We start from the raw sequence: 461,373 nt of genomic DNA on the forward strand, positions 1-461,373 counted from the left end.
GTAATGTGATTGATATGTAATGAAGGAGATAAAAAACATTTAAAAAAGTGAGTTGCTTTATGAGTCTTTCCTATAATGATGTAATTAATTCTTTAACTAATTTAACACCAGATTCCAGCCTAGCTAAAATTCGCCATGAACGCGCAGTGGCGACTGAAAATACTCAAGCCGTATTTGACGCTATTTTTTCTACGCCATCGACACTTCTCACAAATGATGTGAAATATTATTTTGCCTATGAAGTTGCAAAAGTGACAGGGAGTCCCCGCCTCACTGAATTTTATTTTCAATTAATAGACTCAATGCCTGATGAACCGCTTAGCAAACCACTGGCTACAGCAAAAGAATATCTGCAAGTTTTAACACAATCACCTAAAGATACCCATTACCAATTAATGACTGCGTTAACTGAACAAGGTTGGCAACAAAGTGACATCATTCTACTTGCTCAATTAATAACTTATGTCACCTATCAAGCGCGTCTAATCGAAGGGGTTCTGTTACTGACGAATAATAGTCATCTTGCACATAACTCACCTAAAGTGGTGGCTGGCAAATGGAACCACCAACCATTAACCCGCAAAGGAGAACCTTCCCCAACGGCTTTTACACAAGATAATTTAGGATGGGAAGCTTGGATTTCAGCAAGGGATGCAAAAACGCTATCCGCTGAAGAAGCCCAAATCATGAAAAAATTTGGTCAATTAAACTCTGAGTATTTTTTACTACTCGCCCATCAAAGTAAGATTTTAGAGTTACGAACTTTAATTGACCGTGGCGTATTTTATACCTCAGAAGGGTTACCTCGCTGGGAACGTGAATTCGCTGCAGCCGTAACCAGCAAAGTTAATGGCTGTATATACTGCGCTTCTGTACATGCGAGAAAAGCCAGCCAGTATGCAAAAGAACGACGCGCTGATGTTGATAAACTACTAGCAACTGCGACGGGTTCAGTACTTGCTGAAGGTTTTGATGACAGACTCCTAGCCATTACAGATTTAGTCGCCTCTTTATCTGCAACCCCCATCCAAGCCACACCATCACAAATTAAAGAGTTAAAAAATTTGGGGTTATCTGAACTTGAATTACTTGATTTAGTTCAATCCACGGCCTTCTTTTCATGGGCGAACCGCTTAATGTTATCGCTGGGTGAGCCCTTTGAAATAGTAGAGGACAAGGAGTAATTCAATGGAACTGATTATGGGTTTAGAGGTATTAGAAGCGCAAATAAAACAAGATTTGCAGTATTTAAATTTACCGATAACGTCTTGGTCATTATCAAAAAATGACCCTGAAAACCAAACTATTGATGTCGCTATCATTGGTGCGGGTATGTCCGGGATCACAGCTGCGTTCGCTCTGAAGTTACGTGGTATCAATGCCGTTGTTTTCGACCAAGCCCCTGTAGGCAAAGAAGGCCCATGGCAAAGCCCTGCATTAATGGAAACATTACGTTCCCCAAAACATGTGGTTGGCCCTGCGCTTGCATCCCCCTCTTTAACTTTTCAAGCTTGGTTTAAAGCCCAGTTTGGCATTCAAAAATGGGATGAACTCGATAAGATTCCACGTTTGCAGTGGGGGGAATACCTGCAATGGTATAAAACCATGACAAAACCCTTTGTACTTAACCAATACCAATTAGTCGATGTGCAATTAAACGATAACTACCGTGAATTAATTTTTGATACTCCTAACGGTACTGTCAGGTATCAAGCACAACATGTTATTTTATCGACGGGTATGGAGTCTTTTAGTGAAGCTAATATCCCTAATTTTATGAATGATATCCCAACAACCTATTGGGAACATTCATATGCAGGTACTGACTATCGTCGTTTTAAAGGCTTAGACATTGGTGTTGTGGGTTATAGTGCCGGTGCGATGGATAGTTCAGCAACAGCATTAGAAAATGGCGCTAATTCAGTTGAGATTTTGATCCGCGCTAGCGACATGCCCCGCGTAAATCGAGGAAAAGTTGCCGGAAGTGCAGGTTTTACCAATGCATATGCCTATTTTACAGATGCTCAGAAATGGCATTACACCGATTATGTTGCCAAAGCCAAAACGCCAGCTCCCCATGGCAGTACGTTGAGAGTTTCTCGCCATAAAAATGCTTATTTCAATTTCAATACCCAAGTTAAATTTATTGAATTGAAAAATAAAAAATTGCATGTCACAACAACGACAGACAAATTCGTATTAGATTATTTAATCTTGGCAACTGGCTATCGGATTAATTGGGCCAAACACGGTGCCTTTCATCAATTATCTCCGCTAGTTAAAACGTGGGGAGATGCATACACGCCATCCATTCATGAAGAAAATACAGAGTTAGCTTCACATCCTTATTTAGGTAATCACTTTGAGTTTCAAGCTAAACACAAGCAAGACACATTAAAAATCAATCAGTTATATTGTTTTAACTTAAGTGCATCGCTCAGTATGGGCCCGGTCATAGGGTTAATCCCTGGAACGAATATTGGGGCAGAACGATTGGCTGACCATATTGCAGCTCAATTGTACTTGAGCCATCAAGAACAACACCTTGAGCAAGTCAAAAATAGCCAAGAGGCTGAATTATTAGGTGATGAGTGGCAACCCGCTGCACCACCTTCAGAACGCGTGCAATTAACTGATAATGTAGAGTAAATCATGATTACCTTTCAAAATATTCAAAAAGTCTATGAAAAAGATGGGCAGTCTTTAGTTGCATTGCAAGACATTAATTTGCATATCAATAAAGGTGATATCTTTGGATTTATTGGTTATAGCGGAGCGGGTAAAAGTTCACTTATCCGCTTGGTGAATCAATTAGAAAAACCAACCAGTGGTGCCGTTATTATCAATGGCCAGAATATTGCTGAACATACCCCTGCAGAAACTCGTTCACATAAAAAAAGCATCGGTATGATTTTCCAGCATTTCAATTTGCTAGAAACGAAAACTGTTGCTCAAAATATTGCGATGCCCTTATTACTTTCAGGTGTCGATAAACAAGAAATCACTCGGCGAGTTGATAGTATTCTTGAATATGTCGAGCTTAGCGATAAAAAAAACCAATACCCTGGGCAGTTATCTGGTGGGCAAAAGCAGCGTGTGGGGATTGCGCGTGCGTTGATCAACAACCCACAAATTTTACTATGTGATGAGGCCACTTCAGCACTCGACCCACAAACGACGCGCTCAATTTTGCAATTACTAAAAAAGATCAATCAAGAGCAACACATTACTATCTTGCTAGTTACTCACGAAATGGAAGTTATTGAACAAATTTGTAACCGTGTTGCTGTTATGGGGTCTGGCAAAATTGTCGAAGAAGGAACTGTACTTGATATTTTTGCCAACCCACGCCAAGACACAACCAAGAAATTTGTAGGAACCGTATTAAACGAAGAAATTCCAGAACGCGTTCTACATAACTTAGAACATCAACAAGATGTTTATCGTCTTGAATTTTTAGGGGCTTCCGCGCAACAACCTGTCGTTAATGAGTTAATACTCAAAGAAATTGTCAAAATAAATATCTTATTTGCCAATATGAAAGAGATCAGTGGTGTCGTGCTGGGCAGTATGTTTGTCCAATTTATTGGTGATAAAGAAAAAATTGATGAAGCCGTTGCTTTTCTTCGCCAACGTGGAGTTGCAGTCAATCAGGGGGCGCTATGACACAATTATTTGAAACCGCTTTAACGACGAAACAGTTTTTATTAGCGATGTCAGAAACCTTTACGATGGTCAGCATTGCCCTTGTATTAGGTTCTATATTTGGGATCCTATTAGGTATCGTACTTGTTGTAACGAGGCCAGAAGGTATCTGGGAAAATAAATGTATTTATCGCATTGTGAACCCGATTATTAATATTATTCGTTCATTGCCTTTTATCATCTTATTAGTTGCAATGATCCCCCTTACGCGCTTTATGGTAGGAACCTCAATAGGAACAACTGCAGCCATTGTGCCATTAGTCATTTTTATTGCTCCCTATACTGCACGCTTAGTTGAAAACTCATTACTTAGTGTACATTCAGGTATTATTGAAGCGGCTGATTCTATGGGAGCAACAAATTGGCAGATTGTTTGGCACTTCATTTTACCTGAAGCGAAGTCATCATTAATTCTCAGTTTAACCGCTGCCAGTATTACTTTAGTTGGTGCAACCGCGATGGCAGGAGCCGTTGGTGGTGGCGGTGTCGGTGACTTGGCCCTAAACTACGGCTACCAACGTTTTGATAATGTAGCAATGGCTATCACCGTTGTCACATTAGTGATTATCGTACAAGGCATGCAATTTATTGGTGACTATTTAGCGAAAAAAGCACGCTTCCATTAGTTTCGTGGTAAAGGTCGAAAATATATTCGGCCTTTTCTCTTTTACCTGACTTTATAAGTGTCGATTATCATCCTTAATACTTGCGGCAGCCCCAACACCATAATTATCGTTAATAGAAAAAATTAACAATAAAACTCACTCTCGCGCTTACTTATTCATATTTATCATTTTTTTACGTATTTTAGTGCTCTTTTATAGTGAAAAATGCGATAAATAATCAAATCATTTAAATTTATTTATATTATAATCATGTAGATATATATTTTAATGGATGTTATCTGCTTTTTGCTAAAATAATCTGTTCTCAATGTATATTTAATCATTTTGTTGTTTTTTGCTTTCTACGCGCGCTTTACGATGCATCGTCAGCGTTTTATTCACTTACAGATTAAACTGATTATGCCAACTATTGAACAACTTATTTTATTGATTTCTATACTTATTCTTTTGGGGATTTTCTCTAGTAAATTGTCTGCTAGACTCGGTTTACCCATGCTTGTCATGTTTTTATTTGTTGGCATGTTAGCGGGTGAAGATGGGATAGGTAAAATTACGTTTGATAACGTTAATGTTTCGTATGCCGTTGGCTCTCTCGCACTTGCTTTAATTTTATTTGATGGGGGTCTTCAAACATCAGTAAAATCTATTCGTCTAGTTTGGAAACCGTCTTTTACACTAGCAACACTAGGCGTTCTTGTAACCGCTGGGGTGACTGGCCTCGCGGCGGCTTATATCCTCGACGTTCCTCTTCTGGAAGGTCTATTGTTAGGCGCGATCGTCGGTTCTACGGATGCTGCCGCCGTTTTTTCCTTACTGCGCAACGCCGGGATCTATTTAAATGAACGCCTGCAATCGACTTTAGAAATAGAAAGTGCAACCAATGACCCCACTGCTATATTCTTAACGGTTGGCTTATTACAACTCTTAATGAATCCACAAGCTTCAGGTAGTGAGTTAATTCTGCTATTTTTTAGCCAGATGGGGATAGGTACAGTTGTTGGTTTGAGTGTAGGCTGGGTTTCAGTCAAAATTATCAATAAGATTAAACTAATAGCTACTGGGTTATATCCTGTGCTTGTCGCTGCCTGTGGGCTGCTTTCTTTCGGTCTCGCAAGTAATTTAGAAGGTAGTGGCTTCTTATCTATTTTTGTTACTGGTGTAGTAATTGGTAACCATCGGTTTGTTTTTCAACGCAATACATTTTTGTTCCATGATGGATTAGCATGGCTAAGCCAAATTATCATGTTTGTTATGTTAGGGTTACTTGTCAACCCAAGCTCTCTAATTGAAGTCTGGCTTGAAGGTTTGATTATTGCCCTTGTCTTAACGTTTATCGCAAGGCCATTGGCTGTAATACCGGTTCTAAAATTATTTGGTTTCCCTAAACCTGAAATTACATTAATTTCTTGGGTAGGATTACGTGGCTCTGTCCCTATTATTCTTGCTATTTTTCCGTTTATCTATGGTTTACCTAATGCTCATCTAATTTTTGACGTAGTTTTCTTTGTGGTATTAATTTCAGCGACCTTACAAGGTTCAACCTTGCCTTATGTTGCACGCAAATTAAATTTAATGCAGCCACCGCCATTGATCCCTGCGGCAACGTTAGATATTACCGCTGTAGACCAAATAGATGCAGATTTAGTGGAATATACATTAGGTGAGGATTGCTCTGCAGTAGGTCGTCGATTATCGCAACTTGCATTACCTGACCAAACTGTTATTGCAATGATCACGCGAGAAAAAAGTGTTTTACCTCCAAGAGGGTCAACTATCCTTCATGCCGATGACCATTTATTTGTTGTTCTTAAACCTGAGAATCGTATTTTTCTGGAGCATTTATTTTCAGAAAAAAACATCTCTGAAAACACGCCTATTGAACTACCCGAAACAGGATTAAGTTTAAAAGGAACGACCCGATTAAATGAGATCCACTCATCTTATGGTATCCAAATTGATAATGGCGATGAAAGAACGCTTAACCAATTTATTTATGCTTCTATATCAGAACCTTTACAAGATACCGTCTTGAAATTAGAACAACTGCAATTAAAAATTGGGGAAATGATAGGGACACGCATCATAACCGTAATATTAGAACCAATTAAAGAGATGGAAGGTTGACTATGTTCAAATGTGCCAGAGATAATGACTCCCATTTTAAGTAATAGTGAATTCAACGATAAAAAATAAAAGCCCTTTCGGGCTTTTATTTGTTCTTTTATGAAACATGGAATAATAATAGTTATTGTCTGATTTAAACTATAAACAGCAATTGTGTTTAATTTACGTTCCTAATTTAAACAATTAAGAATGAAAATCAATTATGTTTCATTCTGGGACAATATCGATATCTGGCTATATAAGGGTATATGCAGTACTTTCAAACCCTTTATTACCTGTGTCCTCATCTACTTGAGTATCCTCTTGTAGGACTTCACTAAAAAACTCACCCATGTTAACGTCTAAAACTTTTAGTACTCGAACAAGACAATCTATATCGATACGATTAACACCACGCTCGTAACGAAATAGCTGCTGTTCACTTATATCTATCTCTTTAGCTAACTGAAAAACAGTAAAGCCTTGAGCTCTTCTAAGGGCTTTTATTTTTTGTCCAACTGCACAAGCGACAGGATATTTCGTGTTCATAAACATTCTCGCTTCAATTTATTATTAAGGAAATAAAAATTAACAGATAATTATCTGCAGATTTTATTTTTATATTTATGTGTATAACAGTGATAATGCTATAGACGATTCAGCATATATCGGAAAGAATGATATACTACCCTTATAATTAGTTTCAACTAGTCCTAAATTGACATTGCAACTATGTAACAAAGTGTTTCATGCTATACATTTTGCATTTGAAAGCGAAATACCGCTTTAAAATCACTCAGTTACACTAAATGTGCGTAATTTTTTTAAATAGTCGCCCAAAAGATATATCTCTCCTTATGGAATATTAATCTAAAAAAGACCCACATTGCCGATGTATAACCTAAAAATAAAGGAAATAAACAGAATTATTTAACACTGTAACAATATTAATGTTATTGATACAATTTAACATAACCAGAAATGATAACCCCTGTATTCATGGCGCTTTAATGTAAAAAATAGTAAAAACAATCAATTTTATCTTTAAAAATCTCTAATTTGACAAATATTAGTACATTAAAAAAACAGCGAGGCTGTTACAATTAGCAAATTTTTAAAGTAGCGAGACAGCGATTTATTATGCTCAAGTACCAAACATAACAAAACCATAACGTTAAGAAAGCTTATTATTCATTTTACTAGATGAATATCACAAAATTATGAAAAATAAATTTCATCGATAATCCATTTTTGATTTAACTTTTTTTGTTTTTTACCGTGTGAAAATCAATACAAAAACTCAAAAGCAAACACAATCTTAGAGTTTTAAACTGAAATATAGCGCTTTCCATTTACTATGTGATAAGATTTGTTTATAAAAAATTATATTTACTTTTTCTATTCTACAAGTAACCACGAAACATTCATTTCCACCGTTTTATTTTGCCAGTTATGTATAATGAAAACATTCTATTCTATAACTAGCCAAATATATTCTGTTATTGCTAGATTGAAATATCGATATAAGTGCTAGGTGGTATTTATAAGGTGTATACTGGGTTATTATGCATATAAAGTGAGCCGCAAAATCATTAATTGTCAAATTCTTTACCATGCAACTCAGAAAATGTAATCAACAAAATAAGTATATATCCGTTAGATTTAATCTGTAATGAAGTTATGTTTGATTCACTTAGAAATGGCTTGAGATGGTGGGTCGTGCAGGATTTAAATCCTTCGGATTTACCCTACGGGCTGAACCTGCAACCAGCTTGTCAAGGCATGGCTTAGCGGCTGAGTGTTTATTTGGTTAGGGGTGTATTCGAATTTACAACTTTGAGATGGTGGGTCGTGCAGGATTTAAATCCTTCGGATTTAGCCTTCGGCCTGAACCTGCAACCAGCTTGTCGAGGTATGGCTTAGCGGCTGAGTGTTTATTTGATTAGGGGTGTATTCGAATTTACGACTTTGAGATGGTGGGTCGTGCAGGATTTAAATCCTTCGGATTTACCCTACGGGCTGAACCTGCAACCAGCTTATCGAGGCATGGCTTAGCGGCTGAATGTTTACTTGATTAGGGGTGTATTCGAATTTACCACTTTGGGATGGTGGGTCGTGCAGGATTCGAACCTGCGACCAATTGATTAAAAGTCAACTGCTCTACCGACTGAGCTAACGACCCATCTTGGAATTTTTTATTTTTTACTGCTTAGATGGTGGGTCGTGCAGGATTCGAACCTGCGACCAATTGATTAAAAGTCAACTGCTCTACCGACTGAGCTAACGACCCATCTTGGAATTTTTTATTTTTTACTGCTTAGATGGTGGGTCGTGCAGGATTCGAACCTGCGACCAATTGATTAAAAGTCAACTGCTCTACCGACTGAGCTAACGACCCATCTAAATTTGTATTTTAATGCGAGTAATGAATGAAGTGGTGGGCGATAGCGGGCTCGAACCACTGACCCCCTCCTTGTAAGGGAGGTGCTCTACCAACTGAGCTAATCGCCCACTTCATGACTTATACTACCACATTGTAATAAATAATTGGTGGGCGATAGCGGGCTCGAACCACTGACCCCCTCCTTGTAAGGGAGGTGCTCTACCAACTGAGCTAATCGCCCAATTATTTATTTTTCATCGTCAACGGTGGTGGGCGATAGCGGGCTCGAACCACTGACCCCCTCCTTGTAAGGGAGGTGCTCTACCAACTGAGCTAATCGCCCCGTCGTCGATGGAGGTGCATTATAGGGATACTGAGTTCTGAGTCAACGCTTTTTCAATAGATTTTTTTCGTTCGTTGCAAAAATAATCAAGATGTTTCAATATTCGCCAGAAAAGCCGCCTTTTTAATCAATTACCTATCATTTTCTCGTTATTCTTTTAAGAAAAAAACAGAAACTATTTTTAAAGCGCATTTATTTATGTCAAATTTGGCGAAACAAACTAATTTCTTGCCTTCTATTCTGATAACTTGATTGAGGAATCATTGTAGGATGATAGAATAGATATACATTTTAGCAATGCTTAGACATTTCACTGCTTAGAACATCAAACTCGCTATCAAGTTAATTGTGCCTGTTTTTAGTTTCCTAACCGTGAACAGATAAGCGCTTCAAAAACATGTTTTGCAATTAAGGCAATCTCGATGAGTAAAATCAAAACCCGTTTTGCGCCAAGTCCAACTGGCTATTTACACGTTGGTGGTGCACGTACCGCTCTGTATTCCTGGTTATTTAGTCGCCACAATCAGGGCGAGTTTGTCCTGCGTATTGAAGATACTGACTTAGAACGCTCAACTCAGGAAGCTATCGACGCCATTATGGACGGTATGAACTGGTTGAATTTAAATTGGGATGAAGGCCCTTACTATCAAACTAAACGTTTTGATCGTTATAATGATGTCATTGACCAAATGTTAGATGCGGGTACCGCTTATCGTTGTTATTGTTCAAAAGAGCGCTTAGAAGCGTTACGTGAAGAGCAAATGGCCAATAACGAAAAGCCTCGTTATGATGGTTGCTGCCGTGACCACGCCCACAATCATACACCTGATGAGCCACACGTTGTTCGTTTCCGTAACCCACAAGATGGTTCTGTTATTTTTGATGATAAAATACGTGGGCCAATTGAATTTAGTAACCAAGAGTTGGATGATTTAATCATTCGTCGTACTGATGGTTCCCCAACATATAACTTCTGCGTAGTCATTGATGACTGGGATATGGAAATCACTCACGTTATCCGTGGTGAAGACCATATCAACAACACACCTCGCCAAATCAATATTCTAAAAGCATTAGGGGCACCAGTGCCTGTGTATGCTCACGTTTCGATGATCCTAGGTGATGACGGTAAAAAACTGTCAAAACGCCACGGTGCTGTTAGCGTTATGCAATATCGTGATGATGGTTATTTGCCGCAAGCCCTTCTTAACTATTTAGTACGTTTAGGTTGGTCTCATGGTGACCAAGAAATTTTCACTGTTGAAGAAATGAAAGAGTATTTCAGCCTTGATGCTATCAGTAAGTCAGCAAGCGCGTTTAACACTGAAAAATTACAATGGTTAAACCATCATTATATCAATACCTTACCAGCCGAAGAAGTTGCAACTTATCTTGCATGGCATATTGAACAACAGAATATTGATACCAGCACAGGGCCTCAATTAGTTGAACTAATCAAGTTACTGGGTGAACGTTGCAAAACATTGAAAGAAATGGCGGAATCTTGCCACTATTTCTACCAAGATTTTGACGAGTTTGATGCAGATGCTGCGAAAAAACATTTGCGCCCAGTCGCTCGCCAACCATTGGAAGTGATAAAAGCTAAGTTAGCTGCGATAACTGATTGGACTGCTGAAAATGTTCACCAAGCCATCGAAGCAACCGCAGCAGAATTAGAAGTGGGTATGGGTAAAGTGGGTATGCCTTTACGTGTTGCTGTGACAGGTGCTGGCCAATCTCCAGGCCTGGATGTCACTGTCCACGCTATCGGCCAAGCACGTTCTATCGCTCGTATTGAAAAAGCCTTAGCGTTTATCGCTGAACGTGAAGCTTCTGCTCAATAAGTAAAATGATTGGCCTCCAATTTATTGGGGGCCAGTTCTCTACCTCAATCCCCCTTCTCCACTCAGCTGACTGCAAAATGTTCTATATTTCAGCAATTAAACCTAAAACCCGATTATTTTATTGACACTCTAACTTAGCTTGAATATGATGCATCCCGTCCAAAAGATTTTGTTTGGGGCTATAGCTCAGCTGGGAGAGCGCTTGCATGGCATGCAAGAGGTCAGCGGTTCGATCCCGCTTAGCTCCACCATCTAATTCCCTGTTAGGTGGCACAATGCAAAACATTTCGATTGGGGCTATAGCTCAGCTGGTAGAGCGCTTGCATGGCATGCAAGAGGTCAGCGGTTCGATCCCGCTTAGCTCCACCAATCATTTAAATACTAAACGTCACTACTCGTCTCTTCCATTTTAAATCAATATATACTCAATATTATGCAATCGTCACAAAGCCAAATTCTCTTGAAGATACGCTTTTCCTACTACAATGTATGTAAGCCGCATACAGAGTGAACTTTAGTCCAGATCAAATATTTGGGGATAATATGATGTGCTAGAACGATTGAGATTAAAAAGGGCTTAACACCAAGCCAGTCAACTAACCCCGTTTTAATGGCTTTACCAGCCCTTCTAGGCCCTCAATTTTAAGCCCTAGTGTCATTTCCATTAACTGTCCTAAACGTCCAGCAGGGAACTCCCCTTTCTTATAAAACCATAATAAATATTCTTCGGGTAAATCAATCAATACACAGCCTTTATATTTACCAAATGGCATATACGTGTTGGCCATATCAATGAGATCTTGTTTTTCCATTCTGAGTTCTCTTTCATATCAAGCACAAAAAACGGCGTTCATCTGAACGCCGTTTCGTAATCTAGCATGTTTTCGTGGATTACAAAACCAACCCAACGACCGCTGCAGATAAGAAGCTAACTAAAGTTGAACCGTACAGTAATTTCAAGCCAAAGCGAGCTACGGTATTACCTTGTTTCTCATCTAAGCCTTTAATTGCACCCGCAATGATACCAATAGATGAGAAGTTAGCGAAAGACACTAAGAATACGGATAAGATCCCAACAGAGCGCTCAGATAACCCACCAGCAATCGCTTGCAAGCCGTCCATCGCAACAAATTCATTCGTGACCATTTTCACTGCCATAATTCCGCCAACTTGTAAGGCTTCATCGGCGGGAATACCAAGCATCCATGCAAACGGATAGAACACGTAACCTAACATGGTTTGGAAGTCGATACCGAATACCGCGGAGAAAATACCGTTAATCATCGCTATGAGGGCAATAAAACCAATCAACATCGCTGAAACGATAATCGCTACTTTAAACCCAGCAAGAATATATTCACCTAACATTTCAAAGAAGCTTTGTCCTTCATGCAGGTTGCTCATTTGAATATCTTCTTCACCTTCAGGTGGATACGGGTTAATCAGTGATAGGACGACGAAAGTACCAAACATATTTAGAACCAATGCAGCGACCACAAAACGCGGCTCTAACATGGTCATGTATGCCCCAACGATAGACATAGATACTGTTGACATGGCAGTTGCCGCCATGGTGTACATTCTGCGGTCTGACATCCGGTTCAGTTGGTCTTTATACGCAATAAAGTTTTCTGACTGACCCAGTAACAATGAACTGACTGCGTTAAAAGACTCTAACTTACCCATACCATTCACTTTCGATAACACGGTACCGATGATACGGATCACGATAGGGAGAATTTTGACGTGCTGTAAGATCCCGATCAACGCAGAAATAAAGATGATTGGGCATAACACTTGTAAGAAGAAGAACGCTAAGTTGCCTTCAATCATGCCACCAAAAATAAATTTAGTCCCTTCTGCTGCATAGCCTAGCAAGTGGGTAAATACCCCTGCCACACCAAGAACAAAAGATTCGCCAATATTCGATTTTAAGAACAAATACGCTAATGCAATTTGAATAACGAGTAGTTGAACAACATAGCGAGGACGGATCCCTCTACGGTTACTACTGGCTAAAATGGCAAGTGCTGCAATTACAACTAAAGATAAAACGAAATGCAGGATCGAGGTCATATGCGACTCCAACAAATTTAAGAATCAGTCTATGTGCATATTCTATGTAATAGACAACATTTAAATGAGACGGGAGTCACATTAATATGAAAGCTTACTAGGTGTATTTTGCAAAAAGAAGAAGGTGATCACGTTTCAACGATAACAATTCCTACCATTCGCTTTTTTTGCACAGAAATTTTACTGAAAATTTAAGTTAAGACTTACAACAACCTGCGTATAAAATTGTTGCCTACAATGATTGTAGGCAACTAAGTCAAATTGAATATAGTTCACTATTGGATATTCAGCAAACGAATCAATTCATTTTCATCAATAACGCGTATGCCGAGTTCATTTGCTTTTGCTAATTTAGAACCTGCGGCCTCTCCTGCGATAACTAAATCTGTTTTTTTAGAGACGCTTCCTGAGACTTTCGCGCCCAAAGCGACCAATTTGTCTTTGGCTTCATCACGGGTTAATACACTCATCGAGCCAGTCAACACCACCGTTTTACCTGCAAATGGGCTATCGATTTCTGCACTATTCACCACTTTTACTTCAGGCCAATGAATATTAGCCTTTGTCAATAAATCTTCAATCACCGCCTGGTTATGAGGTTCACGGAAAAAATTGACCACATGTTTCGCAACTACATGACCAATATCTTGAACGGTTTTTAGTGACTCTTCATCCGCCGCCATCACAGCCTCAAGTGTGGTGTAATGCGCTGCTAAGTTTGCCGCCGTTGCTTCGCCAACCTCACGAATTCCAAGGGCATAAATAAAGCGAGCCAATGTTGTTTGCTTAGACTTATTGAGCGCATCAACCAGATTTTGTGCCGACTTCGGCCCCATTCTATCGAGGCCAGTTAAGATACCAGCACTTAACTGATAGAGGTCTGCGGGTGTTTTGACATACTCTTTTTCAACTAACTGGTCGATAATTTTATCGCCCATGCCATCCACATCCATTGCGCGGCGTGAGACAAAATGCTTCAGTGCTTCTTTGCGTTGTGCACCACAAATCAGCCCACCTGTACAGCGCGCTACCGCTTCACCTTCAACTCGTTCGATATCAGAGCCGCATACAGGGCAATGGGTTGGAAAAACAATTTCGCGGCTATCGGCAGGTCGCTTATCAACGACAACACTGACGATTTGTGGGATAACATCCCCTGCTCGGCGAATAATGACCGTATCACCGATATGCACGCCAAGGCGTTCAATTTCATCTGCATTATGTAACGTTGCATTGCTGACGACTACACCGGCAACTTGCACGGGTTCTAAACGCGCCACAGGCGTGATGGCACCGGTACGCCCAACTTGAAATTCTACATCTTTTAATAGTGTTACTTGCTCTTGAGCAGGAAATTTAAACGCCGTCGCCCAGCGAGGTGCTCGAGAAACAAAGCCTAACTCTTCTTGAATTGCAATCGAGTTAACTTTAATCACCACACCATCGATATCAAAGCCAAGATCAGGACGAACTTGCTCAATTTCACGATAGAAATCTAATACAGCCTGATGACCAACACGTAATTGAACATAATCACTAACCGGCAAACCCCATGCTTTGAATTGCATCAAACGCTCATAATGTGTATCTGGTAACGTGCCACCCTCTACTAACCCAACACCATAACAATAAAAAGTGAGAGGCCTTTTGGCGGTAATACGTGGATCCAATTGACGTAGAGAACCCGCAGCCGCATTACGAGGGTTCGCAAAGACTTTACCATCTGTTTTACGCGCTTGCTCATTCAGCGCTTCAAACCCTTTTTGAGGCATGAAAACTTCACCGCGGATCTCAACACGATCAGGCACATTGTTACCTGTTAAACGTAATGGAATAGCGCGTATGGTTCGAACATTCGCAGTAATATTTTCACCGACAGTCCCATCACCGCGAGTCGCAGCTTGTACTAACTCACCGTTTTCATACAACAAACTTACCGCTAGCCCATCAAGTTTGAGCTCACAACAGAAAGTCAGTTCTTGATGATTTTTCAAACGGTCTCTTACCCGTTTATCAAATGCAAGATAACTTTCCTCATCAAAAACATTATCTAGCGATAACATAGGAATTTCATGGCGTACGGTATCAAACGCAGCTAATGGCGCGGCACCAACACGTTGAGTCGGCGAATCACTCGTGACAAGTTCAGGATGTTGTGCCTCTATCTCTTTGAGACGTTGCATTAACTTGTCATATTCAACGTCTGGAATTTCAGGCGCATCTAATACATGGTATTGATATTCATGATGACGTAACTGTTTTTTTAATTCGTCTATTTCTTGTTTGGTTGTCATGATCCACTCATACAGATAAAAAACCCCCAATTAATGGGGGTTCTGTTCAATGTTTATTTAACTTAATGTATTTCTAATTCGAGCATGGTACACCTCTATTTTTTGAGGTGTCAGCATTTTACGTTCGTCATCAAGGACTACCCCTCCCGCATCTGATGCGATACGTTGAGCGGCTTGTAACATCAGTTTGAAATTTTGCCCTGCATCACCGTAAGACGGTACCATCATGAACATGGAAACCCCTGGCGTAGTAAAGTCAGCCATTGTCTCAGGGTCGAATGAGCCCGGTTTCACCATGTTAGCAAGGCTAAACAACACTGGTCCCGTACCCGATGGATTGACATGGCGGTGGAATATTTTCATTTCCCCGAATTGGAAACCGGCTTGTAAAATACTTTGCAGTAATAACTCACCTTGAAGTTCCTGCCCTTGCAAAGCGGCTACGTGAAGTACCAGGACTGTCTCCTTGCTACTTGTTGTAGCAGGATCTTCCTGCGGCTCAGCTTTCTTCTCAATATGCTGCGTCTCTTGTTCATAGGTACTCGACTGGGGGTCTTCTCTTAATTTAGTTGAATCAATATGTGGTTCAGTAGCGGCATTGGTAACCGGTTGAGTTTGAAGTTCAGGCTCAACGGCTACTTCCTCACTCATGTTAATGGTGAGTTGCTCAGGAACATGAACAGCTTCATTACGTTGATGCGGCGTAGGTTCGCTATCTACGGCTGATTTAGCCTCTGGCTCCCTATTCATAACAATATCAGGTTCAACCGACGCCTGTGCCTGTATATTAGGTTCAACTGGAGACTCATTTTTTACCGGATATACAGGCTCAGTGGCAGCTGGATGAAGAGGTGCCTGCTGAGTAGGTTGATTTTCAGTAAATAATGCAGAACTATCATATTCTGATGAGTTCTCTTGCATATCGTTCTTTCTACGTTTTACGGGTCTGTCGCGAAATAACTTCGAGCGCTCTTTACGGCTGGTCCATAAACCATGCAGTAATAAAGCGACAATCGCTATCGCACCTACGACCACTAATATCAGACGCAAATCCTGCATCGCTGCTATCTCTAGTTGATGAATGATAATGCCAACACGGCGGAAACTACCTTAAGATTATTTCTCAATTGCTCTAAGTGCAACCCCCAGAACGATTTTCTTACAAGAAAGAGAATATTCCGCTTTCATTTGCTGCTTTTTTAAGCGAATAATGGCTAGTCAGCCTAATTTCATATCTATATGATACATGGTCAACCGAAAAGGAGAGAACAAGAAGTATGACCCAATCGACATTTTCGACACAAAAAGACCATTCTGGTTTTTATTATTTTACACAAGGCTGGAGACTAATCACTCGGCCCGGTATTAAACGTTTTGTTATTTTGCCCCTATTAGCCAATATTTTATTCTTAGGCGGCGCATTTTGGTGGTTATATACCAAGCTTGGTGGCTGGATAGACCAAGTGATGGCTTACATTCCTGACTGGCTACAATGGCTCGATTATGTTATTTGGCCAATCGCTGTTATCTCTATTTTGCTCGTATTCACTTATTTTTTTAGTACGGTTGCTAATATTATCGCTGCACCTTTTAACGGTTGGTTATCAGAAAAACTCGAAGCGGAGCTAACAGGTAAACCGTCACCAGATACTGGCGTTGCTGAGTTATTAAAAGATGTACCTCGTATGATAAAACGCGAGTTTGTCCGAATCGGTTACTATTTACCTCGCGCTATTGGGTTATTGATCCTATTTTTCATACCTGGTATTGGCCAAACCGTCGCTCCGGTACTGTGGTTTTTATTTGGTGCTTGGATGATGTCAATCCAGTATTGTGATTACCCGTTTGATAACCACCGTGTTGGTTTTAGCGAAATGAAACAAGCGCTTGCCAAAGAACGGATGCGAAATATTCAATTTGGTGGCGTTATCAGCCTGTTAATGATGGTGCCTTTTGTCAACTTAGTGATCATGCCTGTTGCAGTTTGTGGTGCAACATTGATGTGGGTTGACCGGTATCGCGACCGCTACGCACGCTACTAATCTATTAAATCATTGCGCAGGTTTACCGCCTGCGCTCTTCTTTTATTAATTCTCTCACCTATTTTCTGCAAAATTTCTTAGAACTATTAGGTCTAAAATAGCATTTCGTTATAAGCTTATACTCAAATCGTATTTGCATTAATTTGTTCTTTCCGTATGTTGAATCCATCTCATTATTTTTTAATCAATACTGATTACATTACTGGCTAACCGATTTTTAAGGATATCCCATGAGCAAAATTTATGATGACAACTCGTTGACCATTGGCCACACCCCGCTTGTCCGATTAAAGCATTTTGGTAATGGCAATATTTTAGCAAAAGTGGAGTCTCGCAACCCAAGCTTCAGTGTTAAGTGCCGTATTGGTGCGAACATGATTTGGGATGCAGAGAAAAAAGGTATCCTAAATAAAGACAAAGAATTAGTTGAGCCAACCAGTGGTAATACAGGTATCGCTTTAGCCTATGTCGCTGCGGCGAGAGGTTATAAATTGACCTTAACCATGCCTGAAACGATGAGTATTGAACGCCGTAAACTGCTCAAAGCATTGGGTGCCAACCTCGTTTTAACTGAAGGGGCAAAAGGCATGAAAGGTGCGATAGCTAAAGCTGAAGAAATAGTGAATAGCAATCCTAAAAAATACCTATTACTTCAACAGTTTAACAACCCAGCAAACCCTGAGATTCATGAAAAAACCACAGGCCCTGAAATTTGGGAAGATACTGACGGCAATGTCGACGTTGTGGTTGCAGGTGTCGGTACAGGTGGAACCATTACAGGGATTGCAAGGTACCTGAAGAACACCAAAGGCAAAGATGTGACTATTGTAGCTGTTGAGCCAGAAACCTCCCCCGTTATCACACAAGCCTTAGCAGGTGAAGAAATTAAACCGGGACCACATAAAATCCAAGGGATCGGAGCTGGGTTTATTCCAGGTAACTTAGATTTGAAATTACTCGATAAAGTCATTCAAATCAGCGATGACGAAGCCATCAAAACTGCTCGTGAACTGATGGAAAAAGAAGGCATCCTAGCGGGTATTTCATCAGGCGCTGCTATTGCTGCTGCCACTCAAATTGCCGTAGATCCTGCCTATAAAGGTAAAAATATCGTCGTTATTTTACCTTCTTCGGGTGAGCGTTATTTGTCTACAGCCCTATTTGCTGACATCTCCGCTGAGTAACATAATTTCGTTACAATATCGTTAAAAAAGCACCTAAATGGTGCTTTTTTTGTGGTATGGATCAAACTTTAGCACGGATGGAGATGATTTATAATTCGGGGTTTAGTATTAAACATAGTAATTATTTTGCACCTCGAAATTAATCACTTTTTAGCCAACCTCAAGGGCAACTAAAATAATGTATCAATGAGAAAAGGTGGCGAGATAGCAAGAAAAATAGAAAAAGGGTTGATACCGCACAAAGTAGGAAACCTTTTTTCAAGTTAATAATCTAACTTATACGCAAACCTAGTCTATTTCATCTACAATTGGCTGGGTAATTAAAAAAACGAAAGTTATTGAGGAAATACTATGTTTCAGCAAGAAGTTACTATTACGGCACCAAATGGTCTACATACTCGTCCTGCAGCTCAATTTGTAAAAGAAGCAAAAGCATTCTCTTCTGACATTTCTTTAATTTCTGGCGGCAAATCCGCTAGCGCAAAAAGTTTGTTTAAATTACAAACGTTAGGCCTAACGCAAGGCACAGTTGTGACAATTTCTGCTGAAGGCGAAGACGAAAAAGAAGCCGTTGAGCATTTAGTTAAACTGATGGGCGAATTAGAATAATTTCGCACGAAAATAGCATTTACTGATTTCATTCAATGTCCCTGAGTGATGTCATTCGGGGACATTTGTATAATCGGCTATATTCATTGTCGTCTCTGCAACATCAGAACTCCCAGCACTAGCAGCAGTAAGGTAATATTATGATTTCAGGAATTTTAGTATCCCCGGGTTTTGCTTTTGGTCAAGCTTTAATCCTCAAAGAAGATCCTATCGTTGTTAGCACAAAGAAAATTGCTGACGATCAGGTTGATAAAGAAATCGCTCGCTTTATTGAGGGGCGAAACAAGTCAGCCGAACAACTCAATTTGATTAAAGAAAAAGCCGAAAAAAATCTTGGAGCTGAAAAAGCTGAGATTTTTGAAGGTCATATAATGCTGCTGGAAGATGAAGAACTAGAGCAAGAAATTGTCACTTTAATCAAAGGCGACAAAAAAACGGCGGATGCAGCTGCATACTCTGTTATTGAAGATCAAGCCCAAGCGCTTGAATCCCTTGATGATGAATACCTTAAAGAACGTGCCGCTGATGTGCGTGATATCGGTAAGCGTTTATTAAAAAATATCTTAAATATTCCTATCGTTGATTTAAGTGCAATCAGCGAAGAAGTTATTTTAGTCGCAGCTGATTTAACCCCTTCAGAAACCGCACAGCTGAATTTAGATAAAGTATTAGGGTTTATTACTGATTTAGGTGGCCGTACATCACATACCTCAATTATGGCGCGTTCCCTTGAATTGCCAGCCATTGTCGGTACGAGTGATGCCACCAGCAAAATTAAAAATGGCGATTTCATTGTATTAGACGGTGTTAACAACACTATCCACCTAAATCCATCTGAAGCCGAAATCGATAAACTGAAAGCCTTCCGTGATGAATATCTTCAAGAAAAAGAAGAGCTCGCAAAATTAAAAGATTTGCCAGCTATCACCCTTGATGGTCATCAAGTTGAAGTTTGTGCCAACATTGGTACCGTCCGTGATGTCGCTGGTGCAGAGCGCAATGGCGCAGAAGGTGTTGGGCTCTATCGAACTGAGTTTTTATTCATGGATAGAGACTCTCTTCCTACCGAAGAAGAACAGTTCCAAGCTTATAAAGCCGTTGCAGAAGCAATGGGCAGCCAAGCCGTTATTGTCCGCACTATGGATATCGGCGGTGATAAAGACCTGCCATACATGAATTTACCGAAAGAAGAGAACCCATTCCTCGGCTGGCGTGCAATTCGTATTTGTCTTGATCGCAAAGAAATCTTACACTCACAATTAAGGGCTATTTTAAGAGCCTCTAAATTTGGTAAACTGCGTATTATGTTCCCAATGGTTATTTCCGTTGAAGAAGTTCGTGAACTAAAATCAGAGCTAGAAATACTAAAAGCGCAGTTACGTGAAGAAGGTAAGGCATTTGACGAGTCAATTGAAGTCGGTGTGATGGTTGAAACCCCAGCCGCTGCGGTTATTGCTCGCCATTTGGCAAAAGAAGTTGATTTCTTTAGTATTGGGACGAACGATCTCACTCAATACACTTTAGCGGTCGACCGTGGTAATGAACTGATTTCTCATCTTTACAACCCGATGTCACCCGCTGTCCTAAACTTAATTAAGCAAGTGATCGATGCATCACACGCTGAAGGTAAATGGACTGGGATGTGTGGGGAGTTAGCTGGAGATGAGCGTGCAACCTTATTGCTACTTGGCATGGGTCTGGATGAATTTAGTATGAGCGCAATTTCAATTCCACGTATCAAAAAGTTAATTCGCAATGCGAGCTTTACTGATACTCAAGCTTTGGCTGAACAAGCACTTGCTCAACCAACAGCGGATGAATTGATGAAACTTGTAGATACCTTTATCCAAGAAAAAACGTTATGCTAAGAACAGCACATTAGTTCGGTCCCATATAAAACGATTAGGAGAAGGTCCATGGGTCTGTTTGATAAACTGAAATCACTCGTTTCGGAAGACAAAAGTAGCAGTGGCAGTATTGAAATTATCGCACCTTTATCGGGTGAAATTGTCAATATTGAAGATGTTCCAGACGTTGTGTTCGCAGAAAAAATTGTGGGTGACGGTATTGCGATTAAACCCGCAGGTAACAAAATCGTTGCTCCTGTAGACGGCACAATTGGTAAAATTTTTGAAACTAACCATGCATTTTCTATTGAGTCAGATGATGGCATAGAACTATTCGTTCACTTCGGTATTGATACCGTTGAGCTTAAAGGTGAGGGTTTTAAACGTATCGCTGAAGAAGGTCAAACGGTGAAAAAAGGTGATTTAATCATTGAATTTGATTTAGCACTGTTAGAAGAGAAAGCAAAATCAGTTCTAACGCCTGTTGTCATTTCTAATATGGACGAAATCAAAGAACTCAACAAACTGACTGGCTCAGTGACTGTCGGTGAAACTGTTGTCATGCGTATTAAGAAATAACTCAACAGCCAATATTTAGTTTAAACCATCAGGCCTTGCCTGATGGTTTTTCATTTCTGAGCTCTTTATTGAAAACAGCTGAATTCAATGGTCTTACTCATTAAATACACCCGTTGATAAATAACGGTCTCCTCGGTCGCAAATAACGGCCACGATAACCGCTCCAGGGTTAGCCTTCGCCACTTTTAACGCACCGGCAACCGCCCCTCCAGAGCTCACCCCACAAAAGATACCTTCAACTTTAGCTAAAGCTCTCATAGTCTCTTCCGCTTCTTGCTGGTTTATATCCAGTACGCTGTCGACTAATGAGTCATCGAAGATACCGGGCAAATAACCAGGGGACCAACGGCGAATACCGGGGATCTGACTCTTTTCCGCAGGCTGCAAACCTACAATATGTACATCTGAAGATTGGGATTTTAAATAACGGCTTACCCCTGTAATTGTTCCTGTAGTTCCCATACTGGATACAAAATGGGTAATGCTTCCGTTAGTTTGCTGCCATATTTCAGGGCCTGTGGTTTTAAAATGGGCCAACGGGTTATCAGGGTTATTAAATTGGTCTAAAACTTTCCCCTCACCTCTTTGTTCCATTTCCTTAGCCAAATCGCGGGCACCTTCCATACCCACAGCCGTACTCACTAAGATGAGTTCTGCACCATAGGCTTGCATTGAAGCTTGCCGCTCTTTACTCATGTTATCAGGCATGAGTAATTTCAGTTTGTAGCCTTTTACTGCGGCAATCATCGCAAGTGCGATACCTGTATTTCCACTCGTTGCTTCAATTAGCGTATCACCTGGTTTAATTTCACCCCGTAATTGCGCTTCATTAATCATTGAGAATGCCGCGCGATCTTTTACTGAACCCGCGGGGTTATTGCCTTCAAGTTTCACCCAAATTTCAGCGTCAATCCCTTGTGTTAAGCGCTGAAGTTTTACTAATGGGGTATTACCGATAAACTGTTCCAGAGCCGACACTTTACCATCCTTATAATTTTTATATATAAATAAGAAACAATAGAGATAAGATATTACCCCAATATTGACACGTGAAAGTTGAAATCTCTTCACATTAATATTAGAAAAATAGGTTATCTTAATAAGCATTTCTGATATAGCTAATTGATATATTATATTACAATAAGTTTATAGAATTGCCAGCAATATTTCACATAAAAATACAATGATTAATGCCGTAATATCAATTAGTTACATAAAATTAAGACGCAAAGGAAATTAGGCTAAATATCTACATATATAAAGCCTAACCATTGGTAATATATGGCGGGAATAATAGAAAATATAACACCAATAATATATTTATCAGTATTATAAATTATTGAATTTTATATTCATGCGCTTTTAGCTAATGGTGGAAAAATTAATTCCTGATCCCCTTGATAAATCTTTGCCTGTTGGCTGCCTAAAAAGTAACATTCACCTCGAGTGGGTATCGTTTTAGCAGACTGCCAAATCACTGACAACGGTTCTTTACCCCAGCCTAAAGGCTGAACAGTTAATTGCCAAAAATGCCCTCTTGGCCCCGATTCGGTAACCCTAACGGGTAAGCGGTGCTGCTCATCCACTTCCGCTTGTAATGAAATATCCCAAGGCCGTAAAAATACATCGACTTCACCTTGCTGAGCACCTGTATGCTTTAGTGGGAACTCATACCCATCGATATTTAATGTGGAACCTTTGATATGGGCAGAAATCTGGTTAATTTCCCCCATAAATTCAAGGACAAAACGTGTTTCTGGGCGCTGCCAAATATCGCTCGGCGTCCCTACTTGTTCAATATGACCTTGGCTCATCACCACCACTCTGTCTGCCACTTCCATGGCTTCTTCTTGGTCGTGGGTGACAAAAACACTGGTAAATTTTAACTCGTCATGTAATTGGCGTAGCCAACGGCGTAACTCAATACGCACTTGTGCATCGAGCGCACCAAAAGGCTCATCCAATAATAAAATTTGCGGATCAACCGCGAGAGCCCTTGCTAATGCCACTCGCTGTTTTTGTCCCCCTGATAACTGTGCGGGGTAACGTGAAGCCAAATGACCAAGTTGAACCATTTCTAGCAATTTGGTTACTTTATCTTTAATAATCTGAGCTGATGGCCGCTGTTTTCTAGGTAAAACAGTTAAACCAAATGCCACATTATCAAATACTGTCATGTGGCGAAATAGCGCATAATGTTGAAATACAAAACCAACATGCCTATCTTTGGCGTGGATTTTACTGACATCCTGACCATGAAAACGCAATAACCCCTGACTTTGCTGTTCAAGCCCTGCAATAATACGCAATAAGGTTGTTTTTCCTGAACCAGAAGGCCCTAACAGGGCAACCATTTCACCCGATGCAATATCCAGTGAAATATCGTTGAGTACTTGGGTTTTACCAAAGAACTTACCGATTTTTTCAATTTCAATACTCATGATTAATGGACTCCTGATTCAGATTGCTGGCGACTTAAATGCCACTGCAATGCACTTTTAAGAATTAAGGTGATAATGGCCATGACAGCTAGGATCCCCGCAGCCGTAAACGCCCCTACCGTATTATAATCTTGATGCAATAATTCAACCTGCAACGGTAAGGTGTATGTTTCTCCACGAATAGCCCCGGAAACCACTGAGACCGCACCAAATTCACCAATCGCCCGGGCGTTAGTTAAAACGACCCCATACAAAAGCGCCCAGCGGATATTCGGTAAGGTCACACGCCAAAACATCTTCCACCCTGAGGCTCCCAGTAACACTGCCGCTTCATCTTCTTGGCTACCTTGGCTTAGCATCAAAGGCACCAGTTCACGTACAACAAATGGGCAAGTCACAAAAATGGTCACCAATGCCATACCTGGCCATGAAAACATCAGTTGGATGTCAAAACCTTCAAGCCATCCACCAAACCAACTGTTTGAACCATAAAAAAGTAAGTACAGCAAACCCGCGACAACAGGCGAAACCGCAAACGGGATATCAACCAAGGTTAATAATAACTGGCGACCGGGAAACTGAAATCGCGTCACTAACCACGCCATCATGGTGCCAAACACTAAATTTACAGGAACGGTAATTAAAGCAATTAATACTGTTAAACCAATGGCATGTAACATATCAGGGTCTGCCAAATTCAGTAAAACGGCATCTAACCCTTTTTGAAAAGCCGTAATAAATATCCAAACAATTGGAATGACTAACAGTAAAAATGAAAATAATAAACCTATTGCAATAAGTAGCCATTTTCCCCAGTTAATTTGAGTACGGCTAGCGGTGTGAATTGGTGTAATTTGCGCCATTACTTGCCCCCTAACCGTTTACCAAAGCGGCTTTGTACTAAATTGACACTAAATAAGAGTAACAATGAAACCGCTAAAATAACTGAGGCGACAGCACTGGCTGCCGGATAATCAAATTGCTGTAGCTGACTAAAAATCATTAATGAGACCACCTCGGTTTGCCATGCAATATTACCTGCAATAAAGATAATGGCACCGAACTCACCTAAACTACGTGTAAAGGATAAAACCGTCCCGGCTAATAGTGCCGGCGAAACTTCCGGCAATATGACACGGCGGAAAGTCTGCCAGCGGTTAGCCCCCAGGGTTTGAGCCGCCTCTTCGTACTCAGGTCCGAGCTCTTCCAGTACTGGCTGAACCGTGCGTACAACAAACGGAATACTGGTAAACGCCATCGCAACCGCAATTCCCAGCCAAGTATTCACGACTTTAATATCAAACTGCTGAAGATATTGCCCATACCAGCCCGAGGTTGCAAACAGGGTTGCCAATGTCAGCCCCGCGACAGCGGTAGGTAAGGCAAAAGGTAAATCCACTAAACCATCTAAGAACAAACGCCCAGGAAAACGATAACGCGTTAGGATCCACGCTAATAGCATGCCAAACACCGCATTAAACAAGCTTGCGACTAGCGCTGACAACAACGTCACTTTATACGCGGCAACCACTTGCGGGTAACTAATGACCGCCCAATATTGCTGCCATGTCATTTCTGATAATTGAATTACCAATGCGCTCATGGGTAATAGCAATATCAAGCAGGTATAAAACAGGCTGCTACCTAGCGTTAGTCCGAATCCCGGCAAAAAGCGCTTTCCTGAACGATCCATTAACGGCGCCCTTCAGCCATTAATTGGTCAAACTCTCCACCCGTCGCAAAATGAACCTCCATCACTTTTGGCCAGCTCTCAAATTGTGATTCAACGGTAAAGAGCTGAGTTTCAGGAAATTTAGCCTTATTTGCATTCATCACAGCTTTGTCATTCACTCGATAATTGTACTGAGTGATGATTTCTTGAGCCTGTGGGCTATAGAGATAATTTAAGTAAGCTTTAGCAACGTCTTCAGTCCCATTTTTCTGTACATTTTTGTCGACCCAAGCGACAGGAAACTCCGCTAAGATATCTACGGGTGGCACAATAACTTCGTAGTCTGACTCACCGTACTGAGAGCGAATATTATTCACCTCTGATTCAAAACTAATAAGGACGTCACCGAGCCCTCGCTCAATAAATGATGTCGTCGCGCCACGCCCACCGGTATCGAATACCTCTACATTTTTCAAAAACTGTTTCATTTGCTCACGGGTTTTTGCTTTATCATCTTTATTTTCCTGATTAAAAGCGCCCCATGCCGCAAGGTAGGTATAACGGCCATTTCCTGATGTTTTTGGATTTGGGAAGATTAATTTGACATCTTCGCGGACTAAATCATCCCACGTTTTAATTCCTTTAGGGTTTCCTTTACGAACTAAAAATGCCATCGTTGAATAGTAAGGCGAGCTGTTATTTGGTAAGCGCGCTTGCCAATCTGCTGGGATCAGATTCCCTTTCTCATGCAAAATTTGCACGTCAGTGACTTGGTTGTAGGTCACGACATCTGCTTTCAAACCTTGTAAAATAGCTAAGGCCTGCTTAGATGAACCTGCGTGTGATTGCTTAATCGTGAGTTTGTCGTCAGGGTGAGCCTCATTCCATTGCTTTTCAAATGAAGGGTTCAACGCCACAAATAATTCACGGGCAATATCATAAGAGCTATTAAGTAGTTCAGCGGCAACTAATGGCGAGCTCCCAAGTAATGATACCGTTGCTAAACTCGCTAGTGCTGTTTTTTTCAAAAATGATTTTTTCATTCCACACCTGTTCGTAACTAAACCCAAATGGCTAACATTAAAACCACTGTATATGTTTTGGTTATAACTGTGTAGCTATCAATCACCTTTTTATATACCAAATTGGAATAACAAAGAAATGAACGTCATAAGCAGGAAAATTAACTGATTTTTTAATTAGTTAGTGATATGAATATTACTCAATGGAAGGGCATTCTATAAGTTAAATCATTACTAGGAAGTCAGTCGGCATTAATGACAATGGGTTAATAATAGAATAAATACAAATCATTATGTTTAAATTGCTAGTATAAATAGTGACTCTAAATAATTTGTGTTACAGCTAGGCGGCAAGGAAGATTAGCCCTAGGAGCATACAATAGTATGTGACTAGGGTAATCTTACGTAGCCAACAACGCTGTAACACAAAGAATGACGAGTAACTCTAAAGAGACGTCAATGTCTCAATCGACGGAGCATAGTAATAACTCCCCGAAACGGCTTTCGTCATACGCAGCAAATCATCGTATTTACCGTCTTTTTCACCGAACATGCTTAATAATTGCTGTTCAATATTGTGTAACCTTGCACAATAAGCGATAAAGAATAAACCATGTTTGCCGCTTGCTGTGCCATATGGCAAGCTGTGACGCATAACTGAAAGCTCTTCGCCCTCTTCTTCTATCACCACGCGTGAGACATGAGAGGTAACATTACGTACATCTTCATCTAATTCAACGCTATCTTTTTTCGTACGGCCAATCATTTTTTCTTGTTCATGTTCCGAAAAACGATCCCATTTTCTCAAATCGTGTTCATAGCGTTGGACTAAAACATAGCTTCCGCCTTTATCTTCACCATCTTCGATTAATGTGACTTCCGCGATTTCTTCACCTTGTGGATTTTCTGTTCCATCAATAAAACCGCTTAAATCCCTATCATCTACCCAACGAAAACCATGAATTTCTTCAACCACAGAGATGGATTTACCAAATGCTTTTAAAGCTGCCTGTGCTAATGAAAAATTAATATCATGACGCAGTGATTGAATGTGAATAAACATATCCCGCTGAGTGGCGGGAGCAAGCCCTTTCCCCAGAGTTTGAAATGGTTTCAATTCAGGGGCACTATTTGCCTTACCGAGCTGTTTCCAGATGTCAGAGCCAAACGCGATAACGGCACCAAGACGATCGTCTGGATATTGCGCTTGTAATTTGGTTAAAGCCTCGACAAAGCTTTTACATCCAGACTTAACTTCATCCAGAGATCCCTCTTGCACTTGCGCTTCAATAAAAATACCAAAACGGCTATGTTCTTTCAAAATACCACTTTGAGAATGAGACATACGGTAAACCTCGTAAAATGAATATGTTATATAACCTATTTCTTATATAAACGATTTTAATAGCTTATCTTATCGTCATGATGTTCACCTTGTTTTAACGCAAGGGAATATAGGTTTCCGGTCTATTATAAGAAAGAAAATTTAAGAAAGGGGAAATTTCTTTGAAAACAAGGAAAAAGAAATACTAACGGAAAAATATCGCCAGTATGAATAGTCCTGGCGATATCATTAACGAAATGAACCTATTTATGCCAAATAATCTGTGATATTTGCCATGTTTTCAGGTCATCATCTGAAGGCATTAGATCTTCTGGACCTTGCCATTTACCTGTAAACCGGTAAACCACTTTACTTGATTGCGGTGAATTACATTCAATTGTCGGAACGTCATTTACACGCTCACCTAAGCCGCAGATACCAAATGCTTTTTGATAAATTTCGCTAAATTCAGTACCAATCGTAGGCCCCCATTCAGTTATAATATCTGGGTCATTCACGGTAATTCGTGATACATAACCATGTTCAGGGCCAACGATTTCTAATTTTACTTCATTATCATCCATTCCTTGGAAAACTGTGACCACATCCCCACTTTCCATTTGCATACCGCTGCGTAATGTATAGCGGTCATTGAGTTGTTTCTTAATGATATCCGCTTGCATTGGTGTAAAATTTGTCACTTGGCCAAGCCCTGAGTCAGAAACCACCAGCGGGCCACTAAACCAAGTCGACGGTGAAAAAACCTTCACACCCGCACACCCTGATAACAGGGCTGCTCCACAGAGTAGAGAAGCCTTAAACAACGGCGATAATCCATTATTACTATTCAACTTTGCATGTTGGGACATATCATCCTCTTTTATGAGTCGCATAATGCATATTGTGACAATCTATTTATTAAAACATTCCCATGAATAGTTAAATAAATAGTCAATTAACTTAAAAATCCGTTTCGTGCGTTAATTTTTTCGAATAAATTAAACGTTCAGGTTGTTCTTCTTCATACAACATTTTTTCAAACATACAGATAGCCGCATCCGACTCTTCACTCACTAATAGCTCTATTCTTCCGCAACCTCTGGCGATCAGTTTCTTTTCTAGTCGGCTCACTAGTGCGTTAGCGATACCCCGTCCACGGTATTCAGGATGAACGGCAAGGTAAACAGCGGTGCCGCGAATGCCATCATACCCTCCCATAATGGTGCCAACGACTTCACCGGCAACTTCAGCCACTAAAAATAAGTCTGCCCCACACTGTAATTTGCGTTCGATATCGAGCTCAGGATCCCCTGAAAATTCATTGAGAGAACAGCGCTCCCAGAGTGTCAGGACATCTTCATAATCACTTTGCCGAAAGACTCGTATTTCCATATTATTTGCCTGCTTAACCTAATCTTTCTGCCATTATCTCTGCTTTTACGACACAATCAATATTCAATATGCCTTTCTTCGTACAAAAGGGTATACTTTAACCATTATTTTTTACCTATGGTTCTATTATAAAACAATGAATTACCCAGATATTGATCGCGTAAAAAGCTATTTGCAAAGCTTGCAAGAGACAATTTGCCAAAAAATCACTGAGCTAGATGGTAAAGAAACTTTTCTAGAACAAACATGGGAACGCTCTGAAGGTGGTGGAGGTCGCAGCCGGGTACTAACTAAAGGGGCACTATTTGAACAAGCTGGGGTGAATTTCTCGCATATTAAAGGAGAAAAATTACCTGCATCGGCTTCTGCACATCGCCCTGAACTTGCAGGTCGCAGCTACCAAGCAATGGGCGTCTCTCTCGTTATTCACCCGCTCAATCCTTATATTCCAACAACCCACGCTAATGTCCGTTTCTTTATTGCGGAAAAAGAAGGTTGTGAGCCCGTTTGGTGGTTTGGTGGCGGCTTTGATCTCACCCCTTTCTATGGTTTTCATGACGATGTCATCCACTGGCACACCGTTGCTCGTGATTTATGTCGTCCTTATGGGCATGATGTTTATCCTAAATATAAAAATTGGTGTGATGAATATTTCTTCCTGAAACATAGAAATGAACCTCGTGGTGTTGGCGGCCTATTTTATGACGACCTTAACCAAGGTGGGTTTGAATCTTGTTTTGACTTCACCCAAGCAGTTGGCAATGGCTTTTTAGATGCTTATGTGCCTATTGTTGAAAAACGCCGAGAGTATTCATGGGGTGAACGAGAACGCCAATTTCAATTATATCGCCGTGGCCGTTACGTAGAATTCAACTTAGTGTGGGACAGAGGTACATTATTTGGCTTACAAAGTGGAGGCCGAACAGAATCCATCTTAATGTCAATGCCACCGCTTGCTCGTTGGGAATATGACTATCACCCAGAACCGAATAGCAAAGAGGCCGCTCTCTATACTGAATTTTTAATCCTAAATAAAGAGTGGGTTTCGCCATAATTAATGACACTGGTTTATAAATTAAGGTAGAAAGATAACTGTTCTACCTTTCTAATATAAAATAACAGCAATTGACTTTAAAGCTTATATATCAACTAGTTACAAAATTATCACAACAGATTATGATTCCATTTCACCCAACTGAATGGAGTTATAATATGAATCAATTTTTAGGCCGTTCGTTACTCTCACCTTGTTTATTGGCCAACTTAGTAACTAAAGCAGGTCATAATGACTTAAAATCAACGCTCACACATATCAATGATATTATGAGCCGAACCTATTCACATGAAGATGCATTACTTCATCGCAATAATCTTTCATCTTGTCCTATAGATACAACAGGAAAGCGTTATAACCGCTTTATTCGTGACGCTCAAGTCCCCGTTCCATATAAGCACCACTGGCATTCCGACCTACCAATCTGTGAACGTTCAGGGCTTTCTCCTGATAGTCATATGCCACATGATGATTATGCTGTCATTATGTGCGAAGACGACACTCAAGCACCCTCAAGACCCGCGGGGCAAGTATTTAATTCAATTGGCGTTATTCGCACCTTTTTTAAGGAAAAATTAAATATTGATCAAATTTTTGGCTGTTCTGCTGATATTAATGCGGTTATTCATTATGGAACAAACTATGCTAACGCATTTTGGAATTCTCAAGCTATTTTCTTTGGTGACGGGGATGGAATCGTTTTTGGTCCATTCTATAACGACATTGATATAATCGCTCACGAACTTGCTCATGGTTTTATTAGTTCAAAAGCTGATTTTAGATACTCTTTCCAGTCTGGAGCACTGAATGAGTCCGTCGCGGACGTACTTGGGATTATGGTGAAGCAATATTTGAACAATGAAACCGCGGATACATCCAGCTGGTTGCTTGGTGAAAATTTATTTATTGACCAAATAAATGCGCCTGCACTGCGTTCGATGATAAATCCAGGCGACGCTTATTATCTTTCTGATGACATTAGAGATCCACAAGTTGGCCATATGGCTCAATATCAAGATTTACCTATTTTTATTGATAATGGTGGCGTACATATTAATTCAGGCATTCCAAATAAAGCCTTTTACCTATTAGCCAAAAGCCTTGGCGGCTATACATGGGATATTGCGGGTAAAATTTGGCTTGAGGCCGTATCTGACAAACGCGTAACCTCGAAGGCGACCTTCATCGAATTTGCAGATGCAACGATCCGTGCAGCTAAGAAATTGTTTGATGATAATATCGCACAAAAAACACAACAGAGTTGGCTAGATGTTGGGTTGAAAGTTAATCTGTAGTAATCAATATCACTAGACAACATTAAACTATTTAAGATCCATTTTCTGAAAAACTAAAGGCCGATATTAAAGAGCATTCGCTAACTCTTTCAATCAGCCTTATTAACCAAACCTGCACGTCAACGTTTTTTCTTTTTTCTACCTGGTTGTGTAAATTTTTTACGTGTCGGGTTTTCTGTTTTTGCTTTTGGTTTACTTGGCGATGCTTGCTTTGTATTCCCTTTAGTCGCAGAAGTGGATTTCTTTGGCTTTTTCAATTTCACGTCTGACTCAGATTTTTCCATCATATCAAATAATTCAATCAGTTCGTCATCCGTTAAATCTCGCCACTCACCGACAGGAATACCAGTCAACCTGACATTCATGATACGAACACGTTCAAGTTTAGTGACGTCAAAACCAAAATGCTCACACATACGACGAATTTGACGGTTTAACCTTTGCACAAGCGTAATTCTAAAAACAAAAGGCGCTTCTTTCTTAACCTTACATTTTTTAGTCATTGTACCGAGGATCGGGACACCAGCCCCCATGCCACGGATAAAATCATCTGTAATGGGTTTATTGACGGTAACTAAATACTCTTTCTCATGAGAGTTTCCAGCCCGTAAAATTTTATTCACCAAATCCCCATGATTAGTGAGAAAAATTAACCCTTGAGAGTCTTTATCTAAGCGGCCAATTGGGAAAATTCGGGTGCTGTGATTAACATAATCAACAATATTATCTTTTTCGCCACTCTCCGTCGTACTGACAATACCGACAGGCTTATTGAGTGCGATTAACACTAAATCTTCTTCATTACGCGGCTCAATTAATTGCCCATTAACTTTTACTACGTCACCCGAAAAAACTTGGTCGCCAATTCCTGCACGCTTACCATTAATAAATACATTACCTTGCTCAATATAACGGTCAGCTTCACGTCTTGAGCAAATACCACTTTCACTAATATATTTGTTTAAACGTGTAGAAGAACGAGTATCCATAATTTCCCTCAATTACTTATCCCCCTGCAGCCCTATTTTTATCTATTTTGGCAGCACAGGCACAATGTTAATTTTCCAAACCTTCGAAGTCAGTAATATAGTAAAAAGCCGTAACATCATAATTTTGTTACGGCTTTTTATAAGGTTAATAAACCTTAATTAACTAACGTTTTTTCATATGTTGCATTAAACGTTTACGCTTACGTAATTGCGTTGGCGTTAATTTATTTTTCTTATCTGCATAAGGGTTTTCACCCTCTTTAAACAGAATTCGAATTGGCGTTCCCATCACTTGTAATGAACGACGGAAGTAATTCATCAAATAACGCTTATAGCTGTCGGGTAAATCGGAGACTTGGTTACCGTGGATCACCACAATCGGTGGGTTGTGCCCACCTGCATGCGCATATTTCATTTTCACACGACGACCACGGATAAGCGGTGGCTGGTGCTCATCTTCAGCCATCTTCATGATGCGAGTTAACAGTGCCGTACCGACTCGACGAGTTGCTGACTCGTAAGCTTCTTGCACTGATTCAAATAGGTTCCCCACCCCACTACCATGCAGCGCAGAAATAAAGTGAATACGCGCGAAATCAATAAAACCAAGACGCAGTTCAAGCATGTCTTTTACGTGTTCGCGATCTTCTGGTTTCATACCGTCCCATTTATTGACCGCAATCACCAATGAACGTCCCGCATTGAGGATAAAACCAAGTAAAGACAAATCTTGGTCTGAGATACCTTCACGTGCATCAATAACTAATAATACGACGTTCGCATCTTCAATCGCTTGTAATGTTTTAATTACAGAAAATTTTTCGACTGTTTCTGTGACTTTACCGCGTTTACGTACACCTGCTGTGTCAATCAGGATATATTCACGCTCATCGCGTTCCATTGGAATATAAATGCTATCACGGGTTGTCCCAGGCATATCAAACACGATAACTCTATCTTCACCCAATATCCGGTTGGTTAATGTGGATTTACCTACGTTCGGACGACCAACAATGGCTAATTTAATCGGTAAAGTTGTTGGGTCAAAGTCATCTTCTTCATCTTCATCAAGCTCACCTTGTGCTTCTAATTCAGCCCAATAAGCCGCATTTTCTTCTTCTTCGGTCAGCTCAACGTCTTCTTCGACTTCACCAATAAACGGTTTCAACGATTGTTCTATTAACTGAGTAACACCACGGCCGTGTGATGCGGCGATAGGATGAATTTCCCCTAAGCCAAGAGAGTAAAAATCCCCAATTGCCGTTGTGACATCAATACCATCTGTTTTGTTTGCAACTAAATATGTTTTTTTCTTGCGACTACGAAGATGTTTGGCAATACCTTCGTCCGCAGGCATTAGCCCAGATCTTGCATCAACCATAAACAGAACAATATCGGCCTCTTCAATGGCTTGCAAGGACTGTGCGGCCATGTGCGTTTCTACGCCTTCCTCAGTCCCATCGATACCACCCGTGTCGATAATAATGAATTCATGCCCTTCAACTTCAGCACGACCATATTTGCGATCACGAGTCAGACCGGGAAAGTCCGCTACTAATGCGTCACGGGTACGGGTTAAACGGTTAAATAACGTGGATTTTCCTACGTTTGGACGCCCTACCAGCGCTACGACGGGTATCATTCTTAGATGCCTCACAACTTTTATTAACTAAAGGAATTCTGAGGCTTTAACTCAGAAAACAAAAAAACGAAACGGCTCCTGTCTTCAGGAACCGTTGATTTTATCGATAAATTGGCGGTTTGTCAGAAAATTAACGTGTTAACAGGTAAACTGTTCCGTTTTTTGTCTGAACCATTAGCTTATCACTCGCAACGACTGGGCGACTGTGAATACCGGAGCTGTTTAATTTGTTTTGCGCAACAAACCCACCCGTATTCATATCTAACCAATGCAGGTAGCCTTCTTTATCACCGACAACAAGGTAACCATTATACATTTCTGGCGCCGATAACCCACGATTTAACAGGTCTTCCTGTGTCCATAGCGTCACACCGTCGCTTTTACGAACAGATAATACGCGGTCATTTTGATCTACGAGATACAGGTTTTCACCAGACATCACCATGTTATTGATTGAGCCCAAATCACGTTTCCACAGAATTTGACCGGAACGCATATCCAGTGCCGCCAATGTGCCATTATAAGCAATCGCATACACTTTACCGTCATCAATAATTGGTGTCATATCGACATCATTTAAGCGGCCGATTTCTGTCGAGCTTGTCACTTGCGAAATACGTTGTTGCCAAATTAATTGACCTTGAGACAACAGCACTGCACTAACACGACCGTTATCCCCACCGACAATCGCAGCACCAAAAGCCACCGCAGGAGCAGATTCACCACGTAATGACAACGATGGAGTATCCATGTTAACGGTCCATTTGATTTCACCGCTATTGACATCTAAAGCTTGCAGTTGACCATTACTGGTGTGAATAATAACAAGATCGTTACTCACTACCGGTTTAGAGAGGGCTTCACCTGCAACTTCGACATCCCAAACAACTTGGCCATCTTCTTTGTTCAGAGCAATTACGGTTCCGCGCTCTGTACCCACAAAGATTTTGTCGCCATCAACAGTTAAACCGCCTGACAGTAACGCAGACAAGTTAGCAGAAAGAAAACCTGTTCGTTTAGATAAATCGACTGACCAGAGTTCTTTACCGCTATCGAGTTCAAAGGCTTTAACTAAACCTTTGCGGTCTGCTGCATAAACCGCTGAACCGTCCCAAGCAGGTGATAATTCAGAATAAAATTGTTCAACACCATTTCCGACAGATTTATCCCAAACAATTGATGGGCTGAATTGATTTTCAACCTGTGGAAGTGGCGCCATGATAATAGAATCAGTTTCGCTGGAACAACCGGCAAGTAAAGCTGAAGCGACTAGGCCAACTAAAAGTGTTTTGCGCAACTGCATGTTTGTCGTTTCCTTTCTTCTTATGAATTAGATACGTTGTTCAACTTCAGAGTCAAAATACCTCTAATAGATTGAGAGCCTTCACTTTCTAACCCCTGAGCGTAAGCCGCTTTCGCACCTGCTTTATCGCCCTTATGGAGTAAAGCATCACCACGGACATCCTGTGCCGTTGCTTGCCATGATTTACTTTTAATATTTGCAACTGAGGCTATCGCGCCATCAGCGTTACCTTGAGCCAATTGGACTCGCGCTAAACGCAGGTTAATTAAATCTTGCATATCTGCGGTTTTTGCCTTCGCTAGTGCATTGGTCAAAGCAGTTTGTGCGTTAGCTAAATCACCTTTATCTACAGCAATTTGCGCAAGCTCTAAACCCATCATCGCACTGTATACATCGTCAGTTTCAGCCGCGAATTTTTGTGCTGCAACAATACCTTGTTCTGAACCCGAACGTAGCTGAGTGTTTACTGCTTCAAACTTTTGAGCGCTTTCTTGCAGTACATTGATTTTATGTGATTGCCAGTAGTTCCAACCAAATACACCACCAACACCAATTACGAGGCCAACAACTAATGCCACGCCATTATTCGCAAAGAAGCGTTTAATCGCATCGACTTGATCATTTTCGTTTGTATAGACTTCCACTTGTCTCTCCTTAACCTAATAACTCGGCGATGCGTGACGCCATAAGTTGCTGCGAAATGGTTTCTTGTACGCCTGTGCGTAAATCTTTCAATGTGACTTGGTTATTTTGAATTTCATCTTCCCCCAAGATCAGAGCAATTTTAGCGCCTTGTTTATCCGCTCTTGCTAACTGTTTCTTGAAGTTACCACCACCATGGTTAGTCATTAACCGCAGTGTCGGGAGTGCATCTCGCACTTTTTCGGCCACTAATATCGCTGCTTGTTGGCTATTTTCGCCAAATGAAGCAAGATAAACATCAGCTACTGAAGCATCCGCTGTAAATTCAGGATTCACTTCTTGAACTAATAACACCATGCGTTCCATACCCATGGCAAAACCCACTGCAGGTGTTGCACGACCGCCTAATTGTTCAACTAAGCCATCATAACGGCCACCCGCGCAAACTGTACCCTGTGAGCCCAACGCCGTTGTTACCCATTCAAAAACAGTGCGGTTATAGTAGTCAAGACCACGAACTAAGCGCTGATTAACACGGTATTGAACACCAGCGGCTTCTAACAGCTTGCATAAGCCATCAAAATGCTCACGTGATTCGACATCAAGGTAATCAAACAGTTCAGGTGCATCATTCAATAAAGTCTGAACGCCTTGATTTTTGGAGTCCAAAACACGCAGAGGGTTCGTATACATCCGGCGTTTACAATCTTCATCCAGCTTGTCTTTATGCTGTTCTAAGAAAGCAACTAGAGCCTCACGGTAATTAGCACGCGCTTCTAATGAGCCAATCGAGTTCAGCTCTAATGTCACATGCTCACTAATACCTAACGCTTTCCACCAGCGTGCTGTCATTAAAATCACTTCGGCATCGATATCCGGGCCAGCAAGCCCAAAAACTTCAGCTCCTAACTGGTGAAATTGACGATAACGACCTTTTTGTGGACGCTCATAACGGAACATAGGGCCTAAATACCACAAACGCTGTTCCTGATTGTACAGCAAACCATGCTCAATACCGGCACGGACACAACCTGCGGTATTTTCAGGGCGTAATGTCAGACTTTCATCATTACGGTCATTGAAAGTGTACATTTCTTTTTCAACGACATCCGTCACTTCACCTATCGCTCTGCGAAATAGCGGGGTCTGCTCTACAATCGGGGTACGAATTTCACTAAAACCATAACCCTGTAAAATATTTTTTAATGTTGCTTCGATTTTCTGCCATACACGCGTGTCAGCTGGCAAGTAATCATTCATGCCGCGAATGGCTTGGATATTTTTTCCCACTTTATTTCTCTATTTTCAGAATTACATAAGTTTGATTATAAGAGCGAAATATCATCTGGTTCAATCAACAAACATCAATTACTGATACTAATCGGGATTTATCTGTCAATTTGTACGGTGAGCGACCGATTTTAGAAAAAAATGCGGATAATTGATATAGTGTTTGTTCTAAATACGCCAAACGACTCTGCAAGTCGCTTGGCATTAAACAGACAACATTAATCTTTTAAGTTGACTTCAATCCGTCTACTTTCATCCATCATCGCTGCTTTAGCTCGAATTTTAGCCTCTAACTGGTCGATAATATTGTCATTATCAAAGCGCTCTTTTTGACGTTTACCGTCTTCATAAAAACCGCTCTTGGTTTTTGCACCTGCAACACCTAAGGTCGACACCTCCGCTTCACCAGGGCCATTAACCACACAACCAATAATCGACACATCCATTGGTGTAATGATGTCTTCTAAACGCTGCTCTAATTCATTCACGGTACCTATCACGTCAAACTCTTGCCGTGAACACGTTGGACAAGCAATAAAATTAATGCCACGCGAACGAATACGCAGTGATTTTAAGATATCAAAACCGACTTTAACCTCTTCAACCGGGTCTGCTGCTAAAGAAATACGCAAGGTATCACCGATACCTTCAGACAGTAGCATTCCTAAACCAATTGCCGATTTTACTGAGCCTGCACGTGCACCACCGGCCTCGGTGATCCCTAAATGCAGTGGTTGATCGATTTTATTCGCTAATAAACGGTAGGAGCCGACAGCGAGAAACACATCTGATGCTTTTACACTGACTTTAAACTGGTCGAAATTTAGTCTATCTAAGATATCCACATGGCGCATTGCTGACTCAACTAAGGCTTCAGGTGTCGGTTCGCCATACTTCTCTTGAATATCTTTTTCAAGGGAACCACCATTGACCCCAATGCGAATAGGAATATTGTAATGGCGTGCACAATCAACCACTTGGCGAATTCTTTCTTCGCTACCAATATTACCTGGGTTAATACGCAAGCAATCAACACCGTATTCGGCCACTTTTAATGCAATACGATAGTCAAAATGGATATCAGCCACCAGAGGAACACTAACTTGCTGTTTAATCAACTTAAACGCTTCTGCCGCATCCATCGTAGGAACAGAAACGCGAACAATATCCACACCAACACGCTCAAGTGATTTAATTTGGCGGACAGTGGCTTCGACATCAGTTGTGCGGGTATTGGTCATTGACTGGACAGCGATAGGTGCGCCATCGCCTACTGGTACGCTGCCTACATTAATACGAGTGGATTTACGTCTTTTTATCGGTGATTCATTATGCATTTTTGTTTAATTCTCCGAACGTCCATGTGCTCTTTGTTACCGTGGTACTCTGTGCTACCGAGGTATAGTTTTAACGATTATTTTTATACGCTCAACTATACACAAGAAAACAAACCATAGCCTATCAAAAAAGATGTTTTCGGATATAGTTTGCTTCATTTTGTCTTTCTAATTTAGGCTTCAGGTAATTTCAATTTTGCCGGACGTTTCGCTTTAATGAAGCGGCTTAAGTCAACGTCATTACCTTGGAACTGTACCGTGACATTTGCTGGCGCACCGATGTTCAAACGATAAGGCTGCGGGCCATCAAGTTCCAGCTTATCACCATTATTTTTGGTGCCACTAAATAAGATTTTATTATTCGCATCACGAATTTCTAACCAGCACTGGCCAGTAAAGTTCAAGACCAAAGCTTGGCTGCTAACAGCAACAGAGTCAGTCGTTTCTGTATTTTGTGTTCTGTCTAATGCAACGGAAGATTGCGGTGCATTAGGTAATGGAATGGTTCTGACTGGCTCGGTAATAGTGTCTGTGGTTAAGACAGGCTCTTGGGCTTGTAATTCAAGCGTATTTTCCTGTACGACAGGGGCTGTGTCAGTTGAGACAATCTCTGTTGAAGTCGACAATTCAACCGGGGTTGCGCTGTTATCTTGCTGAGACAAAATCAAATCATTTTGATTTGCCATTGAAACTAGCTCATTTTTCTGTGCGTTATGATCTTGCCACCACCATACACCGACCATTGCAATCAGTACAATCACAATCAACCAAGTCAGTTTCATTAACCAACCTTCACGCTTTTTACGTTTTTTTCCTAAAGAATAGCTTTGCATAGGAGAAACTTTGGCTAATGTGATAGGTTCTTCCGTTTTCAGATACGCCTTTAATTCATTTTCTGGTATGCCGACCATTCGAGCATAAAGGCGAATATAACCACGTAAAAATGTCGGTTCGACACCAGCGGGTGCAATGTCTTGTTCTATCTCTTTTACCGTACTGATTTTAAGGCATAATCGTTCTGCAACAACATCTTGGGTTAGCCCCATGCGCTCACGTGCTTGCATCAATAATTGTCCGACTGTCGTCGTAGTCTGTTCGGTATTATTTTCGATAGTCATTTGCTGGCAACACTATTTCCAAGTTTAAAATATATAAAGCAAGCATTGAGCAGCTTTATTCGTCAATAATTTATCATCATGTTGAAACAACAATTAAATTTTTCTTATTGCTTCTACTATTGTAGGTGAACAAAGGCGTTTTGCCTAACTCTAAAACGCCCTAAATCATAACCTAATTCACTGATTCAAACATATTTATAAATCAGACTGTTTTTACCTGAATAGGTTCCCCTGCTAAACGTTTTTTCAACGTCCGCTTTGTTCTGTCGATCACGTCGCCAGCAAGTTGTCCACAGGCAGCATCGATATCATCACCGCGTGTTTTACGCACTATTGTGGTAAAACCATATCCCATCAACACTTTACAAAAACGGTCAATACGGCTATTCGAACTTCTACCGTATGGCGCTCCTGGGAACGGATTCCATGGGATCAAGTTGATTTTGCTCGGTGTGTTTTTTAAACATTCCGCTAATTGATGTGCTTGCTCAACACTGTCGTTAACGTGATCTAACATCACATATTCAACGGTTACTCGTCCTGCATTGGCATTCGATTTTGTTAAATAACGATTCACACTGTTGAGGAAGGTTTCAATATTGTATTTTTTATTAATTGGAACAATATCGTCGCGAATATCGTCTGTTGGCGCATGCAACGAAATCGCTAACGCAACATCAATCATATCGCCTAGCTTATCCAGTGCAGGTACAACACCCGATGTTGAAATCGTTACGCGACGCTTAGATAATCCAAAACCGAAGTCATCTAACATAATTTCCATGGCTGGAACCACATTATTCAAATTTAATAATGGCTCACCCATTCCCATCATTACGACGTTGGTAATTGGACGACGTCCACTGGATTTCAGTGAACCAATAATTTTGGCAGCACGCCAAACTTGCCCAATAATTTCTGAAACACGTAAGTTACGGTTGAAACCTTGTTGCGCCGTAGAGCAGAATTTACATTCCAATGCGCAACCAACCTGTGAAGAAACGCACAATGTTGCACGATCTGCTTCTGGGATATACACAGTTTCAACCAGTTGGTCACCCACTTTGATGGCCCACTTGATGGTACCATCTGATGAACGTTGTTCATCAGCGACTTCTGGCGCACGGATTTCTGCAACTTCTTTCAGTTTTGCTCTAAGGACTTTATTAATATCGGTCATTTGGTCAAAATCATCATAGCAATAATGATAAATCCATTTCATGACCTGATCCGCGCGGAACGGTTTTTCACCCATTTGCGCAAAAAATTCGCGCATTTGTTTGCGGTTTAAATCAAGTAAATTCGTTTTTTGGTTCGTTTTTTCTGGTGTGACAGAAATAGCGGAAGAAGTTGCACATTGTGCATCTGTCGTCATATCAGACATGGTGTATTGCCTCGTTGTTACACTTTCGGCAGTGCTAATGATGAATATAGCACGACGTAATTTTTGCGGTCTTAAAAATATAATCGCCCCGCTAATTATAGCAGGGCGTCGCATTGTACAAACTTTATAACAATAATGCTAATGCATTAGTTAAAGAAGTCTTAGCGCGGGCAGATTTCATCAGCAGTGAAGAAATAAGCGATTTCACGGGCAGCAGATTCTTCAGAGTCTGAACCGTGAGTTGCGTTTTCAGTGAAGCTGTCTGCGTAATCTGCGCGTAAAGTACCCGCTAATGCGTTATCTGGGTTCGTTGCGCCCATCAGGTCACGGTGACGTTGGATTGCATTTTCACCTTCTAACACTTGCAGCATAATAGGGCCTGAAGTCATGAATTCAACCAGACCTTCAAAGAAAGGACGGCCTTTGTGTTCAGCGTAGAAGCCTTCAGCTTGCTCACGAGTTAAATGCATCATTTTAGCCGCGATAATAGTGAAACCCGCGCTTTCAAAACGGTTGTAGATTGCACCAATAACGTTTTTCTTCACAGCGTTTGGTTTAATAATAGAAAATGTACGTTGAACAGTCATAAATAACCTCTTAGCGATTCATTAGGCCTTTATTCTTTATTCTTCCCTGTAACTTAGGATTCAAGAACTTAAAATAGGCATGTTGTAGTTTTTTATATTATTTCTAATTCTATTGTTAGGCTTTTAAACTTCAAAAGCAACCCTATCTAGGAAAAAGAAAAATAAGGCGATGATTATAGGGGCTCTGATTACAATTTCCTACAGTCACAACAACATTTTGTTAAACTTTTTATAGCAAAAAACACTATTTTTTCGGGTAAGTCACATTTTTCCTCTATTACTTCACTCTAAAGCTGATCGCCGTTACTTGGCCACTTAAATCTAATACCGAAATTTGGTAGTTTCCACTTTTATCCAGTGTTAGCAAAATAGAACCGTTTTGTTCGGTTGTATTCACTTGTTCTCCATTTAAAAACCACCATTTCTGCCCTTGTCCACCTTGTGTGATTAAACGTAAATCTAAGCTGGTTTTTCCAGGTAGACGCTGTAAAACTTCCCCATCACGGATACCAGAAATCAATAATGGCGGCATTTCTAACTTCATAGGAGGACAAGCTGGATCCACTTTTGGTAACCGATTCTCCCGTTTTTCACTGTTTGGCAACCATGACTCCACCGTAATTGGCCATAAATGCACTTCTTTTTCTTGGGCATTCGGGCAATCAGCGGCAACTTGGCGCCCTTTTTCATTGACCCAAATTTTTTGTCTTAATCCTAATAGTGACTCTTGGTCTCGCGCCATTAAAGTCGGTGGGATTGTATTATCTAAGATCCAGCTAAGACGCCTTTGGCGGCAATTATTGTCATCTTTCAGTAATGATGTGCCTCCCGGCCAGCAAATCACCGCTTGGCTTACACTTGCAGGCTTCACATCTTTTGGTAACGGCTCATGAGATTGGTAAATTTTGCTCAGTAACATGCCATTTATTTGATTCATGATAGGGATCGCTGTAGCAAAACCTAACTGCCCTGCAACAGGTGTGGCATCTGGCCGCCCAACCCAAACACCGATGGTATAACGTGGGTTAACACCAATTGCCCACGCATCACGGTAACCATAACTGGTCCCTGTTTTCCATGCCAAATTTACTTGCCCTGATAAGTTAGTATCCGGTACAGGACGCGCCTCTCCGCCCATAATGCGGCGCACAATCCACGCAGCTCCCGGTGACATCAATACCCTATCGCGAATTTCATCCGTTGGTTTAAAGCGCAGCGGTGACACATAACCTTTTCGCGCAAATGCGCTGTAAGCGGAAACCAAATCTTCCATCCGTGTGGCTGTGCCACCTAAAATTAGCGATAAATTTGGCTCGCTGCCTAACGGAAAGCGCAGTTCAGTCCCAACATTGCGAAGTTGAGCCGTAAATCGTTTACTGCCATACACGTCTAACAACTGCACTACGGGTAAATTCAATGAGCGAACTAATGCATCACTGGCACTCACAGGGCCATTAAAACCACTGTCAAAGTTACCGGGACGATAATCATTAAAGCGCCGCGGAACATCTTGTAATAACGATTCCGCGTGGATGAGGCCATCATCCATCGCTAATGCGTATAAAAATGGTTTTAACGTTGAGCCGGGGGAGCGCCAAGCGCTTATCATATCGACATGCCCAAAACGGCTATCATCTTGGAAATCAATGGAGCCAATATACGCTTTCACAGCCATATCCGTATGATCGACCACCAAAATCCCCAATGATGTTTGTTTTGGCAGTTGGTTTTTCCAATTCATTGCCATATCTTCCAGCTGCCTTTGTAAACTGGCATCGATAGTGGTTTCAATGATGGACTCTTGCGCACCTTTGGTCACCCGCCTTGCCAGCAAGGGAGCTGAATGTGGATTTTTTCGCGGTGCTAACCAAATTTGTTCTTGTTTAATATCCGTAACTTTTTCAGGGCTCCAGACTTGGTATTCTTCTAATCGGTCTAACACCTTATCTCGAGCAGCTTGTGCCCTTTCTGGATAACGATCTGGCCTTAAGCGACTAGGGGCTTGAGGTAGAACAGCAAAAAGCGCAGCTTCGCTTGCTGTTAATTTTGCCGGTGACTTATTCAAATATACCCAGCTAGCGGCCCCAATCCCTTCAATGGTTCCACCATAAGGCGCGCGGTTTAAATACATCTCCAATATTTCATCTTTTGAGTAGTGATACTCAAGCTGTGCTGTACGCCAAAGCTGTTTCAGCTTACCGCCCAATGTTCTTTCATGAGGGTCAATTAGCCTTGCGACTTGCATCGAAAGGGTACTACCACCTGACACAATACGCCCTGAGCTCACAAACTGCCCCGCAGCCCTAACTAACGAAAACGGGTTTACTCCCGGATGACGATAAAAATGGCGATCTTCATAGGTTAATAACGCTTCGATAAAATCAGGGGAAACCTCTTCGAGTGTAACCGGAAAACGCCAAATACCCTCTTTGTCTGCAAAGCGCCACAATGGTGTACCATCTGCTGCAACCACGGTTCGTGCCATTTCAATTTGCTTAAGCGGCAACGGCCAGATTTTATCAGCCGCTAGAAAAGCCAGTGGCAAAATAATGACCAACAGAACCAGTGTGATGCCTGTGCGACGTAACCATTTTTTCATTGCTGGGAGTACCAAAAATAAATTAAAAAGAGCCCTTATACTTTATATATAAGGGCTTTATATAAGGGCTCAATTTAGCGGTGATTAACGGACGATTTCTAATTGGCCATCAGAGTAGCCTGTCGCTCGCCAATCAGGGACATACATTGATTCCACTTGTGGGACAGGAATACTGTAAACACCTGGAGTGACCGCACGTGCCAAGTAAACTAATGTCGTTGGTCGATATTGCTGAACTTCAACAGCAGCTACAAAACGGTCATCACGGTATTCCATATGGCGAATTTGTGATTGCTGCATATCATCAATCAGTTCTTGCAAGTTTGGTGCCGAATCACTTAAGTTTGCACTGCTATTCGCTAAGTTTTGGTTTTCCAACTCTAAACCTGCTGGCAATAAGTCAACCACTAACGCATCTGGCACACTTTGGGATGCCTGAACTTCCAGCTTAACCACCACCATTTCACCGCTTCTTAGTCTATCTAATGAAATGCGATTGCCTTTCATATCATAGTAACTGCGAGTGATACCTAGTACGTTGGAACTTGGTTTCGGTGAATGTTGTGGATAACCCACTACGTTTAAGCGTGTATATAGGGTATTGGTTCCACTGTTTTCGATGCTATAGCCTGTTTCTAATTGACCTTTGCTCAAGAACTCACTCACAGGTTTATCTGAAACCATCGGAGGTTCTTGGCCATTAATCGTTGCTTTCCATGGGGCTTCACTTTCATTTAAGTAGAAACGGCCGGCTAAGTACAACGCGTTGCTCTCTTGTGTCGAGAAATAACGTTGAGAAGTCAAGTTATTAGACAAGGTTTGCAGTTTTTGATCGCGCGATTTTGGCATTAAATTATATTCATTTAACAGCGCAACAATCATCGCATCATCACGGATCACTGAGCCGTAGTCCCCGACATAACTGTAGCGATTACGTTGTTTTTTCAGTCCGTCAATCACCGCGCTCTCACCACGTGATTTATCCCCCATCAAGTTCAACGCAACGCCTAACTGTACAAGCGGCAAGCCACTCGCGGCATGATCTCTTTGGTTATAAAGTTGACGTAATGCTCCTAAAGGCGCTTTTTGCTGTGACGCCAACACTAAGCCTGCATAAGCTTGAGTTGCGAAACGTGCACCTGCCTGATTTTCCGTATAAGGATAATTGATTTGGTTGCCATCTTGTAAATAGCTCAATAAGCGCGTGTTCGCGTTACTGATAGCTTCTTGGGGAACCGTAAACCCACGCTGATTCGCTTTATTCAAGAAATCTGCTGCATATGCGGTTAGCCAATACTCTTCGCGGCCGTTTCTATCCCACAGCGAGAACCCGCCATCATTACGTTGCATACTTAACAAATGCGGAATACCAATTTCAATCGCTTTATGGCGGTCTGCATCCGTTTGCGTTTTAATCCCTATTTTATTCAGCTCAGCTTGAGTTGAGAATAATGATGGATATAACCCGCTGATAGTTTGCTCCAAGCAACCGTATGGATAAGCAAATAACTCTCTAATATAACGAGAAACATCTAACGGTGGACGGCTCGTTAACAGGACCTGTCCTTCAATGGTATCCGGCTGTAGGCCCGCAATTTGGTTAATTGGCAGCGCCCATGAAGTACCTGGCTCAATCGCGGTTGCAAACGAAACGGTTTCTGCCGGTTGTGCCGGACGAACACCCACTTTCCAACTGTTGCTGTAATCTTTATTGGCTTCGCCTTGAATGTTAATGCCATTAATGGTCATCGACACTTCGCCTTCACCAAAGCCGTAGTCTGCTTTGACTGGTAAGTTAATCGTGGTGCGTTTGCCTTTCGGTAACGCTAGTTCACGGCTACTGACACCATCAAGTTTCACCATTCCTGATGCCTTGAAATTAACAGTCACATTCTGCGTGTTATCCGTCATATTGGTCAAATCAAGTGCAAAATAAGACTTATCACCGCCAGCCATAAAGCGTGGCATTGACATTTGTGTCACTAATGGTGCCGCGACAATCACTTTGCTATCCGCATGGCCGAACTCTTTTTCATTCCATGCTTGCGCCATTACGCGGAGTTCGCCGTTAAAATCAGGGATAGCAAGGCTAATTTCACCTTCGCCGTCTTTATTTAATGTAACAGGCTTAGCCTGCTCAGCAATAATTTGCACTTCAGTGAGTGGCTTCATACCACCACGCTCTAATGCAGCCTCTTCACTGTCACCACCAAAGCGTAGGTTAGCAACCTTACCTTGGCCTTCGATTAAGTGACCATAAACGTCATATTGATCAACACCATAGCGTTTACGACCAAAGAAAGCGTCATAGGGGTCCGGTGTTTTGAAATCCGTGATATTCAATACACCTGTATCAACTGCGGATAACAACACATTCACTTTTTCAGGTAACGGTTTGCCGTCTTGTGCGGTCGCTTTAATTTTTACCGTCAAGTCTTGATTAGGACGCATTTTGTCTGGCGTCGTTAGTGCCAACGCTATTTTACGATTTTCATCTGCAATCGGTAAATGCAAGACACCCACAGCACGTTTCACCGTGGCTTCTTTAGAGTCATCTCCTGGGCGAACCACAACTGCTGAGACGTAGAGGTCATGACGAGCCCACTCTTTATTGACAGGGATCTCAACATCTAAGCCTTTTTCTGGCACATCAATTTCTTCCCACCACAATGGGCCATTACTCGATTCGAGCAAGATGTACCCTTTCCCTGCTTTTGGTGATTCAATACGAACTTTGGCTTTTTCACCCGGTAAGTACGCAGGCTTATTCAGACTAAGTTTCACTTGGTCAGGGCGAACTGAGCCACTTCCCCCCGTATTATCTTGCCATGAATACCCCGCCCAGAACTGGACGCTAGAAACGAGCTGATTCTCTGGGTTGACGACTTCTAAACGGAATGCGCCCCAATCCACAGGGAAGGAGACTTTCGCTGTACCGTCTTTGGCGATGGCAATATTTTCATTCGCCATAATGAGGTCTTTTTGGTCATAATTTGAAGACCAGCCACCACTTTCAGACCAACTCCAATAATAATCACGGCGTTCGTACACTAGACGCGCTGTTAAGTTTTCTGCCGCCAGTTTATTACCCGCTGCATCTGCCATGACTAATTCAAACTCAGCTAACGAGTTTTCATCCACATTATGACGTTTGACATAACGGTCTGTGCGGTAATCATAAATTTCTTTTTTGGCAAACAATGGGCGAATACCCACCAGTTTTTCCGCTGGCCAAATCGCTTGCTCTGCACGACGCGTCACCGGACGGCCACCCGCTTCAAGCAAACTTGCTTGTAAAACAGCTGAAATCGGTGAACGTGTTGAACTCCAATTACTGTTTGGAATTGAAATCACCGTTTCACCGTTGCTGTCCAGCGTCAGGTCAAACTCATCCAACTTACGTGGTAAGCCCTCTTCGTTGACAGCACCGAATTCAAAGCCCGGTAATTTTGCTACCGCTTCGCGATTGGCCTTTAACACAATTTGGCCTTGTAACTGGTTATCTGCCGCTGGCGCACCATATAAATAACGCCCTTGAATATCAAAATCCACGGATTGATCCGTTAAACGCGGCACATCGCTGCCAACGATTTCTAACGCCATACGTTCAGGCATGAAATCTTCAACATTAAATTTGTAATAACGCTGTGGCGAGCCATCACCTAAATCAAAGCGCAGTGACCAACCGCCTGTCTCTGCATTTTTAGGGATTTCAAATTGATATTGATATAGCCCATTTTGGTTTTCTTCCGGCTGCCAAACAAAGCTGCGGACTACTTGCCCATCCGTTTTTAATACATCAACTTTAACGGGCTGAGTTTTAACCGGATTACCATCACCATCACGCAATAAACCATTGACCAGTAGCAATTCCCCCGGTCGATATAAATCACGTGGCCCAAAGGTGAAAAATTGTTTTGCGTAGCCTTCGGGGCCTGAAATATCGAATTCAGATAAATCAAGTGCTGGCTGAGTTAAATCAATCATACTGGTTTGCCCTTCGTGGGTTGCCAGTAATAGTTTTCCGCCCGCTAATTTATCTAGCTGGGCATGACCATCGCCATCTGTCGTGCCTTTTGTCACTAACTGGCCTTTTTCATCCAAAATACGCAGCTCAACACCTTTAATTGCAGTGCCTTTCGCTAAGGATTGGGTGAAAATGTCGACACGGTCTTGGTAACTGTGCAGCGACACACCAATATCACTCAATGTGAAGACGGTCGCAGGGAATTGGTAACTATAGCTGCCTGCTTTTTGCATGATGGCCAAATATACGCCGTCTTGCTGCAACTCTTTGATATCTTTCAATGGCAGTAAAATCGTTTGGCGGGTATTTTTATCTGGATTTAAGTCAAAGCGGCCAGTATAAGCCAGCTCCACTTTGTCGAGGAATTCTTCTGAATACCAATATTCATAATTGCTGCGGTATTGCCATTGCGCTAAAAACTGCGGCAATTGTTTTTCATTCACACGGAAAAAATTGACGTCAACTTTATCAACGTTCAAGGCGATCACAGGTAAGCCTTGGGCAACCTTACTCGGTAATAAGGAGCCTTTGCTAGCAAAACCAACCGTTGGGATGATTTGCGCTGTGGTCAGTTTTTTCTCAAAACTGTCGGCCAGTGTACGCTCATTAACCGCTTTAATACCCGGGTTAATGGTTAGATTTAATTCTTTAGAGGGGGGAAGGTGGCGAAAACGTAGCTCCATTTGGTTATCAGACAGCTCCCAAGCGCCATCTAACTTACCCGCTTTAACATCAATAAGGTTAATAAACTGGCCGAAGTCTTGGTTGGCTTGTAATGGCACGGAAAATGTCACCACCATGGCACTCGCACCATCAAGCTGTAATTCAGATGCATCCAAAATAGTTAAATCTTTCCCTGCATATTTTTTTATCATTTCTTCAGTGGAAAGTTTCGGTGCTACTTTTTTCTGCTCTGCAACTGGCGCTGTTTTGGTTTGATTTTCTGGCGCTGTGGTTGAAACATTTGACTCATTTTTGGTTGTTTCTTCTGCATTATCACAACCAGTTAATGCCACTACCGATGCCAATGCCAGTGCTAAATAACGTTTTTTGGTTTTGAGACCCGCCAATGAAGCCCAACTTGATTGTTGTTTCATTACCGCCCGCCCTTTAATTAGTTAAATGTGTTCTCTTTTTAAGGTTTTAACAGAAGGTTAAAACCGTACTATATACCTTGAAATCGCTTAAAATACACACAGATAAATGCTGCTGATAGTGTTTCAATTATCGATATAATTTAACAGAATGTGATAAAAACACCTATCAGACAAAACGGAAAAATGATGGGAGAGAAAAACAGCAAAATGAAATGCTGTTTTTTAAATAGTAAGCAAAATATATATTTAATAAATGAGCAATATGGGTTTTAGGAGTGAGAAAAAACTCTCTCACTCTAATCACAGGGTCATTATGTATTCTTTACTGGGATCGTATCGCGTAAGAAGCTCCCAAGACGACGCTGATAAAAGGGTTGAACGTGTTGAGTAATAAAGTGGCTAACCCCTTGCTCATTTTCATTCACCACACAAAAATCAATAGATTCGTCATCAGCTAAGAACTCACACGCAAGTGTCCCTGCTTCATGAATTATGGTATCAATATTTTCCGCACCTACGGTAAACTCCAACGCTATCATTAAGATAGGCGTTTCTTCAGCAGCATCACTCTCTGTTGCGGAGACCATAAAACCGCGTCTGACCACTTTGTGTTGTTTAAAAAACTCAGTCAGCGCCTCAACAATCGCCTGCGGTTGTTCCTCTAACACACTTAATTTCAGTGATGAGCCTTTTGGCACGGTTAATTCCGTAAATTGGATCTCAGTTTCTTGGTTGGAACTGTTATTATTCGATTGCTGCGACATTGCCAATCCCCTGCTATGAAAAAGAATCGCTTATTATACTCGCAAATACGCCAAGGTAAAAAAATAGGCACGAAAAGTCACCTTCTCGTGCCTGTTATCAATCAAATATTTACTATTTTGATTTACTGATTAATAAGTTAGCCAGTGTTCTTACACCAGTACCTGTTGCGCCTTCAGCCCATAAGCTAACCGCGGATTTGCGGTAAGTCGCTGAGCAGTCAATATGCACCCAGTTTTGACGATAATTTTCAACAAAGTGCGATAAAAAGGCTGCCGCTGTACTTGCACCCGCGGTATGAGATGGTGCTGCAATGTTGTTTAAATCGGCAAAGCCTGACGGCAATTGTTGGCGATGGAACTCTGCTAATGGTAAGCGCCAAAATAACTCGAACTCTGCATCTGACGCGCTCATTAAGTCAGCAACTAATTTGTCATCGAAGCTTAATACTGAATGGTAGTCATTACCCACTGCCATTTTTGCTGCGCCTGTCAAGGTTGCTGCATCAATGATCAGTGTTGGTTTTTCTTTACTCGCATCAATCAAACCATCAGCCAATACTAAACGACCTTCAGCATCCGTATTCATAATTTCAACGGACTTGCCATTACGGTAACGAATAATATCACCTAGTTTGAATGCATTGCCGCTAACCATATTGTCAGCAATACACAGGAACATTTTCACGCGTTTTTGTAAGCCACGCGAAATCGCTAATGCCAATGAACCCGCTAATGTTGCCGCACCGCCCATATCCGCTTTCATTGAATTCATTGAAGCAGAAGGTTTGATGCTATAACCGCCTGAATCGAAGGTAATACCTTTACCCACTAACGCAGCAAATACGGGGGCGTTCGGGTTGGCACCCGGGTTGTAATCTAACGCTAAAAAGACAGGTGGACGACTTGAACCACGACCTACCGTATGAATACCGGTATAACCTTGTTCTAATAAATCATCACCTTTAATAATACGATAGCTAATATCTTGTGCGCCTACCGTGCAGAGTAAATCAATGGCGCGTTGTGCGAGTTGTTCTGGCCCCAATTCTTCTGCCGGTGCGTTAATCACATCACGTACCCAATCAATGGTACGAATGCGGTTTTCTAATTCTTTGCGGTCCGCTTCTGGTAATACAGGCCATTCAATCGTTCTAGCCCCTTTTGGCGCACGAAAACCTTGCCAAAATGCCCAGCTTTTTTCTAAATCCCAACCTTCGCCAGCCAAAGCAACATTACGGATCCCTTGGCCATCTAATTTACGGCCAGCGCTTTGTACTGCGCATAATTTACCTGCATGTTTCAGGTGGATTGTCATCCCTTTATCACTAGAGCTTAACAATGCGCCCTCACCCCAACAAGGTGCAGCTGGCTCACAAGAAATCATTACTGGCATAATTTGTTTTGTCATCGTTTTTCTCACTTTGTCTATTTTTGCAGACAGCAAAAGCCCATTTATTCTGTCTGCAGATGGCATTACCTTAACTGATAAATGCCAACAGGGATATCATTATAGTGCTGATATAAAATAAAAAACCGAGCACTATTTCTAATAGTCGCTCGGTCTTTAGAATAAATCCCTCGTTACTCGAATTCATCCAGCCAAACTAATAAAATAGCCTCTAGGATTTTCTCATTCGATTTTTGCGGATCATCATCAAATTCTTCTAAATCGCAAATCCACTGGTGCATATCGGTAAAGCGCACCGTTTTCGGATCAACATCTGGAAATGCATCATACAGGGCTTCACCGATTTCACGGCTATTTGACCATTTTAAACTCATGTTTTTCTCTCATTATATGAACAACTATTTTTCAAATTATAGTCCTTTGAATCATATCAACGGATCTTTTTCATCTATTCTTCATTATACTGTTTGTGAGAGGTAAATCGATAAGTGTTTCCAGACAAGCCAATGTAATGCCTTGCTCTTTTAATGCAGCAAACAAGCCACTTGATGATACATAAGGGCAACCCAATTTTTCTTTGATATTTTGAATTCGTCTATTTTCACTGGCTTCTGAACAACCTTGAATATAACTGATTTCTTTTACCTTACAGTGCGAAAGCAGTAGGCGTATGGTTATCATCTCTTTTCGTGTAAAACGAATATGGCCAAAACGCATATATTTTTGAGGATTTAATAGTTCCGGTGCAACATTCTTTGTTTGCCCCAATAATTGTGTTGTTATCGGAATATTCGCCCTCATAGGCAGTGTGACCTCGGGATTTTTTTTCCAAATTTGGTTGGCATACTCCGAAATGATAGGACGATGCTTATAAATAGATAACATCTCAGATAATGTGAGCTGCTTATTTGAATTTACCGTTGTAATTTCAAATGAATTTTCATATCTTGCGCATAGATCTATTTTAAATTTATTCTTCGTTGATTTTTCTAATGTTATATTATAAGCCTCAGAATAGTTACCCCAGTATTGGATGCTTGATTTCAATCTTTCCTCCATAAAAAGATCTAAATCATCATCCCAACATATTAACTGCCATTCATAATTATTTGAAACTATACTTATCTCTTTATTTTCCATATCAACACGGAAGTAAGTCAGGTCGATTTCATCCCAATCAAAATATATTGAGAATAAATCCGAAAATTCAGTGCATACATTTTCAAATAAACCATTTTCTATATTCATGATAATTACCTTTGATTATATTTATTGCAGCAAGGAATAAAAAACTATGCTTTTAGTTTAAAACAATTCATCTGATAGACTACAACTCCTGATAAACCACATAATGTCAAATAAATCCCAATATACATCAAGTTAAATTTAGTAAAATAAGAAAATAGCAAAGGAGTAATTCCACCCAGTATCGTTGCTGCTAAATTAAAGCCTAACGCTAACGAAGCTGTTTTTCCTTCAGAATATAGACATAACATGAATGAGAAATTACTTAAAATCATTGCAGCATAGATTGTTATTATAAATTGAATGCATATTACCCACTGAATAGATTGAGTGCCCATCAGCCAATAAGTAGGGAATGAAAATATAAACATCCCTAAGATGCCTAGTTTAAATACTTTCTCTGGCTTACTGTATTTATCTGTTAGCCATCCAACAGCAATCATAGAAACAAATAGTAGTGTAGATGATATAATTCCATATAATGTTTTAAATTCAACTAGTTTTAACTCTTCAAGAAACAACGGTGTTGAAATGTTTTGTGCAAAGAAAATCACTGTTCCCGGTATTGTTACAAGAAAAATAGGTACTAAATTTTTCCACTTAATCGAAAAATTATTTTTCTCTTTTGAGGGATGACTCGGTAACCTCACTCTAAACCAGAAACTGACAACTATATTTAATACTCCCAGTAATAAAGGTATCCTCCAACCAATATCTTGCATTACTTTAGGTTCAAGAATACGTTCAAGAACAAAAACAACAGAAAGTGAAATAATCACACCTAATACTGAACTTCCACAAATAATAGAAGAAACTCGTCCATATTCTGCTCGTTTAGCACTACTAATTAAATAAGTTACTAGCGATGGATATTCCCCTGCAAAACTAAACGATAGAGCCATTTGCAAAATTAAAATGATTATCGGTGTATATGAACCTAAAAGCTGGATGGGGAGCATTGCCATACAAAGTGTTGCTATACCAGTTATCAAGCTAGTTAAAACTAAAGCAGACTTCTTTCCCGCCTCTTCTGCATAACGCCCAATTATGTATCCACCAACAGGCCGAATAATAAAACGCAAAGCAAATATACCCCATACCATCTCTGTCGCTTGGTTATAGCCTAGCCGCTCTAATTCTGCGCTGAGATAACTCGATATTGCCGCAAAAACAGCAATATCATAATATTCAAGTGTATTACCAGCCACTGCGCCAAATCGATATTTCCATTTCATGATAAAATTCCTTTTTATCTCCAACTTTATTTAATTAGCATTTATATAATCATTAAATCATTATCTTTTAATCCAAAGACAACCGCTCAATATCGATATTATCTATAGCATAAAAAATAAAGTGTACAAAGTGAAAATTTAATTATTAACTTTAAATTAGCTGGTAAATAAAACTGAATAATTTCATAATATATAAACAATTCATTTATTAAAATGAAATATTATGAGTTGAATTTTAATTTCAAAAAAACAATAATAATGAAAATATTGAAATACAACAAAAAAATCGCCCTTATTACATATATAAATAGATATTAAGGACGATTTTCTGTTATTTTTTATAATAATTCACGTTGTCGCTAGGCGGCAAATGAGCTAATCCCTTGGAGCATACACCAGTATATGACTAAGGTTAGCGAAAGAAGCCCCCCTACAACGCGAAATATAACAAACTATTCAATGCTCTAAATAGTTCGTGTTGTAGGTAGGCGGCAATTGAGAGTATCTTGGGGAGCATATAAAAGTATGTGACCCAAATACTTGAAAGAAGCCAACACCCCTACAACGCGAAATATAACAAACTATTCAATGCTCTAAATAGTTCGTATTGTAGGTAGGCGGCAATTGAGAGTCTCTTGGGGAGCATACAAAAGTATGTGACCCAAATACTTGAAAGAAGCCAACACCCCTACAACACGAAATATAACAAACTATTCAATGCTCTAAATAGTTCGTGTTGTAGGTAGGCGGCAATTGAGAGTATCTTGGGGAGCATACAAAAGTATGTGACCCAAATACTTGAAAGAAGCCAACACCCCTACAACGCGAAATATAACGAGCATTAGTGTTCGCGGGCGTGATTAATAGTATATTTGGGTATCTCTACCACTAAATCCTCATCCGTCACTAACGCCTGACAACTTAAACGGCTTTCAGGCTCTAATCCCCACGCTTTGTCTAACATATCGTCTTCTAACTCACTACTCTCTTCCAGTGAATCAAAACCTTCACGAACGATACAATGACAAGTTGTGCAAGCACAGGATTTTTCACAGGCGTGCTCAAGCTCAATACCGCTGCGTAGTGCAACATTTAAAATAGACTCGCCTTCTTGTGCTTCAACAACAGCACCGTCTGGACATAAATCACTATGAGGTAAAAAAACTATTTTCGGCATAATTATATCTCATCCACAGAATGGCCTGACAACGCTTGTCGAATGGAGGTATCCATACGACGCGCTGCAAACTCCTGCGATTGCTTATCCAGTTGTTTAATGGCATTTTCAATTACGATTGGGTCAGTGCCCTCAACCGCTTTAATTAACTCATTGACCGCATTATCAATTTCTGACTCTTCTTCTGGCGTCAGTAAATTGCCATCTTGGGCTAATGCGCTCGTTAAACTTTCAAGCACTCTTGCAGCTTCAACTTTTTGCTCCGCTAAGCGGCGCGCATTTAAGTCATCTTGCGCGTTAGTCATTGAATCTTTAATCATGTTTGAAATTTCGTTATCTGTTAACCCATACGATGGCTTAACTTGAATAGAGGCTTCTATGCCAGTGGACTTTTCCATAGCGCTAACACTTAATAGCCCATCCGCATCCACTTGAAAAGTAACACGAATATGTGCGCCACCTGCAGCCATTGCAGGGATATCACGCAAGGTGAAGCGAGCTAATGAACGACAATCAGCTACCATTTCGCGTTCACCTTGCACCACATGAACGCTCATCGCCGTTTGCCCATCTTTAAAGGTGGTAAATTCTTGAGCGCGAGCAACTGGGATCGTCGTATTACGCGGGAGCACTTTTTCAACCAATCCCCCCATGGTTTCTAGGCCAAGGGATAACGGGATCACGTCCAATAACAACATTTCGCTGTCGGGTTTGTTCCCTACTAAGATATCCGCTTGAATGGCGGCACCAATCGCTACCACTTTATCTGGGTCGATAGATGTCAGTGGTGACTTACCGAAAAAATCGCCGACTTTCTGGCGTACTAGCGGTACACGGGTCGAACCACCAACCATGACAACGTTCAGCACCTCTTGCGCTTCAACACCTGCATCTTTTAACGCACGGCGACAAGCCATTAGTGTGCGTTTAACATGGGTTTCAATAAGCGCTTCAAACTGCTCGCGACGGATTTCCCCTTGCCAATTAGCAAGTTTGATTGTCGCAGCGTCCGCGTCACTGAGCATGACTTTGGTTTCTGTCGCCACATTAAGTAATTGACGATTTAACTGATGGTCACCTTGTAATGAAACCCCTGCCTGCTCTGCGATCCACTGTGCCAGTACTTGGTCAAAATCATCGCCTCCAAGTGCGGTATCGCCACCTGTCGCTAAGACCTCAAAAACACCGCGACTCAGGCGCAAAATAGAGACATCAAAAGTCCCACCCCCGAGATCATAAACCGCTATCACGCCTTCTTGTCCAGAATCTAATCCGTAGGCAATTGCAGCCGCAGTCGGCTCATTCAATAGGCGTAACACGTGTAAGCCTGCAAGACGAGCCGCATCTTTCGTGCCTTGGCGCTGGGCATCATCAAAATAGGCAGGAACCGTGATCACTACGCCATCCATTTCCCCACCCAATGTTTCTTCAGCGCGTTTTGCTAACGTTTTCAATATATCCGAAGAAACTTGAATAGGATCTACTTGGCCGGCAGCCGTTTGGATAAACGGCAAGCCATTTTCACTCACACTCAGCTGATACGGCAAATCAGGATAACGTTTTTGAATATCCGCCAATGAGCGCCCCATCATACGTTTAACTGAAATAATGGTATTCACTGGGTCTTGCTCCGCAAGTTGCTTCGCATCCCATCCCACTAATTTGCTTGCAGGCTGATAATTAACAACCGATGGTAATAAAAAGCGGCCTTGGTTATCTGGCAAAGCCGCAGCTTCACCACTACGCACTGTTGCAATCAAAGAGTGGGTGGTACCTAAATCAATGCCTGCCGCCAATTTGCGTTGATGCGGAGCTGCTGTCATACCGGGTTCGCTGATTTGTAGTAACGCCATAATCGTTTTCTCTTAAAATTCATCTAGTAACCGTTCTTCGAGTTGCTCAGCTTGCTGCTGAAGCTTATCGAGAAAACGTAGTTTACGTACGGTATCAGCGGCTTTTTCCCACTGCATGGCATCTAACTCTGTCACCATCAGTGCGCTTCGTGCTTGCTGCATTTTTTTGACGTTTTGCATAAATTTAGCCAATAAATCAAGTGCATCATCACTGTTTTCAATATTGTCTAACTCTTCACGTAGCTCAAGCTGCTCCATCAAGAATGCCGTATCATGCATAGTATGTTGTTCGTTATTAATGTCGAAACCATGCAATGAAAGCATATATTCCGCGCGTTTTAGCGGATGACGAAGGGCTTGGTAAGCAGCATTAATGGTTGCTGCTTTTTGCAGTGCTTGCATTTTTTCCTGTTCAGAACAGGTAGCAAAACGGTCAGGATGGTATTGACGCTGTAAATCTTGAAAACGTAGCGTCAGTTGTTCATTATCAATGGCATAAATGGGAGTTAACCCAAAAAGAGTAAAGTAATCCATAAGTGCTCAGTTTCTCGAACCGGTTACCAATACCACTAACATGTAAATCGCTTATATTAGTGAGATTGGCCGAAAATTAGGCTTAATTGAACGCATTATACGTGAAAACTTTCACCGCATCCGCATTCGCTATTGACGTTAGGGTTATTAAATTTAAACCCTTCGTTTAAGCCTTCTTTCACAAAATCCAGCTCAGTGCCATCAAGATAAACAATGCTCTTGCCATCGATAATGACTTTAACACCTTTATCTTCAAAAACTGTGTCTTCTTCATTGATTGTATCAGCAAACTCAAGAACATAAGCCATTCCTGAACAACCTGAAGTCCTTACACCTAAACGCAAACCTTCACCTTTTCCACGATTTTGCAGAAAAGATTGAATACGCAGCGCAGCACTTTCTGTAAGAGAAATAGACATTGCAAACCTCACTTTAGAAACAAACAAGGCAGATGCTACTCATGAGTCGCATCCGCCTTCAAATTATTTTATACCCATTTATTTCCAAGCTAAGAAACTCAGCGATGTTTAGCCTAGAGGCCATGGGTATTGTTCCAGTTATAGGACGATAACTTGTTGTTATTTATTAATATGGGTTGCCCTATAGACTGATTAAAAATTTATTTGCTTTGGCGTTTGCTTTTGTAATCAGCAATAGCAGCTTTAATTGCGTCTTCTGCTAGAATTGAACAGTGAATTTTCACTGGTGGTAATTCTAACTCTTCTGCAATTGCTGTATTTTTGATTGACTCAGCTTCATCCAAACTTTTGCCTTTCATCCACTCAGTCACCAGTGAACTTGATGCAATTGCTGAACCACAACCATAAGTTTTAAAGCGTGCATCTTCAATAATGCCGTCATCATTTACTTTAATCTGTAATTTCATGACGTCACCACAGGCAGGTGCACCTACCATACCACTACCGACGCTTGGGTCTCTGTTGTCAAACGAACCAACGTTGCGTGGATTTTCATAATGATCGATAACTTTTTCACTGTAAGCCATTTTTAAACTCCTGAAACCGTCTGATTAATGGTGAGACCATTCGATGCTGTTAAGATCTACGCCGTCTTTAAACATTTCCCATAAAGGAGACAGCTCGCGTAAGTGGCCAATTGCGCCATGAATCATTTTGATTGCATAGTCAATTTCTTCTTCTGTCGTGAAACGACCTAAAGAGAAACGGATTGAGCTATGTGCCAGCTCATCATTCATCCCTAAAGCGCGCAGTACATAAGAAGGTTCTAGGCTTGCAGAAGTACATGCCGAGCCTGAAGATACAGCCAAATCTTTTAATGACATCATCAGTGATTCACCTTCAACATAGTTGAAGCTGACGTTCAGAATGTGCGGCGCACCGTGTTCTAAATCACCATTGAGGTAAACTTCTTCGATATCTTTAATGCCGTTCCATAAACGCAGGCGTAAACCGCGTAAGCGCTCAGATTCCGCTGCCATTTCTTCTTTGGCAATACGATAAGCTTCGCCCATACCCACGATTTGGTGTACCGGTAATGTCCCAGAACGCATACCGCGTTCATGACCACCGCCGTGCTGTTGCGCTTCAAGGCGAATACGTGGTTTACGGCGAACATACAGTGCACCAATACCCATAGGCCCATAAAGTTTGTGCGCAGAGAACGACATTAAATCGACTTTTAACGTATTTAGGTCGATAGGCAATTTGCCCACGCTTTGAGTTGCGTCGACGTGGAAAATAATCCCTTTGCTACGGCATAATTCACCAATAGCTTCGATATCCTGCACTACACCAATTTCATTATTAACATGCATAATAGAAATTAAAATAGTGTCTTCACGGATAGCGTCTTGTAGGTCTTGCATAGCAATTAAACCGTTGCTTTGCGGTGACAGGTAAGTCACTTCAAAACCTTCACGCTCTAATTGGCGGCAGGTATCTAAAACGGCTTTGTGTTCCGTTTTACAAGTAATAATGTGGTTGCCTTTCTTTTTATAGAAATTAGCAGCGCCTTTAATCGCTAAGTTATCAGACTCAGTTGCGCCTGAAGTAAACACGATTTCACGTGGGTCAGCACCCACTAATTCAGCGATTTGATTACGAGCAATATCTACCGCTTCTTCCGCTTGCCAGCCGAAACGGTGAGAACGGGATGCTGGGTTACCAAAGTCCCCATCCATTGTTAAACATTGCATCATTTTTTCAGCCACACGCGGGTCAACCGGTGTTGTTGCTGAATAATCAAGATAAATTGGTAATTTCATTGCTCACTTACTCCAAAAGACAAGCTAACTTGACTTTAATTTTTAAAGATACAAATGGCGGAAACTAGATCTTCGTCTAACCACTCACCGAGATGTACCGACTGCAATTATTTTAATATTTTTTAAGCACGTACATTGATAATCGATTCAGGTGTGATCCCATTTGGCATGGTTTTACGCTGTTCGTTATCTTGTCTATCAGCAACAACCATGACTTCTTGGTTTTTAACCAGTTCATCAAGGCTAATGCTGCTTAGGAAACTTGTAATTCTGTCACTTAAATCACGCCACAGTGCATGAGTTAAGCAGCGGTCGCCATTTTGACAACCTTCTTTATTACCCTGACAACGTGTGGCGTCAACAGATTCATCTACCGCAGCGATTACTTCAGCAACAAAGATTTGGTCTGCGTCTCTACCAAGCAAATAACCGCCACCTGGGCCGCGAACACTCGAAACCAACTCGTTTTTACGTAAACGAGAAAAAAGTTGCTCAAGATAAGAGAGGGAAATCCCCTGACGTTCAGAAATGTCCGCTAAAGGCACGGGACCTGACTGAGAGTGTAATGCGACATCTAACATCGCAGTTACTGCGTAACGCCCTTTGGAAGTGAGTCTCATAACATATTACTCCATGGTAAATTATGGTCAGATTGTGACATTCCTGAGTAATTTAGTCAACTATTTACCTGACTAATTTACTCAAGTATTATTCACCTGTTTTTACCGTGGATTTCGCCTCACTTTTTCGCCCATTTTTCCATCGACGTTAAAATACCCCGCAGGATATGTAACTCTTGGGTTTCGATGTGTGCACGTGTGAATAAACGACGCAATTTATTCATAATTAAGCCAGGGTGCGCTTTACGAATAAAACCAGATTCATTCAATAAACTTTCAAGATGAACATAAAAACGCTCAACATCTTCTGATGGCGGGTATTCTACCTCATCATCTGTTGAAATTACCGTGTTTTTTTCATCCATTGAAAGATGCGCCATGCGTATCTCATAACTTACCAATTGAACCGCCATCGCTAAATTCAAAGAGCCGTATTCTGGGTTCGTGGGGATATACAAATGATACTGACATTTTTGTAGTTCTTCGTTGGTCAAACCCACTCGCTCACGGCCAAAAACGATAGCAACGGGGGATTCTTTGGATTGCTCAACAGATTTAACACCACACTCACGCGGCTCAACCATTGGCCAAGACAAGGTGCGAGAACGGGCACTGGTGCCGATCACTAACTTACAGCCTTCTAAGGCTTCATCGAGAGTTTTAACGATTGTCGCATTACCAATAACATCACTCGCCCCGGCAGAAAGTGCAATAGCGTGTGAATCAGGTTCAACAAGAGGATTAACGAGGTACAGATTAGAAAGCCCCATGGTTTTCATTGCACGGGCAGTTGAGCCCATATTACCAGTGTGTGAGGTTTCAACAAGAACAATACGGATATTATCTAGCATGGTTTATACGTTTAATGAAAAAATTATCGCAATAGCTTAACACAAAATTGCTTATTGTGACGAACATCTATATACTTCGGCACTCCAGTTTCTCGTTCTTTAACATTCCAGTGGAAAAAGCCCATGCATCCGATGCTTAACATCGCCATACGTGCAGCACGTAAGGCCGGTAATCACATAGCTAAAAACTATGAAATGCCTAGTAATATCAAAGTGACTCAGAAAGGCACTAACGATTTCGTGACTAACGTTGACCAAGAATCTGAGCAGCTGATTATTGAAATCATCCGCAAGTCATATCCAGAGCACACTATTATCACTGAAGAAAGTGGTGAGTTAATTGGTAAAGATGATGATATTCAATGGGTAATCGATCCACTGGATGGCACTACCAACTTCACAAAACGTCTCCCTCATTTTTCTGTTTCTATCGCTGTACGCGTTAAAGGCCGTACTGAAGTTGCTGTTGTTTACGACCCAATGCGTAATGAATTATTTAGCGCAGTACGTGGACAAGGCGCTCAACTTAACGGTTATCGTATTCGTATCGACGAAAAACGTGATCTTGATGGCGCTATCGTTGCGACAGGTTTTCCTTTTAAACAAAAACAACACGCTGCGGTATATATGAATATCATGACTGCAATGTTCGATAAGTGTGCTGATTTCCGTCGTACAGGTTCTGCAGCCCTGGATTTATGCTATGTTGCTTCTGGTCGTGTTGATGCATTCTTTGAGATCGGCTTAAAACCATGGGATTTCTTAGGCGGTGAACTAATCATGCGTGAAGCTGGCGGTATCATGACTGACTTTATTGGCGGCCATAATTATATCGCATCTGGTAACTTAGTCGCTGGTAGCCCACGCGTTGTTAGAGACATACTGTCCGTCATGAAAGATGAGTTATCGGAAGCATTAAAACGCTAATTCGACAACGTATTGAATTTTAACACCCACACAATTCGACTGTTTTGTGTGGGTGTTTTTTTACTGATTAAACCGTTTGATGCGTATTAAAATAAGATAACGCCTTTAATTAACTCACGGTTATTAATTACGTCTTGCTCATAACTATTACCAATAGAATTAAAATCAAATTGATGAGTTAGCATCATTTCACTCGCGAGCTTTCCTTCCGCCATCAACCTTGCCACTTTATTGAAATCTTCAAGCGTCGCATTGCGACTTCCCATCATTGTTGTTTCTTTCTTATGAAAATCAGGATCTGGAAACGATAAATTACCTTTAAATAGCCCAACAAAAACAATCAAACCACCATGGCGAATTAAATTCACCGCAGTGTTCATTGCGTGTTGATTCCCCGTTGCATCAATGACTTTCTCTGCAAGCATCCCTGAAAAATGGCTTTCAATACTTGATAAGTAATTTTCACTCGCTGGGTCACACGTTGTTAAACCTAATACCTTTTCAACATGTTGACGACGAGCCTCACTGGTGTCAGCAACTAATACGTTAGCACCGTCTGCTTTAGCAATCGCAGCAACACCAAGCCCTATCGGACCAGCCCCTACGACTAGAACAGTATCTTGAGGCTTAACTTGTGCGCGTCTCACTGCATGAGCACTAATCGAAAACGGTTCAATTAACGCCCCATCAATATCAGTAACGGTATCCGCAATGGCTAACACGTTGTTTTGTGGGACGTTTAAGAACTCACAAAAACCACCATCTTCATGAACCCCAATCACCGAAATTTTTTCACAACAATTTGTTTTACCACTTTTGCAAGCCCCGCACTCATAGCAAGCAACATAAGGCATCACGGCAACACGCTGCCCAACTTTCCATTGAGTAACATCAGAAGCAACCTCGCAAATAGTGCCAGAAATTTCATGGCCTAATACGCGTGGATACTGGAAAAATGGCTGATTTCCTCCCCATGCGTGAATATCTGTTCCACATATTCCAACGGCATGTATTTTTATTTTTACGTGCCCAACTTTAACTGTAGGTTCAGCAACGTCTTGATAGACTAATTTTTTAGGTTCCTGGCAAATCAATTGTTTCATATTTTCCTCCGTCAATTTATCTGTCTTTTTTAATTTAAAAAACATAGACTAGATACTTAGCAACCGAATTTTGTGATTAAATGTTTTTAAATCGGTTTTAAATCGGTCTTTAAAGAATAAAAAACAGCTTAAGGGGCAGTTAAATGGTGAGGAGTAAAAATATACGTTATGGGTCAATTAACGAATTTTTAGATGCAATTCATAAAAATTTATTAACGTCCCCCTTCCCATCACAATCTTCTTTAGCGGAAATGTTTAATATCAGCCGAACTACCGTTAGACATACCCTTGAATATTTATTAGAAAATAAAATCATTGAAAAACAAGGGAATGACTACCATGTCATTCGCTATCCCAATAAAACTGATTTTTTCCCAGTTGAGTCAAGCCTTCCAGATCAACAAATCGTCTTATTCGAAAAAGCGTTTTACCAAATGATTAAACGCAAAGAATTGATGCCCGGAGATACTTTTACTGAGTTACAATTGGCGAAAAAAAGCCATGTGAGCTCTAGCGTTGTCCGTGAATTTTTAGTGGAGTTTTCTCGTTATGGGTTAATTAAAAACACCCACCGAGGAAATTGGCACATGATGAAGTTTTCGCGCGAGTACGCAGAAAAACTCTTTGAGTTCAGAGAATTACTAGAAACCAATGCCCTTACGCACTTTTTAAATTTACCCGCAGATGACCACCGTTGGATTTTAGCAAAAGAGCTATTACTTAAGCATAGAACACTGCGCGAAACAGTGACTATCAATTACCGCGACTTTTCCCAACTCGATTATGAGCTACATAGCCTTATTTTATCGGGTGCCAACAACCCATTTTTCAGTCAGTCTCTTGAAATCATCACTGTAATATTCCACTTTCAATACCAGTGGGATGAATCTGACTTAAAAGAAAGAAATGTACTGGCAATTGAAGAACATATGACCATTTTAAGTGCTTTAATTAGCCGTAATGATATTGTTGCGATGAATGAACTTCGTCACCATTTAGATACCGCTAAACGAACGATGATCAACTCTATACAGCAAACTTATGAATAAGTAACACTAACCTCCCAAGGCCAATGGATGGCCAATAACAACCTTTCTTTTGATCGAACATTGTATGCATCAAACACAAACCTGAATTTTTCAGTAAAAAAACAACTTAATTATAAAGCCATTATTTACCATAAATAAGATACGGAATAAATATCTCTATTTTTCAATAACTTAAAACAACTTATCATAAAATGAATTTTACACATCAACAAACAACCTGTTTTTAACTGATAAAAAACACATTAAAAACATGAAAAAGCCATTCGTTCCACAAAATTGATTCAATTAATAGTCCATAGAAAAAAATACTTCTAGTCTGAGTCAACACCAGATGATTAATACACATAATAACTAGAGGAATGGTCATGGATTACTTAAATCGACAGTCAATGGCTAGCAAGCAATACCCAGAGAGAATTCTGCAATTCGGAGAAGGCAATTTTCTACGTGCTTTTATCGACTGGATGGTTGATCAACTGAATGAAGAAACAGACTTCAATAGTGGTATTACTATTGTTAGACCAATTGACTCATCACATCCCTCAATTAATCAACAAAATGGACTTTATACCGCCATCACTAGGGGAATTAATGAACAAAAACAAAGCGTTTCTAATATAAGAATAATTAATTCAGTTAATCGTGAAATACTTATTTACTCTGAATATGATAAATATTTAAAGTGTGCAGAAAATCCCGACTTACAATGGATATTCTCTAACACAACCGAAGCCGGGATCGTATATAAGCACGATGTACGTCTAGAAGACACACCAGCAAGTAGTTTCCCAGCTAAACTTACGCAATTCTTATTTCACCGCTTTCAATATTTTAATGGTGATACTAGCAAAGGATTGTTCATCATCCCTTGTGAGTTAATTGACTATAATGGCGATAAACTACAAGAGTTTGTAAATAAACATGCGCAAGACTGGAAACTTCCCGCAGATTTCATTACTTGGCTAAATGACAGTAATACATTTTGTTCTACATTAGTCGATAGAATTGTTACAGGTTACCCAAAAAATGAAATTGAAAAACTGGAAAAAGAATTAGGTTATAAAGACGATTTTCTCGTCACGGCTGAATATTTCTATTTGTTTGTCATTCAAGGGCCAAAAGTATTAGAGCAGAAACTAAAACTAAATGAATTACCATTAAATATCAAAGTGGTCGATGATATAAAACCCTATAAAGAGCGCAAAGTGGCAATCTTGAATGGTGCACACACTGCGATGGTTCCTGTTGCTTACTTAGCAGGCATTAGGACTGTCCGTGATGTCACTACCAATCCCGTTTTTTTATCTTTCATTAAAGATTTAATTGATAATGAAGTTATTCCTGTTTTATCTCAAAGCCCTTCAGAGCTCACGGCTTTTGCTTCCGCAGTGATTGACCGTTTTAATAACCCATATATAGAACATGAGTTAATGTCAATTTCGCTTAACTCACTCACTAAATTTAAAACTCGCTTATTGCCCCAATTAATCTCTTACGTTAATCAATACAATAAAATCCCTTATTGCATTTCATTTTCACTTGCTGCGTTGATTGTTTTCTATCGCGGAGAACAGGCTGGACAGCCCATTCCTTTAAATGATGATGATTATTTACTGGAACGCTTTAAAGCTTGGAACGAACTCTATGACTCAAATGTAAAACAACTTACTGAAAATGTGCTAGCGATGTCTGATTTATGGGGATTGAACCTCAACGAAATACCAAAATTACAGGATGATGTGAGCCAGAAAATTACTGAAATTCTGAGTCATGGTACAGAATCAATGCTACGCAAAAAATATGTTTGTTAGAAACAAATAATAAATACTTAAAACAATAAATCCCCCTACAGGAGATACATTTATGAAACTGAGCACATTAAACGGAAAAACACTTCTTAGCTTAACACTCAGCACAATGCTATTAATGGGCAGCATGACAGGAGCAGCATTTGCAGATGCTAAATATAAGCTAAAAGTTGCTTATGAAAATAACCCCGGTGAACCATTTGACTTAGCGATCCACGAATGGGCAAAAAAATTCAATGAAAAAACCAATGGCGAAGGTGAATTGATCCCTTATCCAAGTTCGCAATTAGGGTCCAAAAAGGATGTCATCGAACAAATGAAGTTAGGTAGCCCACTAATTACTTTAGCGGATGGCGCTTTCTTCTCTGATTATGTACCTGATTACGGCATTATGTTTGGACCCTATTTAGGACTATCTTATAAAGATATTTTTAAATTGAACGCCTCACCTTGGTATGGTTCTTTAGAACAACAGTTAGATAAAAAAGGCCTTCATGTCGTTTCTAAAGATTGGCTATATGGTTCACGCCATATCTTAGCCAATAAAATGATCCAAACCCCAGATGACCTAAAAGGTTTAAAAATTCGCGTTCCTAATAATAAAATTCAAATTAAAGGTTTAGAGGCAATGGGTGCCACCCCTACTCCATTACCTTTAGCTGAAGTTTATACTGCACTTAATCTTAAAATTATTGACGGTGCAGAAAACCCAATCCCAGTGCTATATGGGCAAAAACACCATGAAGCAGCTAAGTTCTTGATCCTAACGGGCCATGTAGAGAACGTGACCAACTTAGTCATGGGCAGTAAAACGTATGATAAATTACCCGAAAATATCCAACAGGCTTTAGTTGAATCAGGTAATGAAGCTGGGCAATTCTTAACAGATTTAGTCCTACAGCAAGAAAAAGAAATTATTGAGAAAATGAAAAATGAAGGCGTTACGGTTGTTGAAGTAGATAGAGCGCTCTTCAAAGAAAAATCTAAACCTTTCTATAATGAGTTCCCTGAATGGTCTGCGAACTTATATCAACAAACTCAAGATATTATTAATAATTAACCCTATGACTTGGCGGTGCTTACCGCCAATATTTTAACAACACAAATGGTTAACTATTGTTCTCGCAAGGATTTTTTATGTTTAAATTTCTGGGGAAATTAAGTGATATAGTGGCATCACTTGCCGTTGCCGCTATTGTCATTATTACTATTCTTGCTGTATTCATGCGCTGGCTTCTTAATGACCCTTTAATGTGGAGTGAGGAAGTTTTAATCATTTGCTACATTTGGTTGGTGATGATTGGTGCAGCATCCGCTGCGGGTAAAAGAATGCATGTCAGTATTGATGCGATTACCTCTTTATTTCCTGAAAAAGTACAATTAGCTATTGCGGTTATCACTCATATTATGGCCATTATTGCTTTATCTATTTTTGGGTATCTTGGATATGAACTCTCGATTATCGCAGAAGACAAAATAACACCGATTATTGGTGTGTCTTATTATTATATCGACCTTTCTGTACCCATTGGCGCATCCATCATGGTGTTATTTTCTATTCAACATTTACTGGAAGACATGAGTAAATTAATTAAAGGAGATAAACCATGTCAGTAGTTATCGCCTGTATCGTATTAATATTTTGTTTTTTAATTAATGTTCCTATTTTTTTAAGTGTGCTTATTGCATTGCTCACTTATTTCTTTTCTGTCGGCGATATCTCTCCGCTTATTGCCGTTCAGCGCATTATTGGGGCTGGAGAAAATGTCACATTACTCGCAATCCCTTTTTTCATTTTGCTAGGTAATCTTTTAAATTACACCGGTATCACTAGCCGAATGTTAAAATTTACTGGCACACTGTCTGGTCACTATCCAGGGGGACTTGCCCAGTCTAACGTATTATTAAGTACAATGATGGGTGGGCTTTCTGCATCTAACCTTGCTGACTGTGCAATGCTATCTAAAATGCTAGTGCCAGAGATGACCAAATTAGGTTATGGGAAAAGCTTCTCTGCTGCTGTTACTGCTGCAGGGTCATTAATAACACCTATTATTCCACCCGGTATTGCATTAATCATCTATGGATTTGTTGCTGATGTTTCTATTGGCAAGATGTTCATGGCTGCGATTATTCCCGGTTTAATGTGCTGCGTTGCTTTAATGTTTGCCATTTATCTTATTGCCAAAAAACGTGGATACAAACCGGCTAGAGACAAAGCTCCGACATTTGCTGAAGTTTACCAGACAGGTAAAGGAGCGATGTCTGCGTTCCTTTTAGTCCTCGTTATTATTGGTGGAATTCGTTTTGGTATCTTTACACCGACAGAAGCGGGCGCGATTGCAGTGCTTTACGTTATTGTAATTGGCACTTTCTTTTATCGTGAAATGAAGCTAAAAGACATTGCAGCCTCATTTTTAGAAACAGCTCGTTCAACAGCAAGTATTATGTTGATTATCATGACTTGCTCTGCATTAGCTTGGGTATTGACAAACGAGCAAGTGGCGCAAGATGTCGCCAGAATGATGACCAATTTCTCTGACAATCCATATGTTTTCTTAATGATTGTCAATGCTGTGCTCTTAGTTCTAGGTATGTTTATTGAGGGTAACGCCGCAATTATTGTCCTTGTTCCATTATTAATGCCTACAGTAAAACTTTTAGGAATTGACCCTATCCATTTTGGTATTGTCATGATCCTTAATTTAGCTATCGGCTGTTTAACACCACCAATGGGAACAGTCATGTTTGTGGCTACATCGATTACGGGCGTGCGTATTGCTGATTTTATTCGTGAAGTTATGCCATTATTCTTAACATTAATTATCGTATTACTCTTAGTCACTTTTATGCCTGTATTTACGACATTCCTACCAAGCTTATAAGTTATAATTCATATCTCAATGGCAAGTCATTATCTATGATTTGCCATTTTTATTATCAACTCTATTTATTGTGACAATCGCAAATACAGCAGGAAGCAATCGACATGGCGATTGTTCGAAAGAGGGATGGCGTTGCCAGCCTTGCAAAAAATTTGCGTTGATGACACTGGAAAACAAATTCAATACCAAACCAAGCTATAAAATAGCTTTAACACCTTTTATAGCTTGGCTGGTGATTTTAGGATTGAGCCACCACTTTAGGCCGAATAAATAAGGCAGGAACAGCAAGAAGCGCCATTAAATAAAAAACTACGCCATGATGTGCAGGTACTCGCTCATAAATGTACCCTACAATAATTGTCAGTACAGCTAACCCACCACCAGTCGCAAGTGCAGAGTAAATACCTTGTAATGGGATAATTTCATTTTCTTTTCTTGCGCTGATAAAACGCATTGCCGCTAAGTGGCAAACCGTAAAAGTACCACTGTGCAGAATTTGCACCACAATTAATACCGGTAATGCCGTAAATGCGCCCATCAAGCCCCAACGAATAATTCCACAAAAGGCTGATAACAGCAGTAAATTGCGAGCACTCCAACGTCTAAATAAACGGTGACTTAACATAAATACAATGACTTCAGCAACGACACCGAGCGACCATAAATTACCAATGACTAAATCTGAATAGCCGGCTTCTTTCCAAAATAGGGAAGCAAACCCATAATAAGCCGCATGAGCCCCTTGCAGTAACGTAACACAGATAAGAAACCTAACGACATTTTTGTCTGCAATCAATTGTTTAAATCTAACCTTATTACCACCATCCGCTTTCGCTGCCCCCATTGGCATAATTGCCGGCTTCAGCATTGCGCCTAATAATAACGCTAAACAGCTCACTATCAAGGCCATCATGATGGCTTTATTACCCCAAACACCCGCTAAATACCCCATCAGTGATGAGCCGATAATAAAAGCTATCGACCCCCAGACGCGGATCTTGCCATAGTCAAAGGTAAATTGTTTTTGCCATGTCCCTGCCAGTGAATCTCCCAGTGGAACCATTGGCGCAAAAAATAGGTTAAACCCAATCATTACAAATAGTAACCATGCCCAATGAGATCCCAGAGCGAAGCCAATAGAGAAAATGAGCGAAAGCCCTGCCAGTAAGCGTAAAGCCATGATCAACTTCGAGGGTTCTTTAACTAAAGGAGTAATAAACATCGCGCCAAGGAAACGAGCTGCAAGCCCTACCCCTAACAAAACACCTATCATTTCTGCATCAATTCCCTCACCTTGTAGCCAAACTGACCAAAATGGTAAGAAAATACTGTAGGCAAAAAAGTAGGTAAAATAATCAATAGCTAGCCAACGCGTTGATGGAATGACCATCACTCCTCCGTTTTTTCAATGCAAAAAACCCGCTCATACATACATGTAGAAGCGGGTTTAGGTAATTAATATTACGTTATGTTATGCGTAAACTGGGTGTTTTTTGCAAATTGCTAATACTTTTTGCTTCACGCTCTCAATGGTCGCTTCGTCATTGAGATTGTCTAGAATATCACACATCCAGCCAGCTAGCTCACCTGCTTCTGCTTCTTTGAAGCCACGACGCGTAATCGCAGGGGAACCAATACGTACACCAGACGTTACAAATGGGCTCTTAGGATCGTTCGGCACACTGTTTTTGTTAACAGTAATATTCGCACGGCCAAGCGCTGCATCTGCATCTTTACCGGTGATGTCTTTATCAACCAAATCAACTAAGAATAAGTGGTTTTCAGTTCCGCCAGATACCACTTTGTAGCCACGTTTTTGGAAAACATCGACCATTGCCTTCGCATTCTTAGCAACTTGTTGTTGATAAGCTTTAAACTCAGGTTCCATCGCTTCTTTCAGCGCAACCGCTTTACCTGCAATAACATGCATTAAAGGGCCACCTTGAGATCCAGGGAATACCGCTGAGTTGATTTTTTTATACAACTCTTCGTCACCACCTTTAGCTAAAATTAATCCACCACGTGGACCCGCTAAAGTTTTATGTGTTGTTGTCGTCACAACGTGTGCATGAGGAACGGGGTTTGGATAAACACCCGCAGCAATCAAACCTGCAACGTGAGCCATATCAACAAACAGGTAAGCACCAATACCGTCTGCGATTTCACGCATTTTTGCCCAATCAACCACACCTGAGTACGCAGAGAAACCACCGATAATCATTTTTGGTTTGTGTTTTTCCGCTTGCGCTTTGATATCGTCGTAGTCAATTTTACCGCTTTCATCAATACCATAAGGTACGATGTTATACAGTTTACCAGAGAAGTTAACTGGTGAACCGTGGGTTAAGTGGCCACCATGTGCAAGGTTCATCCCCAGAACGGTGTCGCCTGGTTGTAATAACGCCATGTAAACTGCGGCGTTAGCTTGTGAACCTGAGTGTGGTTGTACGTTTGCGTAGTCAGCACCAAATAGCGCTTTTGCACGGTCAATCGCTAATTGCTCGACCACATCAACATGCTCACAACCACCATAGTAGCGTTTACCTGGATAGCCTTCTGCATATTTATTGGTTAGCTGAGAACCTTGAGCCTCCATGACTCGTGGACTGGTATAGTTTTCAGAAGCAATTAATTCAATATGTTCTTCTTGACGTTGTACTTCTTGCTCCATTGCTTCCCATAATTTTGGATCGTAGTCAGCAATATTCATTTCACGCTTTAACATTCGCTTCTCCTGCCTCAGCAATTCAATAGGTTGAAAATCGATTCATCGCAATGACACACAGTGTAAACTCTTTTTCACTCTTGAGATAGCCCTAAAGAAAAAATATACGCAAACGATTGCATTAATTTTTTTCACTTCATTTGCTTCTGAAGGCTTCATTATAAAATAGCCCAAATTTTAATTTTTGACGGACAAACCTCCAGATTTGTAATCCCCTTCTCATTATGTGCCTAAATTCACCCTATTTTCCCGGTTTGAGTCTTTACATAAACCCTTAAATACTATAAGTTGTATTTAAAATGCATCTTTATAAATCGCCTTCATGGATCTCAAAAAATAGAGGTTAACTGAGATGAAATAATATTATCTCACTGATGTACAAAGAGATATTTTTGATATTACAAAAATAGCTCTTTACCTTAACGATAACGAGAACATGAAAATAATTCAGGAGCACCTGTATGCTAGATAGCCAAACTATCGCCATTGTTAAATCCACCATTCCTGCCATTGCTGAAACTGGGCCAAAACTGACCGCGCATTTTTATGATCGGATGTTTAAACAGCATCCTGAGTTAAAAGATATTTTTAACATGACTCACCAAATGAATGGGGACCAACGTGAAGCCCTTTTCAATGCTATCTGCGCATATGCTGTGCATATTGAAACACCTGAAGCGCTTATTTCAGCTGTCGAAAAAATCGCACAAAAACATGTCAGTTTGAATATAAAACCTGAGCACTACCCAATTGTCGGGGAAAACTTGCTTGCAGCCATTGATGAACTCCTTAATCCCGGCCAAGAAGTTCTTGATGCATGGGGAAAAGCTTACGGTGTTTTAGCTGATATTTTTATTGGTAGAGAGGCTGCAATTTACCAAGAAAATGCAAATAAAGATGGGGGTTGGGAAGGCTTACGTGAATTTAAATTAGCGCAAAAACAACCACAAAGTGATGTGATCACAAGTTTTGAATTTGTGCCTGTCGACGGGCAACCTGTCGCAGATTACCGACCAGGCCAATATATCACGATTTATGTCAACAACCCGGGATTTGAAAACCAAGAAATCCGCCAATACTCACTGACTACTGCCCCTAATGGTCGTAGCTACCGTATCGCGGTAAAACGTGAAGAGCAAGGCACCGTTTCTAATTTCTTACATCAACAATTAAATGAAGGTGACAGCGTGCATCTCGCACCTCCATGTGGGGATTTCTTTATCGATGTTGATAATACAACACCTGTTACGCTAATTTCCGCCGGGGTTGGCTTAACCCCAATGTTAAGTATGTTAAATCATCTAACAGAACAAGCTCACAGCGCACAAGTAAATTGGTTCCATGCCGCTGAGAATGGTGCAGTTCATGCCTTCAGACACGAAATTCAACAACTACTAGCAAAACAGAAAATTAGCCAATCTGCGATTTGGTTTAATCAACCAAGAGAGGATGATCGCCTCGGGTTTGATTACCAATATGAAGGTTTAATGAATTTAGAATTGGTACGTGAATGGATTGAGCAACCGAATATGCAGTTTTATTTCTGTGGCCCTGTTGGTTTTATGCAGCACATAGGTAAGCAGTTAATTGCGATGGGTGTCAATGCCGATGCGATTCACTATGAATGTTTTGGCCCACACAAAGTATTGCCACTCAACTAATCGATAAAAAATGCGCTTCTATTTAGAAGCGCATTCTATGAAACATATTAACTGAAGAAAATTGGTTAACTAGTTAAATGTTCGTGGTTTTCTAATTTAGCGGTAACGGGCTCGCATAATAAATACGCAATTCTAATCCCATTCCTGTGTATTTTCCGTTACCGCATTTTCATACAAACTTAATTTATTAAATTGCTTCTTCGTCTTGCTCACCGGTTCGAATACGGATCACTCGAGCGACATCATAAACAAAGATCTTCCCATCACCAATTTTGCCAGTTTGTGCAGTTTGCATAATGGTTTCAACGCAGTTTTCAACGATGTCATCAGGAACAACAATTTCAATTTTTACCTTAGGTAAAAAGTCGACCATATACTCTGCACCGCGGTAAAGTTCAGTATGCCCTTTTTGACGTCCAAAACCTTTTACTTCGGTTACAGTCATTCCTGTAATACCGACTTCAGCCAACGCTTCACGAACATCATCAAGTTTGAATGGCTTTATAATTGCATCAATTTTTTTCATAAGTAATTCCTGTTATGACCAGTTTTTACGGCCAAAACCTGAGGTGATCGGATAGCGGCGATCTTTGCCAAAATTACGCATCGTAATACGTGGCCCAACTGGTGCCTGACGACGTTTGTATTCATTAATATCAACAAGACGCACAACTTTGCGTACTACGTCTTTATCAAAACCCAGTTTGATTAGGTCATTCACTGACAAGTCCTTTTCCACATAACCTTCTAACAAGGCGTCTAGCACATCATAAGGCGGCAGGCTGTCTTGATCTAGCTGACCCGGAGCGAGTTCGGCTGACGGTGGCCTATCAATCACACGTTGTGGAATTGCGGGAGAGAGTGTATTACGGTATTTAGCTAGCTCAAAGACAAGGGTTTTAGGCACATCTTTTAGCACATCAAACCCACCGGCCATATCACCATACAGCGTTGAGTAACCGACTGCTGATTCACTTTTATTACTGGTTGTCAGTACCAAACGACGACGTTTATTCGACATCGCCATTAAAATAACGGCTCGGCACCGTGCTTGTAAGTTTTCTTCGGTTGTATCTACCGCAGTTCCTTCAAACATAGGCGTTAACTGTGCCATAAATGCATCAAACATCGGCTCGATAGATACGATATCAAACTCAACACCAAGCAAGTCAGCTTGTTCTTTGGCGTCGTGAATGCTTATTTCAGAAGTATAACGGAATGGCATCATCACGGCTTGCACATGCTCTTTGCCTATTGCATCAACGGCAATCGCTACTGTCAGCCCTGAGTCAATCCCCCCCGATAAGCCTAAAATAGCCCCATTAAAACCATTTTTATTGATGTAGTCGCGAGTTGACATGACTAAGGCTTGGTATACCTGTGCGACAGGGTCATTTTCAATAAATACACTACCTTCGCTCACCAGTGCAAGTTCATCAAATTGCACTGTAATAACCTGCTCTTTAAATTCTTCCAATTTAAAGGTTTGTTTGCCTTTGTTTGCAATGATTTTTGAGCCACCATCAAACACCAATTCATCTTGCCCACCCACTTGGTTAAGATACACAATTGGCATATGAGTGCGTTTACAATGTTCGACTAATAAATCGGTTCGAATATGTTCTTTATTAATGTCATAAGGGGATGCATTGATTGTCAATAATATTTCAGCACCAGCCCCTTTAGCTGCATCTACCGGCTCGTCATACCAAATGTCTTCACAAATCAATAAGCCAAGCTGATAGCCTTTAAATTCAACGACACAGGTTTTTTCATCTGCGGTAAAATAACGAGGCTCATCAAACACACCATAATTGGGTAGCTCTTGTTTAAAATAACGTGCGTGCAGTTTACCTTGGTAGAAAAATGATAATGCATTATAGATATCATCCCCTTCATACCATGGGTGGCCAACGATAATCGCTGTCTCAGAGCTTGCTTTTTGTAAACGTTCTAGCTGTGCGACGCAACGATCTTCAAAATCGCCACGAAAAATCAAATCTTCTGGTGGGTAGCCTGTCAAAGACAGCTCTGAAAACATGACAATATCTGTGTTTGGTGCTTGTTCACTCACAACTTGCAACATGCGTTCGCAGTTGCCTTCGATGTCACCGACTAACCAATTAAGTTGTGCTAGTGAAATATTAAGCTTACGGCTCATAAGGTGTTTTTTCTCCCGGAGCGTGAATATGAATTGCCTTATTCCACATAATGTAATCGATAACAACCATGTGGTAAATAATTCTTATTTATTCTTTGAAATCATTGGCTTCTAAATCATGGCGACCAAGTAATTTATAAAACTCTGTACGGTTTCGTCCTGCCATTCGAGCCGCTTGGGTGACATTTCCTTTTGTCATTTGTAATAACTTACGTAAATAATTCAGTTCAAATTGATTACGTGCTTCAACGAATGTCGGCAAAGCGGTATTTTCACCTTGCAGGGCTTGGCTAACCAACGCTTCACTGATCACCGGCGATGTTGTGAGTGCCACACATTGCTCAATCACGTTAACTAACTGGCGCACATTACCCGGCCAGCTCGCTGTGATTAAACACTTCATCGCATCGCTGGAAAAACTGCGTACAAAGGGTTTATGGCGTGATGCTGACTCGCGTAATAAATGATTAGCTAATAATGGTATATCTTCTGAACGCTCATTTAACGCAGGAATACGTAAATTAACTACATTTAAGCGATAGTAGAGGTCTTCACGAAACTCATTTTTTTCCATCGCTTTAGGAAGATTACGGTGAGTCGCAGACAAAATACGCACATCAATGTCTAAATCACGGTTACTACCTAATGGACGAACTTTGCGCTCTTGCAATACCCGCAGTAATTTAACCTGCAATGGCATTGGCATATCACCAATTTCATCTAAAAATAACGTACCACCACTAGCTGCAAAAAATAACCCTTCGCGATTACTGACTGCACCGGTAAAAGCCCCTTTCGCATGGCCAAATAATTCAGACTCTAATAGTTGTTCAGGTAATGCACCACAGTTAATAGCAATAAACGGCTTACGAGCCCTAGGACTAGCCTTATGAATCGCTTGAGCCAAAACCTCTTTACCTGTACCACTTTGCCCATTAATAAGCACGCTAACATCAGATTGTGCTACCATATGTGCTTGTTCTAACAGCCTTATCATCAAGGGGCTACGCGTGACAATCCCCGAGCTCCACTCTTCATCGCTAATGGGTGTCGAAGAGAGCGCGAGTGCTTCATCAATGGCTTTATATAATGCATCTTTATCGACAGGTTTAGTTAAAAAACTAAATACGCCTCGCTGCGTTGCTGCTACTGCATCAGGGATAGAGCCATGTGCCGTTAATATAATGACAGGCATATTTGGATGCGCTTTTTGTATCTCATCGAAAAGCGCCATACCATCCATTTCGTCCATCCGTAAATCGCTGATCACTAAATCTAATTTTTCTTTTTGTAAGATTTTTAGTGCTTCGGGACCACTTTCTGCTGTAGTGACTTTAAAACCTTCACTACTCAAGCGCATGCCTAACAGTTTAAGAAGGCTAGGGTCATCGTCAACTAACAATAAATTTGCTGACTTACGATTCGTCATTTTTGTTCATTCTCCGATGAATTTTGCTCTACTGGAGAAGATACGCTGCTATCAGGCTTTGGCGCTTCTGAGGAAATAGGTTTATCTCCTTCCACCCCATTTTCCACCTCTTTTTCGGTTTCGTTCGTGCTTTTTTTGCGAGAAGAAAGCTGACGTTCAATATCCGTTAAATTTTCAAGCTTACGGGAGGTCGTATTCAGCTCGAAAGCCAATTTAGCATTATCTTCCTTTAAACGGTCGAGTTTGCTATCCATTTCTTGCTGTAAGCGTTTATAACGAGCCCCAGCGTCTGACAAGTTGATAATTTGTACTTGTTGCTCACGCCACAGTTGTAATAATGGCCGCACCGCGGTTGGAAAACTCAAGCTATACGTGTTTATGCTATCAAGCATTTTACGACGCTCAGCAATGGATGGATCAGCAGAGTTCAACAAAATATTCTGTTGAAATGCACTTGACCAGTTTGTAACCTCTATTTTACCTGCATCCGCACGCGCTTGGCTGGTTTCAGTACGGTCTGCACAGTCCATCATGCGCAACCAAAATAGTGCATTTTCCCGTGCAGTTGGCTGGTCATTATTCCAAATCGTTTCACATGATGTATAACGGTAGTCTGTCACTTTAACTTCCGGCACAACAGCTTGAGCCAGTGTATCGAGAGGTGACTGACCATTTTTTGTTACACATCCACCTAAAATTAAGGAGAATAAAACGACACTAAAATTAAGCCCTTTACGTCTCATCACATAAGGTACTCTTTTATTATGTTTACTTAACGATGCCTTACGGTAAAGTACCGCCCAAACACCTGTAGACCGATTTACCATTATTCATTCTCTGCGGTTAGAGGCAGTTCAATTCTAAAACAGACATCTGCTGATTTATTGGGAACAAGAGATAGTTCTCCACCCATTTGTTTAATACAATCTTGCGCAATACTCAGCCCTAGGCCACTTCCTTTAACAGCACCTTTTCTTTGTAATGAACCTTGATAGAAGGGTTCAAAAATCATACTTTGCTCAGATTCAGGAATTGGCGTTCCCGTATTCGCAACTTCAATCAGAAGTTTATTGCCAGTTTGGCGACTAGAGATCCAAATATTACCTGATTCGCCACCATAGTGCACCGCATTGGAATAGATATTATCAATAACTCGCCCAAGAAGTGAGGGTTCAGCTAAACAGCTATCTACTTTTAAACGGACGTCTGTTTTGATGTTCTTAGCCCGTGCGGGTAAGTTATGTGCTTTGACGATATCTTCAATGAGCTTTTGTAAATCAACAATCTGTGCTTCTGGTGGGTCATCGACGAGCTTACGATTATAATCAAGTAATTGCTCAATAAGTTGCTGAAGATGCTTACTACTGTGATCAAGAATTTCTACAACTTCTTTTTGAGACAGCGTTAATGGCCCTGCAACCTCATCCGCAAGTAATTCTGTCCCTTCACGCATGCTTGCAAGAGGCGTTTTTAATTCATGTGAAATATGGCGGAGAAATTCGTGACGCTGTGATTCAAGCCAAGACAATCGTTCACTTAACCAAATAATGCGCTGGGCGATTGTCCGTAACTCCCTAGGGCCTTTAAAACGCTCAATATTACTGGCAAGTGTACGCCCAGTACCAAGACGATTAATCATTCGCTCGATAGCCTTGACGGGGCCAATAATCATTCGAGTGAATAATGCCACCAACAAGGCGCTTAATAAAAATAAAATTAAACTTTGCCAGCCAAATAGTTGACCTTTATTCGCAATCGCTTTTTGCAACTGTTCCCCACGGCTAAAAATGACATCCCGTGTTTCTTGCACTAATGAAGCATTCGCAGCAGAAAATTGTTCTAAAGCCTGTGTGATTTTTTCTGTTGGTTCATTGTTTTCACATGTGACGGCCTTAAGCGCATCCAACGTTTTAGTCAACGCGGAAGTGTCCGACGAGGCAGGTAAGATAGTGCTCTGGCGCTCAAACATTTGCTGGTAGTCAGCAAACTGTTTCTGATATTGGGTTTTCAATGTGGGATCTTGCAAAACACAATATTGACGATAGCTCCGCTCCATTTCTAAGGCGAGGCTACTCATCACTTCACTACGCCGTGCGTCAAGCAACGTGGTTTTATTGATATTGGCAGCTTGGTTACTAATTTGCTCAAGGCTTTGATATGCTTGATAAGCTAATACCAATAAAGGAAGTAGTACAAGCCAAAACGCCATCACAACTAGTTGACGCAAGGAGCGAGGGAAAAAACGCCATTTACTCAATACATTCATCTCATACCCATTAAACGTATTGCAATGGTAGCAGAACTCTTTGTCATGCGAAAAGTACAATCCAAATTCTGTGTCCCATAGCGTTAAAATCAGACTAAGTGTAATAATGAAATAGCAATGAACGTGCCAAGTTAATTGGTGAAAAGTGATATTTTTCAGGTAGCTATATTCTGCAAGCCAAATTACTTCATATCTGACTAGCCTAGAATATCTTCAGCTATGCCCTAAATCATTCGGATTGCAACTAGGCGCCAAGTGAAGATATCTCTAGGAGCATGACGAGAGCCGCTGAGCGCAGGTAACAATGCAGCAGTTAGAAGTATGGCGGATATTTTGGTGGGTATAAAACAGGAAGGCGGAGTAAAGGACTCACCTTTACCCCGCCAGCGATAACAACTGCTATGATATTGACTGCTTTATATAATTATGTCTTTACATTAAAGATAATTATATAGGTGGTGCCTCACTCCACGTGTCGCCCTGTGTTTGATAAGGCCCGAAGGCGAGTATCTATGCTGTTGGACGGTAGGCACCTTACTTTGGCGTCATTCTTGGTTTATGTGGTATGTACCCAACTAATTTTGGACCTACATAAGAAGTTGAATGAGCAACTGAATATTATTATGCACATGCCGTGCCAACTTTTCAATTTGTTTTTTAACGCATTAAAAAATAAAACAATTTATTTTTTAATGCGTTAAAAAATAAAACAATTTATTTTTTACAGCCTATTCAGAGATTCTGGATACACTGAAACGGTTTATCTCTTTCTCAATATTGTCGCTAATTTAAGACACCCTAAACACCAATTTTATAAGTCTATATTTATCAACAAGATAAATGTCTCCTTTTGGAGACACCCCTATGAGGGGTTTGTCGCTATTTTTATACACCTTGTTTTTTGGTTGTTTATTGTTCAACACAAATAAGTTTGCGTGAAAATTTTACCTCAATAAAAAAATTGCTCGTCATTATGGATGAACAGCAGAATTTTACATTCTGCTTCTAGCTTATCTTTTCCTATATTGATATAAGATTTCCCAATACCCTACTCATCAAATTGATAAAAATATGATAAAAATCGCGTTAGTTGATGACCACATCGTTGTGCGTTCTGGTTTTGCACAACTTTTGACACTTGAACCTGATATTTCGGTTATCGGGCAATATGCCAGTGCTCAAGACGCTTGGCCTAATTTGCTTAATTTAGACATTGATGTCGCCATCATGGATATTTCAATGCCAGATGAAAACGGTTTACAGCTTTTATCACGGTTACGCCAAAAAAAACCTGATTTTCGCACCATTATCTTGAGCATTTATGATACCCCAGCCTTTGTACAAAGCGCATTGGATGCAGGTGCAAGCGCTTATTTAACAAAACGTTGTGGCCCTGAAGAATTAGTCCAAGCCGTTCGCTCAGTGCACCAAGGCGGCTGCTACCTATGCGCCGATGCTATGCGAGCGCTACGCCATTCACCACAACAGCAAAAAAGCCTACAGGAATTGACGCCCCGAGAACGGGAAGTGTTTGATTTATTAGTCGCTGGCTTTAGTGTAAAGGTTATCGCAGAGCAACTTGAACTAAGCCATAAAACTGTGCATGTGCATCGCGCAAATATTTTAGGCAAATTACAATGCGAAAATACCATCGACCTTGTTCATTACGCGTTAGAGCATAACCTAATTTCAAGGTAATTCAGGCATGAATAAAAGCTTACGGTTAACGCTACAATCCATCTTTTTATTTTTTACCTACTCCCTGTTATGGATTGGGTTGTGGATCATCGGCTTTTATTTAAGTCAAAACAGTTTTCAAGCCACTTTGTTTCTACCACAAGGCTTGCGTCTAGCTTTGATGATTATCCTTTGGCGGCGCTACTGGCCAACACTGCTACTTAGCGAAGGAATATTAAATTTTTGGTTATCATCAGAGCAACTGCTCTTCCAGCCAGTTTTACTGTTATCCCCATTATTAAGTCTTGGTGTTGCTTTCGTCATTCAAAACATCTGGTGGCGCTATACGTTATATTGGCAACGATTATTATTATTACTCGCTGGTGTTGCCGCAAATAGCGTATTACATGCTTTATTATTCAGTGGATTATCATCTTATTCCATTAGTCAATTATTCCTAACAACATTCACTGGAGGAATACTCCTATCTCCTTTTGTTTATCTCATTTATGAGTATCTCCACGAGCAGCACTACCAAATGCTCCTTGATTATGGAACGCCAGATAAACAATTACGAACCTCTTTAATAGTTTGGTGTTTTCTATTCTGTGTCGTCGGGTTGAGTGCCCAAGTCTTTTTTGCCCCCGAAATTGAGCGGTTAATTGTCCTACTCGTCTTTATTCCTAATGTTTTTATGGCTTACCGCTATGGTTGGCAAGGGGGCGTACTTTCTGCATTATTAGGCAGTTTAATTATTACTTTTGCACGACAATTTCACGGTGCCTTTGTTGATTTAGAAGAGCTAGAAATGTTTCTCAGTTCCCAAGCCTTAATTGGCATTGGGCTTGGGATAGCAATTAGCCGACAAAAACAACTGGCGAGTAACCTACAGCGCTATCGACAACGCTTAGAGCAAGAGCTAAAAGCGCGACGCGACTTAATGTTACAACTCGTTCATACCGAGGAAGATATCAAAAAAGCGATTGCTCGCGAGTTGCATGATGAAATTGGGCAAAATATTACTGCCATCCAAATTCAGTCAATGCTAGTGAAAAAAACAGCGTCTGACGACATCAGCCACCAAGCAGCAAGTCAAATAAATGAACTGGCTCAGCAAATTCACCAATCTACGCGGCAATTATTGCGCCAATTGCGCCCTCCCGTATTGGATGAAATGTCCCTTGAAAATGCACTTAAGCACTTAATTACTGAATTTTCTTTTCCACAGAATAATATTCAATGTCACTTTCATTATGGCTTACAAGAAACGCCGATCAATGAAACGGTTTTATTTACACTTTATCGCCTCGTCCAAGAATTACTTAACAATATCAGTAAACATGCAAGAGCCACACAAATTCACATATCTCTCAAGCAAATAGGTGACTCGATCCAGCTAGTTGTTGATGACAATGGCGTTGGCATTCCATTTAGCAAACGCACGAGTGGCTTTGGTTTGCGCGGTATTGAGGAGCGAGTTCGAGCCTTAGGCGGTGACTGGACATTGACCACACAAAACGGAACACAAATAAGTGTTAACTTGCCCACATTTTGAGATAAAACATCGCAAAACTAGGAATAATTCCTAGTCCCCTAATACCTTCTCTCATCCTTTTTGTTAAAAACTTGATTACATTTCGCCTAACAAGAGAAACCGCCCTATGACAGGTAAAGACACCTTGAGTCTGGATAACACGTATCGTTTTTGGCGTCGCCGCTTAATGCTATCAATGATTATTGGTTATGCCACTTTTTACCTTACGCGAAAGAGTTTTAACTTCGTGATGCCTGTCATGCAAAACGAGCTGTTTCTCGATAAAAGCGATATTGGCTGGATTGCGACGGCATTTTATTTAACCTACGGTATTTCTAAGTTTTTATCGGGCATTTTCCACGATATCACCGGATACCGTTGGTTTATGGGTGTCGGCTTAGTGATGACAGGGCTACTCAATATTATTTTTGCCTATTGCTTATCGTTTCCGGCGTTATTGATCGTATGGACACTAAATGGCTTTTTTCAAGGCTGGGGCTGGCCACCTTGCGCACGCATTCTAACGCACTGGTATTCACGCAATGAGCGTGGTTTTTGGTGGGGGCTGTGGAATATTTCCATCAACCTAGGGGGGATGTCACTACCCTTGCTGACGGCGTTATTGGCAACCCAATACAGCTGGCAAATGGCATTAATTGTCCCTGGCGTTATTGGAGTCATCATTGGGTTATGGCTGTGCCGCCAATTACGTGGCACACCACAAGAAGAACAGCTTCCAAGCGTGGGGCAATGGCGACAAGATGTGTTGGAGTTGCGCCAAGAGCGTTTGTCCCCTCCCATGCCGATGTTAACGATTTTAAAAGAAGCCATTATTTTTAACCGTATGATTTGGTTGCTGGGTTTCTCCTATATTTTGGTTTATCTCATTCGCATGGCGATAAACGATTGGGGAAATTTATGGTTAACAGAAAGACATGGCACTAACTTACTCAGTGCCAATGCCACATTATCGTTATTTGAATTGGGGGGATTATTAGGTGCTCTCTGCTCGGGTTGGGGCTCTGATATCCTATTTCGTGGCCAACGAGCACCTATGATCCTGCTGTTTTCATTGGGCCTTTGTGTTTCAGTCAGTGCCTTATGGTTAACGCCAATTCATCACTACGCTTTATTGGCTGTATGTTTCTTTGCTATCGGATTTTTTGTTTTTGGCCCCCAAATGTTAATCGGTCTAGCTGCAACAGAATATTGTCATAAAAAAGCAGCTGGAGCGGTAACGGGCTATCTGGGTTTGTATGCCTATTTAGGCGCTGCAATCGCAGGATGGCCGCTCTCTCAAGTCATTGCACACTATGGTTGGTCAGGAATGTTTTCTTTACTAACGAGTGCCGCGGCTTTGATGGGATTACTGCTAATGCCACTTTTGATTGCCAATGTCAGCAAACGAGAGCATTTAGCAGGCACTGTTTCACCCTCTGATAATAAAACCTGAATAAAGGACTGACAATGAAACTGAAAACTCTCTCTACGCTTATCGCTGCGGGTTTATCCCTAGCGGCTATTTCTACCACTGCAAATGCGGCAGGCCGTTTAGTTGTCTACTGTAGCGCCACTAACGCCATGTGTGAAACGGAAACACAAGCTTTTGCTAAGAAATACGATGTTAAAACCACGTTTGTCCGTAACGGTTCTGGCAGTACTTTAGCCAAAATTGAAGCAGAAAAACGTAACCCACAGGCTGACGTGTGGTATGGCGGTACATTAGACCCACATTCACTAGCTGGGGAAATGGATTTACTTGAGCCATACAAGTCGCCAAATCTGTCTGAGATCATGCCGCAGTTCCAAGACCCTGCAAAACGTAAAGGCAACTACTCTTCCGCTGTTTACATCGGTATTTTAGGTTTCGGTGTCAATAAAGATCGCTTAAAAGAGAAAGGCTTACCCATTCCAACTTGCTGGAAAGATTTAACTAAGCCTGAATATAAAGGCGAAATTCAAATTGCAGACCCACAAAGTTCAGGAACTGCTTATACCGCATTAGCTACTTTCGACCAATTATGGGGAAATGAGCAAGCCTTTGATTATCTAAAGAAATTAAACTCAAACATCTCTCAATATACTAAGTCAGGTATTGCCCCGGCACGTAATGCGGCTCGTGGTGAGTCGGCAATTGGTATTGGCTTCTTACATGATTATTCATTAGAAGTGGAAAACGGTGCGCCATTAGAGCTTATCGCTCCATGCGAAGGTACTGGCTATGAAATCGGCGGGATCAGTATTCTGAAAAATGCACGAAATATGGATAACGCGAAACTGTTCGTTGATTTTGTCTTATCGAAAGAAGCTCAAGAGCTGAGCTGGAAAGAGGGTAAATCTTACCAAATCTTAACCAACACAACGGCGGAGTCCTCGCCTATTTCATTAAAACTCAATGAGTTGAACCTAATTAATTACGATATGGATAAGTACGGAGATGCTGACGTCCGTAAGGATCTTATCAATAAATGGGTTACCGAAGTCAAAATGAGCAAATAGCCATTAAGTGCGGCGTTCAGGCGCCGCACTGGGCACTTACTTAACTAAAATAAAAAATTAATTTAATTAAGCTTCGAGTTATGCGTATTGTTATGGTGTGGCAGAGTGAAACCCACTCCGTAACAATGCAAAATATGACGAGCTTAGGGGGAACTATGTCTCAAACCCTAACCTTATCGACCCCAACCAAAAAGGATAGTATCTTTTTTTGGCTGCTGATTGCTTGGCTAGGTTTCGCACTACTACCTTCTTGGAGCCTAGATTATGGCGTACTTGATTCAACACAAGACGAAATCATAGCGGCCTATGGTTGGAGTAGCCTAAACATTAGCTGGCTTTGGTATTTATTACCTTCCATTTTATTTATTCGCCCGTTAACACCAGCGGATCGTTATCACAAAACACGCCATTACTTTGATATTAGCGTAGCTGTTATCACCGCCGCACTGGTGATCTTAACCTCCTACTTTGAAGGAAAAGGGTTAGGTTACTCCGCTATTGTGCTATTTATCGCCTTGGGAATGGTGATGACATTGGCGTTAACTCGCCTTGAATGGCTCGGTGGAGACCAGTTTGTTATTGGCTCACTGATCACCGTCGTTGCGTTGATAACCCTGTTTATTGTGTTCCCAAGTGTCGCTATTTTCATTCCGATGTTTACGGATGGAAATGGCGACTTTGCGCCATTCGCCTTTGTGGCAATTTTGACACAATCTCATATTGTCCAAGTTATTATTAACTCAGTATTTTTATCGTTAGCGGTAGGGGCTGGCTGTACCTTCTTTGGCTTAATTTTAGCCATTTATACCACGCGTATTGCTAAACGCTCTGCGATTATTGGCCGTGTTTTTTCGATTTTGCCTATCGTCACTCCACCATTTGTCGTTGGTCTCGGAGTCACCTTAATGATGGGGCGCTCAGGGTATATTACTGAATTCCTTGCGGCCTATATGGGCCTTGAAAATACCAACTGGCTGTATGGCTTTACAGGCATTTGGTTAGCGCAAGTTCTCGCCTTCACACCAATGTCATTCATGATTTTAGATGGTGCGATTAAAACCATTCACCCATCTTTAGAAGAAGCGTCTTATACTTTACGAGCCAACCGCTACCAGACATTCTTCAATGTATTTATGCCATTACTGAAACCTGCTTTGGCAAACGCATTTTTAATCGTTATCGTGCAATCATTGGCTGACTTTAGTAATCCGCTGGTTTTAGGCGGTAACTTCGACGTACTCGCAACGCAAATTTACTTCTATATCACCGGTTCACAGCTGGACTATCAAGCCGCTAGTACCTTGGGTGCGTCACTATTAGTGTTCTCATTATTAGTATTCTGCGTTCAGTATATGTGGATAGGCAAACGCTCCTACGTCACCGTGTCAGGGAAATCTTACCGTGGTGATGTCCAGCCGTTACCAACGTCATTAATTGCCACTGTAACAACGTTTTTAGCCATTTGGGTTGCATTTAACGTCTTGTTATACGGCAGTATTTTCTACGGCAGTTTCACTGTTAACTGGGGCGTTGACTACACCTTAACCTTTGATAACTTTATTAAATTATTTGGTCAAGGCATGAGCGATGGGGCATGGCCGTCATTGTTGGATACCCTTCTGTACGCGGGTATTGCCGCACCTATTACTGCGATCCTTGGTTTACTGATTGCCTATATCGTGGTTCGCCAAGACTTCCGCGGTAAAAAGACCATCGAATTCACGACGATGCTGTGCTTTGCGGTTCCGGGTACCGTGGCAGGTGTGTCATACATTTTAGCCTTTAACGACTCACCGTTCTATTTAACGGGAACAGCCGCTATCGTTATTATTTCGATGACTATGCGAAATGTTCCTGTCGGGATCCGTGCGGGTATCGCAGGTTTAGGCCAAATTGATAAATCATTGGATGAAGCGTCACTCAGCTTACGAGCGGGTTCAATGCGTACCATCTTCTTTATCCTATTGCCATTGCTGCGCCCAGCTATTCTCTCGGCCCTGATTTATAGCTTTGTCCGTGCAATCACCACGGTCAGTGCGATTGTGTTCTTGGTTACACCAGATACTCGCGTCGCAACGGCCTATATCTTAAACCGTGTCGAAGACGGTGAATATGGCGTTGCCATTGCCTATGGCTCAATCCTGATTGTCGTAATGTTGGCAATTATTTTCTTATTTGACTATTTGATTGGCGAAGCCCGTGTTTCACGTTCCAAAGCCAAAAATGCAGAGTAATCACGGAGTAACTGACATGACACAACATCATTTTGTTGAACTAAAAAATGTGACTAAACGCTTTGGCAACAATACCGTCATCGATGATTTAAGTCTTTCCATTCCGCAAGGTAGCATGGTGACCCTACTCGGCCCATCAGGTTGCGGTAAAACCACCGTATTACGCTTAGTGGCTGGTTTAGAAAAACCCACGGAAGGCCGTATGTTTATTGACGGTGAAGATGTAACTGACCGTTCCATTCAACAACGCGATATCTGTATGGTTTTCCAATCCTATGCCCTGTTCCCCCATATGTCCTTGGGGGACAACGTGGGTTATGGCTTAAAAATGTTAGGATTACCCAAAGCCGAAATCAAAAAGCGAGTTGACGAGGCATTAGAATTAGTGGATTTAGCCGGTTTTGCTGACCGTTTCGTCGACCAAATTTCTGGGGGACAGCAACAACGTGTCGCTTTGGCTCGTGCATTGATCCTTAAACCCAAAGTCCTGTTATTTGATGAGCCATTGAGTAACTTAGATGCAAATTTACGTCGTAGCATGCGTGAAAAAATCCGTGAATTACAGCAACAGTTTAATATCACCTCTTTGTATGTTACCCATGACCAAAGCGAGGCCTTTGCGGTGTCGGATATGGTGTTGGTCATGAATAAAGGGAAAATCATGCAGCTAGGCTCACCGCAAGAGCTCTACCGCCAGCCAGCTTCAAAATTTATGGCGAGCTTTATGGGCGATGCGAATATTTTCCCTGCAACGCTCAGTACGGATTCTGTGGATATTTTCAATTATCGCTTACCACGCCCAGAACAATTTGTGACTGATAAAACCGCAGTGACTGTGGGGGTTCGCCCTGAAGCCATCACGCTGAGTTTACAAGGTGAAGACAGCCAACGCTGTACAGTGACTCATGTTGCTTATATGGGGCCTCAATATGAGGTTACTGTTGATTGGCATGATCAATCAATGTTGCTGCAAATCAATGCCACTCAATTACAACCTTCTGTTGGGGAAAACCTTTATTTGCAGATCCACCCATACGGCATGTTTATTCTTGAGTAAGATCCCACTCTTTGAATAATACTAAATGTCATTAGATAACAAGGAAGACTTAGCATTGTGAATAACACATTCCCCTATAAGGGTGGAGGGGGAATGTGCTTCATAAGAAAATAATCACTAGAAGCATATTATCGGTGACTTCAATATCAATTTTTATTTTTTTCTGAAAGTACAATTAACATACTTAACAAAATAAATAACATACCGATTATCATCGAAATTGTCATTGACTCATCTAAAAGATAGGATGAAATCATCACACTAATGATTGGTGAAATAAGAATTGAGTATGATGAAAGCTTTGCGCCACCATACCCTATCATATAATACCAAAGAACATAAACAATCACGCCATTAGCTATCCCTATATAGATAATTGGTATATATACACTCATAAAAAATTCAGAATGTATATTACTCAATATGTTTAAATCAACATTTAAAAATGGAATTAATAAAACAAGAAAAATAAATGAGACTATATTTTGATAAAATACTTTTGAAGTTAGATTTGTTTTTATGGTGATTTTTTCAGATAAAATAGTTCCTAGTGCCCACATAAATGCACTTAATAAAATTATCATTTCACCAATACTTATACCAACTGGTGATATAAAGATAAAAATACCACTAATGCATAACAAAGATACAAATACTGACTTAGCTTCAATATATTTATTCATTACACCCAATATAACTGTTGCCATTACTGGCATTGTATAAACAAGTACAGATGCCTTTACCGCTTCTGTATACTTTAACGCCAAACTATTTAATATAGGAACTAAAAAAACATTTAAAAAACCAAGTGGGATACTTTTTACAAAATCCCGAAAATTAAACCGACATCGACTAAAAAAGAAAAAAGCAAAACACAAAAAAATAACTGAAATAATTAGTGAGTAAATTCTAAAAGCCCAGACACCTACTTGGTCAATCGCTAATTTTGATATAGGAAATGCACTCCCCCATATGAATGATATTAAAATAGCACAAAGAAGTATTTTAATTTTCTTCATTATACCTCACAACTAATGCTATTCTCTTATTTGTTCTATTAGATGTCACTGTGGAAACGAAATGTGGGATTTTCCTTTTTTTTGTATCAAAAATTAAAATATTTAGATATGACGGGATAAAGTATCTAAAATTGTCTTTTTATCCTTATCTAAAATCATCGTTAACCCTCCATAATTTGCTTCCCATTCCTTTGTTAGATTAATTACAATACCTATCCATCATCGAAGTCGCAATGTGTAGTTAGAAAATCATCTTTATCAAACCTGCTTAAGTACATGTTTGATATAATATTTATTTTACTTCCCGTTAGGTTTCCTAAAAAGCTTTTAAATTTAACATCATTAACAACTGCAATTAAATCAGCTGGAATTATTTTTATTTCCTTAAAACATATTCTTCTAAATGAAAATGAAAACTCGCCATTATCTCTACCTTCAAGTGCACTTATTTTTTCAGCATTAATACTATTTATATCGGTATCAGAGAGATAAAAATCGCTTACTCCCTGTCTATTTTTTATAATAAAACTCCATTTATCTTCTTCAATACTATTGATTAAGTTCAAGTCAACATTAAAGTCAGGAAAAAAATCTTTTATTGTAAAACTAGTATACCCATTAATCAAAAACTCTTTTTTATGCCTATTTATCCCCATTAAACAGTTTCTCCTCTGTAAAACTAAAGTCCCTCAGGGATATTTTAATTTTTCTTCCCTCCAATGAGATAGTGTCATACTTAGTGATGACTTTAATTACTTGGTCAACCACTAACCCTGACATTGCAGCTAGTGACGGAGAGCTTTGCCAAGCATTAACTTTTCTTACTCCATTTAAAAACTGTTGCTTCATTCTAGCTTCTTGAAAATCTTTTACTGTCGGGTCATCGCTATAAAATGTTTTTTTAATTTGATGTTTAACATCAAAGTATGTTTTCCCTATTTTATTATTTAAATAAATAGGACCTATAGATATTTCATGAGGATCACCTCCTAGCTCAATGACAGGTATCGATTTATCAATAGCAACTTTATGTATTATATCCTCAACCGTATTTTTTTTGTAATAACCTAAACTTGCCCATGCGAGCAGAATCATATCAACACTATCAAGTAAATCATTAACTCTATCTTCATTTGGTGTTAAAAATTCAAAATATTTTTCTATTTTAGTATATTTATTATGTCTATATATTCCATTTTCTGCTGAATCAACTTTACTTTTTCCAATATCGTCTTCTGTATATAAGACTTGTCTATTTAGATTTGATAATTCAACAATATCACCATCAACAAATCTTAACGTTCCAACACCAACCAATGCAAGTTGCAATGAACACCATGTTCCCCATCCTCCCATGCCAAGCACAAGAACTCTACTTTTTTTTAAACGTTCCTGATACTTTATCGATGATAAATTATCATTATCGATTAAAGAAAATTGTAGCAATTGACGGTCGTAAAGTTCAATTTCTCTAGAAGTAAGTAGTTCAGATGAAATAATATTATCTTCAACTAAGCCACATGATATCATTTTCCTAATAAAATCTATTACTTCATGTTCTTCAACATTTAAGTTTGTATTTAACAGTTCCTTTATTATTCTCGGCAATGTATGTTCACCATCTAATTTAGACAATACAACTTTCACCCATTCAGGTGGAGACTTAATTATTTTAGCCTTACCTGGTATTTCACCAATACAAATATTTCCATTATCAGATTCAATAATATGATGAGAGCGTTTTATAATTGGCTTTGTTACTAAACTATACATATTAACTCCCCCCTTTATAATGCCGCTTACCGCGGCATTAATTTATTATTTATTCTTCTAATTCAATCTCTTCACCCTCATTATACATCGCAATTTCTTCGCTAATTGAAGAGATACGTTCAGTTAAGTCATGCAATATTATTTCATTCTTCATATTTCTACCTCTAATAAATTTAATTTAATCACATAAGTTATCTAAATTGATAACGCTATCATTAGAAAATATTAAATTAAGGTAGTCAACGCCAGTCGATTAATAAAAAATAACACCACATAGATAATAAACATATTGGTAATGCATATTATTTGAATGTATATTTCTAAATGCAATAAAAAAACAGCGCCTAAGTTTTCTTAAACGCTGCTTTTAATAGCAAGATTAATTATAAAAACGCTTTATAGGGCAATTCAGGTTCATTTTTGAAAATATCACTAAAGCCGCGGAAATGTTGATAATGCATACGGCCTTTATCCGTTGGATAAGTGTATTTTCCACCTACTTGCCAGAAGAACGGCGCAAATTTATATTGCAGACGCTCTTTTTTCATATTCCACAAGACTTCAATTTCACGTGGGTCGTTTTGGAAGTTCGCCCAAATATCATGGTGGAATGGAATAACACGTTCGCAATCCAATGACTCTGCTGCACGTAAAATATCGGATGACGTCATTTTATCCGTCACACCACGTGGGTTCTCACCATAAGAAAGCAATGCCACATCAATATTGTAACGGTTACCATGAGCTGCATAATAGTTTGAATAATGCGAGTCACCAGAGTGATACAGAGAACCACCAGTGGTTTCAATCAGGTAATTCACTGCACGTGAATCCATACCATCTAAAATTTGCTTATCATAAGAAGAAACGCCCTGTGGCAATGTCACTAACGCAGTACGATCGAATGAATCTAATACACGGATTTTCATATCACCGATATCAATCACATCCCCCACTTTGGCGACCACACAGCGCTCTGCGGGTACGCCCCACTTAGTCCATAAATCCACGCAAGCTTGTGGACCTATAAATTTAACGTGATCACCGCAGTTTTGCATAACCGCAGCAGCAACGTTGACATCAATATGGTCAGCATGGTCATGGGACGCTAAAATCGCATCAACTTCTTTAATGGCAAACGGGTCGAGAGGAAAAATCGCAGTACGTAAGTTAGGTTGTAGCGCTTCAACACCACCCATACGCATCATTTGGTGTTGCTTATTCATGAGTGGATTCTTTTGCGTTTTTTTCCCTGTTCCACACCAAAAATCGATACAAACATTGGTGTTTCCCTCACTTTTTAACCAAATTCCTGTGCACCCTAGCCACCACATTGAAAAGGTATTAGGTTCAACAATCGTTTTTTCAATTTCTTCATTTAGCCACGTTCCCCACTCAGGAAACGTACTTAAAATCCAAGATTCACGTGTGATTTCATTTACTTTGCTCATAGTAATAATACCTTTTTCCAGAATTTTAGACGTAGGGAGCCCGATGCCTTAATCGAGAAATTAAGGCATAGCGGCAGAATTTGTTTAAATTTAAAAAGTCATCTATTCGACGGAGTTACACCAGTATCACTCGCGTGCCCTGTGCGGCAATCGCTTTGATAACTTCAGCGTTGGCATTCTTCCCAGTGATAAGAACATCTATCTTATTCGCTGGGCAAAATAACATTCCGGTTCGATGACCCACTTTGGAACTGTCTACAACAACGACTAATTTATCAATTTGGTCAAGCATTTGCTGTTCTGCTACCGCGGTTAACATGTCAGCTTTGTATAAACCGGCCTCCGTTAATCCTTTACCTGAAGTAAACATCCAGTTACCGGCATAGCCCATTAACGTGTTCAAAGCAGGATTCAAAAAAATGTTTTGTGCTTTGTTATACTGCCCACCGATTAAAATGACGTCATCATGGTCTTGGTCAATCAAATAACTCGCTAATGGAAAATAATTCGTCACAATTTGCACGTTTTTCCCGCACAATTGTTGCCCTAACATAAACGCGGTTGAACCACAGTTAATAACAGCACTTTCCCCCGGAAGACAAAGTCCCGCGGCTTTAATCGCGATTTCTGATTTTTCTTCATAGTGCTCAGTACTGTTGATGTTTAATGGTGTCCACTTACGTTTTTTGTTTTCAATACGTTCAGCACCATTACGGACTTTTCGCAATTTACCTTGCTCATCTAACTTTGAAATATCACGACGAGCAGTTGCAGGCGACACACTAAATTTTTCAGTAATATGAGAAACATTGATCACTCGATGTGTTTCCAATAACGACAATATTTCATTGTGTCTTTGCACTTCATTCATAATCATCGCCTTATTTGTTAATAATCACCATCATGATGATAAATGATTCAAAATGATTATCGGTGATTAGTTTTGATTCTATTTATCTCATCTAATGTTGTCAACCTTTACACATGCAAAAACACAACATTTGACACAAATAAAACAAACCCATTGATATACATAGATAATTTAAATTTTACGTGATCAGGTCGCCATTTATTTATTTTTTTACTGGTAAAAAAACAGACAAATGCAAACAATCATAAAAGAGCAATTCGTGATTATGTATGATCACATTTGATTTTTGCGAGACTGTTTAAACGCTTTAAATGATTATATCGCAATAACACCAGATACGATCAATATGAATCATCTCTGACCCAGATAAATTACAAATACAATTTGATTAGAGGTAAAAATATGGATTTTTTATACGACGCTTTCTATATTTTTTACAGCCAAGTAATGACAAAAGCGCCTCTATTATTAGGCTTAGTCACATTTATTGGTTATTGGCTATTAAAGCGCGATGGCACGACCATTCTCAAGGGTACAATCAAAACAATTGTTGGTTTTATGCTAGTCGGCGTGGGGGCTAGTACCTTAGTTTCCAGCTTTAAACCCGTCATTGAAAAAATGTCTGAATACCACGGGCTGACAGGCTCAGTTATTGACCCATATACGTCAATGATGGCGACAATGGAAGCGATGGGTGATAACTACTCTTGGGTGGGCTATACCGTTTTATTAGCCCTCGCCCTTAACATTCTTTTAGTCCTTTTTCGCCGCGTGACGGGTATTCGTACCATAATGTTGACGGGGCATATTATGTTTCAACAAGCAGGCTTGATCGCGGTTTTCTATTTTGTTCTCGGTTCAAGCATGTGGGAAACTATTCTATATTCCTCAGTTTTAATGGCACTGTATTGGGGGATTTCCTCCAATATTATGTTCAAGCCAACACAAGAAGTCACGGGAGGAGCAGGTTTTTCTATCGGCCACCAGCAACAATTTGCCTCTTGGATAGCCACGAAAGTCGCACCTAAACTCGGCGATAAAAAAGATAGCGTTGATAACTTAAAACTGCCGAAATGGTTACATATCTTCCATGACAGCATTTCCGCCACCGCCATTGTAATGACCTTATTCTTTGGTGTGATCTTAATTTCCTTTGGTATCCCCAACCTACAAACCATGGCAGGGACTACCCACTGGACCATTTATATTATTGAAACCGGTCTAAAATTTGCTGTCGCTATCCAAATCATTGTCACTGGCGTGCGAATGTTTGTTGCCGAGCTTTCTGAGGCCTTTAAAGGAATTTCCGAGCGAGTCATTCCTAACGCAGTGCTCGCCATCGATTGTGCAGCAATCTATGCATTCTCCCCTAATGCCATGGTATTTGGCTTTATGTGGGGGGCGATTGGGCAATTTGTTGCCGTTCTGGGTATGTTGGCATTTAACTCGCCAATTATGATTATCCCCGGTTTTATCCCAATGTTTTTCTCCAATGCCACTATCGGTATCTTTGCAAACCACTTTGGCGGTTGGAAAGCGGTCATGAAAGTGTGTTTTGTGATGGGGGTCATCGAAGTATTGGGTTCTGCTTGGGCAATTAGCTTAATTAACAGCCAAGGCACTGACTTCAGTGGTTGGATGGGTATGGCCGACTGGGCACTCGCCTTCCCTGTCATTATGCAAGGGTTGTCGTTCTCTAAAATGTTCTTCTTTGTGGTTGTCGCCTTAGCCGTTGTCTATATGTATTTTGCAGCGAAGAAATTACGGGCCGAAGAAGATGCCCAGAGCACAAGCGAACCGGTCGTTAATACTAGCGAAGAAACCGAAACAGCCCCTATTGAGCATCATAGTGCTAAACCCGTACGTATTTTAGCTGTCTGCGGTAATGGGCAAGGCTCGTCCATGATGATGAAAATGAAAATTGGCCAGTATCTTGAGAAAAAAGGGATCCCACACATCATGGATTCTTGCGCAGTATCTGACTATAAATCGAAATTAACAGCGACTGATATTATTGTCTCTTCTAAGCATTTAAGCTCAGAAATGGATCCAGGTGAGGGTAAGTTTATTCTTGGCGTACAAAATATGCTCAACCCCAACTCCTTCGGTGATGAACTACTCGATATCATACATACCAATTTTATCGGAAATAAATAGCCTAAGTCATAGGGATCGATATCGCTCACGACGGTATCGACTTCCTTAACATTAAAAATAGGAACGCAATGATGGGATTTAAACAATCACTAATCGACAATCATTCAATACAGCTGCAAGCATCCGCTGATAACTGGCGTGATGCTATCAAAATAGGTACAGACCTGCTCATCGCTTCGGGTGCCATCAAACCCAGCTATCATGCGGCAATCATCAGCAGCGTCGAAAAGCTCGGCCCTTATATTTGCATCGCGCCTAACTTGGCCCTTCCCCACGCTAGGCCTGAAGATGGTGTACTAAAAACCGCCTTTGCTTTAGTCACACTAGAAAAACCGATTATTTTTGAGGGCGAAGATGAACCCGTTGATGTACTGATCACCTTAGCGGGTAGTTCATCAGATGAACATATGGAAGGCTTGATGGAAGTGACTCGCGTCCTCGATGATGAGGACAGTGAAACCGGTGTCGACCTTGATAAATTACGTCGCTGCCGCACCATTGATGATGTTTATCAGGTTATTGATCAAGCATTATGCTAATTTAATGATAATAAAAAGAATCATTAATTAGCGATAGAGGTAATCAACCATGTATAAAGTATTAGCGCTTGACTTAGATGGCACCGTTTTAACCCAAGAACACACTATCCATCCCGCAGTCAAACACGCGATCCATGAAGCAGCAAAGCAATGCCATATCATGATAGTCACAGGGCGCCACCACACCGCGGCCCGCCCCTATTATGATGAGCTTGGTTTAACCACGCCAATTATTTGTTGCAATGGTACTTATATCTATGATTACCAAAATGAAAAAGTTATCACGCACAATGCCCTTACCAAAGAGAATGCGCTTACTTTTATTGAACTGGCGCAACAGGACAAACTAAAAATGGTGATGTACATCACCGACGCCATGGTGTATTCAAAAATCGATCCTATCGATTACATGAGCGCGATGGAGCAATGGGCTAACAACCCAGCCATGGCACATCCGCCAAAAATTTATCGCATTGATTCATTTGAAGAACAAGTCCAGCACGCTGACTATATTTGGAAGTTTGTCGTCGAAGGTGAACCCGCTACATTAGAGCGCTTCTTAAACTTGCCTTGGATAAAACACACTTTTAATGCAGAAAAATCATGGTCAAACCGTTTCGACTTTGCTGCAAAAGGCAATAACAAAGGAACGCGTTTAGCTGAATATCTCAACACACTGGGTTATGACTCAAACCAAGTTATTGCTGTTGGTGATAATCACAACGATATCTCCATGATTGAGCTAGCAGGCTTAGGCGTTGCAATGAAAAATGCAGATGACACCGTGAAATCCCATGCGGATTTTGTTTGTGCGACAGATAACAATGGTGATGGCCTTGCGCGTCTAATACATGAAAATATTTTAGGACAATCACAATGACAAAGCCTTTGATCCAAATTGCTTTAGACCAAACCAACTTACCCGCAGCCCTCGAAGTGGCTGAAAATGTACACACTTTTGTCGATATCATTGAAGTGGGTACTATCTTAGCCTTTGCAGAAGGCATGAATGCGGTCGCGACTTTACGTCAAAAATACCCCAACCACATTCTGGTTTGTGATATGAAAACCACCGACGGTGGAGCCATTTTGTCGAAAATGGCATTTGAGGCAGGTGCAGATTGGATCACTGTTTCAGCCGCAGCGCATATTGCCACAATTGCTGCCTGTAAAAAGGTTGCCGATGAATTTAATCGTGAAATCCAAATTGAAATCTATGGTAATTGGACGTTTGAAGATGCCAAAAATTGGGTCGAACTTGGGATTTCACAAGCGATTTATCACCGTTCTCGCGATGCCGAACTTGCTGGTATTGGCTGGGCAAATGAAGATATCGAAAAAATGCGTAAACTGTCTGATTTAGGGTTAGCGCTCTCAATTACTGGCGGAATAGTCCCTGAAGACCTTCATCTATTTAGCGGTATCAAAGCGAAAGCCTTTATTGCAGGCCGTGCATTAGTCGGTGAGAAAGGCAAAAAAACGGCAGAAGCACTAAGAGAGCAGATTGACCGTTTTTGGAATTAATAAGCTTTAATTAAGTCACTATACTCACCCTAACCTAATAACATCAATAGGTTAGGGTTTCGTCTTGTCTTCGTTCTATCAGGTTAAAACGAGTCGATCATGCACTTAATATTCTTTTATACTTATCTTTTTGATAAAAAATTATTGACAAGTTGAGTCGGTTGCCAATGACTCTTTATTTTTTCAACATCATCAATTCCACCACTCATATATTCATCTTGCAACCGCATTTCTGCTAAAGTATTCACTAAATACTCAAGTTTTTGCGCTGTTGTGTACTTTCGGGCTCCTGGTAATACATTATGATGAATAATGACTGGCTCTTGACTATTTTTGTGTTGGATAAGTGTGAGCTTATAACCGGACTCAGAGCTATAAATATAGTGAACTGTTTCAGTTTGGTTATCAGGTTCTATTATTTCCGGTATTCTATTAAAGCTAATTAAGTGTATCCTATCTTTATCATTGTAGTGACGAATAACACTCGACCCGCTGAACTCCCCATTAACAATAAATATATTTTCCCCTTCTTGGTCACTCAACAGCCCACTATGGCCATTAGCGATAAGTACATCATTTCCAGCACCACCGTATAAATCAATATTGCCTTCCTCTGCATACAAGACATTATGGCCAGCTTTACTGTGCGTCATAGATAAACTTCCTGTGCCCATATTGGCTTTAAATACTCGTCCATGTTGGCTTTCATCTATAATTTTTTGTTGATGACCTGTGAATTGCATAACTAACTGAGAAGGTTTTGAATCCTTTTTAATATGGACCTCCGGTAAAGATAAATCCATTATTGCGTGCTTCGAGTTTTCGAAAAAGCCTTTAAAAGCAAACATCGGCTGCCATGGTAATAATGGCGATTCTCTTTGCCAATATTGCTTATGCTCCGCCAGATACCTGACCATGTGGCTCATACTTTCTTTGACATCATTTGGAATATTATCAGGGAGCCTATGATAATGGTGAATATGATTTTTATTTATTTCATCTGAAGATATTTTTTTTATTTTCACCTCGCGTAGTTTTGAAACTGACGTAAAAACTTGATACCGTACACCACTTTCTTCTATTTCTTTATATGTCTCATTAAAATGCATTAAATGAATATTATTAATCCCATTGTTATCATTAATAACTGTTATCCCACGGCCTTTAGAACCATCCACAATATAGTGGTCATTACCATCATTGCCATTTAAGGTATCATTGCCTAAGTCTGATAATAATAAATCCCCTTGTATACTACCCTCGACAAAATCATTCCCAGCACCACCATATAAAACATTCATTCCTTCATGAGCAGTGATTTTATCGTTACCATTTCCACCATTAGCAATCACACCCAAATAACTATAGTTATAGATTATATCATCGCCATCTAATGCATCAATAATCGCATTTTGATAAGTCTCTCCTCTTCTATGGTAAAGTTCATCAGATTGTTGAGTCAATAAATCGGGTCTTTTTTCAGTAACTATTTCATGCCCTTCTTTCTTTAGATTTATCTTAAATAGATTATCATTCGCATCCTTTACATATATATGTTGGAATTCTGTATTTTCATAGCCTATAAATTTGATATTCAATTTTTTATCATTAAACATATTGGAAAAATATATTGACTGACCACCTGTACGTAACTGTTTTCCATATTCATCAAATAATTTTATAAAAATACTATTATCGCGCCCATCTCTTCCTTTCATATTACTAAGGTCGATGGTCAATTCCGATTGTTCAAGCCCCCCCGGTTTTAATTGATAAATATCATCCCCTTTTGTTGCTATAATATAGCTATTTCTATTTACCATAGTTAAGTTATCATCACGATGACTACCTGTGTACGTTAAGTTTTTAATATTCCCATTAGGATTAAAATAACCCCATATTGGAGATGAATACCCCCATATTGGAGATGAATACCCCTGATTATTAATAATCATATTTTTCATTTCTTGATTGATTATGACTTTATCATTCTCAGTTCGCCTTTTAAGGTGATCTTTATCTTGAAAATAGCTAATCTCATAAATCTTATCAAAATTCGTCTTATTTCCATGATTCATTGGCGTAGGTATTAAACTGAAACCATCATGAGTATATAGTTGATAATGATGTTTTAATACTTTTCCATCTGGTGAGTTCTGATAAACATTTTTTAATGTTAAATTCAACTCTAAAACATCTGTGGTTTTATAAGGCGATTTTGTTTTAATTGTTAATACAAGGTCATTATCCACTACCCTTACATTAACGATCTCCTTTAGCGTATAACCTAAGTGAACGTCACTCTGGCTTTTTGTTGTTTCAACAATTCTTGCATTTAATTTAGTTATTTTTTTGTTTTTAATATTCGTCCATTGATAACGGCGCAGATAATAACTATCATCGCCATCTCCACCTCGCGCAACCCCCGACCGAAAAATAAGATGATCGTTTCCATCATATCCATTCATCGAGGCTTTCATCTCACCTGCATCTAATACATTATTTTCTTTATTCCCTTTTATAAATAAATTTGATTTTATACTCCCTGAAAAAACAACATTTTTAGTCTTCGCCAATTTAATTTCATGCCCTTTCACTTTACTTAAATGAAGATCATTTTTCATTAAATTAATATATATTGATTTTTTATCAATGTAATTTGAAGCATCAATTTCATTTTCGAAAGACATTCCCATCTTTAATTTATTTATAGCATCCATATTAACTCGCTTAAAATTGCCATGAATATAAATCACTAAGCCATTCACTGTCTTAGCACTATTTAACACTCAATAATTTAACATTTAATTTATTTTTTAATTAAAAAGTTAATCTGATATATCAAAAAATTCATTCACAAAATAAATTAAAAATTAATTAATATTTAAATAATAAAAAAGCACCCTATCATTTTGGCTTTATACCTCATGATAGGGTGCTTGTATTCAAATTAGCGTAAAGACTAATTTGCTTAGAGACTAATTGCTTAAATGCGAATTAGCCTAATTGCTTACGTGCATTACGGAAAATGCGCATCCACGGGCTGTCTTCTCCCCAATTTTCAGGGTGCCATGAATTGCTCACAGTACGGAAAACACGCTCAGGGTGCGGCATCATGATCGTTGCTCGGCCATCTGTTGAGGTCACCGACGTAATACCATTAACTGAGCCATTCGGATTCGCTGGGTATTGCTCGGTCACTTGGCCATAGTTATTTACGAAGCGCATTGCCACCAGCCCATTATCTTCTAGTTGCTGTAAATGCGCGGCTGCACGTGCTTCCACTTGACCTTCACCATGAGAAACCGCTATTGGCATACGAGAGCCCGCCATGTCTTGCAGTAACAGCGATGGGCTTTTTGCTATTTCAACTAAGCTAAAACGCGCTTCAAAACGTTCAGAACGGTTACGCACAAAACGCGGCCAGAACTCAGCACCTGGGATAAGCGAATGCAAGTTCGACATCATCTGGCAGCCATTACATACTCCCAATGATAAAGTGTCTGCACGGTTAAAGAACGCAGCAAATTCATCACGGACTTTATTATTGAACAAAATAGATTTTGCCCAACCCTCGCCTGCACCTAATACGTCCCCATAAGAGAAACCGCCACAAGCCACTAATGTTTGGAATTGCTCCAAAGACAAGTTACCCACAAGTAAATCACTCATATGCACATCAACCGCATCGAAACCAGCACGGTCGAAAGCGGCAGCCATTTCCACATGGGAGTTCACGCCTTGTTCACGTAAAACAGCCACTTTAGGACGCACACCTGACAAAATAAACGGCGCTGCAATGTCTTCTTCAATGTCATAAGTCAGTTTCACATTCAAGCCAGGGTCTTGATTATCCTGCTTCATCGCATGTTCTTCGTCTGCACACACTTCGTTATCGCGCAAGCGCTGCATTTGCCAAGTGGTTTCAGCCCACCATTGACGTAATAAGCTACGAGACTCACGATACACAACCGTGTCACGGCTATTGATGATCACGACATCATCCTGTATTGCAGCACCTAAATAATGAACACAGCCTGCAAGCCCTGCTTGCTCAAAGCATTCTGCCACATACGCTCTATCCGCTTCATTAACTTGAATGACCGCGCCTAACTCTTCGTTAAATAATGCCGCTAAGGTATCTTCATCGAATGAACTGATATCGACATTTATACCGCAGTGACCCGCAAAAGCCATTTCCACTAACGTGACGAATAAGCCACCATCTGAGCGGTCATGGTAGGCTAATAATTTTTGCTCTGATAATAACTTCTGAATGGTATTAAAGAAGCCAAGCAATACTTCTGGATTGCGTACATCCGGGGCTTTATTACCTAATTGACGATATACCTGTGCTAGCGCAGAACCGCCTAATGCGTTATTACCTTGCCCAAGGTCAATCAATAACAAGGCATTATCTTTAATTGTTTTTAATTCAGGTGTCACGGTTAAGCGAACATCTTCAACACGCCCGAATGCGCTGATCACCAAGGAAAGTGGCGATGTCATTTCACGCTCTTCACCATCCTGCTGCCAACGCGTTTTCATTGACATAGAGTCTTTACCAACAGGAATGGTTAACCCTAACGCAGGGCAAAGCTCTTCCCCTACCGCTTTAACCGCTTCATATAAACCGGCATCTTCCCCTGGGTGCCCGGCTGCTGCCATCCAGTTTGCAGAAAGTTTTACACGTTTAAGATCTTGCACATAAGAGCATGCTAAGTTAGTTAAGGCTTCACCTACCGCCATACGCGCCGACGCGGCGAAATCCACTAAAGCCACTGGCGTTCTTTCACCAATTGACATGGACTCCCCGTAGTAGCTATCTAAACTCGCAGCCGTGACCGCACAGTCAGCGACAGGGATCTGCCATGGGCCGACCATCTGATCACGGGCAACCATACCTGTAACGGTGCGATCCCCAATGGTAATTAAGAATGTTTTTTCAGCTACAGCGGGTAAATGCAGAACACGTTTTACCGCTTCATTTAAATTAATCGCCGTTCTGTCTAATGAATCTGGCTCTGCCTTTAATGTTTTCACATCACGCAACATTTTGGGTGTTTTGCCTAATAAAACATCCAGTGGCATATCAATCGGCTGGTTTGCAAAATGTTCATCATTCAGCGTTAAATGACGCTCTTCAGTGGCTTCCCCAATGACGGCGAACGGTGCCCGTTCACGTTCACAAATCGCAGTAAATACAGGAAGTTGCTCAGGTGAAACCGCCATGACATAACGTTCTTGTGACTCATTACACCAAACTTCTAGCGGGCTCATACCTGGCTCATCATTCAGGATCTTACGTAATTCAAAACGCCCACCACGGCCACCATCATTCACCAGCTCAGGCATGGCATTCGATAAACCACCCGCACCTACGTCATGGATAAATAAGATAGGGTTATCGTCGCCAAGCTGCCAGCAACGGTCGATCACTTCTTGGCAACGGCGTTCCATTTCAGCGTTATCACGCTGTACTGAAGCAAAATCGAGGTCCGCATCGGATTGGCCTGATGCCATGGATGAAGCGGCTCCACCACCTAACCCAATATTCATTGAAGGGCCACCCAGTACAATGAGCTTAGCACCGACCGTAATTTCACCTTTTTGTACGTGGTCTGCACGGATATTCCCTATGCCGCCTGCCAACATAATGGGTTTATGATAACCACGTAACTCTTCACCATTGTGGCTATTGACCTTTTCTTCATAAGTACGGAAATAGCCTAATAACGCAGGACGGCCAAACTCATTGTTAAATGCCGCCCCCCCTAATGGCCCTTCCATCATAATATCCAAAGCGGTCACAATGCGCTCTGGCTTACCAAAATCTTCTTCCCAAGGCTGTTCAAAACCAGGAATACGTAGGTTAGAAACCGAAAAACCGACTAAGCCCGCTTTTGGCTTCGCGCCGCGACCTGTTGCGCCTTCATCACGAATTTCACCACCAGAGCCTGTTGCTGCTCCTGGCCAAGGCGAAATCGCTGTTGGGTGGTTATGGGTTTCCACTTTCATTAAGATATGAGCATCTTCTTGGTGGTAGCGGTAAGTGCGCCCTTCGGGCTCAGGGAAGAAACGACCAACAGGCGAGCCTTCCATCACGGCTGCGTTATCTTTATATGCCGATAAAACGTGGTCAGGTGTTTTTTCAAACGTATTTTTAATCATTTTAAACAGCGACTTAGGCTGTTCTTCACCATCAATCACCCAATCCGCATTAAAGATTTTGTGGCGACAATGTTCTGAATTTGCTTGAGCAAACATGTATAGTTCAACATCCGTTGGGTTACGCTCTAACCCAATAAAGGCATCTAGCAGGTAATCAATTTCGTCATCAGCTAACGCTAGACCCATTTCCCTGTTTGCTGTATCCAATGCAAGACGGCCCCCCGTAATCACATCAATGGATTTCATTGGTGCCGGCTGCTGCTGCACAAATAATGCACTCGCTTGTTCAAAAGAAGAGAAAATGCTTTCCATCATGCGATCGTGCAAAGCCGCGATCACTTCATGCCACTGTTCTTGGGTCAGTTCACCACCTTGAACATAGTAAGCAACCCCACGCTCGATACGCTTTACTTGGCTAAGGCCACAGTTATGGGCAATATCCGTTGCTTTTGAAGACCATGGAGAGATAGTACCCGGACGAGGGGTGACTAAAATAAGCTTACCGAATGGGTCGTGCTCTGCCAGAGAAGGACCATACTTTAACAAACTGCTTAGTTTGCCTTGCTCGCTATCACTCAACGGCGCTGATAATTCAGCAAAGTGCATATATTCAGCATAGATATCCGTGACAGGAAGCTGTTTTTCTGCAAACAGCGCCAAAAGGCGGGTAATACGAAATGCTGATAGAGCAGGTGAACCACGCAAAATTTCCATCGTCTTAATTTCTCTCTTTTAAACGCCAGCCCTGAACATGAAAGCAGGGAAACCGGAACACATTATAGAGCAATGTTCATCAATACGAAACCGTTTGCGTGATTAAAAAGGAAGCGATTAGTTAAATATTATTCTGTGCTAAATACGATAATATAGGTTGCACCGTTCCTAAATGTTGAGCAAAATAGCCGACTACTGGAATTATAACCATATTTAGCCATACTCTTTATTGATGTATAGCACCAGTCAATGCACGAGAAACTATTATTTGAATAACTTAAAAGTTAACTATTTAATTGTCGTGGTTATCGCGCTACTGGCTACTATGGTCATCGGTTTTAACGTCCGTTGGCCCAATACGCAAAATTCACAAATTAATAAAATTATTTCTCAAGGTGAATTACGTATTAGTGCCGTTAGCTCACCACTTATCTATATTGATGAGCAAAAACAGCTGCGTGGGTTTGACTACGAGCTGGCTCAAGGCTTTGCCTCATACCTAGGTGTTAAGCTTAAAATAACCATCCGCCCAACATTCGAGCAAATATTCGATGACCTTGAAAATGGTGATGCTGATATCGCAGTCGCGGGCTTGTTATATAACAAAGATCGTTTAGCCAAAACGAAAACCGGTCCTAGTTACCTCAATGTCACTCAACAACTTGTTTATCGCAAAGGAACCAATCGCCCTAAAAATTTCAATGAAATTAACGGCAAATTATTGGTTACTGCTGGCACCGCTCATGCAAGCACACTAAAGGCGCTGGCCAAAGAATACCCAAACCTAAAGTGGGAGGAAACCTCAAAATACAATACCAATCAAATCCTTGAAATGGTTGCTGATGGCGAGGTTGACTACACATTAGAAGACTCTATTGCAGTTGCATTACAGCAACGTATTCACCCTCAAATTGCTGTTGCTTTTGATTTATTGGATGAACACGCTATCACTTGGTACATGCGTCGTAGCAAAGAAAACAGTTTAGACGCTGCATTACTTGATTTCTTTAATCTCAGCCATGAGACCGAATTACTCGCACGTCTTAATGAAAAATATTTTAGTCATGTAGAGTCTTTCGATTATTTCGACACAATGGCATTTATAAAAGCAATTGATAACAAACTTCCCGAATATCAACCGCTGTTTGAAAAGTACGCTCAGGTAATTGACTGGAAATTGTTAGCGGCTATCGCATGGCAAGAGTCCCATTGGGACCCTTTAGCAACTTCGCCTACGGGGGTACGTGGGTTGATGATGTTAACCAAGCCAACGGCAACAACAATGGGTATTGCTGACAGGTTAGACCCTGAAGAAAGTATTAAGGGTGGAGCCGCGTATATTGCTTATATTATGGAACGTTTACCTGAAACCATCGAAGAGGATGACCGTATCTGGTTCGCCCTTTCTGCCTATAATATGGGATATGGGCATATGCAGGATGTACGTAAATTAACTGAAATGTTAGGTGGAGACCCTAACCGGTGGCTAGACGTAAAAGCCCGTTTACCTTTATTAACACAGAAAAAATATTACTCACAGCTCACTTATGGTTATGCACGTGGCCACGAGGCTTATCGTTACGTTGAGAATATTCGTCGTTATCATCAAAGCTTAGTTGGTTACCTACAAAGCCAAGAAAGAAAACAGCATGCGCTTGATATTGCACAAAAATCACTTATTTATTTAATCTCCCCAGAGGATCATACAGAAGGTGGAGCTCTAACGATGCAAAACCAGTCCCCTATTCCTGAAAAAGTGAGTACTACACACTTAGGGAAAATGAGTTCTGTAACGCAACCACCTAAAACACTCGAAGAAAAAAGACTACCATTAGGTAAGTATCTGCTTTCACTACATCCAACACAAAATACCGATGAAACCGATGATAAAACGCCCATCACACCACTAAAAGCACCTGAGAAGCCGTTATAAATCATGCTAAAATAAAATGGGAGCGCTAAAATTTACCCTATTAGCGCTTTTGTTCTTTTTTTTGGGCTCTACGCAGCTTAAAAAAAGCACTCAGCATTGAAGAACATTGCTGCTCTAGAACACCACCAGTAACATCCACATAATGATTTAACCCTGCTTGTCCCATGATATCTAGGTAAGAACCACAAGCTCCCGTTTTAAAGTCCTTAGCTCCATAAACTACACGGCTAATACGGCTGTGGATCATTGCACCTGCACACATAATACAAGGCTCTAAGGTGACATATAAGGTGGTATCTAATAACCGATAATTTGACAGCTCATGCCCTGCTTGTTGTAAAGCCATAATCTCAGCATGTGCTGTCGGATTATGATCAACAATAGAGCGGTTCCAACCCGAAGCAATCAAATGGTTATCTTTCACTAAGAGCGCACCGACAGGAATTTCTCCAAGATCTTGTGCTTTTAGCGCAAGTTCAATGGCTTGTTGCATCCAATACTCATCAATTTCTATTTGTGTCACTCTTACCTCTAACCAATGCGTTTACACGTGATTATCCTTAAATGTTAGAATGACCGCAATTAAAATGCTTTTGCTTTTATAATAACAGCCTAATTTTAATTGCTGAAAATCGCTAACTTAGCTGCAAACCCCATAAAAAACGCACCTACCGTACAATTTCCAAGCTTTGCAAGGAGTTGTTTTTCACGTAAAAAACGGGCTATCAAGTAACCACTAAAAATCAATAAGCTTAAGTATAAAAAACTAACTAATTCTAGAATAGTTGCCAGTACAAGATAAGGCACCCATGCATGAGAGTAATTAAAATCAACAAATTGTATAAAGAAAGAAATATAAAATAAAATTGCTTTTGGGTTTGTTAAGCTAAGTACAAGGGCACGAGTAAAATGTTTTTCTGTTTTGATTGAGATAGTCTCAATGCCGTCTTTATTCGCTTTTTTACGCATAAATGTGCTATATAAAATTTTACCACCTAAATATAGCAGGTAAGCTGCACCTAAATAGCGTACTATCATAAATAGTGTTGGAGATGCTTTTATCACTGATGCGACACCGATAAATGATAGGAAAATTAATATCGCATCCCCAGTAAATACCCCTAGAGCAGCTCGATAGCCAAACCGTGTACCGCTCGATGTACTTGTTTTTAATACATATAATGAATTAGGTCCAGGTACAATAATGATTAATACAAGCCCTGCCAAATAAGTCCAGAAGTTAAGAACCCCAAGATTTTCGAACATACTTTTAACCCTTTATCTTTTTTATTATTTTTATCATAACTTTCAATCTTTGTGAATATTTATTCTATTAATTAGATGTATGAAATGAACTAATAATAAAGATTATTTTAAATCTAACTTATTTATTTATGATAACTAGGCAATCACATTATTATTCATTATTAACATTAGAAGGAATAAATATATGGCTATCATTAGACGTTTAGTACAAGATGGTTCATTTGAAGAGTTTTATCCAACAACAATGACCTTCAGCGCTGCAAAGCGTAATTATTTTTTAGGTCACTCAAAAGATAAAACTTACGTTGTATATTCCATGGCTGAAAATGGTAAAATCGACCCAAATGCTCCTGCACAAAAAGGAAAATTAAGATCCTACCTTGGTAATATTCAAGCATTTTATGATACGGTAGAGAATAAACAATACTTATATGGATATAATTTAAGCGAAAAAATCGTTGAGTTATATGAAATCGATGATAAAGCAGGTATAAAACTACTCTATGTTGATGAATTTACTGTTGGAAGTACGATTCAATCAGCAACTCTGTTTATTGCTAATGGCCTCATTCATATATTTAGCCAAGCTGAAAAAGATAAAAGCTGGAGAACTCATAGCTATAGTATCATATAATATCAGCGTTATATTTTATGAACATTTAAATTAGTGCCCAAGGGGCATTTTGCCCCTTATTTAAAATAACTAATTTAAAATTATATTTTTATAATGAGATTAATAACAATCATAACCACAGGAGGAGTCTTAGTATAAAAAACACCATTAATAATTAAATTAACAATCTTTATTTCACATATCTAAATTCAAATTTTCAGTATAAGTGTATTTACATTCTCGTCTAAATTTATATTATTATATTTTAACTTACTGATTGTTATAAATCAGAAAGTAACTACCCGGATATCACTAAAACAATAAAAAACACCAATATTTTAAAATAAAAAAATTGATAACCAAAAAACAAAAATTTATCGTTTAAATGATATAAAACATCTACATTATGATTTTTGTTACTTTTTTCAAACTTTGAAGGTAAAATACACGGCATAAAAATATAAAAAACAAACGAAAGTAACGAATAGGTGCAAGGTATAAGTTACTAGTTTTTAACTTAATACAATGTAAGTAACTGATATGTCTTTATTAATTACAAAACGCTGTATCAATTGCGATATGTGCGAACCTGAGTGCCCAAATGATGCAATTTTTATGGGCGACGAAATTTATGAAATTGACTCAACCCTATGTACTGAATGTGTAGGCCATTACGACAAACCTACTTGCCAGTCTGTATGCCCAATTACTAATACGATCATCACTGACCCCCAACATATCGAGACTGAAGAACAGCTTTGGGATAAGTTTGTCGCCATTCACCATGCGGATAAAATTTAGGCTTAACTTCACTTATTTTTAATCATCCACCTAGTTACCCCTAAATGCTGCCAGTGACTTTTACTGGCAGCTCGATATAACATCAATTTAAGAATTACTTTCTATGATAACTGTCGCAGATGCATAATGCCGTTCATCGGTAATAGAAACATGGCAATGCGTGACTCTTAACCGATTCGCTAGCTCTAATGCCTCACCAGTTAAACTTAATAATGGTTTCCCCAATTTGTCATTGGTGACTTCAAATTGGTTAAAGGCTAAACCATTACGGATCCCAGTACCTAATGCTTTAGCTGCCGCTTCTTTCACAGCAAACCGTTTTGCTAAAAAACGAGCTGGCTTTGATTGCTGTTGATATTGGGCTAATTCAGTCTCAGTTAGAATTCTTTTCGCCAGACTATCACCGGTTCGTTCAAGCACCGACTCAATTCGAGCAATCTCAACAATATCCGTTCCTAATCCAACAATGGCCATTATTTACGTGCTTCTAATAAGATTTTTTTCATATCAGCAACGGCTTGGGCCAAACCACTAAACAAAGCTCGCCCAATAATTGCATGGCCAATATTAAGCTCATAAATTTCAGGCAACTGCGCAATACGTTGAACATTATGGTATGTTAAGCCGTGGCCTGCATTGACTTTAATGCCTTTACTTGCTGCGTACACGACGCCATCGCGAATACGACGAAATTCTAACTCTTGCTCTTGTTCTGACTTAGCATCAGCATAAGCTCCAGTGTGGATTTCAATAAATGGTGCGCCACACGCTTGAGCGGCATCAATTTGCTGATGATCCGCATCAATAAATAATGAAACGAGAATACCCGCGTCAGTTAGACGTTTTACAGCATCAGCCACTTTCTGCTTTTGACCCGCAACATCTAAACCGCCTTCAGTGGTAACTTCTTCACGCTTTTCTGGCACTAAACAGCAAAAAGTCGGTTTGATACGGCATGCAATTTCAACCATTTCCTCAGTTACTGCCATTTCAAGATTCATACGCGTTTGAATAGTTTCATTCAACAAAGTGATGTCTCTATCTGTAATATGGCGACGGTCCTCACGTAAGTGCACTGTAATACCGTCAGCGCCTGCTTGCTCCGCAACAAATGCAGCTTGTACAGGGTCTGGATATTGCGTTCCTCTTGCATTTCTAACCGTTGCAATATGGTCGATATTTACGCCTAACAAAAGCTCTGCCATTTTTTATTCCCCATTAATAAATGCTAATAAACTTATTTACCCACTATCCTACTGTAATTTTCTCTGTTGAGGGAATAAATCTCTCACCATTCGAAGCAAATTCCAATCCACACGCTCTGTTTCAGTATTTGAACTTTATTTTTGCGAAGCGCTTCGTAAGATTTTATATCGGCAAAAAATTAGCGTTGTCTGATTACGCTAATTCAGCTAAAAAGACACATGAGAAAAGGATTTATGGCAATGATAACGGCGTGACAAATTAGATAAAAATAAAATTAAAAACAGTGTTAACTCTGTTTGTTATGTTCAACGGGTGAATAAGTAAACTGACGAAATAATTCTCGGCCTTTTAAAGGTTTACCACCTAAATAAGGTTTTAATGCCAGCCGGGTAAAACGTTTTGCTGCTTTAAGCGTATCTGCGTCAGGAAATTCTTGACTCGCCAATGCTTTCAATTGTTTACCCGTAAAACTAAGTTGGTCAACAACCAAACTGCCAATGAACCCCTTTTCTTCTCTATAGCGGTAAGTCATTGTGTCAGAAACAGGTTCCCCGCTACCAGCACAATGTAAAAAATCAACACCATAACCAAGGTAAGAAAGCAAAGCTAATTCAAATCGACGCAATGCAAACTCGGGAGTGCGCTCACTTGCAGCCAGAATTTGTAAGCAGGAGAGGTAATCAAAAAATAGTGCAGAATATGGTGTACCAAATTCTAATACACGCGCGGTTAATTCATTAAGGTATAAACCGCTATATAGCACGGTACCTGTTAAAGGGAGGGCTAAAGATACGGGATCCGCATTAATTAAGGTTTTGATTTCACCTTTGCCACCCCAACGGATGAGCAAAGGTGTAAAGGGCTGTAAACTCCCCCTTAATGGTGAGCGATTACGGCGAGCGCCTTTTGCAAGTAAACGTATTTTTCCTTCACCTTCAGTAAAAAAATCGAGCAATAAACTCGTTTCACTGTAAGGCCTTGAATGGAGTACAAACGCACGCTGCCAACCACTCACTTTGCCACCTACTATTTTAGGTCGTCAACATAACCTAGGCTGCGTAATGCTCTTTCGTCATCAGCCCAACCAGATTTAACCTTAACCCAAAGCTCAAGGTGAACCTTGTTATCAAACATTCTTTCCATATCAATACGAGCTTCGGTACCAATAGTTTTCAGTTTGCTACCTTTGTTACCAATAACCATTTTCTTTTGGCCTTCACGCTCAACAAGAATTAAGCCATTGATATGGTAAATACCCGTATCAGTTACTTTAAATTGTTCAATTTCAACTGTAATTGAATATGGCAGTTCGTCACCTAAGAAACGCATGAGCTTTTCTCGGATAATTTCTGATGCCATAAAACGCTGCGAACGGTCAGTAATGTAATCTTCTGGAAAATGGTGCACTGCTTCAGGGATATGCTGTTTTACAATCTTAGCGATGGTATCAACACCTACACCTTTTTCTGCACTGATAGGAACAACATCCAAGAAATTCATTTTCTGGCTGATCATACCAATATGAGGAAGTAAAACCGTTTTATCAGTGACGTTGTCAATCTTATTAATCGCTAAGATCACAGGGCAACGTAAGCTAGATAGCTTGGTCAGTACCATCTCATCATCAGCGGTCCAATTCGTCCCTTCAACAACAAAAATAACTAATTCAACATCGCCAATTGAACTGGATGCAGCGCGGTTCATTAAACGGTTGATTGCACGTTTTTCTTCAATATGAAGTCCTGGGGTATCAACATAAATAATTTGATAGTTATCTTCTGTATGGATCCCCATAATACGATGGCGAGTCGTCTGTGGCTTTCTCGAAGTAATCGAAACTTTTTGCCCCAGTAATTGATTCAATAATGTCGATTTACCGACATTTGGCCGTCCAACTATGGCAACAAAACCACAGTGGGATTGTAATTCACTCATTCAAGCTCCAAAATTTTCAATGCTTGCTCTGCTGCTGCTTGCTCTGCTTTACGACGGCTTGAGCCAACACCATTAATCGGTTGGTCAATACCACTAACTTGGCAGTGGATCGTAAACTCTTGATCGTGAGCTTCACCTTTAACCTGAACAACCAAATAATTAGGTAGTGGTAAATGGCGCCCTTGCAGATATTCTTGTAACCTTGTTTTCGGGTCTTTTTGTTTATCACCCGGACTGATCTCAACCAGTCTACTTTGATACCAATCTAAAATAATTCTTTCGATCGTTTGGATATCACTATCTAAAAAAATACCACCGATCAGTGCTTCAACAGTATCAGCAAGGATAGATTCGCGACGAAAACCACCGCTTTTTAATTCCCCCGGCCCTAAACGTAAACATTCACCGAGTTCAAATTCGCGTGCGATTTCTGCTAATGTATTTCCGCGTACAAGCGTTGCTCGCATACGACTCATATCCCCCTCGTCTACCTTTGGAAAACGGTGGTATAAGTCATTTGCGATCACAAAACTCAAAATCGAGTCACCTAAAAATTCTAGACGCTCATTATGTTTGCTGCTTGCACTTCTATGTGTCAATGCTTGGATTAATAATTCGTTCTGTTTGAATTGATAACCAAGCTTACGCTGTAATCTTTCTAATAAAGAGGGGTTCATGTGCGCCCAACCATTTTTATTTGATAAAAAAGCACACGCAACAGACCTGTAAAATACCCCATTTTACAAAACTGTTGCGTTTGCACTGACACCTTATTTTCCCACATTTTTTGCAGCTCACTGGAACTAATTATAAAAAACTATTAGTTACAATAAGTTAAAATGGGAGAGTTAATAATTGAGGAGCCAATAATATTAATTAATTTATATTGTACACTGGGTAAAACAATAATGCTTCGGATAATGCAGGTTTTCAAACGAAAACCTGCATTTTCAACATTTCGCTAAACCAACTAATCAAATTATAGTGGACCAATTCGACTAAAGCGTACACCCGTCGGCCATTCGTTTTCTTGTTTATCTAAACTTAACCAAATAAATACCGCACGACCAACTAAATTTTCCTCCGGTACAAAGCCCCACATACGGCTGTCAGAGCTATTATCTCTGTTATCACCCATCATAAAGTAGTGCTTTTCAGGAACAATCCATTCATTCCTCGGCATGCCTGGTTGCAAATATTTTGCTTCAGTAATTGCTTGGCGAATAATAAGAATTTGATGCTCAACAGTATCTAATTTTTCGCTGCGCTCATACTGACGTAGCGCATTCCTTGGTAATGCTTGATCTAACGGAACTTCATAATTCCCTTTTTGGTTGTCAACAACAGAACCGATATCAAGGAACATTGTCCACTCACTCGGAGCCAGAGGGCCATAAACAATTGGCAGCTTCTCTGTACACTTGTTGTCAGCACAATTTGGGTAAATTGTTAGCTCTTTAGCATCCGGGTTATAAACAATTTTATCTCCCGGTAGACCAATAACACGCTTTACGAAATCCACGTTAGTATCTTTCGGATATTTAAATACCGCGATATCACCACGCTTTGGCTTACCCGTTTCAATGAGTGTCGTTTGGGTAATTGGATCTTTTAACCCATATGCAAATTTCTCTACCAACATAAAGTCACCAACTAACAACGTTGGCATCATTGACCCTGAAGGTATTTGAAATGGCTCATAAATAAATGAGCGCACAATCAATACAATCGCTAACACAGGGAAAATAGATGACCCTGTTTCAAGCCATGATGGACGGCGGACAGCATTTGCTACATCCGCTTCACTCACTGCGCCATTCGCTGCATCTTGTAACTGCTTGAGTTTTGCTTTACGTGCAGGTGCAAATTTAAACTTGTCTAAACACCATATAATCCCTGTGATTAATGTTGCCAGTGTTAGGATCAAGGCAAAGGTGTTCGCCATTGAGGCTCCTTGTAAACTTAGTCTTTACCAACGTGCAATATAGCAAGGAACGCTTCTTGTGGTAGCTCAACGTTACCAACCTGCTTCATACGTTTCTTACCATCCTTTTGCTTCTGCAACAGTTTTTTCTTACGACTAACGTCACCACCATAACACTTGGCGAGTACGTTTTTACGCAATTGTTTAACTGTAGAACGAGCAATAATGTGGTTACCAATCGCTGCTTGTATCGCAATATCAAACTGCTGACGAGGGATTAGCTCTTTCATTTTTTCAACCAGTTCACGACCACGATGTTGAGAGTTCGCACGGTGAGTGATCAAAGCCAACGCATCAACACGCTCATTGTTAATAAGAACATCAACACGCACCATGTCTGATGCTTGGAAGCGTTTAAATGCATAATCTAAAGATGCATATCCTCGAGAGGTTGATTTTAAGCGATCGAAGAAATCCAATACGACTTCTGCCATTGGGATTTCGTAAGTCAGCGATACTTGATTACCATGATAGACCATATTGGTCTGAACGCCACGTTTCTCAATACAAAGTGTAATAACGTTACCTAAATATTCTTTAGGCATCAGCATATGGCATTCTGCGATTGGTTCGCGTAATTCTTCAATATTGTTCAATGCTGGTAGCTTAGATGGGCTATCAACATACACGATATCACCGTTGGTTTGCTGCACTTCGTATACTACCGTGGGTGCAGTGGTAATCAAATCAAGGTCATATTCACGTTCTAAACGCTCTTGAATGATTTCCATGTGCAATAGGCCAAGGAAACCACAACGAAAACCGAAGCCTAGTGCAGTCGAAGTTTCTGGCTCATAGAATAAAGAGGCGTCATTTAGACTTAATTTACCTAACGCATCACGAAATGATTCATAATCATCAGAACTTACAGGGAATAACCCAGCGTAAACCTGTGGTTTAACCTTTTTAAACCCAGGCAATGCTTTATCCGCTGGATGACGAGCTCCCGTTAGCGTGTCACCGACTGGAGCTCCTGTAATATCTTTAATTGCACAAACCAACCAGCCTACTTCACCGCAATTCAAAACATCGCGATCAATTCGCTTGGGTGTAAAAATACCGAGACGGTCCGCGTTATACACTTGGCCAGTGCTCATGACTTTAATTTTATCGCCTTTTTTCAATGTTCCGTTCTTAATGCGGATCAATGAAACAACGCCTAAATAGTTATCAAACCATGAGTCAATGATGAGTGCTTGCAAAGGCGCATCTGCATTCCCAACAGGTGGTGGGATCTCTTTAACGAGGCGTTCAATTACATCTTGAACACCAATACCCGTTTTCGCAGAGCAGCGAACCGCATCATGTGCATCAAGACCAACAATATCTTCTATCTCATCAGCAACACGTTCAGGATCGGCAGCGGGTAAGTCAATTTTATTTAAGACTGGAACCACTTCTAAGTCCATTTCGATAGCGGTATAGCAGTTTGCCAAGGTTTGAGCTTCAACACCTTGCCCTGCATCAACCACCAGCAAAGCACCCTCACAGGCTGCTAATGAACGAGATACTTCATAAGAGAAGTCAACGTGACCCGGTGTGTCAATGAAGTTTAATTGGTAAGTTTCACCATCTGAAGCTTTATAATCAAGCGTCACGCTCTGTGCTTTAATAGTGATCCCACGCTCGCGCTCTAAGTCCATCGAGTCTAAAACTTGCGCTGCCATTTCGCGGTCGGTTAAACCACCACAAATTTGGATAATGCGGTCTGACAAGGTCGACTTACCGTGGTCGATATGAGCAATGATGGAAAAGTTTCTTATATTATTGATTTTCAAGGTAATATCTTCTTTTAAATTGCCTTACAAAATCAGTTTTGTGCAAATGTCGCAACAAAACTAAAATGCTATGATTATCACAAGATTGTTAATTAGCTGCATTTTACATATAAGAACCCGCTAACACAAAGATTCAATGTAAAACAACTGTAAACCTACATAAGGTAGGTAGGTTAGTCGCCCTAATTCAGTATAAATACGACTCACTTCAACCATTTTTATAGCCATAATCAATCTATTGTAATTTCTAACTCAAAACTGACAAAATATGTTAATGACCTATTTGTCATAATACTATATCTGTCATAATACTATTTGCCTGCTAACTAACTCTCATCCACAAAAAAGGGAAACATATGTTCCCCTTCTATTGATAATATCAAATTAACCTTCTAACTCAACATATTGAAATTTAGCAATTAATTTGCACTGAAAGCTCGTTTGGATGTAACCCAATCTGTAAAACGACGGGTTGAAAAGCTTCATCATCACGCCAATTTGATGCGAGTCTACGCGCGACATAAAAACCAATAATACCACCAATTACACCTGAAATCGCTATCCAGAGCTGCTCAAAATCAAACGCCTGCGCTAAGCCAGCAAAAATAAATAACCCGAAAATAGGCGTTAAATAAACTAATAGCGCTGAGCGAATTAAACTTCCTTCAGGAATACCGACTTCAACTTTTTGCCCCTCAACTAGCGGTTGCTCAATCGCAATTTCTAATTCATGTTCCGTATTTGGCCCTATTTTGCTTAAAGCATAAGAACCACAGGTTTTTCGAGCACTACAACTGCCACACCCGGACGAAGAACCATAGCGCAATAAAGCCCTACCGTTTTGCCAACGGACTACTGTTGCCCACTCTTTTACCATAATTTACTCCCGAAACTGAATACTACCTGCGACCATTTGTGCTGTTGCTAACGGTAATTCACCGATGATAGTGATGACATTTTGCTTTTGCGTCATTGTGTAAATAGTCCGACGCCCATTTTGAAGCGGTTGGTCAAGTAACGGGCCTTTAGTCGATTTTGTCACATTTACAGAAAAGGTAAATAAACCATCACTAAACATCGCGGTTTCTACTACGTCATCTTCCGCCAATTTTCGCGAAGATCGAGATATTTCTTCAAAACCTGGAGGTAACATGCCCACTTGCCATTTAAAAGAAGGATTTCCATTTGTAGGGGAAATCAATAATGGTGGCATATTTACCTTACTTAATGTGAGTAATGAATCCTTCACTGTTTGGCTATCTAGCACCGTCGAGATAACACGAAATTGTTCTAATGTTTGGCTATTATTATCGAGAAGGTCAATACGTAATGGCAATTTCGTTTCTTCGTCGATTAATACTACATAGTTAAACCGAGAGTTGTCTTTCGATATTATGCGAATTACTAATGCGGGCCTATCGCCAATGTGGGTACGCCCTGCATCAATAAAGTTATAATAAGGCTTAATCTGTTGATAATTGGCAAAAACTACTGACGGTAAGTTATCAACTATATATTTGCCGTTTAAGCTAAAAGCATCAAAACCAGGTTCAAAATAACTGATTTTATTTCCCTTTTGTACAATTTCACGGCGCGATGAGTCCATTTGGATCATTTGTGAAACAGGCTCACCATTGATGACTGCATGACGATAACGTACTGGTGTTATTGATTGCGGGCTGAATGTCATATAAGACATTTCGTAAGAAAGGTTCTGGGCAGCATTTCCCATTTCTTTAAAAAGAACATCGGCATCTAGTTCAGATGCCGAAGCTTGATTAGAAATAATCAGGCTGCCCGTCAGGCAGATGACGGATAACCATTTATTCATTATTGCAATTTAACTCCTGCTGAAGACGCAGGTTGTGCAGACTCTTGATATTGCTGGTTAAGCATCGAGCGTCTTTCAATTTCATATTGTTGAAGCATCGCATTAATACGTTGATTTTGTTGTTCAACTTGTTGAATTTGCTGCTCATTACCAAATAATTGGTTATCTGAGATATTCAAGCTAACTGGCGCCCCACTACCGACAGGGATCGTGTTGAACATTGGCTCGTCAACAGGAGAGTCAACAGCAGTACTTTGGTTATATTGTTGAACACCAACAATCACGGCCAAAGATACACACGCTGCAACACCAATTTGAGTCAACTGGCTCGCCCAAGGACGAATTTTGCCCCAGAATGGGAAAGCCCCCCAAGTCGCAGGCTCTGGCTGCGATTCGACAACTACCTGAGGATTAATACGCACAGCTTCATTCTCTAATGCTGCCGCAACTTTACTTGCAATATCAAAGTGCATGACTTCACTAGTATCGTTACGTAGAGTATCACGAATAAGATGATAGCTCTCCCAACGTTGTTTTAACGTTGAATCACGTGAAATAGCGTTGACCAGTTCTAAGTCTAGTACTTCGCCATCCATCATTGCGGAAAGTTTCTCTCTTTGCATGCCCAATTACCTTCAGTTAATTGCATCACAATTATATTTAATTGACTGATTTAACATATTAATACTGTTGAATCAGTGGTTGAACTTTATTGTCAATTGCTTCCCTTGCCCTAAAAATCCGAGAACGTACGGTGCCAACTGGGCAATCCATTATTTCTGCGATTTCTTCGTAGCTCAAACCATCTAACTCACGAAGCGTAATTGCCATTCTGAGGTCTTCAGGCAGCGATTCGATGGTTCGGAAAACAACTTTCTTTAATTCATCAGACAACATTAAGTTCTCTGGGTTCGAAATTTCTTTTAAGGCACCTGCGGTTTCAAAGTTTTCTGCATCACTCGCTTCCAAGTCCGACGCAGGTGGGCGTCTATCTTGGGCAACTAAATAATTTTTAGCTGTATTTACCGCAATCCGATAAAGCCAAGTATAAAATGCGCTGTCACCACGAAATGAACCAATGGCACGATAAGCTTTTATAAATGACTCCTGTGCAACATCAGGCACATCCGCTTGCGGTACATAGCGGGATACTAGGCTCGCGACTTTATGCTGATATTTTATCACCAATAAGTTGAAAGCTTGTTGATCGCCTTTCTGTACCTTTTCAACCAAAATCTGGTCGGTCAGTTGCTCGCTCATTCCAGGAAATATCTCCCGAATTCAGGCCGATAATATGTTAACTTGATCATGTTCTCCCTTCCTAAAGCAAGCACTACTTTGAGTAGTAGAACTCGTTGAAGTTCAATTTAATCTAAAAAAATAGTCAAAAATTTACAAAACCGATAAAAAAATTACTTAGATGATCTTAAAGATCCTTATTAAAACAAATGCCTATAATAATCTTACTGACTCATAAGACAGCATACAGATTTTAAATATGAATGCGATAGCTATCACAGTAAAACCATTTGAATACGTAAATAGCGCTAGGTCAATATACTGTGTCTTAACAACCATCCACTAATAGCAATAGGACACTCGATAGGCTAACATAAAAAACTCAATACATACTATTATATACATGCAAACACTTATGAACGGATCCACACAGCATTACACTGATATTTTAATCATTGGGAGTGGTGTCGCAGGACTTTCAGCTGCCTTACGGCTCGCCCCTTTTCATCAAGTGACCATTCTCAGTAAAAGCAGCCTCAGCGAAGGGGCATCTTATTACGCGCAAGGCGGTATTGCCGCTGTTTTTGATGACACAGACAGCATCGAATCCCATGTTGAAGATACCCTAATTGCTGGTGCAGGTATCTGTCAAAAAGAAGCGGTTGAGTTTATTGCCTCCAATGCGAAACATTGCGTACAGTGGCTTATCGACCAAGGGGTTTTATTCGATACTGAAGTTACCGAGAACGGCGAAACACAGTATCATTTAACTCGTGAAGGTGGTCACAGCCATCGCCGGATCTTACATCATGCCGATGCGACAGGAAAAGAAGTTGAAACCACCTTAGTCGATCTTGCTTTTGCCCATCCCAACATTCATATTAAAGAACGTTATAATGCCGTCGACCTTATCCTTTCCAATGCGTCTGAATCACCACGAATTTTAGGCGCTTACGTTTGGAACCGCCACAAAGAACAAGTTGAAACTATTCGAGCGAAAACAATTGTACTCGCCACAGGTGGGGCGGCGAAAGTTTATCAATATACCACAAATCCAGATATTTCTTCTGGTGATGGCATCGCAATGGCATGGCGAGCTGGCTGCCGTGTTGCTAACCTTGAATTTAATCAATTCCACCCGACTTGTTTGTTTCACCCACAAGCACGTAATTTTTTATTAACCGAAGCATTACGTGGTGAGGGGGCTTACCTCAAGCGCCCTGATGGAAGCCGGTTTATGCCCGATCACGACGATCGTGGTGAACTTGCTCCTCGCGATGTTGTTGCACGAGCTATTGACCATGAAATGAAGCGTCTTGGGGCTGATTGCATGTATTTAGACATCAGCCATAAGCCTAGCGATTTCGTTAAAAATCATTTTCCAACGATTTATGCGAAATTGATGACGTTAGGGCTCGATCTGACCAAAGAGCCCATCCCTATCGTTCCTGCAGCCCATTATACCTGCGGTGGTGTTATTGTAGATGAAGCTGGTATGACTGATATCACGAATCTCTATGCAATTGGCGAAGTTAGCTACACCGGCTTGCACGGTGCAAACCGTATGGCTTCCAATTCGCTATTAGAATGCTTGGTATACGGCTGGGCGGCAGCAGAAAACATTAATAAAACGATCAAACAAATCGATGAAATTCCCTATTTATCTGAATGGGATGAAAGCAGAGTACATAATTCAGATGAACAGGTTGTTATTCAACATAACTGGCATGAATTGCGTCTATTCATGTGGGATTATATGGGGATCGTAAGAACCACGAAGCGCCTTGAACGCGCACTGCGTCGCATCCATCTATTGCAGCAAGAGATTCATGACTACTATGCTAATTTCCGTATTTCAAATAACTTACTTGAATTACGTAACTTAGTTCAAGTCGCTGAGTTAATGGTTCGCTGTGCATTAGAACGCAAAGAGAGCCGTGGGTTACATTACACCTTAGATTACCCAGAACCACTTCATAATTCAGGTCCCACTATTTTAAAACCTGAATAACATGAGCTAGAGCCGGCCTTTGAGCCGGCTTTAATATTTCACATAAAATGGCTGAATGAGTTTACGAAATTCATCGGTATACTCACCCTTTTCATCTTTGAGTGCCAGCGATGTCACTTGTGTTTGTGTCTCTTGCAGTTGAATGCCCAATAGCATGCGATGGTAGACCGTTGTAGGTTTATCACTAACATTGACGCGAAAAGCGGTAAACCAACCTGAATTCTCAGCCATCTTCTGCATTTTTTCACCAACTCCATAGGGCAGCACTAAGCAAAATAGTCCATGAGCAGCCAGGCAAGCTTTCGCACTTTCAAGTAAAACATCATGTGTTAGCGTCGATGTATATCTTGCTTGGTCTCTTTTTTCATCTCGACACGCAACCGCAGGTTCAAAGTAAGGCGGATTACTGACAATTAAATCATATTGCGCTGCAGATGATTGGCTGTAGCTCACAATGTCTTGGTTGATAACCTGTAAACGATCCACCCATGGTGATTCAATAAAATTTTCTTGTGCTTGCGATGCAGCACTACTATCTAATTCAACGGCATCAACACGTAATATTACATTTCTCTGTGCTAGCATCAACGCGATTAACCCACTACCGCTACCGATATCTAATGCAGACTGGATCCCCTCTACAGGAGCCCAAGCGCCCAATAGCACACCATCCGTTCCCACTTTCATCGCACATCGGTCATGAGCCACAAAAAACTGTTTAAACGTAAAACCGCCTTTGCGGTAATTCTTTTCTTGCTTACACATTCAGGCACTCTATTGGTTAATATTTATTCGACCATTCTCATTTTAAGCAGATAAAAGTCATAATTTAACCTATTTGCTACAATATAATTCTCATATTATGAGAATTATATTTGAGACGGAAAAAATTTACTGATAAGTTCGAAAAAAAGGAGATGCCATGAACAGTATAAATAGAACCTTAGACATCTTGTCTTACATTACAACTTGCGCCTCTCCGGTGACACCACAGTCTATTTCCTCAGCGCTAGACATCCCATTATCAACCGTTTATCGGCTACTGACAATTCTCATAGATTGGGAATTTGTATCTCACGCAAAACAATACGGTACATATTGCGTCGGTTCGCAGAGTATCAAAAATCAAGAAAAATACTATCACCACAGTTTATTGATGAGCGCCTCTAAACAAGAGCTACAAACTTTAGCGAAAAAAACCCAAGAAACCGTGGCGATTATCACCTCAAATATACGGGAAACCATTTGTGTCGACATGATTGAGAGTGAACAAGCACTACGCTGCTCTTTTATTATTGGCCGCGGTAATACCTTAATCAAAGGTGCAAGTGCGAAAACGCTGTTAGCTTTTCGTCATGAACAATACCAAAACCAAGTATTTGAGGCTCATGCAAAACAATTAACTACTGAGCAACAAAAATTGAAACTACAACAAGATTTACAAAAGATACGCCAACAAGGTTACGGCGTGTCTGTAAGTGAAATCGATGAAGGCGTACTGGGTGTCTCTGCCCCGATTTTCAAAGGGAATGATGTATTAGCCGTCGTTTCAGTTATGGCACCTGAATTTCGTTCTACACATCGCGTGGATGAGTTTATCACGCACACCAGCCAAACCGCGCATAACATCACTAAACTCATTAACTTGGAGTAATTATGACACAACCTTTCCAATGGCAAGGGCGCACAGATGGTGAAACACAAGAACACTTGCGCATCCACCAAGTCATGAACAAACACACACCCGCCAAATTTGCATTAATTGGTTTTGCCTCTGATGAAGGCGTCCGACGCAATAAAGGCCGCCAAGGCGCTAAAGCAGGCCCTGATGCAATTCGTCATCAGCTGGCAGGGTTACCTATTCATCAACCACTTGCAATCAAAGACGTTGGTACAATCCGCTGTGATGATGGCAATTTAGAAGCTGCACAGCGCTGTTTATCCGACCAACTTATTGCTCTCCTCGCTGATAACCAAAAGCCGATTGTCCTTGGCGGTGGTCATGAAGTTGCATTCGCAAGCTTCCAAGGTTTGTTTGACTATGTTGAACAGTATCAAGCGGGTAAAACGATTGGTATTATCAACTTTGATGCACATTTTGACTTACGCGAAGCCCCTGTCGCCACATCTGGCACCCCATTTTTACAATCTGCCATCTTGTGTCAGCAGCACCAGCGCCCTTTCCAATATTTATGTTTAGGCATCGCTGATCATGGCAATACAAAAGTCCTATTCGACACCGCAGATAAATTGGGTTGCCAATATATCCGCGATAAAGAATTAGCTTACTCTAAGCTTCCTCAAGTAATTGAAAAGATTAAAAACTTCATTGACGATGTAGACTATTTATATGTCACCGTTGATTTAGATGTATTCTCTGCTGCTATCGCACCGGGCGTGAGTGCGCCTGCACCAAAAGGCATTTCCACTGAAATTTTTGATGAACTGTTTGCCATTATCAAGCACAGCCAAAAAATTGCTGTTTTTGATATCGCAGAATGCAACCCTGAATTTGATATTGACAACCATACTGCCAAACTCGCGGCTTATTTGATTTACCAATACTTATTTTAATAAAACAACACAACAACTCGACTGATAAATACACTGTTTCTCACGCTGTTAAGATAATTAATTTTCAAACACCACAATAAAAATAGCTTTGAAGTTGATTATCAAACTAGCCGTAGCGCAATAACTTAATGGTTTTTAACTATTGAATTTCGCGTTACAGCTAGGCGGCAAGTGACGTTATCCCTAGGAGCATACAAAAGTATGTGACTAGGGTAACGGAGCGCGGCCAACAACGCTGTAGCGCAATAACTTAATGGTTTTTAACTATTGAATTTCGCGTTACAGCTAGGCGGCAAGTGACGTTATCCCTAGGAGCATACAAAAGTATGTGACTAGGGTAACGGAGCGCGGCCAACAACGCTGTAGCGTGAAAGACAACAGTTAAAAAGGGAAAAATATGATTCTACACCTCGACACACTCTCAACCCTCTTCCTAACGGTGATCTGCCTACTCATGGGGATCCACTTAAAAAAACGCATCGAATGGCTACAGCGCTTTTGTATCCCTTCTCCCGTCATTGGTGGTTTTCTCGTTAGTCTGATTATTTGGGGGCTTAAATCATTTAACTTAGCCGAAATCAACTTTGATACAAGTTTACAAACCTTTTTAATGGTCGCTTTCTTTACGACTATTGGTATTGATGGCAGCTTCCGCATCTTAAAAAGTGGCGGCCGGTTACTCTTTATCTACCTGTTTATCTGCTGGTTTGTCGTTATCTTCCAAGACACCTTTGGTGCAGGCCTTGCGCATTTACTCGGTGTTGACCCCGTTATTGGTATCATGGCTGGTGGTGTTTCACTTACTGGGGGCCATGGCGGTGCGGCTGCCTTTGGTGGAATGGCTGAAGGCCTTGGTGTGCAATCTGCAACAGTTGCAGCAATTGCCGCGGCAACTTTTGGACTAATTACAGGAAGCTTACTTGGCGGCCCTATAGCCACGTTCTTAATTAAGAAATTTAACGTTCAGATTAAAGCAGATGAAAACGTTGAGCGAGTTCAAGTTCCTGAAACTATTGCAGGAAAAATTGAATCTATCGATGCTCACGCTTTTTTAAAAATGTTAGCGCTCGTCTTAGGGATTATGGTCATCGGTCAACTCGCTTCAGCGCAATTTACCAAGGCAACCGGGTTTTCACTACCCAGCTATGTTGGGGCAATGATCATTGCAATTGTGATCCGCAATATTAATGACCAAGTAGAATTGTTCCGTATCAACCAAAAATCCGTTGACCTTATCTCTGAAGTTTCACTTGGCCTATTTTTAACGATGGCCATGATGTCATTGAAAATATGGGAACTAAAAGCGGTTGCTTTGCCATTATTCACCATCCTATTGGCACAAGTCATTATTTTAATTCTATTAGTTGTCTTTGTCATTTTCCGCTTATTAGGCAAAAACTACGACGCTGCAGTAATGTGTGCCGGTTTAATGGGACACGGTTTAGGGGCGACACCAAATGCAATGGCAAATATGTCCTCTGTATGTGAACGCTACAAACAAGTTTCAATGAAAGCTTTCATGATTGTGCCACTCAGTGGTGCGGTACTCATTGACTTAGTGGGTATTCCTTATCACACATGGTTAATTAATATACTAAGCTAGCGATGCATGAAGGAGGAGAAACTCGCCCTCCTCCTTCAATTATTTATCTTCTCTATATTTCACTCATATCCATAGATATATCACTCCCTGTCCGTAGTGAAAACAGTTACACTTGAGCAAAGCTGATTTTTTCAGGTGAACAATTTTGCTAACCTGTTTATAATCAGCGCCCCAAATAGAGGTATATCATGACTGCATCCACTTTTACTGAACTAGAACTTGATGAAAGCCTAATAGATGCGCTTTCAGATAAAGGCTATCAACGTCCAACCGCGATTCAAGCGGCAGCAATTCCTGCTGCAATGGATGGCCGCGATGTATTAGGTTCAGCCCCGACAGGAACAGGTAAAACCGCAGCGTTTTTACTGCCTGCGATCCAACATTTGCTTGATTTCCCAAGAAAGAAATCAGGGCCGCCTCGCGTTCTAGTTGTCACGCCGACTCGTGAATTAGCTATGCAGGTTGCTGACCAAGCAAAAGAACTATGCGCCCATAATCACTTAGACATCGCAACAATCACGGGTGGTGTTGCTTATATGAATCACGCTGAAGTTTTCAGCGAAAATCAAGATATTGTCGTCGCAACAACAGGCCGTCTACTCCAATATATTAAAGAAGAAAACTTTGACTGCCGTGCCGTTGAAATTTTGATCCTTGATGAAGCTGACCGCATGCTCGACATGGGGTTTGCCAATGATATAGAAACAATTGCTGGTGAAACACGCTGGCGCAAGCAAACCATGCTATTTTCTGCCACTCTTGAAGGCGAAGCTATTCGTGACTTTGCTGAGCGCTTATTAGAAGACCCAATTGAAATTGACGCTGACCCTTCTCGTCGTGAGCGTAAAAAAATTCAGCAATTTCATTACCGAGCTGACACACTAGAACATAAAACAGCCTTACTGTGCCATTTGTTAAAACAAGATGAAGTCACCAAAGCTATCGTCTTTGTGCGTAAGCGTGAGCGTTTGCGTGAATTAGTCCAATGGTTACGTGAAGCGGGTATCGAACCTTGTTATCTTGAAGGTGAAATGCCACAGGCTAAGCGTAATGAAGCGGTACGTCGCCTAGTTGATGGCCAAGTTAAAGTACTCGTTGCAACCGATGTGGCTTCTCGTGGTTTAGATATCGAAAACGTTAGCCATGTTTTTAACTTTGACTTACCTAGAACTGCAGATGTGTATTTGCACCGTATTGGCCGTACCGGCCGAGCGGGCCGTAAAGGAACTGCAATTTCCTTGGTCGAAGCGCATGATTTCCCTTTATTTGGTAAAATTACTCGTTATATTGAAGAGCCTATCAAGATCCGTGTTGTTGATTCTTTACGTCCAACAACTAAAGCTCCTTCAGACGCGATGTTAAATAAACCAAAACCATCGAAGAAAGTGCTTGCTAAGCGTAAAGAAAAGAAAAAAGAAGAACAAGCCAAGAAAAAAGAAAAAGTACGCCATCGCGACAAGAAAAATATTGGGAAACGTCGTACTCCGGCTAGCCATTCCGTATCAATAGATAACGACAAAAGCTAGTCACTAAAAACGGGTTTAGGCCCGTTTTTTATTTAGCTCATCATTTGAAAAGCTTTATCTCGCATTTGTTTGCCTTCAGGCGTTAATAAATCATATTTAATAATATGGTTACCAAGTATATCCTTACAATCTAAGCCTTTATTATTTTTAATACGCCAATCAGCCCCATTCTCCAATAATAATGCGGCAACATCGAGAGCATGACTATTTAAAGCATCATGTAAAGGAGTATTCCCTAAACTGTCTCTCATATTAACTGTTAATCCATTTTTTAATAACAGTTGTGACTGTACAAAACAACCATTTTGCGCCGCTAAATGTAAAATACTTTTTTGTTCTCTTGATTGAAACATTTTAATTGATTGGCCATAACGGGATTCAATTAAAATTTTCATAAATTGCCCATTAGCTGTTCTCACTGAGTGCTGAGCAAGAAAATTAATGTCGCAAGGTTTATGGTCTAATGATAAAAGTGCTGAAAACTCAGTTACATTTCCTTTTTTCATTGCATTTTCACAACACTCTTGCCAACTTACTTCTTGTTTTTTTTCTTTAGTGGGAAAAATTTCCAGTGGTATTTCTTGTATTTTATTATATTCACCTGTAATTGCATTCCAATTATTCCATGGTTTATGTTTGCACATAACCCTAATAATCTTAAGCATTGAATGAGCTATAAAACTTCTTGTTAATAAACGGGTGGGTAACCAATTTTTCCAAGAGCTATGTTCGCTATAAGCCATTTTAATACAATTTCCCAACGCAGAAGGGATTGGTAAAGAGTTTTGCAATCTATCAAGCCAGTCATATTGCACCGTGTAATAGCGTATCAACCCTTCTTGTGCAATTTTTTCAGCAACGTGATAATCAATCCCAATATTATTAATAGTGTTTTTTGCCAATCCAGCAGGAGTGAATGCAATACAGGGCGATTGACTTGCTAACGCTGCAATTGATGCCAACCCTCCACCTAATGAATGCCCTGTACAGATCGTATTTCCATTTACTGCATTGGATAAAATATTCATCAAACCAACGGCTTGAAAATATTGAGAATCATAAAGACCAAGACCTTGACGAATATTACTGTAAAAATCGATAATATCATTAGTACCAGCAAAACAAAGAATATATAAATCATTAAACCGACAGATATTAGCCTGAAACCCTGTTTGGCCGTCATTCAATAATTCAGCGTTAATCCCAAGATCATAAACCTCTTTATTATTTAACCTTTGAACCCCCTGTATATACCGCCAATCTTTATCATAGGCCCCCTGAGATAATAAAGCTAAAATATAATCACTTTGTTGTGCATGCCCCCCTAAAAAATCTTCTCTTACTACATCTTTAGGCCATAGTTCTGTTGTGCAAGGTTTAACCGCTTGGTGCTGATGCCGTAAATAAATATTTAAGTTTTCTCTAACAAAAAAATATTCATCTTTTTTTGTTAGTGTTTGTTGTGTAGATAATGACATGAGTTCTCCCTAACAAGTATATTTGTTGGAAGAATATTGAAATACAAATAACCAAGGTGGGAAATAATCAACTTTATTAGTAACAAATAAAAAGCCATTGCTAACAATGGCTTTAGAATTTAATATACGTTATTAGATGTAATTATATTTAATATTTATTACAAGCTTTCAGTGAAAGTACGAGTAATAACATCACGCTGTTGCTCAGGCGTTAATGAATTAAAACGCACTGCATAACCAGAAACACGAATTGTTAATTGTGGATATTTTTCTGGGTTTTTAACTGCATCTTCTAATGTTTCGCGACTTAATACGTTAACATTTAAGTGTTGGCCACCTTCAACGCGCACAGTTGGCTTCATTTCCAAAGGCACTTCGCGATACTCAAAAGTACCTAATTCGTCTTTAGCAACGATTTGCCCTTCGTTATAATCGGCTTTCGCGCAAACGCAACGAGCTTCATTTTTTTCGTCATCCAGTAACCAGAACGAATTCAACAGCCCTGCATTATCAGTTTTTGTAATTTGAATACCTGTAATCATGTCGACCTCCACGTTCGAGCTAGATTGCATTCGATTTACTTAATAAATCGAAGCTACATTAACCATTAATCTTATAAAAACTTGCAATTGGATATTTGGTCTAACCAATGTATATAGATATTTTATACCAGCTAGACCCTCTTGTTTCTTTGATATTTATCAATTATTCCATTTGGCAACTAATTTGGACTGCTCAACTTTATGATTTAAATCAAAATTCACAATTTGTTTTTTTAACTATTTTTACAAGATTTCAATTTTTTTTGAATTAATCGTCAACATCGGGGCTTTATCTCTCCTTCATGAACCAGTAAGCTTATGGTTATCAACTGGTTCATATAATTGTTCCTTCATAAATTCATTGTTATGGAATATTTCATGTCAAACTCCATTACGTGGCACGATGTTATTGGCCCTGAAAAATCAAAACCTTATTTCAAAGAGACGTTGGCTTATGTCGCAGAGCAACGCAAAAATGGTAAGGTAATCTACCCTGCTCAAGACGACGTTTTTAATGCATTTAAGTATACCGAGCTTTCCGATATTAAAGTCGTTATCCTAGGACAAGACCCTTATCATGGACCAGGGCAAGCCCATGGCCTCTCTTTTTCCGTACTTCCTGGTATTAAGCCACCCCCATCATTAGTGAATATGTATAAAGAGCTCGAAAAGGATATTGATGGATTTCAAAGACCGTCTCATGGTTACTTGCTCAGTTGGGCTCAACAAGGTGTTTTACTCCTTAATACCGTCCTCACCGTAGAGCAAGGCAATGCACATTCTCATGCTCATTTAGGTTGGGAAACATTTACAGATAAAGTCATTGAAGCAATTAATGAAAATACTGAGGGTGTGATTTTTTTACTCTGGGGCTCACATGCCCAGAAAAAAGGTAAAATTATTGATACCAAACGCCATCATGTTCTGAAAGCACCTCACCCTTCTCCACTTTCTGCTCACCGTGGTTTTCTCGGGTGCGGGCATTTCTCACAAACAAATGAAATTTTAGCTCAGCAGGGCAAAACCCCCATTGATTGGGCGCCAGTGATTAGTGAATAGTTTCAGGTTGTAGACATAAAAAATGGGATACTTAAGTATCCCATTTTATCAATTACTTAGATACAATAACCATTGCAGGTCTGAGTAAACGGTTATTTAACGTGTACCCTTTTTGCATCACATCAATCACATGATTAGCTTGGTGATCAGGTGACTCAATCATCGTCATCGCTTGATGAACCTCAGGATTAAATGGCACATTCACTTCACTTACAGGCTCAATACCGAACTTAGCCACTGCATCTAAGAAGGTTTTTAGCGTTAAATTTAGCCCTTCTAACATCGCTTTAGACTCTTCACTTTCGTGATCAGCAGCTTCTATTGCACGTTCCAAGTTATCAATCACTGGCAATAATTCATTTGAGAATTTTTCCAGTGCAAATTTATGTGCCTTTTCGATATCTTGCTCAGTCCTACGACGAATATTTTCAATTTCGGCGTGTGCACGTAACATCGCTTCACGTTCAGTTTTTTGTGAAGCTTCTAACTGTTGCTCAAGCTCAGCAATACGCGCGGCTAACGCTTGTTCGTCTGCTTGTAACTCATCAGCTTGTTGAACGCTGGCTTCTTGCTCAGCTTGAACTTTTTGTGATTCATTTTGTTCAAAAGCTTGCTCATTATGCATGTTTTGGTCTTTACTACTCATGAATATCTCCGCGTATTTAGCATTAATCCCATATATGAGAGTATTATGGGGATCTAATACAGGGATTCAAGGGAAGTCATACAATCAGAGGCCAAAAAAGTATGCAAAAGGGCAATAATACACCACAACCACATTTTAAAACGATAGGCATTGTCGGGCACCCTAGGCACCCTGAGGCTTTGGCGACTCATGAATTAATATACCATTGGCTAGTTTCAAAAAAATATCATGCCATTATCGATAAACAAGTTGCTAAAGATTTAAAATTAACCAATGCCAACACCGGGACATTAACTGAAATAGGCCAACAGGCTGACTTAGTTGTCGTCGTAGGGGGAGATGGCAACATGCTTGGCGCTGCGCGTATTTTATCTCGGTATAATAATAAAGTTATTGGTGTAAATCGCGGTAATCTCGGTTTTCTTACTGATTTAGACCCTGATAACGCATTACAACAACTTTCGAGTGTTCTTGAAGGTAAATATCGTGAAGAAAGACGTTTTTTGCTAGAAGCTCAAGTTATTAAAGCTAACCAAAAAGCCCGTAAAAGCAGCGCAATTAACGAAATTGTTCTACACCCAGGCAAAGTTGCCCATATGATCGAATTCGAGGTCTATATTGATGAAAAATTTGCCTTTTCTCAACGTTCTGATGGCTTAATTATCGCCACACCAACGGGCTCTACAGCGTATTCTCTTTCTGCTGGTGGCCCTATCTTAACCCCGAATTTGGATGCAATTGTATTGGTTCCTATGTTTCCACATACCTTATCCTCAAGGCCTCTAGTCATTAGCAGTGACAGCAGTATTCGGCTGAAATTCTTACGAACAAATATTGATTATGAAGTCAGCTGTGACAGCCAAATTATGCTCCCTATTCAGGATGGCGAGGAGGTCATTGTTAAACGTAGTAATAAAAACCTTAATTTAGTTCATCCACAAGATTATAATTATTTCAATACGTTAAGTTCAAAACTAGGATGGGCTAAAAAAACTTTTTAATTTTTTCACTCTGCCTCTTTACTGTATAAAAAAACAGTCATACACTGTATTAAAACACAGGTGTGTATTTTTACAGGAGAGCGCAGATGCTTACCCAACTAACAATCAATAATTTTGCCATCGTCCGTGAATTAGAAATTGATTTCCGTAATGGTATGACAACCATAACTGGTGAAACAGGTGCGGGTAAGTCTATTGCTATTGATGCACTTGGCCTGTGTCTAGGGAATCGGGGTGAAGCCAATATGGTACGTCCCGGTGCACAACGTGCTGACCTTTGCGCTCGCTTTTCCTTAGTAGATGCACAAATGGCTGCCAATTGGCTTACAGAACACCAACTTGATAACCAAAGTGAGTGCTTATTACGTCGTACTATCTCTCCAGACGGGCGTTCACGTGGCTTTATTAACGGCGTTTCAGTTCCTTTATCACAACTTAGAGAGCTAGGCACATTACTGATCCAAATTCATGGCCAGCACGCACACCAACTCTTGCTAGATAGCGCTCATCAAAAATCCCTGCTTGATGCTTATTCAAACCAGCAAGAACTGCTTGTTCAAATGAAAAAAGCATGGCAAACATGGCATGATTCCTGCCAACAATTAGCCATATTTCAAAAACAGATGCAAGAGCGTGAATCTCGGCAGCTGCTGCTGGAATACCATCTGAAAGAACTAAATGAATTCCTCCCTGTTCAAGGAGAATTTGAAGAGATAGACCAAGAATATAAACAGCTTGCTAATCATGGGCAATTTTTAGCTATTGGGCAATCAACAACGCAAATACTCTCTGAAAATGATGATGCAAATGTTATTAGCTTATTAAATATAGCAAAAAATGAATTGACTGATTTGGTCGCTCTTAACCCTAAATTTTCAGAGCTACTTGATATGCTTGAAGAAGCATCGATACAAGTCAGCGAAGTCAGTGATGAAATTAAGCACTATTGTGACCAATATGAGCTTGACCCTAATCGTTTGTTTGAACTCGAAAAGCGCATCTCTAAACAAATTAACTTAGCACGTAAACACCATGTCACACCAGAAGCCTTACCTGAATTATTTCAGCAATTACTAAGTGAACAAGAACAGATAGTCAATCAGAATGAAGACGCAGAAGCCTTAAATGCGCAAGTACAAGCAAATCATCATATAGCTCTCGAATGTGCAGAACGTTTACACCATGTACGTCTGCACTATGCCCAAGAATTAAGTACATTAATTACCAATAGTATGCATCAACTTTCAATGCCTCATGGCCTATTTACTATTGATGTAAAATTTATACCTGAACAACTACAAATCGATGGTGCCTGTAAAGTAGAATTCAATGTGACGACTAACCCTGGGCAGCCACATCAAGCGCTTGCTAAAGTTGCATCGGGTGGTGAATTATCACGTATAGCATTAGCTATCCAAGTCATTACTGCTAAAAAGATGGATACACCTGCATTAATATTTGATGAAGTCGATGTCGGTATTAGTGGGCCAACAGCGGCAATTGTAGGGAAATTACTACGTGAACTCGGTGAGTCAACGCAAGTGATGTGCGTAACACATTTACCACAAGTCGCTGGGTGTGGTCATCATCACTTTTATGTGAGTAAAGAGACAAATGGCATAGAAACAGAAACTCACATGCAATTACTGGATAAAAAAGCTAGATTACAAGAGCTTGCACGTCTTCTCGCTGGTTCTGAGGTAACAAAAAATACGCTTGCCAATGCTAAAGAGCTACTTGCAGCATAATTTTTGACAACTTTTTTATGCTTATGTGGTCTTAGAGTCGATAAGGAAGGTTTTAAATTGTATCAATGTCGATTATCATTGATGTTCTGACTCCAAAAGGAATGAGATATCCATGCGTTATAAATTGTTAACTGCTGCAGCACTATCACTCGCATTAATGTCTACGGGCTGTTCAATGATGGAACGTCTTGTCTATCACCCAGACATTAACCAAGGTAATTACCTCACAGCGAAAGATGTTGCTAAGATCCAAAAAGGAATGACACAGCAACAAGTCGCTTATACTTTGGGCACGCCAATGTTATCTGACCCATTTGGTACTCAGACTTGGTATTATGTTTTCCGCCAAGAACTTGGGCATGACCCAGTTCAGCAAGAAACTTTAACTCTGATCTTTGATCGTAATGGCATTCTGACTGACATCAAAAACGAGAAAAATCTTGCCGCGCAAGAATCAATGGAAGCCGCTGAAACAAAAGTATCAGAAACTAAAGCAGCGGAATAACCTAAGACACTAGAGCTACTTAGAATGATAATAACGCCCTGTCTTTTTAAAAGTTACCTAGGCAGGTTGTTATTATAAATGTCTTTATTACAGATTTATTTAATCTCATTTAAATTAAATAAATTTCAATAAAAAACCGAGCTTTTGCTCGGTTTGCTACTCTAGAATAAGGTGACTTATTTTTTATTTTCTTTAGATTTTTCAGCTCGCTTACGACGTAATTCTTTTGGATCTGCAATCAAAGGTCGATAAATCTCAACCCGATCCCCATCTTGCACTAAATCAGTCAATTTTGCGGGGCGACTATAAATACCAATCTTATTTTTTTTAAGGTCAATATCATCCCTAAGAGCTAGGATGCCAGAAGCAAGTATCGCTTCTTCTACTGTACTACCCTCTTTAACTTTAACCGATAGCAAAAATTGCTTTTCAGGAAGCGCATATGTCACTTCAATATTCAGCTCAGACACTGTAAACATCCTTCGCTCTTAAAGTAAAAGCTTGAACCATATTATTTGCTAATTCTTTGAAAATTTTACCAAATGCAAGCTCTATCAATTTATTTGTAAACTCAAAATCAAGGTGAAACTCGATTTTACAAGCGTCAGCACTTAAAGGAATAAATCTCCAGCCACCCGCTAATTTACTAAATGGCCCTTCCACAAGTTGCATATGAATGCACTTATTATCTTCTAGCACATTTTTTGTGACAAAAGTTTTGCTAATGCCTGCTTTTGACACTTCAACAGAAGCGGTCATTTCTTCAGAACTATGACTAATAATTTGGCTACCGACACACCCAGGCAAAAAGCTTGGATATGAAATAACGTCATTAACGAGTTTATACATTTGTTCTGCGCTAAACGGAACTAACGCAGAGCGGCTAATCTGTGGCATATCAATTCCTATCCCCAAAAACTGAGCGTATAATACCATCTTTGATTGGTTAAACAAAAAACAAAACCCACATAGGGCAAGATTTGCACAATCAAAAAAATATCAGCTTAGAAAGATTTCTTTCAACTCAGCTTACAGTATAATGATTGCACTATGACAAAGAAAAAACCATATAAACCCGGTTCAGCAACAATTGCTATGAACAAGCGTGCTCGCCACGAATATTCTATCGAAGAGGAGTTCGAGGCGGGTCTATCCCTACAAGGTTGGGAAGTTAAATCACTCCGAGCAGGCAAAGCCAACATTGGAGATAGCTACGTTCTTTTAAGGGACGGCGAAGCTTATTTATTCGGTGCAAACTTCACTCCACTGACAGTTGCATCATCGCATGTTGTCTGTGATCCAACTCGTAGCCGTAAATTGCTTCTAAATCAACGTGAACTAGATACACTCTACGGTAAAGTCAATCGTGAAGGTTATACCGTTATTGCACTTTCCCTATACTGGAAAAATGCATGGTGTAAAGTTAAAATCGGTGTTGCCAGAGGTAAAAAATCTCACGATAAACGTTCTGATATTAAAGAACGTGAATGGCAGCTCGATAAAGCACGTATAATGAAACATTCTAACCGCTAACCTCTAGCTTTATAGAGTATTTTCCTGTTATACTGCGCACAACAACTTGGGGCTGATTCTGGATTCGACGGGATTTGCGAAACCCAAGGTGCATGCCGAGGGGCGGTTGGCCTCGTAAAAAGCCGCAAAAAAATAGTCGCAAACGACGAAAACTACGCTTTAGCAGCTTAATAACCTGCTTAGAGCCCTCTCTCCCTAGCTTCCGCTCTTAAGACGGGGATCAAGAGAGGTCAAACCCAAAAGAGATCGCGTGAATGCCTTGCCTGGGGTTGCAGCGTTAAATTTAATCAGGATAGTTTGTTGATGGCGTGTCTGTCCGCAGTTGGCAAATGAATTTAAAGACTAGACTAAGCATGTAGTACCGAGGATGTAGAAATTTCGGACGCGGGTTCAACTCCCGCCAGCTCCACCAAATTTGGTGGGTCAGTGATAGGACAACAGGTTTAAAAACAGGAAGTTAGCAAAATCAGTTGGACTAGACACTGGCAACATTAAGACTAGAAAGTGCACGTGAAATGCACGCGCATTTGAAAGTTACTAAAAGCTCACTTCGGTGGGCTTTTTACTATCTGCGATTCAAAGAGGCGCCAATGAAATACTTTTCTGAATGTAACACTCTGGAAAATAGAGCTCTTCAAATTTGGCAAATCCTGATAGGGTTTGCTTATAATAGAAAAATTACTACATATGGTGAAATTGCTGATATTCTGCATTATGACGGTGCTGGAGTTTTAGATCGTCAACTCGGGCACATTCTACACTTCTGCGCCCAAAATAAGCTTCCTCCCCTAACAGTTTTAGTCGTAAACGCTGAAACAGGATTACCTGGTTCTGGTTTCGATACACCAAGCGATTTACATAGTGATAGAGAGTTTGTCTTTAATTACGATTGGTTTAATCTTATCCCTCCAACTCCATCTGAATTCGCTGAGTCGTGGAAAATTGCAAAACAAAATGGTTATAAGGTGAATTACTAGCGTTGTATTAAAGATAAAAAGAAAGCTTTACCTCTGTAATATTGAAGGCCAATCTTTTATGGTTGGCTTTTTTATATATGATACTTACTGATGATAAAATTTTTCAATTTTTAGCTTCATAGTTTTCTTTTAAACGACTAACGCCTCTCTAACGAATCAGCACTTTGATAACTGAGTCTCAAAATCCCCCCAATTACATAACTAAAATTCAGTAATCTGCTTCATTTATCATAGATATACATTCATATCGCTAATATAATGGATTATAAGGTTTTTTAGTATTCACATGATTTATGTTACCGAGGCTCATAATGCAACAACGTAAAAAGACCGTTCCGATTTTAATTGCACTTATCGTCATACTCGCAATTGCTGCTATCGTATTTAATCGCATGTATATGAAATACAGACATGAAAACAAAGTATTGCAAAGCACCATTGGTACCGAGACCCTTATCAATAATGGTTTATCATATGAAAAAACTGGTATTGATAAGACGGTCAAAGCGCTATATGAAAATACAGCAAAGGATTGTGGTGCAAACTCACCAGCTTATGAATGCTCAGGTTTAGTTACCCATGGTCTAAGATTGCAAGAACAACAATCACCTTGGTCACACCGACCAATTGATGAAAATAATAGCGTTGCATTCTCTTTTTTACGCAAAGATCATAAATTTTCATCTTCTGCCGACTACGGCAGTGGGTTTATTTTCTTCCCACTAAAATCAGTCCCGCAAGGTAAAGATAGCTATACCGTTCTTTGTGCATACCCAGCGGATGGTTCAACTGACGCTAAAAAAACAAATAACTTTGGTTGTGGGCCTTTAGTTGATGAGACTATTCCAGATTTCTATTCAAAAGAAATCCTAGCTAAAGTGAAAGAAAATGGTATCGAAAAAAACTCTGGAAACTGCCTTGATTATAATTTAGACACGGCGCAAAAATGGTTTGATTTCCACATTAAAAATCATTATTTCCAAGATAAATCTATCATTATGAATATGTTCTCTTGCTCATACCCGATGGCTGGAAATCAGAAAAGTGCAGAATCATTCAGTGTAGTTACTGATATTAGAAAGCTACTTGATGAAAAAGAAGAATATAAGCCAACTAACTGGAACAATGAATTGCTTATTACTGCATGGAATAGCAGTAAACCAGAAACACTTCCTATTATGGCTATATTCTATACCATTGGGGAAACTACAACTTTAAATAATGCTTTATTATACCAACGTAGTTTCTTTGATAAAACAGGCGAAATTATTCCTATCGTTGGTATCAAATTCCCTGCAGATAAAAATGATGAAGCTGAGTTTGTCGAATTTGTTAACAAAGTTGATACAAAATAGCTTAGATAAAATAAGCGTGCATTTGCACGCTTATGGCCTTATCTCAACTCTGACCAAATACTGACCCCACTATTCGCGACGCCACTTGAATAATTAAATTTATATCTTGCACCTGAAGGTACAATGATTGTTGTCTGAGGCTTAGAATTCCCTCCATATCCCACAGATCTTGCAACTAATACATCGTTCACGTATGCATCTAACCCCACATAAGTATCACGAGCACCATTTGTTGATACAGAAACAAAAATAGGTTTGCCCGTAGCATTAGTGTAGTTGGTACCAATTACACGTGAAGCCGTTACATTTTGCCATGTTTGCCCATAACCAAGCCCACTACCTGCGGCAAGCTTGCTGTCAATCTCCGTTTTTGTGTAAGTCCCTACATCTGCCGCGTTCAATGATACATCAGCACTCAAGACTTTGTTGTTGACTTTACGAGTATTAGGTACTCGATTATTAGCGTTATTATTCGCATTTGTCGCCGCAGTATTTGCAGCATTCGCTGTATTTTGTGCGTTAGTCCCTGCTGCTTTGGCGTCTGCAATCCTAGTGTCGGATTCTGCTTTTGTATAAGCCCCTACATCTCCCGCAGTTAATGAAATATCAACATTTAACGGTTTACCATTCACTTTGCGCGTATTTGGTACGCGGCCATTAGCATTGCTATTCACGGCATCAAATTTAGAGTTTACCGTGCTATTTGTTGCATAATCCCCCGATGGTTGATAACTCCCTTTTGGCTGATATCGCCCATCCCCTTCCGCCTTGGTGTAACTGTCACCTTTGAGTGCATAATTACCTGCGGGGGCATAGTTGCCTTTGGGTTGATAGTTGGTATCAGACTCCGCTTTCGAATAGCTATAGCCTGCCGCTTGATAGCTGCCTTTAGGTTGATACTTACTATCAGTTTCAGCCTTGGTATAACTATCCCCTTTTAAGGCATAGTCACCTGATGGCTGATAACTGCCTTTTGGCTGATATCGTGTATCCCCTTCTGCCTTCGTGTAGCTTTCACCTTTAAGTGCATAGTTGCCTGCAGGGGCATAATTGCCTTTAGCTTGATAGTTGGTATCAGATTCGGCTTTAGAATAGCTATAACCTGCCGCTTGGTAATTACCTAACGGTTGGAAACGCTTGTCAGACTCCGTTTTGGTATACACATTGATATCACCGGCACTTAAATCGGCTTTCAGTTCCTGCCATGCTGTACCAGCGACAGGCTCAACATTGTTATTTTCAATCTTCGACTGCCACGTTTTGTTTTTATGATAAACAATAGCGCGGATTGGGTATGGCTTGCCTTCTGCGGCCCACTTAGGGAAACCAAAGCTTTGTAATTCCCCTACTGCTTCGGTGATATCGTGAAACATACCGTTCATCTTTTCACGTTCAATATCTTTGGCGGCCGGATCAGTTTGTTGGTCACGCTCATAATCGTAGCTATAGCCTTGCGTGTAAGAAACCGCGCCATCGGCTTGCACATCATCGGGAATAGAAGTCCTGTCCCCTTGTGTTGCAAAGGGGATTTTAAAGATTTTTGTCATGAGTTTTAGGCTCCGAAATTACTGCTAAGGAAGTTTTTACGATGTTGGCCGTGACCAAAGGCTTTTTTCGTCACGATACGATATTTAACCCCTACCCCTGATGGGCGAGGCATAAGATCAAAGTTTTCAAGAAGAACCCGTAATCGTTCATCTGGATTGAAATTAAACACGTAATACAGATAGGTCATATCAAGCGGATCAAGTACAAACACTTTACTGTCTGCTTGCCAAAAGAACCGTTTAAGAAATTCGTTAATATTGGTGACCGTTGGGCTTTGCGTAAGGTTAAAATAGCGCATACGCACGATGAGACGTTTTTGGTCGACGGTAAGCGATAAGGTGTAATCGGCATTACGCCGAAAATTGCCTTTGAAATTGGCATTCTTTTTACCAAAACCAAAGCCAATTTTCGTTTTATCACTCGGGGGAACATCAATGCCCAATGGCACATCAAGAATACGCGCCCAAATATTTAGCCCAAACTCGTTCGCAGTATCGATATTAAATACATCACGGTACCAATCACGCCAAAACTGGATAGTGGATTGTTCAAAATAGTCCGCTTTGTATTTTGCTAACGCCTTAAGGTTTGTCGCATCTTCATATTGCCAAAGGATCGCTTTTAATAAATCAGAGTGAAAATCAAACGATTGAATTTTGCTCATACCAGCACCACCTGTACCGCGCTACGTTTGAGCCTTGCCACCTCATTCATTTTGATTTCATAATTATTTGAAGACCAGGCTTTGCCATCGGTTGAAAGTTCGACACGTGTAATAAACAAACGAGGCTCAACAGCATTGATACCGGCTGATATTTCAAAAGGCGATACATCGCGCCCCACCACTAAACCGCCCTCACCATCGATATCCCCATTTGCCCATGACTCAACCGCGGCGGGAATAATCGTTTGTGCATCGACGGTGGCTTTTTTTACTGTCACTCGGCAGAACAACACAATTTCTTTCGCTCTATCGAATTTAACGGGATAAATTTGTCCGCTGATGGTTTCTAATACGTCAACTTCTTCACTGCCGTTAAAAGCCGCACCCAGCGTTTTTGTACGTAGTAACGAACGGGCAATCGCCTCTTTATCACCCCCTTCAACACTCACATAAATGCTATGGGGAACTAACGTGATCCCATCAAACATCATCGGTTGGTCAGTGTAGTTTTCTCGATACGCCAACGAACGCACACCTTCTAACTCATACAGTGCCGAAGTAATTGCTTCTCCCACACTGACGGTGTTTTTGGCTAATGTCTGCTTGCGTCGTCGCCTTGATTGCAGATCTGATTCAGCATTTCGCCCCAACACCGCATTGCTGGGGTTATGAACAGTTTCCCAACCTAATACCGAACTGGCCACTTTATTGAGTTGACCCACACCGCACTCAACCGCCCCTGTTTCAATGGCGCGCATATCCCCAGTGACTGAGCCATCTTTACCGATAATTAAGGTTTTGGTTGTTTCGAATAAGTCGCCATTCAGCGTGGACGCTTGTGACCCCTTAGGGATGATAGTTTCGGAAATACCCGTGAATTTCACCTGTGATAAAAAGGAGTGAGTCGCATCAAAACGCTGCCCGCCCATTAAGGCCCATATTGCATCAAGGAAAATACCACCGGCTAAATCGGGGTTAATTTGATTGGCCAATTCAGCATTATTGCGCACAACGGCGTCCCGATTTTCGACCTCCATGGTGATCAATGCGCCTTGCGGGGTTTCAGGGTTAACATCCAGTTGCTGGCCAAAGACACTTTTAAATTCGTTTTCAACGTCATCACGTAAGGTGCTGGTATCCGGCACAATTACACCCTGTGACGTAATATATTGATAATCAGCCATTAAGCGTTATCTCCCCATAAATGGTTTGGATCACCGCGGTATAGTTCAGCGAGTTATCCGCGATTAATGCCGAAAATGACACCACCGATATCACATCATCCAATTCACGTATTCGGTCACGAAACGCCGCTTCAAATAACGGAATGTCCGCCTGTCGCCCAAAGGTGGTTTTCCAGTAAGGAATCCCCATATCGAGCTTATGCAGCATTTCACCACGGAGTGCTTTGGCATAATGTTCACAACGGTTTTTAGATGCCCGTTCACCACTCACAAGAGCTAAATTTCCACTGTTCCCCAAATGGATATCGTTATTGTTGTTTACATCAAAAGTTATCATATGGGCTCTCCTGTATTGCTATCACCTCGTTGAATGCCATTGTGTTTATGCGTTGAGCCGATATCTTTACCGTTGTGTTTCATCGTGCCACCGTTTGAATCGCTGTGACCGTTTACGGCCTGATTGCCATTCACTGTGACATTACCGTTAAAGGTGGTCTCGGGCACATTAACTTCAAGAACGGGCGAATCTAAAACCGCTTTACCCTCATGCAGTGACAGACACACGGAGCCATCCATGGATTGGATAACCAAGGCATCCGTATTTTTGCCATCAATTAACCAGCCTTTAAGCGTGTCAGGAAAGAACATGGCATCGCTGAAAGTATGTAACCGTGCCGTATTCGGTTCATCTTCTAAACCGCCTCGCTGAAAGACCAAGCTGATATCGCGGTCATTGGCTTTTAGCCAACCGAAATCACCCGCCTTGATCGGCATACGAATAAAAAAGCCACCGCCGCCAAAACGAAAAACGGGAATATTCGGTACCGCTGCTCGCCCGACTTTTTGTCCTTGCGTCGATACCATCATGACGAGCGGCTTAATCACCGCGCGGTTAGTTTTATCGTCATAGCTCACCACAGTCGCTGGGAGCATGTCGTCAATATTCATCAATAGGCTACGAAATGCGGCCATAAACTGCCCTGCCAAGCTGCCTTCGCTAGCAATATCACTGTTGGGTTGGTTCATGGTTTACACTCGTTTGCAGGTCGCTTGATAGAAAAAAGGATCGTCATGAGAGGCAATGTCGAACTTAAGTTGCTCAATAATGTAGTCGCCATTTAAGGCAGGATTAAACTTGCTTTCAAGGCGTAACATGCCGCCTAATGACGACTCGCTATCAATTAAATAAGTGACATCGACACCTTTTTCCGTGGCTTTCGGTATCCCTACCATGCCCGATTTTTGGTTAAGAATTCGCAAGCGGCCACTTAACGCTTTATCCTGGTCTTTCACATATAACATATCGTCGTCGATAAACGCCTTCACATTGCCCGCATCTTGCAGCCGTTCCACTTGCTTGAGTGCCGGCCCACAAAAGTACCAATTGGCAATATTTTTATCGGTGGCTTGAAAATCCAATTTAACCCCGCAATCCTGCGCTATGTTCTTAGCCAGCTCGCTCATTTTACTTATGGCACTACCGGACGAAGAAACAATATCACGCGCAGTTGTATTGTTGGTTTTCGCTTTTAAGGTCAGGGTGACATCAGGCGGTGAGGCGATTTCTGCGCTAACAATATCCCCCACATAAATGCGAAAAATACCGGTGCTAACACGGCCGGCTTCAACAATTAAACGGTGCGGTTTCTTCGCTTGGGTATAAGGGCTGGTTTCGGTCAGCAACATATTGCGTGTTGTCGCATTGAGGCCATCGATATTCACCGTGCATTCATTTTGCAGGGGATTGGCATATTTAGTGCCGTTAGCACGAATTCGCAGCCCCTCATACCATTGCAGCCGACCATTAACTTCAATCCCTAATCGTATGCGGCGTAAATCAATCATCATCCCCCCACCAAACAAGACTGTGTGATTGGCCAAACTGCGCCCACCACGGATATTCATCATTTTCAGTGATAAAGGCGAAATTACCGTTACCCGATAAATATCGGTAGGGGATCAGCGGTTGATTGGGCATCACACGAATGCCTTGCAATAGAACCACATCATTGCGCTTGATATCACAACACATTGTTGTTCGCGCCACTTTAATCGTCAGCTCCCATTCGTCACCGCCAAGGCTCACGCGCAAACGTTGATTAGGCACGGCATTTAAAGGAATATCTTGCATCGTTACCACCCTAACGTAAATTCACCATCAGCAATTTTGGTTGCTGCCGATTTTTTCTTTTTGTCCGAGGTTGTTGTCGTCTGCACCTTGCCGCGATTAACCGTGCTCGACTGTTCTTTTTTCGCCACCTTACGCGGGGGTAAATCCCCGTATTCGGGCTCAACCGTTCGCCACTCTGTAAAGCGCAGTGACAATTTAATGGCATCGGCCATTTCAGGGATTTCATCGTGGTAGAGATTCACTAGCAACATCGGTTGGTAGGTTTTCACCCGCGTTTGAATGCCCACTAATTGGTGTTTATCGTAGGCTTGCTGCAGGGTTTCAAAGACGCTTTTCATTTCACCGGCTAAAATTAAATCCATGCCAATTTCAACGGGCTGAACTACCACATGGTCACTGCGTGTTTCCCCCGACTCAACGGTAAATTGTGTTGCTTTGTGTTCGTCACGGACGTTAATTTGAATCGGATTGGCCGTTTCAAATAACGTCGAAAAGTTATCGATATTGAAGATTTTCACCTCGGTGATCATTTGCTTACCCCCGAACTGGTCTGATGGGCTAAATCTTGTAGCTGGGATTGCAGCGCATCTTTCGTGCCATTCGCCATGCCTTGCGCGTCCGTCGCTTGGGTTTCCACTTTGATTTCACCAATCGACAAGTTAGTTTCATTGGTGGTACTGGATTGATTACTGATAGCTTGGCTGGTCATCGGGTTAATTGGATTAGCCGACATACCGTTAATTTGTTGGCTCAGCCCTTTCACTAACAACGCAGTATCTTCTCCAGATAACTTGGGCTGTTCGGGGATTTGGTGCTCTATCGTGCCGTCAGTCGTGATTTTGCGTTCAACCGTTTGAGTCACTTCTGCATCCTCAAAACCAAACCACCCTTTGACAGTGCTCCAGCCATTTTTAATCGCATCTAAGCCGTCATTAATCCAACCTAAATACTGTTTGATTTGCGCCCATAACCACTTGAAAATCCCTACAACGGCATCAGAAGCCACCGTAAAGACGCCTTCAAATTGCTTGCCCCAATCCGCTAAATCGCGAATAAACCCCGAGAGCCATTCCCATAACTGCTTGCCGCCATCAGCAATAAAGTTAAAAGCTGACACTGCCACATCGGCGACGACTTGAGACAAAGCAATGACAAAATCAAAGAAGGCTTTAAAGGCTTCCCACAACGCAATAATGACGGCTTTAAGTTCGGGGTATTCATCCAAAATACGCCCTATCATCGAATCATTACCGTCAATAAAATTCATGATATCGTCATAGACTAGGGCAAACGCCGCAGCCAGTAAGGCAATAACCGCGATAATCGCCAATATGGGCCATGTTGCTGCCAAGGTCGCTGCTGCCGCCGATAACATGGCAGGCACATAAAACACCGCAATAGCCGAACCTATCGCAATAAAGAACCCCACTATGAGCGACTTGTTTTCTTTGCAAAAGCTCACAAAGCGGTTAACCCACTCTAACCCTTTGGTTAAAATCGGGATCACCATTTCTAAGAAGCTGTTTTTCAGTAAGCCTGATGATTGCTTAAAGCCTTGCATGGCTTTGTTGAATTTGATGGATTGTTCAATACTCTCTTTGTTAATGCCTGAGTATTCTTTTTGAATGCCCATCATGCGCTCAAGTTCTTTGCGGCCTTTCATCATCAGTTCGACGGTTTTATCATCGGTCACGCCCAGCCCTGCAAGCGTTGCTTTGGCTTTGTCGAACTTCATCCCCTGTACTTTATCTGCAGTCTGAAGCACTTTGTCCATAGTGTTTTTCGCAAAGCCAAACGATTTGGCCATCGCCGATAAATCCGCTTGAGCCGCATCACGCGTACCGCCCAGTTCAGCCATTGAACCCGCGAAAGCGTCCACATCGGCAGTCGCCACATTGATTTTTTTACCCAGTTTATCGAGGGTCTCAATATCCGCCGAACGTGAAATTGATTCCCCCACCAAGGCAGTCGCCCCCATCAATAAGCCAACCGCCCCCAATGCCTTTTTGGCAAACGACATGACCGTATTACCAGCTTGCTGGTATTTGGTTTCGGTATTCTCAAGGGCTTTTTGCACGGATTGCTGTGCTTTAATTTCACTGGTCGCCGCTTCAATTCCTTTCACTTTCATGGTGTCCACAAGGCGAATTAACTCGCTGTAATTACCTTGCAGCGCCTGAATAATGGCGTTGGACAGTTGCTTTGCGGTGATACCTTGGTGTTCGGCTAACGTGAGGTCGGTGACACCTTGATTAAGTTGAATCACATTTTGCTGTAGTGCCTGGTAGTTTGCATCGAGCTCGCCCAAAACAACCTGAGTGGATTGCCACCCCGTTTCGGATAACTGCCGTTGTTTATCAAGATGACTAATCGAATCGGTGACAGCCCCTAACTGCGTTCTCATCTCATCCGTTTCGGCAGTCACATCACTTGCGTTAGTGACAAAATCAATCGAATGTTCAACTGATAAGCCTTGCACCGATTGCCGTAAGTCTGCCATTACACGTTCAATTTCTGCGGCGCCATCGGCCGTGGTGGTCGGGATTTTTTGCAGCTCGTTAATATACTCACTGACCGAGCCTTTTACCTGTTCTAATGCGTTTTTTTGGTCACCCACCGATAACGAGCCAAGGTCATTTTTCAGTTGGCTGATTTCAGCTTGCAGTGATTGCCCCCAATCCCCTAGCGCATCCCCCGCTGAGACCCAAGCAACGTCTGCATTTTGCCGTTGCTCATTCAATGCGCTTAATGATGAGCTAACCGCATCTAACCGAGCCACGATTTGGCTTGTCTCAGCACTGACCTCGCTGGCATTGGTGGTGAACTGAATGGCATGTTCGGTCGACAGCCCCTGCAACGATTGCCAAAGCTCTGTCATTACACTCCCGATGGTCAGTGAACTTTGTTGCGCCACCTGTTGGGTTTGTTTCATGCCATCGATAATGTCATCGGTCGAACGTTGCACCTTTTTAAATGCCCCATCCGCTTGCCTGGTATCAAACTCAAAGACCTGCACAAAGGTATCCATTAATGACATTAGCGATCCTTTGAAGCCGCAAGGGCTTCGTTATAACGGTTAGTGATGGCAATTTCCCACAGATCCATGGCTTCTTCTAAATCTATTGAGGTTTTGAGTTCTGTGAGGGTGGCGAGGCGTTCGCTGATGATGACGGCAAAGAAGCCATCAGCGTTTTTATAATCGACGGGAGTGAACCGCTTACCTTGCTGAGCAGGAAGTGGAGGAAACCTTGGCTCCCGTCGCCCCCGAAAAAACTGGTGTTATATTTCAGCATTTCCAACTCTAAGCGGATCAACGATTCACCATCAGGCACATGGTTATCAATAAGTGTTTGTGTTTTAAGGGGGATTTCTTCTCCATCAATAATAACGCATACATACGCCATCATTTTCAGCATGGCCTCTTTACTCACTTCGTAGTCACCAATTTTGGGGGCGTTAGATAACGGGTATTTGGCTAGGATTTCACGCCCAACCGTAGCCGGTAGGCGACTAATCACAAACAGCTTTTCAATGCCATCAACGTCTTTGATAGCCACTTCTTTAGGTTTTATAAGCATGGTGAACACCAATAAAAAAGGCGGGAACCCCCGCCATAAATTGAAATGAATTAACGAACGCGCGTACTGTCGAAATCCTGAAACACAAAGGTATAGGCTTTGGATTTCAAACGTCCCGCAGAGGCGGCAGAGTTGCCACGACTGCCATTGGTAATTTTGCCGTTACGCGCCGTGACCGTTGAACCATCACCGTAAGAGGCGACAAAAGTAATGATATCCCCTGCGTGTCGACGCCCTTTTTTCGCGGTATTCGCCTCGAGCAAAATAGACAAGTTTTGATCTTCTTCGCTACCGGCCAATACGTTAATCGTGACGGTTTGTGGTGTTGGTGTAGACCAACTCACCAAGTTACCGTTAATATCCATACCCGTTTGTGCAATATCGACAGCCGGTAAATCCAGTGGATCAGCATCGTCAGCAAAGGCGGTAATTAAAATCCCAGTGGGAAAGGTTTTGCTGGCTTGAATGGTAAAACTCAAGCCAGTTGCAGATACATCATGCATGTTCTACTCCTAGACTAAATTATGAGAGCCTTCGACTTTGCGAACCCAATCGCCTTTGCCATAAATCAGCGCGTATTTCATGACATATTCAGGTAAGTCACTTTCACCGGTGTTTTCAACAATCTGCGCGTTATACCAATAGCCTTTATCCTGTACGTCATACCACGCGAGGTCATCACCCGATGCATCCGCAATCGCAAGCTTTTGCACGTCGCTCAGCGTTTTACCGGCTAAAATTGTGCCGTTATTAATCGCTTTAGTAACCGCACCGGCAATCACCATTAACGCACGCGCTTCACCGTCTTTATTCGCAGGAACACCACGTGTGGCCAATAACACACTGAACCACTGTTGGGCGATATAGGCTTTTAACCATTGCTCATTGGCGTGCACACTCATATCCAATGGATTAGACGTGCCACCGCACAAGAAGCCCCGCTGATAGAAACGGATTTGTGAACCAGCTACCGCAGTTTCACCGTAATAGTTCACGCGCAGCTTATCGAAGCGGTCAGCCGCTTTATCCGTGGTCACTTGCGCAGGGAACGTCACACCTAACTGACGAAACATGTAGTTTGTCGTGGCGTTAGTGCGGTCATAATCAGTCGCCGCCATAACGGCCATGGGTAAGGTTTGAATAAAATAGTTGGTATCCGTTTTGAGGTTTAACCCCACAGAAGCGGTTCCCATCAACGCTGCGCTAAAATCTTCAACCTGCTTTTCACTCACGCTAATGTGCAACTGGTATTTGACGTTCTCACCCGACACATACTGCGCCAATGGCACTGCTTGCTCTAACGTCAGTTCATCCAAAAATGTTGCGCTGCCAAAAGAGTCTGAGACTTGCTCAGCCACAATAAACGCTTCTAGTGGCGTTTGTGCAGGGTTACCTTCAGATGCCGTACCGGAAGACAGCCCCATGGCATTCGCCAGCACCGAATATTCAACACTAATGGATGCGCGTTCTTGCACACCGCCGCTCAGCTCAAAGGCGCTATCGAGTGAATTAAACGTCAAATAGCTACTGGAAAATTGCGGTTCTCTTTCTGCATTGAGCTTTGCTTGAATGGTAGACGCAATATCCGCATAAGATTTTGCTTCCGATAAATCAATGTCTTTATAGCTTTTAGTGACGGCACCAATCGTGACTGATAGCGTCCCATCCGCAATGATTTTTAAATCCGCTAATGCGGCGGCTTTTGTCCCAAATAGCGTAGGCGCTCGGCCGACAGGTTCAAAAGACGCAATTTGCAGCTCTTTAGGCTTGCTCACGGGTGCGGGGCTGACATAGCTAAAATATTGTCGTGCAAAGTGGGCTTCGGGAGAATCAACACCCAGTAAATCATCAACCTGACCACTGGCGAACTCTAAAACTTTACCTGCAGGAATTTTGGAGTTAGTGGAAAATAAGCGACCGGTTAATTTACGCATCGGAACAGCAGATGCGCCAATAACCGCCGATGCGATATCAACGTATCGAGTTTGTTTAATTGGCATAATAAAACCTTATATGCGGTGGATATCAGGATAGAGCGCGCTTATGGCCGCTGTATCAGGGAAAAGAGAGCGTTTAAACGTCACATTAAAATCAAACGAGGGGTTTTGTTCGTAGTTGCCCTGGTCATTCACAAAGTAAGGCTGGCGAACGGATGTTGCCCGTTGTACACCAATACCTTGCTTTCTCAGTGTGGTCACAAAAGGCAGTGAATTGACAACCATTCGAGCAATGGCGGTAATATCATTAGCTGTATATGGGCCTAATTGAGTAATGAATGCCTGAACTTGGTACGTTTTCTCCGATAATTGGTTTTCTTGGTGATTGGCATTGTTGCCTTGGACATTGTAATGGCGACCTTGCCAGCCATGCCCACTTTCATTGATGGAAAAGAACATCACCATATTATCTTCACGACCTTGCTTGGTGGATTGAAAACCCGCTTTCACGGGGATATCAATACCGACTTCGGCCAGCTGCCGTAATAACTGTTTGCGAATGGCAATATCAACGTCATTATCCGTCATAGGCCCCTACCTCAATGCAAATCACCGATTTCCAGCCGTCCTGCTCATACCAATCCGCATCCCCCATCACATCGTATTTCTTGCCATTGAAAACAAGAAAATCAGGAGACGTACCGCGCTGAATGGCTTTAATGTCATGGGCTGTATAAAATCGGCGATAGATAGAGCTTGAATCAAAACCCATTGATTGTGCATCTTGGGTATCGACTGCTTGCCAACTCCCGCGAATTTCAACCGGCTCATGATATTGGTTTTGGTCGTGCCCTCGCTCATCGGGCTCACGGTTTTTAAAGCGAAACCACAGGGCTGTTTGCTGTGGAATATAGCGAGAAGCGATACGGTGTAAATTCCCGAACATTACTTATCCTCCACGGTAAAACTGACGGCTTGTAACATCTGACCTGTGTCGACTAAGGGCTTATCGGTGGATTTCCCTTTGCTGTGACGTCTTGCTCTGGCCTTTACAGTTGAATCATCCAAAGCAGGTGTGGTTACCGCTTTTACGGCCAGTTTCACATCCCCTGCCGCTTTTGCCCCCACTTGGGTTAACCCATCGGTAACGGAAATATTGCCAGCGGCCGCCACTTTGGCCACACGGAAGATTAACTGGCCATACTCTGCTTTTTTATCACTCATCGTCGGGCGTAAAAAAGGGCGCGGAGGAATGCCACCCGCGGGGTAACCCAACTCTTGAATGGCTGCGATATAGGCAATGGGCGTGCCATCGGGATACTTCGAGTGTTCAAAGAAACCCACTTTCAGTTGTTTCTTGGCTAACTCATCGTAAACCGCTTTTAACTGCGCTAATTTCGTCATTAACGTAATCGCCCCCCGCGCGTAAATCGCCCACCCACACCGCGAAAAGCTGAACGTTCACCTGCACCACCAATATATTGCGGTACGCTACAGCGCTTTATCAGTGCTAAGAACTGTTGGCCGTAGGTCGTCATTTTGAACCAGTGTGACCAATCAGAACCCGCAGGGGGCGCAGAGAATGACACGCTGATTTTGTCCATGGTGACGCTGGTGACAACACCGGTTGGCGCGGCGCCCTCTGCAATTTGTTGATTTAAGTCCAACATGTGGGCGACAACCAGCATCCACAATTCATTGGTACAAACACCACGACAAGGGGAAAAATAGTTCAGCGCGGATTGGGCAATAATATAAATATCATCATCAGGCACCCCGCTGAACTGTGGACGGAGCACACGAAATGATTGAAGAGGAAATGTGCTCGCCTCCATCATTATTTACCCTTTTTGTTAGTTTTCGGGACTTCCTGTTTAGCCGCTTCCAAAGATTCCACGGTATCCGGCGCTGACTTATCGCTGGCTTCCATATTGGTGGCCACTTTTTCAGGGTCTTCTTTGCGGTTTTCAACGCTAATAAACCCGTTTTCTTTATGCAGTTGAAAAACATGGTTATCTTTAAGCTGGGCATATTGTTCGTCACTGATTTCCGTGACACGCCCACGCGGGGTATACATGTGCTTAGTCATAATGTTGGCTTGACCCGCAATAAACACTTTCCCATCGGTGACCGAATAGTTTTGGTCATTGGATAACGTGCAATAGACATAGAGAGACATGGCTTGCTCCATTAAAAAAGCCCTCATTTGAGGGCGTAAAAAAGGAAGTGGTCTAGTTAAATGCCGGTTAGGCGAGTAATGGCCCAAGGTCGTGTGACAAAGACACCCGCTGTCGCGTTGGTCGCATCCTCTAAATACCCTTTGATTTGTGCTTGTGAGCCCAATAATTGGTACTTAACGGGCACCACTTGTAAGATAGTCGCGCTGGTTGCAGTTGAGCCATCATCAATGGTATCCGCGAACATATACGCCACATCCGCACCACCATTTGCCCCGACAAATTCAGGTGAGAACACAAAGCGCAGGTTTGGATAGTTCTCTTTCACCCATTGATACACCGTTTCACCACGCGCCACAGGGTTAGCGACATTTAACGTTGAACGGTAGCCTAACGGTAACGTCAATGTGATCGCGATATCGTCTTTGATAATCCCACCTGAACTCATTTCAATGCGTGAGAACATATCGGTAATATCTTGGGTGATATCGGCAAACGTGCCGCCCTTCCATTTTTTCGATGCGGTTTCATAAGCCGGTAGATTCGGTTCATTCATCAAGCCAAATACTCGTGTTTCAGGGCTATTAAACCCATAGTAACCAATCCGCTCACGTCCTTGTTCTAAAGATTCAGTCGCTGAATTACGTTTTTCCGCAGCGGCTTCAAACCCAGCTGCAGATTGGCGCGCTTCCTCTAACTTACCGACTTGAAAACCTTGTTCGAAACGCACGATACCGCGGCGTTCTTGGTCTTGAATGTAAGACGCTAACGGCACGTTGGTATGGTCGCCGTAAAGTTCAGCCTTACCGGTTGGTGTTGCCACGTTCAGAATGATTTCCTCATCGTGCCATTCACCCGCATTCAATACACCGGTGATTTCATCCAACACACGAACACGGGTTGCGGTGCGAATGAGACCAGGAAGAACGTGTTGCAACATTTCACGCTGAATTAACCCACCTTGCATGGCTGCGCCGCTAATCGCGGAGTCCATAGCTGCTAATCCACCAAAACCAATTTGATCTAATTCTTGGTATGTCCACTTCTGAGCGGGGTTGATATTAAGCTGTCCTTTTTTGCGAATATCACGACCGGACATATAAAACTTTTGTTTACTGACTGGCATTATTCACCTTCCTTTACTGCCACTGGGTATGGGATTTCCGTTAAGCGAATAACGCTCAAGTGGGCTGATTCGCTGGATTCAACGTGACGACTAACAAAACCAATCACGCGGTCGCCAGCTGCAGGTACGGTTTTAGAGGATAAAGAACCGTCCTTTTCATCAAACACCACTGGGACATTGATTTTGCCTACCCCTTCTTCAAGTTCGACGTACACTTCGCCCATTGTCAAAAACTCACCTTGGGTACCGTTACGCGCATAACCCACTTCAATACGATACGCTTTCGGGTTAATCATGATCCCCGCAAACGCCCCCTTACCACCCACTTGGACAGATTCAACAGAATCATCTTTGTAGGTGTAGGCACGACCGAAGATATTTTGTTTTTCATCTGCTGAGCTGAGAATGGCAGCAACGGCACGGATAGGCCCTGCATGACTGATTTCACCCACGACACCAGATGTTAAGCCATGCGCCACTGATTTAGGAATTGCCATTATTTCGCTCCCCATTTGTCCATAATTGATTTATTGCTAACCGCAGAGTCCATCGTCACTGTGGCTTTCTGAGAATCCGGCACGCGCCCTTGCATCCACGCATCGAGCGCAATAGCTTCATTACCCTTGCCGCATTGAATGCCGAGCTTATCAACGCCATACTCCGCCACTTGCTGCTTAGTCATGGCAGCATGATCGAACACGCCAAGGAACGGGGTTAGCTTATGCGCTAATGAATCCCGCTCACCGATTTGTTTTAACAGCACCCCAGTATCCATCGTGGGTTTCGATGCTTCTAAACGCTTAATTTTGCGTTTTAAAGAGGCTATCTCATCCATTGTGCCGATACCGTTTTTTAAACGTTTGAGCCGGCGATTTAAGCTGTCAGTTGTCGCTTGGTCGAGATGCTCTTTCGCTTCTTCAATCGCTTCAACCGCGGTTTCAATAGCAACCTCTGCCGCTTCTACGGCTTCAGGTGTACCGGTTGTGGCTTCTTCCGCTGCAACTTCGGCGGCTGCCACGGCTTCTTCCGCTTTTTGTTCTTCCTCAGGATCAGCGTCAGTGGATTTCTTTTCTTCTTCCATATTTTCATCGGTTGAAGGCTTAGTTTGTGCAATCACCTCTGCAATAATGCTTTTCAGCGCAGTGACTTGCTCCGCTGTAAACGCACCTTCATCAGCGGTTTGCTTCTCTTTGTTTTCTTCTTCGTTCATGCGAATAAGTTCCTTTGTGTCGATAGTGATAACGAGGTGATCTTGCACAGCGACGTCAGGGCCGGTGCGCCCTTCATCCACTAATGCGAGGTGATTTCCACGTAAGTGACGCTGAATGACGTCATAGTGTTGGCCTTCATAAATGCCAGAGGTGAATTCATATTTACTGCGATAACCCGGTGAAAGGTCGATTTTGCCGCTGTCGATATTACTAAGCGCCACATCAGAAAAGATTTTGATATTGGCTCTAAGATACGGTGGGTCAAAATAAACATTCTCACCAATCACCCCCTTGAATGCCTTTTTTCTCCGCTGGGGTCGCGTGCTTACCTAACATTTCATGTTCAATAATGAACGGGGTGAGTTTGAAAGAGTTAATTGTCGCTTCGCTGGCCAGTTCTTCCGGTGGCCGCAATACGCGATAGATTTTATCGGGTACTGGCGCACCAATTTCTGCCCCCAAATAATCAAAAACCCCAACTTTAGAGATGGGGTTATCTGTCACTTCGAGCCAGCCGTTATTGTCATAGGTTCGTTTTGTCATGTCTCCTCGCCGCTTTCTCCCCCACTAAAATCGATTACAGGCGTCCAAAAGCATTTGCAGTTAGGTAATTGACCAGGCAATCCACGCTCGCCCGTTTTTGGGTCAATGATGGGTGGGTTATCTAAATCAAAGACTTCACCATCTAGCTGTAGATGCCACTCTCTAGGTTCAGCGCTGCCACCAGAGTGATGCCAAATAGCCTTGCGTATCCCCGCTGATTTCATGCGTTCATAGTTTGCCGCAGTCGTGATTTTTCGTGTTTGGTCAACGGCGATAAAATTCGCTCGGCTCTCTGTCACACTGCCTGTGTGCCTGATTTCATCTAATAAGGTTTTCGCACCCTCACCGCCTTGTGAGATAGAGCGCAGGGCGGCACTTTCGATACGTTGATGAAATTGGCTAGGAATGGATTTAATCAGGGAAACATTTTCAGCCGTGGCGGCTATCATTTTGTCTTTTAACGCTTCTGGCATTGCAGGGGTTTTGATTGTGATACCGCCAGAGAGCTGTTTAAGGGAATCGTCTAAATTACGTTGTGCGCCAATATCCACTTGGGAAACAAACTTATCGACCATGGCGCTAGACTGCGTATTAAAGATTTTATCCCACTTGCGTTTTAACCGGTTGAGCCAAATACGCGTTTGACTCGCGATACTGGCATCCATCGTGGCGCCGTCAAAATCCTCCTTCAATTCACTAAATACGTTTTCATAGTCTTTAATCATCGAACGGATTAACCGTGACATGTCACGTTGATAACGACTAGATGGCGCTGCTGAATACTGCAGGGGCTTGCCCTTCAATACCGCTTGGCGGGAGGTTGCCCACTTCGCCTTTTTCGTTCGGACTCGTATTCGTCTCGACATAGTCACTCTCATTCACATCAATGCCGTAATAGCTCGACTCTTTATCTGCAGCCAGTTTTTTACGGATATCCAGCCCATCAATTGCGCCCGTAGCCGCTAGAGCCGCATCCGTCTGAGCAGATTTCAACTCAATATCGGCACTCTCTGCCGCCGTTGGGCTGTCGAGTGGCGCCCACGTAACCGATATTTCAGTCAGCGGTAATTCTTCGCTACGCATCAACATGTCGTAATGACGCTGCAAAAGCTCTTCTAAGTCGTTTGATTGGACGCTTTCTAGCTCTTCACGGTAGTTCGACTCTTCATACTCACCCGTCGCATTAAAGCCTTTTGGCGTGGTACCGAGTAACTTAGTGGCGGGTACGTTTGCTGCCGCAGCCACCAGCTGGTATTGCGTCATAATGGTGGCGTCTAAATCCGCTAGCGAGGTGTCGAACTGCTGTGCAACATCCTCTTTCCCCATTACCTGCACGCCATAGTTATCGCGCATTTCCATAAAATAAAGCATGTTTTCCTGAATGGTGTTCTTATCTGCACCTTCAGGGTCTGCCATACCGATAGTCAATAACCGTTTGGTCATCGCCAGTTGTGGCGCTTCATTGGCTGTCCGTTCTGACGCATAGACCCGCTCATAAATACGCTCTGGCACAGATACGCCAAAGTAGTTATAAAGTGGCTTAAGTACATTAGGTACAGGGAACGGCACAAACTTAATAAAGTGCGATTTATGGTATTTGCGACCGCCAATCACATAATACGTAGGGTCGTAAAAATCCATGCTGGCAGGGTCTTGAATGTTGGAGTCGGTTAAATCAGGCGTTACCCATTGTGGGTCAATTTGCTTGATCCCCTTGTACATTCCCTTGGTCACACCATCGAGATTGAACGGATTTTCATACCACTCTTTCGGGTTTGAAGTTTCCACCACAAACAATGCTAATCGACCGCCATACACACGCCCGAAGTGAATAAGCTCTTTCAAGTGATGTTGTATACTGTACTTTTTATCCCGTTTACGTAGCTTTTTACTGATAGCGCGGTCATCGTCATTATCGCAATCAATATCATATCCTTGGCGAATGGCATCACGAGCTGGCATATTACAGGCCTTATCCACCAGCCAATGTTTCGCAATGATGGCGCACATATTGTTGCCAATAAACATTTGCGAGGCATACCAAGCCGCTTGTGATTCAGGCACGCCATAGACTTGCTCGCCTTTGAATGAAGGAACAGAAGTATCAATACTGTCCATCCCTATACCTTTAATCATCGGCTGCGGTAATGCTAACCCGTTAAACCCCTTCTCTTTTGCTAATGCAGGGTACAAATCTGTGGTAAACGCTGACCGCTTCGGCGGTGCAATCTGCTCTGCAATTTTTCGCCTTTTAAACGGCCACATAGAATTACCTCTTGGTTGTAAAGAAACCGCCTTTTTTCTTTTGGTATAAATCACGCAGCGCCTGCGTCATCGCATCCACCGTATCGTCATGGCCAGCGAATGGGAACGTGGTGATTTCCTCCACGGTTTCCACTATCCACGGTGCAATGTCTTTGTGCGGTAGCCACACGTTGCCCGCCTCCCATTCAGCGGTGCAGGCGTGAGCGCGTGCAATTTTGCTGCCGTCTGGCTCAACAGGAATTAAGCCTGACACGGTAGATTTCAACGAATCAATTACCGCTGGGCCATTGGCTTTGTCCTCCACCAGCTTACGCCGCCCTTCTGGGAATTTTTCCGCGAGCAGCTTCACCGCATCCTTAGTTTGGGTGAAGCTCATACGTTTTCGAATTTGATAGAGCAAATAGGCATTGGCATCTTTCTTACCCCAAACCTGCCCTACTACATAGTCGGTACCGTCGCTGTCTTTAAAGGTCATATCCCAACTATGAATAACCTTATCGAATTTATCAGGTAGGTCTTTAGGTAAGTAATAACGAACAAACTCTTCATGGAAGATTTGACCATCACCCGGTTTCGGTGATTGTTGATACATGGCAGACCAGAAGTAATCACCCAGTATTGCTTTGGTTTCCAACAGCTTATCGATGGGATGAAGTTCAGGTACCAACGCTTCTCCTTGCTCATTAATGGCAGGGAATGCGAGCACCTTGGTTTCAGGGGCTTTTTCTTTTAATTGGCCAGATAAATCATCGGTCGCCCACCGCGTGGCCATGATGATTTCGCCGCTGTTTTTTGATAAGCGAGTTTTAAAGGTCGAAACGTACCAGTTCCATATCGATTTTTTAACCGTCGGGCTAAGTGCTTCTTTCGCGTTCTTTATCGGGTCATCGATAATACCGAGATCAACTTTTTTACCTGTTAATGGTCCACCAACACCAGCGCAAACATAACTGCCTTTATGGTTAGCTATACCAAACTCGTCAGAGTTACGCTTAACAGCTATGCCATTTTCAGGTTTATTGCCTAACCAGCTCTTAGGAAATAACGCACGATATTCAACCGACATCATAATTTGCTGAACATCAGTGTTCATATCACCGGCTAAATCAGACGAATACGACAACGCCCCAACACGCATGTTAGGGTACTTTCCAAAGAAGTAGGCTGGAAGATAACGTGAAACAATATCGGACTTACCATGCTGTGGAGGTGCGCCCAATATTAACTTAGGGCGCTTGCCATCCATCATGTCTAACAAAAACTGATCTAGCGCATCGCACACCGTTTGAGAGAAATGGCTCGTGATGTATTCAGGGTTTATATACTGAATGAATTCATGCAAACTACGGCGCGCTATCTCCCTTTCGATCTCTTCATCAAATAAGTTGAAATCGATATCCATAGCTACACCTAAAATGTAAGAAATAGCCCTTTCACCTCAAAATGACAGTGAAACGGAAAATGAGTTTTTGATAACAAATTAGCAACAAATAAAAAGCCCAAATTCAAAGAGAAGATTTAGGCTTTTATCGGTTTAGGGTGACATTTTAATTGAGTTGAAAAGTCGCAGGGCATGTAAGAACCATTATGTTAAATTAAATCAACTTTTCGATTTTTTTCTCAACTGCATGAGTTGCTCAAAACTTAAGTGGCTTAGGTCGATTCCTGTTGATTGAATAGGACCACCATCTGCACCGGTTACTTCGGTTCGGGTTTTCACCATCCCTAAATGTTGGGCAACCATCTTAAGGGCATCATCTTGATTACGAGTAATCACCTCGACGCCAAACTTGCCCTCTTTCACACCCGCAAATAAACGACGAGCTGCGCCGGTTAAATCACGTGTATCGTGAAAATGCGCACGGCCAATACCAGTGCCATTACATCGAGGACAATCGGGGTTAGGGTCAAGTGTATCATCGTAACCGTAGCCTCCCACATCTTGCGGAGGTGGTTTACTTGCCGCCGTGGCTTTTTTCACAGCATCTTCATATTCGACCGCATCACGCCACTGATAATTGAAACCAAAGCCCCAGCAATGACGGCAACACAATCGACGATATTCAGTCAGCTCGTTAACGTCTGCAGTCGCAATATCCCACCACATTTTTAATACGGCATCTTGGGTTATTTGCGTTCTGCGTTCCCTATCTGCCAACGCGTCTGTAATTGCTCGATTGACCTTAGCATTTCTGTACATCCTACTGGCGCCAACATAAGCAGTATTGCCTTCACCATTTCCACCTGCTCGCTTATACGCTGCCGTCCTGTTTAAATCGACAAGATACTCATTGACGAATCTGAACTGCATATCGTTAAGCCCGTAGTTGCGCAGGTTAAACGCACTTTCATCATCGTGCGCACTATCTTGTTCACTACTCTGCGCAGTTGGTATATCACTATCGTGTATTGGCTCTTTTGCGCATTCTTTTTCGTGCGCAGTGCGCAATTTCTTTTGCGCAGTTTTTTGCGCAGATTGCGCGGCTGGCTTCTTAATATATCGTCGTGCAGTTGCGTAATTAAGTCCCTGGTCTTCACACCACTCTTTAGGGGATATTCCTGATATAGCATGTTCGGTGAGGAACTGTTGCTGTAGCGTCCCCCAATCCAGTTTAGCCATCGTCTTTATCTCCTTAGCCCATTAGAAAGTCTACTTGTAGGAATAAACTTTCTGATTAGCTATTTCCCTCAATAAAAAACCCGCACTTGGCGGGTCATTGTGAGTTCTTGTTATTTATTTAATGTCTAGCGGCATATCGCACATTGATTTAGGGATTTCCCTTTCACCATACTCTTCGGCTATTGCCATTATTTCTCTGTATGGTCTTGCGAATGGGCCAACTACAACAGTAATGTTCTGCCCCTCAGCTTCCTCTGGGGTTAGCTTCATTGTTTCTACTGTCATTACCAGTGCGACTTTCAATGCAGCGCCAGTCCAAGGTAAGTGCTTAATTAAATCGTCTGGCTCATTCATCACTTATACCTCATTTGTTGGGTTAATTAGCACTATTACATCATAAAAAAGGCCGCTGAGCGACCTATTCAGTAGATGCAACTTTTAGTGCATCGGTAATTTATTGATTTACAAACAAAGCGCAATTTTACGCCGCCAACCTATGCATTTCTTCTAGTAATGGCTGCTTGTGATTTTTATTGAACAGGCCTTTCAGCGCTTCTTTTCGTTGCTCAAAATCCCAACCCATCGAAATGAATACTGTATTAGCTCTTTGCAACTCAGTTATTGTATGGATTTGCTGGTGTGAAAGATAGTCACGAATTGGGTCGGTTTTGCCGATGTCATTATCTTTTCTGAATTTTGCAGACGACACGCCAAGAACAATGCGATTGATTAAGTCAGCCTCGTTACTAAAATGATAATGCGCTGGTTCTTTACCTTCTTGAATCTTGCTTTCTTTCACAGCATCGGTCATTGGTTTATATTCCATTCGAGCAATACTGCGCTCTATTTGAACTTTAGCCTCTCTCGCTGCTTTTTCACGGAACTGAATAAAACTATCAACTAATCTGACTTGACCATCTCGGGCCTTTTCCCCGCCAATGAATGGCATCACTATCAGAAATCCTCGCTCTGTTAGCTCATAGCATGGCAATTCTTTTTTCTGCTTAGTGATGTATGACGAGGGCTTGAAATCAAGCTCTCCTAAATGGCCACTATCAATTAGACTTCTAACATCCTGTAATACGTTCTTATGCTGCCTACCAAACTCACTAGCAATAATATCGGTTGTAACAACAGGCTGACCGTTAGCTTTTTTAATTAAATGTTTCATGGTTAGTTCCTTTTAGAGATAAACCTTGCGCTCAGGAGTAACCAGCCCAAAGAGGGTTAACCAAACCACTACTGGTTATCCTCAAGGCTTATCCTGAAAGGTTCTTTGGTGTGTTCGTGCCGAGCGTGGCACAGGGTGAAATGCGTAGTCGCTTACGGCTTACCCGTCAGCAAGATAGAGACCACCTCACTTAATTGCGAAGAAGCCATTAAAAAGCCCCTGATTTCTCAGAGGCTCATTATTCGCTTGCATATTTTGAATACGTTAACTATATTTAATATGATATTCATTTGTTCAACAGATGTGCTTAGCCTACCCTGTGTGGGCTTTTTTTATTTCATCACCTGTCGTTGTTGTTCAATTTCCCGTATTGCTTTCTTGGCTATCTCTAAATAGGCATCTTTAATCAACTCAGAGTAAGTCACTGTGAACACTCCGTTCTAATATAATCTTGCAGCCCTAATACCATTCGTGTTAATTTTACAATTCGCTCTCTGAGTAACCAATAATTTCGGATAGCGGAGTCAGTAGGTCTGGCGGAGATTGCATCATCCATGCCGGAGGGGGTAAGGCTTTCGGCTTTTTTACAACTGGCTTTGATGTACACCCGTTCAGGATTACGCTCAGCAGCAATACGCAGCTTATCAATTTCAATCTTTGCATTAGCTAATTCCTGAGTATGTTTAGTATCGAGTTGATGAAAGGATTGGATACGTTCTTGGTAATCTTCATTAATTTTGACTTGCTCTGTAAGCTCAACGAGTAGTTCGGCATTCTTGGTGTTTAGCTCACCTATCCTTTCGTGTTGTATCCACATTCCCCATATGGCTACCCATGCTGCGATAAATAACAATGCTCTAACTTTATTCATGCCGGTTACCATAGAGAAGATTAAAAATTAACTTGCCGACCTTTATAGTGATCGATAGCTTTCTGGCAGCGTTTTTCTAAACTGACCTTATCTATGCCGCATGTGTTATCTGTCATACGGTAAGCACCAAAAGCAATAATTGATATCGCGAGTAGCATAAAGCAAATTACAGCTACTATAGGTTTCCATGACATATAGCAGCCTCCGCTTCTCGACGGTTTACAAGTCCACGCCATACCTTACCACCAGCATAAACCCACTTTTTAAGCTCTTCACAAGCGCCATATTGATCACCCGCATTTAACTTTTTAAGCAGGGTGGACTTAGCGAACGCGCCAGTACCAACATTGAATGCAAATGAATACAGCGCGGCTTTTGTGTGTTCGTTGACAGGAACTTTAACCAGACGATCGACCTGCAGTTTAGTTCTCATAAAATCCAGTTCTAACAGCTCGTTGCATTCTTCTTTTGAATAAACTTTGTTGGGAACAATGTCCTTTCCCGTATGCCCATAGCAAACTGTTAAAACCCCACCCACATCTTCATACGGCTCATACCTAACACCTTCAAAATACGCAATCACCGTTAAAGCGATAGCCGAAGCCCCTGCACCAACAAGCACAGTTAATTTTTGTTTGAGTGACATTAGATATCCTTAGGTGCTTTCGCCATAAGTTCGGCGGCTTTTCGTGCAGTAGCTGAGGGGTTTTGTGGGTCAGTCTTGTTAACCAGATCTTCAAATAAACGAGTTCGCTTTCGCTGCTCTCGTCTGTTCATGAAGAAAGTCGCTAGACCTAGGATAATGCTAAATGCCATCCCGATAATGAAGCCCCATTCATAAAGCGATAAGCTCGCGAAAAATGCTGTAAGCCCAGCACTACCGTAGGCTGCGTTGCTATATTTATCCATACGCATAAATTCACCCCCTACGGAGTGCCCGAGTTAATTGAAAATTAGAAATTGGAGGTTTTACTTATCTCCGCTTTGGTTTGCTCAAATCTGTCGGCTTCTAGTTCAACACCTATAACTCGACGATTAAGTTTTAATGCTGCTTTTATTGTTGCACCTGAGCCCATAAAGAAATCGGCTACAACATCACCTTCACGGCTACTACTATTGATAATGTGTTCCATCATCGCTGAAGGTTTTTCGCAAGGGTGTTTGCCCGGGTAATATTGCACAGGCGGATATGTCCACACATCTGTATAAGGAACATCAACAGTAACCGAGAAAGTACGGCGTAACAGTTGATACTGCTCAGCAAGCTCTCTATATTCGCGGTTAAGTGTTACTTGAGTTTCTGCTAAATCTGAATGACTTCGATTTAACGGGTTTTCACTGTGTTTTTCACTTGCTACATGGTGAAATAATTCTTGTAGCTTTTGGTAATCAGACTCATTAGGCAATTGCCATTGGCTGTAGCTGAACCAATGAGACGCCATTTGCTTACCTGTTGCTTGCTTTATTTCTTTTGCTGTTATCCCTAACGATTCACGCGACTGCTTGAAATACTCAATCAAAGGCTTGAGCACATTTTCTTTTAGCTGCTTACATTGCTGTAAATAATCACTACTTTTACCTTTGTATGGGCTTTGATAATGTTCAGCGAAAAGAATTCTTTCAGTACTTGGAAAGAAACTGCGTAGGTCAGCTTTACATGCTCTACGCCACGGCCCTGACGGTTTTGCCCAGATGATATGATTCAGGACGTTAAAGCGTTCTCTCAATAACAACTCAGTATCTGCGGCGAGTTTTGAACCGCAGAACATATATAAGCTGCCATTGGGCTTCAGAACACGCCAAAACTCCGCAAGCATTTCATCAAGCCATAATAGATAAGACGTGACATTTTCCCACTGATTATCCCAACTGCACGGCTTTACTTGAAAGTATGGCGGGTCAGTTGCGATTAAATCGATACAGTTGTCTGGAAGTGTTTTTATGTAGCTGAGTGAGTCATCATTAACTAAATTGACACTGTTTAAATTCACAGTATTTTTCATAGATCAGGGAAACCTTTTTTGATAAGCTTCACCATGCTTTGTGCACATAAGCGGTGGGCTTTAGTTTGTCCGTGATCTCGCGGAACGGGCGAATGACTGTAAGAGTGCTACCAACACTTTTACAGTCGCCCATTTTCACAGATTTAGATATGTTTTTTCTTTGACGTTTTCTTTGATAAGTCCAGCCATTGAAAGCTGTGTCAGTATTAACTGACAACAAGAATTTGTTAGTTCAGTAAATTGAGAAACTTCACCGACTGTCGCAGGTTCACCTGTAACCGCATTTAAAACAAGCTTTGCCTCTTCTGTCATACTATTATGTTTTAACATGATATTTCATACCTTTGGTCGTTTATTGGTCGTGAATACACATGTAACTCTGAACAAAGGTGACAGCAAGCTTTACTTGGTTTAGAAAGCAAAAAAACCCAGCGCATTGGCTGGGTTAGTTGGTGAAGTTACTAAAATGGCAACTTACCTTAAAATAGTGGCTCATTAGTTCAAAGAAGTCAACACGTTTTTGCTATTTCGCTTCAATATTGCCTCTTTTTCTCTATTTTTAAATGCATCTACCAGCGGTTGGTACAATAAATATTCAGCTGCCTTTAATATTTCCTCCACCTCTCGTCGACAAGTAGATATTGAAGGTTTTCTCTCCCTTAGCATTCCATTTCTACGCGCCATAATTCTTGGTTCACTATTTTCATGATAGAGACGCGCTATTGCCCTATCTGATGCACAATAAGCATACCGACTAAGCAACATATCAAATGCCTTAACATCTATACGGTAAATACTATCAACCACTCGCTGAATAAGCAAACCATCATCATCACTGCATGTGGGCCTGTCAGGATAATTACGCCTTTCTACCCTTTCCATGAATTGAGCGATCATACTGGTTTGACGTTTATCAATTCGACCACTGTGAACCCATGTACCAAATCGAGTTAACCAATTTTGTAACCATGCCTCACGCTCTTTGTCTAATACCAGCCCATCAGAAATACTTTTTATATTCGACATGCCCGCAGCTCCATGACTTCTCTTTTGGTTTGCTCAAGTAACTCAATCTCGGTACCATGAATTTCTTGCCATGTTTTTGGCGCTGCATGAAATCCAGTATCGTAACTAGGCCGGTGATGAGGTGGACATAAAGGTAAAACATCTTTATGGCTAGCTCGCTGCGCCATCCCCTGCCCCGTTCTTACATGATGAATTTCCGCTGGTGATGGCCCATACCCCATATTTCGACAGCAAATACAGCCGAGTTCCGCTACATCTGATAGCCACTGTTTATCTTCTTTGGTCTTTGATTTTTTGGTCATTGGTCTTGCCTCTAGGTAAAATCTAATAACTGGCCAGCTGCATTTTCAGCGGCTTGTTGCGTGGGAAAATTGCGGAATAGAATGAAATTCCAAAGCACATCGAGTGTGGCTTTGTAGAGTTCGCCAAAGGCTAGGTCATCCATTTTGGCAAAGCTAATTGATTTAGCGACACGGCGTAGGCTACCATCTGGCATTTCAAAGGTTTCATAGTGGCCAGATTGCTCTACCACCCAATAGCGAAAAGCATCAAAGGATTTGGTCGCTGAAATATTGTGAGCGCGTTTCTGTGCTATCTCATTTAGGTAAACATCTGCGGCTGACTGGAGGGCATCATCATTATCGGTGTAATAAGCGAGGAATTTAACGTAACCACGAACCAATTCTTTTTCTTCAGGAGAAATGGTACCGCCGGTTGGTTCCCAGTATTCATAACCTAGATTGAGTAATGCGAAGTATTTACGGTGGAAACGTGGGTTGCGAGCTTTCTTGAAATCAGCCGAAAGCACATCACCACATTTAATTTTGGAATGCAAAAAATCTCTCGCAGCAGGATTAGCCGGTACAAGAGTGTCGTTAGACATTTTGATAAAGCTATGCTGTGCCATACGTTTCTCTCAGTAGACACAGCAAGTGTTAAGATTGGGTGTTCAGACCAATGAGAATATAATACATCAAGTAAAATTAGTTATCTAGTTAGCTGTAATTTCCATCATCATATATAATATGCTTGACTCCGGAATATTATTGAGGTTATTTTCATGAAGCAAAATCCTTTTGGATTATATGATTTTTTAGGGTATTTAATACCGGGAGCTTTATTCCTATATATACTTCATTTTTTATTTGGCATTGATATAATTTATAATTTATTAAACCTATCTAAAGAAAAGAGCGAAGTTTTAACATTCATACCTGCAGTTCTTCTTGCTTATATAATTGGACACACATTTTCATTGCTATCATCATTTTTCATAGAAAAATATGCTGCTTTTTTATATGGTTACCCATCAAAATATCTTTTCACAGAAAATCATGTTTTTTGGTCTGCAGAAGATCCTTGCTACGAAAACATAGGGAAACTTTTATTAGTATTTTTTTTACTCCCTATTTCTGCCATGTTATGCTTACTTTCTATTTTTAGGATTACGTTTTTTGACCAAGCTAAAACTCTGGATGAGAACCTAAGTAATGCCGTATTCAAAAAATGCATGAAAATATTACGTTATAACTTAGGTATTGCAACTGATGATATTTCAAAATATCAAAAATCACATGGAATAAGTGGAGATTATTTCCGTATTATATATCACTTCATATTTGAAAACTCCGAAAAGCACTCAGCTAAGCTTCAAAATTATGTTGCACTTTATGGCTTTTGCCGAACAATATCATTTATTTTTTTAATGTCCTTTTGGTTTTCTATATACATTTTTATGTTTGAAAATGGAAAGTATGAGTTACCAATAATTTTATCTATCTTATGTTTTCTATTTTTTACCGGATTCGTAAAGTTTTATAGACGATATACTTTAGAAGCTCTCATGGGTGCAACTATTTACAATAAAAAATAACGATTTTTAAAGTAAATTAATAATCAAGCAGCATATAACAAGATAATATTGCTGCTTAATTCATTCTTATTAAGTCACCAGTTTCAATTCATGCCACCCTAGTGTGTTCCAACACTCAAAACTCCCACTAAGACAGCAATCTGTAACGGGTAATGTGTCGCCACATTTCTTACACTGCTTTTTATTTAACTCTAAAACTAACGCCATCAATGAACGGTCATCAATTCTAATTAGAAGAGATAAATATTCAGCGATATCGTATGGCCCTCTTCCTGGTCTACGTAATACGCAATTTCTTTGAAGCATTTCTAATTCTTGCTCATCAAGAAATAACTCTATTTTAGTAACACCTGATTCCTTTTGCCGCTTACGCTGTTCTGCTTTGCGTTCTGCTGCTGTTTTTGCCATTGGTCTTGCCTCAAAAATTAAAAATAGCATTCAGTAAGTAATCATCTATCCCGATATAAAATTTTAGCCCTAATTTCCTTTAACGCTTGCTGACCAATCAGTCGATATTTACCCTCTTTATCAATTAACTCTGACGTAGAAACCCCTCTTTTAGTTTGACCTATTAACGGCTTGATTGGTGGGATTGGCTTACCTTCCTGTATCTGGTTGTAATAGGCTATCAACTGCTTTTTGATGGATTCCCTAATCTCTTTATCGGACAAATTATACTGTGTCATACGTCGCCTTGCTTCTGGCACAATCCAGTACATAATCGCTGATTTCCAAGGGAATGCCTCAACAGATGGATATCGCCACTCCATGTTGCTGTAGCGTTTCATTTCAGCCATGACCTCACAGACTGAAGGTAGGCCCATAGCTTGCATCATTCCCTCGCGGCACCAACTGATAAATTTTCCACAAGAGGGGAAAAAGTCGGATTCTTGCTGCCTAGCCACACTCATTCCAGCTTTCAATTGCTCAACGGAAGTTATGCCATTTTCGATAAATGCCAGCACCCATTGCCGTTTGGTTGCTGAAACATCATCTTGATTTGAAAATACAGTATGCTTTGCCGCTGGGAAAATTTGCACTAAGTTATCAAACAGCATATCAACCAACTTTTCCGCATGCTCATTGATGCCAACGGGTTTATTGATTGGCTGAATTAGGCTCGATAATTTTTTGCCATCTCTGTTTTCAATTGCTGATAGGAGACTTTTCATAGTGTGTTCTCCCATGCTTCAGGGCTATTCCAATGGGCTTGTGCAGGTAAACAATCTTCACCCTGTGGAATTTCAGCAAATTTTAATACCAGTTTGTCCCACTGTTTTCGAAGTGTGCTTGGGCTAAGAATATTTTTGCACCAAAATGGGTCCTTATTTGCCCTATCAAATAACCGGCAAATCTGCCTGTGCGTTCTGCCGTCAATGGTGCGCATTAACCGTACATCATTGGCCCATAACGCCCAGTTTGGTTCTTTTGGTGGATTGATATCGTCATCAGATGCAGATGCATTTTCGTAAAGTTCAGTCACCCGTTTGGATATCCACTGCGCACAAAGCAAATCATCCGATGTTCCCCATTGCCGTTTCTTTGCACTGAACACAACGGCATCAGGGTGGCGAGCCACAAACAAATTATCATTCGTGTTTTGGTCGGGTTGTGAAACAACCGGACAAGAAGGTTTTATATTCTCTGTAGTACTCTCTGTTGTAATCTCTGTAGGATCGAACTGCGGATTTGTTTCACCGCCACCGTCGAATTTGTCTTGTGGCGGCCGTTCATTTTGTTGTTTCGCCAAATCCCCATTGTGACTTTCCCCAATTACGCTTTGCGCATTTGGTAGATTATCAATAGGTTGCGTCATAATTTGGTCAAGTTGGTCACAATCTATACGGTAATATATTTTGTGTTCTAAACGCCTATCCGTTTCAATTAAAACCCCACGTTTCACAAGATGCTTTCTTGCGGTGAGTTGCTCGCGATAGCTTAACCCTGTTTCGGATGTAATGTCCTCAGAAGATTTATAGACTCCTAATTCAGAATCCGTTTTATCCTGCCAATAAAATATCTGGCTGAAAAATATTACCGCATTGACGCTACCAAAGCGTTTAACTAAACCAGGGTAGTAAGCCACTGGTCGCCCAAAATCGAGTAACAAGTCTGATGGTCTCATTTCACACCCCCAGCGCTTTAGCAATATCGCGGCAAGCGTTCTGGTACTGCTCAGGCGTCAATTTCTTTAAAAGTAGCTTTTGTTTTTGTTGTTCGTACTGCACCCCAATATTGAGTGCTGCCGCCCTTCTTCCCTCGAAAATATCTTCGATTTGTTTTCTGTCTGCTGGCTTTCCATTCAATAAAAAACCATTACAGTAGGTAATCAATTCAGTCGTTCTTAGCATTGGTCTTGCCTCTTGAATTAGTGCACGCTGGTCGGGCGTGATATTGCATTGAGTGCGTTAACGGCATTATTTATTCGGTGTGACATGTCACGCCCCTCTAACAAAATTTCGGTCATAGCTTCTGCAAATCGCTGTATGGCCACTGATGCTAAATAGTTTTTAGTGTCGCCTCGCACTCGAGCTAACCTTGAAGCCGGCAACGCCATTTCAATCGCTGGCATCAGCTCTGCTAATTTCTTCATTGATGCGTTCGAATCGCCTCGTAACCAACGAAAGATCTGCTGTCGGTTATTGTTAATTGCTTTCCAATCCGCTTGGCCTCGTTCATCTTCAATCACATGCAAGCGGCTTCGTGACTTATCTCGCGTGATCTGTAAATACGCACGGCTTATCTCAATCGCTACGTGCTCTTGGCCATGTTCTGTCGCCCAGCTCTCAATTTCAGAGCGGACAATATCGATATCAAAACTCATCTCTGCGTCTCCTGTCGCAAAATTGATTATGAATAATCAGTTTTTTAATCTGATAGCTGTAATACTGATGGCTCGTTAGGTAAGCCGTCGTAAGGGTTTGGGTAAATGTCTGGTGCAACTTCATGGGGAGTTATATCCCATCCAAGGCATTCACATAAACTCAAAACCTTTTGTGCTGGGACTCCATTTTTAAACCATAAATTAACCGTTTGTGGTTTTGTTCCTAATCGTCTCGCTATCTCTGACTGATTAGCTAGGTTATTAATTTTACTTTTTACAAGTGGTGTCATTTCCGTCTCCTTAAATAATTACAAGTTAATCTTACAACCAAACACACGTAAATTTCAAGTTTTTCTTGAAGTGATAACTACAAGGAACTCTTGTAAGATGATTTATATGAAAAAGAATCCGAATGAAATTTCAGCCTCTAGAATCAACCAAGCCTTAACTGAGCGGGGTTGGTCACAATCTGAGCTTGCTCGGCGTATTGGTGTTAGCCCTCAGTCTGTACAATTTTGGGTAAGTGGAAAAACAGCACCTCGAGGTAATAATTTAGCATCACTGTCTTCAATTACGGGCTATCCAGAACATTGGTTTTTTATGGATGATGCTGCAGCTGAATCAACAGAAAAACCAGTTTTTACTAGGATTTCGGTCGACTCTTATCTTGTTGAACATCTTGATATTGAGGCAAGTGCAGGACCAGGTATTATCACTAAAGGTGAATTTACTGAAACCATCCGTTCTATCGAATACTCTACAGATGAAGCCCTAAAGTTATTTGGTAATCGACCTAGTTCTAATATAAAAATGATCACCGTTGCTGGTGATAGCATGCATGATACTATCAGCCCTGGTGACCAAGTATTCATTGATATCCATATAAACTATTTTGATGGTGATGGCGTTTATGTATTTGTGTTTGGCCAGACACTGCATATCAAGCGATTACAAATGATTAAAAATGAATTAACTGTCATATCAGATAACACAAAATACCGTGATTGGCATATTGCCAAGGAAGATGAAGAACAGTTTCATATCGCAGGCAAAGTCCTTCTTAGTCAAACAAAAACCTACAAGCGTTACGCATAAATAAAAGCCAAAAATTCAATATCGATTACAAGAAGTTAACTCTTCTTGTAATTTTTCACACCTATAGTTACAAGTTTATTTTGTAAATAATTCTTGATTAATTCAATTTAAACTTGTAGATTGGATTTCAAGACAAACAACACAGCAAGTGTTTAGTCAGGTGTTCAAACCAAATTTTTAGTAGTACCAGATAAAACTTTTAGACCAAAGCCAGAGGCAAGACCAGACAGCTCGGAAAGACGGGCAACAAATTATAGTCGTAAAAAAACCCACCGAAGTGGGTTCCTTTACCTCGGGTCGCCGACCAAAGCTAACCGAGAGTTCTACTAGCGCGACCAAACGCTAGAAGAGGCAAGACCAATGATAAATCACTGATCACAGTTATTTTAAAGGAGCTGCTATGAAAGCACAACCTGAAACCCTAAGTGTTACGCTTTATATCCACGCACAAAAGCAATTTGACGGTTCATATAAATACCGCCCTTATCCATTCAAATATGATATTGAATCTGGTTTAGGCTTTGTCATTGCTGAACATACTATCGACATTCCCTTTACTGCTCCGTCAAATACTGAGCTAGTTCAATTAGAGATTGACTCACTCAAAGCTGAGCAAAGCAAAATCCTTGCTGATGCTCAGGTGAAATCAAGCCTACTGGAAGACCAAATCCAGATGCTGCTCTGTTTAGAAGGCAAACCCATTTCTAAAACTGACGAACAAATTCCTTATTAAGAGGCAAGACCAATGACAACTTTTATCTGTGTATTTGAACCTACGACCGAGGCTCGAACCAATGGTGCTGTACCTTTAACCATCGCTTTCAATGCAGCGAATGCCAAAATTGCGGCAGCAACGGCAATGATTAAGCTATCGGAAGCTTACCCTGATTCTATGGATAACTTTAATATTGATGAGCCTATTATTTGTGAGGATGCTGTAGGTTCCCCTCGCCCTGCACTCGATCAGTTCGATGAAACCTTTGCACTTGAAAATGAGTTCGACGGAGAGAAATGGCAACCCATTAAATATAAAGAATTTAAAAAGCTGGCCACTAAACCTCGCATAGCTGCTTTATTGCTATTTAGTAAAACTCAAATTACTGATAAGGAATACACTTTTACATTAAAGGTACTAAGCGAAGAAGCAGAACCTAAAATTCGTAATATCGCCACTGGCCTTGCTGAAATTACCAAAGTTTCATTGATGGATGCTGAAGCCACGATGGAAATTGCACAGGCTGTTTATGAGCATGCTGACGATAATGTCACCATCGAAGATGCTAAGGCGCTTGGTGAAAGTTGGTTAACCGAGGAACCTGAACTTCCTCCCGTTGAGGACGAGCCTGTCCTTAAACGTGATTATGCCGCACTTGATCTCGAAATTGCCCTCGCACTCTTGAACATTAAACCAAGCGATGCAAAAAGTGCAGATATTCGTAAAGCAAAGGAACTCATCAGTGCTGAAGATAAAGCATGGAAGCGGTTATCAATGGATTTACGTACCTTCCCTAGCGTTCTAGATATCCCTCGCGAAAGTATCTTTGCACTAGTGACCGAAGCAAGAGAGAAACCAGAGCTATTTGATGATGCAAATGCCCGTAAAGCGTTTATTGATTCAAAACTTAGTGCCAATAGCCCTAAGGTAACTTCACTTGGTAGTGGTCGTTTTGCAGTTGATAATTTAGATGCTAAGCCAGCTAATGATGAAACACCTGAGCAACCGCCTAAATCAGAAAAACCAAAACGTACCATAAAGAAAAAAGACACACCGGCTAAAGTAGAAAAAGAACCTGAGCCGGTTGTGATTGAAACACCTGCTATTGCTGCGCCAGTTGCTACTGAACAAGATGATTTTGAACAACGCGCAGCAGTACTTGATGAGGTGCTTAATAGCGGTAATACAAACCACCTTAATATTTGGAAGCAAGTACAACGTACTGATTCACGCTTTACCAAACCACTTGATGGAATGGGCTTTGTTGGTACCAGTATCAACAGCACCTATATGTTTATGCGTGCGACTGAAATATTCGGCCCAATAGGTGAAGGCTGGGGTTATGAAATCATTGAAGAAAAAATGATTGATGGAAAGCCGCTTGTCGAGCCTGTACTCGATGCCCACCATAAACAAGTCGCAATGAGGTTCCTGCGTGATGGGGATGGAACATTACTCTTTGAACAAAATCACTCAATCAAGATCCGCTTTTGGTACATCATCGAAGGCGAAACTCGTGGTGAGTTTGAGAGCTACGGTGCCACACCTTATCGCTATCAGACCAAGCAAGGAATAAGGACGGACAGTGAAGTGATAAAAAAATCACTCACCGACTCAATCAAAAAAGCACTTTCCATGCTGGGCTTTAGTTCTGACGTATTTATGGGAATGCATGATAACCCTGAATATGTGGCGAGTAATAAGCTCGAGTATGAAATCAAAGCCGCCAGCGATAACGCTGAAGATGCAACCCGCATTCGCAAAGAGTTAGACGAGAAGTTCACGCGACACACTGAAACGATGCGCAGTGCGGTGACGCCAAACGAATTACGAGGAATCACATCTACTCTCACCCGCGAAATTTCAACGCATGCCAAGTTGGCCAAACAACGTGGCGACAGTGAATATGAAAAATATTTAAACGGCCGTTTGCGCCGGCTAAATGAAATTGAAAAAGAGTGTTTAGACCAACTGAAACAAAAAGAAGAGGCAATCTAATGACCAAGACAACTGCTATTGCAATGGCTGCTGACTACAGCAAATTACAACAACTCGTCGAAACAGGTGAATTCACAGCAGAGGATGTTGCCGATACCTTAGAGGGTCTTGAGGGCGAATTAGGCGACAAGTTAGACGCAATTATGGTCCATGTTCGTAATATTGAAGGACAAGCTGAAACCCTAAGTAAAGAATCTAAACGCCTAGCTGAGCGTAAAAACCAATTTGATAATCAAATTAAAAACTTAAAGCAGTATGCCTTAACGTGTTTATTAACATCTGGTAAAGATAGCTTAAAAACACTGAGAAATACCTTTACAGCAAGAAAAGGCACTGTATCCGTTGTCATTGATGATGAATCGTTACTTCCTGACGAATTAATTGATGTTCAAACTATTACTGCGCCCGATAAAAAAGCAATTAAAGAACGTATTGATAAAGGTGAAACTATAGATGGTGCACACCTTGAAACTGGTGCACGTACTCTACAGGTTCGTTAATACCTATAGCGCCCTGCAATGGGCGCATTATCAGGAGATATTTTTATGGCCATGAAATTAGAAGTCATCATCACTCACGATGAAGCTAACAATAAATGCAGTGTGGAGTGGACCACAGCATCGACTCAACAAGTCACTCGCCAAGAAGAACAAACGCTATCACTGGTAAAAAAAGCGTTGTTACTTCAACTGGGTTACCCAACGGCACCGGCTGTTATCCATTAATGTGACATGTCACTAACGAGGCAAGACCAATGCTAAGACACGAGCACCAAAAAGACCAAGAAGTCAAAATCACCCTACCCGATGGCTCGCACGGGTTTGTTTCAACGGATAGGCGTTGCAAGGTTTCTTATGACTTCCCGGCTCATATTAGAATTGAAATACAACCTACTCAGACAGAACTACAAAGGAGTAAACAATGATTTATGGTTTATTCCTGCTAATTTGTAGCGGTGCTGATTGTTTATATAAATCTAACGGCTATACCTATCCCGATGAACAGAATTGTTTAATGGATAAAGACGCCCTAACTCAACGAGGTGTTTTGTCCGAATGCTATCCCATCGAAGCGATTATTCGGGCCAATAATTGATTAAGCATAATCAGTTTTATTCTGCATTTTTTCTTACTGTGGTGGTTTATTCAAAACCAAAGGATAACCACCATGAAACAACCACAATTAACCCCTTGGGTACCCGAGGAACAGTTATTAACTGAGTTTGATATTAAGTTAGGCAAGTTAGCTGCCAGTGTAAAAAACAGACCATGTACTGAAGCTGATATCAAGCATGCCTGCAACATTGCTGACCAACTTATTTTATTAATGATGAGGCAAGACCAAGATGAGACAAAATATCACAGAAGGCTATGATTTATTTTCCCACGACATTAAGCAAGCGGATATAGGAGGAAGTTATGTTATATGAATGTTTGCCTATTTCCGCATACTGCAATATGTACGGAGAAACACCAGAGTCCATTAATAAGCGCATACAACGGCAATATTGGATAGTCGGTGTACATGTTTTAAAAGTTGAAGGTTCAAAAGAACGTTGGATTGATATTGCTGAGGTGAATAAGTGGGCGCGAAAAAACAAACAGGCTACGCACTACCAAGAGGGGTGACGGTTCGTAACAACAAAACCAGCCAAACTATTGTTATCACGTTTACTTATAGAGGGGCGCTCTGTAGAGAGCCTCTCTCTAGACTAACCGTCGATAATAAAAATATTAAATACGCTGAAAGGCTACTTGCTGAAATTCAAAATAACATTGAAAAAGGCACTTTTAATTACGCTAAATATTTTCCTAACTCTAAAAAATTAATACTTTTTGGCGTCAATAATCGCGAAAAAAGAGTGATTGATTATTTAGACGAATATTTAGTTATTTGCGAAACTCGAAATTTATCACCCTCAACGATTGGCGGTTATAAAAAATGCAAAAGTGCCCTGTCTGATTTGCACCAATTACATGTTTCATCACTAACACCCGCGATCCTAAAAAACTGGATACAAAAGCAAACGACAGTATTAAAAACCATCCGTAATCAGCTCTCTTTCTTACGTAGCTCGTTAGATGAAGCCATTACAGATGGGATAGTGTCAATTAACCCAGTAAGCCTTGTATCTGCCTCCAGATACCAATCAAATAACAGTGACTATGAAAGCAGTTATATTGTTGACCCATTGTCACCTAAAGAAGTCTCTGCCCTACTTACTGCGGCAAGATATGAGCAATGGAAAAACTTATTTCAGTTTGCCATTAATACAGGGTTAAGAAGCTCTGAACTATGTGCATTGAGATGGAGTGATATTGATTTCATAGAAAATACTGCACACGTGCAATCCGCCAGCGTGGTTGGTGTTATTAAGAAAACCAAAACTAAAGCTGGTACTAGAAAAGTTGAGTTGAATAGTGAAGCCCTGAACGCCCTAAATAACCAGAAGCAATTCACGTTCCTAAAAGATGATGTGATTTTTGAAGATCCGAAAACAAATAAAGCTTGGGCAGGCGCTGACGCAATCAGAAAGAAAGCATGGGTGCCAACTCTGAAGAAAGCAGGTATTCGGTACAGAAATCCATATCAAACTAGACATACCTTTGCCACAAGGCATATAAGCCAAGGTGCCAATCTGTTTTGGCTAGCAGGACAAATGGGACATAAAGGACCTGAAATGCTGTTTAGGCACTATGGGGGGTATCTTAAGGAGTATGATGGGAGCGCAATGAAAAATATTGAACTCCGAACTTAACTTAAGATAAGCAAAATATATATCTAGTTAATATATATGGTGAAAATAAGTCTAACATTACCACCATACAATAAATTTTCATATCTAAAGCCGCCATTACGAAATCTTATGTGTGTAACTATGTATTCACTCTATTTACATCTGTTTTTTTTTTGCTATACTCATTGCATGCCGTGACTAGTGAGAATCTCCGGTCAGCGAACGGCCTCTACAGGCATTAAGATATCTTGCAATACCGCTTCATAACTTGTAATTAATTGAAAAATTACACACTTATGAGGCGGTTTTTGTATGTCTATCCAACCTTACCCTCTTCTTTTGCTTCCTAGTGTTCTTCTTATATTGATATTGGTATACTACCAATATCAAAGGATATAAAAAGTGATATCACATGAGTGTACAGATAAAAGATATATTTGATATTTATTTTAATAATTCAATGGAATTTAATGAGTTAATTCATCTAAATAAAGATGATTATTTAGAGTTAAAAACTTATAAAGGTAAGGAAATTATTGCATACAAAAAAGGTTTCAATAAACTAAAATTACTCCATCGTTTTCTAAATGAAGCCGTCTTTAATCGGATAGAGATCATGAATGATGTTGTCTTTTCATATCGAAAAGGTGTTAACGTATTAAACTGTGTTATGCCTCATAGAAACAGTAATTTTATATTTAAAACTGATATAAATAATTTTTTCCCTTCATTTTCTAGTAAGTTTATAGAAGTTAAATTAATTAATAAATTTAACAATTTTATTATTTCTGACATTAACCAATATTTACCCGAAATAGTTGATATTGTTACTTATAACAATACACTGCCTATAGGATTATCTACATCCCCATCATTAAGTAATATTCTCTTTAGTGACATTGACTTTAAAATAAAATTATTTTCAAATGAAAATGAATATTATTATACACGCTATGCTGATGATATCATCATATCTTCTAATAGGGATATAAATAAAAATACTATATTTGATGATCTCCAGCAAATTTTAACATCAGAGAATGACAATTTTATTCTAAATAAAAGTAAAACAAAATTATTAAGGAAAGGAAATCTCAGAAAAATAATGGGGGTCTGTATTATGCCTGATGGTCACATCACTGTTGATAAAAAATTAAAAAATAATATTGAAACAAAACTTTACTACATGTCAAAATTGAACAATATACACTCCAAAGACTCTGAAACAACAGAGATAAAAAGATATTTATCTGGAATAATTAATTATGTAAGTACTATTGATAATAGCTACATAAATAAACTAAAAAGAAAATATGGTTCAACAATTGTGGAAATGTTTATTAGAAAGAGTCTTATAAAATGAAATTTGAATTATCAATAAATCAAATACAACATTTAACTAATCTTAACGTTAGTTTTGACTTTAGTGAAAGTAAAATATTCTGTATTGTCAGCCATAATGGAATTGGAAAGACAACCCTAATTAAGTCAATGGGAATTTTATTTCAACCAACTATATTTGTAAAAACATCAAATCCATTTATTTTCAATGAAAACAGCGAGCTATTAATTAATTTCGATGATGAAGTTTATGAGTACAGATATAACCCCTCAATCAAGCAAATAGATTGTAGAAACTTAGTCAATAAACAGAATCTAGGAGTAGTCGAACTCCCAATTCCATATGGAAAACGATATGGTGCCTTTTCTAAATTAAACGATATTGATAGTGAGCTAAGAATAAAAATTGCTTTTAACGAATACTCAATACCTCGTGGTTTAATAAATTTTTTAACTTTCATATATCCATATAAAAATTTTTCCGATCTAAAATCAGTAAAAATCAATGGTGAAGAATACTTTTTCAAGATCGTAGGAAACAGCAATTACATTAGAGAAGATTACTTTAGTTCAGGAGAATACTTTGTAATAAATTTATATAGAATAATAAACTCAGAAACTAAACTAGTAATAATAGATGAGATAGATATATCATTAGATTCTTACGCTCAAATACGACTAGTAAAAATATTAAAAAAAGCAAGTGAAGACAATGATAAATTTTTTATATTTACAACACATTCTCTTGCAATGTTAAAATCTATTGATGAGATTGGAATTAACATTTATTACCTTGAAAATTCAAATGGTATTACTGAATTAAAAAAAAGGGGCTATAGTTATATCAAGGGTGTTATGTTTGAATTCAAAGGTAGCGATCGATATATTTTAACTGAAGATGATGTATTAAAGAAATACATTGAAGATAAAATACAGAAAATAACAAATTCATTAACATTCAATAAAAAAGAAAAAATAGAAGTTATTAGTATTGGAGGGTGTGAAAATGTAATTGATTTTTACAAAAAAAACAAAGAAAATTCTTTTTTATGTGAAAGAGATGAAAAAGTTTTAGTTATATTAGATGGCGATGTAAAAGAAGAGATAACAAGAAAAAATAAAGATATCGTTTCAAAATTACTTTTTCTACCTTTCGATTCAGTAGAAAAAGAAATATTTAGAAAGTATAATGATGAAAATGAGACATATAATTTACCATATGTCGGTGAGTTAAAAGGAAAGCCAGAAAGAAGGAATAAAAAGTATTATGAAAAATTAATAAAAAGGACAGGATTTAGCTCAGAGAAATTATTTTCAATAGCAGATAAAGATAATGATGAGGGTGTTCTAGCTTTTGAACAACGAATTACCTGCTTTTTAAAAACATAGTATTACAAGTTTTTCACGTTAAGTTTTTGATACAGCCCTGATGAACTACAAAAAATCAACTTATTGTATAAAAATACAACCCTAGTCCCCCCATGTGCACATCTAGTGCACATGATTAACCCATCATAAAAATACCCTTTAACAATCAATATATTAAAAAATTACGGACTCGGGTTCAACTCCCGCCAGCCCAAATTTGGTGGGTCAGTGATAGGACAACAGGTTTAAAAACAGGAAGTTAGCAAAATCAGTTGGACTAGACACTGGCAACATTAAGACTAGAAAGTGCACGTGAAATGCACGCGCATTTGAAAGTTACTAAAAGCCCACTTCGCTGGGCTTTTTTATTGTTTTCTAAGTACACCTACCATTCACACTTATACCAAAATATAAATAGTTCGTAGTGGTACTGTAGTAAAATCCCATTTCCCCTATTTTATAATATAGGCTTGCTTTTCCGCCTCGCAATTTGGTGGAGAATAAAGTAAGACTAACACGACATTTCACATAAACTCTCCTTATCAGTTTGCTGCATCAGTAGGTATATTCAGGTATACTAAATTACTTATTCTCTTCTCAATACGAATGATTGAAATGATTAAGTTATTCACTAAATACTTTTCGGTTGGAATTTTAAACACTCTTATACATTGGTCCATTTTTGGGCTACTGACAGTGTTCCTTTCAACCTCTCAAGCTATAGCTAACTTAATAGGCTTCATAGCTGCTGTCAGTTTTTCCTTTTTTGCTAATGCAAAATTCACGTTCAAAGCTAAAGCGACTACAGCACGATACTTATCATTTACCTTATTTATGGGGCTATTAAGTTATTTGACTGGTTATGTTTCAGACCAGCTACGATTCCCCCCTATCGCAACTTTAATAATTTTTTCTTCGATTAGCCTCGTATTAGGTTTTCTTTACTCCAAAATCTTTGTTTTCAGAGATACTCCACAATGAAAATATCATTAGTAGTGCCCGTTTATAACGAAGAAGAAGCTATCCCTATATTTTATAAGTCAGTAAGAGAACACCCGATTCTTAATCAATATGATATCGAAATAGTCTTCATAAATGATGGAAGTAAAGACAGCACTGAAAATATTATCAATGCATTAGCTATTGCTGACCCTTTAGTGCTCCCTTTAAACTTCACGCGAAATTTTGGTAAGGAACCGGCTTTGTTTGCGGGCCTTGAATACGCAACTGGAGAAGCTGTAATACCTATTGATGTAGACCTTCAAGATCCTATTGATGTTATTCCACAGCTCATAGATAAATGGCAACAAGGCGCAGATATTGTTCTCGCAAAAAGAGCTAATCGTACTAGTGATACATGGTTAAAACGCAAAACAGCTGAATGGTTTTACAAGCTCCATAATAAAATTAGCGCGCCTGAAATTGAAGAAAATGTTGGCGATTTTAGGTTGATATCTCGTCAGAGTGTCGAATATATAAAATTATTACCTGAGCGTAATTTATTCATGAAAGGTATCCTTTCATGGGTGGGTGGAAAAATTGATGTTGTTGAATACAACAGAGCAGAAAGATCTGCTGGAGAAAGTAAATTCAATGGCTGGAAATTATGGAACTTAGCCTTAGAAGGTATAACGAGTTTTTCTACTTTTCCATTACGCGTTTGGACTTACATTGGTTTATTTGTTGCTTTTGCATCTTTTATCTATGGTGGTTGGATGATGGTAGATAAATTAATTTGGGGTAATCCTGTTCCTGGTTATCCTTCATTACTTGTTTCTATTCTATTTTTAGGTGGAGTTCAGCTTATTGGTATTGGTGTACTCGGTGAGTATATTGGTCGTATTTATACTGAAAGCAAAGCAAGGCCTAGATACTTGCTAAAAAAGACAGATTATATTGAGAACAAAAATGACTAACTACTTAAAACGTATTAATTTAGGCTACATAAGTGTCCTAATTGTCTTTTCGCTTATTTTTTTAGTCGAATACTATACACCTATGCATTCTGATGACTATGTGTATTATATTAAAGGAAATTCATTATCTGCTCATGTATCTCACTACCTTTCATGGAGTGGAAGATTTGTATCAGACTATTTTAGCACTCTAGTTCTTACATCAGGCTCTAACATACTAAAAAATAGTATGATTGCATTTGTATTAACAATGATGATCTTTTTAATTACTAAAATAAGTAGTAACTCTGACACAAGTAAAAAAACATTTTTTTTACAGTTTATTGTTTTATTTTCAATTTACTGGGTTACAAACCCAGCTCTTGGTCAAATTGTTTTTTGGGTTGTTGGTGCAGCAAATTATCTTGTCACAAATTTATTTATTGTTATTTATCTTTATTTTTTATTTCGTTATCTTGATGATAAAAAGTGTCTAATCCCTCTCATAATCAGTTCTTTTTTTGCTGGATGCAGTAATGAAAATACGAGTTGGATTATAGTTGCCATTTCAGTAATTACCTCCTGTTATGTTTTTTTTAAACATAAAAACAGACTTATTATCTTTTCATCTGTACTTGTTATACTTGGGTTTGTAACTTTGATTTCGAGCCCTGGTAATTTTCATCGAGCTGCTCTTTTCACTGACTTTTACTCCCTCAGTACGATAGAAAAAATCACATATTTTTTATCGGATAAACTTTCACATTCATTTACTAAAACGTGGGGTGTACTAGTTGCTTCATTACTTTTACTACTAACTTATGTAGGTGAAAAGAAGTCAAAAAGCTTTTATCTTTCATTATTGTTTATCGTATTAGGCTTTTTAAGTATATTTTCCATGGTTGCATCCCCAACATTTCCTACTAGGTCTTTGAGTGGCGCTCACCTTTTTTATGTTATTTCATGCTCCTTTTCTATTGGATACGCATTTAGTATGAAAAATAAAAGAGGAATCGCAATTACATATTTTATTGGTATTTTAACTCTTTGTGGTTTCATTTTTTCATATATTCAAATGGTCTATTCATATAATGCAATAACGACTCAAGAGAAAATAAGAATTTATGCAATAAACGAAGAAATAATTGGTGATTCTAAAACCGATAAGATACCCGAGTATTACTATCCACGCTCTTTCAGAGGTGGTGACGAAATGGATTTATATCATAATCCTAATGCAATGGCTGAATACTTTAACATTAGCCATCCGATTGAAACCTATAAAATAGACTATAACTACGCAGTTATTTTAGATGGGATAAAACTGCCACTACCTAATGTAACAAATACAAATGTTTCAAATCTATTCTTAGGTAAAGATAGATTTTTGAAAGGAACAACTATAGCCCTACAACTTGTTGATAACAAAAAGTTAATGTCAAATGAAAGCTATAGAATAATAGTAATGGATGACAAAAACAAAATACATACTGAAGAGAATAACAAGATAGACTCTATTTATGGTATGAATTTAGTTGGTTTCACTATTCCAGTTTCACCTAAAAATATAAAATCCATTAATTTCATTGTAGATATGGATAACAAAAAAACAATTGAACAACAAGTGATCTTTTAATTTAAGTGTGGTGTGCATATTACAATGCACGCCACACTTTTATTTATTAATATCACTTAACTTATTCGATACCATCCCATCAGCATGATATAGGCATTGGTAACTGTTAAGGCCGTTCCTGAACCGAGGTTTTCCGTGTTACCTGAATAAGTATGCGTATGCGGCCCACTATTAGACGTTTCACCTGACCATTTGTTAGTTCAGTAAACTAAAGTCCCCGACTATATATCAGCAAGTACCAATCACCCCAGCTGATATTTCTTAAAGTTCTCGGCTTGTTCCAGCACGCTTTTATACACCTCGTCATTGGCCACTGGTGGGAAGCCATAACGGTGCAATAATAAAATCAGGTCGACTTTCAGCTTAGCTTTAATATCGTCTCGGTTGCTCCAGTCAGGGTATTGTGTGCTGTCATCCACAATCCGCTTCATATCCTTAGCAAGTGCCAGCATTTTGTCGTCATCGTAGGTAAAATCGTATTTCTGGCACATATGCAACAAAATATCGAGGAAAGCTTTTTCTTCCATATCGATACCTATGCCTTTAAATGACATCATTTCCGCCTTGATGTCATAAATCATATCCGCCATTTGTGCCGTGAAATCGTCGAACTCTTCGCCATTGAGCACATCATTCTCTTTGCGTTGGTTATATTGCTCAACTAAAGCTTGAAAACGCTTGGAAAAGTTGATCCCTTGGAGTTGATTGACCTTTTGAAAATCACTAATGGCTTTTTGTAGCATCTTTTGTAGCAGCTGCATTTTTGTGTTTGGCAGTTTGATTTTATTGATGCGCGCCATGTATTCATCATCAAAAATATCGATGGTTTCCGCTTTGTCATCACCCAACGTGAAAATCTCTTCCACGCCTTCGGCTTTGAGCGCATCGGCTATCATTTCTCGCACTTTTTGGTTCATTTGCGCTGTATCCGGTGCGTCCCCTTTCGTTAATTTGTAAACGATGGAGCGTACCGCGAGATAAAAATGAATGTGTTCACGTTCATCTTGAGTAATATCTTCACTGCCCACACACACATCATAAGCGGCTTTCAACCGCTTCACTAAGCCCATAAAACGCAGTTCAACTTTCTTGGTTTGCAAGATAAATTCAGCCGCCCGATTAAGGCAGTCTAATTGCAGCGTTGGCGAACCTGAAAAGTAATCATCGCTATCAAATTTATGGAATACTTGCGCCAATAAGTTCAAGTGATTACGCACTTCAACGATAGATTGCTGAATATCTTCGAAATTAGACTTATCCGCTTTCGAATACATGGCCAACGCCATATTCATGCGACTTTTAATACCAATATAGTCAACCACTAATCCCTTTTCTTTTCCTTCGAAACGGCGATTCACGCGGGAAATAGTTTGAATAAGATTATGCTTTTGTAATGGCTTATCGATGTAAATAGTATCCAGTTCTGGTACGTCAAAACCGGTCAGCCACATATCCACCACAATGGCTATTTTGAAGTTGGATTTCGGGTTCTTAAATTGTTTATCTAACTCTCTGCGGTAATCTTTCGTTCCCAGCAAATTGTACATGGCCTCATGGTCATCTTTTCCACGAGTCATCACCATATTGACCATCGGCAGGCGCATCAATTCGCTTTTCTCTTGCTCAGTGAGTTCGACACCCTCTATTGCCAGTTTCGCCTCAAACCACTCTGGCCGTTGTAACTTCAGGCTCTGATAAAAGGCATAGGCAATTTCACGGCTAGCGCAAACCACCATTGCTTTGCCTTTGATGGTTGAACCTTCTTCCACCCGCTTTTCATAATGTTGCGCAAAATCCTTCGCTAGCGCATCAATACGGTCAGGATCCCCTAAAATGGAGTTCATGTTTGCGGTGGCTTTTTTGCTTTCTTCTATCTGATATTCGCTGGTGCCTTGGGCTTCACACTCTTGGTAATAGCGTTCGATCTCTTCTAATTTGCTGTTATCAAGGGCGATTTTAGCTGCACGCCCTTCGTACACAATGCGTACAGTAATTTCATCATTCACCGATTCGGTCATGGTGTAGCTATCGATAGTTTCACCAAATACATCTAAGGTGGCGTCGATAGGCGTTCCCGTAAAACCAACGTAAGTGGCATTCGGCAGTGAATCATGCAAATATTTAGCAAAACCATAAGTCTTTTTAACCGTGCCGTCTTCTTGGTTAATACTGATTTTTTGGTCGAGGTTAATTTGGCTACGGTGAGCTTCATCCGAGATACAGATAATATTACTGCGCTCAGAAAGCAGTTGAATATCTTCTGTGAATTTATGAATGGTGGTGAGGAATACCCCGCCACTGGCACGCCCTGCTAACTTGTCGCGCAAATCTTGTCGGCTGGTGACCGGGACAATAATTTCATCGCCAATAAAGGCTTTTGCATTGCAAAACTGTTTTGCTAGCTGTTCATCAAGGTCGGTTCGGTCGGTGATTAAAATAATGGTTGGGCTAGCGAAATCGACGCTTTTCATCAATAAGCGTGCTAAAAATTGCATGGTGTAGCTTTTACCACAGCCAGTGGCACCAAAGTAGGTGCCCCCTTTACCGCTGCCACCAATATTTTCACCATCCACATTTATCTGCTTACGCTCTTTTTCGATGTTGTAATACAGCTTACGAGCCGCGTAATACTGCGGATAACGGCAACAAACCTTAACTGAGGTCTTGCTGGTATCAGGAAAGAAAATAAAGTTTTTCAATACATCCAATAAACGAACGGGATGAAATAGCCCCTCGATCAGGGTATATAGGCCATTGATGCCTTGTTTTTCCGTTGATTCGTTACCGTTGATTTTACGCCATGCATAATAGAATTCATAAGGGGCAAATAGGTTACCCATTTTGTTATTCACGCCATCACTAAGAATACACAAGGCGTTATAAACAAATAGCTTAGGAATATCTCGACGATAACGCACGCAAAGCTGTGTCCATGCGTCAAATAGGGTAGCTTCTTCACCTCGCACCGCTGATTTAAATTCGAAGACCACCAGCGGTAAACCATTAACGAATAAAATTGCATCAGGGATGCGCAGTTGTACTCCACCGTCCCGCGCTTGCCCTTCTATTTCTAGCTGGTTAACTAGCCGATAGCGGTTATTATCTGCCTCCGAGGCGATATCTTCCCCAGCAAATAATTTAACCAATTGAGCAGGCAATGTTTGGGTATCGAGCAGTTCGATATACAGGTCTTTTTGCTTGCGGTCTTCGCGTTTGAGTAAAAAACCATTACTGAGCCAATGGCAAAAAGTTTTATTACTTTGGTATAGGTCGCTGGCTGGCAAAGATTGTAATTGCAGAACAATCGTGGTGATTTCACTTTCAGTGATGCCATCTGCTTGATATTGGTTAGCAAGGTACTGACGTAAGTCGTCCACTATCAGCACTTCGCTATTGTCTTTACGTGGAATTGTGTTGCCGACATAATGCGGATAGCAGGTTTTTCCTGCATTGTTTGCATGTTGTCCTAGCAGTTCAATAATTGCCTGTTCCAATTTGGCTTCGGTGAAGATATGGCTCATGTCAGTGGTTTCTTGTCTGTTTTATAAATTGTTTTTTATCGCGTTTTTTAATTAAGCTAGTTTAATTGATTCGATAACAAAAACCGCTGCACAATAAGAAAAATGTGAAGCGGTCGAGTAAATTAGATAAGTGTTTCTTCTGGAAGATCTATTTTGATGTCGTCTAAAGACAGCTCACCGGAGATTAATTTAGGGAGGAGAGTGTCGCGGAGTTGGGTTAATGTGTTGTTCTCTCTCATTCCGACAACTATTTTTCTTAAAAAATCATCACTCTGTTTTTTATAAGCTGCTAATACACTTGAATTAGGCAAAATAATATTGAATTTATCTATATCTTTTTTTCCTAAATGAGCAACTGTTGTTCCAACCTGAGCCATTTCTTCTATAGCTAAAAGAGGAGCAAGAGAATATTTAACAAAAAGATTACTGATGTTAGTACCTTTGGGTTTTGCAAGAAATAATCGTTGATTTAAATAAGCATCATCCCCAGACCAAATAGTCGCTCTAAACTCTGCATCCATTCCAACAATGATATCCCCTGCTATTATTTGTGTTTTCTTTGGATGTAGCTCTACACTAAATACTTGTGGTGCGCCTGTTTTTAAATCTCGAATGCGAACAATTGGCTTACCTTCGCCTAACTCGTTGAAAAGACTTGACTTAAATGGGGCTCCAAAAATGATATCCATGCTTTCATAAATTGAAGAATAAAACCAACCCTTTGGCACCCACCCCCCAAGCCCCAATGCAGGCTCTGAACACTTTTCAAAAGCATCAGGAAATAACTGACGGATATCCTCTGGTAACGGCTTAAAACCATTACTTTCACGCACAGTTTTACGCAATTCAACCCGACTAAGTAATTCTTCTGAAAAAGCTAAATCCTGCTCAAAAAAACCAGCTTCTAACGCATTATCAATCACAGGGTCAAAATCCATAAACCAGGATTTAAATAGCGTTTGCGCCATTTGCTCGAGAGTTTGATTAATTTCGCGATTAAGTGTAATTTTGTCGTTAATGCAAATAAACTGCTCAGCGATTCGATCTTGAATATTTCGACTTGGTAGTTCAATCTCTAAATTTCTAACTGCATCTTTTGTGATCGTTTTAGTTACTGAACCATTAGCAAAGCTCTTCACATATGCCTCATTTACCCTCAGATAAAGGTAAACATATATTGGATTTGCTTTTGCGGCATCAACTCTAAGCAAAAAAAGATTCATAGCTAATGATACAGGGACTTTCAAGTTAGGCATCAAATAACTAGACCCCGCGTTCGCTATTTTATTCATAATAATATCATTAGGATACACCTTAGACTTTGCAAGAAAACTATAAGCATGTTTGCTAATGTATTTTAAATTATTAGTAAAATCTTCCTGTTCAAAATTAGTTGTACGAATCATTACAGCAAAATCAGGCTTATCGAGTAATACAACATTTTCTTTTAGCTTCTTATAAGCCCCATTAGCATGATAGTCAGTTAATACACTTAACAGTTCACCTAACTTAACTTTACTCCCCATACCCCAGCGCCTCCATATTTTTACGGATAGCTTTATCAAGCTCTGCCGCTTCATCCATCTGGCGATAAAGGGTTTGGGTCAATTCTTGCATCTTGGTTTCAAACGACACACCGTCATCTTCGACCTCCGCAGCGCCCACATAGCGCCCCGGTGTGAGTACAAAATCATTGGCCTTGATATCGTCAAGGGAGGCAACCTTGCAAAAACCGGCTTGGTCTTGATACTGCTCAATACTGATTTCTTTGGCTACAACACGACGTTTCAGTTCACTTTCGCTACTGCGCCATGCATGGAAGGTATCAGCGATAGTGGCGATATCCTCACCTGTAAGTTCTTTTTGGGTACGGCTGATCATGGTGCCGAGGTTACGGGCATCGATAAACAAGGTTTCCCCTTGGCGGTCGCGATAACCATATTTGGCGCTCGCGTGTTTACTTTTACTGATAAACCACAGGCAAACAGGGATTTGCGTGGTAAAAAATAACTGGCCGGGCAGTGCAATCATGCACTCAATACGGTCATCTTCAATAAGCTTTTGGCGAATTTCCCCCTCACCACTGGTATTCGAGCTCATGGAACCGTTGGCTAACACAAACCCGGCAACCCCATCTTCACTGAGCTTAGATAACATATGCAAAATCCACGCATAGTTAGCGTTGCCCGTCGGTGGAGTGCGGAAACCCGCAAAACGTGGGTCGTTGGTCAGCTCGGCTTCATTACGCCAATCTTTTAAGTTAAACGGCGGGTTTGCCATAATAAAATCGGCTTTTAAGTCAGGGTGCTGGTCTGCGAAAAAGGTATCCGCTGGGCGTTCCCCTAAATTGCCCGTAAGCCCCCTCACCGCCAAGTTCATTTTCGCCAGTTTATAAGTGGTGCTGGTCAGTTCCTGCCCATAAATCGCAATATCTCTACTTTTCCCTTGGTGGCTTTCCACAAATTTCAACGATTGCACAAACATACCGCCCGAGCCGCAGCACGGGTCATACACTTTGCCTTGGTAAGGCTCTAACATTTCAGCTAGTAGGGTTACGACCGATTTAGGGGTATAGAACTCGCCCCCGCCTTTACCTTCGCTCGCAGCAAAGCGCCCTAAAAAATACTCATAAACACGGCCGACGAGATCTTCTTCCCCTACCCCACACTCCGTGGCAAGGGTATCGATGTTTTCAATGCTGTCGATCAGTGAGGCAAGCCTTTTCGGTTCAAGCCCTTGGCGAGAAAAATAGTTATCCGGCAATGCGCCTGTCAGTGATGCGTTGCTTTTTTCAATGGTGGATAACGCAGTATCAATAATCACCGCGATATCATCTTGTTTCGCACGCTCTTGCACATAAGACCAGCGGGACTGTTGCGGCAAAAAGAAAACGTTATCTTGCTGATAGAAAACATCCATATCAACAAAGGCTTCCTGACCATTTTTGATTAATTCGCTACGTTTGGCTTCGAATTTGTCACTAATAAATTTCAGGAACACCAAACTGAGTACCACATGCTTATACTCAGAGGATTCAACGCTACCACGCAGTTGATTAGCGGTATCCCAAAGGGTTTCTTCAAAGCCTTTGGTTGGTTTTTTCGCGGGTGATTTTGCCATGTCGATAGATTCTCTTTTCTTATCAATTATTATCGGAGAGCACTGAGTTAGTGTTGATTGTTTTTACGCCAGCTGCCGATAATGTATACAAAATAGGTATGAAGAAGATTATCTCATAAAATCAGATGGGTTTGGGCGGCTACCGCCGAAATTCTTTTTGAAACATCCACTTTAATGTCCACTGTGATCTTACCCATAACGCGCTGATACACGGCCAAATTAGAGAATTAGCGTGGTATCGGCAGCAAAATCCAAAATAATAATTTCAAAATAATTAGAGAGAAAAACTTGAAGTTATATTGTTATGTTATAACATAACCTACACATATCGGATCTATATTGGGTTTATTAATGAGAACAACAGCATTAGCAACTTTTTTTATTTTATTTCTAGGGAACCATAATTCGAGTTTTGCCGTTTCTACTGCAAAAGACTCAACAATTACTGTCACAGCAACAGGTATAGAAACGGAACAATTTGAAGCACCTTCCATCGTTAATGTAATACACAACAATACGGCATTAACTCATACCTCAATGACTGCGGGGGGGCTGTTAAAAGGGATCGCGGGGATCAGTGAAGTTGGCGTAGGTCGTACTAATGGGCAAACATTTAACTTACGGGGTTATAACAAAAATGGGGTTTTAGTTCTGGTTGATGGCGTAAGACAGGACACTGGAATGGACAAGGGAAGTGCGACATTTGTCGACCCATTTTTAATCCAAAAAGTTGAGGTTGTCAGGGGACCTATGTCAAGTTTGTATGGTAGCGGTGGACTTGGGGGAGTCATTGATTATCGAACTGCAAATGCAAAAGATTTTCTGGATGTTAACGAGAAATATGGCTTTCGCGTATTTACTGCAGGGGCAACAGGGGACCATAGCTATGGAACAGGGGCGATGGCATATGGGCGAACAGCACAATTTGATGGCTTGCTTTCGCTGACCCAACGTCAGCGAGGTAATATTTATCAAGGAGATGGGTACTCCGCTCCAAATGATGAAGAAAATAACAGCTTGTTTGCCAAAGGTGAATATGCGATTGACGAGAACCAAAGTGTAAGCGGCAGTATCAAACACTATCGTAGTAAATCAAAAGAACCTGGCAACCCAACAGTCACGAGTCCTAGTGTTGATAATTCAGAATACTATCACCGCAATATTACTCAGCGTGATATACAAATGAATTATCATTTTAACCCTACTTATTCAGGCTTAATTGATTTGAATACACTGCTTTATTCTTCTGAAGTGGATGTTCATTCAACACCTGCGGGACAAAAAAGTAAACACCGCAATAGCTCAAGTTATGGAACAAAAATAACGAATACGAGTGTGATCCAATCGCCATTATTTGGTCAACAGATTATTGTCGGTGGCGAATTTTATCATCAAAAGCACCAACCTTCAGGTGCTGAAACCGTCTACCCTGATGGGAAAATTAATTTTTACTCAGGGCTAATCCAAGATGAGATTACATTACGTGATTTACCAATGACTTTTATCATTGGTACTCGTTATGACCATTACCAAAGTAGCAATTCAAAATATGGTGATTTAACGGCTAGCAACTACTCGCCAAAAGCTGCAATTGTATTAAATCCAACCGATTGGCTGATGTTATTTGGTTCGGCATCTTCAGCTTTTCGGGCCCCCACAATGGAAGAAATGTATCGTGATGGATTACATTTTTATTCACGAGGGAAACCTAATTATTGGGTACCAAATCCAAACTTAAAGCCTGAAACTAATCATTCACAGGAGATTGGAGCGGGCCTGACATTTGATTCTATTTTCTCTGAGGGAGATAACATCGAACTGAAAGGCAGCTACTTTAATACCCATGCGAAAAATTATATAGCAACGCATGTTGATAGAAAAAAGGGAATTACCTATGCAAATAATGTCGCGTTAGCAAAAATTTGGGGATGGGATATCCAATCAAGTTATGAACATCGTGATTTCAAATTAGGCCTATCCTATAACCACACTGATGGGATTGATGCTAATAATCGTGAATGGTTAGGAAATTTAAGTCCTGATACGGTGGTCACTTCTCTAGAAATACCCACATCACTCAGTGACGTATCCGTCGGTTGGCGAGGCACTTTTGTCGCGCCAGCACGCCATGTGAAAACAGGCACGGACACTCAAGCAGGCTATGTTTTAAATACATTTTCTGTGGATTATCAACCTCTCGAAAATCTAAAAGGCGTAACCGCTGCGTTAGTTTTAGATAATGCATTAAATAAGCAAGCGAATTCAATTCAAGGTGCTCCTATTGCGGGCCGCTCTGTTAATGTTTTTGTTAGTTACCAATGGTAAATAGGAATACTGAAATGAAATACCAATTAATTACGATTAGTTTATCCACATTGTTGATGACATCTATAGCATCCGCTCATGATGTTTGGCTCACTGCTAAGCCAATAAGCGACCGTATTATTGCTGAGATTGGCTATGGCCATGATTTCCCGTCGAAAGGACGCTTACCTAATCGGCAGGATTACTTTGTATTACCGCAAATAACGACAGAACAAGGAAGTGAACCATTAGAAAGCACAGAAACAGATTATGTCTATGAATATAAGCAACATCTAAAAAATACAGAAAACTTTATTATATCAACAAATATGAAACCGATGTTTTGGTCTAGAACTAAGAAGGGTTGGCGGCCACTAGATAAGCAACAAGCAGAACAAGCGAGCTATTGCCAATTCAGCGTTAAATTCGCTAAAACGATCGTGAGTGACGGAAATCTAAAATTAGATAGTTATATCTTTAAACCTATAGGGCAAGAGTTAGAAATAGTCCCAATTAATAATATTTTTTCTAATAATGAGCAGGTAGATTTATTTCAGGTTTTTTACCGCGGTAAGCCACTTAGTCATAGCCAAGTTGAAATAGATTCTGCTGAATATATTAAAAATAGTCATAATCATAGCCACAGTCATGCAGCTAATAACGAATCAAAGCACCCGCCACATACTGCGGAGTATTCGGTGACGAGTAATAATGATGGCATTATTTCAATTAAGCATTTACCTGCTGGTGAATGGATGTTATTAACTAAGTATAAGCAACCATTTGAAAATAGAGAACAATGTGATGAAAGTGTGGCGGTAGCATCGTTGTCATTTAAACGTTAATCGCAATATTTTTACGGCTCTGACAGCTATCTCATAGACAGAATCGAATTATCAATGAGATAGCTTTTTCTTGAGGGTTAGTGACAATAGATAGTTAATCCAATTTCAGTTTTGATGATAACCATTATTTTGCTTAACAAACGCAAAAAATAAGGCGGGAGTTACCTTTCCCGCCTAATGTTATCATTTTATTTATCAGGTTGTTAGATGTATTTCGTTACCAGAACAGTGCATATAAAACGCATAAGATAACCATAATTGCGTATGACGCAATATTGAAGCCTTTTGAGGTTTTAAATGTCTCTGACGTTAGGATAATTGCCCCCTCACAGTCATCTTCTTTTGCTGTTGTTAAGCTTATCAAACCAATCACCACCGCAGTAAAGAAGAAGGTGTACATCATTTGGTCTAGGAATGGCATACCTAATGGCATCAGTTTTAAGAATAATGCAAATGGGATGGAGAGCAGTACACCGATGATCGCCCCTTTCGCATTGGTTTTCTTCCAAAACAAGCCTAATAAGAAGACAGCTAAGATACCTGGGCTAACTAACCCCGTATATTCCTGAATATATTGGAAAGCTTGTCCAATGTTACCCAGTAATGGGGCGATAAAGCAGGCAACAATTAAGGCAACAACCGCACTAACCCGCCCAACATTCACTAATTTGTGATCAGATGTGGATGGAGCAATGTATTCTTTGTAAATATCCATGGTGAAAATAGTTGCTACTGAGTTCAGCATGGAAGCTAAAGAAGAGACGATCGCTGCAGCTAATGCAGCAAATACAACCCCTTTAGCGCCTACGGGTAAGAACTGCGTTAACCATGGGTAAGCTTTATCTGCCTGTGCCAGCGTAGGTATATGCTCTTGTGCCATCGTACCTAATCCTGCCAATAACGCTGGATCAGAAACAATCACATATGCCGCGATACCGGGTACGACAACGAGGATTGGGACAATAAGTTTGAGAAATGCCGCGAAAACCAAACCTTTTTGCGCTTCATTAATCGATTTAGCGGCTAATGCACGTTGAATAATATATTGGTTAAAGCCCCAGTAATATAAATTGGCAACCCATAACCCACCAGTTAACACGGCAATACCCGGCAAATTGCTAAATTGCGGGTTGTCTGGGCTTAAGATCATTTCAAAATGCGCAGGTGCCTCGCTGGCCATACGACTCATACCCGCGAATAACCCTGCATCACCACCAATATAGCTCACTGCCATTATCGTGGTTAAAAAACCGCCTAAAATTAAGAAGAAAACTTGTACCACATCCGTCCATGCAACTGCAGACAAACCGCCATAAAGCGAGTAAATCACTGCAAATAATGCTAAGCCAAAAATAGCATAATGCATTGGGATACCAAGGATTGTTTGTAATGCTAACGACCCTAAATAAAGAACTGATGTTAAGTTAACAAAGATAAATAATGCCAACCAGAATACCGCTAAGATTGTTTTTAACGTTTTATTAAAACGTTTTTCAACAAATTCTGGAATAGTGAAAATACCTTTATCAATAAACACTGGCATAAAGTATTTTGCGACAATAATCAGTGTTAATGCTGCCATCCATTCATAGGATGCGATGGCCAAACCTATTGAAAAGCCAGAGCCCGACATACCAATAAACTGCTCTGCTGAGATATTTGCCGCAATCAATGAAGAACCGATTGCCCACCAAGGTAATGTTTTTCCTGCTAGAAAATAGTCTTTTGTACCTTTTTTTTGCCCTTTTTTATCTCGAGAAACCCAAAGACCAACACTAATAATGACAAGCACATACAGAATGAATATTCCGTAATCTAATGTGCTTAACCCAACCCCTTCAGTTTGCATAATCAAATTCCTTCACCAAATGATAACGAAGTAAGTGTAAACGTTACCACAAAATTTCACCGTTAAATGAATCACATATTTTCACAATATCCTCTAAAATATTAACTTAATGAGCTAACTAGCCGAAATTAATACAAAAAATCATTGATAGATAGAAAAATAGTGATGGCAGGAAATCTGTTTTATAGTAAAACCGTGAACTCCATCAAATATGAATGAAAACGTTTACACAAAATAATGTCATTCTATGACCTATATAGGAGTTAAGCGTGCAAAGGTCTAACTGAATTACGCTGAACCAATGTCGGAGAGTAAATCAAGCTTTCACCTGTTGTTTTTTCCCCTCTCGCTAAAGAGAGTGCTAGCTGGGTGGCTTTTTCTGCCATCATTTGGATAGGGTAACGAATGGTTGTTAAGCGTGGGTGGATATAGCGGGCAATCAACACATCATCAAAACCAATCACTGAGACCTGTTCTGGCGAGTGAATTTCATTTTCATCTAATACTGCGATGGCTCCTGCAGCCATAAAATCGTTATAACCCACGACCGCTGTAATTTCGAGCGATTTTATCAGCAAGTTCGTCATCGCTTGCTCTCCACCTTCTCCATACGGCACGCCATATTCAATATAACTATCAGACAGTTGAATACCATTATTTTTTAATGCATCCCGATAACCTTGTAAACGTTGCACCGCATCCTCAATTTGGTGATTTGAAGAAATGTACGCAATTTTAGTATGACCATGTCGAATGAGATGCTCTGTCGCTAAATAAGCGCCCTTGTAATTATTTAATGAAATACAGCGGTTTGCAATTTCATCAATATGGCGGTTTATCAGTACCATACTTGGGACTTCTTTCGCATATTGTAGCAATTCTGCATCATCAAGTGCTTTAGAGTGGATCACCAGAGCATCACAGCGGTTGTTGATCAACAGCTCAATAGATTGGCGCTCTTCCTTTGCGTTATGGTAACCATTACAAATCAGAATATGTTTACCGTTTTTATGCGCTACGCCATCAACGGCTTTGACCATCACGCCAAAAAAAGGGTCGGAAACATCGTTAACTAACACCCCAATGGTATTTGAACTTTGGTTCACAAGAGCACGAGCTGCGGCATTGGGACGATAACCCAGCTTATTCATTGCACTCTTTACTGAGACAATAGAAGCTTGACTCGCCTTCGGTGATTGGTTAATCACTCGAGAAACAGTTGCAACCGACACACCGGCTTCTTTTGCCACATCTTTGATTGTCGCCATCGTATACCTCTACAATTAGGATGGCTTATTAAACAATGCCCTAGGATTAAAAACAATGGCATAGCGCATATTAAAATTATTTAAATTAAAATAATGGGTTTATGGTGCAAAAAAGAAAACACCGCGGAGATGCGGTGTTAATGATGTCTAGATTTAGAACATAAATTGATAACAGGTTTCACTACAATAAATTTGATTAGGCTGTGAAATTGGGCTGTATCGCTCTCCCCATTCGGGATGATTAACGGCATCAGGAGGAAACTGCGTTTCAAATGCCACCCCGGAAAAAGGCGCATACGATTTGGTTTTACCTGCGACTGAAACCAAATAATTCCCGGTATAAAGCTGCATGGTGGGCATCGTTGTAAAAATATTCATTTTTACGTCTCCCTCAGGAGCGCTCAACGATGCTACCGCTTTGCGCCCATCGATACAGGCTGAATCAAGCACAAAAGTGTGGTCATAGCCCCCAGCTGCAACTTGGTCATTGTCTTGTAGAAAATCACGACCAATGAGTTTGCTTTGGCGAAAGTCAAAATTACTACCAGTGACATCACGCCACTCTCCACTCGGGATCCCTGTTTTATCTGTTGGTAAATAATAATCACCGTGTATCGTCAGAGCGTGATCTAACACCGTTTTTTCGCTACCCTCCCCCGCCAAATTAAAGTAAGTATGGTTGGTTAGATTTACAGGGCAGACCTTCGTAGTTTGGTGTTTATAACGGATAATCACTTGATTTTCATCTGTTAACTCATAACTCACTTCAACACGCAATTCCCCTGGAAAACCTTGATCACCATCCGGTGAGGTAAGTGAAAAAATTACCTTTTGGGCACTTAGTTGCGAAACAGCCCAAATACGATAACTAAAATTATCTTTCCCGCCATGTAAACAATGCGCCCCTTGATTGGCTGATACTGAGTAATTTTCACCGTGAATGGAAAAACGGGCATTTGCGATACGGTTAGCCACGCGCCCAACGGTCGCGCCCAAATACACATCCTGCTCTGCGTGTTGCTCCACATTCGGTGAACCTAAAACGACATCCCGTTTTCCACTCGCTAGCGGCAGAATACAGCTCATCCAGCTTGCCCCTAGACTTGTCAGGGTCATTTCTATACCATTTTTATTGGTTAACACTATGACTTTGGGTGTTTGATTTTTTTCTTGATTAAACAGCATGTTATATCAACTTTTTCAATATGTTAATTTGGTTTTAACTTACCACACTCGCACCTGAGCTTGGTTGGCAAACATAAATATCGGCTTGCAGACCTGTCGCTTTCTGGTATTGCGCTTCTACTGCGTCAATTACAGGCTGCACACATTGTTGCTGCATTAATGCCACCACACAACCACCAAAGCCTCCGCCAGTCATTCGCACCCCACCTTGAGTACCTAAAACGGACTTAACGATATCCACTAAAGTATCAATTTCTTGAACTGTAATTTCAAAATCATCACGCATAGAAATATGTGATTGCGCCATTAGCTCGCTTAGCTGCAATAAATCATTCTGTGTTAATGCTTTTGCTGCTGCCAAAGTTCGCTCGTTTTCACTGATCACGTGCTTGGCTCGCTTAGCAACAACAGGGGATAATTGATGCTGCTTCTGTAAAAACTCATCAAAAGTGACATCGCGTAACGCTTTCACCCCAAACAAATTAGCGGCTTCTTCGCATTGTTGGCGACGAGTATTGTATTCACTTCCAACCAAGCCACGTTGTTTATTTGAATTGATTATCATCACAACCAAATCATCAGGGATGGAAATAGGAAATAGCGCTAAACTGCGGCAATCAATCAATAGAGCATGACCTTCATCACCACAAGCTGAAATAAGTTGGTCCATAATGCCGCAGTTACAACCGACAAATTGGTTCTCCGCTTGTTGGCCATTCAGTGCGATATCTTGTTGACTAATATCTAATTGATACAATGCTTTCAGTGTCTGCCCAATCACCACTTCGAGTGAGGCAGAAGAACTCAAACCTGCCCCCTGCGGTACATTTCCACTCACAGCAATATCGCAACCGTTAAATGAAAACCCACGTTGTAAAAGGAACTTCACGACACCGCGAATATAGTTTGCCCACATTTTTTCAGGCAAAAATGCAATTTCGCTATCCAAGCTGAATTCATCGCACTCATTATGGTAGTCAGCCGCAACGACTCGGATTATACGGTCATCTCGTTTTGACGCGGCGGTCATCGTTTGGTAGTCAATGGCACAAGGCAATACAAAACCATCATTGTAGTCAGTATGTTCACCGATAATATTCACGCGCCCTGGGGCTTGAACATAAATTTCAGGTTGATAACCAAAGGTCTTTTCAAACGAGGAGGCAACAGTTTGCTTTAACGTTTCCATTTTTAATTATCCTTAATGCGTAATTTGCTTAACCCAGCAAACAGCTAAGTTAATTGTAATTTGATAAATCATTTAGCGGTTTAGCTTTGTTTATAATGGCAGTCACTCACATCACGCAAACGTTGTGCGGCTTGTTCAGGTGTGAGGTCCCGCTGGGTTTCCGCTAACATTTCATAACCCACCATGAATTTTTTCACTGTCGCTGAGCGCAATAATGGTGGATAAAACAAGGCATGTAATTGCCAATGTTCAATGCCTTGGCTGTCATTCATAAAAGGCGCAAAGTGCCACCCCATTGAATATGGGAAAGAACAGTGAAATAGATTATCGTAACGGCTTGTGAGTTTTTTTAGCGCAACAGCAAGGTCTGCACGAATAGTTTCATTCATTTCATCCATACGTCGAATATGTCGTTTCGGCAACAGCATGGTTTCAAATGGCCAAGCCGCCCAATAAGGGACAAGAGCAATCCACTCTTCAGTTTCGACAACAATCCGTGAACCATCTTGCTGTTCCGCTTTAATGTAATCGGTCAATAAGTTACGACCATGGCGTTGATAATATTGCGCGAGAAAATGGTCCTTGCGTGCAATTTCATTCGGTAAAAAATCACTCGCCCAAATTTGTCCATGAGGATGAGGTTGAGAACACCCCATTATTTCCCCTTTATTTTCAAAAACTTGAACCCAAGTATAACGCGCACCTAACTCAGCAATTTGTTGTTGCCATGTTTCGACAACGCCTTCAATGTCAGATACCGACAGTTCTGGCAGCGTTTTACTGTGATCAGGTGAAAAACAGATCACTCGGCTGACACCACTCACCGATTGTGACTGAAACAATTCAGATTGATTATCAGGTTGGGCGCAGGGTTGTGCTAATAGCGCACCATGGTCGTTTTGGAAGACATAAGTTCCCTGATAGTTAGGATTCACTTCCCCTGAAACCCGTGTATTACCCGGGCAAAGGAAACAATGCTCATCATATTGAGGCAACTCCTCTATTGATGGTTTTTCATCTTTACCGCTCCACGGTCGTTTTGCTCGATGAGGAGACACCAGAACCCACTGCCCCGTTAATGGGTTATAACGACGATGAGGGCAATCAGACGGGTTAAATGGCATTGTATTCATTTCATTTATCTCCTAAACCTCATAGCCATTGGGATTATTTGATTGCCAACGCCAGCTGTCAGTCGCCATATCCTCTAGGGTTCGCTCCGCTTGCCATCCGAGTTCACGGTATGCTTTTTCTGGTGTTGACCAATATTCTGCGATATCCCCAGCACGGCGTGGTTCAATCACATAAGGAATGGCTTTTCCAACTGTTTTTTCAAAGGCGTGCAACATCTGCAAAACACTGGTGCCGTTACCCGTACCTAGATTGTAGCAATGTAATCCTGCTTGATTGCCAACCCCTTGCAGGGCAGCAACATGGCCATCAGCCAAATCCATAACATGAATATAATCACGAACTCCTGTTCCATCCACCGTAGGGTAATCGTTTCCATAAATCACCAATTTTTCTCTTTTTCCTATCGCTACTTGGGTGATATAAGGCGTTAAATTATTTGGGATCCCTTGCGGGTCTTCGCCTATTAAACCTGATGGGTGGGCACCAACCGGGTTGAAATAACGTAATAATGTTAATGACCATGACGGATCCGAGCGAAATACATCAGATAAACAACGCTCAACCATATATTTACTGGTGCCATAAGGGCTTTGAGTATTACCCGTTGGAAACGCTTCAGTGATAGGTAAATGGCTGGGTTCACCATATACCGTGGCTGACGAACTAAAAATCAAACTTTTCACGTTTGCTTCTTGCATACAGCGCAGTAATACCAATGTTCCATTGAAATTAACATCATAGTATTTAAGGGGTTTTTCTACCGATTCCCCAACCGCTTTTAACCCTGCAAAATGAATAACTGAATGAAATTGATGAGAAGAAAAAACAGAGGAGAGCTGTTGCTCGTTTCGGACATCATATTGATAAAATACCGGACGTACACCGGTTAATACCTCAATACGATTAAGCACTTCTTTCTTTGCATTACACAAATTATCTATAATAACTGGTGATAGCCCTGCTTTTATCAATTGAACACAAGTATGACTACCGATATATCCAAGCCCACCTGTAACGAGTATTTCAACCTGTTGCATTTCTCTTCCCCCAATACCGCCTAAATTACAATCTGTCTTCCAACGTACCATTGCTACGGAGTATAACAACGAGTTGGGATAAGATTCTGTGATCAATCTCGACTTAGTGTAAACGTTTACACAAAAATATAAAATAGCCTATTTTCTCAATGGATGGGCCCTATCAAGAAAAACAGCCTGCTTCTCTTACTCTCACCAATACCTCATTTAGCTATTTAGTGCTTTCTATTGTTTCGCTAGTAGGAACAACTCAGAACTAAAAAAAACATATTGATTTCATATGATTAAAGACAACATGAAAAAATTAGATAAATGTGGCCGACTGTTTTAGTGATCTACTTAACATCGCAGCAACAAACCATTTACTTTGCATATTATTTCATCTAAATATGTCTGTGTTATTAAACGGCACACTGTTCCTTTATCAGGAACAACAATATAACAATAGTGCTAATTCAATTGATGGCAGACAGGGGAAGCGATGAATAACCGACTACAATCCGCTGGGTTCGTATTAACCTTGTTAGATTATTTTTCAATCAGAAAGCCCGTATGGGGAGTGCGAGAACTAGCTCGCCATCTTGATAAAAGCCCTTCCGTTGTACAGCGAGGTTTTAATATTCTCGAAGAGCAAGGTTTCTTACAAAAAAATAAGAATAAAGAATATTTATTAGGTTTGCGATGTATTGAAATTGGTCATTTAGCCAATAACACACGCCAGTTTTCACAATTAGCGAGTGACTACTTACGCCCACTCGCTGATAAAACCCATGAAACTATATTTATTTATCGCCGTTACAATGATATCGCTATTTGTAATTTTATTTTAGAAAGCGACCATCTTATCCGCTTTACATCGAAAGAAGGGGAAGCGTTGAGCTTACATGAAGCCCCATTTACACAAATTATTTTAAGCTCAATGGGTATTTCTTATATTGATGAATACCTTTCTAAATATAATTTGCAAAATAACACCTTACTAAGAAAGCAATTAAGTCTCTATGCTGAAGAAGGATATGCATATTCAAAGGAAGCTTATTTAGCAGGAACGCAAGGGTTATCCGTTCCTATATTTTCTTTTGAAAAAGGTGTTTTAGGATCTTTATGTATTGCAGCATCAAGTCAAAGTAAAAATTTAACTGAGTATTACCCTTTATTAAAGTCAACAGCCAATAAGTTATCCGCCATATTTTAATTTATGGAAAATATAGGATAAAAGTAGTTATTAATTATTAAAATAAAATAGGTAACTCTATGAATATATCTCACGATAAAAATGATACTGAGGTACGTGTATCTATTTTTTCTCCAGCACTACTCATTGCAATAATTATTTTATCTTTTGTCGGTGCTATTATTGGTATTCAAATTATTGTCACACTAGGAATATCCGCAAATACATCAATAATCGGAGCTGTTCTCGCCATTTTATTATCTCGCATCCCACTTTCTATATTCGCATCATTTAAATTTATCGATGCACAAAATTTAATTCAAACCAGTATCTCTGCAGCAACCTTTGCCGCAGCAAATGGCTTAATAGTTGCCATTGGTGTGCCATGGGCATTGGGTATACCTGAATTAATTTACCCAATGCTGGCAGGTGCTTTCATTGCGATTATCATTGATGGCACGATTTTATATGGCTTGTTTAATACCCGAGCCTATCCTGCCAGTGCCTCTTGGCCTGCTGGTGTTGCCACCGCGGAAACTTTGTGGGCAGGAAACAAAGGTGGGAAACGACTAGGTGCATTACTGACTGGCTTTGCTGCAGGAGCTATTGGTGCAGGTTTTGGTATCCCAATGGCGTCTGCAGGTATTGCTTTGATTGGCAGTATTTTCGCATTATTCATGTTTGCTATTGGCCTACTCATTCGTGGTTTTTCTGAGTCAGGACTAATTACCTATAATTTATATGAAAACTATGTCCCGCATGGCGTGATGATTGGCGCAGGTATCGTCGCATTAATCCAAATTGGTGCCATTGTTTTTCGCAACAAAAAAGACAGCCAGCAACAGAACGAGGAAAGCGATGAACTGCGCCATAGTAGCAAACGTATCAAATCAACCTTAATCAAGGGCGCAACATTCTATTTTTTAACCGCACTAGCACTCACATTTATTAGCCAAATATTTATCACAATGACATTACCTCAGCTTATTGGATTCCTTATTTTTGCGACCTTAGCCGCGTTAATCCAAGAGATGATTGTGGGCATGGCGGCAATGCATTCTGGTTGGTTTCCAGCAACTGCAGCCGCTCTTATCTCATTGATGATTGGTATTTTATTAGGTTTCCCCCCTGAGGCATTAGCCGTTTTAGTCGGTTTTTGTGCCGCAACAGGCCCCGCCTTTGCCGACATGGGGTTCGATCTAAAAACGGGGTTTATGATCCGCGGTTATGGTAAAAATCAATCTGCAGAATATTATGGTAGAAAACAACAATATTTTGCCGCTATTATCGGCTTTTCCTGCGCCTTAGTCGTCGTTGCTCTCACATCTGATTTTTATTTCGAGCAAGATAAAATAGTTCCTGCATCAAGGCTTTATGCCGCAACTATCCAAGCGGGTAGCTCATCAAATGTCGCTATGATGTTATTATTGTGGGCAATACCTGGTGCCATTATTCAGTTAATTGGCGGTGCTAAAAACCAGATTGGCGTACTCTTTTCAACTGGCTTAATGATTAACTATCCTATTGCAGGTTGGACTGTTCTTACTGCACTCGCAGTTCGAATTATCATTGAGCGTTTCTTCAATATCAGTTCCGATAAAATTTCAACTTTCGCTGGTGGGCTTATTGCCGGCGATGCTCTTTACTCCACGGCTAAAGCTTTCCTGCCAACTCTTAAAGCAAAACTGCTTTCCTTCTGGGTTAAATAATTTTATAGGAAATAATAATGACGAATATCTGGTTACAAGTGCAAAAAGACACTCTGGTTTCACAACACTATGCTTACTTTGATACGGGTGCCGCTGCACCACCACCAAAACCCGTAATAGAAGCCGTAAAACGTTATCTTGATAAAACCGCGGAGCAAGGGATTTATTTACCGAGTTTTCGCAAGCAAACCTATGATCAAGTTGAAATTTGTCGGCAAAAGTTGGCTGCATTTATCGATGCAAAACCCAGTGAAATTGCATTCACTAAAAATGGTACAGAATCTATTAGTTTAATTGCCAGAGGTATTTCTTGGCAAGCTGGCGACGAAGTCATAATTCCTGATACTGAGATGCTCAGCAATATTGCAATCTGGCAGTTATTAACACATGAAAAAGGGATAAAAATTATTAAGGTGAGTGCTGACAGCTATGGTGTCATTTCACCTGAATCTATCGAGCAAGCGATAACCTCTAAAACAAAGCTCATCAGTTTCGTTGCGTTATCCAACATAACGGGGGTAATTCAACCCGTACAGGCAATTTGTGAAATCGCTAGAAAGCATGGCGTACTTAGCCATGTTAGTGCTTCACAAGCACTTGGTATGTATAACGTTAATGTACAAACGTGGCAATGTGATTTTATGTCTTCTTGTGGCCGAAAAGGGTTAAGGGCCATAGAAGGGAGCGGCATTCTCTTTGTTCGTGAACCGTTAGTCCCACTATTAAACCCAACACTCGTGGGTTGGTGGAATAGTTCAATTGACCCAAAAACAGGTGACGTCATTATACCTCAAACGGCAAAACGGTTTGAAGCGGGCTGCCCTAATGTTCCTGCCATTATTAGTTTAGATTCTGCTTTAGACTATGCCGTCAATATCGGTATTGAACAAATTGAAAGCCGTAACCAGACACTCACTCAATATGCTATGCAGCAATTATCTCTACTTTCTGGCATCGAAATTTATGGTCCTAATAATAGTCACCAGCGAATAGGAATTATTCCATTTAATATTAATGGGATTTCCTCTGATGTCTTAATGCAAAAATTAGAAGCTAAAAATATCATTATCGAATCAGGCCATTTTATGGCAACGGCAATTTTAAAATTCTATCAAATAGAAAAAATGGCTCGTTTATCACTTCATTATTTTAATAGTGAAAAAGAAATCGATTTATTAATTAATTCAATGAAAGAAATAAAAAAGGAATATGAGAATGACTAACGCATTATTAATGAGTAGTTCTCGCATGAGGAATATGAATTACTTACAACATGCTGACGAACAAATCCATCGTTTATTGCAACATAAAAAACAACACATTTTATTTATTCCTTATGCCGCAGTTACATTCAGTTTTGATGATTTTGAATCAATTGTACAACCCGTATTTAATGCATTAGGTTATGAATTAACGTCAATTCATCACTTTAGCGACCCTGTCGTGGCAGTCAAACAAGCACAAGCTATTGCTATTGGTGGTGGAAACACCTTCGCCCTATTAAAACGCCTATATGATGCCAAAGTAGTAGAGTTGATTTCACAGCGAGTGAAACAAGAAAATATTCCCTATATGGGATGGAGTGCAGGTAGTAATGTCGCAACACCGACTATACGCACCACCAATGATATGCCAATTGTCCAACCACCTTCATTTAATGCGCTGAATATTTGCCCATTTCAAATTAACCCACACTTTATTTCTGGTAAACCAGTTGGTCATAATGGGGAAAGTCGTGAAGAGCGTTTAAATGAGTTTTTAACGATTAACCCCACAGAAGAATTGATCGCACTGTATGAAGGTACCGCATTATTTATAGAAAATGATCATGGGACCATTTTAGGTGATCAAAATGCCTTATGGTTACGCGCTCCTAATAAGATCGAAGAAATTCCCACCAATAAACCATTTAAATTAGATATCATTAAAGGAGCACAATAATGTCCTTGAATTATCTAAGTCAAGTTTATGACCTATTAGACACCCCTGATGTTGATGGTGAAAAAATGGCTGCATTACTTCATTCTGTTAATTCAAATCAATCTATTAGCTCAAATGATGCCATCATCACAGTTACCTCGATTCCTTATGAATTTCCAGAGGATACGAGTAAATTATGCCATTTCATTAAAGTGCTGATCCCTGGCTCTGAGGGTAAACACCGTGGAGGCCCTTACCCGACTTTAGGCATTATCGGTCGTTTAGGCGCACAACAGGCACAACCGGATCGTATTGGGCTGGTTTCTGATGCAGATGGTTCAATTGTTGCCTTTGCCAGCGCAATGAAACTGTTGGATATGGCGGCGAAGGGGCAACGCCTCAAAGGAGACGTCATTATTAGCTCTCATATCGCCACTCACGTTTCGATTACCCCTCATGATCCTGTTGATTTTATGGGGATGCCAGTTTCATCCAATACCATGAACCGATATGAAGTCGATGAGCAGATGGATGCAATTTTATCCATCGATACTTCAAAGGGAAATAGCATCATTAAACAGCGAGGTATTGCTATTTCCCCCACCGCTAAGCAAGGCTATATTTTACGTGTCGCACCTGATTTAGTGCGCTTACTGGAATATGCTACAGGGGATGTCGCGAAAACGTTCCCTATCACCACACAAGATATTTCCCCTTATGATAACGGTGTTTATCATTTTAATTCTATAATGCAACCACATGTTGCAACACACGCCCCCGTTGTTGGCCTTGCCATTACCGCTAAATCGATTGTTCCTGGCTGTGAAACAGGTGCAAGTTATGAAAGCGAATTAATTGATGCCACAAGGTTTACGGTGGAAGTTGCTAAACAATTTTGCTGGGATAAAATTCGATTTTATCAGCAAGATGAATATGAAACGCTTTATGATTTGTATGGTTCATTAGCTCAGATTCAGGGGTAGCTCTCAAATGAAAAAAGCCCACATTTGTGGGCTCTGTTGCTAACAAACCAGTCTGCATTAACCTTCTACGCTAACTTTTTTCTTCGTCATTATCATTGCAATAATTAATAACAAAATTAAGAAAATTGATAGAGTTAATAACAAGGAGTAGAAACCATTCCATTGGTATTTTTCAATGACGATTGATAATGGATACCCTGCAATTGATGCACCAATATAGGCAAACAAGCTAACAAACCCTGTTGAAGCGCCTGCGGCATTTTTATGCGAGTTTTCAGCGGCTGCCATCGCAATCAAAAATTGAGGACCAAAAATGAAGAACCCAGTCATAAAGAATAAGAAAGAAAATACATATTCGTTATCAACAGGAACAATCCATAAACAGAATGACGTGATAATAATCCCGAGCGCATAAATGACATTCATTTGCGCACGATTTCCTTTAAAGATTAAATCGGAGCCCCATCCTGCAACAATCGCACCAAAGAAACCGCCAATTTCAAACATCATGACGACAGCATTGGCCGACAATAAATTAAAACCGTGCTCTTCAATTAAATACAGGTTTGCCCAGTCATTTATCCCTGTTCTGACGATATAAATCACTGCATATGATATAGCAAGAACCCATAACACTTTATTTTTAAAGATATATTCGTTCAATATTTTGCCTAAAGGTAAACCCGCCCCTTTGGCTTCATATTTTAATTCTTCAAGATCATTTCGCCATTCACCAACCGTCGGTAAGCCCATTGTCCGAGGCCTATCACGTAATAAAATACATAATCCAATACCAATCACAATGGCAATAATTCCCGGAATGATCATCCCATAGCGCCAGCCAAGGGCTAATGCGACACCGCCCGATAGAATTGGAATTATCGCGCCACCAATATTATGTGATGTATTCCAAATGGCCCACCAAAGCCCTCGTTCATTACGTGAATACCATGTGTTAAGTATTTTTGCACAAGGCGGCCAACCCCAACCTTGGAAAAAGGCATTTACCATCCACAACACGATAAACATACTGATTGAAGAGGTTAGCCCAAACAGGATGTTTACAACGCCTGTTGCTATCAAGCCAATCCCCATAAAATAACGTGGATTTGAACGGTCACCAATGATGCCAGAAAGAAATTTAGATGCCCCATAAGTCAGGTAAAATGCGGTTCCAACCATCCCTATATCGGCCTTTGTAATACCTAAATCAGTTAGCATTTCAGGCATAACAAAATTAAAGCTTTTGCGTGTGAAATAAAAAACGGCATAGCCAATATAACTGACAATCATTAAGTGTAATCGCCAGTATTTATATTTAGCGTCGATTTCAGATTTCGACATTGTGACTGGTATATCTGGTTGTTCTTTAAATATTGACATATTCAACCCCGGCTAAAAGTACAAGCAGGCAAAAATATGACAATAATTTAGTGGTAACAATAAGTGAAAACACCTAATTGTTACATTTTTATTACAGTTTTATTACAGAATGTTACCTTCATCAAAAAATGAATATTTTTATCTATTCCCTATAACACTCAAAAGAAAAATGAACTACCCAGTGTTATATAAGCTGTTTAGATGAAATAACATGAACCCCTTTAGTGGGATTTATTGCAGCCTCAAATAATGCTTTCGCAATATTTGTTGCGGGGCTAACTTGGCAGCTCGCGGGCAATATAGATGATAGACAGGAAATAATACGGATCACAACGACTTCACCCAAACGCACTTTTTGGCGGTCACCACTAATCACATTCGGGCGAACTAAAGTTAAAGAATCAAACCCCAGTGACATTAAATCTTGTTCAAGCTGCCCTTTCACTCGACTATAGAAAAATGGTGACTTCGCATTTGACCCCAACGCAGAAGTCAATACAAATGTTGGGCAATGCCATTTTTTGGCCAGCTGTGCACAGGTTAATGGATAGGTGTAGTCTACTAGGCGAAATGCCGCCTTCGAGCCCGCCGCTTTGAGGGTTGAGCCCAGCGCACAAATCACAGCATCGACTTCCCATAATGCAGCGTCGTCCGGTAAATGATTAAAATCTACAATAGGTGCTTGTAATTTCTCATGTTCTGCTAATGCATATCGTGTTGGCGCTATCACCTGAGTCACACGCGAGTCAGCAAGTGCCAATGATAAAACATGGCTGCCCACAAGGCCTGTCGCACCTAATAGTAATATTTTCATTTTATTCACCCATGCAATGAATGGATACATTCGATTATAGCCCGGCCAGTGAGGATCCACTAGATTAATGCTGTTTTTTCGTACTAACTTAGTTATTTGTGGCTCTTTTGTTGTTTGATTGTGAAAATTGCTTGATATTAACAACTATTCTAAAGATAATCATTCTCAATATCATTTCGATTATCAACAAACTTAGTATGGTAAATAATATGACAGCCCCAGTTGCAGAAAATACCGTCGAAACGGCAAAACACACCGTAAAAACTGACGTGATAGAAAGCCAACAATTATTGGGCCCTGCAGGTAAGGTCTCAATTCAACATAATGGCGAGCTTTATCAATTGAGACAAACACGTACAGGTAAGTTGATCTTAACTAAGTAAGCCAGACCCAAAATAAGTCGTACCAAAATTTAATTCGCAAGCCACCTAGAGCAATTATCCAGGCAGCCAGCTTAATCTAAACATAGGAAAAGGTTTCTTATGGAGTTTAAACTGACGTCTGTATTTCACATTTGTGCTGCTAAATATCGAACTAGCAAGGATAGCCACTCGATACCTGACTATCGCACAGCGGTAGCGTTAATGTGCCACATCCAAAGTAGTACGGCTAACCATAAAACAATAGCCTGCTATTACCTCAGCTTTATAGCTTCATTATTTGTTTACTCCTCTTGCTATGTTCAGACACTACTTACATGCAATTTTTCCTGTGTCATACCGAATTCAGGTCCTCCAGACCAACTCAACGTCATCAATTAATACGAATTCACTCTGCTTAATACAGATAAAAACTATATGGAGTATCACAATTATGTCCCCTGTTTTGCGAATGTCAGTCCTGACCAGCGCCATCTTAGGCGTGATAGCAAGTGCTCACGCACAAACACCAGAGCCAACACCCAAAAAAAATCATCATGATGTGATGACCGTCTATGCGACAGGGAGCGAACGTGACAGCTTCGAAACCCCGATGATGGTCACAGTGATCAAAAATAATTCACCTGAAACAAAAACGGCCAGCACGGTCAATGATATTTTACGTAAAGTCCCAGGGATTGGCGTCACGGGAACCAGCCGAGCGAATGGACAAGATATTTATATGCGTGGGTTTGATCGACGCGGCATTTTGACTTTGGTTGATGGTATTCGCCAAGGCACAGATACAGGCCACGTCAATGGCACCTTTATCGACCCTGCCTTGATTAAACAAGTTGAAATCATTCGCGGCCCTTCTGCTCTACTCTATGGCAGTGGTGCTATGGGCGGTGTGATTGCTTGGGAAACTGTTGATGCCAAAGACTTGTTGCGTGAAGGCCAAGGCCACGGTTTCCGTGTCTTTACCGAAGCCGCTACTGGCGATCATAGTTTCGGTTTCGGCGGCACTGCGTTTGGCCGTAGTGATAACCTTGATGGCCTCTTCAGCTTTGTTACCAAAGAAACTGGTAATGTCCGCATGAGTAATGGCGATGACATGAAAAACAAAGAAACCATCGGTAACCTGCTGGCGAAAGGTACATGGCAAATCGATGATGCACAGAAATTATCAGGCCAAATGCGTTACTACAACAACGATGCCAATGAGCCTAAAAACCCGCAAGAAATTAATGCAGGGAGTGACAATCTAAAAGTGAACCGCACCACCCGCCAACGTGATGCTCAGCTGACTTATCAAATTAAGCCAGGTTCACAGGACTGGTTAAATTTTAAAGTCACGCCTTATTACTCCGATATAAACATTACGGCAAAAGGCCAAGGAACCCCCTATGAAGGCCGAACACAAAAAACCTATGGCATAAAAGCAGATAACCGCTCTAACTTTTATGACTTGCCATTAGCGTCGCATAACCTAACTTACGGCAGTGAAGCTTATAAGCAAAAACAAACTCCTTATGCTGCCACCACCCAATTCCCCGATGCGGACATCACCTTTGCATCCGGCTTTTTACAAGATGAAATTAGCCTAAAAGATTTGCCTGTTTCCTTTATTGTCGGTACGCGTTATGACCACTATAAAGCCACATCAGATGGCAATGAAGATGTGAAAAAAGGCAAATGGTCATCTAAAGGTGCCGTTAGCATTACACCAACAGAGTGGTCAATGCTATTTGCGTCATATTCAGAAGCCTTCCGAGCCCCTTCCATGATGGAAATGTATAACGACGAGGTCCACTTCCAAATGGGGCCAATCGTCAATAGATGGAGACCCAATCCTAACCTGAAACCTGAATCAACCCGTACTGCTGAGTATGGATTTGGCTTACGTTTCGATGACCTATTGATGGATCGTGACAACCTGCAATTTAAAGCCAGCTATTTTGATACCAAAGCGAAAGATTACATCAACACATATGTGAATGTTGATAGATATGTTCTGCAAAATAACTACACCACATCAATCAATACTAAACGTGCCAAAATTTGGGGATGGGATGCCTCAATGGATTATAAAACAGACTATTTCAACTGGAGTTTGGCTTATAACCATACTGAAGGAAAAGATGAATCTAATGGAAAATCCATCACATCAATTAAGCCTGATTCTGTCACCAGTAATCTGGCCGTGCCTATCTCAGACAGCGGTTTTTCCGTGGGCTGGTTAGGCGAATTCACACGCCATACTGAATTCAATAAAGCTTCTAAAGCAGAACAACAAGCCGGCTATGCCGTACATGACTTCTACGTCAGCTACCAAGGTGACGGGCAACTCAAAGGGTTAGGAACCAGTGTCGTATTAGGCAATGCTTTTGATAAAGAATATTACTCATCACAAGGCATTCCTCAAGATGGACGTAATGCCAAGCTGCTTGTCAGCTTCCAATGGTAATTCACACAATATTAAGGAGATAAACGTGAATTCAGCACTTTACGAGCGTTACCAACAAGCAAAAACAGATAACAAAGCCAAATACGCTCGCGATCTCGCCGCCTATTTAAATGTATCTGAAGCTCAGCTGCTGCATAGTCGTGTTGGCCACGACAAAGCGGTTCGTTTAAACGTCGATGCCCCCACTTTATTGACAGAATTAGCCACTGTTGGAAAAGTGAAAGCGATTACCCGTAACGAGTATGTGGTTCATGAGCAAGTTGGCCGTTATGACAATGCGACATTTAGCCCCCATGGCGGTTTGATTTTAAACCCTCGAGCTCTTGATTTACGGATGTTTTTTAGCCATTGGGACGCTATATTTGCTTTGACAGAAGACAGCAAGCACGGTGAACGTCACAGTATCCAATTCTTTGATAAACAAGGTGATGCACTACATAAAGTTTACACCACCGATGAAACGGATATGGCGGCATGGCAAGCACTGATTGAAAAATACGCTACGCCAGACAATGCCGAGTTAACTCACGAGCCTGCGGCTGCATTTACTAATCAGCCCGTCAGCGAAGAACTGAAACAACAGTTAGAGCAAGAGTGGCGCAACATGACGGACGTTCACCAGTTCTTTGTTCTGCTCAAAAAAAACAACCTCAGCCGTCAGCAAGTTTTCGCTGCGGTTAGCGATGATTTAGCGTGGAAAGTGCCTAATGATTCCTTCAATCAGCTGATTAATACTGCGTTCAAAGATCAAAACGAAATTATGATTTTTGTGGGCAACCGCGGATGTGTGCAAATTTTTACTGGTGAAATCAAAAAAATCATGCCATATCAAAGTGAAGGTTCAGACTTAAAGTGGCTAAATATTTTCAATCCTGATTTCACCTTGCACATGATTGAAAATGGGATTGCCGAATGCTGGGTCACACGCAAGCCAACACAAGATGGCCATGTGACTAGCCTTGAAGTCTTCGATAACCAAGGAAATCAAATCGCACAAATGTATGGGCAGCGTACGGAAGGGACTCCAGAGCAAGAGCAATGGCGCCAACAAGTCACCGCATTACCCCGCATTTAAAATAGGTAACTTATTATGAAACAATGGCTTCTAATCTTATCAACGCTGTTTATCTCTTTTGGTTCTTATGCAGCAGAACGTATCGTCACCTTAGGGGGTGATGTGACGGAAATTGTGTATGAACTCGGAGCACAGGAACAGCTCGTCGCCCGTGACAGCACCAGCCTTCACCCAGAGCAAGCCACCAAGCTCCCTGATGTGGGCTATATGCGTATGCTTAACGCAGAAGGTGTGCTGTCAATGCGCCCGACTTTAGTCCTTGCGAGTGAGTTAGCCAAACCCTCAATGGCTCTCTCGCAAATCGAAAAAAGTGGCGTAAAAATTATCAAGGTGACAGGGAAACCCAGTTTAGAAGCCATTCCAGAAAAAATTACCACCATCGCTAACGTGGTCGGTAAAACAGAGCAAGGAAAGCAATTAGTTGATCAATTTAACCAACAGCTCAGCCAAGTAAATACAACTCCTATCGATAAAAAAGTCCTGTTCATTATGAGCCACGGTGGTGTTATGCCTTTAGCAGCAGGACGGCACACAGCGGCAGACAGCGTGATTAACGCAGTCGGTGCAAAAAATGCCATGAGCAGCTTCGACAGCTATCGTCCTCTATCCCAAGAAGGTTTGCTATCAAGCCAACCCGATTTAATCATTTTCACCAAAGAAGGGGTTAAATCATTAGGCGGAATAGAAAAAGTGTGGAAATTACAAGGAATGTCAATGACCCCCGCGGGGAAAAATAAAGCGCTTCTGGTTGTTGATGATGTCGGCATGCTCACCTTCAGTTTAGGTACGCCTGAAGTCATGAAACAACTACGTGAGGCATTAGAAAAATCCCAATGAGTCGCTTTAAAAACCCATTTTTGGTGATTATCGTTTTATTGTTCGCACTTGGTGGCTTAGTTCTCATCGCGTCGAATGCAGGCGCAATGAACTTTTCATTAAAAGCACTGTGGCAGGCATCTGCCACAGACTCGGATTGGCAGATATGGCTGAATATCCGCCTTCCTCGTGTGTTAATTGCCATTTTAGTCGGCCTTGCTTTGGCGGTGTCTGGTGCCATTATGCAAGGGTTATTTCGTAATCCCCTCGCCGATCCGAGCTTGCTCGGTATCAGCAGCGGTGCAGCCCTATCCGTTGCTGCATTTATTGTTTTCTCGGTTTCATTGCCTACCGTGATGCAAGGATATGGCCATGTTGCTGCCGCTTTTATCGGTAGCCTAGCCGTTTCTTTTATTATTTTTAGCTTAAATCGCTCATCAAATGGCAACCTCGCAAAATTACTTCTTGCGGGCATCGCTATCAATGCCCTGTGCATGTCATTCATTGGTGTTCTTAGCTATATCAGCAATGACCAACAACTCAGAACATTTAGCTTATGGATGATGGGGACACTCGGTAATGTTGATTGGACATCATTGACCATCGCAGCTTCCGTTATTCTGCCTATTTGTGCTATCTGCTTAATGCAGGGAAATAAACTCAATATTCTGCAATTAGGGGATGAAGATGCACATTACCTCGGGCTTAATGTCGAACGAACCAAATTTATTTTATTATTCCTCAGTGCCATTTTAGTCGGTTGTGCTGTTGCTATGAGCGGTGTTATTGGTTTTGTCGGCCTCGTTGTTCCGCACCTCATTCGTATGACGCTTGGGCCTGATCATCGTTGGCTCATTCCTGGTTCCGCTATCGTCGGTGCGGGGTTATTACTGATTGCCGATACTGTCGCGAGGACTGCGGTTGCACCTGCTGAAATTCCTGTTGGTTTACTGACAGGGTTAATTGGTGGCCCCTACTTCTTATGGCTCATTTTGCGACAGCCTGCAGGGAGGATCTAAAAATGCAAACAAAACCGTTCTTGTTAGAAGCACAAAATTTATCGTATAAAATCAGTGAAAAGACGCTTATAGATAATGTGAGTTTATCTATTGAGCAAGGGGAATTCGTGGTGATTATTGGCCCCAATGGCGCGGGAAAATCCAGCCTATTAAAATTGCTAACAGGCTATAACACTCCAACTCATGGCACATGCTTTATTGAAGGCCGAGCGATGCTTGACTGGGACCATAATGCATTAGCGCGAAAACGTGCCGTCATGAAACAACATAGTCACTTACAATTTGCTTTTACTGTTGAAGATGTTGTTGCGATGGGGAGAACCCCCTACGGTTCAGAACATAAACACACCGCCATCGATGAAGCCTTATCACAAACCAGTTGCCAATCACTACGCCAGCGAGACTACCGCCAGCTTTCAGGGGGGGAACAGCAACGCGTTCAATTGGCTCGAGTATTAGCGCAATTATGGCAACCCACAGCTCAACCCGCTTGTTTGTTTCTTGATGAACCCACTTCAGCGCTTGATTTATACCACCAACAACATAGCTTACGGTTACTACATCAACTTACCCGTCAACGACCGTTAGGCGTTTGCTGTGTATTACATGACCTGAACCTAACCGCGCTATATGCAGATAAAGTGTTATTAATTCATGATGGGAAGTTGGTCGCCCAAGGCTCCCCTACCGATGTTTTAACAACTGAAAACTTAACGCGTTGGTACCAAGCTGACCTCGGTGTAACTCAACACCCTGAAAATAATACACCTCACATTTATTTGCGCCACTAACTCAAACTTAACAAGCACTTTATCTAACTCGTTTTAAAGGTTAAGTGCTTTATTACTTCAGCCTGACAAAATAATTATCAATTCATATTTATTTTTATATTCAACCAATAGTTTTAATAATTTTAATTTTTCATATCACCAACTTTACTCCTTTAATGCACTTTAGATAATAAAGCAGTTATTAACCTCCAAACGCGTAGAATTTATATAATGTATTAATAAAACATTATATTTCAAAAATAAATTTCAGGTAACTTCACTTAGAATACCTTAGCATCGCGTAAGTATTTCAAAGGGTTTACATGGAAAATAACATTATTGAAACATTAATTGAGTTAACACATCGAGGAAATGATGATGTTAAAATTGCAGCTATTTCTGCTTTAGGTGATTATAAAGTCACCGTTGAACAACGAAATGCAATCAACCGCTTACTTGAACTCTGTAAAGACCCGAATAGAGATGTCGCAGTGTCCGCCATAAAAGCATTGAGTAAACTCTCTGAGCATTTTTAATATACAATTAACATCCTTCCTCAATACTTTTCTTAAAACCAAAAGATTTTAATTGGATCCCCCTATCTCTAAAGCCACTAACGGATGAATAGCTAGTCGTATTTCTGCCTATTTATCCGTTATTTCAATTACTCCCATATTAACCAAAACTCAGATTAGTTGTGTTTTTTGATATTAATAAATTATTTATTTTCGTAGCATTCCCAATATTGCAATTAATATCTCAAAAACACATGAGTTTTAATTAACTTATTTAGTGATACTCATAAGTAGGATAATAAATGGATAACAAAGTCATCAGTACATTACTTGATTTAACAAAAAGAAAAAATGATGATGTAAAAATAGCTGCCATATCAGCGTTAGGTGATTGTAATATACGGCCAAAACAACATAATACGATTAATCGGCTGCTTGAATTATGTAATGACCCAAATAAAGATGTCGCAATCAGTGCCATTAAAGCAATAAGCAAGCTCTCATACGGGGGCTTCGAATAGCGATTTAGTCTTATTATGGTAAAATCATAGAGATAGTCAGGTGAAACCCGTTATTGGTCCCACCTAACTATATTTAGCAATTATCGTTATTTAGCAAATATCGTTTAAATAGCGTGCATGGAATGCAATATGCTCACCAATAAAGCTACTAATAAAGTAGTAACTGTGATCATAGCCATCCCGTAGATTCAATCGATATTCAAATTGCTTTTTGTCACAAACACCGGCAAATAACTCAGGTTTTAATTGCTCTTGATAAAAAGGATCCGCAGTGCCTACATCCACTAAAATAGGTGGGATCGCCTCAGATTTTCTAATCAATTCAACGGTATCATATTGGGACCAACTCTCCGTTTCTTCCCCCAAATAAGCCATAAAGGCTTTTCGTCCCCAAGGAACTTGGGTTGGCGCAACAATCGGAGAAAATGCAGATAAACTAGAATATCGCCCTGGATTGCGTAAGCCAATCATTAAAGCCCCATGCCCTCCCATCGAATGACCAAAAATAGCGCGTTTATCTGTTACAGGCAGATGCGTTTCAACTAAATCGGGTAACTCAGACACAATATAATCATACATCCTGTAATGATTGCGCCATGGCGCTTGCTGAGCATTCACATAAAAACCAGCACCTTGCCCTAAATCATAGGCTTCGTCATCAGCGACCTCTGCACCACGAGGACTGGTGTCTGGTGCAATTAGGATCACGCCATATTCTGCCGCAAATTGTTGGGCTCCCGCCTTAGTGATAAAGTTTTGTTCATTACAGGTTAACCCTGATAACCAATAAATCACTGGGCAAGCCGCTGTTTTCGCTTGTGGTGGTAGGTAGACGGCAAACTTCATTTCACAGCCGAGTACGGTGGATTGATGTTGATAAACATCCTGCCAGCCCCCAAAGCACGCATGGCGTTCAATTCTCTCCATCAAAGACTCCTTAATCATAGTGAATAACGGTGCGGATTGATTTACCTTCATGCATTAAATCAAATGCGTCATTAATACTCTCTAACGGCAATGTGTGCGTCACAAATGGAGACAGCTCAATGTCACCCTTCATGGCATCTTCAACCATTTTTGGCAATTGACTACGGCCTTTCACACCACCAAATGCGGTGCCACGCCATGAACGCCCTGTTACTAATTGGAATGGGCGAGTTGAAATTTCTTGCCCTGCTCCAGCAACACCAATGATAATCGATTGGCCCCATCCCCTGTGTGCACTTTCAAGTGCGGCACGCATAACATTAACATTACCAATACATTCAAAAGTATGATCAACACCCCACTGGGTTTTCTCAATCAGTACTTGCTGAATTGGCTTATCAAAATCGTTAGGATCCAAACACTCTGTCGCACCAAATTGACGTGCTAATTCAAACTTAGATGGGTTAGTATCAATGGCTATAATGCGGCCAGCCTTTGCTTGTCTTGCCCCTTGAATAACCGCAAGACCAATACCTCCGAGCCCAAAAACAGCAACAGAGTCACCTTCTTGTACTTTCGCCGTATTATGTACAGCACCAATACCGGTCGTCACTCCACACCCTAATAAACACACTTCTTCATGGTTGGCTTGAGGGTTAATTTTCGCCAAAGAAACTTCAGCAACCACCGTATACTCGCTGAATGTTGAACAACCCATATAATGGTAAACTGGCTGCCCATTATAAGAAAAACGGGTTGTTCCATCTGGCATCACACCTTTACCTTGTGTTTCCCTAACAGAGACGCATAAGTTTGTTTTACCTGATTCACAAAAAACACATTTTCCACATTCTGCTGTATAAAGTGGAATGACATGATCACCTACGCTAACGCTAGTAACACCTTCACCGACTTCCACAACAACACCTGCACCTTCATGCCCCAATACCACAGGAAATAAACCTTCAGGGTCATCACCTGACAATGTAAAAGCATCCGTATGGCAAACCCCAGTGTGGCTAATTTTAACTAACACTTCCCCAGCCTTTGGTGGCATGACATCAATTTCGACAATTTTTAATGGCTCACCGGGACCAAATGCGACTGCTGCACGTGATTTCATCGTTATTCCTTCTTTTTACCGCAAATAAGTTCGAATTAATGAGATAGCATCGTCTACAGAGTCTTTTTGCAACTGTGTTGTCGCAGACTCTTGAAGCCCTTCCCGTAAATGACTTTCTAATACCCCGGCCATCAGACCGTTAACGGCCCCTCGAATAGCGGCGATTTGTTGTAAAATGGCCGCACATTCAACTTCATCTTCCAAGGCCGACTCCAAAGCAAGTAATTGACCTTTCAATTTTCTGACCCGTGTAAGGACAGCTTTTTTTTCTTTTGGGGAATGTGGCATATTTAAGCCCCTTTAATATACATAGGGGGAGTATAGTATTGGTCGGATTATCTGTACAGAATTCCTTATTTTTATGACCCGAAAAGACAAAATAATACCCAGTGGAAAAGTAAAACAGTAAAACACCAATATCGAGCTTTACTGTCTCCAATTAGGAATAGATCAACGTTACAACAAGTTGAAGTATTTATCTGGCTGGTACTGAGGGGGAAGTGGTTGAATATCTAACATATCCAATGCATTACGCTCAATACTATTACAAATGGCATTAAGCGGTAAATCATTTGCAGCAACCCCAAATGGGTCTTCAAGTTCTTCCGCTAATGCGTCCCACGCTAAGAAAGTATAAGAAATAAAAACAGACACCAATGGCGTCATAAAATGTAAGTCAACGACCAACGCAAAAGGAAGTAATGAACAAAATAAGTAGACTGTTCGCTGTAAAATGAGTGTATAAGCGAATGGGATCGGTGTATTAGAAATACGTTCGCAACCACCGAGTACCTCCGATAACGCATTAATATCTTTATTAATGGCTTGAAAAAGTACATCACTGATGACTTTTTTATCACGTAATTCCCCCACCTTTAGGCCTATCTGCAATAATATTCGGCTAGTGGGAAACGGGCTCTGGATAACCTCATCAAAAACAGCTCGGGGCAGCAACCTATACAAATCAATGATTGGGCTGGTTTTTCTTAATTCATGTTTAAGGCTCCAACCAAAAGCGATCAATAAATTCGCGAACTCCTTCTGTTCTACGGGATCATTGGGTAATAATCCTTTAATATTCCTGAGAATATTTCTTTGGTTGATCAATAACGAAGCCCAAAGCGTTCGAGCCTCAATCAAGCGGCTATAACATGCATTATTACGAAAACCTAGGAATATTGCGATAGCAATCCCTAGTAAACTAAAAGGGGCAATCGTTAAGTGTATACCTAATCGTTCGTACCATTGAAAACTGAGTACGGCCACGATAGATATCATTATATTTAGAGAAAGCCGAAATGTTATTTTTGACAGTACAGAACCATGCCAGTCGAATAACCGAAAAAACCAGTGTTGATGAGGGCGAATAACCATAAGAAGACATATTGTGTTAAGAAAACGACATTAACTTATTATTTCATTGATTAATTCAATACGCTAGCGCCAAACAAAAAATTAAAGTAAAAGTTACTATAATTATAACAAGTGACAATTGCGCTAAATTCATCTAACACGGTTTATTTTATAAATAATATTGGGTTTTAATATTACCTATTACATTACTTTTTAGCAGCTTTTAAGCGTTCAATTTCATCTTGTAGCGCCTCTATCTGCTGCTCTAAATGATCAGTTTCAGTAAAACTATATCGATGATTTAGTTTAGTTGGGCCTGTCGCTCCAGAATAATGGTCATAGCAATTATTTTGCACATTTGAAATCGCACGCTCTAATCCTGCAACCCTATTTCGATTTCCATGCATTTTGGCATATTTTAGTTGTTTCTCTAGTTGATAGATTTTTTTATCACAACCATAGTATTTATAACTTGCTTGAGCATATACTGGAATAATCAGTGTTGATAAAATTATTAACAGTATTTTTTTCATGTTACATTCCTAATTCAAGAAATAATTTACCAGTGACTATTTCATCATTTTGATACATTATTAATATAGGCAAGCTCCTAATTTAACTTAAGCGAGATAAATATAACACGCAATTCGTATAAAACCACCAAAAATGGTAACATTAATTTATTGTTAACTTGGGAAACTAAGTGGCGATATTTTTTCACATGATTTATTACAGACAGACATATTTTTCCTTGATACCTTAAGGCTAAAGGATTTCTCTACAAGGATGTAGCCCGTTTTTGGTATTTATGTAGGTTGAAAATACGTGCATTTACTGAGTTGCTAACAAAAAAACACATCAATTTAATTAACTCATATTTAATCGATTATTCTACAAAATTATCCATTTATATTTATTTCCATCAAAAACACTTATTTAAATTGTCGAAATTTATTACTTTCGATGAAATCTGATTCAGAATAGGTCGAAACGTTCTTCCCCTGTCATATTTATTTTGCGACGATTAACTTAGTATGGATATACTCTTTGATTAAAAGAAGATAACATCAAATGAGAGTCGCATGCATCACACTGAATTCGAACTCACGTTCTCAAATGCTAACGAACAACAATTTCATATCGCATTAAAACAAGCAAGTCAGGAATATCTGCAAGCTAAACAAGATCACGTGTATGCCAGCCTAGCTGACCTTACTGTAATCGGGGTCTTATTTATTGTTGCCCTTCTGAGTTATCTTCCGACAATCATGACAACATCCACCTCAATTTACATATTGTCCTATTTTGTATTTGTTTTACTTATCATGCTATTAAATGTAATTGGCCAGCACGATGCCTGTCACAATACCCTGTTTAAATCAGGCTGGAAAAATCGGTTATTTGGCCGTTTAGTCACATTACCTTTAGGCTTAGAGCCGGAGTTTTGGCGTACACGTCACGTTCATTATCACCATCACTACGCCAACATCGAACATTACGATTTAGACACGGAAGAAAATGGTATATTCCGCCAAACGCCATTTCAACGGTGGCGGCCTTTTATGAAATATCAGCATATTTATTGGCCTTTCATTGCATCGTTGTCACTCACATGGATTGCTCTCGTATTTGATTGGTCCGATAGGACTGGGAAAACACGCTTAAAGGCGCAGAAAGTACTCGAGGGTAAACTGGGTTGGGGGCTATTTTTAGGCAGCAAAATATGCCATTTAATACTGATGCTTGGCATTCCATTATTCGTAGCTCACAACCATGGGATCAGCTTAACAACAATATTTATCACTTATTTGTTGAGCCAAATGGTCGCATCCATTTTTGTCATTTATCTATTACTAGGTACACATTGGGCAGAGACACAGTTTTTCACTGCGCCTGAAGATAAACAAATTAAGCATGGCTGGTACCACCATAATTTTGTCACGGCTTGTGACTGGTTACCTACCCCTCATTATTTATGGCGCTTAACAGGAGGATTAAACTACCACCTTACACACCATATTTTTCCTCACTGGCATCATCGTCACTACCCTGCTTTAGCTCAAATTTTAGCTAGGCTAGCGCAGCAATATGATATGCCATACCGCTGTATTGATTACAAACAACTCGTTGCGGCCCAAATACGATTTCTAAAAAAAATGGGGCAACCGCCATTACAGTAAGAATATTAGTCATTTTGAAAATAATAACCTTCTCAATTATTATCTCTGAGCCCACGGGTTTAGAGATAACATCTAAATAAACCCTTAAGGTTTATCTTCCTTATCTTTGTTACACTTAAAATAAGCAATAACCTTATTATTAGTGACGAATAATTAAAACAATTGATTGACTTGTTGATATAAGTTCAGACAAATACCGGTTATTATTAACAAAATGACCTTTATTTATCTTTTGTTTACTATTTATTTATTAAAAAATTATTAAATTGCTCGTTAGATTTATTGAAGCTTTATTTAAGTTATAAAAAATATAATCAAATAAAAATTAGATTTCATTTACACACTACAATTTTAGAATGGTTGGTGCTCGCATGAAAAAAGCAGAGTATTTTATAAAAAAATTACGCTCACTCATTATGAGTGATAAAATCTATCTCTCTAATAAATTTGCTAAAAAACTCAATTATCGCCCTGATTTTAAAGTACCCAAAAGCTTTAATGAGAAAGTAAACTTTAGAATGCTACGAGATAAAAATCCATTATATTCACAATATGCGGATAAACTTACGGTTAGGGGATATATTTCCCGAACAATAGGAGATGAATATTTAGTTCCTATTATAGCCACTTATAAAAATACCGATGAAATCGATATAAATAAACTGCCAGAGCGTTTTGTTTTAAAATGTAATCATGATAGTGGCAGTAGCATTATTTGTCGCAATAAAGCACAATTTGATTGGCCAAAAGCTAAAAACAAATTGGATTTTCACTTAACTAAAAATCTTTACTATATTACCCGTGAACGCCATTATAAAACGATTCCCGCACAAATTATGTGCGAAGAATATATTGATTTATTTGCTAATAAAAACCGAAAGTTAGTGCCTGAAACATGCAGGATCCACTGCTTCTCTGGTAAGCCTGTCTATGCAGAGATTGACTACTCCGACGAATTTGGCAATGAATTTATTAATATTTACGATACCAACTGGCAATTGCAACCCGTGACTTTTGGTTATCCAAACATGATGGAACCTGTACCTGAGCCACCATTATTCAAAGAAATGTTACGATTAGCAGAAATACTCGTCACACCTTTTGATTATTGCCGAGCTGATTTTTTGATGTCTAATGAAAATACGTTGTATTTCAGTGAACTCACTTTCGCTCCAAATGCAGGTAGAACTGAAATATCGCCGCTATCATGGGATTTCAAATTGGGAGAGCTTTGGGAACAACGTATTGTCCGTAACACAAGGCATTTACCTATTGAAGCACAACTGGCACCTTCAATTGCAAATAAAAAGAAATAATTAGAACGTAAAAAAGGCTCTGAGATTACTCACAGAGCCTTTTATTTGCCGGTTTTATTTATCGACAAAATTAATTTGCTAACACGCTGGCTTTGCGACGTAAGCTGGCAATTAACATATAAATTGCAGTCACTAGCAGCACAATAAAGAAGAAATTCACTAACCCATTATATTGGCCTAAAAACGTCCCCGCAGCGATAGGTCCCATCGCTGAACCAATACTGTAACTAAACAGCATCACTTGGGTTGCAGCAACAATGTAAGAGGAATCTAAGCCATCACACGCTAGCGTTATCGCCACTGGATATAAGGCAAAAGTTGACATGCCGAGTAATCCTAAAGCGACAATCATCACCAAATAATCACTCGAAATATAAATAACTCCCATAGCAAAAACACCTAATAATGAAACCATGGCAAGCAATAAGGTTTTACTCATTAAAATAGATAATTTGCTAACAACTGGCTGTATTAACATCCCACCAAGAATAATTGAAGCCATCAACACCCCCACTTGATCGGTGGTGAACTGGTCTTTTTTCAATGATAACGGCATTAACCCATAGATAGTCCCCATGGTAATTCCAGAAACCATACAACCAATAATTGCAGGTTTACTTAAACGAGCAATTTTCTTCAATGAGAGTTTTTGATGTGAACCACTATCTGGCTGGCCTTGACGTACCAATAACGGTGGCATGACCGCCAATAATAATAGTCCTAATACCACCATAAACGGATAAGTACCCTGAGTTCCAATGACACCAATAGCAAGCTGGCCAAGGGTTGTTCCGCCATACAATGACGTCATATAAAAACTTAAACGTTTAGCGCGCTCTTTCGGATTGTCACCAATCAATAACCAAGATTCAACCACCACAAAAATCCCCGCCACTGCTACCCCCGCAATTAAGCGATTCGGTAACCAAGCTTCAATGGTTGGTGCCCATGGCAGTACGATAACTGTCGCGGCAAGCATCAATAAGAAACCTATAAATGCAAGGCGATGGCCTATTTTGGCAATAACGGGTTCAATTAACATTGAGCCAATTAATAGACCAATATAATACGCACTCGCTAACCAGCCCGCATATTGCGTATCAATACCAAAGCTTCCCATCGATAATGGGATTAAACTCATTAAATAACCCGATGCAATAGCAAAAATCGTTAACCCTGCAACAGGAACGAATGCATTGTCGCGTTTGCGCATGATAGTAGTGGACTGATTCACGCCCCACTCTCCAACTAACAAAATAAATAATATGCGCTGCAACTACATCGTAGAATACGACAACATTGTGTTCCTAATTAAAGAACACATTTCGGCGATTAGTGCAGTAGTAAAAAAACAAAGATAAGACTAATTTGAGCGCAATATAGAACGTTCAATCATGAAGTTAAAATGAGAAAATCTAATGGTGACTAACAAAATAATTTATGTGAGAAAAATCACGTTTTTTTTGTAAGTTAACCCCGTTCAAAAACGGCAAAAAACAGATAAAAATCAATATAAAAACAACAGGTTAGAAAACAAACAGATAAAATTACCTCTGTTACTTTTAGATACAACTTAAACTAAATACAAGGCACCTAAAAAGTGCTTAATCACAAAAAAAATTATTTATTGTTTTCTCCTGCTGAATAAGCTGATTGATGAAGCAAATTCGCCTTACTCAATTTACTAAAACAATTTATTTCACTTTTTTACTTAAAATAGAGAAATTAATTTTCTAATAATAAAATTAAGCCAACACTGATAACTATCATTCTCTATTCTTTGCCTTTAGTGACTTATGACACCTTAACATTCATATTGTCAATGAGTACCTAATTTGCATACTCTTTTTCTTTGGAAGGCAAGCACCTCTCAAAAGGTGATTAGGAATGGGAAGAAAGTCTTCGCCATAGCGTCGTTCTGCTAATACCTAGATACTGAGCCACGGCTTTACGGTCACCATTAAATTTAGCCATCACCTCTTCTAACGATTCATTAGATTTATCTTTTATTACAGCGTCCTTATATTCACTTTCCTGCCTTTCTGGGGATAAACTGGTTAGCATTTGTGTTGTGATCGTTTTTTCTGGGTAAGCACTGCAATACAACGCGACTCGCTCCATTAAATTTCTGAGTTCTCGCACATTACCGGGCCATGAATAATCAAGAAAAAAACGTTTACATGCAATTAACTGTTGCACGCGAAATGCGGGGAGTGGCAAGATCAAGCCTGCAAAAGCTAATTTAAGTAGCCGCTCCGCTAATACTAAAATATCATCACCGCGTTCGTTGAGCGCAGGCACGCGCATTCTCAGTACTCCGAGCCGATAAAATAGATCGGCTCGAAAACGTCCTTCTTTCACCCAGCGGTCTAAATCACAATGGGTTGCACAAATGACCCGAACATTCACTTGCAGCGGTTTATACCCGCCGACTCGCACTACAGATCGCTCCTCAAGAACCCGCAACAATTTTGTTTGCAATGCGATAGGCATTTCACCGATTTCATCTAAAAACAGTGTTCCCCCACTCGCCAATTCAAATAGCCCTGCTCGACCACCGCGACGAGATCCCGTAAAAGCACCTTCTTCATAACCAAATAATTCGGCTTCTAATAATGTTTCAGGTATCGCCCCACAGTTAACAGCGACAAAAGGCATTTGCTGTTTACTACGCTTATGTTGATTAAATAAGGTATATTCGTGATGGATCCCTTGCGCCACCATCTCCTTTCCTGTTCCACTCGCACCTTGGATCAATACCGTTGCATCAGAGCGTGCATACAACATAATAGTTTGCCTAACACGCTCCATCGATAATGACGAACCAATCAAGTCGTTTATGGTATAACGAACTTTTGCGGGGTTAGGCGGAAGGTATTTACCTTGCGAATGGTTTTCACGCCTCGACATTCGGCTTAATTCGATAGCATCTGAAAATGCTTGCTGTATGGTTTCTGTGGAATAGACAAAAACCCCAGTCATCCCCATTTCATCCGCCAGATCCATGATTAATCCAGCCCCCACGACAACAGAAATCCCCATGGCTTTTAGTGCTTTAAGCTGAGACCTTGCATCCTCCGCAGTGACGTAGCTCCGCTGCTCGATTTGTAAACCAAAACGCTGCTGAAATTCATCTAATGAAGAAAGCGTTTTTTTATAATTGATGATCCCGACTTTATCGCTAATTTCCCGAGCTTGAGCCAATGCTTGCATAACATCGAAACCACTGATTTTCACAATAATAACAGGGACTGAAACATGACTTTTTAAATAAGCCCCATTTGAACCCGCACTGATAATGGCGTCACAGTGCCCATCCTGTAATCGTTGACGAACGGCCTCTACCGCCTGCTCAAAACCAAGATTGAGTGGTGTGATTTCCGCTTGCTCACTAAATTCAGGGCTGATATCTCGAAACAATGTAAATAATCGGGACACTGAAACCGTCCAAATAATGGGTTTTTCCATCGTCACCCTACCTTCTCAATACGTTTCAAATTTGTTTCATTTAACAATATATGGTTTCAATGAAACATACCAACCGATTATTTTAAATTTGGTTTTCTTATCACAAACAAAAAAATCCCCACCCGATTGATTTCATAGAATTTTCCATTGCCCTTCATTTAATTCAAGGTTGGCACGTCAATTGCTAGGTGACTATGGCTACCCAATTTCATTACAATTAATTAACACCACATGAGGCTATTATGTCGTCATTTAGTGCAGGACAAAAGTTTCGCGAAGCTATCAAGCAAGAGTCTCCACTACAGCTTGTTGGAGCCATCAATGCCAACCACGCACTTCTTGCTAAACAAGCTGGCTATAAAGCTATTTATTTATCTGGCGGTGGCGTTGCTGCTGGCTCATTAGGCATGCCTGACTTAGGTATCTCAACGTTAGATGATGTTTTAATTGATATTCGACGCATTACTGACGTATGCGACTTACCGCTAATGGTTGACGCGGATATTGGCTTTGGCCCTTCTGCTTTCAATGTCGCACGCACGGTAAAATCATTTTGTAAGGCAGGCGCAGCTGGGTTACATATTGAAGACCAAGTAGGCGCAAAACGCTGTGGTCATCGCCCTAATAAAGAGATTGTGTCGACACAAGAGATGGTCGACCGCATCAAAGCCGCCGTTGATGCACGAACTGATGACAGTTTTGTCATTATGGCTCGAACCGATGCATTAGCGGTCGAAGGCCTTGATGCCGCGCTCGAACGTGCACAAGCCTACATAGAAGCCGGTGCAGATATGCTTTTCCCAGAGGCAATCACTGAACTTTCTATGTATCAACAGTTTACGAGCAACACCTCGGCTCCCGTACTGGCCAATTTAACCGAATTTGGCCAAACCCCTTTATTTACCCTTGATGAATTACGCAGTGTGGGTATTGCCATTGCGCTTTATCCACTGTCTGCATTTCGAGCCATGAATAGAGCGGCTGAACAGGTTTATACAACGTTACGTAAAGAAGGCACGCAAAAAAGTGTCATACCACTCATGCAGACTCGAGAAGAACTGTATCAAAGTATTCATTATTACGATTATGAACAAAAGCTGGATGCACTCTTTTCCCAGAAAAAATCATAATTTTAAGCACTTATCATTACTAAAAGTTGCATCTCCTCTGTCCCCTACAAGGAATAAATGATGAATGAACAACTTAGTCGTACTGAAGCACCTCAATTTAAACCTAAAAAATCAGTTGCACTGTCTGGTGTAGCAGCTGGAAACACAGCGCTTTGTACCGTTGGACGTAATGGTAATGACCTGCATTATCGCGGGTTTGACATTCACGACTTAGCCACACAGTGTGAATTTGAAGAAATCGCGCATTTGCTCATCCATGACAAGCTCCCTACCGCAACTGAGCTCGCTGCATACAAAGAAAAATTACAATCCTTTCGAGGATTACCCGCAAGTGTCAAACAAACCTTAGAATCAATACCGGCGAACGCACACCCGATGGACGTCATGCGTACAGGCGTATCCATGATGGGATGTGTATTACCCGAAAAAGAATCACACCCTTTTTCGGGCGCTAGAGATATCGCTGACCGCTTGTTAGCATCACTGGGTTCGATGTTGTTGTATTGGTACCACTTTAGCCACCACGGACGACGCATTGAAACCCAAACAGATGATGATTCGATTGGCGCGCATTTCTTGCATCTATTACACGGCAAAAAGCCCCCTGCTCAATGGGAAAAATTCATGCATATTGCGGCAATTTTATACGCAGAACATGAATTTAACGCATCCACATTCGCAGCGAGGGTTATTGCGGGAACAGGCACCGATTTTTACTCTGCAATGACAGGTGCAATTGCCGCCCTGCGTGGCCCAAAACACGGTGGTGCAAATGAAGTTTCATTAGAAATTCAGCAACGTTATGCATCAATGGACGAAGCGGAACAAGATATTATCGCCCGGGTTAAAAACAGTGAGGTTATCATTGGCTTTGGCCACCCAGTTTATACTCTCGCAGATCCCCGTCATCCCATAATCAAATCTGTCGCCTTACAGTTATCAGAACAAAATCTAAATCGACATCTTTATACCGTTGCAGATCGCATTGAATCCGTTATGAAACGTGAAAAAAATATGTTTCCAAACTTAGATTGGTTTTCTGCTGTGGCTTATCACCTTATGGGTATCCCTACCGCCATGTTTACACCTCTATTTGTTATGGCACGTACCGCTGGTTGGTCAGCCCATATTATTGAACAACGACAAGATAATAAAATTATTCGCCCTTCAGCCAACTATGTTGGACCTGAAAATCAATTATTTATTCCTATAGAACAGCGTTAAAAGGTAACCTAATGACAACACAAACCGTGCGTTCGCAACAAATTGAATTTGATAAAGTGATCAGCGATATTGTTGATTATGTAATGGATTACCCGATTACTTCTGACCTTGCCTATGATACGGCTTATTATTGCCTACTCGACACCCTGGGTTGCGGGATGGAATCCCTTGAATACCCTGCGTGTAAAAAATTATTGGGCCCTATCGTTCCAGGTACAATTGTGCCTAATGGCACAAAAATCCCAGGAACACAATTTCAATTAGACCCTGTGCAAGGTGCATTTAACCTTGGCACAATGTGCCGATGGCTTGATTTTAATGACACTTGGCTTGCTGCCGAATGGGGGCATCCATCAGATAACCTTGGGGGGATATTAGCCACTGCGGATTGGCTTTCGCGTGAAAACATTGCTAAAGGAAAGTCCCCATTGTCCATGAGAGATGTTTTGACTGCATTAATTAAGGCCCATGAAATTCAAGGCTGTATCGCATTAGAAAACGCCTTCAACCAAGTTGGGCTCGATCATGTTATTTTAGTCAAAGTGGCCTCAACTGCGGTTGTTTCTCATTTATTGGGCTTGGAAAGAGAACAAATTCTCAATGCGGTCTCCCAAGCATGGATTGATGGGCACAGCCTGCGTACCTACCGCCATAGCCCCAATACAGGATCTCGCAAATCATGGGCGGCAGGTGACGCCACTTCCCGTGCGGTACGGCTCGCTTTAATGGCTCAAAAAGGGGAAATGGGCTACCCAACGGCATTAACGGCTAAAACATGGGGCTTTTACGATGTTTTATTTAATGGACAGCCCCTGCGTTTTCAACGCCCTTATGGCTCATATGTCATGGAAAATGTGCTATTTAAGATTTCTTTCCCTGCTGAGTTTCATTCCCAAACCGCAGTAGAAGCCGCGTTACAACTCCATCAAACCCTCCAAAAATTAGGGAAAACGGCGCAAGATATTGAGTCGATTGCCATACGTACCCATGAGGCATGCATTCGTATCATTGATAAAAAAGGGCCATTACATAATCCGGCAGATAGGGATCATTGCATTCAATATATGGTCGCTGTCCCATTAATTTTTGGTCGTTTAACGGCCGCTGATTATGAAGACAATATTGCTAAAGACGAACGTATCGATGCATTACGTGCAAAAATGCATTGCACAGAAGATGTCCAGTTCACCCGAGACTATCATGACCCAGAAAAACGCTCGATTAGCAATGGGTTAACCATTACATTGAAGGATGGGCAAGTGCTTGATGAAGTTGTTATCGAGTATCCTGTTGGCCACAAGCGCCGCCGTAAAGAGGGTATGCCATTACTATTAAATAAATTTAGAGTCAATTTAGCAAGGCAATTCCCTGAGGCTCAACAAATTCGAATTCTAAAAGCCTCTCTCGATAAGCCAATGTTAGAAAAAATGCCCGTAAATGAATATATGGATTTATTTGTTATTTAAGTCTAAAGCTAATTATTGGCGAGCAATTCAATTCAGCGCCTTAATATTGAGGCGCTGAATATTCACTGAGATATCAAAAAACAAATTGGTAGCGAGTTTGGTTTCGGTACACTTGTTGAGGAAACGCAATCGAACTGTATTGTTCTCCCCACTCTGGATGATTAATGGCATCCGCTGGAAACTGAGTGGCCAACACTACCCCTGAATAAGGCACATACGTTCGAGTTTTCCCCGATGTTGCATGCAGGTTATTCCCACTATATACATGTAATGCAGCCTGTGTTGTTGCGATATTTAGCCGTACATCACCATTTGGTGCCCCCAGTGTTGCCACTGTCTGCTCACCATCGGTTAATGCGTTGTTTAATATAAACCCATGGTCATACCCACCAACGCGGTGCTGCACATCATCTTGTAAAAAGTCTCGGCCAATCCGCTTGCTTTGGCGAAAATCAAAATTGGTTTCAGCCACATTATGCCATTCACCCGTTGGAATACCGTCCATATCTGTCGGCAAGAATTGGTCTGCATCAATGTATAAATCATGCTCCAACGCTGTTCTAACTGAATCTTCTCCCGCTAGGTTGAAGTAGATGTGGTTCGCGAGGTTTACAGGGCAAGCTTCTGTCGATTGATAAGCATGGTGAATAACAACTTGATTATCTTCTGTAAGTTCATAGCTCACCTCAACCTCTAGCCGACCTGGAAAGCCTTGTTCACCAGCAGGAGACACCAACGAAAAAATAGCTTTCTGGGGAGTTGGTTGAAAAATACCCCATATACGCTGGCTAAAATTACGCTTTCCACCATGCAAGCAATGTGCGCCTTGGTTACCAACGAGCTGATAGCGTTGTTCATTTAGTGTGAATTGTGAATTATTTATACGGTTAGCGACTCGCCCAACGGTTGAACCAAGGTATACCCCTTGCTCCATCTGTTTCGCCATATTGGGTGAACCCAAAACAACGTCTCGTTTACCTGTTACTAATGGAAGTATACAGCTAACCCAACTAGCGCCTAGACTACTGAGAATAATCTTCATACCATTTTGATTTGTAAGGGCAATAACCTTTGGGGCGCGAAATATCTGACATTGTTCTTGAGTTAACTGCATTTTTTCCTCAATCATTCAATAATCACTATAAAGAGCGGCTTGCTATATTTACCCTTTACGTTGAAAAATACTATATTGTGCCATGCTGAAACAACATATTAATTTTCGCCTTGTTATCAATTAGGTGCAATAATTAATAGATCCTTTTTACATAATAGCTTGCAATAAAAAACCGAGCCACTTTTATGCTCGGTTCTTATCAGAAAAGAAAATCAACCTATCATTAATGCTTAATCTCTTTGTCATACGGGTCAAGGTGTGTCATGACATCCAAAATTAATGGGTTTTCCATCAATTTTTTACGTACATTTACCGCAATCTCATGGCCAACAGTGATACTCATATTTCCATCCAGCTCTAAATGTACATCTACCAACAAAAAATCCCCTGACTTACGTGTTTTTAAATCATGATACCCTGATAATTCACTGATATTATCCAAAATAGAACGAATTTCTTGCAACGTTTCTTCATCCGCACCTTTATCCATTAAATCTTGCATGGATTGATTGGTGAATTTAAACCCCATGCGGAAAACGAATGTCCCCACAATCAATGCTGCAAGTGGGTCAAAAATTTTAAATCCGCACAAGCTACCAACAATACCGATAGCCACCACCAAGGAAGAAGCTGCATCAGAACGAGCATGCCATGCGTTCGCCACTAACATACTGGAATTCACTTTATTTGCGACATGCAACATATAGCGAAACAGCCCTTCTTTTGCGACTAAAGCAATCAATGCGACAACTAATGCGACTGAGTGCACTTCAGGGATCAAATCCGGTTTCAGCAATTTTTCGATCGCTGACCAAACCATTCCTACACCCACAATTAATAAAATAATACCCAATATTAATGATGCACCATTTTCATAACGAAAATGGCCGTATGGGTGGTCTTCATCCGGTTTTTTATGGCTTTTCTTATTCGCTATCAATACAACAAAATCAGCGATTAAATCCGATAATGTGTGAATGCCGTCAGCTATTAACCCAGAAGAATGCGAAAAAAAACCAATAATTATCTGCCAAATCGATAAAAAAATATTTACAACAACACTAACTAATGTACTTTTCTTTGCGGCTTTAAATTTTATTTGCTGAATTTCAAAATCACTTTTTTTCTGTGTGGAGGCATTATTCATAGTCATAAAATGGGTTCTTAATGAAAAACAAAATAATTATCATTCATATAACCTATTTAAATCAATAAGTTAAAACATAAAATGCAATACTCGCATATATTCTGTTAAAAGTCTCCGTGTTATTTGTAAATAAAAAGCGTGATTGATAATAATTATTCTTTCTTTTCAAAGAATTAATTATACTATCTTTAAATTATCATTATAAATGCGCACTTTATTACATTTATTATTTTTCATTTAACTTATAGTATATTGAAGATAAGCCTTTGTAATTAACTTTAAATAATACGAAAATGAGGTAGCTATGTATAAAAAAATCCTAGTTCCTATTGATTTGTTAGAAGATGAATTGAACCAAGAGATCATCAAACACGTTGAAGCACTAGCACAACTTAGCTCAGCCGAAATTCATTTTCTATCTGTTATTCCGAGTCTCGAATTATTTTTTGGTATTGAAATTGCCGCATTACCAGAAAGTAACAAAGATTCTGCTGAACGCGCAATCCTTGCCATGCGCGCATTAGAAGAAGTCATTAAAGACATCAAAGTTGCTGATGAACGCATTAACTGCAAAATTGGTATTGGTTCCGCTAAAGATGAAATCTTAGATTATGCGCAAGAAATTAGTGCTGACCTGATTGTTGTTGGTTCTCATCACCCAAGTTCTTCAACTTACCTATTAGGCTCAACAGCATCCGCTATTGTACGTCATGCTAAAACATCCGTATTTGTTATTCGCTAAATGATTTTCTATAAAAATGCCGCAGTTAGCGGCATTTTCTTTAATCATTATTTTGTAACTGAATCCATTAATTTATCGTCTGTAGACCAAATTCGATATTTCACTTGCATATCTTTTGGTGCATAAATCACAATCGGTAATTTGCTGTTATAACGCACAAATGCATCATCACCTAACTGTGTTGAAACAAAACGGTCTTTGGCTGGCTCAGAGCACCCCATCATTGTTGAAGCAGGGCCTTTAACCTCATCTAATTTATAGTAGCTGTAACCCCAACCTTCCAACGTTTTTTCATCCAGCTCCCCCATAAACCATTGACGATTACAGTCTGCTTTGATCGTTTTACCAATAACTAACTCAACCATAAAATTATTTTCATTTTGTTGCTTAGTTAATTCAATCACATGACGAGTCATACCCGCTTCCGCTTTTGGGTATGGCGCGATCTTTTCCAAATCTTCCGTTGCGACTGCACATGATGAAATTAATGCCGCTGCCATTACAGATAAAATCGCTTTTTTCATTATTTATTCCTATCTAGAAACACAAAATCAATTTTAAAAACCAGAATTCTATACATACTAAGTCATTTACACCGTAATTATCACTATAGATGATTCTTAATTACAAAAATATAGGTAACCCAGATAAAAGCAATGTAATACTACTTAATTCTAGTTGAAGGATCATAAAACTAATAAAAATTATGTAAATTACAAGCTATTCGATGTACAAAATGTACGCTCTGTTTATACTGAATCTGAGGCTTAATATATTCTGAGGAGGTAGTATGTTATCAGCAGATCAAGATTTAGTTTCAAAATTAATCTCTACGCATCCCCGTTTTCAAACTCTTTATGAAAAGCATCATCAACTCGACAAAGAAATCAGTAAATTAGAAGGCCCTTCTGGAGCTGGTTACAATGAGCATGTCGCTAAGCTAAAAAAAGAAAAATTACATCTTAAAGATGAAATGCAAAAAATAATGCTCTCGAGTCAATAAATTATCACGATAACAACATGCGTTGTTTTTCTTGCATAGTGAAAATAAAACTAGCTAACCAATTGAAAAATGAAAATATTTTATTATTCATTTAATATTAGCTAAGTATCGTGTTTCACGCTAATAAAAGAGGGTAATTTTTACCCTCTGTTTTATTGAGCTCCATCAAAAAAAGTAAGAATACATTGTCATTAGCTAGCTATCCTTACATAAAGTTGTATATTAAATATATGTTTATTTTTTATAGAGACTTATTATGGTTGGTAAACGTATTAATCGTGAAATTAAAACGATTGAAAAAATGATAAAAATCTATGAAAAAGCTCACCCTGTTCCCATAGAATCTCCTAATTTCTATCAAGAATTATTTTCCTATGCCATTAATAGGTTAGAAAAATGCCGATATGGGGAAGAAAAACCAGCTTGTAAACAATGTCCAATCCATTGTTATCAACCCAAAATGCGAGAACAGATGAAGCTCGTTATGCGTTGGGCTGGCCCTAAGATGCTAATCCATCATCCAATACTTGCTATACGGCACTTACTTGATGATCGTAAACCCGTTCCTGACTTACCAGCCAAAGTTAATAAGCGAACAGCTAAAAGCATTGGTCATGATAAGTGAAACTCTAGCGCAAATTGGTACCCTCTATTTGAAGCTTCAAGCAAAATACAGCAAAAGGAGAAAAATAAGGTATATAAAGATTGAATAATGACGATTGAAAAAATAATAACAAATGAAACTATGTATAAAAATGCATATTTGAAATACCTATCAGAGCAATTGTAAAAACCTATCGTTGTTAAAATGAGACACCTGTCGCAATAAACCCGCCATAAAGCCCCTTTTTGATAAAATTATATTATCGTCAAGATACATAAAACAAATAACTCAAGTTAACAATCATTTGTTATATAAGATAAATTTATCAGTGTTAATTTTAACGAATGTTAATATCATCATTCTCATAGCTAAAATTCACATTACCATACTAAAAATGATAAATGAGCAAAAAGTAGAAAAAAAACGCTTGTTACGCGTAAAAAACGATAACATATTAACATCCGACTAATTTTAATATTATAGGTTAATAATCTAAAATAATAAATTCAGACAAAATAAAACACCAAACTCGTTATTTTAAACACAACTAATACCGAGCTATAAGCACAAAAAGATCGGCAAAAGTATATTTGGAAACATTTATTTATATTTAGAATTACAATGTGACACAAAATTAATCGATTTATATAATTTCAAACATACTAATAACACCAATGCTTTATATTGCCAGATGGAAATTGTTGAATATTTTATTTTGAAGTTATATTTGAAATACAATTAATGAAGGTATCGTCATGCAAGTAATAAACTCATCGAATCAATGCGTAATTAAACAGATAAACATTAATAACCTCGCAACCCATAACATTATCGACTTAGAAACCAAAGGGCTTTTGATCATAGAACAAGGCTCTGTGTTACTAGAAACCCCAGCCAACTCACAACGTTTAAATGAAGGTGATATTTTATATCACAAGCAAGGGGCTTACTCCTTACAACTCAGTGAAACTACAGGTTGCAAATTACTTTGGGTTCCCTTAAGTGATGATTTTTTGCGTAACTTTATTTCCAATCATGGTGCAGAGTTAAGTGAAATAGACCGTAATGAAGGCTTACCCTGTGATGTAATTAAATTTAATTCATCTCCTATCATTAACGAAATCAAAGCGAGCTTAAATGCATTTATCAATAATGAATACCCTGACGTCATCTTCACACTTCGAGTAAGCGAATTATTATTATTACTTAGCTACAGCGAACAAGGGGCTTTATTATTATCTAATTTTAGGCAGCTGAGTAGTCGCCAAGTCGAACGATTGCAGCTATTTATGGAAAACAATTACCTTAAAGAATGGAAGTTAAGTGAATTTGCTCGTACTTTTGGCATGGGGTTAACAACATTTAAAGAACTGTTCAATACCGTCTATTCAACTTCACCACGCTCATGGATTAGTGAAAAACGTATTATGTATGCACACCAGTTATTAGTTAACACGACAATGAGCATTGTCGAAGTTTCAATGGAAGCAGGCTTTTCCAGTCAATCTTACTTCACCCAAACTTATCGCAAACGATTTGGATACACGCCGAGCAGATCAAGAATAGCAGCTTAACCGCTCAGTAATTTTCGAACTCATGCCCTGTCAGTTATAGAAATTTAAGCTTTAACTATAATCTGGCAGAAAGGCAAGTTCAGTCCCTTCCATTACACAGCCATATTCACTTTTTAGCCTTCTTAAATTTCTATAATCCCTTCAGATTGATATATCACAAAAAAAGGTAATTCGCCTTTCAGTGACAAATTACCTTTAAGATAAACCCAGATAAAAGCTATATTATTTTGCTTTAATTATTTTTAAATCAATAATTGACATGGAGTTCGGTGGTACTTCACCTGGTATGCCGTCAACACCATAGCCACCTTCCGGTTTAATATAGACTTTAACCATCCCTCCTTCCCCTGCTCGTTCTACAAAGGAATTTAATGGCGTCGGTAGCTGACTATAAGGTAATGTGACCGGGTTTTGATCGGTGTACAATACCGTAACCTTACCATCCGTTAATTGTTCTCTCATAATAAAAGTCACGTCTTTATTTTTAACATCTTTTATAGGAGAACCTGCTTGAATGATTTTATAGTAAGTGTTGCTATCGAGCTTACTGTATTTTTGAGCGGTGATTTGCTCAATAATTTTTTGGTTTTTCTTCGCATTTTCTGCGGCAATCGCTTTTGCATCTTTGCTAGGTGGAACTCGCCCTGCCAAGCCAGTATTCGGTTTTGTACCACTTCTCGCTTTTAATGCATCATTTTCATCTTGTAACTGAGTTATCAATCGGTTTAATTCCATAATTTGTGATTTTAAAGTTTCATCACTCGAAATGGATTTACGCGAATCTAGCTCTGTTTGTAATTTTTTCAACTTCTCTTGTGCTGATGCCAACTCTTTTTGAGAATTGGTTTTTAAATCACCAAGGAGTTTATTCGTCTCTGCCAGCTTTTGCTCAATCTCAGACTGTTTCCTTGTTTTAGCCGCAATATCGCTTTCAAGTTTACTAATTTTGTCTTCTTGGGACTTAGTCTGTTTAACAAATTGCTGGTTTTGCTGCTCAAGTTTTTTCTTCTCATTTTCCTGGGCAGTCAGTGCATCATTAATTGATTTTTTCTCAGATTCCAACTTAGCTAAAGCGGCTTCTTTCTGTTTCAATAATGCAATTTGTTTATTTAAGTCGGTCGTTAACTCTTTAACTTGCTTGTCACTTGCTTGCCCTATTAACGCAGTTTGTTTTTCAACCTCTTTTTGCAACTTCAGCAGATCCGCATTAGCTTGTTGTAATTGTTTTTGAGCATCAACAAAATTCTGTTCATTTTGTTTTAAGTTTGTTTGTAATTGTTCTTGTTGCTTTTGGCTCTCAGCATATTGTTTAGATAATGTATTTTGTACTGCTTGCTGCTCAGCCAACTGTTTTTTTGCTATTGCTAATTCTGACTCTAACGTAATTTTTTGTGCTAATTTGGCCGTTTGCTCAACTAAAGAAGCTTGAATTTTATCAGCTTGTTGTGCCTTTTTCTGCAGCTCAGCGGTCAGTTGTTGGTTTTTCTCCGCTAGTGCTTTTGCATCAGCTTGCTGTTTTGCTAAGGCTTCGCGAGTGGTTTGGCTTTCCGCTTGCGCTTTCTTCAACCCGTCTTCTTTTTGCTTCAACAAGGCGAGTTGTTTATTTAAATCGGCGGTCAGCGCTTTCACTTGCTGATCGCTCGCTTGATTCATTAAAGCAGTTTTCGTTTCAACTTCATTTTTTAACTTTTGTAAATCCGCATTCGCTTGCTTCAGCTGCGCCTGTGCCGTGGTGTAATTTTGCTCTTGTTGAAGGAGTTTCGCCTGCAAGTCTGCCTGCTGTTTTTCACTGTTCGCAAACTGTTTGGACAACGCATTTTGCGCCGTTTGGTGCTCGGATAACTGTTTTTTCGCCTCAGCCAGCTCGGCTTCTAATGCCGCTTTCTGAGCCGCCTTCGCGGTCTGCTCGGCTAAAGAGGCTTGGATTTTGTCTGCTCGCTGCGCTTTTTGTTGCAGCTCGGCGGTCAGTTGCTGGTTTTTCTCCGCTAATGCTTTTGCATCAGCTTGCTGTTTTGCTAAGGCTTCGCGAGTGGTTTGGCTTTCCGTTTCCGCTTTCTTCAACCCGTCTTCTTTTTGCTTCAGCAAGGCGAGTTGTTTGTTTAAATCGGCGGTCAGTGCTTTCACTTGCTGATCGCTCGCTTGGCTCATCAAGGCAGTTTGTTTTTCCATATCAGCTTGGAGCTTCTGTAAATCCGCATTCGCTTGCTTCAGCTGCGCCTGTGCCGTGGTGTAATTTTGCTCTTGTTGAAGGAGTTTCGCCTGCAAGTCTGCCTGCTGTTTTTCACTGTTCGCAAACTGTTTGGACAACGCATTTTGCGCCGTTTGGTGCTCGGCTAACTGTTTTTTCGCCTCAGCCAGCTCGGCTTCTAATGCCGCTTTCTGAGCCGCCTTCGCGGTCTGCTCGGCTAAAGAGGCTTGAATTTTGTCTGCTTGCTGCGCTTTTTGTTGCAGCTCGGCGGTCAGTTGCTGGTTTTTCTCCGCTAGTGCTTTTGCATCAGCTTGCTGTTTTGCTAAGGCTTCGCGAGTGGTTTGGCTTTCCGTTTCCGCTTTCTTCAAACCCTCTTCTTTTTGCTTCAACAAGGCGAGTTGTTTGTTTAAATCAGCGGTCAGCGCTTTCACTTGCTGATCGCTCGCTTGGCTCATCAAGGCAGTTTGTTTTTCCATATCAGCTTGGAGCTTCTGTAAATCCGCATTCGCTTGCTTCAGCTGCGCCTGTGCCGTGGTGTAATTTTGCTCTTGTTGAAGGAGTTTCGCCTGCAAGTCTGCCTGTTGTTTTTCACTGTTCGCAAACTGTTTGGACAACGCATTTTGCGCCGTTTGGTGCTCGGCTAACTGTTTTTTCGCCTCAGCCAGCTCGGCTTCTAATGCCGCTTTCTGAGCCGCCTTCGCGGTCTGCTCGGCTAAAGAGGCTTGGATTTTGTCTGCTTGCTGCGCTTTTTGTTGCAGCTCGGCGCTCAGTTGCTGGTTTTTCTCCGCTAATGCTTTTGCATCAGCTTGCTGTTTTGCTAAGGCTTCGCGAGTGGTTTGGCTTTCCGTTTCCGCTTTCTTCAAACCCTCTTCTTTTTGCTTCAACAAGGCGAGTTGTTTGTTTAAATCAGCGGTCAGTGCTTTCACTTGCTGATCGCTCGCTTGGCTCATCAAGGCAGTTTGTTTTTCCATATCAGCTTGGAGCTTCTGTAAATCCGCATTCGCTTGCTTCAGCTGCGCCTGTGCCGTGGTGTAATTTTGCTCTTGTTGAAGGAGTTTCGCCTGCAAGTCTGCCTGTTGTTTTTCACTGTTCGCAAACTGTTTGGACAACGCATTTTGCGCCGTTTGGTGCTCGGCTAACTGTTTTTTCGCCTCAGCCAGCTCGGCTTCTAATGCCGCTTTCTGAGCCGCCTTCGCGGTCTGCTCGGCTAAAGAGGCTTGGATTTTGTCTGCTTGCTGCGCTTTTTGTTGCAGCTCGGCGCTCAGTTGCTGGTTTTTCTCCGCTAATGCTTTTGCATCAGCTTGCTGTTTTGCTAAGGCTTCGCGAGTGGTTTGGCTTTCCGTTTCCGCTTTCTTCAAACCCTCTTCTTTTTGCTTCAACAAGGCGAGTTGTTTGTTTAAATCAGCGGTCAGTGCTTTCACTTGCTGATCGCTCGCTTGGCTCATCAAGGCAGTTTGTTTTTCCATATCAGCTTGGAGCTTCTGTAAATCCGCATTCGCTTGCTTCAGCTGCGCCTGTGCCGTGGTGTAATTTTGCTCTTGTTGAAGGAGTTTCGCCTGCAAGTCTGCCTGTTGTTTTTCACTGTTCGCAAACTGTTTGGACAACGCATTTTGCGCAGTTTGGTGCTCGGCTAACTGTTTTTTCGCCTCAGCCAGCTCGGCTTTTAACGCGTTTTCTAAAGCAACTTGTTGCTCCGCTTGTTCCGTTTTTTTCGCCAGAGAAACTTGTATTTTTTCTGCTAATTGTTCTTTTTCTACCAGCTGAGTTTGTAATTGCTGGTTTTGTAACTCTAATAATTTACTTTTTTCTTGCTGGGCGGCCAAAGAGGATGCAACACCATCTTTTTCACTTTTAACGGTCGCTAATTCATTTTCTTTCTGTTTCAACAATTCTTTTTGCTGTAGAAGTTCAGCTGTCACTGATTTCATCTGCTCATCAGCGTTACCCGCAACTTGCAGTTGTTTTTTAGATTCCAACTCTAATTTTGCAATATCCGCAGTGAGTTGCTCAATTTTCAAATTTGCAGCAGCAAATTGCTGTTCTTTATCTGCTAATTGCTGTTTAAGTTGGGCTTGTTCAACGACACTTTCATTTAATTGTTTTTCAAGTTGAGCAATCGTTTCTTGGGTTTGCTGATTTTCTTGACTCAATTGATCAAGACTATTTTGCTTTTGCTCAATTGTTTTTTGAGCATCCGCCAGTTTAGTCTTTAATGAGTCAATTAAAGATTGGTCATCTGATGAATTGACAACTGCCTGTAATTGCGCAATTTGCTCTTTGCTTTTCAGAACTTCATCATTTAATTTATCAATCTCAAATTGTTTTTCCGTAATTGTATGCGTTAATTGCGCGATACTCTTATTATGGTTAATGAGTTCAGAAACGAGTTGTTCATCATTGAGCAAATGATTATAGGCAATAAGTTGGCCTACACCTTGAGCAATACCAAACTTATATAGATGTGCTAATTGCTGACGTTCAATTAATTGCGCCAATTGCTCAAGATAAGCAGAGGTATTAATACCTGCTGGCTTGGCAAATTTAGATGCATATAAGCCGAGTGGGTCAAGAACCAATTGATATTTTGCAAAATCTTTGGCTAGATAAGCAGGATCCCATTGATTGCTTTGGAAGAAATAAGGGTAAGACGACAATAAAATAGGGGATGCCCCATTTTCTGTCGTCACCGCACACACTTCAGAAAAAGTCGTTTTTTCCGGTTCAGCAGGCTCCGCCTTCGCGACATCGACTTTCTTCGTTGATGCCGCAGCAGATTTATTCTTCCCTGTAGCTTTGCCTTTCGTTCCTTTATTCGCTGCCGCAGATTTTTGTTTCTCTTTTGGAGCAGGAACAGTAGATAGCGAAGAAAAGATATCATAACCCTGGTTTTGTGTATTAACTGGCAATTGTTGCTTTTGTTCTTGTACTTTGCCTTCTTTTTCCATTTGAAGGTAAGTATCAAAATCATCAATTACATTGTTAAAGCGCTCTGCTTTTGGAGCATGACTAAAAAACGTCGTAACAAGTGCCAGTGACACACAAAGCCTAAGGTTTATTCTCATAATCCACTAATTTTCTTCAATGTTGATTCGGTAGACAATACTGAGTTATAACGAACTTTTGCACACAATACTTTAGTTTTAGATTCTATCGCCATTTGTAATAATTCAATCGTGTCAGGGCTAGCCGTCCCCTCAACTTGTCGATATAGACGGTTGATTTCGCTAACCTCTTTAAATGAACCTACTAAGCGATTGTAATCTTTAGGTGAGAGTGTTTTGAGTGCATTGAGTTCTTTAACACACGTATTTAAATGAGCAAATGTTTGCTGGTCGCCCCCTGTTTCACCATAGGCTGTTGAAGCAATTGGTGTACGGTTGATAGCGCTGTTTAATACTTTTTGAGATTCAGGGTATGTGTTATCAACTTGACCTGAATTGGTATCAGCAGTCGGTTGTGTGACCGGTTGATCGGTACTTGTATTGACTACCTGTTTACTTGGAGTATTCGGTGTTGCTGTATTGTATGTGTCTGAGCCAAATGTACAACCTGAAAGAAGGGCTGTACCTGCTATAAGCAAAGATGCAACATAAAATTTATTTTTTAAAAACATATGGTTACCTTACCAGCACTTTTCTTCGCTATTATAATGATGTCCAAAAAACCTAGTGTAAGCTAAAAACTAGCTATTTTCTATAAGCCCGAATGTAGAAATAGAGTCATCTCATAAATTTAGATTAACTTAACTTTAGTTTTAAAATTATTTTATTGCTACATTTTCATTAATTTTATGAGCTGATCCCTACTCGCCGCCCTTATAAAAGGATAATTCTACACCTTTGCCGTCATTTTTTATTATTTTATGTCAGGGAACGATCGGGCTACTCGATAAACTTTTTAGCAACTCAATACTTTCCATGCACACTCTTATTTTAGGTCTACCGTCAGTAACAATTGTTAACAAATAAAATATTCACTCACAAAAAAAACAATCTTATATTTTCATTTATCATGTCGCTGACACATTTTAAACCGCTGATATGACAACATGCATTATCAGACTAAATATGGGTAACCTGCTTAATTCAATTTTACAAGCTAACAATAATTAAAAATTATAAATAGAATCAAATTTTTATCAAAATACGTATTTATCGATATTAAACTACGTAATAAAGCATAGCAGTTATCTGTCAGAATTACTTATATTAAATTGATACGATTCGTAACTCAAATTTATTTTTAATAAAAATTTAGTGATTACATAGCCATAATCACTAAAAAAGCACTTTTCAGTGATTTTATTTTAGCTTACTCATTTAGCGTCTAGTAAAGAGTGTTTTATCTTATAACTAAAATGAACTGATTGAATAAAGCATAAGAAGAGTCAATGTGGATAGCTTATAAATGTTAATGTATGCCCGATATTAACCGGGCATACTCGCATTTAAGCTTTGCTAGGACGTAAAGCAGGGAATAAAATAACATCTCGAATAGTATGACTATTAGTGAATAACATCACCATTCGGTCAATACCAATACCTAAACCAGCTGTTGGCGGCAAACCATGTTCTAATGCAGTAACATAGTCTTCATCATAGAACATTGCTTCGTCATCGCCTTCGTCTTTTTGACGAACTTGCTCTGCAAAACGTTCAGCTTGGTCTTCTGCATCGTTTAATTCCGAGAAACCGTTACCAATTTCCCGGCCACCAATGAAGAATTCAAAACGGTCAGTAATGAATGGATTATCATCATTGCGACGCGCTAATGGTGAAACTTCAGCAGGATATTCAGTGATGAATGTCGGTTGAATTAAGTGGCTCTCTGCAACTTCTTCAAAGATTTCACACTGAATGCGGCCAAGCCCCCAGCTTTTCTCAATTTTGATACCAATTGATTGAGCAATAGCCACTGCTTTATCCATATCGTCCAAATCAGCAACGTTAGTTTCAGGACGATATTTGCAAATTGCCTCTTTCATTGTGAGTTTGGTAAATGGCTTACCAAAATCAAACTCTTGCTCACCATACTGAACAACCGTGTTACCTAAAACATTTTGTGTCAATGTACGGAATAAATCTTCTGTTAGCTTGATCAGAACACGATAATCCGCATACGCCATATACAGTTCCATCATGGTGAATTCTGGGTTATGACGTGGAGATAAGCCTTCGTTACGGAAGTTACGGTTGATTTCAAACACACGTTCGAAACCACCAACAACTAAACGCTTCAAGTACAACTCAGGCGCAATACGCAAGTACATATCGATATCTAATGCATTATGGTGAGTCACAAATGGACGCGCAGAAGCACCACCTGGAATGACTTGCATCATTGGGGTTTCGACTTCCATGAAACCGTAACCAACCATAAAATTACGCACTTCAGCGAGGATCTTGGAGCGAACAATAAAAGTATGACGAGATTCATCATTCGCGATTAAGTCAAGGTAGCGCTGACGGTAACGTGTTTCTTGGTCTGATAAACCGTGGAATTTGTCAGGTAATGGGCGCAATGCTTTAGTCAATAAACGAACTTCATGACAATGAACGGTCAACTCACCTGTTTTGGTTTTAAATAAACGGCCTTTCGCGCCTAAAATATCGCCTAAATCCCATTTTTTAAATTGTTCGTTATAGATGCCTTCCGCTAAATCATCACGGGAAACATAAATCTGAATACGCCCGCCAACATCTTGTAACGTTGCGAATGATGCTTTACCCATGATGCGACGAGTCATCATACGGCCAGCAATCGACACTTCAATATTTAGGTCTTCAAGCTCTTCGGATGTTTTATCATCATATTGCGCATGAATTTTATCGGAAATATCTTCACGACGAAAATCATTTGGAAATGGAATCCCTTTTTCACGCAGTGCCGCTAACTTTTCTTTACGGGCTTTAAGTTCGTTATTCAAATCAGGTGCTTGTTCAACACCTTGTTGTTCCTGAGACATTTTTTCCTCACAGGCCAGCTTTTAAGCTAGCTTCAATGAATTTATCCAAATCACCATCCAGTACGGCTTGCGTGTTACGCGTTTCCACACCAGTACGTAAATCTTTAATTCTTGCATCATCAAGGACATAAGAACGAATCTGGCTTCCCCAGCCAATATCAGATTTGTTCTCTTCCATCGCTTGCTTGTCTGCATTTTTCTTTTGCATTTCCAGTTCGTATAGCTTCGCTTTTAACTGGCGCATCGCTTGGTCTTTGTTTTTATGCTGCGAACGGTCATTCTGGCATTGCGTCACAATATTGGTTGGAATATGTGTGATACGTACCGCTGATTCCGTTTTGTTAACGTGCTGACCACCAGCACCAGAAGCACGGTATACATCAATACGTAAATCCGCTGGATTGATGTCGATATCAATATCATCATCAACTTCAGGATAAATAAACGCAGAACTAAAAGAAGTATGACGACGCCCGCCTGAGTCAAATGGACTCTTACGGACTAAGCGATGAACGCCTGTTTCCGTTCTTAGCCACCCGTAGGCATAGTCACCAATAATTTTGACCGTTGCCGATTTTAGCCCAGCAACATCACCATCAGACTCTTCGATAATCTCGGTTTTAAAGCCCTTTGACTCAGCCCAACGCAAGTACATGCGCAATAACATACTCGCCCAATCTTGCGCTTCAGTACCGCCAGAACCCGCTTGTAAGTCAATATAGCAGTCTGCACTATCGTATTCGCCTGAGAACATACGACGAAATTCAAGTTGCTCTAATTTGCCCTGTAATAGCTCTAACTCAGCTTCTGCTTCATTGAATGTATCTTCATCGTCAGCTTCAACTGCAAGTTCTAATAAACCTTCAACATCTTCAAGGCCTTGCGTCATCTGGTCAATCGTCTCAACAATCGCTTCAAGCGATGAACGTTCTTTACCAAGGGCTTGCGCTCTTTCGGGTTCATTCCAAACATCAGGCTGTTCAAGCTCAGCGTTGACTTCTTCTAAGCGTTCCTTCTTGGCATCATAGTCAAAGATACCCCCTCAGAACCACTGTCCGCTCAGACAGGTCCTGAATCTTACTTTTTACTGGGTTTATTTCAAACGTCATTTTTCAATATCTTATGGTTAGTCAAAAATAATTTTTTATTCACAAACCGTTTAGTATAGCGGAATTTATCTCATGTTTATAGCGCCATCAAACGCTATTTCATCGTTATTCAGTGTGTTAGTTACCCGTTTAATCAGGCCAAATATGTTCAACCATTAGCTGCACATTCTTTTGCCCACGATACTCATTCACATCCAACTTAAAAGCAATTTTAGCTTTTTTGATACTGTTATCTGGCCAGCGACGAACATCAATATTAAACATGATGGCATCTAACATTGGGCCGCCATTCACTGGCTCTAACATGAGTTTTAGATGACGCTCACCCACTAGCCTTTGCTGTAATAATTGGAATTCACCATCAAATACTGGCTCAGGGAATGATTGTCCCCAAGGGCCACTCTCTCGAATAAGTTCCGCGGTTTCTAAACAAAATTCATTGCGAGAAAGCTCACCATCACTCCATATCACTCCAGCAAGTTGTTCAGGCTGAATAAGTTCTCCCATCAATAGCTCAAAGTGATGTTTAAAAGCATCAAATTTATCCACTTCAAGCGTCAAGCCTGCTGCCATCGCATGACCACCAAACTTTTGCATTAACCCCGGTTGTAAGGTATTCAAGCGTTCAAGTGCATCGCGCATGTGTACCCCTTGAATGGAGCGCCCTGAACCTTTTAATAAGCCATCACCCGCAGGAGCAAATGCAATAACCGGACGATGGTATTGTTCTTTGATCCTAGAAGCCAATATCCCTACAACGCCTTGATGCCATTCGGGATGGTAAATGGCTAGGCCATTTGGTAGCTGGTTTTCACCGTATTCGAATTGATTAAAAAACACGAGAGCTTCTTGCTGCATACCCGCTTCAATCTCACGGCGAGTTTGATTTAGCCCATCCAACTCATTTGCCAGTTCCCGCGCATAGGCCATATCGTCAGTCAGTAATAATTCAATGCTCACTGACATATCATCTAATCTACCTGCTGCATTTAACCTAGGGCCAAGTGCAAAACCGAAATCATTTGCCACTAACCTGGATAAATCCCGCTTGGAAACCTCAACGAGGGCTTTAATACCCGCGCAACAACGCCCTGCTCTAACCCGATTAAGCCCTTGGTGAACTAAAATACGGTTATTTACATCCAGAGGAACTACGTCTGCGACCGTTCCCAGCGCAACTAAATCAAGGTACTCGGCTAAATTAGGCTCTGCCACGCCTTGTTGCACAAACCACCCTTGCTGACGTAAATACGCACGTAATGCCGACATTAAATAAAATGTAACACCAACTCCCGCTAATGATTTAGAGGCAAAGCTACATTCATTTAAGTTCGGGTTGATTATCGCATCCGCAGCAGGCAACGTTTCCCCCGGCAGATGGTGATCTGTAATAATGACATTTATTCCATAGTGGCTAGCGGCTTCAACGCCTTCATGGGATGAAATGCCATTATCAACGGTAATAATAAGATTCGTTCCTTGGTTACGCGCCTCTTCAACCACCAAAGGTGTTAAACCATAACCATTTTCAAAGCGGTTCGGAACGATATAATTGATATTCCGATATCCCATTGATTTTAAGGCTCGAATAGCTAACGCAGTACTGGTTGCTCCGTCGGCATCAAAATCCCCAACAATGGTGATAGCCTCATGTTCATTTAAAGCACGATAAAGTAGCGGTAATGCCTTATCAATACCCGATAATGTCCGATAATCCAATAAATTGGCTGCTTTACGCTCTAATTGAGTGATATCGGTGACGCCTCGGTGTTGGTAAATCCGTTGTAATAGTTCAGGCAAGCCAGGAAGTTGAGCAGCAGAACTTTGCTGCTGCCTTTGTTGTAAGAGTGTTTCTACATTCACAATAATTAACTATTTTTCGTTGAGTAATTGAACAAGGGCATCCGGTTTCATGTAGCCAGGTAGTAATTGCCCATCCGGTAGGATGATTGCTGGTGTTCCCGTCACTTTAAATAAATTACCCACACTCATGTGTTTGCTTAGGTCAAGTTTGCAATCTTCAATCATGGCAATTTCCTCACCTTTAAACGCTTGCGTTAGCGCTTTTTGTGGTAGGCCATTACACCAGATAGACGCCATTTTTTTCCCTACGTCGCTGTCCGCACCTTGACGTGGATATGCAAGATAACGCACCGTGACACCTTGGCTATTTAGTTCACCAACAGATTCATGTAATTTTTTACAGTAACCACAGCTAATATCGGTAAAAACGGTCACAACATGCTTTTCCTGCGGTGCTTTAAAAACAATCATTTCATCTTTGAGCGCTTCTACTTTTTTCATTAATGGCTGATTACTGATATTAACCGGGGTTTTACCGCTCATATCATAAATTGGCCCTTGCAATAAATATTTGCCGTCATCAGTGATGTATACGACACCGGTTGATGTTTCAACAAAATTCAGCCCAACAATAGGTGAAGGTTTAATCACTTCAACAACCATGTTGTATTTTTCCAACGTATCACGAATAACTTTTTCTTCCGTTGCTCCATAGACTGAGGAAGTCAACGTTGCAATACATGCCGCAGCCAATAATATCAATTTGCGTTTCATAAATAGTCCTTTAATCATGCATCACCCCCTTGGATGATGCTGCTCATGTAATACTCGTAACCGTTCAGTCGCTACATGAGTATAAATTTGTGTGGTTGATAGATCACTATGACCTAACAACATTTGTACCACGCGTAGATCCGCCCCATGATTGAGTAAATGGGTTGCAAATGCGTGTCTAAGAACATGCGGTGAGAGTAGCTCGCTATCAATATGAGCAAGTACTGCGTAATATTTTATTCGGTGCCAAAACGTTTGCCGAGTCATTTTCGTGCCACGCTTACTCGGGAATAGAATATCGCTCGTTTTGCCATTTAATAAATCTGGGCGGCCTTCATCAATATATTTCTCTAGCCAATATATTGCCTCTTCCCCCAAGGGAATCAATCTTTCTTTATCGCCTTTACCGACAACACGAATAACCCCCTGCCGCAAACTAATATCTGAAAACGTTAATCCGATTAATTCAGAAACACGCAAACCACATGCATATAGCACTTCCAACATGGCTTTATCACGTAACTCTAAAGCATCTTCAGTCGCAGGAGCATTTAATAAATCCTCAACTTGCTTTTCACTTAAATCTTTGGGCAAACGCTGCGGAATTTTTGGGGCAGCAATCACCGCTGAAGGGTCATCCAAACGGATTTTTTCCCGGTACAAATATTGAAAGAGTCGACGCATCGCACTTAATAAACGTGCCGAACTGGTTGCTTTATATCCACAATCAATGCGTTCAGCAAAAAAAGATTGTAGGTCAATTGATTGAACATTTTCTAAATGCAACTGATGTGCATCAAGCCATTTATCTAATAGTTGAAGGTCATTACGATAAGAAGCCAATGTATTTTCGGCAAGATCTTGTTCAAGCCAAATTGTATCAAGAAATTGTTCAATTAATGGATTAAGTTGTTTTGTTTCCACGACAAATAAGCTTCCTTTAGATAATACCACACGATTCTATTATGCCTGAATGTGGCTGCTTCTGTTACAATACATCTCTTGTGATGAAAACCATAGCTGGACATAGTAATAAAATATATGAAAATAGGTCTTTTTTACGGTTCTAGTACCTGTTATACCGAAATGGTTGCAGAAAAAATACGTGATATTCTCGGCGATGATTTAGTCACACTTCATAACGTTAACGATACACCGCCTACAGAAATGGAACAGTATGATGTTCTTATTTTGGGAATACCTACATGGGATTTTGGTGAAATACAGGAAGATTGGCTTGAAATTTGGGAAGCGCTTCCCAATCTTGACTTAGCAAATAAAATCATTGCTATGTATGGTTTGGGTGACCAAATAGATTATGGCGAGTGGTTCCTTGATGCCCTAGGAATGCTCTATCACCAACTGAAACCAACTGGTGCTAAATTTGTTGGCTTCTGGCCAACCGAAGGCTATACCTTTGATAGCCCTAAACCACTCAATGATACCGGTGATATGTTTGTTGGCCTTGCATTAGATGAAGTCCACCAGTTTGAACAAACCGATGAGCGCATTGCACAGTGGTGTGTACAGATTTTTCAGGAAATCGAAGCGTTGTTATAATGCAAGTTGATGCAAGCTTATATTGACTGGATGATTGATAACCCAAAGTGAGGGTTATCTACATACACTTAGGCTACCCATGCGGTTTAACACCGATGATTTGGTAGCCTAAATATCAGGATATTGCAGCAATAACTGGTTTAAATTACGCCAATTATCTTCTGACAGGGCGTCCTTCGCTACCCACAAATAAACCTTTTGCGGTTTACCCTGCAAAGCTTCTAGTGTCAGCAATGTCCCATAACGGCTAAGCCAAGGCGCTTTTAGTATTCTCCACTCGTTTTTCTTCCATTGCACCTTATTGCCATTAACCAGTACAGCAACACCCTTTATTTTACTTATCGTTTTTTGACTCTTAGCCCAACTCGCAACCACAACCACTAATAGTGGTAGCCATATCATTGAGTTCTCAGGAGACCATGGTGTCAATAGCAAAATCATCCCAACAACCCCATGAACACAGGTTGAGAACAGTTGAGTTTTCCATGAAATGGAGAGATTAGATTTCCACAGGACCACGATTTTTATTTTTTTCCTGAATCAGTTTAATCATACGAAAAAGTTCGTCATCATCTGGGCGACCGTGATTCATTAACCAATTGAATAAATCAGGGTCCGCACATTCTAATAAACGGACAAATACCTGCTTATCATGCGTTGTCAGGTCATCATATTCATACTCAAAAAACGGCATGATTGAAATATCTAATTCACGCATACCACGGCGGCATGCCCAATGAATTCGTGCTTTGTTCTCAATATCCATTCCACTACGGCCTTTTTTGCAGTTAACTGATTAGATTGATTATTTTCCATACTCTAACAGATTATCCGCCAAGAAAACATGTCATAGACAACATTGTTGTAATTTTAGTAGTAAAATACCGTTTTTCTACAAACAGATGATAAAAAACTATTAGATAATACAGGTTCATCATAATAACTACTTGCAATGTTATCTAGCTATTTTACCATTAGGCACCTTTATCTATCAAAGAACAACAGGTGAAATCATGACTAACCAAATTGATAGTACACAGCAATTCCCTCTCGGCTCTCAGTCTTTACCACTCGTTTTGATTTCACTGGAAAACTGGGAACTTATTCATATCCACGGCGCTGATGCAGAGAAATACCTGCAAGGCCAAGTAACCGCAGATATCGCCACACTTAAACAATCACATGCATTAACAGCACATTGTGATCCTAAAGGTAAGATGTGGAGCGACCTCCGCCTATTCCATCATTTAGATGGCTATTCCTATTTATTAAGAACCAGTGTTGCCGACTCACAACTCGCCGAACTGAAAAAATATGCGGTTTTCTCAAAGGTTACCTTTGAAAAAAAATCGGACCTTAAATTAATGGGAGTGGCAGGTCAAGGCGCTAGAGAAGCGCTAGCCACATTATTTACTGCATTGCCTGACGATCAAAATCAGGTCGTTACCGACGGCGCTTCCACAATATTGCATTTTGCATTACCCACCGAGCGTTTTTTAGTGATCACCAACGAAGAAACCGCACAAAAAATGGCCCAAAGCTTAGGTGCTATTCAGGTCAACGATGAACAATGGTTAGCCCTTGATATCGAAGCCGGTTTTGCGGTTATCGATCAAGCAAATAGTGCCCAACATTTACCTCAAGCCACTAATTTACAAGCTCTACCTCATGGTATTAGCTTTAAAAAAGGCTGTTATACCGGGCAAGAAATGGTTGCACGAGCAAAATTCCGTGGTGCAAATAAACGCGCGATGTATACCTTAAAAGGCACTGGCACCTCCATTCCTGTCATTGGTGAAGGTGTGGAATGGCAGCTTGGTGATAAATGGCGCCGCACGGGAACTGTTTTGGCCGCTATCCGTTTAGGTAGTGGCGAAATTTATGTACAGGTCATTATGAATAATGACATGGAAGCCGATAGCGTTTTCCGTGTTATGGGTGATGAGCAAAGTCATCTAACCATCGTGCCACTACCTTATTCATTAGAAGAGAATTAATTGGAGTTTTTATGTCATCTGCATTAGGTAGCAAGCCCGTAGAGGTGGTTAATTTTGGGGCTTTTACCGAAGTCGTCCAATTTTTAATGGAATTAGATAAACTCAAAAGCGTTTATCGTAAAAATAAGTTATTGAACCGTGAACGCCAAGAAAACACCGCAGAGCATAGTTGGCAATTTGCGGTTGCAGCAATGAGTTTTGCACCTTATGTACAAGGCATTAATATCGAACATGCGATAAAGCTTGCCCTTGTGCATGACATTGTTGAAATTGACGCAGGTGATGTATTGGTCTTTGATAATGCAGCTCGTGATGCGATTCATGAAGAAGAAGTTAAAGCCGCTAACCGTATCTTTAACTTGTTGCCTAGCCCACAAGCTGAAACCCTTTTAGCGTTGTGGAATGAATACGATGCATTAGAAACACCAGAGTCTGTCTATGCAAATGCCATTGACCGAGCGATGCCAATGCTAATGAACTTGCACAATCAAGGACAAAGTTGGGTTGAAAATAATATCCGCCTTGAGCAAGTACTCAGTAAGTGTGATTATATCGAACAAATTCTGCCTGAGTTTTATCAGCAGTTAAAATTACAGTTAGAACTCGCTCAAAAAAAAGGTTGGTTGTTGTAATTTTCGCCAAAAGCGGCTGAAAAGCCGCTTTATTTAACGTATTACACTCATCTAATTTATATTGTCTGTGACAAGATATGCTTTTCACTAATTCATTATTTTAATTTAAATAATAAACTACTTTATATTCTATATATAATTATTAATCTCGACTAATAAAGAAATATCAATATTAATAACTTGCTAATTATTAATATCACTCCTATCTTTATCATTGAACATTTGCCTAAGAGGTTTAAAATGCAAAAATTCAATGAATATTCAACCCCTTACCTTTTACTACTAGATGTCCATTCTCCCGCGATCATTCAATTCAATAAATCAACACATCAAACAACCCCAATTATCGAAGGGCTCGGTGGAACTCCTGACGGCATTGCCATTGACCCTACTAATCGATTAATTTATTGGAGCAATATGGGGGATGATTATGATGCTGACGATGGATCCATCAATGTAATAAATTTTGATGGTACTGGCAGAAAAATGCTATTAGGCAATGGGAAAATAAGAACACCAAAACAATTGCATCTTGATTTAGTCAATCAACGATTATATTGGTGTGACCGCGAAGGCGGTATGGTTTCCTCATGTCATGTCGATGGCTCTGATTTATTAATCCATGTAGCAAGGCCTCGAGATAAACACAATAACGTAGATATATTAGACCAGTGCGTTGGTATTACTGTTGATGTTGCAAATAACTGGCTCTATTGGACACAAAAAGGCACCGCTAAAGGCAATTTAGGCCGTATTTTTAGGGCGCCATTAACACCTAAAACCCAGCAATCAGCCAATCAACGCACTGATATTCAATTGCTCCTTCAAAACCTACCCGAACCTATTGATTTATTGCTTGATGAAGAAGCCCATATTTTATATTGGACAGATAGAGGTGCTGAGCCCGATGGTAATAGCTTAAATTGTGCCACTATTGCTGCTGATGGATTGAGCCATTACAAAGTAATAAGCCGTGGTTTTAAAGAGGCGATTGGGCTCACATATGATAAACCAGCACAACTGATGTATGTCGCCGACCTTAATGGGGGGATTTACCAAGTCGTCATGGAAACAGGCGGAGTGGAAAAACTCTATCAAGGTAAAAATTACACGGGTATTTCACAATATTCGGGCTAGAAACACCCATAATAAAGGCTTGATTTCAGTAACCTACTGAAATCAAGCCTAAAAACATTTAATTCACACTATTTAATGAAAAGCGTGATTCATTCCTACATATAATCTTCAATCGGTACGCACGAGCAGTGTAAATGGCGGTCACCATACACATCATCGAGGCGTTTAACCGCTGGCCAGTATTTATTTGCTTTGGTTTGTGCTGTAGGGAACACGGCAAGCTCACGGCTATAACGATGTGACCACTCCCCGACTAACTCTGTTTGCACATGAGGCGAATTCACGAGAGGGTTATCTTCGAGTGTCCACTGCCCTTTCACTACTTGGTCAATTTCATCGCGTATAGCTAACATCGCATCAATAAAACGGTCAATTTCCGTCATACTTTCAGACTCAGTCGGCTCAATCATTAAAGTGCCTGCGACAGGGAAAGACATGGTTGGCGCATGGAAACCATAATCAATTAAACGCTTAGCAATATCGAGCTCACTAATACCGGTGTCTTTCTTAATTGGGCGCAAGTCAACAATACATTCGTGAGCCACATAACCGTCTTGCCCTGTATATAAAATGTCATAACGACCAGAAAGGCGCTTAGCAATATAGTTAGCGTTCAAAATAGCCACTTGGCTCGCTTTACGTAAGCCATAAGAGCCCATCATACGAATGTACATCCAGCTAATTGGCAAAATTGATGCACTACCAAATGGCGCTGCAGATACCGCACCTTGGTCGGTTAACATTTCTTGCTCAACCACAGAATGCCCCGGTACGAACGGCGCCAAGTGTTTTTTCACACCAATAGGCCCCATGCCTGGACCACCGCCACCATGAGGGATACAGAATGTTTTATGTAAATTCAGGTGAGACACATCCGCACCAATAAAGCCTGGGGTTGTTAGCCCAACCTGAGCATTCATATTTGCACCGTCAAGGTATACTTGACCACCATATTGGTGAATAATTTCACACACTTCACGAATACTTTCTTCATATACCCCATGGGTTGATGGGTAAGTTACCATCACGCAAGAAAGTGCTTCACTATGTTGCTGAGCTTTTTCACGTAAATCAGCTAAATCGATATTACCTTCATCATCACAACGCACTACCACCACTTCCATACCCGCCATATGCGCAGAAGCTGGATTGGTACCGTGAGCAGAGGCCGGGATCAAACAAATATTTCGTTCCCCTTCATTGCGACTTTCATGATAGCGACGAATAGCCAATAAACCTGCATATTCCCCCTGAGCCCCTGAGTTAGGTTGCATACAAACCGCATCATAACCGGTCAATTGCACTAACCAATGAGAAAGCTGCTCTATCATTTGGTGATAACCTTGAGCCTGCTCAGGTGGGCAGAATGGGTGTAGCTCGCCAAATTCAGGCCACGTAATTGGGATCATTTCCGCTGCCGCATTGAGCTTCATCGTACAAGAACCCAGTGGGATCATCGCTTGGTTTAATGCTAAATCTTTGCGCTCTAAGCTATGCATATAGCGCATCATTTCGGTTTCACTATGGTAACGATGAAAGTTTGGATGCGCTAAAATTTCATCATCACGTAACATTGCGCTTGGGATCCCTTGCTCTGCCGCTGAAACCGATTGGTCGAGCTTTTCAAAATCCAACTTAGCTTCAATACCTGTGATCACCGCAAATAATTCATTTAAATCTTGGCGAGTCGTGATTTCACTAAACGTCACACCAACTGCACCACGAATATCAGTGCGTAAATTCACTTTAGCTTTCTCTGCACGTGCTAGCACCGCTGTTTTGTCTGCCACTTCAATGCAGAGCGTGTCAAACCAAGTTTTATGGCGTAACGAAACCCCTGCGTCTGCTAATGCTTTAGCGAAAATAGAGCTGAAGCGATGGATACGCTCAGCGATCATTTTCAGCCCTTGTGGCCCATGGTAAACCGCATACATGGCGGCAATATTGGCTAACAACACTTGAGATGTACAAATATTCGAGTTCGCTTTTTCACGACGAATATGTTGCTCACGAGTTTGCATCGCCATACGCAGCGCGGTGTTGCCTGCCGCATCACGTGAAACACCTATCAGACGTCCCGGCATCGCCCGCTTGAACTCATCACGACAAGCAAAGAATGCTGCATGTGGGCCACCGTAGCCCATTGGTACACCAAAACGTTGAGCTGAGCCGAATACAATGTCAGCACCCTGTTTACCCGGAGCAGCTAACAGCACAAGAGCCATCATATCTGCAGCAACGCAGCTGACAATTTTGCGCTCTTTTAGTTGAGCAAATAGTGAACTGTAATCATGGACGTTACCTGTTGTACCAACCTGTTGAAGTAGCACACCAAAAACACCTTCATGCTCCAACACTTTCTCTGCGCTATCGACAATCACTTCAAAACCGAAGGTGCCCGCACGTGTGCGAACAACATCGAGAGTTTGCGGATGAACATCATCTGCAACAAAGAAGCGTTCTGCATCTTTCAGTTTGCTGATCCGTTTTGCCATCGCCATGGCTTCCGCTGCCGCAGTTGCTTCATCCAATAACGATGCAGATGCGAGATCTAGCCCCGTAAGATCGATAGTGACCTGTTGAAAATTCAGCAGTGATTCTAAACGGCCTTGTGATACCTCGGGTTGGTATGGCGTATAAGCGGTATACCAACCCGGGTTTTCTAATAAATTGCGCAAGATAACAGGCGGAAGCACTGCAGGTGCATAGCCCATACCTATGTAGCTTTTGTAGCGCTTATTGAGTGATGCTATCGCTTTTAATTCCGCTAAAGCTTCTTGCTCCGTTGCACCACCACCCACTCTTGGAGGCTCAGCAAGTAAAATGGCTTTGGGAACAATTTTGTCCATCAAAGCATCTAATGACGTTGCACCCACGGTGTCTAACATGGTTTTTAATTGTTGTTCTGATGAACCTATGTGGCGCGAAATGAATTCTGAACGGTTTTCTAATTGACTCAGTGACATCGACATATCTGTGTTCCCATCCTTTGTCTGCTATGCATAAGTTGTAGGGCGGCTATTACGGAACTTGCGAGATAACGCTTAAAATCAATGATATTGCAGTTGTTTCTTGTTTCTTGTTTCTAACTAATTAGATTTTATCAATCCTCTAAATAGTTCATCTTGTGACTAGGCGGCAAGCAAATGAGACCCTAGGAGCATACACCAGTATGTGACTAGGGCGAATGAGCGAAGCCAACACCGCCACAAGATGAAATATGACGAGGTTGTGGCTAGGCGGCAAACGAATGAGACCCTAGGAGCATACACCAGTATGTGACTAGGGCGAGTGAGCGTAGCCAACACCGCCACAACACAAAATATGACGAATAAACTATTCTTCGGCTTCGATCATAGACGTATACCCCGCCGCATCAATCAAATCCGCCAGCTCTGCGGTATCCGACGCCTTAATACGGAAAATCCAACCTTCTTGATACGGTTGTTCATTCACGAGCTCTGGTGCGTCATTCAACTCGCTATTAACTGCCACAATTTCGCCACTCAATGGTGCGTAAATATCAGATGCCGCTTTAACTGATTCGACGACTGCAACGTCATCGCCTGCACTTACCGCAGTCCCCACTTCGGGTAAATCTACAAACACCATGTCACCCAACGTCTCTTGCGCATGTTCGGTGATACCTACTGTATACTCACCATTTCCCTCGTCACGCAGCCACTCATGTTCACGGGTATACATTAATTCTTTAGGTGTATTGCTCATCACTAGCCTCTCAATTTTTAAATTTATTAATTCGATCTGCCCAAATTTACACTAAGCGGTTTCCTTCACGGACAAAGCCTGGCTTAACGACTTCAACTGGCATTTCTCTTTGTCTGATCTCAACAATCGCTTTATCTTGAATTCCGTTCGGGACACGTGCTAACGCAATACTAAAACCTAGGGTTGGTGAGAAAGAGCCACTGGTTATCACCCCTTCTTGTAGTTTCCCCAGTTCATCAGTAAAGCGGACAACTTGCCCTGCACGCAGTATACCTTTTTCACGCATCACAATACCGACAAGTTTTTCAGTACCTTGTTCGCGTAATTTTTCTAATGCTTCACGGCCAATAAACTGGCGCTCTTCAGGTTTCCAAGCAACCGTCCATCCCATATTTGCAGCTAATGGCGAAATCGTTTCATCCATATCTTGCCCATATAGGTTCATACCGGCTTCAAGACGTAAAGTATCACGTGCCCCTAAACCCGCTGGGTGAACCCCTGCCTTAAGCAGTTTATGCCAAAATTCAACGACCTGCTCTTTAGGCATAGCAATTTCATAACCTTTTTCACCCGTATACCCAGTGGTTGCAATAAATAAGTCCCCGGCTTGAACACCATAAAAGGGTTTCATTCCTTCGATGCTGTTTTTTTGTTCTGAACTGAGTAACGAATGAACCTTTTCTGGCGCTTGCGGCCCTTGAACAGCCAAGAGCGCTAAATCATCGCGCACACGAATTTCAACCGCATAGCCTTTAGCATGTTGTTCAATCCAAGCGAGGTCTTTATCACGTGTTGCGGAGTTTACAACGAGACGATAAAAGTCATCAGCAAAGTAATACACAATCAGGTCATCAATAACACCACCGGAAGCATTCAGCATACCTGTATATAAAGCTTTGCCTTGTTCTGTGAGTTTATTGATATCGTTGGCGAGAAGGTAACGCAGAAAATCACGACAACCTTCACCGTGTAAATCGACAATAGTCATATGGGATACATCAAACATCCCTGCTTCGGTTCTGACAAAATTATGTTCATTGATCTGCGAACCATAATGCAACGGCATCATCCAACCATGAAAATCGACCATTTTTGCACCGCAGGCTATATGTTCATCATATAGTGTTGTTTGCTTTACCATGAATACCCTCTTTGCATTATTAATATGACAGGGTGATTGCGTGGTGAAAATTACCCATCTGCAATAAAATACCTTGATAATTTTACCCCAACGCAAACGATAACTTTTTAAAAACCTACCACTGTTTGCTGTTCTATCCTATAAAAAAAAATAGGGCGACCATTCCTCTGTATTACTGATTGCGCTCTGATTTTGCCAGCGCTTTTTGTTAAATAATTGAGAATGATCACTCAAAATCCTTACATTCAGGGGAAAATAGCACGAAATATAACCACAAATAGAATTTAAATAGTCACTTTGACAATAAAGCTCATTACAGCAATATAAATAAAACTAATGCGAAAAACGAATGTAATTAGTTTTTTTCAGTCATGATAGAAAGAGAGAGTTCCGCTATTCATACTAAAACGTAATAATAAAAATTATTTTTATGCAGAGTTCAATTACGACGCTCTGTATTTTGACATAAGAAAAAGGCACAATTTTATCAACTGTGCCTTTTGGGAAAAGGATTTAGAGGGCGTCTTCGACTTGTAACTGTTCCAACCACTTAGGCATATCAAACAGACCCATCGCATGGTTTAATAATTGCGGTTTAACCCCTGGCAAACTGTCCGCTAAGACCAGCCCGATATCACGAAGTAATTTCTTCGCAGGGTTATTACCATCGAACAATTCACGGAAACCTTGCATACCCGCCAACATCAGTGCTGCACTATGTTTGCGGCTACGTTCATAATCACGCAAATATAAGTATTGGCCAAAGTCTTTACCTTCACGGTGCAAACGTTTTATTTCACCGATTAGCATGGCGACATCCATAAACCCAAGGTTAACCCCTTGGCCAGCTAATGGATGGATGGTATGTGCCGCATCCCCTAACAGCGCTAAACGTTGAGCCGCAAATTGCCTTGCATAGCGCCCCGTCAGAGGAATGGTTAATCGGTCACTTTCAACTTGGCAGAGGCCAAGGTGAACATCAAACGCAACTGCCAGTTCTTTATTAAAATCAGCGGGTGCTAAAGACTGGCGTCTTGCTGCCTCCGTGGCCGGTTGAGACCAGACAATCGAACAAAGGTGTGGGTCACTTAATGGTAAAAATGCCAAAATACTTTCACCATCAAAAGCTTGGCGAGCAACGCCTTCGTGAGGTTTTTCGGTTCGGATCGTAGCAACTAACGCGGTATGTTCATAATCCCAAAAGGTTAATGGAATATCGGCATGGCTACGCAACCACGAGTTTGCCCCGTCAGCCCCCACAATTAACCGCGCTGTTAACATGTTTTCATCATCTAACGTAATAAAAACATCGTTTTCCCCCCACACCACTTTTTTAATCGTTGCGGGGGCTAATAATGTCACATCGCGAAGTTGCGATACTTTTTGCCATAGGGCATCACGTACAACATTGTTCTCAACAATATGCCCTAAATGGGTTAGGTTACGTTCTTGAGCGGTAAACGTAATTCGCCCAAAACTGTCGTTATCCCAAACTTCCATGCCATTATAAGCTGAAGCTCGCATTCCTTTAATGGTTGACCATACACCTAAGTGGGTCAGTAACTTCTCACTTGCTGCATTAATGGCAGATACCCTTAATGCGTGCGGCTCTGCGGCACTGAATGGCACCTTCGGTGGATGATTTTCAATGACCGCAACACGTAGTCCACTCCCTTCAAGCCCACAAGCGAGTGCTAACCCAACCATACCACCACCGGCGATAACCACATCAAATGACTGCATATTTTTTATTCCTCTTTATTTCGTGGTTATTGGTGAGCAACCCAGCCCAATGTTTGGCGAGCCAAAATATCACGAGCTGGTGGCAACATTTCCATTGCCATTAAACCTAAGTTACGGCCGACAATAAGCGGTAAGCAGCGATTCGCAAATAAACGGACCAAACCGTCGGTTATCGAAACCGTTTTGTCTCTATCTAACGCTCTGGCTTGTTGGTATTGGCTTAATAATGAATAACGACCAATGTCTTGCCCTTTCGCATTTGCATCTACCACAATGTGAGCCAGTTGCATCACATCACGGATGCCTAAATTGAAGCCTTGTCCCGCAATGGGGTGCAAGGTCTGAGCAGCGTTCCCCACTAACACGACTCGATGGCTAACTGGGTTAAGCGCTTTACGTAATACCAGTGGATAACAATGACGCTTACCGGCCATAATAATTTCGCCTAACCGCCAGCCGAACGCTTGCTGTAACTTGCTAATAAATGTTTCATCATCCCACGCGTTGATATCGTCGGCCTGTTCTTGATGGTGGCACCACACTAAAGAGCTGCGCCCTTGTGACATAGGTAATAATGCCAAAGGACCGAATTCAGTAAAGCGCTCAAAGGCTTGGCCTTTTGGGTCAATGGCAGTTTTCACATTCGCAATAATGGCCACTTGCCCATAATCGTCCTGTTGCCATTGCATATGGCAGGCTTTGCCAATAGCGGAATGGCTGCCATCCGCAGCAATTAGTAATTCCCCGGTTACCTCATCACCATTATCCAAAGTGACCGTAACGATATCTTGTTCACGATGGACATTTTCTACTTTTGCAGGGCAATAAAGAGTGACTCCGGGCGCTTTACGTAACAATGAAAACAGACGGGCGCCCGCTTCGTGCAGTTCAATCACATTGCCTAGAGCATCGATATGATAATCATCAGCAGCAATATTCACAAAACCGGCATGGCCTCTATCAGACACATGAACGCGATTAATGGGGGTCACACAATCTGCTAAAGCAGGCCAAACGCCTATTTTTGCTAATGATTGACAAGTGCCGTGGGCTAACGCAATCGCACGTGCGTCAAACCCGGGATGTTTGCCATCTGGCACAACAGCCTCGATTAGTGAAACCGATAATTTTCCTTGGCTAAGGGATGATATTGCCAGTGCTAATGTTGCACCCGCCATACCGCCCCCCACGATGATCACATTCATGCGTTGTTTATTACCTTTCTATGATGACTGACATCTACCCTAAATTGTGCGTTGCTGCCGCCATTAGGGCTTCAATTTCATCAGGGTCTTTCACGACTAAATCTGTTAAGTTTTCATTTCCGTTTTCGGTGATCACAATATCATCTTCGATACGTACACCAATACCGCGATATTGTGGCGGCACATCTGCATCTGGTGCAATATATAAACCAGGCTCGACAGTTAATACCATCCCCACTTCAAGTATACGGTCTCGGTCTGTGCCATAAAAACCCACATCATGTACATCTAACCCTAACCAGTGACTTAAACCATGCATAAAGAATGGATGATATGCCTTGTTTTCGATCAATTGATCCACATCGCCTTGTAAAATTCCAAGTGCAACAAGACCTTCTGTTTTGATACGCACAATCTCACGTGTCACCTCATGGATACTGGTACCCGGACGATATAAAGCTAATGCGGTATTTAACGCTTTAAGGACGATATCGTAAATTTCTCGTTGTGCTTGGCTAAATTTGCCATTAACTGGGAAAGTTCGCGTGATATCCCCTGCATAGCCATCAAATTCTGCACCCGCATCAATTAACACGAGTTCGCCATCTTTCATTAGGCTCTCATTTTCGGTGTAGTGCAAAATACAGGCATTTTCACCACTACCCACAATGGAGTTATATGAAGGGAAACGTGCACCATGGCGAGTAAATTCATGTTCTAACTCACCACAAAGTTGGTATTCATACATATTCGGCCGGCAAGTTTCCATTGCTCTGACGTGTGCTAGAGCAGAAATTCGCCCAGCCATACGCAGGGTATTAATTTCTTCTTCCGACTTAAATAAGCGCATTTCATGGACAATCGGCCGCCAATCAACCAATGTTTGTGGCGCGCGTAAGTTACGACGGCTACCTTTACGTAGAATATCTAAGGCATCAAATACCAATTTATCGGCATAGGCAAACTCACCTTGTGCATGATAAACCACGTCGAGGCCATTCAGTAATTGATAAAGTTGCTCTTCTATTTCATTGAAAGGTAACGCTTTATCAATACCTAATTTTTCAGGTGCGGCGTCTTGCCCAAGGCGGCGACCAAACCAAATCTCAGCGGTTAAATCACGAACACGGTTAAAAAGAACAGTATGGCTATGTTTCTCATCGCTTTTAATCAGGACTAATACGGCTTCAGGCTCACTAAACCCCGTTAAATACAGAAAGTCGCTATGTTGACGATACGGGTATTCGCAATCCGCATTACGTTGCGCTGGAGGCGCTGAGAAAATAATTGCTGCACTGCCTGATTGCATTTGAGCCAATAATGCATTGCGACGAGAAATAAATTCCTGTTTATTCATACCGTTTTTGCCTTATTATCAGAATAATTAGATTGCTGAATATATTGTTTGTGTTTAATCAATCACATACAACATATACTGGCGACATGACTTAAATCTGGATACACCTCGTTTTCAAGCACTTAGTTTATCAATAATAAAGTATTGATTGATTAAGTTAAGTGCTTTGAAAATTCATATTGATAGAAACTAATGAAGAACCGGTTTATCATTTTCTACAGCTGTAGGGCCTTTAGTCGGCTCAATCAACGCAATGTAACATAATTGCACTGCCACCCTGACATACTCAACTACTTCTTCTAACGCTTGCTCAAGTTCTTCTTGGTCTTCGTCTTCGTCATAACCAAGCATACCAATATTGCGTAAATCTGTGATAACTTCGCTTATCTCTTTTTTATCAGCCAGTTTCGGTTGTGTAACCCCCATACCTAATAAAAAGTGATTAACCCAACCCGCCAACGCATCAGCATGGTCAAAAATAGACGCTTCTTCGCTAGGAAATAGCAGGGTAAATGCAAATTCGCTATCATCAAGTGCGTCAAATGTGGTATCGAAGAGCTCTCGTAATGGCTGCGAAACCGTTTGTGGGAACGCTAATCCATCGTTAGCAAGGTCATGGACCAACGTTTGCCAGCTATGGTCACGGCCCCCACCACAGATCAACCCGGTTATTAGACCATGGATCTCCGCAGCAGTAAGTGCGATTGAGTGCTGTTGTAGCAATTTGTCCAGTGATTCATAGTTTGGTAAAGATTTTTGTATAGACATCTGAATTCGTCATGTTAGCTTATGATTCGTGATATGCTACCATCAAGGATAGCCGCTAGACCAGTATGCTTTTGTCTTATCTATTAATTGCGCCAAATATGATGTATTTACGGCGAGTATTATTCAGTATGGAGGTATAATGTCCGCACAACCTGTCGACATCCAGATTTTCGGGCGCTCAATGCGAGTCAATTGCCCAGCAGAACAAAAAGAGGCCCTTCTTGAGTCGGCTAAAGAATTAGAACAACGCTTGCAAAATCTAAAAGATAGAAGCGGTGTGACCAACACGGAACAACTTATTTTTATTGTAGCATTGAACGTCTGTCACGAATTAGCACAAGAAAAGACAAAAACGCGTGATTATGCTTATAATATGGAAGAGAAAATAAAAATGTTGCAGCACACAATCGAACAAGCGTTGCACGATCAGGTGAAAATTACTGAGAGGCAGGTATTGCCCCTAGAGTAAATCTGCTTATTAATCAGACACTAGTAGAAAAAAATATACAAAATTAAGGTTGCATTTTAAATCTAGTTTCGTACAATGAAATCACTGAGTAACGATAAGTTCTCAAACCAAATTTCTCTGAGATGCGCGTGAGTGGGCGAGTCCCCTGAGCCGATATTTCAACTAAATAGAATGTGGTTATGGCGCTGGTGAGCATGCCTGATTCGCTCAGGAAGCCTAAAGGTTGCTAAACTGCGTTCACCTTGAACCAAGGGTTCAAGGGTTACAGCCTACAACGGCATCTTGGAGACCCTCAATTAAGTTCCTGCTTATTTTTCATTTGTTTTCTACATAACTTACCATCTTGCGATATACTCTAAGTAATATAATTACTGGGTTAACTGTTTTTATCGTATTTATAACAGGTTATCACATGCAAGATTCTCTCTCGACACAACGCCAGCTGGTACGTCAAGCTATCCGTCAGGCACGCCGCCAACTAAGCCTTGAACAACAACAGAGTGCCGCTGAGCAACTCATGCATAATGCATTAAGCCACCCGAAAATTGCACAAGCCAACACGATTGCTTTGTTTCTTTCTTTTGATGGGGAAATTGACACCAAACCGCTCATTCATGCGCTATGGGCCCAAGGCAAACAAGTCTATCTCCCTGTTTTACACCCTTTTAGTCGCCACCATTTATTATTTCTTCACTATCGCCCAGACAGCCAACTCGTTAAAAACCGATTTAATATTGATGAGCCACCACTGGATGTCAGAAATGTGCTACCCCTTGAGAAATTAGATATCATGCTTATTCCATTAGTGGCATTTGATACTCAAGGGCAACGGTTAGGGATGGGAGGTGGGTTCTACGATAGGACTCTTGCAAATTGGCAACAAACTGGGTTTTATCCCATTGGCCTTGCCCATAATTGCCAGCAAGTAGAAAAACTCCCTGTCGCGCACTGGGATATTCCGTTACCCGAAATTATTACGCCGCAAAAAATATGGCGCTGGTCATAAATACCCGCGCCATCATTTCACACCATTTTTAGCGTAACTTAGAACAGTAAACGCGCGCGAATGGTTCCAGGCAAATCTTTTAATTTCTGGAGTGCTTCATCTGTTTGGTTTGGCGTTTGCATTAATACGTCAATAACCACATAACCTACGTTGCCTGATGTACGTAAATACTGGCCAACAACGTTAATGTTATTTTCAGTGAAGACTTGGTTGATGCTATTCAAAATACCAGGGCGGTTTTCATGAATATGCAAGAAACGGTTTGTGTCTTCAGTATGAACTGGCAGAGAAACCTCTGGGAAGTTAACCGCCGATAATGTTGAACCGTTATCTGAATACTTAGCCAGTTTACTTGCCACTTCTAACCCAATGTTTTCTTGAGCTTCTTCTGTAGAGCCCCCAATGTGCGGTGTTAAAATCACATTGTCGAACTTAATCAATTCAGAGATAAATGGGTCATTAGGGTCATTGTTCGCAGCGGGTTCACTTGGGAAGACATCCACCGCAGCACCTGATAAATGCTTGGTTTCTAACGCAGCGGCCAGTGAAGGAATATCCACGACTGTTCCACGTGATGCGTTAATGAATATAGAGCCAGGCTTCATACGATCGAATTGTTCTTTAGCAAACATATTCTTCGTACTTGGGGTTTCAGGCACATGTAAGCTAACCACATCACTCATATTCAGCAGTTCAGTTAAAGAGCGAACTTGAGTTGCGTTACCTAAAGGGAGTTTGTTTTCAATATCATAGAAGAAAACATTCATACCGATACCTTCAGCTAAGATCCCTAGCTGAGTACCAATGTGACCATATCCAACAATCCCAAGGCGCTTACCACGCGCTTCAAAACAGCCTTTAGCTTGTTTTTCCCAAATACCTCGGTGTGCTTGCATATTGGCTTCAGGAATACGACGTAGTAAAAGTAATAATTGGCCTAATACCATTTCTGCAACGGAACGTGTATTCGAAAATGGTGCGTTAAATACAGGGATACCACGTTTTGCCGCAGCATCTAAATCAACTTGGTTGGTTCCAATACAAAAACAACCTACTGCAACGAGTTTTTCTGCTGCAGCGAAAATTTCTTCAGTAAGATGAGTACGGGAACGGATACCTACAAAACGTGCATCTTTAATCGCTTCTTTTAATTCTTCGTCGGATAACGCACTTTTGTGATATTCAATATTGGTGTAGCCTGCGGCTTTTAAGTTATCAACCGCACTTTGGTGCACACCTTCTAGCAGTAAAAATTTAATTTTGTCTTTTTGCAAAGATACCTTAACCATTTCCCTACCCTATCGTGAACGTACTTAAGATTTATAACAGATGAACCCATGTGTTTGCCTAACATAGCTCAAGAGAGATGACATCCATCTACCTTGAGCTATGAAGCGTATACCAACATAGCAAAAAATAGCGTAGTAGCAATACAACCGTTTGCTTAATGGATGCTAAAAAGCGCGAAGAAAAAGAAGTTAAATGGTAGAAAATCAGGGGCGATAACACAAAATAAGGATTTTTCCTGCACAATGCCTATTTGTGTGAGATATATCACCAAAATAGCTGGGTATTAAAAAAAATAAAATAAATTTTAAATTGATGATATTTATAAAACTGGTTAATTAATTTAGCTTCTATCTATGCATAAACTAATGTCAAAATATCAGTAAGACAAATAAGCCAGCGAGTATAACGCCGCTGGCTTATTGGAATAATTAAATATGGTATCGATTATAGCTTGATGGTTTTCACACCTTCGTTTGCAGTCCCCATCAAAACAACATCAGCACCGCGATTGGCGAATAACCCAACGGTTACAACCCCCGCAATCCCATTAATCGTATTTTCTAATGCCACAGGGTCAACGATATTTAAATTATGGACATCTAAAATCACATTGCCGTTATCAGTAATCACATTTTGACGGTACTCTGGCGTACCCCCCAATTTGACCAGTTCACGTGCCACATAGCTACGCGCCATTGGGATCACTTCGACGGGTAGTGGAAATTTACCTAACACATCAACTAGCTTAGACTCATCAACAATACAGACAAAGGTTTTTGCAATTGCTGAAACAATTTTTTCACGTGTTAAAGCCGCACCACCGCCTTTGATCATATTCATGTGATGGTCAACTTCATCAGCACCATCAACATAAACATCTAATGAATCCACTTCATTACAATCAAATACTGTAATTCCCAGTGATTTTAGTTTTTGAGTTGATGCTTCTGAGCTTGATACCGCACCTTCTATTTGACCTTTCATTGTCGCTAATGCATCAATGAAGTGTGAAGCCGTTGACCCCGTTCCAACACCAACAATAGTGCCCGGTTTTACATAATCAAGTGCAGCCCAACCTACCGCTTTTTTTAATTCATCCTGAGTCATACTCATGCCTTTTAAGATTTAATTGAGTCGTGATTAAGGTTATTAAACACTAGTATATACCGGACACCCAATAAGTTGCAGCTTTGTTCGCTGTATTTATGTCACGGTTCTTGGGATTTGCACCACAACGATAATATTTTTAAGTGTTGCGTGTAAAAATATGGCATAGTGCTTAATAGAATAACAACAAGGAGATTTTTTTGATGAAGCGCCCTGACTATCGCGCATTACAAGCACTGGATGCCGTTATCCGTGAACGCGGCTTTGAGCGCGCGGCTCAAAAGCTCTGCATCACGCAGTCTGCTGTGTCTCAACGCATAAAGCAGTTAGAAAACCTATTTGGGCAACCTCTGCTGGTACGTACCGTTCCGCCACATCCAACTGAACAAGGGCAAAAACTGCTAGCACTGCTTCATCAAGTCGAACTGTTAGAAGAGCAATGGTTAGGGGATGAAAATAGTGGCTCAACCCCTTTGTTACTGTCACTTGCCGTCAACGCCGACAGCTTGGCAACTTGGTTTCTCCCAGCCCTAAACCCTGTATTAGGCAATAGCCCTATTCGCCTAAATATTCAGGTTGAAGATGAAACACGAACCCAAGAACGCTTAAGACGCGGTGAAGTGGTCGGCGCTATCAGTATTCAGCCCCAAGCCTTACCGGGTTGTTTAGTCGATAAACTTGGCGCCCTAGACTATATTTTTGTGGCCTCACCAGACTTCGCTGCGAAATACTTCCCAGATGGCGTGACTCGCTCTTCGTTACTAAAAGCCCCTGCAGTTGCTTTCGACCATTTAGACGATATGCACCAAGCCTTCGTACAACAAAACTTTGGTTTATCGCCCGGCAGTGTTCCATGTCATATCGTGAACTCCTCTGAGGCCTTTGTACAGTTAGCAAAACAGGGCTCTACCTGCTGTATGATCCCACATTTGCAGATAGCAAGTGAATTAGCGAATGGTGAGTTGGTTGATTTAACCCCAGGGTTATGTCAGAGACGGATGCTTTACTGGCACCGCTTTGCACCTGAAAGCCGCACAATGAAAAAGGTGACTGACGCCCTATTAAAAACGGGGCGCCAGATGTTAAAACAAGAAGATGAGCCCGCAAAAAGCTAGCGTTTTAATTCAAATACCACATCGACTTGGTCATTAAAATCAATACTCTGTTGTTCATAGGTCTCATCAATTTTGAGATCTTCAGCAACAGAGGCTTTCATCGCCCCAGCATAATTCCTTGCCGCCATTGGATATGGCACCGCAGCGGGTGCATTATAGTTAATGCTATACACAGGACCTAACTGGACATTAAAGCCTTTAGCTAAGATATTGGCTTGTTCTGTGGCATTTTTAATCGCTTGAGACCGTGCTTCATCACGGTACTGTTGCGGGTTGGCAACACCAAACTGTACTGAGTTGATTTCATTCAGGCCTGCGGCTAAAGCACCATCTAACAAGACATTAAGTTGGTCTAATTTCTTCACTTTCACTTCAACAGAGCGTGTTGCCGTGTAGCCTTCGATGGTTGATTTTTGCTTCACACTACTGTAATCATATTTAGGCTGAGTTCGCACATTTGCCGCGTTAATATCTTCTTTTTCAATGCCGTTTTTCTTAAGAAACTCAAAATACTCTGCAACTCGCTTATCGACGCCAGCTTTGGCAGCTGCCGCATCTTTTGCAGTGACTGTCACAAGAATGTTCAGCGTCGCCATATCTGGAGTCGCTTTTACTATTGCATTACCCGAAGTTGTAATGTGTGGGCCATTGGGTAACGGGTCAGCCAAAGACATGGTAGGAACCGCAGCACCTGCTACCATCGCAGCTAAAACTAAAGATTTTAATTTCACAGAACCTCCCAAGAAAATTATTTATCGCTAAAAAAGGGATAATTACTGATAAACTATCCCTGAGCTCAATTTAACAGTAACACATGGAACAAAAAGTACAGTCAGAATAATGAGAAATTGAACATTATTGAGTGTCTGTTGAAGATATATTGTTATTGAGAAATCAAACCAAGCCCCTTAAGCCCCTGTATTGCAAGTTGAAATGCGATAAACCACATCACGCCACCGACAAAAATATTAATAATACGCTGTGAACGTGGTTTATTTAGTACAGGAGAAAACCAAGCAGCAAGTATCGCTAATGCAAAGAACCACACAAATGATGCTGTTAATGCGCCAGCCGTAAACCAAGGTCGTAATTGGCTTTCTAATTGGCCTCCCACACTGCCCAATACAACGAAGGTGTCTAAATAAACATGTGGATTCAGCCAAGTGACAGCAAACAGTGTGACAATCACTTTCCACCTTGTGATAGCCCGGCTTTCCGTTTGAAGTATCACCTCATCAGGGCTAAGGGCTGTACGAAACGCACCATAGCCATACCACATAAGAAATACGACACCAGCCCACGTGATCAATTGCATTAATATTTCGGACTGGCTGAGTAGAGCACTACCACCAAACACGCCGGCGACAATTAAAACTGTATCACTTAGAGCGCATAATAATGCACTCATAAAATGAAACTGCTTTCGGCTTCCTTGCTGTAAGACAAATGCGTTCTGTGGTCCTAACGGTAATATCATTGCAGCACCTAATAGCGCACCCTGTAAATAGATCGAAAACATGCATTAATTCCAATTTTTTATTCAATTAATATGCATGAATATTAGCGATAAAAAATTATTAGTGGAAATGATTAAGTCTAATAGGTCATAAGTATCACTTATAGCCAAAAACGCATCAGTAAGAAAAAATATCAGTATAAAAATATAAGAAAGGGAAATGAATAAGAGCCCATCAAAGACAGGCTCTTATTTTCAGTGAAACTGCTAAATGTTACTTAGCCAAGTATTACTCTGCAGGATCTTGCTTGATAGGTGCATTTTGTTTATGAACATGCACATCCATTTGTGGGAATGGGATACCAATATTATGTTTGTCCAGCGCTCGCTTAAACTCTTCTAGCAAATCCCAATATACAGGCCATGCATCACCATTGGTGGTCCAAAAACGCACTAAATAATTTAATGATGATGGAGCCATATCATGTAAACGGATAGTAACGCCTTTCGCATGCTGAATACGGCTATCCGCAGCGACGATATCACCTAATACTTTTTTCACCACATCAATATCAGAATCATAAGCAACACCCACAATAATATCTTGACGGCGATTAGGCTCACGGCTGGTATTAATAATGTTATCAGCAATGATCTTTCCATTAGGAATAACAATAATACGGTCATCTGCCGTTCTTAATGTCGTTGAAAATATTTGTACATTTTGCACTGTACCTTCAACAGCACCAATCGAGACATACTCTCCCGCTTTTAGTGGTCTAAATACCACCAGCAACACACCTGCCGCAAAGTTACCCAGCGAGTTTTGCAATGCTAAACCAACAGCCAAACCTGCCGCACCCATTACCGCGATCACAGAGGCCGTTTGTACCCCAATTTTTCCTAATACCGCAATTAAAGTGAATGCGACGATGGTATAACGTGCTATCGCTGATAAAAAGTCACTGACTGTTGAATCAATGCCTTTCATAGTCATCACGCGATGCAAACCACGTCCGACCCATTTTGCAATCATCATCCCGACAATTAAGATAACGATAGCAGACACGATATTTACAACATACTGAACTAACAGATCTTGGTTTGCCACAAACCAATTCGTTGCTTCATTCAACGCGCCTGTAACATCATCAGTATTCATATATATTGCCCTTTAAAATCCAATTATCAAAATTAATCCCAGCCAATTAATCTTTAACTAAGCGTTTAACGGCTGGCCGTACACTGCAAATAATAGCGGTGATTTATTGAAATACAAAACAAATCACTAAATAAAATTATTTTATCTATTTTCTATAACAAAAAGACGATAATCTTTTAACATTAACAGAAAGTCATCAATGCCGCAAAATGCAACACTTTCATTATCATAATAACTCATTCCCTCTTCCAACCCTTCGGTTTCAAATGATAATTGGTTGGCGCGGATCATCACTTCTTCATCATCAAGCAACAATGTATATTCGTGGCCAATAAGCTCCCATTGTTTTTCACTACCTTTAATTTTTTCGTAGTTTTCTTCAATAGCATCTAACAGACTAAGGTCGTTTTTAACCTCTTCATTAAGCCAATATCCAATAGCCTCATGATCCATCGAGAATTTAGCGGAGATAGCTCCGGTGATATCTTGGAAAAATTGGTAGTCCATATGCAGTCCCTCTACTCTTGCGTTATTGAACCTAGTATAACGCGAGTCAAACCGCTTTGTTGAGAGGTATTACCATCAAAAGAATAAAACTGAATAATGACGTGCAAAAGCATATTGAACGACAAGGTGTAAAAATTATCGAGGGGCCGGTTAATCGGACTGGTGCAATTAGATCTCTTTACTTACGTGATGACGATTTAACTTTAATCGAAATTTCTGAATATATTTAGCGAATACACCCAATTAAAAAAGGCTCCTAAATTAGGAGCCTTCATGACTAATATTACCTGATTACACGGCTGTTTGGAAAATCACGCCATCCGCTTTTTCGGTATATTGTGATAATTGGTCAAAGTTCAGATAACGGTAGGTATCCGCTGCTGTTTCATCGACCTTATCCATAAATTGCAGATATTCTGCCGGCGTTGGTAAACGACCTAATAAGGAAGCGACCGCAGCCAGTTCTGCTGATGCGAGGTAAACATTCGCACCTGTCCCTAAACGGTTCGGGAAGTTACGTGTCGAAGTGGAAACAACCGTTGCACCATCTGCCACACGTGCTTGGTTACCCATACACAGAGAACAACCTGGGACTTCAATACGCGCTCCACTCTTACCAAAGACGCTGTAATAACCTTCTTCGGTTAACTGTGCTGCGTCCATCTTAGTTGGAGGCGCAACCCATAAACGTGTTGGTAATTGGCCTTTGTGGGAATCCAATAACTTACCTGCTGCACGGAAGTGACCAATGTTTGTCATACAAGAACCGATGAAAACTTCATCAATTTTCTCGTTTTGCACATCAGACAATAAACGTGCGTCATCTGGGTCATTTGGGGCACACAGAATTGGCTCTTTGATATCATTGAGGTCAATTTCAATCACTGCTGCGTATTCCGCATCTGCATCACCTTCGAGCAGTTGTGGATCTGCTAACCAGTTTTCCATTCCTTTGATACGGCGTTCGATAGTACGACGGTCGCCATAACCTTCCGCTATCATCCATTTTAATAGAACGATATTCGATTGCAGGTACTCGATGATTGGCGCTTTATCCAATTTGATAGTACAACCTGCCGCTGAACGCTCTGCTGACGCATCCGCTAATTCAAACGCTTGTTCAACTTTCAGCTCAGGCAAACCTTCAATTTCTAAAATACGGCCAGAGAAAATGTTTTTCTTACCTTTTTTCTCTACGGTCAGTAAACCATCTTTGATTGCATACAGTGGAATTGCATGAACAAGGTCACGTAATGTGATACCCGGTTGCATTTCGCCTTTAAAGCGAACCAGTACTGACTCAGGCATATCCAGAGGCATCACCCCTGTTGCTGCAGCAAATGCGACCAAACCAGAACCCGCAGGGAATGAAATACCGATTGGGAAACGCGTATGTGAGTCACCACCAGTACCAACGGTATCCGGCAGTAACATACGGTTTAACCATGAGTGGATAATACCATCTCCTGGACGCAGAGAAACACCGCCACGGTTCATGATGAAATCAGGTAAAGTGTGGTGTGTGGTCACATCAACAGGTTTTGGATACGCTGCTGTATGGCAGAATGACTGCATGACTAAATCTGCAGAGAAACCAAGACAAGCCAAGTCTTTGAGTTCATCACGGGTCATTGGGCCAGTTGTATCTTGTGAACCTACAGAGGTCATTTTTGGCTCACAGTATTCACCAGGGCGAATACCTGGGCGACCGCAAGCACGACCAACCATTTTTTGTGCTAATGAGAAGCCACGGTTGCTTTGTGCAACAGATTTAGCGTGACGGAATACTTCTGTCGCTTCTAAGCCCAGAGATTCGCGTGCTTTATTGGTTAAACCACGGCCGATAATCAGTGGAATACGACCGCCCGCACGGACTTCGTCAATCAGCACATCGGTTTTTAATTCGAATGTTTCAAGCAGCTCACCCGTTTCATGGTTTCGCACTTCACCTTTAAATGGATAGATGTCAATCACATCCCCCATATTCAGTTTAGAAACGTCCACTTCAATTGGTAATGCGCCCGCATCTTCCATTGTATTAAAGAAGATCGGTGCAATTTTGCCGCCCAATACTACCCCACCGCCACGTTTATTTGGCACAAATGGGATATCGTCACCCATAAACCATAGCACGGAGTTAGTCGCTGATTTACGAGAAGAACCAGTACCGACAACGTCACCCACGTAAGCTAATGGGAAACCTTTCTTATTCAGCGCATCAATTTGCTTGATTGGGCCAACATTACCCGCATCGTCTGGTTCAATACCATCGCGTGCGTTTTTCAGCATTGCTAATGCGTGTAATGGGATATCTGGACGTGACCATGCATCAGGAGCAGGTGATAAATCATCGGTGTTAGTTTCACCAGTGACTTTGAACACAGTCACGGTCATTTTTTCAGCTAATGCAGGACGCTCTTTGAACCACTCGGCATCTGCCCATGATTCAATAACTTGTTTCGCGTGAACATTTCCCGCTTTCGCTTTTTCTTCTACATCGTAGAAGTTATCAAACATCAGTAAGGTGTGGGAGAGTGCTTTAGCGGCGATTGGCGCCAGTTTTTCGTCATCCAACGCTTCAATTAGTGCATGGATGTTATATCCGCCCTGCATAGTACCTAACAGTTCAATGGCTTTTTCGGGGGAGATAAGAGAAGAGGAAGTTTCGCCTTTCGCTATCGCGGCTAAAAATCCAGCTTTTACGTACGCTGCTTCGTCAACACCAGGGGGGACGCGGTTGGTCAGCAGGTCTAACAGGAAATCTTCTTCACCTTTGGGTGGGTTTTTGAGTAACTCTACCAGTGCAGCTACTTGTGACGCATCTAATGGCTTAGGGACAATCCCTTGAGCGGCACGCTCGGCTACGTGCTTACGGTATTCTTCTAGCACGACGTTCTCCTCGCTTCATTGTAATTTGTATACCCGGCTGTCTGCACCATACTGACAAAATTATCATCCGGTGCCAGGTCAGAGGAATTTGCTCGCATAATCTCAATGGCGGTAAAATTATGCCCAGCTTCGGGCGATCAGCATAGCAGAATTTAAACGTAATGTTAATTCATTCACAAGAAAGCAACATTTAACTACTAACTTTACGCCTTAACACTTCATTACTGGCTATTTTTCAGCTTAAGATACTATTAATCATCGTAAAACGCCGAAAAAACCATACTTTTTATAATGCATTTTAAAACTTAAAGCACCCTAATTAGTGCCTTTTTTCATCAGCTATCACAAATTATATTTTTTATCGCAATTTTATTTATATTACTAATTGATAAGGTAAATCATTGCGATTGGTTTTAATCCTTTTAACGGTTTTAATGGATTTTACCGCCCTTTTAAACCCATTAAATTGCCAAACGGGTCTTCAAGTTGACACATTCGATTATTACCATCTATTAACATTGGCCCGCGGTACAGTTTTGCCCCTAGCTGAGTGAAATGCTCAAAAGCCAAATCAAAATTATCGACTTGCCAATACAATACCGTTCCTTTTTTACCTTCACTGACTTTTTTATCCGCTTGCACCACTTCTATCGTGAAGTCCCCGACATGTAATAACGTGAAATCAAAATTAGGCAGGTACTCCGCCCTTGCCTGTGGAAACGCTTTCTGGTACCAAGCCAATCCTGCTTGTACATCGGGTACGTGGATTAAAATTGCAGTAGGTTTTAGTTCCATAGCGTTTTCTCATTGATATATATTATTTTGTTTTAGCTTACACTAATGATTAAAAGTGAGTAAATGTCGATAAGGTGTAAACAATGGCCAAACCAGCGATTGCTTACGCCTTGAGCATCATCAAGTCAGATCATTTGACCCTGTAAATATACAGAATTATTTACAGGGTCTTACAGAATCATCTAAGGAAATTATTGTATTGACCTAAACCTATTTAGATAGAAAATTTAAGAACCCACATATTTTCCGGATCCATCCATCCATAAAATCGCTGGCATTTCATAAAAATAGAAGTTCAAGTCATCATCATCCTCTGCTTTAGCATTTTCAGGCCAGTATTGTTCAAGATGATTAACAATTTCTTGACTATTAGCATTCCAATACGGAATGTTTTTGCCTAAAGGATCATCAGGAGAACAGAATCTAATTATTTGCTTCTCTAATAACTCTTTTATCATAGAAAAGAATATCCCCCTATGTTCATAGAAACACTTGTTTGGATTCCAACTCACTATGGAACCAAACAACCCTGATAACCATAGCCCTTTTGCATCACCAATAATCTCATCAAAATGTAGAGTTTTTTCCATTATAGACTCACTTTAAAAATTTTATTTCTGCTGGTGCAGCATCCTTAGCAATACCTCTTGGAATATCAATCGTCCAAGCCTTCCCTGTTTCACTTGCAGAATGAGAAAAATCACGTAGATTGAAGCTCCCATTTGGGGTTTTAACAGTATAAATATTTCCTTTTCCCGGAACAGCCCTTACTTCCGGTAAAACTCTATTACCTGTTAACTCAACAAAATACTGCTTAATTTCTACTTCTGATGCTCCATTAAAAATCTTTGCGTTACCTTTGTTTGGCGTTTCAATTAAAGTCCTATTTCCTATTTGAATGCCAGATCTACTATTATCATATTCAAATAATTCTTTAATTTCATTTTTTCTATTAGAAACTTGAATTGTTTGTTGTTTAAGCCTTTGATCATCGGGCTCAAGTCCATTAGGAGTGCCACTTACGCTACCACCAGAAGTCTCTAAAGCACCTTTTTCTTCTACCCCTAACTCCATTCCAACATTTGGATTTTTTGCTGCTTTATCTAAATCATTTGAGCAACTCAGTCCGAAAGTACAATCAAACGTTTCCGCTAGACCATCACGAACAGCGCCTAATGTATTTTCGATGCCTTTTGCAATGTTGCTATTTGCCGTTTGTGTGGCTTGTGAATTTGAACTAACGCCATGAGGTAATGCAGGAACATTCGGAGAGGGGATAGCAAACATGCTACTTTGGGCTATTTTCAGCTTATTTAATTCATTTACATTAAACTGAATTTTATCCGTAGTACTTTTATGTTGTCTCTTAATTTCGAACAATTGATTTCTAGCATCACGGTCAGCTCGCTTATTAACCGCATCTATATATAGATCTATATTATCAAAAGGAAATCTCGGTATACCCGGTATATTATCGTCAAAATCATCTGCGAGGAGCCTGTCTCTATCTTCAATTGTGCGAAATTTAAAGGTTGCTGAAATCTTTAATTGTGAGGAGTCTGAAGATTGAAAATTCCATTTATATGTACAAGGGTACTTTTGCGGATCAATGATAAATTTCCAGCCAGGCGATTTTTCAATCTCCGCAATATCCTTTCTCAATATAATTAAATCATTTTCAATTAATGTTTGTTTAGATTTTAAATTATCCTTAATTTTAATCGAAGGATTTTTAAAAATGTCGACTTTGTGATTATTAACATCATCATGGATATCAGCTATTTTTATATTATCATAAAGATTTTCATGTAAAATACATTTTAATTTTTCATACCTCCCAGTTAAATCAATATCTTCATGGGCATTATCATAATTATTAAAATAATCATTGAATGCTCTCTTGGATTGTTTCCCCATACAGTTATTGTACCTAGGTGTGTCACATCATTCATAAACTAACTTCCTTATCAGTTATAAAATAGAATAAAAAAATTAGAATTTAATATTTTTATAGTCAACTAACCGTTCTTAATAAGAAATATTCGGTTATTTAAAATTAACTACGTATTACTTATAAAATAATCAATATCGACTTTAATTAACAATTGAATAAGAACACGCGACTGACTGTTTATATTTACAAAAACAAAAAAAGCCAACGTGTTTCCACATTGGCTTCAATTCGCTTTGGTGATAAACAGCATACTAGAGATACTGTTTATCTATGCGATTAAAGAAAATTATTTTTTCTTTTTCGCTTTTGCGTTTGGTAAATCAGTAATGCTACCTTCGTAAATTTCAGCAGCCATACCGAATATTGCCTAAGGTAGCCACTACCCACACACGTTCCAAATCAGGCAGCTAATCATCCCGTTAGCTGAGATCCCAGTACAGAACTGGGATCTTTTAACTTTTAAAAATCAGACCACTCTGCGTAGCTAATGTCATCTTCGGTTAATTCAGTAAAACCATCTTGACTCAACATTTCTTTAAAATAGAGGATAGTATCTTCTAACGCTTTCTCAATGGTACTTCCACGTCCAATGGCGCACTCGGGGCAACCATCAAATTTTCTTTTTATTGCTAAATCCGTCATACCTGTAAAAAAACCCGACTGATCCTCATAAATTTTTATCTTCATTTTGGCATAAGGCAAAATAGGGATCATAGTAACTGTGAATTCAGCAACTGTTTTCTCTATACAGCTCACTTTTGTAATACTTAAATCATGCCACATAGCATATCCCTCTATATTATTGTTTTCCAAAAGATATTATCTTTCCTTCGGACGTTCTATCTAAATATTTCCCGTTTTTATAATAACGAGTCACATTATCAGTCGCACCTCTTACTTTCACTGTTCTAGCACCTTTTAAGTTTTTGACAAATTCTTCAGCTTTGTTTCTGTACTGCTCAATACTACCCGCTCCAACTTCTTTTCCATGTTTTTCATAATGCTTCTGTAATGATTCGTCAGGAGAGTTAAAACTACCCTGATGCCATTTATTTTTAATATTATTTTTGTTTTCAGATAAATAGGCAATATCTTCGACTGTAATCTGATTAGGCAGTGGGGTTATATACGTATTATCTATATGTTCAGGTATTTGATCTCCGCCAGTATCCGTCCGCTCTTGCTCAGGTATCTGGTTGCCACCCGTATCAATTTTTCCTTGTTCGGGTATTTGGTTTCCGCTTGTATCCGTCCGGCCTTGCTCAGGTATTTGGTCGCCACCAGTATGAAATTTCTCAACATTTGAATTATTTGCTGCTTTATCTATATCATTTGAGCAACTCAGTCCGAAAGTACAATCAAACGTTTCCGCTAGACCATCACGAACAGCGCCTAATGTATTTTCGATGCCTTTTGCAATGTTGCTATTTGCCGTTTGTGTGGCTTGTGAATTTGAACTAACGCCATGAGGTAATGCAGGAACATTCGGAAAGGGGATAGCAAACATGCTACTTTGGGCTATTTTCAGCTTATTTAATTCATTTACATTAAACTGAATTTTATCCGTAGTACTTTTATGTTGTCTCTTAATTTCGAGCAATTGATTTCTAGCATCACGGTCAGCTCGCTTATTAACCGCATCTATATATAGATCTATATTATCAAAAGGAAATCTCGGTATACCCGGTATATTATCGTCAAAATCATCTGCGAGGAGCCTGTCTCTATCTTCAATTGTGCGAAATTTAAAGGTTGCTGAAATCTTTAATTGTGAGGAGTCTGAAGATTGAAAATTCCATTTATATGTACAAGGGTACTTTTGCGGATCAATGATAAATTTCCAGCCAGGCGATTTTTCAATCTCCGCAATATCCTTTCTCAATATAATTAAATCATTTTCAATTAATGTTTGTTTAGATTTTAAATTATCCTTAATTTTAATCGAAGGATTTTTAAAAATGTCGACTTTGTGATTATTAACATCATCATGGATATCAGCTATTTTTATATTATCATAAAGATTTTCATGTAAAATACATTTTAATTTTTCATACCTCCCAGTTAAATCAATATCTTCATGGGCATTATCATAATTATTAAAATAATCATTGAATGCTCTCTTGGATTGTTTCCCCATACAGTTATTGTACCTAGGTGTGTCACATCATTCATAAACTAACTTCCTTATCAGTTATAAAATAGAATAAAAAAATTAGAATTTAATATTTTTATAGTCAACTAACCGTTCTTAATAAGAAATATTCGGTTATTTAAAATTAACTACGTATTACTTATAAAATAATCAATATCGACTTTAATTAACAATTGAATAAGAACACGCGACTAACTGTTTATATTTACAAAAACAAAAAAAGCCAACGCGTTTCCACATTGGCTTCAATTCGCTTTGGTGATAAACAGCATACTAGAGATACTGTTTATCTATGCGATTAAAGAAAATTATTTTTTCTTTTTCGCTTTTGCGTTTGGTAAATCAGTAATGCTACCTTCGTAAATCTCAGCAGCCATACCGAATATTACCTAAGGTAGCCACTACCCACACACGTTCCAAACCAGACAGCTAATCATCCCGTTAGCTGACAGCGAGTAAGATCGTTAATTCAGATCCCAGTGTAGAGCAAGGATTTTTACTCATTCAGTAAAAATTCATTGTTTCTTTAATGTATCTCTGGCTTCAATCAATATTGAAATTAGATCATCTAAAGGCATTTTAGCTGTAAAACCGTGGGATAAATCTGAACCAAATAGTTCAATTTCTAAATTATCTACACCTTTATCTTGATTAATTTCTGCAACCCGCTCCCAATTTAATTGAACCTCTAACGTTAGATTCTCATATTCCATTGGACTTGAAAAAAATAGTTCTAATTTATTATCTTTCATTTTATTGCCTTCTTTGGGTCTAGCACAGTATTAAATGAGCCATCTGCATTATAATTATATCTAACGCCTTTTCCACTAGGCAAACGATATTCAAATGCACCACCACCTAAATCGTTTCGAACTACTTTAGGATCTTTAAAGATTTCTCGGATAAAATTTTCGGCAGCAGCATTTTTTTGCGCTGGATTACCATTTAAGGGTTCAAAAACGCCACTGGGTCTAGCTGCATGTTTGTCCCATGCTCTCACAGCTGAGGATAAGCACGATTGTAGTGTACTAAAGAAGCAGTGGTCAAAACCAGAAAGTATACAATGGGTTCCCCCCAACCGAGGTAAACCAAACCCCAGCCCACAACTCATGTTAAGCGGCAAGTGATTGAGTGAGTTTGGGTTTAAGGTGAGTAACCACATACCCTCACTCACCAAGCCGGACAGTTGATCATCCGGTTGGCTGAGAGCGAGTAAAATGATTAAGGTAAGAGACTAAAATTTGTTGGCATAGTGGCTCTTTAAATAGCCACTATGCCATTATTTTTTATAGATCTTTGTACCTATCAGGAAGGTATTTTCTATGTTCCATTGATTTCATTAAATTTTTTAGATCTGTCAAGTAATGTGATAACTCTTGTTTATTTGAACATTCCGTTTTTTCATATATTTGCTCATCAGATAAATGAGTTAAAACGTAATTTAAGCAATCTGTATAAATTACAACTTCCGATTCAGATAAACGAATATCAAATAAAGTTACATCCGCTTCTGGTATGTAATTAATTTTTAGTATATCCATCCTACCACCTCACATAATCAGAAAATTTTTCTTTAAATTCATCTAGTTTTTCATTACTAGGTCTATTCCATCGCCCATCTCTAGTACGTTGAGCCGTATTTCTATCACTATTTTTAAATGACGAGACCACTTCTCCATCAGGCTCAATTAGATGTATTCTTCCGTCATTACCTTTTACAACCCAACGACCATCATCTTGTATTAAGATATCTGAAGGCCTCGATTTTTGAACATCATTAATGACTGAACTGACTGGACGCCCCTCTTTATTTCTGATTCCCGCATGTTCACCTTGTGTAATCTTGTTTAAATAGGCGAGGTTATCTAAAGATAGAGTATCAGGAATAGATGTTCCAGGCAGTTTTTCGATCGGTTCTGGAAGCTGGTTTCCACCCGTATCAATTTTTCCTTGTTCGGGTATTTGGTTTCCGCTTGTATCCGTCCGGCCTTGCTCAGGGATTTGGTCGCCACCAGTATGAGGTTTCCCAACATTTGGATTTTTTGCTGCTTTATCTAAATCATTTGAGCAACTCAGTCCGAAAGTACAATCAAACGTTTCCGCTAGACCATCACGAATATTACCTAATGCCTTTTCGATACCTTTTGCAATACTGCTATCTGCTGTTTGTGTTACTTGTGAATTTGAACCAACACCATGAGGTAATGTAGGAACATTCGGAGACGGAATAGCAAATATACTACTTTGAGTAAAGTTGAGTTTATTCAAATTCTCTGTATTAACATCAATGGCATTAATTAATCTGCTATGTAAATATTTAACAGAAGTAATACTTTCTCTTGCCGACTTATCAAGTATCTCTTCATCTCCATCTCCATATTTATAATTGTCATTCAAACTGTCTAGATAGGTATTCTCATTATACCCAATTAAAAAGCTATCTAGCTCAGCTGAGGTTTTATACTCTTTGCTGATTAATCTGCCAGATATCATTATCTCTTGTACAAAAGGGTATTTCTCTGGATTATTTAAAAATTTCCATTCATTAAATCCTTCAACTTTTTCCAAAAATAATTTTTGTTTCTCGATATGCTCTTTAATTATTTCCTTTTTAGTCTCAATATTTTCTTTTGATGATAAATCAACCTTTCCATTTTTATCTAATAAAGACTCAATATCTATAGGAGTAGCCATATATTCACAATATGACATGTAATCCATAAAATCATTTAGAGCGTGATACCATTCAGGTGAAACTTCATGTCTATAACTTTCAAGATAACTATTATATCCATCATAATATCCATCACCGAAATATAAAGCGGTATTATTCTCAACAGGTAATCGAGTTCCTATTACAGTCATTGAATCCACATGACTCATATTTGTCATAATCTAATTTCCTTATTAGCATTTAAATATCACAATAAGGAAAATAAAATTTAATATTTTTATAGTCAACTAAACAGTATCATTCAAATAATATAAAAATACTGAATTAAATAATCATATCAAAGATACTAAATTTCTTAGTTAGTTATTAAAAACAAGCATTAATGAATTAAATAAAACTTTGTCTTTATTTTTAGATAAATACAAAAAAAGCCAACGTGTTTCCACATTGGCTTCAATTCGCTTTGGTGATAAACAGCATACTAGAGATACTGTTTATCTGTGCGATTAAAGAAAATTATTTTTTCTTTTTCGCTTTTGCGTTTGGTAAATCAGTAATGCTACCTTCGTAAATTTCAGCAGCCATACCGATTGATTCATACAGTGTTGGGTGAGCATGGATAGTTAATGCTAAGTCTTCAGCATCACAACCCATTTCAATTGCTAGGCCGATTTCACCCAGTAATTCACCACCGTTCACACCGACAACAGCCCCACCGATAACACGGTTAGATTGTTTATCGAAAATCAGTTTAGTCATACCTTCAGCACAGTCAGATGCAATTGCACGGCCTGATGCAGCCCATGGGAAAGTCGCAACTTCATAGCTGATATTTTGTTCTTTCGCTTCTTTCTCAGTTAAACCAACCCATGCAACTTCTGGCTCAGTATAAGCGATGGATGGAATAACTTTCGGGTCAAAGTAATGTTTCAGACCAGAGATAACCTCTGCGGCAACGTGACCTTCGTGAACACCTTTGTGAGCCAACATTGGTTGACCAACGATATCACCGATTGCAAAGATGTGCGGAACATTAGTGCGCATTTGCTTATCGACATGGATAAAGCCACGGTCATCAACTTCAACGCCAGCTTTGCCTGCATCCAAGTTTTTACCATTAGGAACACGGCCGATTGCCACTAATACAGCATCGTAACGTTGTGGTTCTGCGGAAGCTTTTTTACCTTCCATAGAAACGTAGATACCGTCTTCTTTCGCTTCAACAGCTGTGACTTTAGTTTCTAACAGTAGGTTGAATTTTTTACTGATTTGTTTGGTGAATACTTTAACCACATCTTTGTCAGCCGCTGGGATGACTTGGTCAAACATTTCAACTACATCGATTTGAGAACCCAGTGCATGATACACAGTTCCCATTTCTAAACCGATGATCCCCCCACCCATAACCAGCAGACGCTCAGGAACTTCAGTCAGTTCTAATGCATCGGTTGAGTCCCAAATACGTGGGTCTTCATGTGGAATGAATGGTAATTGAATTGGACGGGAACCCGCAGCAATGATTGCATTATCGAAATTGATAGTTGTGCTACCGTTTTCACCTTCAACAACCAGCGTGTTGGCACCTGTGAATTTACCGAAGCCGTTAACTACGTTAACTTTACGGCCTTTTGCCATACCAGCTAGACCACCCGTCAGCTGATTAATCACTTTTTCTTTCCATAAGCGAACTTTGGAAATGTCAGTTTTTGGCTCACCAAAAACGATACCGTGTTCTGCTAAAGCTTTTGCTTCTTCGATCACTTTTGCAACATGGAGTAAAGCTTTAGAAGGGATACAACCAACGTTTAAACAAACACCACCAAGGGTTGAATAACGTTCTACTAAAACAGTTTCTAAACCTAAGTCAGCGCAACGGAAAGCCGCAGAATAGCCTGCAGGGCCTGCACCAAGCACAACGACTTGGGCTTTAATTTCAGTACTCATCATGACCTCTTTTTGTTTTGTCCAGCGGTACTGCTGAATAAACGATCTTCCACTGGAAAAGTACACACCGAGAGCAGTTTACAGAATTGTTAACACCCTGAAAAGGCTCATTTCGTGATGTAACTCCCAACCTTTCGTAGCAGCAGCAAAAAATTCTGCCTCAGCCTAAATAAAACAGACCGGCTCATTCGCCGGTCTTATTATTTACATCACTAAACGGCGAATGTCGCTCATTAATTGCCCTACTAGAGTGATGAAGCGAGCTCCATCAGCACCATCGATAACACGGTGGTCAAAGGACAGTGACATTGGCAGGATCAGGCGAGGAACAAATTCGCTACCATTCCAAACAGGTTTCATTGAAGAACGTGACAGCCCCATAATTGCAACTTCTGGTGCATTCACGATAGGTGCAAAACCGGTGGTTCCGATACCACCCAAGCTGGAAATCGTGAAGCAGCCACCTTGCATATCAGACGCAGTCAGTTTACCTGCACGCGCTTTCTTAGAAACTTCCATCAGCTCGCGAGATAACTCTAAAATGCCTTTTTTGTTAACGTCTTTGAAGACTGGAACAACTAAGCCATTTGGCGTATCTACCGCAATACCGATGTTGATATATTTTTTCAGGAACAGACGCTGTGCATCTTCAGAAATAGAGCTATTAAAGCGTGGCATTTCTTCCAGAGCACGTGCAACCGCTTTCATGACAAAAACTAAAGGTGTGATTTTCACATCCAGTTTTTTCTTTTCAGCTTCTTTATTTTGTTGCTTACGGAATTCTTCAACTTCAGTGGTATCCACTTCTTCCATCAGCGTAACGTGCGGGATCATTACCCAGTTACGGCTCAGGTTAGCACCAGAGATTTTTTGGATACGACCCAGTTCAACTTCTTCAACTTCACCGAATTTGCTGTAGTCCACTTTCGGCCATGGCAGCATACCTGGCAAACCGCCACCCGCAGCCGCTGGAGCTTCCGCACGTTTTACGGCATCTTTCACGTAAGCTTGAACGTCTTCACGCAGGATACGGCCTTTACGACCTGTACCTTTAACTTTCGCTAAGTTAACACCAAATTCACGTGCTAAGCGGCGAATAACCGGTGTTGCGTGAATATATGCATCATTTTCAACAAATTCAGTTTTGCTGTCAGTTGCTTTCGCTGGCGCTGCAGGAGCAGGAGCTGGAGCTGGGGCAGACGGTTGAGCTGCTGGAGCCGCTGCTGGAGCTGCACCTGCCACTTCAAAGGTCATGATCAGCGAGCCAGTTTTCACTTTATCGCCAGTCGCAATCTTAATTTCTTTAACGGTTCCCGCGAATGGTGCAGGAACTTCCATTGAGGCTTTGTCGCCTTCAACCGTAATGATTGATTGCTCAGCGGAAACAGTATCACCCACCTTGACCATCACTTCAGTGACTTCAACTTCATCGCCGCCGATGTCTGGAACATTAACATCTTTAATTGCAGAAGCTGTTGGAGCCGCTGGTGCTGCTGCTTGTGCTACTGGAGCCGCAGCAGGTGCCGCGCCAGCCACTTCAAATACCATGATCAGCGAGCCAGTTTTCACTTTATCGCCAGTTGCAATTTTGATTTCTTTAACTGTTCCAGCAAATGGCGCAGGAACTTCCATTGAGGCTTTATCACCTTCAACAGTAATTAAAGATTGCTCAGCTTCTACTTTGTCACCGACTTTAACCATGATTTCAGTCACTTCAACTTCATCGCCACCGATATCTGGTACAGCAACATCTTTCGATACTGCTGCGCTTGGCGCTGCCGCTGGAGCCGCAGGGGCTTCTGCAGGAGCAGGCGCTGCGGCACCCGCCTCTGCTTCGAATACCATGATTAACTTGCCTGTTGTCACTTTATCGCCAACAGCAATTTTAATTTCTTTTACCACACCCGCTTGTGGAGATGGGACTTCCATAGAAGCCTTATCACCTTCAACGGTAATGAGAGATTGCTCAGCTTCTACTTTGTCGCCAACTTTAACCATCACTTCGGTGACTTCAACTTCATCAGCACCGATATCAGGCACTTGGATTTCAATAGACATTGATTTTTACCTCTTATGCCAAACGTGGGTTAACTTTATCTGGGTTGATGTTGTATTTTTTAATCGCTTCTTCAACGACTTTTACATCAATCTCACCACGTTTAGCTAATTCACCTAACGCTGCAACGATCACATAGGATGTATCCACTTCAAAGTGGTGACGCAGGTTTTCACGACTGTCTGAACGACCGAAACCGTCTGTACCCAGAACACGGTAATCACTTGCTGGAATATAAGTACGAACTTGTTCTGCAAACAGTTTCATGTAGTCAGTTGATGCGACTGCAGGTGCATCGTTCATCACTTGTGCAATGTATGGAACACGTGGTGCTTCAGATGGGTGCAGCATGTTCCAACGCTCACAATCTTGGCCATCACGTGCCAATTCAGTGAATGAAGTCACGCTATAGACATCAGAACCAATTCCATACTCAGCAGACAAGATATCAGCGGCTTCACGCACGTGGCGCATCATCGAACCTGAACCTAACAGCTGAACTTTACCTTTGCTACCTTCAACAGAAGCCAGTTTATAGATACCTTTACGGATACCTTCTTCTACGCCTTCAGGCATTGCTGGCATGTGGTAGTTTTCATTTAGCGTCGTGATGTAATAGTAAACGTTTTCTTGTTTCTCACCATACATACGCTCTAAACCGTCTTGCATGATCACCGCAACTTCGTAAGCGAAAGCTGGGTCATAAGAAATACAGTTAGGAATAGTCAGTGATTGAATATGGCTATGACCATCTTCATGCTGTAGACCTTCACCATTCAGTGTTGTACGACCTGAAGTACCACCGATTAAGAAACCGCGAGCTTGTTGGTCACCTGCTGCCCACATCAAGTCGCCAATACGTTGGAAACCAAACATTGAGTAGTAGATATAGAATGGGATCATCGGCAAGTTGTTAGTGCTGTATGATGTCGCAGCCGCTAACCAAGAAGAACCCGCTCCCAGCTCATTGATACCTTCTTGCAGAATTTGACCTTTCGAGTCTTCTTTATAGTAAGCAACTTGCTCACGGTCTTGCGGAGTATATTGCTGGCCTTTAGGGCTATAGATTCCGATTTGACGGAATAGACCTTCCATACCAAATGTACGCGCTTCATCAGCGATGATTGGTACTAAACGCTCTTTGATCGATTTGTTTTTCAACATAACGTTCAACGCACGAACGAACGCGATAGTTGTTGAAATTTCTTTAGATTGTTCTTCCAATAATTGGCTAAAATCTGCCAGAGCAGGGATATCCAATTTTTCATCAAAGGTTGAACGACGCGCTGGCAAATAACCACCTAACGCTTGACGGCGCTCATGCAGATATTTGTACTCTTCGGAATCTTTTTCAAACGTAATGTATGGCAGGTTTTCAATTTGCTCATCAGCAACAGGTACATTGAATTGATCACGGAAATGACGAACGCCATCCATGTTCATTTTCTTCACTTGGTGAGCAATGTTTTTACCTTCTGCTGTTTCGCCCATACCATAACCTTTGATGGTTTGCGCTAAAATAACAGTTGGTTTACCTTTAGTTTCTTGTGCTTTTTTGAACGCAGCATACACTTTCTTCGGATCGTGACCACCACGGTTCAGTGCCCAAATTTCATCATCAGTCATATCTTTAACTAATGCTGCAGTTTCTGGGTAACGATTAAAGAAGTGTTCACGAACGTATGCACCGTCACGTGATTTAAAGGTTTGGTAGTCGCCATCTAGGGTTTCGTTCATCAGTTGAACAAGTTTACCGCTCGTATCTTTACGCAGTAATTCATCCCAACGGTCGCCCCACATAACTTTGATAACTTGCCAGCCAGCACCATTAAAGATACCTTCTAGTTCATTAACAATTTTACCATTACCTGTAACTGGGCCATCTAAGCGCTGCAGGTTACAGTTGATAACAAACACTAAGTTATCTAATTTATCGCGAGTTGCGATAGTAATTGCACCTTTAGACTCTGGCTCATCCATCTCACCATCACCAAGGAATGCATATACGCGCTGAGCTGATGTATCTTTCAGTCCGCGGTTATCAAGGTATTTCAGGAATTTCGCTTGATAGATAGCATTAATTGGACCCAGACCCATTGATACCGTAGGGAACTGCCAGAAATCAGGCATTAATTTAGGGTGTGGATAAGAAGACAGACCATTTCCACCAATTTCTTGACGGAAGTTGTTCATTTGCTCTTCAGTTAAGCGGCCTTCCAAGAACGCACGTGCGTAAATACCCGGAGAGATGTGGCCTTGGAAGAAGACTAAGTCCCCGCCGTCATTGTTATTATGCGCACGGAAGAAGTGGTTAAAGCACACTTCATATAAAGTTGCTGATGACTGGAAAGAAGCCATGTGGCCACCCAGCTCTAAGTCTTTTTTGGAAGCGCGTAAAACTGTCATCACTGCGTTCCAACGAATTGCAGAGCGAATACGGCGCTCTAAATCCATGTTACCAGGGTATGCCGGCTCATCTTCAACAGCAATTGTGTTGATGTAATCAGAATGACCAGATGCACCAGCGGCAATATTAACACCGCCTTTACGTGCTTCGCTTAATACCTGTTCGATAATAAACTGAGCACGATCAACACCTTCTTCACGGATGACCGATTCAATCGCCTGTAGCCAGTCGCGAGTTTCAATCGGATCCACGTCATTTTTTAACATATCTGACATGGTGTATTCCTTATCTGTTATCTATTTTATATGTTTATGTGGAGCCTATCTTCCTGCTATTTTCCCAGTTGCTATAAAACAGCAGGAAGATAGGCCCTGATGTAGTTGCCGCTTTAACTCTTAACAAGAGTATTCACAATAATATAGACGCAGCAGTCAGGATCTATATTATTAATTCAAATCAGGATGTTGCTGTAACCGACGTAAAGAACGTTCCCTGCGAGTTTGCTCTCGGCTAATATCCAACAGTAAATCTTCGATAAAAGCTAAGTGACGATGAGAAGCTTCACGTGCTTTTTCAGGTTCTCTTGCCATTATAGCGGCAAAAATCTGTGCTCGGTGTTCACTAACTGCTTTATACATTTCTTTACGGGTATATAAAAACTCAAAATTCTGACGAATATTTTGTTCTAACATCGGGATCATACAACGCAGAAGATGTAATAAAACGACATTATGAGCAGCTTCAGTCACGATGAGTTGATATTGTAATACCGCGTCTGACTCTGCTTCTAGTCCGCCATTTTCTTGCGCTGTCTTAATTAATTCATAGCTTTGGCGAATCCGTTCAAGATCCTCATCTGTACCACGAAGTGCGGCATAATAAGCGGCAATACCTTCAAGGGCATGGCGAGTTTCAAGGAGATCAAATTGAGATTCAGGATTGCCTTCAAGTAGCTGAGCTAAAGGGTCGCTAAAGCTTTGCCACATTTTCTTTTGCACGAAGGTTCCGCCACCTTGGCGGCGAGATAAAAGGCCTTTCGCCTCTAATGTTTGAATTGCTTCACGCACTGATGGCCGAGATACGTCAAACTGCTTTGCTAGTTCGCGTTCAGGGGGCAGCTTTTCGCCAGGGCGTAATGTCCCTTCGAAAATAAGATGTTCAAGACGCTGCTCGATTACATCTGATAACTTTGGTTGGCGAATTTTACCGTAAGTCATAATCTGCCATATTCATAAGTGAGTAACTATTGATTACGTATTACCCAGTGTTAATTGGTAATACCAATTTATTTATGGGTTAATAAAGTAACAAAGTATTCACTATCTGTCCATAAAGACCTTGCGCTAAATCATAAAATCCTGCAAATCTTAACAAATTTTTTTAAAATTTAGCATGAATTGATAACCAAATATGCAATTTGGCATGACATATTTTAACATTAAAAACGATTTTTTATGCTAAAATCAAAAAACTGAAACGTTAAAGCGACCAATACAATGAATTTAAAATCAAAATAAATGCATTTAAAATCAAATTAACTCATTAACTGCAATCCTTACTCGTTCGGAATACAACATTGTTAATGGAGTGTTAAAATGATGGGTGATTTTAAATTTAACTCAAATTTTATTGGTAGAATAACACTAATTTTATTCCATCATCTTAGAATAAAATTAGTGTCAAAAATAAAATAGCGCTGTAATGTTTCAATTTATAGGTGGACAAGGAAAATAAGAAAAGGTTTCGAGCTTCGATTAGTTAGGGGCTACAAAATGTTTCGTTGTAACCCGTTAAATAGTTAAATCAATGCCAAAATACAATTTGCTAACGAATGATTGAGGTGTTAATCAGCTATTTAACACACTAACGTAAATAGGTGACTAATGTAAAGATTTCAACAATAACACTAAGGTTAATGAGCTCTGTTAAGGCCTCTTAGTGTATTAACCGGATCACTTACCTATCCCTATCAATAAAACGCATAGACAAATCCATGGCTTTAATATGTTTGGTTAGCGCCCCAACAGAAATAAAATCAACCCCTGTTTCTGCGAACTCTTTTATCGTTTCTAATGTGACATCGCCAGAAACTTCAAGTGCCGCCTTTCCTGCCGTTAACACTACCGCTTCTTTCATCATAACTGGAGTAAAATTATCCAACATAATGATATCAGCATTCGCTTTTAAGGCTCGTAATAACTCATCTAAGCTTTCTACTTCAATTTCAATTGGGACATCTGGATGGGCGCTACGCGCTAATTCAACAGCTCGTTCGACTGAACCTGCGGATATAATATGGTTTTCTTTTATTAAGTAAGCATCGGATAAGCCTAGTCGATGATTAAACCCACCGCCCATCAATACCGCATATTTTAAAGCGGTTCTTAAGCCTGGTATGGTTTTTCGCGTATCAAGTAACCTAGTTCTCGTATCTGCGATTTGTTTTACATATTCAGCCGTTATACTTGAAACAGAAGAAAGTGTTTGAATGAAATTCAAAGAGGTGCGCTCACCAGTTAATAAAATTTGTGATGGGCCATGCATCTCACAGAGAACTTGGTTAGGCGTAACGGTTTCGCCATCTTGAACTTTCCAATCAATGTTGACTTGCCCGCCAAGTTGAAGAAAGACTTCATCTAGCCATTGCTTACCACAAAAAACACCCTGTTCACGAGTAATAATTCGAGCACTTGCTTGCGTATCTGAATTTAATAACTGTCCAGTAATATCTTTTTTATAATCAAGAGATTGGTCTAAGTCCTCTTTCAAAGCAACACTGACCATAAAAGGAATATCAATTTGTAACCGCTCAAACAGTTTTTCGCGTCTTTGTTGTTCATCATATCGCCGTATAGTCATTTTTAACTCCAAAATATACACTCGCTTCGTTTCATATATGCTAATCTTTTCGTTTACAGATAACGAGTGTTAACAAAAAAGAAAAGAGAATACTATGGATAACGATATGAAAATACACAATGGTTGGCTAAATAATGTGACTCATATCCCTTCTCCACATCATGATGAGCGCCCCACTAATACCATACCTTCTCTTCTTGTCATTCATAATATCAGCCTTCCGCCAGGTCAATTCGGTGGCCCTTATATAAATCAATTATTTACAGGAACTTTAAACCCTGATGAACATCCATTTTTTAATGAAATCAAACATCTTCGTGTTTCAGCTCATTGTCTAATACGCCGTGATGGTACAATTATTCAATATGTTCCTTTTCATTTACGAGCTTGGCATGCAGGGCAGTCTTCCTATCAAGGTCATGAAAAATGTAACGATTTCTCTATTGGTATTGAACTAGAAGGTACTGATTTTGAAGCATTTACAGAAGAACAGTATCAGTCCCTTACTTATTTAACTAATTTACTTATAATTGAATACCCACTAATCAAAAATAATATTGCTGGTCACAGTGATATTGCCCCTGGCCGTAAAACAGATCCAGGTCCATTTTTTGATTGGCCATACTATAAGAATAAGTTAAATAATTATTAGTTTAATAATTATATTAACGTTATCCGCCAATGTAATATGGATACGTTTATTTTCGCCTAATTCTTCATTAAATCCCATCTTCTATGTTATTTTTGTTATTTATTGCGAAGCTGTTCGAAGAAAAATGCAATCTAATCTCTATTTCAATAAAAATTTACAAATTGCTTCGCACTGTTTTTTTTAATCTCTAATTTTAAATTAAAAATCTAATTATGATACAGCCTCACTTAACAACGGAGGTTTTATTTATGAATCAACAAGGATTTTCACTCATTGAAATTATGGTAGTCATTGCAATCATTTCAATTTTAAGTGCTATTGCGATCCCTGGCTATCAAAGCTATATGCAAAAAGCAGCAATTACCGATGTACTCCAAACCGTCATCCCTTATAAAAACAGTGTGGAAATATGTAGTTTTAACCGGAGTGGCTTATCACAATGTAACGGAGGTAATGATGATATCCCTAACAACATAACAGGGAGATATATAAGTAAAATAGAAGTTAAATCAGGTGTTATTACATTTTCCGCAGATAAATCATTAGCAGGCTTAAAAGTTACATTAACACCAACACTTCCTACCTCAAACACTTCTTTTAATTGGGCTGTTGTTTGTGAAAGCAAAAACAATATAAAATTAAAGTCATTGTGTGAAAAAACCTTTGTATTTTAATTGGAGTAATTTACATGAATATAGCTAAAAACGATCAGTTCATTTATAAAGAACTTAAGAGTCTATGTGATAGAAATTACATTATAATCATCGACTATAATCAAAAGAGGTTGTCGATAGCGGTAGTTAAAAAGCCAGATGATAATTTAATAGCAACATTAAAATTCATTGCTAGTGTCCCCGTATGTTACGACATTTGGCCAAAAGAAAAAATAGACCATTATTTTAATAACACAATACATGAAATAAAAGAGGAGGAAACCCATTATCAACCTAAAGAACTTGAACCATTAAACACTTCATCCCCTGCGATTAACTTTGTGGATGAATTATTAAAAACAGCGATTCATAAACGTTCATCTGATATACATCTTGAACCGACTAAGCATGGGTTGAAAATTAGGTTACGAGTCGATGGAAAGCTATATTTCATCCCTTCTCCACCTTATGATATTAATAGTGAAATTATTGCTCGTATAAAAATACTCGCAAAAATGAATATTGCGGAAAAAAGACTTCCACAAGATGGCCAAATGAGTTGGTACTTTGACGGGCAAAATTATAGCATTCGCCTTTCAAGTATTCCGACAATTCACGGTGAAAAATTAGTTTTACGTATTTTGAATACACAATTAAAATATTCTTTAGAGCACATAGGGATGTGCTCTTCCCTTCTTGATTTATTAAAAGAATATTTAAATCGACCTCAAGGGCTAATTTTAGTTACAGGACCCACTGGAAGCGGTAAAACAGTAACTCTTTATAGTTACTTAGAATATTTAAATCAGTCATCAAGAAATATTACAACCATTGAGGATCCAATTGAAATTCCACTACAAGGAATCAATCAAACTCAAGTCAATGAAAAATATAAACTTAATTTTTCTTTTATTTTAAGGGCACTCCTACGACAAGATCCAGATGTTATTATGATCGGTGAAATTCGTGATGAAGAAACAGCCAAAATAGCGGCTAGAGCAGCGCAAACTGGCCATCTAGTTTTGTCAACATTGCACACAAACTGTACAGTCAGTGCAATAGAGAGAATGAACCAACTAGGAATAGAAAATAGCCAACTAAAGTCTTGCCTGAAAATGGTCATTGCACAACGATTGGTACGAAAACTTTGCCCTCACTGCAAAGAAGTAATACCTAAAAAAACCAAATTACACAGTAACCATATAATAAATGAATGGTCCTCAAAAGGCTGTGAACTCTGTTTTTCTGGTTTTATGGGAAGAACCGCGGTCTATGAATACATCGACCATAAAAATATTTGTGAAATACTCACAAAGAATACATTAGAGAGCCCAGATAATTTTATTAATCTTTTTAATGCTGGTATAGATCTTGTTGAAAGGGGGGAAACAACCATTCAAGAAATCTATTCCATTATTGGAAATGGAGTGGATTAGTATGTTTATTTATTCATATACCGCAATTGATTCTAACAATCAACTAACGCATAGTACACTAATAGCGAAAAGTAAAAAACATGCTTTTATTAACATATCAGAAAGGAACTTAATTCCTATACACATAAAGCTAAAATCATTATTCACTTTAGACAAAAAAAATATTAATTATAGAGTTCATTTCTTTCATCAATTATCGTTATTGTCCTCATCAGGTATTAATCTTGTACAATGTTTAAAAATATTACATACTAACTGCCAACTTCCCTTTTGGAATGATATTATTGAAAGCTCAATAATTCATATGGAAAAAGGAGAAAAACTCTCACAATACTTACAAAAACATCCATTAATTTTTAATGATACTTTAATAAGTATTATTACCATTGCTGAGAAAACAGGACAATATGAGGAGAGTTTTAGTACAATCAACAAAATTTTGGAACATAATAATAGAGTTTCACTACTTATTAACAAGTCCATACGATACCCAATAATTCTTTCTTTATTTTCAATCGTATTGTTACTCATTATGATGTTCTATGTCGTTCCCCAATTTGAGAGCATCTATGAAAATGTTCAACATGAATTACCTCTCATCACAAAAATAATAACTTTTACCTCTAATCTCCTACGAGATTACTCACTCTATTTATTTATTGTTTTATTATTTGCATGCTCTCTAGTATTTAAATTCAAGGAAAAAACATTAGTTTTATTAAAAAATATAATCATGCATCTACCCATTTTCAAAAAATCATTACAGCTCCATAATTTAAGTCTATATTTCTTAACGATGCATTCAACTATCAACGTAGGGTTGTCATTATCTGAATGTTTAAAATGTACAATTCAAACTATCAGCAATCCTCAATATCAGAAAGACTGTAAATATATACACACATCGGTTCATAGAGGAGATTTGCTCTCCTACGCTATGAAGCAAACCAAATTTTTTCCTGATTTATCTGTACAACTAATGTCTATTGCCGAAGAGTCTGGAAAAATACACTATTTCTCAAATTATTTATTCAAATATTATTCTGAGCAATATATTTTTATTACAGAACGTAACCTAAAAAATCTCGAACCCATTTTACTCGTTCTTATTGCTATACTGGTAGGTACAATCATGCTAGCAATGTACCTCCCTATATTTAACTTAGGTAATGTTATAACTGAGTTATAAATAATTTTATGTAGATATCAATATGGTATTTAACCTTAAATATTTTATATGAAAATGTGTTTTTTAACCTATTCACCATAATATTACTCTGGATGAAGACAAATGATTTATTTCAGTGTAATCTATTTTTTTTTAACGAGTAAATGAATAATCATATGCCTTATATAGTTGCTTTAACAGGTGGTATTGGAAGTGGTAAAACAACTGTTGCAAACGAATTTGCTAAACTTGGAGTTCCTCTAGTTGATGCAGATGTGATTGCCCGGCAGGTTGTTGAGCCTAACACCCCAGCTTTAGAAAGCATTAAACGTCACTTTGGTAACGGTGTTATTCTCCCGAACGGAGACCTAAACAGGCAGTGTTTAAGAGAAATTATTTTTTCCAAACCCGATGAAAAAAAATGGCTAAATGATTTGCTTCATCCGTTGATCCAACAAGAAACACAAAAACAATTTCAACAAGTAAATTATCCTTATCTATTGTGGGTAGTCCCTTTATTAATTGAAAATAATATTCATCATTTGGCTGATAGGGTATTAGTTGTTGATGTTACTGTTGAAGAGCAAATTCAGCGTACTTTAAAGAGAGATAAGACCAGTTTAGAGCAAGTTACTAATATACTTAATGCACAAGTTAGCCGTGAAAAACGACTTAGTTATGCCAATGATATAATAACAAACCATTCTCATGATACAGATCTCTCAGACAAGGTTGCTGCTTTTCATAACCAGTACTTAACGCTAGCAAAAATAAAAAAATAGGAATTAAAATGGGCGAATTAATTGCAACAAATTTTATTACTTATGAATACCCAATGAATGAAAAAATTCGTTCTTGGCTGCGCCTTGAAACACTTTTATCTCAAATTTATGAGCTAAGTAATATTACCTCCTACTCTACTGGTATTGCCTTTTTCCGTTCAGTTTCAGAGCTAATTGAAATTCTTGATAGAGGAGAGGTACGCTCTGAGCTAATGAAAGAGCTCGAAAAACAGCGGAGCCAGCTAGCGAGTTGGGCCGAAGCCCCTAATGCCGATAACCAATTAATTTCTACATTACTTGAACAATTATCTGAGACAACCTCCAAACTAATATCAGCCCCACGTTTTGGCCACCATTTACGAACAGATAAAATTATCAGTATGGTACGTCAACGTTTAAGCATCCCCGGTGGTTGTTGTAGTTTTGATCTCCCCACACTACAGCTTTGGTTGAATATCCCACAAATCGAACGAAATAAATCCATCAATGGATGGTTACAAAGCCTCGACCCACTGAAAAATGCATTAAACACCGTTCTTACATTAATTCGACAAAGTGGAAACTTTGAAATTAAAGAATCCTATAATGGTTTTTATCAAGATAATGTCGAAGGTAAAGAGTTACTACGCATCAAATTATCCATTGAGTATCTCATTTATCCGCAAATTTCAGGTCATAAAACACGATTTGCCTTACGCTTTCTACATATCGACAGTGAGAATGGTATACTTCCAGATGTTATTAATTTTGAGTTATCCTGTTGCTAGCTAGAGATATATAATTATGAGTGAAATCATTGAAGTAAATTGCCCTACATGTAAAAAGCTCGTTGTTTGGAATGAAAATAGCCCTTTCCGGCCATTTTGTAGTAAGCGTTGTCAACTCATTGACCTTGGCGAGTGGGCGAGTGAAGAAAAACGAATTGCAAGTCAAGGTGATATATCTGATAGCGATGATTGGAGCGAGCAACCAGATAAATAATGCATTAAGTCGCGACAGCGCTAAGTTAAGTGGAAAATATATCATTGTGTATTTTCCACTTAATATCGATATCAGCTATTATGTGGATCACTTTTGTGCGTCAGTAACTCAACAATGATACGATTTGCCGGTGGGAACTCATCTGCAATAAGATCATCTTGACAAACCCAACGCGAGTCTTGCCCTTCTTTACCGTAAGGTTCATTTTCCCACGAAGAAATTATGAAAAAATAGAGTGTAATGAAGCGGTCATCAAACTCATGATCAACACGATGAAATAACTCACTCTTAGTCACTATAATGCCAACTTCTTCTTCGAGCTCACGAACTAATGCTGCTTCAGGGGATTCATTCGTTTCAAGCTTTCCACCAGGAAATTCCCAAAAACCAGCCATATGCGTGCCTTCAGGGCGTTTAGTAATAAAAATTTTTTTTTGGGAGTTACGAATGATCCCAGCTGCGATATATAAATGTTTTTTTTCCATAATTTTTTCGTCAAAAAGGCGGGTTACCCCGCCTTTTCTTTATATTGGAGTTAATGATGAACTAGTTTAAGCGGCCGTGACATTGCTTGTATTTTTTACCTGAACCACAAGGACAAGGGTCATTACGACCAATTTTGTGACCTTGAGTTGCAATTTTAGCTTCATTTTCAGTCATTAAAGATTCAGCACCGGCTTCATGGCTTAATTGTTGCCTTTTCGCTAAACGCTCCGCTTCTTCGCGACGCTGTTGTTCTAATGCTTCAACCTCTTCAGGTAAACGAACTTGTACTTTAGACAAAGTACTAATCACTTCATATTTCAAGGCTTCAAGCATGTTAGCAAACATGCTGAAAGATTCACGTTTGTATTCTTGCTTAGGATCTTTTTGCGCATAACCACGTAAATGAATACCTTGGCGTAAGTAATCCATTGACGCTAAGTGCTCTTTCCATAACGTGTCTAATGTTTGCAACATGACACCTTTTTCGAAATTACGCATCGCTTCTGCGCCAACAATTTCTTCTTTACGATCATAAACTTCGATCGCTTTTGCCATAATACGTTCACGTAATGTTTCTTCGTGTAATTCTGGCTCTTTGTCTAACCACTCTTTGATTGGTAAATCGAGGTCAAAATCATTGACTAAGCGCTGATGTAAACCATCAATATCCCACATTTCTTCAAGTGATTGAGGTGGAATATAGGCATCCATTGTCGTGGTTAATACGTCTTCACGAATGCTATCAACTGTTTCTTTGATATCTCCGCCATCCAGTAATTCATTACGCTGAGTATAAATTGCACGACGCTGATCACTTGCAACATCATCATACTCTAGTAATTGTTTACGGATATCAAAGTTACGGCTTTCAACTTTACGCTGTGCGTTAGCGATAGCTTTGGTCACCCATGGGTGCTCGATAGCTTCACCCGGTTTCATACCTAACTTTTTCATCATTCCAGTAACGCGGTCAGAGGCAAAAATACGCATCAGCGCATCTTCCATCGATAGGTAAAAACGAGATGACCCCGCATCCCCTTGACGGCCCGCACGACCACGTAACTGGTTATCGATACGACGTGACTCATGACGCTCAGTACCAATAATATGCAAACCACCCGCAGCTAAAACAGCATCATGGCGAATTTTCCAGTTTGCTTTGATCTCATCAATTTGCTCTTGAGTTGGCTCTTCTAATGCTGCAACCTCAGTTTGCCAGCTACCGCCTAACATAATGTCTGTACCACGACCCGCCATATTAGTTGCGATCGTTACAGCTCCAGCTTGACCCGCATTCGCGATGATGTCAGCTTCCATTGCATGGAATTTTGCATTCAAAACATTATGAGCAATTTTAGCTTTTTTCAACGCATTCGAAATCAATTCCGATTTTTCGATTGAAATTGTACCAACAAGAACGGGTTGCCCATTAGCAGTTCTTTCGCGAATATCTTCAATAATTGCTGCAAACTTATCAGCTTCGTTCATATAAACGAGGTCAGGTAAATCTTTACGTACCATTGGGCGGTTAGTTGGGATAACAATTGTATCGAGTTTATAAATTGAACTAAACTCAAATGCTTCAGTATCCGCAGTCCCCGTCATACCTGCAAGTTTTTCATATAAACGGAAATAATTCTGGAAAGTAATAGAAGCTAAGGTTTGGTTTTCATTTTGAATTTCAACCCCTTCTTTCGCTTCAACCGCTTGGTGTAAACCGTCTGACCAACGACGCCCTTCCATTGTACGGCCGGTATGTTCATCAACAATGACGATTTGACCATCTTTTACAATATAATCAACATCTAAAGTAAACAATGCGTGAGCACGCAAACCTGCCATTACATGGTGCATTAACATAATGTTAGAAGGTGAATATAGGGACTCGCCTTCATCCATTAAACCTTCTTTTACCAGAAGCTCTTCGATTAATACCAGCCCACGTTCAGTTATGGTTACTTGACGTGCTTTTTCATCAACAGAAAAGTGGCCTTCCCCTTGGAAAGTGTCTGAATCTTCTTTTTCTTGACGCTGTAGATGTGGGATAAGTTTATCTACTTTTTGATACAGTTCAGAGCTGTCTTCTGCAGGGCCTGAGATAATCAGCGGTGTACGTGCTTCATCGATAAGGATTGAGTCCACCTCATCCACTAATGCATAGTGAAGTTTACGTTGAACACGTTCTTCAGGGCTAAATGCCATGTTGTCGCGTAGGTAGTCAAAACCAAATTCGTTGTTAGTTCCGTATGTAATATCGGCTGCATAAGCTTCACGTTTTGCCGGTGGTGCCATACCTGGTAAGTTGATACCAACAGTTAAACCTAAGAATTCGAATAATGGACGGTTATTTTCAGCATCACGTTTGGCTAAGTAGTCGTTTACCGTAACCACGTGAACACCTTTACCGGTTAACGCATTGATGTATGCAGGTAATGTTGCCGTTAATGTTTTACCTTCACCCGTACGCATTTCAGCGATACAGCGTTCATTTAGTACCATCCCACCGATAAGCTGTACATCAAAGTGGCGCATACCAAATACACGTTTACTGGCTTCACGAACAGTTGCAAATGCTTCAGGAATAATGCTTTCTAAGCTTTCACCCTTCGTTAAGCGCTCACGAAATTCCACCGTTTTTGCTTTTAGCTCATCATCAGATAATTTTTCGAAGTCTGGCTCAAGGCGGTTAATTTTTTCAACTTCTTTACGTAAGCGGCGTAGCGTGCGGTCATTACGACTACCAAAAACTTTGGTTAAAATCTTTGTTAACATGTTTTAATCTCTAATAATCAATTAATTGTTTTAAATTTTAATAAATTTTATGACATAAAACAGCGCAGCATAAGCTGGCTTGTCATGAATGATGATTAGGCTGTTAACGGACCAGCACGAATACCGTGAACTTGGGCAATCCAAATTGCAGGTTGGTAGGCAATAATATGAGGATAGTTATAATGACTAAATTGGATAACACTTTCATCCCACTGAAGTGAGCGCTGAGCTAACATGGCATACAGCGTATCTAACATCAATTGTGGAACAATAAGCTGTTCTGTCTCTTCTGTTGCAGCGTTTACATCATCGTCTTCCGTTGCCGAAAAAGCAAAAGTCAGCTGCCGAATGACATTTCTTACCGCATGTTGCTGCCAGTAATTTACTGAATAAGATGACGATGATGATGAAGAACGTTGGGAACTCTGTTGAGCAAATAAATTGTCAAAGGCAGTAACAGCTTGGTTTTGCCGATTAACCGGTGAAGAGTTAACCTGTGTATGTTGAGACTCTGATAACGCATTTAAAATTGTAGGCAAGCCGACACCCGTGGCAACCACACCTAATAACAGGTGGGACCAAAAGTATTTTCTTCCGAGTTGTCGCCAAAAATTTAAAATGCCCATCAAACTCTTATATAATGAATAAGTGACAAAGTTATTATTTGTAATTCGTTGTTTCATTCTCAGCTGGAGCTAAAAATGAGAGATAGTCATCCACAAGCACTTTTTGATGTTCTTGAAGGATCATTGGCAACATCATCGAACACTTTACAAACTATTCAGCGTAATGCAAAAGCGATTATCAAACTGAATCGGGCTGTAAAAGGGTTACTACCGGCTGAAATTAAACCCATGTGCCGTGTTGCAAACTACCGTAATAATATTATGGTCATTGAAGTGGCAAATGCCAGTTGGATGACCCGACTTAATTACGAAAAACTCAATCTTCTTTCTGCATTAAGAACGTCCATTCTACCATCTTTATCTTCTATCGACATCAGAATCAACCCCGATCTTATGCGAAAATCGAGGCAAAATAGCTCAGTAACTAAGCAAACAGCTTCAACAAGTCAAAAAATGAACGAACGACAGATAAGCACACAAACGGCGCAAACACTTTTGAAATTAGCAGAAAATAGCCCGAAAGGATTAAAAGAAAGGTTTGAGCGGCTGGCTGCACTAGCCGGAGAGAGTACTAGTGCAACCAACAGAAAAGGCTAGCTTCGATTCACTTTCGAAGGTAGCTGCATAATTGAGTTTATGCAAACACCGTTGAAGGTGCTTTGAATGCGACAGGCAATTGAGCTTCGTCTTCAAATGTGACGAGGTCCCAAGCAGATTCTTTCGCTAAAACCGCTTGTAACAGCTTGTTATTCAATGCATGGCCTGACTTAAACGCTGTGAATGCGCCAATAATGTTGTGCCCACACATAAATAAATCACCAATTGCATCTAACATTTTGTGACGAACGAATTCATCTTCAAAACGTAAACCATCTTCGTTAAGAACTTTATAGTCATCAACAACGATGGCGCAGTCGAAACTACCGCCTAAGCATAAGCCTTTTGATTGCAGATATTCAATATCACGCATAAAGCCAAAAGTACGCGCACGGCTAATTTGATTTACAAATGATTCTGCTGAGAAATCAAGTGAGTAGCGTTGTGTGCTACTATCAATTGCTGGGTGTTGGAAATCAATTGTGAAATCAAGGCTAAACCCATTATAAGGTCGCATTTCAGCCCATTTATCACCATCTTCAACACGTACAGTTTCTTTTATACGTAAAAATTTCTTCGCACTATTTAACTCTTCAATACCGCCATCAAGCAGTAAGAATACAAATGGTGCTGCACTGCCATCCATAATAGGGATTTCAGGCGCATTGACTTCAATAACAATGTTATCGATACCTAACCCTGCTAAGGCAGCATTCAAATGTTCAACAGTCGAAATACGCACGTTATCTTCATTAACTAAGCATGTACATAACATGGTGTCACGAACTGATTTCGCATCTGCCGGAAAATCAACCGGTGGATTAAGGTCAGTACGACGGTAGATGACCCCGGTATTGGCCGGCGCTGGACGTAATGTAAGCGTAACTTTCTTGCCGGTATGTAAACCAACACCAGTCGCTGTAATAATACGTTTTAGTGTCCGTTGTTTGATCATCGTATTTTTCTCGCAATGTTATAAGTCCTACTGATCATCATACAAGATAATCAGTAGGAAATTTTAGCACAAAAAGCGGAGAAACCAATATAAATAAAATTAATCGGCCTGCTTACGCAAGAACGCAGGAATATCAAGATAATCTGGTTCTTTGTTTGTTTGCGTATTTTGGTCGTTAACTGCTTTAGCAGCTGGTTTCTCTTCTGTTAATGAAGACATGCTATTTTGCATTTGCTGATAGCGTTGCTCCATTGACGCCTGCTGAGACATTTTGTTGCTAACTAAAGTAATTTCTGGACGTTTGTCCATACCAATACCTGTAGCAACAACAGTGACACGCAGTTCTTCGTGCATTTCTGGGTCAAGAGATGTACCGATTACCACTGTTGCATTATCAGATGCGAAGGCACGAATAGTGTTACCTACCGTTTCAAACTCATCTAAACGCAGGTCGAAGCCAGCCGTGATGTTAACTAATACACCACGTGCACCAGACAGGTCGATATCTTCAAGAAGTGGACTAGAAATAGCCATTTCTGCCGCTTCTTCTGCTCTATCTTCACCTCGAGCAACACCTGACCCCATCATCGCGTAGCCCATTTCTGACATCACAGTACGTACGTCAGCAAAGTCTACGTTCATTAAACCTGGGCGAGTAATCAGTTCAGCGATACCTTGTACTGCACCTTTTAGTACGTCATTTGCCGCACCGAAAGCATCCAGTAATGAGATACCACGACCAAGTACTTTTAATAATTTATCATTTGGGATAGTGATCAATGAGTCAACATGTTTTGACAACTCAGTGATACCTGCTTCTGCGAATGCCATGCGCTTTTTACCTTCGAAATTGAAAGGCTTAGTCACAACAGCAACTGTCAGAATACCCAATTCTTTGGCAACCTCGGCAACGACCGGCGCTGCACCAGTCCCTGTACCGCCGCCCATACCTGCTGCGATAAAGACCATATCCGCGCCATCTAAAGCATTACGCAGCGCCTCACGGTCTTCTTCAGCGGCATTACGGCCAACTTCAGGGTTTGCACCTGCACCCAGACCTTTGGTTATACCTGTACCGATCTGGATAGTTTGTCCAACTGCGGTTTTACGCAGCGCTTGTGCATCTGTATTGACAGCGAAGAATTCGACGCCTTCAATACGTTCACGCACCATGTGTTCAACGGCATTTCCGCCGCCGCCGCCAACGCCGATGACTTTAATCACCGCATCGTTGGTTAGCTCCATTGGTTCAAACATAATGTCTCTCCGTTTTGTGCTTACTACTTTCGAAGCTAATAATATGCTTCTTTATCAAAATTAAAATTCTTTTCTCAGCCAACTGGTTATTTTACTAAACCACCCGCTAACTGATGCACGTTTTTCTACTTCGGTATCATCGCCTAAGTGGCTTTCTTTACCGTAATGCAGAAGCCCTACTGCTGTTGAGTAATATGGCTCCTGCGCATAATCCGTTAACCCTGTAATGTTGAGCGGTGTACCAATTCGCACTTGCGTATGGAACACTTTTTGCGCACATTCGACTAGACCATCAATTTGTGCGGCTCCACCCGTCAACACGATCCCAGCTGCCAAATGGTGTTTGACACCTTGTTGACGCAACTGTTCCTGTAAATTTAAAATTTCTTCATTTACTAAGTTTAACAGCTCAGTATACCGTGGCTCGATAACTTCTGCTAAGGTTTGACGCTGTAAACTTCGTGGTGGTCGCCCACCAACACTTGGCACTTCGACAGTTTCATCTTTACTAACAATAGAACCGACCGCACAGCCATGACGGACTTTAATGGCTTCGGCATCACTTGGCGGTGTTCCAAACGCATACGCGATGTCACTTGTTACCACATTGCCTGCATATGGGATCACTTTCGTATGGCGCAAAGCGCCACCAGTATAAACCGCCATATCCATTGTACCGCCACCGATATCGACGACACATACACCTAATTCACGCTCATCTTCCGTTAAAACGCTATAACTTGCAGCGAGACCGGCAAAAATAAGCTGATCAACTTTTAACCCACAACGTTCAACGGCTTTGACGATATTCTTCGCCATATCGTTATGGCAGGTGATCAAATGAACTTTAGCTTGCATACGTACACCCGATAAACCAACTGGGTTTTTGATCCCTTCTTGGTAATCTATTGCAAATTCTTGCGGGATCACGTGCAAAATTCTGTGTTCATCACGAACACGCACCGATTTTGCTGTATGCACAACACTGTCAACATCTTCTTGCGTCACTTCTTCTTCTGAAACTGGCACCATACCAATTTCATTTTGGCAACTGACGTGTTTACCCGATAGTGCAAGGTAAACCGATGAAATTTGGCAGTCGGCCATCAGTTCTGCTTGGTCAATGGCTCTTTGTACACATTTTACCACTGATTCAAGATCGTTTACGCCACCTTTGTCCATTCCACGAGATGGACAACTTCCCACCCCAATAATATTAACCATACCATCGGGCAGAATTTCGCCAACAAGGGCTGATACCTTGGAAGTTCCAATTTCAAGGCCTACCACTAATTTTCTGTCCGTTGCTTTAATCATTTTTTCTGCCTAATTTTTGTTATTAGTCATCGTTTTTATTGTAACTCCGGTGGAGCATCAACCAATAGTGGTGCCCAGCCCACCGCAGCACCATTGGAATAACGTAAGTCAACATAGTCAACGCGTTTATCCGTTGTTTGCTGCAAAAGCGGATACAGTTCAAGGAACCTATTTAACCGCTCTGACACATCTTTCTTACCTAATTCAATTCTAACATCGTTGTCTAAAATAATTTGCCATGCGTGTCTGGCTGTCATCGATAGTGATTTTAGCTTTAGGTTATGTGCCGCTAATGTGTTCTTAAAGACAGAATATTCTTTGAGAACCTCTTTCTGGCTACCTTGTGGGCCATAAAGCAACACATAATCCCCTTTACCATTTTCGCTAACCGGCAAATTAAATACTCGGCCTTGCTCATCCACCATGTTTTGATCATTCCACCTAGCGAATGGGCGGTATTCAACAATATGAATTTTCAATTCATCTGGCCATTGTTTACGCACTGTCACTTGACGTACCCATGGCAACATACTTATTTGGTTCTGGATAGCGTTGACATCGACGGTCATAAACGTCCCTGGCTGCCCTAACGCTAAAATAGCCTTTCTGACATCATCATTTTTGGTGTAATGACGCTCACCCGTTAACACCAATTTAGACATCGGCAGCCTGTCAGCATCTTTCATCCAAGTCATCACCATCCAACCGCTCCAGATGATAGTGCCGACAACAAATAGAAAGAAAAATAACCCACCTAAAAACGCACCATTACTGGGTCCTGAACGCGGATCCTCGTCGTTCTTCTGATTATGCCTAACGTTTAATGCTGCTTGTGACATATCAACGAGCCAATTTCAAAATTTGCACAACTAACTGTGAAAAACTCATACCTGCTTGACGAGCGGCCATCGGTACTAAGCTATGGCTTGTCATACCTGGCGATGTATTAACTTCCAGCAGATAAAATTGACCATCGTTATCTTGCATTACATCAACTCGCCCCCAACCTTCGCAGCCAACGGCTTGGTATGCTTTCAGCGCTAAGTCTGCGAGTTTAGATTCGAGCTGTTCACCTAAACCACTAGGGCAAAAATATTGAGTTTCATCAGATAAATATTTCGCTTCGTAATCATAAAAAATGCCAGGTGGTTGGATACGAACTGACGGCAGCGTGTTATCTCCCAACACTGCAACCGTAAACTCCGGGCCACTCAACCATTTTTCAATTAACAATGTTTCATCAAATTGAAAGGCGAGTTCCAATGCAGCGGTCAGTGTCTCTAAGCTATCAACTTTACTCATGCCAACACTGGAGCCTTCTAAACTCGGCTTCACAATGAGCGGTAACCCTAGCAATTGAACTTTAGCAACAATTTGCTCACAAGAAGCCTGCTTATACTGCTGCTTTGTTAAGGAAACATATGGCGATACACTTAACCCTGCACCTTGCCATAATTGTTTTGTTCTCAACTTATCCATGCTCAGCGCTGAAGCCATGACACCACTGCCGGTATAAGGCAGATTTAATGTTTCTAGCAGCCCTTGCAATGTCCCGTCTTCACCACCGCGGCCATGTAACGCAATAAAAACTTTGTTGAAACCTGCATCTTTCAATGTTTCTACAGGGAAGTCTTGGGGGTCAATAGGATGAGCATCAATGCCTGCTTGACGTAACCCCGCCAGCACGGCATTTCCTGACTGAAGTGAAACCTCACGTTCAGCGGATGAGCCCCCTAATAGAACCGCAACTTTCTCTGTCATTTTTATTCCTCAACCATCGGTGGCTGTAATTTTGCTTCAGCCAGACTTTTCGCTATTTTACCAATATTTCCTGCGCCTTGAACTAAAATTAAATCATTTTCATCAAGAGTTTGAGCTAAAATATGTGGAATTTGTTCAGTATCTGCGACATAAATAGGATCAATCTGACCGCGACCACGAATTGTTCTGCATAATGAGCGGCTATCTGCACCCGGTACATGCTTTTCGCCCGCTGAATATACATCTAACATTAGCAGCACATCTACTTGCCCTAAAACATTAACAAAATCATCGTATAAGTCACGAGTACGAGTATAACGATGCGGTTGAAACACCATAACAATGCGTTTATCTGGCCAACCTGCTCTCGCAGCTTTAATCGTTGCGTCAACTTCCGTTGGGTGGTGACCATAGTCATCGACTAGCATCACTTCCCCCTCTTTACCATTCACATTACGCAGAGGGAAATTTCCTAGGAAATCAAAGCGACGCCCCGTACCTTGAAATTCAACTAGTGCAGATAAAATATGAAGGTCATCAATACCTTCTTCAGTTGCAACAGCAACGGCTGCCGTCGCATTGAGGGCATTGTGACGCCCCGGTGCATTTAGCACTACTGTCAGTTCTGGCATATTTTCACGAGCAATGGTGAAAAAGCCTTGATTCCCTTTTTGCTCATATTGGGTGATACGCACATCAGCGTCTTCACTAAAACCATACGTGGTTATATAACGACCAATTTTGGGTAGTAACGAGCGGATCACGGGGTCATCAATACACATCACTGCACGCCCGTAAAATGGCAGATTGTGCAAGAAATTAATGAACGTATTCGTTAAATTATCGAAATCGCCTTGGTAAGTGTCCATATGGTCGGCTTCGATATTGGTCACAACGGCAACTAACGGTTGTAAATGTAAGAACGAAGCATCGCTTTCATCAGCTTCCGCAATCAAGTAGCGGCTACTACCTAAACGGGCGTGTGTGCCTGCTGATTTAACTAACCCGCCATTGACGAATGTAGGGTCTAAACCGGCTTGTGCGTAAATACCGGAAATCATCGCAGTTGTAGTCGTTTTCCCGTGGGTACCTGCAACTGCGATGCCGTGACGGTAGCGCATTAACTCAGCTAACATTTCTGCACGGCGAATAACTGGAATACGCAATTCGTTGGCCGCTTGAATTTCAGGGTTCTCGCTTGAAATCGCTGTTGATACGACGACAACACTCGCATTTTCAACGTTCTCTGGGCGGTGATTAAAATAAATCGTAGCGCCTAATGCGGTTAGTTGTTGCGTCACTGCATTGGGTGCTAAATCTGAACCACTAATTTCATAGCCTTCATTTGCCAACACTTCAGCGATACCACCCATGCCAGCACCACCGATGCCGACAAAATGGATGTGCCTGACTCTTCTCATTTCTGGCACTGATGTTCTTAATTTCGCTAATTGTTGTGTATTCACTATATTTCTTCGCTTCTAATTAATTCGGTATCAATTATGGCTAATATTATTTAGCCACTTCGCAAATCACGGCAGCAACTCGCTCTGTTGCATCAGTAATTGCACAGCTATGCGCTTTTTCAGCCATTGAAAGTAATTCGTTTCTATCCCATTGCGCTAATAAGCTCGCCACAGCATCTGCGGTAAATTGTGACTGTTCTAAAATTTTAGCCGCTCCCGCTTTTTCTAGCGGTAATGCATTCCAATACTGCTGACGGTCTTTATGTTGAAAAGGAACAAAAATAGCCGGTAAACCTGCGGCTGCAATTTCACTGACTGTTAGTGCACCAGACCGACAGACGACAATATCTGCCCATGCGTAAGCTTGCGCCATATCATCAATAAATTCAGTAACTTTATACTCGGAATTGCCTGAAACTTGCATATACTCATTATACAATGCTTCTGTAGATTCCTTACTGCCTTTTCCCGCTTGATGCCAGATATTTAACTGTTTGCCTACTTTTTCAGCAACTAGAGGCATCACTTGATTCAAAATCCGTGCTCCTTGGCTACCACCAACAACTAAAACACGTACAGCGCCTTCTCGGCCTGCTAGGCGCACTTGGGGTGCTGGTAGTGCTAAAACATCCTCACGTACCGGGTTCCCAACAACGGGTGCATTAGGAAATGCGCCTGGAAAGGCTTGTAATACTCTTTTTGCAATTCGAGATAGCCATTTATTCGTTAACCCTGCGATACCATTTTGTTCATGAAGCACAACGGGTACACCGCATTGCCATGCCGCAATACCACCGGGACCTGAAACATAGCCCCCCATGCCTAATACCGCATCGGGTTGATAACGTTTGATAATCGTTCTTGCTTGGCGGATAGCTTTATAAATACGCCATGGAGCCCCCAGTTGTGCAGCAATACCTTTACCCCTGAGCCCTGAAATTTGAATAAATTCAATATCAATACCATGCTTAGGGACTAATGTGGCTTCCATTCTGTCAGCCGTACCTAACCAACGGATTTCCCACCCTTGAGCCTGCAAATAATGAGCCACAGCTAACCCCGGAAAAACATGCCCTCCGGTACCACCTGCCATGACGAGTAATTTCTTTGCCTGACTCATTTAGTGCTCCTTACAAACGCCTGCGCTTTTTCAAGGCGTGTTTCAAAATCAATTCTCAGTAATATCGCAATGGCGGCAGCCATCACCAGTAAACTTGAACCACCATAACTAATGAGTGGCAATGTTAACCCTTTTGTCGGCAACATACCTGATGCGGCTCCGACGTTAACCAAGGCTTGGAAGGTAAACCAAATACCAATTGAACAAGCCAAATAACCACCAAATAATTGCTTTGACATCAATGCCCTACGACCAATCATCATTGCCCTAAATGCCAACATGAAGACCATCAATAAAACCAATACCACGCCAAAGTACCCGAGTTCCTCAGCTAAGACAGAGAAAATAAAGTCAGTGTGTGCTTCTGGCAAGTATTCTAATTTTTGTACTGAGTTACCAAGGCCTTGCCCAAACATTTCACCACGACCAAAGGCCATTAAAGATTGGGTTAGCTGATAACCACTGCCAAAAGGATCATCCCACGGGTTCAAAAATGACGTCACTCGACGTAAGCGGTACGGCTCGAACCAAATCAAAGCCAATACCCCCACTGCACAAGCGGCAATACCAATAATAAATGGCGCTAACCTTGCTCCCGCTAAAAACAACAGACCGAGAGTGGTTACCACGAGTACGATAACAGTCCCTAAGTCAGGTTGTAGTAAAAGCAATGATGCCATAACAATCAAAATACACATCGGCTTGATAAAACCAAGAAAACGGGTTTTGACTTCATCAGACTTGCGCACTAAATAACTGGACACGTAACAAAATAACGTAAATTTCGAAATTTCTGCCGGTTGAATTTTTACCAAACCGACGTCTATCCAGCGTGATGCTCCGTTAACTGAACTACCTGCGACCAGTACCACAACGAGCATGCCAAGTGAAACCATCAACAAGACGAAATTATACTTTTCCCAAACAGCCATCGGAATACGCATGACAACTAGGGCTAAAATAAACGCGATAACGATATACACCACATCGCGCTTAGCGAAATAAAAAGGATCTTCCGTTAAGCGCTGGCCAACAGGCATAGAAGCGGATGTGACCATGATAAAACCCACTGCGGCTAAACCGAATGCCAACCACACTAATGTACGGTCGTAAAGCGTTGAGCCTGAAATCACGCCATTTTTTTCACCAATGACCCAATTTTTTAAACGCATCGCACCCGGTATCGTCATTAACCTAACTCCTGGGCTAATTGAGCAAAGACAGTTCCACGCTGCTCAAAACTTTTAAACTGATCCAAACTGGCACATGCAGGGGATAACAACACCATGTCCCCCGCTTTTAATTGGGGTGCAATTTGGCGTAAGCTTTGTTCCATCGTCTCAGTTAAGACAGATTTTTCAGGAGCCATATCAGCTAATGTTTTTCCATCACGGCCAAAGCAGTATAGACGGTAGTTATCAGCAGCAACATATTGTTTTAGTGGTGAAAAATCAGCTGACTTGCCATCACCGCCCAATAATAAATAGATATTGCCATCCACATGTAACCCATTTAACGCGGCTTCCGTACTTCCAACATTGGTGGCTTTAGAGTCATTAATCCAGCGTACACCGTTGTTGAATAACACTAACTCGAAGCGATGTGCTAACCCCGTATACTCTTTCAATACTTGAAGGCACGCTGGGCGAGGAATATTCACGGCATCTGCCAATGCTAACGCAGCCAACCCATTGAGATAATTATGTTGACCCGTTAAGTGCATTTCGTTGACATCAAACAGCACTTTCCCTTTCGCCACTAACACCCGTTTTTGAGTATCAAAGAAATAGTCACCACTATTTAAGCCAAAGCTAATGCATTCATCCAATGTATGGTTCGAAGGTAAGGTCAGCGCATCTTGCACGTTAACAATGCAGTTTTTGGCATTATGATAAATTTTTAATTTCGCATCACGGTACTGCTCTAAGCCTAATGGATATCTATCCATATGATCTTCACTAATATTTAAGACCGTCGCTGCCGTCGCTTCTAAGCTTGATGTGGTTTCTAATTGGAAGCTTGAAAGCTCTAAAACGTATAAACGATGCCCCGCATTGAGTAATGAAAGTGCGGGCGTACCAATGTTGCCACCAACACCAACAGAAATACCCGCGGCTTTCGCCATTTCACCCACCAATGATGTGACAGTACTTTTACCATTTGAACCTGTAATGGCGACAATCGGTGCATCCGCTTCACGGCAAAACAGTTCGATATCACCCACAATTTCGATGCCGTTTTCTGCCGCTTGCTGCAACTGAGGCGTTGCCAACGCAATTCCTGGGCTCGCGACAATTAAATCGGCGGCCTGTAGCCAGCTATTATTTAAGCTACCACTGTGGCATTCCACATTTGCCGGGAGTTTGTCTACCCCCGGTGGTACTGAACGGGTATCCATAACACGCGGCACAACACCGCGAGCAAGGAAAAAGTGAACGCAAGATAGGCCGGTTACCCCCAGCCCAATAATGACTACGCTCTTACCCTGATAATCGACCATCTTAACGCACCTTTAAGGTTGCCAGCCCAATCAGGACTAGCATTAATGAGATAATCCAGAAACGCACGATAACACGTGGTTCTGGCCAACCCTTCAATTCATAATGGTGGTGAATTGGTGCCATACGGAAAATACGTTGTCCGCGCAATTTAAATGAACCGACTTGTAAAATAACTGACAGTGTCTCAACGACGAACACACCGCCCATAATCACCAGTAAAAACTCTTGGCGCAGTAATACCGCAATAGTCCCTAGAGCACCGCCAAGTGCCAATGAGCCAACATCCCCCATAAACACTTGCGCTGGATAAGTGTTAAACCATAAGAAACCTAGCCCTGCCCCCACAATGGCAGTACAGACAATCACCAGTTCACCTGCATGGGGTAAAAATGGAATATGTAAGTAGCTGGCAAAGTTGACGTTACCTGTTGCCCATGCCACTAATGCAAAGCCTGCGGCAACAAATACCGTTGGCATGATAGCTAAGCCATCCAAACCATCTGTGAGGTTTACGGCGTTACTGGTTCCAACAATCACAAAATACGTCAGCAAAATATACAGCATGCCCAGTTGTGGCATCACATCTTTGAAAAATGGCACGACCAATTGCGTCGCAGGGGTATCTTTACCAATCGCATACATGGAAAAGGCAACAATTAACGCAATCACCGATTGCCAGAAATATTTCCAACGGGCGATTAAACCACGCGTGTCTTTACGAACCACTTTACGGTAGTCGTCAACAAAACCGACTATGCCATACCCAACAAGCACGAGCAGAACACACCAAACGTAAGGGTTGTCTAAGCGCGCCCATAGCAACGTTGAAACGGTGATTGAAAATAAAATCAATAACCCGCCCATAGTTGGGGTTCCACGTTTACTAAAATGAGACTCTGGGCCTTCGTTACGAACGACTTGGCCAATTTGCATTTTTTGCAGGTAAGCAATTAAATGAGGCCCCATCCACAATGCAATAGCGAGTGCTGTTAGCAAACCGACAATGGCCCTGAACGTCAAATAAGAGAAGACGTTCAGAACAGAAAACTTGTGGACCAACATTTCGGCAAGCCAGACTAACATTCGAAGCACTCCTTCAATGCATTCACGACATCTTCCATCGCGGAGCTGCGTGAACCTTTAACTAAAATAGAAACAACGTCCTTCTGCTGCGCTAGCGGAATTAGTCGGGTTAATAAATCTGCTTTCACGGTGAAATGCTCACCACATTCACTAAATTGGCTGATCAACTCACTTAGCTGACCAACACTGAATACTTTGTCTAAACCAGCCTGCTTAGCGGCAACACCAACACGCTGATGGCAATCTTCTGCATAATCGCCCAGCTCCCCCATATCCCCCACCACCAAGATACGGTAGCCCGGCATTTTTTCGAGGACATGAATTGCCGCGATCATTGAGCCATCATTGGCATTATAAGTGTCGTCTAATACCACTTTGTGCTCACTTAAGCGCACGGGATATAAACGCCCTGGTACCGCTTGTGTTTTTGCTAAGCCGTTTTTGATATCTTCTAGGCTAGCACCCACTGAAATCGCCAATGCACTCGCCGCTAACACATTCGCGATATTATGTAGCCCCGGTAATGGTAAGGTGATATCAACGCTTCCAACAGGGGTATGTAACACAAAATCCGTTGTCAGCTGTTTCACTTGGATATCAGAAGGATAGAAATCTGCTTTTGCTTGTTGTGTTAACGAGTAATACCAAACGGTTTGGCGTGGCTGAAACTGCCATTTGTCACTGTAGCTATCAAGGTTAACAATCGCAGTTCCTTCTTCAGGAACACCTTGATAAATTTCACCTTTGGCTGTCGCAACCCCTTCTGGTGAACCAAAGCCCGCTAAGTGCGCAGCAAATAAATTGTTAACTAACGCGGCTTCTGGTTTGACGATATGGGTTGTATAGGCAATTTCATTTGGGTGATTTGCACCCATTTCTATCACAGCGAAGTCATCATCATGAGTTAAACGAAACAGTGTCAAAGGCACACCAATATCGTTGTTTAAATTACCGGCGGTATATAAGGTTTTACCACGCTCAGATAAAATGGATGCGGTCATTTCTTTAACAGATGTTTTGCCTGAAGAGCCCGTCAAACCAACAATTCGAGCTCTACTTTGCTGACGAACCCATGCCGCTAACTGCCCCATGGCAATGCGAGTGTCTCGCACGATAACTTGAGGGCAATCCACGTCCAGCTTGCGCTCAACGAGTAACGCTTTCGCCCCCACAGCCACCACTTGCTGTGCAAAATCATGAGCGTCGAAGCGTTCGCCTTTTAAAGCAATAAAGAGACTGTTTTCAGCAATTTTACGGCTATCCGTACTCACTGCGCTGATCAAGAGCGTTGTATCTGGAGCAAATTCAACCTGCCCTTGAGTAATTTGTGCCAGTTGTGCGAGTGTTAGCGAGATCATGCGATTACCCCCAACAGACGGGCTACCGTTAGACGGTCTGAGTAATCTAACTTACGGTTGCCAATAATTTGATAATCTTCATGACCTTTACCAGCGATCACAATCATGTCATCAGGGGATGCCTGCAAAATAGTGTTTGTCACGGCTTCTGGGCGACCCGGAATGGCCAAAGCACGGCTTGAATCTAATAAGCCCGCCATGATGTCGTTGATAATATCAATTGGGTCTTCGCTGCGTGGGTTATCGTCAGTGATAACGATTTTATCTGCATACTCTTCCGCGGCTGCTCCCATTAGAGGGCGCTTACCTTTGTCACGGTCACCACCGCACCCAAATACGCACCAAAGTTGCCCTTTACAATGTAAACGCGCTGCCGCTAAAGCTTTTTCTAATGCGTCTGGGGTATGTGCATAGTCGACAACAACGGTCGGTTTATTTGGTGCACTGAACACTTCCATTCGACCGCAAACAGGCGACAATGAAGAGGCCGCCGCAAGCAGTTTATCCAATGGATACTCCATCATTAGCAAGGTTGCCATTGCAACTAATAAGTTGCTGACATTAAATGCCCCCATCAGTGGGCTTTCGAATGCGCCTTTGCCCCACGTGGAGTCAAAATGAATGGTCGCGCCCTTATCGTGGTATTCCACTTCAGTGGCCTTCAACCATGGCCCTTGCCAGTTTGCTGGGATACGGTTTTCCATCGTAACAGCGCAGGCTTGTGGTAAACGTTGTAGCCATTTCAAGCCAATAACATCATCTGCATTAATGATTTGCGATTTTGTATTATGCGTAGAAAACAGTAGCCATTTCGCGGCTTCATAGCTTTCCATATCACCGTGATAGTCAAGGTGGTCACGGCTTAAGTTAGTAAACACAGCAGCATCAAACTGTAAATCGGCAACACGCCCTTGCACTAAGCCATGGGAAGACACTTCCATCGCGGTTAATGTTGCTTTTTGGTTTAATAATTGGGTCAATTCAAGTTGGATATCTACCGCAGAACCCGTCGTATTTTCACTTGGTGATACATGGCCTAATAGACCATTGCCCACGGTACCCATTACAGCGCTAGTTTCCCCTAACCCTTGAGCCCACTGAGCAATTAATTGTGTCGTAGTTGTTTTGCCATTAGTACCGGTCACACCGACAAGTTTCATATTTGCTGATGGCTGCTGATAAAACTTACCTGCAAGGGCTGATAAACGGTTATTTAGGTCATTTAAATAAATAACAGGAACGCCATGAACGAAACGGATTTCACCTTCAACAGCTTCATCTTCCGCTTCTGCTATCACAGCAGAAACCCCTTGCGCAATGGCTTGAGGAATATAGTGTCGCCCATCCGATTGATGGCCTTTTATTGCAATAAACAGATCGCCCGCGGCAGCCTTTCGACTGTCTAGCGTCATCTCACGCAGTGAGATTGGAGTTGTGCTCACACCAAAGGGTGAGAGAAGATCACAAAGATTACGATCTGCCACTTTTAACCTCTTTTTGACTATTTACAATTTCATTTTGTTCGTTTGGTTGTAATGCATCGGGTTCAACGTTCATCAATCGTAAAACGCCTCCCATAATCGAACCAAATACAGGCGCAGATATTGCACCACCATAATAACTACCCGCGCTTGGCTCATTAATAAGCACCACTAACGCATAGCGTGGATTGCTCGCAGGCGCAACACCAGCAGCGTAAGCCAAATATTTATTAATATAACGCCCTTCAGGACCCACTTTTTTCGCAGTCCCTGTTTTAATAGCAATACGGTAGCCTTTAATCGCTGCTCGTGCTCCCCCGCCTCCGGGTAAAGCCACGCTTTCCATCATATGAACCACTGTTCGCATGATTGGTTCAGGAAAAACACGCGTTCCTGACACTGGTGGGTCAACTTTCGTGATGGATAGAGGCCGATAAATACCAAAACTACCAATGGTTGCGTAGGCTCGCGCTAACTGTAACGGTGTTACCATTTGCCCGTAGCCAAAAGAAAAGGTGGCCCTATCTAAATCAGACCACCGTGTTTTTTTACTTGGAAAGATGCCACTACTTTCCCCGACTAACCCCAGATTAGTCGGCTTGCCAAACCCAAAGCGGCTATACACATCCACCAACTCTGTGGCTGGCATCGCTAACGCCAGTTTAGAAACACCCACGTTACTCGACTTCTGTAAAATCCCAGTGATTGTTAATTCTGCATACCGGGCAACATCTTTGATTTCATGTCCACTAATACGATACGGATAAGTATTAAGTACTGTATTTTCTTTGATAATTTTATTATGGAGTGCACTCATAACCACCATCGGCTTTACCGTCGAACCCGGTTCGTAAATATCCGTAATGGCACGGTTACGCATTGCATCCATTGATGTACCGGTTAAGTTATTTGGGTTGTAGGATGGGCTATTCGCCATCGCTAAAATTTCACCGGTATGAACATCCACTAAAATTGCCACACCCGATTCAGCTTTGTTTTCCTGCACGCCACGTGTGAGTTCACGGTAAACAATCGATTGAATTCGTTCATCAATACTTAATGTCAAATTATGCGCGGCTTGGCTGTCAATAGACGAAATCGTTTCAATTACTCGCCCATTACGGTCTTTACGGACTGTACGTTCGCCCGGTGCACCTTTTAACCAACGGTCAAAGCTTTTTTCAACGCCTTCAATGCCTTCGCCATCAATATTTGTTACCCCCAATAAGTGAGCGGTAACTGGGCCTGATGGGTAATAACGACGAGACTCTTTGCGCAAGTAAATACCCGGTATTTTTAGTTTTTTGACGTAATCGCCAATAGAGGGGTTAACTTGACGCGCTAAATACACAAAACGGCCTCTTGGATTGGCCGATATTTTGCTCGTAATTTGTTCTAATGGAATTTCAAGTGCGTCTGCCAGTGCTTTCCAGTGTTCGTCATTGCTGATCCCCCCTTTTTCAAACACCTCTTTGGGGTCTGCCCAAATAGCATTGACTGGCACACTTACCGCCAGTTGCCGCCCTTCTCGGTCGCTGATCATACCTCGAGAGGTTGCAACTTCTTGCACTCGTAAAGAGCGCATATCGCCTTCTTTCACCAGTTTCTCTGGCGCAATAATTTGCAGATAAGCCACCCGAGTTAGCAACCCTGCTAACGCCAAGACAATGCATCCGCACAGCAAAATAAAGCGCCAGCGGACAAAGCTGGTGCTTTCTTCTTGTTTCTTGTTTTTCGCTGTTTTTGGTGCTTTCATTAGGAACCTTTTTATTGCTTAGAAACAATAATTTTTTCTTGTGATGGTTCAACTTGTACCATCTGTAATTTTTCAACCGATAAACGTTCTATTCGGCTATGGCTCGCAAGGGCATTTTCTTCAAGGATCAGATTGCGCCATTCGATATCTAATAAGTCTTTTTCTTCATACAATTTATCTTTTGCGGCCGTTAACAAACGCGTTTCATGTGCGGTAGTCACGACAAAAACGGCACTAATTATAATTGCAGACAATAAAATCAAAGGAACGATGCCATAACGAAATAAATCACGCCCAATGACGCGTGCTAGGCTGTGCCTTTCTGGAACCATTATTCCGCCGCCTTTTCAGCAAACCGCAACACGGAACTCCGTGCGCGTGGGTTTTCGTCAATTTCGTTTTCCGAAGGTTTCATCTTGCCTAAGTCACGTAACTGCGCTGCACCTAACGCTTTAATCTGCGTTTCAGTCAGAGGGATACCTGCTGGTACTGATGGCCCTTTACTGTTTTTGCGAATAAACCGCTTTACTAACCTGTCTTCCAAAGAATGGAAGCTGATAACCGATAAACGACCTTGTGGCGCTAAAACGTTCATTGCGCCTTCTAGCGCTTTTTCTATCTCTTCCAATTCACTGTTGATATAAATTCGTATGGCTTGGAAGCTACGCGTCGCTGGGTGTTTGTGCCGATCTTTCATCGGACTAACCTTTGCGATTAATTCAGCTAGATGCCGTGTGCGCGTTAATGGCTCTTCTTCTGGGTTATGGTTACGCTCAACAATCGCTCTTGCAATTCGCTTCGCAAAACGCTCTTCTCCAAAAGTTTTTAAAACCCAAGCAATGTCATCCGCTTCTGCGTCCATCAGCCATTGCTGTGCAGATTGCCCCTTGGTTGGGTCCATTCGCATATCTAAAGGCCCGTCACGCATAAATGAAAAACCACGCTCTGGGTCATCTAACTGCGGTGAAGAGACGCCTAAATCCAGCAATACGCCATCAATTTGCCCAACTAAACCTTCTTCTTCCACATACTCTGCAATCGCAGAAAATGGGCCGTGTTTAATCATAAAACGAGGGTCATCAATCGCTTGAGCTGCTTTTATCGCTTCTGGGTCACGGTCAATGGCGATCAACCGCCCTTGTTCGCCAAGCTGGCTTAATATCAGCCTTGAATGGCCCCCACGACCAAATGTGCCGTCGATATAAATACCGTTAGGTTTAATGTTTAAGCCATTAACGGCTTCATCTAGTAATACTGTTACGTGTTTAAATTGCTGTTGCGTCATTATTAAAGTGACAAATCCTGTAAGCGGGCTGAAAGTGGTTCATTGGTAAGGCGCTCAGCGGCAATGTCATCTTCCACTTGCTGATACCAAGTTTGTTCATCCCAAAGTTCAAATTTATTAATCTGGCCAACCAACATGACCTCTTTTGTTAGCCCTGCATGCTGACGCAATGTATTGGCTAACAAAAGACGCCCCGCGTTGTCCATTTGACATTCACTTGCATGGCCCAGTAACAGCCGTTGCACGCGTCGTTCCGCTGGGTTCATCGTCGATAACCGAGAAAGTTTTTCTTCGATAATCTCCCACTCCGGTAAGGTATAAAGCAGTAGGCACGGCTGGTGAAGGTCAATGGTACAGACCATTTGCCCTTTCGATTCCTCGTTCAGCATACCTCGGTAACGAGTCGGCACGGTTAGACGCCCTTTGCTGTCGAGATTAACCAGTGTTGCCCCACGAAACATACCCGATTATACCCCTTTTATTTTCAACTCACCCACTTTACCCCACAATTCACCACAATTCACCACATATAAAGTTTACGAATGGTATGAAAACGTTGTCAAGCCAGTCGCTCTCAGCTTTAGCTTTATTTACAGAACAATTCAGAAAAAATAAGAATAGGTAAAATATAACTTGGAAAGAAAATGGGAAATAACAGGTTGATATAATTAATATATTTTATAGAGTGCAACTTAAATAAGCGTGATCACTATAGATTGCTGCAAAATCATACAAATCATCATAAATTCAACTTATGTCTCATTTTTAATCAGTATATCTTGTACCGGTAATTTACTTTTATTGAGTCCTCGAATAATCGTTAATATCTAGCAATGATAAAATCACCTCGAAAGAAAAATAAAATCATTAGATATCAACACAATAAATAACTGTTTTAATAAACAGTGTTTAATTTTAAATATTTATCGCACGAATCAATAATACAGCCACAATAAATTTGTATTAATTTCATCATCCAATTTAGCTTTCATTTTAAAATCAGCAATAAATATATTAAGATAAATCCTAAAGTTAAATATTTACCAACTTTTAGCCTATAAAAAAAAAGCCCCTACAAGGTAGGGGCCGTTATATTACTCATTATTGTGACTAACATCACTCATTATCGTGTAAATATTCGCAGTTCGATTAAAGTTAGGTCTGTTTTATGACAACTTACGACCTAAACTTCCACGGCGACATAAATCACGACGAATACGAGTAATACCCGCTTCTGGCTTTTGCTTTTCATCAAGGCTGGCAAGTACCAATTCTAAAATACGTTCAGCGATATCTCTGTGACGCTGTGCAAGGGACAGCACTGGGCATTCAAGAAAATCTAATAACTCGTTATCACCAAATGTGGCAATAACCATGTGCTCAGGTAAACGACCACTACGCTTCAACGCAACATCCAAGACACCTTGTAGTAAGGAAAATGATGTTGTAAATAACGCGTCTGGCATCTCATTACCGCTATCCAGCCAATGCGCAAACACCTCTGCGGCTGAATCTCGTTCATAGCTATTTGCATACAGGTAATCAATCTTACGCGGATCTTCATTCCACGCCTTACGGAAACCTTGTTCGCGTAAATAGCTGACTGACAGTTCAGGTAACGCCCCTAAATACAACACTGACTCAGCTTTAAATTTACGCAATTCTGCTGAAATCATGAAAGCATCTTCTTGGTCATCACCAACGACACTAATAAAGTGTTCTTTTTCAAGGGCTCTATCAAGTGCGATAATCGGTAATGAACGATTCGCCCAGCGCTGATAAAACGGGTGCTCTGGCGGTAATGCTGTCGAGACAATAATCGCATCAACTTGCCGCTGTAAAAGGTGCTCAACACAACGGATTTCATTGTCGGGTTGGTCTTCTGAGCACGCTATCAGCAATTGATAACCACGTTGACGCGCCTGCCTTTCAAGGTAATTTGCTATACGGGTATAGCTCGTATTTTCCAAGTCAGGGATCACTAACCCAATCGAACGGGTTCGCCCTGCTCGTAGCCCCGCAGCAACTGCATTTGGATGGTAATTGTGTTCTCTGACGACTGCCATCACTTTTTCTACAGTTTTATCGCTGACTCGATACTGCTTGGCCTTGCCGTTGATCACATAACTAGCCGTTGTGCGGGAAACACCCGCTAGACGGGCTATCTCATCCAGTTTCACGTTAACCTCTTTACAATTTTGGGAATAGCCCCGAGTCATTCGGGGCCTTAAACGCGTTTATTCTACCTTCGGATGATAAATTTTTCATCGCATAATTTTATCACCGCGTGAAACACCGACGATCCCTGAGCGCACAACTTCAACAATTTCAGCAACACCACGTACTGATTCGATGAAAGCATCCAGTTTTTCGCTTGTTCCCGCTAGCTGAACGGTATAAAGCGTTGGAGTGACATCAACAATTTGTCCACGGAAAATATCCGCACAACGTTTCACTTCATCACGCCCATATCCAGAGGCTTGCAGCTTCACTAACATGATTTCACGTTCGATATGTGCTGACGCCGTCAGCTCACTGACGCGCAGCACATCAACCAATTTATGCAATTGTTTCTCAATTTGCTCAAGAACCTTTGCATCCCCTTTCGTTTGAATCGTCATACGTGACAAGGTTGGGTCATCTGTTGGTGCAACGGTCAAACTTTCAATATTATAACCACGCTGAGAAAACAGACCGATGACACGGGACAAAGCACCTGATTCATTTTCTAATAAAACGGATAAAATACGACGCATGATCAGGTCCTCTCTGTTTTGCTCAACCACATTTCATCCATTGCACCACCACGGATCTGCATTGGATAAACGTGCTCAGTTTCATCAATATTGACGTCAACGAAAACTAATCGCTGATTTTCATTCACTTCAACAAGGGCTTGTTTTAGTTTTTCTTCCAGTTCATCAGGTGTTGATATTGAAATACCAACGTGGCCATAGGCTTGCGCTAACTTGATAAAATCAGGCAATGACTGCATGTAGGATTGTGAGTGACGGCCTTGATAAATCATATCCTGCCACTGTTTTACCATACCTAAGAAACCATTATTTAAGTTGAGCACTAAAACCGGTAAGCCATATTGCAGGGCAGTTGAAAGCTCTTGGATGTTCATCTGGATACTGCCATCCCCTGTCACACAGACAACGGTCGATTTTGGATGTGCTAATTTCACCCCTAATGCGGCAGGCAAACCAAACCCCATCGTTCCAAGCCCTCCAGAGTTTATCCAGTGGCGAGGTTTATCAAAGGGATAATACAGTGCCGCGAACATTTGGTGCTGCCCAACGTCAGACGTCACATAGGCTTCCCCCTTTGTTAAACGGTAAATCATTTCAATGGCTTGTTGTGGTTTAACTTTGGTTTGGCTTGTTTCATAACGTAAGCATTGTTTACTACGCCACTGTTCAATGTCTTTCCACCATGCAGTGAGTGCTTGGCTATCTTGTTTCGCTGAAGCCTGATCTAGCTGACCTAACATTTGCTTTAATGTAAGTTTCGCATCACCCACAATTGGAATATCTGCATTAACTGTTTTTGAAATAGACGTTGGGTCAACATCAATTTGGATAACAGTCGCATTTGGGCAATATTTTTCTAAGTTGTTTGTTGTTCTATCATCAAAACGAACACCAACAGCAAAAATCACATCAGAGTTATGCATAACCTTGTTGGCTTCGTAGGTTCCATGCATTCCAAGCATACCCACAGATTGCTTGTGAGTTTCAGGAAAAGCCCCTAACCCCATTAAGGTTGATACCACTGGCAATTGTAGTTTTTCTGCCAACTCAATGAGTTCCGCAAAGCAATTCGCATTAATCGCCCCTCCGCCAATATAAAAAACTGGTTTTTTTGCCGAAACCAATTTGGTTAATGCTTTTTTGATTTGGCCTTTATGGCCTTGCAACGTTGGGTTATAGGAACGTAGAGAAACGTTTTCGGGATAACGGTAAGCAAACTTCAAGGCGGGGTTAACAGTGTCTTTAGGGAAATCAATCACCACAGGGCCTGGACGCCCACTTGCTGCAATGTAAAATGCTTTCTTGATGGTTTCAGGAATTTCTTCTGCGCTTTTAATTAAAAAACTGTGTTTAACGATCGGCCTTGAAATTCCAACCATGTCGCACTCTTGGAATGCATCATTACCAATTAGCGAGCTTGCAACTTGCCCCGATAACACCACCATCGGTACAGAGTCCATGTACGCCGTCGCTATACCTGTAATCGCATTCGTTGCCCCAGGGCCGGATGTCACTAAAACAACCCCAACATCCCCTGTTGAACGTGCATAGCCATCAGCCATATGTACCGCAGCTTGTTCATGGCGCACTAAAATATGCTCGACCCCGCCAACCGTATGAAGTGCATCATAAATATCTAATACTGCACCGCCTGGATAACCAAACACGTGCTTTACTCCTTGGTCAATCAACGATTTGACGACCATTTCCGCTCCCGACAACATCTCCATGAGTTTGCCCCCAGACATTATTTGCAAGTGAAGAGGTATGATCTACCCCTTTGTTTTTATCATTTAAATTATGAAATTCGTGCTATTAACATATCGCTCTGGCTGAAACGAAGCAAACACCATTTCAGTACAAGGATCACGAAACTTTCACATCATCTTGAACATGGGTATTTGATAGATAAATTAACTGCAGATAAAAATAATGGGAGGAAAAATGACTGGTATGAATGAAAATACAGCGCAAATTTAATTAGTTGGAACCGTTAAAGTTTTAATATTAAGCAATTATCTAAATAAATTGATAAAAATAGAACAAAAACAAGACCTGACTTACCCGCAATACAAGTAAGTCAGGTTATAAATTATTCTTTGTACATTGATTCAATTTCTAATTGATAGCGCTCAGAAATAATTTTACGTCTCAGCTTTAAAGTCGGTGTTAATTCGCCTTTTTCCATTGAAAAAGTGGTAGGTAACAAAGTAAAGCGCTTAACTTGATGAAAATTTTCAATATTTTTCTGTAAATCTCTTAAACGACCTTCAAATAATGCCACAATATTCGAGTCTTTTAAGAGTTCTAAACGATCCCGATATTTCAGGTTTATTGAGTTCGCATATTCTTCTAAGCTCTCATAGCAAGGCACGATCAGTGCTGAAACAAACTTACGTGCATCGGCAATGACTGCAATGTGTTCAATAAACTTGTCTTGCCCTAATACGCCTTCAATCATTTGTGGTGCAATATATTTTCCGTTAGACGTTTTCATTAAATCTTTTAGTCTATCTGTAATATATAAATTACCTTGTTCGTCAATTTTCCCTGCATCACCCGTTTTTAACCAGCCATCCGCAGTAAACGTATCTAAGGTTTCAATCGGGCGGTTGTAATAGCCTTTCATAACCACCGGCCCTTTCACTTGTATTTCATCATCTTTGCCAATACGCACTGAAACAGATGATAGCGGTGTACCAATCGAGCCTAATGGGTACTTGCCTTCTTCCCAGCAAGATACCGTAGCGCAGGTCTCTGACATACCATAGCCATATTTGATATTTACCCCAGCGGAAAGGAAAAACGCTATCACATCGTCATCTAGACGAGCGCCTGCGGCTGGCATGAAGCGAATTCGTCCCCCTAACCCTTCGCGAATTTTATTGAGAACCAGTTTGTCAACCATCGGGAAAATAGCGCGGTTAATAAAAGAGGGTTTGCGGCCTTTTGCTAATGCTTTCACTCGGCTTCTGCCAAGGGATATTGCACAGCGAAATAGCGCTCTACGTACTAGAGGCGCTTTTGCGACTTTACTTTGTATCGCTGAATAAACTTTTTCATAAAAACGAGGAACCGCACACATTACTGTCGGTTTTACTTCAGCTAATGCTTCCCTAACCTGATTGGTGTCCGTGAGGTAAACGTTTAGTGCACCGACGTGCATAACGTAAAAACTCCACGCACGTTCAAAAACATGTGAAAGTGGTAAGAAACTTAAAGAGACGTCATCAGCAGTTAGTTGTAACCGTTCGTCATGGAGATACAGTTGCGCAGCCATGTTGTAGTAATCCAACATAACACCTTTCGGTTCTCCGGTGGTGCCTGATGTATAGATGATGGTAAATAAATCACTGAGATTATGTGCAGCGATGCGGTCATCAAGTTCTGCTTGGTAAGCAGTTTGTGATTGCGCCATAAAGGTGGATAAATGCAGTGTGTCAATTGAGATATCAGCTAACTCAACATTGTCATTCATCACAACAATCGTTGTTAATTGAGGGCAAAGAGCTGGTAATTGGCATGCCACTTGATATTGCGCTTCTTCCCCAACAAACAATACTTTAATATTCGCGTCATTAATAATATACGCGGCTTGCTCGATACTGCTAGTTGCATAAAGTGGCACCGTGACAGCCCTAATTTGTAGCGCGGCAAAGTCAACCAATGACCAGTTCATACTGTTATGGGCAAATAACCCAATATTTTCTTGTGCGATAACGTTTAATGCTAAAAGGCGAAGAGAAATCGCTGATGTACGATCGCCAACTTCCCCCCACGTTAATGAGCTACGTTGTCCGTTATCCCATTGACTGAAAGCTATCCGGTTCGCCGATTCGTGTGCAGTAACTCTGCTACGTAGGCGATTAACCAAGTGGTATGGATATAGATTTTCAGTAATCAAAGTGTATTCCCTATAAGTCATTATCGATATAAGTTACTCGGCACATTCACAAGCACTTAACCATTCTTATTATTTCAGCTTACAAGTGTTAGCTGAATATTCGAAGTGTATAGACTAAAGAGATGCGTGAAAAGCATTTATATGTAAATTTTTTGCAAATGTTATGTCTGCAACAAAACACATCATAGTGCTAACTATAATGCGTTAACTATCTTGAAGGTGTGTATATTTGTCAGTGCGCCTGCAAAAACATAGAGATTGTAAACCTTAACAAAATGACTATTTATTTTTCATTATGTCTAAGACAGCTTACAACCTCTCACAATGTTTATATCGGCGTCCTACGCGGCAGCAGCTTGCTCAGGAAGTTCTTCAACCAATTGGTTAAATTGAGATTTCATCCACTGATGGCCTTTATCTCTAACTGTTGATTCATGCCAAGTTAAATAGCAAGGTAGTGCGTCCCTAAGCCAAGGTAATGTTAATGTACGTAATTTCAATTGCCCAAAGTAATGACCTACTAGCCATTTTGGTACAATAGCGACGAGATCTGTCTGGGCAACAATGCTCAATACACTATTTAAGTCCGTGCCTTGATAGCTAATCGTATGCGATAACTCAGTATTATTATAATAAGGTTTACTAAATGAGCCCATGTTATCCATTGACATAATGGCATGACGTTCATTATTTAATTCAATTTCAGAGATTGAATTACCAATACGCGGATGATGATTTGCAACGACTAAGACCAATTCATCATCAAATAAAACCTGATGCTGGAACTCTGCTTTTTCTAATTGATTATAACCAAGGAAAAAATCCATTTCTTGGTATTTTAATTGATGAGCAATTTTATTATCCATGAAAGAGTGAATAACTATATTAATATTAGGCGAAACTACCTTAAATTTTTCGACAATAATAGCTGCCAGACGAATATCTAACGGTGAACAAATAGATAAATTAAATACTCGTTCACTATTTTGTGGATTAAAACCAGCGCTAGGTAACTCATTATGAACTAATTGTAATGCTTGCCTGATAGGCCCGAACAGTTGCTTAGCACGAGATGTCGGCTGAATACCCCGCCCATAGCGCACAAACAATTCATCATTAAACATTGATTTTAAACGTGAAACTGCATTGCTCACCGCAGGTTGAGACATCCCTAACACTTGCGCTGCTTTTGTTACGTTTTGCATCTGCATCACCACGTCAAAAACCGTTAATAGGTTGAGGTCAACATTACGCAAATGAATATCGCTACTGTCTTTTTTAGCTGTTGAAATTGTATCAAAATCAGTCATTTTTTACTCCACTAATATATTTATCATTTTTCATTAACGAAAAGAGTCATTCATCTTAAAAAACCGACGAATATATAAATTCATTAAATATTATTCTTAAAACAACTTATAGATAATAAGCCATTTCGCTTTCCCTGCATTTATTAAAACGACGTTTATATTACTTAACCTATTAATTAAACCTGCAGTATAAATATCATTGTAAAACGTAAATATTCACCAACATAATGAATGATAACCACTTATTACCTTTGCGTTCACTCACCATAAAAATAATAAAGCAATTTTTGCAAGAAATCATAATAAATCGTATTTAGAATCAATAAATATTCTCATTATCAGATTATTTTTTAAATACTCATTTATTCGATAATTAATTTAATCAAAAAGCATTGGCGAAGATGATTTATTCCCTGTACTGAGTCACACTTCACATCAAAACAATAAAAACCACATAAAAATCAATGCGTTTAATCGAAAAAACATTCAACCCTGATTAACGAAAGAATTTTACCCTTATAACTACATAAAAAGCCAGATAAAACGGAAGGGACACACCAAAAAAATAGCAACAACCACCAACTAAAAGCCATAATACATGATTGGTAAAAATATGCTAAAAATCTATGATTGACATTAACTTTAAGATAACGTATCAATAAATACAGTTTGATTAAGATACTCAAGAGAGACAGTTTAAAATGACATTTTCTATTCGCCTACTAAGCCTACTACTACTCGCATTAAATTTGCGCGGTATGCTTATGGACGAAAAATAGAAACAAACTGTCCACAAACATGAAGAACCCGCGCAACCCGCGGGTTTTTTTATGCCTGCGGCTTTGGAAGAACATAACACTAAGTAAAAACAAAATTCGATATGAGGAACACAATATGAGCAACCAAGTCATTATCTTCGATACTACCTTACGCGACGGTGAGCAGGCATTACAGGCAAGTTTGTCAGTGAGAGAAAAATTACAAATCGCCTTCGCATTAGAGCGCTTAGGGGTTGATATCATCGAAGCGGGTTTCCCGGTCTCTTCACCAGGTGACTTTGAGTCCGTTCAAACTATCGCAAGAGAAATAAAAAATAGCCGAATTTGCGCATTAGCGCGCTGTATTGAAAATGACATTGATGTGGCTGCCGAGTCATTAAAAGTTGCCGAGGCTTTCCGTATTCATATTTTCTTAGCTACCTCCAACTTGCATATGGAGAAAAAATTAAATAAATCATTTGATGGTGTAATGGATATGGCTATCAATTCCATCAAGCGCGCTAGACGCTATACCGATGACGTTGAATTCTCCTGTGAAGACGCCGGCCGTACTGACCCTGATAACTTATGCCGTATTGTAGAAACCGCGATTAATGCAGGTGCAACCACCATTAATATCCCTGATACCGTAGGTTACACTACACCTTACCAGTTTGGTGGCATTATCACTGATTTGTATAACCGTGTGCCTAATATCGACAAAGCCGTTATTTCTGTTCATTGCCATGATGATTTAGGGATGTCAGTTGCTAACTCAATCAGTGCCGTACAAGCCGGTGCCCGCCAAGTAGAAGGTACCATCAATGGGTTAGGTGAACGCGCGGGCAATACAGCATTAGAAGAAGTGATTATGGCCATTAAATTGCGCGAACAAATGTTGAATGTGCATACCAATATTAATCACAAAGAAATTTACCGCACCAGCCAGTTAGTTAGCCAATTATGTAATACACCAATCCCAGCCAATAAAGCGGTTGTAGGCAGCAACGCATTTGCTCACTCATCAGGAATTCACCAAGATGGCGTGCTGAAAAATCGTGAAACCTACGAAATTATGACGCCAGAGTCCATTGGTTTAAAAGAGCAGCAATTAAATTTAACTTCACGCTCGGGACGCGCCGCTGTTAAGCACCGTATGGAGGAAATGGGGTATCACGAAGGTAAAGATTTCAAATTGGATGAATTGTATACTGCATTTTTGAATTTAGCCGATAAAAAAGGCCAAGTCTTTGACTATGACTTAGAAGCTTTGGCTTTCTTTACGAAACAACAAGATGAAACCGATCACTTCGTAATGGACTATTTCAGTACACAATCAGGCTCAAGTATCGTCGCAACAGCGACCGTCAAAATGCAGTGTGGCGACGAAGTAAAATCTGAAGCGGCAACCGGTAATGGCCCCGTTGATGCCATTTATCAAGCCATCAGCAACATTACCCAATTCCCTATGAAATTAGTCTCTTATCAGTTGTCAGCTAAAGGCCACGGTGAAAATGCATTAGGCCAAGTGGATATCGTGGTGGAATGCCATAACCGTAAGTTCCACGGGATGGGGTTAGCGACAGATATCGTCGAATCATCAGCAAAAGCTATGGTGCATGTGCTGAATAGCATCTGGCGCTCTGAGCAAGTTGAAAAAGAAAAACAAAAAATAAATCAAGAATCACAATCAAACACAAAGGAAGCTGTTTAACAATGTCTAGTTATAAAATTGCCGTATTACCGGGTGATGGCATCGGTCCAGAAGTGATGGCGCAAGCTCACAAGGTTTTAGCTGCTATCAGCAAACGTTTTGCAATAACAATCAACACCACTGAGTATGATGTTGGCGGTGCGGCAATCGACAATCACGGCGAACCATTACCACAGGCTACCGTAAAAGGGTGTGAAGAGGCTGACGCGGTGTTATTTGGTTCTGTTGGTGGACCTAAATGGGAACATCTGCCACCCGATAGCCAACCTGAACGTGGCGCATTATTACCTTTACGTAAGCATTTTAAATTATTCAGTAATTTACGCCCTGCTCGCTTATATCAGGCATTGGAAGCATTCTGCCCATTACGTGCAGACATCGCAGCTCAAGGCTTTGATATTCTTTGTGTACGTGAATTAACGGGTGGGATTTACTTCGGTCAACCAAAAGGCCGTAAAGGCGAAGGCCAAGAAGAGTACGCATTTGATACTGAAGTTTATCACCGCTATGAAATCGAGCGTATTGCACGTATTGCGTTTGAATCTGCTCGTAAACGTAATAACAAAGTCACATCAATTGACAAAGCAAACGTGTTACAAAGCTCAGTATTATGGCGTGAAGTGGTCAATCACATCGCAAAAGAATATCCCGATGTTGAAGTCAGCCATATGTATATTGATAACGCGGCAATGCAAATGATCAAAGCCCCATCTCAGTTTGATGTGGTGTTATGCTCTAACTTGTTCGGCGATATTATTTCCGATGAGTGTGCGATGATCACCGGCTCTATGGGTATGCTGCCTTCTGCGAGCCTGAATGCGGATGGTTTTGGTTTATACGAACCCGCGGGCGGCTCTGCGCCAGATATTGCTGGAAAAAATATTGCTAACCCAATCGCACAAATTTTATCTGCCTCCATGCTGTTAAGATTTAGCTTAAACCAAGCCGATGCCGCAGATGCCATTGAGCGCGCAGTGAATAAAGCCTTAGAAGAGGGCTATAGAACATCAGATTTAGCTGGCACAGGCAAATCCATTAGTACCAGTGAAATGGGCGATATCATTGCTCGTTATATTGCAGAAGGGGTGTAACATGGCCAAGACTTTATATCAAAAATTGTATGATGCCCACGTTGTCCGTGAGGTCGAAAATGAAATCCCTTTGATTTATATCGATCGCCATTTAGTACATGAAGTAACCTCTCCACAAGCTTTTGATGGATTGAGAACTAAAAACCGTCCTTTGCACCAGCCAAATAAAACGTTTGCAACGATGGATCACAACGTGTCGACGCAAACCAAAGATATTAATGCTTGTGGTGATATGGCTCGCATTCAAATGCAAGAGTTAATGAAGAACTGTAAAGAGTTCGGCGTAACGTTATATGATTTGAATCACCCATACCAAGGTATTGTCCACGTGATGGGTCCCGAGCTAGGTATTACTTTGCCCGGTATGACCATTGTATGTGGCGATTCCCACACCGCAACACACGGTGCATTTGGCTCATTAGCCTTTGGTATCGGAACGTCTGAAGTTGAGCACGTGATGGCGACTCAAACACTGAAACAAGCACGTGCTAAAACGATGAAAATTGAAGTCGTTGGCAAAGCGCCTGCAGGCATAACCGCAAAAGATATCGTTTTAGCGATTATCGGTACAACAGGCAGCGCAGGCGGTACTGGCTATATTGTTGAGTTTTGTGGTGAAGCCATCGAAAACTTGAGTATGGAAGGCCGTATGACGGTGTGTAATATGGCCATTGAGTTAGGCGCAAAAGCGGGGATCATCGCACCGGATGAAACCACCTTTGCCTATATGAAAGGCCGCCAATTTGCCCCTAAAGGCCAGCAATGGGACGACGCAGTTGCTTATTGGAAAACATTAAAAACGGATGACGATGCTGAGTTCGATAAAATCATTACAATTCAGGCTAGTAGCATCGCACCACAAGTCACTTGGGGAACTAACCCAGGGCAAGTCATTGCCATCAACCAACCGATCCCTGCTCCAGAGTCATTCGCAGACCCCGTTGAGCGAGCATCTGCTGAAAAAGCATTATCTTACATGGGGTTAGAGTCTGGCATTAAATTATCTGACGTCAAAATTGATAAAGTCTTTATTGGCTCATGTACGAATTCACGTATTGAAGATTTACGTGCTGCCGCTGCAATTGCCAAAGGCAAAAAAGTGGCGAATGGCGTACAAGCCATTGTTGTTCCCGGATCTGGCCCTGTTAAGGCCCAAGCTGAGCAAGAAGGTTTGGATAAAATCTTTATTGAAGCAGGCTTTGAATGGCGCTTGCCGGGCTGCTCCATGTGTTTAGCGATGAATAATGACCGTTTAAACCCAGGCGAGCGCTGTGCATCAACCAGTAACCGTAACTTTGAAGGTCGCCAAGGTCGCGCTGGTCGTACTCACTTGGTTAGCCCAGCAATGGCAGCTGCCGCAGCGATTAATGGCCATTTTGCTGATGTACGTGATATTCAAATCTAAGGAGAAAATGATGGAAAAGTTTATTACACACGTCGGGATTGTCGCTCCTTTAGATGCAGCAAATGTGGATACTGATGCCATTATCCCTAAGCAATTTTTACAAAAAGTGACTCGTACAGGTTTTGGCCAACACTTGTTTAATGACTGGCGCTTTTTAGATGAGAACGGGCAACAACCTAACCCTGATTTCGTATTAAATAAGCCAGTTTTTAAAGGGGCAAGTATTTTATTAGCTCGTGAAAACTTTGGTTGTGGCTCATCTCGTGAGCACGCGCCTTGGGCATTAACTGACTTTGGTATTCAAGTGGTTATCGCCCCAAGTTTTGCGGATATTTTTTATGGTAACTCGTTCAATAACCAATTATTACCAATTAAATTAAGTGAAAGCGAAGTGGATGAGCTGTTTAATTATGTTAATAGCCATGAAGGTTGCCAATTTACGGTGGACTTAGAAGCCCAAACCGTGACCGCAGGAGATAAAACCTATCATTTTGAAATCGACAGCTTCCGCCGCCACTGCATGATGAATGGTTTGGATAGTATTGGTTTGACACTGCAACATGTCGACCAAATTAAAGATTTTGAAAGCAAGATCCCATCCTTTATGCAATAAATCCTTTTCTACGCCTACTTTGGTGGGCGTAGTTCCTCTTTTAGCTCTAATTCTCCAACTAAACCGCCTACTTCGCACCAAAAATGCGGAATTAATCCATCACTAAAAATTTACAATCCAAAATCACTTCCCCATTAATTTCTTCCTGTATAATTAATAACAAAATAAGATTTTTGCTTTTAACTGAACAATTTTTTCTAAATAGTTTGTGTTGTGGCAAGGCGGCAAACGAGGATATCCCTAGGAGCATACACCAGTATGTGACTAGGGTAGCGGAGTGAAGCCAACACAGCCACGGCGCAAAATATGACGAAAAAAAAGCCGGTAAAAACCGGCTCGGTGATAAACACCATTACTCTAAATGGGGGAGTCGGCCTGCAACATGCAGACCAAACGAGCTACTTACTGCCTTCTATTATCGTGAGATTTTAGGAAATTAAAATTGATGTATTTTTTGCCGGAGTTCCTCTTTTATGTCTAATTCGCGATTACAAACCCAATTTATTCGTCTCTGGCAGCACTTTAAAGGTCAAGACAGTGAAACCACCTTACAGGATATTGCTGATACGCTGTTTTGCTCTCGCCGTCATGTTCGGACGCTGCTTAATAATATGCAATCACAGGGTTGGCTTAGCTGGCAGGCAGAGTCTGGTCGAGGAAAACGCTCCACTCTTATTTTTCATGTTAATGGCTTAGAGCTACAGCAGGCACAGGCTGAACAATTACTCAAAGAAGAAAGTATTGAAAAATTAGTTGCACTGGTTGGTGATAAAGAAACTATTCGCCAAATGGTATTATCTGAATTGGAACGCAGCTATCGACAAGGTAAAAACCTATTACGGATTATTTATTATCGTGATTTCCCAACACTGCTTCCCGGTGCGCCAATGCGCCGCTCAGAAATTCACTTGATGAGCCAAATATTTAATGGCCTTACCCATATAAATGAGGAAAAAGGGGAAGTGGAAAATGGCCTTGCCCACCATTGGCAGTCTATCAGTGAGACCCAATGGCGTTTCTATTTACGCCCCGCTATTTATTTCCATCATGGGCGAGAGATGGTTGCTGACGATATTATCTATTCCCTTTTACGCTTAAAAACCTGTTGGCCTCTGTTCTCTCATATACAATCCGTCAGCTCACCACACCCTTATGTTATTGATATCACGTTAAGTGAGCCTGATAAACAGCTGCCTTGGTTGTTAGGCAGTCATCATGCGGCTATTTTACCGAAAGAGTGGAAGAGCCTCGAGAACTTTAGCCGTTGCCCGATCGGTACTGGCCCTTATCAAGTAGAAAAAAACTTGCCACAAAAGCTGACTATCACAGCTTTTGACCGCTATTTTGGTTATCGTGCGCTACTTGATGAAGTGACTATTTGGGTGGTTCCTGAACTCTCAGAACAAATGGTTTGCACCACATTAAAAATGGATGGTGATAAGCACCATAATGGCTCCCTCGAAAGCCGTATGGAAGAAGGCTGCTATTTTCTGTTAATGGACCAGCGTTCACCTATTACTCAGCGTGAGGATGTCCGTAAGTGGTTGTGTAGCTTTTTAACCCCTGTGAACCTTCTTGCTCATTGCGAACCCTTTTACCAGCGCCATTGGGCGCCCGCTTATGGTTTATTGCTCCATTGGCACCACAGTAAAATGCTCACGTTATTCCCTAAGCCTAATGATTTGACTGAACTGACAGTGACTTTTTATCGCAACCACCATGAGTTCTATGCGATTAGCCAAATCATGAAACGCGTGTTACAAACACAAGGGGTGGAACTCAAGGTCAATATTATTGATTACGATGATTGGTTTAATGGCAATGGGCAAAGTGATATCTGGTTGGCAACCGCTAACTTTTTTAAACCGCTTGAGTTTTCCATTTTTGCTACCTTGTACGAAATGCCGTTATTACGCCAATGCCTTAATAATCCCCTTAGTGATGAACTTAATCTATGGCGGAATAACCAATTAGATGTTGAAGCTTGGTGTGAAAGCTTAATTGACTCACAAATTTTTCACCCCATCTTTCATCATTGGCTTGAACTACAAGGCCAAAACACCATGCGCGGTGTAAGGATGAACACCTTTGGCTGGTTTGATTTTAAATCCGCCTGGTTTAAACCATCTGAGGATAACCTAGCAAAATATTGATAGTTATAAACAGGTAAAATGAATAATAAGGATGTTATTCACTTTTTCTGTGGATATCCATGTGAACAACCTCATGGTAATCAGGGTATATCCCCAAGTCACTTTTTTATCAAAAAAAATAAAAATTAAATAACTACTGATAAATCAAATAAATAAATAACAAAAAATCCGTTTATCCACTGATTATTTTTTTGACTAAAATGCTTAAGACTTCAACTGAGCAAAGATCAAACAACGTTGTATTTATCCACAAGATATGTGCTTAACTTACTCACATTCTGTGATTCTCGTCATAAAAACCGTTTCGTCAAGGCTGTAAATACACACAGTAATCTCGATTTTTCACAGTTATCCAGAAATCCTGTGGATAACCTAGTGCATGATCCTGTGATTATCTCGGGATGAACTTGAATAACCTCTGTAATAATTTATAATTTAGATAGACAAATAACATTATATTCATATATATCATACAGTTAAAAACACCATGGAAAAAGTGTTATACTTCTTAGGTTATATGTATTTCCACTGGCTACTTTTTATACATTATTATTTAAACCATGACGCCATTTATTGCACCACCACCACCACCACCTGATAACGAAGCAACCTTAATGAGCCGAGCGCAAGCTCTTGCTGGCTATACGCTAGGTGAGCTTGCCCAACATGCGGCGATCCCTATTCCCCCTGATCTCAAGCGCGATAAAGGCTGGGTTGGCATGTTATTGGAGTATTATTTAGGTGCGAGCGCGGGCAGTAAGGCAGAGCAAGACTTCGCCCATATTGGTATTGAATTAAAAACGATCCCGATTGACCGTCATGGTGCGCCACTCGAAACCACCTTTGTTTCTGTTGCGCCATTAACGGGAAATAGCGGCTTAACATGGGAAAATAGCCATGTTCGCCGCAAACTGTCCCGAATTTTATGGTTCCCTATCGAAGGGGAAAGACAAATTCCACTTTCACAGCGCAGAGTCGCAAACCCATTAATTTGGAGCCCTTCTCCGTTAGAAGAGCAATTATTACGGCAAGATTGGGAAGAGTTAATGGATCTCATTGTGTTAGGCAAAGTTGAAAGCATCACTGCACGTTATGGGCAGGTATTACAAATTCGCCCTAAAGCAGCAAACAATAAAGCACTCACTGAAGCTATTGGGGAGTTTGGTCAACCCATTATGACGCTACCACGTGGTTTTTATCTCAAAAAAGATTTTACCGCGCCCTTATTAGCACGGCATTTTAATATACGTTAGTCGCTAACCATCGCCTGTACCTGAGCAGACGATAAATAATTATCACTGTTTAATTCGTTAATTAGAAGGTACCAAGATGTTTGAGTGGATACTAGACCCCAATGCCTGGATGGCATTAGCCACACTAACCCTATTAGAAATTGTCCTAGGCATCGACAATATTATTTTCCTCAGTATTGTGGTGAGCAGACTTCCTGACCACCAGCAAAATAGTGCCAGACGGACTGGGCTTATTGCTGCAATGGTGATGCGCCTGACGTTACTGGCTTCTATTGCGTGGTTATCTCGCCTTACTACCCCACTTTTTACGGTTGCTGACCATGTGGTCTCCGCACGCGATCTCATATTATGCGCAGGCGGTATATTCCTTATTTGGAAAGCAAGCCAAGAAATTTTTGAAACCATTGAAGGAGAAGGTGAAAGTCATCTGGCGAACAAAAGAGTGAGCTCATTTTGGGGGGCTATCATACAAATTGCTTTATTAGACATTATCTTCAGTTTAGATTCAGTGATCACCGCAGTGGGGCTTTCAGACCATTTATTTATCATGATGGCAGCGGTTGTTATCGCGGTACTCATTATGATGCTTGCAGCCAAACCTATTGGTGACTTTGTTGAACGTTACCCTTCCGTCAAAATCTTGGCCTTATCATTTTTGATTTTAGTTGGCTTCACATTGCTGCTTGAAAGTGTTCAAGTCCATGTTTCTAAAGGCTACATTTATTTTGCTATGTTTTTTTCTATGGCAGTGCAAGTTCTCAATATCTTGCGCAGCAAAAAATGGAAAACCAGAAACCAAACCGATTAAGATGACAATCTAATCGCCTGTTTAGCCGCTAAAATAGCCCCCTCTACCGCGTTTTTCGCTTGTGGGCTATTTTTCCAGCAACTTGAGCCTGTTAATGCGGCACCAGAGCTCAAAATTTCATCATAGGAGGCTTCACTCAATTGTGCGAGTGAGCTAAAACCCATTTGTTCCAAGCGGCTAATTACCGTGGGCCCGACACCCTTGACGGCCAATAAAATCTCTTTTTCTGATTCGGAAAATGCCATTTGACGATCCTCTTGTGAATGAATTTATATTTATTAAGCTAATATTTTGCATTTTACCTATTTAATACTTTAAAATTGCAACTATAACAATGCCAGTTTTAATAATTATTAACTGACCTATCTTATCACCCCATCTGTACCTGCTTTGTGTTAGGAATTCACCATGTATAACGCACCACTGACTAACCCACATCAACACACGATGCAATTACCTGATAGCCGACAATTTTGCTGGTTTGAATCAGGTCCTAAAACAGGCTTCCCTGTTATTTTTTGTACCGGTGCGGGCATGAGTGGTTCATTAGGATTTGGTTTGGATTTACTCGAACGACTAAACATTCGTTTGATTGTTCCTGAACGTGCGGGGCTTGGTGACTCAACATTTCACCCTGAAAAATCATTAAAAAATTTTGCTCTGGATGTTCAAGCGCTGTTAGATGAGCAATCTATTACTCAATATTCTGTCGTCGGTTTTTCTCAAGGTGCTGTTTTTGCCATGGCTATCGCTCACTATTGCCAACCTATTTCACTGTCTATCGTGTCAGGGCAAGACCAATTTGAATACCCTGCAACTCGTGCAATACTCAGTGCTGATATCGTGAACATGCAAGAGCAAGCCCTTAACAGCCCTGAAGCGCTGTCAGATTGGCTATTAAAAAATGTCACCGGCGAGTGGCTGTTGGCATTTATTCTTAATTGCAGCGCAGAAATCGACCAACAACTCTACAATGAAGAACATTTCCTTGAAGCATATAGCCATTGCATGCGACGTGCTTTCGCCCAAGGCAACCAAGGTTATGTTCAAGACTTATTGATTGCATTACAGAACTGGGAATTCACCCCTGAAACGACCCGCGTACCTGTCTCTTTATGGTATGGCGAACTCGATATGAGCACTGTTCATTCCCCTGATTTTGGCAAAATATTAGCCGGCCGTTTTCCCAATTGCCGACATCATTTGTTAAGTCATGAGGGAGGCTCCCTACTGTGGACACAAGCGGAAGCTATTTTAACCGATATTCAGCAGCACGCCGCATAAACAAAAACCGCGATGAGTTATTCATCGCGGCTATTTATTTACACCCTAAATTCACATAAGTGAATTAACGATAGACAATTCCACCGTCAGTCAAAATAGATTGACCAGTAATATAGTCAGAATCATCGCTTGCTAAGAATGCCACTAGACCCGCGACATCATCAGGGGTTTGAGCACGACCAAGCGCGATCCCTTCAACATATTTTTTGTAAGTCTCGCCTTTTGGTGCACCTGTAATTTCAGCAAAGCGCTCATCAATCTCCACCCACATATCTGTACCAACAATACCAGGGCAATACGCATTTACGGTGATCCCTGAGCTTGCGTATTCTTTGGCTGCGGCTTGGGTTAACGCGCGAACGGCAAATTTCGTGGCAGAATACACACCTAACATCGCAAAACCATCATGCCCTGCAATTGAGGACGCATTGATGATTTTCCCTTTATGTTTACGCTCTTGGAATTTCTCGCTCGCTGCTTGAATACCCCACATGGTGCCATCCACGTTAATTTTGAAGATTAAATCCATATCTTCTTGGCGAACATCAGCGATTGGCTTAACTTGTGCAATCCCTGCGTTGTTAATCATTACATCAAAACCACCTAACTCAGCTTCTGCATGAGCCACCGCAGCAAAAACTTGGTCACGTTGACTGATATCTGCGGCAAATGTTGTTACTTTACGGCCTAACGCTTCAATTTCTTTGGCAACATCTTGTAGCTTGTCTTTTTTCAAATCCACCAGTGCGATATCAGCCCCTTCTTTCGCTAAACGCAATGCAATACCACGACCAATACCCTGCGCTGCACCAGTAACTAAAATAACTTTATTATTTAACGCCATACTTATCTCCTACTGAATAATAGCCAAATTGACTAGTCCACCCACTCCAATAAGTTAACAACAATAACAATAAGTTACAAAACAATGATTTTCACCTACCATTCCTAACTAATAAAAAACATTTCACTATTAAGACTATGAATATTTTTTGTTTACCAAAGAAAAAGGCATAAATAATGAAATTCGAAGATATTTTTTAATAAAAATCATTCTCAATAAGATAAACAAAAAATGCTATATCTTTAACTTTGTATGATTAGCAAACGATTTGCTGAGATTTGTGTATAAAAAAGCCACCGAGTAGGTGGCTTATGAACACATAAAACTTAGATTGTTTATTTTTTAGCAGCTTGAATATACAACATTTCTAATGCGATAGACGCAGCGGCTAATGCTGTGATCTCAGATTGGTCATAAGCTGGAGCTACTTCCACTAAATCCATACCGACGATATTTAATGACTGTATTCCACGCAATAATTTCAACGCGCGATCTGACGTTAATCCCCCAATAACAGGGGTTCCTGTTCCCGGTGCAAAGGCTGGATCGAGGCAGTCAATATCGAAAGTCAGATAAACAGGCATATCGCCAACAATCTCTTTGATCTGTGCAACCATGTCATCCACACTGCGATCATTCACCTGAGCTGCATCCAGTACAGTAAAACCATTGTCACTGTCATGTTCAGTACGAATACCAATTTGCACCGAATGATTTGGGTCGATTAGGCCTTCTTTTGGCGCATGATAGAACATGGTTCCGTGGTCAAATTTACTACCATTGCCATAAGTGTCAGTGTGTGCATCGAAATGAACTAAGGCCATTTTACCAAAGTGTTTCGCATGAGCGCGCAGCAATGGCAGTGTGACAAAGTGGTCCCCCCCAAAGGTCAAGCAACGTTTACCTGATCCAAGCAGTTTTTCAGTATGGGCTTGCAGCTTCTCACTCATATCTTGTGCATCACCGAAAGCAAACACCACATCACCACAATCAACGACATTCAAACGGTCTGTTAGCTTGAAATTCCAAGGCCAACGGTGGCTTTCCCATGCAAGATTCGTGGAAACTTGGCGAATTGCAGCTGGCCCATGGCGGCTACCCGCACGACCAGAGGTTGCCATATCAAACGGTACACCGGTGATCACCCACTCTGCATCTGAGCTATAAGGCTGAAAGTTCAGGGGAAAACGTAAAAAACCAAATGCATTAGAAACCAGTGAGTTATCAACTTGATTGCCTAAAGTACTATTAATCATTTTAGTTCCTCAAAATAGGCCTGCTCGTTAGCAAGCCCTTTTAATATTCACTTCGAAGGGTTTTTACCTAATTAACTTCGCACAGTATAAATAATAAACAAATCATGTTATTTGCACAAAGTTATTATCTGTTCAGTATCTTAATACGTTATGACTCATATAGTGCGCTATGACATATATAGAACCCTATGACACAATTAATGCGCTAAATAGTTCGTGCTGTCGCTAGGCGGCAAAATGCGCTAAGCCCTAAGAGCATACATAAGTATGTGACTAGGGTTGCCGAGCGTAGCCAACACCCCCACAGCACGAAATATGTCGCGAATTTATTCGTCTTCGAGATAAGTATACCCATATAGGCCATTCTCGAACTCTTCGACAAAGTCTTTTTGCAGTTGCTCACTCAAACCCGTGCCTTTTACTTGCTCTGTAAAGCTTTCTAATAGTACTTCAGGCACTAGTTTGACGTATTGCAGCATGTCAGCAACTGAGTCGCCCTCTTCACTTTGCAAATAACGCAGGTTACCTTGGCTATCGACCCAGACATCTATCGCGGCAGTATCACCAAATAAGTTATGCATATTACCTAAAATTTCCTGATACGCCCCAATCATAAAGAAACCTATCATAGGCGGGTTTTCAGGGTCGTAGGCAGGCATTGGCATAGTAGTTTCAACACCATCACCATCAACGTAATGGTCAATAATACCATCAGAATCACAGGTGATATCTAACAATACCGCACGACGGTCTAATGGTTTATCTAAACCTTCAATCGGTAATACTGGGAAAACTTGGTCGATTCCCCAAGAGTCTGGCAGCGATTGGAATAAAGAAAAGTTCACATAAAACTTATCAGCCATGCGCTCTTGAAGTTCGTCGATAATTGGACGATGAGCACGGTTACTTGGGTCGAGATCTTGCTGGATACGACGGCAAATATTCAGGTATAGCTCTTCTGCCCATGCACGTTGAGTCAAATCTAACACGCCGTGTGCATACTGAGTATGCGCTTCTTGTAAGTCGAATTGGCTATCATGCAACCATTCGCGTAATGAACGGCTATTGCCCTGATGCTGCATTGACTCCCAGGTTTCCCATAAGGAAATTAATGAACGCGGTGCATCCTCATGAGGTGGTGTGGTTTTGGTAAATTCATTGCGTTCAACCCCAATCACATTGGAGACTAAAACCGTATGATGAGCGGTCAATGCTCGGCCTGACTCCGTGATCACCGTTGGGTGCGGTAAATTAAACTCCTCACACGCATCCCCAATCGCCCAAATGACGTTATTGGCGTATTCATTTAAGCCATAGTTAACGGAGCAATCGGATTGAGAACGTGTACCTTCATAGTCAACACCAAGGCCACCGCCCACATCAAAGCACTGGATATTGACACCTAAGCGATGCAATTCCACATAAAAGCGGGCTGATTCACGAACCCCAGTGGCGATATCGCGAATATTGGCCATCTGAGAGCCTAAATGGAAATGAAGCAACTGCAAACTATCTAGGCGATTTGCATTGCGTAAAATTTCCACTAATTGTAATACTTGGGTTGCAGCCAAACCAAATTTAGATTTTTCACCACCACTAGCTTGCCACTTACCTGAACCTTGAGAAGCCAAACGGGCGCGAACCCCTAAGCGAGGTGTGACATTCAAGCTTTCCGCTTCTTTTAACACCATCTCAATTTCAGACATTTTTTCGATAACAAGGTAGACCTTGTGGCCTAATTTTTCCCCAATTAGCGCTAATCGGATATATTCACGGTCTTTATATCCATTACAGACAATAACGGTTTGTGTTTTGCCTGCATTCGCTAAAACTGCCATTAACTCCGCTTTTGAGCCAGCTTCAAGCCCTAACGGCTCCCCTGAATTCACTAGCGATTCAATCACTCGACGTTGCTGGTTAACTTTTATTGGATAAACCAGAAAGTAATCGCCTTTATAGCCATAAGACTCACGTGCGCGTCTAAATGCTGCGTTTATTGAACGTAAACGATGCTGTAAGATTTGCGGGAAACAAAACAGTGCAGGTAAGCGTAAATGCTCCTGCTCTTCTTTCACTTGATAAACAAGGTCAGCTAAATCAACAAAGGTATCAGGGTTCTCAGGATTCGGGCAAACACAGACATTTCCGCGCTCATTCACCTGATAGTAACCACCACCCCAATACGCGATGTTGTACGTCTGACGCATTTTGCGAGCGATATTATCATTCATAATAAACTCCTTTATGGAGGGGTGAGTGACGCGTTCTCCTTCCTGATGTATGTCAGTGAAGACATAACACTGCAAGGCAGTTATGTTGGGGAAACGGCAATACTCAGATTTTAATAAAAAGTGCTTAGAACTTCTAAACAGTGACAATATACGACCTTAAGCTGACAGATTAATGACTCAGCCTCGAAGGTGTATTAAAGATGTGACGGTAACTTCGTGATGAAGTAAAGAATGACAGGAAAGTAAATGCCAAAGTCACGCGGCGGTCCGCATATGACGGTTGGATACTGTTATTCAGTAGATTATGGATCATTACCCATTAACCCCCAATATAACTGTTTACCCTTTTTAAATTTCAATGTGGTAGCACTATTTTGGCAGGTTGACCTGTTGATTTAAGCTATATCACTTTGTTTTTTATTGAAATTCAAAAGCTTATAAACATTCCTGATAGATAGCAGTCATTTTATATTATCCTGCTGGTATATAACGGGAAATAACAACCATCCGTTACGGTCGCAGTTTATACATCTATTACGCTCAAAAAGCAAAACCAAAATGACTAAATTGCGATAAAACTTTACCTATTGCTGTTTTATGTCTCTATTCGTTTTTTGTATAAATACAGGTAGAAATTTTTACTGTATGGGACTAAAATAGCCGTCTAGATGTTAAAACATCCAATTATAAATTTGCGAATTCTTAAGGTATTAATCTCATGGCTACACATCTCTTTACTTCTGAGTCTGTATCAGAAGGGCATCCAGATAAAATTGCTGATCAAATCTCTGACGCAGTACTTGATGCTATTCTGGAACAAGACCCGAAAGCTCGCGTTGCCTGCGAAACCTACGTCAAAACAGGTATGGTAATGGTCGGGGGAGAAATCACCACCAGCGCTTGGGTTGATATTGAAGAAATCACGCGCAAAACTGTTCGCGAAATTGGCTATACCAGTTCCGAAATGGGCTTCGATGCCAATTCATGTGCCGTTTTAAGTGCGATCGGTAAACAGTCGCCCGATATCAACCAAGGTGTTGACCGTGTAGACCCATCAGAACAAGGCGCGGGTGACCAAGGCCTAATGTTTGGTTATGCAACCAACGAAACTGATGTATTAATGCCTGCTCCTATTACTTATGCACACCGCTTAGTGCAGCGCCAAGCAGATGTTCGTAAAAATGGCATATTGCCATGGTTACGCCCAGACGCGAAAAGTCAGGTTACTTTCCAATACGATAACAATAAAATTGTGGGTATTGATGCCGTTGTTTTATCTACTCAACATTCTGAAGATATTCAACAAAAAGACCTGCATGAAGCCGTGATGGAAGAAATCATCAAGCCAGTTCTACCTGCAGAATGGTTATCAAAAGAGACAAAATATTTTATTAACCCAACGGGCCGTTTTGTTATCGGTGGGCCGATGGGTGACTGTGGATTAACTGGCCGTAAAATCATTGTAGATACCTACGGTGGTATGGCTCGCCATGGTGGTGGGGCATTCTCTGGTAAAGACCCATCAAAAGTTGACCGTTCAGCTGCCTATGCAGCACGTTACGTGGCAAAAAATATTGTCGCAGCAGGCCTTGCGGACCGTTGTGAAATCCAAGTTTCTTATGCTATCGGCGTCGCGGAACCTACCTCGATTATGGTAGAAACGTTCGGTACCGGTAAAGTTGATGAGTCGCTGTTAATCCAATTAGTTCGTGAATTCTTTGACTTACGTCCTTACGGCTTAATCAAGATGCTTGATTTATTACACCCTATTTACCAACAAACTGCTTCATATGGCCATTTTGGTCGTTCTCAGTTCCCTTGGGAAAAAACGGATAAAGCTGAAGCATTACGTGCCGCTGCGGGCTTGTAATTACTTTAGTCTATAAATTACATACAAAAACCCATCATTTGATGGGTTTTTTATTGTTCATAATTCGTGATTAATTTTTTTGCGTAAACTGGAAAATAGCCATTCCAGCAACCATCGCTAATGTAAATATTATTCCTTGTATTATTCCCATTCCTGTTAATAATAATGCAGGTCCGGGGCAGATCCCGGCGAGCCCCCACCCAACACCAAATAACACGCTTCCAGTGACTAGTTTTTTATCAATCGTTTGATTGGTTGGGATTTGTAGTGGGCAATTCAGCACACTAACAGAGCGTTTTTTGACCCATAAAAAAGTTATTCCACTAATTACCATTCCAACAGCCATCGTAATTAATAAAGAAGGATCCCACGTCCCAGTAATATCTAAAAACGCTAAAATCTTTGCTGGATTTCCCATTCCAGCAATGACTAATCCTAGGCCAAATAATAGCCCTGAAATTAATGCGATAAGAATAGGCATTGCGTTATCTCCCTATCCCATAATGGTTGGCTAGTGCGACCGTCACAAAAGCAACGATCATAAAAAGCAATACTGCAACAATGGAACGACGGGACAACCTTGCCATACCACAGATCCCATGACCGCTAGTACAGCCACTTCCCAGCCGTGAGCCAAAGCCGACAAACAACCCAGCTAAAACTAAAATAGGTGTGCTGGTCGCAATGTTAACTTCGGGTGTATACGCCAACCAAGTAAATAACATTGGAGCGCTCATCAGGCCAATAATAAAAGCCACTTTCCATGCAGTATCCCCCTTAGTCGGTTTCAATAACCCGCCTAAGATACCGCTAATACCGGCTATTCGGCCGTTAAACACTAACAAAATAGCAGCGGCTAATCCAATCAACACGCCCCCCACTGCAGCAGATAATGGCGTAAAATTAGCCCAATCTATGGTCATTTCATTTCTCCTTCACGGGGCAATAAAGCTGATATAACATATTGAGCAGCGTAAATAATTTCTCATCTGCAATCGCATAGTAAATACGCTTCCCTTCTCGGCGCGTCATCACTAAACCTTCATTACGCAATACCGTTAATTGTTGGGAGAGTGTCGGTTGTAATATTCCTAGCTGCTCTTCTAACTCACTAACGCAAGTTTCACCCTGTGTTAATTGGCATAGTAAAATTAAACGATCTGGATTCCCTAGTGTTTTCAATAATGAAGCCGTTTCTGACGCGGCCTGCTTCATCGCTAACAGTTGCTGTTCAGAGTTATTATTGTCCATATGTTATTTCTAATTTACATTATATAAAAATACAATATATCTTTTGATATAATATATGTCAATTATTGCTTGTTTATATCCATTATCTTCACGTATCCTTTACCCCATGAAAACAATTCGTGTTCCACTCTTTTTACAGCAACAAGTCATGCGCACATTGCGCGAAAAACTCGTACTTGCAGAACATAAACTCGAACAGTCATTTTCAGAGCCAACGGTTAATTACAAACAACGGGGGACAACTGCAGGTAGTGCTTATTTAAAAGAATGGGAGATCCGCCTTAACCCCAGTTTACTCATCGAAAATACAGAGCAATTTATTGATGAGGTTGTGCCTCATGAATTAGCTCATTTGTTGGTTTTTCATATATTTGGGCGTAAGGGTATCGCACCACATGGCAAAGAATGGAAATGGATGATGCAACATGTACTGGAAGTCACGGCGAAACGAACACATAACTTTGCGGTTACAACAGTAAAAAGTAAAACATTTCGCTACCGCTGTGCCTGTGAAATGACCCATGAATTAACCATACGCCGTCATAACAAAGTGTTACGTGGTGAGAACCAATATTTATGTCGAAAATGTGGGGAAGTGTTAAAACAAGAAGAGATTTCTATCGCTGCGGCAGAAAATTAGTTTTTCTGCCGCATCAAGTTTGAGGTGTGCGCTTAAGCAAACTCCGTCATCACTAATTTTGCGATTTCAAAGTAGATAATTAAGCCAGTTCCATCAATAAAAGTCGCAATGAACGGTGCAGAAACAACTGCTGGGTCCACTTTTAACTTCTTCAATACCATTGGAATAATTGAAGAAACAACCGCACTCCACATTGTAATAGCCACGATGGTTAAGCTAACCACAATAGTGACCTCGTGGCCTACACCTAAAATCCACGCACGGATTAATGCAGCACCACCGATAGTCACCGCCACTAAAAATGAGGTAGAGACCTCTTTCTTCAAAACGGTACCAAGGTTACGTAAACTCACCTCGCCGAGCGCCATTGCACGAACTAATGTCGATGTAATTTGTGTTCCACTATTACCGCCTGTACCAATCAACAGTGGAATGAAAAACGCTAACGAAATCGCGGCTTCGAGTTGTTCTTCAAACGCTTTTAACACTGTTCCTGTATAGGCTTCGGCCACAAATAGCATCAATAACCAAACGACGCGTTTACGCCATAGAGTTACAGGGCTTGTCGTTAAGTAAGGCTCATCTAACGGGGTGGTCGCACCTTGTAACTGCGCATCAAGTGTATTCTCATCTTCAATCAATTCGGCGATATCTTGCGGACGCAAAACACCCATTAATTTGCCAAATTGCACCACAGGTATCATATCTAAACCACTATGGTTAATCAGGTCATAAACATCATGACGCGATTGTTCTGGGGCAACAGAAAAATAATTGTGTCGCATGATATCAGACACTAATAAATTTTCAGGTGAAGCTAATAATGATTTGACTGAAAGAATACCATTTAAATAATTGTCGTTGTCGACAACAAATAAATAGGTTGGAATTTGCTCGCCATCAAGATGCTCAATAAGATTTTGTTTCACGCAAGCTATTGAGTCTGCGACAGATACTGGCAAATATGATTGACTCATATAAGCACTTACTGTTGCATCATCAACTTTTGGTGATTGTGTATTATTGTCTTTGAGGCGTGCGCCTTTCATTGCGGATTGAGCAATAGCAACTGCTCCCGCTTTGTTCTGGGTAGTGAATGTCATTTTTTTAGTCCCTATTACTGTTGGTTACTCAAACAGTACTCACATAGGGGCGAAACCAGATGAGAGAATGCAAAAGCTATCTCTTCGTCTCGGTTTTAGCACTATACAACGTATCCTGACTTTAGCAGGAAGTTACATGGGGATATACCTTCGGTCGATATATCCTGTCCTGATCTTGGGCGTCTCTCGACGTCGTCAGATCAGTAACCTATGTTTGTATAGGAGCCTCGCCTAACGAGATACTGCACTTTGGATGCGGCGCGAATTATACCCACTGGTGAATTAATTGCCACCCTATATCTACGTTTTTTTACGCATGGAAAACTTATTGTTTAAGTTCCGTTTAAGTTCATATGAATTACATCTACATAATGTAATAAAATGTAACTAGCAATAAAATTAGATATTCAAATTAAAATAAATATATTTAGTGACTTCCCTACAACCAATTCTTTGATAAATCAAAGTAAGATCTGTAATATTATTTAACAAATCTTATCGATAATTAGTCAAAACTTATTCTTCCATTTACCTTATAATACAAAAATAACAACATAAAGGAGTACACCTAATTAAATATAAACAACACACCTTATAAGAGTATTCGCGATAACTAATGCTAACTGACGATTGGTTTTTTATATTAACAATGCGCAAATAAACAAATAATGAAATAATGAAATAAGAAAATACACTTACATCGCTATTTAAATCGATATTGTTATTGAAAAGCATTTTTTTAGATTGTTAATATTTAATATCAGGCATCAATTTAGTATTAAATATTACGGGAATTATCTTAGAATATTTTTTATTTTATTTAACAGTGAAAGTTTTATTATGGATAAAGTAATTGTTGGAATGTTAACGAATTTAACATTTCGCGTAAACGATGAAATCAAAATTGCAGCTATTTCAGCTTTAGGTGATTTTAAAGCAACGATTGAATACAATGATGCCATCATTCGGATCATAGAGTTATGTCAAGATCCAAACAAAGAAGTGGCTGTATCAGCAATTAATACGCTGAGTAAGCTATCTATTTATTTTCTACGTGGTTCACTACCAGAACATTAATTACACTCTCATTTTGAGTATTGTAAATAATGACTATGATCTATTTTATAATACTGTCCCATTAATAATCTAATGAGACAGTTTGCATATATTAAACTAATTTACGCTATTTCAGTGTTACCTTGTAATTGGCAGCTGCAAGCTAAAACATAACCTTCAGCGATTTCTGCTTCAGTTAATGTCATTGTACTTGTTGTTGTGTAATTCCCTGACAACACTTTTGTTTTACAGCTTCCACAAACCCCTGCTCGGCAAGCCGCTATAATCGGTTGTTTATTTTGCTCTAGTGCGGATAATAAAGTCGTTCCCACTGGGACTTTAAAATCAACCAATCGTTGGCGAATTTTCAACGTAAGAATATCTTCACTATCAACAATATCGGGTTCAGTAGAAAAACGCTCCATAAAGAAATGTTCAGCAGGAACACCTAAATTCGCAGCAAATTGCTGTGCATTTTTCATATAAGGCACAGGCCCACATGTCATTACAATTCGTGAATCAATATCGGGTACTAAAGCTTTCAATTTCTCTTCAGTTAAACGCCCTTGAGCAACATCGCCATTATCGGGAGTTTCTGGCATAACACACAATTGCAATCGTTCTGGGTATAGCCGAACCAACTTTTGCCACTCCTGCGCAAAAATAACTTGCTTATCGTCACGAACATTGAAAAGTACTTTTACATGAGAACTCGGGCGATTCACCATCAGCCAACGTGTCATTGACATAATCGGTGTCACACCACACCCAGCCGCTAACATCAAATACTGAGTATTTTTTAGATTAGCACACGTGAATTCCCCTTGTGCTTCAGAAAGCCAAAGATAGTCGCCCTCTTTAACCGAACGTGTTAGCCAATTTGACCCTTGACCATCATCTAACCGCCTGACAGTAATGGATATAAATCGACTTTGTCCCGGTGATGATGAAAGAGTGTAAGCACGCATGACATCATCACTATTTTTAATACTCACCAAGGCATATTGACCTGGCGAATACGTATAAAAATCATGATTGATAAGGTTGATTGTCCAGACATCCGGTGTTTCTTGGATAATCGAATGAACTTGCATTCTATTTGGACATAAACTGCTTGGCATGGTCATCGCGCTACTCCTTTAAAGGGGGGTCGCTGCCCCCGTCTTTCACATCGTTTTTAAGCTTTTTCTATCGTTTTATTGATCATGCAGGTAAGATTTCTGCCAGATCTTGCTCAACCGTCGTAATACTACGCATGCCAAACTTCTCGTTTAACACATTTAATAAGTTTTCAGTTAAGAAACCCGGTGCTGTTGGGCCGGTGTAAATATTTTTTACACCCAACGCTAATAATGTTAAAAGGATGACAATCGCTTTTTGCTCAAACCAAGACAGGATCAAACTCAATGGCAAATCATTAATACCGCAACCAAGTTTTTCTGATAGATTCACCGCAAGCATAATTGCAGAGTACGCATCGTTACATTGTCCCACATCCAGTAGGCGTGGCAGCCCTTCTAATGTACCGAAATCTAATTTGTTAAAACGATACTTACCACAAGCAAGTGTCAGGATTAAGCAATCTTCAGGCACACTACGCGCAAAATCTGTGTAATAGCTACGCTCACCACGGCTACCATCACAACCACCGACAAGGAATACGTGACGCAATTTTTTCTGTGAAACTAAATCAATCACCGCATCTGCCGCACCTAACAGTGTTTGGCGACCAAAACCAACGGTAATTTTGTGCTCGATTTCGGTGTACGGGAAACCAGTAAGTGACTGCGCCTGAGCGATCATTGCAGAAAAATCATCGCCCACTAAATGTTTTGCCCCCGGCCAACCCACAATACTACGCGTCCAGATACGGTCTTTATAATCACCAACATCAGGATCAATGATACAGTTGGATGTCATCAAGATAGACCCAGGGAATTTTGCAAATTCCACTTGCTGATTTTGCCAACCACTACCATAGTTACCGACTAAATGAGGGTATTTTTTCAGTTCTGGGTAACCATGTGCTGGCAACATTTCTCCGTGGGTATAAATATTGATACCCATACCTTCGGTTTGTTCTAACAACATTTTTAAGTCTTTCAGGTCATGGCCTGAAATCAAAATACATTTCCCTGCAACTGGGCGAACGTTAACTTCCGTTGGTGTTGGGTGACCAAATTCGCTCGTTTCACCTGCATCCAGAATTTCCATAATTTTGAAATTCATCAAACCAATTGCCATGGCATTATCAAGCAGCTCACTCATATCAGATGGCAATGTTCCAAGCCAAGCCATAATTTCATGATATTGCCCATAAACATCATTATCATACTGGCCTAACACATGGGCGTGTTCCATATAGGCAGCTGCACCTTTTAAGCCATACAGACATAACATACGTAAACCGTGAATGTCTTCACCGACTTCAGCTTTATCAATATCTAATGAAAATTGAGCCGCTTGTTCCTGCAAAGTTGGAATATCTGTCCCATTTAATTGCAAATTAATTAATGGGTGATTAAAAGCCACTGCGCTATTCACGGATAAGCAATGTTTAATTAATTTATCACGTAAATAAATAGCTTCACGGGCATAACCAATAATACGCTCTGAATCAAAGTTGACGTTGGTTAAGGTAGAGAAAAATGCGCGTGGAGCAAAACTATCAATATCATGGTCGATTATGCCCAGTGAGCGGGCAGTGACTGCGCTTGCAGATAAGCTTTGCAATACAGCAACTAATAAATCTTGTAGGTCAGATGTTTCTGCTGTTTTACCGCACATACCCTGCGCGTATGCACAGCCATTACCAGCTGGAGTTCTAATTGTTTGTTCACATTGCACACAGTACATGTTATTAGCCTCTTAAAGTTGCATTTTAAATACAACATTAAGACTACGCTCTTTATTAGAATAAAAAAGCGGAATTATTCGTTATTTCACTGTTTATTGATCTATATTAATATTCGTTGCAAATGAGAACTATTAACGATATTAAAAGTATGCTATTCGTGCTTCTTAGTTTTATTTTTCACCTTTCTTGCTTAAATCCCCTATTTTGCATTTTATTTTATTCCTGATAACGTTCTTACGATAACTCTTGTTATACTTACCTATAAGTGTTTGTTATTCCATCGTATAAAGAGAATCCAATAAAGATGAGCCAAGTAAATTCAGTAAGTAAATCTATGATGAAAAATCGATTGCGGATTTTTAAACGGTTAAAAGAATCAGATAAAACACCTTTAAAGATCTTACTACTCGCTGCACTGATTGGTGCAGCAGTCGGCCTCATCGGTTCTCTATTTGAAATAGGAACAACTTGGATTAGTAACTATCGCGTTCAATCGGTGAGTGAATGGGTTGCCCCAAAATGGCTAATGGTTGTTGGGATGTTTTTTATCTCGGCACTTCTTGCCATGTTAGGTTACTACCTGGTTAAACGGTTCTCTCCTGAGTCAGGTGGCTCTGGGATCCCAGAAATTGAAGGCGCATTACAGGATTTACGCCCTGTAAGGTGGTGGAGAGTCATTCCCGTTAAGTTTATTGGTGGATTAGGGACATTGGGCTCAGGTATGGTATTAGGACGAGAAGGGCCAACCGTACAACTTGGTGCGAACCTGAGCCAAATGTTCTATGATTTATTTCGTTTAAAAGATAATGAGTCACGCCACACCTTGCTTGCCTCTGGTGCAGCGGCAGGTTTATCCACGGCATTTAATGCCCCTTTAGCCGGTATTTTATTTATTATTGAAGAAATGCGCCCACAATTTAAATACAGTTTAATTTCAATCAAAGCGGTATTTATTGGTGTTGTTACTTCCACTATTGTCTATCGGTTAATTAATGGAGAAGCTATTGTATTAAATATCGGCCAATTTTCTTCTGCACCGATGAATACTTTATGGCTTTATTTAATTTTAGGATTAATGTTTGGTGTTATCGGTATCTGTTTTAATGGTTTTTTATTGTACCTACAAAGTAAATTTTTAGCATTTTACCAAAATAAAATTTCTCGCTTTGTCTTCATGGGCGGGTTAATTGGTGGTGGCTGTGGTGCAATTGGTGTTTACCTACCTGAAATTGTTGGTGGGGGTTATTCAGTGATCCACCAGATGGTTGCAGGCCAATTCACCATCACATTGTTATTCATATTTTTTGCTTTACGGTTTTTAACTTCAACGATCAGCTTTAGCTCAGGGGCTCCAGGGGGCATTTTTTCCCCTTTACTTGCCCTTGGAACCTTATTTGGTGGTGTTTTTGGTTATGCTGCCCTCGAAATATTCCCTAATTACCAAATTGAAGTGGGAACTTTCGCTATTGCTGGTATGGGTGCTTTATTTGCCGCAACAGTCAGAGCCCCATTAACTGGTATAGTTTTAGTTTTAGAAATGACAAATAACTACCAGTTAATCTTACCGATGATTATTACCTGCATTGGCGCCACAATGGTGGCTCAATTTTTAGGAGGCAAACCGCTTTACTCTGTATTGTTGGAAAAAACTTTAGCGCGTAGCGAAAAAGAAACAGCGAATACCGTTGCTAACAAACCTTAAAAATAAAAAGAGTTGCCGTTGGTGGCAACTCTTTTTGAAGATAATGAATTCTAGTTTATTTCTTCTTCGCAATGAGTGTCGCGAAGTTTAATTTTATACGATTACCTTGTGGATCCGTGCGGTGTAAGTGCCCAGGGTTTTCATTATATTTCAAAATATCCCAATCTTTATAATACCCTTCTAACTCCCCAGGTTTTAAGAAGCATTTAAATGGCACTAAATCCAGTGGCGCATCTGGTGTTTCAACGGCACATACAATAACGTTAATTCCTCCTGTTAATGTATGTTCTTGCATATTGGTGATCACATTTGCAATTTTTTCTCTTTGCAAGAACATCAATACAACAGTGGAAATAATAAGTTCATAATCCTCTTGTATCTGGTGACTATTGATGTCGTAAACCGCTGTATGAATATTTTCAACTCCGGCTTGTTTTTTAACAAAGTCAATAGCTTGGATATGTTGAGGGTTGATATCTACCGAGGTCACGTCGTACCCCTGCAAGGCAAGATAAAAACTATTGCGACCCCGCCCTGAACCTAAATCCAATGTTTTACATGGCTTACTGAGGTGATTCTCACACAAATAACGCACTTCTGAATGGGGGATCGTTAACCCGTGCTCTTTATAAAATTTCAGTTCTGATTTGCATAAAAAAGCGAGCTGGCATTCCATATCATCACTACACGCGGAAATACGGTGCCAAACTTGAGGTTCGATAATAGGCGGCTGGTTATGAATATCAAAGGTAAAGTGTTGCTCGCTGCCATCTTCATTAAAAATGATAAAGTCTAAAGAGCCTTTTAGCACTTTCAACTGTGCGTATGTATCCTCTTTTGTATTATGGCGCTCTTGGAACATTAACGGTAAGGACGTTTTATTCCAAACTGGCATAGTTTTGTAACACACGAGATCATTCATATCATCACCACCAATAAGTTGCATTTTAAATACATCTTATACCGTTAGTTTGCTATCTGCAAAACATTCATGAATAAACTATCAAAGACTTGATTCATATCAACCCCCTAAAGGTGAAGGAGGCTGATATGCTTTATAAGTGATATTAATAACTTAATTGTTCCGCACTTAACCCTAAGAATTCAAAAGGTTTTGAAACTACATAATTGTTGGTCGCATCCCCTGAATAGATATGGCTCTGCTCTTCACCAAGATCCAATTTTTTCACTTTTCCCGTTTCAGCCGAGAAGTCAATTTTGGCTAAATCAGTCCAAAAAATATTTGGCGTTAATGCCGATTCAAAAAAGTAAAGCTGGCGTTTATGGTCAACCAATGTTCGCCAACGTGTTGATGAGATTTCAGGCGAGCTTTCGGACGTCAATCCGTAAGGAACTGACACATTACGTACCACACTGAAAACACTAGCTACCGCTTTATTAGGTGTTGTTTTTTGAGGGATTGCATTAATATAAAACTGAGCGCGAGCATATCTATCAGCAGAACGATTAGTCCCCGGCAACATGACAGTGCCACCAATACCTTGCCAATATTCCTGCATTGCTAATTGCTTTTCATAAGCCGGTGAGTTAGTCATCACTTGATATTTGCGGCCATGATGAATGACCTGCTTACCATCAATATATTCAATAATTGCGCTATCGCCACTCGCATCTGATAATGACAAATGCAACGTTGCTAATCTATCTTGTCCCGGGACATTATCCGTTGCGACGACAAGTGGATTTTTTTCTAGGTCAGCGACCGCCTCTTCAACTGTCGCATAATTATCTAGAACATATTGCGCCCATAAAGATATCGACAATGCCGGTTGCTTGTTATCGAGTTGAGGGTATTTTGATTCCGCAAGCCACAGTAAATTAGCAACAAGGCCTTCCTCGTTTACGCCATCAGTCGTTGAAATGTCATAACCCGAGGCTATCACACTACCGTATTTTGATTTCCATTTTAAAGAGTTAGGCCCTGCAATACCGTCACGCTCCATGCCTCGAGGAAAGATCCATAGATTAGTACCGATATCATATTTCCAATCCATTGTTCTTCCGGTCATTATTTGTTCATTTTCACCTAAATAAACAACTCGAGTACAAGCTTGGCTTACTGTAATCGGCATTGATATCGCTGCAGTTGCGGCCAGTGCTACGATACTTTTTTTAATAAATTGCATGCCATCTCCAAAATAGTCAAAAATAAATTTACATAATAAGCATACTACATAAATACGAACTATTTATGCTCAAAAGAACAATGTATTAAAAATAACTTCGATTAACACAATGAAATATAATACTTAATGACACAAAATGGCACCCACATTACCCCGTGCCATTTTGCTAAAAAGAGTTAATTGTTTACTGATGAAAATAAAGAACGCAACAATGCGGCCTTCTTCGGATTATCTGGAATAGATAATATTTCATCATAAAAACTGATAGAAATACGGCAAGCTAATGCAGGAGACTTTTTCCCTGCCTCTAAATTCCCGAGGATTGCAGTATCTGCACCATACTTTGCAGAAAGCCCGCTAGCGAGTTGCGTTAACTCATCCGAATACTCTTTCGGGGACATCAATGCCTGTTTAACACCAGCCTCACTTGAAATTAAGAGTTCATTGGTTGCCTGAATTTGTTTCAACAAAACAGATTGGCTTTTCTGCGGAGGAATAATTTCTGCAGTTTCCCTTAGGTGCGGAAATAATGAATAAAAACATGTTTTCCCTGTTGGATCTTCTTCCAATAAGATTTTCAAGTAATCATTCACTCTGCTAGTAAAATTAATCACGGAATCATCAGAGGCATATTCCATTCGTTCGAGTACTAACTTCATGACATTGCCAACAACCTGATCAAATAGTTGACGGCGTAAATCTTCATTAGTTGGGTCGTATTGTGTAATTAGGTGCTCAAAGCTTTGATAGGTTTCAGGGCTTATTTTCCTAACCGTCGCGATAACCGGCAGTTCTTTTTCAACTTGAGCAAGTGCTTCTGAATGAATGGCACTGTTATTTTCTGTAGATAACACATTGTTATCTTTGCTTAGCCAATAAAAACCGAATGCAAATGCAATAAAAATAATACTAACAATTAATGCGGTTTTACGTGAGTTATTTGTATTCAAAGTTACCCTGCCTTTTCTTGGTAAAACGGTTCCCCACAAACACTTTCAAGCTGATTATATATTGCAAAACTAATGCATATAATGTCATGGCATCTAAAAACGCTAATCTTCGCGTATCTAGAGTGTTACTCCATGAATTGACCTATAAAAAGTGATAATGTTTATTTTAGCTTGTATCAAAGTCATCTAGCTATAGGAATAAGGGAAATTGCGAGGTTAAGACGAGGGAATTTGCCACAAAGAGGCAATTAATAATACGTTGGATATAAAAAACCTTCAGGCCTCAAGAGCCCGAAGGTTTTTTATGGCAAAAATCTTATTTAACTTGAACACCTTCAACTGAAATCAACAATTCTGCTTCTTGAGATTTAGGGCCCAAATCAGATTTGATGTTAAATTCTTTCAGTTTGATATTACCTTGAGCTTCAAAGCCTGCACGGTATCCACCCCAAGGGTCTTTACCTTCACCCATTAATTTAGCATCTAAGGTAATTGGTTTCGTGACTCCATTTAATGTGAAATCACCGGTAATTTTGTAAACATCACCGTCTTTCTTCACTTCTGTTGAAACGAATTTCGCTTCAGGGAATTTTGCTGCATTTAAGAAATCACCACCGCGTAAATGTTTATCACGCTCTGCATGGTTAGTATCAATGCTGCCAGTCTTGATAGTCACTTCAACTTTATCTTTTGATGGATCTTTTGCATCATAAGTAAAAGTCCCATCAAAGTCTTTAAAGCTACCATATACCCAGCTATAGCCTAAATGCTGAATACGAAATTCAATAAACGCGTGTTGGCCTTGCTTATCAAATTGGTAAGTTTCTGCTAATGCTGAACCAGCCGTTAAAAAAAGTGCACCAGTAGCCAGACCAAGAACCGTTTTCTTCAACATAATTATCTCCACGTTACTTATCGGGGTTAAAACCCAACATTCTTTTTAATGTAATATCACGATCAAAAAAGTGATGTTTAAAAGCTGCAAAAGCATGCAACACTGATAATAAAACCACTGCCCAAGCTAAATATAAATGGACCTCACCTGCGGTATCCGCTTGTGTTGCAGCACCCGTAAATAGTGCAGGCACATCAAACCAACCAAATACACTGATAGGCTGCCCATCAGCGGTTGAGATTAAGTAACCGCTGATCAAAATACTGAATAAAATAATATAAATCAGAATTTGAACAATAATAGAGCTAGCTTTCGTTAATTTACTGTAGCTTTCTAATGGCTTCGGCGGCGGTGAAATAAATCGCCAAATCACACGAAATGCCATAACAATAAATAATAATATTCCTATACTTTTATGTATCTCAGGAGCTTGGTGATACCAACTATCATAATAGCCTAGTGTCACCATCCATAAACCTAAAGCGAACATTCCATATACGACAATTGCGACCAGCCAATGTACGAGCAAAGAGATATGCCCATAGCGGCTTGCATTATTTTTCCATTGCATGATAAAAACCATTTCAAGAAGAAGGTAATATTTTATTAACTAAGCCGTAATAATCATAAGGTGAAATTAATTTTATTCCTATCCCAAAGTTAAACAAATATTTTGTTGAAGATATTCAAATACGATCAACATAATGAAAAATAGATTACTATTTGATTTTGTCCAGTTTTCATTATAAAAGTTAAATAAAGTTTCTTCCACTTTTGTAAATGGTCGTAACTAAATACTTAGCTAATTATTTATTAATTCCAATTAAATCTAACTTATACTTAATAGATATACGTTATTATCGACAAAATAACGTTTGTAGCTCGGCCTTTTCCACCATAAATTGGTATCCTTTCATTTAACATTGTGAATCGACTAACAGGTTAAATACTATGTATAAACTTTGGATAGCGAATAAAAATTATTCTTCATGGTCACTGCGCCCGTGGGTTTTATTAAAGGTATTACAAATCCCGTTTGAAGAAAATGTGTGTTTATTTGAAAATGGCAAAAATAGCCATGAAAAATTCAGTCGTTTTTCTCCTACCGGTTTAGTTCCTTGTTTAATCGATGAAAAACAAACAGTATGGGATTCTTTAGCCATTTGCGAATATGTTGCAGAAGATTATCCACAAGTCTGGCCAAAAGAGCGAAAAGCCAGAGCGTGGGCGCGTAGTGCAAGTGCAGAAATGCATTCCGGTTTTGGTACCTTGCGCCAGCAATGTCCAATGAATGGCGCTCATCATTCACCTCTTGATAATATTTCAATTGAATTACAAACTGACTTAAACCGATTGCAGACATTATGGCAAGATGGCTTGAACCAATTTGGTGGTCCTTGGCTTGCAGGCCGCGAATTTACGGCTGTTGATGCCTTTTTTGCACCCGTTGCCTTCCGAATTCGTAGTTATCACTTACCGGTAAGCCCAGCAGCTAAACAATGGGTTGACCGAATTTTAGTTTTACCCGCAATGAAAGAGTGGCATGAAGCCGGCTTACAAGAACCAAATATTGAGCATTGAAATGGACGAATAAGGAGGCATTATGTGCCTCCTTATTATTTGATGAGAAAAAAATCACCTGCTCGAACATCAAAATTAATATTTAACCAGTTTGCTGGCAATTCAAGCCACGTTTGGTTGTTTAGCAGGCAAATCGCTGCCTATAACTTTTCATCCCAAGGGTCTGACGTCATCACATCGCCAAGTGGTGTATGTAATGTAACTTGTTCATTTTTAAACCACTCTGCTAATGAAAACCCTCCTTTCGGGGTTTCGATATGAATATCGATTGGACAATATGGCGTATTAGCCTTAATAGCAAACTCAGCAAAATCTTCTTTTTCTTGAGGGTGTGGACAGCGAATGACCACATCAAGGTCGCAGTCTGACAGCATACTTTGAATATCTGTCGCTAATGTGTAGGCACAACTGCCTGCAACCCCCCAATGCCAAGGCCATTTAGTTTGTGAAATTATCCATAGAACTTGAACTGGTGGTAATGCAATAAACATAGAACGTTGTAATTCAACAGAATTAGCAACCAATGACTCAATATTCATAATGTGCGTGATCGCCGATTTTTCAATCTGAGTTGTCACTCGTTGATGCGGTTTTATGCCTCGGATAGCAACTGTGAGTTTATTATTTTCTGCTTTATCTCGATAAACGGTCAGAGGGAGTTTATTGTTCCACTGTGAGGCGACCCATTCTGGAAGTGTATCTAGCGCAACGTCTTCATTATTACCAACCCAAACAAAATCATGCGGATTAATTATTTGCATTTTATTACCTTTATGATTGCTACGACTGCTCTTCCCTATTATGCCTTTTTTGTCACATAAAAACAGAATATCGCACCCAACAATTTTACTAATGTCATTTAGTGGTTGCTTGTCATAAATACTGAGTTATCACCTTGAAATACCATGCCACATATTATTTAATTACCTTATTAATTAACAAGTTAGATATCTTTTTATGAGCATCGCATTATGAGAACGTTTCCCGCTATCCACGATGGCATTATTTTTACCAGTTGTATGTTTTTTAGTGCCGCAACCGCTTTTGTGATTTTAGATGCACAAGCCGCAATGTGGGCAACGTTCTCTACACTGTACTCATTCAATTTATTTAATGCGGCAAAAGAATATAAAAACTATGCCTACACGGCTGGTTGTTTGTTAATGATTTTAGTGGCTATTTTTATTGGTGATACCTTACGTCTCGGTACTGCATATTATATTTACCTCGCCATTTTTTCGTTCATTTATTACCAATTGTATGGCACGGATCCCGCGATGGATTTAACCATGAAATTTATGATTATTATGTCGACAATTGGGACCATTTTACCGGATATATCCAAGAGCTTAGCGCTGGGTTTTATTATTGGTAGTGGGGTCACATTAATTACGTATTATATCCTTAGCCATAAAATGACTCGTCACAGTGTAATTACGAGTGCTTTGGTTGAACAAAATTTGTTTACGCTAAGAAAAAATATTATTCCACGTTCAATGATTTATACTTTTGGGCTATTACTCACACTTGCCATACCACGCAGCATAGATTTAGGCCACTTTTATTGGACATTACTGACCTTCGTTTTTGTATTGAATCCAAAATCACAAAGTATCGTTAAAATTACTTTGCAGAGGGTCTTAGGCAGCCTTATTTCTGTCTTATTACTGTATTTTTTGTTTAATCTACCATTTATGCCATACATCGGTTTAATTGCGGTCGTGGTGTTTGCCTTTCTAATGCCGATGAGTTTTCATCACGGATATACGTTTATGACATTTGTTGTGACAAGCTTAATTTTGTCTATTCTTGAGCTCGTTATATATTGGCGCCATCCTACTTATGAACTCTTGTTTGACCGCGTCCTTGAAACTGCCTTAGGGGGATCTATCGCCATTATGACGAGTATTATTTTAAAGTTATTTAGAGAAACGAAATAAATTCAAGTATATTCCCCAATCAGAACGTCTGTTCTATACTCAAAAAAGAATAAATTGGAGAAAGCATACGTCCTAAAACCTAGCCCTATCAGTATCATTATTCTTGAGTGCAATATTCGAGCAAAGGGGAACTGAAGATGAAAATATCAATTATTGGCGCAACAGGTTTTGTCGGCAAAGCATTAGTCGCTGAAGCGTTACTTCGGCACCACCAAGTGACGGCGATTTCCCGCCATAGCAATCAATTATCTCAACATGCTCACTTAATCACTGCTGTAGGTGATATTACCGATATTCCATGGTTAACTTCTCGGCTTAAAGGACAGGATGTCGTCATCAGCGCGTTTAATGGCGGCTGGCAAAATCCGAATTTGTATCAAGATACCGTGGCTGGTAACCAAGCCATTTTGCACGCGGTACAAAAGTCGAAGGTAAAACGGTTTATCGTCATAGGTGGTGCAGGTAGCCTTAAAATCGCCCCCAACGTTGATCTCATTGACTCCCCTGAATTCCCCGCTGAAATTAAACCTGGAGCCCAAGCAATGCGGGAGTTTAAAAACCAGTTACAATCCATCGATTCACTGGATTGGACCTACGCCTCCCCTGCGGCAATGCTTGAAGAAGGGGAAAGAACAGAAACCTTCCGTCTTGGTGGAAACCAGTTATTAATGAATGGTCATACTCCCGCTAAAATCTCAGTTGAAGACTTTGCGGTGGCTATTCTTGATGAAGTGAATAATTCTCAGTTTATTCGCCAACAATTTACCGCAGCATACTAAATTTTGACCGAAAAAAGCCGGTAAATATTTACCGGCAAAATAGATAACAGATTTGGTGTTTAACTTATTTTATTCACTTATCGCTGGCTTTCTTCGCAACTGACTTACTTTTCACGATGCTTAGCGGCATAGGTCTCACTATTTACCCAGTTATGGTCTTTTTCCCACGTAAATAACCATTTACGTGTTGGTCCGGCCATCACATTAAGGTAATAGTTATCATAGCCAGCCACTGTCGCCATTGGGTGGTACCCTTTTGGCACCATAACAACATCTTTGTTGTACACCGCCATACACTCATCTAACTCGCGGTCGTCAGTGTAAACACGCTGCATACAAAAACCTTGAGATGGATTTAACCGGTGATAATAAGTCTCTTCTAGATAAGTTTCATTGGGTTCATTATCAGTGTCATGTTTGTGGCTTGGATAAGAGCTGGTGCAGCCCTCATCGGTAAAGACTTCCACAACCAACAAGCTATCTGCCGCTTTATCATCCGGCAGAATGTTATGTACATAGCGCTTGTTGTAACCGTGGCCACGTTGCTCTGCACCAATATCATCCGGCCCGATTAAACGGGTTGGATAAGTGCCCTTTCCTTTGGCGCTGCAAACCGCCAGTTCAAGGTCAGTATCGGCGGTGACCTCAGCAAATTCTTGGGCTGTCACATACACTGCGTAAGGTTTTTTACGTTCGAAAGGATCCATACGGTCGCCAATATTTTCAAACGTTTGAGCAGGTGTTTTAATCGTCGCTTTACCTGCCACTAAAACTAAGCACATTTCATTTTCAGAAGCGGGTAAGGAAATAGACTCACCTTGCTTTAGTTCATACACATCAAAGTGAACATAACCCCAGTTAGCGATTTGTGGAGTGATATGCTGAGTACGCTTATGTGCATCTGGAGCATGATATTTCGACAATAATTTTGACATAACTTTCCTCTGACACTTTTTAGGTTCTAGATAGGTAATTCTTTTCAGTCAATAACCGTTTCATCAAGTAAATAATTCAGTTTGTGGCTAGGCGGCTAAGGTCGGTGAACGAAGCCAACAACGCCACAAACTGAAACATGACGACGATTTAGATCAAGCCCGCTTCTTTCGCTAACTTATGCAAATTATTGTAGCCTAGCGTTGCATACGTCAGCGGATGCGCAATTGCAGGGTCTTGCTCTGCTTCAACCACTAACCAACCATTTTCATATTGGCTATTTTTCAATACCTTAAACACTTCAGGGTAGTTAACGCAGCCATCACCAGGTACAGTGAATACACCCGCTAATACGGCATCTAAGAAGCTGGTTTTACGGTTTTTAACATCTTTTAGGACATCCGCACGAACATCTTTGCAGTGCACGTGATTAATGCGTTTTGCCCAGCGTTTCGCCACTTCAACAGGATCTGCGCCAGCAAAGGTCAAGTGACCAGTATCTAGCAATAAACCGACTTCATCACCCGTGTGCTTCATTAAGTTATCAACATCTTCAGCGGACTCGATCACAGTTCCCATATGGTGGTGATAGGCGATTTTAACCCCTTGAGATAAGGTATATTTCGCAAATTCAGTCAGCTTTTTACCGTATTCTTCCCATTGATCCGCAGGGAACAATGGACGCATATGAACCGGTTTGTTTTGGTCTCCATGAATGCAATGCGTCACTTCCGCGAAAACCATCACTTTAGCGCCTAAATCACGCAGTAACGCTAAGTGTTCTTGTACCGCTTCAATTTCTTCTTCCACACTGCGAGATAATAGTTCTCCCGAATACCAGCCTGAAACCAGTTGTAAGTCATGCTGTTTTAAAATCGGCCCTAGAATCTCCGCTTTACGTGGAAATTTATTACCTAATTCAAAACCAGCAAAACCTGCTTGACGGCCTTCAGTTAAACATGTTTCTAGAGATGTTTCTGCCCCTAAAGTGGGTAAATCATCATTCGTCCATGTCAACGGATTAATACCAAGTTGGATTGCCATGATGAAGCTCCTGTGTAGGTAAAAGTAATATTATTTACGCTGACGCCATAGGGCTATCAGGTTTAAGTAATTGGTTTTAATTTTCTGCACCAGCTCATCGTCATTGATTTCACCTTTCATCCACTCCAACGAAGGCTTACCAAATAAAGTACGACCAACGGCAAATCCTTTGACGATTGATTTCCCAGCGGCTGCATTGAAACCTGCTTGCAGTTCTGCTTGCGGTGCATCAAGCCCTAATAGCACAACACCACGGCAATATGGGTCACGTTCTTGAATTAATTGATCAACCGCATCCCAGTTTTCCGCTTGCAGTGGCGGTAATTTCCACCAATCTGGTTTGATACCTAAGTTATAGAAGCGTTTGATTGCGCGTAAATACAGCTCATCATTACGTTCCATATCCGCAGGCAATATCACTTCGAGTAGTAATTCATGCCCTGATTGGCAACAAGCGCTATACACTTCCTGAACTGTTTTTTCTTGCTCTAAGCGCAGTGGGTGGTTGTCTTCTGGATGGAAGAAGACCAAACATTTCACAATATGCTCTTTTGGCCAGCTAATCAGTTGAGAACCAATGTTTCCGTGCTCTAAACACAATGGTCTTGATGCAGGTAGCTCAATTGGACGGCCAATCCACCAGCCACGTCCAGTCACATCATTCAATACGTCTTGACCAAAGGTACTGTCGCAAAGTAGCCCAGCTTTACCTTGTAAATTCGCTTCTTCAGCCACTTCACTGCTGGCACGGAAAATCAATTTTTTCAGATAAGGGATACAGGAAATATCAACACCTGCATTACGAGCCATATCAACGAATTGAATACGATGGTCGAATGCCATAACACAAAGTTCATTCCATTGTGTACTCCGTGAAGTCACACGGTGTAGATGATTTAGCATTGGGTCGAGATCTGGGCGCGGTACTGCCGCAGCACGCTCAAGGTAATTATCTAACTCGATTTTTGTTGGCATTGCAGGCGCACAGCCATGGCGCGAAACCACTAAAGCCCCACAAGCATTCGCGTAGGCGCAGGCTTTTTCCCAACCATCACCGTTTAAATAACCACGCAGTAGACCAGACATAAATGCATCGCCAGCACCTAATACGTTAAGAACTTCAACTCGCACCCCATGAACCGTGATCCCTTCGTCCAACGTTTCTGGGATCGCCCCGCTGAATACGGAGCAGCCAAGAGAACCGCGTTTACACACCAGTTCCGCATCCGTTAATTGGCGAATGTTCTTGAGTGCTTGTACCGTATCCGTTGTCCCGCCAGCAATATGAAACTCTTCTTCTGTCCCGACAATCAAATCGAACATCGATAACACGTCTTGCAGTTGTTGCGTGACGCTATCGGAAGCAATAAAGCGCGTTTCACCATCACCCAGTGAGGTCAGCCCCCATAAGACAGGACGATAATCGATATCAATCGCTGTTTTGACGTTATTACGTTTAGCATATTCCAGTGCTTTCAATACTGCCGCACGCGTTTTCGGGTTCGATAAATGCGTTCCTGTAATTGCCAAACAGCGCGCAGATGCAATATATTCTTCAGTAAAGTCGTCAGGCGTAATTGCCATATCCGCGCAGTTATCACGATAGAAAATTAATGGGAAAGTATCCTGATCTTTAATCCCTAAGATAACTAATGCAGTTAATCTGTCTTTGTCCGTAATAAGATGGCTGGTATCACAGCCTACACGCTGCAATTCCTCACGTAAAAAGCGCCCCATGTGTTCATCCCCCACACGGGCAAGCATCGATGATTTCAACCCTTGTATTGCAGTGCCGAATGCAACGTTTCCTGAAGAGCCCCCTAAATATTTAGCAAACGAGCTCATATCTTCTAAACGAGAACCTATCTGTTGTCCGTACAGGTCAACGGCAATACGGCCCATACAGATAACATCTAACTTCTTCTGCTTATCCATTAATTACCCCTTAACTACAACAGAATTAATTGATTTCTTTTACTTTAACCCAGCGCTGCTCTTCATATGAGCGTTCAATGGCATCTAAAATACGCGAGACTTTCCAGCCTTCTTCAAAGTCAGGCCACATGGGTTTGCCTGTTGCAACACCATCAATTAAATCGCGTATTTCGACCGTTTTTTGATCATTAAAACCAATACCATGACCCGCAGCATTACAGAATGGTGCATAGTCTGGGTGCTCTGGTCCCACGAATATTGTTTTGAAACCTTGGCGGTTGCTTGGTTCATCATGGCGATAGAGCTTTAGCTCTGCCATTCTCTCTTGGGTGAAAGACAGCGTTCCTTTGGTACCTGTCACCACATAGGTCAGCCCCATTTTACGGCCTGCAGCAATACGGGATGTTTCGATAACCCCCATCGCACCACCGGCAAAGCGTACCATCGCATGGGCCTGATCTTCGTTTTCCACAGGAACCATCACCGATGACCCTGCTTTTTCTGGGCGCTGTTTAATCACGATATCCATATCACCGCAGACGGTTTCAATGTCTCCTACGAGGAATTGCGCCATATTAATAATATGTGCAGACAAATCCCCCAGCGCACCGAGCCCCGCTTTTGCTTTAAAACAGTGCCAGTGAATTGTCGCATTAGGGTCAGCCATATAGTCTTCATTATGAGTTCCATAAAAATGGATAACTTCGCCGATTTCACCATTAGCAATGATTTCTTTCGCAAGTTGCGAAGTGGGGTTTTTCATGTAGTTAAACCCTACTAAGGTTAAGACACCGGCCTTTTTAGCCGCTTCAACCATCTCCTTTGCATCTTCAGAATTAAGTGCTAATGGTTTCTCACAATAAACATGTTTTCCATGCTTGATAGCTTCCATTGCCATTTCTTTGTGCAGGAAATTAGGCGAACAAATATCCACTACATCAATATTTGGATCTGCAACTAATTTGCGCCAATCATCTGTAGCACGGTTAAAACCCATTTCCTGCGCTCGGGTTTGTGCTAGCTCAGGGGTAATTTCTGCAATCATTTCGCGAACCAATTTCCCCTGCAATGGAAAAACGGTTGGTGCTTGTGCATAAGCAATGGCATGAGCTCGCCCTATATAGCCAGTACCTATCATCCCGATACGGATCTCTTTCATCTGTTCTACCTCTCGCTCATTTCCTATAGTGCAATGGCTGGCCCAATATTCGTTCCAGATTTTATTTCAATAATCATGTTATACGGAACATTCATTTCACTTTCAATATTATTGGAAATATTAATTTCATTATGTGATCTAACGTTAACTTTTGATGTAATTAGTTAATTTATAAGAAAATAAACATTCAATTCAGAGGAGTAGAAAACAATAGAGGCGTAATAAAGCGGAATAAAATGAAATAGAATAACTAAAAATGAAATTTATTGAGTATGGGATCTGACAAAAATCCCATACTCCCTTAAAAATCAAAACTAACGATGAAGAATACTTAAAAACTCTTCTTTACTAGAGGTCAGAGACAATGCATTTGCAATAAATTCGTCACTGAAAATCAACGCTATTTCCCTAAGGACATCAATATGTTCCCTTGATTTTGCAATCACACCGATTGCGATAAACATCACATTGGTTCTATCCCATATAACACCATCAGGGAATTGAAAAATTTCAACACCAGTATGCAAGATAATATCATTAGCTGACTTAGGGAGATGTGGCAATGTGATGCCATTCCCCAAGAACGTTGATATTTGTTGTTCTCTTTCCGTTAGGAAATGGACACAATCTCTATCAACATAGCCTTTATTTTTACATTCCGTACCCACCATTTTTAATACTTCAGCTTTATTTCTTGCTTGGCAACCTAAATGCAAATTACTTGTGGTCAGTTGTTCTATCATATCCAACCCTCGATTAAGTTAATTAGGTATATTCACACCATCAATAATTAATAATTAATAATTACATTGATGAGAGTTCTTCTTCTAATTGTTCTAATGATTTGTTTGATGTTTCTGGCAATAACTTCACAACAAAAATGATAGCTAAGTAGTTTATTACCGCAAATATTAAGAATACTGGGCCTAAACCAAGTTCAGCTTGTAACACAGGGAATAAATAACTCACAATCGCATTCATAATCCACATAAAGAAGACCGAGATCCCCATGGATAACCCACGGATTTTAAGTGGAAATAGCTCTGCAAGTACCACCCAAGTTAAAAAGCCCATCGTTCCTTGCATAACCCCTACAAATACCGCGCCAAGTAACCAAATTAATGTGGCTTTAATATCCCCGGTTAAGAAGTAGTCTGCTGCTGCAATTAATAAATGTAACGATGCCATTAGTGCAAAACCACCAACTATCAGTGTTTTACGCTTAAATCTGTCGACAAGGAATAACACCCCTATCACCATACCACCGACAGAAAAAACACCATTTAATACGTTGAAAACTAAAGAGGTTTGCTCAGAAAAACCCGCTGTTTTGAGAATTTCTGTGCCATAATACATAATAACGTTAACCCCAGTCGTTTGCTGTAATGCCGCCCACACCATCCCAATTAATACCAATTTAAAAATCCAAGGCGTGTTAAAAATTAACGCTAAATTTTGTTTATTGGCATTCGGATGACGTTTAGCTTCCGCAGCTTCAACATCTAATAACGTCACGATATCTTCATATTCTTGAATTGCACGTTTTTCAGGACGAATTTGCTTCAGTATTTTCAAGGCTTCTTCACGACGGTTTTTACTCATTAACCAACGTGGGCTTTCAGGTGCTTTCCACATACCAAATAGCAGGCAAAATGCGGGGACTGCTTGTACCAATAGCATATAACGCCAGACATCAGGAAGGTGACCCCAAATAGAACCAATAATCGCATTAATCGCAAATGCCGCTAGCTGTCCGATAACAATAGCAACTTCATTTAGTCCAGTGAGTTTTCCCCGCATTTCAGTTGGGGCAACTTCAGAAATAAATGTCGGTGCCGTCACCGAGGCCCCACCAACAGCAAAGCCCAATATAAACCGTGCAATAAGAAGAACTTCAATATTTGGTGCAGCCGCAGATAAAAATGCCCCAAATAAAAACAGAAATGAGAGATAAAGCAAATAAGTACGGCGCCCAATAAAGTCAGCGATACGACCACCACAAACACTGCCTAATGCTGCCCCCACGAGCAGGACACTCATTACCAGCCCCTCCGTGGTTGGTGTTAAGCCCATGTTTTCTTTCAGTGATGAGAACGCACCATTAATGACGCCTGTATCATAACCAAATAATAATCCACCAAAGGTTGCAACTAAGGTTATTTGATGCAACCTTTTTCTCTGTTGTTGATTGAGATTCATGATTAATGACATATTATTACCTTATTATTTGAATCATTATGTCTTACCAAGAAACAATTTTTAAATATTTAAATAAATGCTCAATATTAAATAATGAAAGAGGTTTCTGGCACTCTATTTGAATCGCTACTTTGCTAGCTTTAGGCCTGATCTATCAATTTATTGAAAATCGTTTTCGCAAATATAAAACGACAAATACATCAGTTAAATTAAAGAAAGTAAGATTGTAAAAAGCTCCAATTAATCTCGGAATATTGAAAGCCCAAAGAGTATTAAATAAAATGTAAGGTCTATATTTTATATATTCATTTATAAATGAATATATTTTGTATTGCGGCCAAAAATAGATTCTTAACCGCAATTTTATAAACAAGCTAAATAGCATTCACCGTATGAATTACAATTTGACTTCTTTACCTGTTTTTAATGATTCCAGCGCTTTGTCTGCGAGATACAGAGCCAGTTCGCCATCAGTACCTGTCGTTTCAGACTCTGCACGGCCTGCTAAGATATCAACAAAATGCTGCCACTCTGCTTTGTATGCTTCATGGTAACGTTGCAAGAAGAAATACTCTGGCTTGGCGGATAAGCATCCAACTTCACTTAACAACGCAACACTATTCTCTTTAATATTACCAGCCGTTAATAAGCCTTTTTCACCATGTAATTCAATCCGTTGATCATAGCCATAACCCGAACGACGGCTGTTCGAGATGGTCGCCATCGCACCAGATGGGAATGTTAAGATAATAAACGCGGTATCAATATCACCTGCTTGCCCGATAGCAGGGTCAACAACATTGCTGCCTTGTGCGTAGACAGAGCAAGGCTCTTCGCCAATCATAAAACGCGCCATATCAAAATCATGAATCGTCATATCTCTGAACATACCACCCGATACTTTGACATAATCTGCCGGTGGTGGTGACGGATCACGAGACGTGATAATTAAAGATTCTGCTTTACCAATCGCACCTTGTTGGAATAAGTTTTTCAAGTGGCGAAATTGAGGATCATAACGACGGTTAAAACCAATAAACAATGGAACATTATGTTCTTTCACGCTTTTTAAACACTGCTTCACACGTTCAAGATCAAGGTGAACTGGTTTTTCGCAAAAAATCACTTTTTTATGTTTTGCTGCGAGTTCGATTAAATCAGCGTGTGTATCTGTGGCTGAAGCAATTAAAACACCCTGTACATTAGGGTCTTGCATCGCTTCTTCTGTTGTCTGTACTTTTGCTTGGTACTTTTCAGCCAAGGCAACCGCATTGGGTTGATAAGGATCGATGACAGAATAAAGTTGAGTTTCTTTATGGCCGGCAATATTAACAGCATGAACCTGTCCGATACGTCCTGCGCCGAATAGTGCTATATTGAACATTCAAATGCTCCTTGATACCTTAAATCCACTATTTGGATATTACGGAATATACCAAATAAAACGTTCATTTCAATTTATAATCTTTTGGAAATTATATTTTTGGGCTCTAGCTAACAAATGTTATATTAAAGTGTATTTTTAGTGTTATTTAGATCACAAATTGACAATGCAAGCGGCCACTATTTAACAATAAAGTCTGTGCTCCATGGCACATTAGTTTTCCAGTGACTCTTTTTTATTTCTTCATGCTTTAATAAATAAAACAATTATTTCAATAACATTGTTTTTAAACCATAAAAACCATAAAAAAACCCAGCTAAAGCTGGGTTAATAATCCAAATAATTCGATCTGTATGCCAGCAGCAGATGCGGGCTAGCCGTCTCCCATACAACTTAAAACATGGCTATGTAGAACGACAAGTGGTAACCACTCTGTAAATGAATACCAAAACAATCCCTACTAAATTTCCAGTAACAACCCTACGAGTAACATCTGACACGAAAAATATCCCTCGACGGCAAAACACCGTCGAGTTATTTCGATAATATAGAGCACTACCGCAATACCTTGATTAATAAAGACGAACTTTATGCTCAACCATCTCTTTAATTTTCTCAGCGGAAGCAACTATCTGTGGCTTTTTAGAAACTTGTGCTGTTCCTGTCCGCCACCATGCCTCATAACCATCGGTCATTGTTTTAGGAAGTACTTTAATATCAATCAATACACAGCCTGAATGGGACTTAGCATCTTCCAGTGCTGCAATCAATTGTTTCTCATCATGTACCCGATAACTTTTACAACCGTAGCTTTCCGCATTTTTAGCAAAATCCACCTTCACTAACGGCCCATCCATTAAGCCTGTCTGTGGGTTTCTATAGCGGTTTTCTGTGCCGAAACTCCCCATACCTTGACTCATTTGCAGGTTATTAATACAACCAAATCCTGCATTATCAAACAATAAGATGGTGATCTTAATATTTTCCTGAATCGCAGTTTGTAATTCACTGTGTAGCATCAAGTAAGAGCCGTCTCCGACCATCGCATAAACAGGTTGTTTCGGCGCAGCGATTTTAGCCCCAACTGCGGCGGCAATTTCGTACCCCATGCATGAATAACCATATTCAAGATGGTATGTATCTCGTTGTTTTGGTAACCAAATACGCTGTAGATCCCCCGGTAGTGAACCTGCGGCTCCTACAATAATTGCATCATCTTCCATGTATTGCTGCATTAAACCCAATACCCGAGTTTGAGCCAGTTCCGTACCTAATGTTTTACTATATTCGTCAAGTTTATCATCAAGCTGACCTGCAATTTCAGGTACAAAATCCAATGGTCGGTACTGAATACTAAACAAACGATCCAGTTCATTTTTCCATTGTTGCTTAGCCTGTTGGATTTCCATCCCCCACTGAGTTTGGTAATGGGAGTCTTTCATTTTTATATCAATCGCTTGCAAAGCTTCCTTCGCATCAGCAACCACTTTCAATGCATCCAACTTACTAGCATCAAACTCTGCAACATTGATATTTAAGAATTTAACATTTGGATGGCTAAACAACGACTTAGATGCGGTCGTAAAGTCAGTAAAACGGGTGCCAACACCAATGACTAGGTCCGCTTCTTTAGCCAACAAGTTTGCAGCTAGCCCACCTGTCGTCCCAATTCCCCCCATATTTAATGGGTGGCTGGCAATGATGGCACTTTTGCCTGCTTGAGTTTCGCCAAATGGAATGCCGTAATCTTCCGCAAATTGCAAAAAGGCATCATGCGCTTCGGAATAACGCACCCCACCACCACAGACCAGAAGGGGTTTTTTCTTACTGCGGATCAGACTCACCGCTTCTTCGATGCTTATCGTGGTTGGCGGTCGACGCTCAATACGATGGACTCGTTTTTCAAAAAAGTAGTCAGGGTAATCCCATGCTTCACCTTGCACATCTTGCGGTAAACAGACTGTTACAGCCCCTGCATCTGCTGGGTCAGTGAGTACTCGCATAGCATTGACCATCGCGGCCATCAGTTGCTCCGGCCGCGAGATCCGATCCCAATAACGTGAAACCGGACGAAAACAATCATTTGTGCTTATTGTTCCATCCCCATACTGTTCAACTTGCTGCAATACAGGATCGGGCTGGCGAGTCGCAAAAGTGTCTCCTGGTAGCAATAATAATGGGATACGATTGGCTGTCGCCGTGGCCGCAGCGGTGATCATATTCGCGGCACCTGGGCCAACAGAGGATGTAACCGCAAAAATTTGTTTACGTTTTTTTTGCTTTGCAAAGCCTGTCGCAATATGCGCCATGCCTTGCTCATTACACCCTTGATAAACGCGTAGATGACCAGGCGCTTCTTCAAGCGCCTGACCTAAACCCACAACATTACCATGGCCAAAAATCGTAAATACTCCCTGAATAAACGGATACTGCTCACCATCAACATCAATATATTGTTGGTTTAGAAATTTAACCAACGCTTGAGCTGTTGTCATTTTCTGCTTATTCATACGGGTCTCCGTTTATTCCATGGTTGGCATTGTGAAACTACTTTCATGGTGCTCTAAGCGAACACTGGCAGGCCAACGGCTCGTGACTGTTTTCATGCGAGTATAGAAGCGAACACCGTCATTTCCATGTACATTTAATGGGCCAAAAATAGACCGTTTCCACCCACCAAAGCTGTGGAATGCCATTGGGACTGGGATGGGTATGTTGATCCCGACCATTCCTGCTTGGACATTTTCTTGGAATTCACGAGCCGTTTCGCCATCACGAGTGAAAATAGCCGTTCCATTACCATATTCGTGTTGGTTAATCAGTTTCAAACCGGTTCCGAAGTCAGGGACACGTACCACCGCTAATACAGGCCCAAAAATTTCTTCTTTATAAATGTCCATTTCAGGGGTGACATTATCAAATAATGTTGGCCCTACAAAATACCCATTTTCGAAGCCTGTCACTTTAAAATCGCGACCATCGACCAATAATGTCGCGCCTTGCTTTTCACCGCTAGTAATATAGTCACAAATTTTAGCTTTATGCTGCGATGAAATAACCGGCCCCATATCATTTTCTTTGCCTTCCGTAATACCCGGGCCAACGGACATTTTAGCAATTTGACCTTTCAGGTTAGCAATGAGCGCATCTGCCGTTTCATCACCGACAGCTAAGACGACGGATAATGCCATACAACGTTCACCTGCCGCACCAAATGCCGCCCCCATGATAGCATTCGCTGCCTGCCCCATATCCGCATCAGGCATTAAGATACAATGGTTTTTCGCTCCACCGAGTGCTTGGCAACGTTTACCATGAGCGGATGCCGTCGTGTAAATATATTCAGCAATCGGCGTTGAGCCAACAAAACTAACAGCTTGAACTTCTGGTGCAGTTAAGAGCACATCAACGGATTCTTTGTCCCCTTGGACAACATTAAATACCCCATCAGGCAAACCCGCTTCTTTTAATAGCTTAGCTAGCGCTAACGCTAAAGAAGGGTCTTTTTCTGAAGGTTTTAAAACAAAGGTATTGCCTGTCGCAATAGCCACTGGGAACATCCACATAGGGACCATAGCGGGGAAATTAAATGGTGTAATTCCCGCACATACCCCCAGAGGTTGCATTAATGAGTGGCTATCAACCCCTGTCGCAACATTCGCAGAGTGTTCACCTTTTTGTAAATGAGGAATACCGCATGCAAATTCAACGACTTCCAATCCTCGGGTTAATTCTCCGACCGCATCAGAAAAAACTTTACCGTGTTCTCTTGAAATTAAACGTGCCAGTTCATCCATATTCTCTTCAAGCAACGCTTTAAATTTAAATAAAATCCGAGAACGTTTTAACGGGGAAAGTTTTGACCACTTAGGAAATGCTTTATGCGCAATCTCGATGGCTTTTTTTGTTTCATCCGCGCTACTCAGTGCCACCTGTGCAATTTGCTCACCCGTTGCCGGGTTGAATACCGGTGCAAAGCGCCCACTTTTGCTGGATACTATTTCACCACCAATGAAATTATGAATCTGTTCCATGTTGCCTCTCTTTAGCTGACAGAGTTACCTAGTTACTCAATGTATATGAAATATTTGTTTCATTTACAACTAAAATTGAAATAACATTCAGTTTATGTGATCTAGACAAAGTTTTTGTGAAATTTTTAATATCAACTAAAAGGTATCAATCTTAAACTCAAGAGCAGCACGTAGTTATTGGCCATCTAACCGTTGTATTGAGCAAAATAGCGCTTACTTTCAATCAGGAAAACAAGAGAACAAATCCATGTAAGCTGTTCAATTTATTATCCCAAATTCAAATTATTTCACGATCCTAAAAAAAGAAAATTTTTAAAGTTGAACTAAGTGTTTCAAAAAGATTCGACTAACGCTGTAAAACAACTACAATTAGAGCCAAATTCTGGAGGTTATATGTCAAGTGCATCAAATTTGAATGAGTTTCAAGAGCAAGTTCGCTCGCGATATGACGAATTAAGTAAACGGCTACAGCAAGTGGCGCGCTACGTATTGGACAATACAAATAGCGTCGCATTTGATACTGTCGCCGTCATTGCGAAAGAAGCTAATGTTCCGCCTTCGACGCTGATCCGTTTTGCAAATGCGTTTAATTTCAGTGGGTTTAATGAAATGAAACAATTGTTTCGCATGAACCTTGTTGAAGAAACCGCCAGCTACACAGATAGAGCACGTATGTTTCGTGAAATGGACGGTTCCCAAGAGCTGGGCGATGACCCATCACAGATTTTGAAAGAATTTGCGCATTCTAATGCCCAAGCTTTACAGCAAATGGCTGCGAGAACGCCTGCTGAAGATATCGAAAAAGCCGTATCGTTATTAGCGAATGCACAAAATATCTACATTATCGGTTTACGTCGTTCATTCAGCGTTGCAACCTATTTAAGTTACGCTCTTAGCCATTTAGAATGTCGCCCCGTACTCATTGATGGACTTGGCGGGATGTTCAAAGAGCAGATCAGCAGGATCAGCGAAAATGACGTCGTTATTTCAATCAGTTTCACACCTTACGCCTCAGAAACTGTCATGGTCAGCGAAAAAGCGGCCCAAGCAGGTGCACAACAAATCGTGATTACTGACAGCCAAATCAGCCCGTTGGCAAGTTTTAGTGATGTTTGTTTTGTGATCAAAGAAGCCCAAGTAGATGCATTTCGTTCTCAGTCAGCCACCTTATGTTTAGCACAATCACTAACCGTTGCATTAGCCTATCGTCAGGGTAGCAGCTTAGTCTAAGTTATACGGCTCTGTAATTAAACACCTCCATTAATTCAGAGCCTCTTCCAATCCTCTCCCTCATTAACATAAACGTATTTATTGAATGTTAATTAAGTTTCATCTTTTTCTTGGATTTGTGAATCTCATCAGAAAATACAAATTCCAAAAATACAATCAAATGAAATTATTATTTCGTCCTGCTATGTTGGGATTATTTCTCGTGTCAGATAAAACCATAATAAGGGCTAAGCATGTTAAATACACACTTTCTTTATTTACTCGGGCATCTTCGCTTACTTGAGGAACAACATTCTGTCACGTCCCTTAATCGCTCTGGTATAGGCTTAATCGGTACAACACCTTATAACCAACTTTATATCGATGCGATAAAATGTTGCGCTCATCATAGTGAGCTAAAGTCAATTTGCCAGTTGTCCCCATCACTCCCTTCTATGACTGACTTTATGTGCCAAAAGAAAAAGATAGAAGAGTTGATCAACCATGATGATGTCGATTGCATCATCATGACATCCACTTGCAGTGATGAGTTACTCAAATTTGCGATTCATACTGCTGTAATTGCAGGAAAAGATATCCTATTAAATGACATCCCCAACTATAATGAAATCAAACTAAAGGAAGTGCTAGAGGAAGCGGCGCGGCATGGTGTATTCATTGGTTATAACCAACCTTTTAGCTTTGATAACCAGTTCAGTCAAATAAAAACCGCTTTAATGTCTAAACATGGCTTAGAAACAGGGTTATTACGTCTCACAACACATAGAATATGTGAGACTGAAAATCAATTACCATTCAATATATTACGAAACACTATCACAAAAAATATAGAATTATTGTTATCTTTAATGCCTGATGTTCTACTTTCAAACCCGGCAATTCAATACTCACATCCTTTTATGAAAAGAGCTGATGGCGATGTGTTGATGATCAATTTTCGCCAAGATGGCGGGTTATTGATTTCATTTGAAATCTTTTTCAATACAGGAAAGATCTCAGACAAATTGTCTTTAAAACAATGCAATAACCGATATGAAGTAGCGAAAAAAATCTCTTTTAATGAGAAAAATCAAGAGATTAATCAAAATAATTTTATTGTAGAGCAACTCGACCAATTTATTTTAAAACTCGCTAGCAACACAAAGTTAGCTAAGATTAATCAATGGAGTCGCGCTAATAAACTAACTGATAAAGTCATAAAACAGCTGAATACCTATGGATATATTTGATTACTGAAAATATAAAGATAATTCTAATAGTAACATGCAATATTATTTTACAGGTGAATAATACAATGATGTTTGTAACACACTTAATTCACTTATAATCAATGTAATGAGCTATATGTACCACCATTTATATTAACAACGCCATATAAAAAAGACGTAGGGTCAACATTGAAAAGATAAGCAAATTGAAATAATGAATCAACATCAATACAACTTTCTCCAGTCTCGAATCGATTCATTTCTTCTTCTGTTACACCGATTAAGCTGGCCATTCTTTCTATCGATATTTTATGGTTTTCTCGTTGTTTTCGGATTTTTATCCCTAGCATTTTAGCAATGCTTTCCTTGCCCATAATAACCTCTACTAAATATTAAAATGAATATTATTAACCGGTGCGTAAATTATCACCAACCATAAATTTATAAATTGACTTAAAATAATAAACCCCGAATTAAACAAGTCAATTTAAGATAATCCAACAATGAAGTTAAAATAAAAATTTAGATAACCAGATGATATAACTAGATTAAATCAGTTTCATTATTTCATTTCCGTTGTGACGATCATCACATAAAATGTAAAATTTAAGCGATATAGAAACTAGATTATCGTCTATCAACGACTAAAAAATTGTATTTCCAGTTTAACTATATTTTAGCTTACATTTTCATTTTGATAAAATCATATTACCAAATTTAATGTTATAACCTTAAGAAATTCGTGACATTTTGTATTCATGCGTATCAATAAGTTTCCATAACGCAATTATAATAAAGAAAAAATTTCCCCATCATAAAAAAAGACGTTTTTTTTTATTTATTAGTCGAAGTTACAAGATTAGTTTTAGATTATAAAAATAAGATGATTTATAATACACTTATAGGGGAAAAGTACTTTTCAAGGTTAGTAAGTTACATTATATCACTCTTATTTTGAATCTCTAAAATAGATTGCTATAACAGTTTGTTTTAGATGTAAATAAAATCATTCCTCTACATTTATGCCATATTCATTACTTTCAGTCTATACACAGCATGTAAAAATTAGACAAATTATGTAAACGCCAAATAGGTGTATTTTAGTATTCACTCCCTCACCCTCTCAAAACTTACTTAACTTCACATCTTTTTAATAAAATTGTCAGTTAGCATGCTATCCTATTACGAGCACCTATGAATACTTGCCACTCATCGCACAAAGTTATTATATGGCTTCTTATTTTTATTGGTAAGTAAAGAGACCTGAAAGGATAATCATGCTACAAGAAAGTGTTATCAGGGAAATTATTCTCTGGATAGAACAAAATTTAGAATCACGCCTATCCCTAGATACTGTTGCCGATAAATCAGGATACACAAAATGGCACTTTCAGCGCCTATTTAAAAACCAAACAGGGCTCGCTCTTGGCTCCTATATCCGAGCAAGACGTCTTTCTTGTTCTGCTGTCGCATTACGACTAACAAATGACAGCATAATGGATATTTCTCTAAGATACCGTTTTGACTCACAACAAACTTTTTGTCGTGCATTTAAAAAGCAATTTAATCTGACACCTTCTGAATATAGAAAACGAGAAGGCTGGAAAGTTGAAGGGTTCTGTTTACCGCTACGAGAGAGTAAAGAACTCAACGTGAGTGTTAAATTGACCCAGTTACCGGCAATCAATTTACTTGGCACTAAACATCGTTACACTAAAGATATTAATGAATGGAACCTAAAAACGGATGAGTTGCGTCGGTACTATTGGATGGCTTTTTTTGATAAAAACCCTTATGTCACTCAGCATCTATATGCTATTCATGGTATTGACCAAAGTGCTAACGCAGAAGGGCATTTCCTATATACCACGGCTCTAGATGAACAAGATGTAGACATCGAACTTCCGCAAGCAACAAACTTACAGTTACCCTCTGGAAATTACTTAGAAATCAAAATTACTAGTAGCCTTCATGGTATAGATTATAATGATATTATCTATACTGCTTATGGAAAAGTACTTGCTGAAATGGATATCGTCCGTGGAGAAGGGCCTGATGTGGAACAATATGTCCTAAAATCTAAACCCTCTTATGATGCATTCATTAATGATTCACGCAATTTCATTCAAGAGCTAAATTATTATATTCCCGTTATTATTTAACAAACAGATATTTAATAACCAGCCAGCATCCCATACAACATTGCATGGGATGCTAGTCTAATAATCAAAAAGTCACATTTATTTTTGCCCAGAAGTTTCTTCCTGGTTCGTTCACTGGCACATTGGATGAATAACCAAAACCACTATTCCCCGCTAAATTAAGGTGCTCGCTATAGGTTTTGTCAAAAAGATTATCAACACCTGCGCTTAATTTCATGTTTTCATTAATGTTATACGCTGTATTTAATGAAAAAATCGTGAAACCCGCACTTTTGCTGAAATCTTTACCCACTACATTTCCATCATTAATGGCAACACGATTTTGGCGGCTCACAACACGCACTAAGCCTGTCGTGGTCCAATCGCCTTTTTCCCACGATAAACCAAATCGGCTTTCCAACGGTGGCATTTGCGGTAATGCCTTTCCATCTGTACGGTTTTCCCCCCATGAATAAGCAAGGCTTGCATCCGCTTTCCACTCATCACTGAGCTTTTGGGCAACACCAAGTTCTCCGCCCATAATTAACGCATCCACATTTTCCACCTGACTCATTCGTGGATTTACTGCGCTATAACGGAAGAGAATAAAATCATCAACACGCCCCACATATGCAGAAACCCATGCATTAGTATCTTCATGGCTATATTTAGCACCGATATCTAACTGAGTTGTTTTTTCCGTTTTTAGCTTATCAAACACATTATTGCTACCATTCGGGCCGAGCTTAGGTGAGAACAACTCCCAATAATCAGGAAAACGTTCCGTATAACCGACACCTGCATATAGCATAATAGGCGTACTCGATAAAGAATGCTCATAGCGCGCAAAGCCTGCTGGCATCACGGTGTTACGCCCTGAAGAGCCTATTCCTGTATTATTTTCAACTATTACACGATCTAAACGAGCCCCGCTGACCACTTTGCCTTGTTCAGTTGGATGCCAAGTTAGCTCGCTAAAAACACCATAATCTTGAAATTGTGCATCTTTTTTCCAACTATTATTGTTGTTTTTTCGATGCTTATTGGTTTGCATGTCTGCCCCGGCACGCAGCTCATAGTCTGACCATAACCATGTTCCCATCGCACGACCGCCCATAGTTTCACGGTCGACTCGCATTTTCATTGGCATATTCATCATGCCATGACCACCATGCCCCATATGACCCCCACTCATTCCCCCACCTGATGGAGAGCGAAGCGAGTAGTTATCCATAATATGATCAGCGTAATTGTAGTAGACATTCGCTTCGACTTTATCTAAAACGTCGCCAATGTTGCTCTTTTCAAAGCGCAAACCTAAGCTTTCTCGTTTAAACTGGGAGCCATCCATTCCCCGACCTGCGTAACGTGCTTCCCCATCGCCTTTACCAGCAGTCAATTCTAATAATGTGTATTCATCCGGTGTCCAGCCAACCGCAAGATCAGCATTCCATTTGTCCCATTTAGACGGCACTTTGTCCCCATTGCCATCTTTATAATCATTGGAACGTGACTTATTGCCAATAACGCGAATGTAGCCAGACTCATTGCCTAAACTCACATCTGCATTGCCGTCCCAACGACGGTTTGATGCCGCTAGCGCACTCGCATTTCCTTTAATACCAGCTTCGGTAAACAGGGGTTTTTCACGCTCAAAACGAATTGTTCCCGCTGAATTTCCAGGCCCCCATAAAACGGTTTGAGGGCCTTTAATCATATTCAGCACATCAAAGTTTTCGGGTGAAATATAAGAAGTAGGTGCATCCATACGAGAAGGACATGCACCTAACATCTCACTATCATTAGTTAAAATACGTAAACGTGAGCCAAACATGCCGCGAAAAACAGGATCACCGTTAGTTCCTCCGTTACGGATTTGTGAAAAACCAGGAATAGTTTTGAGATAATCAGAACCATCACTTGCAGGAACTGGCTGTCTTGGTGTTTTAGGGGATGTCGTAATAGTTAATGGTGAATCGACTGGCGCAGTGACAATCATCACTGAACTCTCCGAGATTGGGCTTTGATTCACTTCAGTTTTAGCGACAGTAGATGCCGTAAAAATCGCGCTAATGACCAATGTCGCAATAGGAGTCACTTTGAAGATTTGTGTGTTCATTTTTGACCTGTTTCTTAGAAAATAGATGCTACTTTCACCGCTTAAATGACAAACACATTTCCAGCCCCCACAGATGAACCACTTAAAAATCAAGAAATTCAAGATGAGCAAAAACGCTTTGCACTATGACGGCAAAAATAACCATTAATTAATTTGTAAAATTCACAATCTTAAGAAATCAGGAGGTCGGAGGGGCTCGAGCGAAATGTAATGACCAAGGTCTAAATAATCTAATTTGAACGTAACACTCAAAGGGAATAAATAGCGTCAGTCTAGCGAATTGCCGAATAACCGCAGCAATAAATAAGATAAGAAACGGAAAGTGGATCAATAACTGGCAGTAGCCACATGCAATGTCTTCCATCGGTGATTGCCCGATCCCTGTCATTAACATATGGTTCATTGGTGTTGAAACGTCACAATTTTCAGGCATCAGCATACCTTGATGCGAATGCATCGAATGTTCTGCCGTTGATGGAGGCTCCATTGCATTATGAGAATTAGGGCTTATGCAGTGTTCCATCAGCCTCATCGATTGAGAGAACAATGGAGCAATAAACAGCATAGCCACAGCCAATAATGCAAGGTAGGCAGCAAATTGTCTGATTGAAGTGCGCAGGTGCAACGTTTTTCCGTCATCTATGTACGAATTTATAGCGCGGGATTGTATCTTATTTGAAAGTGTGTTGTTATTAATTTTCACAATTAATGTTAAGTGAAGCGCAGCAAAACATGCAAAAGACGAAAAAACAGACAATTATCCATTAAAATCAATCCATTGATTAACATTACCATTCTCAATATAACAGAATGAAATCAAAGTAAATAACAAACTCATTATTTACTTTGATATTATTTGGCGATTAACCATCTACCCTAGTGATTTAGATGAGAGCATTTTGTGTTAACCATTACCTTGGTTATCTCTTCTTTAGTTTGAATTGGCTTGAGTTTATCCAGTTCAATCCAAACTGTTTTGGTTGATTGAAATCGGTTATCTGGCATCAAACCACTCAATTTAATCTGTAAGTATTGCTCTTTTTCTTTATCACTAACACCTTGTTTAAATTCTTCATAAGCAACCATATATTTTTTTACTTCCTTACCAACTAACCCTTTTTTGAAAGTGACCAAAATTTTATAGCTAAGCTTTTCGTTAAGAAAATTTTTAACCACATCGGGGAGTGATTGATATGCGGCAATTTTGTCGTCTTTTGCTTTTTGAATATATTGTGGGCCTCTTAGAGCCTGATTTGGCTGATAATTAGGTTGCGATCTTGCTAACCCCCCCTTTTGAACCGGTGTCCTGTAGGAGCGATTTAGATTGTTTGGCTCCGAAATCGACCGATTTAAAGCCAATGCCCCAGATATATTTTTTTTATGAATATTTGAAGGCTCTGAATAGGCGTGCCTTAAAGTAAAAAGCCGAGTGGGAATTTTTGACCCACTCAAGTCAATCTGCTTTTTTTTAATACTTCCAGCAAATTTATTTAATTTTAGCTGCTGATTCACAAGCTTTGTTTTAACTTCTTTATTTAATGGGAGTTTATTCAAATCGGGTATGACTGGATGAGAGATTTTGGTTAGATGAAAATTACTTATTAATTGGGTGGGCATATTGCTTCCTTTTATCTAGTTATAAATTCAAACTATATTAAAAGAATTGATATCAGCCATCTTTAACAAACCGAAGTAATCAAAATCGTGGATTGTAATATGAAAGGCTGTGCTATACAGGCGAGCACCTGTATAACACAATCAGTGAAGAAACTTACTTATCGGATGGCAAGCCTTTCTTTTCATGTACCATCATTAATGCCTGCTCAACACTACGCTCGATAATCGGCCGACGTTGGTCATTTTCTGGCAGCAGTTTTAACATCATTTGCCAAGCAGAAATGGCTTCCGCGTAACGTTCTTGCTCAAATGCATTGAATGCAAAAATACTCAACGCTTTCACATTAGTGCGGTCTTCTGCGATCAGCTTTTTAAGTAATTCCGCACCTTGGCGGTTATCTTCAGGATCAGAAGAGCGCGTCAAAACCTCCGCATACCCCATCACTACATTTTCATTTTTAGGGGCTAGGCGATAAGCGCGGCCATAGGCATCGGTTGCCATAGTCGCATTTCCCAACACCATACCAATACGGCCTAGCATTTCCCACGCTTCGACATTTTGCGGGTCTTCCTGCAATCGAGTGCGTAACCCTAAAGCAAGGTGTTCCATTTCCGCATTATTGAGTGGCGGCTCAGATGGATCTAGCGCTCTGTCTAACAAAGCAGGAGCTTGTTGATAGGCATTATTCCAATCGGCCACTTTCCCGTAACTACCGACCTGATAATAAGCCCCACCCGCAACACCTAACGCAATGATAAACCCGGGTAAATAAACCCAATTGCTAGTGCGAGAGGCCTCAGGTAATGCTTCCTCATCCCCCTGCTCAACCTGTTTTAATCTAACGCGTTTTTTAGAACGGGCAAAAATGATCCAGCCGCCTACCGCTATCGCAACAAACGGTAACCCCCATAGCATCACCGTGAGCGGTGTCAGTGGTGGGTTATAAGTGACGAAGTAACCATAGCGAGCAACCATATAATCAACGATTTCATCGCGGTTTTTACCTTCTTTCATTAACTCATACACTTTTTGTCGCAAATCCAGTGCAATCATTGAGTTAGAATCCGCAATACTGTTGTTTTGGCATTTAGGACAACGTAGCTCTTCCGTTAATTTACGAAATTGCTGCTCTTGCTGTTCATTATCGAAAGTAAACACTTCCGTCGATGCATATGTCACCGTTGCGCTTAACGCTAACATCAATAAACCCAATAAATACCTCATTGGTTCGCCTCCTGATTATAGCGCTCCCAAAGGGGTTTAAATTCTTTTTCCCAAACGCGCTCGTCCATTGCCCCTGCGTGACGATAACGGATCACACCATTGCCATCAATTAAGAAGGTTTCAGGTGCACCATATACCCCTAAATCAAGGCCTAACATACCTTCACCATCAAATAAACTTAGAGCATAAGGGTTACCCAACTCACGTAACCACACAATGGCTTTATCCCGTTTATCTTTATAATTCAACCCGACCACTCGAACACCTTGTGCAGACAATTTATTCAAATATTGATGCTCTGCACGGCATGTTGGGCACCATGTCGCCCAAACATTCAACAAAATAGGTTGCCCTTGTGTTAATACATCGGATTCGTAGTGCTGCCCCGGATTTTCAAGTGATTCAAGGCGAAAAACAGGCACTGGCTTACCAATTAACGCGGATTCTAATAAGCGAGGATCATCTCCTTCCGCATTGCGCATCAATTGCCATAACAGAACCGCAGCAATTCCTGCAAAAATAATAAAAGGAATTAGGAAGACTTTGCGGTTCATGCTGTTTCCCCTTGTAATTTACGACGACGATAACGTGGGTCAAACAAACAAAATAACGCACCGATAGCCATTAACACACCACCAGACCAGATCCAACGAACAAACGGTTTATAATACAAACGCATCGTCCACGTATCTTTCGCGACTTCCTCACCCAATGCCGCATATAAATCGCGAGTAAAACCGCCATCAATCGCGGCTTCAGTCATAACAGCTCGGCTAACGCTATAAAAACGTTTTTCAGGCATTAAAACACCGATGACTTTGTCTTTCTCTTTCACTGAAATACTACCAATAACGCCTTGATAATTAGGGCCATCAGCCTCTTTTACGCCATTAAATACAAAGGTATAAGCACGAATTGAAATGCTATCGCCCGGCTTCATTTTCACATCACGCTCAATACTGTAATTTTGGCTAAAGGCAATACCGACGATAGTTACCGCTAAACCTAAGTGAGCCAGTACCATACCCCAGTAACTTGGCGTGAGCTTGATTTTCTTACTGATGCGCACTCGCATTTCCGCAAATGCAAGAATGGCTATCCAACACGCCATCATTAAGCCGACAACCGTCAGCGCTTCTACCCTATCTTCCATCAGTAATGGCAGGGCAAAAGAGAGAATAACAGTTAATACCGTTGCAATGATTAATAATTTTTTGATGGCGGCAGGACGGTCACGCCCCCAACGTACAAGTGGACCAATCCCCAGTAACAAGGCAAATGGCACCATCAATGCTATAAACATGGTATTAAAGAATGGTTCACCAATAGAAATCGTGCCAAGGCCAATTTGTTTATGAACCAAGGGTAGCAATGTACCGAGTAACACGACTAACATCGCTGCTGTTAGGATAACGTTATTACCCAATAACATAGATTCACGCGACCATAAGGCATTGTTCACCCTTGAACGTACCTTGTGCCCACGCAGTGCAAACACCAGTAAAGAGCCGCCAATCACTAACACCATGAAGGCTAAGATGAATAACCCTCGAGATGGGTCTGAGGCGAAGGCGTGTACAGAAACTAATACCCCCGAGCGAACCAAGAACGTCCCGAGTAAACACAATGAGAAAGCAAAAATCGATAATAATAGTGACCATGCTTTAAACGTGGCTCGCTGCTCAGTGACGGAGAGTGAGTGGATCAATGCCGTTCCCACTAACCATGGCATAAAGGAGGCGTTTTCTACTGGATCCCAGAACCACCAGCCTCCCCAACCTAATTCATAATAGGCCCATGCGGAACCTAACATGATCCCCAACGTTAAAAAGAACCAGGCTGCCATCGTCCAAGGGCGAGCAAAGCGCGTGAAGGAGCTATCTAACCGGCCACTTAACAATGCCGCAATCGCAAAGGCAAATGCCACTGAGAAGCCGACATAGCCCATATATAACAATGGTGGATGGAAAATCAGCCCAGGGTCTTGCAGCAATGGATTGAGGTCACGCCCTTCTATCGGAAAGGCGGGCAGCGTGCGAGAAAATGGATTTGACGTAAAGATGATAAACAGTAAAAAACCCACGCTAACCATCCCCATGACCGCTAAAACACGGGCGACAATGTCGAGAGGCATTCGGTAACTGCAAATTGCCACCGCAAATGTCCAGCCACTCATTAATAATACCCAAAGTAATAATGAGCCTTCATGAGCTCCCCATGTTGCCGCAACACGGTACCAAATCGGCAATTGCGTATTAGAGTTATTGGCAACATAAGTGACTGAGAAATCATTAACAACAAAGGCATTCACTAATACTAGGAATGCCCCGGTGACGCAGAGAAAAAGTAACCATGCTAATGGACGTGATGATGCCATTAAACGTGCATCATTACGTGCTACTCCCCAGAGCGGGTAAAAAGACAGCAAAACAGCGAGACCTAACGCCAAGCACAGTAAAACGCTACCAATTTCCGGGATCATGATGCGTTGTCCTTATAGGCAGCAGCTGGCCTGCGGTGGTTTTCCTGCATCGCTTTTTCAACTTCTGGCGGCGTGTAGTTTTCATCATGTTTCGCAAGGACTTCTTTCGCTAAAATATGATTATTCTCTTGTAATTCGCCTTGAACAACGACACCTTGCCCTTCTTTGAATAAGTCAGGCAAAATTCCGTGATAGCTGACGTCCACTTCACCTTCGGCATCATAAACCGTAAAAGTGATATTGACAGCATTAGAGACAGGGTCAGAATCGCGTACCACACTGCCTGGCATCACCATACCGCCAACGCGCAAACGTTGTCCAACTTCAGGAACTTGCTGAGTTTCCCGCTTACCGTAGAGGATTTCACCGGGGGTATAAAACAAGTCAATACTTGAGCGCAATGCGTAGAGAATCAATGCGAGGGTTAACCCCACGCCAACCAATATGGAACAGATCAACCAAAGTCGGTTACGACGACGAATATTCACACACCCTCCCTACGCGCTCTTGCTGCTTTTTGCCTGACTTCACGAGCTTGCTGTTGAATAATGGCATTTATTATCATTTTTCTTTGTATGTATGTATGCAAACAGAGTAACAAAATAGGTATTAATGTCAGCGCAACCGCCAGCCATACATAAAAACCATAGCCGCCCATCGCCCAAAACTCACTCCAAGATGCAAATGCGCTAGTCATGATTGATGTCCTTTTTTATTCACAATATCTAATACCCATGGGCGGTTACGTTCTAACATCAATAATTGGCTACGTAAACGGATCAACGTTAATGAGATAAAGAGAAATAGGTAACCAAGAATAGCTAAACGTAATGGGGTACGCATAGCTGGATCAATACTTTCTTGCATACGCGTTGAAGGTTGATGCAAGGTTTGCCACCATTCAACTGAATAATGAATGATAGGTAGGTTAATCACGCCAATTAAGACTAGAATCGCAGCGGCCTTGCCTGCGGTGCGACGATCATCAAAAGCATGCCATAAAGCGATAATCCCCACATACAGAAAAAATAGAATTAATTCAGAGGTTAAACGTGCATCCCATACCCACCATGCTCCCCACATGGGTTTACCCCATGTCGCTCCCGTAACCAATGCGATAAAGGTAAATACCGCCCCGACAGGCGCCATTGCCGCTATCGCCAACTCAGAGACTTTCATTTGCCATACGAGACCGACAAAAGCGGTGATTGCCATGGTGGCATAGATCCCCATTGACCACATTGCAGCAGGCACATGGATATACATAATACGATAACTTTGGCTTTGGACTTTATCGGTTGGCGCAAAACCAAATCCCCAAATCCATCCCACCGCTAAACAAATTACACTCAATATAATAAACCACGGTATTAGGCGCCCACATAGCCGATAAAGGTTGGCTGGAATGGCAAGTTGATGAAGCTTTTTCCACATAGTTTAATTACCCTGATTTATTATATTGTTAGTAAATGCTGCGTGACAGAATCATACAATACACATTACAAAAGCAAATATATTGATTTAACACAAATATAACTTAGGCTGATCATACTCAAACGCATAACCAGCCTATTTATTGGTCACTACTTATAATTCATCGGAATAACTCATCATAAAATGATTACCTTGAATTAAAAGCCAGGTTCAACTTCACGCATGTCTGGCAACTTATGGGCGATCCCTTTATGGCAATCAATACAGGTTTTGCCATCCGTGATGGCTTGGTCATGCATTTTAGCTGCAACCCCTTTTTGTGCCGTGAAGTCCATATATTCAAAGTTATGGCAGTTACGGCACTCTTGTGAGTCGTTATTTTTCATTCGCCGCCACTCACTTTGCGCCATCGCTAACCGATGGTCCTCAAATTTTTGTGGCGTGTCGATGATGCCAAAAATTTTCCCGTATAACTCCTTGCTCGCTTGAATTTTACGCACCATTTTGGGGCCGAACTCATGCGGTACGTGACAATCTGGGCAAGTTGCACGGACACCACTACGGTTAGTATAGTGAATAGTATCCATATATTCTTCATAGACATTCTCACGCATTTCATGGCAGCTAATACAGAACTCTTCCGTATTGGCCATTTCCATACCCGTATTGAAGCCGCCCCAGAAGATAACACCACTCACAAAACCAATCAGTAATAAGGTTCCTAACGCTAAACGACTTGGCCTACGCCACCACCGCCATACTCGGCCAATTAACCCAAACAAACCCTTTTTCTTCGGCTTGTCATCATGTGTTTGTTTATCATTGTTATTTGACATAATTCCCCCTTATTTCCCAAAACCTTTGGATGGGGTAAATGTGTTATCAACAATCGGTGCTGTGTCTGATTGCGGCACGTGGCACTGTAGACAGAAGTAGCGGTTTGGTGCGACTTCACCAAGGACTTTGCCTGTTGCATCCATAAAGTGCGTTGGGCTAACTCTAGGTGCCCCTGTGGTACGATAATTTTCCACGCCATGGCATTGCAAACAACGATTAGTATTAGTGGTAATTTGATAACCTTCAACACTATGTGGGATCATTGGTGGCTGATTCACATAGTTTAATGCCATTCTTTCTTGCTCTTTCGGAATATGAATGCTTCCTTCTGACGTACCGGATACTTCTGGTGATTGGGTCAGGTCTACACCATTAGCAGCCCAAACAAGACTGCTTACAACAAAGGCCATTCCAGCCACCCAACGGCTGATCGTCTTTTTCAGGACAGGATTTTTCATGATTTTGCTCCCGAACTCCATCTTAGTGTTATTTTAAAAACATCCTCAGAACAAACATCGATGCAACGACCGCAAGTAATACAATCTTTATCGGATATCTGCGCTGGAGCTTGTTTATCTAGGACCGGTGCGCGCAGAACTTGCGGCTCCGGGCAAATGTGGAAACAGTCCATACAACGGCTACAGTTTTCTTTATTTTCCGCTGTAACAACTAATGCGCCTTTACACCCAGCTACGCCATATAGCGCACCTAATGGGCAAAGGTGACCGCACCAACCATGTTCCACAACGAGTAAATCGAATAAAAACAGTGCAACTAAAACCAATGCACCGCTGCCAAAACCAAAAATTAAACTGCGCCCCATTAATGAAACAGGATTAAGCCATTCCCAAAGTAAGGTGCCTGTGATCGCAGAGCCGATCAGGATCACCACCAGCAAGACATAGCGAATATTGCGCGGTATAGTTGCAGACTGGTTAAAATCAAACTTGCGTCTTAACCACGCCGCCGCATCCGTCACTGGGTTTACAGGGCAGACCCAACTGCAGAAAATACGCTTACCCAACAGTGCATAAACCCCGAATACGATAGCCGCCCCAACTAATGCGGAGATCCCCGGTAAGTAACCACTTGCTAAGCTCTCTAAAGTAATTAAAGGATCAGTCAAAGGTACGGTGTCTAACAATAAACTACTGCTGTAGTTACCCTTTAAAATCCACACCCCAAACCATGGCCCACTCAAGAACATCGCTAACACCAGCAATTGGCTTATGCGTCTAAACACCAACCATTTGTGGCTTTGCCACCAGCCTTTTTTTGCCTGAGCTTCACGTCCGGCATCACGTTTACGATTCGCCATTGTTACCCTCCAGCCAACCAAAGCGGTAATGGTGACCTAACTCACCTTTTGCTAACGACCTTGGTAATACCTTGATAGCCGCCTCTTCCAATACACAAGCCTGTTCACATTTACCGCAGCCCGTGCAGTAGTTGCTATTGACTGTGGGTAAGAAGCGCGCGTGCTTACCCGTTCGGTGGTTTTGTTCCAGTTCCAATGTGATAGCTTCATCAATCAGTGGACATACGCGGTAACATACATCACACCTTAACCCTTGAAAGTTAAGGCAGTTTTCCTGATCGAGTAAAACAGCTAACCCCATGCGTGCATCATTAATCGACTCAATGTCTTTATCTAATGCACCACTTGGGCAAACCTTAGCGCAAGGAATGTCCTCACACATTTCACACGGCTTTTCTCGGGCGATAAAGTACGGCGTTCCTGAAGCCAAACCGGATGCCAATGTCGCTAATTTCAACATGTCATACGGGCAGGCTTGAACACATTGCCCACAACGGACACATGCACTGGCAAATGTTTTTTCATCAAGGGCACCCGGCGGGCGGAGCTTGACGCCACTCGCACGGGAAGTTTGTTGCTGAAGCCCCAGCACCACACCAACAGCCGCCACCCCACCCGCAGTGCGGGCGACATCGCGTAAAAAGCGACGACGGCTGTTCTGGGACTTAGCCTGTTGAGACTTAGCTTTCTGGGGCATGAGCAATTACACCTTTTCCAGTTTAACGGCACATTTTTTGTAATCCGTTTCTTTTGAAAGCGGATCGGTTGCATCCAGTGTTAAGTTATTCACTAGCTGCGCAGCGTCAAAGAACGCCATGTAAACTAAGCCTTTTGGTGGTCTATTACGGCCACGAGTTTCAACAATTGTGGTCACATCACCACGTCGTGAAACTACTTTGACTTTATCACCACGGCGTAAGCCTCTCTCTTTTGCATCAATTGGATGAATAAACACAAGAGACTCAGGGAAAGCACGATGTAGTTCAGGAACACGACGTGTCATACTACCGGTGTGCCAATGTTCTAATACACGACCTGTTGATAGCCATAAGTCATATTCTTTATCTGGCGATTCCGCAGCAGGCTCAAATGGCAGCGCAAAAATTACTGCTTTACCATCGGGTTTACCGTAGAATTGATAACCCGCGCCAGCCTTGACGTAAGGGTCATTTCCTTCGCTATAACGCCACTGAGTCTCTTTGCCATCAACCACTGGCCAACGGATCCCGCGTGCTTTGTGATAGTCATCAAAATCAGCCAAGTCATGACCATGACCGCGACCAAAGCCCGCGTACTCTTCGAATAACCCTTTTTGTAAGTAGAAACCTAACTCACGTGATTCATCGTTAAGTTGGTCTTCCGCCAACTCGCTCACAGGGAACTTTGTCACCGCTTGGTTAGCAAATAGCACGTCATACAACGTTTTACCGCGCAATTCAGGTTTTTTCGCGAGTAACTCTTCAGGCCACACTTCATCCGTTGTAAAGCGTTTAGAAAACAACACCATCTGCATTAAGTCAGATTTCGCTTCACCTGGAGCTTTAACTTGCTGGCGCCAAAATTGGGTACGACGTTCTGCGTTACCGTAAGCGCCTTCTTTTTCTACCCACATTGCCGTCGGTAAAATCAAGTCAGCGGCTAACGCACTGACCGTTGGATAGGGGTCAGAAACCACAATAAAGTTGCGAGGGTCACGCCAACCCGGCATGCGTTCTTCATTGATATTTGGGCCAGCTTGCATATTGTTGTTACACATAACCCAGTAGAAATTCAATTTACCGTCTTTTAGAGCACGGTCTTGGGCAACGGCGTGTAAACCCACTTTTTCAGGGATGGTCCCAGCAGGTAGTCCCCAAACGCCTTCTACTTTCTCGCGGTGTTTTTCATTAGTCACCACCATGTCCGCAGGTAAACGGTGCGAGAACGTACCTACTTCACGAGCTGTACCACACGCTGATGGCTGGCCTGTTAATGAGAACGGCCCACAACCCGGTTGAGAAATTTTCCCTGTCAGTAAGTGCAGGTTATACGCTAAGTTATTCGCCCAAACACCACGAGTGTGCTGGTTAAAGCCCATGGTCCAATAAGAAACCACTTTGGTTTTAGGATCGGCGTAAAGTTTCGCTAACTCTTCTAACTGATCTTTTGGAACACCCGTCATTTCTGCGGTTTTATCTAAGGTATATTCTGCAACAAAGGCTTTATATTCATCCCACGTCATTGGCTCAGACGCATCAGAGCCCGCATTTTTCGCATTTTGTTCGAGTGGATGAGTTGGACGTAATCCATAACCGATATCTGTTGCACCACGACGTAAATTCACATGTTTATCGAGGAATTCCTGATTAACTGCATTATTTTGAATGATATAGTTTGCAATATAGTTCAGGATCACTAAGTCAGATTGTGGTGTAAAGACGATGCCGTTGTCCGCTAATTCAAAGCTACGGTGTTTGAAAGTCGATAACACCGCAACACGTACTTCAGGGTTAGACAGACGACGGTTGGTGATACGAGACCACAAGATTGGGTGCATTTCTGCCATGTTTGAGCCCCACAGAACGAAAGCATCTGCGTGCTCAATATCATCATAACAACCCATTGGTTCATCCATACCGAAAGTACGCATGAAACCGACTACCGCTGACGCCATACAGTGGCGCGCGTTCGGGTCTAAGTTGTTAGAACGAAAACCACCTTTAAACAGTTTTGATGCCGCATAGCCCTCCCAAACTGTCCACTGGCCCGAACCGAACATACCGATCCCTTCAGGGCCTTTTTCTTTTAATGTGGTTTTGACTTTTTCTTCCATAACATCAAAAGCTTGTTCCCACGTGATCGGTGTGAACTCCCCATTTTTGTCATATTCACCGTCTTTCATACGCAACATTGGCTGCGTTAAACGGTCTTTTCCGTACATGATTTTCGGTAAGAAATACCCTTTGATACAGTTTAGACCACGGTTTACAGGCGCTTCAGGGTCACCTTGGCTGGCCACGATGCGACCATTTTGAGTTCCCACCAATACCCCACAGCCTGTACCACAAAAACGGCAAGGGGCTTTGTCCCATTTAATACTTTCTTGTTGGCCAACCACTGCTTTCGCAATGCTAGGTGCGCCAATACCTGCCGCCGCAGCAGCGGCCGCTATCGCATTGGCTTTCATAAAGCTACGACGACTGAGTTTCATAATCTTCCTCACCTTGCTCTTCCTGCTGGTGGTAAACCAGCGAAACATCTAGTACGCCGTCAATATCGCGTACTAGATCAATAGTATCTAACAACGTTCTACTACCTTGCCCTTCAACAACCACAATCAGTTTTCCATTTTCCGGGGCGCTTATCGCCACTTCACAATGAGAAAGCTGATTTATTTCTTCGGCCACAGTAGACAGCCGCTCACTTTTTACTTGTACGATTAAACTGCACACTTGATAGTTACTGTGCATGTTCATGCTCCACGGTAATGGCTGAAACTGGGCAACCTGCGACGCAAGCACCACAGCCTGTACAACCTGGTGTTTCTACTTTTGGCTGGTATATACCCGCCATTGACGGACGAAAAGAGATAACTTCAGGCTCACAACTGTCTTGGCAACGACGACATTCAATCGAAAGATAAGCAAGACAATTTTGGCCAATCGAAATTGAGATATCCCAAGGTTGGGAATGTTTTGGTAGGAAAATAGGTTCTGAACAGGCTGTTGCACATGCATAGCAAAAGGTGCATTCACCACGCTTAAAATCAACAACAGGGTAGCCCCCGGCTCCTGGTTGGATAATTGCCGTTTCGCAACTCTCAACGCAGGCATTGCAACGGGTACACAATTCAATAAATTGCGTTTCACTACCACTCCATGGCGGCCGAACCACTGGAGCCGCGCTGCGCCACGCACCAGTTAATACTCCCCGACGGGTGAGATCAACCATGTTTTTTTCCTTTACATTGCCAACAAAAAAACTAAAACGTATTGATAAACCGCATTTTTTATATGTGTATTTATGAGAAATATTAACGATAGCAGCTATAAAAATACATACTACCAAGTAGGTAAAAGAGGTAATTCCCCGTATACGACTAGAAATAACCAGGTTTACGCTATTTGCTGTGCATAACCTTAAAACAGCCTTAAAATGATAAAGGAATAGGGGTTTTTAATTATTTATTAACATTTTTTTAATGTGGATTATTAATTTAAACTCAATTTTTAATTTTTTAAATTATAACACCAACCAAAAACTACCACTAAAGTGGTATGTGCAATGTCATTTATCAAAAAAATATATGCATTTTTTTTGATATTAAACAATTTTTATTTATTACTTTATTTTAAAAATAACCAAAAAATATTAAAAATGAAAAAACTACTTATAAATCAATTAAATAAAAAACCGAGAATAAATAACAAGAAAGGAGAATATAGCCAATTAGTTATTAAAATTAACAGTTTGAAACTATTAAAAAACAACCATATCAATTTGCGATAATACCCATTTTTTATTATTTCATCACATTCTATTTCCTTATTCCAAATTAACTCTTGATCAAAAACAATATTTTTAGTGTGGTTTTTTGTTACACATATAAATTGGCAATGTCTTGATAGTATCTGTGCGCTTACTATCAAACCTAAATAACAAAAAGATACCCAAAATAGTTCGAGTCACAGGTCACAATATAACAATAACTCGAAAAATGAAGGGATGACTGGCTAAAATTACTCGAGGCCCTTTTTATGGCAAACTTAAGAAATAATGCACTATGCTTATTGAGTCTGGTTGCAGGAATATTTCTCTTTACCTCTGTTCATGCCCAAACTCCTACCAAAGATAGTACATCCACTATTAACGCTCGAAATGAAACTTTCGAAGCTGCTCACCCTGATCAATACCACTCTTGGAGAGCGACATCTGAGCAGTCAAACCGCGAAGATGCCTTAGCGGAAGACCCTCGCTTAGTCGTGCTGTGGGCTGGATACCCGTTCTCACGCGACTACAACAAACCACGTGGCCACGCTTATGCCATTATCGACGTCCGTGAAACCTTACGAACTGGAGCGCCTAAAGATGCTCAAGATGGCCCACTCCCGATGGCATGTTGGAGCTGTAAAAGTCCCGATGTGGCTAGGCTAATCCAAGAACATGGCGAAGACGGCTATTTCGAAGGTAAATGGGCAAAAGGTGGCCCTGAAGTGGTTAATGTTTTAGGCTGCGCGGATTGCCATAAAACAGATTCTGCAGATTTTGCAAAAGGCAAACCAGAGCTAACGCTCTCTCGCCCTTATGCAGAGCGTGCAATGGAAACGATTGGCAAACCGTTTGATAAAGCCAGCCGATTCGACCAACAGTCCATGGTATGTGGCCAATGCCACGTGGAATATTATTTCTCTGGCGATAAAAAGTCTGTGAAATTTCCATGGGATAACGGTACCAAAGTCGAAGAGATGGAAGTTTACTACGACAATATAGGTTTCTCTGACTGGACCAACTCATTGTCGAAAGCCCCGATGCTGAAAGCCCAACACCCTGAATATGAGACTTGGAGCGCAGGTATTCATGGCAAAAATAATGTGACCTGTATTGATTGCCATATGCCGAAACTGCAAAACGAAAAAGGCGAACTGTATACCAGCCATAAAATTGGTAACCCATTCGACAATTTCGAACAAACTTGTAGCACTTGCCATACCCAAAGCAAACAACAGCTGCAAGATGTTGTTGCTGAACGTAAAGTCGCTATTCAAGAGATGAAAATCAAAGCGGAAGACCAATTAGTTCGTGCTCACTTTGAAGCGAAAGCCGCATGGGATGCAGGCGCAACAGAAGATGAAATGAAACCAATCTTAACGGATATTCGTCATGCCCAATGGCGCTGGGATTTAGCTATCGCTTCCCACGGTATTCATATGCATGCACCAGATGAAGGCTTGCGCATGTTAGGTGGTTCGATGGATAAAGCCGCAGATGCACGAACCAAACTCGCTCGTCTATTAGGTTCAAAAGGCATCACCCATGAAATTGCCATTCCAGATATTTCAACCAAGGAAAAAGCACAACAAGCTATCGGTTTAGATATGCAAAAAATCAATGCGGAGAAACAAGAGTTCTTAAAAACTGTGGTTCCGCAGTGGGATGACCAAGCTCGTAAAAATGACCTATTAGCCAAATAACCATGATTTGCCCCAAATGATGGGGCAATATAACCAATGGAGTGAATATGAGCGTACTACGTTCGTTATTAACTGCTGGGGTGCTGGCAACAGGCTTATTATGGGCAACAGCCGCATCCGCAACCCCACAAATGGCCCAAGAAAATGCAGAAGGCCGTTGGGTTGTTACACAGCAACGCAGTGCAGACAAAGCCTGCTTAGACTGTCATAAACCCGACAAAGAAGGCATGCATGGTACCCACTCAGAAGTGGTTAACCCTAACAATAATTTACCTGTGACTTGTACCAATTGCCACGGTAACCCAGGGCCAGATCACCGTGAAAGCGTCAAAGATGTTATGCGCTTTAACAACCCAATGTATACCGTCGAGCAACAAAACAGTGTCTGTCTATCATGCCACTTGCCGGAACAACTGCAAAAAGCGTTCTGGCCTCATGATGTCCACGTCACCAAAGTAGCCTGCGCAAGTTGTCATGACCTTCATCCGAAACAAGATACCATGAAGGTACTGACTGATAAGGGCAAAGTAAAAATCTGCGTCGATTGTCACTCAGATCAACGCAATAACCCTGATTTCAACCCAGCAGCGGTGAAATTGCGTAAGGAGCAGCCATGAGTTGTTCTCGTCGTCAATTCATTATCTACTCAGGAGCACTGGCGGCGGTAGGAGGAATAGCTAGCCATGCGCTAGCTAATACCATGAAAATAGATGGCGTTCGCTACGGCATGGTGCACGATGAAAATCTGTGCATCGGCTGTACGGCGTGTATGGATGCATGCCGAGAGGTTAACCAAGTGCCGGAAGGTGTTTCGCGGCTAACCATCATCCGTAGTGAGCCTATTGGCCAGTTTCCTGATGTTAAATACCGTTTTTTTCGCCACTCCTGTCAACATTGTGAAAGCGCCCCTTGCGTTGATGTTTGCCCTACTGGCGCCTCTTTTATCGATAAAACGACAGGGATTGTTGATGTAAATCCTGACTTATGTGTCGGCTGCCAATATTGTATTGCAGCCTGCCCTTATCGCGTCAGGTTTATTCACCCCATCAATAAAACCGCGGATAAATGCGATTTCTGCCGTAAAACGAATCTAAAACAGGGCAAACAGCCGGCTTGCGTCGAATCTTGCCCGACCAAAGCATTAACCTTTGGTAATTTAGATGATCCTAAGAGCGATATTTCGTTGATGCTAAAAGAAAAACCGACTTATCGATTCAAAATTGCACTCGGTACTCACCCCAAAATGTATCGGGTTCCGTTCAAATATGGGGAGGTTAGCCAATGACAATAGCTTCTGCTTTCCATTTTGAATCCTTAGTGTGGGACTGGCCCATTGCAGTTTACTTATTCTTAATTGGCATTTCGGCGGGGCTTGTAGTGCTTGCGGTGCTTATGCGTCAGTATTATCCCACTGCGGCTGGCAGTGATAGCACGCTCATGCGCACAACACTGATTTTGGCGCCGACCACGATCATCTTTGGGTTATTGATCTTAATTCTTCATTTGACGCGTCCATGGACGTTCTGGAAATTAATGTTTCATTACAGCCCAACTTCAGTGATGTCGATGGGGGTAATGTTATTCCAAGTGTATATGGCAGTACTTGTTGTTTGGCTGGCTAAAATCTATGAAAAAGAGCTCATTGGTTTACAGCAAAAATGGCTACCAAAATTGACAATTATTCCTAGAGTATTAAACCTGCTAAACCGTGCAGTGCGCTTTCTCGATATTGCAATGCTCGTATTGGCGGTTTTGCTTGGGGCCTATACCGGCTTTTTACTTTCAGCATTAAAGTCTTATCCATTCTTAAACAACCCATTATTACCGGCTTTATTCCTATTTTCAGGTATATCTTCAGGTATCGCGGTATCGTTAATGGCAATCGCATTGCGCTATCGTAAAAATATCCATAATACTGAAACCGCATTTTTACATCGTATCGAAGGCTTTGTAATTTGGTTGGAGATATTCCTATTAGCCGCTTTTTTTGTCGGGCTAGCATTAGGAGACGATGGAAAAATTCGATCATTAATTGCCGCATTAGGTGGTGGTTTCTGGACATGGTGGTTTTGGATTGGCGTTGTTGGGTTTGGTTTTATTATTCCTCTTTTATTCAAAAAATGGATGGATAAAGGACAAGGTGCGGTAAGAGTATTGATTATCAGTGGTGCAAGCTTACTGGGTGTCTTCTGCTTACGCTTCTTTGTGTTATACGCAGGGCAATTGACCGTTGCATAACTCACTCAATAATAAGGGTAATAATTGGAACTAATACTCCCAGAAATTGGCTTTCTCTGTCTTACATTGGCACTGTGTATCGCCTGTTTTCAAGTATCATTCGGAGTTATTGGTTTTTTACGCCATATTCCGAGGCAAATGCCTCGGAATGCCCTTTGGACCTACTTGCAATTTCTTTTCTTACTCATTGCCTATTTCTGTTTAACCCTCAGTTTTATTCAAAGTGACTTTTCTGTCGTGTATGTGGCGCAGCATAGTCACAGATTATCGCCACTGTATATTAAAATCGCGGCAGTATGGGGAGGCCATGAAGGGTCAATATTTCTTTGGTTGCTGTTTATCTCAGCTTGGAATTGTCTGTTTGCATGGTGTTATCGCAAGCAAACTCACCCGGTATTTCCTCTCACATTAACCCTACTTGCTATTATTATTGCAGCATTATTACTGTTTATCGTCTTTTATTCCGACCCTTTTTTACGCATTTTCCCACCCGCTATTGAAGGGCGAGATCTCAACCCCATGCTGCAACATTGGGGGTTAATATTACACCCTCCGTTACTTTATTTAGGCTATAGCGGGTTAATGGTCGTCACTGCTTTAGCGCTTGCATCCACTCTCTATGGGCAATTTAATCACACTATTGCAAGGCTCTGTTGGCGCTTTGTCGTTCCGAGTTGGTGTATACTCACTTTGGGTATCACTTTAGGGTCATGGTGGGCATACAGCGAACTTGGTTGGGGAGGATGGTGGTTTTGGGACCCCGTTGAAAACGCGTCGCTACTACCATGGTTAAGTGCAACCGCGTTACTCCACAGCCTCAGCGTTACATATAAAACAGGTCATTATCGCCATTGGTCAATATTACTGGCGATCCTCACGTTTATTCTATCACTATTGGGCACGCTGATTGTCCGTTCAGGTATTTTAATGTCTGTCCATGCGTTTGCTTTGGATAACGTTAGGGCTGTGCCCCTCTTTTTACTATTCAGTTTTCTAAGTTTCGGTGCTTTATGTCTATATGGCTGGAAAGCTAAAAACATTGATGATTCACCAACCAATATTAATCGCCGTCAGCTTTACTTATTACTCACATTAATCCTATTTTCAACTGTATTATTTATTGTTCTGACGGGCACACTTTACCCGATGATTTACACATTATTTGGTTGGGGAAAAATATCGGTTGGGGCACCTTATTTTAATCAAACATTATTACCATTTGGTATTTTGATGCTCATTATCATGGCTGTCAGTGCCATTTACCCACTGAACAAAACCCGCATTAAACCCCGGTGGCGTATTCTTTTAATCATACTTACCAGTATGTTATTAATCTTCTTCCTTTGGTCTGAAGGGCTTATTATCGCTCTTTCTTGCGGCTTTTTATTTGCAATTTTACTTATCTTTTGGCTACGTCCTATACATGCTATTCGACAACAATTCCCATCCCTTATTGCTCATACAGGGGTTGTGATTTTTTCAGCTGGTATTGCCTTGTCAGTGGGTAGCCACCACGAAACCAGTGTTAATCTTTCTATTGGGCAATCTATTTCACTCGCAGGTTATCAATTCCAATTCAACGAGTTGCAGCTTGATGCTAAATCTAACTACACAACCGAAAAAGCCATCATACAAATTAGCAAAGTGAATCAACCGTTACACTCATTAATCACTGAACGCCGGTTTTATACTGCTCGGCAGCAATTAATGATTGAACCTGGTATATATTGGGGATGGCTACGTAACTGGTATGCAGTATTAGGTGAGAAAACAGGAACCAATAGCTATGCAATACGCTTTTACGTCCAAGATGGCATTCAATGGATTTGGGGCGGTGCGTTTGTGATGTGTTTTGGCCTATTAGTAAGCTGGATAAAAGTGAGGATAAAAAATGCTTAGAACTCTATTCGCACTTTTTTTCTTATTTTACTCTTTTATATCCAACGCTCAAATTGTTGACGTGTGGCAATTTAATTCCATTGAAGAGCAAGAGTATTCTTTGCAGATTGCCTCACAATTGCGTTGCCCGCAGTGCCAAAACCAAAACTTACTTGAATCTAATGCCCCGACAGCGGTTAGTATGCGTCATCAAGTCTTCAAAATGGTCGCTGAGGGTAAAGATAAAGCGCAAATCATGCACTATATGACCGAGCGATATGGTGATTTTGTGCTCTATAATCCACCGTTGACGATTGGAACTGCCCTGCTTTGGCTTTTACCTGGAATTGCTCTAATTGGCATTTTTTATGTAACGTTTAAATTCAGTCGGTCACATAAACAGCAGATCATAAAGAGCACGGTTAATCACCAACAAATATCCGAACAATTATTATCCTCAGATACAACATCATCAACAGCCAGACTACCGCATGTTAATAAAGTACTTGCCATATTCATTGTGTCGGTCGTTATTGGTTACTTTTTCTCACCTCGATTTGAATTAGCCTATCAGGAATACCAACGCATTTCCGATCCCTTACTATCATTCACACCATTACAACAAGAACAAAATGATTTATTACGTTTGCAAAATGATATTCGCCAATCACCTAAAAACAGTGAGCTTTGGGCGACACTGGGTGAATATTATCTCTATCAAAATAGTTATGATAATGCACTGATTGCTTATCAAAGAGCGCTAGAATATGGTGGGGAAAATGCTCAAATATATTCCGCTGTTGCCACCGTACTATATTATCAAGCAGGCCAACACCTAACAGGAGATGTTAGAGCGGTAATCAATAAAGCATTAGAGCTTGATAATCAAGAGGTTACTGCACTGATGTTAATCGCTTCAGATGCTTTTATGAATGCAAATTATGAGCAATCAATTGATATTTGGCAAAAATTATTAGATAGTAATAGCTCCCGTATTAATCGCTCTCAGCTCATTGAAGCTATTCATATGGCAAAAATAATGAAGAATAAAAAAGATTAATCTTATTTTTCTTACTAAATTTGTCACCTTGGGAATTAATACATATTAAATTATCACAATAGTAATAAAATATCCCTTTATAAAATGTCTATTTATTTAAATGTGTAATTTTTCGTTTCTTATTGATTACCATTGTTTCCCTTCTATATTACTTCAAATAATCTTATGTTAGATTGGCACCAACTCATTATTCCAACTGTAATCCAAGTATATTTCCTTAAGTGAAACTAGCAATTAGATTTAGCTTAAGTGGGAATAATTTCATTTCCTTTTTATATTTTGGCATTCTTTGGGAGCATCAAAAATAATAACATAAGAAATAAATACTATGAAAAATAAAATATTTTCATTTTTAGTCGTCGGATTAATTGCGGGCGCTTCCTTTATAGGAGGCGTTGTTAGTAACTACACACCTGATTTAGATATCGTAGAAAAATCTCAAAAAGCGGTTGAGGATTTTTTAGCATACCCCAAAACAGCTGAATATAAAAACGTTAAATATCATGAGATAAGAGAAACCTGATCTGGTCAAGCTAGGCCGCACACTTTTTCCTTACACTTTCAAACTCAATTGGCGACATATCATTTAATGAAGTATGAAGCCGAACTGAGTTGTAGTATTTGATGTATTTCTCTACATCAGTTTTCATGCTTTCTCTGGTTAAATGGTAAACATTTAATAGCCATTCATTTTTCAAGCTGCCGAAAAACCTTTCAACCACAGCATTATCTAAACATGCTCCACAACCACTCATTGATGGCGTAATTCGATTGCTCCATAGCAATGATTGAAAACGCTTACTGGTGTATTGTGAGCCTCTGTCGCTATGGAAGATCAAGCCTGCTTTGGGTTGACGCAGGTTGATAGCCATTTGCATCGCTCTCATGGTTAAATCAACCGTCATGCGTTTACTCAACGCCCAGCCAATAATACGGCGAGAATGCAAATCCATCACAACAGCTAGGTACATCCAGCCTTGATGCGTTCTTAGATAGGTGATATCACCCGCCCACGCCTGATTTGCTCTGGCTGGATTGAATTGGCGCTTCAATAAGTTATCAGCAACCGCATGGCTATGTTTGCGCATAGTCGTCACTTTATAAGCCACTCGCTGTTTAACGACTAAACCGAGCTTTTTCATCAAGCTCTTAACCCGACAAATACCAATTTTAAAGCCTTCTTTGCGTAGCAACTTCATTAAGGTTCTGGCACCAGCACTACTGCGGCTATCATCAAATAACCTCTTCATGCGACGATAAAGCATTAACTCTTCAACACTAATAATCTTGGCTGGTCGCCTCAGCCATGCGTAATAGGCTGACCGACTCACTTCTAGAACCTCGCACAAAACGCTAATTGGAAAGCGCCATTGCTGCTCTTTAATATATTCGAACTTTATTTCATTTCTTTCGCAAAGAAGGCACTCGCCTTTTTTAAGATCTCACGCTCCATCTGTAAGCGTTTATTCTCTTTTCTGAGCTTAACCAGTTCAGCTCTCTCATCTTTGCTTAATGCTTCGCCTGAAGTTTGCTTGGCTAGTTTGTCTTTCCAGTTGTAAAGCAGCTTAGTTGTTATGCCTAATGATTTGGCTGCTTCAGTAACACTGTAACCTTGTTCAGTGACTAGCTTTACAGCTTCTTCTCTGAACTCATCAGTATATTTTCTAGGTTTTCTTCGTTGGGTCATTTTCACACCTTTGTTGTTGGACTAATTATCCTTCACAAAAGTGTGCGGTGCCATTAAATCAGATCAACCTTAGATCATGGCATGCTAGGCTATGTCTGTGGTGAGGTACTTATTTTTACTAGCCAAAACTCCTATTCATTTAAACGCTTTGTAGTCAAAACCTATCTTCATAATGATGGGCGCAATGTTGTTTCTATCCCATTAATAGATAGAGATGATAAAGAGTTTCCTGATAATGACTTTAATGTTATTTGGAATAAGTATTGTAATAATTAAAAAGATAGAAAACCCAATTGTTTAAATAAGATATTTCCGAGAATCAACTTTAATAATTCATTAATATATTAAGAATCTTTTTAATTAAGTAATTATTTATACCCAGTATATAGGTAACCATAAACGATATTCACCATATTGTTATTTACAGATTATCTTACACTCCTGTATACGTTAAGATAAATTAACAAATATCTTTTGAAGAACAACAGCATTCCTGTCCTCCAGTTAACATTGCTTCTTGTATTGGAGGACATTTCACTGAACCATATGAACAAAAAACACAGCAATCCCCCTTTAATGGTTTTAATAATGCTCCACAGTGTTTACATTCATAAAACCATTGGCAAGCATCTGTCGGCATTTCTTCGACTTGCTTAAAATGGCATTCTGGACATATTAGTTCTGATTGCAGTTCTATATGAAGTTTACTCATCGACTTTCCCATAATTTTTATCACACAGATAGCTAAAGTAGCCTCTATTGAACACTAAATTCATCGCGATTTCTTTGCGTTTATACCCTATTAAGGGCTAATTCATACTGTTTTCCTGTCGGCCCTTACCGTACATCAACCATCTTTTAATAGTAATTCATTGTTGCTTGATATAAAGTCTCAGCCTTTTTTCAAAATCGTTATTCTTGGAGGCGAAATGTTTATTGGTTTTGATTACGGCACGTCTAACTGTGCTGTCGCGGTCATGAAAAACGGGGTTCCCACACTATTACCATTAGAAGGCGATAGCGTTTATATCCCATCAACCTTATGCGCGCCTACAAGAGAATCAGTCTCTGAGCATTTATTTCGCCATTGTAAAATATCTCCTTCGAATGAAATCGGGCAGCAAATTTTAAAAAGATCTATCGCGTTTAACCGTGATGAAGGGGTCGATTTAATGCGTGAAGACATTGTCTTTGGGCAAGCCGCTTTAGATTTATATTTAAGCGATCCTAGAGATGTTTATTATGTAAAATCTCCAAAATCATTTTTGGGGGCGTCTGGCTTGCATGATACCCAAATTAGTTTTTTTGAAGATCTTGTCTGTGCCATGATGAAAAATATAAAGGACACTGCAGAACAAAAATTACAACAGATTATTGATGATACTGTCATTGGCCGACCTATTAACTTTCATGGTCGCGGGGGAGAACTCTCTAACCAACAAGCTGAATCAATACTCTATCGTGCTGCAAAGCGTGCAGGGTTTAACCATATTGCTTTTCAATTCGAACCTGTTGCTGCCGGGCTTGAATATGAATCAACATTGAATAAAGACCAGATTATCCTAGTCGTTGATATTGGTGGCGGAACAACAGATTGCTCATTAATCCAAATGGGGCCAACCTACCAAAATGCACAGGACAGAACGCAATCCTTACTTGCTCACAGTGGACAACGAGTGGGAGGAAACGACCTTGATATTTATCTTGCACTGAAACAATTGATGCCACTTTTTGGGATGGAGAGCCAATCTTTATCTGGTACTAAAATGCCATTTCTACAATTTTGGAACCCTATTGCCATCAATAATGTTGAAGCACAAAAAGAATTTTACTCACGACAAAATCTAACTGCGTTAACACGCTTAAAACAAGATGCTAAAGAGCCTAAGAAAATATCTCGATTGTTAGAGGTATATAATGAAACACTAGGTTATAGCTTAGTGCGTAAAGCTGAAGAAGCTAAAATTGCTTTGTCAGATACCCCAAGTTATTTAGCTCAAATTAATTTAATTTCTGAAAAACTAGAAGTGGATATTCCACATGAACACATGGTGGAATCAATTGAATCACCCAAAAGTAAAATGATTGAGTTAGTTAAAGAAGCGGTCAAGCAAGGAGGAGTCAAGCCGGATGCCATTTACGTTACAGGCGGGAGTGCTCGTTCCCCAATATTACACCAAGCAATTAGCCAAGAGTTACCTAATATTCCGATAGTGCGTGGGGACGATTTTGGTTCCGTTACCGCAGGATTAACACGCAGGGCTGAAACCTGTTTTAAATAAACGAACAAAGACTAACTAATAGCGCAGAATAAATGACTCAACAAATAAGCCCATATTTAGACTGCGCCATTAGTATAAATTATTATTTTTTAACTTTATGAACAATATCAAAGTACTTATCTTTATTATCTTGCTCTGGATAAATACGGTACGTATATTCTTCAGGAGTTACCGTGACATTTTCGACAACACGAGTAAATAAAACTTTACCCTCGTCATCTTTCGCTGTTAATGAGCGAGTTTTGCCATTTTCATCAAATGACCAGTCACCTTTCATTTTAGGTTTTCCATCAAACGTGGTCATATTAAATGTACCGTCTGGATAATACTCAGCTAAACCAAAAAAGTTAGCGACTTGTTTATCATCCGCATTAACTTCTTTTTTATCTTGATCTAAAGCTTCTGTTGTTGTCCAAACTTTGCCTACCATAATTTCTTCGTAAGCATTTAATTTATGTTCCGCGTTTTGCGATTGGCTTGCTGCCGGTGTTGTCGCTGCCTGAACAGCAAATGACATAGTAGATACAACAGCAAAGAGTGTAGGTACTAATAATTTTTTCATTTTTATCCTCTAATAAATTAACTCAAACAACAGTCTGATTAAGTTTAGATTAGCGATATAAAACCAATTTTTAAAATTATATTACGTTTATTTACAAGATAACATCTTATTACATTTAGCATAGATTATTTTACACTATAAAATATACTGAAAACTCACCTATTTTAGTATTAATAATCTTAATCTTGGCTATTAAGCAATTTATTAATCAACCAATACCCCGCTTTTCCCGGTGGATTATTCTTAGACCAAACTAAATCCACATCGATTTTACGTGGCCATAAATCATAATTAATGCTCACCAAACGATTATGGCCAAATTGCTTAACTAACCATGTTGGTAATATAGCCCAACCGGCACCTTGTTCTGCCATTTCTAATAATAATAAATAATTAGGTGCATACCAGTTTTTTTCACTATTAATAATAATTTGGCTACTACTGCTTAGCTGCAGTTGACGAGTTGTTGTTAAATGTTGATAGTCAACTTTTCTTTCGTTAGCTAATGGATGGCTATTTAATACATATAAACCTAATTCACCTTGAATAGGTAAACGAGAAAAAGAAATATCGGCAGGATATTCTGTTCGGGATTCCATCATACCAACGTGAGCTTGCTGGTTTTGGATCATTTCGATAACGGTATTATTTTCTGCGATTAAAAATTCGAATTCAAGATGTGGAAATTGCCTATCTAATGTCGTTAAAATATGCTCAGCATGCGGAGGCTGATAAATATCTGAAAAAGCACAACTTAATCTAGGTTCAATATCCGGTAGTAATTCAACTCTAAGCGCTTGAAGACGCTCGTCTGCCGATAAAATATCCTCAACTAAACTTAAGACTTTTCTACCCGCAAAAGTTAATGTTGATTCACGCCCCTGCCTATCAAACAGTACAAACCCTAAATCATCTTCAAAACCACTGATCGTCGTACTGACGGTTGACTGACTTTTATTCAACTTACGGGCTGCAGCAGAAAATGATTTTAAGGATGCTGCCTCCACAAAGGTACGCAATGTTTCTATAGAATAATTCATAAGGTATCGCTTTTTTCGATGGCTGCCATTTTGTATATATATAAAAAATAGCAAATAATTGCACCCAATTTTTATCCAAAAAAATAATTTTCTATATCTTTGAGGTAGTTATGAGCAAGCATACAAAAACATTAACTGAGCGAATTTTTCATGCAGTTTCATTTGAAGTCATTGCTATCGCAATAACTGCACCGGTCAGTGCGTGGCTTTTAGGACGCTCAATTTTCCAAATGGGAACAGTGGCGATTGTCTTATCGACACTGGCAATGCTATTAAATGTGGTTTATAACATGATCTTTGACCGTTATTGGCCTTTATCCAAAGGGTCTCGCCCGGCCAAAGTACGTATTTTTCATGCCGTTGGCTTTGAATTAAGCTTTGTTATCATGGGTGTACCCATGTTGGCGTTTTTACTCAAAATGTCATTCTTAGATGCATTCTTACTTGAAATCGGTTTTTTTGCCTTTTTCTTATTTTATACCTATGCATTTAACCTCGGATATGACAAGTTACGTGACCGTTGGTTTGCGAATAAAGAGAACACAATACACGTACCAGAAACAGTGGTTAAACGCTCTTAATTTAAAATATTAATTAAGTATTCTAACGCCGTGTAGCTTATTATTTACACGGCGTTATTTATATTTCAAAACACCGATAAAAACGCCAAAATAATTCTCTTTTCTTTTGTGAATACAAAATGACGAATGCGTTTTATGCACTCATCATTTGCATAGATATCAATTTTATCATTGAACACGATCACCTATATTTACGGCATCGCTATGATTATTTCTACGATAACTTTATAAAAATACAGCTTAGATAAGTTTATCTATTCAATAACATACCTAAGATAGAGTGTAAAAATAGGCGTTAAAAATGCTTTACCTTCATTTTTGAGAACTGTTTTATATAAAGTTATCCATTATTTTGTCCCAAATATAGGAAATGTTATTTAAAGGTATTCCGATGAACAAATTATTTATTTCCTCTGCATTTTTATTGGTATTTAGTCTAAGTGCTCAAGCAGACGTAACTGCCCATAAAAATGCCATTATTTCTCTCAATTTTATTGAAAATAATACCGCTTATGCAAACCAAGCGGCTATTGCTTACCATGCAAAAGCAGCTAATTTATCGCCTAATGGTATTCAAGGTGTGACGAAATCTTTTGCACAAATGAATTTGCATGAAAAAGCAGTTACTGCATTAAGTTTCAATGAAAATAATATGTCCGCAGTGAATCAAGCAGCTATTAATTCACATATAAAAGCGGGTAATTTATCAAAAGATAAAATTAATGGTATCAGCAAAAGCTTTTTAGCGATGGATGACCATGAAAAAGCCGCTGTCGCCTTGAGCTTTACCGAAAACAACCAATCCGCCTCAATCAAATACGCAGTACAACAACACTTAAGTAGGAGCCAGACAAAGTCGTAAAAAAGAGAATGACATTTCGCTGATTTATCACACAGTTAGCCTCATTAAGGCTTGGTTACTCACCAAGCCTTTTGATTTTGAATAATATTCTTTTAAAAATCAAAGCATTAATATGTAATGAAATACATCCATCAAAGTTGATAATAACTATCATTTGCAATTGATAATTATTAACATATAATTCGAGTCATTATTTTATCTTATAAGTTACAGTTCGAACATAACTACTTAATACCTGTATGGTTTGCCCTCTTTAGGTTCAATGAGAAAAAATATTGAGGTTTTATGATGAGTCGAAAATTAATGACTTTTATTCTATCAATAACATTACATGTTCTTGTTATTGGGTATTTAACCTATGTTACGGCTCAGTCATTGTCCTTAAAAAACCAGGCACAACAGGATGCGCCTATTATCTCGATCGCATTAACTCAAGCTGTCAACGTTGCAGAACCTGAAGAGATCCCCCAACCTACAGACCCCCTTCCTGAGATAAAAATAGATCCCAGCCCAATAGCGGAACACGCTGCTATTGTTGTCCCTAAAAAGCAAAAAAAGGTAATCAAAACTCCAAAAGAGCCTGTAAAACCTAGAGAACTGACAAAAAAAAGAACTGAAAACATGCATAAACAAGCTGATTCAGAGGTTAAAAACGATTTGCCGATCGCACAACAACAAAGAGCAGGTGACCTCGTTTCGTCTCAATCAGCAGGAATAAAAGGCCCTAAAAACCAATATGCAACCAGTGATACTAATAGCCAATTAATTAATGCTTACCGTGAAAAACTACGCCAAGAAGTTGAGAGAAATAAACAATACCCTCGCCGCGCAAAAAAAATGAAAAACCGTGGTATTGCAACAATTCAATTCCAACTAAGCCAAACCGGAGAAATTAGCTTAATTCGCTTAGCAAGTAGTTCAGGAAGTGATTTATTGGACCAAGCTGCTTTACTTGCGGTACAAAAAAGTCGTTCTGTCGGTAAACCACCAGCAGGTTTTGCTCAATCGATAACACTCAATATTGAATTTAATTAACCACCTTTGAAAATAAAAACTATTCTCACTAAAAAGTGACACCTTAATAGGATATTAGATGACCAACTTATAGATAATTATTCTACATTTACTTTTCAATTCTTTTAATAATATTGAAGTTCATTATTTTTTTAGAATAATAAATGATCCGAGAGAAATTTATTATTATTTTTCGACAATACTGCCAAAGATATTTCCCCTATTTCCCGAAAACTCCTTACCAAGAGAAATATTTTCTATATTAAACCCAATATTAACATTTCCAAATTTTTAGCCTCTAATAAAAAAACAGGAAAAATCTTTTTATTCATGATGTTAGAGTGATATCGATTATCATTAATATTTATTTATTATGAAAAAGTTACCAGTTTTGCAAATATAACTTCGTTGATATGGCGCAAAAAAACTAAATATGTCAGAGTGATTTACCTGCATGTTAAAATGAAGAACCCTTCAATTATTGGGCTATTAGTCGCCGTATTATTGGTAGTTTTTGGTGAATTGATTGGTAGAGGCATATTCTACGGGCTGCATATGACTGTTGGGATGGCTGTTGTTGGCTAATTACTAATCCATTGTTTTTGCGATGATAAGAGGGACAATTACCTTCTTATCATCGACAACGATCTCATGTTTCGCTACGATCACACCAACGCATCATCATCAACATAGCAAGTGGACAAATATGGAACAAAAATTATTGGCAGATTTTTCGCTTTGTGCGCAAACTTTGGGAGCATTATTTTATTATGATCCTTCTGATGCACGCGTAAATACGTTAATTGATTTATTTACAACGAGCGAATGGTTAGCTGAGTGGCCATTTACTCAGGATTATGATTGCCAATCTATTGATAAACTCTTTCAAGATAGTCTTTCTGAAACAGAAACATTACAAGAGGCCTACCAGCGCTTATTTATTGGTCCTTATGCATTACCTGCACCACCTTGGGGTTCCGTTTATCTTGATAAAGAAAATGTTATTTTTGGTATTTCGACACTTGAATTAAGAGCATGGCTTCGTAATAACCAAATTAATATTGAATTAAATCAAAAAGAACCAGAAGATCATGTAGGGCTATTATTTCTTCTCACTGCTTGGGTGATTGAAAATAAACCAGAATTATTACGTGAATTTCTAGAAGTACATTTTTTACCTTGGATATATCGCTATTTAGAAAAAATGCAATTGCAAAGTGGGAATGCATTTTATGTAGCCAGCGCGCTACTCGCGACTGAAACTTTAAAACATATCCAACAAGCTGTTCAATTAAATCCGGTCAATAAAGAAATTTGTCTTTAATTTTATCTTACTCAAATAAGTATTTTGTGAAGTAAACGCCCTCTAAACAATCTGACTATTTAGAGGGCTTAAAATATTATGGGTGTTTTTAGGTGTATGCTAGGTATCACTCAGATGTAAAAACTCATGGCTAATCGCCTCATTACGGTACCTGCGGTAAAGCAAAATATAAGATAAATTTATTCTCCTCCTCTCATTTCAGACATTTAACCCATATCGATGATTATAGGGTTTCACGTTAATCTTGAATTAAAAACAGACAGAGTAAGGTAGGAATAGTATTATTAGCGCCATTAGGCCTTTTATTCAATTTGAGATTTTATTGTGACTTCATTTGCTGACCTTAATGTACTTTCCCTAGAACAACTCACTAACTTGCAAGAGTTAGGCTACCTCAGTATGACGCCGATCCAAGCTGCTGCGCTTCCTATCATCCTTGCAGGAAAAGATGTTCGCGCACAAGCGAAAACCGGCAGCGGTAAAACCGCCGCTTTTGGCCTTGGGTTATTACAACATATTGATGCTAAATTATTTAAAACTCAGTCTCTCGTTCTATGCCCAACTCGCGAGCTCGCTGAACAAGTCGCCAATGAATTACGCCGTTTAGCCCGCGCTATCCCTAACATTAAAATTTTAACTCTTTGCGGTGGTGTGCCATTTAGTGTGCAACGCGATTCACTTGCCCATGCCGCTCATATTATTGTCGCCACTCCGGGGCGCTTACTTGACCATCTAAATCGTGAAACCGTACAACTTGATGCCTTACAAACTTTGGTTTTAGACGAAGCTGATAGAATGTTAGACATGGGTTTTATGCCTGATATTGAAACAGTGATTGATTACGCCCCAATTAATCGCCAAACATTATTGTTTTCCGCGACTTGGCCAGATGAAATTGCACGAATCAGCCAACAAATCCAACATGAACCACAAACAATTGAAATTAATAGTGTTGATGAGCTTCCAGCGGTTGAACAGCAGTTCTATGAAGTCTCCCGCCACGATAAAATTGAGCTATTGCAGAAACTCTTAAGCCGTGAGCAACCCGCTTCTTGTGTGATTTTTTGTAATACAAAAAAGGATTGCCAAGCTGTTTATGACGCACTAACTGCCAGCAAGCAAAGTGTCTTAGTACTCCATGGCGACTTAGAACAACGCGACCGCGACCAAACTCTCGTGCGTTTCGCTAATGGGAGTAGCCGCGTATTAGTAGCAACAGATGTCGCCTCTCGCGGGTTGGATATTAAAGCCCTGGAAATGGTGATTAACTATGAATTGTCATGGGATCCTGAAGTTCATGTTCACCGTATTGGCCGAACTGCACGAGCCGGTGAAAGTGGCTTAGCGATTAGTTTATGTGCGCCAGAAGAAGCTCAACGCGCGAATGCCCTTGAAGAAATGTTAAACATGAAACTCAATTGGCAGCCTGAACCGACAGGGTTGCGCATTACCCCATTAGACGCCTCAATGATGACACTGTGCCTTGATGGCGGTAAAAAAGCAAAAATGCGCCCCGGTGATATTTTAGGTGCACTCACTGGAGAGGTTGGCCTTGATGGTGCGGATATTGGTAAAATTGTGATCCACCCTACCCATGCTTATGTTGCGGTTAAGCGTGAAGTAGCACAACAAGCGTGGAAACATTTACAGCAAGGTAAAATCAAAGGCAAGTCAGTGAAAGCAAGACTGCTAAAATAACCCGTATTTCCTGTGTTTCCTTCCTGTATTAAACGGAAGGAAACACATGTGTCATTTTATAATGCCGCTTTATTTTCTTGCGGCAATGCCGATTTCGGTAAGCCAAATATTTTGTCGAAAGCCCAATTAAAGAAGAAAGTATAAATTGGGATAAAAATGATTAAGGCAAAATCGAGTATCAATGCTTGTAAAAGGCTAATTGATAACCACCATGCAATTAAAGGAATTAAAAAAACCACCAACGTTAATTGAAATAATATGGCATGTACAAACCGACGCCTAAAGGTTCTAATACGTGATTTTTGTTTTGATTCCCAATATTCAAATGCGGTATTGAAAATAAAGTTCCAGCTCACTGCAATAGTCGTTATGACTAAAGCTAATGGACCTGTTGTTTCTGCTGAATTACCGGAAAGAAAGGCCAATGCCAACGCTGAAATTAACCACCCAATAACCTCATAAGCCGTGACAAAAACAATTTTACGTTTAATCCCCTGCATTTTCCCACCTCCAAAATATCATTATCAACAAGGTGGTAAAATAAATATAATTCAATGATAATAAAAGTCAGCTTCTATCAGTTTTATTGAAAGGTCAACAATGCCATTTAATAGTGATAACTTAACCGTTTTTCTTACTGTATTAGATAAAGGCTCATTTTCCGCAGCGGCTAGGGCCTTAAAACGTGTGCCATCAGCGGTTAGTATGGCAGTAGCGAATTTAGAGGCTGAACTTGGATTCGAACTATTTGATAGACATACGCGGGAACCAAAACCTACAGAAAAAGCACTTTCATTAGCGCCCTATGCACGGCATATTATTGCCAATTTATCTCAACTTAATACTTTTTCTCTGGAATTATCTCAAGGTGTTGAAAGCACACTGACCATTGGTATTGCGGCTGGTATTAATGCCAATTTACTCTTTGATGCTCTACATATTTTAAGCCAACGTTACCCTTTACTGCATATTGAACTGATTACCGCCCCTCAAGATGATCTTTTACCGTTATTACATGAACAACAAATTCATCTCGCCATTGTATTTGGCGGTTTATATGTTAATTCTCAAGAGCAATTTCACTACATTGGTGAAGAATCAATTATTGCGACAATTTCCGCTAAACACCCTTCACTGCAAAATAAAGCCTCACTGTATATTGAAGACCTCGTTGAAAGCCGGCAAATAATTATTGCGAGTCGTCAACGTGAGTTGAGTGATATACGCATTCTAGTTTCCAATAATTATTGGAAAACGGATAGCTTCTCTTTAGCATTAGGTTTAGTCGAGAGTGGCATGGGATGGGGAAATTTTCCTTTGTCACTGATTAAAGATAAATTGAATGATGGCTCACTAAAGCCCCTTGAGTTTAAAAATACCCCAAATGGCTTTAAGCTGCCTATCCATGCGGTATGTTTGAAAGGGCACGTGCTTAAACGTGGTGCTCAAGAATGTATTGAATTACTGAAAAAAGTGACACTACCCTCACCCCATTCTTAAATCACCGCCATACTACTGATTCGGAGATAACCGTGCTTAATCAAACTATCAAACATATCCATAATATCCGCTTACCTGAGTGTGATGGCCTGTGACGTATTGATATCGATAATCAAAAAATTCAAGCTATTCATCCACAACCTGAAGGCGAAATATTGCCAAACAGCTTAGACGATGAAGCCGGTTTAGTAACCGCTCCCTTCGTTGAGCCACTATTCACTCGGGTACCACTCAAACCGCTGGGCAACCCAAATTCATTTAGAGCAAACGGAAACAATCCATTATGGATATACTCTAAAAATCTAACCATTAATTTTTTATTCCAAAATGGTTTTCTATAACCATCGGTGAGCCAATTCTCCTACGCCACATCATTTACGCCAATAGAATCAGTCAAAAAACAATCTTAATCAGATAAACAGCAATAAATCAGGTATTTTTCACACAAATTCCATTTCTATATACTAGAATTATTGCTGATAAAAAAGCTTTGGTGAACAAATAAACGTCTTATAGGCACACTCTTTTTGGTCATAAGTGCCATTTCTAAGTATTAAGTGCAATTTCCATTGAAATTCAATGTGAAAGTTTTATATTTTTTATAGAGTTATCTGAAACTGGATTTGAGCTTTATTTATAGCAACAATAACGCTAATACACTGACTGTCATGCAGTGGTGGTCAATATTCCTGTTTTGCTGTACCGCGAATACGTCACAAATAAAGCTCTCTGAATCCCACTTTGAAAAAAAATGGAGATCAGATGAGTACTGAGCACATAGTTAACCCAAAAAACACTGTCGACTCTTGGCAACGCATAGCTGCTGAGCTATTAAGTGAAGCTGACATTAAAATTAATGGCTCTCGTCCTTTCGATATTCAAGTTCACAATCCCCAATTCTTTAAACGCGTGCTACAACAAGGCTCAATAGGATTAGGTGAAAGCTATATGGATGGTTGGTGGGATTGCGAGCGCTTAGATATATTTTTCCAATATGTATTACGCCATAAGCTCGATAAAAAAATACCGCATAATTTCAGTGATACATTGAAAATTGCTGTCGCACGTGTTCGCAACCTACAAACTTTAAAACGCGCTCGTATTGTTGGAGAAGAACATTATGACCTCGGAAATGACTTATTTTCCCTAATGCTCGACCCTTATATGCAATATTCTTGTGGCTACTGGAAAGGTTTAGAAACGGTTCCTGAAAACCTTCATCTCGCACAAGAACAAAAATTAAATTTAATCTGCGAAAAACTGCAATTAAAACCAGGGATGCGATTACTTGATGTCGGATGTGGTTGGGGAGGGCTTGCCGCCTATGCGGCAAAAAACTTTGGTGTTTCTGTCACGGGTGTCACTATCTCCGCGGAGCAACAAAAATATGCTCAAGCGCGTTGTGTAGGCTTAGATGTCGATATTAAATTAGAAGATTATCGGAATCTCAACGACCAATTTGACCGTATTGTCTCTGTCGGCATGTTTGAACATGTCGGCCCGAAAAACTATGCGGCTTACTTTGATGTTATCCAACGCAATTTGAAAACTCATGGTTTATTTTTACTTCACACCATTGGTTCTAACCAAAGCAAAGTGAATGTCGACCCATGGATCAATAAGTATATTTTCCCAAACGGCTGCCTACCTTCTATACAAAACATTGGTGAAACCAGTGAAGGTAAACTGGTGATGGAAGACTGGCATAATTTTGGTGCTGATTATGACCATACACTGATGGCATGGTACTCCCGTTTTCAAGCTGCTTGGCCTGAACTCGAATTTAACTATACACCTCGCTTCAAACGCATGTTTTCCTATTATCTAAATGCTTGTGCAGGTGCATTTAGAGCTCGAGACATTCAGTTATGGCAAATACTTTGGAGCCCACACGGTGTTGACGGTGGCCTACGTGTTGCTCGCTAAGCTTTTGTCTTGAACATATATCTTCATTAACCTTACGGGCTAGTTAAAGAATCAATGTGTTTCATTCAACCATTGCTCAATAGCCTGTAAGCCTTGCTGCACATTATCTTTCAAGTGGGTACCCACCATTGGTTGCTGCTCTAATAACTCACACGTTTTTACTGCGCTTTGCATTCCTAAACTGGCACAACTGCTTTTTAACTGGTGAGCAAGGCGCTTGACTTGTTCTGTGTTATTTTCTGCTCGTGCAATGTCAATTTGGTCGACCAAAGGCAAGGAATGCTGTTTAAAAATACTCACCCATTCGCGAATTTTCGGAAGTCCCATTAGCTCGGCATCACTAATAAGCTGTTGTAAATCTATAAATTTCTCCTTAATGCTAGGATCAGGCAATGTATATTCGCCGCCTGAAATATATTTAACGATTAATTGGTTTAACATATCTCTTGGTACCGGTTTTTGAATAATACCGCGAAAAACTTGGCTGGTACGTTGGCGAAGTGTTTCATCAATGACGTGGGCACTAAAACCAATCAAAATCAATGTAGGGTAAGTTCTCGCTATTTGTTTAGCCAAGGTGATACCGTCAATATCTGGTAAACCAAAATCCACCAATGCCGCGGTAAATTGTTGCCCAGTTTGTAGGGCTGCTAGCGCCTCAGCTGCAGAGCCAACAATAGTGACCTGTGCCCCGCTGCGGGTTAACATTTCCCCACTAATTTTCTGAGTCAATGGGTTGTCTTCTATGAGTAATAAATGCACGCCCAACATGTCTAATGGCAGATCAGCCGATTTACTTACGGGATGCGAGGCGATACATAACGGCAGTGTTAAACGAAAACAGCTCCCGCTTCCTAATTGGCTGCTCACCGTTAATTCACCGCCCATCGCTTGCGCTAAACTGGCACTAATTGTCAGCCCAAGCCCTGTTCCGCCCCGCTGGCTATCCACTTGTACAAATGGCTTAAAAATATCCGTAAATCGTGAGCTATCAATGCCGCACCCTGTGTCTTCCACTTCAATAAACCAATATTTGCCATAACGGCAACTGCGTAACGTAATTTGCCCCTGCTGAGTAAAGCGCAATGCATTACTCAGTAAATTCGTGATAATTTGTCGGATCCGTAGCGGGTCCCCTTGTAAAGCAATCGGTAAATCATCCGCAATATCTGCAACTAACTGAATAGCAGGGTTTTTATTACTTGCATTCATTAAATACAGGGTGCTTTCTAATAGCGGCTTGGGTTCAAAAGGCTCATCATTGATAGAAACATTCTGTCCTCCTGCTTCAATGGAAGAGTAATCCAAAATGTCATTCAAAATCGCTAACAAGGATTCCCCAGAGTCAGTAATTGCATATAAATCATCGTGATACTCACTCAGTGTTTTATTTTCTAACAATAACTGTGCGGTACCCAAAATCCCATAAAGTGGAGTACGGATTTCATGGCTCATTGCCGCCAAAAATGCCGATTTGGCCTGATTGGCTTGTTCTGCTTCAGAACGAGCTTTACGGTGCTCAACAACCATCACGCGCAGTTCTGCCGTCCTCGCTTTGACTTCGTCTGCTAGCTGTTCACGCTGATGATTTAAGGCATGAACACTTTCACGAAATGCATCCATTAAACGGCCAATCGTATCAAGCTCTTTCACCCCTGCGGTTTCAGGAAATGCAGAGTCAATATCACCCTCTAATAAGCGTTGAAGGGCTTGGGTTTGCTGTGCCAACGGTTTTGTCACTAAACGATAAACCACTCGCCAAAGGATCAAAACCAATGAGAGTAGAGAGACAATACTCAACGCTAACAACCAATTCTGCCCCCGCTCACTGGCTTGCTTAAGTTGCCCCAATGCGGTTTTATTACGAAGTTCAATAGTGTCAACTAATTGCGCTACTTCACTACTGAAACGGGCAAATTGGTCAATATTATTTTGCGATAAAATCTGTAAGCGCGTTGTGATGTCGTTATCTTGCCGATACAACGCAATTAACTCGGTATAGCGCTTAACGTTATTCAATACGTTCTCGACTTGGCCCCGTACTGTGGGATCTTCAATATACTTTTGCCGACGTTGTAAGATTTTAACGGCAGAACTCAACTGTTTTTCTAATTCAGCCATATTACGATGGGGCTGGTTTGAACCTAAATTAAGTACCATTTGCTGTACACGCATAGCACTTAATCGAAGCTCATTCATTTGGCTGGCATATTCAAGGTCAATATCAATTAGTTGATCAAGGGCTTGTTGAGCTTGTTCCCCTTGTTTTCTTTCAATAAGGTCATAAATACTGACCTGAGTTGCTCCCGCTGAAGTGGCGGCATTATTTGCCTGACCATGTGCCATTTGGGCGATATCACCTGCCGCTGCAATTATATGCTGCCTTAATTGTTGTTGCTCTGCGCGCAGCTTTAACCGCTGCCCGACTAACTCTCCCTGTTGCCTTAATGATTGAGCAATTTCTTTTTCTTGCTGTTCAATATCTTGTGTATTGAAACCTTGTTCTCGTAGTGTTTTCAGTATATTCGTGATTTTCAGGCTTTGTGCTGTTAACATCCGCCCTTGGGCTAAGCAAATACTTTCACTATCCGCATTCGTGAGATTTTGCGCAGAAAATAATTCCCAAGCACTTGCTTCGCTCAGTTGCCTTGCCATATTCATGGTTGGGATCAGAGCCTCGGTATTGGCCTGTTCAACTTGGCTAACAAAACGTAAGTTGTACCACCCCACAAGGGTGCTGATAAAGGTCAATGCGGCCATCAGCGCAAAGCCCATCCACAATCGTCTAGTTAGTGATAAATTCACGGTTTGGTTAGCCTAAAAATTAAAATGGTTGAGTTAACAGCAAGAAAGCATTTAGGATAACGGTTTCTGGTTTGTGAGGCTATCATGCGTGTATTGATTTTACTTCTGTTCATATTTCACTCGTTTTTGAGCCTAGCAATGGCACAGAATAATTCACTTATTCAGTGGCGCGATAACCTACATTTTAATCACCAAGCACATGATCCCGTAACCGCCACAAAAACCTGGAAGTTGTGCGCGCTTTACCCTAGTTTAAAAGATTCTTATTGGCTATCAATTAATTATGGTATGCAAAAAGCGGCAAAACACTATGGCGTTGACCTAAACGTACTAGAAGCCGGTGGTTATAACCAACTAGCAACCCAACAAAAGCAAATTACGCAATGCCAACAATGGGGAGCCGATGCTATTTTACTGGGGAGTAGCACCACAACCTTCCCAAACCTTAGCCAATTAGTGGGAAATACGCCTGTCATTGAAGTCATCAATGCCACCCACGATAACACAATAAAAACTCGTGTTGGTGTACCTTGGTTCCAGATGGGCTATCAGCCGGGGCGCTATTTAGTGCAGTGGAGTCAGGGTAAGCCATTGAAAGTTTTACTCATGCCCGGGCCATTGAATGCCGGTGGCAGCCATGAAATGGAACAAGGATTCCGAGAAGCTATTACAGGTAGCCAAGTACAAATTGTGGACGTCGCACAAGGAGATAACGACCTTGAGGTTCAACGCAATTTGTTGCATGGAATGTTAGAGCGTAACCCTGATATTAATGTCGTCGTTGGCACAGCGATTGCCGCCGAAGCCGCAATGGGTGAAGGTCGTAACTTAACGAAGCCACTAAATATTGTTTCTTTTTACCTTTCTCATCAGGTCTACCGCGGCTTAAAAAGAGGCCGAATAATTATGGCCGCCAGCGACCAAATGGTTTGGCAAGGTGAGTTAGTGATTGAACAAGCCATCAAAGTACTACAAAAGCAGCCGGTGCCAAACAATATCAGCCCGCCGATTTTGGTGCTTACTCAACAAAATGCTGATAGTGAACACTTACGCAATTCATTATCTCCTGGAGGCTTTAGGCCCGTATATCAATATACATCCGCAGCTAAAAAATAACCTTCACCATGCTGAGTCACTAATAAATCCGCATTGATTTTATGGCGTAAACGGCGAATAAGTACATCCACGGTGCGTAAATCTGGGTGGTCAACGCGTCGGGCAGATAACATACGTAAAAGGCGCTCTCGGGTTAAGATCTCTCGCGGGTTCGTCACAAAAGCCACTAGCATTTCATATTCCGCCCGTGTGAGTTTGATAGCCTGATTTTCAAATTGGAGTGTATGCATTGAGACATTTAGGCAATAGCCAGCAAACTGATAACAGTTATCTTGAGAAGTAGCTTGGGTTTGCGATGGCTTAGCAAGGTCAATACGCCAAAGTAAATTTTTAACGCGAACGACTAACTCCCTCAATTCCAAGGGTTTAGTCACATAATCATCAGCCCCCATTTCTAATCCCACAATACGGTCTATTTGATCACAGCGGCCAGTGACTAAAATAATCCCTACAGTGAAACGCTCACGTATTGCTCTTGTTAACATTAATCCGTTTTCATCCGGTAAATTAATATCTAACAGAATCAAATCAACGGCTTGCTGATCCATAATTTCGCGTAGACCCGCACCGTTCCCCGTCACAGAAACACGATATCCTTCTTGCTCAAAGTAAGCCTGTAAGCGAGCCTGAGTAACGGGTTCGTCTTCAACAACCACAATATGATGTGATGTCATTGATACACTCTCTTCTGTTCATATCTGTTCATATTTACGCATATCTTGCCGTAAGCTGTTCATCCTGGCTAGTACCGCTATTCATATTAACTCAATAAGATCGCCTGTATTAAACCATATAATTACAGGGGCTATTATGCGGAAACTCTGGAGAGCGTTACGAAAACCAAGTGCTCGTTGGTCAATGCTAACGTTAATCGTTGTCGGGATTGCAGTGGGTGTTGCGTTAATCGTTGTCCCCCATGTTGGGATGAAAGTGACTAGCACCACTGAGTTTTGTGTCAGTTGCCATAGCATGGAACCCGTTTACGAAGAATATAAACAATCGGTACATTTCCAAAATGCATCTGGCGTACGCGCAGAATGCCATGACTGCCACATTCCCTCCGACCTTCCAGGCATGATTAAACGGAAACTCGAAGCAAGCAATGATATTTATCAAACATTTATTGCGCATTCGATAGATACCCCAGAAAAATTTGAAGCCAAACGTGCCGAACTTGCGGAACGCGAGTGGGCTCGCATGAAAGAGAACAATTCGGCCACTTGCCGCTCTTGTCATGATTATGACTCGATGAATCACGCCAAGCAAAATCCAGAAGCGGCTCGCCAGATGCAAATCGCTGCGAAAGAGAATCAATCCTGCATTGACTGCCACAAAGGAATTGCCCACCAATTACCGGATATGAGTAGTGGCTTTCGTAAACAATTTGATGAGTTAAGAGCGAAAGCAAATAGTGATGCTGACATTCTGTATTCACTTGATATTAAACCTATTTATGCCAATAAAGGGGATAAAGACCCTGCTGGCTCGTTACTTCCTGCCTCAGAGGTGAAAGTCCTAAAACGTGATGGCGATTGGCTACAAGTTGAAATCACAGGGTGGACAGAAACCGATGGACGTCAACGCGTTCTATCTGAATTTCCCGGTAAGCGAATTTTCGTAGCTTCGATACGCGGTGATGTTCAAGAAAATGTGAAAAATTTAGAAAGCACCGTTGTCGCTGCAACAGATACGTCATGGAGCAAACTGCAAGCAACCGCATGGATGCAACAAGGCGATATGGTCAATGATATCAAGCCAATATGGGCTTATGCAGATTCTTTATATAACGGTTCATGTAATCAATGCCATGGTGCGCCAGATATCGCCCACTTTGATGCTAACGGTTGGATAGGCACATTGAACGGTATGATTGGCTTTACCAGTTTAGATAAGCGAGAAGAGCGTACCTTACTGAAATACTTACAAATGAATGCATCTGATACCGCAGGATCTTCACACGGTGATAACGGAGTACAGAATGAAAAATAATCCAACTTTTCAAGCTTCTCGTCGACGCTTTTTGTTCCAGCTTGGCGGGCTCACTGTGGCAGGTATGTTAGGCCCTTCCCTATTAACACCGCGTAAGGCTGGCGCTGCGACAGTTGGCGAACAAGCTGCGGTAGTACAAGAAGGCATTCTGACTGGCTCACACTGGGGTGCAATTCGCGCCACTGTAGTTGATGGCCGTTTTATCGAAGCAAAACCTTTTGAACACGATAAATTCCCATCAAAAATGATTGCAGGATTGCCTGACCATGTACATGGCACCGCGCGTATCCGTTATCCAATGGTTCGTGTTGATTGGCTACGTAAACGCCATTTAAGTGATACCTCACAACGAGGTGATAACCGCTTCGTACGTGTTTCTTGGGATGAAGCCCTTGATTTGTTCTATCAAGAACTAGAACGCATTCAAACAACTTATGGGCCAAGTGGGCTGCTCACTGCAAATGGTTGGCAATCAACCGGAATGCTCCACAATGCTTCAGGAATGTTAGCCCGCGCCATTGCCCTGCATGGCAATAGTGTTAGTACTGGCGGAGACTACTCAACGGGGGCTGCACAAGTCATTTTACCTCGAGTCGTTGGGTCGATGGAGGTTTATGAACAACAAACCTCTTGGCCGCTAGTCCTCAAAAATAGTAAAACCATCGTATTATGGGGCTCTGACCTGATTAAAAACCAACAAGCTAACTGGTGGTGTCCTGATCATGACGTTTATGAATATTATGAACAACTGAAAGAGAAAGCGGCTAATGGCGAGATAAACGTCATCAGTATTGACCCTATAATCACCTCAACGCATGATTACCTTGGACGTGAAAATGTTCAACATATCGCTATTAACCCGCAAGCGGATGTCCCACTACAATTAGCCATCGCCCACACGCTTTACAGTGAAGGCTTGCATGATAAAACCTTCTTAAAAGAATACTGTGTCGGTTTCGACCAATTTGTTCCCTACTTAATGGGAAAAACGGATGGACAACCCAAAGATGCACAATGGGCAGCTGAAATTTGCGGCATTGATGCCGACACAATCCGAGCTTTAGCCCGCCAAATGGCAGCAGATAGAACCCAAATTATTGCAGGTTGGTGCGTTCAACGTATGCAACATGGTGAACAATGGTCATGGATGATTGTCGTTTTAGCTGCCATGTTAGGCCAAATTGGCTTACCAGGTGGGGGATTTGGCTTCGGCTGGCATTATAATGGCGCGGGTACACCAAGCCGTCAGGGGATTATTTTAAGTGGTTTTTCCGGCTCAACCAAAGTGCCACCTATTCATGATAACAATGACTACAAAGGCTACAGCAGCACCATTCCTATTGCTCGTTTTATTGATGCGATTTTAGAGCCCGGAAAAACAATCAACTGGAACGGTAAAGCGGTTAAATTGCCACCACTAAAAATGTGTGTATTTGCCGGAACCAACCCATTCCACCGCCACCAGCAAATTAACCGTATTATTGAAGGTTGGCGTAAGCTTGAAACGGTTGTCTCTATTGATAATCAATGGACATCCACCTGCCGCTTTGCTGATATCGTATTACCGGCAACCACGCAATTTGAACGAAATGACCTTGACCAATACGGTAACCACTCAAATCGTGGCATTATTGCGATGAAACAACTTGTTGAACCGCAGTTTGAGTCACGTAATGACTTCGACATTTTACGCGATCTATGTCGTCGTTTTGGCCGTGAAGAAGCCTTTACTGAAGGTTTAGACGAAATGGGCTGGCTAAAACGCATTTGGCAAGAAGGCAGCCAGCAAGGAAAAGGCCGTGGTATTCATTTACCCTCCTTCGATACGTTCTGGGAAAAAGAAGGCTATGTGGAATTTGAACATCCACAAATGTTTGTTCGTCATCAAGCGTTTAGAGAAGACCCTGACTTAGAACCTTTAGGGACACCGAGTGGTTTAATTGAGATTTATTCGAAAACCATTGCCGACATGCAATATGATGATTGCCAAGGTCACCCAATGTGGTTCGAAAAAGCGGAACGCTCCCACGGTGGCCCTGGTTCAAAAAAATGGCCATTACATTTGCAATCTGCTCACCCCGATTTTCGCTTGCACTCACAATTGTGTGAATCGCCTGTGTTACGCCAATATTATTCCGTTAGCGGCAAAGAGCCTATCTTTATTAGCCCTAAAGATGCAAAAGCCAGAGGTATACAAAATGGTGATATCGTTCGTGTTTTCAACGACCGAGGGCAAGTCCTAGCAGGCGCTGTCGTCTCTGATTTATACACAGAAGGCGTTGCTCGTATTCATGAAGGAGCTTGGTATGACCCGACTAAGGGTGGAGAAATCAATGCCCTGTGTAAATACGGCAATCCAAACGTATTGACACTGGATATAGGAACCTCTCAACTCGCTCAAGCCACTAGCGCACATACGACGATCGTGGAGATAGAAAAATACACAGGGCAAGTGGATAACGTTAGTGCATTCGATGGGCCTATTGAAATGGTGGCTCAATGTGAATATGTTCCTGCATCACAGGTGAATAAATGACAAAACAAATCACTTTGTCGTCAGAACAAATAGCCTGTGTTTATGCATGGTTAGCACAATTATTCTCACGTGAATTAGATATTGCAACGATAGCGCAACTTCAATCTAGCGAAATGATGGATTGGTTTACGACTATCGAACAAGAACCAACTTTAGCTTCGTCTATTCAAGAGGTTAAAACTAAAATCCAATCGCTGGTAATGCGAACGGATGCAACGCTCGAGTTGGCAGCCGACTTTTGCAGCTTATTCTTAATGTCAGATAAGCAATCTGCTTTGCCTTACGCCTCTGTTTATCCAAATAGTGAGCATGGCAATGAACAGATTAAGTACCTATTAGTTGAGTCAGGAATGGAAACCAGTGAGGCATTTAACGAACCTTCTGACCATATTTCAATTTTTTTGGAGCTATTAAGTCACTTACATTTTTCATTAAATGAAGCCCATTTGGACCAAGAAAAAGTGAGGCAATTGCGCCTAAAAACCTTGTCACTTTTACTGCAATGGCTACCAGTATTTAGCCAAAATTGTCAACGATATGATGAGTTTGGTTTTTATGCTGCTTTGAGTCAGTTGTCGTTAGCGCTAGTTCAATGGGATAAGCAAACCGAATAGATGCCGTTTAAATAATTTTTATATTATTCAACTATTATTAAATAAAGGGATATTGATAAATAATATCCCTTTTAACTTTCAGCCATAACACCTGAGTTACTGTAAAGAAATAAGTTTTTCACGGCTCAGCCCAGTGCTTTTCATAATTATCTCAATACTAACTCCTTGCTCCAAAAGATTCCGTACCATTGTTATATTTGCCTCTTCTTGGCCTTTTTGAAATCCTTCTTGTCGCCCTTTATCTTGCAATCGTTGCGCAATATTCATGATTGTCTCCTTATGCTTTTCTGTCTGTTCCCCTAAAACTTGAATAACTTGTTCAAAATTATGCGAGTCTAAAGCAATAAACAGATAATTGAGGATAGTTATGATGTCATTATCACTATGCTAAAAAAATCTTTGGTTTTATTAAGCGGGTGTCAGGCCGGGTTGTACCACGCTATAAATTTGTTTTTTCAATTCTTCTTGCTTAGCCAATTGGTAAACATGTGAAGCAACATCAGCACGCATCACTAAACCATGGACTTCAACCTCTTGTTGAAGAACTGCTTTTCCCGTTGGCTCACCATGTAATAACCCACCAGGGCGAACAATCACATAATCTAACGAACTAGTTTGTAGCCATGACTCTGCAAGGGATTTTTCTCTCACAGCCTGACCAAATGCAGCTCGAGACCGAGCAGACAAATAAGGCCATGAATCTCCACAACCTAGTGACGTGACTAGCACCATACGAGATATACCCGCTTGCTCGGCACAATCAATCACCGTGCGGTGAGCTAAATAATCTTGCGTACCTCCCATGGTTGAAATAACCGTAGCAGTTGTTCCTGCGGTATGACAAGCTGCCTTAACCACCTCACTATCACAAGCATCGCCAATTAACACTTGTCCCCCTAAAGCCTCTAAACCTAATGCGGATTGCCTATTACGTACAACTGCGATGACTGGGCGTTTCTCTGCTATTGCTAACTGAGCAATCTGATGACCAACTCCTTTTCCACCCGCGCCAAAAATTAACCATGGTGCCATTTTTTTCTCCCTTTTTTTTGAGTGATACATCAATCTATTTGTAATGTAAAAATCTAAAATTACCACAATATAAATGATAATGCGCATTATTTGCATTTATTATTTAAATCTATTCAAGCCGCTAATAGCTATCATCAACGATGGAAAAGCAAACAACACTAACGTTAATGTTTTTTATGTAATTCATTTAATCAAACTCATTAAAATGTGACTAGTTTAACTTTTTCGTAAAAAAACACTTATCATAAAAATTGATAAACTAACAAATTAATTACAAAAATAAATCGTAATATCAACAAGTAACAAAAAACAAAACACCACTATCTTATTGATACCCATAATACTTTTAATGTTAATGCGAAGAATTATCATTTGCATTTATATTATTATTTGATTTAATACCTACCGCCATATATATGCGAAATAATAATTTCCTAATCAATAGTATCGTTAATATCTTTAATAAAAATGGAGTATTTCGATGAAAAAGTTAACTATTATCGCCCTAGCATTCGCCACCAGTGGGGTCACTTTTGCCGCTTCTGCTGAAGTCGGTTTTGACCAAAGCCAATCTTTCAATCCAAATGAACCTTCCATACGCGTTGGTAAAACAGAAGGCACTGGTGGTGGCCATGCCGGCGCTATCGGTGATCCCGGTATTGGAGTGCAAACTGTATATGGTGGAAAAATCATTTCATTCTCAGGACTAACAAAAATGGCGCCAAAAAAACAGGGAAATGAAGCGCATGTGATTTCCATGCCTAATGGCCCTGGTTCACATAACAAAATGGGCGTATTTAACTTTGCCAAAGTCGCGGATGCTGAGGTGTACTTCGGTGAATGGTCATCGACAGGGCAAGTTAATGACGCCACACACACGGCTTACTACTCAGGTAAAGACATCACCACCAATATGCCAACAGCGGGCACTGCGGAATACTCTGTTAAAGGAATAAGCCAATATAACGGAGGTGCAATGGCCGCAGGTACCCTGACAGCTAACTTTGGTACTAAATCTTTAGCAGGGAATATTGGTGCAACGAATATTGATGCCACCATTAAAAATAATGCGACCTTCGCAGGAGATGCGACACTTAATGGCGCATTAGGTGAAACCCGCGGGCACTTTTTTGGCGACCAAGCTAAACATATTGCTGGGGTAACTGAATTTAGCGACCACAGTAAAGATATGGCCTTTGGGGGAAGCCGTGGGAATATTTCCCAGTAACCCGTAGATCAATCTCGGTGGCCGCAACAAAGCATCACGCGTTGCTGGTCACCGCCCTTTATTACCGAAGCTAACCCTATGCAATATCTTTTATTAGCCCTTGCTATCATGGTTCCAATGGTCGTGCCCTCTGCATTTTCAACCAGTTTGGATACAGACCGTGAACAGTTGTTATGGCAAAAAGACAAACAAAATTATCGTGAAAAAAGTGCTGTCGTTCCTAATAAAGATCAATGGCTACTTCCTGATGGTCTATCCATTAATTTGAATGGGGAAAACTATTCCCTTGAAAATAATGCGCAAGACCTAGGCCAAGCTATTTACCTAGCAATCAACCATCGACAATTTCAAGATGTACAACGCTTATTACCTCGCTACCAACAGCTAGCTGATGCAGATCCATTACTCATTTTATTTGCAAAGGCTGAGCTCGCTAAAGCGCAAGGCCATTACCCTGAAGCAATTACTTATTATCACCAAATACTGGCTCTTTCCCCAAAGTTTCTTCGCATTAAATTAGAACTCGCTCGAGCCTATTTTGAAGATAATCAAAATAAAGAGTCATTGGCTTTATTTCAGAATTTAATTCACGATGAAACACTTGCATTACCCGCCAGTGTAAAGCAGACCATCCAACAATTTATTCGCGCTATTGAAAACCGCACAGCTTGGAGCGGTAGTCTCTCTTTCGGTTATAAAAATAACAGCAATATTAACCAAGTCCCTGATAAAAATAAAATTTGGGAAGTACCAGGTGGCACATTAAAAATGGACGACCCCATCGCGTCGTCAGGGCTCACCTATGACGCGAGCCTGAGTAAAATAATTCCTATCTCTGGCCATCATTCATTGCAAATCAAGGGGACATCCTATGGCGACCGCTATCCTCACTATGCCGAATTTAGTGAGAATACCACCTCTTTAGCTACTTTATACCGTTTTAATGATGCGAATACCACTGTCGCCGCAGGCCCATTAATTGAATTAAAAACAGTCAATGAAAAGCGTCGTTATTTAGGGATGGGTGGCAAAATTGAAGCTGATTATCAATTCAGCCCAAACATGATCCTCAGTATGTCCGCGGATCACCAACAGCTTCATTACCAAAAACCGTATGACAGTGCCGATGGCAATCGAAGTAGCCTACACCTAACGGGTATCTACGGTATTACCACCGATACTTCCATCTTTTTGGGAGCAGATGCAACCCGTCTCACGACCGAAGTTCGTAGCGATGATTATGACCAGTTGGGTGTCCGAGGCGGCTTCTATACCGTGCTTACACCTGATGTGCATTTATTAGCGCTAGCCACCTATCGAGAAAGCCAATTTCAAGCCTTCAATTACCTCCTGAATGTGAAACGCCATGATCGTGAAGCTATGTATTTTGCGCGGCTCAATTTTCCCACTTATTCATTATTCACATTTACGCCTTATACCAGTTATCGCTTTCGTAACAATCGCAGTTCCGCAGATGGAATTTACACCTATCACCAGCACGAAATTTCTATTGGGTTAGAAACCCGTTTTTAAGCGTTATGGCACAGAGAAAAACACTATGCATAAATACAAATTAACACCTATTACGACAGCAATTATTACCGCCCTCTTTATTCCATCGATTGCTTTAGGGGAAAAAGAAGAACACATTGGCACCATTACTGTTCAAGATTCAGCAAAAACCATCAAAGAGCGTGATCAACAAGGCTACGATGACCAATATGATGCAAAAGGCTCTAAAATTTACTTAGGGAAAGACCTTGTTGAACGTTATAAAGGCACCAGTACCGCTGATGTTCTTAACAGCGCAATTGGTGTATATAGCGGAGATGCGCGAAATAGTGGTGCATTAGACCCCAATATTCGAGGCATTCAAGGGCAAGAACGCGTCCCTGTGACGGTCGATGGTACCGAGCAATCACTCACAGTTTACCGGGGTTACAATGGGGCAAATAACCGCAACTATATAGACCCAAACCTTATAAGCAGTATCGAAGTTGAAAAAAGTGGTTCCCTTGCAGGCGATATAAAAACCTCTGTTGGTGGTGGAATAGCCATCAGAACCCTAGGGATAGATGATGTTGTCGCCCCCGATGAAAAATTTGGTGTTAGCTTGAAATTAGAGACTAGCAGTAATTCTACACGGGAACGTATCCCACGTTTTGGTTATGGCGAGGATTATCGTGATCACCCAGAGATTTATAAAAATAATAACTCTGTATTCTCCGATCCTGTCGTCAACATCACACCAAAATCCCGAGGAAGTGCGCAATTTTTCAATTTTAAAGATAATGGCGGAAGGATCGCAGTTGGAACTCGACAAGAAAAATTCGATTTAATGGCCGCCTATGCTTATCGCCGGCAAGGCAACTATTTTGCAGGGAAAAATGGCGCTCACCGTTATAAGGAATCCGTTCAACTAAATGAACAACAAACAGTGCAGCAACAACTTGGCCCAGACCCTTACTTACCTTTTGCCGCGAATGTATTTCGTCCCGGAAAGGAAGTCACTAACACTTCCAATGAGCTGGAATCCTATTTAGTAAAAACCAATTTCTATCTCACTGAGAGCCAAACATTGCATCTGGGTTTTCGCCGGAGTGAAAGTACCTATGGCGAAATTATGCCCTCTCGTTTAGGATTTGCGGAGCTCGAAGGTAAACAAGTGCTACCACAATGGCCGTTGGCTCACTTTACCGTCAATGCCTATAATGCCGAATACAAATGGAAACCCGAAGATAACCAATGGATTGACCTAAATGCAAATATCTGGATGACACACTCTGTAGGAGATACCAATACCTCCGGCGGCTACCCTCGAGAGCCCAAAGAGCGTGACTGGGCCTTTGAGTATGGCTATGGCGATGGCAAAGATCCTAACATTGATGGCACTTTAATTAATACCGCAGCAACTAATTCTGAAAATGATCGCATTGGATTTAATTTACGCAATACCATGGCGCTCACCCCCGATCTTGATTTAACCATTCGCGGTTCAATGCTCAAAGAAAAATTAGACTCAAATGACGTTCCACCATCGCAAACTGCTAGCCCGTTTATTGCCCTTCCACGTAAAGGTCGTCGGCAAGAAACCAGTATTGCCTTTAACTTTAACTATCGCCCAACGAGTTGGTTGGAATTGGATGCGGGAGCAAAATATATTGATGGTTGGACGGAGGATGACTACTTAAAGGAGCAAATGCGCAAGCGCACCAAAGGTTTTCAAAACCCCAATGAGCGCCTCGCTAAACAGATAAATTACAACCGTATTTTAACCCAAGATGAATACAATAAAGCAATTGAAAATGGCTACCAACCCTTCAATGGTGGCTATAGGAATAAACAAATCTTACTCAAAACGATAGGGCTTGAAGACACGAATTATACTGTTTTCATCACCAAGAGAAAGAGCTCTCAACATCCAGAAGAAAATGGCGTTTTAGATGTCAATTTCCGCACGGAATGGAAATCAGATAAAGACGGACGCTATACGACAAAAACGAACCCTTTCCATAACGGCACTTTTGACTCCCAAGCACGCGCAGTCGACCCAGTAACGGGTAAAGAAGTTTATGTCTATGGCGCAAGTTATTCGCACCCTTCAGATGATATCGAGCGAAAACTCACAGAAGAAGAAAAATGGAAATTCTCAGGCAAACAAAAAAGCCATGGCTGGGCGCCTGCTTTTGGTGCCAATGTTTGGTTGTCTGATAACGACCGCGTTTATGCGCGTTACATCGAAACGGTACGCTTGCCAAGTATTTTCGAAAATAGCATTGGGTTTGCCGGGGAAAGTGAAGCTCGAAAAGAGAAAATGTTATTCAAACCCGAACGTGCAAAAACCTTTGAATTTGGTTATTCACGTAATTTACAAGGGTTACTCGGTGCTGAGCGCCACGCTGATGTGAAAATAGGCTATTACCATACGGTCATCGAAAATGCATTTGACCGCGATGGGCGTCTTAATTTTGTTCAAGTAAAAGAACATAAAACCGCAGGGATTGAAGCCTTGGCTCGCTACGATAATGGTGGGGTATTTATGGATATTGGTGTTGATTACCGCCTCAAAAATGAGGTTTGTGATGACTCCGCACCCGCTAATTTGGACCCAACTAACCGTTATAATATATCTCAATGCACTACCGCAGGTTTCCCCGGTGGCTTTTTACGCACACAATTACAGCCTAAATATGCGATTAACTCCAATCTCGGCATGCGTTTTATGGATGAAACTCTCGAGGTGGGAACACGCTTACGTTATACCAGCAGTGTGCAAAATAAAGATGAACGGAAACTAATGCAGCAATTTCCAGGAAGTTATTCAATGGCGAATAATAGCCCAATGCACTGGACCCCGACCTTTACAGCGGATGCCTATGCCAGTTACCAAATTGATAAAAATATCAATGTCGAATTCTTAGTAACCAACTTAACTGACCGTTATTATATTGACCCACTGACACGCAGTATGATGCCAGCGCCGGGCCGCACCTTACGCTTAGGATTAAATGCACAATTTTAGGTAAATACGGTTAATTTATCGCCCTATAAATATCCGCTGCTAACCTTAAGTAGGAGCGGATATTCATCACTTCAGTATCAGAAAAATAACCGCATAATGGTTTCATCGAATTCATCTTGGTCTACAACTGCAAAACCAAACTGCTCAAAGAATGGTTTCATCATGTCATTGCCTTCAACATAACAAATTGATACGGACTTATATTTGCCCAAATTTTTAATTTCTTCCAGAACTAGCGGAATAGCCTGAGAACCAAAGCCTTTTCGTTGATGCTTTATATCGATCATCAATTGATCAATAAACACTTCTTCTGGCCAACCATTTTCATGGTTTGAATAATATTGAACGAAGCCAACAGGCTCATCATCAACATAAATCCCTCGATTAATATAATGATCAAAAAATTTTGAGGCTGCGATTGATTCGGAGTTAAGAGCCACAAAGTCTTCCTGCTCTTTGGTTATTTCAAGACAGATGATATCCACCCAATTGTCTTTGGTGACATCTTTTAAGGTAATGGTCATAAACACCTTGCTTTAAAGTTACCGTTCACAATACCGCCATGATAAAAATACGGCTCAACGTAAATTAACAATAAACTTTTTTGTGTTCGCGCAATTTGTGCTTTTATATTTTTTGAAATTCAACAAACAAATAATAAGTAGATATGTTACGGATAACATTAATATCCCCACATAGACTAAAATAAAATTTCGACTCATTTATTGCTTTCGAATTAAGAAATATTCAGAATTGAGATCCATGTCAAATATCACCATTAAATACAATATTATTGTAATTTATCAAATTTTTTTGAGGGAAAATAAAAATAATCATTTGGATTATTAATCTAAAAAAAAATAAAAATACAGACTAATATAGAACAGGAATCACAAATAACCATAATGACCGCCAATTAAAATTCAATTTTTATCATTATATAAATTTAACAATAATAACGCATTGTCATAAGAAAACACATAAAATCTGAACAACCTCACATTTATTAGGTATTTGATAACTCCTCGCATTTATGCAACAAGAAATCAAATTCACTTATGAAACAACATGTTAAAAAATTACTATTATTTTGTATCAAACTGAAAAATAAAAACATTTTTATTGCAAAAGTATTGAGGATAATTTCACTCCCCCGACTTTATTAATAAATATTAATTTATTGATTTTAACCATGCCTTTTAGGCATGGCTAAGAGACTTTCGGAATATTGTCAGGAAAATAGATTCATGGATAGTATGAATACGAAAATGATGCATTTTTATTATAAATATATACGAATAACTCTTAAAAACATTTCCAATGAAAGGTAACACTATGGGTATATTAAAAGATAGTAAGTTGCTTTTGGTTAGCTTACTTATCATTCTTCTTTCGGAAGCTATAGGGCAAATTAAAATCAGTCTAGTTATGGTTTTTCCAATGCTTTATTCCATGTTGATGGGTGGTATTATCAGTTTTCCAAAATTCAAGATCCTCAGCGAAAAAAATATGGCACACGCAAGCTCAATTATGAGTGTCGCGTTAGTTATCTTAATTGCAAAATTAAGCACCTCAGTCGGTGCATCTTGGGAAAAAATAATTCAAGCAGGTGGTGCATTAATTCTGCAAGAAATCGGTCACTTTATCGGTACCATTTTACTCGGTTTACCCCTTGCCATTATGTTAGGTATGGGCCGTGAAGCCGTTGGTGCAACCTACTCTATTGGTCGTGAACCCAATATCGCCATTATCGAAGCCAAATATGGTTTAAGTTCACCAGAAGGCCGTGGCGTTATGGCAATGTATATTTGCGGAACATTATACGGAGCCGTTTGGATGGGTATTATTGCCAGTGTTATCGCAGGACTCGATATTATGAGCCCACTTGCTTTAGCAATGGGAGCCGGAGTCGGAAGTGGTTCAATGCTAGCGGCATCAGTCGCACCATTACTGGAACTGTACCCTGAACAAGCCGCGGATATTCAAGCATTTTCATCCTCCGCAAACTTGATGTCTTCAGTATTAGGTCTGTACATCTATATTTTCTTCTCCTTACCGTTTGCCTCTTTCTTGTACAACAAACTCAAAAGAAAACGTGCAACAGCATCAGTAGATACAGAATAAGGATATAAGATCATGAAAAAGATGGCAGAAATTGCAATAATCATCGTGTTAGTCATCATCTTCACTTCACTGGGTGATGCTCTCGGAGGCTCAATTTATGGCCGCGGCAGCTTTGGCGCAGTCTTTAGCGACTCACTTATCGCCATGGCATTATTAGGGGGTATGTCATTTGTGGCATACTTAATTGCACAAATCCCACCATTAGGTAAGTTACCTGTGATTTTCTGGGTATCTTTAATTGCTGCAGGTTTGTGTTCACCATTATTCCCTTACGATAAAGAAATGATCGCAATGACAGGTAAAATCTCACTCGCTGTCATCAGTACGACAGTACTGGCATTTGCAGGTCTTTCACTCGGTAAAGATATTGATAAATTTAAAGCCATTTCATGGCGGATCATCCCAGTTTCACTGGCGGTCTTTACGGGAACTTTCTTATTCGCTGCACTTATTGGTCAAGTGACACTTTCATGGAGCGGCGTTATCTAACCAGAGGAAATATTTACCATGACAATGACCAAAGACCAATTGAAAGCCATCGTCTGCGAAACAATTGCATCCCATAAAGGGGATATCAAAAAATTAGCAGAAGATATTTGGGCAGAGCCAGAACTAGGCTATAAAGAAACAAAAACAGCAAAAAAAGTGGAAGCGGCATTCTCTGCATTAGGCGTTAATTACCGAAACCAACTCGCATTAACCGGGGTTAAGGCTCGTCTAAAAGGTGGAAAAGGTAGCAAATACAGTATTGCTGTGATTGGTGAGCTCGATGCGATTATTTGTGCTGAACACCCAGAGGCCGATGATTTAACGGGGGCTGCCCACTGCTGTGGGCACAATGCACAAATAGCCAATATGATGGCTGTCACTATTGGTCTGGTTAAGTCAGGTGCTATGCAATACCTCGCGGGAGACGTCGTTCCTTTCGCCGTTCCCGCTGAGGAATATGTTGAGCTGGCTTATCGTAATAAACTGATTGAACAAGGAAAAATCAGTTATATCGGCGGTAAACCAGAGCTAATATCCCTTGGCGAATTTGATGACGTCGATATGGCGATGCAAATTCATTTAACCAGTGTCAAACCCGATCGTGATACTGGTTTTATCGAAATGTCGACCACGACCAATGGGTTTATTGGCAAGCTGATTAACTACAAAGGGACTGCGTCCCATGCGGCTGCAGCTCCTCATTTGGGTGTCAATGCGCTCAATGCCGCAATGATGGGGATCATGGGAGTGAATGCAATTCGCGAGACCTTCCAAGAAAAAGATTATATTCGTTTTCATCCGATCATCACGCAAGGCGGTGATTTGGTCAATGTCACCCCAAGTGATGTGCGTATGGAAAGTTATGTTCGAGCGTCAAATGTCCCAGCGATGATCGATGCAAATGAACGAATTACTCGTGCTCTTGTTGCTGGCGCAATGTCTGTTGGTGCAGAGGTAGAAGTCAAAGATTTACCGGGTTACCTCCCACTGTATAACAACGATACATTGAACTGTTTATTGCAACAAAATGCCCACAACTTGATTGGCGAAGAAAATGTTTGGGTTGCGGGCCACATGACTGGAAGCACGGATACGGGTGACTTATCACATATCATGCCAGTGAGCCATCCATGGATTGGCGCTATCCGTGGAGGTTTGCATGGTAAAGATTACGTTGTTTTCGATGATGATATGGCCTACATCCGCCCGGCTCAAATGATGGCAATGGCAATTATTGACCTGTTATTTGATGATGCATCCCAAGCAAATGAGATGCTAGCGGATTACACGCCATTAATGAGTAAAGAAGAGTATCTCTCATTTATTGGCTCTTTTAATAACTAATTATTAAAATATTCCCCTTATTGCTATGTTTATTATAATAAGGGGAATATGATATTTTTAGCTTTTATCCCACTTTTTAAATTTTTTCTTCGCATTAATTTAATTTCTTTTTACATTCACCATCTCATTTAAAAAAATTCCTGAAATCATGCCTCTCCCTCTACTTTAAATAAAAAATTTAACTTATCCCCCACTCATGCAGACTTTAAAACAGCAATATTCCTAACATCAAAAACACAACAATAACATATTGATATTAATGAATTTAGTTAATCAAACACTCTTTCTGTTATTATTTTAATAAATTACCATCCTTATTATTCATGAGCCATGCAATACTGATATGATATAAATACGATCTCCGTCACGCTCACTTTTTTAATATCCACGTTAAAATTAATCTTATAAATTGATAGATAAAAAATAACGAGTAGAAGTAGACATCATCCTATTTCTGAATCTAATTTTTAAAATACACATAAATTAAATGAGCGCGCTGTTCATTATTCTATGCTCACACCAGGGGCCCTTTAACAGCATTAAAAACGCTTTTTGTATACGGGATAAAACGTAATGACCAACAAATACAATATCAGTGAAAAACTCTTTGCTTTAGAAACATTTAGCAAAAAAACACGTCAGGATTTACATAAAATCCCCGAATTGTCTGGGCTAGAATTCAAAACCTCACAATATTGCCGTGAATTGATGGAAAGCTTTGGCTATAACATTCGTTTATTCGAAGGCTACACAGGTTTTACCGCTGAATTGATTGTCGACCCAACCAAGCGCTTAATTGCCTATCGTACTGATATCGATGGCCTTGAAATGCCTGATTTAACCTGCAATGAACACAGTTCTGTCCATGAAGGTTGCGCCCATAACTGTGGCCATGATACCCACATGACCATCGCCTTAACCGCAGCGAAATACCTCAGTGAAAACCGTTCTGAACTCACCCATAACGTCCGTTTTATCTTCCAAATGGCGGAAGAGGACATGCGAGTACCGGGCGCTAACAAAATGGTCGAAATGGGGTGTATGGAAGGCGTCGACGAAGTTTACGGGTTACACAATGATGCGGCCTTTGAAACGGGTTATATTAAATTCAATTCAGGAGTTATGTCCTCATACGGTTCAGCATGGACACTAGATGTCCATGGTGTGTCGGCTCACGGCTCAACCCCTCATAAAGGGTTAGATGCTATCCGCGAAGCAACACGTATCATTGATTATATGGACTACATTGTTGCCAAAAAAACCGATCCTTTCAGTCCCGCTGTATTTGGTTGTGGCATGATTAATGGCGGAACGATCCCAAATGCGCTAGCTGACCATGTTCAAGCACGCGGAACTATCCGTTCAATGGATGAAGAAACAGACAAAATATTAAAGGCAAGTTTCAATGAAATTGTAGCTCGCAGTGAAGCTGGTGGGTTTAAAACCACATTGGAAGCCAGCGGTTATCCCGCTGTCGTCAATCACCCGCAAGCGGCCAAAGTCATTTATGATGCTGCAGCCGCCTTTTTACCACTTGAGCATATTGATTCAAACGGTAAGCCGATGACAGGAAGTGAAGATTTCAGTTATATGATCAATGCCACTAAAGATAAACTCGGTGCCATGTACTTTTTAGGAAGTGGTAATCAAGCAAAAGGGATTAATAATTACTTACACGCAAACCCGTATTTTGTTGATGACGATTGCTTGCTGATTGGCGCTCAAATCTTTATTAATATCGCCACTCGTTAGAATAAATATAATACACACAGTAATATTAAAGCCGAGTAAACTCCATTACTCGGCTTTTTTCTTAATCATCCGCAGATAAGTCATAGCTCAGGCAATTCTCTATATAACCTATCTTTCTCACTTTGTTCTGTAGGTACCCATTGATTTGGCTGATGTATATAATTCAAATCAAGATGGGGAGCGTAATGAGAGATAAAATCATACATATAATCTTTTAAATGCATGTGCCGATTAATACAAACATGTGTATAACTTGGCTTGACTAAGTGGCTAATATCAATACAACATAATGCTTCACTATCTTCCTCTGGGTCAAAAGCAACCGTTGAAATAATACCTACCCCAGCACCACGTTTCACATAGTATTTAATGATTTCAGTATCTACCGCAGTTAAAACAACATTTGGCGTTAATTTATGTTGATAAAAGACTTGATCGAGCTTTGAATGCCCTGTAAAACCAAATACATAGGTAATTAGCGGGTAGCCTGCAAGGTCTTCAATCCTAAGCTGTTCACATTGAGCCAATGGGTGGTCATGAGGAACAATAATACTGCGAGACCATTGATAACAAGGCATTACCAATAAATCATCATAAAGGTGCATAGACTCAGTCGCAATGGCAAAATCCACATCGCCATTATTCACCATCTCTGCTATCTGAGCAGGCGCGCCTTGGTGAAAATGCAAAGAAATATTGGGGTAACGTGCGTTAAAACGCTCAATCACTTGCGGTAATTTATAACGGATCTGAGTGTGGGTTGTTGCAATATGCAGGTTCTGTTTTATCGTCGTATCTTCATGAGAAACAATACTTTTTATTTTATCGAATTGTGCAAGAATATCACACGCGACATGATGAACTTTTTCACCAATCGGGCTCAGCGACAATAGGTTATTATTTTTCCGATTGAATAATGAAACGTTCAGCTCATCTTCCAATATTTTAAGTTGCTTACTTACCGTTGGCTGAGAGGTATACAGTTTTTCAGCCGCATTCGTGATATTAAAATCACTTTTTACCACTTCAACAAAGCTTTTAAGCTGACTAATGTTCATTGCTGGATTATCCAATGTATAATGGACTAAAAATAGAGATACAAGCACAGTCCAAGATTTAACATCTTGGTTATTCTGTGCAGGAATTATACCATAACGAACTGATTAGCAATAAGTACACTGTGGTTTATTCCCTAGTAAAAACAGTCCAAAACATAAATCATAAAATAAATATTCTACAAGAACCTATAATATTCAGCGCGATAAAACTACTGATCTCAACACCCCATTGCGGATCATGGCAAGGGGGCTGCGTGAAGTTTCACTGTCAGAATTGCGATAAACAGTGATTTCATTCATTTGGCTTACCCTAAATGAAATAATGATAGTCGAAGCACTAAAGCAACGAGTGTGACAATGAGTACAGGGAGTGTCATGATAATCCCTGTTTTGAAATAATATCCCCATGTAATGGTCATGTTCTTTTGTGATAAAACATGTAGCCACAGCAATGTCGCCAAACTGCCAATTGGCGTAATTTTTGGCCCCAAATCAGCCCCAATCACATTCGCATAAACCATCGCTTGTTGAATAACTCCTGTTGCTTGACTGCCTTCAATAGAGAGAGCACCAATTAATACCGTTGGCATGTTATTCATTATTGATGATAACAATGCAGTGATAAATCCAGTGCCTAGAGTTGCTACCCATAACCCTTTATCGGCAAGGTAATTCAGCGTTTCAGAAAGATAATCGGTTAACCCTGCATTTCTTAAACCATAAACAACCAAATACATTCCTAAAGAGAAAATGACGATTTGCCACGGTGCTCCACGTAATACTTTTTTGGTATTAATCGTATGGCCTCTGGCTGCAATCACCCAAAGAATTAAAGCGCCAATAGCCGCAATTGCACTCACTGGAATACCTAATGGTTCTAAGACAAAAAAACCGATAAGCAACAGCACTAATACCAGCCAACCTGCTTTAAACGTTGTCATGTCCTTAATGACTAAGGCGGGCTCACTCAGTTTGGTAACATCATATTGTTTAGGAATATCTTTACGGAAAAACCAATGCAGCATCGCTAATGTTGCAATAATTGCTGCAAAATCCACTGGCACCATAATTGATGCATATTCTGTAAAACCAATATTAAAGAAGTCCGCAGAAACGATATTCACGAGGTTCGAAACAATCAGCGGCAAGCTCGCTGTATCTGCGATAAACCCGGCAGCCATGACAAAGGCTAATGTCGTGCCTTTATTGAAACCAAGTGCCAATAACATCGCAATCACAATGGGCGTTAATATCAATGCTGCACCATCATTGGCAAATAAGGCCGCTACCGTTGCTCCAAGTAACACAATATAACTGAATAACAGTTTTCCTTTACCCCCACCCCATTTGGCAACATGTAATGCAGCCCATTCAAAGAAACCACTTTCATCTAAAAGTAGGCTAATGATAATGACGGCAACAAATGTCGCCGTGGCATTCCAAACAATGTTCCAAACAATCGGGATGTCTTGAAAACTGATCACACCAAAGATCAGGGCTAATATTGCCCCTATTGTTGCACTCCAACCAATACCCAACCCTTTAGGCTGCCAAATAACAAACGTAATCGTTAAAATAAAAATTAATGCAGCAATCAACATAACGACCTCATGAACAAGGGTATAGATATACCTTCCTGAAATAAATTGGCTAATTAACCGACCCAATTAACTTTGCTCATTCCCATGCCAATATATATGAATATTCATATATATTGACTTAAAAAATTTTATACTGCACAACGGCCAGCAGGTTCTTTTGTCTCTAGGCTGTTAAGCAAATCTGCAACTCTATTTTTCTCTGTGGCATAAGTGACATCAATGACACTTTTCACCCACGGTAGTAATATCGGAGATAATCGATAATGAACCCATTTACCCTGTTTTGAATCGAGCAAAAGACCCGATTCCCTAAGCATTGCTAGATGTCGAGATGTCTTTGGTTGTGATAGATTTAAAGCCGTATAAATATCACACACACACAGTTCACCAGCTGCTTTCAAAAGCAGCACGATATCAAGCCTTGTTTGGTCACCTAAAATTTTAAACAGCTGTAGTGGTTCCATGTGTACCTCTTTAGTCTTTTCTTTAAGTTACACCCAAAAGACACATGTGTCAAAACGTATATATTATATTTAGCGCGATAGTGCCGTATACCTCAAATATGACTTAATATCAGTAGACGCCTGTTGAACGAAGAAGAGTTAAAGCTTCAGCTTTCGCAAAGCCGCCAATATTGCAAGAATATCATCATCTGATAATTCTATTGCCGGTGATGAAAGGCTGACAAAAAAATAATCCTACCCGTAGCATACCTGTATTTTTCACTGCCTCCGTTCAAACGGAACCGTAAATTAACACTAATGCGATTTCAAATTGAACCAGCTATTAATCAATATTATTTAAACTTTATCTTTCAGGCTTTAACTTGAACATAATCGTCGTTGATTCAAGAGCACCATTAACTGATTGAGCGAACTCAGGGATTTCACCGCTAACCTGCCATCCTAAAGCGCTATATAAGCTAACTGTTATTCCTTTGGTATTTGTATCTAATGTTAAAAGCGTCAATCCTGTTTCCCATGCTATTTGCTCAGCCGCTAGCATTAGTCTCCTTGCTAGCCCTTTGCGCCTGTAATCAGGTACCACCAATAACTTACAAATTTCACCTCGATGTTTACCATTTGGTTTTATACATAGCTCAAGCCCAACGACACCAACAATTTTATTGTCTACCTCTACTGAGATAAGCTTAAAACTATTTGTTGATAAAGAGTGATTAACACCAACCCAATAATTTCTCATATCCCCTATTTGAGCTTTTGCGTCAGTATACCCAACACTAGCCCCACCAAGGACACATCTATACAATAAATTGGTCAGCTCATCTATTTTGTTATCGCTTATTTTGTCACTATAGCAGCGTATAATCATACTTGAGTCTCAATAGGGGTTGTCATTACACAATAAGTTAACAGAATTTTTATTACTAACTGTCACTGTGACCTCTTTAAATCTTAGCGTAACCTCACCGTTATTGGCTTAACCCTTGCTGTAATCTTGCCGATTATAATTGATATTTAACACTAAAAAATTATTGTAATTTCTATCATCCTATTTCATATTCAAATAGAACTTAACTTAAATTAATGAGGTATTATGGACAAGGCATTAATTGTTATTGACGCACAAAATGACTATCTTTCTGATGGTCGGTTTCCCTTATGGAATATTGATACTACTTTGGAGCATATATCCAATAAAATTTCAGAGTATGAAAGAACTGGTGATATTGTGATTTTTATTCAACACTTATCACCACAAGGAGCCGCTTTTTTTGATGAAACAACAGATGGTTGTGAACTTGTTTCTAAGCTCACTAACTTATCTCCAGGTCATTTGATTGTGACTAAAAAGCATGGTAATTCCTTCGATGAAACAAATCTCAATGACTTGCTTATAACCCATAATATTAACCATATCGAATTATGCGGGATGATGACTCAAAATTGCGTCCTATTTACTGCTATTTCTGAACAAGCAAAAAAATATAAATTATCAGTATTAGGTAACTGCTGTACAAGCGTCTCACCTGTAGTCCATGCTGTAGCACTGAGGGGCTTATCTAGAATAACGAATGTTATCTAAATTACTATAAATACACACCAAGGCTACGTACTCGTAGCTTTTTCTATTATCTTTGAGGTAACTCATTGATATTTATTCAGAGGACCAAATTGTCCTGCAGGTATCGCAATGCTTATTTGTATTGTGGTTACTTTTATCTCATGAGCATTATTAGAGTATTGCCAGCCAGTGACGAGTCTCTAATTTCAGAGTCTCTTAATGCTAGATTAACTATTGAACAATATAATCAGCGGTCAATATCATTATATTTCCACCATGTCCGTTGCAATCAATCCTAACTACATTTTTTGGTGTCTGTGTTATTAACGTGTGCGCGTTTTCGAAATGAGTTATTGATGTCAATTTATGATCGATTGCGCCAGATGTATAAATAGCCTTTACTGATAGCTCACATAAGTCATAGTTCATTTTTTCAGCATAAATAAAATCCCAATCACCATAATTAGACCTTTTTCCATCTGCTACTAATGGGTCAATACCATAACTAGAATGTGCATAAAAGCCAGAGCAAGCAATCATTAGCAAGCTAGCAACTATGTATCCTTTCATCTCACCATCCCGTCAATTAGTTTCAGTAATGTTAGCTTAGCGGGAGTACAAATTGAAGTTAATTAGTTGGCGGCACATAGCCTGAAAACATAACCAAAGTGCAATGCGTTATTAGAAATATGATTACGACTAACACCGTCATCCCAACCCAAGGATCCCATGGTTTCATTGAAAATCTCCATTTTTCATTGATAAAACATTATCCTGGAATGCTGGCATTTGGAGCTATAGTCATAGTGCATTTTGCTATAGCGAAGATAATAGAGAAATATATTAAATACCCAAGCCAATTACGCATATCCCCCCTCCAGTTGTATAGAAAACAAATACTAGGATAGATACAGATTCAGGCAATAACCAGCAATACCCCCAGCAGTATGGAAAATAAGAGTTGATGATAATAACGCTTGGTATGCAGGATTAAAAAGAGCAGGAATAGAAAACTTCCGCTTTCAGTTCTTCAAGAAATGGGTGGATGGGAAAGCATAGAAATGGTCAGAAGATATGCTCACTTAGCGCCTAATCATTTAACTGAACACGCGAAGCAAATAGATACTATTTTCGGCACTTGCGTCCCAAATACGTCCTAGTTAGGAAAAGTGGAGAATTTTAAGTGATGGTAAGTGATTGAAAATTAATGGTACGCCCTACAGGATTCGAACCTGTGACCTACGGCTTAGAAGGCCGTTGCTCTATCCAACTGAGCTAAGGGCGCATTGATAATGCAGGCAGCCTATCTGGCTGATGGCGTTGAATTATACGGTTGCTGAGCGCTGAGTCAATGGCTTTTCGCTACTAAAATAACTATATGCTCATTTTATGTAACAGTTTGAACTGACAAGGGCGTTAACTTCTGACAAAATAGAGTCATTACTGTGTCTCATATATGGATTAAGTTACAGATGTTAGCAAAAATTATTGATGGGAAAACGATTGCGCAGACAATTAGGCAAGAAGTTGCCCAAAAAGTACAATTACGTTTAGAACAAGGAAAACGTGCTCCCGGCCTTGCCGTTATTTTAGTCGGTGCTAACCCTGCTTCACAAATCTATGTCGGCAGTAAACGCCGTGCTTGTGAAGAAGTCGGTTTTATTTCGCGTTCTTATGATTTACCGGACACAACGACAGAAGCTGAATTACTCAAGTTAATTGATGATTTAAACCAAGACCCTGAAATTGATGGCATTTTAGTTCAACTTCCATTACCTGCGGGGATTGATAACGTCAAAATCATTGAGCGTATTCACCCAGACAAAGACGTTGATGGGTTTCATCCATACAATGTCGGCCGCCTGTGCCAACGTGCACCACGCCTTCGCCCATGCACCCCAAAAGGGATTGTTACGCTACTTGAACGTTGTGGTATCAACACCTATGGTTTAAATGCTGTAATTATTGGTGCATCGAACATTGTTGGTCGTCCAATGAGCCTAGAGCTTCTGCTAGCAGGCTGCACCACAACAGTAACCCACCGCTTTACTAAAGATTTAGAGCACCACGTTCGCCATGCTGATTTAGTCGTCGTCGCTGTGGGGAAACCTAATTTTATTCCTGGAGAATGGATTAAACCAGGGGCAATTGTGGTCGATGTCGGCATCAACCGTTTAGAGAGCGGAAAAGTCACAGGAGATGTCGATTTTGACGAAGCTGCGAAAAACGCCGCTTGGATAACCCCGGTTCCTGGTGGTGTTGGCCCAATGACCGTTGCGACTTTAATTCAAAACACCCTTCAGGCATGTGAAGAGTACCACGATATTTAATGTAATTTTGGAGTTTTCATGGATATATTCAATTTAAATGGGCACCCACACGTAGAACTGTGTGATTTGCTAAAAATTGAAGGCTGGGCTGAAAGCGGTGCAATGGCAAAAGCTATGATTGCAGATGGCTTAGTTGAAGTTGATGGCGTGGTCGAAACACGCAAGCGCTGTAAAATTGTCGCGGGTAAAATCGTTTCAATGGGCAGTGAAAAGATTAAAGTTGTAGAATAATACCTTTAGGTAGGCTGAAAAATTTCAGCCTACCTCTTTCTAAAGTCAGCAATGCCCTCTCTCCGCCTTTTCTTTACAGCAACAATATTTACGCTAAGAACGATAAAACGCTTTTTAGGTTTCAGATAGATTTTTTCTTTGGCCATTTTTCACTGCAATAAGCATTTAAATAACTAGGCATATAAAAAATCAATTTATTGTTTTATATAAAAAAAACATTTCAGCACTCACTTCAGCTTTGTCATAAAACAGACAAATCACGCCCTTAAAAAATTTAACTTAGCTCTCATTTTTTGTATTTCACACCTTAATTGCATAGACAAGACTAAACGATTCAGCTAGTATTGTTAACGATAACATGATTAACAAGTAATCAGATCCGCTTGCAGGTCTTCTGGCTGATCCGGCTATGAATAATAATCAGGAGAAATTATGTTTAACTTACCAATAAGCGATATTCACCTTGCAGCTGCTGCATCTGATAAAAAAAATGCAATAGAACAGGTTGCCAATGCCTTAGAAAATGCAGGTTATGCAAAAAGCGGTTATGTGCAAGGAATGCTTAACCGAGAAAACCAAGCTCCTACCTTTTTAGGAAATGGTATTGCTATTCCACACGGGACAACAGAAACGCGAGATCAGGTATTGAAAACAGGTTTTGCTGTCTTTCAATTTCCTGATGGTATTGATTGGGGTGATAACCAAACAGCTTATATTGTTATTGGCATTGCCGCTCAATCAAATGAGCATCTCGAATTGCTTCGCCAATTAACCCACATAATCAGTGATGAACACACCGCTGATGCAATGGCTAAAGCTGACACAGCCGAAACCTTAAAGCAACTTCTAATGGGTGAGCGCACAATTCAGCCAGTAAAATTTGATGACTCCATGGTCACGGTAAGTGCTCAGGTTGATAATATAAATACATTGAAAATACAGAATATTATTAGCCTACAAAACGCCGAAGCTATTAGTACCGACTTTATTACCCAAGTTCTTACTCAAACACCATCATATTTAGGTCAAGGTATTTGGTTAAGTGATAGCCCTATCGGAAATATTCAGAATGCGATTGCGCTATCGACAGTAAAAAGATCATTTAACTTTCAAGGTAACCCTGTCAACGTCCTAATTACACTCTCTTACGCTAATTATCAAATAGAGACTTTGTTACTAAAAATAAGCAATTTATTGAAAAATAAAGAAGCGAATCGCATTCTTGAAAATAATAACGTTAACAAACTAATTAATTTATTGCGCCCTGATGACTCACACGCAGAAAGCGAATCATTGAACACAAATACATCTGGCATGACTCAGGACTTCACCATTCTTAACCCACATGGGTTACATACGCGACCTAGCACACTATTAGTCACCGCCATTAAGCAATTCGAAAGCAAGATTACAGTCAGTAATCTTGATGGTACTGCGACTCCCGTAAATGGTCGAAGCTTAATGAAAATTGTCAGCTTAGGCGCTAAATGTGGGCATCGCTTACGTATTCACGCAGAAGGTGTAGATGCACAAGAAGCCATTGCTACCATTGGTGAGGCAATCAATTCAGGACTTGGAGAAAAAGTCGCATGAGCAGAAGAGTCGCAACGATCACGTTAAACCCTGCCTACGATTTGGTTGGGTTATTACCTGATATTCATCGCGGTGATGTGAACTTAGTCAAAACGGCGGGTCTTCATGCCGCTGGAAAAGGCATAAATGTGGCTAAGGTGCTTAAAAATTTAGGGATTGATGTCACTGTTGGTGGTTTTTTGGGTAAGGAAAACCAAGATGGCTTCCAAAAAGCATTCAGTGAAACCGGGATTGCTAACCGCTTTCAAGTCGTCGAAGGTCGTACTCGTATCAATGTCAAACTAACAGAGCATACGGGAGCTGTTACCGATTTTAATTTTTCAGGATTCAGTGTCACCAAAGCGGATTGGCAACGCTTCGTCACCGATTCATTAAGCTGGGCGGGTCAGTTCGATATGATTTGCGTCAGTGGCAGTTTACCTCAGGGTGTTGATTTAAATGATTTTACGCATTGGATGTTACGCCTTAGAGAACAATGTATGTGTGTCATTTTTGATAGTAGCCGCGAGGCCTTTGTCGCTGGGCTCAAAGCGTCTCCTTGGTTAGTAAAACCGAATCACCGTGAGCTTGAAATTTGGGCAGGAAAACCTCTCCCTACCCAGCAAGATATCGTAAATGCTGCAAATCAACTTCGACAACAAGGTATTGCCCATGTGGTGGTCTCTTTAGGCGAAAAAGGCGCTATGTGGGTCAACTCCTCCGGCGCTTGGTTTGCTAAACCACCTGAGTGTGAGGTTATCAGCACCGTTGGTGCAGGGGATTCAATGGTAGGCGGATTAATTTACGGGCTAATGATGAGACAAACAAGTGATCACACACTACGCTTAGCTACCGCGGTTTCTGCACTTGCAGTCTCTCAACCCAATGTCGGTATCACAGACCGAGCACAACTTGCGCATATGATGACGAAGGTTGACTTACAACCATTTACGGCTGAATGAGGATGAAAGTCATGAAAATATTAGTCGCACCAAGCCACCAGCAAGGCCCTGCAATTTGTTGGCTAGCTATTGATGCCTTAAAAAATGTATCTGCCTCACAAAATATCACTTTCACTGAACAACTTACTGATGCTGATATCGTGATTTGTTTTGATACTCAGTTGCCTGAAAACTTTAATTGCACAGATAAAAAAATCTATTTCGGTCACCCCGATATCGCAGTGAGACAACCCGCTGAATTTCTGGCATCTGCAATTAACGAAGCGACACTTTGTGAGCAGAAAATCACCCAGCCACAGCATACAAAATCTTACTCTGTATTAGCCGTTACCGCTTGCCCGACAGGGGTTGCGCACACCTATATGTCTGCAGAAGCACTTGAAGCTGAAGCAAAAAAACGCGGCTGGAATATCAAAGTCGAAACCCGCGGCTCTGTCGGGGTTGGAAATGAAATTACGCCAGAAGAAATAGCACAAGCCGACTTAGTCATTGTCGCAGCCGATATCGAAGTCAATGTGGATAAGTTTGCAGGGAAACCCATGTACCGCACCTCCACCAGTGCTGCATTGAAGAAAACAGCACAAGAATTAGATAAAGCAATAAAAGAGGCCATTACATTCACACCTCAAAGCGGAAAAAAATTATCGCAATCAAGTGGATCTAATGAGAAACGTGGAGTCTATAAGCACTTACTCACTGGGGTATCATACATGCTCCCGATGGTTGTCGCTGGAGGGTTGTGTACTGCGCTTTCATTTGCATTTGGCTTAGATGCATCCAATGTAGAAGGCTCTCTAGCTTGGGCGCTTAGCCTAATTGGCGGACAAACCGCGCTTGCGCTGATGGTGCCCGTGTTATCCGGTTATATCGCCTATTCCATTGCTGACAGAACGGGGCTAACCCCAGGTTTGGTCGGTGGGGTACTTGCGACCACTTTAGGTGCTGGATTTTTGGGTGGTATCATTTCCGGTTTCCTTGCCGGTTATAGTGCTCACTTTATTAGTACCCGACTAAAATTGCCGCAAACGATGGAAGCGTTAAAGCCAATTCTAATCGTACCGCTCATTTCCACTTTATTTACAGGTTTAGCGATGATCTATGTCATTGGCCACCCTGTAGCTTGGTTAATGGATTGGCTAACTCACTGGTTAAATACCATGGGAACCACCAATGCAGTGATCTTAGGCGCAATTCTAGGTGCGATGATGTGTACGGATATGGGAGGCCCAGTCAATAAAGCGGCATATGCCTTTGGTGTCGGTCTATTAAGTTCACAAACCTATGCACCAATGGCAGCAATTATGGCGGCAGGAATGGTGCCACCTCTGGCAATGGGCGTTGCAACCCTATTAGCACGACATAAATTTGTTCCTGCTGAACGCGAAGCGGGTAAAGCCTCTTTTGTTCTCGGTTTATGTTTTATTTCAGAAGGTGCAATCCCATTTGCGGCCAAAGACCCGATTCGCGTTCTTCCTGTTTGCATTATTGGTGGCGCAATAACAGGGGCGCTATCCATGTACTTTGGTATTCAGTTAATGGCACCTCACGGTGGTTTATTTGTGCTGTTAATACCCGGAGCTATTAATCATGTATTGATGTATTTATTCGCGATAGTGGCTGGTACGGTGGTTTCAGGTGTGCTTTATGCCATTGTCAAAAAAGCAACGCCTAAAGATGCCCAACAAGCAATGGCGAGTATCGCTTAATCACACAACTTTAAGTTCCATTCCTAGTCCCTGTTGGTAGTCTTACTTCCCCCTTAACTGGGGGATTTTTTATCCATTTAATCACGTCCCTATGAGATTTGCCGCATATTCATCATTAAAATGAAGTAGAGAAACACCGTTATGAGATTGATATAACTCTGATTTTGCTCTAATCTTAGCTTTTTCATCCCCGACTTTATCCGCGTAATTGGATAACTCATACCAATCATTTTTTTCAATTACCATTTCAGACCAGTTTGTGACATGTACAACTCTCATAGAAACTGATTTTCCATTTTTAGCAATACATACTGTACGGTTATCAATATCAAGATAACCCAATTTATTTTCAGATAAAGCACAAGGAAAAGAGGAAACTATATATTCGCCATATTGCTTAATTTTGGGATGACTAAAATATCGAGGAACATTATTCTCCAAAAAACTATTATCTGACGCTAAGACGAGTAAAACATCTGGTGCATTAGTGAGTAATTCATCGAAATGTTTTGTTAGATGCGCTATATTCACTGGCGTTTTTTCAACAACAGTATTCGCATTTATGGTTCCCTGAGAACGTATTTCCCCAATCTCAAATTTTTTGACCATATTCCTAGAACTTGGTTTTACTCGGGTTTCTACATTCACTGTTTTATCTGTATTTTTAATTACTCTAATTAATGTGCTAAACCAATTATATAAACGATTTTTTAATTTATGCGTATTACTAGGCCTCTTAACATTAGTGCTATTTATTAATCTAATAGTGTCATATACTTTATTTCCTCTTTTACTATCGTGCACTCGAAAAAAATTAAAGTTCGCGTTAATTGTATTAACCTCTTTAGACATAATCCCCCCTATATTATTGTTGTTAATTTAAACTATGCTTTATTAACAACGATTATTTTATAAGTGAATAATCATGTCTTTCAAATTTAGCCATCCAAATAAAAGCGGCTAGATATCTATATCTAACCGCTTTTATCTTTATAACTTTTTTAACTCAATTAGCATTCGAAATATGACTAATATTAATACGCTAAATAGTTCGAGTTGTGGCTTGGCACCGAACGCGAATAACTTGGAGAGCATACAAAAGTATGTGACCCAAATAGCCAAGTGATGACAACACCGCCACAGCGCGAAATATGACGCGTATTATTTGCGACGCCACGTAGTGCCAGATGCACCATCTTCCAGCACAACCCCCATGGCAGTAAGTTCATCACGAGCCGCATCCGCTTGCGCCCAATCTTTATTCTTACGTGCATCTAGACGTTGTTGAATTAATGCCTCAATTTTTGCCACTTCCGCATCATCTTCAGTTTGTGCGCCGCCTTTTAAAAAGACTTCTGGGTCTTGTTCTAGTAAACCCAGCACGCTTGCTAACTCACGCAATTGTGCAGCCATACCATTTGCTGCTGACATATCTTCTGATTTCAGGCGGTTAACTTCACGTACCATGTCAAATAATACCGAATAGGCTTCAGGTGTATTAAAGTCATCATTCATCGCTTCAATGAAACGTGCTTTAAACTCATCTCCACCTGCTGGTACGGCTGACTTATCTGTACCACGTAATGCCGTGTACATGCGCTCAAGCGCAGTACGTGCCTGTTTCAAGTTCTCTTCTGTGTAATTAAGTTGGCTGCGGTAATGGCCTGACAACAGAAAATAACGCACCGTTTCTGCATCGTAATACTCAAGCACATCACGAATAGTAAAGAAGTTATTGAGAGATTTAGACATTTTTTCTCTATCGACCATCACCATTCCTGAATGCATCCAATAATTCACATAAGGGCCATCATGGGCACAGGTCGATTGAGCAATTTCATTTTCATGGTGAGGGAACATTAAATCAGAGCCGCCACCGTGAATATCAAAATGGTTACCTAACGTTTTACTGTTCATAGCCGAACATTCAATGTGCCATCCAGGGCGGCCTAAGCCCCACGGGGACTCCCAGCTCGGCTCCCCCTCTTTAGACATTTTCCATAAGACGAAATCCATCGGATTGCGTTTTACATCAGCCACTTCAACTCGAGCTCCCGCTTGTAGCTGTTCTAAGTCTTGACGTGATAACTGGCCATAGTTTGGATCGGTTTTCACCTCAAACATCACATCGCCATTCGTCGCGACATAAGCATGACCACGTGCAATCAAGCTTTGAGTTAATTCAATAATTTCATCAATATGACGAGTTGCTCGTGGTTCGCTATCTGGACGCAAAATATTCAATGCATCAAAATCTTTATGCATTTCTGCCAACATGCGCGTAGTAAGCTCTTCTACACTTTCATTATTTTCTGCTGCACGTTTAATGATTTTATCGTCAATATCAGTCACGTTGCGTACATAATTTAAGTCGTAACCCAAATAACGTAAATAACGGCTAATTGCATCAAACGCCACAAATGTACGGCCATGACCGATATGACACAAGTCGTAGATAGTGATGCCACACACATACATCCCAATCTTCCCTGCGTGGATGGGCTTAAACTCTTCTTTTTGACGACTTAGTGTATTAAAAATTTGTAGCATCTGAACTTTTCCATTTATTTGAAAAATGATTATCGATTTTTACCGATAAAATATCATGTTATTGAACCCCGATCATCTTAAGAATGCAAGGGTTTACCCCGCTTCCTTTTCAGTTTGTTCATTGGGTTTAATACACATCTATTATGCTATAAAACTGCCGACTAAGCTTCCTTCCGCTTCAAGTCAGGTTTTATCTGTGATATAAACGTGCTGATCTCAACGCTTACGCAAGTTAGCGCACAAAAAACAATTATTCAGGATAGCTATTATGGTTACATTTCATACCAATCACGGTGACATTGTTATCAAAACGTTTGACGATAAAGCCCCCGTTACTGTCGAAAACTTTTTAACTTACTGCCGTGAAGGTTTTTACAATAATACCATTTTCCATCGTGTTATTAATGGCTTCATGATCCAAGGCGGTGGTTTTGAGCCGGGCATGGAACAAAAAAACACTAAAGCACCTATCAAAAATGAAGCTAACAACGGTGTAAAAAATACCCGTGGTACTTTAGCAATGGCTCGTACAAACGACCCACACTCTGCAACAGCACAATTTTTCATCAATGTGGCTGATAATGACTTCTTAAACTTCCGTTCAGAACGCCCTGACGGATGGGGTTACTGCGTGTTTGCTGAAGTGGTTGAAGGTATGGACGTTGTTGACAAAATCAAAGGGGTCTCAACAGGCCGTAGTGGCTTCCACCAAGACGTTCCTCGCGAAGACGTCATCATTGAAAAAGTGACTGTCAGCGAGTAAACCTGAACGCATGTCCACTTACATCATTGCAGATTTGCATTTGAGTGAAGATGAACCGGCGATCACCGCCGGTTTTATTAATTTCATTCAACAGCAAGCCATCCATGCCGAAAGCCTGTATATTCTCGGTGATTTTTTTAATTATTGGGTGGGCGATGATGATACCAATCCGCTACATCAGCAAGTTGCCAACGAACTAAAACAGCTCACTGACCGTGGAGTTCCTTGCTATTTCATTAATGGAAATCGGGATTTTTTAATTGGTAAACGCTATGCGAAACAGTGTGGCATGACCATACTCCCACAAGAAACATTGCTCGAACTTTATGGTAAGCGTATTTTAATTCTGCATGGTGATACTTTATGCACCGATGATGCCGCCTATCAAAATTACCGTAAAAAAGTTCACACACCTTGGATCCAACGAGTATTTTTACTACTCCCTCTCTTCATACGTCGCCGTATCGCACAAAAAATGCGGCAAAACAGCCAATATGCAAGCAGCATGAAAGCCGAATCGATTATGGACGTCAATTCAAAAGCCGTTATTGATGCATTACAAAGGCACCAAGCGCAATGGATGATCCATGGTCATACTCACCGGCCTGCCATTCATGAGATAAATGTTGGCGGTAAATTGCATTATCGGGGTGTATTAGGTGCATGGCACCACGAAGGTTCCGCCTTTGTGATTAACGAGCAAGGCATTGAACTGATTTTCTTTCCCTTTGAGTAAGTTCGCCTAACTAACCATTTTCAATATATTTCCATGCTCGTTTGCTTAATCATTAACCACGCAAACGTTTTCCTTACTGCTTTACCATGATATGATCAAGCCAATTCAATTTCCCACCTCAGGGTGATGTTTTTTTTCAATACAGGAAAGCACCAAATGACTGCCCAAGTTCCTGCTCAATCTGCGGCAAAAATCGCCATTGTTATGGGTTCTAAAAGTGATTGGACAACCATGCAGCACGCGGCTGATGTATTATCTGAACTCCAAATTCCTTTTCATGTCGAAATCGTCTCTGCACACCGCACACCAGATAAACTATTTTCTTTTGCTGAAACCGCCAAAGTGAACGGCTTTGATGTGATTATTGCAGGCGCGGGTGGTGCCGCACATCTACCAGGAATGATTGCCGCTAAAACATTAGTCCCTGTTTTTGGGGTTCCGGTGCAAAGCGCTGCATTGAGTGGTGTTGATAGCTTATATTCTATCGTGCAAATGCCTAAAGGTATTCCTGTTGGTACGTTAGCCATCGGTAAAGCAGGTGCCGCAAACGCAGCGCTGTTAGCCGCACAAGTATTAGCGATAAGTGATACTGCTATTTTCAATCGACTCACCGCATGGCGGGAAGCGCAAACCAAAGATGTGTTAAACAACCCAGATCCGAGGAACGCCTAATGAAACCCGTTTGCGTTCTTGGTAATGGCCAATTAGGCCGTATGCTGCGCCAAGCTGGCGAGCCATTAGGCATTGCCGTCTTTCCTGTTGGGCTTGATGCCGAGCCGGAAGCGGTTCCTTATCAACAAAGCGTCATCACCGCGGAAATTGAACGCTGGCCAGAAACCCCACTAACAAAAGAATTAGCTCGCCATAATGCCTTTATTAATCGTGATATTTTTCCACGTTTAGCGGATAGGTTTCCACAAAAAAGCATATTTGATAGCTTAAATTTAGCTACCGCGCCGTGGGCGTTACTTGAATCCCCTGAGCAATGGCCTGAACTTTTCGCCACCTTAGGTGATTTTTTGATCGTGAAACGCAGAACGGGCGGCTATGACGGCCGCGGCCAATGGCGTGTTCGCCCCGGCGATGAAAAAGAGCTACCAGCAGAAATTTATGGTGAGTGCATCGTTGAACAAGGTATCCCATTTGATGCCGAAGTTTCTGTGATTGGGGCGCGTAATGCTGCGGGTGAGTCTGTTTTTTATCCGATCACCCATAATTTACACCAAGAAGGTATTTTGCGGACAAGTGTGGCTTTCCCTAAGTCAACTAACCCACAACAAGAACACGCTCAAGCCATGCTTAGCGCGGTCATGGATGAGTTAGGATATATTGGTGTGATGGCCATGGAATGCTTTGTCGTAGGTGATAACCTACTGATTAACGAGATTGCGCCTCGAGTACACAATAGCGGCCATTGGACACAAAATGGCGCATCCATTAGCCAATTTGAGCTGCATTTACGTGCCATATTAGACCTACCGATGCCGTCACCTGAAGTGTATAGCCCTGCTGTTATGGTCAATTTAATCGGTACTGATGTAAATATAGACTGGCTGAGCTTACCCCTCGTTCACCTTCACTGGTATGAAAAAGAAGTACGCCCAGCTCGTAAAGTTGGCCATTTAAACCTTTCTCATAGTGACCACGACCAGTTATCTGCAACACTTAACGCATTGACTTCACTTTTGCCAAATGAGTACAAAAGTGGCATTGAGTGGGCAAATGCAAAATTAGACTGGTACTCTCATCAATAAATAGGGAAAATAGCCCTATTCGATGCCCGAAACTATTTTCGGGCATTATGCTATTTTCGCCGTCATCCAGAAAACAAATATCCTGATTTAAGGTGTGCGGCATTACTGGAGTCAATATGTCCTCGCAGACTTTTAGTCCGTTTTATCAGTGGTGCATTCTTATTCTGTTAGGGCTGGTTTACTTTTTAGCCACCGCGACAACCTTTACCTCTCTTGGTGTGGTTTTACCTGAGATGATAAGTGAGCTCAAATGGAGCTGGAGCGAGGCTGGATTTGGTTTTACGCTGCTGGGCTTAACCTGTGGACTGGCGAGTTTCCTCCCGTCTCTGTTGATCCGTAAAGTCGGTGTACGGGTTACTTTATTGCTAGGCACCAGTGTATTTGTTGCCGGCTTTTACAGTCTGTATTCCACCCATGCCATTAGCACCTATTTTTTAGGCACAGCATTAATTGGTATTGGTTTCACCTTACTCGCCACCGTTCCGGGGACTTACGTACTTTCGCGGTTATTTGAAAAACAATCCCTTGCCTTTGGGTTATATTTCACCATCGGGGGCCTGGGGGGTGTTGCAGGCCCTTGGATTTACTTTTACGCATCAAACCAATTAGGCTCATGGCGCATGCATTGGGTTCTATGTGCCGTTTATCTTAGCATCGTCACGTTAATCACGATTTTTATGCTACGTGAAGGTAAAAAAGAGCAAGAGCACGCAAAAAAGGTGATGCAGAAACAAGTTAGTGATGCAAGTAAGCCTATTTATCGCACTGCTGAAGTATGGACCGTCGGCAGAGCGCTACGGACATGGCAGTTCTACTTGATTGCTGCGACTTATACCTCGTTTTTATGGTGTGGCATTACCGTTAACAGTTTTGCTGTTGCCCATATTGAAGAGCGTGGCTTTGGCATGACCGTGGCAGTTTCATTATTAAGCACTATGGCATTTGTGAATGCATTCTCAAGGTTTATTGGTGGGGCGGCGGGTGAATGGTTAGAACCGAAGAAACTATTAATCGGTAGCCTAATTATCATGGTGTTAGGTGTTATTTTCCTCAGTATTGCCACCTCATGGCTTTGGCTTATTCTGTTTGTGTTATGCGTGGGTATTTGACCTTTTTGGCATCCAGTGTTTTACTGTCAAATTATTTTGGTCGAGGCCCATACCTAGAGCTATTTTCTGTGGTGAATTTAATCTCAACCGTTGCCTGTTTAGCGCCTTTCATTGCCGGTGGTATCAAAGACTTAACTGGCAGTTTCACCCCTGCATTTTTGGTTATTGCCGCGCCTGTTATCATCATTTTATTGCTTACTTTGATGATGAAGCCCCCTGCCCTCTATCACAAATAAAAAATCCCGAGTGATTAACTCGGGAAAAATTGAAACCAAAGGGAAAATAAGCTTAAGACCAGATATTGGATCAAAACATAGCGTTTATTTGCGCCTCCGAAAACCAAACAGAGGCGCAAAATTAATTAAGGTTTTAACAACTCGGGGACTTTTAATAAGATAAATTCGTTATCATCCGCTTTATTTGGTTCGCGGCTAGATGAAAACGGAAAATTATTGTCATTACCAACAATAATGTGTTCACTATCAACCACATCAACGTTTTCAATGGTGAAGAATGGGAAGGTAAACACGCCATCATTTAGCGGCTTTCTTGCCATATTATTCGGGTCTTTGATATTCATCAAATCAATATAAGCCTGCTTATCTACTGGTTTGCCTATATTGTTATCTGAAAATTCAATACGATAGACTCGCTTAAATTTAGCGAGATTACTGAAGCAATTTTCCGTATTAGCACTTTTCGTCCCACAAGCTTTATCTGCCGTGCCTTCACCATTATCACGCTCAATAATTAAGCCGTGGGTATCATCAATGAGATTGAAATCACCAATGGCATTTTGATTGTCTTCAAAGACATACAACCAGCTTCTACCCGTCCAATCTTGTTTTTTTACATCAAACTCAAGAATACGTGCTGCGCGTTTGCCCTCAACATTCTCATAGTCTTGCTTCTCATCAAGCCAAATCGCACCTTCTAGCATTGGATAGAGCTTAGAACCGTCTGGTGATGAAGCCATACCTTCAAAACCTTTCGAACGATTAACTTGGAAAGTTACTTTATCTGCAGGTTTACCCGGTGTTATGATTTGATAGTGATCAGGAGAAACCACTTTCTTTCCATCAACTTGTGTTTCAAACAAGGCTAATACCTTGCCATCCAAATCCATTTTGATTAGGTAAGGGCCAAACTCATCGCCAACCCATAGAGCACCATCCGCAAATTGAAAGCTTTCAGGGTCAAAATCACTGCCTGTTAAATAGCGTTCTTTTGTGCTCTCATTCGTAATATGAAAAGGAATAATTTTATCGGGGTCATGGAAGAAAACCGTTTTTAATGGCGTTGTATTACCTGATTGAAAATCAATATCATATTGAGTGACATACAACATAGAATCAGGGGAATTTACTTTATTGCCGAATCCATTGTCGGTTAAAACCCAGTAGGTCCCGTCCGCCATGCGTTTGATACCCGAGTGCCCTTGCCGTGGCTGGCCTTTGATTGGAATATGCATTCCTGTTGGGCGATCCGCGGATTTACCTTCCACTTTCCCTAAGCTATCAACACGAGCGCCAGTGGTAAATTTACCACTTACTTGCATGTCTGAAGGTGCATTTTCGGGGGAAGAAACCGTTGAATTAACAGGAAGAATGGAGTGACCCGCCAATGTCGCGGGCACTTCTTGTTGTGCAAACCCTGTGATGCTAAATGAAATTAAGCCAGCCAATAAAGAGAACGAGCCCAGCTTACGTTTAATCGAATGGTTATTCTGCATTGTTATGTTTCCATTATAAGGCTATCAATAATTGATGGCGGAATCATAACTTCGATGAATGAAGATTTTATGAAGGATTTTAGACAGTTATTTTACTGAAAAACATGTATTTTATAATGTTCAATATATCGTGGTATTAAGCTATTTCCTTAATACCACGATATTTTAAATAATGCGATATGTGTTCCAGCTATCCGAGCGCAATCAACACCCATTCAGCTTGAAGTACCACGAGTATTTAACTATTAGGTAAGCGCCGGTGTTGCCCCCCCGTCCCTAACAAACGTAGCCCCAACCAGCTACCGCAAATAGACAGTAAAATTGCTGCACACAAAGGTAAAAACACCCACATACGCCATTCTGGCTGCCAAGGAAAATCAAACACTTTACTTTGCAACAACCATAATGCAATTTCTGCCCCAAATGCCGCGGCAAGCCCTGCCATTAAGCCAAGTAAAGCAAATTCGCTCCACAGGGTTCGACGCATCAATTTTTTACTGGCTCCCAGAGTTCGGTACACCACTAATTCACGTTCCCGTTGGCTCATACCCACTTGAATTTGAGCCAATAATAGCAACAGCCCACAGAAAATAACCAGCACTACCATCACCTCAAGAGCTTGGCTCACTTGCTGAAGAATTTGCTGAATTTGGGTGATAATGGCACCGGTGTCGAGCACATTAATGGTTGGGTAATGGCGGCTAAGTTGCGTTAATAGCTGCCCATCACCTTCATAGTGGAAGCTGCTCAGCCAAGTAGCTGGCATCTGAGAAAGACTTTCTTCAGAGAAAATAAAATAGAAATTCGGGCGCAAGCTTTCCCAATCAACCGTACGAATGCTACTTACTGTCGCACTAAAGACCTGAGCCCCTGCGTTAAATGTAAGTTTATCACCTAATTTCAATCCGAGCTCTTTAACGACCGTTTGCTCAATTGAGACTTCCCCTGCTTTTGGTGGCCATGTCCCTTCGTCAACCACATTCGCTGGCGCTAAATCAGATTGCCAAGTTAGGCTTAATTCACGTCGCACGGTATTATTATTTGGATCACGTTGGTCGGCCCATTCAATCGCTGACTGGTCATTAATATTGGTTAAACGCGCTAACACCACCGGGTTGAACTCTGTGGGTTTCACATCAAACTCAGCCAATAGCTTGGTGACAGGCTCAAGCTGTGACTGGTTCATATTGATCAAGAAATAATTTGGGCTATCCGCAGGTAATTGCTGTTGCCAACGGTCAAGTAAATCACCGCGCACTAAAATCAGCAGCGCCAACAACATAAATGACAACGAAAATGCACTCATTTGTGTGATGGTTTGCAACGGCTGGCGCAGTAGACGGCTTACCGATAAACGCAAACTTAATTGGCGGAACTTAATATGGCGCAGCCCCCACAAACCAACCCAACCAATCAGCGCCAGTAGAATGGCAACCACGACAATACCGGCCAAAATTGACCACAACAGAGGGTTAACGCCAGCAAATACAAATAAGCCACCAACCACAATTAAAATAACAATCGGCAGATAATAATATAGCGGCCAAACGGGTGACTTGGCATCTTCACGTAATACTCGTGATGGCTGAGTTGCCATCAGTTGGTAATAGGGACGGCTGCCAACAATAATGGCAATAATAAATAATGTACCGATCGCCCAAACCCAAGGCATTGAACTCGCAGGCGGCAATTCCTTCGGCAACATCGCCCCTAAGATTTGCATTAAAATGCCTTCAAAAGCCAAACCTAATAGTGAGCCAAGTAAAGCTGCGGCAATTAAAATCACTAACCACTGCCCAATAATCCATTGACGTAATGCGCTACGCCCTGCCCCTAAGGTTTTTAATACAGCAATTAATTGATGACGGCTACGGCAGTAATGCGTCATGGAAACCACGACCGCAGCAATGGCTAATAGCAGGGTTAATAAAACTGACAGCAATAAAAACTGTTGAGCACGTTGGAAGGTTTTCCCCACTGCACCGTTATTTTCGCTTAACGTAAACCAACGCTGATCATTTCGCAGTTCTTGCTCATATTTTTGCTGAAATGCGTCAATAAGCTGACGATCACCGGCAAACATGTCGCGATACGTTAATCGGCTACCTAATTGAATTGCTCCTGTTAATGGTGCATCTTCAATTGCTATTAATACTCTTGGGGCAATCTGAAATGGATTAAAACCGCTATCAGGTTCTTGAATTAATTTACCCGAAACTTTTAGCGTCGCATCTCCAATATCAATGTTATCCCCTACATTGAGGTTCAATAATTCTAATAACCGTGGTGCGACTAATATCTCCCCTTTTATCGGGGTTAACCCAGCCGGTTCAGTGATAAGATCGCCATATAATGGGTATGCCTTATCCGCTGCTTTCACTAACACCAGTTGTGGCCGAGCCTCTTCATCTTCCGTCGCATAAGCCATGGTAGAAAATGATATTTGCTGGCTGAGCGTTAACCCCTCTTTTTCGGCCTCTTGTAACCATGCAGGGTCGCTTGGATGGGAAGATCGTAACACTAAGTCACCCGCTAACAGTTCACGGCTTTGGTAGCTCATGCTATTTTCGATGCGATCGCTAATTCGCCCTAAAGCCAGTACACAAGCAACCGCAAGGGTAAGTGCAAGCCAAACAATCAGTAGTGAGGGGGTTTTCCATTCACGCCAAAACCAACGCCAAATCATGCTTCTTCCCTCAACTGCCCATCGACCAAGCGCAAGCGGCGTTGGCAGCGCGCAGCCAGTTCGTTATCGTGGGTAACCAAAATCAAGGTTGTTCCATGCTCTTTATTCATGGCAAATAATAAATCAGCAATTTTATCCCCGGTGTGACGATCGAGATTTCCCGTTGGTTCATCAGCAAATAAAATCTGTGGGCGGCCATTAAAAGCACGAGCCAGTGCAACACGCTGCTGCTCACCACCTGACAACTGTGGTGGCATATGTTTTAGGCGATCTTTTAAGCCTAAATCCGTCAGTAAACTTGCCGCGTGTTGGTAGCTTTCAGACTCAGATTCACCACGTAACAAAGAAGGAAGTTGCACATTTTCAATAGCATTTAAGGTTGGGATCAACATAAAGGATTGGAACACAAAACCGACACTTTGTGCCCGTAAGCGTGCCCGCTGCTCTTCATCCATTTTAGTGAGGTCTTGACCTAATAAATTAACCGTTCCACTGGAGCCGTCATCCAACCCCGCAATGATCCCTAACAAGGTTGATTTCCCCGAACCTGACTCCCCAATTAACGCAATTGTTTGCCCGGACTCGACAATTAGCTCAACTCCTTGCAATATAGTCAGTTCATGTTCACCTTGACCAACACGTTTAATGAGATGATGAACTTCAAGAATATTATTCGCCGACATATATTGGTATTTCTCCTGTTACTGACTGCAAGTGGGCACGCACTTGCGTCAACTAAGCTATTAATCTTAGGTGATAGCCTGAGTGCAGGCTACCGTTTACCGGCTGAGCAGGCTTGGGCCTCCTTGCTTGCCGAACGCTGGCAGAAACTTTCCCCACCCGTTGCTATTGTTAACGGTAGTATTAGTGGGAATACCTCTGCACAGGGGTTAGAACGCCTTTCCGTTTTACTCGAACAAAACAAACCTAACTGGGTGTTGATCGAATTAGGTGCAAATGATGGCTTACAAGGTCTCCCAGTAGAGCAACTCGAAGCTAATTTACAGCAAATTATCGATCAAATCGTGCAATCGGGCGCGAAACCGCTCTTAATGCAAATTCGCATTCCACCTAACTATGGCAAACGTTATACGACAAGTTTCGAAAAAGTCTATCCGAAATTGGCGCAAAGTAATCAAATCCCATTACTGCCGTTTTATATGGAAACCGTGATAACTAAGCCTGAATGGATACAACAAGATGGTATTCACCCTACCGTTGAAGCCCAGCCATCCATTGCTGATTTTATGGAAAAACAGCTTTTCGAACATATTTTACCGTCTAGTAAATAAAACAGACGTTAAACAAGGTATTAAACGCTCTTTTATACCCGAAATAAATTCAGTTGCATGAAACCAAGGTAAAGTTATGCAAACATCGGCACGAAACAAAAAATCAGTCCTGGTCACAGGTGCATCAAGCGGTATTGGCTTTTGTGCTGCACAAACACTTCGGCAGCGTGGCTACCATGTTATTGTGGCCTGCCGTAAAGAAAGCGATATTTTGCGCCTAAAAGAGCTAGGTTATGACACGGTATCCCTTGACCTCGATGATAAGAATAGCATAGAAACCGCGGCTAAAACGGTGCTAACGCTCTGTAATCATCGCCTTTTCGGATTATTCAACAACGCGGGTTTTGGAGTGTATGGCCCGTTAAATAGCGTCAGCCGCGAACAACTTGAAGCGCAATTTTCCACTAACTTTTTTGGTATTCACCAGTTAACTTTTTTGCTATTACCTGCAATGCTAGCACACCATGAAGGGCGGATTGTCCAGACTAGTTCAGTGATGGGGGTGATTTCAACCCCCGGTCGTGGCGCTTATGCCGCCAGCAAGTATGCTCTGGAGGCTTGGTCCGATGCGCTACGCCTAGAATTAGCTGGAACAGGGGTGAAAGTGAGTTTGATTGAACCGGGCCCGATCCATACGGCTTTTACTGAAAATGTTGAACAAACACAAAAAGATAAACCTGTTAAAAACCCAGGTATTGCTTCACGTTTCACCTTAACACCAGAACATGTGGTAGAAAAACTGATCCATGCGTTAGAAAGCCCGCGCCCAAAAGTACGCTACTCTGTCACGTTATTAACCGTTGCAGTGCGCATCTTAAAACGTATTTTACCTGACAAAATAATGGATAGAATACTGGCAAATAAGGGGAAAAAAGCTTGAAAAAAGTAAAATCAGCCCCATTTTATGACTATTGCTCACCAATTCTATTAATAACAAATTCAAAAGAGACTTCTTATGTTTGCTAACGCTCAGATAATTGATATTAACGAAACCAACCTACACCAAGTCATTGAACAATCAATGAACTTACCCGTCATGTTTTACTTTTGGTCACCGCGTAGCCCTCATTGCCAAGATTTCGGTACTATGTTGGAAAAAATTGCCAACGACTACGCAGGGTCATTTATTTTAGCTAAAGTTAATTGTGATGAAGAACAAATGATCGCAAGCCAGTTTGGCTTAAAAGCGATCCCTACCCTGTATGTATTGCAAAATGGTCGCCCTGTTGATGGCTTTGAAGGGCCACAGCCCGAAGAAGTGGTGCTGGAAATTTTATCTCGCGTATTGCCAAGCCCAGAAGAAATGAAAGCAGCACAAGCCGCTGAATTAATTGCAGAAGGTAAAGCACAAGAAGCGCTGCCATTGTTAAAAGAAGCACATCAGCTGAACCCCAAAAATAGCGATATCACATTATTATTGGCAGAAACCCAAATCGGTTTAAATCTCGTTGATGATGCACAAGCTACTTTAGAAGTTGTTCCATTACAGGATAAAGACAGTCGCTACCAAGGTCTAATCGCACAAATTGAATTATTAAAACAAGCTGCGGACACGCCTGAAATTCAGCAATTACAAGATGAATTCAATCAAGATCCGCAAAATACAACGTTAGCTGTTCAGTTAGCACTAAAACTGCATGAAGTGAACCGCAACGAAGAAGCGCTGGAAATGTTATTCAGCTTCTTACGTACCGACTTGGGTGCCGGTGACGGCGCGGTAAGAAAGACCATGATGGACATTATGTCTGCAATGGGGACTGGTGATGCTATTGCCAGTAAATATCGTCGCCAAGTATATTCATTACTTTACTAATTAAGGGTTAAATATGGACTTGTTCGCCTTTGGTGCAATACCGATTATCATTTTTGTTGCTGTCGTTATTGTTTTTACCTGTGTTAAAACAGTACCTCAAGGCTTCCAATGGACGGTTGAACGCTTCGGTCGCTATACCCGT

General features: G+C 40.7%; 414 protein-coding genes, 9 tRNA genes, 2 other RNA genes, 5 pseudogenes and 1 riboswitch (1 of these 431 cut by a window edge). Of the genes and pseudogenes, 163 read left to right on the top strand and 267 right to left on the bottom strand.

Annotated elements, in window-relative coordinates; translation table 11 throughout:
* Window positions 1-59 precede the first annotated feature (59 nt).
* The 5 genes from M0M83_RS12875 (at window position 60) to M0M83_RS12895 (ending at window position 6,455) form a co-directional block, all read left to right on the top strand.
* Window positions 60-1,184 carry a CMD domain-containing protein gene (locus M0M83_RS12875; protein ID WP_248466694.1) on the top strand — a complete coding sequence of 375 codons (1,125 nt, stop codon included), beginning with the start codon at window positions 60-62 and terminating at the stop codon, window positions 1,182-1,184.
* Window positions 1,185-1,188: 4 nt separating this feature from the next.
* Entirely contained in the window at window positions 1,189-2,649 is a 1,461-nt protein-coding gene (locus tag M0M83_RS12880) for an NAD(P)-binding domain-containing protein (RefSeq protein WP_248466695.1), read from the top strand.
* A 3-nt stretch (window positions 2,650-2,652) separates the two neighbouring features.
* Window positions 2,653-3,666, top strand: coding sequence for a methionine ABC transporter ATP-binding protein (locus tag M0M83_RS12885; protein ID WP_213913189.1), 1,014 nt, complete (start codon window positions 2,653-2,655; stop codon window positions 3,664-3,666).
* Window positions 3,663-4,331, top strand: a complete 669-nt coding sequence (locus tag M0M83_RS12890) for a methionine ABC transporter permease (protein WP_125891381.1) — start codon at window positions 3,663-3,665, stop codon at window positions 4,329-4,331. The genes M0M83_RS12885 and M0M83_RS12890 overlap by 4 nt, the downstream gene beginning before the upstream one ends.
* Window positions 4,332-4,688: 357 nt before the next feature.
* Window positions 4,689-6,455 (top strand): potassium/proton antiporter, encoded by a 1,767-nt coding sequence (locus M0M83_RS12895; protein ID WP_248466696.1) that lies wholly within the window; start codon window positions 4,689-4,691, stop codon window positions 6,453-6,455.
* 234 nt (window positions 6,456-6,689) lie between these two features.
* Here M0M83_RS12895 and M0M83_RS12900 read toward each other — a convergent pair whose 3' ends face one another.
* The 7 genes from M0M83_RS12900 to M0M83_RS12930 form a co-directional block, all read right to left on the bottom strand.
* The gene (locus M0M83_RS12900) at window positions 6,690-6,983 is read right to left on the bottom strand and encodes a helix-turn-helix domain-containing protein (RefSeq protein ID WP_125891382.1); all 294 of its coding nucleotides are present in this window, start codon (window positions 6,981-6,983) and stop codon (window positions 6,690-6,692) included.
* A gap of 1,557 nt (window positions 6,984-8,540) precedes the next feature.
* Window positions 8,541-8,616: transfer RNA gene (locus tag M0M83_RS12905), tRNA-Lys, on the bottom strand.
* A 32-nt stretch (window positions 8,617-8,648) separates the two neighbouring features.
* A tRNA-Lys gene (locus M0M83_RS12910) sits at window positions 8,649-8,724 on the bottom strand.
* A gap of 32 nt (window positions 8,725-8,756) precedes the next feature.
* A tRNA-Lys gene (locus tag M0M83_RS12915) sits at window positions 8,757-8,832 on the bottom strand.
* A 37-nt stretch (window positions 8,833-8,869) separates the two neighbouring features.
* Window positions 8,870-8,945: transfer RNA gene (locus M0M83_RS12920), tRNA-Val, on the bottom strand.
* A 37-nt stretch (window positions 8,946-8,982) separates the two neighbouring features.
* A tRNA-Val gene (locus M0M83_RS12925) sits at window positions 8,983-9,058 on the bottom strand.
* A 26-nt stretch (window positions 9,059-9,084) separates the two neighbouring features.
* Window positions 9,085-9,160: transfer RNA gene (locus M0M83_RS12930), tRNA-Val, on the bottom strand.
* Window positions 9,161-9,582: 422 nt separating this feature from the next.
* On the opposite strand from M0M83_RS12930, the gene gltX reads away from it, so the two are divergent.
* From gltX to M0M83_RS12945, 3 genes are all read left to right on the top strand, one after another.
* The gene (gltX, locus tag M0M83_RS12935; RefSeq protein ID WP_125892116.1) at window positions 9,583-11,004 is read left to right on the top strand and encodes a glutamate--tRNA ligase; all 1,422 of its coding nucleotides are present in this window, start codon (window positions 9,583-9,585) and stop codon (window positions 11,002-11,004) included.
* A 175-nt stretch (window positions 11,005-11,179) separates the two neighbouring features.
* Window positions 11,180-11,255: transfer RNA gene (locus tag M0M83_RS12940), tRNA-Ala, on the top strand.
* A 42-nt stretch (window positions 11,256-11,297) separates the two neighbouring features.
* Window positions 11,298-11,373 (top strand) — tRNA-Ala (locus M0M83_RS12945).
* 227 nt (window positions 11,374-11,600) lie between these two features.
* On the opposite strand, the gene M0M83_RS12950 is transcribed toward M0M83_RS12945, so the two are convergent.
* From M0M83_RS12950 to zipA, 4 genes are all read right to left on the bottom strand, one after another.
* A complete protein-coding gene (locus tag M0M83_RS12950) occupies window positions 11,601-11,816 on the bottom strand; it encodes a DUF3820 family protein (RefSeq protein WP_004912576.1) in 216 nt (71 codons plus the stop codon).
* 79 nt (window positions 11,817-11,895) lie between these two features.
* Complete coding sequence (locus M0M83_RS12955) at window positions 11,896-13,080, bottom strand: NupC/NupG family nucleoside CNT transporter (protein ID WP_004264869.1); 1,185 nt, start codon at window positions 13,078-13,080, stop codon at window positions 11,896-11,898.
* A 275-nt stretch (window positions 13,081-13,355) separates the two neighbouring features.
* Entirely contained in the window at window positions 13,356-15,374 is a 2,019-nt protein-coding gene (gene ligA, locus M0M83_RS12960) for an NAD-dependent DNA ligase LigA (RefSeq protein WP_125892118.1), read from the bottom strand.
* A gap of 57 nt (window positions 15,375-15,431) precedes the next feature.
* The gene (gene zipA, locus M0M83_RS12965) at window positions 15,432-16,433 is read right to left on the bottom strand and encodes a cell division protein ZipA (RefSeq protein WP_248466697.1); all 1,002 of its coding nucleotides are present in this window, start codon (window positions 16,431-16,433) and stop codon (window positions 15,432-15,434) included.
* Window positions 16,434-16,651: 218 nt separating this feature from the next.
* Between zipA and cysZ the strand changes: the two genes are divergently transcribed.
* From cysZ to crr, 5 genes are all read left to right on the top strand, one after another.
* Window positions 16,652-17,416, top strand: a complete 765-nt coding sequence (gene cysZ / locus M0M83_RS12970; protein ID WP_125892122.1) for a sulfate transporter CysZ — start codon at window positions 16,652-16,654, stop codon at window positions 17,414-17,416.
* A 230-nt stretch (window positions 17,417-17,646) separates the two neighbouring features.
* Window positions 17,647-18,600, top strand: coding sequence for a cysteine synthase A (gene cysK, locus M0M83_RS12975; RefSeq protein WP_213913186.1), 954 nt, complete (start codon window positions 17,647-17,649; stop codon window positions 18,598-18,600).
* 351 nt (window positions 18,601-18,951) lie between these two features.
* Entirely contained in the window at window positions 18,952-19,209 is a 258-nt protein-coding gene (gene ptsH, locus M0M83_RS12980; RefSeq protein WP_004264876.1) for a phosphocarrier protein Hpr, read from the top strand.
* 140 nt (window positions 19,210-19,349) lie between these two features.
* On the top strand, window positions 19,350-21,077 hold the full coding sequence (ptsI, locus tag M0M83_RS12985) for a phosphoenolpyruvate-protein phosphotransferase PtsI (RefSeq protein WP_125892126.1): 1,728 nt from the start codon (window positions 19,350-19,352) through the stop codon (window positions 21,075-21,077).
* Window positions 21,078-21,125: 48 nt separating this feature from the next.
* Window positions 21,126-21,635: a PTS glucose transporter subunit IIA gene (gene crr, locus M0M83_RS12990; protein WP_125892128.1), complete on the top strand. Its 510-nt coding sequence runs from the start codon at window positions 21,126-21,128 to the stop codon at window positions 21,633-21,635.
* A gap of 93 nt (window positions 21,636-21,728) precedes the next feature.
* Here crr and cysM read toward each other — a convergent pair whose 3' ends face one another.
* The 8 genes from cysM to M0M83_RS13030 all read right to left on the bottom strand — a co-directional run bounded on the left by cysM (window position 21,729) and on the right by M0M83_RS13030 (window position 29,486).
* Window positions 21,729-22,613: a cysteine synthase CysM gene (cysM, locus tag M0M83_RS12995; RefSeq protein ID WP_125892131.1), complete on the bottom strand. Its 885-nt coding sequence runs from the start codon at window positions 22,611-22,613 to the stop codon at window positions 21,729-21,731.
* Between the two features lie 374 nt (window positions 22,614-22,987).
* Window positions 22,988-24,076, bottom strand: a complete 1,089-nt coding sequence (gene cysA, locus M0M83_RS13000; RefSeq protein ID WP_248466698.1) for a sulfate/thiosulfate ABC transporter ATP-binding protein CysA — start codon at window positions 24,074-24,076, stop codon at window positions 22,988-22,990.
* Between the two features lie 2 nt (window positions 24,077-24,078).
* Window positions 24,079-24,939 carry a sulfate/thiosulfate ABC transporter permease CysW gene (cysW, locus tag M0M83_RS13005; protein WP_125892135.1) on the bottom strand — a complete coding sequence of 287 codons (861 nt, stop codon included), beginning with the start codon at window positions 24,937-24,939 and terminating at the stop codon, window positions 24,079-24,081.
* Window positions 24,939-25,769 carry a sulfate/thiosulfate ABC transporter permease CysT gene (cysT, locus tag M0M83_RS13010; RefSeq protein WP_125892137.1) on the bottom strand — a complete coding sequence of 277 codons (831 nt, stop codon included), beginning with the start codon at window positions 25,767-25,769 and terminating at the stop codon, window positions 24,939-24,941. The genes cysW and cysT overlap by 1 nt, the downstream gene beginning before the upstream one ends.
* Window positions 25,769-26,791, bottom strand: a complete 1,023-nt coding sequence (locus tag M0M83_RS13015; RefSeq protein WP_102137561.1) for a sulfate ABC transporter substrate-binding protein — start codon at window positions 26,789-26,791, stop codon at window positions 25,769-25,771. The genes cysT and M0M83_RS13015 overlap by 1 nt, the downstream gene beginning before the upstream one ends.
* A gap of 424 nt (window positions 26,792-27,215) precedes the next feature.
* The gene (locus tag M0M83_RS13020) at window positions 27,216-28,115 is read right to left on the bottom strand and encodes a Dyp-type peroxidase (RefSeq protein ID WP_125892139.1); all 900 of its coding nucleotides are present in this window, start codon (window positions 28,113-28,115) and stop codon (window positions 27,216-27,218) included.
* A 242-nt stretch (window positions 28,116-28,357) separates the two neighbouring features.
* A complete protein-coding gene (locus M0M83_RS13025) occupies window positions 28,358-28,963 on the bottom strand; it encodes an RpoE-regulated lipoprotein (protein WP_213913183.1) in 606 nt (201 codons plus the stop codon).
* Window positions 28,964-29,054: 91 nt separating this feature from the next.
* Window positions 29,055-29,486 (bottom strand): GNAT family acetyltransferase, encoded by a 432-nt coding sequence (locus tag M0M83_RS13030; RefSeq protein WP_004264887.1) that lies wholly within the window; start codon window positions 29,484-29,486, stop codon window positions 29,055-29,057.
* Window positions 29,487-29,622: 136 nt separating this feature from the next.
* On the opposite strand from M0M83_RS13030, the gene hemF reads away from it, so the two are divergent.
* Both hemF and M0M83_RS13040 read left to right on the top strand, forming a co-directional pair.
* Window positions 29,623-30,540 (top strand): oxygen-dependent coproporphyrinogen oxidase, encoded by a 918-nt coding sequence (gene hemF, locus M0M83_RS13035; RefSeq protein WP_248466699.1) that lies wholly within the window; start codon window positions 29,623-29,625, stop codon window positions 30,538-30,540.
* A gap of 158 nt (window positions 30,541-30,698) precedes the next feature.
* Window positions 30,699-31,835 (top strand): M4 family metallopeptidase, encoded by a 1,137-nt coding sequence (locus tag M0M83_RS13040; protein WP_185746904.1) that lies wholly within the window; start codon window positions 30,699-30,701, stop codon window positions 31,833-31,835.
* Window positions 31,836-31,954: 119 nt separating this feature from the next.
* Here the strand turns inward: M0M83_RS13040 and rluF are convergent, their stop codons facing one another.
* The 24 genes from rluF to trmJ form a co-directional block, all read right to left on the bottom strand.
* A complete protein-coding gene (rluF, locus tag M0M83_RS13045; protein ID WP_248466700.1) occupies window positions 31,955-32,824 on the bottom strand; it encodes a 23S rRNA pseudouridine(2604) synthase RluF in 870 nt (289 codons plus the stop codon).
* 163 nt (window positions 32,825-32,987) lie between these two features.
* Entirely contained in the window at window positions 32,988-34,466 is a 1,479-nt protein-coding gene (gene der, locus M0M83_RS13050) for a ribosome biogenesis GTPase Der (RefSeq protein ID WP_125892149.1), read from the bottom strand.
* A gap of 130 nt (window positions 34,467-34,596) precedes the next feature.
* Window positions 34,597-35,769: an outer membrane protein assembly factor BamB gene (gene bamB / locus M0M83_RS13055; RefSeq protein WP_125892150.1), complete on the bottom strand. Its 1,173-nt coding sequence runs from the start codon at window positions 35,767-35,769 to the stop codon at window positions 34,597-34,599.
* Between the two features lie 20 nt (window positions 35,770-35,789).
* The gene (locus M0M83_RS13060) at window positions 35,790-36,413 is read right to left on the bottom strand and encodes a YfgM family protein (RefSeq protein WP_125892152.1); all 624 of its coding nucleotides are present in this window, start codon (window positions 36,411-36,413) and stop codon (window positions 35,790-35,792) included.
* A 10-nt stretch (window positions 36,414-36,423) separates the two neighbouring features.
* The gene (gene hisS / locus M0M83_RS13065; protein ID WP_125892154.1) at window positions 36,424-37,701 is read right to left on the bottom strand and encodes a histidine--tRNA ligase; all 1,278 of its coding nucleotides are present in this window, start codon (window positions 37,699-37,701) and stop codon (window positions 36,424-36,426) included.
* A 218-nt stretch (window positions 37,702-37,919) separates the two neighbouring features.
* Window positions 37,920-39,038, bottom strand: a complete 1,119-nt coding sequence (gene ispG, locus M0M83_RS13070) for a flavodoxin-dependent (E)-4-hydroxy-3-methylbut-2-enyl-diphosphate synthase (RefSeq protein WP_125892156.1) — start codon at window positions 39,036-39,038, stop codon at window positions 37,920-37,922.
* 173 nt (window positions 39,039-39,211) lie between these two features.
* Window positions 39,212-40,156: a cytoskeleton protein RodZ gene (gene rodZ, locus M0M83_RS13075; RefSeq protein ID WP_125892158.1), complete on the bottom strand. Its 945-nt coding sequence runs from the start codon at window positions 40,154-40,156 to the stop codon at window positions 39,212-39,214.
* A gap of 202 nt (window positions 40,157-40,358) precedes the next feature.
* Window positions 40,359-41,540, bottom strand: a complete 1,182-nt coding sequence (locus M0M83_RS13080) for a bifunctional tRNA (adenosine(37)-C2)-methyltransferase TrmG/ribosomal RNA large subunit methyltransferase RlmN (protein ID WP_125892160.1) — start codon at window positions 41,538-41,540, stop codon at window positions 40,359-40,361.
* 161 nt (window positions 41,541-41,701) lie between these two features.
* A complete protein-coding gene (gene ndk, locus M0M83_RS13085; protein WP_004264899.1) occupies window positions 41,702-42,127 on the bottom strand; it encodes a nucleoside-diphosphate kinase in 426 nt (141 codons plus the stop codon).
* Window positions 42,128-42,404: 277 nt separating this feature from the next.
* Window positions 42,405-44,726 carry a peptidoglycan glycosyltransferase PbpC gene (gene pbpC, locus M0M83_RS13090; protein ID WP_248466701.1) on the bottom strand — a complete coding sequence of 774 codons (2,322 nt, stop codon included), beginning with the start codon at window positions 44,724-44,726 and terminating at the stop codon, window positions 42,405-42,407.
* Between the two features lie 84 nt (window positions 44,727-44,810).
* The gene (locus M0M83_RS13095; protein WP_248466702.1) at window positions 44,811-49,850 is read right to left on the bottom strand and encodes an alpha-2-macroglobulin family protein; all 5,040 of its coding nucleotides are present in this window, start codon (window positions 49,848-49,850) and stop codon (window positions 44,811-44,813) included.
* Window positions 49,851-50,161: 311 nt separating this feature from the next.
* Window positions 50,162-50,614, bottom strand: coding sequence for an enhanced serine sensitivity protein SseB C-terminal domain-containing protein (locus M0M83_RS13100; RefSeq protein ID WP_125892166.1), 453 nt, complete (start codon window positions 50,612-50,614; stop codon window positions 50,162-50,164).
* Between the two features lie 112 nt (window positions 50,615-50,726).
* A complete protein-coding gene (gene pepB / locus M0M83_RS13105) occupies window positions 50,727-52,022 on the bottom strand; it encodes an aminopeptidase PepB (protein ID WP_125892168.1) in 1,296 nt (431 codons plus the stop codon).
* Window positions 52,023-52,195: 173 nt separating this feature from the next.
* On the bottom strand, window positions 52,196-52,396 hold the full coding sequence (gene iscX / locus M0M83_RS13110; RefSeq protein WP_004912658.1) for a Fe-S cluster assembly protein IscX: 201 nt from the start codon (window positions 52,394-52,396) through the stop codon (window positions 52,196-52,198).
* Window positions 52,397-52,466: 70 nt separating this feature from the next.
* On the bottom strand, window positions 52,467-53,270 hold the full coding sequence (locus tag M0M83_RS13115) for a helix-turn-helix transcriptional regulator (protein ID WP_248466703.1): 804 nt from the start codon (window positions 53,268-53,270) through the stop codon (window positions 52,467-52,469).
* Between the two features lie 44 nt (window positions 53,271-53,314).
* The gene (locus M0M83_RS13120) at window positions 53,315-54,502 is read right to left on the bottom strand and encodes an MFS transporter (RefSeq protein WP_248466704.1); all 1,188 of its coding nucleotides are present in this window, start codon (window positions 54,500-54,502) and stop codon (window positions 53,315-53,317) included.
* An 841-nt stretch (window positions 54,503-55,343) separates the two neighbouring features.
* Window positions 55,344-55,679, bottom strand: coding sequence for an ISC system 2Fe-2S type ferredoxin (gene fdx / locus M0M83_RS13125; RefSeq protein WP_042844637.1), 336 nt, complete (start codon window positions 55,677-55,679; stop codon window positions 55,344-55,346).
* A 2-nt stretch (window positions 55,680-55,681) separates the two neighbouring features.
* The gene (gene hscA / locus M0M83_RS13130; protein ID WP_248466705.1) at window positions 55,682-57,532 is read right to left on the bottom strand and encodes a Fe-S protein assembly chaperone HscA; all 1,851 of its coding nucleotides are present in this window, start codon (window positions 57,530-57,532) and stop codon (window positions 55,682-55,684) included.
* A gap of 12 nt (window positions 57,533-57,544) precedes the next feature.
* Window positions 57,545-58,066 carry a co-chaperone HscB gene (hscB, locus tag M0M83_RS13135; protein ID WP_213913173.1) on the bottom strand — a complete coding sequence of 174 codons (522 nt, stop codon included), beginning with the start codon at window positions 58,064-58,066 and terminating at the stop codon, window positions 57,545-57,547.
* A gap of 95 nt (window positions 58,067-58,161) precedes the next feature.
* The gene (iscA, locus tag M0M83_RS13140; RefSeq protein ID WP_125892177.1) at window positions 58,162-58,485 is read right to left on the bottom strand and encodes an iron-sulfur cluster assembly protein IscA; all 324 of its coding nucleotides are present in this window, start codon (window positions 58,483-58,485) and stop codon (window positions 58,162-58,164) included.
* A gap of 200 nt (window positions 58,486-58,685) precedes the next feature.
* Window positions 58,686-59,072, bottom strand: a complete 387-nt coding sequence (gene iscU, locus M0M83_RS13145) for a Fe-S cluster assembly scaffold IscU (protein ID WP_248466706.1) — start codon at window positions 59,070-59,072, stop codon at window positions 58,686-58,688.
* Between the two features lie 24 nt (window positions 59,073-59,096).
* A complete protein-coding gene (locus M0M83_RS13150; protein ID WP_248466707.1) occupies window positions 59,097-60,311 on the bottom strand; it encodes an IscS subfamily cysteine desulfurase in 1,215 nt (404 codons plus the stop codon).
* A gap of 122 nt (window positions 60,312-60,433) precedes the next feature.
* Complete coding sequence (iscR, locus tag M0M83_RS13155) at window positions 60,434-60,931, bottom strand: Fe-S cluster assembly transcriptional regulator IscR (protein ID WP_004264917.1); 498 nt, start codon at window positions 60,929-60,931, stop codon at window positions 60,434-60,436.
* A 119-nt stretch (window positions 60,932-61,050) separates the two neighbouring features.
* Window positions 61,051-61,782 (bottom strand): tRNA (cytosine(32)/uridine(32)-2'-O)-methyltransferase TrmJ, encoded by a 732-nt coding sequence (gene trmJ, locus M0M83_RS13160; RefSeq protein WP_248466708.1) that lies wholly within the window; start codon window positions 61,780-61,782, stop codon window positions 61,051-61,053.
* A 123-nt stretch (window positions 61,783-61,905) separates the two neighbouring features.
* On the opposite strand from trmJ, the gene suhB reads away from it, so the two are divergent.
* Window positions 61,906-62,709: an inositol-1-monophosphatase gene (gene suhB / locus M0M83_RS13165; protein WP_125892183.1), complete on the top strand. Its 804-nt coding sequence runs from the start codon at window positions 61,906-61,908 to the stop codon at window positions 62,707-62,709.
* 86 nt (window positions 62,710-62,795) lie between these two features.
* Here the strand turns inward: suhB and M0M83_RS13170 are convergent, their stop codons facing one another.
* Window positions 62,796-63,812 carry a zinc-binding alcohol dehydrogenase family protein gene (locus tag M0M83_RS13170; RefSeq protein ID WP_213913171.1) on the bottom strand — a complete coding sequence of 339 codons (1,017 nt, stop codon included), beginning with the start codon at window positions 63,810-63,812 and terminating at the stop codon, window positions 62,796-62,798.
* A 143-nt stretch (window positions 63,813-63,955) separates the two neighbouring features.
* Between M0M83_RS13170 and M0M83_RS13175 the strand changes: the two genes are divergently transcribed.
* The 5 genes from M0M83_RS13175 (at window position 63,956) to M0M83_RS13195 (ending at window position 69,554) form a co-directional block, all read left to right on the top strand.
* On the top strand, window positions 63,956-64,861 hold the full coding sequence (locus M0M83_RS13175) for a GntR family transcriptional regulator (protein WP_248466709.1): 906 nt from the start codon (window positions 63,956-63,958) through the stop codon (window positions 64,859-64,861).
* A 365-nt stretch (window positions 64,862-65,226) separates the two neighbouring features.
* The gene (locus M0M83_RS13180; RefSeq protein ID WP_248466710.1) at window positions 65,227-66,672 is read left to right on the top strand and encodes a tagaturonate reductase; all 1,446 of its coding nucleotides are present in this window, start codon (window positions 65,227-65,229) and stop codon (window positions 66,670-66,672) included.
* A 52-nt stretch (window positions 66,673-66,724) separates the two neighbouring features.
* Window positions 66,725-67,729: a C4-dicarboxylate TRAP transporter substrate-binding protein gene (locus M0M83_RS13185; protein ID WP_125892191.1), complete on the top strand. Its 1,005-nt coding sequence runs from the start codon at window positions 66,725-66,727 to the stop codon at window positions 67,727-67,729.
* Between the two features lie 77 nt (window positions 67,730-67,806).
* Window positions 67,807-68,286: a TRAP transporter small permease gene (locus tag M0M83_RS13190; RefSeq protein WP_004264924.1), complete on the top strand. Its 480-nt coding sequence runs from the start codon at window positions 67,807-67,809 to the stop codon at window positions 68,284-68,286.
* The gene (locus M0M83_RS13195) at window positions 68,277-69,554 is read left to right on the top strand and encodes a TRAP transporter large permease (RefSeq protein ID WP_125892193.1); all 1,278 of its coding nucleotides are present in this window, start codon (window positions 68,277-68,279) and stop codon (window positions 69,552-69,554) included. Before M0M83_RS13190 ends, M0M83_RS13195 begins: the two co-directional genes overlap by 10 nt.
* Before the next feature lie 238 nt (window positions 69,555-69,792).
* Here M0M83_RS13195 and M0M83_RS13200 read toward each other — a convergent pair whose 3' ends face one another.
* Together M0M83_RS13200 and glyA are read right to left on the bottom strand one after the other, a co-directional pair.
* Entirely contained in the window at window positions 69,793-70,944 is a 1,152-nt protein-coding gene (locus tag M0M83_RS13200; RefSeq protein ID WP_125892195.1) for a 3-phenylpropionate MFS transporter, read from the bottom strand.
* 81 nt (window positions 70,945-71,025) lie between these two features.
* A complete protein-coding gene (glyA, locus tag M0M83_RS13205; RefSeq protein ID WP_125892197.1) occupies window positions 71,026-72,279 on the bottom strand; it encodes a serine hydroxymethyltransferase in 1,254 nt (417 codons plus the stop codon).
* Between the two features lie 461 nt (window positions 72,280-72,740).
* Here glyA and hmpA point away from each other — a divergent pair, with 461 nt between their 5' ends.
* Complete coding sequence (gene hmpA, locus M0M83_RS13210; protein ID WP_248466711.1) at window positions 72,741-73,940, top strand: NO-inducible flavohemoprotein; 1,200 nt, start codon at window positions 72,741-72,743, stop codon at window positions 73,938-73,940.
* A gap of 187 nt (window positions 73,941-74,127) precedes the next feature.
* Here hmpA and glnB read toward each other — a convergent pair whose 3' ends face one another.
* The 5 genes from glnB to M0M83_RS13235 form a co-directional block, all read right to left on the bottom strand.
* Window positions 74,128-74,466, bottom strand: coding sequence for a nitrogen regulatory protein P-II (gene glnB / locus M0M83_RS13215; protein WP_004912721.1), 339 nt, complete (start codon window positions 74,464-74,466; stop codon window positions 74,128-74,130).
* Between the two features lie 12 nt (window positions 74,467-74,478).
* Window positions 74,479-76,101, bottom strand: coding sequence for an NAD+ synthase (locus M0M83_RS13220; protein ID WP_213913168.1), 1,623 nt, complete (start codon window positions 76,099-76,101; stop codon window positions 74,479-74,481).
* Between the two features lie 88 nt (window positions 76,102-76,189).
* Window positions 76,190-77,530 carry a two-component system response regulator GlrR gene (gene glrR, locus M0M83_RS13225; RefSeq protein WP_125892203.1) on the bottom strand — a complete coding sequence of 447 codons (1,341 nt, stop codon included), beginning with the start codon at window positions 77,528-77,530 and terminating at the stop codon, window positions 76,190-76,192.
* Window positions 77,527-78,357, bottom strand: a complete 831-nt coding sequence (gene qseG / locus M0M83_RS13230) for a two-component system QseEF-associated lipoprotein QseG (RefSeq protein ID WP_125892205.1) — start codon at window positions 78,355-78,357, stop codon at window positions 77,527-77,529. The genes glrR and qseG overlap by 4 nt, the downstream gene beginning before the upstream one ends.
* The gene (locus tag M0M83_RS13235; protein WP_248466712.1) at window positions 78,357-79,796 is read right to left on the bottom strand and encodes a sensor histidine kinase; all 1,440 of its coding nucleotides are present in this window, start codon (window positions 79,794-79,796) and stop codon (window positions 78,357-78,359) included. The genes qseG and M0M83_RS13235 overlap by 1 nt, the downstream gene beginning before the upstream one ends.
* A 1,071-nt stretch (window positions 79,797-80,867) precedes the next feature.
* Here M0M83_RS13235 and M0M83_RS13240 point away from each other — a divergent pair.
* From M0M83_RS13240 to fbpC, 6 genes are all read left to right on the top strand, one after another.
* Complete coding sequence (locus M0M83_RS13240; protein ID WP_125892211.1) at window positions 80,868-81,494, top strand: response regulator transcription factor; 627 nt, start codon at window positions 80,868-80,870, stop codon at window positions 81,492-81,494.
* Between the two features lie 7 nt (window positions 81,495-81,501).
* Window positions 81,502-83,028 (top strand): MASE1 domain-containing sensor histidine kinase, encoded by a 1,527-nt coding sequence (locus M0M83_RS13245; RefSeq protein WP_125892213.1) that lies wholly within the window; start codon window positions 81,502-81,504, stop codon window positions 83,026-83,028.
* Between the two features lie 106 nt (window positions 83,029-83,134).
* The gene (uhpC, locus tag M0M83_RS13250) at window positions 83,135-84,460 is read left to right on the top strand and encodes an MFS transporter family glucose-6-phosphate receptor UhpC (protein ID WP_125892215.1); all 1,326 of its coding nucleotides are present in this window, start codon (window positions 83,135-83,137) and stop codon (window positions 84,458-84,460) included.
* 14 nt (window positions 84,461-84,474) lie between these two features.
* Window positions 84,475-85,506 carry an ABC transporter substrate-binding protein gene (locus tag M0M83_RS13255; protein WP_248466713.1) on the top strand — a complete coding sequence of 344 codons (1,032 nt, stop codon included), beginning with the start codon at window positions 84,475-84,477 and terminating at the stop codon, window positions 85,504-85,506.
* Between the two features lie 155 nt (window positions 85,507-85,661).
* Window positions 85,662-87,740, top strand: coding sequence for an ABC transporter permease (locus M0M83_RS13260; RefSeq protein ID WP_125892219.1), 2,079 nt, complete (start codon window positions 85,662-85,664; stop codon window positions 87,738-87,740).
* Window positions 87,741-87,756: 16 nt separating this feature from the next.
* Window positions 87,757-88,797 (top strand): ferric ABC transporter ATP-binding protein, encoded by a 1,041-nt coding sequence (fbpC, locus tag M0M83_RS13265; RefSeq protein WP_125892221.1) that lies wholly within the window; start codon window positions 87,757-87,759, stop codon window positions 88,795-88,797.
* Between the two features lie 146 nt (window positions 88,798-88,943).
* Here fbpC and M0M83_RS13270 read toward each other — a convergent pair whose 3' ends face one another.
* The 6 genes from M0M83_RS13270 to ulaR all read right to left on the bottom strand — a co-directional run bounded on the left by M0M83_RS13270 (window position 88,944) and on the right by ulaR (window position 93,911).
* Window positions 88,944-89,816: a DMT family transporter gene (locus tag M0M83_RS13270; RefSeq protein WP_248466714.1), complete on the bottom strand. Its 873-nt coding sequence runs from the start codon at window positions 89,814-89,816 to the stop codon at window positions 88,944-88,946.
* A 212-nt stretch (window positions 89,817-90,028) separates the two neighbouring features.
* Window positions 90,029-90,472 (bottom strand): hypothetical protein, encoded by a 444-nt coding sequence (locus M0M83_RS13275; protein ID WP_248466715.1) that lies wholly within the window; start codon window positions 90,470-90,472, stop codon window positions 90,029-90,031.
* Entirely contained in the window at window positions 90,459-91,589 is a 1,131-nt protein-coding gene (locus M0M83_RS13280) for a ThiF family adenylyltransferase (protein ID WP_248466716.1), read from the bottom strand. The genes M0M83_RS13275 and M0M83_RS13280 overlap by 14 nt, the downstream gene beginning before the upstream one ends.
* Window positions 91,590-91,638: 49 nt before the next feature.
* A complete protein-coding gene (locus M0M83_RS13285; protein WP_248466717.1) occupies window positions 91,639-91,743 on the bottom strand; it encodes a pantocin A family RiPP in 105 nt (34 codons plus the stop codon).
* A 229-nt stretch (window positions 91,744-91,972) separates the two neighbouring features.
* Window positions 91,973-93,040 (bottom strand): L-ascorbate 6-phosphate lactonase, encoded by a 1,068-nt coding sequence (gene ulaG, locus M0M83_RS13290; RefSeq protein WP_213913164.1) that lies wholly within the window; start codon window positions 93,038-93,040, stop codon window positions 91,973-91,975.
* Window positions 93,041-93,155: 115 nt separating this feature from the next.
* Window positions 93,156-93,911: an HTH-type transcriptional regulator UlaR gene (gene ulaR / locus M0M83_RS13295; protein WP_248466718.1), complete on the bottom strand. Its 756-nt coding sequence runs from the start codon at window positions 93,909-93,911 to the stop codon at window positions 93,156-93,158.
* 402 nt (window positions 93,912-94,313) lie between these two features.
* Between ulaR and M0M83_RS13300 the strand changes: the two genes are divergently transcribed.
* The 4 genes from M0M83_RS13300 to M0M83_RS13315 all read left to right on the top strand — a co-directional run bounded on the left by M0M83_RS13300 (window position 94,314) and on the right by M0M83_RS13315 (window position 98,131).
* Entirely contained in the window at window positions 94,314-96,068 is a 1,755-nt protein-coding gene (locus tag M0M83_RS13300; RefSeq protein WP_125892230.1) for a PTS ascorbate-specific subunit IIBC, read from the top strand.
* A gap of 71 nt (window positions 96,069-96,139) precedes the next feature.
* Window positions 96,140-96,607 (top strand): PTS sugar transporter subunit IIA, encoded by a 468-nt coding sequence (locus tag M0M83_RS13305; RefSeq protein ID WP_213913234.1) that lies wholly within the window; start codon window positions 96,140-96,142, stop codon window positions 96,605-96,607.
* Window positions 96,608-96,656: 49 nt separating this feature from the next.
* Window positions 96,657-97,487, top strand: coding sequence for a Cof-type HAD-IIB family hydrolase (locus M0M83_RS13310; protein WP_248466719.1), 831 nt, complete (start codon window positions 96,657-96,659; stop codon window positions 97,485-97,487).
* Window positions 97,484-98,131 carry a 3-keto-L-gulonate-6-phosphate decarboxylase UlaD gene (locus M0M83_RS13315; protein ID WP_125892234.1) on the top strand — a complete coding sequence of 216 codons (648 nt, stop codon included), beginning with the start codon at window positions 97,484-97,486 and terminating at the stop codon, window positions 98,129-98,131. Before M0M83_RS13310 ends, M0M83_RS13315 begins: the two co-directional genes overlap by 4 nt.
* Before the next feature lie 122 nt (window positions 98,132-98,253).
* On the opposite strand, the gene M0M83_RS13320 is transcribed toward M0M83_RS13315, so the two are convergent.
* Together M0M83_RS13320 and purL are read right to left on the bottom strand one after the other, a co-directional pair.
* Window positions 98,254-100,851, bottom strand: coding sequence for a calcium-binding protein (locus M0M83_RS13320; protein WP_248466720.1), 2,598 nt, complete (start codon window positions 100,849-100,851; stop codon window positions 98,254-98,256).
* A gap of 277 nt (window positions 100,852-101,128) precedes the next feature.
* On the bottom strand, window positions 101,129-105,016 hold the full coding sequence (gene purL / locus M0M83_RS13325) for a phosphoribosylformylglycinamidine synthase (protein ID WP_248466721.1): 3,888 nt from the start codon (window positions 105,014-105,016) through the stop codon (window positions 101,129-101,131).
* Window positions 105,017-105,284: 268 nt separating this feature from the next.
* Between purL and mltF the strand changes: the two genes are divergently transcribed.
* Window positions 105,285-106,949: a membrane-bound lytic murein transglycosylase MltF gene (gene mltF, locus M0M83_RS13330; RefSeq protein ID WP_248466722.1), complete on the top strand. Its 1,665-nt coding sequence runs from the start codon at window positions 105,285-105,287 to the stop codon at window positions 106,947-106,949.
* Between the two features lie 40 nt (window positions 106,950-106,989).
* Here the strand turns inward: mltF and tadA are convergent, their stop codons facing one another.
* Together tadA and leuE are read right to left on the bottom strand one after the other, a co-directional pair.
* Window positions 106,990-107,472 carry a tRNA adenosine(34) deaminase TadA gene (gene tadA, locus M0M83_RS13335; RefSeq protein WP_248466723.1) on the bottom strand — a complete coding sequence of 161 codons (483 nt, stop codon included), beginning with the start codon at window positions 107,470-107,472 and terminating at the stop codon, window positions 106,990-106,992.
* Window positions 107,473-107,567: 95 nt separating this feature from the next.
* The gene (leuE, locus tag M0M83_RS13340; protein WP_248466724.1) at window positions 107,568-108,215 is read right to left on the bottom strand and encodes a leucine efflux protein LeuE; all 648 of its coding nucleotides are present in this window, start codon (window positions 108,213-108,215) and stop codon (window positions 107,568-107,570) included.
* 184 nt (window positions 108,216-108,399) lie between these two features.
* Between leuE and M0M83_RS13345 the strand changes: the two genes are divergently transcribed.
* Complete coding sequence (locus M0M83_RS13345; RefSeq protein ID WP_102137513.1) at window positions 108,400-108,849, top strand: XRE family transcriptional regulator; 450 nt, start codon at window positions 108,400-108,402, stop codon at window positions 108,847-108,849.
* A gap of 519 nt (window positions 108,850-109,368) precedes the next feature.
* Window positions 109,369-109,629, top strand: a complete 261-nt coding sequence (locus M0M83_RS13350; protein ID WP_036959019.1) for a YfhL family 4Fe-4S dicluster ferredoxin — start codon at window positions 109,369-109,371, stop codon at window positions 109,627-109,629.
* Between the two features lie 87 nt (window positions 109,630-109,716).
* Here the strand turns inward: M0M83_RS13350 and acpS are convergent, their stop codons facing one another.
* The 11 genes from acpS to rpoE all read right to left on the bottom strand — a co-directional run bounded on the left by acpS (window position 109,717) and on the right by rpoE (window position 119,623).
* Complete coding sequence (gene acpS, locus M0M83_RS13355) at window positions 109,717-110,103, bottom strand: holo-ACP synthase (RefSeq protein ID WP_125892246.1); 387 nt, start codon at window positions 110,101-110,103, stop codon at window positions 109,717-109,719.
* Window positions 110,103-110,834 (bottom strand): pyridoxine 5'-phosphate synthase, encoded by a 732-nt coding sequence (pdxJ, locus tag M0M83_RS13360; protein ID WP_213913156.1) that lies wholly within the window; start codon window positions 110,832-110,834, stop codon window positions 110,103-110,105. Before pdxJ ends, acpS begins: the two co-directional genes overlap by 1 nt.
* Before the next feature lie 287 nt (window positions 110,835-111,121).
* Complete coding sequence (gene recO, locus M0M83_RS13365; RefSeq protein WP_248466725.1) at window positions 111,122-111,850, bottom strand: DNA repair protein RecO; 729 nt, start codon at window positions 111,848-111,850, stop codon at window positions 111,122-111,124.
* Window positions 111,851-111,861: 11 nt separating this feature from the next.
* Window positions 111,862-112,770, bottom strand: coding sequence for a GTPase Era (era, locus tag M0M83_RS13370; RefSeq protein ID WP_125892252.1), 909 nt, complete (start codon window positions 112,768-112,770; stop codon window positions 111,862-111,864).
* The gene (rnc, locus tag M0M83_RS13375; protein WP_102137508.1) at window positions 112,767-113,447 is read right to left on the bottom strand and encodes a ribonuclease III; all 681 of its coding nucleotides are present in this window, start codon (window positions 113,445-113,447) and stop codon (window positions 112,767-112,769) included. The genes era and rnc overlap by 4 nt, the downstream gene beginning before the upstream one ends.
* A gap of 302 nt (window positions 113,448-113,749) precedes the next feature.
* Window positions 113,750-114,715 carry a signal peptidase I gene (gene lepB, locus M0M83_RS13380; protein WP_125892254.1) on the bottom strand — a complete coding sequence of 322 codons (966 nt, stop codon included), beginning with the start codon at window positions 114,713-114,715 and terminating at the stop codon, window positions 113,750-113,752.
* Between the two features lie 17 nt (window positions 114,716-114,732).
* The gene (gene lepA, locus M0M83_RS13385; protein WP_213913233.1) at window positions 114,733-116,526 is read right to left on the bottom strand and encodes a translation elongation factor 4; all 1,794 of its coding nucleotides are present in this window, start codon (window positions 116,524-116,526) and stop codon (window positions 114,733-114,735) included.
* 418 nt (window positions 116,527-116,944) lie between these two features.
* Entirely contained in the window at window positions 116,945-117,409 is a 465-nt protein-coding gene (gene rseC / locus M0M83_RS13390) for a SoxR-reducing system protein RseC (protein ID WP_125892256.1), read from the bottom strand.
* Window positions 117,410-117,412: 3 nt separating this feature from the next.
* Window positions 117,413-118,363: a sigma-E factor regulatory protein RseB gene (gene rseB, locus M0M83_RS13395; protein ID WP_125892258.1), complete on the bottom strand. Its 951-nt coding sequence runs from the start codon at window positions 118,361-118,363 to the stop codon at window positions 117,413-117,415.
* Window positions 118,363-118,986, bottom strand: a complete 624-nt coding sequence (rseA, locus tag M0M83_RS13400) for an anti-sigma-E factor RseA (RefSeq protein ID WP_213913154.1) — start codon at window positions 118,984-118,986, stop codon at window positions 118,363-118,365. Before rseA ends, rseB begins: the two co-directional genes overlap by 1 nt.
* A gap of 58 nt (window positions 118,987-119,044) precedes the next feature.
* A complete protein-coding gene (rpoE, locus tag M0M83_RS13405; protein ID WP_004264984.1) occupies window positions 119,045-119,623 on the bottom strand; it encodes an RNA polymerase sigma factor RpoE in 579 nt (192 codons plus the stop codon).
* A 394-nt stretch (window positions 119,624-120,017) separates the two neighbouring features.
* On the opposite strand from rpoE, the gene nadB reads away from it, so the two are divergent.
* Window positions 120,018-121,613 (top strand): L-aspartate oxidase, encoded by a 1,596-nt coding sequence (gene nadB, locus M0M83_RS13410; RefSeq protein ID WP_248466726.1) that lies wholly within the window; start codon window positions 120,018-120,020, stop codon window positions 121,611-121,613.
* Window positions 121,614-121,643: 30 nt separating this feature from the next.
* Here nadB and trmN read toward each other — a convergent pair whose 3' ends face one another.
* Window positions 121,644-122,378, bottom strand: a complete 735-nt coding sequence (gene trmN / locus M0M83_RS13415) for a tRNA(1)(Val) (adenine(37)-N(6))-methyltransferase TrmN (protein WP_248466727.1) — start codon at window positions 122,376-122,378, stop codon at window positions 121,644-121,646.
* A 157-nt stretch (window positions 122,379-122,535) separates the two neighbouring features.
* Here trmN and M0M83_RS13420 point away from each other — a divergent pair, with 157 nt between their 5' ends.
* The 4 genes from M0M83_RS13420 (at window position 122,536) to srmB (ending at window position 127,316) form a co-directional block, all read left to right on the top strand.
* Entirely contained in the window at window positions 122,536-123,267 is a 732-nt protein-coding gene (locus M0M83_RS13420; RefSeq protein WP_213913152.1) for an IclR family transcriptional regulator, read from the top strand.
* 2 nt (window positions 123,268-123,269) lie between these two features.
* Complete coding sequence (gene hutG, locus M0M83_RS13425; protein ID WP_125892266.1) at window positions 123,270-124,187, top strand: formimidoylglutamase; 918 nt, start codon at window positions 123,270-123,272, stop codon at window positions 124,185-124,187.
* 397 nt (window positions 124,188-124,584) lie between these two features.
* The gene (gltS, locus tag M0M83_RS13430; RefSeq protein WP_125892268.1) at window positions 124,585-125,790 is read left to right on the top strand and encodes a sodium/glutamate symporter; all 1,206 of its coding nucleotides are present in this window, start codon (window positions 124,585-124,587) and stop codon (window positions 125,788-125,790) included.
* A 188-nt stretch (window positions 125,791-125,978) separates the two neighbouring features.
* Window positions 125,979-127,316: an ATP-dependent RNA helicase SrmB gene (gene srmB, locus M0M83_RS13435; RefSeq protein ID WP_248466728.1), complete on the top strand. Its 1,338-nt coding sequence runs from the start codon at window positions 125,979-125,981 to the stop codon at window positions 127,314-127,316.
* A 32-nt stretch (window positions 127,317-127,348) separates the two neighbouring features.
* Here the strand turns inward: srmB and M0M83_RS13440 are convergent, their stop codons facing one another.
* Window positions 127,349-128,794 carry an ankyrin repeat domain-containing protein gene (locus M0M83_RS13440; protein ID WP_248466729.1) on the bottom strand — a complete coding sequence of 482 codons (1,446 nt, stop codon included), beginning with the start codon at window positions 128,792-128,794 and terminating at the stop codon, window positions 127,349-127,351.
* A gap of 158 nt (window positions 128,795-128,952) precedes the next feature.
* A complete protein-coding gene (grcA, locus tag M0M83_RS13445; protein WP_248466730.1) occupies window positions 128,953-129,336 on the bottom strand; it encodes an autonomous glycyl radical cofactor GrcA in 384 nt (127 codons plus the stop codon).
* Between the two features lie 378 nt (window positions 129,337-129,714).
* On the opposite strand from grcA, the gene ung reads away from it, so the two are divergent.
* Window positions 129,715-130,395: a uracil-DNA glycosylase gene (ung, locus tag M0M83_RS13450; protein ID WP_125892276.1), complete on the top strand. Its 681-nt coding sequence runs from the start codon at window positions 129,715-129,717 to the stop codon at window positions 130,393-130,395.
* A 52-nt stretch (window positions 130,396-130,447) separates the two neighbouring features.
* Here the strand turns inward: ung and grpE are convergent, their stop codons facing one another.
* Entirely contained in the window at window positions 130,448-131,041 is a 594-nt protein-coding gene (grpE, locus tag M0M83_RS13455) for a nucleotide exchange factor GrpE (protein WP_248466731.1), read from the bottom strand.
* A gap of 101 nt (window positions 131,042-131,142) precedes the next feature.
* On the opposite strand from grpE, the gene nadK reads away from it, so the two are divergent.
* The 3 genes from nadK to bamE all read left to right on the top strand — a co-directional run bounded on the left by nadK (window position 131,143) and on the right by bamE (window position 134,295).
* Entirely contained in the window at window positions 131,143-132,042 is a 900-nt protein-coding gene (nadK, locus tag M0M83_RS13460) for an NAD(+) kinase (RefSeq protein WP_125892280.1), read from the top strand.
* Between the two features lie 86 nt (window positions 132,043-132,128).
* Entirely contained in the window at window positions 132,129-133,790 is a 1,662-nt protein-coding gene (gene recN, locus M0M83_RS13465) for a DNA repair protein RecN (RefSeq protein ID WP_213913148.1), read from the top strand.
* A 112-nt stretch (window positions 133,791-133,902) separates the two neighbouring features.
* Window positions 133,903-134,295, top strand: a complete 393-nt coding sequence (bamE, locus tag M0M83_RS13470) for an outer membrane protein assembly factor BamE (RefSeq protein WP_125892284.1) — start codon at window positions 133,903-133,905, stop codon at window positions 134,293-134,295.
* A gap of 176 nt (window positions 134,296-134,471) precedes the next feature.
* Here the strand turns inward: bamE and M0M83_RS13475 are convergent, their stop codons facing one another.
* Both M0M83_RS13475 and M0M83_RS13480 read right to left on the bottom strand, forming a co-directional pair.
* Window positions 134,472-134,765, bottom strand: a complete 294-nt coding sequence (locus tag M0M83_RS13475; RefSeq protein WP_125892286.1) for an RnfH family protein — start codon at window positions 134,763-134,765, stop codon at window positions 134,472-134,474.
* Complete coding sequence (locus M0M83_RS13480) at window positions 134,758-135,192, bottom strand: type II toxin-antitoxin system RatA family toxin (protein WP_213913147.1); 435 nt, start codon at window positions 135,190-135,192, stop codon at window positions 134,758-134,760. The genes M0M83_RS13475 and M0M83_RS13480 overlap by 8 nt, the downstream gene beginning before the upstream one ends.
* 153 nt (window positions 135,193-135,345) lie before the next feature.
* Here M0M83_RS13480 and smpB point away from each other — a divergent pair, with 153 nt between their 5' ends.
* The 4 genes from smpB (at window position 135,346) to M0M83_RS13500 (ending at window position 138,160) form a co-directional block, all read left to right on the top strand.
* Window positions 135,346-135,828 (top strand): SsrA-binding protein SmpB, encoded by a 483-nt coding sequence (smpB, locus tag M0M83_RS13485; protein WP_004265004.1) that lies wholly within the window; start codon window positions 135,346-135,348, stop codon window positions 135,826-135,828.
* Window positions 135,829-135,876: 48 nt separating this feature from the next.
* Window positions 135,877-136,240, top strand: a transfer-messenger RNA (tmRNA) gene (ssrA, locus tag M0M83_RS13490).
* Window positions 136,241-136,418: 178 nt separating this feature from the next.
* Window positions 136,419-136,805 (top strand): hypothetical protein, encoded by a 387-nt coding sequence (locus M0M83_RS13495; RefSeq protein ID WP_248466732.1) that lies wholly within the window; start codon window positions 136,419-136,421, stop codon window positions 136,803-136,805.
* A gap of 311 nt (window positions 136,806-137,116) precedes the next feature.
* Complete coding sequence (locus M0M83_RS13500) at window positions 137,117-138,160, top strand: hypothetical protein (protein WP_248466733.1); 1,044 nt, start codon at window positions 137,117-137,119, stop codon at window positions 138,158-138,160.
* 38 nt (window positions 138,161-138,198) lie between these two features.
* Here the strand turns inward: M0M83_RS13500 and M0M83_RS13505 are convergent, their stop codons facing one another.
* The 36 genes from M0M83_RS13505 to M0M83_RS13680 form a co-directional block, all read right to left on the bottom strand.
* Entirely contained in the window at window positions 138,199-139,707 is a 1,509-nt protein-coding gene (locus M0M83_RS13505; RefSeq protein ID WP_248466734.1) for a hypothetical protein, read from the bottom strand.
* 5 nt (window positions 139,708-139,712) lie between these two features.
* A complete protein-coding gene (locus M0M83_RS13510; RefSeq protein ID WP_248466735.1) occupies window positions 139,713-140,372 on the bottom strand; it encodes a DUF2612 domain-containing protein in 660 nt (219 codons plus the stop codon).
* Window positions 140,369-141,556, bottom strand: coding sequence for a baseplate J/gp47 family protein (locus M0M83_RS13515; protein ID WP_248466736.1), 1,188 nt, complete (start codon window positions 141,554-141,556; stop codon window positions 140,369-140,371). The genes M0M83_RS13510 and M0M83_RS13515 overlap by 4 nt, the downstream gene beginning before the upstream one ends.
* Entirely contained in the window at window positions 141,549-141,893 is a 345-nt protein-coding gene (locus tag M0M83_RS13520) for a hypothetical protein (RefSeq protein WP_248466737.1), read from the bottom strand. The genes M0M83_RS13515 and M0M83_RS13520 overlap by 8 nt, the downstream gene beginning before the upstream one ends.
* Window positions 141,890-142,582 carry a Gp138 family membrane-puncturing spike protein gene (locus M0M83_RS13525; protein ID WP_248466738.1) on the bottom strand — a complete coding sequence of 231 codons (693 nt, stop codon included), beginning with the start codon at window positions 142,580-142,582 and terminating at the stop codon, window positions 141,890-141,892. Before M0M83_RS13525 ends, M0M83_RS13520 begins: the two co-directional genes overlap by 4 nt.
* Window positions 142,583-142,585: 3 nt before the next feature.
* Window positions 142,586-143,401: a baseplate hub protein gene (locus M0M83_RS13530; protein WP_248468453.1), complete on the bottom strand. Its 816-nt coding sequence runs from the start codon at window positions 143,399-143,401 to the stop codon at window positions 142,586-142,588.
* Entirely contained in the window at window positions 143,394-143,687 is a 294-nt protein-coding gene (locus M0M83_RS13535; RefSeq protein ID WP_248466739.1) for a phage baseplate plug family protein, read from the bottom strand. The genes M0M83_RS13530 and M0M83_RS13535 overlap by 8 nt, the downstream gene beginning before the upstream one ends.
* A gap of 2 nt (window positions 143,688-143,689) precedes the next feature.
* Window positions 143,690-144,217 (bottom strand): phage baseplate protein, encoded by a 528-nt coding sequence (locus M0M83_RS13540; protein WP_248466740.1) that lies wholly within the window; start codon window positions 144,215-144,217, stop codon window positions 143,690-143,692.
* A complete protein-coding gene (locus M0M83_RS21825; protein WP_248466741.1) occupies window positions 144,214-146,724 on the bottom strand; it encodes a hypothetical protein in 2,511 nt (836 codons plus the stop codon). Before M0M83_RS21825 ends, M0M83_RS13540 begins: the two co-directional genes overlap by 4 nt.
* Window positions 146,725-146,806: 82 nt before the next feature.
* The gene (locus M0M83_RS13550) at window positions 146,807-147,265 is read right to left on the bottom strand and encodes a hypothetical protein (RefSeq protein ID WP_248466742.1); all 459 of its coding nucleotides are present in this window, start codon (window positions 147,263-147,265) and stop codon (window positions 146,807-146,809) included.
* Between the two features lie 50 nt (window positions 147,266-147,315).
* The gene (locus M0M83_RS13555) at window positions 147,316-147,768 is read right to left on the bottom strand and encodes a phage tail fiber protein (RefSeq protein WP_096863412.1); all 453 of its coding nucleotides are present in this window, start codon (window positions 147,766-147,768) and stop codon (window positions 147,316-147,318) included.
* A 9-nt stretch (window positions 147,769-147,777) separates the two neighbouring features.
* Window positions 147,778-149,265, bottom strand: coding sequence for a DUF3383 domain-containing protein (locus M0M83_RS13560; protein WP_248466743.1), 1,488 nt, complete (start codon window positions 149,263-149,265; stop codon window positions 147,778-147,780).
* A gap of 9 nt (window positions 149,266-149,274) precedes the next feature.
* Window positions 149,275-149,790 (bottom strand): phage gateway protein, encoded by a 516-nt coding sequence (locus M0M83_RS13565; protein ID WP_248466744.1) that lies wholly within the window; start codon window positions 149,788-149,790, stop codon window positions 149,275-149,277.
* Entirely contained in the window at window positions 149,780-150,148 is a 369-nt protein-coding gene (locus tag M0M83_RS13570; protein ID WP_248466745.1) for a phage collar protein, read from the bottom strand. The genes M0M83_RS13565 and M0M83_RS13570 overlap by 11 nt, the downstream gene beginning before the upstream one ends.
* On the bottom strand, window positions 150,148-150,606 hold the full coding sequence (locus M0M83_RS13575; protein WP_248466746.1) for a hypothetical protein: 459 nt from the start codon (window positions 150,604-150,606) through the stop codon (window positions 150,148-150,150). Before M0M83_RS13575 ends, M0M83_RS13570 begins: the two co-directional genes overlap by 1 nt.
* A complete protein-coding gene (locus M0M83_RS13580; protein WP_248468454.1) occupies window positions 150,606-151,037 on the bottom strand; it encodes a DUF4054 domain-containing protein in 432 nt (143 codons plus the stop codon). The genes M0M83_RS13575 and M0M83_RS13580 overlap by 1 nt, the downstream gene beginning before the upstream one ends.
* 2 nt (window positions 151,038-151,039) lie before the next feature.
* Window positions 151,040-151,381: a hypothetical protein gene (locus M0M83_RS13585; RefSeq protein WP_096863408.1), complete on the bottom strand. Its 342-nt coding sequence runs from the start codon at window positions 151,379-151,381 to the stop codon at window positions 151,040-151,042.
* Window positions 151,382-151,437: 56 nt separating this feature from the next.
* Window positions 151,438-152,505, bottom strand: a complete 1,068-nt coding sequence (locus M0M83_RS13590; protein WP_248466747.1) for a major capsid family protein — start codon at window positions 152,503-152,505, stop codon at window positions 151,438-151,440.
* Window positions 152,505-153,002 (bottom strand): structural cement protein Gp24, encoded by a 498-nt coding sequence (locus M0M83_RS13595; RefSeq protein WP_248466748.1) that lies wholly within the window; start codon window positions 153,000-153,002, stop codon window positions 152,505-152,507. Before M0M83_RS13595 ends, M0M83_RS13590 begins: the two co-directional genes overlap by 1 nt.
* Window positions 153,002-154,003, bottom strand: coding sequence for a DUF2213 domain-containing protein (locus M0M83_RS13600; protein ID WP_248466749.1), 1,002 nt, complete (start codon window positions 154,001-154,003; stop codon window positions 153,002-153,004). The genes M0M83_RS13595 and M0M83_RS13600 overlap by 1 nt, the downstream gene beginning before the upstream one ends.
* Window positions 153,993-154,259, bottom strand: coding sequence for a DUF2213 domain-containing protein (locus tag M0M83_RS13605; RefSeq protein WP_248466750.1), 267 nt, complete (start codon window positions 154,257-154,259; stop codon window positions 153,993-153,995). The genes M0M83_RS13600 and M0M83_RS13605 overlap by 11 nt, the downstream gene beginning before the upstream one ends.
* Window positions 154,256-154,984 (bottom strand): phage minor head protein, encoded by a 729-nt coding sequence (locus tag M0M83_RS21830; RefSeq protein ID WP_316928182.1) that lies wholly within the window; start codon window positions 154,982-154,984, stop codon window positions 154,256-154,258. Before M0M83_RS21830 ends, M0M83_RS13605 begins: the two co-directional genes overlap by 4 nt.
* 37 nt (window positions 154,985-155,021) lie before the next feature.
* Complete coding sequence (locus tag M0M83_RS13615; RefSeq protein ID WP_248466752.1) at window positions 155,022-156,524, bottom strand: DUF1073 domain-containing protein; 1,503 nt, start codon at window positions 156,522-156,524, stop codon at window positions 155,022-155,024.
* Window positions 156,525-156,528: 4 nt separating this feature from the next.
* Window positions 156,529-157,926 carry a phage terminase large subunit gene (terL, locus tag M0M83_RS13620; RefSeq protein WP_248466753.1) on the bottom strand — a complete coding sequence of 466 codons (1,398 nt, stop codon included), beginning with the start codon at window positions 157,924-157,926 and terminating at the stop codon, window positions 156,529-156,531.
* Window positions 157,927-158,124: 198 nt separating this feature from the next.
* On the bottom strand, window positions 158,125-159,144 hold the full coding sequence (locus tag M0M83_RS13625; protein WP_248466754.1) for a terminase small subunit: 1,020 nt from the start codon (window positions 159,142-159,144) through the stop codon (window positions 158,125-158,127).
* 114 nt (window positions 159,145-159,258) lie between these two features.
* Window positions 159,259-159,498, bottom strand: a complete 240-nt coding sequence (locus M0M83_RS13630) for a hypothetical protein (RefSeq protein ID WP_105881062.1) — start codon at window positions 159,496-159,498, stop codon at window positions 159,259-159,261.
* 127 nt (window positions 159,499-159,625) lie between these two features.
* Window positions 159,626-160,315 carry a Rha family transcriptional regulator gene (locus M0M83_RS13635; protein WP_105881063.1) on the bottom strand — a complete coding sequence of 230 codons (690 nt, stop codon included), beginning with the start codon at window positions 160,313-160,315 and terminating at the stop codon, window positions 159,626-159,628.
* A 421-nt stretch (window positions 160,316-160,736) separates the two neighbouring features.
* Window positions 160,737-161,186 carry a lysis protein gene (locus M0M83_RS13640; RefSeq protein ID WP_248466755.1) on the bottom strand — a complete coding sequence of 150 codons (450 nt, stop codon included), beginning with the start codon at window positions 161,184-161,186 and terminating at the stop codon, window positions 160,737-160,739.
* 20 nt (window positions 161,187-161,206) lie between these two features.
* Entirely contained in the window at window positions 161,207-161,380 is a 174-nt protein-coding gene (locus M0M83_RS13645) for a hypothetical protein (protein ID WP_165568276.1), read from the bottom strand.
* Entirely contained in the window at window positions 161,362-161,832 is a 471-nt protein-coding gene (locus M0M83_RS13650; protein ID WP_131680599.1) for a lysozyme, read from the bottom strand. Before M0M83_RS13650 ends, M0M83_RS13645 begins: the two co-directional genes overlap by 19 nt.
* Complete coding sequence (locus M0M83_RS13655; protein ID WP_004912034.1) at window positions 161,832-162,101, bottom strand: HP1 family phage holin; 270 nt, start codon at window positions 162,099-162,101, stop codon at window positions 161,832-161,834. The genes M0M83_RS13650 and M0M83_RS13655 overlap by 1 nt, the downstream gene beginning before the upstream one ends.
* 38 nt (window positions 162,102-162,139) lie before the next feature.
* Window positions 162,140-163,189, bottom strand: coding sequence for a DNA-methyltransferase (locus M0M83_RS13660; RefSeq protein WP_004912038.1), 1,050 nt, complete (start codon window positions 163,187-163,189; stop codon window positions 162,140-162,142).
* A 135-nt stretch (window positions 163,190-163,324) separates the two neighbouring features.
* Window positions 163,325-163,519: a TrmB family transcriptional regulator gene (locus tag M0M83_RS13665; RefSeq protein WP_248466756.1), complete on the bottom strand. Its 195-nt coding sequence runs from the start codon at window positions 163,517-163,519 to the stop codon at window positions 163,325-163,327.
* A gap of 165 nt (window positions 163,520-163,684) precedes the next feature.
* Window positions 163,685-164,215, bottom strand: coding sequence for an antiterminator Q family protein (locus M0M83_RS13670; RefSeq protein WP_248466757.1), 531 nt, complete (start codon window positions 164,213-164,215; stop codon window positions 163,685-163,687).
* Complete coding sequence (locus tag M0M83_RS13675; protein ID WP_248466758.1) at window positions 164,203-164,517, bottom strand: Ref family recombination enhancement nuclease; 315 nt, start codon at window positions 164,515-164,517, stop codon at window positions 164,203-164,205. Before M0M83_RS13675 ends, M0M83_RS13670 begins: the two co-directional genes overlap by 13 nt.
* Window positions 164,518-164,528: 11 nt before the next feature.
* Complete coding sequence (locus tag M0M83_RS13680) at window positions 164,529-165,122, bottom strand: DUF1367 family protein (protein ID WP_166264708.1); 594 nt, start codon at window positions 165,120-165,122, stop codon at window positions 164,529-164,531.
* 153 nt (window positions 165,123-165,275) lie between these two features.
* On the opposite strand from M0M83_RS13680, the gene M0M83_RS13685 reads away from it, so the two are divergent.
* Window positions 165,276-166,088 (top strand): hypothetical protein, encoded by an 813-nt coding sequence (locus M0M83_RS13685; RefSeq protein WP_248466759.1) that lies wholly within the window; start codon window positions 165,276-165,278, stop codon window positions 166,086-166,088.
* Between the two features lie 69 nt (window positions 166,089-166,157).
* On the opposite strand, the gene M0M83_RS13690 is transcribed toward M0M83_RS13685, so the two are convergent.
* Genes M0M83_RS13690 through M0M83_RS13715 form a run of 6 tightly spaced genes read right to left on the bottom strand, consistent with a single transcriptional unit; the run spans window position 166,158 to window position 169,202 of the window.
* On the bottom strand, window positions 166,158-166,496 hold the full coding sequence (locus tag M0M83_RS13690) for a hypothetical protein (RefSeq protein WP_248466760.1): 339 nt from the start codon (window positions 166,494-166,496) through the stop codon (window positions 166,158-166,160).
* Window positions 166,497-166,537: 41 nt separating this feature from the next.
* Window positions 166,538-167,260 carry a replication protein P gene (locus tag M0M83_RS13695; protein ID WP_248466761.1) on the bottom strand — a complete coding sequence of 241 codons (723 nt, stop codon included), beginning with the start codon at window positions 167,258-167,260 and terminating at the stop codon, window positions 166,538-166,540.
* A complete protein-coding gene (locus M0M83_RS13700; protein ID WP_248466762.1) occupies window positions 167,257-168,213 on the bottom strand; it encodes a hypothetical protein in 957 nt (318 codons plus the stop codon). Before M0M83_RS13700 ends, M0M83_RS13695 begins: the two co-directional genes overlap by 4 nt.
* A 1-nt stretch (window position 168,214) precedes the next feature.
* Window positions 168,215-168,439 (bottom strand): hypothetical protein, encoded by a 225-nt coding sequence (locus M0M83_RS13705; protein ID WP_153673907.1) that lies wholly within the window; start codon window positions 168,437-168,439, stop codon window positions 168,215-168,217.
* Between the two features lie 17 nt (window positions 168,440-168,456).
* Window positions 168,457-168,912: a toxin YdaT family protein gene (locus tag M0M83_RS13710; RefSeq protein WP_248466763.1), complete on the bottom strand. Its 456-nt coding sequence runs from the start codon at window positions 168,910-168,912 to the stop codon at window positions 168,457-168,459.
* 44 nt (window positions 168,913-168,956) lie between these two features.
* Window positions 168,957-169,202, bottom strand: coding sequence for a transcriptional regulator (locus M0M83_RS13715; RefSeq protein WP_140178354.1), 246 nt, complete (start codon window positions 169,200-169,202; stop codon window positions 168,957-168,959).
* A 106-nt stretch (window positions 169,203-169,308) separates the two neighbouring features.
* Here M0M83_RS13715 and M0M83_RS13720 point away from each other — a divergent pair, with 106 nt between their 5' ends.
* The 13 genes from M0M83_RS13720 (at window position 169,309) to M0M83_RS13780 (ending at window position 181,697) form a co-directional block, all read left to right on the top strand.
* Window positions 169,309-170,007 carry an XRE family transcriptional regulator gene (locus M0M83_RS13720; protein WP_248466764.1) on the top strand — a complete coding sequence of 233 codons (699 nt, stop codon included), beginning with the start codon at window positions 169,309-169,311 and terminating at the stop codon, window positions 170,005-170,007.
* A 400-nt stretch (window positions 170,008-170,407) separates the two neighbouring features.
* Entirely contained in the window at window positions 170,408-170,740 is a 333-nt protein-coding gene (locus M0M83_RS13725; protein WP_248466765.1) for a hypothetical protein, read from the top strand.
* 12 nt (window positions 170,741-170,752) lie between these two features.
* Window positions 170,753-172,720, top strand: a complete 1,968-nt coding sequence (locus M0M83_RS13730) for a hypothetical protein (protein WP_248466766.1) — start codon at window positions 170,753-170,755, stop codon at window positions 172,718-172,720.
* Window positions 172,720-173,220: a siphovirus Gp157 family protein gene (locus tag M0M83_RS13735; RefSeq protein ID WP_131680614.1), complete on the top strand. Its 501-nt coding sequence runs from the start codon at window positions 172,720-172,722 to the stop codon at window positions 173,218-173,220. Before M0M83_RS13730 ends, M0M83_RS13735 begins: the two co-directional genes overlap by 1 nt.
* Window positions 173,221-173,265: 45 nt before the next feature.
* Window positions 173,266-173,445, top strand: a complete 180-nt coding sequence (locus M0M83_RS13740; RefSeq protein WP_042844833.1) for a hypothetical protein — start codon at window positions 173,266-173,268, stop codon at window positions 173,443-173,445.
* Between the two features lie 442 nt (window positions 173,446-173,887).
* The gene (locus M0M83_RS13745; RefSeq protein WP_131680615.1) at window positions 173,888-174,094 is read left to right on the top strand and encodes a hypothetical protein; all 207 of its coding nucleotides are present in this window, start codon (window positions 173,888-173,890) and stop codon (window positions 174,092-174,094) included.
* 44 nt (window positions 174,095-174,138) lie between these two features.
* Entirely contained in the window at window positions 174,139-174,348 is a 210-nt protein-coding gene (locus M0M83_RS13750; RefSeq protein ID WP_068445436.1) for an excisionase, read from the top strand.
* The gene (locus M0M83_RS13755; RefSeq protein ID WP_131680616.1) at window positions 174,303-175,478 is read left to right on the top strand and encodes a site-specific integrase; all 1,176 of its coding nucleotides are present in this window, start codon (window positions 174,303-174,305) and stop codon (window positions 175,476-175,478) included. The genes M0M83_RS13750 and M0M83_RS13755 overlap by 46 nt, the downstream gene beginning before the upstream one ends.
* Before the next feature lie 391 nt (window positions 175,479-175,869).
* Window positions 175,870-176,820 (top strand): reverse transcriptase domain-containing protein, encoded by a 951-nt coding sequence (locus M0M83_RS13760; protein WP_131680617.1) that lies wholly within the window; start codon window positions 175,870-175,872, stop codon window positions 176,818-176,820.
* A complete protein-coding gene (locus tag M0M83_RS13765) occupies window positions 176,817-178,187 on the top strand; it encodes an AAA family ATPase (protein WP_131680618.1) in 1,371 nt (456 codons plus the stop codon). The genes M0M83_RS13760 and M0M83_RS13765 overlap by 4 nt, the downstream gene beginning before the upstream one ends.
* A gap of 594 nt (window positions 178,188-178,781) precedes the next feature.
* Complete coding sequence (locus M0M83_RS13770; protein WP_004912862.1) at window positions 178,782-179,147, top strand: GtrA family protein; 366 nt, start codon at window positions 178,782-178,784, stop codon at window positions 179,145-179,147.
* Window positions 179,144-180,082, top strand: a complete 939-nt coding sequence (locus M0M83_RS13775; RefSeq protein WP_109911406.1) for a glycosyltransferase family 2 protein — start codon at window positions 179,144-179,146, stop codon at window positions 180,080-180,082. The genes M0M83_RS13770 and M0M83_RS13775 overlap by 4 nt, the downstream gene beginning before the upstream one ends.
* A complete protein-coding gene (locus tag M0M83_RS13780; protein ID WP_109911405.1) occupies window positions 180,075-181,697 on the top strand; it encodes a DUF6056 family protein in 1,623 nt (540 codons plus the stop codon). Before M0M83_RS13775 ends, M0M83_RS13780 begins: the two co-directional genes overlap by 8 nt.
* Window positions 181,698-181,939: 242 nt before the next feature.
* Here M0M83_RS13780 and M0M83_RS13785 read toward each other — a convergent pair whose 3' ends face one another.
* The 3 genes from M0M83_RS13785 to M0M83_RS13795 form a co-directional block, all read right to left on the bottom strand.
* Window positions 181,940-185,218 carry a type I restriction endonuclease subunit R gene (locus M0M83_RS13785; RefSeq protein ID WP_248466767.1) on the bottom strand — a complete coding sequence of 1,093 codons (3,279 nt, stop codon included), beginning with the start codon at window positions 185,216-185,218 and terminating at the stop codon, window positions 181,940-181,942.
* Between the two features lie 122 nt (window positions 185,219-185,340).
* Complete coding sequence (locus M0M83_RS13790; protein ID WP_248466768.1) at window positions 185,341-186,744, bottom strand: restriction endonuclease subunit S; 1,404 nt, start codon at window positions 186,742-186,744, stop codon at window positions 185,341-185,343.
* Window positions 186,734-188,338, bottom strand: a complete 1,605-nt coding sequence (locus M0M83_RS13795) for a type I restriction-modification system subunit M (RefSeq protein ID WP_248466769.1) — start codon at window positions 188,336-188,338, stop codon at window positions 186,734-186,736. Before M0M83_RS13795 ends, M0M83_RS13790 begins: the two co-directional genes overlap by 11 nt.
* Window positions 188,339-188,689: 351 nt before the next feature.
* Between M0M83_RS13795 and M0M83_RS13800 the strand changes: the two genes are divergently transcribed.
* Both M0M83_RS13800 and M0M83_RS13805 read left to right on the top strand, forming a co-directional pair.
* Window positions 188,690-190,663 (top strand): TonB-dependent receptor domain-containing protein, encoded by a 1,974-nt coding sequence (locus M0M83_RS13800; RefSeq protein WP_248466770.1) that lies wholly within the window; start codon window positions 188,690-188,692, stop codon window positions 190,661-190,663.
* 14 nt (window positions 190,664-190,677) lie between these two features.
* On the top strand, window positions 190,678-191,487 hold the full coding sequence (locus tag M0M83_RS13805; protein ID WP_213914335.1) for a DUF4198 domain-containing protein: 810 nt from the start codon (window positions 190,678-190,680) through the stop codon (window positions 191,485-191,487).
* A gap of 217 nt (window positions 191,488-191,704) precedes the next feature.
* Here the strand turns inward: M0M83_RS13805 and M0M83_RS13810 are convergent, their stop codons facing one another.
* The 6 genes from M0M83_RS13810 to galE all read right to left on the bottom strand — a co-directional run bounded on the left by M0M83_RS13810 (window position 191,705) and on the right by galE (window position 199,149).
* Window positions 191,705-193,336, bottom strand: coding sequence for a sodium/sugar symporter (locus M0M83_RS13810; RefSeq protein ID WP_248466771.1), 1,632 nt, complete (start codon window positions 193,334-193,336; stop codon window positions 191,705-191,707).
* Between the two features lie 263 nt (window positions 193,337-193,599).
* A complete protein-coding gene (locus M0M83_RS13815) occupies window positions 193,600-194,604 on the bottom strand; it encodes a substrate-binding domain-containing protein (RefSeq protein WP_248466772.1) in 1,005 nt (334 codons plus the stop codon).
* Between the two features lie 153 nt (window positions 194,605-194,757).
* A complete protein-coding gene (locus M0M83_RS13820) occupies window positions 194,758-195,720 on the bottom strand; it encodes a galactose-1-epimerase (RefSeq protein WP_336432189.1) in 963 nt (320 codons plus the stop codon).
* Window positions 195,721-195,823: 103 nt separating this feature from the next.
* The gene (galK, locus tag M0M83_RS13825; RefSeq protein ID WP_248466773.1) at window positions 195,824-196,978 is read right to left on the bottom strand and encodes a galactokinase; all 1,155 of its coding nucleotides are present in this window, start codon (window positions 196,976-196,978) and stop codon (window positions 195,824-195,826) included.
* An 80-nt stretch (window positions 196,979-197,058) separates the two neighbouring features.
* Window positions 197,059-198,111, bottom strand: a complete 1,053-nt coding sequence (locus M0M83_RS13830; protein WP_125894030.1) for a UDP-glucose--hexose-1-phosphate uridylyltransferase — start codon at window positions 198,109-198,111, stop codon at window positions 197,059-197,061.
* Window positions 198,112-198,123: 12 nt separating this feature from the next.
* The gene (gene galE / locus M0M83_RS13835; protein ID WP_248466774.1) at window positions 198,124-199,149 is read right to left on the bottom strand and encodes a UDP-glucose 4-epimerase GalE; all 1,026 of its coding nucleotides are present in this window, start codon (window positions 199,147-199,149) and stop codon (window positions 198,124-198,126) included.
* Between the two features lie 481 nt (window positions 199,150-199,630).
* On the opposite strand from galE, the gene M0M83_RS13840 reads away from it, so the two are divergent.
* Genes M0M83_RS13840 through M0M83_RS13860 form a run of 5 tightly spaced genes read left to right on the top strand, consistent with a single transcriptional unit; the run spans window position 199,631 to window position 204,935 of the window.
* Complete coding sequence (locus M0M83_RS13840; RefSeq protein ID WP_213914340.1) at window positions 199,631-200,344, top strand: IclR family transcriptional regulator; 714 nt, start codon at window positions 199,631-199,633, stop codon at window positions 200,342-200,344.
* A gap of 59 nt (window positions 200,345-200,403) precedes the next feature.
* Window positions 200,404-202,032, top strand: a complete 1,629-nt coding sequence (locus M0M83_RS13845; RefSeq protein ID WP_248466775.1) for an OPT/YSL family transporter — start codon at window positions 200,404-200,406, stop codon at window positions 202,030-202,032.
* A 17-nt stretch (window positions 202,033-202,049) separates the two neighbouring features.
* Window positions 202,050-203,255, top strand: coding sequence for an aminotransferase class V-fold PLP-dependent enzyme (locus M0M83_RS13850; protein WP_213914342.1), 1,206 nt, complete (start codon window positions 202,050-202,052; stop codon window positions 203,253-203,255).
* Window positions 203,248-203,973 carry a dipeptidase PepE gene (gene pepE, locus M0M83_RS13855; protein ID WP_213914343.1) on the top strand — a complete coding sequence of 242 codons (726 nt, stop codon included), beginning with the start codon at window positions 203,248-203,250 and terminating at the stop codon, window positions 203,971-203,973. The genes M0M83_RS13850 and pepE overlap by 8 nt, the downstream gene beginning before the upstream one ends.
* A complete protein-coding gene (locus M0M83_RS13860) occupies window positions 203,973-204,935 on the top strand; it encodes a DUF1177 domain-containing protein (RefSeq protein ID WP_213914344.1) in 963 nt (320 codons plus the stop codon). The genes pepE and M0M83_RS13860 overlap by 1 nt, the downstream gene beginning before the upstream one ends.
* Before the next feature lie 57 nt (window positions 204,936-204,992).
* Here the strand turns inward: M0M83_RS13860 and uhpC (M0M83_RS13865) are convergent, their stop codons facing one another.
* Together uhpC (M0M83_RS13865) and M0M83_RS13870 are read right to left on the bottom strand one after the other, a co-directional pair.
* A complete protein-coding gene (uhpC, locus tag M0M83_RS13865; RefSeq protein WP_248466776.1) occupies window positions 204,993-206,318 on the bottom strand; it encodes an MFS transporter family glucose-6-phosphate receptor UhpC in 1,326 nt (441 codons plus the stop codon).
* A gap of 184 nt (window positions 206,319-206,502) precedes the next feature.
* Window positions 206,503-207,132: an NAD(P)H-binding protein gene (locus M0M83_RS13870; protein WP_213914345.1), complete on the bottom strand. Its 630-nt coding sequence runs from the start codon at window positions 207,130-207,132 to the stop codon at window positions 206,503-206,505.
* A 209-nt stretch (window positions 207,133-207,341) separates the two neighbouring features.
* On the opposite strand from M0M83_RS13870, the gene hemP reads away from it, so the two are divergent.
* The 8 genes from hemP to M0M83_RS13910 all read left to right on the top strand — a co-directional run bounded on the left by hemP (window position 207,342) and on the right by M0M83_RS13910 (window position 214,674).
* Window positions 207,342-207,515, top strand: a complete 174-nt coding sequence (gene hemP, locus M0M83_RS13875) for a hemin uptake protein HemP (RefSeq protein ID WP_229597470.1) — start codon at window positions 207,342-207,344, stop codon at window positions 207,513-207,515.
* A gap of 430 nt (window positions 207,516-207,945) precedes the next feature.
* A complete protein-coding gene (locus tag M0M83_RS13880; RefSeq protein ID WP_248466777.1) occupies window positions 207,946-209,958 on the top strand; it encodes a TonB-dependent hemoglobin/transferrin/lactoferrin family receptor in 2,013 nt (670 codons plus the stop codon).
* A 25-nt stretch (window positions 209,959-209,983) separates the two neighbouring features.
* Window positions 209,984-211,033, top strand: a complete 1,050-nt coding sequence (locus M0M83_RS13885) for a hemin-degrading factor (RefSeq protein WP_125894040.1) — start codon at window positions 209,984-209,986, stop codon at window positions 211,031-211,033.
* A gap of 15 nt (window positions 211,034-211,048) precedes the next feature.
* On the top strand, window positions 211,049-211,870 hold the full coding sequence (locus M0M83_RS13890) for a heme/hemin ABC transporter substrate-binding protein (RefSeq protein ID WP_125894042.1): 822 nt from the start codon (window positions 211,049-211,051) through the stop codon (window positions 211,868-211,870).
* Window positions 211,867-212,868, top strand: a complete 1,002-nt coding sequence (locus M0M83_RS13895) for a FecCD family ABC transporter permease (RefSeq protein WP_213914347.1) — start codon at window positions 211,867-211,869, stop codon at window positions 212,866-212,868. The genes M0M83_RS13890 and M0M83_RS13895 overlap by 4 nt, the downstream gene beginning before the upstream one ends.
* Before the next feature lie 2 nt (window positions 212,869-212,870).
* Window positions 212,871-213,659, top strand: coding sequence for a heme ABC transporter ATP-binding protein (locus M0M83_RS13900; RefSeq protein WP_213914348.1), 789 nt, complete (start codon window positions 212,871-212,873; stop codon window positions 213,657-213,659).
* A gap of 302 nt (window positions 213,660-213,961) precedes the next feature.
* Window positions 213,962-214,174 carry a HEAT repeat domain-containing protein gene (locus M0M83_RS13905; RefSeq protein ID WP_213914349.1) on the top strand — a complete coding sequence of 71 codons (213 nt, stop codon included), beginning with the start codon at window positions 213,962-213,964 and terminating at the stop codon, window positions 214,172-214,174.
* A gap of 281 nt (window positions 214,175-214,455) precedes the next feature.
* Window positions 214,456-214,674, top strand: coding sequence for a HEAT repeat domain-containing protein (locus M0M83_RS13910; protein WP_213914350.1), 219 nt, complete (start codon window positions 214,456-214,458; stop codon window positions 214,672-214,674).
* Between the two features lie 90 nt (window positions 214,675-214,764).
* On the opposite strand, the gene fghA is transcribed toward M0M83_RS13910, so the two are convergent.
* The 5 genes from fghA to M0M83_RS13935 form a co-directional block, all read right to left on the bottom strand.
* A complete protein-coding gene (gene fghA, locus M0M83_RS13915; RefSeq protein WP_248466778.1) occupies window positions 214,765-215,601 on the bottom strand; it encodes an S-formylglutathione hydrolase in 837 nt (278 codons plus the stop codon).
* Between the two features lie 10 nt (window positions 215,602-215,611).
* Window positions 215,612-216,724 (bottom strand): S-(hydroxymethyl)glutathione dehydrogenase/class III alcohol dehydrogenase, encoded by a 1,113-nt coding sequence (locus M0M83_RS13920; protein WP_102137454.1) that lies wholly within the window; start codon window positions 216,722-216,724, stop codon window positions 215,612-215,614.
* 15 nt (window positions 216,725-216,739) lie between these two features.
* Window positions 216,740-217,012: a formaldehyde-responsive transcriptional repressor FrmR gene (gene frmR / locus M0M83_RS13925; protein WP_004261729.1), complete on the bottom strand. Its 273-nt coding sequence runs from the start codon at window positions 217,010-217,012 to the stop codon at window positions 216,740-216,742.
* Between the two features lie 168 nt (window positions 217,013-217,180).
* Window positions 217,181-218,098: a bestrophin family protein gene (locus M0M83_RS13930; protein ID WP_213914353.1), complete on the bottom strand. Its 918-nt coding sequence runs from the start codon at window positions 218,096-218,098 to the stop codon at window positions 217,181-217,183.
* Window positions 218,099-218,283: 185 nt separating this feature from the next.
* Window positions 218,284-218,610 (bottom strand): DUF1090 family protein, encoded by a 327-nt coding sequence (locus M0M83_RS13935; RefSeq protein WP_248466779.1) that lies wholly within the window; start codon window positions 218,608-218,610, stop codon window positions 218,284-218,286.
* 549 nt (window positions 218,611-219,159) lie between these two features.
* On the opposite strand from M0M83_RS13935, the gene M0M83_RS13940 reads away from it, so the two are divergent.
* Together M0M83_RS13940 and M0M83_RS13945 are read left to right on the top strand one after the other, a co-directional pair.
* Window positions 219,160-220,257 (top strand): fatty acid desaturase family protein, encoded by a 1,098-nt coding sequence (locus tag M0M83_RS13940; RefSeq protein ID WP_125894056.1) that lies wholly within the window; start codon window positions 219,160-219,162, stop codon window positions 220,255-220,257.
* Between the two features lie 371 nt (window positions 220,258-220,628).
* Window positions 220,629-221,573, top strand: coding sequence for an ATP-grasp fold amidoligase family protein (locus M0M83_RS13945; RefSeq protein ID WP_248466780.1), 945 nt, complete (start codon window positions 220,629-220,631; stop codon window positions 221,571-221,573).
* A gap of 70 nt (window positions 221,574-221,643) precedes the next feature.
* Here the strand turns inward: M0M83_RS13945 and M0M83_RS13950 are convergent, their stop codons facing one another.
* Both M0M83_RS13950 and prpR read right to left on the bottom strand, forming a co-directional pair.
* Window positions 221,644-222,786 carry an MFS transporter gene (locus M0M83_RS13950; RefSeq protein WP_213914361.1) on the bottom strand — a complete coding sequence of 381 codons (1,143 nt, stop codon included), beginning with the start codon at window positions 222,784-222,786 and terminating at the stop codon, window positions 221,644-221,646.
* A gap of 668 nt (window positions 222,787-223,454) precedes the next feature.
* Entirely contained in the window at window positions 223,455-225,041 is a 1,587-nt protein-coding gene (gene prpR / locus M0M83_RS13955) for a propionate catabolism operon regulatory protein PrpR (protein ID WP_125894060.1), read from the bottom strand.
* Window positions 225,042-225,283: 242 nt separating this feature from the next.
* Here prpR and prpB point away from each other — a divergent pair, with 242 nt between their 5' ends.
* From prpB to M0M83_RS13970, 3 genes are read left to right on the top strand one after another with little or no spacing between them, the layout of a single operon-like run.
* A complete protein-coding gene (gene prpB, locus M0M83_RS13960) occupies window positions 225,284-226,171 on the top strand; it encodes a methylisocitrate lyase (RefSeq protein WP_213914356.1) in 888 nt (295 codons plus the stop codon).
* A gap of 60 nt (window positions 226,172-226,231) precedes the next feature.
* On the top strand, window positions 226,232-227,395 hold the full coding sequence (gene prpC / locus M0M83_RS13965) for a bifunctional 2-methylcitrate synthase/citrate synthase (protein WP_213914357.1): 1,164 nt from the start codon (window positions 226,232-226,234) through the stop codon (window positions 227,393-227,395).
* Between the two features lie 11 nt (window positions 227,396-227,406).
* On the top strand, window positions 227,407-228,861 hold the full coding sequence (locus tag M0M83_RS13970; protein WP_125894066.1) for a bifunctional 2-methylcitrate dehydratase/aconitate hydratase: 1,455 nt from the start codon (window positions 227,407-227,409) through the stop codon (window positions 228,859-228,861).
* 73 nt (window positions 228,862-228,934) lie between these two features.
* Here M0M83_RS13970 and M0M83_RS13975 read toward each other — a convergent pair whose 3' ends face one another.
* Window positions 228,935-229,975, bottom strand: a complete 1,041-nt coding sequence (locus M0M83_RS13975; RefSeq protein ID WP_125894069.1) for a galactose-1-epimerase — start codon at window positions 229,973-229,975, stop codon at window positions 228,935-228,937.
* A 223-nt stretch (window positions 229,976-230,198) separates the two neighbouring features.
* Window positions 230,199-231,128 carry a cation diffusion facilitator family transporter gene (locus M0M83_RS13980; RefSeq protein WP_125894071.1) on the bottom strand — a complete coding sequence of 310 codons (930 nt, stop codon included), beginning with the start codon at window positions 231,126-231,128 and terminating at the stop codon, window positions 230,199-230,201.
* A 298-nt stretch (window positions 231,129-231,426) separates the two neighbouring features.
* Here M0M83_RS13980 and M0M83_RS13985 point away from each other — a divergent pair, with 298 nt between their 5' ends.
* The gene (locus M0M83_RS13985) at window positions 231,427-231,864 is read left to right on the top strand and encodes a universal stress protein (protein WP_125894073.1); all 438 of its coding nucleotides are present in this window, start codon (window positions 231,427-231,429) and stop codon (window positions 231,862-231,864) included.
* 47 nt (window positions 231,865-231,911) lie between these two features.
* On the opposite strand, the gene eco is transcribed toward M0M83_RS13985, so the two are convergent.
* The gene (gene eco, locus M0M83_RS13990) at window positions 231,912-232,388 is read right to left on the bottom strand and encodes a serine protease inhibitor ecotin (RefSeq protein WP_125894075.1); all 477 of its coding nucleotides are present in this window, start codon (window positions 232,386-232,388) and stop codon (window positions 231,912-231,914) included.
* Window positions 232,389-232,654: 266 nt separating this feature from the next.
* Here eco and M0M83_RS13995 point away from each other — a divergent pair, with 266 nt between their 5' ends.
* The 3 genes from M0M83_RS13995 to M0M83_RS14005 all read left to right on the top strand — a co-directional run bounded on the left by M0M83_RS13995 (window position 232,655) and on the right by M0M83_RS14005 (window position 235,045).
* The gene (locus tag M0M83_RS13995; RefSeq protein WP_004261774.1) at window positions 232,655-232,867 is read left to right on the top strand and encodes a DUF465 domain-containing protein; all 213 of its coding nucleotides are present in this window, start codon (window positions 232,655-232,657) and stop codon (window positions 232,865-232,867) included.
* Between the two features lie 256 nt (window positions 232,868-233,123).
* Window positions 233,124-233,492, top strand: a complete 369-nt coding sequence (locus M0M83_RS14000; RefSeq protein ID WP_125894077.1) for a nitrous oxide-stimulated promoter family protein — start codon at window positions 233,124-233,126, stop codon at window positions 233,490-233,492.
* 734 nt (window positions 233,493-234,226) lie between these two features.
* Window positions 234,227-235,045 (top strand): helix-turn-helix transcriptional regulator, encoded by an 819-nt coding sequence (locus M0M83_RS14005; RefSeq protein ID WP_248466781.1) that lies wholly within the window; start codon window positions 234,227-234,229, stop codon window positions 235,043-235,045.
* Between the two features lie 222 nt (window positions 235,046-235,267).
* On the opposite strand, the gene M0M83_RS14010 is transcribed toward M0M83_RS14005, so the two are convergent.
* The 7 genes from M0M83_RS14010 to xerD form a co-directional block, all read right to left on the bottom strand.
* Window positions 235,268-240,271 (bottom strand): hypothetical protein, encoded by a 5,004-nt coding sequence (locus tag M0M83_RS14010; RefSeq protein WP_248466782.1) that lies wholly within the window; start codon window positions 240,269-240,271, stop codon window positions 235,268-235,270.
* Window positions 240,272-240,291: 20 nt separating this feature from the next.
* On the bottom strand, window positions 240,292-240,846 hold the full coding sequence (locus M0M83_RS14015) for a hypothetical protein (RefSeq protein ID WP_125894081.1): 555 nt from the start codon (window positions 240,844-240,846) through the stop codon (window positions 240,292-240,294).
* A gap of 834 nt (window positions 240,847-241,680) precedes the next feature.
* Entirely contained in the window at window positions 241,681-243,198 is a 1,518-nt protein-coding gene (lysS, locus tag M0M83_RS14020) for a lysine--tRNA ligase (RefSeq protein WP_248466783.1), read from the bottom strand.
* Between the two features lie 7 nt (window positions 243,199-243,205).
* Window positions 243,206-244,307 (bottom strand): peptide chain release factor 2 gene (prfB, locus tag M0M83_RS14025; protein ID WP_248466784.1). Its coding sequence is split into 2 segments (ribosomal slippage): window positions 243,206-244,228 and window positions 244,230-244,307, totalling 1,101 coding nucleotides; the frame shifts between segments, so codons are not numbered across the junction.
* Between the two features lie 129 nt (window positions 244,308-244,436).
* On the bottom strand, window positions 244,437-246,170 hold the full coding sequence (recJ, locus tag M0M83_RS14030; RefSeq protein WP_213914556.1) for a single-stranded-DNA-specific exonuclease RecJ: 1,734 nt from the start codon (window positions 246,168-246,170) through the stop codon (window positions 244,437-244,439).
* 9 nt (window positions 246,171-246,179) lie between these two features.
* Window positions 246,180-246,884, bottom strand: a complete 705-nt coding sequence (gene dsbC, locus M0M83_RS14035; protein WP_248466785.1) for a bifunctional protein-disulfide isomerase/oxidoreductase DsbC — start codon at window positions 246,882-246,884, stop codon at window positions 246,180-246,182.
* A gap of 21 nt (window positions 246,885-246,905) precedes the next feature.
* Complete coding sequence (xerD, locus tag M0M83_RS14040; protein ID WP_109912915.1) at window positions 246,906-247,808, bottom strand: site-specific tyrosine recombinase XerD; 903 nt, start codon at window positions 247,806-247,808, stop codon at window positions 246,906-246,908.
* A 117-nt stretch (window positions 247,809-247,925) separates the two neighbouring features.
* On the opposite strand from xerD, the gene fldB reads away from it, so the two are divergent.
* Entirely contained in the window at window positions 247,926-248,444 is a 519-nt protein-coding gene (gene fldB, locus M0M83_RS14045; RefSeq protein WP_125894089.1) for a flavodoxin FldB, read from the top strand.
* A gap of 108 nt (window positions 248,445-248,552) precedes the next feature.
* Here the strand turns inward: fldB and M0M83_RS14050 are convergent, their stop codons facing one another.
* Window positions 248,553-248,963 (bottom strand): protein YgfX, encoded by a 411-nt coding sequence (locus M0M83_RS14050; RefSeq protein ID WP_213914557.1) that lies wholly within the window; start codon window positions 248,961-248,963, stop codon window positions 248,553-248,555.
* Complete coding sequence (gene sdhE / locus M0M83_RS14055) at window positions 248,944-249,210, bottom strand: FAD assembly factor SdhE (RefSeq protein WP_004261864.1); 267 nt, start codon at window positions 249,208-249,210, stop codon at window positions 248,944-248,946. Before sdhE ends, M0M83_RS14050 begins: the two co-directional genes overlap by 20 nt.
* A 247-nt stretch (window positions 249,211-249,457) precedes the next feature.
* Here sdhE and ygfZ point away from each other — a divergent pair, with 247 nt between their 5' ends.
* The 3 genes from ygfZ to M0M83_RS14070 all read left to right on the top strand — a co-directional run bounded on the left by ygfZ (window position 249,458) and on the right by M0M83_RS14070 (window position 252,210).
* Window positions 249,458-250,441 (top strand): tRNA-modifying protein YgfZ, encoded by a 984-nt coding sequence (ygfZ, locus tag M0M83_RS14060; protein WP_125894094.1) that lies wholly within the window; start codon window positions 249,458-249,460, stop codon window positions 250,439-250,441.
* Window positions 250,442-250,452: 11 nt separating this feature from the next.
* Complete coding sequence (locus tag M0M83_RS14065; protein WP_125894096.1) at window positions 250,453-251,073, top strand: HD domain-containing protein; 621 nt, start codon at window positions 250,453-250,455, stop codon at window positions 251,071-251,073.
* Window positions 251,074-251,313: 240 nt separating this feature from the next.
* The gene (locus M0M83_RS14070) at window positions 251,314-252,210 is read left to right on the top strand and encodes a YncE family protein (protein ID WP_248466786.1); all 897 of its coding nucleotides are present in this window, start codon (window positions 251,314-251,316) and stop codon (window positions 252,208-252,210) included.
* 95 nt (window positions 252,211-252,305) lie between these two features.
* Here the strand turns inward: M0M83_RS14070 and gcvP are convergent, their stop codons facing one another.
* From gcvP to M0M83_RS14105, 7 genes are all read right to left on the bottom strand, one after another.
* Window positions 252,306-255,182, bottom strand: a complete 2,877-nt coding sequence (gene gcvP / locus M0M83_RS14075) for an aminomethyl-transferring glycine dehydrogenase (RefSeq protein ID WP_213914559.1) — start codon at window positions 255,180-255,182, stop codon at window positions 252,306-252,308.
* Window positions 255,183-255,546: 364 nt separating this feature from the next.
* Entirely contained in the window at window positions 255,547-255,939 is a 393-nt protein-coding gene (gene gcvH, locus M0M83_RS14080; RefSeq protein ID WP_125894102.1) for a glycine cleavage system protein GcvH, read from the bottom strand.
* 46 nt (window positions 255,940-255,985) lie between these two features.
* The gene (gcvT, locus tag M0M83_RS14085) at window positions 255,986-257,080 is read right to left on the bottom strand and encodes a glycine cleavage system aminomethyltransferase GcvT (protein WP_248466787.1); all 1,095 of its coding nucleotides are present in this window, start codon (window positions 257,078-257,080) and stop codon (window positions 255,986-255,988) included.
* 513 nt (window positions 257,081-257,593) lie between these two features.
* Window positions 257,594-258,823, bottom strand: a complete 1,230-nt coding sequence (ubiI, locus tag M0M83_RS14090) for an FAD-dependent 2-octaprenylphenol hydroxylase (protein ID WP_213914561.1) — start codon at window positions 258,821-258,823, stop codon at window positions 257,594-257,596.
* Window positions 258,824-258,849: 26 nt separating this feature from the next.
* Window positions 258,850-260,028 carry a 2-octaprenyl-6-methoxyphenyl hydroxylase gene (ubiH, locus tag M0M83_RS14095; RefSeq protein ID WP_213914562.1) on the bottom strand — a complete coding sequence of 393 codons (1,179 nt, stop codon included), beginning with the start codon at window positions 260,026-260,028 and terminating at the stop codon, window positions 258,850-258,852.
* A gap of 34 nt (window positions 260,029-260,062) precedes the next feature.
* Window positions 260,063-261,385 carry a Xaa-Pro aminopeptidase gene (gene pepP / locus M0M83_RS14100; protein WP_213914563.1) on the bottom strand — a complete coding sequence of 441 codons (1,323 nt, stop codon included), beginning with the start codon at window positions 261,383-261,385 and terminating at the stop codon, window positions 260,063-260,065.
* Window positions 261,386-261,574: 189 nt separating this feature from the next.
* A complete protein-coding gene (locus tag M0M83_RS14105; RefSeq protein WP_125894112.1) occupies window positions 261,575-262,153 on the bottom strand; it encodes a YecA family protein in 579 nt (192 codons plus the stop codon).
* 139 nt (window positions 262,154-262,292) lie between these two features.
* Here M0M83_RS14105 and zapA point away from each other — a divergent pair, with 139 nt between their 5' ends.
* From zapA to M0M83_RS14120, 3 genes are all read left to right on the top strand, one after another.
* A complete protein-coding gene (gene zapA / locus M0M83_RS14110) occupies window positions 262,293-262,622 on the top strand; it encodes a cell division protein ZapA (protein WP_125894114.1) in 330 nt (109 codons plus the stop codon).
* 111 nt (window positions 262,623-262,733) lie between these two features.
* Window positions 262,734-262,915: non-coding RNA, 6S RNA (gene ssrS / locus M0M83_RS14115), on the top strand.
* A 119-nt stretch (window positions 262,916-263,034) separates the two neighbouring features.
* Window positions 263,035-263,628, top strand: coding sequence for a 5-formyltetrahydrofolate cyclo-ligase (locus M0M83_RS14120; protein WP_248466788.1), 594 nt, complete (start codon window positions 263,035-263,037; stop codon window positions 263,626-263,628).
* Window positions 263,629-263,666: 38 nt separating this feature from the next.
* Here the strand turns inward: M0M83_RS14120 and serA are convergent, their stop codons facing one another.
* Window positions 263,667-264,917: a phosphoglycerate dehydrogenase gene (gene serA / locus M0M83_RS14125; protein ID WP_213914565.1), complete on the bottom strand. Its 1,251-nt coding sequence runs from the start codon at window positions 264,915-264,917 to the stop codon at window positions 263,667-263,669.
* A 445-nt stretch (window positions 264,918-265,362) separates the two neighbouring features.
* Window positions 265,363-266,025 carry a ribose-5-phosphate isomerase RpiA gene (gene rpiA / locus M0M83_RS14130; RefSeq protein ID WP_004913074.1) on the bottom strand — a complete coding sequence of 221 codons (663 nt, stop codon included), beginning with the start codon at window positions 266,023-266,025 and terminating at the stop codon, window positions 265,363-265,365.
* 203 nt (window positions 266,026-266,228) lie between these two features.
* On the opposite strand from rpiA, the gene M0M83_RS14135 reads away from it, so the two are divergent.
* The gene (locus M0M83_RS14135) at window positions 266,229-267,140 is read left to right on the top strand and encodes a LysR family transcriptional regulator ArgP (protein ID WP_125894120.1); all 912 of its coding nucleotides are present in this window, start codon (window positions 266,229-266,231) and stop codon (window positions 267,138-267,140) included.
* Here M0M83_RS14135 and M0M83_RS14140 read toward each other — a convergent pair.
* The 21 genes and pseudogenes from M0M83_RS14140 to nadC form a co-directional block, all read right to left on the bottom strand.
* On the bottom strand, window positions 267,137-267,871 hold the full coding sequence (locus M0M83_RS14140) for an oxidative stress defense protein (protein WP_213914566.1): 735 nt from the start codon (window positions 267,869-267,871) through the stop codon (window positions 267,137-267,139). The genes M0M83_RS14135 and M0M83_RS14140 overlap by 4 nt on opposite strands.
* 152 nt (window positions 267,872-268,023) lie before the next feature.
* Entirely contained in the window at window positions 268,024-268,659 is a 636-nt protein-coding gene (argO, locus tag M0M83_RS14145; RefSeq protein WP_213914567.1) for an arginine exporter ArgO, read from the bottom strand.
* A 226-nt stretch (window positions 268,660-268,885) separates the two neighbouring features.
* Entirely contained in the window at window positions 268,886-269,758 is an 873-nt protein-coding gene (gene mscS / locus M0M83_RS14150) for a small-conductance mechanosensitive channel MscS (RefSeq protein WP_248466789.1), read from the bottom strand.
* A gap of 141 nt (window positions 269,759-269,899) precedes the next feature.
* Window positions 269,900-270,265: a YacL family protein gene (locus M0M83_RS14155; protein ID WP_125894128.1), complete on the bottom strand. Its 366-nt coding sequence runs from the start codon at window positions 270,263-270,265 to the stop codon at window positions 269,900-269,902.
* A gap of 291 nt (window positions 270,266-270,556) precedes the next feature.
* The gene (gene acnB, locus M0M83_RS14165; RefSeq protein ID WP_125894132.1) at window positions 270,557-273,154 is read right to left on the bottom strand and encodes a bifunctional aconitate hydratase 2/2-methylisocitrate dehydratase; all 2,598 of its coding nucleotides are present in this window, start codon (window positions 273,152-273,154) and stop codon (window positions 270,557-270,559) included.
* A gap of 441 nt (window positions 273,155-273,595) precedes the next feature.
* Entirely contained in the window at window positions 273,596-273,949 is a 354-nt protein-coding gene (locus M0M83_RS14170) for a VOC family protein (protein WP_213914569.1), read from the bottom strand.
* A gap of 227 nt (window positions 273,950-274,176) precedes the next feature.
* Window positions 274,177-274,539 carry a hypothetical protein gene (locus tag M0M83_RS21835; RefSeq protein ID WP_166267662.1) on the bottom strand — a complete coding sequence of 121 codons (363 nt, stop codon included), beginning with the start codon at window positions 274,537-274,539 and terminating at the stop codon, window positions 274,177-274,179.
* A gap of 7 nt (window positions 274,540-274,546) precedes the next feature.
* Window positions 274,547-275,866, bottom strand: coding sequence for a hypothetical protein (locus tag M0M83_RS14180; protein ID WP_248466790.1), 1,320 nt, complete (start codon window positions 275,864-275,866; stop codon window positions 274,547-274,549).
* Window positions 275,867-276,189: 323 nt separating this feature from the next.
* Window positions 276,190-276,261 (bottom strand): annotated as a pseudogene (locus M0M83_RS22015) (dihydrolipoamide dehydrogenase); the annotation flags it as partial.
* A gap of 101 nt (window positions 276,262-276,362) precedes the next feature.
* Window positions 276,363-276,686 (bottom strand): hypothetical protein, encoded by a 324-nt coding sequence (locus tag M0M83_RS14185; protein ID WP_125895289.1) that lies wholly within the window; start codon window positions 276,684-276,686, stop codon window positions 276,363-276,365.
* Between the two features lie 16 nt (window positions 276,687-276,702).
* Window positions 276,703-278,040, bottom strand: coding sequence for a hypothetical protein (locus M0M83_RS14190; protein ID WP_248466791.1), 1,338 nt, complete (start codon window positions 278,038-278,040; stop codon window positions 276,703-276,705).
* A 323-nt stretch (window positions 278,041-278,363) separates the two neighbouring features.
* Window positions 278,364-278,435 (bottom strand): annotated as a pseudogene (locus tag M0M83_RS22020) (dihydrolipoamide dehydrogenase); the annotation flags it as partial.
* 135 nt (window positions 278,436-278,570) lie between these two features.
* The gene (locus M0M83_RS14195) at window positions 278,571-278,807 is read right to left on the bottom strand and encodes a hypothetical protein (RefSeq protein ID WP_004265618.1); all 237 of its coding nucleotides are present in this window, start codon (window positions 278,805-278,807) and stop codon (window positions 278,571-278,573) included.
* The gene (locus M0M83_RS21840) at window positions 278,804-279,217 is read right to left on the bottom strand and encodes a hypothetical protein (protein ID WP_213914497.1); all 414 of its coding nucleotides are present in this window, start codon (window positions 279,215-279,217) and stop codon (window positions 278,804-278,806) included. The genes M0M83_RS14195 and M0M83_RS21840 overlap by 4 nt, the downstream gene beginning before the upstream one ends.
* Before the next feature lie 124 nt (window positions 279,218-279,341).
* Entirely contained in the window at window positions 279,342-279,596 is a 255-nt protein-coding gene (locus M0M83_RS14205; RefSeq protein WP_004265621.1) for a hypothetical protein, read from the bottom strand.
* A 1-nt stretch (window position 279,597) separates the two neighbouring features.
* Window positions 279,598-280,947, bottom strand: a complete 1,350-nt coding sequence (locus tag M0M83_RS14210; RefSeq protein ID WP_248466792.1) for a hypothetical protein — start codon at window positions 280,945-280,947, stop codon at window positions 279,598-279,600.
* Between the two features lie 298 nt (window positions 280,948-281,245).
* A complete protein-coding gene (gene lpdA, locus M0M83_RS14215) occupies window positions 281,246-282,673 on the bottom strand; it encodes a dihydrolipoyl dehydrogenase (RefSeq protein ID WP_125891400.1) in 1,428 nt (475 codons plus the stop codon).
* Window positions 282,674-282,877: 204 nt separating this feature from the next.
* Complete coding sequence (aceF, locus tag M0M83_RS14220) at window positions 282,878-284,731, bottom strand: pyruvate dehydrogenase complex dihydrolipoyllysine-residue acetyltransferase (RefSeq protein ID WP_213914496.1); 1,854 nt, start codon at window positions 284,729-284,731, stop codon at window positions 282,878-282,880.
* A gap of 13 nt (window positions 284,732-284,744) precedes the next feature.
* Window positions 284,745-287,411 carry a pyruvate dehydrogenase (acetyl-transferring), homodimeric type gene (gene aceE, locus M0M83_RS14225; RefSeq protein ID WP_125891402.1) on the bottom strand — a complete coding sequence of 889 codons (2,667 nt, stop codon included), beginning with the start codon at window positions 287,409-287,411 and terminating at the stop codon, window positions 284,745-284,747.
* Between the two features lie 171 nt (window positions 287,412-287,582).
* Window positions 287,583-288,353, bottom strand: a complete 771-nt coding sequence (pdhR, locus tag M0M83_RS14230) for a pyruvate dehydrogenase complex transcriptional repressor PdhR (RefSeq protein ID WP_004261987.1) — start codon at window positions 288,351-288,353, stop codon at window positions 287,583-287,585.
* Window positions 288,354-289,092: 739 nt separating this feature from the next.
* Window positions 289,093-289,995 (bottom strand): carboxylating nicotinate-nucleotide diphosphorylase, encoded by a 903-nt coding sequence (gene nadC, locus M0M83_RS14235; protein WP_125891403.1) that lies wholly within the window; start codon window positions 289,993-289,995, stop codon window positions 289,093-289,095.
* 106 nt (window positions 289,996-290,101) lie between these two features.
* Here nadC and ampD point away from each other — a divergent pair, with 106 nt between their 5' ends.
* The 7 genes from ampD (at window position 290,102) to yacG (ending at window position 295,667) form a co-directional block, all read left to right on the top strand.
* Window positions 290,102-290,647 (top strand): 1,6-anhydro-N-acetylmuramyl-L-alanine amidase AmpD, encoded by a 546-nt coding sequence (gene ampD / locus M0M83_RS14240; RefSeq protein WP_213914498.1) that lies wholly within the window; start codon window positions 290,102-290,104, stop codon window positions 290,645-290,647.
* A gap of 248 nt (window positions 290,648-290,895) precedes the next feature.
* Entirely contained in the window at window positions 290,896-291,321 is a 426-nt protein-coding gene (gene ppdD, locus M0M83_RS14245; RefSeq protein WP_213914495.1) for a prepilin peptidase-dependent pilin, read from the top strand.
* 14 nt (window positions 291,322-291,335) lie between these two features.
* On the top strand, window positions 291,336-292,736 hold the full coding sequence (locus M0M83_RS14250) for an ATPase, T2SS/T4P/T4SS family (protein WP_213914494.1): 1,401 nt from the start codon (window positions 291,336-291,338) through the stop codon (window positions 292,734-292,736).
* Between the two features lies 1 nt (window position 292,737).
* Complete coding sequence (locus M0M83_RS14255) at window positions 292,738-293,925, top strand: type II secretion system F family protein (RefSeq protein ID WP_213914493.1); 1,188 nt, start codon at window positions 292,738-292,740, stop codon at window positions 293,923-293,925.
* Between the two features lie 155 nt (window positions 293,926-294,080).
* On the top strand, window positions 294,081-294,686 hold the full coding sequence (coaE, locus tag M0M83_RS14260) for a dephospho-CoA kinase (RefSeq protein ID WP_125891629.1): 606 nt from the start codon (window positions 294,081-294,083) through the stop codon (window positions 294,684-294,686).
* Window positions 294,687-294,694: 8 nt separating this feature from the next.
* Window positions 294,695-295,453, top strand: coding sequence for a cell division protein ZapD (zapD, locus tag M0M83_RS14265; RefSeq protein ID WP_125891406.1), 759 nt, complete (start codon window positions 294,695-294,697; stop codon window positions 295,451-295,453).
* Between the two features lie 16 nt (window positions 295,454-295,469).
* Window positions 295,470-295,667, top strand: coding sequence for a DNA gyrase inhibitor YacG (gene yacG, locus M0M83_RS14270; RefSeq protein WP_248466793.1), 198 nt, complete (start codon window positions 295,470-295,472; stop codon window positions 295,665-295,667).
* A 71-nt stretch (window positions 295,668-295,738) separates the two neighbouring features.
* Here the strand turns inward: yacG and mutT are convergent, their stop codons facing one another.
* The 3 genes from mutT to secM all read right to left on the bottom strand — a co-directional run bounded on the left by mutT (window position 295,739) and on the right by secM (window position 299,551).
* Window positions 295,739-296,152 carry an 8-oxo-dGTP diphosphatase MutT gene (mutT, locus tag M0M83_RS14275; RefSeq protein WP_248466794.1) on the bottom strand — a complete coding sequence of 138 codons (414 nt, stop codon included), beginning with the start codon at window positions 296,150-296,152 and terminating at the stop codon, window positions 295,739-295,741.
* A gap of 61 nt (window positions 296,153-296,213) precedes the next feature.
* A complete protein-coding gene (gene secA / locus M0M83_RS14280; RefSeq protein WP_248466795.1) occupies window positions 296,214-298,925 on the bottom strand; it encodes a preprotein translocase subunit SecA in 2,712 nt (903 codons plus the stop codon).
* Window positions 298,926-299,020: 95 nt separating this feature from the next.
* Window positions 299,021-299,551 carry a secA translation cis-regulator SecM gene (gene secM / locus M0M83_RS14285; RefSeq protein ID WP_125891410.1) on the bottom strand — a complete coding sequence of 177 codons (531 nt, stop codon included), beginning with the start codon at window positions 299,549-299,551 and terminating at the stop codon, window positions 299,021-299,023.
* A 75-nt stretch (window positions 299,552-299,626) separates the two neighbouring features.
* Here secM and M0M83_RS14290 point away from each other — a divergent pair, with 75 nt between their 5' ends.
* On the top strand, window positions 299,627-300,148 hold the full coding sequence (locus tag M0M83_RS14290) for a DUF721 domain-containing protein (protein ID WP_248466796.1): 522 nt from the start codon (window positions 299,627-299,629) through the stop codon (window positions 300,146-300,148).
* Between the two features lie 37 nt (window positions 300,149-300,185).
* Here the strand turns inward: M0M83_RS14290 and lpxC are convergent, their stop codons facing one another.
* The 21 genes from lpxC to leuO all read right to left on the bottom strand — a co-directional run bounded on the left by lpxC (window position 300,186) and on the right by leuO (window position 325,458).
* A complete protein-coding gene (gene lpxC, locus M0M83_RS14295; RefSeq protein ID WP_125891412.1) occupies window positions 300,186-301,103 on the bottom strand; it encodes a UDP-3-O-acyl-N-acetylglucosamine deacetylase in 918 nt (305 codons plus the stop codon).
* Window positions 301,104-301,202: 99 nt separating this feature from the next.
* On the bottom strand, window positions 301,203-302,360 hold the full coding sequence (gene ftsZ / locus M0M83_RS14300; protein WP_004262022.1) for a cell division protein FtsZ: 1,158 nt from the start codon (window positions 302,358-302,360) through the stop codon (window positions 301,203-301,205).
* A 60-nt stretch (window positions 302,361-302,420) separates the two neighbouring features.
* A complete protein-coding gene (gene ftsA, locus M0M83_RS14305) occupies window positions 302,421-303,677 on the bottom strand; it encodes a cell division protein FtsA (protein WP_004262024.1) in 1,257 nt (418 codons plus the stop codon).
* 35 nt (window positions 303,678-303,712) lie between these two features.
* The gene (gene ftsQ, locus M0M83_RS14310; protein WP_125891413.1) at window positions 303,713-304,516 is read right to left on the bottom strand and encodes a cell division protein FtsQ; all 804 of its coding nucleotides are present in this window, start codon (window positions 304,514-304,516) and stop codon (window positions 303,713-303,715) included.
* Between the two features lies 1 nt (window position 304,517).
* On the bottom strand, window positions 304,518-305,438 hold the full coding sequence (locus M0M83_RS14315; RefSeq protein ID WP_248466797.1) for a D-alanine--D-alanine ligase: 921 nt from the start codon (window positions 305,436-305,438) through the stop codon (window positions 304,518-304,520).
* A 2-nt stretch (window positions 305,439-305,440) separates the two neighbouring features.
* Complete coding sequence (gene murC / locus M0M83_RS14320) at window positions 305,441-306,904, bottom strand: UDP-N-acetylmuramate--L-alanine ligase (RefSeq protein ID WP_125891415.1); 1,464 nt, start codon at window positions 306,902-306,904, stop codon at window positions 305,441-305,443.
* 46 nt (window positions 306,905-306,950) lie between these two features.
* Window positions 306,951-308,024 (bottom strand): undecaprenyldiphospho-muramoylpentapeptide beta-N-acetylglucosaminyltransferase, encoded by a 1,074-nt coding sequence (murG, locus tag M0M83_RS14325; RefSeq protein ID WP_248466798.1) that lies wholly within the window; start codon window positions 308,022-308,024, stop codon window positions 306,951-306,953.
* Entirely contained in the window at window positions 308,021-309,214 is a 1,194-nt protein-coding gene (ftsW, locus tag M0M83_RS14330; protein WP_125891417.1) for a cell division protein FtsW, read from the bottom strand. The genes murG and ftsW overlap by 4 nt, the downstream gene beginning before the upstream one ends.
* The gene (gene murD / locus M0M83_RS14335) at window positions 309,214-310,524 is read right to left on the bottom strand and encodes a UDP-N-acetylmuramoyl-L-alanine--D-glutamate ligase (RefSeq protein ID WP_248466799.1); all 1,311 of its coding nucleotides are present in this window, start codon (window positions 310,522-310,524) and stop codon (window positions 309,214-309,216) included. Before murD ends, ftsW begins: the two co-directional genes overlap by 1 nt.
* A 1-nt stretch (window position 310,525) precedes the next feature.
* Window positions 310,526-311,608, bottom strand: coding sequence for a phospho-N-acetylmuramoyl-pentapeptide-transferase (gene mraY / locus M0M83_RS14340; protein ID WP_004262035.1), 1,083 nt, complete (start codon window positions 311,606-311,608; stop codon window positions 310,526-310,528).
* Window positions 311,602-312,966 carry a UDP-N-acetylmuramoyl-tripeptide--D-alanyl-D-alanine ligase gene (gene murF, locus M0M83_RS14345; RefSeq protein ID WP_213914488.1) on the bottom strand — a complete coding sequence of 455 codons (1,365 nt, stop codon included), beginning with the start codon at window positions 312,964-312,966 and terminating at the stop codon, window positions 311,602-311,604. The genes mraY and murF overlap by 7 nt, the downstream gene beginning before the upstream one ends.
* Window positions 312,963-314,450 (bottom strand): UDP-N-acetylmuramoyl-L-alanyl-D-glutamate--2,6-diaminopimelate ligase, encoded by a 1,488-nt coding sequence (murE, locus tag M0M83_RS14350; RefSeq protein WP_125891420.1) that lies wholly within the window; start codon window positions 314,448-314,450, stop codon window positions 312,963-312,965. The genes murF and murE overlap by 4 nt, the downstream gene beginning before the upstream one ends.
* Window positions 314,437-316,203, bottom strand: coding sequence for a peptidoglycan glycosyltransferase FtsI (gene ftsI / locus M0M83_RS14355; protein ID WP_248466800.1), 1,767 nt, complete (start codon window positions 316,201-316,203; stop codon window positions 314,437-314,439). The genes murE and ftsI overlap by 14 nt, the downstream gene beginning before the upstream one ends.
* 11 nt (window positions 316,204-316,214) lie before the next feature.
* Window positions 316,215-316,535 (bottom strand): cell division protein FtsL, encoded by a 321-nt coding sequence (ftsL, locus tag M0M83_RS14360; protein ID WP_102137387.1) that lies wholly within the window; start codon window positions 316,533-316,535, stop codon window positions 316,215-316,217.
* Window positions 316,535-317,488 (bottom strand): 16S rRNA (cytosine(1402)-N(4))-methyltransferase RsmH, encoded by a 954-nt coding sequence (gene rsmH, locus M0M83_RS14365; protein WP_102137386.1) that lies wholly within the window; start codon window positions 317,486-317,488, stop codon window positions 316,535-316,537. The genes ftsL and rsmH overlap by 1 nt, the downstream gene beginning before the upstream one ends.
* Window positions 317,489-317,490: 2 nt before the next feature.
* Window positions 317,491-317,949 carry a division/cell wall cluster transcriptional repressor MraZ gene (gene mraZ / locus M0M83_RS14370; RefSeq protein ID WP_102137385.1) on the bottom strand — a complete coding sequence of 153 codons (459 nt, stop codon included), beginning with the start codon at window positions 317,947-317,949 and terminating at the stop codon, window positions 317,491-317,493.
* Window positions 317,950-318,654: 705 nt separating this feature from the next.
* Complete coding sequence (gene cra / locus M0M83_RS14375) at window positions 318,655-319,668, bottom strand: catabolite repressor/activator (RefSeq protein WP_125891422.1); 1,014 nt, start codon at window positions 319,666-319,668, stop codon at window positions 318,655-318,657.
* An 84-nt stretch (window positions 319,669-319,752) separates the two neighbouring features.
* The gene (ilvN, locus tag M0M83_RS14380; RefSeq protein ID WP_004262045.1) at window positions 319,753-320,244 is read right to left on the bottom strand and encodes an acetolactate synthase small subunit; all 492 of its coding nucleotides are present in this window, start codon (window positions 320,242-320,244) and stop codon (window positions 319,753-319,755) included.
* Window positions 320,245-320,246: 2 nt separating this feature from the next.
* Complete coding sequence (gene ilvI / locus M0M83_RS14385; RefSeq protein WP_248466801.1) at window positions 320,247-321,974, bottom strand: acetolactate synthase 3 large subunit; 1,728 nt, start codon at window positions 321,972-321,974, stop codon at window positions 320,247-320,249.
* Between the two features lie 362 nt (window positions 321,975-322,336).
* Window positions 322,337-324,169: an AMP-dependent synthetase/ligase gene (locus M0M83_RS14390; RefSeq protein ID WP_213914484.1), complete on the bottom strand. Its 1,833-nt coding sequence runs from the start codon at window positions 324,167-324,169 to the stop codon at window positions 322,337-322,339.
* A 320-nt stretch (window positions 324,170-324,489) separates the two neighbouring features.
* A complete protein-coding gene (gene leuO, locus M0M83_RS14395; RefSeq protein WP_125891425.1) occupies window positions 324,490-325,458 on the bottom strand; it encodes a transcriptional regulator LeuO in 969 nt (322 codons plus the stop codon).
* 894 nt (window positions 325,459-326,352) lie between these two features.
* Between leuO and leuA the strand changes: the two genes are divergently transcribed.
* From leuA to M0M83_RS14430, 7 genes are all read left to right on the top strand, one after another.
* On the top strand, window positions 326,353-327,930 hold the full coding sequence (gene leuA / locus M0M83_RS14400) for a 2-isopropylmalate synthase (RefSeq protein ID WP_166267630.1): 1,578 nt from the start codon (window positions 326,353-326,355) through the stop codon (window positions 327,928-327,930).
* A gap of 2 nt (window positions 327,931-327,932) precedes the next feature.
* Window positions 327,933-329,021: a 3-isopropylmalate dehydrogenase gene (leuB, locus tag M0M83_RS14405; RefSeq protein ID WP_213914483.1), complete on the top strand. Its 1,089-nt coding sequence runs from the start codon at window positions 327,933-327,935 to the stop codon at window positions 329,019-329,021.
* A gap of 1 nt (window position 329,022) precedes the next feature.
* Window positions 329,023-330,426, top strand: a complete 1,404-nt coding sequence (leuC, locus tag M0M83_RS14410) for a 3-isopropylmalate dehydratase large subunit (protein ID WP_248466802.1) — start codon at window positions 329,023-329,025, stop codon at window positions 330,424-330,426.
* 7 nt (window positions 330,427-330,433) lie between these two features.
* The gene (gene leuD / locus M0M83_RS14415; RefSeq protein WP_248466803.1) at window positions 330,434-331,039 is read left to right on the top strand and encodes a 3-isopropylmalate dehydratase small subunit; all 606 of its coding nucleotides are present in this window, start codon (window positions 330,434-330,436) and stop codon (window positions 331,037-331,039) included.
* A gap of 473 nt (window positions 331,040-331,512) precedes the next feature.
* The gene (sgrR, locus tag M0M83_RS14420; RefSeq protein WP_248466804.1) at window positions 331,513-333,192 is read left to right on the top strand and encodes an HTH-type transcriptional regulator SgrR; all 1,680 of its coding nucleotides are present in this window, start codon (window positions 331,513-331,515) and stop codon (window positions 333,190-333,192) included.
* A gap of 560 nt (window positions 333,193-333,752) precedes the next feature.
* Window positions 333,753-334,445, top strand: coding sequence for a DNA mismatch repair endonuclease MutH (mutH, locus tag M0M83_RS14425; RefSeq protein WP_248466805.1), 693 nt, complete (start codon window positions 333,753-333,755; stop codon window positions 334,443-334,445).
* A gap of 76 nt (window positions 334,446-334,521) precedes the next feature.
* Window positions 334,522-335,253, top strand: a complete 732-nt coding sequence (locus M0M83_RS14430) for a TerC family protein (RefSeq protein WP_248466806.1) — start codon at window positions 334,522-334,524, stop codon at window positions 335,251-335,253.
* Here the strand turns inward: M0M83_RS14430 and M0M83_RS14435 are convergent.
* Window positions 335,250-335,498 carry a helix-hairpin-helix domain-containing protein gene (locus M0M83_RS14435; protein WP_213914187.1) on the bottom strand — a complete coding sequence of 83 codons (249 nt, stop codon included), beginning with the start codon at window positions 335,496-335,498 and terminating at the stop codon, window positions 335,250-335,252. The two genes, M0M83_RS14430 and M0M83_RS14435, sit on opposite strands and share 4 nt — an antisense overlap.
* Window positions 335,499-335,661: 163 nt before the next feature.
* Here M0M83_RS14435 and M0M83_RS14440 point away from each other — a divergent pair, with 163 nt between their 5' ends.
* Window positions 335,662-336,537: an alpha/beta fold hydrolase gene (locus M0M83_RS14440; RefSeq protein ID WP_248466807.1), complete on the top strand. Its 876-nt coding sequence runs from the start codon at window positions 335,662-335,664 to the stop codon at window positions 336,535-336,537.
* 64 nt (window positions 336,538-336,601) lie between these two features.
* On the opposite strand, the gene M0M83_RS14445 is transcribed toward M0M83_RS14440, so the two are convergent.
* The 3 genes from M0M83_RS14445 to speA form a co-directional block, all read right to left on the bottom strand.
* Entirely contained in the window at window positions 336,602-337,381 is a 780-nt protein-coding gene (locus M0M83_RS14445) for an acetoin reductase (protein WP_102137372.1), read from the bottom strand.
* A gap of 335 nt (window positions 337,382-337,716) precedes the next feature.
* Window positions 337,717-338,637, bottom strand: a complete 921-nt coding sequence (speB, locus tag M0M83_RS14450; protein WP_125891435.1) for an agmatinase — start codon at window positions 338,635-338,637, stop codon at window positions 337,717-337,719.
* Between the two features lie 326 nt (window positions 338,638-338,963).
* Window positions 338,964-340,868 (bottom strand): biosynthetic arginine decarboxylase, encoded by a 1,905-nt coding sequence (speA, locus tag M0M83_RS14455; RefSeq protein ID WP_213914185.1) that lies wholly within the window; start codon window positions 340,866-340,868, stop codon window positions 338,964-338,966.
* Window positions 340,869-341,586: 718 nt separating this feature from the next.
* On the opposite strand from speA, the gene metK reads away from it, so the two are divergent.
* Entirely contained in the window at window positions 341,587-342,738 is a 1,152-nt protein-coding gene (metK, locus tag M0M83_RS14460) for a methionine adenosyltransferase (RefSeq protein WP_125891437.1), read from the top strand.
* Between the two features lie 70 nt (window positions 342,739-342,808).
* Here the strand turns inward: metK and M0M83_RS14465 are convergent, their stop codons facing one another.
* The 3 genes from M0M83_RS14465 to M0M83_RS14475 are packed head-to-tail and all read right to left on the bottom strand — an operon-like array spanning window position 342,809 to window position 343,989.
* On the bottom strand, window positions 342,809-343,219 hold the full coding sequence (locus tag M0M83_RS14465; RefSeq protein ID WP_248466808.1) for a DUF6691 family protein: 411 nt from the start codon (window positions 343,217-343,219) through the stop codon (window positions 342,809-342,811).
* A 4-nt stretch (window positions 343,220-343,223) separates the two neighbouring features.
* Window positions 343,224-343,661: a YeeE/YedE family protein gene (locus M0M83_RS14470; protein ID WP_125891439.1), complete on the bottom strand. Its 438-nt coding sequence runs from the start codon at window positions 343,659-343,661 to the stop codon at window positions 343,224-343,226.
* A gap of 1 nt (window position 343,662) precedes the next feature.
* Window positions 343,663-343,989 carry an ArsR/SmtB family transcription factor gene (locus M0M83_RS14475; RefSeq protein ID WP_213914182.1) on the bottom strand — a complete coding sequence of 109 codons (327 nt, stop codon included), beginning with the start codon at window positions 343,987-343,989 and terminating at the stop codon, window positions 343,663-343,665.
* A 106-nt stretch (window positions 343,990-344,095) separates the two neighbouring features.
* Between M0M83_RS14475 and M0M83_RS14480 the strand changes: the two genes are divergently transcribed.
* Window positions 344,096-344,629 (top strand): SprT family zinc-dependent metalloprotease, encoded by a 534-nt coding sequence (locus M0M83_RS14480; protein WP_248468456.1) that lies wholly within the window; start codon window positions 344,096-344,098, stop codon window positions 344,627-344,629.
* Between the two features lie 32 nt (window positions 344,630-344,661).
* Here M0M83_RS14480 and M0M83_RS14485 read toward each other — a convergent pair whose 3' ends face one another.
* A complete protein-coding gene (locus M0M83_RS14485; protein ID WP_102137365.1) occupies window positions 344,662-345,732 on the bottom strand; it encodes a magnesium transporter in 1,071 nt (356 codons plus the stop codon).
* 73 nt (window positions 345,733-345,805) lie between these two features.
* Window positions 345,806-345,978: riboswitch (M-box (ykoK) riboswitch) on the bottom strand.
* A gap of 594 nt (window positions 345,979-346,572) precedes the next feature.
* Between M0M83_RS14485 and M0M83_RS14490 the strand changes: the two genes are divergently transcribed.
* Window positions 346,573-346,809, top strand: a complete 237-nt coding sequence (locus tag M0M83_RS14490; protein WP_102137364.1) for a HEAT repeat domain-containing protein — start codon at window positions 346,573-346,575, stop codon at window positions 346,807-346,809.
* 101 nt (window positions 346,810-346,910) lie between these two features.
* Here M0M83_RS14490 and hcr read toward each other — a convergent pair whose 3' ends face one another.
* A complete protein-coding gene (gene hcr, locus M0M83_RS14495; protein WP_213914180.1) occupies window positions 346,911-347,915 on the bottom strand; it encodes an NADH oxidoreductase in 1,005 nt (334 codons plus the stop codon).
* Window positions 347,916-347,991: 76 nt separating this feature from the next.
* Window positions 347,992-349,644, bottom strand: coding sequence for a hydroxylamine reductase (gene hcp, locus M0M83_RS14500; RefSeq protein ID WP_125891442.1), 1,653 nt, complete (start codon window positions 349,642-349,644; stop codon window positions 347,992-347,994).
* A 305-nt stretch (window positions 349,645-349,949) separates the two neighbouring features.
* Between hcp and clcA the strand changes: the two genes are divergently transcribed.
* Complete coding sequence (gene clcA, locus M0M83_RS14505; protein WP_125891443.1) at window positions 349,950-351,347, top strand: H(+)/Cl(-) exchange transporter ClcA; 1,398 nt, start codon at window positions 349,950-349,952, stop codon at window positions 351,345-351,347.
* A gap of 55 nt (window positions 351,348-351,402) precedes the next feature.
* Here clcA and tehB read toward each other — a convergent pair whose 3' ends face one another.
* The 5 genes from tehB to M0M83_RS14530 all read right to left on the bottom strand — a co-directional run bounded on the left by tehB (window position 351,403) and on the right by M0M83_RS14530 (window position 355,910).
* Complete coding sequence (tehB, locus tag M0M83_RS14510) at window positions 351,403-352,293, bottom strand: SAM-dependent methyltransferase TehB (RefSeq protein WP_213914178.1); 891 nt, start codon at window positions 352,291-352,293, stop codon at window positions 351,403-351,405.
* 121 nt (window positions 352,294-352,414) lie between these two features.
* Window positions 352,415-353,494, bottom strand: a complete 1,080-nt coding sequence (locus M0M83_RS14515; RefSeq protein ID WP_248466809.1) for a linear amide C-N hydrolase — start codon at window positions 353,492-353,494, stop codon at window positions 352,415-352,417.
* Window positions 353,495-353,670: 176 nt separating this feature from the next.
* Complete coding sequence (locus M0M83_RS14520; RefSeq protein WP_213914177.1) at window positions 353,671-354,444, bottom strand: topoisomerase IV; 774 nt, start codon at window positions 354,442-354,444, stop codon at window positions 353,671-353,673.
* Window positions 354,445-354,760: 316 nt separating this feature from the next.
* Complete coding sequence (locus M0M83_RS14525; protein WP_125891447.1) at window positions 354,761-355,339, bottom strand: YceI family protein; 579 nt, start codon at window positions 355,337-355,339, stop codon at window positions 354,761-354,763.
* Between the two features lie 13 nt (window positions 355,340-355,352).
* The gene (locus M0M83_RS14530) at window positions 355,353-355,910 is read right to left on the bottom strand and encodes a cytochrome b (RefSeq protein WP_125891448.1); all 558 of its coding nucleotides are present in this window, start codon (window positions 355,908-355,910) and stop codon (window positions 355,353-355,355) included.
* 380 nt (window positions 355,911-356,290) lie between these two features.
* Here M0M83_RS14530 and M0M83_RS14535 point away from each other — a divergent pair, with 380 nt between their 5' ends.
* Complete coding sequence (locus tag M0M83_RS14535; protein ID WP_213914176.1) at window positions 356,291-356,920, top strand: glutathione S-transferase family protein; 630 nt, start codon at window positions 356,291-356,293, stop codon at window positions 356,918-356,920.
* A 140-nt stretch (window positions 356,921-357,060) separates the two neighbouring features.
* On the opposite strand, the gene M0M83_RS14540 is transcribed toward M0M83_RS14535, so the two are convergent.
* Complete coding sequence (locus tag M0M83_RS14540; protein WP_125891450.1) at window positions 357,061-357,681, bottom strand: malonate decarboxylase holo-ACP synthase; 621 nt, start codon at window positions 357,679-357,681, stop codon at window positions 357,061-357,063.
* A 210-nt stretch (window positions 357,682-357,891) separates the two neighbouring features.
* Between M0M83_RS14540 and M0M83_RS14545 the strand changes: the two genes are divergently transcribed.
* Together M0M83_RS14545 and M0M83_RS14550 are read left to right on the top strand one after the other, a co-directional pair.
* A complete protein-coding gene (locus M0M83_RS14545) occupies window positions 357,892-358,860 on the top strand; it encodes an FUSC family protein (RefSeq protein ID WP_125891451.1) in 969 nt (322 codons plus the stop codon).
* Window positions 358,861-358,997: 137 nt separating this feature from the next.
* Window positions 358,998-359,639: an NAD(P)-dependent oxidoreductase gene (locus M0M83_RS14550; protein WP_248466810.1), complete on the top strand. Its 642-nt coding sequence runs from the start codon at window positions 358,998-359,000 to the stop codon at window positions 359,637-359,639.
* 104 nt (window positions 359,640-359,743) lie between these two features.
* Here M0M83_RS14550 and iolB read toward each other — a convergent pair whose 3' ends face one another.
* The 9 genes from iolB to M0M83_RS14595 all read right to left on the bottom strand — a co-directional run bounded on the left by iolB (window position 359,744) and on the right by M0M83_RS14595 (window position 372,327).
* Complete coding sequence (gene iolB, locus M0M83_RS14555; protein WP_125891453.1) at window positions 359,744-360,574, bottom strand: 5-deoxy-glucuronate isomerase; 831 nt, start codon at window positions 360,572-360,574, stop codon at window positions 359,744-359,746.
* Window positions 360,575-360,722: 148 nt separating this feature from the next.
* The gene (iolE, locus tag M0M83_RS14560; RefSeq protein WP_213914174.1) at window positions 360,723-361,616 is read right to left on the bottom strand and encodes a myo-inosose-2 dehydratase; all 894 of its coding nucleotides are present in this window, start codon (window positions 361,614-361,616) and stop codon (window positions 360,723-360,725) included.
* 30 nt (window positions 361,617-361,646) lie between these two features.
* Entirely contained in the window at window positions 361,647-363,551 is a 1,905-nt protein-coding gene (locus M0M83_RS14565; protein WP_125891455.1) for a bifunctional 5-dehydro-2-deoxygluconokinase/5-dehydro-2-deoxyphosphogluconate aldolase, read from the bottom strand.
* A 25-nt stretch (window positions 363,552-363,576) separates the two neighbouring features.
* Entirely contained in the window at window positions 363,577-364,710 is a 1,134-nt protein-coding gene (locus M0M83_RS14570) for a Gfo/Idh/MocA family protein (protein ID WP_248466811.1), read from the bottom strand.
* A gap of 314 nt (window positions 364,711-365,024) precedes the next feature.
* Window positions 365,025-365,453 (bottom strand): PTS sugar transporter subunit IIA, encoded by a 429-nt coding sequence (locus M0M83_RS14575; RefSeq protein ID WP_213914172.1) that lies wholly within the window; start codon window positions 365,451-365,453, stop codon window positions 365,025-365,027.
* Window positions 365,454-365,514: 61 nt separating this feature from the next.
* Window positions 365,515-366,921, bottom strand: coding sequence for a sugar porter family MFS transporter (locus M0M83_RS14580; protein WP_125891458.1), 1,407 nt, complete (start codon window positions 366,919-366,921; stop codon window positions 365,515-365,517).
* A 385-nt stretch (window positions 366,922-367,306) separates the two neighbouring features.
* Entirely contained in the window at window positions 367,307-368,293 is a 987-nt protein-coding gene (gene iolG, locus M0M83_RS14585) for an inositol 2-dehydrogenase (protein WP_125891459.1), read from the bottom strand.
* A 572-nt stretch (window positions 368,294-368,865) separates the two neighbouring features.
* The gene (iolD, locus tag M0M83_RS14590; RefSeq protein WP_248466812.1) at window positions 368,866-370,803 is read right to left on the bottom strand and encodes a 3D-(3,5/4)-trihydroxycyclohexane-1,2-dione acylhydrolase (decyclizing); all 1,938 of its coding nucleotides are present in this window, start codon (window positions 370,801-370,803) and stop codon (window positions 368,866-368,868) included.
* A 12-nt stretch (window positions 370,804-370,815) separates the two neighbouring features.
* The gene (locus M0M83_RS14595) at window positions 370,816-372,327 is read right to left on the bottom strand and encodes a CoA-acylating methylmalonate-semialdehyde dehydrogenase (RefSeq protein ID WP_125891461.1); all 1,512 of its coding nucleotides are present in this window, start codon (window positions 372,325-372,327) and stop codon (window positions 370,816-370,818) included.
* A gap of 393 nt (window positions 372,328-372,720) precedes the next feature.
* Between M0M83_RS14595 and M0M83_RS14600 the strand changes: the two genes are divergently transcribed.
* Both M0M83_RS14600 and M0M83_RS14605 read left to right on the top strand, forming a co-directional pair.
* On the top strand, window positions 372,721-373,557 hold the full coding sequence (locus tag M0M83_RS14600; protein WP_125891462.1) for a MurR/RpiR family transcriptional regulator: 837 nt from the start codon (window positions 372,721-372,723) through the stop codon (window positions 373,555-373,557).
* 233 nt (window positions 373,558-373,790) lie between these two features.
* Window positions 373,791-374,786 (top strand): hypothetical protein, encoded by a 996-nt coding sequence (locus tag M0M83_RS14605; RefSeq protein ID WP_227528914.1) that lies wholly within the window; start codon window positions 373,791-373,793, stop codon window positions 374,784-374,786.
* A gap of 98 nt (window positions 374,787-374,884) precedes the next feature.
* Here M0M83_RS14605 and M0M83_RS14610 read toward each other — a convergent pair whose 3' ends face one another.
* Window positions 374,885-375,139, bottom strand: coding sequence for a helix-turn-helix domain-containing protein (locus M0M83_RS14610; RefSeq protein ID WP_125891463.1), 255 nt, complete (start codon window positions 375,137-375,139; stop codon window positions 374,885-374,887).
* Window positions 375,140-376,042: 903 nt separating this feature from the next.
* On the opposite strand from M0M83_RS14610, the gene M0M83_RS14615 reads away from it, so the two are divergent.
* Entirely contained in the window at window positions 376,043-376,927 is an 885-nt protein-coding gene (locus M0M83_RS14615; RefSeq protein ID WP_213914170.1) for a helix-turn-helix domain-containing protein, read from the top strand.
* Between the two features lie 64 nt (window positions 376,928-376,991).
* Here the strand turns inward: M0M83_RS14615 and M0M83_RS14620 are convergent, their stop codons facing one another.
* From M0M83_RS14620 to napF, 16 genes are all read right to left on the bottom strand, one after another.
* Entirely contained in the window at window positions 376,992-379,025 is a 2,034-nt protein-coding gene (locus M0M83_RS14620) for a TonB-dependent copper receptor (RefSeq protein ID WP_248466813.1), read from the bottom strand.
* Between the two features lie 178 nt (window positions 379,026-379,203).
* Window positions 379,204-379,650, bottom strand: a complete 447-nt coding sequence (locus tag M0M83_RS14625; RefSeq protein WP_213914168.1) for a DUF2946 domain-containing protein — start codon at window positions 379,648-379,650, stop codon at window positions 379,204-379,206.
* A gap of 251 nt (window positions 379,651-379,901) precedes the next feature.
* Window positions 379,902-380,642 carry a hypothetical protein gene (locus tag M0M83_RS14630; RefSeq protein ID WP_213914167.1) on the bottom strand — a complete coding sequence of 247 codons (741 nt, stop codon included), beginning with the start codon at window positions 380,640-380,642 and terminating at the stop codon, window positions 379,902-379,904.
* Window positions 380,643-380,796: 154 nt separating this feature from the next.
* On the bottom strand, window positions 380,797-381,867 hold the full coding sequence (locus M0M83_RS14635) for a cytochrome c-type biogenesis protein CcmH (RefSeq protein WP_213914166.1): 1,071 nt from the start codon (window positions 381,865-381,867) through the stop codon (window positions 380,797-380,799).
* On the bottom strand, window positions 381,864-382,421 hold the full coding sequence (gene dsbE, locus M0M83_RS14640; RefSeq protein ID WP_004262204.1) for a thiol:disulfide interchange protein DsbE: 558 nt from the start codon (window positions 382,419-382,421) through the stop codon (window positions 381,864-381,866). Before dsbE ends, M0M83_RS14635 begins: the two co-directional genes overlap by 4 nt.
* Entirely contained in the window at window positions 382,418-384,349 is a 1,932-nt protein-coding gene (locus M0M83_RS14645) for a heme lyase CcmF/NrfE family subunit (protein WP_140171092.1), read from the bottom strand. The genes dsbE and M0M83_RS14645 overlap by 4 nt, the downstream gene beginning before the upstream one ends.
* Window positions 384,346-384,837: a cytochrome c maturation protein CcmE gene (ccmE, locus tag M0M83_RS14650; RefSeq protein WP_248466814.1), complete on the bottom strand. Its 492-nt coding sequence runs from the start codon at window positions 384,835-384,837 to the stop codon at window positions 384,346-384,348. The genes M0M83_RS14645 and ccmE overlap by 4 nt, the downstream gene beginning before the upstream one ends.
* Window positions 384,834-385,046: a heme exporter protein CcmD gene (ccmD, locus tag M0M83_RS14655; protein ID WP_004262214.1), complete on the bottom strand. Its 213-nt coding sequence runs from the start codon at window positions 385,044-385,046 to the stop codon at window positions 384,834-384,836. Before ccmD ends, ccmE begins: the two co-directional genes overlap by 4 nt.
* Window positions 385,043-385,783 carry a heme ABC transporter permease gene (locus tag M0M83_RS14660; protein ID WP_213914165.1) on the bottom strand — a complete coding sequence of 247 codons (741 nt, stop codon included), beginning with the start codon at window positions 385,781-385,783 and terminating at the stop codon, window positions 385,043-385,045. Before M0M83_RS14660 ends, ccmD begins: the two co-directional genes overlap by 4 nt.
* A gap of 197 nt (window positions 385,784-385,980) precedes the next feature.
* Window positions 385,981-386,619 (bottom strand): cytochrome c-type protein NapC, encoded by a 639-nt coding sequence (napC, locus tag M0M83_RS14665; protein ID WP_102139974.1) that lies wholly within the window; start codon window positions 386,617-386,619, stop codon window positions 385,981-385,983.
* 9 nt (window positions 386,620-386,628) lie between these two features.
* Window positions 386,629-387,078, bottom strand: a complete 450-nt coding sequence (gene napB / locus M0M83_RS14670; protein ID WP_004913351.1) for a nitrate reductase cytochrome c-type subunit — start codon at window positions 387,076-387,078, stop codon at window positions 386,629-386,631.
* The gene (gene napH / locus M0M83_RS14675; protein ID WP_125891471.1) at window positions 387,075-387,938 is read right to left on the bottom strand and encodes a quinol dehydrogenase ferredoxin subunit NapH; all 864 of its coding nucleotides are present in this window, start codon (window positions 387,936-387,938) and stop codon (window positions 387,075-387,077) included. Before napH ends, napB begins: the two co-directional genes overlap by 4 nt.
* The gene (napG, locus tag M0M83_RS14680; protein WP_125891472.1) at window positions 387,925-388,635 is read right to left on the bottom strand and encodes a ferredoxin-type protein NapG; all 711 of its coding nucleotides are present in this window, start codon (window positions 388,633-388,635) and stop codon (window positions 387,925-387,927) included. The genes napH and napG overlap by 14 nt, the downstream gene beginning before the upstream one ends.
* Window positions 388,636-388,641: 6 nt before the next feature.
* Window positions 388,642-391,128: a nitrate reductase catalytic subunit NapA gene (napA, locus tag M0M83_RS14685; RefSeq protein WP_125891473.1), complete on the bottom strand. Its 2,487-nt coding sequence runs from the start codon at window positions 391,126-391,128 to the stop codon at window positions 388,642-388,644.
* The gene (napD, locus tag M0M83_RS14690; RefSeq protein ID WP_185746880.1) at window positions 391,109-391,387 is read right to left on the bottom strand and encodes a chaperone NapD; all 279 of its coding nucleotides are present in this window, start codon (window positions 391,385-391,387) and stop codon (window positions 391,109-391,111) included. Before napD ends, napA begins: the two co-directional genes overlap by 20 nt.
* Window positions 391,377-391,868, bottom strand: a complete 492-nt coding sequence (gene napF / locus M0M83_RS14695) for a ferredoxin-type protein NapF (RefSeq protein ID WP_213914163.1) — start codon at window positions 391,866-391,868, stop codon at window positions 391,377-391,379. The genes napD and napF overlap by 11 nt, the downstream gene beginning before the upstream one ends.
* Window positions 391,869-392,674: 806 nt before the next feature.
* Between napF and nrfA the strand changes: the two genes are divergently transcribed.
* The 7 genes from nrfA to M0M83_RS21845 all read left to right on the top strand — a co-directional run bounded on the left by nrfA (window position 392,675) and on the right by M0M83_RS21845 (window position 399,807).
* Window positions 392,675-394,108 (top strand): ammonia-forming nitrite reductase cytochrome c552 subunit, encoded by a 1,434-nt coding sequence (gene nrfA, locus M0M83_RS14700; protein WP_125891476.1) that lies wholly within the window; start codon window positions 392,675-392,677, stop codon window positions 394,106-394,108.
* Window positions 394,109-394,155: 47 nt separating this feature from the next.
* Window positions 394,156-394,725 carry a cytochrome c nitrite reductase pentaheme subunit gene (gene nrfB / locus M0M83_RS14705; RefSeq protein WP_248466815.1) on the top strand — a complete coding sequence of 190 codons (570 nt, stop codon included), beginning with the start codon at window positions 394,156-394,158 and terminating at the stop codon, window positions 394,723-394,725.
* Window positions 394,722-395,393, top strand: a complete 672-nt coding sequence (gene nrfC, locus M0M83_RS14710; RefSeq protein ID WP_248466816.1) for a cytochrome c nitrite reductase Fe-S protein — start codon at window positions 394,722-394,724, stop codon at window positions 395,391-395,393. The genes nrfB and nrfC overlap by 4 nt, the downstream gene beginning before the upstream one ends.
* Complete coding sequence (gene nrfD, locus M0M83_RS14715; protein WP_125891479.1) at window positions 395,390-396,346, top strand: cytochrome c nitrite reductase subunit NrfD; 957 nt, start codon at window positions 395,390-395,392, stop codon at window positions 396,344-396,346. Before nrfC ends, nrfD begins: the two co-directional genes overlap by 4 nt.
* A 24-nt stretch (window positions 396,347-396,370) precedes the next feature.
* Window positions 396,371-398,245: a heme lyase CcmF/NrfE family subunit gene (locus M0M83_RS14720; RefSeq protein ID WP_248466817.1), complete on the top strand. Its 1,875-nt coding sequence runs from the start codon at window positions 396,371-396,373 to the stop codon at window positions 398,243-398,245.
* Window positions 398,238-399,284 (top strand): heme lyase NrfEFG subunit NrfF, encoded by a 1,047-nt coding sequence (gene nrfF / locus M0M83_RS14725; RefSeq protein ID WP_248466818.1) that lies wholly within the window; start codon window positions 398,238-398,240, stop codon window positions 399,282-399,284. The genes M0M83_RS14720 and nrfF overlap by 8 nt, the downstream gene beginning before the upstream one ends.
* A 328-nt stretch (window positions 399,285-399,612) precedes the next feature.
* A complete protein-coding gene (locus tag M0M83_RS21845; RefSeq protein ID WP_248466819.1) occupies window positions 399,613-399,807 on the top strand; it encodes a hypothetical protein in 195 nt (64 codons plus the stop codon).
* A gap of 10 nt (window positions 399,808-399,817) precedes the next feature.
* Here the strand turns inward: M0M83_RS21845 and M0M83_RS14735 are convergent.
* Window positions 399,818-400,971 (bottom strand): IS3 family transposase gene (locus M0M83_RS14735; RefSeq protein WP_102140835.1). Its coding sequence is split into 2 segments (ribosomal slippage): window positions 399,818-400,725 and window positions 400,725-400,971, totalling 1,155 coding nucleotides; the frame shifts between segments, so codons are not numbered across the junction.
* A 460-nt stretch (window positions 400,972-401,431) separates the two neighbouring features.
* Window positions 401,432-401,683, bottom strand: coding sequence for a GDCCVxC domain-containing (seleno)protein (locus tag M0M83_RS14740; protein WP_125891483.1), 252 nt, complete (start codon window positions 401,681-401,683; stop codon window positions 401,432-401,434).
* A 217-nt stretch (window positions 401,684-401,900) separates the two neighbouring features.
* Between M0M83_RS14740 and yegD the strand changes: the two genes are divergently transcribed.
* Complete coding sequence (gene yegD / locus M0M83_RS14745) at window positions 401,901-403,253, top strand: molecular chaperone (RefSeq protein ID WP_248466820.1); 1,353 nt, start codon at window positions 401,901-401,903, stop codon at window positions 403,251-403,253.
* An 82-nt stretch (window positions 403,254-403,335) separates the two neighbouring features.
* On the opposite strand, the gene M0M83_RS14750 is transcribed toward yegD, so the two are convergent.
* Window positions 403,336-403,815 carry a DUF4822 domain-containing protein gene (locus M0M83_RS14750; RefSeq protein ID WP_004262272.1) on the bottom strand — a complete coding sequence of 160 codons (480 nt, stop codon included), beginning with the start codon at window positions 403,813-403,815 and terminating at the stop codon, window positions 403,336-403,338.
* 179 nt (window positions 403,816-403,994) lie between these two features.
* Window positions 403,995-404,855 (bottom strand): LysR family transcriptional regulator, encoded by an 861-nt coding sequence (locus M0M83_RS14755; RefSeq protein WP_248466822.1) that lies wholly within the window; start codon window positions 404,853-404,855, stop codon window positions 403,995-403,997.
* Window positions 404,856-404,965: 110 nt separating this feature from the next.
* Here M0M83_RS14755 and M0M83_RS14760 point away from each other — a divergent pair, with 110 nt between their 5' ends.
* The 6 genes and pseudogenes from M0M83_RS14760 to dbpA all read left to right on the top strand — a co-directional run bounded on the left by M0M83_RS14760 (window position 404,966) and on the right by dbpA (window position 410,334).
* Complete coding sequence (locus M0M83_RS14760; RefSeq protein ID WP_213914157.1) at window positions 404,966-405,436, top strand: multidrug/biocide efflux PACE transporter; 471 nt, start codon at window positions 404,966-404,968, stop codon at window positions 405,434-405,436.
* A gap of 391 nt (window positions 405,437-405,827) precedes the next feature.
* On the top strand, window positions 405,828-406,298 hold the full coding sequence (locus M0M83_RS14765; protein ID WP_213914156.1) for a hypothetical protein: 471 nt from the start codon (window positions 405,828-405,830) through the stop codon (window positions 406,296-406,298).
* Window positions 406,299-406,583: 285 nt separating this feature from the next.
* On the top strand, window positions 406,584-407,333 hold the full coding sequence (locus M0M83_RS14770) for an energy transducer TonB (protein WP_125891497.1): 750 nt from the start codon (window positions 406,584-406,586) through the stop codon (window positions 407,331-407,333).
* A 456-nt stretch (window positions 407,334-407,789) separates the two neighbouring features.
* A pseudogene (locus M0M83_RS14775) lies at window positions 407,790-407,897 on the top strand (dimethylsulfoxide reductase); the annotation flags it as partial.
* A gap of 121 nt (window positions 407,898-408,018) precedes the next feature.
* Window positions 408,019-408,636, top strand: coding sequence for a Tat proofreading chaperone DmsD (gene dmsD, locus M0M83_RS14780; RefSeq protein ID WP_248466824.1), 618 nt, complete (start codon window positions 408,019-408,021; stop codon window positions 408,634-408,636).
* A gap of 324 nt (window positions 408,637-408,960) precedes the next feature.
* Window positions 408,961-410,334: an ATP-dependent RNA helicase DbpA gene (gene dbpA / locus M0M83_RS14785; protein ID WP_248466825.1), complete on the top strand. Its 1,374-nt coding sequence runs from the start codon at window positions 408,961-408,963 to the stop codon at window positions 410,332-410,334.
* Between the two features lie 56 nt (window positions 410,335-410,390).
* Here the strand turns inward: dbpA and M0M83_RS14790 are convergent, their stop codons facing one another.
* Window positions 410,391-410,834 carry a PACE efflux transporter gene (locus tag M0M83_RS14790; protein WP_125891508.1) on the bottom strand — a complete coding sequence of 148 codons (444 nt, stop codon included), beginning with the start codon at window positions 410,832-410,834 and terminating at the stop codon, window positions 410,391-410,393.
* 100 nt (window positions 410,835-410,934) lie between these two features.
* On the opposite strand from M0M83_RS14790, the gene M0M83_RS14795 reads away from it, so the two are divergent.
* Window positions 410,935-411,834: a LysR family transcriptional regulator gene (locus tag M0M83_RS14795; RefSeq protein ID WP_248466826.1), complete on the top strand. Its 900-nt coding sequence runs from the start codon at window positions 410,935-410,937 to the stop codon at window positions 411,832-411,834.
* A gap of 762 nt (window positions 411,835-412,596) precedes the next feature.
* Window positions 412,597-413,760, top strand: coding sequence for a cyclopropane fatty acyl phospholipid synthase (cfa, locus tag M0M83_RS14800; RefSeq protein ID WP_248466827.1), 1,164 nt, complete (start codon window positions 412,597-412,599; stop codon window positions 413,758-413,760).
* 51 nt (window positions 413,761-413,811) lie between these two features.
* Here the strand turns inward: cfa and torS are convergent, their stop codons facing one another.
* Window positions 413,812-416,565: a TMAO reductase system sensor histidine kinase/response regulator TorS gene (gene torS, locus M0M83_RS14805; RefSeq protein WP_248466828.1), complete on the bottom strand. Its 2,754-nt coding sequence runs from the start codon at window positions 416,563-416,565 to the stop codon at window positions 413,812-413,814.
* A 93-nt stretch (window positions 416,566-416,658) separates the two neighbouring features.
* Here torS and torT point away from each other — a divergent pair, with 93 nt between their 5' ends.
* Window positions 416,659-417,681 carry a TMAO reductase system periplasmic protein TorT gene (gene torT, locus M0M83_RS14810; protein ID WP_423811143.1) on the top strand — a complete coding sequence of 341 codons (1,023 nt, stop codon included), beginning with the start codon at window positions 416,659-416,661 and terminating at the stop codon, window positions 417,679-417,681.
* Here torT and torR read toward each other — a convergent pair.
* Window positions 417,654-418,355: a two-component system response regulator TorR gene (torR, locus tag M0M83_RS14815; protein ID WP_125891513.1), complete on the bottom strand. Its 702-nt coding sequence runs from the start codon at window positions 418,353-418,355 to the stop codon at window positions 417,654-417,656. The genes torT and torR overlap by 28 nt on opposite strands.
* Before the next feature lie 136 nt (window positions 418,356-418,491).
* On the opposite strand from torR, the gene torC reads away from it, so the two are divergent.
* The 3 genes from torC to torD are packed head-to-tail and all read left to right on the top strand — an operon-like array spanning window position 418,492 to window position 422,820.
* Window positions 418,492-419,670 (top strand): pentaheme c-type cytochrome TorC, encoded by a 1,179-nt coding sequence (gene torC / locus M0M83_RS14820; RefSeq protein WP_248466831.1) that lies wholly within the window; start codon window positions 418,492-418,494, stop codon window positions 419,668-419,670.
* Window positions 419,660-422,206: a trimethylamine-N-oxide reductase TorA gene (torA, locus tag M0M83_RS14825; protein ID WP_248466833.1), complete on the top strand. Its 2,547-nt coding sequence runs from the start codon at window positions 419,660-419,662 to the stop codon at window positions 422,204-422,206. The genes torC and torA overlap by 11 nt, the downstream gene beginning before the upstream one ends.
* Window positions 422,203-422,820 (top strand): molecular chaperone TorD, encoded by a 618-nt coding sequence (torD, locus tag M0M83_RS14830; protein WP_248466835.1) that lies wholly within the window; start codon window positions 422,203-422,205, stop codon window positions 422,818-422,820. The genes torA and torD overlap by 4 nt, the downstream gene beginning before the upstream one ends.
* A gap of 96 nt (window positions 422,821-422,916) precedes the next feature.
* Here torD and M0M83_RS14835 read toward each other — a convergent pair whose 3' ends face one another.
* Together M0M83_RS14835 and M0M83_RS14840 are read right to left on the bottom strand one after the other, a co-directional pair.
* Window positions 422,917-423,087: a hypothetical protein gene (locus M0M83_RS14835; RefSeq protein ID WP_248466837.1), complete on the bottom strand. Its 171-nt coding sequence runs from the start codon at window positions 423,085-423,087 to the stop codon at window positions 422,917-422,919.
* Window positions 423,088-423,228: 141 nt separating this feature from the next.
* Window positions 423,229-423,852 carry an SDR family oxidoreductase gene (locus M0M83_RS14840; protein WP_213914145.1) on the bottom strand — a complete coding sequence of 208 codons (624 nt, stop codon included), beginning with the start codon at window positions 423,850-423,852 and terminating at the stop codon, window positions 423,229-423,231.
* Window positions 423,853-424,333: 481 nt separating this feature from the next.
* Here M0M83_RS14840 and M0M83_RS14845 point away from each other — a divergent pair, with 481 nt between their 5' ends.
* From M0M83_RS14845 to M0M83_RS14855, 3 genes are all read left to right on the top strand, one after another.
* Entirely contained in the window at window positions 424,334-425,080 is a 747-nt protein-coding gene (locus M0M83_RS14845) for a Slam-dependent surface lipoprotein (protein WP_125891520.1), read from the top strand.
* A 78-nt stretch (window positions 425,081-425,158) separates the two neighbouring features.
* Complete coding sequence (locus M0M83_RS14850) at window positions 425,159-426,613, top strand: porin family protein (protein WP_248466838.1); 1,455 nt, start codon at window positions 425,159-425,161, stop codon at window positions 426,611-426,613.
* Between the two features lie 25 nt (window positions 426,614-426,638).
* Complete coding sequence (locus tag M0M83_RS14855) at window positions 426,639-429,602, top strand: TonB-dependent receptor domain-containing protein (RefSeq protein ID WP_248466839.1); 2,964 nt, start codon at window positions 426,639-426,641, stop codon at window positions 429,600-429,602.
* Window positions 429,603-429,679: 77 nt separating this feature from the next.
* Here M0M83_RS14855 and M0M83_RS14860 read toward each other — a convergent pair whose 3' ends face one another.
* Window positions 429,680-430,126: a GNAT family N-acetyltransferase gene (locus M0M83_RS14860; protein ID WP_213914142.1), complete on the bottom strand. Its 447-nt coding sequence runs from the start codon at window positions 430,124-430,126 to the stop codon at window positions 429,680-429,682.
* 811 nt (window positions 430,127-430,937) lie between these two features.
* Between M0M83_RS14860 and M0M83_RS14865 the strand changes: the two genes are divergently transcribed.
* From M0M83_RS14865 to M0M83_RS14880, 4 genes are all read left to right on the top strand, one after another.
* On the top strand, window positions 430,938-431,726 hold the full coding sequence (locus M0M83_RS14865; RefSeq protein ID WP_213914141.1) for a DUF3100 domain-containing protein: 789 nt from the start codon (window positions 430,938-430,940) through the stop codon (window positions 431,724-431,726).
* A gap of 12 nt (window positions 431,727-431,738) precedes the next feature.
* Window positions 431,739-432,215 (top strand): hypothetical protein, encoded by a 477-nt coding sequence (locus M0M83_RS14870; protein WP_004262394.1) that lies wholly within the window; start codon window positions 431,739-431,741, stop codon window positions 432,213-432,215.
* Between the two features lie 18 nt (window positions 432,216-432,233).
* Window positions 432,234-433,559, top strand: coding sequence for an amidohydrolase (locus M0M83_RS14875; RefSeq protein WP_213914140.1), 1,326 nt, complete (start codon window positions 432,234-432,236; stop codon window positions 433,557-433,559).
* Window positions 433,560-434,132: 573 nt separating this feature from the next.
* On the top strand, window positions 434,133-435,311 hold the full coding sequence (locus M0M83_RS14880) for a M20 metallopeptidase family protein (protein WP_125891525.1): 1,179 nt from the start codon (window positions 434,133-434,135) through the stop codon (window positions 435,309-435,311).
* Window positions 435,312-435,391: 80 nt separating this feature from the next.
* Here M0M83_RS14880 and M0M83_RS14885 read toward each other — a convergent pair whose 3' ends face one another.
* From M0M83_RS14885 to M0M83_RS14900, 4 genes are all read right to left on the bottom strand, one after another.
* Window positions 435,392-436,369 carry a LysR substrate-binding domain-containing protein gene (locus M0M83_RS14885; RefSeq protein WP_213914139.1) on the bottom strand — a complete coding sequence of 326 codons (978 nt, stop codon included), beginning with the start codon at window positions 436,367-436,369 and terminating at the stop codon, window positions 435,392-435,394.
* A gap of 305 nt (window positions 436,370-436,674) precedes the next feature.
* Complete coding sequence (locus M0M83_RS14890) at window positions 436,675-437,970, bottom strand: arsenic transporter (protein ID WP_248468457.1); 1,296 nt, start codon at window positions 437,968-437,970, stop codon at window positions 436,675-436,677.
* A gap of 128 nt (window positions 437,971-438,098) precedes the next feature.
* Window positions 438,099-438,434, bottom strand: coding sequence for a metalloregulator ArsR/SmtB family transcription factor (locus tag M0M83_RS14895; protein WP_213914137.1), 336 nt, complete (start codon window positions 438,432-438,434; stop codon window positions 438,099-438,101).
* Between the two features lie 343 nt (window positions 438,435-438,777).
* The gene (locus M0M83_RS14900; RefSeq protein ID WP_248466840.1) at window positions 438,778-439,173 is read right to left on the bottom strand and encodes a GNAT family N-acetyltransferase; all 396 of its coding nucleotides are present in this window, start codon (window positions 439,171-439,173) and stop codon (window positions 438,778-438,780) included.
* 354 nt (window positions 439,174-439,527) lie between these two features.
* On the opposite strand from M0M83_RS14900, the gene M0M83_RS14905 reads away from it, so the two are divergent.
* Window positions 439,528-440,016, top strand: coding sequence for an isochorismatase family protein (locus M0M83_RS14905; protein WP_248466841.1), 489 nt, complete (start codon window positions 439,528-439,530; stop codon window positions 440,014-440,016).
* A 210-nt stretch (window positions 440,017-440,226) separates the two neighbouring features.
* Here the strand turns inward: M0M83_RS14905 and M0M83_RS14910 are convergent, their stop codons facing one another.
* Entirely contained in the window at window positions 440,227-440,565 is a 339-nt protein-coding gene (locus M0M83_RS14910; RefSeq protein ID WP_248466842.1) for a hypothetical protein, read from the bottom strand.
* Window positions 440,566-440,928: 363 nt separating this feature from the next.
* Between M0M83_RS14910 and M0M83_RS14915 the strand changes: the two are divergent.
* Window positions 440,929-441,155, top strand: a pseudogene (locus tag M0M83_RS14915) (integrase); the annotation flags it as partial.
* Between the two features lie 48 nt (window positions 441,156-441,203).
* Here the strand turns inward: M0M83_RS14915 and M0M83_RS14920 are convergent.
* Window positions 441,204-441,280 (bottom strand) — tRNA-Arg (locus M0M83_RS14920).
* Window positions 441,281-441,467: 187 nt separating this feature from the next.
* On the opposite strand from M0M83_RS14920, the gene folD reads away from it, so the two are divergent.
* The 5 genes from folD to fruA all read left to right on the top strand — a co-directional run bounded on the left by folD (window position 441,468) and on the right by fruA (window position 446,796).
* Window positions 441,468-442,325, top strand: a complete 858-nt coding sequence (gene folD / locus M0M83_RS14925) for a bifunctional methylenetetrahydrofolate dehydrogenase/methenyltetrahydrofolate cyclohydrolase FolD (protein ID WP_248466843.1) — start codon at window positions 441,468-441,470, stop codon at window positions 442,323-442,325.
* A gap of 18 nt (window positions 442,326-442,343) precedes the next feature.
* The gene (gene ybcJ / locus M0M83_RS14930; RefSeq protein ID WP_004260239.1) at window positions 442,344-442,556 is read left to right on the top strand and encodes a ribosome-associated protein YbcJ; all 213 of its coding nucleotides are present in this window, start codon (window positions 442,344-442,346) and stop codon (window positions 442,554-442,556) included.
* 432 nt (window positions 442,557-442,988) lie between these two features.
* Window positions 442,989-444,149: a fused PTS fructose transporter subunit IIA/HPr protein gene (gene fruB, locus M0M83_RS14935; protein WP_248466844.1), complete on the top strand. Its 1,161-nt coding sequence runs from the start codon at window positions 442,989-442,991 to the stop codon at window positions 444,147-444,149.
* Window positions 444,146-445,090 (top strand): 1-phosphofructokinase, encoded by a 945-nt coding sequence (gene fruK / locus M0M83_RS14940; protein WP_125891534.1) that lies wholly within the window; start codon window positions 444,146-444,148, stop codon window positions 445,088-445,090. Before fruB ends, fruK begins: the two co-directional genes overlap by 4 nt.
* A gap of 11 nt (window positions 445,091-445,101) precedes the next feature.
* A complete protein-coding gene (gene fruA / locus M0M83_RS14945; protein ID WP_248466846.1) occupies window positions 445,102-446,796 on the top strand; it encodes a PTS fructose transporter subunit IIBC in 1,695 nt (564 codons plus the stop codon).
* Between the two features lie 81 nt (window positions 446,797-446,877).
* Here the strand turns inward: fruA and M0M83_RS14950 are convergent, their stop codons facing one another.
* Both M0M83_RS14950 and cysS read right to left on the bottom strand, forming a co-directional pair.
* Window positions 446,878-447,648: a hypothetical protein gene (locus M0M83_RS14950; RefSeq protein ID WP_248466847.1), complete on the bottom strand. Its 771-nt coding sequence runs from the start codon at window positions 447,646-447,648 to the stop codon at window positions 446,878-446,880.
* 309 nt (window positions 447,649-447,957) lie between these two features.
* Window positions 447,958-449,346, bottom strand: coding sequence for a cysteine--tRNA ligase (gene cysS, locus M0M83_RS14955; protein WP_248466849.1), 1,389 nt, complete (start codon window positions 449,344-449,346; stop codon window positions 447,958-447,960).
* Between the two features lie 268 nt (window positions 449,347-449,614).
* Here cysS and ppiB point away from each other — a divergent pair, with 268 nt between their 5' ends.
* From ppiB to M0M83_RS14980, 5 genes and pseudogenes are all read left to right on the top strand, one after another.
* The gene (gene ppiB / locus M0M83_RS14960) at window positions 449,615-450,109 is read left to right on the top strand and encodes a peptidylprolyl isomerase B (RefSeq protein WP_125891538.1); all 495 of its coding nucleotides are present in this window, start codon (window positions 449,615-449,617) and stop codon (window positions 450,107-450,109) included.
* A gap of 10 nt (window positions 450,110-450,119) precedes the next feature.
* Window positions 450,120-450,845 (top strand): UDP-2,3-diacylglucosamine diphosphatase, encoded by a 726-nt coding sequence (gene lpxH, locus M0M83_RS14965; protein WP_248466850.1) that lies wholly within the window; start codon window positions 450,120-450,122, stop codon window positions 450,843-450,845.
* Between the two features lie 156 nt (window positions 450,846-451,001).
* A complete protein-coding gene (gene purE, locus M0M83_RS14970) occupies window positions 451,002-451,517 on the top strand; it encodes a 5-(carboxyamino)imidazole ribonucleotide mutase (protein ID WP_125891540.1) in 516 nt (171 codons plus the stop codon).
* A complete protein-coding gene (purK, locus tag M0M83_RS14975; RefSeq protein ID WP_125891541.1) occupies window positions 451,517-452,599 on the top strand; it encodes a 5-(carboxyamino)imidazole ribonucleotide synthase in 1,083 nt (360 codons plus the stop codon). Before purE ends, purK begins: the two co-directional genes overlap by 1 nt.
* A gap of 116 nt (window positions 452,600-452,715) precedes the next feature.
* A pseudogene (locus tag M0M83_RS14980) lies at window positions 452,716-453,944 on the top strand (CynX/NimT family MFS transporter).
* Between the two features lie 125 nt (window positions 453,945-454,069).
* Here M0M83_RS14980 and M0M83_RS14985 read toward each other — a convergent pair.
* The 3 genes from M0M83_RS14985 to ybbA form a co-directional block, all read right to left on the bottom strand.
* A complete protein-coding gene (locus tag M0M83_RS14985; RefSeq protein WP_213913922.1) occupies window positions 454,070-455,440 on the bottom strand; it encodes an esterase-like activity of phytase family protein in 1,371 nt (456 codons plus the stop codon).
* 238 nt (window positions 455,441-455,678) lie between these two features.
* The gene (ybbP, locus tag M0M83_RS14990) at window positions 455,679-458,126 is read right to left on the bottom strand and encodes a putative ABC transporter permease subunit YbbP (RefSeq protein WP_248466851.1); all 2,448 of its coding nucleotides are present in this window, start codon (window positions 458,124-458,126) and stop codon (window positions 455,679-455,681) included.
* On the bottom strand, window positions 458,123-458,809 hold the full coding sequence (gene ybbA, locus M0M83_RS14995; RefSeq protein WP_004913560.1) for a putative ABC transporter ATP-binding protein YbbA: 687 nt from the start codon (window positions 458,807-458,809) through the stop codon (window positions 458,123-458,125). The genes ybbP and ybbA overlap by 4 nt, the downstream gene beginning before the upstream one ends.
* On the opposite strand from ybbA, the gene tesA reads away from it, so the two are divergent.
* From tesA to M0M83_RS15015, 4 genes are all read left to right on the top strand, one after another.
* Window positions 458,777-459,418: a multifunctional acyl-CoA thioesterase I/protease I/lysophospholipase L1 gene (tesA, locus tag M0M83_RS15000; protein ID WP_036958279.1), complete on the top strand. Its 642-nt coding sequence runs from the start codon at window positions 458,777-458,779 to the stop codon at window positions 459,416-459,418. The genes ybbA and tesA overlap by 33 nt on opposite strands.
* 76 nt (window positions 459,419-459,494) lie before the next feature.
* Window positions 459,495-460,298 (top strand): SDR family oxidoreductase, encoded by an 804-nt coding sequence (locus tag M0M83_RS15005; RefSeq protein ID WP_125891547.1) that lies wholly within the window; start codon window positions 459,495-459,497, stop codon window positions 460,296-460,298.
* Window positions 460,299-460,373: 75 nt separating this feature from the next.
* Window positions 460,374-461,231 (top strand): co-chaperone YbbN, encoded by an 858-nt coding sequence (locus tag M0M83_RS15010; protein ID WP_125891548.1) that lies wholly within the window; start codon window positions 460,374-460,376, stop codon window positions 461,229-461,231.
* Window positions 461,232-461,244: 13 nt separating this feature from the next.
* A protein-coding gene (locus M0M83_RS15015) for an SPFH domain-containing protein (protein WP_004260315.1) crosses the window boundary here: on the top strand, window positions 461,245-461,373 show its beginning. 816 nt of this gene lie beyond the right edge of the window; 129 of the gene's 945 nt are visible here — the first part of the coding sequence; it begins with the start codon at window positions 461,245-461,247; the stop codon falls past the right edge of the window.

Source organism: Providencia rettgeri, assembly GCF_023205015.1.
GTDB lineage: Bacteria > Pseudomonadota > Gammaproteobacteria > Enterobacterales > Enterobacteriaceae > Providencia > Providencia rettgeri_E.

What these genes read in the sequence shown, in the direction of transcription:
- M0M83_RS12875 (WP_248466694.1), top strand. Translation starts at nt 60, where the DNA reads ATGAGTCTTTCCTATAATGATGTAATTAATTCTTTAACTAATTTAACA.
- M0M83_RS12880 (WP_248466695.1), top strand. Translation starts at nt 1,189, where the DNA reads ATGGAACTGATTATGGGTTTAGAGGTATTAGAAGCGCAAATAAAACAA.
- M0M83_RS12885 (WP_213913189.1), top strand. Translation starts at nt 2,653, where the DNA reads ATGATTACCTTTCAAAATATTCAAAAAGTCTATGAAAAAGATGGGCAG.
- M0M83_RS12890 (WP_125891381.1), top strand. Translation starts at nt 3,663, where the DNA reads ATGACACAATTATTTGAAACCGCTTTAACGACGAAACAGTTTTTATTA.
- M0M83_RS12895 (WP_248466696.1), top strand. Translation starts at nt 4,689, where the DNA reads ATGCATCGTCAGCGTTTTATTCACTTACAGATTAAACTGATTATGCCA.
- M0M83_RS12900 (WP_125891382.1), bottom strand. Translation starts at nt 6,983, where the DNA reads ATGAACACGAAATATCCTGTCGCTTGTGCAGTTGGACAAAAAATAAAA.
- gltX (WP_125892116.1), top strand. Translation starts at nt 9,583, where the DNA reads ATGAGTAAAATCAAAACCCGTTTTGCGCCAAGTCCAACTGGCTATTTA.
- M0M83_RS12950 (WP_004912576.1), bottom strand. Translation starts at nt 11,816, where the DNA reads ATGGAAAAACAAGATCTCATTGATATGGCCAACACGTATATGCCATTT.
- M0M83_RS12955 (WP_004264869.1), bottom strand. Translation starts at nt 13,080, where the DNA reads ATGACCTCGATCCTGCATTTCGTTTTATCTTTAGTTGTAATTGCAGCA.
- ligA (WP_125892118.1), bottom strand. Translation starts at nt 15,374, where the DNA reads ATGACAACCAAACAAGAAATAGACGAATTAAAAAAACAGTTACGTCAT.
- zipA (WP_248466697.1), bottom strand. Translation starts at nt 16,433, where the DNA reads ATGCAGGATTTGCGTCTGATATTAGTGGTCGTAGGTGCGATAGCGATT.
- cysZ (WP_125892122.1), top strand. Translation starts at nt 16,652, where the DNA reads ATGACCCAATCGACATTTTCGACACAAAAAGACCATTCTGGTTTTTAT.
- cysK (WP_213913186.1), top strand. Translation starts at nt 17,647, where the DNA reads ATGAGCAAAATTTATGATGACAACTCGTTGACCATTGGCCACACCCCG.
- ptsH (WP_004264876.1), top strand. Translation starts at nt 18,952, where the DNA reads ATGTTTCAGCAAGAAGTTACTATTACGGCACCAAATGGTCTACATACT.
- ptsI (WP_125892126.1), top strand. Translation starts at nt 19,350, where the DNA reads ATGATTTCAGGAATTTTAGTATCCCCGGGTTTTGCTTTTGGTCAAGCT.
- crr (WP_125892128.1), top strand. Translation starts at nt 21,126, where the DNA reads ATGGGTCTGTTTGATAAACTGAAATCACTCGTTTCGGAAGACAAAAGT.
- cysA (WP_248466698.1), bottom strand. Translation starts at nt 24,076, where the DNA reads ATGAGTATTGAAATTGAAAAAATCGGTAAGTTCTTTGGTAAAACCCAA.
- cysW (WP_125892135.1), bottom strand. Translation starts at nt 24,939, where the DNA reads ATGGCGCAAATTACACCAATTCACACCGCTAGCCGTACTCAAATTAAC.
- cysT (WP_125892137.1), bottom strand. Translation starts at nt 25,769, where the DNA reads ATGGATCGTTCAGGAAAGCGCTTTTTGCCGGGATTCGGACTAACGCTA.
- M0M83_RS13015 (WP_102137561.1), bottom strand. Translation starts at nt 26,791, where the DNA reads ATGAAAAAATCATTTTTGAAAAAAACAGCACTAGCGAGTTTAGCAACG.
- M0M83_RS13020 (WP_125892139.1), bottom strand. Translation starts at nt 28,115, where the DNA reads ATGTCTCATTCTCAAAGTGGTATTTTGAAAGAACATAGCCGTTTTGGT.
- M0M83_RS13025 (WP_213913183.1), bottom strand. Translation starts at nt 28,963, where the DNA reads ATGTCCCAACATGCAAAGTTGAATAGTAATAATGGATTATCGCCGTTG.
- M0M83_RS13030 (WP_004264887.1), bottom strand. Translation starts at nt 29,486, where the DNA reads ATGGAAATACGAGTCTTTCGGCAAAGTGATTATGAAGATGTCCTGACA.
- hemF (WP_248466699.1), top strand. Translation starts at nt 29,623, where the DNA reads ATGAATTACCCAGATATTGATCGCGTAAAAAGCTATTTGCAAAGCTTG.
- M0M83_RS13040 (WP_185746904.1), top strand. Translation starts at nt 30,699, where the DNA reads ATGAATCAATTTTTAGGCCGTTCGTTACTCTCACCTTGTTTATTGGCC.
- rluF (WP_248466700.1), bottom strand. Translation starts at nt 32,824, where the DNA reads ATGGATACTCGTTCTTCTACACGTTTAAACAAATATATTAGTGAAAGT.
- der (WP_125892149.1), bottom strand. Translation starts at nt 34,466, where the DNA reads ATGATACCCGTCGTAGCGCTGGTAGGGCGTCCAAACGTAGGAAAATCC.
- bamB (WP_125892150.1), bottom strand. Translation starts at nt 35,769, where the DNA reads ATGCAGTTGCGCAAAACACTTTTAGTTGGCCTAGTCGCTTCAGCTTTA.
- ispG (WP_125892156.1), bottom strand. Translation starts at nt 39,038, where the DNA reads ATGCATAATGAATCACCGATAAAAAGACGTAAATCCACTCGTATTAAT.
- rodZ (WP_125892158.1), bottom strand. Translation starts at nt 40,156, where the DNA reads ATGACTATCGAAAATAATACCGAACAGACTACGACGACAGTCGGACAA.
- M0M83_RS13080 (WP_125892160.1), bottom strand. Translation starts at nt 41,540, where the DNA reads ATGTCTGATATGACGACAGATGCACAATGTGCAACTTCTTCCGCTATT.
- ndk (WP_004264899.1), bottom strand. Translation starts at nt 42,127, where the DNA reads ATGACTGTTCAACGTACATTTTCTATTATTAAACCAAACGCTGTGAAG.
- pbpC (WP_248466701.1), bottom strand. Translation starts at nt 44,726, where the DNA reads ATGAAAAAATGGTTACGTCGCACAGGCATCACACTGGTTCTGTTGGTC.
- M0M83_RS13095 (WP_248466702.1), bottom strand. Translation starts at nt 49,850, where the DNA reads ATGAAACAACAATCAAGTTGGGCTTCATTGGCGGGTCTCAAAACCAAA.
- M0M83_RS13100 (WP_125892166.1), bottom strand. Translation starts at nt 50,614, where the DNA reads ATGTCGCAGCAATCGAATAATAACAGTTCCAACCAAGAAACTGAGATC.
- pepB (WP_125892168.1), bottom strand. Translation starts at nt 52,022, where the DNA reads ATGACAAAACAAATTATGCCAGTAATGATTTCTTGTGAGCCAGCTGCA.
- iscX (WP_004912658.1), bottom strand. Translation starts at nt 52,396, where the DNA reads ATGAGTTTAAAATGGTCAAATAGCCGTGAAATCGGTGAAGCCCTGTAT.
- M0M83_RS13115 (WP_248466703.1), bottom strand. Translation starts at nt 53,270, where the DNA reads ATGAATATAGAAAATGGTTTATTTGAAAATGTATGCACTGAATTTTCG.
- M0M83_RS13120 (WP_248466704.1), bottom strand. Translation starts at nt 54,502, where the DNA reads ATGAAATGGAAATATCGATTTGGCGCAGTGGCTGGTAATACACTTGAA.
- fdx (WP_042844637.1), bottom strand. Translation starts at nt 55,679, where the DNA reads ATGCCGAAAATAGTTTTTTTACCTCATAGTGATTTATGTCCAGACGGT.
- hscA (WP_248466705.1), bottom strand. Translation starts at nt 57,532, where the DNA reads ATGGCGTTACTACAAATCAGCGAACCCGGTATGACAGCAGCTCCGCAT.
- hscB (WP_213913173.1), bottom strand. Translation starts at nt 58,066, where the DNA reads ATGGATTACTTTACTCTTTTTGGGTTAACTCCCATTTATGCCATTGAT.
- iscA (WP_125892177.1), bottom strand. Translation starts at nt 58,485, where the DNA reads ATGTCTATTTCTCTTACAGAAAGTGCTGCGCTGCGTATTCAATCTTTT.
- iscU (WP_248466706.1), bottom strand. Translation starts at nt 59,072, where the DNA reads ATGGCTTACAGTGAAAAAGTTATCGATCATTATGAAAATCCACGCAAC.
- M0M83_RS13150 (WP_248466707.1), bottom strand. Translation starts at nt 60,311, where the DNA reads ATGAAATTACCAATTTATCTTGATTATTCAGCAACAACACCGGTTGAC.
- iscR (WP_004264917.1), bottom strand. Translation starts at nt 60,931, where the DNA reads ATGAGACTCACTTCCAAAGGGCGTTACGCAGTAACTGCGATGTTAGAT.
- trmJ (WP_248466708.1), bottom strand. Translation starts at nt 61,782, where the DNA reads ATGCTAGATAATATCCGTATTGTTCTTGTTGAAACCTCACACACTGGT.
- suhB (WP_125892183.1), top strand. Translation starts at nt 61,906, where the DNA reads ATGCATCCGATGCTTAACATCGCCATACGTGCAGCACGTAAGGCCGGT.
- M0M83_RS13170 (WP_213913171.1), bottom strand. Translation starts at nt 63,812, where the DNA reads ATGAAACAATTGATTTGCCAGGAACCTAAAAAATTAGTCTATCAAGAC.
- M0M83_RS13175 (WP_248466709.1), top strand. Translation starts at nt 63,956, where the DNA reads ATGGTGAGGAGTAAAAATATACGTTATGGGTCAATTAACGAATTTTTA.
- M0M83_RS13180 (WP_248466710.1), top strand. Translation starts at nt 65,227, where the DNA reads ATGGATTACTTAAATCGACAGTCAATGGCTAGCAAGCAATACCCAGAG.
- M0M83_RS13185 (WP_125892191.1), top strand. Translation starts at nt 66,725, where the DNA reads ATGAAACTGAGCACATTAAACGGAAAAACACTTCTTAGCTTAACACTC.
- M0M83_RS13190 (WP_004264924.1), top strand. Translation starts at nt 67,807, where the DNA reads ATGTTTAAATTTCTGGGGAAATTAAGTGATATAGTGGCATCACTTGCC.
- M0M83_RS13195 (WP_125892193.1), top strand. Translation starts at nt 68,277, where the DNA reads ATGTCAGTAGTTATCGCCTGTATCGTATTAATATTTTGTTTTTTAATT.
- M0M83_RS13200 (WP_125892195.1), bottom strand. Translation starts at nt 70,944, where the DNA reads ATGGTCATTCCATCAACGCGTTGGCTAGCTATTGATTATTTTACCTAC.
- glyA (WP_125892197.1), bottom strand. Translation starts at nt 72,279, where the DNA reads ATGTTAAAGCGTGAAATGAATATTGCTGACTACGATCCAAAATTATGG.
- hmpA (WP_248466711.1), top strand. Translation starts at nt 72,741, where the DNA reads ATGCTAGATAGCCAAACTATCGCCATTGTTAAATCCACCATTCCTGCC.
- glnB (WP_004912721.1), bottom strand. Translation starts at nt 74,466, where the DNA reads ATGAAAAAAATTGATGCAATTATAAAGCCATTCAAACTTGATGATGTT.
- M0M83_RS13220 (WP_213913168.1), bottom strand. Translation starts at nt 76,101, where the DNA reads ATGAGCCGTAAGCTTAATATTTCACTAGCACAACTTAATTGGTTAGTC.
- glrR (WP_125892203.1), bottom strand. Translation starts at nt 77,530, where the DNA reads ATGACGAATCGTAAGTCAGCAAATTTATTGTTAGTTGACGATGACCCT.
- qseG (WP_125892205.1), bottom strand. Translation starts at nt 78,357, where the DNA reads ATGGTAAATCGGTCTACAGGTGTTTGGGCGGTACTTTACCGTAAGGCA.
- M0M83_RS13235 (WP_248466712.1), bottom strand. Translation starts at nt 79,796, where the DNA reads ATGAATGTATTGAGTAAATGGCGTTTTTTCCCTCGCTCCTTGCGTCAA.
- M0M83_RS13240 (WP_125892211.1), top strand. Translation starts at nt 80,868, where the DNA reads ATGATAAAAATCGCGTTAGTTGATGACCACATCGTTGTGCGTTCTGGT.
- M0M83_RS13245 (WP_125892213.1), top strand. Translation starts at nt 81,502, where the DNA reads ATGAATAAAAGCTTACGGTTAACGCTACAATCCATCTTTTTATTTTTT.
- uhpC (WP_125892215.1), top strand. Translation starts at nt 83,135, where the DNA reads ATGACAGGTAAAGACACCTTGAGTCTGGATAACACGTATCGTTTTTGG.
- M0M83_RS13255 (WP_248466713.1), top strand. Translation starts at nt 84,475, where the DNA reads ATGAAACTGAAAACTCTCTCTACGCTTATCGCTGCGGGTTTATCCCTA.
- M0M83_RS13260 (WP_125892219.1), top strand. Translation starts at nt 85,662, where the DNA reads ATGTCTCAAACCCTAACCTTATCGACCCCAACCAAAAAGGATAGTATC.
- fbpC (WP_125892221.1), top strand. Translation starts at nt 87,757, where the DNA reads ATGACACAACATCATTTTGTTGAACTAAAAAATGTGACTAAACGCTTT.
- M0M83_RS13270 (WP_248466714.1), bottom strand. Translation starts at nt 89,816, where the DNA reads ATGAAGAAAATTAAAATACTTCTTTGTGCTATTTTAATATCATTCATA.
- M0M83_RS13275 (WP_248466715.1), bottom strand. Translation starts at nt 90,472, where the DNA reads ATGGGGATAAATAGGCATAAAAAAGAGTTTTTGATTAATGGGTATACT.
- M0M83_RS13280 (WP_248466716.1), bottom strand. Translation starts at nt 91,589, where the DNA reads ATGTATAGTTTAGTAACAAAGCCAATTATAAAACGCTCTCATCATATT.
- M0M83_RS13285 (WP_248466717.1), bottom strand. Translation starts at nt 91,743, where the DNA reads ATGAAGAATGAAATAATATTGCATGACTTAACTGAACGTATCTCTTCA.
- ulaG (WP_213913164.1), bottom strand. Translation starts at nt 93,040, where the DNA reads ATGAGCAAAGTAAATGAAATCACACGTGAATCTTGGATTTTAAGTACG.
- ulaR (WP_248466718.1), bottom strand. Translation starts at nt 93,911, where the DNA reads ATGAATGAAGTGCAAAGACACAATGAAATATTGTCGTTATTGGAAACA.
- M0M83_RS13300 (WP_125892230.1), top strand. Translation starts at nt 94,314, where the DNA reads ATGGATTTTTTATACGACGCTTTCTATATTTTTTACAGCCAAGTAATG.
- M0M83_RS13305 (WP_213913234.1), top strand. Translation starts at nt 96,140, where the DNA reads ATGGGATTTAAACAATCACTAATCGACAATCATTCAATACAGCTGCAA.
- M0M83_RS13310 (WP_248466719.1), top strand. Translation starts at nt 96,657, where the DNA reads ATGTATAAAGTATTAGCGCTTGACTTAGATGGCACCGTTTTAACCCAA.
- M0M83_RS13315 (WP_125892234.1), top strand. Translation starts at nt 97,484, where the DNA reads ATGACAAAGCCTTTGATCCAAATTGCTTTAGACCAAACCAACTTACCC.
- M0M83_RS13320 (WP_248466720.1), bottom strand. Translation starts at nt 100,851, where the DNA reads ATGGATGCTATAAATAAATTAAAGATGGGAATGTCTTTCGAAAATGAA.
- purL (WP_248466721.1), bottom strand. Translation starts at nt 105,016, where the DNA reads ATGGAAATTTTGCGTGGTTCACCTGCTCTATCAGCATTTCGTATTACC.
- leuE (WP_248466724.1), bottom strand. Translation starts at nt 108,215, where the DNA reads ATGTTCGAAAATCTTGGGGTTCTTAACTTCTGGACTTATTTGGCAGGG.
- M0M83_RS13345 (WP_102137513.1), top strand. Translation starts at nt 108,400, where the DNA reads ATGGCTATCATTAGACGTTTAGTACAAGATGGTTCATTTGAAGAGTTT.
- M0M83_RS13350 (WP_036959019.1), top strand. Translation starts at nt 109,369, where the DNA reads ATGTCTTTATTAATTACAAAACGCTGTATCAATTGCGATATGTGCGAA.
- acpS (WP_125892246.1), bottom strand. Translation starts at nt 110,103, where the DNA reads ATGGCCATTGTTGGATTAGGAACGGATATTGTTGAGATTGCTCGAATT.
- pdxJ (WP_213913156.1), bottom strand. Translation starts at nt 110,834, where the DNA reads ATGGCAGAGCTTTTGTTAGGCGTAAATATCGACCATATTGCAACGGTT.
- era (WP_125892252.1), bottom strand. Translation starts at nt 112,770, where the DNA reads ATGAGTGAATTACAATCCCACTGTGGTTTTGTTGCCATAGTTGGACGG.
- rnc (WP_102137508.1), bottom strand. Translation starts at nt 113,447, where the DNA reads ATGAACCCCTCTTTATTAGAAAGATTACAGCGTAAGCTTGGTTATCAA.
- lepB (WP_125892254.1), bottom strand. Translation starts at nt 114,715, where the DNA reads ATGGCGAACACCTTTGCCTTGATCCTAACACTGGCAACATTAATCACA.
- rseC (WP_125892256.1), bottom strand. Translation starts at nt 117,409, where the DNA reads ATGGTAAAAGAGTGGGCAACAGTAGTCCGTTGGCAAAACGGTAGGGCT.
- rseB (WP_125892258.1), bottom strand. Translation starts at nt 118,363, where the DNA reads ATGAATAAATGGTTATCCGTCATCTGCCTGACGGGCAGCCTGATTATT.
- rseA (WP_213913154.1), bottom strand. Translation starts at nt 118,986, where the DNA reads ATGCAAAGAGAGAAACTTTCCGCAATGATGGATGGCGAAGTACTAGAC.
- rpoE (WP_004264984.1), bottom strand. Translation starts at nt 119,623, where the DNA reads ATGAGCGAGCAACTGACCGACCAGATTTTGGTTGAAAAGGTACAGAAA.
- nadB (WP_248466726.1), top strand. Translation starts at nt 120,018, where the DNA reads ATGAACGGATCCACACAGCATTACACTGATATTTTAATCATTGGGAGT.
- trmN (WP_248466727.1), bottom strand. Translation starts at nt 122,378, where the DNA reads ATGTGTAAGCAAGAAAAGAATTACCGCAAAGGCGGTTTTACGTTTAAA.
- M0M83_RS13420 (WP_213913152.1), top strand. Translation starts at nt 122,536, where the DNA reads ATGAACAGTATAAATAGAACCTTAGACATCTTGTCTTACATTACAACT.
- hutG (WP_125892266.1), top strand. Translation starts at nt 123,270, where the DNA reads ATGACACAACCTTTCCAATGGCAAGGGCGCACAGATGGTGAAACACAA.
- gltS (WP_125892268.1), top strand. Translation starts at nt 124,585, where the DNA reads ATGATTCTACACCTCGACACACTCTCAACCCTCTTCCTAACGGTGATC.
- srmB (WP_248466728.1), top strand. Translation starts at nt 125,979, where the DNA reads ATGACTGCATCCACTTTTACTGAACTAGAACTTGATGAAAGCCTAATA.
- M0M83_RS13440 (WP_248466729.1), bottom strand. Translation starts at nt 128,794, where the DNA reads ATGTCATTATCTACACAACAAACACTAACAAAAAAAGATGAATATTTT.
- grcA (WP_248466730.1), bottom strand. Translation starts at nt 129,336, where the DNA reads ATGATTACAGGTATTCAAATTACAAAAACTGATAATGCAGGGCTGTTG.
- ung (WP_125892276.1), top strand. Translation starts at nt 129,715, where the DNA reads ATGTCAAACTCCATTACGTGGCACGATGTTATTGGCCCTGAAAAATCA.
- grpE (WP_248466731.1), bottom strand. Translation starts at nt 131,041, where the DNA reads ATGAGTAGTAAAGACCAAAACATGCATAATGAGCAAGCTTTTGAACAA.
- nadK (WP_125892280.1), top strand. Translation starts at nt 131,143, where the DNA reads ATGCAAAAGGGCAATAATACACCACAACCACATTTTAAAACGATAGGC.
- recN (WP_213913148.1), top strand. Translation starts at nt 132,129, where the DNA reads ATGCTTACCCAACTAACAATCAATAATTTTGCCATCGTCCGTGAATTA.
- bamE (WP_125892284.1), top strand. Translation starts at nt 133,903, where the DNA reads ATGCGTTATAAATTGTTAACTGCTGCAGCACTATCACTCGCATTAATG.
- M0M83_RS13480 (WP_213913147.1), bottom strand. Translation starts at nt 135,192, where the DNA reads ATGCCACAGATTAGCCGCTCTGCGTTAGTTCCGTTTAGCGCAGAACAA.
- smpB (WP_004265004.1), top strand. Translation starts at nt 135,346, where the DNA reads ATGACAAAGAAAAAACCATATAAACCCGGTTCAGCAACAATTGCTATG.
- M0M83_RS13495 (WP_248466732.1), top strand. Translation starts at nt 136,419, where the DNA reads ATGAAATACTTTTCTGAATGTAACACTCTGGAAAATAGAGCTCTTCAA.
- M0M83_RS13500 (WP_248466733.1), top strand. Translation starts at nt 137,117, where the DNA reads ATGCAACAACGTAAAAAGACCGTTCCGATTTTAATTGCACTTATCGTC.
- M0M83_RS13505 (WP_248466734.1), bottom strand. Translation starts at nt 139,707, where the DNA reads ATGACAAAAATCTTTAAAATCCCCTTTGCAACACAAGGGGACAGGACT.
- M0M83_RS13510 (WP_248466735.1), bottom strand. Translation starts at nt 140,372, where the DNA reads ATGAGCAAAATTCAATCGTTTGATTTTCACTCTGATTTATTAAAAGCG.
- M0M83_RS13515 (WP_248466736.1), bottom strand. Translation starts at nt 141,556, where the DNA reads ATGGCTGATTATCAATATATTACGTCACAGGGTGTAATTGTGCCGGAT.
- M0M83_RS13520 (WP_248466737.1), bottom strand. Translation starts at nt 141,893, where the DNA reads ATGATAACTTTTGATGTAAACAACAATAACGATATCCATTTGGGGAAC.
- M0M83_RS13525 (WP_248466738.1), bottom strand. Translation starts at nt 142,582, where the DNA reads ATGAACCAACCCAACAGTGATATTGCTAGCGAAGGCAGCTTGGCAGGG.
- M0M83_RS13530 (WP_248468453.1), bottom strand. Translation starts at nt 143,401, where the DNA reads ATGATTGATTTACGCCGCATACGATTAGGGATTGAAGTTAATGGTCGG.
- M0M83_RS13535 (WP_248466739.1), bottom strand. Translation starts at nt 143,687, where the DNA reads ATGCAAGATATTCCTTTAAATGCCGTGCCTAATCAACGTTTGCGCGTG.
- M0M83_RS13540 (WP_248466740.1), bottom strand. Translation starts at nt 144,217, where the DNA reads ATGATCACCGAGGTGAAAATCTTCAATATCGATAACTTTTCGACGTTA.
- M0M83_RS21825 (WP_248466741.1), bottom strand. Translation starts at nt 146,724, where the DNA reads ATGTCATTAATGGATACCTTTGTGCAGGTCTTTGAGTTTGATACCAGG.
- M0M83_RS13550 (WP_248466742.1), bottom strand. Translation starts at nt 147,265, where the DNA reads ATGCTTATAAAACCTAAAGAAGTGGCTATCAAAGACGTTGATGGCATT.
- M0M83_RS13555 (WP_096863412.1), bottom strand. Translation starts at nt 147,768, where the DNA reads ATGCATGATGTATCTGCAACTGGCTTGAGTTTTACCATTCAAGCCAGC.
- M0M83_RS13560 (WP_248466743.1), bottom strand. Translation starts at nt 149,265, where the DNA reads ATGCCAATTAAACAAACTCGATACGTTGATATCGCATCGGCGGTTATT.
- M0M83_RS13565 (WP_248466744.1), bottom strand. Translation starts at nt 149,790, where the DNA reads ATGACGGATAATGACGTTGATATTGCCATTCGCAAACAGTTATTACGG.
- M0M83_RS13570 (WP_248466745.1), bottom strand. Translation starts at nt 150,148, where the DNA reads ATGTTCGGGAATTTACACCGTATCGCTTCTCGCTATATTCCACAGCAA.
- M0M83_RS13575 (WP_248466746.1), bottom strand. Translation starts at nt 150,606, where the DNA reads ATGACGAAATTAGCGCAGTTAAAAGCGGTTTACGATGAGTTAGCCAAG.
- M0M83_RS13580 (WP_248468454.1), bottom strand. Translation starts at nt 151,037, where the DNA reads ATGGAGGCGAGCACATTTCCTCTTCAATCATTTCGTGTGCTCCGTCCA.
- M0M83_RS13585 (WP_096863408.1), bottom strand. Translation starts at nt 151,381, where the DNA reads ATGTCTCTCTATGTCTATTGCACGTTATCCAATGACCAAAACTATTCG.
- M0M83_RS13590 (WP_248466747.1), bottom strand. Translation starts at nt 152,505, where the DNA reads ATGCCAGTCAGTAAACAAAAGTTTTATATGTCCGGTCGTGATATTCGC.
- M0M83_RS13595 (WP_248466748.1), bottom strand. Translation starts at nt 153,002, where the DNA reads ATGGCAATTCCTAAATCAGTGGCGCATGGCTTAACATCTGGTGTCGTG.
- M0M83_RS13605 (WP_248466750.1), bottom strand. Translation starts at nt 154,259, where the DNA reads ATGACAAAACGAACCTATGACAATAACGGCTGGCTCGAAGTGACAGAT.
- M0M83_RS21830 (WP_316928182.1), bottom strand. Translation starts at nt 154,984, where the DNA reads ATGATTAAAGACTATGAAAACGTATTTAGTGAATTGAAGGAGGATTTT.
- M0M83_RS13615 (WP_248466752.1), bottom strand. Translation starts at nt 156,524, where the DNA reads ATGTGGCCGTTTAAAAGGCGAAAAATTGCAGAGCAGATTGCACCGCCG.
- terL (WP_248466753.1), bottom strand. Translation starts at nt 157,926, where the DNA reads ATGGATATCGATTTCAACTTATTTGATGAAGAGATCGAAAGGGAGATA.
- M0M83_RS13625 (WP_248466754.1), bottom strand. Translation starts at nt 159,144, where the DNA reads ATGGCTAAACTGGATTGGGGGACGCTACAGCAACAGTTCCTCACCGAA.
- M0M83_RS13630 (WP_105881062.1), bottom strand. Translation starts at nt 159,498, where the DNA reads ATGAATGAGCCAGACGATTTAATTAAGCACTTACCTTGGACTGGCGCT.
- M0M83_RS13635 (WP_105881063.1), bottom strand. Translation starts at nt 160,315, where the DNA reads ATGAAACATTTAATTAAAAAAGCTAACGGTCAGCCTGTTGTTACAACC.
- M0M83_RS13640 (WP_248466755.1), bottom strand. Translation starts at nt 161,186, where the DNA reads ATGAATAAAGTTAGAGCATTGTTATTTATCGCAGCATGGGTAGCCATA.
- M0M83_RS13645 (WP_165568276.1), bottom strand. Translation starts at nt 161,380, where the DNA reads ATGTCATGGAAACCTATAGTAGCTGTAATTTGCTTTATGCTACTCGCG.
- M0M83_RS13650 (WP_131680599.1), bottom strand. Translation starts at nt 161,832, where the DNA reads ATGTCACTCAAACAAAAATTAACTGTGCTTGTTGGTGCAGGGGCTTCG.
- M0M83_RS13655 (WP_004912034.1), bottom strand. Translation starts at nt 162,101, where the DNA reads ATGCGTATGGATAAATATAGCAACGCAGCCTACGGTAGTGCTGGGCTT.
- M0M83_RS13660 (WP_004912038.1), bottom strand. Translation starts at nt 163,189, where the DNA reads ATGAAAAATACTGTGAATTTAAACAGTGTCAATTTAGTTAATGATGAC.
- M0M83_RS13665 (WP_248466756.1), bottom strand. Translation starts at nt 163,519, where the DNA reads ATGTTAAAACATAATAGTATGACAGAAGAGGCAAAGCTTGTTTTAAAT.
- M0M83_RS13670 (WP_248466757.1), bottom strand. Translation starts at nt 164,215, where the DNA reads ATGTCGAATATAAAAAGTATTTCTGATGGGCTGGTATTAGACAAAGAG.
- M0M83_RS13675 (WP_248466758.1), bottom strand. Translation starts at nt 164,517, where the DNA reads ATGACCAAAAAATCAAAGACCAAAGAAGATAAACAGTGGCTATCAGAT.
- M0M83_RS13680 (WP_166264708.1), bottom strand. Translation starts at nt 165,122, where the DNA reads ATGGCACAGCATAGCTTTATCAAAATGTCTAACGACACTCTTGTACCG.
- M0M83_RS13685 (WP_248466759.1), top strand. Translation starts at nt 165,276, where the DNA reads ATGAAGCAAAATCCTTTTGGATTATATGATTTTTTAGGGTATTTAATA.
- M0M83_RS13690 (WP_248466760.1), bottom strand. Translation starts at nt 166,496, where the DNA reads ATGGCAAAAACAGCAGCAGAACGCAAAGCAGAACAGCGTAAGCGGCAA.
- M0M83_RS13695 (WP_248466761.1), bottom strand. Translation starts at nt 167,260, where the DNA reads ATGAAAAGTCTCCTATCAGCAATTGAAAACAGAGATGGCAAAAAATTA.
- M0M83_RS13700 (WP_248466762.1), bottom strand. Translation starts at nt 168,213, where the DNA reads ATGAGACCATCAGACTTGTTACTCGATTTTGGGCGACCAGTGGCTTAC.
- M0M83_RS13705 (WP_153673907.1), bottom strand. Translation starts at nt 168,439, where the DNA reads ATGCTAAGAACGACTGAATTGATTACCTACTGTAATGGTTTTTTATTG.
- M0M83_RS13710 (WP_248466763.1), bottom strand. Translation starts at nt 168,912, where the DNA reads ATGAGTTTTGATATCGATATTGTCCGCTCTGAAATTGAGAGCTGGGCG.
- M0M83_RS13715 (WP_140178354.1), bottom strand. Translation starts at nt 169,202, where the DNA reads ATGACACCACTTGTAAAAAGTAAAATTAATAACCTAGCTAATCAGTCA.
- M0M83_RS13720 (WP_248466764.1), top strand. Translation starts at nt 169,309, where the DNA reads ATGAAAAAGAATCCGAATGAAATTTCAGCCTCTAGAATCAACCAAGCC.
- M0M83_RS13725 (WP_248466765.1), top strand. Translation starts at nt 170,408, where the DNA reads ATGAAAGCACAACCTGAAACCCTAAGTGTTACGCTTTATATCCACGCA.
- M0M83_RS13730 (WP_248466766.1), top strand. Translation starts at nt 170,753, where the DNA reads ATGACAACTTTTATCTGTGTATTTGAACCTACGACCGAGGCTCGAACC.
- M0M83_RS13735 (WP_131680614.1), top strand. Translation starts at nt 172,720, where the DNA reads ATGACCAAGACAACTGCTATTGCAATGGCTGCTGACTACAGCAAATTA.
- M0M83_RS13740 (WP_042844833.1), top strand. Translation starts at nt 173,266, where the DNA reads ATGGCCATGAAATTAGAAGTCATCATCACTCACGATGAAGCTAACAAT.
- M0M83_RS13745 (WP_131680615.1), top strand. Translation starts at nt 173,888, where the DNA reads ATGAAACAACCACAATTAACCCCTTGGGTACCCGAGGAACAGTTATTA.
- M0M83_RS13750 (WP_068445436.1), top strand. Translation starts at nt 174,139, where the DNA reads ATGTTATATGAATGTTTGCCTATTTCCGCATACTGCAATATGTACGGA.
- M0M83_RS13760 (WP_131680617.1), top strand. Translation starts at nt 175,870, where the DNA reads ATGAGTGTACAGATAAAAGATATATTTGATATTTATTTTAATAATTCA.
- M0M83_RS13765 (WP_131680618.1), top strand. Translation starts at nt 176,817, where the DNA reads ATGAAATTTGAATTATCAATAAATCAAATACAACATTTAACTAATCTT.
- M0M83_RS13770 (WP_004912862.1), top strand. Translation starts at nt 178,782, where the DNA reads ATGATTAAGTTATTCACTAAATACTTTTCGGTTGGAATTTTAAACACT.
- M0M83_RS13775 (WP_109911406.1), top strand. Translation starts at nt 179,144, where the DNA reads ATGAAAATATCATTAGTAGTGCCCGTTTATAACGAAGAAGAAGCTATC.
- M0M83_RS13780 (WP_109911405.1), top strand. Translation starts at nt 180,075, where the DNA reads ATGACTAACTACTTAAAACGTATTAATTTAGGCTACATAAGTGTCCTA.
- M0M83_RS13785 (WP_248466767.1), bottom strand. Translation starts at nt 185,218, where the DNA reads ATGAGCCATATCTTCACCGAAGCCAAATTGGAACAGGCAATTATTGAA.
- M0M83_RS13790 (WP_248466768.1), bottom strand. Translation starts at nt 186,744, where the DNA reads ATGGGGAGTAAAGTTAAGTTAGGTGAACTGTTAAGTGTATTAACTGAC.
- M0M83_RS13795 (WP_248466769.1), bottom strand. Translation starts at nt 188,338, where the DNA reads ATGGCAAAATCACCCGCGAAAAAACCAACCAAAGGCTTTGAAGAAACC.
- M0M83_RS13800 (WP_248466770.1), top strand. Translation starts at nt 188,690, where the DNA reads ATGAGAACAACAGCATTAGCAACTTTTTTTATTTTATTTCTAGGGAAC.
- M0M83_RS13805 (WP_213914335.1), top strand. Translation starts at nt 190,678, where the DNA reads ATGAAATACCAATTAATTACGATTAGTTTATCCACATTGTTGATGACA.
- M0M83_RS13810 (WP_248466771.1), bottom strand. Translation starts at nt 193,336, where the DNA reads ATGCAAACTGAAGGGGTTGGGTTAAGCACATTAGATTACGGAATATTC.
- M0M83_RS13815 (WP_248466772.1), bottom strand. Translation starts at nt 194,604, where the DNA reads ATGGCGACAATCAAAGATGTGGCAAAAGAAGCCGGTGTGTCGGTTGCA.
- M0M83_RS13820 (WP_336432189.1), bottom strand. Translation starts at nt 195,720, where the DNA reads ATGACCCTGACAAGTCTAGGGGCAAGCTGGATGAGCTGTATTCTGCCG.
- galK (WP_248466773.1), bottom strand. Translation starts at nt 196,978, where the DNA reads ATGGAAACGTTAAAGCAAACTGTTGCCTCCTCGTTTGAAAAGACCTTT.
- M0M83_RS13830 (WP_125894030.1), bottom strand. Translation starts at nt 198,111, where the DNA reads ATGAATACAATGCCATTTAACCCGTCTGATTGCCCTCATCGTCGTTAT.
- galE (WP_248466774.1), bottom strand. Translation starts at nt 199,149, where the DNA reads ATGCAACAGGTTGAAATACTCGTTACAGGTGGGCTTGGATATATCGGT.
- M0M83_RS13840 (WP_213914340.1), top strand. Translation starts at nt 199,631, where the DNA reads ATGAATAACCGACTACAATCCGCTGGGTTCGTATTAACCTTGTTAGAT.
- M0M83_RS13845 (WP_248466775.1), top strand. Translation starts at nt 200,404, where the DNA reads ATGAATATATCTCACGATAAAAATGATACTGAGGTACGTGTATCTATT.
- M0M83_RS13850 (WP_213914342.1), top strand. Translation starts at nt 202,050, where the DNA reads ATGACGAATATCTGGTTACAAGTGCAAAAAGACACTCTGGTTTCACAA.
- pepE (WP_213914343.1), top strand. Translation starts at nt 203,248, where the DNA reads ATGACTAACGCATTATTAATGAGTAGTTCTCGCATGAGGAATATGAAT.
- M0M83_RS13860 (WP_213914344.1), top strand. Translation starts at nt 203,973, where the DNA reads ATGTCCTTGAATTATCTAAGTCAAGTTTATGACCTATTAGACACCCCT.
- uhpC (WP_248466776.1), bottom strand. Translation starts at nt 206,318, where the DNA reads ATGTCAATATTTAAAGAACAACCAGATATACCAGTCACAATGTCGAAA.
- M0M83_RS13870 (WP_213914345.1), bottom strand. Translation starts at nt 207,132, where the DNA reads ATGAAAATATTACTATTAGGTGCGACAGGCCTTGTGGGCAGCCATGTT.
- hemP (WP_229597470.1), top strand. Translation starts at nt 207,342, where the DNA reads ATGACAGCCCCAGTTGCAGAAAATACCGTCGAAACGGCAAAACACACC.
- M0M83_RS13880 (WP_248466777.1), top strand. Translation starts at nt 207,946, where the DNA reads ATGTCCCCTGTTTTGCGAATGTCAGTCCTGACCAGCGCCATCTTAGGC.
- M0M83_RS13890 (WP_125894042.1), top strand. Translation starts at nt 211,049, where the DNA reads ATGAAACAATGGCTTCTAATCTTATCAACGCTGTTTATCTCTTTTGGT.
- M0M83_RS13895 (WP_213914347.1), top strand. Translation starts at nt 211,867, where the DNA reads ATGAGTCGCTTTAAAAACCCATTTTTGGTGATTATCGTTTTATTGTTC.
- M0M83_RS13900 (WP_213914348.1), top strand. Translation starts at nt 212,871, where the DNA reads ATGCAAACAAAACCGTTCTTGTTAGAAGCACAAAATTTATCGTATAAA.
- M0M83_RS13905 (WP_213914349.1), top strand. Translation starts at nt 213,962, where the DNA reads ATGGAAAATAACATTATTGAAACATTAATTGAGTTAACACATCGAGGA.
- M0M83_RS13910 (WP_213914350.1), top strand. Translation starts at nt 214,456, where the DNA reads ATGGATAACAAAGTCATCAGTACATTACTTGATTTAACAAAAAGAAAA.
- fghA (WP_248466778.1), bottom strand. Translation starts at nt 215,601, where the DNA reads ATGGAGAGAATTGAACGCCATGCGTGCTTTGGGGGCTGGCAGGATGTT.
- M0M83_RS13920 (WP_102137454.1), bottom strand. Translation starts at nt 216,724, where the DNA reads ATGAAATCACGTGCAGCAGTCGCATTTGGTCCCGGTGAGCCATTAAAA.
- frmR (WP_004261729.1), bottom strand. Translation starts at nt 217,012, where the DNA reads ATGCCACATTCCCCAAAAGAAAAAAAAGCTGTCCTTACACGGGTCAGA.
- M0M83_RS13930 (WP_213914353.1), bottom strand. Translation starts at nt 218,098, where the DNA reads ATGGTTATTCGCCCTCATCAACACTGGTTTTTTCGGTTATTCGACTGG.
- M0M83_RS13935 (WP_248466779.1), bottom strand. Translation starts at nt 218,610, where the DNA reads ATGAAAAAAATACTGTTAATAATTTTATCAACACTGATTATTCCAGTA.
- M0M83_RS13940 (WP_125894056.1), top strand. Translation starts at nt 219,160, where the DNA reads ATGCATCACACTGAATTCGAACTCACGTTCTCAAATGCTAACGAACAA.
- M0M83_RS13945 (WP_248466780.1), top strand. Translation starts at nt 220,629, where the DNA reads ATGAAAAAAGCAGAGTATTTTATAAAAAAATTACGCTCACTCATTATG.
- M0M83_RS13950 (WP_213914361.1), bottom strand. Translation starts at nt 222,786, where the DNA reads ATGCGCAAACGCGACAATGCATTCGTTCCTGTTGCAGGGTTAACGATT.
- prpR (WP_125894060.1), bottom strand. Translation starts at nt 225,041, where the DNA reads ATGGAAAAACCCATTATTTGGACGGTTTCAGTGTCCCGATTATTTACA.
- prpB (WP_213914356.1), top strand. Translation starts at nt 225,284, where the DNA reads ATGTCGTCATTTAGTGCAGGACAAAAGTTTCGCGAAGCTATCAAGCAA.
- prpC (WP_213914357.1), top strand. Translation starts at nt 226,232, where the DNA reads ATGAATGAACAACTTAGTCGTACTGAAGCACCTCAATTTAAACCTAAA.
- M0M83_RS13970 (WP_125894066.1), top strand. Translation starts at nt 227,407, where the DNA reads ATGACAACACAAACCGTGCGTTCGCAACAAATTGAATTTGATAAAGTG.
- M0M83_RS13975 (WP_125894069.1), bottom strand. Translation starts at nt 229,975, where the DNA reads ATGCAGTTAACTCAAGAACAATGTCAGATATTTCGCGCCCCAAAGGTT.
- M0M83_RS13980 (WP_125894071.1), bottom strand. Translation starts at nt 231,128, where the DNA reads ATGACTATGAATAATGCCTCCACACAGAAAAAAAGTGATTTTGAAATT.
- M0M83_RS13985 (WP_125894073.1), top strand. Translation starts at nt 231,427, where the DNA reads ATGTATAAAAAAATCCTAGTTCCTATTGATTTGTTAGAAGATGAATTG.
- eco (WP_125894075.1), bottom strand. Translation starts at nt 232,388, where the DNA reads ATGAAAAAAGCGATTTTATCTGTAATGGCAGCGGCATTAATTTCATCA.
- M0M83_RS13995 (WP_004261774.1), top strand. Translation starts at nt 232,655, where the DNA reads ATGTTATCAGCAGATCAAGATTTAGTTTCAAAATTAATCTCTACGCAT.
- M0M83_RS14000 (WP_125894077.1), top strand. Translation starts at nt 233,124, where the DNA reads ATGGTTGGTAAACGTATTAATCGTGAAATTAAAACGATTGAAAAAATG.
- M0M83_RS14005 (WP_248466781.1), top strand. Translation starts at nt 234,227, where the DNA reads ATGCAAGTAATAAACTCATCGAATCAATGCGTAATTAAACAGATAAAC.
- M0M83_RS14015 (WP_125894081.1), bottom strand. Translation starts at nt 240,846, where the DNA reads ATGTTTTTAAAAAATAAATTTTATGTTGCATCTTTGCTTATAGCAGGT.
- lysS (WP_248466783.1), bottom strand. Translation starts at nt 243,198, where the DNA reads ATGTCTCAGGAACAACAAGGTGTTGAACAAGCACCTGATTTGAATAAC.
- dsbC (WP_248466785.1), bottom strand. Translation starts at nt 246,884, where the DNA reads ATGAAACGCAAATTGATATTATTGGCTGCGGCATGTATTGCAACGTTG.
- fldB (WP_125894089.1), top strand. Translation starts at nt 247,926, where the DNA reads ATGAAAATAGGTCTTTTTTACGGTTCTAGTACCTGTTATACCGAAATG.
- sdhE (WP_004261864.1), bottom strand. Translation starts at nt 249,210, where the DNA reads ATGGATATTGAGAACAAAGCACGAATTCATTGGGCATGCCGCCGTGGT.
- ygfZ (WP_125894094.1), top strand. Translation starts at nt 249,458, where the DNA reads ATGACTAACCAAATTGATAGTACACAGCAATTCCCTCTCGGCTCTCAG.
- M0M83_RS14065 (WP_125894096.1), top strand. Translation starts at nt 250,453, where the DNA reads ATGTCATCTGCATTAGGTAGCAAGCCCGTAGAGGTGGTTAATTTTGGG.
- M0M83_RS14070 (WP_248466786.1), top strand. Translation starts at nt 251,314, where the DNA reads ATGCAAAAATTCAATGAATATTCAACCCCTTACCTTTTACTACTAGAT.
- gcvP (WP_213914559.1), bottom strand. Translation starts at nt 255,182, where the DNA reads ATGTCGATGTCACTGAGTCAATTAGAAAACCGTTCAGAATTCATTTCG.
- gcvH (WP_125894102.1), bottom strand. Translation starts at nt 255,939, where the DNA reads ATGAGCAATACACCTAAAGAATTAATGTATACCCGTGAACATGAGTGG.
- gcvT (WP_248466787.1), bottom strand. Translation starts at nt 257,080, where the DNA reads ATGGTAAAGCAAACAACACTATATGATGAACATATAGCCTGCGGTGCA.
- ubiI (WP_213914561.1), bottom strand. Translation starts at nt 258,823, where the DNA reads ATGCAGTCATTTGATGTGGTTATCGCCGGTGGTGGTATGGTTGGGTTA.
- ubiH (WP_213914562.1), bottom strand. Translation starts at nt 260,028, where the DNA reads ATGAATGTGATCATCGTGGGGGGCGGTATGGCGGGTGCAACATTAGCA.
- pepP (WP_213914563.1), bottom strand. Translation starts at nt 261,385, where the DNA reads ATGAATAAACAGGAATTTATTTCTCGTCGCAATGCATTATTGGCTCAA.
- M0M83_RS14105 (WP_125894112.1), bottom strand. Translation starts at nt 262,153, where the DNA reads ATGTCTATACAAAAATCTTTACCAAACTATGAATCACTGGACAAATTG.
- zapA (WP_125894114.1), top strand. Translation starts at nt 262,293, where the DNA reads ATGTCCGCACAACCTGTCGACATCCAGATTTTCGGGCGCTCAATGCGA.
- M0M83_RS14120 (WP_248466788.1), top strand. Translation starts at nt 263,035, where the DNA reads ATGCAAGATTCTCTCTCGACACAACGCCAGCTGGTACGTCAAGCTATC.
- serA (WP_213914565.1), bottom strand. Translation starts at nt 264,917, where the DNA reads ATGGTTAAGGTATCTTTGCAAAAAGACAAAATTAAATTTTTACTGCTA.
- rpiA (WP_004913074.1), bottom strand. Translation starts at nt 266,025, where the DNA reads ATGACTCAGGATGAATTAAAAAAAGCGGTAGGTTGGGCTGCACTTGAT.
- M0M83_RS14135 (WP_125894120.1), top strand. Translation starts at nt 266,229, where the DNA reads ATGAAGCGCCCTGACTATCGCGCATTACAAGCACTGGATGCCGTTATC.
- argO (WP_213914567.1), bottom strand. Translation starts at nt 268,659, where the DNA reads ATGTTTTCGATCTATTTACAGGGTGCGCTATTAGGTGCTGCAATGATA.
- mscS (WP_248466789.1), bottom strand. Translation starts at nt 269,758, where the DNA reads ATGAATACTGATGATGTTACAGGCGCGTTGAATGAAGCAACGAATTGG.
- M0M83_RS14155 (WP_125894128.1), bottom strand. Translation starts at nt 270,265, where the DNA reads ATGGACTACCAATTTTTCCAAGATATCACCGGAGCTATCTCCGCTAAA.
- M0M83_RS14170 (WP_213914569.1), bottom strand. Translation starts at nt 273,949, where the DNA reads ATGGAACTAAAACCTACTGCAATTTTAATCCACGTACCCGATGTACAA.
- M0M83_RS21835 (WP_166267662.1), bottom strand. Translation starts at nt 274,539, where the DNA reads ATGGAAAAAACTCTACATTTTGATGAGATTATTGGTGATGCAAAAGGG.
- M0M83_RS14180 (WP_248466790.1), bottom strand. Translation starts at nt 275,866, where the DNA reads ATGGGGAAACAATCCAAGAGAGCATTCAATGATTATTTTAATAATTAT.
- M0M83_RS14185 (WP_125895289.1), bottom strand. Translation starts at nt 276,686, where the DNA reads ATGTGGCATGATTTAAGTATTACAAAAGTGAGCTGTATAGAGAAAACA.
- M0M83_RS14190 (WP_248466791.1), bottom strand. Translation starts at nt 278,040, where the DNA reads ATGGGGAAACAATCCAAGAGAGCATTCAATGATTATTTTAATAATTAT.
- M0M83_RS14195 (WP_004265618.1), bottom strand. Translation starts at nt 278,807, where the DNA reads ATGAAAGATAATAAATTAGAACTATTTTTTTCAAGTCCAATGGAATAT.
- M0M83_RS21840 (WP_213914497.1), bottom strand. Translation starts at nt 279,217, where the DNA reads ATGTGGTTACTCACCTTAAACCCAAACTCACTCAATCACTTGCCGCTT.
- M0M83_RS14205 (WP_004265621.1), bottom strand. Translation starts at nt 279,596, where the DNA reads ATGGATATACTAAAAATTAATTACATACCAGAAGCGGATGTAACTTTA.
- M0M83_RS14210 (WP_248466792.1), bottom strand. Translation starts at nt 280,947, where the DNA reads ATGACAAATATGAGTCATGTGGATTCAATGACTGTAATAGGAACTCGA.
- lpdA (WP_125891400.1), bottom strand. Translation starts at nt 282,673, where the DNA reads ATGAGTACTGAAATTAAAGCCCAAGTCGTTGTGCTTGGTGCAGGCCCT.
- aceF (WP_213914496.1), bottom strand. Translation starts at nt 284,731, where the DNA reads ATGTCTATTGAAATCCAAGTGCCTGATATCGGTGCTGATGAAGTTGAA.
- aceE (WP_125891402.1), bottom strand. Translation starts at nt 287,411, where the DNA reads ATGTCAGATATGTTAAAAAATGACGTGGATCCGATTGAAACTCGCGAC.
- pdhR (WP_004261987.1), bottom strand. Translation starts at nt 288,353, where the DNA reads ATGACTTACGGTAAAATTCGCCAACCAAAGTTATCAGATGTAATCGAG.
- nadC (WP_125891403.1), bottom strand. Translation starts at nt 289,995, where the DNA reads ATGACTATACGGCGATATGATGAACAACAAAGACGCGAAAAACTGTTT.
- ampD (WP_213914498.1), top strand. Translation starts at nt 290,102, where the DNA reads ATGAAAATACACAATGGTTGGCTAAATAATGTGACTCATATCCCTTCT.
- ppdD (WP_213914495.1), top strand. Translation starts at nt 290,896, where the DNA reads ATGAATCAACAAGGATTTTCACTCATTGAAATTATGGTAGTCATTGCA.
- M0M83_RS14250 (WP_213914494.1), top strand. Translation starts at nt 291,336, where the DNA reads ATGAATATAGCTAAAAACGATCAGTTCATTTATAAAGAACTTAAGAGT.
- M0M83_RS14255 (WP_213914493.1), top strand. Translation starts at nt 292,738, where the DNA reads ATGTTTATTTATTCATATACCGCAATTGATTCTAACAATCAACTAACG.
- coaE (WP_125891629.1), top strand. Translation starts at nt 294,081, where the DNA reads ATGCCTTATATAGTTGCTTTAACAGGTGGTATTGGAAGTGGTAAAACA.
- zapD (WP_125891406.1), top strand. Translation starts at nt 294,695, where the DNA reads ATGGGCGAATTAATTGCAACAAATTTTATTACTTATGAATACCCAATG.
- yacG (WP_248466793.1), top strand. Translation starts at nt 295,470, where the DNA reads ATGAGTGAAATCATTGAAGTAAATTGCCCTACATGTAAAAAGCTCGTT.
- mutT (WP_248466794.1), bottom strand. Translation starts at nt 296,152, where the DNA reads ATGGAAAAAAAACATTTATATATCGCAGCTGGGATCATTCGTAACTCC.
- secA (WP_248466795.1), bottom strand. Translation starts at nt 298,925, where the DNA reads ATGTTAACAAAGATTTTAACCAAAGTTTTTGGTAGTCGTAATGACCGC.
- secM (WP_125891410.1), bottom strand. Translation starts at nt 299,551, where the DNA reads ATGGGCATTTTAAATTTTTGGCGACAACTCGGAAGAAAATACTTTTGG.
- M0M83_RS14290 (WP_248466796.1), top strand. Translation starts at nt 299,627, where the DNA reads ATGAGAGATAGTCATCCACAAGCACTTTTTGATGTTCTTGAAGGATCA.
- lpxC (WP_125891412.1), bottom strand. Translation starts at nt 301,103, where the DNA reads ATGATCAAACAACGGACACTAAAACGTATTATTACAGCGACTGGTGTT.
- ftsZ (WP_004262022.1), bottom strand. Translation starts at nt 302,360, where the DNA reads ATGTTTGAACCAATGGAGCTAACCAACGATGCGGTGATTAAAGTCATC.
- ftsA (WP_004262024.1), bottom strand. Translation starts at nt 303,677, where the DNA reads ATGATTAAAGCAACGGACAGAAAATTAGTGGTAGGCCTTGAAATTGGA.
- ftsQ (WP_125891413.1), bottom strand. Translation starts at nt 304,516, where the DNA reads ATGTCACAAGCAGCATTAAACGTTAGGCATAATCAGAAGAACGACGAG.
- M0M83_RS14315 (WP_248466797.1), bottom strand. Translation starts at nt 305,438, where the DNA reads ATGACAGAGAAAGTTGCGGTTCTATTAGGGGGCTCATCCGCTGAACGT.
- murG (WP_248466798.1), bottom strand. Translation starts at nt 308,024, where the DNA reads ATGAGTCAGGCAAAGAAATTACTCGTCATGGCAGGTGGTACCGGAGGG.
- ftsW (WP_125891417.1), bottom strand. Translation starts at nt 309,214, where the DNA reads ATGACGATACCGGGTGCGATGCGTTTAAAAAATTGGGTCATTGGTGAA.
- murD (WP_248466799.1), bottom strand. Translation starts at nt 310,524, where the DNA reads ATGGTCGATTATCAGGGTAAGAGCGTAGTCATTATTGGGCTGGGGGTA.
- mraY (WP_004262035.1), bottom strand. Translation starts at nt 311,608, where the DNA reads ATGTTAGTCTGGCTTGCCGAAATGTTGGTCCACAAGTTTTCTGTTCTG.
- murF (WP_213914488.1), bottom strand. Translation starts at nt 312,966, where the DNA reads ATGATCTCGCTAACACTCGCACAACTGGCACAAATTACTCAAGGGCAG.
- ftsI (WP_248466800.1), bottom strand. Translation starts at nt 316,203, where the DNA reads ATGAAAGCACCAAAAACAGCGAAAAACAAGAAACAAGAAGAAAGCACC.
- ftsL (WP_102137387.1), bottom strand. Translation starts at nt 316,535, where the DNA reads ATGGTTCCAGAAAGGCACAGCCTAGCACGCGTCATTGGGCGTGATTTA.
- rsmH (WP_102137386.1), bottom strand. Translation starts at nt 317,488, where the DNA reads ATGACGCAACAGCAATTTAAACACGTAACAGTATTACTAGATGAAGCC.
- mraZ (WP_102137385.1), bottom strand. Translation starts at nt 317,949, where the DNA reads ATGTTTCGTGGGGCAACACTGGTTAATCTCGACAGCAAAGGGCGTCTA.
- ilvN (WP_004262045.1), bottom strand. Translation starts at nt 320,244, where the DNA reads ATGCGTCGTATTTTATCCGTTTTATTAGAAAATGAATCAGGTGCTTTG.
- ilvI (WP_248466801.1), bottom strand. Translation starts at nt 321,974, where the DNA reads ATGGAGATGTTGTCGGGAGCGGAAATGGTCGTCAAATCGTTGATTGAC.
- M0M83_RS14390 (WP_213914484.1), bottom strand. Translation starts at nt 324,169, where the DNA reads ATGACTTATAGGGAATACACTTTGATTACTGAAAATCTATATCCATAC.
- leuO (WP_125891425.1), bottom strand. Translation starts at nt 325,458, where the DNA reads ATGACTGATTTTGATACAATTTCAACAGCTAAAAAAGACAGTAGCGAT.
- leuA (WP_166267630.1), top strand. Translation starts at nt 326,353, where the DNA reads ATGAGCAACCAAGTCATTATCTTCGATACTACCTTACGCGACGGTGAG.
- leuB (WP_213914483.1), top strand. Translation starts at nt 327,933, where the DNA reads ATGTCTAGTTATAAAATTGCCGTATTACCGGGTGATGGCATCGGTCCA.
- leuC (WP_248466802.1), top strand. Translation starts at nt 329,023, where the DNA reads ATGGCCAAGACTTTATATCAAAAATTGTATGATGCCCACGTTGTCCGT.
- leuD (WP_248466803.1), top strand. Translation starts at nt 330,434, where the DNA reads ATGATGGAAAAGTTTATTACACACGTCGGGATTGTCGCTCCTTTAGAT.
- sgrR (WP_248466804.1), top strand. Translation starts at nt 331,513, where the DNA reads ATGTCTAATTCGCGATTACAAACCCAATTTATTCGTCTCTGGCAGCAC.
- mutH (WP_248466805.1), top strand. Translation starts at nt 333,753, where the DNA reads ATGACGCCATTTATTGCACCACCACCACCACCACCTGATAACGAAGCA.
- M0M83_RS14430 (WP_248466806.1), top strand. Translation starts at nt 334,522, where the DNA reads ATGTTTGAGTGGATACTAGACCCCAATGCCTGGATGGCATTAGCCACA.
- M0M83_RS14435 (WP_213914187.1), bottom strand. Translation starts at nt 335,498, where the DNA reads ATGGCATTTTCCGAATCAGAAAAAGAGATTTTATTGGCCGTCAAGGGT.
- M0M83_RS14440 (WP_248466807.1), top strand. Translation starts at nt 335,662, where the DNA reads ATGTATAACGCACCACTGACTAACCCACATCAACACACGATGCAATTA.
- M0M83_RS14445 (WP_102137372.1), bottom strand. Translation starts at nt 337,381, where the DNA reads ATGGCGTTAAATAATAAAGTTATTTTAGTTACTGGTGCAGCGCAGGGT.
- speB (WP_125891435.1), bottom strand. Translation starts at nt 338,637, where the DNA reads ATGATTAATAGTACTTTAGGCAATCAAGTTGATAACTCACTGGTTTCT.
- speA (WP_213914185.1), bottom strand. Translation starts at nt 340,868, where the DNA reads ATGAATGATAATATCGCTCGCAAAATGCGTCAGACGTACAACATCGCG.
- metK (WP_125891437.1), top strand. Translation starts at nt 341,587, where the DNA reads ATGGCTACACATCTCTTTACTTCTGAGTCTGTATCAGAAGGGCATCCA.
- M0M83_RS14465 (WP_248466808.1), bottom strand. Translation starts at nt 343,219, where the DNA reads ATGCCTATTCTTATCGCATTAATTTCAGGGCTATTATTTGGCCTAGGA.
- M0M83_RS14470 (WP_125891439.1), bottom strand. Translation starts at nt 343,661, where the DNA reads ATGACCATAGATTGGGCTAATTTTACGCCATTATCTGCTGCAGTGGGG.
- M0M83_RS14475 (WP_213914182.1), bottom strand. Translation starts at nt 343,989, where the DNA reads ATGGACAATAATAACTCTGAACAGCAACTGTTAGCGATGAAGCAGGCC.
- M0M83_RS14480 (WP_248468456.1), top strand. Translation starts at nt 344,096, where the DNA reads ATGAAAACAATTCGTGTTCCACTCTTTTTACAGCAACAAGTCATGCGC.
- M0M83_RS14485 (WP_102137365.1), bottom strand. Translation starts at nt 345,732, where the DNA reads ATGACATTCACTACCCAGAACAAAGCGGGAGCAGTTGCTATTGCTCAA.
- M0M83_RS14490 (WP_102137364.1), top strand. Translation starts at nt 346,573, where the DNA reads ATGGATAAAGTAATTGTTGGAATGTTAACGAATTTAACATTTCGCGTA.
- hcr (WP_213914180.1), bottom strand. Translation starts at nt 347,915, where the DNA reads ATGACCATGCCAAGCAGTTTATGTCCAAATAGAATGCAAGTTCATTCG.
- hcp (WP_125891442.1), bottom strand. Translation starts at nt 349,644, where the DNA reads ATGTACTGTGTGCAATGTGAACAAACAATTAGAACTCCAGCTGGTAAT.
- clcA (WP_125891443.1), top strand. Translation starts at nt 349,950, where the DNA reads ATGAGCCAAGTAAATTCAGTAAGTAAATCTATGATGAAAAATCGATTG.
- tehB (WP_213914178.1), bottom strand. Translation starts at nt 352,293, where the DNA reads ATGCAACTTATTGGTGGTGATGATATGAATGATCTCGTGTGTTACAAA.
- M0M83_RS14515 (WP_248466809.1), bottom strand. Translation starts at nt 353,494, where the DNA reads ATGCAATTTATTAAAAAAAGTATCGTAGCACTGGCCGCAACTGCAGCG.
- M0M83_RS14525 (WP_125891447.1), bottom strand. Translation starts at nt 355,339, where the DNA reads ATGTTGAAGAAAACGGTTCTTGGTCTGGCTACTGGTGCACTTTTTTTA.
- M0M83_RS14530 (WP_125891448.1), bottom strand. Translation starts at nt 355,910, where the DNA reads ATGCAATGGAAAAATAATGCAAGCCGCTATGGGCATATCTCTTTGCTC.
- M0M83_RS14535 (WP_213914176.1), top strand. Translation starts at nt 356,291, where the DNA reads ATGTATAAACTTTGGATAGCGAATAAAAATTATTCTTCATGGTCACTG.
- M0M83_RS14540 (WP_125891450.1), bottom strand. Translation starts at nt 357,681, where the DNA reads ATGCAAATAATTAATCCGCATGATTTTGTTTGGGTTGGTAATAATGAA.
- M0M83_RS14545 (WP_125891451.1), top strand. Translation starts at nt 357,892, where the DNA reads ATGAGAACGTTTCCCGCTATCCACGATGGCATTATTTTTACCAGTTGT.
- M0M83_RS14550 (WP_248466810.1), top strand. Translation starts at nt 358,998, where the DNA reads ATGAAAATATCAATTATTGGCGCAACAGGTTTTGTCGGCAAAGCATTA.
- iolB (WP_125891453.1), bottom strand. Translation starts at nt 360,574, where the DNA reads ATGTCAAAATTATTGTCGAAATATCATGCTCCAGATGCACATAAGCGT.
- iolE (WP_213914174.1), bottom strand. Translation starts at nt 361,616, where the DNA reads ATGGCAATCCAACTTGGTATTAATCCGTTGACATGGACGAATGATGAT.
- M0M83_RS14565 (WP_125891455.1), bottom strand. Translation starts at nt 363,551, where the DNA reads ATGGATAAGCAGAAGAAGTTAGATGTTATCTGTATGGGCCGTATTGCC.
- M0M83_RS14570 (WP_248466811.1), bottom strand. Translation starts at nt 364,710, where the DNA reads ATGAAAGAGATCCGTATCGGGATGATAGGTACTGGCTATATAGGGCGA.
- M0M83_RS14575 (WP_213914172.1), bottom strand. Translation starts at nt 365,453, where the DNA reads ATGATAGAACAACTGACCACAAGTAATTTGCATTTAGGTTGCCAAGCA.
- M0M83_RS14580 (WP_125891458.1), bottom strand. Translation starts at nt 366,921, where the DNA reads ATGTCATTAATCATGAATCTCAATCAACAACAGAGAAAAAGGTTGCAT.
- iolG (WP_125891459.1), bottom strand. Translation starts at nt 368,293, where the DNA reads ATGTTCAATATAGCACTATTCGGCGCAGGACGTATCGGACAGGTTCAT.
- iolD (WP_248466812.1), bottom strand. Translation starts at nt 370,803, where the DNA reads ATGAATAAGCAGAAAATGACAACAGCTCAAGCGTTGGTTAAATTTCTA.
- M0M83_RS14595 (WP_125891461.1), bottom strand. Translation starts at nt 372,327, where the DNA reads ATGGAACAGATTCATAATTTCATTGGTGGTGAAATAGTATCCAGCAAA.
- M0M83_RS14600 (WP_125891462.1), top strand. Translation starts at nt 372,721, where the DNA reads ATGTCAAGTGCATCAAATTTGAATGAGTTTCAAGAGCAAGTTCGCTCG.
- M0M83_RS14605 (WP_227528914.1), top strand. Translation starts at nt 373,791, where the DNA reads ATGTTAAATACACACTTTCTTTATTTACTCGGGCATCTTCGCTTACTT.
- M0M83_RS14610 (WP_125891463.1), bottom strand. Translation starts at nt 375,139, where the DNA reads ATGGGCAAGGAAAGCATTGCTAAAATGCTAGGGATAAAAATCCGAAAA.
- M0M83_RS14615 (WP_213914170.1), top strand. Translation starts at nt 376,043, where the DNA reads ATGCTACAAGAAAGTGTTATCAGGGAAATTATTCTCTGGATAGAACAA.
- M0M83_RS14620 (WP_248466813.1), bottom strand. Translation starts at nt 379,025, where the DNA reads ATGAACACACAAATCTTCAAAGTGACTCCTATTGCGACATTGGTCATT.
- M0M83_RS14630 (WP_213914167.1), bottom strand. Translation starts at nt 380,642, where the DNA reads ATGCCCACCCAATTAATAAGTAATTTTCATCTAACCAAAATCTCTCAT.
- M0M83_RS14635 (WP_213914166.1), bottom strand. Translation starts at nt 381,867, where the DNA reads ATGAGGTATTTATTGGGTTTATTGATGTTAGCGTTAAGCGCAACGGTG.
- dsbE (WP_004262204.1), bottom strand. Translation starts at nt 382,421, where the DNA reads ATGAACCGCAAAGTCTTCCTAATTCCTTTTATTATTTTTGCAGGAATT.
- M0M83_RS14645 (WP_140171092.1), bottom strand. Translation starts at nt 384,349, where the DNA reads ATGATCCCGGAAATTGGTAGCGTTTTACTGTGCTTGGCGTTAGGTCTC.
- ccmD (WP_004262214.1), bottom strand. Translation starts at nt 385,046, where the DNA reads ATGACTAGCGCATTTGCATCTTGGAGTGAGTTTTGGGCGATGGGCGGC.
- M0M83_RS14660 (WP_213914165.1), bottom strand. Translation starts at nt 385,783, where the DNA reads ATGTGGAAAAAGCTTCATCAACTTGCCATTCCAGCCAACCTTTATCGG.
- napC (WP_102139974.1), bottom strand. Translation starts at nt 386,619, where the DNA reads ATGTCAAATAACAATGATAAACAAACACATGATGACAAGCCGAAGAAA.
- napB (WP_004913351.1), bottom strand. Translation starts at nt 387,078, where the DNA reads ATGAAAAATCCTGTCCTGAAAAAGACGATCAGCCGTTGGGTGGCTGGA.
- napH (WP_125891471.1), bottom strand. Translation starts at nt 387,938, where the DNA reads ATGGCGAATCGTAAACGTGATGCCGGACGTGAAGCTCAGGCAAAAAAA.
- napG (WP_125891472.1), bottom strand. Translation starts at nt 388,635, where the DNA reads ATGCCCCAGAAAGCTAAGTCTCAACAGGCTAAGTCCCAGAACAGCCGT.
- napA (WP_125891473.1), bottom strand. Translation starts at nt 391,128, where the DNA reads ATGAAACTCAGTCGTCGTAGCTTTATGAAAGCCAATGCGATAGCGGCC.
- napD (WP_185746880.1), bottom strand. Translation starts at nt 391,387, where the DNA reads ATGCACAGTAACTATCAAGTGTGCAGTTTAATCGTACAAGTAAAAAGT.
- napF (WP_213914163.1), bottom strand. Translation starts at nt 391,868, where the DNA reads ATGGTTGATCTCACCCGTCGGGGAGTATTAACTGGTGCGTGGCGCAGC.
- nrfA (WP_125891476.1), top strand. Translation starts at nt 392,675, where the DNA reads ATGGCAAACTTAAGAAATAATGCACTATGCTTATTGAGTCTGGTTGCA.
- nrfB (WP_248466815.1), top strand. Translation starts at nt 394,156, where the DNA reads ATGAGCGTACTACGTTCGTTATTAACTGCTGGGGTGCTGGCAACAGGC.
- nrfC (WP_248466816.1), top strand. Translation starts at nt 394,722, where the DNA reads ATGAGTTGTTCTCGTCGTCAATTCATTATCTACTCAGGAGCACTGGCG.
- nrfD (WP_125891479.1), top strand. Translation starts at nt 395,390, where the DNA reads ATGACAATAGCTTCTGCTTTCCATTTTGAATCCTTAGTGTGGGACTGG.
- nrfF (WP_248466818.1), top strand. Translation starts at nt 398,238, where the DNA reads ATGCTTAGAACTCTATTCGCACTTTTTTTCTTATTTTACTCTTTTATA.
- M0M83_RS21845 (WP_248466819.1), top strand. Translation starts at nt 399,613, where the DNA reads ATGAAAAATAAAATATTTTCATTTTTAGTCGTCGGATTAATTGCGGGC.
- M0M83_RS14740 (WP_125891483.1), bottom strand. Translation starts at nt 401,683, where the DNA reads ATGAGTAAACTTCATATAGAACTGCAATCAGAACTAATATGTCCAGAA.
- yegD (WP_248466820.1), top strand. Translation starts at nt 401,901, where the DNA reads ATGTTTATTGGTTTTGATTACGGCACGTCTAACTGTGCTGTCGCGGTC.
- M0M83_RS14750 (WP_004262272.1), bottom strand. Translation starts at nt 403,815, where the DNA reads ATGAAAAAATTATTAGTACCTACACTCTTTGCTGTTGTATCTACTATG.
- M0M83_RS14755 (WP_248466822.1), bottom strand. Translation starts at nt 404,855, where the DNA reads ATGAATTATTCTATAGAAACATTGCGTACCTTTGTGGAGGCAGCATCC.
- M0M83_RS14760 (WP_213914157.1), top strand. Translation starts at nt 404,966, where the DNA reads ATGAGCAAGCATACAAAAACATTAACTGAGCGAATTTTTCATGCAGTT.
- M0M83_RS14765 (WP_213914156.1), top strand. Translation starts at nt 405,828, where the DNA reads ATGAACAAATTATTTATTTCCTCTGCATTTTTATTGGTATTTAGTCTA.
- M0M83_RS14770 (WP_125891497.1), top strand. Translation starts at nt 406,584, where the DNA reads ATGATGAGTCGAAAATTAATGACTTTTATTCTATCAATAACATTACAT.
- dmsD (WP_248466824.1), top strand. Translation starts at nt 408,019, where the DNA reads ATGGAACAAAAATTATTGGCAGATTTTTCGCTTTGTGCGCAAACTTTG.
- M0M83_RS14790 (WP_125891508.1), bottom strand. Translation starts at nt 410,834, where the DNA reads ATGCAGGGGATTAAACGTAAAATTGTTTTTGTCACGGCTTATGAGGTT.
- M0M83_RS14795 (WP_248466826.1), top strand. Translation starts at nt 410,935, where the DNA reads ATGCCATTTAATAGTGATAACTTAACCGTTTTTCTTACTGTATTAGAT.
- cfa (WP_248466827.1), top strand. Translation starts at nt 412,597, where the DNA reads ATGAGTACTGAGCACATAGTTAACCCAAAAAACACTGTCGACTCTTGG.
- torR (WP_125891513.1), bottom strand. Translation starts at nt 418,355, where the DNA reads ATGACATCACATCATATTGTGGTTGTTGAAGACGAACCCGTTACTCAG.
- torC (WP_248466831.1), top strand. Translation starts at nt 418,492, where the DNA reads ATGCGGAAACTCTGGAGAGCGTTACGAAAACCAAGTGCTCGTTGGTCA.
- torA (WP_248466833.1), top strand. Translation starts at nt 419,660, where the DNA reads ATGAAAAATAATCCAACTTTTCAAGCTTCTCGTCGACGCTTTTTGTTC.
- torD (WP_248466835.1), top strand. Translation starts at nt 422,203, where the DNA reads ATGACAAAACAAATCACTTTGTCGTCAGAACAAATAGCCTGTGTTTAT.
- M0M83_RS14835 (WP_248466837.1), bottom strand. Translation starts at nt 423,087, where the DNA reads ATGAATATTGCGCAACGATTGCAAGATAAAGGGCGACAAGAAGGATTT.
- M0M83_RS14840 (WP_213914145.1), bottom strand. Translation starts at nt 423,852, where the DNA reads ATGGCACCATGGTTAATTTTTGGCGCGGGTGGAAAAGGAGTTGGTCAT.
- M0M83_RS14845 (WP_125891520.1), top strand. Translation starts at nt 424,334, where the DNA reads ATGAAAAAGTTAACTATTATCGCCCTAGCATTCGCCACCAGTGGGGTC.
- M0M83_RS14850 (WP_248466838.1), top strand. Translation starts at nt 425,159, where the DNA reads ATGCAATATCTTTTATTAGCCCTTGCTATCATGGTTCCAATGGTCGTG.
- M0M83_RS14855 (WP_248466839.1), top strand. Translation starts at nt 426,639, where the DNA reads ATGCATAAATACAAATTAACACCTATTACGACAGCAATTATTACCGCC.
- M0M83_RS14860 (WP_213914142.1), bottom strand. Translation starts at nt 430,126, where the DNA reads ATGACCATTACCTTAAAAGATGTCACCAAAGACAATTGGGTGGATATC.
- M0M83_RS14865 (WP_213914141.1), top strand. Translation starts at nt 430,938, where the DNA reads ATGGGTATATTAAAAGATAGTAAGTTGCTTTTGGTTAGCTTACTTATC.
- M0M83_RS14870 (WP_004262394.1), top strand. Translation starts at nt 431,739, where the DNA reads ATGAAAAAGATGGCAGAAATTGCAATAATCATCGTGTTAGTCATCATC.
- M0M83_RS14875 (WP_213914140.1), top strand. Translation starts at nt 432,234, where the DNA reads ATGACAATGACCAAAGACCAATTGAAAGCCATCGTCTGCGAAACAATT.
- M0M83_RS14880 (WP_125891525.1), top strand. Translation starts at nt 434,133, where the DNA reads ATGACCAACAAATACAATATCAGTGAAAAACTCTTTGCTTTAGAAACA.
- M0M83_RS14885 (WP_213914139.1), bottom strand. Translation starts at nt 436,369, where the DNA reads ATGAACATTAGTCAGCTTAAAAGCTTTGTTGAAGTGGTAAAAAGTGAT.
- M0M83_RS14890 (WP_248468457.1), bottom strand. Translation starts at nt 437,970, where the DNA reads ATGTTGATTGCTGCATTAATTTTTATTTTAACGATTACGTTTGTTATT.
- M0M83_RS14895 (WP_213914137.1), bottom strand. Translation starts at nt 438,434, where the DNA reads ATGGAACCACTACAGCTGTTTAAAATTTTAGGTGACCAAACAAGGCTT.
- M0M83_RS14900 (WP_248466840.1), bottom strand. Translation starts at nt 439,173, where the DNA reads ATGAGAAATTATTGGGTTGGTGTTAATCACTCTTTATCAACAAATAGT.
- M0M83_RS14905 (WP_248466841.1), top strand. Translation starts at nt 439,528, where the DNA reads ATGGACAAGGCATTAATTGTTATTGACGCACAAAATGACTATCTTTCT.
- M0M83_RS14910 (WP_248466842.1), bottom strand. Translation starts at nt 440,565, where the DNA reads ATGAAAGGATACATAGTTGCTAGCTTGCTAATGATTGCTTGCTCTGGC.
- folD (WP_248466843.1), top strand. Translation starts at nt 441,468, where the DNA reads ATGTTAGCAAAAATTATTGATGGGAAAACGATTGCGCAGACAATTAGG.
- ybcJ (WP_004260239.1), top strand. Translation starts at nt 442,344, where the DNA reads ATGGATATATTCAATTTAAATGGGCACCCACACGTAGAACTGTGTGAT.
- fruB (WP_248466844.1), top strand. Translation starts at nt 442,989, where the DNA reads ATGTTTAACTTACCAATAAGCGATATTCACCTTGCAGCTGCTGCATCT.
- fruK (WP_125891534.1), top strand. Translation starts at nt 444,146, where the DNA reads ATGAGCAGAAGAGTCGCAACGATCACGTTAAACCCTGCCTACGATTTG.
- fruA (WP_248466846.1), top strand. Translation starts at nt 445,102, where the DNA reads ATGAAAATATTAGTCGCACCAAGCCACCAGCAAGGCCCTGCAATTTGT.
- M0M83_RS14950 (WP_248466847.1), bottom strand. Translation starts at nt 447,648, where the DNA reads ATGTCTAAAGAGGTTAATACAATTAACGCGAACTTTAATTTTTTTCGA.
- cysS (WP_248466849.1), bottom strand. Translation starts at nt 449,346, where the DNA reads ATGCTACAAATTTTTAATACACTAAGTCGTCAAAAAGAAGAGTTTAAG.
- ppiB (WP_125891538.1), top strand. Translation starts at nt 449,615, where the DNA reads ATGGTTACATTTCATACCAATCACGGTGACATTGTTATCAAAACGTTT.
- lpxH (WP_248466850.1), top strand. Translation starts at nt 450,120, where the DNA reads ATGTCCACTTACATCATTGCAGATTTGCATTTGAGTGAAGATGAACCG.
- purE (WP_125891540.1), top strand. Translation starts at nt 451,002, where the DNA reads ATGACTGCCCAAGTTCCTGCTCAATCTGCGGCAAAAATCGCCATTGTT.
- purK (WP_125891541.1), top strand. Translation starts at nt 451,517, where the DNA reads ATGAAACCCGTTTGCGTTCTTGGTAATGGCCAATTAGGCCGTATGCTG.
- M0M83_RS14985 (WP_213913922.1), bottom strand. Translation starts at nt 455,440, where the DNA reads ATGCAGAATAACCATTCGATTAAACGTAAGCTGGGCTCGTTCTCTTTA.
- ybbP (WP_248466851.1), bottom strand. Translation starts at nt 458,126, where the DNA reads ATGATTTGGCGTTGGTTTTGGCGTGAATGGAAAACCCCCTCACTACTG.
- tesA (WP_036958279.1), top strand. Translation starts at nt 458,777, where the DNA reads ATGATGAACTTCAAGAATATTATTCGCCGACATATATTGGTATTTCTC.
- ybbA (WP_004913560.1), bottom strand. Translation starts at nt 458,809, where the DNA reads ATGTCGGCGAATAATATTCTTGAAGTTCATCATCTCATTAAACGTGTT.
- M0M83_RS15005 (WP_125891547.1), top strand. Translation starts at nt 459,495, where the DNA reads ATGCAAACATCGGCACGAAACAAAAAATCAGTCCTGGTCACAGGTGCA.
- M0M83_RS15010 (WP_125891548.1), top strand. Translation starts at nt 460,374, where the DNA reads ATGTTTGCTAACGCTCAGATAATTGATATTAACGAAACCAACCTACAC.